Source organism: Clostridiaceae bacterium HFYG-1003 (assembly GCA_024579835.1).
GTDB lineage: Bacteria > Bacillota > Clostridia > Clostridiales > Clostridiaceae > JG1575.
The window spans coordinates 2,249,189-2,710,561 of the sequence record CP102060.1 but is presented as its reverse complement, the minus strand read 5'-3'; the positions used below and the strand labels follow the sequence as shown (position 1 = coordinate 2,710,561).

Annotated in this window: 383 protein-coding genes, 7 tRNA genes, 3 rRNA genes, 6 pseudogenes, 5 riboswitches and 2 other annotated features (2 of these 406 only partly in view); of the genes and pseudogenes, 265 read left to right on the top strand and 134 right to left on the bottom strand. The window is 53.7% G+C overall.

Annotated elements, in window-relative coordinates; genetic code table 11:
* The 3 genes from xdhB to NQU17_12140 form a co-directional block, all read left to right on the top strand.
* A protein-coding gene (gene xdhB, locus NQU17_12150) for a xanthine dehydrogenase FAD-binding subunit XdhB (protein ID UUM11394.1) crosses the window boundary here: on the top strand, nucleotides 1–777 show its 3' portion. 93 nt of this gene lie to the left of the window's left edge; the window shows 777 of its 870 coding nt (coding positions 94–870); its start codon lies off the left edge, out of view; its stop codon occupies nucleotides 775–777.
* Nucleotides 774–1,250: a (2Fe-2S)-binding protein gene (locus NQU17_12145; GenBank protein ID UUM11393.1), complete on the top strand. Its 477-nt coding sequence runs from the start codon at nucleotides 774–776 to the stop codon at nucleotides 1,248–1,250. Before xdhB ends, NQU17_12145 begins: the two co-directional genes overlap by 4 nt.
* A 182-nt stretch (nucleotides 1,251–1,432) precedes the next feature.
* Entirely contained in the window at nucleotides 1,433–2,824 is a 1,392-nt protein-coding gene (locus tag NQU17_12140) for an NCS2 family permease (protein ID UUM11392.1), read from the top strand.
* Nucleotides 2,825–3,107: 283 nt separating this feature from the next.
* Here the strand turns inward: NQU17_12140 and NQU17_12135 are convergent, their stop codons facing one another.
* The 4 genes from NQU17_12135 to NQU17_12120 form a co-directional block, all read right to left on the bottom strand.
* Nucleotides 3,108–3,767 carry a hypothetical protein gene (locus NQU17_12135; GenBank protein UUM11391.1) on the bottom strand — a complete coding sequence of 220 codons (660 nt, stop codon included), beginning with the start codon at nucleotides 3,765–3,767 and terminating at the stop codon, nucleotides 3,108–3,110.
* Nucleotides 3,754–4,596 carry an ATP-binding cassette domain-containing protein gene (locus tag NQU17_12130; protein ID UUM11390.1) on the bottom strand — a complete coding sequence of 281 codons (843 nt, stop codon included), beginning with the start codon at nucleotides 4,594–4,596 and terminating at the stop codon, nucleotides 3,754–3,756. The genes NQU17_12135 and NQU17_12130 overlap by 14 nt, the downstream gene beginning before the upstream one ends.
* On the bottom strand, nucleotides 4,589–6,547 hold the full coding sequence (locus tag NQU17_12125) for a hypothetical protein (GenBank protein UUM11389.1): 1,959 nt from the start codon (nucleotides 6,545–6,547) through the stop codon (nucleotides 4,589–4,591). The genes NQU17_12130 and NQU17_12125 overlap by 8 nt, the downstream gene beginning before the upstream one ends.
* 99 nt (nucleotides 6,548–6,646) lie before the next feature.
* The gene (locus tag NQU17_12120; GenBank protein UUM11388.1) at nucleotides 6,647–7,057 is read right to left on the bottom strand and encodes a hypothetical protein; all 411 of its coding nucleotides are present in this window, start codon (nucleotides 7,055–7,057) and stop codon (nucleotides 6,647–6,649) included.
* A gap of 506 nt (nucleotides 7,058–7,563) precedes the next feature.
* Here NQU17_12120 and NQU17_12115 point away from each other — a divergent pair.
* The 5 genes from NQU17_12115 to NQU17_12095 all read left to right on the top strand — a co-directional run bounded on the left by NQU17_12115 (nucleotide 7,564) and on the right by NQU17_12095 (nucleotide 12,117).
* Nucleotides 7,564–8,043 (top strand): hypothetical protein, encoded by a 480-nt coding sequence (locus NQU17_12115; protein UUM11387.1) that lies wholly within the window; start codon nucleotides 7,564–7,566, stop codon nucleotides 8,041–8,043.
* Between the two features lie 140 nt (nucleotides 8,044–8,183).
* Entirely contained in the window at nucleotides 8,184–9,221 is a 1,038-nt protein-coding gene (locus NQU17_12110; GenBank protein UUM11386.1) for a hypothetical protein, read from the top strand.
* 218 nt (nucleotides 9,222–9,439) lie between these two features.
* Nucleotides 9,440–10,288: a hypothetical protein gene (locus tag NQU17_12105; GenBank protein UUM11385.1), complete on the top strand. Its 849-nt coding sequence runs from the start codon at nucleotides 9,440–9,442 to the stop codon at nucleotides 10,286–10,288.
* The gene (locus NQU17_12100) at nucleotides 10,269–10,910 is read left to right on the top strand and encodes an ABC transporter ATP-binding protein (GenBank protein ID UUM11384.1); all 642 of its coding nucleotides are present in this window, start codon (nucleotides 10,269–10,271) and stop codon (nucleotides 10,908–10,910) included. Before NQU17_12105 ends, NQU17_12100 begins: the two co-directional genes overlap by 20 nt.
* Nucleotides 10,897–12,117: an ABC transporter permease gene (locus NQU17_12095; protein ID UUM11383.1), complete on the top strand. Its 1,221-nt coding sequence runs from the start codon at nucleotides 10,897–10,899 to the stop codon at nucleotides 12,115–12,117. Before NQU17_12100 ends, NQU17_12095 begins: the two co-directional genes overlap by 14 nt.
* Nucleotides 12,118–12,230: 113 nt before the next feature.
* On the opposite strand, the gene pyrE is transcribed toward NQU17_12095, so the two are convergent.
* Both pyrE and pyrF read right to left on the bottom strand, forming a co-directional pair.
* Nucleotides 12,231–12,863: an orotate phosphoribosyltransferase gene (gene pyrE, locus NQU17_12090; GenBank protein UUM13510.1), complete on the bottom strand. Its 633-nt coding sequence runs from the start codon at nucleotides 12,861–12,863 to the stop codon at nucleotides 12,231–12,233.
* Nucleotides 12,863–13,564: an orotidine-5'-phosphate decarboxylase gene (gene pyrF, locus NQU17_12085; GenBank protein ID UUM11382.1), complete on the bottom strand. Its 702-nt coding sequence runs from the start codon at nucleotides 13,562–13,564 to the stop codon at nucleotides 12,863–12,865. Before pyrF ends, pyrE begins: the two co-directional genes overlap by 1 nt.
* A gap of 836 nt (nucleotides 13,565–14,400) precedes the next feature.
* Here pyrF and NQU17_12080 point away from each other — a divergent pair.
* Complete coding sequence (locus tag NQU17_12080) at nucleotides 14,401–15,210, top strand: GDSL-type esterase/lipase family protein (protein ID UUM11381.1); 810 nt, start codon at nucleotides 14,401–14,403, stop codon at nucleotides 15,208–15,210.
* A 175-nt stretch (nucleotides 15,211–15,385) separates the two neighbouring features.
* Here NQU17_12080 and yqeB read toward each other — a convergent pair whose 3' ends face one another.
* From yqeB to xdh, 3 genes are read right to left on the bottom strand one after another with little or no spacing between them, the layout of a single operon-like run.
* Nucleotides 15,386–16,741: a selenium-dependent molybdenum cofactor biosynthesis protein YqeB gene (yqeB, locus tag NQU17_12075; GenBank protein UUM11380.1), complete on the bottom strand. Its 1,356-nt coding sequence runs from the start codon at nucleotides 16,739–16,741 to the stop codon at nucleotides 15,386–15,388.
* Nucleotides 16,656–17,462, bottom strand: coding sequence for a selenium cofactor biosynthesis protein YqeC (yqeC, locus tag NQU17_12070; protein UUM11379.1), 807 nt, complete (start codon nucleotides 17,460–17,462; stop codon nucleotides 16,656–16,658). The genes yqeB and yqeC overlap by 86 nt, the downstream gene beginning before the upstream one ends.
* Complete coding sequence (xdh, locus tag NQU17_12065; GenBank protein UUM11378.1) at nucleotides 17,459–20,029, bottom strand: selenium-dependent xanthine dehydrogenase; 2,571 nt, start codon at nucleotides 20,027–20,029, stop codon at nucleotides 17,459–17,461. The genes yqeC and xdh overlap by 4 nt, the downstream gene beginning before the upstream one ends.
* Nucleotides 20,030–20,424: 395 nt before the next feature.
* Between xdh and NQU17_12060 the strand changes: the two genes are divergently transcribed.
* From NQU17_12060 to ygeW, 4 genes are all read left to right on the top strand, one after another.
* Entirely contained in the window at nucleotides 20,425–21,249 is an 825-nt protein-coding gene (locus NQU17_12060; GenBank protein ID UUM11377.1) for an XdhC/CoxI family protein, read from the top strand.
* A 21-nt stretch (nucleotides 21,250–21,270) separates the two neighbouring features.
* Nucleotides 21,271–23,046 (top strand): sigma 54-interacting transcriptional regulator, encoded by a 1,776-nt coding sequence (locus NQU17_12055; GenBank protein UUM11376.1) that lies wholly within the window; start codon nucleotides 21,271–21,273, stop codon nucleotides 23,044–23,046.
* 447 nt (nucleotides 23,047–23,493) lie between these two features.
* On the top strand, nucleotides 23,494–24,690 hold the full coding sequence (gene dpaL, locus NQU17_12050; GenBank protein UUM13509.1) for a diaminopropionate ammonia-lyase: 1,197 nt from the start codon (nucleotides 23,494–23,496) through the stop codon (nucleotides 24,688–24,690).
* 149 nt (nucleotides 24,691–24,839) lie between these two features.
* Complete coding sequence (gene ygeW, locus NQU17_12045) at nucleotides 24,840–26,033, top strand: knotted carbamoyltransferase YgeW (GenBank protein UUM11375.1); 1,194 nt, start codon at nucleotides 24,840–24,842, stop codon at nucleotides 26,031–26,033.
* Here ygeW and NQU17_12040 read toward each other — a convergent pair whose 3' ends face one another.
* On the bottom strand, nucleotides 26,034–26,156 hold the full coding sequence (locus NQU17_12040) for a hypothetical protein (protein UUM11374.1): 123 nt from the start codon (nucleotides 26,154–26,156) through the stop codon (nucleotides 26,034–26,036).
* Nucleotides 26,157–26,313: 157 nt separating this feature from the next.
* On the opposite strand from NQU17_12040, the gene NQU17_12035 reads away from it, so the two are divergent.
* The 15 genes from NQU17_12035 to NQU17_11965 all read left to right on the top strand — a co-directional run bounded on the left by NQU17_12035 (nucleotide 26,314) and on the right by NQU17_11965 (nucleotide 42,311).
* Complete coding sequence (locus NQU17_12035) at nucleotides 26,314–27,534, top strand: YgeY family selenium metabolism-linked hydrolase (protein UUM13508.1); 1,221 nt, start codon at nucleotides 26,314–26,316, stop codon at nucleotides 27,532–27,534.
* Between the two features lie 135 nt (nucleotides 27,535–27,669).
* Nucleotides 27,670–29,145, top strand: a complete 1,476-nt coding sequence (locus NQU17_12030; protein ID UUM11373.1) for a pyridoxal-5-phosphate-dependent protein subunit beta — start codon at nucleotides 27,670–27,672, stop codon at nucleotides 29,143–29,145.
* Between the two features lie 10 nt (nucleotides 29,146–29,155).
* Nucleotides 29,156–30,094, top strand: coding sequence for a carbamate kinase (gene arcC, locus NQU17_12025; GenBank protein UUM11372.1), 939 nt, complete (start codon nucleotides 29,156–29,158; stop codon nucleotides 30,092–30,094).
* A gap of 32 nt (nucleotides 30,095–30,126) precedes the next feature.
* Nucleotides 30,127–32,634 carry an NAD(P)-binding protein gene (locus tag NQU17_12020; GenBank protein UUM11371.1) on the top strand — a complete coding sequence of 836 codons (2,508 nt, stop codon included), beginning with the start codon at nucleotides 30,127–30,129 and terminating at the stop codon, nucleotides 32,632–32,634.
* Nucleotides 32,631–33,953, top strand: coding sequence for a putative aminohydrolase SsnA (gene ssnA, locus NQU17_12015; GenBank protein UUM11370.1), 1,323 nt, complete (start codon nucleotides 32,631–32,633; stop codon nucleotides 33,951–33,953). Before NQU17_12020 ends, ssnA begins: the two co-directional genes overlap by 4 nt.
* Before the next feature lie 315 nt (nucleotides 33,954–34,268).
* The gene (locus NQU17_12010) at nucleotides 34,269–34,757 is read left to right on the top strand and encodes an NUDIX domain-containing protein (protein UUM11369.1); all 489 of its coding nucleotides are present in this window, start codon (nucleotides 34,269–34,271) and stop codon (nucleotides 34,755–34,757) included.
* A 395-nt stretch (nucleotides 34,758–35,152) separates the two neighbouring features.
* Nucleotides 35,153–36,559 (top strand): dihydropyrimidinase, encoded by a 1,407-nt coding sequence (gene hydA, locus NQU17_12005; GenBank protein UUM11368.1) that lies wholly within the window; start codon nucleotides 35,153–35,155, stop codon nucleotides 36,557–36,559.
* Between the two features lies 1 nt (nucleotide 36,560).
* Nucleotides 36,561–37,505, top strand: a complete 945-nt coding sequence (locus NQU17_12000; protein UUM11367.1) for a D-2-hydroxyacid dehydrogenase — start codon at nucleotides 36,561–36,563, stop codon at nucleotides 37,503–37,505.
* A gap of 122 nt (nucleotides 37,506–37,627) precedes the next feature.
* Nucleotides 37,628–37,894, top strand: a complete 267-nt coding sequence (locus tag NQU17_11995; GenBank protein UUM11366.1) for a hypothetical protein — start codon at nucleotides 37,628–37,630, stop codon at nucleotides 37,892–37,894.
* 445 nt (nucleotides 37,895–38,339) lie between these two features.
* Nucleotides 38,340–38,609, top strand: coding sequence for a (4Fe-4S)-binding protein (locus NQU17_11990; GenBank protein ID UUM11365.1), 270 nt, complete (start codon nucleotides 38,340–38,342; stop codon nucleotides 38,607–38,609).
* Nucleotides 38,610–38,698: 89 nt separating this feature from the next.
* A complete protein-coding gene (locus tag NQU17_11985; protein ID UUM11364.1) occupies nucleotides 38,699–39,052 on the top strand; it encodes a hypothetical protein in 354 nt (117 codons plus the stop codon).
* A gap of 71 nt (nucleotides 39,053–39,123) precedes the next feature.
* Nucleotides 39,124–39,384, top strand: a complete 261-nt coding sequence (locus NQU17_11980) for a hypothetical protein (protein UUM11363.1) — start codon at nucleotides 39,124–39,126, stop codon at nucleotides 39,382–39,384.
* Nucleotides 39,381–40,061, top strand: a complete 681-nt coding sequence (locus NQU17_11975) for a D-lyxose/D-mannose family sugar isomerase (GenBank protein UUM11362.1) — start codon at nucleotides 39,381–39,383, stop codon at nucleotides 40,059–40,061. Before NQU17_11980 ends, NQU17_11975 begins: the two co-directional genes overlap by 4 nt.
* A gap of 234 nt (nucleotides 40,062–40,295) precedes the next feature.
* Nucleotides 40,296–41,168 (top strand): HAD family hydrolase, encoded by an 873-nt coding sequence (locus tag NQU17_11970; protein ID UUM11361.1) that lies wholly within the window; start codon nucleotides 40,296–40,298, stop codon nucleotides 41,166–41,168.
* A gap of 120 nt (nucleotides 41,169–41,288) precedes the next feature.
* Nucleotides 41,289–42,311 (top strand): DUF362 domain-containing protein, encoded by a 1,023-nt coding sequence (locus NQU17_11965; GenBank protein UUM11360.1) that lies wholly within the window; start codon nucleotides 41,289–41,291, stop codon nucleotides 42,309–42,311.
* A gap of 202 nt (nucleotides 42,312–42,513) precedes the next feature.
* On the opposite strand, the gene NQU17_11960 is transcribed toward NQU17_11965, so the two are convergent.
* The 7 genes from NQU17_11960 to NQU17_11930 form a co-directional block, all read right to left on the bottom strand.
* On the bottom strand, nucleotides 42,514–42,999 hold the full coding sequence (locus tag NQU17_11960) for a pyridoxamine 5'-phosphate oxidase family protein (GenBank protein ID UUM11359.1): 486 nt from the start codon (nucleotides 42,997–42,999) through the stop codon (nucleotides 42,514–42,516).
* Between the two features lie 113 nt (nucleotides 43,000–43,112).
* Nucleotides 43,113–43,940, bottom strand: a complete 828-nt coding sequence (locus NQU17_11955) for an endonuclease VIII (GenBank protein UUM11358.1) — start codon at nucleotides 43,938–43,940, stop codon at nucleotides 43,113–43,115.
* 263 nt (nucleotides 43,941–44,203) lie between these two features.
* Nucleotides 44,204–45,376, bottom strand: coding sequence for a M20 family metallopeptidase (locus tag NQU17_11950; GenBank protein UUM11357.1), 1,173 nt, complete (start codon nucleotides 45,374–45,376; stop codon nucleotides 44,204–44,206).
* 8 nt (nucleotides 45,377–45,384) lie between these two features.
* Entirely contained in the window at nucleotides 45,385–46,359 is a 975-nt protein-coding gene (locus NQU17_11945) for a transporter substrate-binding domain-containing protein (protein UUM11356.1), read from the bottom strand.
* A 69-nt stretch (nucleotides 46,360–46,428) separates the two neighbouring features.
* Nucleotides 46,429–47,163, bottom strand: a complete 735-nt coding sequence (locus NQU17_11940; protein ID UUM11355.1) for an amino acid ABC transporter ATP-binding protein — start codon at nucleotides 47,161–47,163, stop codon at nucleotides 46,429–46,431.
* The gene (locus tag NQU17_11935; GenBank protein UUM11354.1) at nucleotides 47,147–47,872 is read right to left on the bottom strand and encodes an amino acid ABC transporter permease; all 726 of its coding nucleotides are present in this window, start codon (nucleotides 47,870–47,872) and stop codon (nucleotides 47,147–47,149) included. Before NQU17_11935 ends, NQU17_11940 begins: the two co-directional genes overlap by 17 nt.
* Before the next feature lie 545 nt (nucleotides 47,873–48,417).
* The gene (locus NQU17_11930) at nucleotides 48,418–49,188 is read right to left on the bottom strand and encodes a DUF72 domain-containing protein (GenBank protein UUM11353.1); all 771 of its coding nucleotides are present in this window, start codon (nucleotides 49,186–49,188) and stop codon (nucleotides 48,418–48,420) included.
* Nucleotides 49,189–49,491: 303 nt separating this feature from the next.
* Here NQU17_11930 and NQU17_11925 point away from each other — a divergent pair, with 303 nt between their 5' ends.
* Nucleotides 49,492–49,878, top strand: a complete 387-nt coding sequence (locus tag NQU17_11925; GenBank protein ID UUM11352.1) for a metallopeptidase family protein — start codon at nucleotides 49,492–49,494, stop codon at nucleotides 49,876–49,878.
* 1,408 nt (nucleotides 49,879–51,286) lie between these two features.
* Complete coding sequence (locus tag NQU17_11920) at nucleotides 51,287–52,657, top strand: alkaline phosphatase (GenBank protein ID UUM11351.1); 1,371 nt, start codon at nucleotides 51,287–51,289, stop codon at nucleotides 52,655–52,657.
* Nucleotides 52,658–52,776: 119 nt separating this feature from the next.
* On the opposite strand, the gene cobI is transcribed toward NQU17_11920, so the two are convergent.
* From cobI to NQU17_11890, 6 genes are all read right to left on the bottom strand, one after another.
* Entirely contained in the window at nucleotides 52,777–53,463 is a 687-nt protein-coding gene (cobI, locus tag NQU17_11915; protein UUM11350.1) for a precorrin-2 C(20)-methyltransferase, read from the bottom strand.
* Nucleotides 53,463–54,617, bottom strand: coding sequence for an ABC transporter ATP-binding protein (locus NQU17_11910; GenBank protein ID UUM11349.1), 1,155 nt, complete (start codon nucleotides 54,615–54,617; stop codon nucleotides 53,463–53,465). The genes cobI and NQU17_11910 overlap by 1 nt, the downstream gene beginning before the upstream one ends.
* Before the next feature lies 1 nt (nucleotide 54,618).
* The gene (locus NQU17_11905; protein UUM11348.1) at nucleotides 54,619–55,641 is read right to left on the bottom strand and encodes an iron ABC transporter permease; all 1,023 of its coding nucleotides are present in this window, start codon (nucleotides 55,639–55,641) and stop codon (nucleotides 54,619–54,621) included.
* A 42-nt stretch (nucleotides 55,642–55,683) separates the two neighbouring features.
* A complete protein-coding gene (locus tag NQU17_11900) occupies nucleotides 55,684–56,928 on the bottom strand; it encodes an ABC transporter substrate-binding protein (protein UUM11347.1) in 1,245 nt (414 codons plus the stop codon).
* Entirely contained in the window at nucleotides 56,928–57,809 is an 882-nt protein-coding gene (locus NQU17_11895; GenBank protein UUM11346.1) for a hypothetical protein, read from the bottom strand. The genes NQU17_11900 and NQU17_11895 overlap by 1 nt, the downstream gene beginning before the upstream one ends.
* 191 nt (nucleotides 57,810–58,000) lie before the next feature.
* Nucleotides 58,001–58,894, bottom strand: coding sequence for a sirohydrochlorin cobaltochelatase (locus NQU17_11890; GenBank protein UUM11345.1), 894 nt, complete (start codon nucleotides 58,892–58,894; stop codon nucleotides 58,001–58,003).
* Nucleotides 58,895–59,253: 359 nt separating this feature from the next.
* A riboswitch (cobalamin riboswitch) is annotated at nucleotides 59,254–59,468 on the bottom strand.
* Between the two features lie 210 nt (nucleotides 59,469–59,678).
* On the opposite strand from NQU17_11890, the gene cbiD reads away from it, so the two are divergent.
* Genes cbiD through NQU17_11850 form a run of 8 tightly spaced genes read left to right on the top strand, consistent with a single transcriptional unit; the run spans nucleotide 59,679 to nucleotide 67,302 of the window.
* Entirely contained in the window at nucleotides 59,679–60,818 is a 1,140-nt protein-coding gene (cbiD, locus tag NQU17_11885) for a cobalt-precorrin-5B (C(1))-methyltransferase CbiD (GenBank protein UUM11344.1), read from the top strand.
* The gene (gene cobM, locus NQU17_11880; GenBank protein UUM11343.1) at nucleotides 60,815–61,570 is read left to right on the top strand and encodes a precorrin-4 C(11)-methyltransferase; all 756 of its coding nucleotides are present in this window, start codon (nucleotides 60,815–60,817) and stop codon (nucleotides 61,568–61,570) included. The genes cbiD and cobM overlap by 4 nt, the downstream gene beginning before the upstream one ends.
* Nucleotides 61,567–62,595, top strand: a complete 1,029-nt coding sequence (locus NQU17_11875) for a cobalamin biosynthesis protein (GenBank protein ID UUM11342.1) — start codon at nucleotides 61,567–61,569, stop codon at nucleotides 62,593–62,595. Before cobM ends, NQU17_11875 begins: the two co-directional genes overlap by 4 nt.
* Nucleotides 62,592–63,323 (top strand): precorrin-3B C(17)-methyltransferase, encoded by a 732-nt coding sequence (gene cobJ / locus NQU17_11870; GenBank protein ID UUM11341.1) that lies wholly within the window; start codon nucleotides 62,592–62,594, stop codon nucleotides 63,321–63,323. Before NQU17_11875 ends, cobJ begins: the two co-directional genes overlap by 4 nt.
* On the top strand, nucleotides 63,316–64,083 hold the full coding sequence (gene cobK, locus NQU17_11865) for a precorrin-6A reductase (protein ID UUM11340.1): 768 nt from the start codon (nucleotides 63,316–63,318) through the stop codon (nucleotides 64,081–64,083). The genes cobJ and cobK overlap by 8 nt, the downstream gene beginning before the upstream one ends.
* Entirely contained in the window at nucleotides 64,080–65,276 is a 1,197-nt protein-coding gene (cbiT, locus tag NQU17_11860; GenBank protein UUM11339.1) for a precorrin-6Y C5,15-methyltransferase (decarboxylating) subunit CbiT, read from the top strand. The genes cobK and cbiT overlap by 4 nt, the downstream gene beginning before the upstream one ends.
* Nucleotides 65,261–66,673, top strand: coding sequence for a cobyrinate a,c-diamide synthase (locus NQU17_11855; protein UUM11338.1), 1,413 nt, complete (start codon nucleotides 65,261–65,263; stop codon nucleotides 66,671–66,673). Before cbiT ends, NQU17_11855 begins: the two co-directional genes overlap by 16 nt.
* Complete coding sequence (locus NQU17_11850) at nucleotides 66,670–67,302, top strand: precorrin-8X methylmutase (GenBank protein UUM11337.1); 633 nt, start codon at nucleotides 66,670–66,672, stop codon at nucleotides 67,300–67,302. The genes NQU17_11855 and NQU17_11850 overlap by 4 nt, the downstream gene beginning before the upstream one ends.
* Before the next feature lie 166 nt (nucleotides 67,303–67,468).
* On the opposite strand, the gene pckA is transcribed toward NQU17_11850, so the two are convergent.
* Nucleotides 67,469–69,019, bottom strand: coding sequence for a phosphoenolpyruvate carboxykinase (ATP) (gene pckA, locus NQU17_11845; GenBank protein ID UUM11336.1), 1,551 nt, complete (start codon nucleotides 69,017–69,019; stop codon nucleotides 67,469–67,471).
* Nucleotides 69,020–69,228: 209 nt separating this feature from the next.
* Nucleotides 69,229–70,491 (bottom strand): hypothetical protein, encoded by a 1,263-nt coding sequence (locus tag NQU17_11840; protein UUM11335.1) that lies wholly within the window; start codon nucleotides 70,489–70,491, stop codon nucleotides 69,229–69,231.
* A gap of 584 nt (nucleotides 70,492–71,075) precedes the next feature.
* Between NQU17_11840 and NQU17_11835 the strand changes: the two genes are divergently transcribed.
* The 11 genes from NQU17_11835 (at nucleotide 71,076) to orr (ending at nucleotide 82,900) form a co-directional block, all read left to right on the top strand.
* Nucleotides 71,076–72,026, top strand: coding sequence for a D-2-hydroxyacid dehydrogenase (locus tag NQU17_11835; GenBank protein ID UUM11334.1), 951 nt, complete (start codon nucleotides 71,076–71,078; stop codon nucleotides 72,024–72,026).
* Between the two features lie 7 nt (nucleotides 72,027–72,033).
* On the top strand, nucleotides 72,034–72,951 hold the full coding sequence (locus tag NQU17_11830) for a UbiA family prenyltransferase (GenBank protein ID UUM11333.1): 918 nt from the start codon (nucleotides 72,034–72,036) through the stop codon (nucleotides 72,949–72,951).
* A gap of 243 nt (nucleotides 72,952–73,194) precedes the next feature.
* Nucleotides 73,195–73,821, top strand: coding sequence for a DedA family protein (locus NQU17_11825; protein UUM11332.1), 627 nt, complete (start codon nucleotides 73,195–73,197; stop codon nucleotides 73,819–73,821).
* Nucleotides 73,818–74,564, top strand: a complete 747-nt coding sequence (locus tag NQU17_11820) for a lysophospholipase (GenBank protein ID UUM11331.1) — start codon at nucleotides 73,818–73,820, stop codon at nucleotides 74,562–74,564. The genes NQU17_11825 and NQU17_11820 overlap by 4 nt, the downstream gene beginning before the upstream one ends.
* A 470-nt stretch (nucleotides 74,565–75,034) precedes the next feature.
* Nucleotides 75,035–76,087: a 2,4-diaminopentanoate dehydrogenase gene (gene ord / locus NQU17_11815; GenBank protein ID UUM11330.1), complete on the top strand. Its 1,053-nt coding sequence runs from the start codon at nucleotides 75,035–75,037 to the stop codon at nucleotides 76,085–76,087.
* A 1-nt stretch (nucleotide 76,088) separates the two neighbouring features.
* Nucleotides 76,089–76,424 carry a 2-amino-4-oxopentanoate thiolase subunit OrtA gene (ortA, locus tag NQU17_11810; GenBank protein UUM11329.1) on the top strand — a complete coding sequence of 112 codons (336 nt, stop codon included), beginning with the start codon at nucleotides 76,089–76,091 and terminating at the stop codon, nucleotides 76,422–76,424.
* Nucleotides 76,414–77,844, top strand: coding sequence for a 2-amino-4-oxopentanoate thiolase subunit OrtB (gene ortB / locus NQU17_11805; GenBank protein UUM11328.1), 1,431 nt, complete (start codon nucleotides 76,414–76,416; stop codon nucleotides 77,842–77,844). Before ortA ends, ortB begins: the two co-directional genes overlap by 11 nt.
* Nucleotides 77,841–78,203: an ornithine aminomutase subunit alpha gene (locus tag NQU17_11800; protein UUM11327.1), complete on the top strand. Its 363-nt coding sequence runs from the start codon at nucleotides 77,841–77,843 to the stop codon at nucleotides 78,201–78,203. Before ortB ends, NQU17_11800 begins: the two co-directional genes overlap by 4 nt.
* Complete coding sequence (gene oraE, locus NQU17_11795) at nucleotides 78,203–80,413, top strand: D-ornithine 4,5-aminomutase subunit OraE (GenBank protein UUM11326.1); 2,211 nt, start codon at nucleotides 78,203–78,205, stop codon at nucleotides 80,411–80,413. The genes NQU17_11800 and oraE overlap by 1 nt, the downstream gene beginning before the upstream one ends.
* Nucleotide 80,414: 1 nt before the next feature.
* Complete coding sequence (locus NQU17_11790) at nucleotides 80,415–81,791, top strand: GlmL-related ornithine degradation protein (protein ID UUM11325.1); 1,377 nt, start codon at nucleotides 80,415–80,417, stop codon at nucleotides 81,789–81,791.
* Nucleotides 81,788–82,900: an ornithine racemase Orr gene (gene orr, locus NQU17_11785; GenBank protein ID UUM11324.1), complete on the top strand. Its 1,113-nt coding sequence runs from the start codon at nucleotides 81,788–81,790 to the stop codon at nucleotides 82,898–82,900. Before NQU17_11790 ends, orr begins: the two co-directional genes overlap by 4 nt.
* A 154-nt stretch (nucleotides 82,901–83,054) precedes the next feature.
* Here the strand turns inward: orr and NQU17_11780 are convergent, their stop codons facing one another.
* The 4 genes from NQU17_11780 to NQU17_11765 form a co-directional block, all read right to left on the bottom strand.
* Nucleotides 83,055–84,932, bottom strand: a complete 1,878-nt coding sequence (locus NQU17_11780; protein ID UUM11323.1) for a DUF4914 family protein — start codon at nucleotides 84,930–84,932, stop codon at nucleotides 83,055–83,057.
* Between the two features lie 265 nt (nucleotides 84,933–85,197).
* Entirely contained in the window at nucleotides 85,198–85,758 is a 561-nt protein-coding gene (locus NQU17_11775) for a hypothetical protein (GenBank protein UUM11322.1), read from the bottom strand.
* Nucleotides 85,755–85,955 (bottom strand): helix-turn-helix transcriptional regulator, encoded by a 201-nt coding sequence (locus tag NQU17_11770; GenBank protein UUM11321.1) that lies wholly within the window; start codon nucleotides 85,953–85,955, stop codon nucleotides 85,755–85,757. The genes NQU17_11775 and NQU17_11770 overlap by 4 nt, the downstream gene beginning before the upstream one ends.
* 58 nt (nucleotides 85,956–86,013) lie before the next feature.
* On the bottom strand, nucleotides 86,014–86,169 hold the full coding sequence (locus tag NQU17_11765; GenBank protein UUM11320.1) for a hypothetical protein: 156 nt from the start codon (nucleotides 86,167–86,169) through the stop codon (nucleotides 86,014–86,016).
* 91 nt (nucleotides 86,170–86,260) lie between these two features.
* On the opposite strand from NQU17_11765, the gene NQU17_11760 reads away from it, so the two are divergent.
* Nucleotides 86,261–86,959, top strand: a complete 699-nt coding sequence (locus NQU17_11760) for a YhfC family intramembrane metalloprotease (protein UUM11319.1) — start codon at nucleotides 86,261–86,263, stop codon at nucleotides 86,957–86,959.
* Entirely contained in the window at nucleotides 86,956–87,375 is a 420-nt protein-coding gene (locus tag NQU17_11755; GenBank protein UUM11318.1) for a DUF3887 domain-containing protein, read from the top strand. Before NQU17_11760 ends, NQU17_11755 begins: the two co-directional genes overlap by 4 nt.
* Before the next feature lie 37 nt (nucleotides 87,376–87,412).
* Here NQU17_11755 and NQU17_11750 read toward each other — a convergent pair whose 3' ends face one another.
* Nucleotides 87,413–87,556, bottom strand: a complete 144-nt coding sequence (locus NQU17_11750; protein UUM11317.1) for a hypothetical protein — start codon at nucleotides 87,554–87,556, stop codon at nucleotides 87,413–87,415.
* Between the two features lie 219 nt (nucleotides 87,557–87,775).
* On the opposite strand from NQU17_11750, the gene NQU17_11745 reads away from it, so the two are divergent.
* Nucleotides 87,776–88,663, top strand: a complete 888-nt coding sequence (locus NQU17_11745) for a tRNA 2-thiocytidine biosynthesis protein TtcA (GenBank protein UUM11316.1) — start codon at nucleotides 87,776–87,778, stop codon at nucleotides 88,661–88,663.
* A 153-nt stretch (nucleotides 88,664–88,816) separates the two neighbouring features.
* Here NQU17_11745 and NQU17_11740 read toward each other — a convergent pair whose 3' ends face one another.
* From NQU17_11740 to NQU17_11720, 5 genes are all read right to left on the bottom strand, one after another.
* Nucleotides 88,817–89,692 carry a hypothetical protein gene (locus NQU17_11740; protein ID UUM11315.1) on the bottom strand — a complete coding sequence of 292 codons (876 nt, stop codon included), beginning with the start codon at nucleotides 89,690–89,692 and terminating at the stop codon, nucleotides 88,817–88,819.
* Between the two features lie 134 nt (nucleotides 89,693–89,826).
* Nucleotides 89,827–90,429 (bottom strand): TetR/AcrR family transcriptional regulator, encoded by a 603-nt coding sequence (locus NQU17_11735; protein UUM11314.1) that lies wholly within the window; start codon nucleotides 90,427–90,429, stop codon nucleotides 89,827–89,829.
* Between the two features lie 12 nt (nucleotides 90,430–90,441).
* Nucleotides 90,442–93,981, bottom strand: coding sequence for an FtsX-like permease family protein (locus tag NQU17_11730; GenBank protein ID UUM11313.1), 3,540 nt, complete (start codon nucleotides 93,979–93,981; stop codon nucleotides 90,442–90,444).
* 4 nt (nucleotides 93,982–93,985) lie between these two features.
* Entirely contained in the window at nucleotides 93,986–94,687 is a 702-nt protein-coding gene (locus NQU17_11725) for an ABC transporter ATP-binding protein (protein ID UUM11312.1), read from the bottom strand.
* 333 nt (nucleotides 94,688–95,020) lie between these two features.
* On the bottom strand, nucleotides 95,021–95,623 hold the full coding sequence (locus NQU17_11720) for a TetR/AcrR family transcriptional regulator (protein UUM11311.1): 603 nt from the start codon (nucleotides 95,621–95,623) through the stop codon (nucleotides 95,021–95,023).
* 451 nt (nucleotides 95,624–96,074) lie between these two features.
* Here NQU17_11720 and NQU17_11715 point away from each other — a divergent pair, with 451 nt between their 5' ends.
* The 13 genes from NQU17_11715 to NQU17_11655 all read left to right on the top strand — a co-directional run bounded on the left by NQU17_11715 (nucleotide 96,075) and on the right by NQU17_11655 (nucleotide 110,300).
* Nucleotides 96,075–96,260: a hypothetical protein gene (locus NQU17_11715; GenBank protein ID UUM13539.1), complete on the top strand. Its 186-nt coding sequence runs from the start codon at nucleotides 96,075–96,077 to the stop codon at nucleotides 96,258–96,260.
* A 71-nt stretch (nucleotides 96,261–96,331) separates the two neighbouring features.
* Nucleotides 96,332–97,627 (top strand): MFS transporter, encoded by a 1,296-nt coding sequence (locus tag NQU17_11710; GenBank protein ID UUM11310.1) that lies wholly within the window; start codon nucleotides 96,332–96,334, stop codon nucleotides 97,625–97,627.
* A 257-nt stretch (nucleotides 97,628–97,884) separates the two neighbouring features.
* On the top strand, nucleotides 97,885–99,135 hold the full coding sequence (locus NQU17_11705; GenBank protein UUM11309.1) for an MFS transporter: 1,251 nt from the start codon (nucleotides 97,885–97,887) through the stop codon (nucleotides 99,133–99,135).
* A gap of 198 nt (nucleotides 99,136–99,333) precedes the next feature.
* A tRNA-Pro gene (locus NQU17_11700) sits at nucleotides 99,334–99,409 on the top strand.
* A 549-nt stretch (nucleotides 99,410–99,958) separates the two neighbouring features.
* Nucleotides 99,959–100,489, top strand: coding sequence for a hypothetical protein (locus NQU17_11695; GenBank protein UUM11308.1), 531 nt, complete (start codon nucleotides 99,959–99,961; stop codon nucleotides 100,487–100,489).
* A 508-nt stretch (nucleotides 100,490–100,997) separates the two neighbouring features.
* The gene (locus NQU17_11690) at nucleotides 100,998–101,465 is read left to right on the top strand and encodes a hypothetical protein (GenBank protein UUM11307.1); all 468 of its coding nucleotides are present in this window, start codon (nucleotides 100,998–101,000) and stop codon (nucleotides 101,463–101,465) included.
* Nucleotides 101,466–101,869: 404 nt separating this feature from the next.
* Nucleotides 101,870–102,922 (top strand): aromatic ring-hydroxylating dioxygenase subunit alpha, encoded by a 1,053-nt coding sequence (locus NQU17_11685; GenBank protein ID UUM11306.1) that lies wholly within the window; start codon nucleotides 101,870–101,872, stop codon nucleotides 102,920–102,922.
* 187 nt (nucleotides 102,923–103,109) lie between these two features.
* Nucleotides 103,110–104,639: a DNA methylase gene (locus NQU17_11680; protein ID UUM11305.1), complete on the top strand. Its 1,530-nt coding sequence runs from the start codon at nucleotides 103,110–103,112 to the stop codon at nucleotides 104,637–104,639.
* On the top strand, nucleotides 104,636–105,061 hold the full coding sequence (locus NQU17_11675) for a YolD-like family protein (protein ID UUM11304.1): 426 nt from the start codon (nucleotides 104,636–104,638) through the stop codon (nucleotides 105,059–105,061). Before NQU17_11680 ends, NQU17_11675 begins: the two co-directional genes overlap by 4 nt.
* 98 nt (nucleotides 105,062–105,159) lie before the next feature.
* On the top strand, nucleotides 105,160–105,309 hold the full coding sequence (locus NQU17_11670) for a hypothetical protein (protein ID UUM11303.1): 150 nt from the start codon (nucleotides 105,160–105,162) through the stop codon (nucleotides 105,307–105,309).
* 360 nt (nucleotides 105,310–105,669) lie between these two features.
* Nucleotides 105,670–106,935 carry a hypothetical protein gene (locus NQU17_11665; protein UUM11302.1) on the top strand — a complete coding sequence of 422 codons (1,266 nt, stop codon included), beginning with the start codon at nucleotides 105,670–105,672 and terminating at the stop codon, nucleotides 106,933–106,935.
* A gap of 47 nt (nucleotides 106,936–106,982) precedes the next feature.
* Nucleotides 106,983–109,286 carry an ATP-dependent helicase gene (locus tag NQU17_11660; GenBank protein ID UUM11301.1) on the top strand — a complete coding sequence of 768 codons (2,304 nt, stop codon included), beginning with the start codon at nucleotides 106,983–106,985 and terminating at the stop codon, nucleotides 109,284–109,286.
* Between the two features lie 360 nt (nucleotides 109,287–109,646).
* Entirely contained in the window at nucleotides 109,647–110,300 is a 654-nt protein-coding gene (locus tag NQU17_11655; GenBank protein UUM11300.1) for a hypothetical protein, read from the top strand.
* A 318-nt stretch (nucleotides 110,301–110,618) separates the two neighbouring features.
* On the opposite strand, the gene NQU17_11650 is transcribed toward NQU17_11655, so the two are convergent.
* From NQU17_11650 to NQU17_11635, 4 genes are all read right to left on the bottom strand, one after another.
* Nucleotides 110,619–111,581, bottom strand: a complete 963-nt coding sequence (locus NQU17_11650) for an ABC transporter ATP-binding protein (protein ID UUM11299.1) — start codon at nucleotides 111,579–111,581, stop codon at nucleotides 110,619–110,621.
* Nucleotides 111,582–113,225: an iron ABC transporter permease gene (locus tag NQU17_11645; GenBank protein ID UUM11298.1), complete on the bottom strand. Its 1,644-nt coding sequence runs from the start codon at nucleotides 113,223–113,225 to the stop codon at nucleotides 111,582–111,584.
* A 56-nt stretch (nucleotides 113,226–113,281) separates the two neighbouring features.
* Entirely contained in the window at nucleotides 113,282–114,349 is a 1,068-nt protein-coding gene (locus NQU17_11640; protein ID UUM11297.1) for an ABC transporter substrate-binding protein, read from the bottom strand.
* Nucleotides 114,350–115,601: 1,252 nt separating this feature from the next.
* On the bottom strand, nucleotides 115,602–116,588 hold the full coding sequence (locus tag NQU17_11635) for a hypothetical protein (GenBank protein ID UUM11296.1): 987 nt from the start codon (nucleotides 116,586–116,588) through the stop codon (nucleotides 115,602–115,604).
* A gap of 55 nt (nucleotides 116,589–116,643) precedes the next feature.
* Here NQU17_11635 and NQU17_11630 point away from each other — a divergent pair, with 55 nt between their 5' ends.
* The 3 genes from NQU17_11630 (at nucleotide 116,644) to NQU17_11620 (ending at nucleotide 118,556) form a co-directional block, all read left to right on the top strand.
* Nucleotides 116,644–117,105 (top strand): helix-turn-helix domain-containing protein, encoded by a 462-nt coding sequence (locus NQU17_11630; protein UUM11295.1) that lies wholly within the window; start codon nucleotides 116,644–116,646, stop codon nucleotides 117,103–117,105.
* Nucleotides 117,102–117,785: an IS630 family transposase gene (locus NQU17_11625; protein ID UUM11294.1), complete on the top strand. Its 684-nt coding sequence runs from the start codon at nucleotides 117,102–117,104 to the stop codon at nucleotides 117,783–117,785. The genes NQU17_11630 and NQU17_11625 overlap by 4 nt, the downstream gene beginning before the upstream one ends.
* Before the next feature lie 366 nt (nucleotides 117,786–118,151).
* Nucleotides 118,152–118,556: a hypothetical protein gene (locus NQU17_11620; protein ID UUM11293.1), complete on the top strand. Its 405-nt coding sequence runs from the start codon at nucleotides 118,152–118,154 to the stop codon at nucleotides 118,554–118,556.
* Between the two features lie 627 nt (nucleotides 118,557–119,183).
* Here NQU17_11620 and coaBC read toward each other — a convergent pair.
* On the bottom strand, nucleotides 119,184–120,407 hold the full coding sequence (gene coaBC, locus NQU17_11615; GenBank protein ID UUM11292.1) for a bifunctional phosphopantothenoylcysteine decarboxylase/phosphopantothenate--cysteine ligase CoaBC: 1,224 nt from the start codon (nucleotides 120,405–120,407) through the stop codon (nucleotides 119,184–119,186).
* Between the two features lie 218 nt (nucleotides 120,408–120,625).
* On the opposite strand from coaBC, the gene NQU17_11610 reads away from it, so the two are divergent.
* The 6 genes from NQU17_11610 to NQU17_11585 all read left to right on the top strand — a co-directional run bounded on the left by NQU17_11610 (nucleotide 120,626) and on the right by NQU17_11585 (nucleotide 128,009).
* Nucleotides 120,626–121,300 carry an ECF transporter S component gene (locus tag NQU17_11610; GenBank protein UUM11291.1) on the top strand — a complete coding sequence of 225 codons (675 nt, stop codon included), beginning with the start codon at nucleotides 120,626–120,628 and terminating at the stop codon, nucleotides 121,298–121,300.
* A 16-nt stretch (nucleotides 121,301–121,316) separates the two neighbouring features.
* Nucleotides 121,317–122,081 (top strand): type III pantothenate kinase, encoded by a 765-nt coding sequence (locus NQU17_11605; protein ID UUM11290.1) that lies wholly within the window; start codon nucleotides 121,317–121,319, stop codon nucleotides 122,079–122,081.
* Between the two features lie 468 nt (nucleotides 122,082–122,549).
* A complete protein-coding gene (locus NQU17_11600) occupies nucleotides 122,550–122,876 on the top strand; it encodes a rhodanese-like domain-containing protein (GenBank protein ID UUM11289.1) in 327 nt (108 codons plus the stop codon).
* Between the two features lie 292 nt (nucleotides 122,877–123,168).
* Nucleotides 123,169–124,527, top strand: coding sequence for an 8-oxoguanine deaminase (locus NQU17_11595; protein ID UUM11288.1), 1,359 nt, complete (start codon nucleotides 123,169–123,171; stop codon nucleotides 124,525–124,527).
* A 139-nt stretch (nucleotides 124,528–124,666) separates the two neighbouring features.
* Entirely contained in the window at nucleotides 124,667–127,603 is a 2,937-nt protein-coding gene (locus NQU17_11590; GenBank protein UUM11287.1) for a DEAD/DEAH box helicase, read from the top strand.
* Between the two features lie 7 nt (nucleotides 127,604–127,610).
* The gene (locus NQU17_11585) at nucleotides 127,611–128,009 is read left to right on the top strand and encodes a (deoxy)nucleoside triphosphate pyrophosphohydrolase (protein UUM11286.1); all 399 of its coding nucleotides are present in this window, start codon (nucleotides 127,611–127,613) and stop codon (nucleotides 128,007–128,009) included.
* A 112-nt stretch (nucleotides 128,010–128,121) separates the two neighbouring features.
* Here the strand turns inward: NQU17_11585 and NQU17_11580 are convergent, their stop codons facing one another.
* Genes NQU17_11580 through NQU17_11570 form a run of 3 tightly spaced genes read right to left on the bottom strand, consistent with a single transcriptional unit; the run spans nucleotide 128,122 to nucleotide 129,929 of the window.
* Complete coding sequence (locus NQU17_11580) at nucleotides 128,122–129,165, bottom strand: FAD-binding protein (protein UUM11285.1); 1,044 nt, start codon at nucleotides 129,163–129,165, stop codon at nucleotides 128,122–128,124.
* Entirely contained in the window at nucleotides 129,108–129,383 is a 276-nt protein-coding gene (locus NQU17_11575; GenBank protein ID UUM11284.1) for a hypothetical protein, read from the bottom strand. The genes NQU17_11580 and NQU17_11575 overlap by 58 nt, the downstream gene beginning before the upstream one ends.
* Before the next feature lie 36 nt (nucleotides 129,384–129,419).
* Entirely contained in the window at nucleotides 129,420–129,929 is a 510-nt protein-coding gene (locus NQU17_11570) for an FMN-binding protein (protein UUM11283.1), read from the bottom strand.
* 365 nt (nucleotides 129,930–130,294) lie between these two features.
* Between NQU17_11570 and NQU17_11565 the strand changes: the two genes are divergently transcribed.
* Entirely contained in the window at nucleotides 130,295–131,449 is a 1,155-nt protein-coding gene (locus NQU17_11565; protein UUM11282.1) for an ATP-binding protein, read from the top strand.
* Nucleotides 131,450–131,989 (top strand): hypothetical protein, encoded by a 540-nt coding sequence (locus tag NQU17_11560; GenBank protein UUM11281.1) that lies wholly within the window; start codon nucleotides 131,450–131,452, stop codon nucleotides 131,987–131,989.
* Between the two features lie 296 nt (nucleotides 131,990–132,285).
* On the opposite strand, the gene NQU17_11555 is transcribed toward NQU17_11560, so the two are convergent.
* Nucleotides 132,286–132,855 (bottom strand): ECF transporter S component, encoded by a 570-nt coding sequence (locus NQU17_11555; protein ID UUM11280.1) that lies wholly within the window; start codon nucleotides 132,853–132,855, stop codon nucleotides 132,286–132,288.
* Nucleotides 132,856–132,866: 11 nt separating this feature from the next.
* The gene (locus tag NQU17_11550; protein UUM11279.1) at nucleotides 132,867–133,364 is read right to left on the bottom strand and encodes a hypothetical protein; all 498 of its coding nucleotides are present in this window, start codon (nucleotides 133,362–133,364) and stop codon (nucleotides 132,867–132,869) included.
* A 700-nt stretch (nucleotides 133,365–134,064) separates the two neighbouring features.
* Between NQU17_11550 and NQU17_11545 the strand changes: the two genes are divergently transcribed.
* Entirely contained in the window at nucleotides 134,065–134,691 is a 627-nt protein-coding gene (locus NQU17_11545; GenBank protein ID UUM11278.1) for a PHP domain-containing protein, read from the top strand.
* 213 nt (nucleotides 134,692–134,904) lie between these two features.
* Here the strand turns inward: NQU17_11545 and NQU17_11540 are convergent, their stop codons facing one another.
* Nucleotides 134,905–135,465 (bottom strand): protease complex subunit PrcB family protein, encoded by a 561-nt coding sequence (locus NQU17_11540; protein UUM11277.1) that lies wholly within the window; start codon nucleotides 135,463–135,465, stop codon nucleotides 134,905–134,907.
* Nucleotides 135,466–135,850: 385 nt separating this feature from the next.
* On the opposite strand from NQU17_11540, the gene NQU17_11535 reads away from it, so the two are divergent.
* Nucleotides 135,851–136,504, top strand: coding sequence for a phosphatase PAP2 family protein (locus tag NQU17_11535; GenBank protein UUM11276.1), 654 nt, complete (start codon nucleotides 135,851–135,853; stop codon nucleotides 136,502–136,504).
* A gap of 559 nt (nucleotides 136,505–137,063) precedes the next feature.
* On the opposite strand, the gene NQU17_11530 is transcribed toward NQU17_11535, so the two are convergent.
* Genes NQU17_11530 through NQU17_11520 form a run of 3 tightly spaced genes read right to left on the bottom strand, consistent with a single transcriptional unit; the run spans nucleotide 137,064 to nucleotide 138,418 of the window.
* Complete coding sequence (locus NQU17_11530) at nucleotides 137,064–137,288, bottom strand: hypothetical protein (protein ID UUM11275.1); 225 nt, start codon at nucleotides 137,286–137,288, stop codon at nucleotides 137,064–137,066.
* 2 nt (nucleotides 137,289–137,290) lie between these two features.
* Entirely contained in the window at nucleotides 137,291–137,890 is a 600-nt protein-coding gene (locus NQU17_11525; GenBank protein ID UUM11274.1) for a GNAT family N-acetyltransferase, read from the bottom strand.
* Nucleotides 137,891–138,418 (bottom strand): GNAT family N-acetyltransferase, encoded by a 528-nt coding sequence (locus NQU17_11520; GenBank protein UUM11273.1) that lies wholly within the window; start codon nucleotides 138,416–138,418, stop codon nucleotides 137,891–137,893.
* 148 nt (nucleotides 138,419–138,566) lie between these two features.
* On the opposite strand from NQU17_11520, the gene NQU17_11515 reads away from it, so the two are divergent.
* On the top strand, nucleotides 138,567–139,694 hold the full coding sequence (locus NQU17_11515; GenBank protein ID UUM11272.1) for a hypothetical protein: 1,128 nt from the start codon (nucleotides 138,567–138,569) through the stop codon (nucleotides 139,692–139,694).
* 1,027 nt (nucleotides 139,695–140,721) lie between these two features.
* On the opposite strand, the gene murI is transcribed toward NQU17_11515, so the two are convergent.
* The gene (murI, locus tag NQU17_11510; GenBank protein UUM11271.1) at nucleotides 140,722–141,546 is read right to left on the bottom strand and encodes a glutamate racemase; all 825 of its coding nucleotides are present in this window, start codon (nucleotides 141,544–141,546) and stop codon (nucleotides 140,722–140,724) included.
* A 191-nt stretch (nucleotides 141,547–141,737) separates the two neighbouring features.
* On the opposite strand from murI, the gene NQU17_11505 reads away from it, so the two are divergent.
* From NQU17_11505 to NQU17_11470, 8 genes are all read left to right on the top strand, one after another.
* Complete coding sequence (locus tag NQU17_11505; protein ID UUM11270.1) at nucleotides 141,738–143,627, top strand: glutamine synthetase; 1,890 nt, start codon at nucleotides 141,738–141,740, stop codon at nucleotides 143,625–143,627.
* 779 nt (nucleotides 143,628–144,406) lie between these two features.
* Entirely contained in the window at nucleotides 144,407–150,262 is a 5,856-nt protein-coding gene (locus NQU17_11500; protein UUM11269.1) for a S8 family serine peptidase, read from the top strand.
* A gap of 9 nt (nucleotides 150,263–150,271) precedes the next feature.
* Complete coding sequence (locus NQU17_11495) at nucleotides 150,272–156,292, top strand: S8 family serine peptidase (protein UUM11268.1); 6,021 nt, start codon at nucleotides 150,272–150,274, stop codon at nucleotides 156,290–156,292.
* 251 nt (nucleotides 156,293–156,543) lie between these two features.
* Nucleotides 156,544–157,539 carry an ArsR family transcriptional regulator gene (locus tag NQU17_11490; GenBank protein ID UUM11267.1) on the top strand — a complete coding sequence of 332 codons (996 nt, stop codon included), beginning with the start codon at nucleotides 156,544–156,546 and terminating at the stop codon, nucleotides 157,537–157,539.
* A gap of 442 nt (nucleotides 157,540–157,981) precedes the next feature.
* On the top strand, nucleotides 157,982–158,497 hold the full coding sequence (locus NQU17_11485) for a peptidylprolyl isomerase (GenBank protein ID UUM11266.1): 516 nt from the start codon (nucleotides 157,982–157,984) through the stop codon (nucleotides 158,495–158,497).
* Complete coding sequence (locus tag NQU17_11480) at nucleotides 158,497–158,955, top strand: DUF3783 domain-containing protein (GenBank protein UUM11265.1); 459 nt, start codon at nucleotides 158,497–158,499, stop codon at nucleotides 158,953–158,955. The genes NQU17_11485 and NQU17_11480 overlap by 1 nt, the downstream gene beginning before the upstream one ends.
* 51 nt (nucleotides 158,956–159,006) lie before the next feature.
* A complete protein-coding gene (locus NQU17_11475; GenBank protein ID UUM11264.1) occupies nucleotides 159,007–159,714 on the top strand; it encodes a helix-turn-helix domain-containing protein in 708 nt (235 codons plus the stop codon).
* A 431-nt stretch (nucleotides 159,715–160,145) separates the two neighbouring features.
* Nucleotides 160,146–160,571, top strand: coding sequence for an ATP cone domain-containing protein (locus tag NQU17_11470; protein UUM11263.1), 426 nt, complete (start codon nucleotides 160,146–160,148; stop codon nucleotides 160,569–160,571).
* 153 nt (nucleotides 160,572–160,724) lie between these two features.
* Here the strand turns inward: NQU17_11470 and NQU17_11465 are convergent, their stop codons facing one another.
* Nucleotides 160,725–160,991 (bottom strand): hypothetical protein, encoded by a 267-nt coding sequence (locus NQU17_11465; protein ID UUM11262.1) that lies wholly within the window; start codon nucleotides 160,989–160,991, stop codon nucleotides 160,725–160,727.
* Nucleotides 160,972–161,880 (bottom strand): radical SAM protein, encoded by a 909-nt coding sequence (locus NQU17_11460; protein UUM11261.1) that lies wholly within the window; start codon nucleotides 161,878–161,880, stop codon nucleotides 160,972–160,974. Before NQU17_11460 ends, NQU17_11465 begins: the two co-directional genes overlap by 20 nt.
* 290 nt (nucleotides 161,881–162,170) lie before the next feature.
* Between NQU17_11460 and ytvI the strand changes: the two genes are divergently transcribed.
* The 11 genes from ytvI (at nucleotide 162,171) to NQU17_11405 (ending at nucleotide 176,248) form a co-directional block, all read left to right on the top strand.
* Nucleotides 162,171–163,229, top strand: coding sequence for a sporulation integral membrane protein YtvI (gene ytvI / locus NQU17_11455; GenBank protein ID UUM11260.1), 1,059 nt, complete (start codon nucleotides 162,171–162,173; stop codon nucleotides 163,227–163,229).
* Between the two features lie 125 nt (nucleotides 163,230–163,354).
* Nucleotides 163,355–164,143, top strand: a complete 789-nt coding sequence (locus NQU17_11450) for a Cof-type HAD-IIB family hydrolase (GenBank protein ID UUM11259.1) — start codon at nucleotides 163,355–163,357, stop codon at nucleotides 164,141–164,143.
* The gene (locus NQU17_11445) at nucleotides 164,143–165,069 is read left to right on the top strand and encodes a TIGR01212 family radical SAM protein (GenBank protein UUM11258.1); all 927 of its coding nucleotides are present in this window, start codon (nucleotides 164,143–164,145) and stop codon (nucleotides 165,067–165,069) included. The genes NQU17_11450 and NQU17_11445 overlap by 1 nt, the downstream gene beginning before the upstream one ends.
* Nucleotides 165,066–165,806, top strand: coding sequence for a 2-phosphosulfolactate phosphatase (locus NQU17_11440; protein UUM11257.1), 741 nt, complete (start codon nucleotides 165,066–165,068; stop codon nucleotides 165,804–165,806). The genes NQU17_11445 and NQU17_11440 overlap by 4 nt, the downstream gene beginning before the upstream one ends.
* Nucleotides 165,799–166,980, top strand: a complete 1,182-nt coding sequence (locus NQU17_11435) for a class I SAM-dependent rRNA methyltransferase (protein UUM11256.1) — start codon at nucleotides 165,799–165,801, stop codon at nucleotides 166,978–166,980. The genes NQU17_11440 and NQU17_11435 overlap by 8 nt, the downstream gene beginning before the upstream one ends.
* Nucleotides 166,981–167,104: 124 nt before the next feature.
* Entirely contained in the window at nucleotides 167,105–167,332 is a 228-nt protein-coding gene (locus NQU17_11430; GenBank protein ID UUM11255.1) for a (2Fe-2S)-binding protein, read from the top strand.
* A gap of 142 nt (nucleotides 167,333–167,474) precedes the next feature.
* Nucleotides 167,475–167,861 carry a VOC family protein gene (locus NQU17_11425; GenBank protein UUM11254.1) on the top strand — a complete coding sequence of 129 codons (387 nt, stop codon included), beginning with the start codon at nucleotides 167,475–167,477 and terminating at the stop codon, nucleotides 167,859–167,861.
* A gap of 105 nt (nucleotides 167,862–167,966) precedes the next feature.
* Nucleotides 167,967–168,172, top strand: a binding site (T-box leader).
* Between the two features lie 81 nt (nucleotides 168,173–168,253).
* Nucleotides 168,254–171,370, top strand: coding sequence for an isoleucine--tRNA ligase (ileS, locus tag NQU17_11420; protein ID UUM11253.1), 3,117 nt, complete (start codon nucleotides 168,254–168,256; stop codon nucleotides 171,368–171,370).
* 660 nt (nucleotides 171,371–172,030) lie between these two features.
* Nucleotides 172,031–174,037, top strand: coding sequence for a flavocytochrome c (locus NQU17_11415; GenBank protein UUM11252.1), 2,007 nt, complete (start codon nucleotides 172,031–172,033; stop codon nucleotides 174,035–174,037).
* A gap of 259 nt (nucleotides 174,038–174,296) precedes the next feature.
* On the top strand, nucleotides 174,297–175,163 hold the full coding sequence (locus NQU17_11410; protein ID UUM11251.1) for a fumarylacetoacetate hydrolase family protein: 867 nt from the start codon (nucleotides 174,297–174,299) through the stop codon (nucleotides 175,161–175,163).
* Nucleotides 175,160–176,248 carry an AbrB family transcriptional regulator gene (locus tag NQU17_11405; GenBank protein ID UUM11250.1) on the top strand — a complete coding sequence of 363 codons (1,089 nt, stop codon included), beginning with the start codon at nucleotides 175,160–175,162 and terminating at the stop codon, nucleotides 176,246–176,248. Before NQU17_11410 ends, NQU17_11405 begins: the two co-directional genes overlap by 4 nt.
* Nucleotides 176,249–176,319: 71 nt before the next feature.
* Here NQU17_11405 and mscL read toward each other — a convergent pair whose 3' ends face one another.
* Together mscL and NQU17_11395 are read right to left on the bottom strand one after the other, a co-directional pair.
* Complete coding sequence (mscL, locus tag NQU17_11400; protein ID UUM11249.1) at nucleotides 176,320–176,691, bottom strand: large conductance mechanosensitive channel protein MscL; 372 nt, start codon at nucleotides 176,689–176,691, stop codon at nucleotides 176,320–176,322.
* A 193-nt stretch (nucleotides 176,692–176,884) separates the two neighbouring features.
* Nucleotides 176,885–178,258 (bottom strand): ISLre2 family transposase, encoded by a 1,374-nt coding sequence (locus tag NQU17_11395; GenBank protein UUM11248.1) that lies wholly within the window; start codon nucleotides 178,256–178,258, stop codon nucleotides 176,885–176,887.
* 402 nt (nucleotides 178,259–178,660) lie between these two features.
* Here NQU17_11395 and NQU17_11390 point away from each other — a divergent pair, with 402 nt between their 5' ends.
* The 3 genes from NQU17_11390 to NQU17_11380 all read left to right on the top strand — a co-directional run bounded on the left by NQU17_11390 (nucleotide 178,661) and on the right by NQU17_11380 (nucleotide 182,381).
* Entirely contained in the window at nucleotides 178,661–179,656 is a 996-nt protein-coding gene (locus NQU17_11390; GenBank protein UUM11247.1) for a LacI family transcriptional regulator, read from the top strand.
* A gap of 76 nt (nucleotides 179,657–179,732) precedes the next feature.
* Entirely contained in the window at nucleotides 179,733–181,220 is a 1,488-nt protein-coding gene (locus NQU17_11385; protein ID UUM11246.1) for an MATE family efflux transporter, read from the top strand.
* A gap of 126 nt (nucleotides 181,221–181,346) precedes the next feature.
* A complete protein-coding gene (locus tag NQU17_11380) occupies nucleotides 181,347–182,381 on the top strand; it encodes a polysaccharide deacetylase (GenBank protein UUM11245.1) in 1,035 nt (344 codons plus the stop codon).
* A gap of 475 nt (nucleotides 182,382–182,856) precedes the next feature.
* Here NQU17_11380 and NQU17_11375 read toward each other — a convergent pair whose 3' ends face one another.
* From NQU17_11375 to NQU17_11360, 4 genes are all read right to left on the bottom strand, one after another.
* Entirely contained in the window at nucleotides 182,857–183,534 is a 678-nt protein-coding gene (locus tag NQU17_11375; GenBank protein ID UUM11244.1) for a flavin reductase family protein, read from the bottom strand.
* A gap of 75 nt (nucleotides 183,535–183,609) precedes the next feature.
* Nucleotides 183,610–184,950 (bottom strand): YjiH family protein, encoded by a 1,341-nt coding sequence (locus NQU17_11370; GenBank protein ID UUM11243.1) that lies wholly within the window; start codon nucleotides 184,948–184,950, stop codon nucleotides 183,610–183,612.
* Between the two features lie 64 nt (nucleotides 184,951–185,014).
* Complete coding sequence (locus NQU17_11365) at nucleotides 185,015–186,643, bottom strand: helix-turn-helix domain-containing protein (GenBank protein ID UUM11242.1); 1,629 nt, start codon at nucleotides 186,641–186,643, stop codon at nucleotides 185,015–185,017.
* Nucleotides 186,644–187,076: 433 nt separating this feature from the next.
* Complete coding sequence (locus NQU17_11360; protein ID UUM11241.1) at nucleotides 187,077–187,316, bottom strand: metal-binding protein; 240 nt, start codon at nucleotides 187,314–187,316, stop codon at nucleotides 187,077–187,079.
* Between the two features lie 161 nt (nucleotides 187,317–187,477).
* Here NQU17_11360 and NQU17_11355 point away from each other — a divergent pair, with 161 nt between their 5' ends.
* Nucleotides 187,478–188,212, top strand: a complete 735-nt coding sequence (locus NQU17_11355; GenBank protein ID UUM11240.1) for a hypothetical protein — start codon at nucleotides 187,478–187,480, stop codon at nucleotides 188,210–188,212.
* A 155-nt stretch (nucleotides 188,213–188,367) separates the two neighbouring features.
* On the opposite strand, the gene NQU17_11350 is transcribed toward NQU17_11355, so the two are convergent.
* Both NQU17_11350 and NQU17_11345 read right to left on the bottom strand, forming a co-directional pair.
* A complete protein-coding gene (locus NQU17_11350; GenBank protein UUM11239.1) occupies nucleotides 188,368–190,065 on the bottom strand; it encodes a M3 family oligoendopeptidase in 1,698 nt (565 codons plus the stop codon).
* Nucleotides 190,062–190,256 carry a hypothetical protein gene (locus NQU17_11345; GenBank protein ID UUM11238.1) on the bottom strand — a complete coding sequence of 65 codons (195 nt, stop codon included), beginning with the start codon at nucleotides 190,254–190,256 and terminating at the stop codon, nucleotides 190,062–190,064. Before NQU17_11345 ends, NQU17_11350 begins: the two co-directional genes overlap by 4 nt.
* 226 nt (nucleotides 190,257–190,482) lie before the next feature.
* Between NQU17_11345 and NQU17_11340 the strand changes: the two genes are divergently transcribed.
* From NQU17_11340 to NQU17_11325, 4 genes are all read left to right on the top strand, one after another.
* Nucleotides 190,483–190,791, top strand: coding sequence for a hypothetical protein (locus tag NQU17_11340; protein UUM11237.1), 309 nt, complete (start codon nucleotides 190,483–190,485; stop codon nucleotides 190,789–190,791).
* Between the two features lie 135 nt (nucleotides 190,792–190,926).
* Nucleotides 190,927–192,120 (top strand): glycine C-acetyltransferase, encoded by a 1,194-nt coding sequence (locus NQU17_11335; GenBank protein ID UUM13507.1) that lies wholly within the window; start codon nucleotides 190,927–190,929, stop codon nucleotides 192,118–192,120.
* Between the two features lie 24 nt (nucleotides 192,121–192,144).
* Nucleotides 192,145–193,104 carry an L-threonine 3-dehydrogenase gene (locus NQU17_11330; GenBank protein UUM11236.1) on the top strand — a complete coding sequence of 320 codons (960 nt, stop codon included), beginning with the start codon at nucleotides 192,145–192,147 and terminating at the stop codon, nucleotides 193,102–193,104.
* A gap of 4 nt (nucleotides 193,105–193,108) precedes the next feature.
* Nucleotides 193,109–193,546, top strand: coding sequence for an ACT domain-containing protein (locus NQU17_11325; GenBank protein UUM11235.1), 438 nt, complete (start codon nucleotides 193,109–193,111; stop codon nucleotides 193,544–193,546).
* Between the two features lie 318 nt (nucleotides 193,547–193,864).
* Here the strand turns inward: NQU17_11325 and NQU17_11320 are convergent, their stop codons facing one another.
* On the bottom strand, nucleotides 193,865–194,590 hold the full coding sequence (locus NQU17_11320) for a DUF937 domain-containing protein (protein UUM11234.1): 726 nt from the start codon (nucleotides 194,588–194,590) through the stop codon (nucleotides 193,865–193,867).
* 204 nt (nucleotides 194,591–194,794) lie between these two features.
* Between NQU17_11320 and NQU17_11315 the strand changes: the two genes are divergently transcribed.
* The 4 genes and pseudogenes from NQU17_11315 (at nucleotide 194,795) to NQU17_11300 (ending at nucleotide 200,350) form a co-directional block, all read left to right on the top strand.
* Nucleotides 194,795–196,036 carry an aminopeptidase P N-terminal domain-containing protein gene (locus tag NQU17_11315; GenBank protein ID UUM11233.1) on the top strand — a complete coding sequence of 414 codons (1,242 nt, stop codon included), beginning with the start codon at nucleotides 194,795–194,797 and terminating at the stop codon, nucleotides 196,034–196,036.
* Nucleotides 196,037–196,430: 394 nt separating this feature from the next.
* A pseudogene (gene metG / locus NQU17_11310) lies at nucleotides 196,431–198,389 on the top strand (methionine--tRNA ligase).
* A gap of 62 nt (nucleotides 198,390–198,451) precedes the next feature.
* Nucleotides 198,452–198,946, top strand: a complete 495-nt coding sequence (locus tag NQU17_11305; GenBank protein UUM11232.1) for a GNAT family N-acetyltransferase — start codon at nucleotides 198,452–198,454, stop codon at nucleotides 198,944–198,946.
* A 438-nt stretch (nucleotides 198,947–199,384) separates the two neighbouring features.
* Entirely contained in the window at nucleotides 199,385–200,350 is a 966-nt protein-coding gene (locus NQU17_11300) for a hypothetical protein (GenBank protein UUM11231.1), read from the top strand.
* Between the two features lie 168 nt (nucleotides 200,351–200,518).
* Here the strand turns inward: NQU17_11300 and NQU17_11295 are convergent, their stop codons facing one another.
* Both NQU17_11295 and NQU17_11290 read right to left on the bottom strand, forming a co-directional pair.
* Complete coding sequence (locus tag NQU17_11295; protein UUM11230.1) at nucleotides 200,519–201,394, bottom strand: carbohydrate kinase family protein; 876 nt, start codon at nucleotides 201,392–201,394, stop codon at nucleotides 200,519–200,521.
* A 255-nt stretch (nucleotides 201,395–201,649) separates the two neighbouring features.
* Entirely contained in the window at nucleotides 201,650–202,333 is a 684-nt protein-coding gene (locus tag NQU17_11290; protein ID UUM11229.1) for a Crp/Fnr family transcriptional regulator, read from the bottom strand.
* Between the two features lie 286 nt (nucleotides 202,334–202,619).
* Between NQU17_11290 and NQU17_11285 the strand changes: the two genes are divergently transcribed.
* Together NQU17_11285 and NQU17_11280 are read left to right on the top strand one after the other, a co-directional pair.
* Nucleotides 202,620–203,390 carry a TatD family hydrolase gene (locus tag NQU17_11285; GenBank protein UUM11228.1) on the top strand — a complete coding sequence of 257 codons (771 nt, stop codon included), beginning with the start codon at nucleotides 202,620–202,622 and terminating at the stop codon, nucleotides 203,388–203,390.
* Between the two features lie 221 nt (nucleotides 203,391–203,611).
* Nucleotides 203,612–204,706 carry a G5 domain-containing protein gene (locus tag NQU17_11280; protein ID UUM11227.1) on the top strand — a complete coding sequence of 365 codons (1,095 nt, stop codon included), beginning with the start codon at nucleotides 203,612–203,614 and terminating at the stop codon, nucleotides 204,704–204,706.
* A gap of 251 nt (nucleotides 204,707–204,957) precedes the next feature.
* Here the strand turns inward: NQU17_11280 and NQU17_11275 are convergent, their stop codons facing one another.
* Together NQU17_11275 and NQU17_11270 are read right to left on the bottom strand one after the other, a co-directional pair.
* Entirely contained in the window at nucleotides 204,958–206,256 is a 1,299-nt protein-coding gene (locus NQU17_11275; GenBank protein UUM11226.1) for an ISAs1 family transposase, read from the bottom strand.
* Complete coding sequence (locus NQU17_11270) at nucleotides 206,253–206,879, bottom strand: hypothetical protein (protein UUM11225.1); 627 nt, start codon at nucleotides 206,877–206,879, stop codon at nucleotides 206,253–206,255. Before NQU17_11270 ends, NQU17_11275 begins: the two co-directional genes overlap by 4 nt.
* Nucleotides 206,880–207,085: 206 nt before the next feature.
* Here NQU17_11270 and rnmV point away from each other — a divergent pair, with 206 nt between their 5' ends.
* From rnmV to NQU17_11245, 5 genes are all read left to right on the top strand, one after another.
* Nucleotides 207,086–207,628 carry a ribonuclease M5 gene (gene rnmV / locus NQU17_11265; GenBank protein ID UUM11224.1) on the top strand — a complete coding sequence of 181 codons (543 nt, stop codon included), beginning with the start codon at nucleotides 207,086–207,088 and terminating at the stop codon, nucleotides 207,626–207,628.
* A 12-nt stretch (nucleotides 207,629–207,640) separates the two neighbouring features.
* On the top strand, nucleotides 207,641–208,492 hold the full coding sequence (gene rsmA / locus NQU17_11260) for a 16S rRNA (adenine(1518)-N(6)/adenine(1519)-N(6))-dimethyltransferase RsmA (protein UUM11223.1): 852 nt from the start codon (nucleotides 207,641–207,643) through the stop codon (nucleotides 208,490–208,492).
* A complete protein-coding gene (locus tag NQU17_11255) occupies nucleotides 208,476–209,279 on the top strand; it encodes a lipoprotein (protein UUM11222.1) in 804 nt (267 codons plus the stop codon). The genes rsmA and NQU17_11255 overlap by 17 nt, the downstream gene beginning before the upstream one ends.
* Before the next feature lie 193 nt (nucleotides 209,280–209,472).
* Complete coding sequence (locus NQU17_11250) at nucleotides 209,473–210,366, top strand: Mrp/NBP35 family ATP-binding protein (GenBank protein ID UUM11221.1); 894 nt, start codon at nucleotides 209,473–209,475, stop codon at nucleotides 210,364–210,366.
* Nucleotides 210,367–210,861: 495 nt separating this feature from the next.
* On the top strand, nucleotides 210,862–212,466 hold the full coding sequence (locus NQU17_11245; GenBank protein ID UUM13506.1) for a Na/Pi cotransporter family protein: 1,605 nt from the start codon (nucleotides 210,862–210,864) through the stop codon (nucleotides 212,464–212,466).
* Between the two features lie 104 nt (nucleotides 212,467–212,570).
* On the opposite strand, the gene NQU17_11240 is transcribed toward NQU17_11245, so the two are convergent.
* From NQU17_11240 to NQU17_11210, 7 genes are all read right to left on the bottom strand, one after another.
* Nucleotides 212,571–213,275 carry an ABC transporter ATP-binding protein gene (locus tag NQU17_11240; protein ID UUM11220.1) on the bottom strand — a complete coding sequence of 235 codons (705 nt, stop codon included), beginning with the start codon at nucleotides 213,273–213,275 and terminating at the stop codon, nucleotides 212,571–212,573.
* On the bottom strand, nucleotides 213,259–214,047 hold the full coding sequence (locus NQU17_11235; protein ID UUM11219.1) for an ABC transporter ATP-binding protein: 789 nt from the start codon (nucleotides 214,045–214,047) through the stop codon (nucleotides 213,259–213,261). Before NQU17_11235 ends, NQU17_11240 begins: the two co-directional genes overlap by 17 nt.
* A gap of 4 nt (nucleotides 214,048–214,051) precedes the next feature.
* On the bottom strand, nucleotides 214,052–214,975 hold the full coding sequence (locus tag NQU17_11230; GenBank protein ID UUM11218.1) for a branched-chain amino acid ABC transporter permease: 924 nt from the start codon (nucleotides 214,973–214,975) through the stop codon (nucleotides 214,052–214,054).
* Between the two features lie 8 nt (nucleotides 214,976–214,983).
* Entirely contained in the window at nucleotides 214,984–215,868 is an 885-nt protein-coding gene (locus NQU17_11225) for a branched-chain amino acid ABC transporter permease (GenBank protein ID UUM11217.1), read from the bottom strand.
* Between the two features lie 91 nt (nucleotides 215,869–215,959).
* A complete protein-coding gene (locus NQU17_11220; GenBank protein UUM11216.1) occupies nucleotides 215,960–217,117 on the bottom strand; it encodes an ABC transporter substrate-binding protein in 1,158 nt (385 codons plus the stop codon).
* Nucleotides 217,118–218,209: 1,092 nt separating this feature from the next.
* A complete protein-coding gene (locus tag NQU17_11215; protein UUM11215.1) occupies nucleotides 218,210–218,683 on the bottom strand; it encodes a PadR family transcriptional regulator in 474 nt (157 codons plus the stop codon).
* Nucleotides 218,683–219,531, bottom strand: coding sequence for a DegV family protein (locus tag NQU17_11210; protein UUM11214.1), 849 nt, complete (start codon nucleotides 219,529–219,531; stop codon nucleotides 218,683–218,685). Before NQU17_11210 ends, NQU17_11215 begins: the two co-directional genes overlap by 1 nt.
* Nucleotides 219,532–219,985: 454 nt before the next feature.
* Between NQU17_11210 and NQU17_11205 the strand changes: the two genes are divergently transcribed.
* Nucleotides 219,986–221,440, top strand: coding sequence for a leucyl aminopeptidase (locus NQU17_11205; GenBank protein ID UUM11213.1), 1,455 nt, complete (start codon nucleotides 219,986–219,988; stop codon nucleotides 221,438–221,440).
* Between the two features lie 371 nt (nucleotides 221,441–221,811).
* Here the strand turns inward: NQU17_11205 and NQU17_11200 are convergent, their stop codons facing one another.
* Complete coding sequence (locus NQU17_11200) at nucleotides 221,812–222,411, bottom strand: TetR/AcrR family transcriptional regulator (GenBank protein ID UUM11212.1); 600 nt, start codon at nucleotides 222,409–222,411, stop codon at nucleotides 221,812–221,814.
* Nucleotides 222,412–222,573: 162 nt separating this feature from the next.
* Between NQU17_11200 and NQU17_11195 the strand changes: the two genes are divergently transcribed.
* Nucleotides 222,574–223,413 carry a DegV family protein gene (locus NQU17_11195; GenBank protein UUM11211.1) on the top strand — a complete coding sequence of 280 codons (840 nt, stop codon included), beginning with the start codon at nucleotides 222,574–222,576 and terminating at the stop codon, nucleotides 223,411–223,413.
* Between the two features lie 240 nt (nucleotides 223,414–223,653).
* Here the strand turns inward: NQU17_11195 and asnS are convergent, their stop codons facing one another.
* Together asnS and NQU17_11185 are read right to left on the bottom strand one after the other, a co-directional pair.
* On the bottom strand, nucleotides 223,654–225,039 hold the full coding sequence (asnS, locus tag NQU17_11190; protein ID UUM11210.1) for an asparagine--tRNA ligase: 1,386 nt from the start codon (nucleotides 225,037–225,039) through the stop codon (nucleotides 223,654–223,656).
* A 94-nt stretch (nucleotides 225,040–225,133) separates the two neighbouring features.
* Nucleotides 225,134–225,348, bottom strand: a binding site (T-box leader).
* Nucleotides 225,349–225,613: 265 nt separating this feature from the next.
* On the bottom strand, nucleotides 225,614–225,871 hold the full coding sequence (locus NQU17_11185; GenBank protein ID UUM11209.1) for a hypothetical protein: 258 nt from the start codon (nucleotides 225,869–225,871) through the stop codon (nucleotides 225,614–225,616).
* A 424-nt stretch (nucleotides 225,872–226,295) separates the two neighbouring features.
* On the opposite strand from NQU17_11185, the gene NQU17_11180 reads away from it, so the two are divergent.
* Nucleotides 226,296–227,054 carry a DUF975 family protein gene (locus NQU17_11180; protein ID UUM11208.1) on the top strand — a complete coding sequence of 253 codons (759 nt, stop codon included), beginning with the start codon at nucleotides 226,296–226,298 and terminating at the stop codon, nucleotides 227,052–227,054.
* Between the two features lie 229 nt (nucleotides 227,055–227,283).
* On the opposite strand, the gene NQU17_11175 is transcribed toward NQU17_11180, so the two are convergent.
* The 3 genes from NQU17_11175 to murC all read right to left on the bottom strand — a co-directional run bounded on the left by NQU17_11175 (nucleotide 227,284) and on the right by murC (nucleotide 232,379).
* Nucleotides 227,284–229,071, bottom strand: coding sequence for an ABC transporter ATP-binding protein/permease (locus NQU17_11175; GenBank protein ID UUM11207.1), 1,788 nt, complete (start codon nucleotides 229,069–229,071; stop codon nucleotides 227,284–227,286).
* Nucleotides 229,072–230,799, bottom strand: a complete 1,728-nt coding sequence (locus NQU17_11170; protein ID UUM11206.1) for an ABC transporter ATP-binding protein/permease — start codon at nucleotides 230,797–230,799, stop codon at nucleotides 229,072–229,074. It abuts the gene before it with no gap.
* Between the two features lie 170 nt (nucleotides 230,800–230,969).
* The gene (gene murC, locus NQU17_11165) at nucleotides 230,970–232,379 is read right to left on the bottom strand and encodes a UDP-N-acetylmuramate--L-alanine ligase (protein ID UUM11205.1); all 1,410 of its coding nucleotides are present in this window, start codon (nucleotides 232,377–232,379) and stop codon (nucleotides 230,970–230,972) included.
* A 169-nt stretch (nucleotides 232,380–232,548) separates the two neighbouring features.
* Here murC and NQU17_11160 point away from each other — a divergent pair, with 169 nt between their 5' ends.
* From NQU17_11160 to NQU17_11105, 12 genes and pseudogenes are all read left to right on the top strand, one after another.
* Nucleotides 232,549–233,592, top strand: coding sequence for a branched-chain amino acid aminotransferase (locus NQU17_11160; GenBank protein ID UUM11204.1), 1,044 nt, complete (start codon nucleotides 232,549–232,551; stop codon nucleotides 233,590–233,592).
* A gap of 236 nt (nucleotides 233,593–233,828) precedes the next feature.
* On the top strand, nucleotides 233,829–234,641 hold the full coding sequence (purR, locus tag NQU17_11155; GenBank protein ID UUM11203.1) for a pur operon repressor: 813 nt from the start codon (nucleotides 233,829–233,831) through the stop codon (nucleotides 234,639–234,641).
* Nucleotides 234,642–234,815: 174 nt separating this feature from the next.
* Nucleotides 234,816–235,157, top strand: a complete 342-nt coding sequence (gene spoVG / locus NQU17_11150; GenBank protein UUM11202.1) for a septation regulator SpoVG — start codon at nucleotides 234,816–234,818, stop codon at nucleotides 235,155–235,157.
* Nucleotides 235,158–235,415: 258 nt separating this feature from the next.
* A complete protein-coding gene (locus NQU17_11145; GenBank protein ID UUM11201.1) occupies nucleotides 235,416–236,015 on the top strand; it encodes a histidine phosphatase family protein in 600 nt (199 codons plus the stop codon).
* Between the two features lie 373 nt (nucleotides 236,016–236,388).
* A pseudogene (gene glmU / locus NQU17_11140) lies at nucleotides 236,389–237,042 on the top strand (bifunctional UDP-N-acetylglucosamine diphosphorylase/glucosamine-1-phosphate N-acetyltransferase GlmU).
* A gap of 30 nt (nucleotides 237,043–237,072) precedes the next feature.
* Nucleotides 237,073–238,035, top strand: coding sequence for a ribose-phosphate pyrophosphokinase (locus tag NQU17_11135; GenBank protein UUM11200.1), 963 nt, complete (start codon nucleotides 237,073–237,075; stop codon nucleotides 238,033–238,035).
* Nucleotides 238,036–238,185: 150 nt separating this feature from the next.
* The gene (locus NQU17_11130) at nucleotides 238,186–238,872 is read left to right on the top strand and encodes a response regulator transcription factor (protein UUM11199.1); all 687 of its coding nucleotides are present in this window, start codon (nucleotides 238,186–238,188) and stop codon (nucleotides 238,870–238,872) included.
* 9 nt (nucleotides 238,873–238,881) lie between these two features.
* Nucleotides 238,882–240,294 (top strand): cell wall metabolism sensor histidine kinase WalK, encoded by a 1,413-nt coding sequence (locus NQU17_11125; protein ID UUM11198.1) that lies wholly within the window; start codon nucleotides 238,882–238,884, stop codon nucleotides 240,292–240,294.
* 10 nt (nucleotides 240,295–240,304) lie between these two features.
* Nucleotides 240,305–241,462 (top strand): S1C family serine protease, encoded by a 1,158-nt coding sequence (locus tag NQU17_11120; protein UUM11197.1) that lies wholly within the window; start codon nucleotides 240,305–240,307, stop codon nucleotides 241,460–241,462.
* 88 nt (nucleotides 241,463–241,550) lie between these two features.
* A pseudogene (gene pth, locus NQU17_11115) lies at nucleotides 241,551–242,099 on the top strand (aminoacyl-tRNA hydrolase).
* Between the two features lie 302 nt (nucleotides 242,100–242,401).
* Nucleotides 242,402–245,950 carry a transcription-repair coupling factor gene (gene mfd, locus NQU17_11110; protein UUM11196.1) on the top strand — a complete coding sequence of 1,183 codons (3,549 nt, stop codon included), beginning with the start codon at nucleotides 242,402–242,404 and terminating at the stop codon, nucleotides 245,948–245,950.
* Between the two features lie 164 nt (nucleotides 245,951–246,114).
* Nucleotides 246,115–247,275 carry a peptidyl-prolyl cis-trans isomerase gene (locus tag NQU17_11105; GenBank protein UUM11195.1) on the top strand — a complete coding sequence of 387 codons (1,161 nt, stop codon included), beginning with the start codon at nucleotides 246,115–246,117 and terminating at the stop codon, nucleotides 247,273–247,275.
* A 277-nt stretch (nucleotides 247,276–247,552) separates the two neighbouring features.
* Here the strand turns inward: NQU17_11105 and NQU17_11100 are convergent, their stop codons facing one another.
* On the bottom strand, nucleotides 247,553–247,780 hold the full coding sequence (locus NQU17_11100) for a hypothetical protein (protein UUM11194.1): 228 nt from the start codon (nucleotides 247,778–247,780) through the stop codon (nucleotides 247,553–247,555).
* 622 nt (nucleotides 247,781–248,402) lie between these two features.
* On the opposite strand from NQU17_11100, the gene NQU17_11095 reads away from it, so the two are divergent.
* The 10 genes and pseudogenes from NQU17_11095 to NQU17_11050 all read left to right on the top strand — a co-directional run bounded on the left by NQU17_11095 (nucleotide 248,403) and on the right by NQU17_11050 (nucleotide 255,105).
* Complete coding sequence (locus NQU17_11095; protein ID UUM11193.1) at nucleotides 248,403–249,626, top strand: peptidylprolyl isomerase; 1,224 nt, start codon at nucleotides 248,403–248,405, stop codon at nucleotides 249,624–249,626.
* Nucleotides 249,627–249,795: 169 nt separating this feature from the next.
* Complete coding sequence (locus NQU17_11090) at nucleotides 249,796–251,133, top strand: MazG family protein (GenBank protein UUM11192.1); 1,338 nt, start codon at nucleotides 249,796–249,798, stop codon at nucleotides 251,131–251,133.
* 163 nt (nucleotides 251,134–251,296) lie between these two features.
* Nucleotides 251,297–251,602 (top strand): HU family DNA-binding protein, encoded by a 306-nt coding sequence (locus NQU17_11085; GenBank protein ID UUM11191.1) that lies wholly within the window; start codon nucleotides 251,297–251,299, stop codon nucleotides 251,600–251,602.
* Between the two features lie 193 nt (nucleotides 251,603–251,795).
* A complete protein-coding gene (locus NQU17_11080; GenBank protein ID UUM11190.1) occupies nucleotides 251,796–252,053 on the top strand; it encodes an RNA-binding S4 domain-containing protein in 258 nt (85 codons plus the stop codon).
* 111 nt (nucleotides 252,054–252,164) lie between these two features.
* On the top strand, nucleotides 252,165–252,467 hold the full coding sequence (locus NQU17_11075) for a septum formation initiator family protein (protein UUM11189.1): 303 nt from the start codon (nucleotides 252,165–252,167) through the stop codon (nucleotides 252,465–252,467).
* Between the two features lie 35 nt (nucleotides 252,468–252,502).
* Nucleotides 252,503–252,727 (top strand): annotated as a pseudogene (locus NQU17_11070) (S1 RNA-binding domain-containing protein).
* A 482-nt stretch (nucleotides 252,728–253,209) separates the two neighbouring features.
* Nucleotides 253,210–253,286 (top strand) — tRNA-Met (locus NQU17_11065).
* 5 nt (nucleotides 253,287–253,291) lie between these two features.
* Nucleotides 253,292–253,380: transfer RNA gene (locus tag NQU17_11060), tRNA-Leu, on the top strand.
* Nucleotides 253,381–253,629: 249 nt separating this feature from the next.
* Nucleotides 253,630–254,850, top strand: coding sequence for an MFS transporter (locus tag NQU17_11055; protein UUM11188.1), 1,221 nt, complete (start codon nucleotides 253,630–253,632; stop codon nucleotides 254,848–254,850).
* A gap of 179 nt (nucleotides 254,851–255,029) precedes the next feature.
* Nucleotides 255,030–255,105 (top strand) — tRNA-Met (locus NQU17_11050).
* A gap of 108 nt (nucleotides 255,106–255,213) precedes the next feature.
* On the opposite strand, the gene NQU17_11045 is transcribed toward NQU17_11050, so the two are convergent.
* Nucleotides 255,214–256,182: a hypothetical protein gene (locus NQU17_11045; GenBank protein UUM11187.1), complete on the bottom strand. Its 969-nt coding sequence runs from the start codon at nucleotides 256,180–256,182 to the stop codon at nucleotides 255,214–255,216.
* Between the two features lie 455 nt (nucleotides 256,183–256,637).
* Between NQU17_11045 and NQU17_11040 the strand changes: the two genes are divergently transcribed.
* Nucleotides 256,638–257,912, top strand: coding sequence for a CapA family protein (locus tag NQU17_11040; GenBank protein ID UUM11186.1), 1,275 nt, complete (start codon nucleotides 256,638–256,640; stop codon nucleotides 257,910–257,912).
* A gap of 496 nt (nucleotides 257,913–258,408) precedes the next feature.
* Nucleotides 258,409–259,794, top strand: a complete 1,386-nt coding sequence (gene ltrA, locus NQU17_11035; protein ID UUM11185.1) for a group II intron reverse transcriptase/maturase — start codon at nucleotides 258,409–258,411, stop codon at nucleotides 259,792–259,794.
* Between the two features lie 454 nt (nucleotides 259,795–260,248).
* Here the strand turns inward: ltrA and galE are convergent, their stop codons facing one another.
* Nucleotides 260,249–261,235, bottom strand: a complete 987-nt coding sequence (gene galE / locus NQU17_11030; protein ID UUM11184.1) for a UDP-glucose 4-epimerase GalE — start codon at nucleotides 261,233–261,235, stop codon at nucleotides 260,249–260,251.
* 483 nt (nucleotides 261,236–261,718) lie between these two features.
* Between galE and NQU17_11025 the strand changes: the two genes are divergently transcribed.
* The 11 genes from NQU17_11025 to NQU17_10975 all read left to right on the top strand — a co-directional run bounded on the left by NQU17_11025 (nucleotide 261,719) and on the right by NQU17_10975 (nucleotide 276,988).
* A complete protein-coding gene (locus tag NQU17_11025; GenBank protein ID UUM11183.1) occupies nucleotides 261,719–263,014 on the top strand; it encodes a DUF3798 domain-containing protein in 1,296 nt (431 codons plus the stop codon).
* Nucleotides 263,015–263,092: 78 nt separating this feature from the next.
* Nucleotides 263,093–264,688 carry a sugar ABC transporter ATP-binding protein gene (locus NQU17_11020; GenBank protein ID UUM11182.1) on the top strand — a complete coding sequence of 532 codons (1,596 nt, stop codon included), beginning with the start codon at nucleotides 263,093–263,095 and terminating at the stop codon, nucleotides 264,686–264,688.
* Nucleotides 264,688–265,761, top strand: a complete 1,074-nt coding sequence (locus tag NQU17_11015) for an ABC transporter permease (protein UUM11181.1) — start codon at nucleotides 264,688–264,690, stop codon at nucleotides 265,759–265,761. The genes NQU17_11020 and NQU17_11015 overlap by 1 nt, the downstream gene beginning before the upstream one ends.
* Nucleotides 265,761–266,912: an ABC transporter permease gene (locus NQU17_11010; GenBank protein ID UUM11180.1), complete on the top strand. Its 1,152-nt coding sequence runs from the start codon at nucleotides 265,761–265,763 to the stop codon at nucleotides 266,910–266,912. The genes NQU17_11015 and NQU17_11010 overlap by 1 nt, the downstream gene beginning before the upstream one ends.
* A 462-nt stretch (nucleotides 266,913–267,374) precedes the next feature.
* Nucleotides 267,375–268,748 carry an ISLre2 family transposase gene (locus NQU17_11005; protein ID UUM11179.1) on the top strand — a complete coding sequence of 458 codons (1,374 nt, stop codon included), beginning with the start codon at nucleotides 267,375–267,377 and terminating at the stop codon, nucleotides 268,746–268,748.
* A 317-nt stretch (nucleotides 268,749–269,065) separates the two neighbouring features.
* The gene (locus tag NQU17_11000; protein UUM11178.1) at nucleotides 269,066–269,500 is read left to right on the top strand and encodes a MarR family transcriptional regulator; all 435 of its coding nucleotides are present in this window, start codon (nucleotides 269,066–269,068) and stop codon (nucleotides 269,498–269,500) included.
* A 4-nt stretch (nucleotides 269,501–269,504) separates the two neighbouring features.
* The gene (locus tag NQU17_10995; GenBank protein ID UUM11177.1) at nucleotides 269,505–271,229 is read left to right on the top strand and encodes an ABC transporter ATP-binding protein/permease; all 1,725 of its coding nucleotides are present in this window, start codon (nucleotides 269,505–269,507) and stop codon (nucleotides 271,227–271,229) included.
* Entirely contained in the window at nucleotides 271,229–273,046 is a 1,818-nt protein-coding gene (locus NQU17_10990) for an ABC transporter ATP-binding protein/permease (GenBank protein ID UUM11176.1), read from the top strand. The genes NQU17_10995 and NQU17_10990 overlap by 1 nt, the downstream gene beginning before the upstream one ends.
* A 311-nt stretch (nucleotides 273,047–273,357) precedes the next feature.
* The gene (gene thrC, locus NQU17_10985; GenBank protein UUM11175.1) at nucleotides 273,358–274,722 is read left to right on the top strand and encodes a threonine synthase; all 1,365 of its coding nucleotides are present in this window, start codon (nucleotides 273,358–273,360) and stop codon (nucleotides 274,720–274,722) included.
* Complete coding sequence (gene thrB / locus NQU17_10980; protein UUM11174.1) at nucleotides 274,719–275,594, top strand: homoserine kinase; 876 nt, start codon at nucleotides 274,719–274,721, stop codon at nucleotides 275,592–275,594. Before thrC ends, thrB begins: the two co-directional genes overlap by 4 nt.
* Before the next feature lie 170 nt (nucleotides 275,595–275,764).
* Nucleotides 275,765–276,988, top strand: coding sequence for a hypothetical protein (locus tag NQU17_10975; GenBank protein UUM11173.1), 1,224 nt, complete (start codon nucleotides 275,765–275,767; stop codon nucleotides 276,986–276,988).
* Nucleotides 276,989–277,406: 418 nt separating this feature from the next.
* On the opposite strand, the gene NQU17_10970 is transcribed toward NQU17_10975, so the two are convergent.
* The 3 genes from NQU17_10970 to NQU17_10960 are packed head-to-tail and all read right to left on the bottom strand — an operon-like array spanning nucleotide 277,407 to nucleotide 280,134.
* A complete protein-coding gene (locus NQU17_10970; GenBank protein ID UUM11172.1) occupies nucleotides 277,407–278,090 on the bottom strand; it encodes a HesA/MoeB/ThiF family protein in 684 nt (227 codons plus the stop codon).
* 1 nt (nucleotide 278,091) lies between these two features.
* A complete protein-coding gene (locus NQU17_10965; protein UUM11171.1) occupies nucleotides 278,092–278,343 on the bottom strand; it encodes a MoaD/ThiS family protein in 252 nt (83 codons plus the stop codon).
* Nucleotides 278,344–280,134: an aldehyde ferredoxin oxidoreductase family protein gene (locus NQU17_10960; protein ID UUM11170.1), complete on the bottom strand. Its 1,791-nt coding sequence runs from the start codon at nucleotides 280,132–280,134 to the stop codon at nucleotides 278,344–278,346.
* 26 nt (nucleotides 280,135–280,160) lie between these two features.
* Nucleotides 280,161–280,278, bottom strand: a riboswitch (molybdenum cofactor riboswitch).
* 508 nt (nucleotides 280,279–280,786) lie between these two features.
* On the opposite strand from NQU17_10960, the gene NQU17_10955 reads away from it, so the two are divergent.
* Nucleotides 280,787–282,289, top strand: a complete 1,503-nt coding sequence (locus tag NQU17_10955; protein UUM11169.1) for a DUF1846 domain-containing protein — start codon at nucleotides 280,787–280,789, stop codon at nucleotides 282,287–282,289.
* 332 nt (nucleotides 282,290–282,621) lie between these two features.
* Here the strand turns inward: NQU17_10955 and NQU17_10950 are convergent, their stop codons facing one another.
* Nucleotides 282,622–283,140, bottom strand: a complete 519-nt coding sequence (locus NQU17_10950; protein ID UUM11168.1) for a GNAT family N-acetyltransferase — start codon at nucleotides 283,138–283,140, stop codon at nucleotides 282,622–282,624.
* Between the two features lie 162 nt (nucleotides 283,141–283,302).
* A complete protein-coding gene (locus tag NQU17_10945; GenBank protein ID UUM11167.1) occupies nucleotides 283,303–284,109 on the bottom strand; it encodes a hypothetical protein in 807 nt (268 codons plus the stop codon).
* Between the two features lie 229 nt (nucleotides 284,110–284,338).
* Here NQU17_10945 and NQU17_10940 point away from each other — a divergent pair, with 229 nt between their 5' ends.
* Nucleotides 284,339–285,049: a phenylalanine--tRNA ligase beta subunit-related protein gene (locus tag NQU17_10940; protein UUM11166.1), complete on the top strand. Its 711-nt coding sequence runs from the start codon at nucleotides 284,339–284,341 to the stop codon at nucleotides 285,047–285,049.
* Nucleotides 285,050–285,443: 394 nt separating this feature from the next.
* On the opposite strand, the gene NQU17_10935 is transcribed toward NQU17_10940, so the two are convergent.
* Nucleotides 285,444–286,628 (bottom strand): M20 family metallopeptidase, encoded by a 1,185-nt coding sequence (locus NQU17_10935; GenBank protein UUM11165.1) that lies wholly within the window; start codon nucleotides 286,626–286,628, stop codon nucleotides 285,444–285,446.
* A gap of 128 nt (nucleotides 286,629–286,756) precedes the next feature.
* Here NQU17_10935 and NQU17_10930 point away from each other — a divergent pair, with 128 nt between their 5' ends.
* The 6 genes from NQU17_10930 to NQU17_10905 all read left to right on the top strand — a co-directional run bounded on the left by NQU17_10930 (nucleotide 286,757) and on the right by NQU17_10905 (nucleotide 292,708).
* The gene (locus NQU17_10930; GenBank protein ID UUM11164.1) at nucleotides 286,757–287,647 is read left to right on the top strand and encodes a hypothetical protein; all 891 of its coding nucleotides are present in this window, start codon (nucleotides 286,757–286,759) and stop codon (nucleotides 287,645–287,647) included.
* Between the two features lie 91 nt (nucleotides 287,648–287,738).
* Nucleotides 287,739–288,434 carry a hypothetical protein gene (locus NQU17_10925; protein ID UUM11163.1) on the top strand — a complete coding sequence of 232 codons (696 nt, stop codon included), beginning with the start codon at nucleotides 287,739–287,741 and terminating at the stop codon, nucleotides 288,432–288,434.
* A 424-nt stretch (nucleotides 288,435–288,858) separates the two neighbouring features.
* Nucleotides 288,859–289,731, top strand: a complete 873-nt coding sequence (locus NQU17_10920; GenBank protein UUM11162.1) for an aspartate carbamoyltransferase catalytic subunit — start codon at nucleotides 288,859–288,861, stop codon at nucleotides 289,729–289,731.
* Nucleotides 289,732–289,751: 20 nt separating this feature from the next.
* Nucleotides 289,752–291,008, top strand: coding sequence for a dihydroorotase (locus NQU17_10915; GenBank protein UUM13505.1), 1,257 nt, complete (start codon nucleotides 289,752–289,754; stop codon nucleotides 291,006–291,008).
* A gap of 28 nt (nucleotides 291,009–291,036) precedes the next feature.
* Nucleotides 291,037–291,804: a dihydroorotate dehydrogenase electron transfer subunit gene (locus tag NQU17_10910; protein ID UUM11161.1), complete on the top strand. Its 768-nt coding sequence runs from the start codon at nucleotides 291,037–291,039 to the stop codon at nucleotides 291,802–291,804.
* The gene (locus NQU17_10905; protein UUM11160.1) at nucleotides 291,797–292,708 is read left to right on the top strand and encodes a dihydroorotate dehydrogenase; all 912 of its coding nucleotides are present in this window, start codon (nucleotides 291,797–291,799) and stop codon (nucleotides 292,706–292,708) included. The genes NQU17_10910 and NQU17_10905 overlap by 8 nt, the downstream gene beginning before the upstream one ends.
* A gap of 150 nt (nucleotides 292,709–292,858) precedes the next feature.
* Here NQU17_10905 and NQU17_10900 read toward each other — a convergent pair whose 3' ends face one another.
* From NQU17_10900 to NQU17_10890, 3 genes are all read right to left on the bottom strand, one after another.
* Entirely contained in the window at nucleotides 292,859–293,050 is a 192-nt protein-coding gene (locus NQU17_10900) for a hypothetical protein (protein UUM11159.1), read from the bottom strand.
* 226 nt (nucleotides 293,051–293,276) lie between these two features.
* Nucleotides 293,277–294,326: a fasciclin domain-containing protein gene (locus tag NQU17_10895; GenBank protein UUM11158.1), complete on the bottom strand. Its 1,050-nt coding sequence runs from the start codon at nucleotides 294,324–294,326 to the stop codon at nucleotides 293,277–293,279.
* Nucleotides 294,298–294,426 (bottom strand): hypothetical protein, encoded by a 129-nt coding sequence (locus NQU17_10890; GenBank protein UUM11157.1) that lies wholly within the window; start codon nucleotides 294,424–294,426, stop codon nucleotides 294,298–294,300. Before NQU17_10890 ends, NQU17_10895 begins: the two co-directional genes overlap by 29 nt.
* Before the next feature lie 388 nt (nucleotides 294,427–294,814).
* Here NQU17_10890 and srtB point away from each other — a divergent pair, with 388 nt between their 5' ends.
* Nucleotides 294,815–295,618 (top strand): class B sortase, encoded by an 804-nt coding sequence (gene srtB / locus NQU17_10885; GenBank protein ID UUM11156.1) that lies wholly within the window; start codon nucleotides 294,815–294,817, stop codon nucleotides 295,616–295,618.
* Between the two features lie 209 nt (nucleotides 295,619–295,827).
* Here the strand turns inward: srtB and msrB are convergent, their stop codons facing one another.
* The 5 genes from msrB to amrA form a co-directional block, all read right to left on the bottom strand.
* On the bottom strand, nucleotides 295,828–296,895 hold the full coding sequence (msrB, locus tag NQU17_10880) for a peptide-methionine (R)-S-oxide reductase MsrB (GenBank protein ID UUM11155.1): 1,068 nt from the start codon (nucleotides 296,893–296,895) through the stop codon (nucleotides 295,828–295,830).
* A gap of 496 nt (nucleotides 296,896–297,391) precedes the next feature.
* On the bottom strand, nucleotides 297,392–298,651 hold the full coding sequence (locus NQU17_10875; protein UUM11154.1) for an exonuclease domain-containing protein: 1,260 nt from the start codon (nucleotides 298,649–298,651) through the stop codon (nucleotides 297,392–297,394).
* Between the two features lie 57 nt (nucleotides 298,652–298,708).
* Nucleotides 298,709–299,539 carry a DNA-formamidopyrimidine glycosylase gene (gene mutM, locus NQU17_10870; protein ID UUM11153.1) on the bottom strand — a complete coding sequence of 277 codons (831 nt, stop codon included), beginning with the start codon at nucleotides 299,537–299,539 and terminating at the stop codon, nucleotides 298,709–298,711.
* A gap of 33 nt (nucleotides 299,540–299,572) precedes the next feature.
* Nucleotides 299,573–300,391 carry an AmmeMemoRadiSam system radical SAM enzyme gene (gene amrS / locus NQU17_10865; protein UUM11152.1) on the bottom strand — a complete coding sequence of 273 codons (819 nt, stop codon included), beginning with the start codon at nucleotides 300,389–300,391 and terminating at the stop codon, nucleotides 299,573–299,575.
* Nucleotides 300,388–301,782, bottom strand: coding sequence for an AmmeMemoRadiSam system protein A (amrA, locus tag NQU17_10860; protein UUM11151.1), 1,395 nt, complete (start codon nucleotides 301,780–301,782; stop codon nucleotides 300,388–300,390). Before amrA ends, amrS begins: the two co-directional genes overlap by 4 nt.
* Nucleotides 301,783–302,147: 365 nt before the next feature.
* On the opposite strand from amrA, the gene NQU17_10855 reads away from it, so the two are divergent.
* Both NQU17_10855 and NQU17_10850 read left to right on the top strand, forming a co-directional pair.
* Complete coding sequence (locus NQU17_10855; protein ID UUM11150.1) at nucleotides 302,148–302,657, top strand: general stress protein; 510 nt, start codon at nucleotides 302,148–302,150, stop codon at nucleotides 302,655–302,657.
* A gap of 250 nt (nucleotides 302,658–302,907) precedes the next feature.
* Nucleotides 302,908–303,435 (top strand): hypothetical protein, encoded by a 528-nt coding sequence (locus tag NQU17_10850; protein UUM11149.1) that lies wholly within the window; start codon nucleotides 302,908–302,910, stop codon nucleotides 303,433–303,435.
* 420 nt (nucleotides 303,436–303,855) lie between these two features.
* Here the strand turns inward: NQU17_10850 and NQU17_10845 are convergent, their stop codons facing one another.
* Complete coding sequence (locus NQU17_10845; protein UUM11148.1) at nucleotides 303,856–304,323, bottom strand: hypothetical protein; 468 nt, start codon at nucleotides 304,321–304,323, stop codon at nucleotides 303,856–303,858.
* Nucleotides 304,324–305,062: 739 nt separating this feature from the next.
* Complete coding sequence (locus NQU17_10840) at nucleotides 305,063–306,379, bottom strand: aminotransferase class I/II-fold pyridoxal phosphate-dependent enzyme (GenBank protein ID UUM11147.1); 1,317 nt, start codon at nucleotides 306,377–306,379, stop codon at nucleotides 305,063–305,065.
* A gap of 303 nt (nucleotides 306,380–306,682) precedes the next feature.
* Here NQU17_10840 and NQU17_10835 point away from each other — a divergent pair, with 303 nt between their 5' ends.
* From NQU17_10835 to NQU17_10805, 7 genes are all read left to right on the top strand, one after another.
* Nucleotides 306,683–307,273: a CDP-archaeol synthase gene (locus NQU17_10835; protein ID UUM11146.1), complete on the top strand. Its 591-nt coding sequence runs from the start codon at nucleotides 306,683–306,685 to the stop codon at nucleotides 307,271–307,273.
* Nucleotides 307,274–307,576: 303 nt separating this feature from the next.
* Nucleotides 307,577–310,147: a PEP-utilizing enzyme gene (locus NQU17_10830; protein ID UUM11145.1), complete on the top strand. Its 2,571-nt coding sequence runs from the start codon at nucleotides 307,577–307,579 to the stop codon at nucleotides 310,145–310,147.
* Nucleotides 310,144–310,761, top strand: a complete 618-nt coding sequence (locus NQU17_10825) for a CDP-alcohol phosphatidyltransferase family protein (GenBank protein ID UUM11144.1) — start codon at nucleotides 310,144–310,146, stop codon at nucleotides 310,759–310,761. Before NQU17_10830 ends, NQU17_10825 begins: the two co-directional genes overlap by 4 nt.
* A complete protein-coding gene (locus NQU17_10820) occupies nucleotides 310,758–311,621 on the top strand; it encodes a phosphatidylserine decarboxylase (GenBank protein UUM11143.1) in 864 nt (287 codons plus the stop codon). The genes NQU17_10825 and NQU17_10820 overlap by 4 nt, the downstream gene beginning before the upstream one ends.
* Nucleotides 311,605–312,504 (top strand): UbiA family prenyltransferase, encoded by a 900-nt coding sequence (locus tag NQU17_10815; GenBank protein ID UUM11142.1) that lies wholly within the window; start codon nucleotides 311,605–311,607, stop codon nucleotides 312,502–312,504. The genes NQU17_10820 and NQU17_10815 overlap by 17 nt, the downstream gene beginning before the upstream one ends.
* A gap of 40 nt (nucleotides 312,505–312,544) precedes the next feature.
* Nucleotides 312,545–314,905: a PEP-utilizing enzyme gene (locus NQU17_10810; protein ID UUM11141.1), complete on the top strand. Its 2,361-nt coding sequence runs from the start codon at nucleotides 312,545–312,547 to the stop codon at nucleotides 314,903–314,905.
* A complete protein-coding gene (locus tag NQU17_10805) occupies nucleotides 314,892–315,959 on the top strand; it encodes a hypothetical protein (GenBank protein UUM11140.1) in 1,068 nt (355 codons plus the stop codon). The genes NQU17_10810 and NQU17_10805 overlap by 14 nt, the downstream gene beginning before the upstream one ends.
* A 372-nt stretch (nucleotides 315,960–316,331) precedes the next feature.
* Here the strand turns inward: NQU17_10805 and NQU17_10800 are convergent, their stop codons facing one another.
* Genes NQU17_10800 through NQU17_10775 form a run of 6 tightly spaced genes read right to left on the bottom strand, consistent with a single transcriptional unit; the run spans nucleotide 316,332 to nucleotide 319,182 of the window.
* Nucleotides 316,332–316,808, bottom strand: a complete 477-nt coding sequence (locus NQU17_10800; GenBank protein UUM11139.1) for an HD domain-containing protein — start codon at nucleotides 316,806–316,808, stop codon at nucleotides 316,332–316,334.
* Nucleotides 316,808–317,281 carry a 2-amino-4-hydroxy-6-hydroxymethyldihydropteridine diphosphokinase gene (gene folK / locus NQU17_10795; protein ID UUM11138.1) on the bottom strand — a complete coding sequence of 158 codons (474 nt, stop codon included), beginning with the start codon at nucleotides 317,279–317,281 and terminating at the stop codon, nucleotides 316,808–316,810. The genes NQU17_10800 and folK overlap by 1 nt, the downstream gene beginning before the upstream one ends.
* Nucleotides 317,274–317,645, bottom strand: a complete 372-nt coding sequence (folB, locus tag NQU17_10790) for a dihydroneopterin aldolase (protein UUM11137.1) — start codon at nucleotides 317,643–317,645, stop codon at nucleotides 317,274–317,276. The genes folK and folB overlap by 8 nt, the downstream gene beginning before the upstream one ends.
* Nucleotides 317,638–318,486 carry a dihydropteroate synthase gene (gene folP, locus NQU17_10785; GenBank protein ID UUM11136.1) on the bottom strand — a complete coding sequence of 283 codons (849 nt, stop codon included), beginning with the start codon at nucleotides 318,484–318,486 and terminating at the stop codon, nucleotides 317,638–317,640. Before folP ends, folB begins: the two co-directional genes overlap by 8 nt.
* Before the next feature lie 14 nt (nucleotides 318,487–318,500).
* Nucleotides 318,501–319,061 carry a GTP cyclohydrolase I FolE gene (folE, locus tag NQU17_10780; protein UUM11135.1) on the bottom strand — a complete coding sequence of 187 codons (561 nt, stop codon included), beginning with the start codon at nucleotides 319,059–319,061 and terminating at the stop codon, nucleotides 318,501–318,503.
* Complete coding sequence (locus NQU17_10775; GenBank protein UUM11134.1) at nucleotides 319,054–319,182, bottom strand: hypothetical protein; 129 nt, start codon at nucleotides 319,180–319,182, stop codon at nucleotides 319,054–319,056. The genes folE and NQU17_10775 overlap by 8 nt, the downstream gene beginning before the upstream one ends.
* 262 nt (nucleotides 319,183–319,444) lie before the next feature.
* Here NQU17_10775 and NQU17_10770 point away from each other — a divergent pair, with 262 nt between their 5' ends.
* Both NQU17_10770 and NQU17_10765 read left to right on the top strand, forming a co-directional pair.
* The gene (locus NQU17_10770) at nucleotides 319,445–319,672 is read left to right on the top strand and encodes a hypothetical protein (GenBank protein UUM11133.1); all 228 of its coding nucleotides are present in this window, start codon (nucleotides 319,445–319,447) and stop codon (nucleotides 319,670–319,672) included.
* 292 nt (nucleotides 319,673–319,964) lie between these two features.
* The gene (locus NQU17_10765) at nucleotides 319,965–320,156 is read left to right on the top strand and encodes a GlsB/YeaQ/YmgE family stress response membrane protein (protein ID UUM11132.1); all 192 of its coding nucleotides are present in this window, start codon (nucleotides 319,965–319,967) and stop codon (nucleotides 320,154–320,156) included.
* Nucleotides 320,157–320,853: 697 nt separating this feature from the next.
* On the opposite strand, the gene NQU17_10760 is transcribed toward NQU17_10765, so the two are convergent.
* Nucleotides 320,854–322,644, bottom strand: coding sequence for a transposase (locus tag NQU17_10760; GenBank protein ID UUM11131.1), 1,791 nt, complete (start codon nucleotides 322,642–322,644; stop codon nucleotides 320,854–320,856).
* Between the two features lie 114 nt (nucleotides 322,645–322,758).
* Nucleotides 322,759–323,172 (bottom strand): hypothetical protein, encoded by a 414-nt coding sequence (locus NQU17_10755; protein UUM11130.1) that lies wholly within the window; start codon nucleotides 323,170–323,172, stop codon nucleotides 322,759–322,761.
* A 105-nt stretch (nucleotides 323,173–323,277) separates the two neighbouring features.
* On the opposite strand from NQU17_10755, the gene NQU17_10750 reads away from it, so the two are divergent.
* Nucleotides 323,278–324,933, top strand: coding sequence for an IS1634 family transposase (locus tag NQU17_10750; GenBank protein ID UUM11129.1), 1,656 nt, complete (start codon nucleotides 323,278–323,280; stop codon nucleotides 324,931–324,933).
* A 525-nt stretch (nucleotides 324,934–325,458) separates the two neighbouring features.
* On the opposite strand, the pseudogene NQU17_10745 reads toward NQU17_10750, so the two are convergent.
* Nucleotides 325,459–325,821: pseudogene (locus NQU17_10745) on the bottom strand (glutathione peroxidase).
* A 470-nt stretch (nucleotides 325,822–326,291) separates the two neighbouring features.
* On the opposite strand from NQU17_10745, the gene NQU17_10740 reads away from it, so the two are divergent.
* On the top strand, nucleotides 326,292–327,518 hold the full coding sequence (locus NQU17_10740; protein UUM11128.1) for an IS110 family transposase: 1,227 nt from the start codon (nucleotides 326,292–326,294) through the stop codon (nucleotides 327,516–327,518).
* 825 nt (nucleotides 327,519–328,343) lie between these two features.
* On the opposite strand, the gene NQU17_10735 is transcribed toward NQU17_10740, so the two are convergent.
* Nucleotides 328,344–329,318 (bottom strand): hypothetical protein, encoded by a 975-nt coding sequence (locus NQU17_10735; protein ID UUM11127.1) that lies wholly within the window; start codon nucleotides 329,316–329,318, stop codon nucleotides 328,344–328,346.
* A 548-nt stretch (nucleotides 329,319–329,866) separates the two neighbouring features.
* Here NQU17_10735 and NQU17_10730 point away from each other — a divergent pair.
* The 8 genes from NQU17_10730 (at nucleotide 329,867) to NQU17_10695 (ending at nucleotide 337,609) form a co-directional block, all read left to right on the top strand.
* Nucleotides 329,867–331,003 (top strand): transposase, encoded by a 1,137-nt coding sequence (locus tag NQU17_10730; GenBank protein UUM11126.1) that lies wholly within the window; start codon nucleotides 329,867–329,869, stop codon nucleotides 331,001–331,003.
* Complete coding sequence (locus NQU17_10725) at nucleotides 330,993–331,265, top strand: hypothetical protein (GenBank protein ID UUM11125.1); 273 nt, start codon at nucleotides 330,993–330,995, stop codon at nucleotides 331,263–331,265. The genes NQU17_10730 and NQU17_10725 overlap by 11 nt, the downstream gene beginning before the upstream one ends.
* A 644-nt stretch (nucleotides 331,266–331,909) precedes the next feature.
* Nucleotides 331,910–332,527 (top strand): TVP38/TMEM64 family protein, encoded by a 618-nt coding sequence (locus NQU17_10720; GenBank protein ID UUM11124.1) that lies wholly within the window; start codon nucleotides 331,910–331,912, stop codon nucleotides 332,525–332,527.
* A gap of 113 nt (nucleotides 332,528–332,640) precedes the next feature.
* Complete coding sequence (locus tag NQU17_10715) at nucleotides 332,641–333,900, top strand: glycosyltransferase family 4 protein (GenBank protein UUM11123.1); 1,260 nt, start codon at nucleotides 332,641–332,643, stop codon at nucleotides 333,898–333,900.
* Nucleotides 333,901–334,158: 258 nt separating this feature from the next.
* Nucleotides 334,159–334,264: riboswitch (TPP riboswitch) on the top strand.
* A gap of 102 nt (nucleotides 334,265–334,366) precedes the next feature.
* Nucleotides 334,367–334,663 carry a thiamine-binding protein gene (locus NQU17_10710; GenBank protein UUM11122.1) on the top strand — a complete coding sequence of 99 codons (297 nt, stop codon included), beginning with the start codon at nucleotides 334,367–334,369 and terminating at the stop codon, nucleotides 334,661–334,663.
* The gene (locus tag NQU17_10705) at nucleotides 334,632–335,414 is read left to right on the top strand and encodes an ABC transporter permease (GenBank protein UUM11121.1); all 783 of its coding nucleotides are present in this window, start codon (nucleotides 334,632–334,634) and stop codon (nucleotides 335,412–335,414) included. The genes NQU17_10710 and NQU17_10705 overlap by 32 nt, the downstream gene beginning before the upstream one ends.
* A 382-nt stretch (nucleotides 335,415–335,796) precedes the next feature.
* On the top strand, nucleotides 335,797–336,858 hold the full coding sequence (locus NQU17_10700; protein ID UUM11120.1) for an ABC transporter substrate-binding protein: 1,062 nt from the start codon (nucleotides 335,797–335,799) through the stop codon (nucleotides 336,856–336,858).
* Nucleotides 336,836–337,609: an ABC transporter ATP-binding protein gene (locus tag NQU17_10695; protein ID UUM11119.1), complete on the top strand. Its 774-nt coding sequence runs from the start codon at nucleotides 336,836–336,838 to the stop codon at nucleotides 337,607–337,609. Before NQU17_10700 ends, NQU17_10695 begins: the two co-directional genes overlap by 23 nt.
* A 255-nt stretch (nucleotides 337,610–337,864) precedes the next feature.
* On the opposite strand, the gene NQU17_10690 is transcribed toward NQU17_10695, so the two are convergent.
* From NQU17_10690 to NQU17_10670, 5 genes are all read right to left on the bottom strand, one after another.
* A complete protein-coding gene (locus NQU17_10690; protein ID UUM11118.1) occupies nucleotides 337,865–339,100 on the bottom strand; it encodes an amidohydrolase in 1,236 nt (411 codons plus the stop codon).
* 267 nt (nucleotides 339,101–339,367) lie between these two features.
* Entirely contained in the window at nucleotides 339,368–340,579 is a 1,212-nt protein-coding gene (locus NQU17_10685; protein UUM11117.1) for a DUF438 domain-containing protein, read from the bottom strand.
* A 567-nt stretch (nucleotides 340,580–341,146) separates the two neighbouring features.
* Complete coding sequence (locus NQU17_10680) at nucleotides 341,147–342,313, bottom strand: ABC transporter permease (protein UUM11116.1); 1,167 nt, start codon at nucleotides 342,311–342,313, stop codon at nucleotides 341,147–341,149.
* Nucleotides 342,300–343,349 carry an ABC transporter permease gene (locus NQU17_10675; GenBank protein UUM11115.1) on the bottom strand — a complete coding sequence of 350 codons (1,050 nt, stop codon included), beginning with the start codon at nucleotides 343,347–343,349 and terminating at the stop codon, nucleotides 342,300–342,302. Before NQU17_10675 ends, NQU17_10680 begins: the two co-directional genes overlap by 14 nt.
* Entirely contained in the window at nucleotides 343,349–344,281 is a 933-nt protein-coding gene (locus NQU17_10670; GenBank protein UUM11114.1) for an ABC transporter ATP-binding protein, read from the bottom strand. The genes NQU17_10675 and NQU17_10670 overlap by 1 nt, the downstream gene beginning before the upstream one ends.
* A 136-nt stretch (nucleotides 344,282–344,417) precedes the next feature.
* Here NQU17_10670 and NQU17_10665 point away from each other — a divergent pair, with 136 nt between their 5' ends.
* The 3 genes from NQU17_10665 to NQU17_10655 all read left to right on the top strand — a co-directional run bounded on the left by NQU17_10665 (nucleotide 344,418) and on the right by NQU17_10655 (nucleotide 346,389).
* Nucleotides 344,418–345,485: a histidine kinase gene (locus tag NQU17_10665; GenBank protein UUM11113.1), complete on the top strand. Its 1,068-nt coding sequence runs from the start codon at nucleotides 344,418–344,420 to the stop codon at nucleotides 345,483–345,485.
* A 129-nt stretch (nucleotides 345,486–345,614) separates the two neighbouring features.
* The gene (locus NQU17_10660; GenBank protein UUM11112.1) at nucleotides 345,615–346,217 is read left to right on the top strand and encodes a response regulator transcription factor; all 603 of its coding nucleotides are present in this window, start codon (nucleotides 345,615–345,617) and stop codon (nucleotides 346,215–346,217) included.
* Nucleotides 346,218–346,313: 96 nt separating this feature from the next.
* A tRNA-Pro gene (locus NQU17_10655) sits at nucleotides 346,314–346,389 on the top strand.
* 713 nt (nucleotides 346,390–347,102) lie between these two features.
* Here NQU17_10655 and NQU17_10650 read toward each other — a convergent pair.
* From NQU17_10650 to NQU17_10640, 3 genes are all read right to left on the bottom strand, one after another.
* Nucleotides 347,103–347,507, bottom strand: coding sequence for a GyrI-like domain-containing protein (locus NQU17_10650; GenBank protein ID UUM13504.1), 405 nt, complete (start codon nucleotides 347,505–347,507; stop codon nucleotides 347,103–347,105).
* A gap of 218 nt (nucleotides 347,508–347,725) precedes the next feature.
* On the bottom strand, nucleotides 347,726–347,929 hold the full coding sequence (locus NQU17_10645) for a hypothetical protein (protein UUM11111.1): 204 nt from the start codon (nucleotides 347,927–347,929) through the stop codon (nucleotides 347,726–347,728).
* Between the two features lie 9 nt (nucleotides 347,930–347,938).
* The gene (locus tag NQU17_10640) at nucleotides 347,939–348,148 is read right to left on the bottom strand and encodes a hypothetical protein (GenBank protein ID UUM11110.1); all 210 of its coding nucleotides are present in this window, start codon (nucleotides 348,146–348,148) and stop codon (nucleotides 347,939–347,941) included.
* A gap of 222 nt (nucleotides 348,149–348,370) precedes the next feature.
* On the opposite strand from NQU17_10640, the gene NQU17_10635 reads away from it, so the two are divergent.
* Nucleotides 348,371–349,246: a YitT family protein gene (locus tag NQU17_10635; protein ID UUM11109.1), complete on the top strand. Its 876-nt coding sequence runs from the start codon at nucleotides 348,371–348,373 to the stop codon at nucleotides 349,244–349,246.
* Between the two features lie 19 nt (nucleotides 349,247–349,265).
* Here the strand turns inward: NQU17_10635 and NQU17_10630 are convergent, their stop codons facing one another.
* On the bottom strand, nucleotides 349,266–349,802 hold the full coding sequence (locus NQU17_10630; protein UUM11108.1) for a DNA-binding protein: 537 nt from the start codon (nucleotides 349,800–349,802) through the stop codon (nucleotides 349,266–349,268).
* 240 nt (nucleotides 349,803–350,042) lie between these two features.
* Between NQU17_10630 and NQU17_10625 the strand changes: the two genes are divergently transcribed.
* The 7 genes from NQU17_10625 to NQU17_10595 all read left to right on the top strand — a co-directional run bounded on the left by NQU17_10625 (nucleotide 350,043) and on the right by NQU17_10595 (nucleotide 359,673).
* Complete coding sequence (locus tag NQU17_10625) at nucleotides 350,043–350,630, top strand: xanthine phosphoribosyltransferase (protein ID UUM11107.1); 588 nt, start codon at nucleotides 350,043–350,045, stop codon at nucleotides 350,628–350,630.
* Nucleotides 350,631–350,856: 226 nt separating this feature from the next.
* Nucleotides 350,857–351,765: an AEC family transporter gene (locus NQU17_10620; protein ID UUM13503.1), complete on the top strand. Its 909-nt coding sequence runs from the start codon at nucleotides 350,857–350,859 to the stop codon at nucleotides 351,763–351,765.
* A 311-nt stretch (nucleotides 351,766–352,076) separates the two neighbouring features.
* Nucleotides 352,077–353,876 (top strand): oligoendopeptidase F, encoded by a 1,800-nt coding sequence (gene pepF, locus NQU17_10615; protein UUM11106.1) that lies wholly within the window; start codon nucleotides 352,077–352,079, stop codon nucleotides 353,874–353,876.
* A gap of 278 nt (nucleotides 353,877–354,154) precedes the next feature.
* Complete coding sequence (locus NQU17_10610) at nucleotides 354,155–354,865, top strand: hypothetical protein (protein ID UUM11105.1); 711 nt, start codon at nucleotides 354,155–354,157, stop codon at nucleotides 354,863–354,865.
* Nucleotides 354,866–354,999: 134 nt separating this feature from the next.
* The gene (locus tag NQU17_10605) at nucleotides 355,000–355,974 is read left to right on the top strand and encodes an FAD-dependent oxidoreductase (GenBank protein UUM11104.1); all 975 of its coding nucleotides are present in this window, start codon (nucleotides 355,000–355,002) and stop codon (nucleotides 355,972–355,974) included.
* 323 nt (nucleotides 355,975–356,297) lie between these two features.
* A complete protein-coding gene (locus tag NQU17_10600; GenBank protein ID UUM11103.1) occupies nucleotides 356,298–357,563 on the top strand; it encodes an AI-2E family transporter in 1,266 nt (421 codons plus the stop codon).
* 1,051 nt (nucleotides 357,564–358,614) lie between these two features.
* A complete protein-coding gene (locus NQU17_10595) occupies nucleotides 358,615–359,673 on the top strand; it encodes a Fic family protein (protein ID UUM11102.1) in 1,059 nt (352 codons plus the stop codon).
* Between the two features lie 255 nt (nucleotides 359,674–359,928).
* Here the strand turns inward: NQU17_10595 and gap are convergent, their stop codons facing one another.
* Together gap and NQU17_10585 are read right to left on the bottom strand one after the other, a co-directional pair.
* On the bottom strand, nucleotides 359,929–360,948 hold the full coding sequence (gene gap / locus NQU17_10590) for a type I glyceraldehyde-3-phosphate dehydrogenase (protein UUM11101.1): 1,020 nt from the start codon (nucleotides 360,946–360,948) through the stop codon (nucleotides 359,929–359,931).
* 353 nt (nucleotides 360,949–361,301) lie between these two features.
* A complete protein-coding gene (locus tag NQU17_10585) occupies nucleotides 361,302–362,375 on the bottom strand; it encodes an SH3 domain-containing protein (protein ID UUM11100.1) in 1,074 nt (357 codons plus the stop codon).
* Between the two features lie 341 nt (nucleotides 362,376–362,716).
* Between NQU17_10585 and rpiB the strand changes: the two genes are divergently transcribed.
* Complete coding sequence (gene rpiB / locus NQU17_10580; protein ID UUM11099.1) at nucleotides 362,717–363,193, top strand: ribose 5-phosphate isomerase B; 477 nt, start codon at nucleotides 362,717–362,719, stop codon at nucleotides 363,191–363,193.
* 365 nt (nucleotides 363,194–363,558) lie between these two features.
* Here the strand turns inward: rpiB and NQU17_10575 are convergent, their stop codons facing one another.
* Both NQU17_10575 and NQU17_10570 read right to left on the bottom strand, forming a co-directional pair.
* A complete protein-coding gene (locus NQU17_10575; GenBank protein UUM11098.1) occupies nucleotides 363,559–364,056 on the bottom strand; it encodes a hemerythrin domain-containing protein in 498 nt (165 codons plus the stop codon).
* A 208-nt stretch (nucleotides 364,057–364,264) separates the two neighbouring features.
* On the bottom strand, nucleotides 364,265–364,819 hold the full coding sequence (locus tag NQU17_10570; protein UUM11097.1) for an HDIG domain-containing protein: 555 nt from the start codon (nucleotides 364,817–364,819) through the stop codon (nucleotides 364,265–364,267).
* 491 nt (nucleotides 364,820–365,310) lie between these two features.
* Here NQU17_10570 and NQU17_10565 point away from each other — a divergent pair, with 491 nt between their 5' ends.
* The 17 genes from NQU17_10565 to NQU17_10485 all read left to right on the top strand — a co-directional run bounded on the left by NQU17_10565 (nucleotide 365,311) and on the right by NQU17_10485 (nucleotide 385,245).
* Nucleotides 365,311–366,369, top strand: a complete 1,059-nt coding sequence (locus NQU17_10565; GenBank protein UUM11096.1) for a s-methyl-5-thioribose-1-phosphate isomerase — start codon at nucleotides 365,311–365,313, stop codon at nucleotides 366,367–366,369.
* Nucleotides 366,370–367,212, top strand: coding sequence for a purine-nucleoside phosphorylase (locus NQU17_10560; GenBank protein UUM11095.1), 843 nt, complete (start codon nucleotides 366,370–366,372; stop codon nucleotides 367,210–367,212).
* A gap of 261 nt (nucleotides 367,213–367,473) precedes the next feature.
* Nucleotides 367,474–368,781 carry an amidohydrolase gene (locus NQU17_10555; GenBank protein UUM11094.1) on the top strand — a complete coding sequence of 436 codons (1,308 nt, stop codon included), beginning with the start codon at nucleotides 367,474–367,476 and terminating at the stop codon, nucleotides 368,779–368,781.
* Nucleotides 368,778–369,425, top strand: a complete 648-nt coding sequence (locus tag NQU17_10550; GenBank protein UUM11093.1) for a class II aldolase/adducin family protein — start codon at nucleotides 368,778–368,780, stop codon at nucleotides 369,423–369,425. Before NQU17_10555 ends, NQU17_10550 begins: the two co-directional genes overlap by 4 nt.
* A gap of 715 nt (nucleotides 369,426–370,140) precedes the next feature.
* Nucleotides 370,141–370,659 carry a hypothetical protein gene (locus NQU17_10545; protein ID UUM11092.1) on the top strand — a complete coding sequence of 173 codons (519 nt, stop codon included), beginning with the start codon at nucleotides 370,141–370,143 and terminating at the stop codon, nucleotides 370,657–370,659.
* A gap of 12 nt (nucleotides 370,660–370,671) precedes the next feature.
* The gene (locus NQU17_10540) at nucleotides 370,672–372,090 is read left to right on the top strand and encodes a sodium:alanine symporter family protein (protein UUM11091.1); all 1,419 of its coding nucleotides are present in this window, start codon (nucleotides 370,672–370,674) and stop codon (nucleotides 372,088–372,090) included.
* Nucleotides 372,091–372,375: 285 nt separating this feature from the next.
* Nucleotides 372,376–373,020, top strand: coding sequence for a SatD family protein (locus NQU17_10535; protein UUM11090.1), 645 nt, complete (start codon nucleotides 372,376–372,378; stop codon nucleotides 373,018–373,020).
* Between the two features lie 268 nt (nucleotides 373,021–373,288).
* A complete protein-coding gene (locus NQU17_10530; GenBank protein UUM11089.1) occupies nucleotides 373,289–373,531 on the top strand; it encodes a hypothetical protein in 243 nt (80 codons plus the stop codon).
* An 855-nt stretch (nucleotides 373,532–374,386) separates the two neighbouring features.
* Entirely contained in the window at nucleotides 374,387–376,249 is a 1,863-nt protein-coding gene (locus tag NQU17_10525) for an N-acetylmuramoyl-L-alanine amidase (protein ID UUM11088.1), read from the top strand.
* A gap of 343 nt (nucleotides 376,250–376,592) precedes the next feature.
* Nucleotides 376,593–377,285 carry a response regulator transcription factor gene (locus tag NQU17_10520; protein UUM11087.1) on the top strand — a complete coding sequence of 231 codons (693 nt, stop codon included), beginning with the start codon at nucleotides 376,593–376,595 and terminating at the stop codon, nucleotides 377,283–377,285.
* Nucleotides 377,278–378,807, top strand: a complete 1,530-nt coding sequence (locus NQU17_10515; GenBank protein ID UUM11086.1) for a HAMP domain-containing histidine kinase — start codon at nucleotides 377,278–377,280, stop codon at nucleotides 378,805–378,807. Before NQU17_10520 ends, NQU17_10515 begins: the two co-directional genes overlap by 8 nt.
* Before the next feature lie 147 nt (nucleotides 378,808–378,954).
* On the top strand, nucleotides 378,955–380,349 hold the full coding sequence (gene tilS, locus NQU17_10510; GenBank protein ID UUM11085.1) for a tRNA lysidine(34) synthetase TilS: 1,395 nt from the start codon (nucleotides 378,955–378,957) through the stop codon (nucleotides 380,347–380,349).
* Entirely contained in the window at nucleotides 380,342–380,887 is a 546-nt protein-coding gene (gene hpt / locus NQU17_10505) for a hypoxanthine phosphoribosyltransferase (protein ID UUM13502.1), read from the top strand. The genes tilS and hpt overlap by 8 nt, the downstream gene beginning before the upstream one ends.
* Entirely contained in the window at nucleotides 380,887–382,827 is a 1,941-nt protein-coding gene (ftsH, locus tag NQU17_10500; GenBank protein UUM11084.1) for an ATP-dependent zinc metalloprotease FtsH, read from the top strand. The genes hpt and ftsH overlap by 1 nt, the downstream gene beginning before the upstream one ends.
* 104 nt (nucleotides 382,828–382,931) lie before the next feature.
* On the top strand, nucleotides 382,932–383,087 hold the full coding sequence (locus tag NQU17_10495) for a hypothetical protein (GenBank protein UUM11083.1): 156 nt from the start codon (nucleotides 382,932–382,934) through the stop codon (nucleotides 383,085–383,087).
* Nucleotides 383,088–383,150: 63 nt separating this feature from the next.
* Nucleotides 383,151–383,531 (top strand): thioesterase family protein, encoded by a 381-nt coding sequence (locus NQU17_10490; protein ID UUM11082.1) that lies wholly within the window; start codon nucleotides 383,151–383,153, stop codon nucleotides 383,529–383,531.
* 43 nt (nucleotides 383,532–383,574) lie between these two features.
* Nucleotides 383,575–385,245 carry a formate--tetrahydrofolate ligase gene (locus NQU17_10485; GenBank protein ID UUM11081.1) on the top strand — a complete coding sequence of 557 codons (1,671 nt, stop codon included), beginning with the start codon at nucleotides 383,575–383,577 and terminating at the stop codon, nucleotides 385,243–385,245.
* Nucleotides 385,246–385,731: 486 nt separating this feature from the next.
* Here NQU17_10485 and NQU17_10480 read toward each other — a convergent pair whose 3' ends face one another.
* Complete coding sequence (locus NQU17_10480) at nucleotides 385,732–386,151, bottom strand: SHOCT domain-containing protein (protein ID UUM11080.1); 420 nt, start codon at nucleotides 386,149–386,151, stop codon at nucleotides 385,732–385,734.
* A 22-nt stretch (nucleotides 386,152–386,173) separates the two neighbouring features.
* Entirely contained in the window at nucleotides 386,174–387,175 is a 1,002-nt protein-coding gene (locus tag NQU17_10475) for an NADPH:quinone reductase (GenBank protein ID UUM11079.1), read from the bottom strand.
* A gap of 291 nt (nucleotides 387,176–387,466) precedes the next feature.
* On the opposite strand from NQU17_10475, the gene dusB reads away from it, so the two are divergent.
* From dusB to NQU17_10440, 7 genes are all read left to right on the top strand, one after another.
* Nucleotides 387,467–388,420, top strand: a complete 954-nt coding sequence (gene dusB / locus NQU17_10470) for a tRNA dihydrouridine synthase DusB (GenBank protein UUM13501.1) — start codon at nucleotides 387,467–387,469, stop codon at nucleotides 388,418–388,420.
* Nucleotides 388,421–388,659: 239 nt separating this feature from the next.
* Nucleotides 388,660–389,142 (top strand): transcription elongation factor GreA, encoded by a 483-nt coding sequence (gene greA, locus NQU17_10465; GenBank protein UUM11078.1) that lies wholly within the window; start codon nucleotides 388,660–388,662, stop codon nucleotides 389,140–389,142.
* A gap of 86 nt (nucleotides 389,143–389,228) precedes the next feature.
* On the top strand, nucleotides 389,229–390,749 hold the full coding sequence (gene lysS, locus NQU17_10460) for a lysine--tRNA ligase (protein ID UUM11077.1): 1,521 nt from the start codon (nucleotides 389,229–389,231) through the stop codon (nucleotides 390,747–390,749).
* Nucleotides 390,750–391,043: 294 nt separating this feature from the next.
* Nucleotides 391,044–391,454 carry a hypothetical protein gene (locus tag NQU17_10455; GenBank protein ID UUM11076.1) on the top strand — a complete coding sequence of 137 codons (411 nt, stop codon included), beginning with the start codon at nucleotides 391,044–391,046 and terminating at the stop codon, nucleotides 391,452–391,454.
* Nucleotides 391,455–391,520: 66 nt separating this feature from the next.
* Nucleotides 391,521–392,060, top strand: coding sequence for a hypothetical protein (locus tag NQU17_10450; GenBank protein UUM11075.1), 540 nt, complete (start codon nucleotides 391,521–391,523; stop codon nucleotides 392,058–392,060).
* A 71-nt stretch (nucleotides 392,061–392,131) separates the two neighbouring features.
* Nucleotides 392,132–392,620, top strand: a complete 489-nt coding sequence (locus NQU17_10445; protein ID UUM11074.1) for a GNAT family N-acetyltransferase — start codon at nucleotides 392,132–392,134, stop codon at nucleotides 392,618–392,620.
* 121 nt (nucleotides 392,621–392,741) lie between these two features.
* A complete protein-coding gene (locus NQU17_10440; protein UUM11073.1) occupies nucleotides 392,742–393,572 on the top strand; it encodes a hypothetical protein in 831 nt (276 codons plus the stop codon).
* Between the two features lie 94 nt (nucleotides 393,573–393,666).
* Here the strand turns inward: NQU17_10440 and NQU17_10435 are convergent, their stop codons facing one another.
* On the bottom strand, nucleotides 393,667–395,271 hold the full coding sequence (locus NQU17_10435; GenBank protein UUM11072.1) for a hypothetical protein: 1,605 nt from the start codon (nucleotides 395,269–395,271) through the stop codon (nucleotides 393,667–393,669).
* Between the two features lie 80 nt (nucleotides 395,272–395,351).
* On the opposite strand from NQU17_10435, the gene NQU17_10430 reads away from it, so the two are divergent.
* A complete protein-coding gene (locus NQU17_10430; protein ID UUM11071.1) occupies nucleotides 395,352–396,755 on the top strand; it encodes an ISL3 family transposase in 1,404 nt (467 codons plus the stop codon).
* Nucleotides 396,756–396,838: 83 nt separating this feature from the next.
* On the opposite strand, the gene NQU17_10425 is transcribed toward NQU17_10430, so the two are convergent.
* From NQU17_10425 to NQU17_10415, 3 genes are all read right to left on the bottom strand, one after another.
* Complete coding sequence (locus NQU17_10425; GenBank protein UUM11070.1) at nucleotides 396,839–397,651, bottom strand: ABC transporter ATP-binding protein; 813 nt, start codon at nucleotides 397,649–397,651, stop codon at nucleotides 396,839–396,841.
* Nucleotides 397,652–398,195: 544 nt separating this feature from the next.
* Nucleotides 398,196–399,677: a cysteine--tRNA ligase gene (gene cysS, locus NQU17_10420; GenBank protein UUM11069.1), complete on the bottom strand. Its 1,482-nt coding sequence runs from the start codon at nucleotides 399,675–399,677 to the stop codon at nucleotides 398,196–398,198.
* A 318-nt stretch (nucleotides 399,678–399,995) separates the two neighbouring features.
* The gene (locus NQU17_10415; GenBank protein ID UUM11068.1) at nucleotides 399,996–400,730 is read right to left on the bottom strand and encodes an AraC family transcriptional regulator; all 735 of its coding nucleotides are present in this window, start codon (nucleotides 400,728–400,730) and stop codon (nucleotides 399,996–399,998) included.
* Between the two features lie 176 nt (nucleotides 400,731–400,906).
* On the opposite strand from NQU17_10415, the gene NQU17_10410 reads away from it, so the two are divergent.
* From NQU17_10410 to NQU17_10380, 7 genes are all read left to right on the top strand, one after another.
* Entirely contained in the window at nucleotides 400,907–401,857 is a 951-nt protein-coding gene (locus NQU17_10410) for an iron chelate uptake ABC transporter family permease subunit (GenBank protein ID UUM11067.1), read from the top strand.
* Nucleotides 401,854–402,798 carry an iron chelate uptake ABC transporter family permease subunit gene (locus NQU17_10405; protein ID UUM11066.1) on the top strand — a complete coding sequence of 315 codons (945 nt, stop codon included), beginning with the start codon at nucleotides 401,854–401,856 and terminating at the stop codon, nucleotides 402,796–402,798. Before NQU17_10410 ends, NQU17_10405 begins: the two co-directional genes overlap by 4 nt.
* Before the next feature lies 1 nt (nucleotide 402,799).
* Nucleotides 402,800–403,594, top strand: a complete 795-nt coding sequence (locus NQU17_10400) for an ATP-binding cassette domain-containing protein (GenBank protein ID UUM11065.1) — start codon at nucleotides 402,800–402,802, stop codon at nucleotides 403,592–403,594.
* Between the two features lie 50 nt (nucleotides 403,595–403,644).
* A complete protein-coding gene (locus NQU17_10395) occupies nucleotides 403,645–403,773 on the top strand; it encodes a hypothetical protein (protein UUM11064.1) in 129 nt (42 codons plus the stop codon).
* A 56-nt stretch (nucleotides 403,774–403,829) separates the two neighbouring features.
* The gene (locus NQU17_10390; GenBank protein ID UUM11063.1) at nucleotides 403,830–404,798 is read left to right on the top strand and encodes a siderophore ABC transporter substrate-binding protein; all 969 of its coding nucleotides are present in this window, start codon (nucleotides 403,830–403,832) and stop codon (nucleotides 404,796–404,798) included.
* Nucleotides 404,799–405,132: 334 nt separating this feature from the next.
* Nucleotides 405,133–406,356: an ATP-grasp domain-containing protein gene (locus NQU17_10385; protein ID UUM11062.1), complete on the top strand. Its 1,224-nt coding sequence runs from the start codon at nucleotides 405,133–405,135 to the stop codon at nucleotides 406,354–406,356.
* Nucleotides 406,357–406,376: 20 nt separating this feature from the next.
* Nucleotides 406,377–407,348: a carbohydrate kinase gene (locus tag NQU17_10380; protein ID UUM11061.1), complete on the top strand. Its 972-nt coding sequence runs from the start codon at nucleotides 406,377–406,379 to the stop codon at nucleotides 407,346–407,348.
* A 292-nt stretch (nucleotides 407,349–407,640) separates the two neighbouring features.
* Here NQU17_10380 and NQU17_10375 read toward each other — a convergent pair whose 3' ends face one another.
* Complete coding sequence (locus NQU17_10375) at nucleotides 407,641–408,423, bottom strand: type III pantothenate kinase (GenBank protein UUM11060.1); 783 nt, start codon at nucleotides 408,421–408,423, stop codon at nucleotides 407,641–407,643.
* A gap of 160 nt (nucleotides 408,424–408,583) precedes the next feature.
* Here NQU17_10375 and NQU17_10370 point away from each other — a divergent pair.
* The 3 genes from NQU17_10370 (at nucleotide 408,584) to murD (ending at nucleotide 411,664) form a co-directional block, all read left to right on the top strand.
* Nucleotides 408,584–408,658: transfer RNA gene (locus NQU17_10370), tRNA-Asn, on the top strand.
* Between the two features lie 236 nt (nucleotides 408,659–408,894).
* Nucleotides 408,895–410,289, top strand: coding sequence for a glycine--tRNA ligase (locus NQU17_10365; GenBank protein UUM11059.1), 1,395 nt, complete (start codon nucleotides 408,895–408,897; stop codon nucleotides 410,287–410,289).
* A 1-nt stretch (nucleotide 410,290) separates the two neighbouring features.
* Complete coding sequence (gene murD / locus NQU17_10360) at nucleotides 410,291–411,664, top strand: UDP-N-acetylmuramoyl-L-alanine--D-glutamate ligase (GenBank protein UUM11058.1); 1,374 nt, start codon at nucleotides 410,291–410,293, stop codon at nucleotides 411,662–411,664.
* A gap of 331 nt (nucleotides 411,665–411,995) precedes the next feature.
* On the opposite strand, the gene NQU17_10355 is transcribed toward murD, so the two are convergent.
* Nucleotides 411,996–413,651 carry a M20/M25/M40 family metallo-hydrolase gene (locus NQU17_10355; GenBank protein UUM11057.1) on the bottom strand — a complete coding sequence of 552 codons (1,656 nt, stop codon included), beginning with the start codon at nucleotides 413,649–413,651 and terminating at the stop codon, nucleotides 411,996–411,998.
* Nucleotides 413,652–414,120: 469 nt separating this feature from the next.
* On the opposite strand from NQU17_10355, the gene NQU17_10350 reads away from it, so the two are divergent.
* The 8 genes from NQU17_10350 to ribE all read left to right on the top strand — a co-directional run bounded on the left by NQU17_10350 (nucleotide 414,121) and on the right by ribE (nucleotide 422,522).
* Entirely contained in the window at nucleotides 414,121–415,272 is a 1,152-nt protein-coding gene (locus NQU17_10350) for a 6-phosphofructokinase (protein ID UUM13500.1), read from the top strand.
* A 935-nt stretch (nucleotides 415,273–416,207) separates the two neighbouring features.
* On the top strand, nucleotides 416,208–416,447 hold the full coding sequence (locus tag NQU17_10345) for a hypothetical protein (GenBank protein ID UUM11056.1): 240 nt from the start codon (nucleotides 416,208–416,210) through the stop codon (nucleotides 416,445–416,447).
* A gap of 174 nt (nucleotides 416,448–416,621) precedes the next feature.
* Entirely contained in the window at nucleotides 416,622–417,347 is a 726-nt protein-coding gene (locus NQU17_10340; GenBank protein UUM11055.1) for a hypothetical protein, read from the top strand.
* Between the two features lie 26 nt (nucleotides 417,348–417,373).
* Nucleotides 417,374–417,883, top strand: coding sequence for a hypothetical protein (locus NQU17_10335; protein UUM11054.1), 510 nt, complete (start codon nucleotides 417,374–417,376; stop codon nucleotides 417,881–417,883).
* Nucleotides 417,884–418,245: 362 nt separating this feature from the next.
* A riboswitch (FMN riboswitch) is annotated at nucleotides 418,246–418,359 on the top strand.
* 161 nt (nucleotides 418,360–418,520) lie between these two features.
* Nucleotides 418,521–419,663 (top strand): bifunctional diaminohydroxyphosphoribosylaminopyrimidine deaminase/5-amino-6-(5-phosphoribosylamino)uracil reductase RibD, encoded by a 1,143-nt coding sequence (gene ribD, locus NQU17_10330; protein ID UUM13499.1) that lies wholly within the window; start codon nucleotides 418,521–418,523, stop codon nucleotides 419,661–419,663.
* Nucleotides 419,636–420,316: a riboflavin synthase gene (locus NQU17_10325; GenBank protein ID UUM11053.1), complete on the top strand. Its 681-nt coding sequence runs from the start codon at nucleotides 419,636–419,638 to the stop codon at nucleotides 420,314–420,316. The genes ribD and NQU17_10325 overlap by 28 nt, the downstream gene beginning before the upstream one ends.
* Before the next feature lie 349 nt (nucleotides 420,317–420,665).
* Complete coding sequence (locus NQU17_10320; protein UUM11052.1) at nucleotides 420,666–421,916, top strand: bifunctional 3,4-dihydroxy-2-butanone-4-phosphate synthase/GTP cyclohydrolase II; 1,251 nt, start codon at nucleotides 420,666–420,668, stop codon at nucleotides 421,914–421,916.
* Between the two features lie 135 nt (nucleotides 421,917–422,051).
* Entirely contained in the window at nucleotides 422,052–422,522 is a 471-nt protein-coding gene (gene ribE, locus NQU17_10315; protein ID UUM11051.1) for a 6,7-dimethyl-8-ribityllumazine synthase, read from the top strand.
* Nucleotides 422,523–422,708: 186 nt separating this feature from the next.
* Here ribE and NQU17_10310 read toward each other — a convergent pair whose 3' ends face one another.
* The gene (locus NQU17_10310; GenBank protein UUM11050.1) at nucleotides 422,709–423,395 is read right to left on the bottom strand and encodes a HEAT repeat domain-containing protein; all 687 of its coding nucleotides are present in this window, start codon (nucleotides 423,393–423,395) and stop codon (nucleotides 422,709–422,711) included.
* 319 nt (nucleotides 423,396–423,714) lie between these two features.
* On the bottom strand, nucleotides 423,715–424,158 hold the full coding sequence (locus NQU17_10305; protein ID UUM11049.1) for a hypothetical protein: 444 nt from the start codon (nucleotides 424,156–424,158) through the stop codon (nucleotides 423,715–423,717).
* A gap of 454 nt (nucleotides 424,159–424,612) precedes the next feature.
* On the opposite strand from NQU17_10305, the gene NQU17_10300 reads away from it, so the two are divergent.
* The 20 genes from NQU17_10300 to carB all read left to right on the top strand — a co-directional run bounded on the left by NQU17_10300 (nucleotide 424,613) and on the right by carB (nucleotide 451,024).
* Nucleotides 424,613–425,305, top strand: a complete 693-nt coding sequence (locus NQU17_10300; protein ID UUM11048.1) for an ABC transporter ATP-binding protein — start codon at nucleotides 424,613–424,615, stop codon at nucleotides 425,303–425,305.
* A complete protein-coding gene (locus NQU17_10295) occupies nucleotides 425,298–426,497 on the top strand; it encodes a hypothetical protein (GenBank protein ID UUM11047.1) in 1,200 nt (399 codons plus the stop codon). Before NQU17_10300 ends, NQU17_10295 begins: the two co-directional genes overlap by 8 nt.
* The gene (locus NQU17_10290) at nucleotides 426,494–429,661 is read left to right on the top strand and encodes an FtsX-like permease family protein (GenBank protein UUM11046.1); all 3,168 of its coding nucleotides are present in this window, start codon (nucleotides 426,494–426,496) and stop codon (nucleotides 429,659–429,661) included. Before NQU17_10295 ends, NQU17_10290 begins: the two co-directional genes overlap by 4 nt.
* 23 nt (nucleotides 429,662–429,684) lie before the next feature.
* The gene (locus NQU17_10285) at nucleotides 429,685–430,230 is read left to right on the top strand and encodes a GNAT family N-acetyltransferase (protein ID UUM11045.1); all 546 of its coding nucleotides are present in this window, start codon (nucleotides 429,685–429,687) and stop codon (nucleotides 430,228–430,230) included.
* 484 nt (nucleotides 430,231–430,714) lie between these two features.
* A 16S ribosomal RNA gene (locus NQU17_10280) occupies nucleotides 430,715–432,218 on the top strand.
* Between the two features lie 343 nt (nucleotides 432,219–432,561).
* Nucleotides 432,562–435,444: ribosomal RNA gene (locus tag NQU17_10275) — 23S ribosomal RNA — on the top strand.
* Nucleotides 435,445–435,519: 75 nt separating this feature from the next.
* A 5S ribosomal RNA gene (gene rrf / locus NQU17_10270) occupies nucleotides 435,520–435,637 on the top strand.
* The 16S, 23S and 5S rRNA genes sit together here with 1 tRNA gene alongside, the layout of an rRNA operon.
* 28 nt (nucleotides 435,638–435,665) lie before the next feature.
* Nucleotides 435,666–435,740 (top strand) — tRNA-Asn (locus NQU17_10265).
* A 115-nt stretch (nucleotides 435,741–435,855) separates the two neighbouring features.
* Complete coding sequence (locus tag NQU17_10260) at nucleotides 435,856–436,023, top strand: hypothetical protein (GenBank protein UUM11044.1); 168 nt, start codon at nucleotides 435,856–435,858, stop codon at nucleotides 436,021–436,023.
* A riboswitch (TPP riboswitch) is annotated at nucleotides 435,989–436,094 on the top strand. (Overlaps the previous gene by 35 nt.)
* A gap of 97 nt (nucleotides 436,095–436,191) precedes the next feature.
* Nucleotides 436,192–436,989 (top strand): bifunctional hydroxymethylpyrimidine kinase/phosphomethylpyrimidine kinase, encoded by a 798-nt coding sequence (gene thiD, locus NQU17_10255; GenBank protein UUM11043.1) that lies wholly within the window; start codon nucleotides 436,192–436,194, stop codon nucleotides 436,987–436,989.
* 26 nt (nucleotides 436,990–437,015) lie between these two features.
* Nucleotides 437,016–438,320: a phosphomethylpyrimidine synthase ThiC gene (gene thiC, locus NQU17_10250; protein UUM11042.1), complete on the top strand. Its 1,305-nt coding sequence runs from the start codon at nucleotides 437,016–437,018 to the stop codon at nucleotides 438,318–438,320.
* 225 nt (nucleotides 438,321–438,545) lie between these two features.
* On the top strand, nucleotides 438,546–439,871 hold the full coding sequence (locus NQU17_10245; GenBank protein ID UUM11041.1) for a D-serine ammonia-lyase: 1,326 nt from the start codon (nucleotides 438,546–438,548) through the stop codon (nucleotides 439,869–439,871).
* 159 nt (nucleotides 439,872–440,030) lie between these two features.
* Nucleotides 440,031–440,429 (top strand): DUF1622 domain-containing protein, encoded by a 399-nt coding sequence (locus tag NQU17_10240; protein ID UUM11040.1) that lies wholly within the window; start codon nucleotides 440,031–440,033, stop codon nucleotides 440,427–440,429.
* 405 nt (nucleotides 440,430–440,834) lie between these two features.
* Nucleotides 440,835–441,545 (top strand): ABC transporter ATP-binding protein, encoded by a 711-nt coding sequence (locus tag NQU17_10235; GenBank protein ID UUM11039.1) that lies wholly within the window; start codon nucleotides 440,835–440,837, stop codon nucleotides 441,543–441,545.
* Between the two features lie 35 nt (nucleotides 441,546–441,580).
* The gene (locus NQU17_10230; GenBank protein UUM11038.1) at nucleotides 441,581–443,230 is read left to right on the top strand and encodes a hypothetical protein; all 1,650 of its coding nucleotides are present in this window, start codon (nucleotides 441,581–441,583) and stop codon (nucleotides 443,228–443,230) included.
* 46 nt (nucleotides 443,231–443,276) lie between these two features.
* Entirely contained in the window at nucleotides 443,277–444,488 is a 1,212-nt protein-coding gene (locus tag NQU17_10225; GenBank protein ID UUM11037.1) for an ABC transporter permease, read from the top strand.
* Nucleotides 444,485–445,642, top strand: a complete 1,158-nt coding sequence (locus NQU17_10220) for a hypothetical protein (GenBank protein ID UUM11036.1) — start codon at nucleotides 444,485–444,487, stop codon at nucleotides 445,640–445,642. The genes NQU17_10225 and NQU17_10220 overlap by 4 nt, the downstream gene beginning before the upstream one ends.
* 23 nt (nucleotides 445,643–445,665) lie before the next feature.
* On the top strand, nucleotides 445,666–446,040 hold the full coding sequence (locus tag NQU17_10215) for an MmcQ/YjbR family DNA-binding protein (GenBank protein UUM11035.1): 375 nt from the start codon (nucleotides 445,666–445,668) through the stop codon (nucleotides 446,038–446,040).
* 729 nt (nucleotides 446,041–446,769) lie between these two features.
* Nucleotides 446,770–447,849, top strand: coding sequence for a glutamine-hydrolyzing carbamoyl-phosphate synthase small subunit (gene carA / locus NQU17_10210; protein ID UUM11034.1), 1,080 nt, complete (start codon nucleotides 446,770–446,772; stop codon nucleotides 447,847–447,849).
* Complete coding sequence (carB, locus tag NQU17_10205; GenBank protein UUM11033.1) at nucleotides 447,836–451,024, top strand: carbamoyl-phosphate synthase large subunit; 3,189 nt, start codon at nucleotides 447,836–447,838, stop codon at nucleotides 451,022–451,024. The genes carA and carB overlap by 14 nt, the downstream gene beginning before the upstream one ends.
* A gap of 238 nt (nucleotides 451,025–451,262) precedes the next feature.
* Here carB and heR read toward each other — a convergent pair whose 3' ends face one another.
* On the bottom strand, nucleotides 451,263–452,054 hold the full coding sequence (gene heR, locus NQU17_10200) for a heliorhodopsin HeR (protein ID UUM11032.1): 792 nt from the start codon (nucleotides 452,052–452,054) through the stop codon (nucleotides 451,263–451,265).
* A 437-nt stretch (nucleotides 452,055–452,491) separates the two neighbouring features.
* Between heR and NQU17_10195 the strand changes: the two genes are divergently transcribed.
* Entirely contained in the window at nucleotides 452,492–453,091 is a 600-nt protein-coding gene (locus tag NQU17_10195; protein ID UUM11031.1) for a sugar O-acetyltransferase, read from the top strand.
* Between the two features lie 74 nt (nucleotides 453,092–453,165).
* Here the strand turns inward: NQU17_10195 and NQU17_10190 are convergent, their stop codons facing one another.
* Both NQU17_10190 and map read right to left on the bottom strand, forming a co-directional pair.
* Complete coding sequence (locus tag NQU17_10190) at nucleotides 453,166–453,852, bottom strand: GntR family transcriptional regulator (protein ID UUM11030.1); 687 nt, start codon at nucleotides 453,850–453,852, stop codon at nucleotides 453,166–453,168.
* 130 nt (nucleotides 453,853–453,982) lie between these two features.
* Nucleotides 453,983–454,741: a type I methionyl aminopeptidase gene (map, locus tag NQU17_10185; GenBank protein ID UUM11029.1), complete on the bottom strand. Its 759-nt coding sequence runs from the start codon at nucleotides 454,739–454,741 to the stop codon at nucleotides 453,983–453,985.
* A gap of 230 nt (nucleotides 454,742–454,971) precedes the next feature.
* Between map and fusA the strand changes: the two genes are divergently transcribed.
* Together fusA and NQU17_10175 are read left to right on the top strand one after the other, a co-directional pair.
* Nucleotides 454,972–457,074: an elongation factor G gene (gene fusA / locus NQU17_10180; GenBank protein ID UUM11028.1), complete on the top strand. Its 2,103-nt coding sequence runs from the start codon at nucleotides 454,972–454,974 to the stop codon at nucleotides 457,072–457,074.
* A 189-nt stretch (nucleotides 457,075–457,263) separates the two neighbouring features.
* Nucleotides 457,264–458,232, top strand: a complete 969-nt coding sequence (locus tag NQU17_10175) for an ROK family protein (GenBank protein ID UUM11027.1) — start codon at nucleotides 457,264–457,266, stop codon at nucleotides 458,230–458,232.
* A gap of 216 nt (nucleotides 458,233–458,448) precedes the next feature.
* Here NQU17_10175 and NQU17_10170 read toward each other — a convergent pair whose 3' ends face one another.
* Nucleotides 458,449–459,306 carry a DMT family transporter gene (locus NQU17_10170; protein UUM11026.1) on the bottom strand — a complete coding sequence of 286 codons (858 nt, stop codon included), beginning with the start codon at nucleotides 459,304–459,306 and terminating at the stop codon, nucleotides 458,449–458,451.
* Between the two features lie 340 nt (nucleotides 459,307–459,646).
* Here NQU17_10170 and NQU17_10165 point away from each other — a divergent pair, with 340 nt between their 5' ends.
* Nucleotides 459,647–460,855, top strand: a complete 1,209-nt coding sequence (locus NQU17_10165; protein ID UUM11025.1) for a nicotinamide-nucleotide amidohydrolase family protein — start codon at nucleotides 459,647–459,649, stop codon at nucleotides 460,853–460,855.
* Nucleotides 460,856–461,149: 294 nt separating this feature from the next.
* Nucleotides 461,150–461,373 (top strand): annotated as a pseudogene (locus NQU17_10160) (ATP-binding cassette domain-containing protein) (it continues 1,333 nt past the right edge of the window).

Genomic DNA, 461,373 nt, shown 5'->3' with positions numbered 1-461,373 from the left:
ACGGATCTGGTTGTCGATCTGCGCAATAAGGTGCTGGACAATACCTCCGTCGTCGCCCTGGGCCGGATCGAAGCGCTGCGCGGCATCCGCCGGGAAGGGGATTCCCTCTGCATCGGAGCGCTGACCACCTTCACCGAGATTATCAATTCGGAGCTGATTGCATCCCACGCGCCGGTGCTGGCGGAAGCTGCCCGCACCATCGCGGGACCCCAGATCCGGAATGCGGCCACCATCGGCGGCAATGTCGCCAACGGCGCCGTATCGGCGGACTCGATTCCCTCCCTGCTGGTGTATGATGCTGTTGCCCGGATTCAAAGCGTCGAGGGGAAGCGGGAAGTCCCGCTGCAGGACATCTTTACCGGACCGGGCAAGACCAATCTGAAGCAGAATGAACTATTGACGGGACTGCTTCTGCCGGTGGAGGAACTGGCCGGACTCAAGGCCCACTATATTAAGTACTCAGTGCGCAAGTCCATGGACCTGGCGGTGCTGGGCGTCGCCGTGGGCCTGTCCGTAAAGGACGGAGTCATTGAGCGGCTGCGCTGCGCCCTGGGCGTGGCGGCTCCGGTTCCGCTGCGGCTGCTACGGGATGTCGACTGGGCCGGACGCCAGCCGGATGAGGCGCTGGTGGAGGAGATCCTGGCGGAAATCGAACGCTCGATTCAGCTGCGGGATTCCTGGCGCGCCTCGAAAGAATATCGCGAACATCTGGTCCGTGTCCTGATTCGGGACGCATTCAAGCACTGCCTGGCTCAAACGGAGGGAATAAAGTCATGAACCGAACCATTGAATTTACTCTGAACGGGAAACCCACCCGGGTTGAGATCGACGAGCGGGAAACGCTGCAGGAAGTCCTGCGCGGCCGGCTCCATCTTACCGGACTGAAAATCGGCTGCGGCGTCGGCGAATGCGGCGCCTGCACCGTGATTCTGAACGGAATTACCATCGATTCCTGTCTCTATCTGGCCGTTCTGGCGGAGGGCGCCGATATCCGAACCGTGGAAGGCCTGGCCCAGGAAGGCAAGCTCAACCCGGTTCAGCAGTCCTTCGTCGAGCACGGCGCCGTCCAGTGCGGCTTCTGCACCAGCGGGCTGGTGCTGACGGCCACGACGCTGCATGAATCCGGCAAAAAACTCAGCCGGGAGGATATCAAGCGCGAAATTACGGGGCATCTTTGCCGTTGCACCGGCTATGAACATGTGATTGACGCCATCGAGGAAGTTTGTCAGGGCGAACCAAAAACCGAATGATTTTGTCAAATTTAATTGGAAGATTCGATGATCTACTGGAAACCTGCCCCGGTTTTCAGGTAGAATAGTCGGGGAGGGGATCGGACGCCTGTCTACGAACCGCATCAGGGAAGTGGCTTAACAACAGCAGATAAAAGAATACGATCGCATCCTATATTACATTTTTTAATCAGGAGGAACTCATGGAACATTTCTTCAAGCTGCGTGAAAACAATACGGATGTAAAAACCGAATTGTTCGCCGGACTTACTACTTTTCTTACCATGGCGTACATCATGTTCGTCAATCCCAGCATTCTTTCCCTGGCGGGAATGGACAAAAACGCGGTGTTCATCGCCACGATTCTGGCAGCTGTCATCGGCACCCTGATTATGGGCCTGGTGGCCAACGTTCCCTTTGCCCAGGCACCGGGCATGGGACTGAATGCCTTCTTTACCTTTACCATCGTTTTCCGGATGGGCTTTACCTGGCAGCAGGCGCTGGCCATGGTCTTCATCTGCGGTCTGATCAACATTCTGATCACCGTGACCAAGCTGCGCAAAGCCATCATCAATGCCATCCCGGTTTCCCTGCAGTATGCCATCTCCGGCGGCATCGGTCTCTTCATTGCCTATATCGGACTGATCAACTCCGGTTTCCTGACTTTCCTGGTCGAGGAGCCCCATAAGATCACCGACGGTCTCTACAACGCCACCGTACCGGCAGTCACCGATTTTGCCAACAAGGGTGCCCTGCTGGCGCTGTTTGGCCTCATTGTCACCATCATTCTGCTGCTGCGCAACGTCAAGGGCGCTATCCTGATCGGTATTATCGCCACCACCATTGCCTCCCTGGCCACCGGCCATGTCTCCCTGGCCGGCGGCGTGATCAATTCGGACGCCAATCTGGGCGCTCTGAGCAATACCTTCATGAAAATGGATCTGGCCGGACTGTTTGCTGATCCGGGCAAATTCCTCCTCATCTTCTCCACCATCTTCGCCTTCTCCCTGACGGATACCTTTGACACCATCGGAACCTTCCTCGGAACCGGCCGCAAGGCTGGCATCTTCGATGACAAGGACAGCGAAAAATTTGAGAAGAACGAAGGCGGCTTCAACTCCAAACTGGAAAAAGCCCTGTTTGCAGATGCCACCGCCACGTCCATCGGCGCCATCCTGGGAACCTCGAACACCACGACCTATGTGGAATCCGCAGCCGGAATCTCCGTCGGCGGAAAGACCGGACTGACCTCCGTCACCACCGCCGTCCTGTTCCTGGCATCCCTGCTCCTGCTTCCCCTGGTCGGCGTAGTTCCGGCGGTTGCCACCTCACCGGCCCTGATCGTAGTCGGTATCCTGATGGCCGAAGGCATCAAGAACATCGACTGGGAAGACCTGGAAGTCGCCATTCCCGCCTTCTTTACCCTGGCCATGATGCCCCTGGGCTATTCTATCACCACCGGCGTTTCCTGGGGATTTATCTTCTATGTGATCACCAAGGTCGTCAAAGGCAAGGCCAGAGAAGTTCATCCCATCATGTACATCGTATCCGGCCTGTTCATCCTCTCCATGCTTCTCACTGCTACCGTCAAGTAGAAGCGGGGACTCAGGATCCAAGAAACATAATACCAACCCCCTAATGAAAAACAACGCAACATAAAAACAACGCAACATAAAAACAATGCAAAATTGAATAACAACCCCAAAACGGCAGGTTGCCTTCAGACAGCCTGCCGTTTTTCAGCTCCGCCGGAGAACCGTGAGATGATTCGATCGGTCGCAGGATCAAAGCCATTTGAAAGAGCCAGCCCGCCGGCATCCCTTGGACTAAGAGAGGTCAACGGGCTGGCTGTCTGTTTCAGGCGTTGGTTTTAAGAGATCACACACTTACGGTTTCCCGGTGTTCCGCCAGGATGAACAGCAGAACAGCACTGATCACAAAGGGAGGCAGTCTGGGGATCACCGCCGCCAGATCCATGCGGTTGATATTTCCCAGAAACGGGAAGAACGGGAGATCCCGGTGGTATAAAAAACCGATGATGGAAAAAGCAAACAGGGTAAAAAAACTCAGGCTGGAGCTTTTCGATTGAACGATAACCCAGTAGGTCAGGCCGAACATAAACAGCAGGTAACCTGAGAGCGCGGCACTAAAAGCAGGGCGGATATACCCGATTTTCTGCCAGATCAGCAGAATCAGCAGGGTCAGGCTGTAAAAAAAAGTGAACACGGACCCGACCTGAAGAGCTCTTTGGCGAGTCGCACCGGTAATCTGGCGGAGCAGCTCACAGTAAGGTTCTTCCAGAAACGGCCGGGCAATCAGGATGGGACCGACACATACCAGGATCGGCAGCACCAGAAGACTGGTCAGCTGAATCCAGTCAACGGCTTCCTCCCGACTGGGGATGTTCTGAACGATCCATCGATTGATCAGCGGCAGGACCAGCGTTAGCAGGAGGATCAGGAGCAAGCTGCCGGACCCCAGAACTTTGAGCCAGAGCCGGAAGCGGGAAATCCCCTGACGGCACTCAGTTCTTTTCACAGATAAATCCTCTGGTAATGCCAAGGAAGGCGTCCTCCAGGGTTGGTTTCAGCGGATTGAGATCCGTCGCCAGTGGCTTACGGGTGAGGACGCGGCAGAAATTTGTCTGGTCCCGTTCATAGCTTTTCACTAGGATTTCATCTGGATTCCCGAATTCCGGGGCAGTGGCGCGTTCGAATACCATGCCGGAAACCTGGTCGGTGATTTCCTGAATTCCACCCTGAGCGATGATGCGGCCATTGCCCAGGATGATCACATGCTGGCAGGTGGATTCGATATCCTCCACGATGTGGGTGGAAATCAAGGTCAGGCCTTGGGCGGCATGCTGTCGCACCACCTGGTGAAAGCGCAGCCGCTCCTCCGGGTCAAGTCCGGCGGTGGGTTCGTCGTAGATTCGGATGGCCGGTGTGCCCAGAAGCGTTTGGGCAATGCCCAGACGGCGAATCATTCCTCCCGATAGAGTGGTGATTCGATGATCTTTCCGATCCAGCAGATTCACCTTTTTGAGAGCCTCCGTCACCTCATTGGCCAGTGAGGCGGCCGGCAGGCCTTTCATCTGACCGATCAGAGTCAATGCTTCCCCTGCGGTTAAATGGTCAAACAGACCGAAAGACTGTGGCAGATAGCCAATGAGCGGACGGCTTTCACCGGTAAACAGTACATGCTTATTCGCATCCGGATATATTCCGGTAAGGCAGCGAAGCAGTGTCGTCTTGCCGGCTCCGTTGGCGCCCAGAAGGCCATAAACTCCTTCGTTCAGATTCAGGTTCAGATTTTCGAGAACCTTTTTTCTGCCGAAGGATTTCTTTAAACGATGAATTCTAATCATTATATTTCTCCCGAATATCTTCTAATACTTCAGATGAAGTGCGATGATCGTTCTGGTTCTCCAGATAGTTTCCCAGAATGGCGTACAGCTCGTCGACGCTGGCGTGATTCAGGGCTTTCCCCAGAATGAAGGTAGTGGTCTGTTCAACGTTAACCAGATCATCAGGGACCAGATCCAGCGGTTCAAGTACTTCCGGGTGTTCTCTAGCATAGGCGACATCCAGATCAGACCAGATCTCGAAGCAAGGCAGGGAAGCGTAGAAATCTTCCCAGAGAGTGTAAATGGGAAACTTTGAAGGCGGGTACTTCAGCGCGTTTTTGTATCTATCGTAGGTTTCCATGGAGGTGGTCAGCAAGTGATCTGAGCTGATATGAAGGAGCTCATAGATGCCTACGGTGTTCATGATCGGAAGAATAGTCACCTGTTTCAAGGGTTCACCATTCACCAGGGCAGGATTGTTGAGGAGGGATTCCGCCAGGGTCCGTTCATAATCATACCCTTCCAGGCGAGGCCGATGCAGCACGACCGGACCCACTTGAGCCGTCTCGTACATGCCGGACTGAAGGGATACGGATTCAGCAGTGCCGGAGTAGGTGTCCTGAGATACTTTCTTCAAATTCGTTTTCAGGTCAGGGACCCCGCTGATTCGTACATTGAACTGAGTTTTCCCGGTCTGCTGCGGTATCATCATAACGCTTGACATGTGATATACCGGATACTTGCCGGCGTGAGGATAAAAGGGCAGGTACCCAGGGAGATTGACGCCTTGATCATTGCTGTAGAAGCGCTCTGCGTAACCGGAGTAACGGAACGACAGAGACCCATCTGCCGGCAGTTCCCGGGTAATGTCAATGTAGTCGCCCTCCTGTCGGAAAGGGACTGGATTTCCAGCTTCATCCAGAATCTGCTCAACCTGATAGGCGTGATACAGAGTAAAGCTCATGAACCGACTGGTATCATTGCTGTGATAGGCGACTTTCGTCACGGCGCTGAGCTGATGGCGGATCGTCAGATCCATATCGTACTGTGTGATCTGGAAACTGGCGGGTTCATCGATCACGGAATGCTGGCCATAATAGAGCTGGTCGTGACTCATGCCGCGAAGGGTGGAGGTGGTGTAGGAAACGAGGGAAGAGGGGCGAAAAGCCATCCATCCAGTCGATCCCGCCAAGGCGGCGCAAAGCACCAGGCTGATCCCGCGCTGCCCAGAGCTCAGGGACTTTCGGATTGAGAAGACGATCAGAGTCACCAGGAGGACTGACCAGAACAGCACCCGAAAGAGGACGGCTGTCTCGGCAGGTACGCCGTAAATGTAGGGCCGTGAAGCTTGCTGAGGGAACAACCGGACGACATCCTCGATCCAAAATGGCAAGGACTGCTGAATGGGCATCAGCGCGATCTTGCTCAGGGTCGAATCCAGTGTCAGACCGATGAAGCCAAAGATCACCAGATACGACATAAGGCGCTGTTTCAGAAAGGACAAGGTCAGCCCGAAGAGAAATCCGAACAGCGGCAGGAGGAAGTAATAAATAAAATTCGAGCGTAGGAAGTAATGCAGTACACTGGACAGATCGAGAGGCTTCAGCCAGCCGGCCAGCAACTGAGCGGAAGCAAAGAGAAGAAACTGCAGGGAAGCCAAAGACAGGAACACATAAAAGATCTTGCGGTAGTGTTTTTCGACGCCTCGATCGATGCTCTGGATGGTTTCCAGCATCCGGCGGCTTCTCGCCTGCATGGCAAATTCGTAAGCGAACAGAATGTTTGAAAGGACAAGGATACGGGTGGTCTGGAAAAAGATCAGCTGAATCTGGATCGGATCCCGAAACTCAGGGAATAAATGGGAGATGCTGAACAGAATTAATGCGGCGGGAATGATGATTCCCGCAAGCAGGATAATTGAAAGAATTCGATGGCGGAAGATGGTTTTAACGTAAAGATGAAATGAAGTCATAATCCCTCCCGAGAATTGAAAATCAGATGAAAGGCTTCCCTGAAACGTTGAAGAACACAGACGGATTCAGGGGTTGAGTATCAATTATCTTTCGAATCATTACATATCGAGCCACATCCAACCCTTCGCAGAACCTCCTGAATACTGGGTCCATTGAGTCGGCTCCAAACGGAGTTTCCATATACAAGCCATGGTTTTTTTATCGGTGGCGACCTTGGAGAACTCTGCTCCGATGGATAGTGTAAGGTTTACATCCTGATGAAAACCAGTCCCCCAGCTGACCATGGAGGAAAACCGAACCGAACAGTCAGATGTTGAGTAGACCTCACCGGAAAATTCCTTCCACGTACCAGTCATTGTACCAGTCTCTGCCAGGAGGGATGACTTGTATAAAACAGTTGACTTATAAGGTGAAATTACTATTGGGGTTGCCAGAACAACAGCTCCTGAGATTACGAATGCGGTCAGAACATTCATTCCGGCTAGAATGATTTTCTTGGATAATTTCATTAAAAATCACATCCTATTATTTTTATGAAAATTGTACAATTTAATGCACCAATTGTAAATGATTATTATACAAAAACATTTATTTTTAATTTCAATATCTAAAAAGCTATTGGAATTAAATAATATACTTAATATTTTTCAATATTAAATTACATACAATTTAATAGAATACATAGTAGCATCATAGACCTTGCGATCCGTCAATTACGGACGTGATCAGTCGGCAGCTTTCTGAGATTTGAGTTATGTTTACATAATGAATGATTTTTTAGATCACAAATTCATTTCACGATCAGGATCGTTGGGAAGGAACCAAATTGATTATGGCATTAAACAAAAAAAGTAGTCATATTAACTATTAATTATATCCAATTGGATTTCAACAAATCATTCATTATAGATTGACTGCTTGCAATAATTTGTACATAATAAGAAAAATTACGTACAATTGGAGAAAGAATGAAATTAAAATAAGAAATTTTATTGCATTAGGAATCAGTTGTTCCATGGTTTTTTCGTCTGCTGCTTATGCTGCAGGGATCTATAACCCGGCAAAAACAAAGTATTATACGATGACAGCGTATGATACACCGGATAAAGAGAAACCTTTCGTTGAAACCCAAACTCAACACACATATGGAATATCCACGACCATCGGGGTGAGTACCTCAAAAACAAATACCCTCGAGGCCAGCGGATCGGTCAGCTATGGAGTCCAGAGCTATTTTGTGTCACTCAGCGCTCAGATCGGCGTTTCTACTTCTGAATCAGAAACCATTACCACGAGCCAGAGCTGGACGATTCCCGAAACACGTGGGTCAGGGTTATACCGGGTTGAGGCCGTATTTCCCGTCAGCAAAATTCAGTTCAATTCTTTTCAGGTGGAGACAGGAGAAAAGATCGGTGAAGAATGCTTCACAATTACGTATATGCCGGAAACGGATAAATCCTATAAACGGGTATATCGATATGCCAATGTGGGCTAAAATCTGGAGTTCATGAACCATTTCTGTCCGAGGCGGTTCATGAGCTTTGTTTCTGGGATCATTCTTAGGTCGAACAGCACCATCCAAAATCCAAATTCAATCCGACCTGGAGCCAGGTTGATTACGAAGGAGGTATATATATGAAACGATTAATCCCCGCATTGGTCATTCTGTGCCTGATGGCCGGCTGCAGTCCCGAGACGACTCTAAAGCCATCAGGCAAGGTCGTAAATGAGTCGGATCCGCTCGTACAGAGTAAAGATCTCTCGGCCCGGAAGATTAAAAACCCTGTCCTCCCAGACAAGGACATCCTCGCGGTGTCCATCGGTGAACCCCATTTTGAGATTTCAAAACGGGACGGGTATAATAACAACCTGCTGATCAATGTCGTCAGTTCAGCGGCAGTGGATGAGCCGCTGATTGTTGAGTTTAATGGAAAGAAAGTAACAGTTCCTCTGGAACGCGATGAGGATTTGGCTGGTGTTCCGGTCAGTGAAGCCGTGTTTCTGAGCTATCAGACAGTGGACTGGATGCCCATAGAGCAGAAACTGACTGAGATTGAACAGAAAATCCAACAGAAAAACTACTCCTGGGAATCGGATTTTCAACCCATTCTGGAAATGAGACAGCAGTACGGAGCGGCGTTAAAGACCTTTAATGAACAGTGGAACGGGAGTCTGTTTCACTATCTGGGATGCGTGAATATTGATTTTTCAGCTCTGAAGCAAACCGAGCTGTCTGCCTTTTCCTGTCATTTAAAAGGGAAAAGTTTTCAATTTACAGATGTCGATATTGCCTTCCTTGAAGAGCCGATGTCTCAACGCCCCGTCAGCGAGGTGCTCTCCTCCACGACATTGCTTCAGGCAGAACGGCCTGTGTTAATTGACCGGGAGGGACTTGTCCTGGATCCTGTGCTGGAGGATGAACTGATTGCTCAGGAGACAGTTGTTTTCACCGGATTAAGTTTCTTCCCCGAAAGCGAAACATGTGTGGAACTGCACGCAGATCTGTTCTCTGGAGAGGGCAAGCTGATTTGGTCACGGAAATGGAAGGATGGATCCAAATGGAACATCCCAGGAGGGAGTTCCCTGAAATTTCGCTGCCGGATCAAGCTGCCGGAGCTGAAGGATGCGATTCTGCCTCAGACCAACCTTACCGCCTTTTACGAATTTCAATAGCAGGAAAAGGAGTGGGCATCTTCCACAATGTTCAATCTGATCTCCCGGAAAAGCAGCAGGGATTTGCTGTTAACGGAGCGGGATCGGTTGAACACAAGTCCTGTTACCGTGAACCTGGCCAGAATTGATTTGGTGGATTCCCAGCTGACCGCGTATAAGCTGAGCCATAAAAAATAATGGCTTCTACCATCAGGGCGAGAAAAAGTGAGGGTTGGAAATTGAGGAAAATTATATTATTTGCGGTATTTGCCATCATATTGGCATGTCCCCTGGCAGTTTTAGGCTTAACGTCACAGGCGGAGATGAGTCAGTACCAGGAGCCTGAGCGGGTCGAATGGACCCAGCAGGCTTATGGGGATATCTACGAGGCTCATTTGGGAAACATTTATGAAGGAGCGGCGGTAACGGGAGAATACGTGCCCTGCGGCCAGGAACTGATTCGGCAGGAGAAAAAGCAGACGGAGCAGGTTCTGACGGTGGTATCGAAAGGGGATGAAGTCCGGGAAGGCCAGATCCTGGCTTACATTGGAACAAGAGAAATTAAATCACCCATCGCCGGCGTGTTTGAGAAAACAGAGTCAGACGATCGGATGGTTGGATTTGTATTGAAAAAACTCACGGATCCGGTGCTGGAAGTACGCTGGCCGGACGACTTGCCGATTCAAGCCGGTCAGGAATTAACCGATGATCAAGATAAAAAATACCAGGTGGAAGCTGTTTCCAAAATCAGTTCGGACCATGCGGTGACGATCCAGCTGCGGGCCGAAGGGACTCATGCCGCGGGTGAGAAGTTTGGCGCATTTCTGCGCAACGGGAATGTACAGGAAGACATTATGATAATTCGAAAAGCCTGCGTTTATCAGAAAAGCCCGGGCGGAACCTGTTTTGTTTCGGTGGTGACGGCAGAAGGAGAATTTCTGGAAGAGCGGAAAGTAACAACAGGTATGCAGGATTCAGAAAATATCAATATCATCGGCCTGGAGGAAGGTGAATTCTGCGATGCTGGGTATGCTCAGCTCATGATTCCATTCGCAGGAGGAACTCCCAATGAATCTGCTGGAGATTAAAGGACTGCATAAAGCCTATGACCGGAAAATTTTAAACGGGATCGATCTGTCCCTGAGAAGGGGGGAGTACGTATCCATTGTGGGAGCCAGCGGAGCGGGAAAGTCTACGCTGATGAATATTGTCGGCTTGCTGGAACCCTTTGACTCAGGGGATTATATTTATGACGGGAAAAAAATCAGCTCGGAGAAAGAGCGCAGCGTGATTCGGAAAAATGAAATTGGCTTCATTTTCCAGTCCTTTCATTTGCTTCCCACCATGACGACCCGGGAGAATATCCTTCTGCCCTGCATGTATTCCACCAAGGTACCCCTGGATCTGGACCAGATTGCGGAGCGGCTGGCAATTTCTCATCTGTTCCACCAGTATCCCGATCAGTTGTCCGGGGGAGAACGGCAGCGAGTGGCCATCGCTCGCTGCCTGATCACTGATCCGAGACTGCTGCTGGCCGACGAGCCTACGGGCAATCTGGATCCTGAGAATCGGGACCGGGTACTGGAAATACTTCGGGAAGAGCACCGGAAAGGGAAAAGTGTGATTCTGATCACTCATGATTTACAGGCTGCGGCTCAATCGGAAAGAACCTGCCTGCTGAGAGAAGGAAAATTACATGAAGTATCGTGAAAGCTTTTTTGTTCAAACGGTCCGGTTAATCCGGAAAAATCGAAAGACTTACCAGCGCCTGATGGTCAGCATTCTTCTGACGTTTACCTTCCTGTTCAGCGTCTTTTTCTACATTGACAGCAGTTCCTTCAATCGGAACAAGGAAACGTTGAGTGATCCCTCCTTTCTTGTCACGGTAAATATCCCCGATCATATCAACCGAAGCGGAACGGAGTTTAAAACCTTCTTCAGTCAGGTCCAGTCCACGCCGGACACACGGATTGCGCCAGTTCAGCGATTTGCCCTGGCCTCCTATCCCCCGCTTCATCACGTGATTCACTCCGTCAATTACAATTACAACATTTATCCCAAATCATTCGGACAGCTGATGATACAAAATCAACCCGCTGCGCTTCAGGATGGAAGCAGGGAATTTAAAACCCTTGATTCGGTTTTTGTAACAAGTCAGGCACAATCGCTGCTTGTTCAAAGCGGTATGATTCAAAATGGCAGGATTCAGCTGTATCTTCCGGATCGCCAGGGGAGATGGGGGTTTAAGGACTGGACCGTTCAAACGACGGTGGATGCCTCGGAGCTGACTTTGCAAGTTCGAAATGTGGGCGGACACCTGACGGGAAATGTCGAGGTGTTTATCCCCGGAGAAGCCGTCAACCGGGAGGCATTTGGGGAGGGGCTGGAAGAACAGTTTCTAATTTTTACACCCTATGCCATCGACATTCTGAATCTGGCCCGGCGTTATGAATTTGACGCAAGTGCTTCGGCTCAGCCGCAAGTTCATTCCAGGGCAGATATGCGTCAGAGTATCCAGCTGAAATGGATCCTGGGCAGCTTGATTTTTCTGGTTCTGGCGGTCAATCTGCAGGGGAGCTTTGCCAATGCCCTGAAGGAGCGGCGTTATGAGATCGGTTTGCGGCGGGCCCTGGGCGCGGCGCCCCAGGATATCGTGATGCAGTTTTTCAAGGAAAGCGTTCTGCTGATTCTCACCGGCGCGCTGCTGGCGCTGTTTCTGGTGGTGGATGGGTTTCTGCTGTTCCGACTATACTGTTATTTCACCAGTGCTCAGAGGTATACGATAGTACTGACGGCCTCAAGCGTACTGACCATGCTGACGATGACTGGGAGTCTGCTCCTGCTGACCGGACTAAGTTTTTCTGTTTCGGCGATGGAAACGAAGATTGTTTCAGCTCTGCAGGGGGCGGGGGAATAATCTCGGAACAGAGGGCATTTCCCGGCGGATCAAACAAGTCTGTCGCAGAAAAAAAAAGAACATCGCCCGGATCGAAGGTTCAGCCTTCGATCCGGGCGTGCATGTTTTGGCGGCTAGAGTTCCATCCAGGCCGGGGACTGGGGATCCGCCATAAAGGTCTTCAGCTTTTGAATTTCTCCCTCGGTGATATAGCGGGAGGCAGCGGCTACTTCCAGAAGTTCGTCGTAATTGGCCAGGGAAACAACCGGGACGGCCGCTTCTTCGAAGCGGACTCTGGCTTTGGTCATGCCGTAAGTGAAGACCGAGACCAGGCCGATGACCTCACAGCCTGCCTGACGCAGGGTTTCCACCACATCCAGTGAGGATCCGCCCGTGGAAATCAGATCCTCCACGACGACAACCTTCTGGCCCGGCCGGATCTGACCTTCGATGGCGTTCTGTTTGCCGTGATCCTTGGCTTTTCCGCGAACGAAGCCCATGGGCAGGTCCAGCATCCAGGCAGCGATGGCAGCGTGAGGGATTCCGGCAGTTGCCGTTCCCATAATCATTTCAGTTTCAGGGAAGCTTTCCCGGATGGTCTGAGCCAGCGCTTCCTCTACCAGCCGGCGTTCGGCCGGGTAGGACAGAATCAGGCGGTTGTCGCAGTAAATCGGCGATTTGATTCCGGATGCCCAGGTAAACGGCTCACTGGGGGAGAGGGAGACAGCTTTGATATTCAGCAGGATTTCGGCGATCTGTTTCATGATTAGTCCTCCAGTCCCAGGAAGTCATTGCGGATGGCGCGGTAAACCGCGTAGGGGTCAGCTGCCTTTGTGATGGGACGACCGACAACAATGTAGTCAGATCCCAGGGCGCGGGCTTCTGCCGGGGTCACAACCCGGACCTGGTCGCCGATGGCGGCATCCTTGGGCCGGATTCCCGGGGTGACGGTGACAAAGGCCGCGCCCAGATGACTCTTGATCAGGGGAACTTCCAGGGCGGAGCAGACAACGCCGTGCAGGCCAGCCTTCTTCGTATTGCTGGCATAATGCAGCACCGTATCATCCAGCGGGCGGTCGATGAGGAGTTCGTTCTTCAGAATTTCGCCGGAGGTTGAGGTCAGCATGGTAATGGAGATCAGCAAAGCATCCTTGCCCTGCTTTTTCAGTTCCTCCATGCCGGCTTCCATCATCTTGACACCGCCGGCTGCCTGAACGTTCATCATGTCAACGTCCAGGGAAGCAACGGAGCGAACCGCTCCGGCCACCGTATTGGGAATGTCATGGAATTTTAAGTCCAGGAACACCTTGTGTCCTTCCTGCTTCAGGTATTTGACAATTTCAGGGCCTTCCTTGTAGAAAAGTTCCATACCGACCTTGGTATAGACCGGTTCGGGGAACTGGCTGAGAAAGGCAACGACTTCTTCCTTGCTCTGGAAATCCAGAGCGATGATTACATCTTTGTTCATGTTGGCTGCTCCTTTTGTACTGTTACTTTGCCTGAGGTTTTGCATACAAAAAAACCTCTTTCGCACATACAGGAAGCCGAAAAGAGGACGAACTGACTTTATGTGGCCCAGAGGCCAGTTTGTTCCCAACTTTTCAGTATCTCGGTACCGCTTTAAAGTTATCTTGGATATCTTAGCTTATTTCCCAGCACTTTTCAATGGGGAAATTTAATTTCTCTCAGATTGCTGAGCGTCTTCTCCTTGAAAGATAGATTCTGAATCTTCCAATAACTCAAATAACTCAAATAACTCATAGAACTCATAGAACTCATAGAACTCATAGAACTCATAGAACTCAAATACTTTAAAGCTACTCAAAGACCACACAGTCCCAGAGGAATCAGAAGAACCAGAGGAATCAGAAGAACCAGAGGAATCAGAAGAACAGAGCTCAGAGCTCAGAGGATCTGAGAAGCAAAAATCAGAGATCAGAGAAACCGAGATCAGAGGCATCAGGCAGACTTGGGAAATCAGGACTTCAGAGAAACTGACAAGCATGGTCGGATTATCATTTATTCAGTAATTAAGATCTGTAACTAAGAACAGTCAAATATTAAGCGATTATGCGAAAGTATATGATAGTTTTGATCGCTTCTTTTTATTACTCTGGCAATTAGTATAATAGAAGTAGGCCGGTGGTCTGGTTAACGGCCGATCGGATCCGTTTTATTCTGCGTAACGGATGATCTCAAATGCATCAGGATGAAAAAAGTTTGGAATTGCCCATAAGAGATTGGTCTGTTCAATGAACCGGCCGGTCTTTGCGATCAGTTAAGGAAGAAAGGAAGGGATGCGACATGTTGAAAAAATGGAGACGAAGTCTCGCGCTGCTGCTGGTATTCCTGTTCCTGATGCCTGCTACTGCACTTGCGGATTACGCCACTCTGGATTACGTGTCACTGGGCGATTCGGTTGCGGCGGGCTATGACCCGTATACTCAAACCGATCAAACCAGCTATGCCGATCTGATCAATGAAGCCTTGCGTGATGCGGGGGTTCCGGGCACTTACCTGAAAGCGGGAGTCACCGCCTACACCAGCAATGATCTGCTCCGGCAGGTCACTCTGAACAGCACGGTGCGCAACCGCCTGAACAAGAGCGAACTGGTGACCATTACCATTGGCGCCAATGACCTCCTGCCGATCCTGATCTGGGCCAACACGGAGCCGCTGCGCCTGGACACCTATCCGGGAAAAGTCGGCAAGCTGACCCTGGCGCTGCTCTACAAGACCCTGCCGGCGGATGTTTTCCTTTCCACCGTTCTGGCCATGGAGATTCGCATTATGCGCAGCAAGGTCGAGCTGACCATCAACACCATTAAATGGCTGCCGGGGAAAAATCCGAAAATCTACCTGATGGGTTACTACAATCCATTCCCCTATATCCCCGAGGCAGCTGAGGCTCTCAGCGCGGCCAACAGTCAGCTGAAGCTGGCAGCCGCCGCCACCGGCGCCAAGTTTGTGCCAACAGTGGATTCCATCAATTATATGACCCATCTGGTTCTCTTGCCACAGGATCCGATTCACCTGAATCCGCTGGGCCATGAAGTGGTCGCGGAGCTCTTCCTGAACCGGATTGCCGCCGACTTCCAGATTACCCTGAATTAGAGGGGCCTTGCCCCAGATGATGAAAGAACCGCAGTGTCGCTGGGAGGCTTCCCGGAAACACCGCGGTTCTTGTCTGTTCAACCAGATCGGTTTGTGAAGGGGCTGATGCCGAGCCGGATGCCGACCAGACGGTCGAGCCGTTGCATCGCTTCATTGAAAAAATTGGGGGATTGTCTCACGGTCTGGCCGCCTGGCTTTGGATCACTCGGGCGACGGATTCGCCCAGGGTTCTGGCTTTGTCGGAAATGGTCAGCGCCAGGGCAGGATCCAGGCGGGGATCCACGTCGGCGATCTTGAGGCCCCGGGTTACCTCGAATCCGTCATAGATCAGGCCGCGCAGCGTACCGCGCAGGCGAGACGTGACCGGGACATCCCCGACCTGGGCAATGACTTCGCCTTCCTCCACCAGGTCACCAATGCGGCGGATTTGCTTTAGGATGCCATCTGCCGGGGAGTGGATGACCCGGCGCTGATCTTCACCGGCAATGAGGCCGGGGACACCGGTGTTGGGGATTGCCGTCCCCTGGGTGATGATGCGTCCCAGGGAGGGACCGCGCATGGTTTCAATGACTGCGTGGCAGTCTTCCGGGGCACTGAAGCCGGGCCCCAGGGCGATGACCAGGGGGGCCAGGTCTTTGGTTGTTCCCAGATTGCGCTTGGCCAGAATGGCATCCACCACGACATCCGGCTTGATGTCGCGGAGGGTTTTCAGTTCGGGATCAATGAGTACGGGGACCATGTCCTGATTCAGGCAGTCCTCGAGACCGTCGAGGGAGGGAAGATACACTGCCGTAACACCTTCCACGGCCTTGCGCCCATCGTAGATGCAGGTGGCAAAGGCCACCTCGGTGCGAATGCAGCTGGGACGGTCCGTTTCCACGGCAATGACGCGGCAGCCTTTCTCAAAGAGAACATGGATAACTCCGGTAGCCAGGTCACCGGCACCCCGCACCAGGACCGTCAGGGGGCGGTAGGCCCGCTGATAGTCTTCCCGGGTATCCAGATCCAGATTTTCCTGCACGGATTCCACCGGCTCGTACACCACCAGCTCCTGATGTACGGAGATCACCTGACGCCCGCCGGTGTCACCGGTCAGACGGCTCAGTTCGTCCTTGAGAGAAACGGGGAAAAAGACCGGACTGCCCTGCTGGCCGTTGAAGACCGGGATGACGATGCGGCTGGGATTATTACGGAAGCGTTTTTTGAGGTGACGCAGGGTTTCCGCCGTAAGGAACGGCTGATCGGCCATCACAAATACCAGCCCCTCCGTCTGGGGATCACTGGCCTGAACCCCCAGGGCGATGGAATGGCTCACTCCGGCCTCGGGCCGGTCATTGAGCACTGCCCGGAAGGAGCCTTCGGGCAGCCGGGTTTTCGCCTGGTGCACCAGGATGACTTCATGGAACCGGGCTTTCTGCACCGTATCCAGCACATGCTCGAGGAGACTATGTCCGTTGATCCACAGATTGGTCTTTGGCCGGTTCATCCGCTGGGATGATCCGGCGGCAAGAATAATGGCGGTAATTTTCATGATTCAGTTCCTCCAGACTCATGCAGGCAATGGCAGTCAGACGACTGGCTTCGGGGTGGCGGGACAGCGACAGGGACAGCTGCTGGGCCTGTTCCAGCCACTGGTCGCTGTCGCACTGGTTCAGGATGACGATGCGCCGTCCGGTGGAATTTTTAAACAGCCCCTGCGGGTGAAAGACGATTTGCCGAAACGCCTCTTGCGTCATGACATCGCCTTCGCCCAGACCGGTAACGCGGGAAAAGGCCGGCCAATTGTAGACATTTTCCGGGGAGACCCGTTCGCCCAGAACACGGATCGGGAGCACGCCCAGGGTGACCCTGGCGCCGGATGGAACCGGCGGTTCATGGTCATGCCACATTTTCAGTGGGAGTCCGCGCGAGCCGTCGGCTTCCATCAGAAAATAAGCACCCGGCTGATTCAGGCGCGCCACATCCGCCTCGGTGATGCCCTGAAGCTTTCCCCGGTCGTTCAGTCCCCGGGCCACCAGGTGGACCTGACCCGCCGTGAGGCTGGCCGGGTCCCAGGCGTCGGGATTCAGGCAGAGCTGATCCACGACCCCGGGCGCCGGGGGGAATATATGAGCGGTGACGCTGACCAGGACCGGCGCCTGGCGGCGGGCGATCCCGGCCAGGTACCACAAAAGAGTGGTCTTGCCGCCGGAGCCGGTGATGGCACAGGGTTCACCGGGATGCAGCGTCAGATCTTCGAGGATCCGGTTCATTTGCTCTTCCGGTAGTACGTATCTTCCAGAGGGAGCGTGGTACGGAACCGGCCGTCTTTTTTAAAGTAGGCATTCTGACAGGCCGGAGCGGACGGAATCACCGTAATCTCGCCAATGCCCTTGGAGCCGTAGGACAGTTCCTGCGGATTCTTTTCAATCAGGATCGGCACGATCTCCGGAATCTGAGTCGAGCGCAGCAGGCCCAGGGTTCCAAACTTGACCTGGGGCACGGCGTTGACGGTCTTGAAGTCTTCGGTCAGGGCAAAGCCCAGACCCATCACGACGCCGCCCTCAATCTGACCCTCCACGCCCTTGGGATGAATGGCCCGGCCCATGTCATGGGCCGAAATGACCTTGACGACCTTGCCCTCCCGATCAAGAATGACCAGCTGAGCCGCATAGCCATAGGCCACGTGGCTGACCGGGTTCGGCTTGTCCGAGCCCATCGGATCCGACGCGAAGGAGTATTCGCCGAGGAAGGTACGCCCTTCCAGCTGTTCCAGAGAACCGGCTTCGGCCAGGGCGGCCTTGAACTCCAGAGCAGCCCGGCGGGAGGCTTCGCCGGTAAAGACGGTCTGGCGGGAGGCAGTGGTGGTGCCCGCGTTGGGGGTGAGATAGGTGTCAGGTTTGCCCACGGTCACCAGCTCCTGGGGCAATCCGGTGGTTTCGCAGAAAATCTGCTTGATCACGGTATGGATGCCCTGACCCATATCCGAGGCGGAGCTGCCCAGGCTGACCCGGCCGTGCTCGACTTTGGCCAGGCATCGGCCCGTGTCCGGTACCCCGACGCCCAGGCCGGCGTTTTTCAGCGCCGAGGCAATGCCGACATGGTAGTTCTCATCCCCGTCATAGCGGTAGAAATCTTCCTTCAGGGCTTCCAGAGCTTCCCGGTAAGCGGTGGATTCATCGGCGATCTGGCCGTTGGGCATGATGTCACCGGGTTCCAGCGCGTTGCGGCGGCGGATTTCCCAGCCGTCAAGTCCGGTCTGGCGGGCCAGGTCATTCAGGCAGCACTCCAGAGCAAAGATGGACTGGGTGACGCCGAAGCCGCGGAAGGCGCCGCAGGGAACGTTGTTCGTATAGTAGGCCCGCCCTTCGATGTCGACATTCTGATAATTGTAGGGTCCGGCCGCGTGGGTGCAGGCGCGCTGCAGCACGGGGCCGCCCAGTGAGGCATAAGCGCCGGTGTCTGAAATAATGCGGGCGACCAGGCCGGTCAGTCTGCCGGTTTCATCACAGCCCAGCTGGAAGTCCATATACATCGGATGGCGCTTGGGATGGACCAGAATGCTTTCCGCCCGGGACAGCCGGACCTTGACCGGCTTTTTGAGCAGCCAGGCAATGAGGGCGGCATGGTGCTGCACGCTCATGTCTTCCTTGCCGCCGAAGCCGCCGCCGACATAGGCGGCCTTGATGCGCACCCGTTCCGGTTCAATGGCCAAAAGGGAAGCGATCTCCCGCCGGTCATCGTATACTCCCTGGTCCGAGGTGATGACTTCAACGCCGTCCTCGGTGGGGTAGGCCACGGCACATTCGGGTTCCAGGAAGGCATGCTCGGTGAAGGGGGTTTCAAAATGATAGGAAGCCACATATTTGGAGGCAGCCAGGGCAGCCGCGGCGTCTCCCCGCTTGAGCTTCTGGGTGGACAGCAGGTTGCCCTTTTCATGGATCAGAGGGGCATCCTGTGCCATGGCGGCCTGGGGGGTGGTCACCGGCGGCAGTTCTTCATAATCCACCCGGATCAGTTTTAAAGCGGCCTGCACCGCTTCTTCCGTGTCTCCCACCACCAGGGCCAGGGAGTCTCCGACGTAGCGGGTGGTCTCGCCGACCCGAATCAAGGCCGGCCAGTCTTTGACCAGATGGCCGCAGTTGACTTCACCGGGGATATCCTCGGCCAGGATGACCGCGGCGATTCCCGGGGCGCTTTGGGCCTGGCTGACATCGATGGCCCGGATCAGAGTGCGGGGAGCCGGCGTGCGCAGCGCCTTGCCATAGAGCATGCCGGGCAGCTGGACATCGTCGGTATAGACCGGTTCACCCAGCGCCTTGGCGCGGCCGTCCACCTTGTGCACGCTTCGTCCGACGCCGGCTAAGGGCGCGTGAGGCGGCATTTCGCCCTTGCGCAGCAGCTCGGCGGTCAGCAGCATCGCATCGATGATCTTGACATAGCCGGTACAGCGGCAGATGTTGCCCCGGATCGCCTGGGCACAGGCGTCCCGGTCCGGCGACGGATTGACATCCAGCAGCGCTTTGGTCGCCACCAGCATGCCCGGGGTGCAGAAGCCGCACTGAACGGCCCCTGATTTATCAAACGCGTAAGCGTAAATTTCTTTTTCCAGGGTGGTAAACCCTTCCAGGGTATCGATGGACTTTCCTTCCATTTTAGAAGTCTTCTGGACGCAGGCTTTCATCAGACGTCCGTCGATCAGAACCGAGCAGGCGCCGCAGGCGCCTTCCCCACAGCCGTTTTTAACAGAAGCCAGTCCCAGTTCCTCACGCAGAAATTTCATCAGATCGATATCGCGCTCGGTTTGGACGTCCTTCCCATTGACTTTGAATCGGTACATGGATTTCCTCCTTGTTTGTTCAATAAACACAAATAGACCGTAACCCCTGAGGAGAAACAGTCAGCCAGCCGAAGGGACAGGGTTGTCGACCTGGAATATCAGCCTGCCCTCAATATCCTGATTTCGTTTTCAGTCTATCAGAAAAAGCTCGATTTCTCAATGATTCAATAAAAATTAATGTTTTTGAACCATGCTTTCACCAAACAGGGCTATAATCAAAATGATAATTATTTTGCGGTGCCCCCGTTGTTCGAGAATCGGAATAAGCACTGGGCCAGGTGGATATTTCCAGTTGTTCAGTCGGGAATACTATGAGGCGTTTTCCCGCAGCGGAAGCAGCATATATAGGAAGAAGAAATTCGCAAGCCCGCGCAGAGCGGGACCAAGGAGGAAGCATGGATCGGGAAATATTGCAGTTTATCGACGAGAAGCTGGGACAGGGCAGGACCTGCGCGCTGATACTGATTGAAAGTCAGGACGGCTCGGCTCCGGGCGCGGAGGGGGCGATCATGGCACTGTGTGAGGATGGATCTTCCCGCGGAACCTGCGGCGGCGGTAATCTGGAGAAAATGCTGACCCAGCAGGTCATGGAAGGAATGGGCGAAGCCCGTCATTTCCCCTTTGCCTTTGAGCTGGCCAAGGATCTGGGTATGGTGTGCGGCGGATCGGCCAGGGGCTATGTCCGCTACTTCAGTCAGGGGCCTGAGCTGGTCATCTTTGGCGCAGGGCACTGCAGCGAAGCGCTGGTCCGGCTGCTGAAGAATCAGCGGTTTGCCGTCACGGTGGTGGATGAGCGAGAGGGCTACGCCGACAAGGAAGTGTTCCGGGATGTGCGCTTTCTCAATATGACACCGGAGGATGCGGTCGGACAGATCCGGTTTGGCCCGTCCACTTATCTGGTGGTGGCTACCTGGGGGCATCTCTTGGATGCCCGAGCCTACCGGGTTTGTCTGGGACGGGAATATGCCTTCCTGGGCGGGCTGGGCAGCTCCAAAAAAGCGTCGTCAGTGAAGACGGCTCTGCTGCGGGAAGGCTTTGATGAACAGGAAATCCTGGACCTGCACCTGCCGGTCGGAATCGATCTGGCCGACGGAACCCCGGAAGAGATTGCCGTTTCGATTCTGGCGGAGCTCCTGCTGGTCAAGAACCACCGGCCGCTGCAGCTGAAGAAAGACGCGGCCGGTCCCTGGACTCCGCCTGAGCGGACCAGGGCCGAATAATGACTGCTGAAAGGAGAATCCATGGATAAAACCCGACGTTACCTGCATGAAATCCAGCCCGATGTTACCAAATACGCCGAAGTCATCTCGCAGGTCCTGAATGTGGATGTCGAAATTGTGGATGAATCCCTGGAGCGTATCTCCGGAACCGGCATCTTTGCCCGCCGCGTCAACCATAAGGCTCCGGGGCGAATCTACCGTCATGTGCTGCAGGGCGGCGAACACAAGATCATCCAGTTTCCCCGGGAGGACGAGTACTGCATTGAGTGCGAGGCCAAGGAAACCTGCCTGGAAACCATGGAGATCTCGACACCCATCAAATATCATGAAGAGAATATCGGCGTGATCGGACTGATCTGCACCACGCCGGAGCAGAAAGAGCACATCAACCAGCACCTGGACTCCCATGTCGCGTTTCTGGCGCAGATCTCCGAACTGATTTCCGCCAAGGTGCAGGAACACCTGTCCCATGAGGAGGCCCTGCGCAATGTCAACCAGCTGTCCCGGATCCTGGACGACGTCGAAAACAGTATTATTGTACTGTCAAAGGATAACCGGGTGCAGTACGTCAATCGCAAGGCCATGATCAACCTGCGGACGGACGAGAGTATTCTGGGGGAAGAACTGAGCTATTCGGGCTATGTCCCGGATTCCCTGTCCAACATGGAGTTCCGGGTGGAGCTGGCCGGCCAGCGCTACGCCGTCGTGGGGAAAATCCTTGAATTCAGTGATTCCTATCTCAATTACGACCGGATTCTGATCTTCCGGACAATGAAGGATGTCCGGCGCAACGCCTACCGCATCACCCAGCAGTCCCGGCTGATTACCCCGGAGCATCTGGTCGGGGAATCCCGGGCCATGTGCGAGATCCGCGATACCATCCGCAAAGTGGCTCCGACCTTTTCCACGGTATTCATCCGGGGAGAATCGGGGACGGGCAAGGAGCTGATTGCCCGGGCCATCCACGCCGAGAGCGACCGGCGCAAGGAACCCTTCATCGGGATCAACTGCGCCGCCATCCCGGACACGCTGCTGGAATCGGAGCTGTTCGGCTATGTCAAAGGCGCTTTCTCCGGGGCCTCGGGGTCCGGCCGCATCGGTAAATTCGAACTGGCCAACAAGGGGACACTGTTCCTGGACGAGATCGGCGACATGCCGCTGTATCTCCAGAGCAAGGTTCTGCGCATCCTGCAGGAGCGGACCTTTTCCCGGATCGGCTCCAATGATCTGATCAACCTGGACATCCGGGTCATCGCCGCCACCAACCGCAACATTGAGGAGCTGATCCAAAAGAACCAGTTCCGCCGCGATCTGTTCTATCGGATCAATGTCATCCCCATCGATGTACCGCCGCTGCGGGACCGGACCGAGGATATTCCACTGCTGTTCCGGACGCTGCTGGACAAATACAATGAAGCACTGGGCAAGCAGGTGACCAAGGTGGACGACGACGTCATGGACGTCTTTATGGATTACGCCTGGCCGGGCAATGTCCGGGAGCTGGAAAACGTGGTCCAGTATGTCATCGCCCTGGCGGATTCTTCCAATACGATCCACCGCTTCATGCTGCCGGACACCATGCTCAAGCAGGATCGGGCCTCTCTTCAGGAACCGCGCCGCCGGCAGGAGTTCGCCCCCCTGGAAGTGATGGAGGCACGCTACATTGAACGGGTTCTGGCGCAGTACGGCAACACGACGGAAGGCAAGAAAAAAGCGGCCCGGGTGCTGGGCATTGGCATCGCGACGCTTTACCGCAAACTGGCTGTGATTTCTCAAAATGATAATAATCATTCATGATTGCCAATCTGACTTTAAACGTTTACTTCATTACAGGATCGATAAAAATGCGCGGGTTAGAGAACTTAAAACCACATATTTGTTAAAATAAGTACAGGGAAAGTCACTGGAGTTTTATTATCAAAATGAGAAAGTTTCTCAAAATGATAATAAAACTCCAGTATTTTTTGTTGATTTCCGACCGGATCAGATTGAATAACTCCTAATTATTTATAAACAATTCTTAACATATCTTAATAATTAAGGATTTTCTGTAACGGTATGTTAAAATGTAAATGGTTTCCCGGAGGAGCCAGACGGAAGTCCGTATTTTGGCACTGGTTTTGCTTATATATTAGGTGGAATGGATAAGGACAGCTGGAATCTGTCCGGGCCGCGATATATCTTCAGCCGCAGCGGCCCAGATCCGAACATAACAGGAGAGGGAAAATGAACAGAAAATTAAGAATGGTGCCCAATCAGTTCACGAAGAACGACGATCCGGCCGCCTGCGTCGAGATCCTGTCGGAGAACAATGTCAAACGTGCCCGCCGCTTTCTCGCCACCTTCCCGGAATACAGCGTTACGCCGCTTCGTCGGCTGACCAGGCTGGCGGACCGGATCGGGGTCGGGGAAATCTACGTCAAGGATGAATCCTTCCGCTTCGGCCTGAATTCCTTCAAGGCTCTGGGCGGTGCCTGGGCCATGGGAAATTACCTGGCACAGCGCCTGGGAAAAAGCATTGACGAGCTGACACTGGAAGAACTCCTGCTGCCGGAAACCAAGGAACAGATCGGCGACATGATCTTCTACACTGCGACCGACGGCAATCAGGGCCGGGCTGTTGCCTGGACCGCACAGAAACTGGGCCAGCGTTCCGTGGTCTATATGCCGGAAGGTTCCTCACAGGCCCGTCTCAACCATATTCTGGCCTGCGGCTCGGATGCCTCCATCACGGACATGAACTACAACGATGCCGTGCGCTATGCCAATGAAATGGCACAGCAGAACAACGGCGTGGTCATCCAGGATACCGCCTGGGAAGGCTACACGGAAATTCCGATCTACATCATGCAGGGATACGGCATCATGGCTCTGGAAGCACTGGAGCAGATCCGCACCCAGGGTCTCCCCGAACCGACCCACATCTTCCTCCAGGCCGGTGTCGGATCCATGGCCGGAGCCTGCCAGGGCTTCTTCGCCTCGGTCTACGGCAAGGACTGCCCGCATACCATCGTCGTGGAACCCGATGAAGCCAACTGCTACTACCAGTCCGCCGCTCAGAACACGCTGGTCAATATCTCCGGCGACATGCGCACCATCATGGTGGGCCTGGCCTGCGGCGAACCCAACCCCATCAGCTACGAGATCATGAAAAACTGGTCGGAAGCGTTCCTGTCTCTGCCCGATTACGTGTCCGGAGACGGCATGCGGGTCCTGGGCAATCCCCTGACCGGCGATGACCGCATCGTGTCCGGCGAATCGGGAGCTCCTCCCACCGGCGCCCTGTTCAACCTGATGACGGATCTGGACCTCGAACCCATCCGCCGGCAGCTCGGACTGGATGAAACCTCCCGCGTACTGCTCTTCTCCACCGAAGGCGATACGGATCCGGACCGCTACCGCAGCATCGTCTGGACCGGAGAATTCTCCCGCTTCGACTAAGCCTGGGCAGCGATTCGCTCGGATGGAATCGCGGACCAGGAAAACCGGAGAAAGATCAATCTCAATCCCAAACCCAATCCCAATATAAGAATCAAGATCAGAATCAACATCATTCATCCCCAATAAATATTGAAGAAGGAAGGAACAACATGGAAAAATTCAACGAACTGGTAAAAAAACTGGAAGGTCTCGATCACAAGAATCTCTACAACAATGACTTCTTCCTGACCTGGGACAAGACGCAGGATGAGCTGGAAGCCATTTTCACCGTAGCGGATGCATTGCGCAGCCTGCGGGAGAACAACATTTCTTCCCGGATCTTTGATTCCGGCCTGGGCATCTCGCTGTTCCGCGACAACTCCACCCGCACCCGGTTCTCCTATGCCTCAGCCTGCAACCTTCTCGGACTGGAAGTTCAGGACCTGGATGAAGGCAAATCCCAGATCGCTCACGGCGAAACCGTCCGTGAAACCTCCAACATGATTTCCTTCATGGCGGATGTCATCGGAATCCGTGACGACATGTACATCGGCAAAGGCCATACCTACATGCAGAACGTTTCCGACTACGTCAAGCAGGGCTACGAGGACGGCATTCTCGAACAGCGTCCCACCATCGTCAACCTGCAGTGCGATATTGACCACCCGACTCAGTCCATGGCTGACATGCTGCACATCATTCATGAGTTCGGCGGTGTTGAAAACCTCAAGGGCAAAAAGATTGCCATGACCTGGGCGTACTCCCCGTCTTACGGCAAGCCGCTGTCCGTTCCTCAGGGAATCATCGGCCTGATGAGCCGCTTTGGCATGGATATCGTCCTGGCCCATCCGGAAGGCTATGAGATCATGAGCGAAGTCGAAGAAGTCGCGAAGAAGAATTCCGAGCAGTACGGCGGAAGCTTCACCAAGACCAATGATATGGCAGAAGCCTTCAAGGATGCCGACATCGTTTATCCCAAGAGCTGGGCTCCCTTCAAGGCCATGGAAGAGCGGACCGAACTGTATGGCAACGGCGATCATGAAGGCATCAAGGAACTGGAGAAGCGTCTCCTGGCTCAGAACGCCGATCATAAGGACTGGACCTGCACCGAAGACCTCATGAAGAAAACCCGCGACGGCAAGGCGCTCTATATGCACTGCCTCCCGGCTGACATCACCGGCGTCTCCTGCAAGGAAGGCGAAGTCGAGGAAAGCGTCTTCGACCGGTACCGGGTGCCCCTGTACAAGGAAGCCGGCTTCAAGCCGTATGTCATCGCCTCCATGATCTTCATGCAGAAGGTCCAGGATCCGGCGGCCACGCTGAAGAAGCTGGCTGAAAATGGCAAGGAACGCGTTACGAAGTAGTCAGGCAAGCCTCAGATAGATCACCCGGGCCGCCAGGATCCTTCCGGCCCAGACCGTCTGGGCCGGCTCGGGGAACCCCTCGCCCCGAATGGCTCCGGGATGATACCTCCACGGCAGGCCCATCCATCCTGCCTCCCCCCGGGCGGCCCCGGACCCTGCGGTCCGGGAAAGCCCACCCGGCGGGTTCCGGATTGAGGGATGTCAGCAACAACGCCGATTCCAATCGGACAAACAGCAAATCAAGAAGCAAAACACAACATAAGGGAGTATGAAACGTAAAATGAAAAAAGCAGAACTGGATTATACAAAGATCAGGGCAGCCGCTGAAGGCTACCGCGAAGACATGACCCGCTTCCTGCGTGACCTGGTCAAGGCACACGGCGAATCCTGCGAAGAGAAGGATAAAGTATACCGGATCAAGGAAGAAATGGAGAAGCTCGGCTTCGACGAAACCATCGTGGATCCCATGGGCAACATCCTGGGCTACATGGGCACCGGCGAAACCCTCATTGCCTACGACGCGCACATTGACTGCGTCGGCATCGGCAACATCGAGGACTGGACCTTCGATCCCTTTGAAGGCAAGGAAGACGACGTCAATATCTGGGGACGCGGCACCTCGGACCAGCTGGGCGGTATCGTATCCGCAGTCTACGGCGCCAAGATCATGAAGGATCTGGGCATGCTCAGCGATGAGTATAAAGTGCTGGTTGTAGGCAGCGTGCAGGAAGAAGACTGCGACGGCCTGTGCTGGCAGTACATCATCAACGAAGACAAGATCCGGCCGGAGTTTGTCGTTTCCACCGAGCCGACCAACGGCAACATCTACCGCGGCCACCGCGGACGCATGGAAATCAAGGTCGAAGTATTCGGCGTAGCCTGCCATGGTTCCGCACCCGAACGCGGCGACAACGCCATCTACAAAATGGCGGACATCCTTCAGGAAGTCCGTGAGCTGAACAACCATCTGGCCTATGATGAGTTCCTGGGCAAGGGAACTGTCACCACTTCCCAGATCTACTTTACGTCACCGTCCCGCTGCGCCGTGGCCGACTCCTGCACCATCTCCCTGGACCGCCGCCTGACCTGGGGTGAAACCTACCTGTCGGCTCTGAAGGAGATCGAGGAGCTGCCCTCCGTGAAGAAGTACGGTGCCAAGGTATCCATGTACACCTACGAGCGGCCGTCATGGACTGGTCTGGTTTATCCCACCGACTGCTACTTCCCGACCTGGAAGCGTGAGGAAGACGCACCGGAAGTTGTAGCCATGGCTGAATCCTTCCGCAGCATGTACGGCGAGCCCAAGGTCGACAAATGGACCTTCTCCACTAACGGTGTTTCCATCATGGGCCGCGAAGGCATCCCGACCATCGGCCTGGGCCCTGGCCGTGAAGAGGAAGCGCACGCTCCCAACGAAAAAACCTGGAAAGACGACCTGGTCAAGTGCGCTGCCATCTACAGTGCCCTGCCCACCGTCTACATGGACAACAAGAACAAATAAGACCAGCGCAAGGCCGGCAGCTTCGGCGGCCGGCCCTCGCGTGATCATAAGGCACCCCCGCCCGGCAGGCACCCCTGACGGAGCCTGCCGGGCAAAACAATATCTGGGCCAGAGGCCATGAATAAAGGAGAAAACATGCTGGATCTTACCATCAATCAGGAAAATCTTGAGAAAAATATCCAAAAGGCCAAAGACAACAACATTATCATCCCGACCTTTGAAATGATGAGACATCCCGAGCGGATTCCGGAAAAAATCAAGGAAAAGCTGTCCGAGCTCGGCGTCTGGGACGTTGACCCGCTCAACCTGTTCCGCATCACCTGGAAGAACGAACCGAAGGAGAAAGGCGGACAGTTCGGCGGCCCCAACTTCATTGAACTGCCCAAGGCCCTCACCGGCGTTGACGCACGGATCATCTGCATGGTCGGCAAGTATTTCCCGACCGGCTGCCATAAAGTCGGAGCTTCCTTCGGCTGTCTGGTTCCCCGTCTGGTCACCGGGCAGTTTGACGCTTCCACCGAAAAGGCCGTCTGGCCCTCCACCGGCAACTACTGCCGCGGCGGCGCGTTCAACTCCAAGCTGCTGGCAGTCGATTCCATCGCCATCCTGCCGGAAGGCATGTCCAAGGAACGCTTTGACTGGCTCAAGACCATTGCCGGTGAAGTCATTGCCACTCCCGGAACCGAAAGCAACGTCAAGGAAATCTTTGACAAAGTCCATGAGCTCAGAGCCACCCGCGATGACATCATGATCTTCAACCAGTTTGAAGAATTCGGCAACTATCTGTGGCACTACAATGTGACCGGTCCGGCCATCGAAGAAGCTTTCCAGTCCATGGGCGAAGGCCTGAACTTCGCCGGCGTCACCCTGACTTCCGGTTCCGCCGGAACCCTGGCTTCCGGAGACTATCTCAAGACTGTCTACCCCAAGTCCAAGCTGGCAGTGGGCGAAGCGCTGCAGTGCCCGACGATTCTGGACAACGGCTTTGGCGCACACCGTCTGGAAGGCATCGGCGACAAGCACATTCCATGGATCCACAACGTCAAGACCACCGACATGGGCATCGCCATTGACGACAATGACTCCATGGCTCTGCTGCGCCTCTTCAACGAAGCCGAAGGCAAAAAATACCTCATCGAAACCGTCGGACTCAAGCCGGAAGATGTGGACAACCTGGCCCTCATGGGAATCTCAGGCATCTCCAACATGCTCATGGCCATCAAGTTCGCCAAGTACTATGAGCTGACCGGAAACGACGTAGTGGCCACCGTTCTGACCGACTCCGTCGAAATGTACGGTTCCCGCATTCAGGAACTCCATGAGGAAGAAGGCGCTTACAACCCGACTCAGGCCGCTGTGGATTACAACCGCCGCCTGCTCGGCCAGAAGACCGACAACCTGATTGAGCTGACCTACGCAGAACGCAAGCGCGTTCACAACCTGAAGTACTACACCTGGGTTGAACAGCAGGGCAAGACCTACGAAGAAATCAACCAGCTGTGGTATGACCAGGCCGGAACCTTCGAGGCTGTTGCGAAACAGGCCGGCGAAGTCGATCGGCTGATCAACGAATTCAACGAAAAGACCGGTCTGCTGAAAGACCTGGAATAGGGGAGAGGCCATGAGCAAACGCATTGTCATCGCTCTAGGCGGCAACGCCCTGGGCAATACCCCGCAGGAACAGATGGAGGCCGTCCGCCTGACGGCGGACTCCATCGTCGACCTGCTTGAAGAGGGCTATGAGATCGCCATCGCCCATGGCAACGGACCGCAGGTCGGAATGATCAACCTGGCCTTTGAAGCGGCCGTCAACACCCCGGCCAGTACCCCGGCCATGCCGTTCCCCGAATGCGGCGCCATGAGTCAGGGCTACATCGGCTATCATCTGCAGAATGCCATCATCAATGAGATGAGAGCCCGCAAGATTTCCCAGGATGTCGTCACCGTCGTGACCGAGGTTCAGGTGGATTCCAAGGATCCGGCGTTTGCCGATCCGACCAAGCCTGTGGGCAGCTTCTACTCCAAGGAAGAGGCGGAAAGCCTGGCCGCCGAGCGCGGATACATCATGAAAGAGGATGCCGGCCGCGGCTACCGCCGGGTGGTTCCCTCCCCCAAGCCGATCCGCATTGTCGGCATTAAGGCCATCCGCAGCATCCTCGACTCCGGTCATGTCGTCATCGCCGGCGGCGGCGGCGGAATCCCCGTGGTGGAAGACGAAAACCGGCATCTGACCGGTGTCGCCGCGGTCATCGACAAGGATTTCACCTCCGAGCTGCTGGCTGAATCCCTGGACGCGGACGCGTTCATCATCCTCACCGCAGTCGAGAAGGTGGCCATCCGGTTCGGCAAGCCCGACCAGCAGTGGCTGTCGGATCTGACTCTGGCTCAGGCCCAGGAACACATCGCCAACGGCGAATTCGCCAAGGGCTCCATGCTGCCCAAGGTGGAAGCGGCCATCAAGTATGCGCAGTCCAAACCGGGCCGTCGCGCCCTGATCACTTCTCTGGAAAAAGCCCGGGAAGCCCTGGCGGGCAATACCGGCACCTGGATTTCCAACTAACCCTTATTCTGTGACAGACAAAGGAGAATGCCATGTCTGATATTATGCGACCCGTCCCGTTCCAGGATCTGCTGTTGTGGATGCTGGAGGAAAAAAGGAACACGGGCAGGATATTCGGCGTGGATCTGGAAAAGGCCTACCGAAGCGGGAGTCACCGGTTGATGACTCCCTTCGGGTGCCTCATCGGATCCGCCACCGGACCGGCTGCCGGCCCCCACACTCAGCTGGCCCAGAACATTGTGGCTGCCTACGTAGCCGGAGCCCGCTTCATGGAGCTTAAGACCGTTCAGATCATGGATGGTCAGGCGCTGCGGGAAGCCATTGCCAAACCCTGCATCAATGCCGCCGATGAAGGCTACAACGTGGAATGGTCCACGGAGCTGACGGTGGAGGAAGCACAGACAGAATACATCAAGGCCTGGTTCCTGTGCCATGTGGCCATGAAGGAACTCGAACTCGCCCCGACGCGGGATTTCGCCTTCAACATGAGTGTCGGCTATACCCTGGAGGGAATTCAGTCTCCCAAGATCGACGGCTTCATCGAAGGGCTGAAAAATGCCGCGCCGACGCCGGTGTTCCAGGAGTGCCGCCGGACCCTGGAAGAGCAGCTCGAAGCCTTTGAGCATTTTACCCGGGAGGATCTGGACCGGATTTCTCCGGCCATCTGCACCAGCCTGGCGCTGTCCACCATGCATGGCTGCCCCAAGGATGAAATCCAGAGCATCGTCCGCTACCTCCTGCAGGAGAAGCAGCTGGACGTGCTCCTCAAATGCAATCCCACTCTGCTGGGCTACGACGAAGCCCGCCGTCTGGTCGACGCCTTGGGCTTTGACTACCTGAGCTTCGACACCCATCATTTTGATCAGGATCTCAAGTATGAGGAAGCCGTGCCCATGCTGGAGGAGCTTTTGGAGCTCGCCCGCGAAGAAGGCCGGGTCTTCGGCGTCAAGCTGACCAACACCTTCCCGGTGGGCATTGCCCATGGAGAACTCCCCGGCGAAGAAATGTACACCTCGGGCCGGGCTTTGCTGCCGCTGACCGTTCATGTGGCAAAGCTGCTGTCGGCCACCTTTGGCAGCCGGCTGCCCATGGCCTATTCCGGCGGCGCCGATGCCCTGAACCTGCCTCGTTTTGTGGAAGCCGGCATTCTGCCGGTTACGGTCTGCACCACGCTGCTCAAGCCGGGCGGCTATGAGCGCCTGTCCCAGATCGCCTACCTGAGCCAGCCTTTCCTGCAGAATGAATACACCGGACCGGATGCGGACCGGATCGCCGCCCTGGCGGATCATTTGATGAAGGAAGCCCGCAATCATAAAAAATACCGGGAAGACATCGTTCTGCGCAAGACCGATTCCCCCTTGCCGCTCTTCGACTGCTTCAAGGCACCCTGTCAGGACGGGGGCTGCCCCATCGGCCAGAATATTCCGGCCTACCTGCAGCTGACCGCTGCGGGCCGCTATGCCGAAGCCATGGCCGTCATTGCCAAGGACAACGCCCTGCCGGCCACCTTGGGCGAAATCTGCTACCACCCTTGCACGAAGCGGTGCAACCGGGTGGACTACGATCAGTCCATCGATATCCGCGGCGTCAAGCATGTGGCGGTGGAACAGGCCATGGAGGAATTTATTGAATCCATCGTCCGGCCGCAGCCCAACGGCAAGACCGTCCTGGTCATCGGCGCCGGCGTTCAGGGACTGTCCGCTGCGCTCTACCTGGCCCGGGCCGGCTACGCGGTGAAGGTGGCAGAAAAGAAGGACCGCGCCTTCGGCATGCTCAACAACATCAAGGACCAAACCGGACAGAGCCTGCATTCCATGGAGCTGGACCGCCGCTTCATCGAAGCCTATGGCGTGGAATTCCATTTCAATGTGACAGCCGATCAGCTGCCGGCCCTGGCGGAAGGTGCCGATCTGGTGATTTCCACCACCGGCCGGGAGGAAAGCATCCCCGGCGCCCGACTGACGGTGAAAAACCAGCAGACCCGCCTTCAGGCCGTCTACGCCATGGCCGAAGCCAAAAAGCTGGCGCTGGAAATCCTGGAAGAAGATGATTTTGCCGAATACCGCCTGCCCCTGGATGAAGCGGCCGTCTACAACAAGCGCGGCTTCCTGATCCTCCCGCTGGAGACCAGCCGGGAAGGCGAGCGCTGCCTGTCGTGCCATGATGTCTGCGAAATCTGCACCGAGGTCTGCCCCAACCGGGCCAATGTGGCCATTGCGGTGCCGGGCTTTGCTAACGTCCATCAGATTCTGCATCTGGACTTTGCCTGCAACGAGTGCGGCAACTGCACCACCTTCTGTCCCCATGCCGGGCGTCCCTACAAGGACAAAGTCACGCTGTTCGGCAGCGCGGCCGATTTCCATGATTCCGCCAACGTCGGCTTCTACCTCCATGAGGAGGAAGTTCTGGTCCGATATGCCGAAGGCGGCGTCGAGACCACGACGCTGGACGGCATTCGGGAAGAGGGACTGCGGACCATGGCTCAGACCGTCGCCCGGGATTATCCCTGGCTGCTGGTTGAAACCGGAGGTGCCCTATGATTATCGGCAACGGCATTGTGCTGACCAATGACGAGGCGGGCCAGGTGCTCCACGCCGGAGCGGTTCTGGTTCGCGGTCAGGAAATCTCCGAAGTGGGGGACTTTGCCCTGCTGAAAGCGAAATACCCGCAGGAGGAAGTCTATGATGTCGGCGGCCGCCTGATCATGCCCGGCATGATCAACGCCCACAGCCACATCTACTCGGCCTTTGCCCGGGGATTCGGCCCCAAGGATCCCACCCGCAACTTCCTGGAAATCCTGGAAAACCTGTGGTGGCATCTGGACAAGGAGCTCACCGTGGAGGATGCCCGCTACTCGGCGTACGGCACGCTCTCGGATTCCATTGCCCAGGGCGTAACCACGGTGATTGACCATCACGCCAGCCCCCATCACATCACCGGCTCCCTCAGCGCCATCGCCGAAGCGGCGCGGGATCTGGGCATCCGGACCAGCCTGTGCTATGAAACCTCGGACCGGGACGGCGAAGCCATCGCCCGGGAAGGAATCCGCGAGAACGCCGACTTCATCCGCCAGGCCAATGCCGATGACAGCGGTCTGATCCACGGCCTGTTCGGTCTGCACGCCTCCTTCACCCTGTCGGAAGAGACGCTCTACGCCTGCCGCAAGGCAGCTCAGGGACTGGATACCGGTTTCCACATCCATGTGGCCGAAGGCAGCGACGATGAAGCCGTGACCCAGGCCCGCTACGGCATGAGAGTCGTGCACCGGCTGGAAAAACATGGCATCCTGGGACCCAAAACTTTGGCCGTCCACTGCATCCATGCCGATGACGAGGAACTTGACCGGATTCTGGCCACCGATACCATGGTGGTCCACAATCCCGAATCCAACATGGGCAATGCCGTGGGCACCAGCCCCGTCATCAAAATGCTGAAGAAAGGCATTCTGGTCGGACTGGGCACCGACGCCTACACCAACGACATGTTTGAGTCGATGAAAGTCGCGAAAATCCTGCAGTCCCATGCGCTGGCCGACCCCACCGTGGGCTTCGGCGAAGCGCTGACCCTGCAGTTTAAGAACAACCCCCGAATTCTGTCCCGCTACTTCAAGAAGCCCCTGGGCCTCCTCAGCCCCGGCGCCTACGCGGACCTCATTGTGGTGGACTACGATCCCCTCACCCCCCTGAACCAGACCACCTGGGGCGGCCATGTCCTGTTCGGACTGTCCGGGTACAAGGTCAAGGACACCATGATCAACGGACGCTTCGTCATGAAGGACCGCGTCTTCCTGACCGTGGACCATCCCCGCCTCATGGCCCAGTGCCGCGACCACGCCCAGAAGCTCTGGTCCAGACTTTAGCCTGAGCCCGGAGGCACAGACCCCCGGAAAGGATCAATGTCAGGGATCTGAACGTATGAGGGATCCAAATCAGCAAGGTGCTGCCGCCCACCCCGCGGCGGCACCTTGCTGTCTCTGATGGGCAGGTGCGTATAATCGGCAGCCCGCCAGTGAGCAAACGATCAGGTCCCAATGCGGCATCGGCGGATCCGTTCCCATGGGACGGGGAGATGATGTATCATGGATAGTACAAACTGCCTGCAGGAGGGAACCAGGATCGGTCTGTTGAAAGCAGGGACGGTTTTTTGATTCTTTGATATTTGGGGGGGACAGTACATGTACGACTGTGGATTTACCAGAGAGAGCCACTGGTTCCGCTACCGGGCGGCTGCCATTATTGTGGAGGAGGGCTGCGTGCTGTTTGCCGGCAATCCGTGCGAAGACTACCTGTATTCCGTCGGGGGCGCTGTCCATATGGGGGAAAGCGCACAGGACGCGGTGGTCCGGGAAGTATTGGAAGAAACCGGAGTAAAGTATGAGATCCAGCACCTGGCAGTGGTCCATGAGAATTTTTTCAATGACAGCACCGGCACCCTGGCCGGACTGAACTGCCACGAGATCTGCCTCTATTTTGTCATGAAGCCCAGAGGCACCAGGGAACTGAACAGTAACAGCTGGAATATCAATGGCATCCGGGAAGACATGCACTGGATCCCGATGGATGACCTGGACCGGTACAAGGCATTTCCGACCTTTCTGAAGGATTACCTCAGTCGGGAGCACACCGGGGTGGAGCATATTATCACGGACCAGACCTGTTCCTGAGTGCCCGGGCTGGCCCAGGGGAAGACGGAATCCATCCGGGCCACCGGCCCGGACTGTCCGAGGCGCCTGTCCGGGAGTATAATGAAACCAGACCAGTCATTGGCACCAGCTTGTTTTCAGAGAGGCAGGTATTCAGGCAATACTCATATGCAATTGCAGCGGTATGCATTAACCGGTGGATCACCGTGAACATTTGATTCAGCGGGAACACTTCGATCAACTGCGATGTCAGGATCAACTGCGATGCCAATGAAAGAACTATAACAATGATAGAAACCAAAGAATGATAGAAACAGGATAATGATCGACCGTAAATAATGATAGAGCCAAAATAACGCAACAGACATTTTCAATCAGATCAATCGTTATGACCAACCCGGCAAAGGAGGGCAACCATGGGGTACTTGATCATTCATGGAAAACTGGTTACGGAGGAAGGCATCCGGGAGGAGTCGCTTCGGATCGAAGACGGGCTCATTGCCCAAATGGGCAGACTGGAGCCGCTGCCCGGAGAGGAAATCATTGATGCCCAGGGAGCCTGGGTAATTCCGGGGGGCATTGACCCCCATACGCATATGGAGCTGCAGCAGTCGGAGACATTCCGCTCGGCGGATGATTTTTATACCGGCACGGTGGCTGCGGCATTAGGCGGAACCACCACGATCATTGATCATATCGGCTTTGCGCCGGCCGGTTCACCGCTCCGGTATTCTTTGGACCGGTACCAGGAAAAAGCGCGCAAAAGCGTCATCGACTATGCCTTCCACGGCGTTATACAGCATGTGGATGAGGCCATTCTGACCGAGCTGAAGGAACTGATTGGGGAGGGCATTGCCAGTTTCAAGGCGTACTCCACTTACGGCTTTAAAATGGGGGACGAGGATCTGATCCGAATCCTGCGGGTCATGAAGGAAGCGGGCGGGCTGCTGACGGTTCACTGCGAAAACGATGAGGTGACGCGGCTTCTGAGGAAGGAGGCCCTGGAGCAGGGCCAGCTCAGCCCCATTTATCACGCCAGGACCCGCCCGCCCCGGACCGAATCCGAGTTCATCGGCCGGCTGTGCGAGCTGTCCGGAATGGCCGGCAATGTACCAGTATATGTGGTTCATACCTCGACGGGCCTGGGAGCCCGGCGCATGGTTCAGTTCCGGCGGGAGGGCATTCCGGTCTTCATGGAAACCTGCCCGCAGTATCTGCTCCTGACTGAGGAGCGCTACGAATCCGGCGGACCTGAAGAGGGATTGAAGTACATCATGGCACCCCCGCTGCGCAGCGAGGCGGAACGGCAGAGCCTTTGGACCGCCGTCATTGACGGCACCTGCCAGACCGTCGGAACGGATCATTGTCCGTTCTGCCTTCAGGAAAAACTGGCCGGAAAGGACAACTTCAGTCTGGCTCCGGGCGGAGCTCCGGGCGTCCAGGAGCGGATCCCGCTGCTGTTCACCGAAGGCGTCCTGAAACATCGCATTACGCTGGAACGGTTTGTGGAACTGACTTCCACCAATGCCGCAAAGATCTTTGGACTGTATCCCAGAAAAGGCACGCTTCAACCGGGCAGCGATGCCGATCTGGTGATCCTGCGGGAAGGACCCGAAACCGCCATCCGGGCTTCAGAAATGGCGTCAGTCTGTGATTACAGCATTTATGAAGGCATGACGCATCGCACCGCCATTGACTATGTGTTCTCAGCAGGCCGGATGCTCGCCCGACAGGGCGAGTTCCTGGGAGAGCGCGGCCAGGGCCGGTTCCTGCCCCGGGCTATCAACCAGACCCTCGCCGCATCAACCTTGGAGGAGGTATAGCATGAAAATAGTTGTACTGGATGGATATACCCTCAACCCGGGCGATCTGACCTGGGAAGGCCTGGAAGCCTTCGGCGACGTAACGGTCTATGACCGCTCCCTGCCCGAAGAGATCGCGGACCGGATCCGGGACGCCGACATTGTGGTCGCGAACAAGGCGAATCTGACGCGTCAGGCGCTGGCAGAGGCTAAGCAGCTGAAATACATTACGGTGATGGCAACCGGTTATGACTGCGTTGACGCGGCAGCTGCCCGGGACCTTGGCATCGTGGTGTCCAACGTGCCCACCTACGGCACGGATACCGTTGCCCAGTTTACGCTGGCTCTGATCCTGGAGCTGGCCCACCAGATCGGACGGCACAGCCAGTCCGTCCGGGCCGGGGAGTGGACCAGCGCCAGCGACTGGTGCTATACCCTGTCACCCCAGGTTGAGCTGATGGGCAAGACACTGGGAATTATCGGCTATGGCCGGATCGGACAGCGGGTCGGTGAACTGGCCCGCGCCTTCGGCATGCAGGTCATTACTGTGGAGCGGCCGGGCCGGGCCTTCGATGTGCCATCCGTTTCCCTGGAAGAGATTTTCCGGCAGTCGGATATCCTGACGCTGCACTGTCCCCTGACCCAGTTCACCAGGGGCATCGTCAATGCCAGAAGCCTGGCGTTGATGAAGCCAGGTGCCTTCCTGATCAACGCCTCCCGCGGCCCCCTCATCGTGGAGGAAGACTTGCGCCGGGCGCTGGATGAAGGCGTCATTGCCGGTGCCGCTCTGGATGTTCTGTCCATGGAACCCATGCCGGAAGGCCATATCCTGCGGGAAGCCCCGAATCTGATCATCACCCCGCATATCGCCTGGTCGACAAAGGAAGCCCGAATCCGGATTCTGGACTCTACCATGCGCAACATCCGTTCTTACCTGGCCGGCGAACCCCGCCACCGCGTCATTTAGCCGAGCGAATTAACCGATATTTAACTTAATTGGGTACGATTAAACAGAATGGATGCTTTACAAATAGTAAATATTTTGTTAAGATTGCTTTAACAAAATAAATACAGATGGAGGAAGCGTTCATGTCTGATTTGGGCATTCGAATTCTGAAGATTCTCCATGATAAAAACAGCGACGAGTATGTTTACTTGAAGAGCCATTCCCAGCTGCGTGATTACCGAAAAGAGGAGATCCAGACAGAAGCGGAACGGCTGACGGAGAAAGGGTACCTGGTGACGGTCCGCACCGATCGGCTGATCGAACGGGATAACAGTCTGGTCAACTACTTCTTTGAAATTACCGATGCCGGGAAACACCTTTTGAACCAGTGGGCAGCAAACATAAGCTAACAATGAATCATGAGAACCGATAGAAAAAAGCCGGAAACCCCGGCTTTTTTCGCGTTTAGAATCAAATCGCTGCATTTTTCGAATCACGCCTTCCACTGAAATCAAGTCCTGTCCATCGATCCTGTCCATCGATCCTGTCCATCGATCCTGTCCATCGATCCTGTCCTCAGATCCTTTCCTAAATACTTCAAGGGATTCTTGCCAGCCGATCATCCCCGACGGTCCGAAGCCGTCGAAGACTTGCCGATGAACCGGAAGAACCTTGTCTGAGTGCCGGAGGTTCACGAAAGACTTGCCCTTCTTTCATAGAATGTTCTCAAATGCCGGACAGCGTCACGGTATAATGGACTCAAACCAACCGAGCCGCAATCTGGCGCAGATCCTTCCGGTAACCCACCGAAGGTGGATGCCCGGCAGTTGCCGCAGACAAAGGAGCAATGCATTCGTGACAGAAGAAGAACTGATGGCCCAAGGCTATCGTAAATACCGGGGCAAGGACATCGATGTCTACTACAGCCAGGACCGCTGCAACCATACCGGCGTCTGCAGCCGGGAAAATGAGTTTGTATTCGACCCGTCCAGCCGTCCCTGGATCATGGTGGATCTGGCCCCCGTGGAGGAAGTCATCCGGGTCGTGCGGGAATGTCCCACCGGCGCCCTGAAGTATAAACTCAAAACAGAGGAAGAAGTTCAGCCTGCTTCGGATCGGGAGTAAAAACATCCTGCGATTGTCTCCCTTGAAAGGGAGGCATGAGCCTGGAAAAGATCCATGGACAGGAATCAATGAGGAAAGAGGTATAAAGAATGGAATATCCCGATATCAATACGAAAATCAACGATGTGTTTGTCATGCCGGTAACGGAAGAGCTCACCCGCAAGTGGGGGGAGGCTTTAAAATCGGAACAGCGTATGGAACAGATCCTTAACCGGGAACTGCTGCCCAGGCTCCTGGAGTATGTCAGGACCAGCGAACCCCGGTTTGAGGGCCGGTTTGTGGTAACCAAAGTCGGTGATGTGATCAAGGGGCAGTTTCAGTCTCAGTCGGTCGTGAAAAGCAGTCTGGATCAGGCGGTTCTGGATCACCTGAATCAGCTGCTCCGGGAATTCTCGGGCAGTCCCCTGGCTCAGGCCGAGATCAATCTGAACTGTTTTTTGTAAGGTAAAAGTAAATCAAACGGCAGGATTCCTGCCGGCAAAGACCTGATTTCAAACAATGGGAGGAATCGCTCATGAAAAAGGAACCGCTGAAAACCACTCCGAAACCGGAAGAAAAGAAAAATTTCTGCGAAGTGATCCCCGAATCACGGGATATCACGGAGACGGAAGAGCAGCTCAGGCATCACAATCCTCAGCAGGGACAGACCACGGATGAACTGGGCGAGGTGGAATCCTCCGAATACGCCACCAATGACCAGTTCCGTTCCAAACCCGAATACTATAATCCCAAGACCTGTTCCACCACCACCGACAAGGATGAGCTGGAGCGATGAAGCGATCACAAATCAATCAGGCCATCCGGGAAATGGAAGAACTGGCTGACCGGTTCCATTTCGCGCTGCCGCCGTTTTGCCACGTCAGTCCAGCGACGTGGCCTGTTTTAGGCCACGACTGGGATGAAGTCAGGGATTGCCGGCTGGGCTGGGATATTACCGATTATGGTCAGGGGGACTTCCATGCCCTGGGCTTCTCCCTGATCACACTGCGCAACGGCAAAGCGGGGGATCCGAAGTATGCCCGGACCTATGCCGAAAAGCTCCTGATGCTGCGCGAAGGCCAATATGCCCCGATGCATTATCACCGGGCCAAGACCGAGGACATCATCAACCGCGGGGGCGGCAATCTGCTCCTGCGTCTGATTCAGACGGATGAGGACGGACATGAAACTTCGGAACCTGTCCGGGTTGCCTGTGACGGGGTCCACCGGATTCTTCCCTCCGGCGCCAGTCTGCGCCTGACCCCCGGGGAGAGCGTCACGCTGACGCCCGGACTGTCCCACGACTTTCGGGTGGAGCCAGGTACCGGAGCCGTCCTCATCGGAGAAGTCTCTTCCGTCAATGACGATGAAACGGACAACTTCTTCCGGGAGGCGGTGGGACGTTTTCCCACCATCGAGGAGGATGAACCCGCCTGGCGGCTTTTGTGCAGTGAATATCCGCCGGCACCTTAGGGAGCATCGTGATTTCAATCGGGAAACGGCTGTTTGAGAAATCCAGGAAGAACAACAGGGAGTCCCTCCGGCCCGCCGGAAGGACTCCTGTTCCATCCGGTGGGCCGGAGGGACTCCTGTTCCATCCGGTGGGCCGGAGGGGCCTGACGGATCTATTTTCATTTGGATTTGCAATGAAAAACGGAAGAAATGCTATACTGATAGGAAGAGAACATATCCGGCAGGAGGAAATCAGTGACAGAGAAATATTTGGATCAGTTTTTAACACAGACCGCGGCAGGAAAACGGCCGGTGGTGCTGTTTGCCGATATTGACGGAACCTTGGTGGACAAGTCCCTGCAGGTTTCCGAGACCGACCTGGAAGCCATTCAGCGGTTTATCGCCGCAGGCTTCTACTTTACTCTGGCCACGGGCCGGGGCCGGATCAACGCGGAATACCACGTTCAGGCAGTTCCGTCCAACTTTCCGGCAATCTTTGCCAATGGCGCGACGCTGTATGACCGAACGGGCCGGCAGTCCATCATCGAGCATGAAATGGCTACCGAGGGGCTGGGGGAGCTGTTCCGGCGGCTGACTGTCTTCTATCCGGAAATCATGATTCAGGTGTACACGCCGGATCAGACGTATCTGGTCAGCCAAAGTCCGGATGAGGATCCCCGGGTGGTCGAGCATCATCCCTTTGTCCGGGCAGATTTTGGAGATGTGGAAGGTCAGCGCTGCAATAAGATCCTGTTCGGCCTGACGGATGAGAACTGCGACGCGGGCATGAGACTGGCCCATGAGTATGTCCGGGAGTATCTGCCCCAGCTTCGAGTCGTCAAGTCTCAGACCCATTATCTGGAGCTGACGCCCCGAGAGGTATCCAAGGGCAAGATGATCCGCTACATTCGGGAGAACAGCAGTGCCTTTGTCATCGCGGCCGGAGACTATCTCAATGACATCGAGATGATGCGGGAAGCCGAACTCTCCTATACACTGGCCAGTTCACCGGCTGAAGTTCAGGAGGCCGCTGACCGCGTTCTGGATTCGCGGCCGGGGCAGTTCGTTGCCAGGGTGATTGAGGATATTCTGTCCGAGTGGGGGAATCCGGCCGAAGCCGGGAAGTGACCAGCCAGGCGGGGCAATGCCAGGGCTGCGAGGGAATAGTCCAGTGAGCGGCAGCCGCTTTCAGGGGGCGGCTCGGGGAATGGTCAAAGAATCGTGTAGTAGTGAGCAGAAGGAGGAATTATGAGCAACGTTTATTTTATTCCGATGAAGCAGGCCGATGAGGCAGCCTTGTCCGAGGCGGCTGCCCGGCTGTTTGAGGAAGTGGTGGCCCGGGAAGAAGTGGAACTGGCCGGGGAGATCCCGCTGAAGGTTCATTTCGGGGAAAAGGGCAATGATACATTCCTGAGTCCCGGGTGCTATCAGGGAGTCATCAGCCGGCTCAAATCGCGCGGCATCACGCCCAGCTATATTGAGACCAATGTACTTTATCGGGGCAGCCGGACAACCCGGGACAGCCACATTGCGTTGGCCAGGGAGCATGGCTTTACGGATCTTCCCATCATCATCGCCGATGGCGATCACGGCGAAGCGGTGACGGAAGTGCCGATTCCCGGCAAAGTGTTTGATTCGGTCAAGCTGGGGGCCGGCTTTGCGCCTTATGATCAGTTCATCATCATGGCACATTTCAAGGGACATGCCGAAGCCGGTTTCGGCGGTGCCATGAAGCAGCTGGCCATGGGCTTTGCCGCCCGTTCCGGCAAAATGGCGCAGCATGCCACCGTCAATCCGGTGGTCAGCCAGGATGAATGCATCGCCTGCGGCGCCTGCGTGGAATCCTGCAATTACGGAGCCATTGAGCTGACCGAGACGGCCTTCATCGACCATGAGAAATGCGTCGGCTGTGCCGCCTGTGTGGCCGCCTGTCCGGTAGGCGCCATCAAGACCGACTGGGGCGCGAAGGATTTTACGGCCCGGCTGGCGGAATATGCCTACGGAGCTGGCTTTGGCAAGCGCAATATTTACCTGAACTTCCTGCTCAATGTCACCCAGTACTGTGACTGCTATGGCGGACACATGGAGCTGGTGGCTGATAACATCGGCGTCTTCGCCTCCACGGATCCCGTGGCCATTGACCGGGTCTGCATTGATCTTTTGCAGGAGCGGGAAGGCAAGCCTCTGTTTGACAACGGCCGGGAATCCCTGGCTCATGCCGAGGAAATGGGACTGGGCAGCCAGAAGTACGAGCTGATCACACTCGGTTAGCAGCAGATCATCTGTCCTTCGGACCATTTCAAGAAAAAAATCGTGCGGAAAGCGTAATGACCCGGCGCAGCGGCTCCATCCGGAGATTCAATGCGGCGCATTAACCATGTTGGTTTCCCATGAAAATAAGCATAAGAAAAAGTCCTTCGGGGAGTGACCATATCACTCCCCGAAGGACTTTCTGATGCCAGGGTCCGGCGGTTTATGTGCGGGCGCGGACATATTCAATGGCTTCCTTGCCGGTCAGATGATCCACATCGATGGCGAGGATCAGAGCAGCGGAGCAGCCAGCCACTTCCTTGGCTTTTTCTTCGTCCGGACGGTCTCCGGAGTATTTTTCCACCATGGCCCGGAATGCCTCGATCCGTTCGTCGCCGGCGCAGACGCGGACCCGTCCGAACGCAATGGCGCTTCGAAAATAGGTGGTGTACTCGGCACTGATGATGGTATCCTCATCGATGACGGTGAAACTGACTTTCGGGTTGCCGGTAATGGCATCGAGCTTATGGCCAGCCGCCGCCGAATGGAAGTAGATTCGGTCATTGTGATAGACATAGCTGACCGGCACACCGTAGGGGTAGCCGTCATCGCCGTGACAGGACAGGATGCCGTTGGTGCATCTGGCAAGAACAGTGTGGGTCGCCTCAGGGGACAGGAGCTGGCGCGCTCGGCGCATGGTTCGAAACATGAATTACCTCCCAGGGTTAATTTATTCAAATGCTAAGTTTGCGGGCTGTTTCATTCAAGAGTCATTCAAGGGGTCCTTTGATGATCATTCTATAGCCATTCGATCAATGATCATCAGATGGGCTGGCAGCGGGGACAGGTATAGATGCTGCCGCCCAGATAGCTCTCCTTGCGGATTTCGCCGCCGCACCGGGGGCAGCCCTCTTTCTGGTGGAGGCTGCTCAGGCTGGCACGGTAGCCGCCGCTTTGACCGAAGAGATCTTTCTCGGTATCCCGGCCGCCGGCATCAGCCATGGCCGCCAGGGTGGTCTTGATGGACAAGAACAGCTTCCCGGCAGCTTCGTCATCCAGGCTGGAGACCTTCTGCCTGGGATGCAGGCCGCAGGACCAGAGCAGGTCCTGCAGGACTCCGTTGCCCAGTCCGGGAATGCGCTGCTCGGTGGCCAGGAAGGCCTTCAGGCTGAGTTTCTGAACCGACTCTGTTTTCAGCAATGACTGGAACCAGGCCCGGTTAAACTCCGGCGTCAGGGGAGACGGTTTCGTCAGTGCGGCAGCCCGGTATTCATTGTCGAAGGTTCCGGGTTCGAAGCACCAGAGCATGCCATACATTTGGACGCTGGCGCTCAGGGCCGTTCCGTCGCGGAATTCCAGGAGGAGCTGGTGCTTCTTCGGCCGGGTGGCGGGCATTTCATGAAACCTCAGATTGACGCCGTCGGAAATGACCAGCCGACATCGGCCAAAGTCCATTTCCACCATACCGCCGTAAGCGGAAGCATCGTGGAGAGTGCAGCCGCACAGTCTATCGGGGTAAACGGCGGGATCCCCGTGGTAAAAGGCAAATTGATGCGGTGACTGGTTCACGGCTGCCGCGGCAACGGTTTTGCCGCAGACGGCCTGATTCAGCTGTCTGGCCAGGACCAGGGCTTCGGGCAGTTCGATCATAGTGTCCACCCCCTCGGAGTACATTCGGTGTTTCCGATGAAACACCCTGCTCCTTCCATTATAACCCCGCGGGGCGGGAACCGCCGGCGGGCGATTGAAATTCACCGGCTGGTCCATCCCCTGGTTCTTCGATCCGGCCGATGGGTCCCTTGATCGTCCGGCTCATCGGCCATCCGATGAAAAAGGGAGAACACCCGGCCTGGTTGGTCGGGTGTTCTCGTTGAATCAGGGATGCCCTGGCCGCTGAATCCCAATATTGTGAATCAGATCGGCTTGGAATCCTGAAATTCTTTCTGAACTTTGGCCAGAGCCTGGGGATCCGTCAGGAGCCGGAGACCCAGGAGGGCCAGACTGAAGGCTCCGTCCAGAAGGGCCTTTGATCCGGCGTCAGATACGGTGGCCGCGGCGAAATCACTGGTATGAGCCGGAACATCACTGCCGCAGATCTTGATTTTGCCCTGAATGGTCGGGCAGCGGTAGGAGACAGCCCCGACATCGGTGGAGCCAATGGGCTCTTCGACGATGGCTTCGATCTCAGTCAGGCCGGCTGTGGCAAAGGCTTCCTGCAGCAGCTCGCCCAGGGTGTAGTTCATCAGGCAGTCATCGTAGGCGGTTTCATACTGGAAGTGGCTGAATTGGACGCCGGCTGCCTGGGCAGCCGCCTGCGCGCTTGTCAGGGCTTTGGCTTGAACTTCCTTGCAGTAGGCCATGGAGGGAGCGCGGAAGTAGTAGTCCAGCTGGGCCGTTTCAGGGATCACATTGGCGGCTTTGCCGCCATCGGTAATGACGCCCTGGATGTTGGTGCCCGGCTTGACGAACTGGCGGAGCTGGTTCAGCAGGTTGAAGGTGGAGACGGCCGCATCCAGGGCGGAAGCACCTTCCCAGGCCCGGGAGGCATGGGCGGACCTGCCGTGGAAGACAAACCGTTCCGGAATCAGGGCCAGGGACCGTCCACCCAGCCCGTTGACGCTGGAAGGATGGAGCATCATGGCGCAGTCCACGCCGTTGAACAGGCCGGCCTCGGCCAGGCTGATCTTGCCCCCGAAGTTTTCTTCGGCCGGGCAGCCCATGACCTGCAGCGTGCCGCCGGTCTGGTCGATGACCTGCTTCAGGGCAGCGGCAGCAGCCAGGGAGATTCCGGCGATGAGGTTGTGGCCGCAGCCGTGGCCGACTACGGGCAGAGCGTCGTATTCGCACAGGTAGGCCAGCACCGGACCGGGTTTGCCGGAGTCATAGACTCCGACAAAGTCGGTGGGGGTGGCTGCTCCTTTGGTTACGCAAAAGCCCAGTCCGGTCAACATCTTCGTAAGCTGTTCCTGAGCCAGCCATTCTTCATTGCCGGTTTCCGGATGGTCGTAGAGATACCGGACCAGTTCGGCATACTGAGGATGGCTTTCTTCCAGGTAAGTCTTGATGGCTGATTCGTGGGACGTCATCGCGCCACCTATTCCAGAGCTTTCTTGGCCAGTTCCAGAGCTTCCTGGCGCCATTTTTCCATGGTGCCGTCGGCTTTGGCTGCTTCAATCACTTCATTGGCAACCGCGATCAGGGACTGATATTCTTCGCCCAGGGGGAAGCCGATGATGTTCTGATTGTATTTGCCTTCCGGATCCAGGTTGTAGGTTTCTTCCGGCAGGATGGTGAAATCAGGGAAGGTGGCCAGCATGTTGATGGCATTGTCTGTGGAGACAACCACCGCGTCCAGGTCTCCGGCGTTGAGGGCCAGAGCCAGGGCATCGAGCACGCCCATGAGTTTGACGTTCATGGCGTCGGTGACCGTGTAGGCCATTTCTGCCTGGATGGAGCCGGTCTGGGCTCCGATGGTGAGCTTGGCCGACTTGATTTCATCCAGCGTCTTGTATTTGGCAGCCGTTTCCTTGGTCATCATCAGACCGTGGAAGCCTTCTACGGATTCGTTGACAAATCCGGTGGAGAACTGCATGGACTGCTTCCGTCCTTCGGTATAGGTCAGTCCGGCAATGGCCATGTCGATCTGGCCGGCCTGGACATTGGAGAGAACACCCTGGAAATCGGTGGCTTTGATTTCAAGCTTGACGCCGATTTTGTCAGCGATGGCCTGTCCGAGCATCACGTCGGAACCGACGATCTGCTTGTTGCCGGAGGCATCGAGGATATAGAATTCATTCGGAGGATAGTCCGGGGAGGTTCCCATGACAATCTTGCCGGCTTTCTTGATCTGGGCCAGCTTATCATTTTCATCGGCCTGTGCCTGAGTGGTGGAAGCGCCGGTGGTGGATCCGCCGGTGGCCGGATCTGTGGCTGCGCCCTGAGTGGTTGCTGTCGGGGAGGTAGCCGGGCTGGTGGCGGGAGCGGTGGGAGCACAGCCGGAGAGAAGGGTTATGCCCAGAAGGAGGGCCGCCGAATTCATCATCATTTGCTTTATTTTAAGGTTAAACATGCTTCATACATCCTTTTTTAAATTTGTTTGTTTCTTTTTTTTTGATCCAGGATTGGGGAGGGTTTGGAATCAGTAACTCACCACATTGAGGAACTGTCGGGTTCTTTCCTCCCGGGGATTGTCCATGACATCCGCCGGGGGTCCCTCCTCTACGATTTGTCCGTCATCCATGAACAGAATGCGGTCGGCCACTTCACGGGCAAAGTTCATTTCGTGAGTTACAATGACCATGGTCATGCCATCCTTCACCAGATCTTTTATAACCAGGAGCACTTCCTTGACCATTTCCGGGTCCAGGGCGCTGGTGGGTTCATCAAAGAGCATCAGTTCCGGTTCCATGGCCAGTGCCCGGGCAATCGCCACCCGCTGCTTCTGACCGCCGGAGAGACTGGCCGGATAGACATCGCGCTTGTCGGAGAGACCGATGCGGGCCAGCAGCTTTTCTGCGGTAGCCTCGGCATCCTTCGGACTGAGCGATCGTACCAGGACAGGCGCCATGGTAAGATTCTCCAGCACCGTCATGTGCGGGAACAGGTTGAAATGCTGAAACACCATTCCCATTCGGCCTCGGGCTGTGGTCAGCTCCTTGGATTCCGGATCCAGGACGGAGAGGTCTTCCCCGTGAAACAGGATCTGGCCGGAGGTCGGCCGTTCCATGAGGTTAATGCAGCGCAGCAGCGTCGACTTGCCCGAACCGGAGGGTCCGATGATGGCAACGACTTCGCCTTTTTCCACGGTCGTGGAGACGCCCTTGAGCACTTCCAGGCTGCCGAATTGTTTGTACAGATTATTTATGGTCAGCATCCGTATTCAACTTCCTTTCCATGATGGCCATGAGCTGAGTCGTAACAGTGGTGAGGAACAGATAGATCAGCGCAACGACCAGGAGCGGCTCAAACGTGGAATACGTGGCGGCCTTGATGATGTTGCTGCTGTAGGTGACATCAAAGATGCCGACCGTCGAGACGATGGCGGATTCCTTGATCATGGTGATGAATTCATTGGCCAGGCCGGGCAGGATGACCTTGACCGCCTGGGGGATGATGATCTTGCGCATGCTCTGGCTTCGGGAGAGTCCCAGGGACAGTCCGGCTTCCATCTGACCCTTGTCGATGGAGTTGAGTCCGCCGCGCAGGAGTTCGCTGATGTAAGCGCCGGAGTTAATGGCCAGGGCGACGACGGCGGTGATGAATTCCCGCGAGCCGTAAATACTGCCCAGAAACGGAAGTTCCGGCAGCCGGATTCCGATCTGAGGCAGAGCGTAGAGCCAGATCAGTAGCTGGACCAGCATGGGCGTGCCTCGGATGATCTGGGCATACAGGTCCGCGATGACGTTGAGGACGCGGTAGCGGCTTCGTTTCATCATGGCGGCGGTCAGGCCGAGAAGGCTTCCCAGGATGACCGTGATCAGGGACAGGACGATGGTGACCACCGTACCCTGAATGAACACATTGGTCCAGGGGATCAGTTTGGAAAAATCGATGACGATTTTCGACGCGTATATATATGACATAATTTCAGCTCCGATACATAATATTAACAATATATGAATAATTATACATAACGTCAGGGAGCGGTCAAGTGCTTTTTGGGGGATTTCATTCAGAAAAGGCAGGATTTGAAATCAAACCGGCAAGAAAAGCCGAATAGAATTGGCGAATTGAATTAATAAAAATGCAAAAACGATGCAAATTATACAGTTGAGTATCCTTTACTTCAAAAAACAATGAAAATTAAACAAATGATGAAATGACAGGATCCATTGCTCCATCAGCGTTCCTGAGCAGGCTGTCCACCAGCTCTCCAGGGAATTTCAAGAGAATTTACTGGAGACTTGGCCGAAGCCTGACTGGAGCCAGAGTGGAACCAGACCGGAGGGATATCCGGACTCTCCCGAAGCCTGACTGGCGGTATTAAGATGGAATAAAAGCAGGATTATGCATCTGACAGGAGAGTGGAATCGAGGGGAAAGGATTTGCGATGGCGCAGGAACCTGAAAATCACTCCATCAGGGAAAACTCTGAGAAAACATCAATCCGGCCTGACAGAACAGAGTGGCTAAAGATCCATCGTCAGCTGATGAGTTTCTTCCGGAACCGGCTGACCCAGAATCTGCATGAGATAGCGGCTGTTGTCGCGGGCTCCCTGGGTGGCGGTATTGTCAAAGTAGATCCAGGCAGGGGCTCTGGCATCATCCAGCCATTCCTTGAGCCGATTCAGCTGATCCTTTGAATAAGGCGTATGGTACATGCGCTTCAGACCGTGCAGACGCAGGTAACTCTCCGGGTGAGGGGCAATCCACTCGCAGGGCCATCGCCCGGGAGAGCTGGAAATTACCTGGGTTGCCTGGCGGCGCGCCAGTATTTCCGCCGTGCCGGGTTCATACCAGGTGGAATGGCGGAATTCCACCGCGATGCCAGCCGAAAGGCCGGATTCCCGAAGGATTTTTCGCATGGTCGAAAGAAAACCGTCCAAAGCTGCCGGATCAGCTGCAAGGCTGGGCGGCAGCTGAACCAGAAACCAGGACAGCTTGTCCCCCAGCTGCGCGAAGCTCGTCAGAAATTCGCTGAGTCGGGCAGTGGCTTCCAGTGGCAGGCGCAGTCCAAGATCATGGGTAAAGAGACGATTCAGCTTAATGCTGAAGCGAAAGGCCGGCGGCACCGTATCATGCCAGTTTTGAATGGTTGCTTCGGAAGGAAACTGATAATAGGTGGAATTGACTTCCACGGTATCGTAGATCTGGCTGTACAGCCGCAGCTTATCCTTGGACCGGATGCCCGCCTCATAGAGGCTTTGACTGTCCCAGCCCGCCAGGCCAATATGAATCATAGCAACTCCTTTCAGGGGGAAATCGAATCCCGCAGGTGACCTGATTTTTGTTCCATAAAAAACGAACTCTCGAGCTGATCAAGGTTCGGATCAGAGATCCATCATAAGTTACAAAGATCTTTTTTGTTGTCTCCAGGTGTCTGTATATATTTAATGTAGCTTTTTTTTATCAAAGAGGGTCAGGCATTCTCGAAAATTTCATGGATTCAGATCACTTTGTGGTACGATTCTTGTATAAGAGGGCGAGGTATCCGAAGGTACATTGACCCACGCCCCCGATTCAACGACCTCAGGAGGTGAAGCATGGAATCCATCGATATCGATCGTGCCACAGAGCTGTTGACTGAGCTGGCCGATGAACTCCCCGACGAAATTTTCAGCAACTTGAATCTGGGCATTCTGGTGTCGGAAGAAGTCCGCTACAGTCCGGAATCCTCTCCCGGAGATCCGCTGTACATGCTGGGGCAATACTCCAGAAACCGAATGGGACGTCAGATCGTGATCTTCTATGGCAGTTTCCAGAAAGTTTTCGGTCATCTGGACGAAGTCCGGCTGAAAGAGCGTTTAAAGGAGACCCTGCACCACGAACTGCTCCATCATCTCGAGAGCCAGGGCGGGGAGTTTGGGCTGGAGTTTGAGGATCACCTGCGCCTGCAGTCATACCGGGATCGGGTTCGCCGCCAGACCTAGCAGCAGTCCACTCCAACCAGCCTCACACACAAATACAAGGTTCGCGAGGAATTTTTCTCAAAAGGGCGAAATCCTGCATAAAAAGGAAGCATAAGTCTGGCGAGACCTGATTTTCTAAGAAGGCTTGTTAAGTGCGCTTAATAATAGCACGCTTTACAAGCCTTCTTAGAATTAAGATAAAAGTTCAAACGAGTATTAGTTCGGAAAAACGAAAAAGGAGTTGTTGCTCATCTAGTTACCTAGTTATGCAACAACTCCCTCAGACAGACTCCATATAATTGGTGATCTGGTGGGGTTCGAGGGTGAGACTACCCGGACAGCTTAGCCAATAAAGCAATAAAAATAGGCGGAAGTCTAATACACACTCGAAACAAGAAATTCTGAATATATATTTGCATAGGATGTTGAATACGCTAATCGTTAACGCCTGCGTTTAAGTAAGATGCCTGTTTATCAGGAACAAGTATTCTTGCCCGTTCAATTGATAGTGACTGGATCTTGATATTTCTAAAATCATTTCATCAAAACTAATTATTTTTGTAGGGGAGGTTCCTGATTCCATGAAAGTCGCTTGTAGCCGGTTTGAACAGGTAACATTACGAACAACAATAATAATAGTAAAAAATACCTTAATTTAAATATTTAATTATTTCTCCTTGTCAGGGGACGATACAAGTCCATTAACGGAAAGTAACAAGCCGATAACGATACAGGATATTCTGATAACTTTGTTTACAGATTCAGTCTCTATCGGACGTGTGAAGATTATACTGTCTAAAAATGGTACCATCACAATTACTAAAGCAAACAGAATCGAAACAATTTTCCTATTCACAATACCACTCCTTTTGTATGTAATTAACAACAATAGATGAAGATCACCATTAATACCCTCCTCTGATTTAATAGTAGAGGGGAAACTAAAATTTAGAGATTTAGAGATTTAATGATATTAATTCACATATTGTTAAAAAATAATTTATAAATAAAGATGGTTTCATCCAGAACATACTGGTCGTCTAAATGGAACAGGTTTTATCAACTCGAGCCATGAAACCGTATGAAACCAAAAGCAAAGAATGGCTCAAGATCAGTTCCTTTTTCCTCCACAGCGGATCAGGCAGCCCGGTCGTCTCAGAAATGACGACCGAATGATACGATACGGCACCTGTTTCTCGAATTCAGTTTTTTTGGGGGGTCGGTGCAGGGTCGTGGGTCTGAATCAAGGTTGGCATGAAGTGGAATCAACTGATTGATCTTTCATAATCGCAAGTTTTGCCAAGGATTTAGGGAATTTCAATAACTACCGTCTGGAAGATTAACCTCCAATTTACTTGATGAGAACATGGGCATCACATGGCAAAGCTAGAATATCCTTGTACGAAACGAATGAAACGGAGGAACAAGGATGTTGAACTGGAAAAAAATGATGGCTCTGGCGGTGACGGGATCCCTGGTTATGGGATTGGGCGGCACCAATGCGCTGGCTGCCAGAAAGACGGCAGGAAAGGGTCAGACGGTGCGCAATGTGATCCTCATGATCGCGGACGGCTGGGGCGAAAACCAGATCCTGGCGGCCAACTACTACCATGCAGGACGGGATGGGCAGGCGATCTATCAGAACTTCCCCACCGCCACGTTTATGAGCACTTACTCGGTGGGAAGCTACGATCCTTCCCAGGCCTGGTCAGACACTGACTACATCAAGCACCGGCCCACGGATTCAGCGGCGGCCGGAACGGCCATGTCCACCGGCGTCAAGACCTATGATGCAGGCATTGGCGTGGATATCAACCGCCGGGAACTCAAGCATGTTGGCCAGTATTTTGAGGAAGCGGGCCGCTCCACCGGCGTAGTATCCTCAGTGCAGTTCTATCATGCGACTCCGGCCGCATTCATTGCCCATGACGTCAACCGCAACAACTATAATACCATCGCCGCTGAGATGATCAATGAGTCCGCTGCGGACGTCATCATGGCTCCGGGTCATCCCATGTTCAATGACAACGGACAGCCCGCCGCTCCCAGTTTCAAGAATCTCAACGCCATGCACGAAGGCGGGAAGGCGGTCGATGGGGAGACACTGTGGAATAACCTGACCCAGGGCCATGCCGGTGCAGATGCGGATGGAGACGGTCAGACCGATGCCTGGACCTTCATCGAAACAAAAGCCGAGTTTGAAGCCATGACCCGGGGGGAAACCCCGAAGCGCGTATTCGGGGTGCCTCAAGTGGCATCCACCCTGCAGCAGGGACGCGGCGGCGATGCCAAAGCCGCTCCGTATGCGGTTCCCTTCAACCAGAATGTCCCGGATCTGGCCACCATGTCCCGGGCTGCCCTCAACGTGCTGGATCAGGATGAAGACGGACTCTTTCTGATGATTGAAGGCGGTGCCATTGACTGGTCGGGGCATGCCAACCAGCTTGGCCGAAACATCGAGGAAATGAATGACTTCAATGCCGCCGTCGAGGCCGTGGTGGACTGGGTGGAAGAAAACTCCAGCTGGAGTGAAACGCTGCTCATCGTGACCGGTGATCATGAGACCGGATACCTGTCGGGCTCACCCGATGCCCTGACTCCGGTCCGCAGCAACGGTCAGGGCCAGCTGCCCGGTGTGTACTGGCTCTCCGGCGACCATACCAACCAGCTGATCCCGCTGTATGCCAAGGGACCGGGTGCTCAGCTCCTGAAGAAATATGCCGACGAGCGCGACGCAGTCCGCAAGCGCTACCTCGACAATACCGAAATCGTCCCGGCAGTCCTGGATTTGCTGGATTAATCGGATTCCACATCAAACGAAAAAGCAAAAAATGCCCGGAGCTCATCCCCCTTGGGGGAGCAGGCTCCGGGCATTTCTGTGTCCGGGCATTTCTGTGTCTGGGACATCACCGGTTCCGGTCAGGGCGCGATCAGGAGGGTCGAGAAGTAGCTGTCACAGGTCACTTCCTCAATCCGGGGAAAAGCCTGTTCCGTGGGGAGGCCGCAGTCACTGACCAGGGCTGCCCGGTCGGTCAGGCCCTGTCTGGCCAGGAGTTCCAGAACCTGGGGCAGGGACTTGCCGGACTTCATCACGATTTTTCCGCCCGGCAGGGCCAGGGCGGCTTCCAGATCTTCCAGGGCGCCGGGCAGGATATGCAGTGGTTCATTCATCTCGGTCAGGCTGCGGTTGAGCCGGGCGGCACAGGCGCAGAAGCTGGTCACGCCGGGGATGGTTTCCGCCGTCCAGCCGTCGTCGAGAAGAATTCGGCACAGGTAGGACCAGGAGCTGTAGAGCGAAGCATCGCCCAGGTTAAGCACCGCCACATCCGCACCGGTTCCGAGATGGCGCGCAATCTGGTCTGCGACCGCGCGGTAGGCTCGTTCCCGCAGTTCGGGATCCCGGGTCATGGGCAGGTCCAGGTATTCCACCGCCTTGGCAGCCAGATCCACCGCCCCGGCGGCGATGGACAGCGCCAGGGAGTGGGCACCGGAGGTCCGGGGCACAGCCAGCACCGGACACAGCCGGATGCGCTCGGCTGCTTTCAGGGTCAGCAGGGACGGATCTCCCGGCCCCACGCTGACGCCATACACAATTCCATGTTTCATCAATCATCACTCCATTTCCGGATTATTAAGTCAGATTGGCAGGGGAGCTCATCGGCACCGGACACAACCGGCAGGCCGAGTGATCGGGCCGCTTCGGCCAGTTCACGGTTTGGCAGGTTCAGTTCGCCGTACCGATTCAGGCAGTTGATCACCGCGCCACATTGCTTCAGCCGGTCGATGGCCTGCCGCAGGAGCGCCGGGCGGATGGGCTCAAAGCTCTGCTCGGCAATGACCTCGCCGGCCAGATCCCGCGCCAGGCTGAAGTCCACGTCATTTTCATGCAGGATGCCGGTGGCAAACGGAATGCCTCGCTGCTGCAGCGCCCGGTACTGCGGGATGCCGGTTCCGCCGCCGGCGATGACAAACACCCGTGGTACTCCGCCGGGGCGGGCCAGTTCAAAGCTGCCGAAGCCCGGGTTGTAGCTGCCGTCAGTCAGACCGAACAGTTCCCGGATCCGGTCGCCGCCAAAGACTTCCCGGGGGCTGCCGATGTGGGCAATCGCTCCGTCCTTGACGCACAGAACCAGATCCGAAGCCTTCTGGGCCAGTTCCAGTTCGTGCAGCGACATGATGACCGTGATGCCCCGCTCCTTTGCCAGGGACCGTAGAATGCCCAGAAGTTCCAGCTTATAGCGGATATCCAGAAAGGAGGTGGGCTCGTCCAGTACGATGATCCGGGGTTCCTGGCAGATCGCCCGGGCCAGCAGGATTCTCTGGCGCTGGCCATCGCTGATCCGGGTAAAGTCCCGCTCGGCCAGGGGCAGGGCATCCACCAGCTCCATGGCCCCGAAGACAGCGGCCCGGTCTGCCGCGGAGAGGATGCCCAGGCGACCGGTATAGGGATAGCGGCCGGTGGCGACAACCTCCCGGCAGGTCATAAGTTCCGGTTTGAGCCGATCGGTCCAGACCACCGATACCTGCCGGGCCAGGTCGAGGCTGGACATTTTGGCGATGGCCCGCCCATCGATGCTCACCGTTCCGCCCAGGCTTTTCAGCTGACGGGTGAGGCTTTTCAGGATCGTGGACTTGCCCGAGCCGTTGGGTCCGATCAGGGTCAGAATCTGCCCCCGCTCCAGGGACAGGCAGATGTCCCGGATCAGCGGGACTCCGTCGTAGCCGACGGTGAGACGGTCCGTTTTGAAAAAATCAGTCATGTCAGTCACGTCCTTTCTTTCCCAGCAGTATGCTGATCACGATGGGGGCACCAATCACTGCGGTCACCGAGCTGATGCTAAGTTCCAGGGGAGCAAAGGCGGTTCGGGCGATCAGGTCGCAGCCCAGACAGAATGCGGCGCCGCTTAAAAAGCAGGCGGGGATGACAACCAGCGGCCGGGCTGTGCCCAAAAGGCCCCGGGTCAGATGCGGCACGGCCACGCCGACAAAGGACACCGGGCCGGCAAAGGCGATGACGCAGGCGCACAGGACGCTGGATAAAAGCACCAGCAGACGGCGGAAGCGGGGGATGTTGACGCCCATGTTCCTGGCGTAGCTTTCTCCCAGCTGACAGGCGCCGATGGGTTTGGACAGCAGGAACACACAGACAGCAGCCGGCAGGACCACGAACGTCATGGCGGCTACATCCGGCCAGGCGATGCCGGAGAAGCTGCCCCGGGACCAGTTGTGCAGGTTCACGATGGCGGCGTCATCGGCGAAGGTAATCACGAAGTCCGTCAGGGCGGAACAGATGTAGCCGATCATGACGCCGCTGACAATCAGCCGGCTGGAGCGTTGAACCTTTCGGGCCGCCAGCAGGATAAAGCCCATGGTGCCCAGGGCACCGGCAAACGCCGCGCTGATCAGAGCGGCCGAGCCCAGGGGAATGCCCCGGCTCAGCGCGGCAATCAGGGTGACCGACACCGCCAGCTTGGAACCAGAGGAAATGCCCAGGACGTAGGGACCGGCGATGGGGTTGTTGAAATAGGTTTGAAGCAAAAAACCCGACAGCGCCAGAGCGCCGCCGAGAAGAACCGCCGCCAGAGTCCGGGGCAGTCGGATTTTCCAGATGATATCCTGCTGGGTGGGCGTCCCGCCCTGACCAAACAGAATGCGCCTGATGTCGGGGAGGCTGACCGGTATGCTCCCCAGGCTGATATTGAGTGCCACCAGGCCAAGAACCAGGCTCAGCAGGAATAGCAGAGCCAGGCCGAAGCGCCAGCGTCGTTTGTTGGATGGATCCATGCGGCAAGTCTCCTTTGCGGAATTCGTTCATCGTCCGGAACGTTATCTGAGGCGGGTAAAAAAGTGCAGCTGGTTCAAAGTGGGATCGGGATCCGTCAAGAGGCGGTTCAGATCCGAGACCATCAGCCCCAGCCGGGTTGTTTCCTGGTACAGGTTCTTTTCCGTACACCAGACATTTCCGGTTTGAACGGCCTTGAACTTGCTCAGCAAAGCGTTCCTGGCGGTCAGGTCTGCCAGGGAAGCGACTTCACCGGCCAGGGCACTGTTGTAGATCAGGACATCCGCATCCCTGGCCGCGGCATAGAAGGCTTCCATATCCAGATTGACGGTATTGCCGGCTTGTTCCGGGTCGCCCAGATGGCTGAAGGCATAGCTGCCTCCGGCCAGGTCGATCATCTTCGTGATGTAGTCCCCGGGTTTTCGCACCACCACCTGACCGGCGGAACTGATGTAGAAAAACGCCACCGATTTGCCGGTGCCGGACTGCACTGAGGCTTCCCGGAGCAGGGCGGCCTGCCGGTCAAAGCTTGCCGCAGCCTGCTCTTCCCGACCGGTGAGTACGCCGTAGAGCTTAATCCATTCGGTCCGGCCCAGCGGGTGTTTTTCATAGCTGGACTGGTCGATCAGAACCGGAACCTTCATCCCCAGCAGTTTTTCCTTCACCTCGGGCACATGATTGATCATGCTGGATTCAATCGCCAGATCGCACTGACTCGAAAGAATCAGCTCATAGTCGGGCGCACTGTATTTGCCGGCAAACACGATGCTCCCGTTTTCCATGGCCGTCCGGGCATTCTGGCTCTGCCAGTCCGCCGCCCGGGTGCCGGAGAGCCGGATCTGATCCAGGGCATGGAGTTCATCGAACTGAGCCATGACGGAGGTGGCCACCAGATAAACGCTGCGCAGCGGCCGCTGCAGCACGGTGATGTCCCCCCCGATTCCTTCAGGCGCCGTCCTGCCCGGCGGGACGACCAGAAACCGGCTTTTATCCGACAGCGTGACCAGAGCATAATCCTCCGGATAATAGTCCACGCTGAAATTCTTGGCATACTCCAGCTCCAGGGACCGCTCAACCCTCCAGCCAATTCCCAGTCCGCCGGCGGGCGGGGCAGCTGCCGGAACCGTACAGCCCGACAGGAGGATGGTGACTCCCAGAAGGGCAGTGACTCCCAGAAGAGCAGTGACTCCCAGAAGCGTGCTGACTTTGAGAAGAGCGGTGCTCAGGAAGGCGGGTACTCCCCGAAGCCCGCCGGGTCGACGGGATCGGATCCGATGGCATCCTGTCATCATTTCTTCAGGGAAGCCGAATCAAAGAACAAGGTGTACTCTACTTCCCGGGGTTTGCCCATGGCTGTGGTGTCGGCAATCACCGCCAGCTTCTCATCGAGCGTGACCGGAATTTCAAACGTGCTGTTGCCGGCGGTATTGACCGGCAGGTATTTTTTGCCGCCCACCAGCATGTAGTCGTAGTTCGGGCTGCTCCAGATGATGGTGGCGGTGGCCTGTTTGCCGCTGACGCTGAGTCGGGCCGGGGATTCCACGCTGGCGCGGCCGGAGCCGCCTTCCAGGGTGACGCCGATGGTGTACTGACCCTCTGCCGGAAGCTGACCCGTTGTCGGAAGCTGACCGGAAGCAGGCTGGTCCGCTGCGGAAGACCGCAGCGCGGTCTGAGGAAGGCTGGCCGACTCAAAAATCAGCACCCGGTCATACCAGGCCTGCTTCTTGATGCTGAAGGCGGCGCAGTCGATTTCCTGATCCAGGGCACTGACTGCCACGGTGTAGGTATATTTGCCGTTGACATCGGGAACAAACTTGCTGAACCGGTCCTCGGTCGCGGTCTGGGCATCCTGGCCGGTGCCGAGGAAGAGTTTTTCATAGCCGTCGCCGCTGAGGGTCAGCACGGCCGTCATGGCACCCTGGGCAACGGTGAGCTGAGCATCGATGACCCGGAACATGGAAGAGCTTGACGATACCTTGATGGGATAGGACCCATCCTGAAGTTGATTGCCGTATACCGGTACCAGGGCTTTGGGGGTGACCGGCACCTGCGCCTTGGTCACTGAGGGAACGGAAACCGGGGCGGCCGCTTTGGCCGGGCTGACCGAACAGCCGGTGAGCAGGCTGCCGGTCAGCAGCGCCGCAAGGATCCATTGTTGTACTTGTTTCATTTCGCATCTCTCCTGATTTTTTTGATGGACAACAGGCTGACTGCAGTCTGCTGCTGGCATGGTCTGGACAGCGCCAGACCTGGTTCGAACGATGGCTGGTTTGCCAGGGCCTGCATGGGAAGGCTTCGAGGGACAGGCTCTGAGTTTTCCGGGATAAGCACCGGTCAGCCGGAGCGGCTGATGGCTGATGGCTAATGGCTGATCGCTTCGCCGGCGTGGCGCACGATCAGATCCTGAATGCCTTTCATCTGGCCCATGCCCTTCAGGACCACCTCAACCGCAAAGCCGGCTTTCTCAAATTCTTTCTTCCAGGATCCGTCCTCTTCGCCAGCCATGTCATTGTTGGCGTGATCACCGGCAACGATCATGAGGGGCTGCAGCACCACTTTGGTCGCGCCGCAGGCCTTGACCTGAGCCAGCACGTCTGCCAGCGACGGCGTCGCTTCCACGGTGCCGATGAAGTACCGGCTGTGTCCGGTTTCGGCCAGCGTCTGCTGCAGCCGGGCGTAGGTGGCGTTGGACGGAGCTTCCGTGCCGTGACCCATGAAGACTACAGCGGTACCTGGAACGTCATAAGCCGCTGTTTCCCGGGTGATGACCGATGCGACCTCCTGATAGTCCGTGTCGCGGCTGAGCAGGTTGACGCCGATGCTCAGACGGTCGAACCTGCTTTCATAGGCTTTCACTTCGGCCACGATGTCATCATATTCGTAGCCGTTCATGACATGGGTGGGCTGAATCACGATCTCCCGGACCCCGTCCGCCACCAGGCGGTCCATGGCCTCTTTGACATTATCGATCTTCAGGTTGTCCCGCTGCTTCAGCTTGTCAATGATGATCTGACTGGTAAAGGCCCGGCGGACCTCATAGGCGGGATACGCAGCCTGCAGGGCCTGTTCGATGGCGCCGATGGTCAGGTCGCGGCTGTCGTTGTAGCTGGTGCCGAAACTGACGGCTAACAGCACCGGCTTTCGGGGCGCGTCGGTGGCGGCGGGGCTGACGGCCGCGGTCGGCCGGGCGGCGCAGCCCGTCGTCATTAGCAGGGCCAGGGCCAGGGCGGCCAGGGGTTTGAGCTGTTTGTACATGACTGATTTCCTCCTGAATTAAACAAATGGATTTATTGTCAGTGCCGGCAGAACGCTGCGCGTTGGCGGCATCGCAATCAAAAAGCGGGGGCCAGGGCAAAGCCTCACCCCCCAGCGGGGCCGGAAGGATCCGTGCCCCCAGGAATAAGGGATAATAGAGAAAAAGAGAAAAATCTGGCCCGAGGGAATCGGGCACGTTTGAACCATACCGGAAGCTGCCGGACGGGCAAAATAAAAAAACGCCCGCAAGCAGCTTGCAGACGTTTGTTAATGGTCGAAATCGGGACGTGACCAAAAAAAGGCCTCACCCATTCTCATCCATGACCCCGGTAGTCCGCAGGGCTGTATGCACCGCGCAGGAAGCGCGGCAGGAAACAGGCAAGTATTCTGGCTTATCGCCCGGATCCGCAGGGTGCGGACTCGGCCCTGACGCCTTCCCGGAACTTCTTCCAGTGACATCTGCCAGGGCTCTGGCGAATTACAGCAACGGCCTTGCGTGGGATTCGCACCCAACTTCCATGGCCTGATTCCGATATTCAAACGAACTCAGTATACCAACGGGACTTTGAAATTGTCAATCGGTTGACAAAGAATTGTTCTTAAGGCATACTGGTTTTCAGTTAGACTGGGAAAGCAGGGTGTAATTCCCTCACAAGGCCGTTACCGTGATAGTCGGGTTACCAGGATTCATATTCCTTTGCGGGCACCGAAGGATATGGTTTGAGCGGACTTTCGCGTCCGCGTGAATCAGCCCCCCGGCGCTTGGCGTCGGGGGGTTTTTTGCATGGAAATGAAACGAAACGTCAATGGAACGATGATGCGCCGCGGCTTCACCACCGGGACCTGCGCCGCGGCGGCGGCCAAGGCGGCGGCTGTTTTGCTGCTGCGCGGGCAAGCGCCGGCCACCGTGTCGGTCCGGACGCCCGGGGGGATCGACCTGGTACTGGACGTGCTCCAGCCGGAGCGGGGCGCGGATTCTGCCAGCTGCGCCATCCGTAAGGATGCCGGGGACGATCCCGACATCACGGACGGCGCTCTGATCATTGCCCGGATCCGCCGGATTCCCCGGGGGATTGAGCTGGACGGCGGGACTGGAATCGGCCGGGTCACCCGGCCCGGTCTGGATCAGCCCGTGGGGGCGGCGGCCATCAACCGCGTGCCCCGGGAGATGATTGCCCGCCACCTCCGGGAGGTGTCGGAGAACTGCGGCTACAGCGGCGGTCTGTCAGTCGTCCTGGAAATTCCCGGCGGAGACGAGCTGGCCCGCCGGACCTTCAACCCCCGCCTGGGCATCACCGGCGGTCTGTCGATCCTGGGAACCTCCGGCCTGGTGGAACCCATGAGCCATCAGGCCATGGCGGATACGATCCGCCTGCGGCTCCGGCAGCTGCGCGCCGGGGGTGCCCAAACCGTGCTGCTCACCCCCGGCAACTACGGCGAGACCTTCGCCCGGGAGGAGCTGGGATTGAGTATGACCTGCCACATCAACTGCGCCAATTTCATCGGCGATGCCATTGACGCGGCGGTGGAGCTCGGGTTCGAACGGATTCTGCTGGTGGGCCACATCGGCAAGCTCGTCAAGCTGGGAATCGGGGTGCCCAATACCCATTCCGCCTTTGGCGACGGCCGGATGGAAACGCTGCTGGCCTGCGCCCTGCGCGCCGGCGCCGGACTTCCCCTGCTGGCGGGAATCCTGGAGTGCGCCACCACCGATGCCGCCCTGGACCTGCTCTGGGCCGCCGGTCTGCTGGAGCCGGCATTGGTCGAACTGGGCCGGCGGATCGAGGATTTTCTGACCCGGCGCGTGCCTGCGGGCATTGCCCTGGGCTATCTGTGCTATACCAATGCGCCGGATTTTCCCGGCGTTCTGATAAAAAATGATCAGGCCAGTGACCTGATGAAACTGCTGGAGGAAAAACAATGATTCATTTTGTGGGAGCCGGCCCCGGAGCACCGGATTTAATCACGCTGCGCGGTGCGCAGCTGCTGCGTCAGGCCGACTGTATTGTCTACGCCGGATCCCTGGTGGATCCGCGGCATCTGGAGGGGGCCAAAGCCGGCTGTGAGATCCATAACAGCGCCGCCATGACCCTGGATGAAGTCATCGCGGTGCTGGAACGGGTGCACCGCAGCGGCGGACTGGTGGTTCGCCTGCATACCGGAGATCCCTCGATTTACGGCGCCATCCGCGAACAGATGGATCGGCTGTCGCAGGCGGGCATACCCTTTGACGTCTGTCCCGGAGTATCCAGCTTCTGCGGCGCCGCTGCCGCGCTGAAAGCTGAATATACCCTGCCCGGGGTCAGCCAGAGCGTGATCATCACGCGTCGGGTGGGACGGACTCCGGTGCCGGAACGGGAGAGAATTGCCAGTCTGGCCGCCCATGGCGCTGCCATGGTGGTCTTTCTCAGCGCCGGCATGACGAAGGCGCTGCAGCAGGAACTGCTCGAAGGCTATGACGCGGATTCTCCCGCGGCCATTGTCTATAAAGCCAGCTGGCCGCAGGAGAAAGTGCTGCGCTGCACGGTGGGTACCCTGGCGCAGACGGCGGCCGCCCATGAGGTGTCAAACCATGCCCTGATTCTGGTGGGGGGATTCCTGGGCGAGGACTATGAGCTGTCCAGACTGTATGATCCCGCCTTCACCACCGCCTTCCGCCAGGGAACCGAGGCATGACCGCTGCGGTGATTGGCTTCAGTCGGCAGGGAGCCGAGCTGGGGGAACGGGTGGCATCCAGCCTGGAAGTCATGGGATACCAGACCGAGGTGAGGCGCTGCGGCCGGGGGGAGCTGCCCGGGTGGACCCGGGCGAACTTTCATCGGGATGCCCTGATCTTCATCGGATCCTGCGGCATTGCCGTGCGGGCGGTGGCTCCGCTTCTGGCCGGAAAGACCCGGGATCCGGCGGTGCTGGTCATTGATGAGCAGGCCCGCCATGTCATCGCCCTGCTGTCCGGCCACATCGGCGGGGCCAACCGGCTGACCCGGGACCTTGCCCGGGCATTAGACGCCGTCCCGGTCATCACCACGGCCACGGATGTCCGGGGCGTGTTTGCGGTGGACGCCTGGGCGGTCGAACAGGGTCTTCGGATTGCCAGTCCGGAGGGCATCCGGGAGATTTCAGCCTGTCTGCTGGCCGGAGGTTCCGTCCGCCTGGAGACGCCGTTTCCGGTGACGGGACCTTTGCCCCCGGGATTTCTCATGACGGATGCTGGATCGCCTGCGGCGTTGCCCACAGTGCGCATTGACTGGCAAAGTCACGCCGAGGCGGCGGTTCTGGAGCTGGTGGCGCCGGTTGTCAGTCTGGGCATCGGCTGCCGCCGTGGGACGCCGGCGCCCCTAATTGAAGCGGCGGCAGCGCAGCTGCTGGAGCAAACCGGCTGTCACCCCCTGGCCATCGCCAGGGTCTGCAGCATCGATCTGAAAGCCGATGAGCCGGGACTGACGGAATTCTGCCGGACCAGACACCTGCCCTTGGTCACTTATTCCGCCCGGGAGCTCGAACGCGTCCCCGGCCGGTTTGGGGCCTCCGAGTTTGTCCGGCGCGTGACCGGGGTGGACAATGTCTGCGAGCGCAGCGCCGTTTGCGGCGCCGGAGCCGGTGCCCGGCTGCTCCAGCGGAAAACTTCGGGCAGCGGGGTGACGCTGGCTCTGGCCATCGCCCCCTGCACCCTTCGCTTTGAAAAAGGAGAACTGATATGAAAAAACTGTATGTTGCCGGGATTGGTCCGGGAGATGCCCGCAATATGACGGCGGCCTGCCGCGAGGCCATCGAAGATTGCGATGTCATGGTCGGCTATTCCAAATATGTGGAGCTGGTCGCACCGCTGTTTCCGCACAAACGAACCCTCGATACGCCCATGACCCGGGAGGTGGAACGCTGCCGGATGGCTCTGGAGCTGGCTTGCCGGGGTGAAACCGTGGCCATGATCTGCAGTGGCGATGCCGGGGTGTATGGCATGGCGGGCCTGATCTGTGAACTGGCGGCCGAGTATGAACCGGTGGAGATCGAGGTGGTGGCGGGGGTGACGGCAGCCCTGGCCGGGGCGGCGGTGCTGGGTGCCCCTCTGACTCATGACTTCGCGGTGATCAGCCTGTCGGATCTCTTGACGCCCTGGGAGGTGATTGAGCGACGGCTGGAGCACGCGGCTGCCGCCGACTTCTGTCTGGCGCTGTACAATCCCTCCAGCCGCTCCCGCCACGATTACCTGGAGAAAGCCTGCGCCATCCTCAGGCGTCACAAACCGGCGCAAACCGTCTGCGGCCTGGTCCGGAACATCGGGCGCGCCGGTCAGTCGGATGCGATTCTGACGTTGGAGGAGCTGAGCCAGACTTCGGTGGACATGTTCACCACGGTGTTCATCGGCAGCAGCCAGACCCGGATCATCGGCGGAAGAATGGTCACGCCCAGGGGGTACCGGCTTGACTGAAGTCATTCTGTTCGGCGGAACCACGGAGGGGCGGCTGCTGGCGGCGGCCTTGCGGGCGAAAGCCCTGCCGGCGCTGGTCTGCGTGGCGACGGAATACGGGGAGTCGCTGCTGGAAGAGGGGGGGAGCCTCTCGATCCGGCGGGGCCGGCTGGAAACCGGGGAAATGGCGGACCTCTTCCGGCAGCGGAAGCCCCGTCTGGTGATTGACGCCACCCATCCCTTTGCCGCGGTGGTCAGCGAGAATATCCGGGCGGCCTGCCGCGCGGCCGGAACTCAGTATTTGCGGGTACTGCGCGCGGACAGCTCTGAGGAAGAGGGTGACGGGGAACAGCTGGAGCGGTTTTCTGATCTGGAGGATCTGATCGCCTGGCTGAACGAACAGCCAGGGATCATTTTCTCGACGCTGGGGGCCAAGGAAGCGGAGCGGCTGTCCCGAATCAGGGGCAGTGCCGAGCGGGTCTGGCTGAGGATTCTGCCGGATCCGGCGGGGCTGGCTGCCTGTCAGGCCGCCGGGTTTTTGGCCCGCCGCATCATCTGCATGCAGGGACCTTTTTCCCGGGAGCTTAACATGGCGATGTTTGGCGCCGCCGGGGCGGACATTCTGATCACGAAGGAATCCGGCCGGACCGGGGGCTATCCGGAGAAAATCGCGGCGGCAAAAGCCTGCGGCCTGAAGATCGGAGTATGGAGCCGCCCCCGGGAGAGCCGGGGACTGGCGGCGGAGGAAATCATCCGGCGCATCGGGGAGGGAACACTATGAAGCAAGTAACCATTGTTGGGGTCGGACTGAGTGCCGGCACTCTGACCCGGGAGGGAGCCGAGGCTCTGGCCCGGGCGGATCTGATCCTGGGCGCTCCCCGGCTTATTGAGGCTCTGGCGGAGTTTGGAAAGCCTTCTGTCGCGGCGTATCAGCCGGAGGAGATTACCCGCTGTCTGGCCAGTCAGGGGAGCGGGCGGTACTGCATCGCTGTCTCCGGAGACACCGGTTTTTTCAGTGCCGCCCGGGGACTGAGCGAAGCGCTGGCTGACTGTGAGGTGAGCTGGCTTCCGGGGATTTCATCACTGAATGCCCTCTTTGCCCGGCTCCGGCGCCCCTGGCAGGAGGCTGCCCTGGTCAGCTGCCATGGCCGTGAGGCGAATCTGGTGGATACGGTTCGCCGCAGTCGCCTGACCTTTGCCCTGACCGGACAGAATCTGGCGGTCCTGGGAGAAGCGCTGACAGCGGCCGGTTTTGGCCGGCTGACCGCCACGCTGGGGGAAAACCTGGGACTGCCTGATGAGCGCCTGTCCACGGTGCGGCTGGCTGAACTGGCCGATATGACGCCCGGTTCGCTGGCGGTGCTTTTGGTGGAGAATCCCCGGGCGGATGACCGCATCCCTTGCGGACTGCCGGATGAGTCCTTTCTCCGGGGCAAAGTACCCATGACCAAGTCTGAGGTTCGGGCAGTGACGCTGAGCCGGCTGGCACTGGCGCCGGACAGCGTCTGCTGCGATATTGGCGCCGGTAGCGGCTCGGTGACCGTGGAAATGGCGCTGGCGTCCTATCGGGGCCGGGTCTTTGCCCTGGAGCGGTCGGAGGAGGCCCTCCGTCTGATCCGGGAAAACTGCCGGCGCTTCCACCTCGGGAATGTATCGGTCCTGCCGGGGGAGGCCGCCCAGTCGCTGGGCTCTCTGCCCCGTCTGGATGCCGCTTTCATCGGGGGCAGCGCGGGCCAGCTGACAGCCATTATTGATGCACTGATGGCCAACAATCCGCGGATCCGGATTGTCCTGAATGCCGTCACCCTGGAAACGGTCCAGGAAGCACTGGACTGTTTTCAGGCTCATGGACTGGAACCGGACATCGTCCAGCTGGCGGTGACGCGGACCCGGCTGGTGGGCCGGCGGCACATGCTGGAGGCCGCTACGCCGGTCTTTGTGATGGCAGGAGGCGGGACATGGATCGAATCCTGATTGCCGGAACCCATTCGGGCTGCGGCAAGACCACGGTAACCTGCGCCGTCTTGACGGCGCTGAAGCAGCGCGGGCTGAACCCATCGGCATTCAAGTGCGGCCCGGACTATATCGACCCCATGTTCCACCGTCGGGCCATCGGGGTGCCCTCCCGCAACCTGGATCCGTTCTTCTGTGACGAACAGGGGCTGAAAGGTCAGCTGGCCGGTCCTGGTCTGGCGATTATCGAAGGAGCCATGGGCTACTACGACGGGGTGGGCTGCGACGGGCGGTTCAGTGCCTATGAGGTAGCCCGGCTCACCCGAACTCCGGTGGTGCTGGTGCTTGATGTCAAGGGCATGTACGCCTCGATGGGGGCGGTGCTGCAGGGTTTTGCCCGATACCGGGAAGACAGCGGGATCAGCGGCGTCATCTTCAACAATGCCTCGCCGAAACTCAATGCGGGACTGTCCGCCATCGCCCGGCAGGTCGGGATCCGGCCGCTGGGCTATCTGCCGCGGGCGGTGAAGGCCACGGTGGCCAGCCGGCATCTGGGTCTGGTGAGTGCGGAGGAAATCGGGGAGCTGGAGGAGAAGCTCCAGACCCTGGGTGACCTGGCCGAACGCTGCATCGACCTGGATGGGCTGCTGGAACTGGCTGCGGGGTCGCCGGGCCTGACCGGTGAACCGGAGGCGATTCGCCCCCTGGGATCCATCCGGCTGGCAGTGGCGCGGGATGAGGCCTTTTCCTTTTTCTATGAAGAAAACCTGGAGCTTCTCAGGGCGTTGGGCTGTCAGCTGGAATTTTTCAGCCCCATGCGCGATCCGGCCTTGCCCCAGGGCGTGGCCGGTCTGTATCTGTGCGGGGGTTACCCCGAACTGCATCTGGAGGCTTTGAGCGGCAACCGGACCATGCTGGAATCAGTCCGCTGGGCGGTGCGGGGCGGTCTGCCCACTATCGCCGAATGTGGCGGATTCCTCTATCTGCATGACCAGCTGGACGGGATTCCTTTGGCCGGAGTGGTGCCGGCCCGGGCCCGCACCACCGACAGACTCAGCCGGTTTGGCTATGTGACTCTGCGGGCCGGGGTCGACAACCTCCTGTGCGGCGCGAAGGATACGATTCGATCCCACGAATTTCACTACTGCGAAAGCACTGCGCCGGGCGGGGACTTTACCGCAGAAAAGCCGCTGTCGGACCGGAGCTGGCCCTGCATTCACGCTACCCCCACTCTTTATGCCGGATTTCCCCACCTGTATTTCCCGGCGAATCCTGAGTTTGCCCGGCGGTTTGTCACCGGGTGCCTGGCCTACGACCGGACGATCCGGTCTGACCGGCAGAATCAGTCGGACCGAAAGAATCGGTCTGAACTCATCGGACCCCCGGAGACTATCAACCATAACGGAGGAAGATTATGACCCTGGAATTTGAAATACTCGACCCCCTGGATATCGAAAAGCGCAGCTTTGAACTGATCGAGCAGGAATTGCCTCATCCACTGGATGAACAGCTCGCTCCGATTATCAAGCGGGTCATCCATACTACGGCGGATTTCGAATACGCCGATACGCTGAGTTTTTCCGCCACCGCCCTGGAATCCGGTTTGGCCGCCCTGCGGGCCGGGGAGACCATCGTGACCGATACCAATATGGTGAAGGCGGGGATCAACCGGACGGCGCTGCAGCAGCTTGGCTGCGAGGCGGTCTGCTATATGGCCGATGAAGCCATCGCCCAGGAGGCGCTGGAGCAGGGAATGACCCGGGCCACCCTCTCCATGGACCGGGCTGCCCGGCTGCAGGGACATCCGATTCTGGCCATCGGCAACGCCCCCACCGCGCTGATCCGGCTGGCCGAACTGATCCGGGAGGGCCGGACTGCGCCGGCTCTGATCATCGGCGTCCCCGTGGGCTTTGTCAATGTCGTGCAGTCGAAGGAACTCATCATGCAGTCCGGCATTCCCTATATCGTGGCACGGGGCCGCAAGGGCGGCAGCAATGTCGCGGCGGCCATCGTAAACGCCCTGATGTACCGGATTACCAGAACCTGATTCCTGAACCAAATACCTGAACCAAATACCTGAACCAAATACCTGAACCAAATACCTTAACCAAATTAATGAAATGAATTGATGAAATGAATTGATTGATCAAAAACGGAGCAGGCACACCGCGCTGGTGTGCCTGCTCCGTTATAGGATGAAGGTTTCGGGTTGATTATTGTCTGGGTCCGGCATTGACGATGTCTTCGCCGACTCCGGGAAAGCGGCTGAAGTTCTTGACAAAGCCCTGAGCCAGTTCGCGGGCGGTCTTTTCGTAATCGGCCGCGTCCTGCCACTGGGTGCGGGGATTGAGGAGATCATCCGGCACGCCTTCGATATGGACCGGAACTTCCAGGTTGAAGATCTCATCGTGGCGGTAGTTGGCCTGCTTGAGTTCTCCGTTCACTGCGGCATTGACCATGCGGCGGGTCAGGGGCAGGGACATGCGCTTGCCGACGCCGTACTTGCCGCCGGTCCAGCCGGTGTTGATCAGGTAGACTTCAGTCTGATGGCGGTCAATCTTTTCACCCAGGAGCCGGGCATACTCTTCGATGGGACGGGCCATGAAGGGTTCGCCGAAGAGGGCGGAGAAGGTGGTCTGGGGCTCGGTGATGCCGCGCTCCGTGCCGGCCAGCTTTGAGGTATAGCCGCTCATGAAATGGTACATGGCTGCCTCGCGGGTCAGGCGGGAGATCGGGGGGATAACGCCGAAGGCATCGGCTGTCAGGAATACGATGGTATCGGGAACTCCGCCCATGCCGGACAGCTCCGCGTTGGAGATGTACTCGATGGGGTAGGTGCCGCGGGTGTTTTCCGTCAGGCTGTCATCGGAATAATCCGGAGAGCGATCGGCGTCGATCACGACGTTTTCCAGGACGGAGCCGAAGCGAAGCGCCTGATAGATTTCCTTTTCCTTTTCGGGATCCAGGTTGATGGTCTTGGCATAGCAGCCGCCTTCGAAGTTGAAGACGCCATGCTCGTTCCAGCCATGCTCGTCATCACCGATCAGCTTGCGGCTCTCGTCAGCCGAGAGGGTGGTCTTGCCGGTGCCGGACAGACCGAAGAACAGAGCGGTGCGGCCGTCTTCCGCCATGTTGGCGGAGCAGTGCATCGGCAGAATATGGCGCTCCGGCAGGAGGTAGTTCATGACGGAGAAAATGGATTTCTTGATTTCGCCCGAATACAGGGATCCGCCGATCAGAACGAGGCGTTCGGTGAAGTTGAGGATGATGAAGGCTTCGGAATGGACTCCGTCCTCGGCGCCTCTGGCTTTCAGAGACGGTACGGCGATGACGGTGAAATCGGCGTCGTAGCCGGTGCGGGCGGTGTCCTTGATGAAGATCTGGCTGGCAAACACAGCCTGAGCCGGATTTTCGCACAGGATGTTCAGCTTGAGGGAATGATCCGGATCGGCACCGGCCTTGGATTTCACCAGGTACATTTTGCGGTCGGCGATGTGAGCCATCACCTTCTGCTTGAGCTTCTCATAAACGGCCGGTTCCATGGGGACATTGACCTTGCCCCAGGCAACGGTGTCCCGGGTCATGTCATCGCGGACGATGTAGCGGTCCTTGGGGGACCGTCCGGTGTATTGGCCGGTCTTGATGACCAGACAGCCATTGTCAGCCAGTTTGCCGTTGCCATCGCAGACGGCCTTTTCAATCAGCTGGGTGACACTTAAGTTTTCAATCAGATTCTCTTGTTTAATTCCAAAGAGTTGTTCCAAAACAGAACCTCCTAATGTGCAGTAATACCTTCATTTAAATACAGCAAAAAACAAAAAGCAACCGACTGGATTTTATCAAATGCAATGAAAAAAGTCTGAGGGGGGATTCATTGAAGAAAGCTTAATATATTGTGAAATAAAAAATATTCTCGTGCATAATGCCGAGAATATTTCTAATAATGGAAATTGGTTCGTTTTCAATTAATGGTTTACTTGCTGTACTGAACTTTGCGCTTGCCGCCGGCCAGCAGCAGCATGGAGGGAATGGATGCGGCAATCAGGGAGAGACCGATCTTCAACCAGACATTGGCGACGTAGAACCGGCTGTTGTCGTAGTGCGCGGCCAGACCCTGCCCCAGGGCTTCCAGAAGGCCCACGTTGACCTGCTGCAGAACTTCCGCGGCGGAGATCAGGACGCTTCCCAGCAGCAGTGAAGCCAGGACCAGGAGGATGCCCAGACCGATGGGCATCTGGTTTCCGGCCATGACCCGGTAGATCCCAATGACCAGGAAGGGGATGGCAAATCCGACGGGCTGAGCCGGCACGCCCATGACATGGACACCGGCCATGAGCACGGCACCCAGGATTGCCCCCAGAATTGCGCCGATGAAACCAGCCGCGGAAAAGCTCCGGTCGATCAGGCCGGTTACGACCCCTTTGGGAAAGTCGCCGTGATTGGGGTTCTCCTCCGGCCTGACATAGGCCGCCCGGGAGCGGCTTTCCCGGGTCTTCTGGCTCGATGGGCGGACCGGCTGTGACACCGGTTTTGCGGCGGGAATGTCATAATAATGCTCTTCTTCTTCGTCCGTCAGATCATCCGGGTCGGTCAGGTCCGCCGCGTCCGTCAGGTCATCAGACTCCGTCAGATCAACAGCCTCTGTCAGATCTGCTTCGACTCTCCGGTCATTGGTCTTCGACCGGTATTCAGAATCTGCCAGACCTTCCGCAACCGGCTCAATGTCATCCGCCCCGATCATTTCTTCCATGGAGGTCATAACAGCTTCCGGCGGGAAAGTCGGCTCTGCCGGCCGGGTTCTTTTCGAATCCGGCACTGCTGAAGCTGACGGATCGTTCCCAGCACGGGCGGCCGGACGTCCGGTTTCAGCAGCCAGCCAGGGATTTTGGGGCTGAACCGCGGCTTCGATCCGCTGGATACCGGATTCCAGGCTCTGGGTCAGAAAGTCGAGGCGCGTGGCTTCCAGCCTGGGATCGGCGGTGGGTGCGGTCAGATCGACATAGACCCGGCGGCCGCGGATTTTGGCCTGGGTCAGCGCGTACCGCGACGCCAGCGATTCAATGTGGTCCAGCAGCTCATTTTTGGCCGGTTCGGGCCCGTCAAAGGAGGTTTCAATCCAGGTCCGTCCCTTCTCTTCATTGACTTCATAAAGTCGGGTTCCGACAAATTTGGAATAGATTCCGTTGGTGTCAAAAAAACCTTTTTCGGATAAAGCTTGTTTCAGCAGATGGTTCATGGCGCAACTCCCTCGCATAGTGTGTTCAGAGTCCTCGGACTCTGAGGCAGCCGGATCGACAGTGCCCGGCACGTTATTACGTGTCATCTTACCAGCCAAACATTAACCCCATTTTAAAGCAGCCCCCTGATAATAGAGTCGTTGAAAAAAACTGCCGGCTGCCAGCCTCTCCATGTCTTCACCGTTCCGGCAGCATAAGACATGGATCGCAAGGACCTGCCCGGATTTTGCGCCGCGCTGCAGTCACGGACGGGATAATGTCAAATGTTATTAACAAATCACAGCTTTTTTGATGGTATCATAGAATAGATGGTCTGTTTCTTCATTTAATGATGGAAGGTCTATTTCTTCATTTAATGATTGAATCCAATGCGAAGTGGTTCCGGGGTTCACCAGTTCCGATATTGACGTCATTCCGAAACTTAAACATTTCGCTATGCAATCATACTGGAACACAATCATTCCGGTACGCAATCATTTTGGAACACAATCATTCCAGGATCAACTGGTACATCAATCGAGAAACAGTGCGAATCAAATCGTTCGAACAACCGATAAAACATACAGTCGAGGAGGACATACCTATGATCGCAGTAATACTGGCCCAGGGCTGGCTCAGACGGGAAGTGGCGGAGGCTGAACTGGCCGGAGTGAATGAACCGGTCGTTTATGCCGAACGTTATGAAGAGCTTCTGCCGGTGAAGGATGAAGTGGAGATCATTTTGAATACGGGGAAGCCGGATGCGGAAGTCATCCGTCAGATGCCGCATCTGAAGTGGATCTTTTCGTATTCTGCCGGAGTCGACATGTACCCGATGGAGCTGTTGAAGGAAAAGAGCGTTGTGCTGACCAATACCTCTGGGGTCCATAAAACCAATATCGCCGAACAGGTGCTGGGAGCCATGATCCTGTTCTCGCGCAACCTGCTGCAGGCGACGAAGGATCAGGCGGCCCGGGTCTGGCAGACCTATCGTCTGGATGAACTGACGGGAAAACAACTGCTGATTATCGGCGCCGGTCAGATCGGGCGGGAAATCGCCTGCAAGGCCAAGGCCTTTGACATGAAGGTCACCGGCGTGCGCTGGCAGGAGGGCCGTGAGATCCCGGTGAACTTCGATGAAATGGTGACCGTGCGCGAGCTTCACCGCGTGCTTCCGGGCAAGGATTATGTCTGTCTGGTGGTACCCGCCACCGATGAGACCATCGGTCTGATGGGCCGGCGGGAATTCCAGGCCATGGACCGGACCGCCGTCTTCATGAACGTGGGCCGGGGCAACACCGTCCGGGAAGCCGAACTGGTTGAGGCACTGCAAAATGGCGAGCTGCGCGGCGCCTACCTGGATGTTTTCGAAGTGGAGCCCCTGCCCCAGGAGTCTCCGCTCTGGGATCTGCCCAATGTGTTCCTGACGCCTCACACCGCCGGGCCGACCCCGCATTACGCCACCCGGTCCTTCGCGCTGTTCCGGGCTAATCTGGAAGAACTCCGGCACGGCCAGCCCATGACCAACCGGATCGATCCCGACCGGAAATACTAGGAGCTTTATGAAAGCGGCTGAATTTTTTCACCTGGTTGAAATCCGGACCAAAACGGCCAGTCTCCTGCCCTATCTGGTCGGTACGCTGTACGCCCTGACTCAGTATGAGCGCTTTGACCGGCTCAATGCCCTCCTGATGCTGGTGTCGCTGGTCTGCATTGATTTGTCCGCTACCATTCTGAATCACCTGTCGGAGGTTCGAACACCCTACAGCGTGTTCCGCCTCGATCACATGAAATACTCCAAATCCGGCGTTAAATTCCTGCTGGCGACGCTGCTGGCGGCCGCCGTGGTCTGCGGCGGCTGGCTGGCGTGGCGCACCGGGCCCATCGTCTGGTTCTGGGGCGTTGTCTCCTTTGCCGCGGCGATCCTTTATTCCGCCGGACCGCTGCCCATTCAGCGCACCCCGCTGGGGGAGGCGGTATCCGCCTTCTTCATGGGCTTCGTCATTGTGTTCCTGGCCTGCCACATCCATCTGGGCGGGGAACCTTTCCGGGCCTATGTCTTTGGCACCCGCTTCACCCTGGAACTTGACCTGGAGCGCCTGGGCGAGATCCTGCTGGTCAGTCTGCCCCTGGTTACCGCCATCGGCAACGTCATGCTGGCCAACAACATCAGCGATCTGGCAAAGGATCTGAGCGAGAGGCGCTATACGCTGCCGGTGCTCATCGGCCGCAGCGATGCGCTGGTGCTGTTCAATCTGTCCTATCTGGCCGGCGCTCTGGCCATTCTGACCGCTGTTCTGGTCCGGGCTCTGCCGGCTCAGGCACTCTTCATGGCTCCGGTCTACGGGCTGGTCTTCCGCCGGGCCCGCCGCTTCAGCGCGGCCCCGGACAAGACCACAACCTTTCCCCTGGCGGTGCACAATCTCAACCTGATCGGCGCCGGCCTCATCCTGGTTCTGATCAGCCGCCTCGTTTTTTAGAATCTGTAACCCGGAACATAGCTGATAAACTGATTTGGCTGAACTACCTGCGTCAGCCAACTGGAATCAACTGTTTTAGCCAGCAGAAATGACCAGCAGAAATGACCAGCAGAAATAACCAGCAGAAATAACCAAACTGAAATAGACAGAAATAACCAGCAGAAATAACCAAACTGAAATAGACAGAAATAACCATACTGAAATAAACAGAAATGAAAGCATCTGCAACAGATAGGAGTCGTTTTGGAAAAGTTTGTACAAGAAATCATGCAGCAATATGGATACCTGGGGATCTTTCTTCTGATCTTCATCGAGAACCTCTTTCCCCCCATCCCTTCGGAGGTGATTCTGTTGTTCGGCGGCTTTATGACCGTATCCGCCGGACTGAATGTCCCTCTGACCATTGTCGCGGCCACCGCCGGATCCATGGTCGGGGCCGTCGTGCTCTACTTCCTGGGCTATGAACTGGGTATGCACGGGATTCAGCGTTTCTTCCAGGGCCGCATCGGCGATCTCCTGGGCCTGACCCCCCATGATCTGGTGAAAACCACGGAATGGTTCCAGAAGAAGGGCTCCGCGGCCATTTTCCTGTGCCGGTTCATTCCGCTGATCCGAAGCCTGATCTCCATTCCGGCCGGCATTACCCGGATGAAAGTGGGTCCCTTCCTGGTTCTGACCCTCATCGGTTCCACCATCTGGAATACCGTTCTGGTTCTGCTGGGTCATTTTGCCGGCCAGGGCTGGAATGAATACAAGGAAATCTTCTCTGCCTATTCCAGTATCTTTGTCCGGGTCATGGCCGTGGCCGTGGCGCTCTGGCTTGCCTGGCGCATCATTCGCCGTTTTCGCCGGAGCAGGGCTGAGAATTGAAGCGCCACATTGAACTGACGATGCCCGGCGGCACGCTGCGCGGTTATCTGGATCTCCCGGAGGGTGAGGGACCGCATCCGGCCGTGATAGCCTTCCATGGCTTTACCGGAGACTGTACGGAACACAAGTTTCTCCTGGCCCGGCTGGGCCGGCACCTGGCCGCCTCGGGCATCGCCGTGCTGCGGCTGTCCTTCCTCGGCTCCGGGGAATCTGACGGCGAGTTTTACGACACTGCCCTGTCGGATCAGGCGCGCCAGGGCGAACGGATTCTGGACTGGGCCCGGTCACAGGCGGCCATTGATCCAGACCGGATGCTCCTCCTGGGCATGTCCATGGGGGGCTGCGTCGCCACCCTGGTGGCGCAGCGGCGGCAGTCAGACCTGCGGGGCCTGATCCTTTTCGCGCCGGCGTTCCGCTACGCGGAGAAGTACCGCGAGCGCTATGACGAATCCGGGACGCTGTGGCATGGCAATCTGGCCGTGGGCCGCGCCTTCCTGGACGAGTGTCTGGCCTGTGACTTTGCTGCGCTGCTGAGCGATTTGAAGCTGCCGGTGCGCTTTTTCCACGGATCCGCCGATGCTTCGGTGCCGCTGGCGGTTTCGGAGGAATTCGTCCGCTGTCCGCAGGACGCCCGACTGACGCGGCTGCCCGGGACCGATCACGGGTTTGATACCCCCTCGGGCATCGCCGGACTGTTCGCGGGCGTCGAAAGCGCCGCCCGGGAACTTCTGGACTGTCCCTGAGTCCGGGTCCGAATCCTTAGATCGGGTTGTTTTGTCAACTCTCCCAAGTCTTCAAGCATAAACTTGCATCCCTGATGTATAGAAGGGGTGCTCTTTTTTTTGCCCTTTTTCAGCCCGAAATGTAATCATTTGCGGAAGGTGACCAGGAATGAATAAAGTTTTCCACAGGATTTCGCAAATTGCTCAGGCAAGACTTCAGCAAATTAAACAGGGGTCTTTTTCCTGGATTTCAATAAAATCAGAATTTTAGTATTGGAATTTTAGTACCGGATGAAATTTTGAATCGAATCGGCAAGATATGACCTTTAAATTTTTAGATTTTAATTTGAGTTTCAAGTATAATATATGGTGCAAATTTGAATGGATCGGTAAAAATCGGGCCGTGAAAAGGGTTTTATGCATTTAGTTATCTTTTATGCATTCTGATTTTGCTGTCTAAAAACAAAATAATTTTGGGGAGGATATGAAATATGAGACAGGACAATGTAAAGATCATCATCTGGGGACTGGGTGCCATGGGCAATGGCATGGCCGAGATGCTGCTGGCCAAGAAAGGAATTGAAATCGTCGGGGTGGCAGGCCGCGGCGACAAACTGGGAAAAAGCATGTTTGAATTCCTGGAAAAGACCAATCCGTATGACCATGACATCGTGATCGGAACACCGGAAGAAGTCATCACCGAGAAAGCGGCCGATGTGGTGCTGCTGTGCACGGATTCCTACACCCGCACCGCCTTTGACCGGATCAAGTTCATTCTCGAGCAGAAGATCAACGTCATCTCCACGGCGGAAGAAATGGCGTATCCTCAGGCTCAGGAACCGGAGCTGGCCAAAGAGATGGACCGCATCGCCAAAGCCAACGGCGTGTCTGTCCTGGGCACAGGCATCAACCCCGGCCTCATCATGGATCTCCTGGTGGTCTGCCTGACCGGCGCCTGCGAGTCGGTGGACTCCGTGGAAGCCAAGCGGGTCAACAACCTGTCTCCCTTCGGACCCGTCGTCATGCATGAGCAGGGCGTGGGCATCACCATGGCTGAATTCGAGGAAAGAAGCAAGACCGGAACTCTGGCCGGCCATGTCGGATTCAGCGAATCCGTCAACATGATCGCGGACGCCCTGGGCTGGAAGCTGTCCGAACCGGTTTCCCAGAGCATGACCCCGATCATCTCCAAGGTCGACCGCAAGGCACCCTACGCTGAAGTCAAAGCCGGCAACATGGCCGGAGTCGACATGCGCGGCCAGGGAAAAGTGGACGGCGAAGTCAAGATCAGCATGATCCACCCGCAGCAGGTTGAGCCCCAGCTGGAAGGCGTCAACACTGGGGACTACATCAACATCAAGGGCGTGCCCGACATCAACATGGCCATCACGCCGGAAGTTCCCGGCGGCATCGGCACCATCGCCATGTGCGTCAACATGATCCCCCACATCATCAATGCCAAGCCGGGTCTGCGCACCATGCTGGACCTGCCGGTACCAAGAGCCATGATGGGAGATATCCGCGAACTGATCGAGGTGGAATAAAATGACAGCGAAAAAAGGCGACTGGGTCCGGATCCATTCGGTGATCCTGACCGCCGCCCAGCGGACCGGCAGTCTGCCGGAGGATACCCGGGTCACGGATATCCAGATGTGGACCAAGGGGTTCCTGCTGGATGAAGCGGCAGCCCTCGGCGACGAAGTCACGGTGGAAACCTACATCGGACGCCACCAGAGCGGCACACTGACCCAGATCGAGCCATTCTATGACCATAATTACGGCAAGTGCGTCCCGGAGCTCCTCTACATCGGACGGAGCCTGCGGGCGGATCTGAAAGAATATGAAGCGCAGCGCAAGGAGGAGGGACAGGATGAAAGATAACAGCTACCAGAGCGTTCTGGCGCGCAAGAACGACATCATGAAGACCTCCGTCGGCATCGACTACTCCCAGTTCGAGTACGGCCGCATCGCCTTCGACTATGACCGGATGATGAAAGAGACCGGCTACAGCCTGGAGGAGATCCGCCAGATTCAGAATGAAACCGGAGTGGGCAATACGCCCATCTTTGAACTGCACAACCTGACCCGGCTGGCGCGCAAATACGCCGCGCCGGGCAAAGGCGCCCGCATTTTCGTTAAGGATGAGGCGGCCAATCCGTCCGGATCCTTCAAGGCCCGGCGGGCGGCCACCAGTGTATATGAAGCGAAGCGCCTGGGCTTTTCCGGCGTCATCACGGCAACCTCGGGAAATTACGGTGCGGCAGTGGCCAGTCAGGCAGCGAAGAGGGGATTGAACTGCATTGTCGTCCAGGAGTGTTACGACTCCCATGAGAAGGGACAGCCGGAGATCATCGAAAAAGCCAGAAAGTGCGAAGCCTACGGGGCCGAAGTCATTCAGATGACCGTGGGACCGGAGCTGTTCTACAAGTTCCTGCTCCTGCTGGAGGAAACGGGCTACTTCAACGCTTCGCTCTACACCCCCTTCGGCATCGCCGGCGTGGAGACCCTGGGTTACGAGCTGGCCCTGCAGATGCGGGAGAAGATCGGCCGTGACCCGGATGTCGTCGTGTGCACCAACGCCGGCGGCGGAAACCTCACCGGAACTGCCCGGGGCCTGCGGGCTGCCGGGGCAAAATCCCAGGTCGTGGGCGCCTCCGTCGACCTGTCGGGGCTGCATATGGCATCCGACAATGACTTCAACCTCAAGTCCTTTACCACCGGCCACACCGGCTTCGGCGTGCCCTTTACCACCAACCCGGACCGCTCCGACGTGCCGCGCTCGGCCGGCCGGCCGCTGCGCTACATGGACCGCTATGTCACCATGAGCCAGGGCAGCGTGTTCTTCATTACGGAAGCCCTGGCCCAGCTGGAAGGGCTGGAACGCGGACCGGCGGGCAACACCTCCCTGGCCGCAGCTTTCTGCCTGGCCCAGGAGCTGGATGAAGACCAGGTCATCGTGGTTCAGGAAACCGAGTACACCGGCGCCGGCAAGCACATCAACCCGCAGCTCACCTTTGCCCGCGAAAACGGCATTGAGCTGGTGATCGGCGACCCCAAGGACGAGATTCCCGGCAAGAACATCGTGCTGCCGACCAGTGCCGGCAGGCTGTTCATTGAAGATCTGGACCTGAATAAATTGCGGCGTTCCTCCATCAAGAATCAGACGGTGGGCAAGAACGTCCTGGATATTACCCCGGCCGACGTGGATTATCTCGTCCTGGAAACCAATTCGGATGACGCCTTCGTCCGGACGGTTCTGGCCGAGCTGGGAGTCAGCATTACGGAGGAAAACCAAAGATGAAGCGACCCGATGACTACCTGAGCCGCCGGGCTCACCTGCAGGATCTGACCGAAGAAGAGCTGGAGCAGCGCTTCTGGGAGACCTGCGCCAAAATTGTCGATCCCATGCTGGATCTGGCCAAAAAGAACACAACGCCGTCCATCGAGCGCTCGGTGCTCCTGCGCATGGGCTTCTCCTCACCGGAGGCCGCTCAGATCGTGACGCACACCATGGAACACGGTCTTATGGGCAAGGGTTGCGGCCACCTGGTCTACCGCCTGGCGCAAGACCAGCATCTCACCATCCGGGAAGCCGGACTTCGCCTCGCCCAGGGCGAGGGCTTCGACGCGCTCAAAGCCGTCCTGGGAGGGAACGCGTAATGGATCTGAAACGCAACGAAAAACTGGATGTCCGGGAAATCCTGAAGGACCTGGACAAATATGAGCCGCGCCGCCGCGGCTGGCACTGGCGCGAAGGCGCCGGCACCCCGCGTCAGATCGGAAAGTTTGTCTTCCATGACATGAGCGACGATCTGAAGCAGAGCCAGCCGCTGCCGGCTGCCAAGTACTTTGAGAACATCGACCCGCAGCCCAAATGCGTCATCACCACCGAGATTGCCTCGGGCCGGTTTGAGGACGACATCCGGCGCATGCGCATGGCCGCCTGGCACGGCGCCGACCACATCATGGTCATCCGCACCGCCGGCCAGAGCCATTACGATGGTCTCATCGAAGGCACGCCCCAGGGCATCGGCGGAATCCCCATCACGCGCAAGCAGGTGCGGGCCCAGCGCAAGGCGCTGGATCTCATTGAAGATGAGGTCGGCCGTCCGATCAACTATCATTCCTACGTGTCCGGTGTCGCCGGACCGGAGATCGCCGTCATGTTCACCGAAGAGGGCATCAACGGGGCCCATCAGGATCCCCAGTACAATGTCCTCTACCGCAACATCAACATGGTGCGGTCCTTCGTGGACGCCGCCGAAGCCAAGACCATCATGGCTTATTCCGGCATGGCGCAGATTGACGGCGCCCATAATGCCAACGCCACCGCCCGGGAGGCCTGGAAGGTCATGCCGGAGCTGCTGGTTCAGCATGCCATCAACTCGCTGTTCTCCGTCAAAAGCGGCATGAAGAAGGAGAACATCTGTCTCTCCACCGTGCCGCCCTCGGCTCCGCCGGCCCCGGCCATGCGCCTGGACCTGCCCTATGCCGTGGCGCTGCGCGAGCTGTTCCGGGAATACAAGATGCGGGCCCAGCAGAACACCAAATACATGGAATCCTCCACCCGCGAGGCGACGGTAACCCATGTGCTGAATCTGCTGATCTCACAGCTGACCCGGGCAGACATCCAGTCCACCATCACGCCGGACGAGGGGCGCAACGTGCCCTGGCACATCTACAATATGGAGGCCGTTGATACGGCCCGGCAGGCCTTTGCCGGCATGGACGGCCTGATGGATATGATCGCTTTGCGCCGGAACGAAGGGGAACTGGCTCAAAAGACTCGGGAGCTCAAGGAACGGGCCATCCTGTTCATGGAAGAGATCCTGGAAAACGGCGGCTACTTCAAGGCCGTCGAGGACGGCTTCTTCGTCGACTCCGGCATCTATCCGGAGCGCAACGGGGACGGCATCGCCCGCAAGATTGACGGGGGCATCGCCGCCGGCACCGTGTTCGAGCGCGATGCCGACTATCTGGCGCCGGTCACGGCCCACTTCGGCTACAACAATGCCGCTCAGTACGGAGCGGAGGATCCGGTCAGCCTGATTGGAGGCTGCACCTTTGAGGACCGCTCCAAGATCGTCTACATCGACGAGCTGGATCCCAATGACAACGTCAATGTCCGCCTGGAAGAAGTGAAAGACCTGCTGGATCCTGCCCGGATCAAGCCGGAAATGGAATGGCGCGGCGACGGAGTCATCCATCTGTCCATGTTCCTGCCCGCCGAGGAGCGCACCGCCGCGGCGGCCGCTCTGGAAATCGCCCGGCGCATGAACCTGGTCGACGCCGAGGTCATCCACAAGGAGATCATGCAGGAGGCCGAGGGAACACGGATTGAGGTCAAAGGCGTCTTCCGCGACATCCTCAACATCGCCGACCTGGTGATTCCGCCCAAACCGGATATTCTGTCCGAAGAAGAGCTGCGCGCGGACATCCAGCGCCGGCCGATGAAGATCGTCTGCGGCACCATCGGAGAGGATGAACACTCCGTGGGCCTGCGTGAAATCATCGACATCAAGCATGGCGGCATCGAGAAGTACGGCATCCAGTGCGAGTATCTGGGGACGTCGGTGGCGGTGGAAAAAATCGTCAACGCCGCCATTGAGCTCAATGCCGACGCCATCTTAGCGTCCACCATCATCAGCCATGATGACATCCACTACAAGAACATGAAGAAGATCGCGGACCTGTGCGTTGAAAAAGGCATCCGGGACCGGATCATTCTGGCTGCCGGCGGTACGCAGGTATCCAACGAATATGCCCGGGAAGCCGGAATGGACCAGGGCTTCGGCCGCGGTTCCAAGGGCGTCCATGTCGCAACCTTCCTGGTCAAGAAGCGCCGGGAACTGGAACAAGGGGAACCGTAACATGAAACAGGCAGACCTGCTCATTGCGGAGATCGGAAGCACCACCACGGTGGTCAGCGCGTTCCATCAATTGAATACGGATCCGGTGCTGCTCGGCCAGGGGCAGTTCCGCACCACCGTATCGGAAGGGGATGTCAACATCGGCCTGGCCGGTGCCATCCGGGATCTGGAGGAGCAGCTGGGAGAAGCGCTTCGCTATGACCGGCTGATGGCGTCCTCCTCCGCCGCGGGCGGTCTGCGCATGACGGTGCACGGCCTGGTCTATGACATGACGGTGCGGGCGGCGCGGGAGGCCGCCCTGGGGGCCGGCGCCAACCTGAAGTTTGTTACGGCCGGCCGGCTGCGCCGGTCGGATCTGGCAAAAATCCGGGAAATCGGGCCCAATATTATCCTGCTGGCAGGCGGGGTTGATTACGGCGAGCGTGAAACCGCTCTGTACAACGCGGAGCTGATCCGGTCGCTGAATCTGGCGGTTCCGGTCATTTATGCCGGCAATGTGGAGAATCAGGAGGAAATCCGTCTGATCTTCGAGGGCAGCCCCAACCGGCTGTATGTCGTGGACAATGTCTATCCCCGCATCGATGAACTTAATATTGAACCGACCCGGAAAGTCATCCAGGCGGTCTTTGAGGAGCACATCACCCACGCCGGCGGCATGGAGCACATCCGCGATCTGGTGGACGGACACATCATTCCGACGCCGGGCGCGGTGATGGAAGCTTCCATCCTGCTCAAAGAGGAACTGGGCAACCTGGTCTGCGCCGACATCGGCGGGGCCACCACCGACATTCATTCCTGCACGGCGGACTCGGATGAGTTCGCGGGCATCCTGCTGGAGCCCGAACCGGAGCACAAGCGGACCGTCGAGGGGGATCTGGGTATGTACGTCAACCGCATGACGGTGCTGGATCTGGTGACGGACCGGGAACTGGACAGCCGGCTGGGTCTGGACCGGGCCGAGGCGGTCCGGCGCTCCGAAGCGCTGCCGCCCATCCCGGACACGGCACAGGACCTGGCACTGGTGTCGCTGCTGGCAGAGACCGCCCTGGTGACGGCTCTGCGCCGCCATGCCGGCGTGCTGAAGGAATACTTCGGTCCGTCCGGCCGCAAGCTGGCGGCCCTGGGCAAGGATCTGACCCCGGTGAAGCATTTCATCGGCACCGGCGGGGCGCTGACCCGCCTGCCCGACGGCGAGGCCATTATCCGGCGCGCCCTGGCGCGGGAGAGCCGGCTGGAGCTTTTGCCCCGGCCCGATATCAACATCTGGATTGACCGGGACTACATCATGGCCTCCCTGGGCGTCATGAGCCTGCAGTATCCGGAAGCGGCCCGCAAGCTGGCCCGAAAAAGTCTGAGCATCCCGGAGGGAACACCATGAAAAATCCACGAGTAGAAATTAATCTGACCCGGCTGCGCCAGAACGTCGATGCCATCGTCGGCCTGTGCGCCGATCACGGCATCTCCGTGGCCGGTGTCACCAAGGCGTTCTGTGCCATGCCGGAACTGGCTCAGGTCTTTGTCGACGGCGGCTGCCGCTATCTGGCGGATTCGCGCCTGGAGAACCTGAAAAAACTCAAGGGCATGAGTCTGCCCCGCATGATGCTCCGGCTGCCCATGATCTCCGAGGCTCGGGAAGTGGTCCGTTACGCGGACATCTCCCTGAACTCCGAGGTCGATACGATCCGGGCCCTGGATCAGGCCGCTCAGGAAGCCGGCGTCCGCCACGGCGTACTGCTGATGATGGATCTGGGCGACCTGCGGGAGGGGTTCTACGATGAGTATGAGCTGTTTGACGCCATCGAGCAGACCCGCAGGCTGTCCCACATTGACGTGGTGGGGGTCGGCGTCAACCTGACCTGCTTTGGCGGAGTCATCCCGGATGAGTACAACCTGTTCCGGCTGGTCACCATTGCCAAGTATGTCCACAAAAAGTACGGCCTGGAGATGGAGCTGATTTCTGGAGGCAATTCCTCTTCCCTGCACCTGATCCTGGATGACGCCATGGTGGAAGGGATCAACAACCTGCGCATCGGCGAAGCCTTTCTGCTGGGACGGGAAACCGCCTACGGCGAACGGGTTCCCGGAACCGTGGAAGGGGTGTTCACCCTGGTGGCCGAGGTCATCGAGCTGAAAAAAAAGCCCACCGTACCCAAGGGAATGGTGGGAAAGAACGCCTTCGGCGAAGTCCCCGAGTTTGAGGACCTGGGGACCAGAACCCTGGCCATCTGCGCCATTGGCAAGCAGGATGTCGATCCCACCAAGCTGACGCCCCAGGATGAGGACATCCTGATCAAAGGCGCCTCCTCCGACCACATCGTCCTGGATCTGTCGGACTCGGCCATTCCCTACCGGGTTGGCTCGGAAATCCGCTTTGACATGACCTACGGCGGCATACTGTCCTCCATGACCAGCAATTATGTCCATAAGGAAATCGTCTGGGAGGAAGCCGAAGCCCAGGAGGAGTTCCAGCTCAAGGTCGTTCGCTGAGTCCTGCCTGAGGCAAGCAGCACACAAGCGATCCTGCCAGCATCGACATGAGCAGCAATCGAAAAAGCAGCAATCGAAAAAGCAGAAAACCCCGCGGCCGGTCGGCTGTCCCAGGACAGTCCGCTGGAAGCGGGGCTCTTTTTTGACTGGCTGACTACAGGCGAATCGGAATCAGCTTGATGTAGTCTTCAATGGAACCGTCCTTCAGGCAGCACTCAATGATCTGGCGGCCGAGGGGATCCAGGTCCGGGGAGTCGAATTTGGCCAGTTCCTTCTTGAAGAAATCGGTGAGCAGCCGGGCTCCGGCGTCGTAGGCCTCATCGCCGACTTCCGGCTGACGGTTGACTTCGAGCAGTTCCTTGGGCAGGAAGGTGCCGTCCACCTTGATGCTGCCCAGGGCGTAGCCCAGCAGCGGGCATCTGGATTCGTTGAGCTGATGGCGGCCGAACTTGCCGTTGCGGCGGGAGAGATATTCCCGGGCAATCCACTGGGGCATAAAGCCGACCTTATGGGCGCCGATGTTCTGGTTAGGGATCAGCACGTAGCGGGTGTGGCTGGTTTCCAGAATCTGCTTGAGCAGGAGGTTGGCCTGGTCGACGCGGCGGCCGGTGGCAAAGGGCCAGTAGGAGCCGACGCCTTCGCTGGTCATGCCCTCGCTGTCGGTGATGCTGGGATTGTTGTGGCCTCTGGGGGATACCAGGCGCCACAGCCAGGCCAGGGCCGGGGGCAGGATATGGAACAGCCCGATGATGCCGTAGCTGGGATCCGCGATGGTGCAGGGCGGAGTGCGCACGCCGAAGCTTCGGATATCGACTTCCACCGGTTCGTTGATGATGTTGGTGATCTGATTGCGCGGCAGAATCACCCGTGGGTTGGGGCAGGGCTTGTCCGGGGCATCCATGATGTGTTCCCAGATCAGGCAGGTGGAGCCGGGGACGGAATCATAGTTGAAGAACAGCAGCGGTTCCTTGGGATGAATGGTGCGCTTTTCCAGATAGGGATCCGTGCCGTATTCCTTGATGTGGTCGGTCCGCATGAACCAGCCGGCTTCGGCATCCTTGACTACCAGGCGCTTGGAGGCGTTCTGGAGCTGGGGATGGCACAGCGCCATGTCATCGGTGATGGGGAGCAGCTCGCAGGTTTCAATCAGGTCAATGTAGGTGGTTTCGCCGGTGACGCGGTTGGTGGACAGGCGAATGCGGCCGTCCATCTCGCGATGGATTTCTTCGATCATTTCACTCTTGCCGCTGCCCGAAGCACCTTCATGCATGACGGTGAGAACATTGTCATAGGGCGTGATGATCCGGACGGTGGAGCCGTGGACCGTCACCCAGCCTTCTTCTTCGCCGATCTTGAGGAGCACGCCGTAGACGCCTTTCTTGGCGCTGGGGCCCGGATACAGGTTGTAGGAGAAAAGCTCGTAGATATCGTCCAGCCGGTTATGCACGACCATCTGCTTGCCGCCGAAATGGGTATGGCGGAAGGTCGGTGCCAGGTAGATGATGGCCTTGGGCTTGAAGCCTTCGGGAACGCGGCTGGCCGGGATGAAGCCCTGCAGGTCGGCCAGGGCCGCGGCGAAGAAGCCGGCGTTGTCCGGAGCGACCAGGAGCGCGGGATAGCCGAATTCTTCGCCGCCGGCCATGAAGGGCATGATGATCAGGCCCTGCGTGGTGAGCCAGTCGAAGGTCTGGTGGCGCAGTTCGTCAAATTCCGCGCCGTATTTGGAGATGAAGCGCTGCTTGTCGGATTTACCGTGGTCGGCAATGACCATGCAGTGGGGATCGCGCCGTCTCATGTAGACATCCATGTAGTTGACGACCAGTCCGTTTTTGCACTTGGCCACCGTGGCTTCCACGACTTGGCCTTGGCCCGGAACGTCATAGCTCACTTCATTGAACAGCGGGTCACCGCCCATGGCCAGTTCAAGAAGTTCGCCGCGTGTCTCCGGGATGGTTACCGAAAGACCGCTCTGCAGAAGTTGGTTCAAAGAGTCCGGCAGAATCATATGCTGGATCGGTCCTTTGTCTGTCATCACGTATCGCCCCTTGTCGTTTGTATAAAATGCAGAAATGTTGAGTTATTATTCCACTGTAATAATACATCGGAGATGGAGTGAAAACAACAATAAACCTTATAAATCAAAGGTTAACAAGAGCAACCGATTACATTTGTCAACCCATTCAGCGTGAATAATTATGCATATATCGTGAATAACAATCGCTTCGCAGTCGCTCGCCTGTGCCTTTTCCGGATCGGTCAGGCGGCGGTTTTGCAGAATGAAAAACAGCTGCTTTCCATCAAAAGCAGCTGAACCGTTGGAAGGGCATTATTAATAAATTGACTGTTGAGCAGGCTCGGAGGATGAAACATCTACCGGTTTTCCTCGTCATCGAGCTGCTGCTGATTTTTTTCTGTGTCACTGTATTCTGATGATAAAACAGCCAGGCAGCAAGATAACTGATGAAGGTCGAGCCCAGGAAGGTAACGAGGAGCATCGCCAGGAAATAGCCGATGCCATCCACCTGATATTTCCCGGCGTATTGGGAATAGTTGATCCCCCCGGTCACTGCGGTGACAGTCACTCCGGCGATGAGGCTGTGAATCAGGGGCATTCGCTTCGTGTGCGATCCGCTGCCGTTCAGATCCAGTCCCAATGACATATATCGTACCAGCTTGTAGATGGAAACTCCGATAAAGCAGATGAACTCGGCCGCATACTGTTTGAACGGCGCGTTTATGACAAATTGCTGCAGCAGAATCGAGGCAAGCAGGGCAAACATCAGAATGCCATCGGCCTCACTGCTGATTTTGCGGCGTTGTGAGATGACTCGTTCATCCCGGATAGTCTGGTTTTTCATGATGGATCCTCCCAAAATAAGTCATTCAGTGTTTTCTTCAGTGCCTTGCAGATTGCGATGCACAAATTCAGCGACGGGTTATAATCCCCGGCCTCAATCAGTCCGATGGTCTGTCGGGTCACGCCGACAGCCTTGGCTAATTCTTCCTGGTTCATATCGCATTCCAGCCGGGCTATTTTCATTCGCTTGTTCTTCATGAAGCACCTCCTTATATTGCAAAGTATAACATATCTCGGTCATAATGCAATATATAAATTACATTTTCTTCAGAATCCAATGCAGAGGAAAGGACAGGAGGAAAACACTGAAGGACAACAGCGGTTCGGGAAATTGCTGCCTGGTGACCTGCTGGGCAATCTGCTGCCTGGTGACTTGCCGGGCAATCTGCGGCTCAACGATCTGCCAGATCAAATCACTGGATGATTTTTTTCAGAATCATTTGCTATAATAGCCTTGAATTAGAGGCGGATCCCATGTTGCCGGGACCGCGGGAGGTAGGTCAATGGCAGGTTATGTATTTGCGCTGGGTGTCGCGCTGGTTTTGCCGGTGCTGGTCTCGCTTGTTCTGGTGCGCCGGTACAGGGCACTTCAGCCCGTACTGCTGGGAGCCGCCTGTTTCATCCTGTTTCAGGTTCTGCTGCGGATTCCGCTGCTTCAGTTTGTGCTGCCCAGGTCAAATGAGTATCTCCTGTTCCAGTTTACTCAGCCCCGGCTGTTTCTGTGGTTTCTGTCCCTGACAGCCGGCCTGTTTGAAGAAATCGGACGGTATGTGCTGATGCGCCGGTTCATGAAGGACGCGCCGTTGTCTCATGCAATTGCCTTCGGAGTGGGGCATGGCGGTATGGAGGCCATGCTGCTGGTGGGTCTGAATCTGGCGGTGGGTGGATATTTAGGACAGCTGCCCTTCCAGTCCAGCCTGCCCTTTGTCCTGACCGGTGCAGAACGGATTCTGGCCATGACGCTCCATGTCTGCCTGAGCATCCTGGTGTGGCGTTCTCTGAAAGAGAACAAGCCGCTTCTGCTGGCTCTGGCCATTCTGGCACATACCCTGTTTAACGCGCTGGGGGCTGAACTGGCCTGGCGCAACGTCGACGCGGTACTGATTGAGGGTGCCCTGGCACTTGCCACCGTCGGTATTGTCATCTATACCCTGTTCACTCTAAAAACCATTCGAACGGATCAAAGGAGTATTGAATCATGAAAAGAAAACACCGTGGACTGACCCTGCTGCTGTTTGTACTGACCCTTTCCCTGGCCCTGGCCGCCTGTGCCCAGAAGACGCTGCCGGAGGGCTTTGATCAGGCCAAGGTAACGACTCAGGCCAAACAGGTCATTACGCAGCTGACGAATAAAGAGTATGCCAGCGTGGCAGCCCAGTTCAGCCCGGAGATGAAGGCAGCCCTGGATGCCCAGAAGCTGCAAACCGCTGTGGGACCGGTCATCGACAAGCTGGGCGCCTTCAAGGAATTCAAGTCCGAAACCGTCGGGGCCGGGGAGAATCCCACCATCGGCAAATACGCTGTAGCCATCATTAATTGTGTCTACGCCAACGGCAATGCCACCTACACCATCAGCATCGACTCCGCTGGAAAAGTCTGCGGACTCTATGTCAAATAGGAATAGGGCACAAGGGATCGGCCGGTGCGGCGGATGATCAGGCTGGGGCAGCCTGGATCGGATCCCGCAGCACCCTCTGAATCCCCGACCCTGGATGCCGCCCTACCATGCGGCATTTTTCCTTTTCAGCCGGGCGAGCTTTGACCTTGCTCCGGGCTTTGGCTGAGCTTCGAAAGTCCATGAAATGCATTGGTTCGGATCAGGCGCCTGCCGGCTGAAAAAAATTGACATTTCCGCTGATTGCAATAAAATAGCAGAGGAAAGCATAAACAGAGAACTCGGATAACCCAGGGTTTCTGATCATGCCTTTCGAGATTGCTGCTATCCTATTTCTACATCAATGATCCGTGTCGCTGCCTCTGATCTTTGTGCGGCAGCCCGGAATACGAGGAACAAACCAATGGATAAATTACAGGGGGAAGGGTGCGAGATCCTGATTCCCAAGGAAGAGCGGAAAGAGATCCGGGATGTCGAGGCATCCATTACGGGGAAATATAAGAAGACGATCTGGTCCAAGTTCACCAAGGCGCTGAATGACTTCGAGCTGATTGAGCCGGGGGACCGGATTGCGGTGGCCATCTCCGGGGGCAAGGACTCCATGCTGATGGCAAAGCTGTTTCAGGAACTGAAGCGGCACCGCAAGTTTGAGTTCGAGGTGGAGTTTATCTGCATGGATCCGGGATACCATCCCCAGATCCGGGAACTGCTGCTGGATAATGTGGAATACCTTCAGATTCCGCTGAAAATATTCGAAGCGGACATCTTTCAGGTCATTGATGACATTGCCCGGGACTACCCCTGCTACATGTGCGCCCGGATGCGCCGGGGCTACCTCTATGCCAAGGCCCGGGAACTGGGCTGCAGCAAGCTGGCCCTGGGTCACCATTTCAACGATGTTACTGAGACGGTCATGCTCAACATGGTGTATGGCGGGACCTTCAAGGCCATGCCGCCCAAGCTCCGCTCCACCAATTACCCGGAGATTGAGCTGATCCGACCCCTCTACTATATCGAGGAGAAATTTATCAAGAAGTGGACCAGCGAGATGGGCATCTGGCCGCTGAACTGCGCCTGCATGGTGGCGGCCAAGCGGACCGGCAACAAGCGCTATGTCATCAAGGAACTGATAGAAGAGATGAAGAAGATCAACCCCAACGCGGAGATGAACATCCTGCGCTCGACTCAGAACGTCTATCGCGACACCTTGCTGGGCTATGTCTCCGCCGGCGAGAAGCATGATTTCGCCACCGCCTACTCCGAGCGGCCGGGTACGCCGGACGAGGAGTAAGCTGCCGGAAGAAAGCGGTAAGGGCAATGGATGAGATCATCCCTGAGCCAGGGGATGCAGCAGGAAGCCCTTCATCATCATGACAGTGAACAGCAAGGCCACCCGATTCGATTCGGGTGGCCTTGCTGTTTTTTGGGGTTCAGATTTCTTGTGCTACTTGAGCCGGATGCGGTCGCCGGGTTTGGTTTTCAGTTCGGCGTTGAGTTCTTCCTCCAGGGCTTCCAGCTGGGAAGGCCGGCCGAAGTTGTACTTGTCCATGCCTTTGCTGACGAGTTTGTGGCGGGGCAGGTAGCGGGGGCCTTTGCCAAGGATGGCAATAAGGGCGAGAACCAGGGCTGCGAGGCATCCCAGGATCATCCAGCGCAGGAGGGAGCCGGGCATCTGCAGGAACTTGAGGAGCAGGGCGGCAAGCCACAGGAGGACGATGGCCGGGCTGCGGGTGGTCAGGCCGTAGTAGATCACAAAGAAGAGGAAAACGGCCAGGAGCAGAAAGGCGGAGACGTCCTGCTGGAACAGGGTGTGCCAGCGCATGGCGATGGTCTGAAAGAGCAGGAAGAGCACCCAGCCCAGGAACAGGCAGAAGGGGGCGCGCAGGAGGAGTGTCTCATCCCAGAGGTCTTCGTCTTCCCGGATGCTGCCGTTGATGGCGAACAGGAGGAGGGTCGTCAGGATCAGCAGGAAGATGGCCAGTCCCAGGAGTTCATAGTGCCAGCTGAGGATGGCCAGGGAGTAGAGGATAAACGAAGCGCCGACGGTCCAGCCCAGGGCATGGCGCGCCTTCTGCCGAATCAGTTCACGGTGCGGGCTGGCGCCTGCCTGAAACAGGGTAAACAGGGTCAGGCCGGCCAGCGTGATGAAATAGAGGTACCAGGTGTAGGACGGTCCCACGACGGGAGCGGGATACCTGGTTTCCAGGGTCAGGACAGTAGCCTGAATGGGCAGGAAGTAGGCGGACAGAGAGACTGCCGCCAGAATCAGCCAGGACAGGCTGTTGAGTATTTTCAATCGAGTCTGCTTTTGTGCTTCCATGTGGGACCTCCCGGACCGGCGGCGGCAATGGAAATTGCCGGCCGCTTTGAATTGATTTCAGTATAACAAAGCCATTTCGGCCCCGTATGGCGTAACTGTTATAAAACTGTAAATCTTGGCTGACCTCAGGGGCTTCAGCTGGGATGGGGCTGGTGGGAGTCCGCGGTCTCGGGTTCGGGGGAGAGGCGGGACAGTCCCAGGATTTCTTCAATGAGGGTGGACAGGACATCCAGGTCCTGGACCCCGTTGAGATACAGGTCGCTGAGCCCGCGCACCAGGATGTGGATGGTGTATTCGGGGTAGCGCAGGGGCAGCAGGGACGGATTTTCCCGCAGGAGCTCCGTTACTTCCCGGATGGCGTGGTCTTCCAGGCGCCCCCGGACAAAGAGCGAGACGACGGTGCCGTTGCTGGCTTTGATGTTGAGCAGGTTCTCGTTGTGCTTCATGGTGGTCAGGTAGTACCCCAGAATGCGGCGGATCAGGGTGGAGAAATCCTCGGTCTGGTCGCGCAATTGGGTACTGAACTGACGGGACACCTCCTGGACGAATTCATCGGCGATGGCAGCCAGGATGGCGTCCTTTTTGGGGAAGTAGTAGTAGAAGAGCCCCTTGGCGACGGACAGGCGGCGGACGATGTCATCGACGCTGGTATTTTCGTAGCCATTTTCGAGAAAGAGCTCCCGGGCGGCATCCATGATTTCCTGACGGCGGACTTTGGGATCTTTTGAGATTCTCATGGCGCAGGTCTCCTATTCCAGTGATTTTAAGGACTCCACCATGTTGATCCGTTTCAGGGCGAAGTGCATGACGAAGTTGACGATGGCAGAGAAGAGGAAGGTCAGGGCGAAGGCCAGCAGATAGCTGGGCCAGTAAATGACTTTGCCGAACATCATGTTCTCGATTTCCATGGTCTGGATGATGAACTGATGCAGGGACGCCCCCAGGGCCAGGCCGAACAGGGCGCCGAACAGAGTCAGGAAGATGTTCTCGCGGTAGACGTAGGCGGACACCTCCGTGTCCCGGAAGCCCAGGACCTTGATGGTGGCGAGTTCGCGCACGCGCTCCGTGATGTTGACGTTGGACAGGTTGTACAGGACGATGAAGGCCAGGGTGCCGGCAGAGGCGATCAGGACCAGAACCACATAGATCAGGGATTTCATCTGGTCGTTGAAGGTTTTGGAGGTTTCGCTGGCGGAGAAGATGCCCAGGACGGCATCCTGTGCCATCAGCTCTTCCTGCACGCCTTGTTCGTTGGCCAGGCCTTCCTCGGTCAGCTTGAGCCAGGCCATGTCGTAGTCGGGCTTGAGGAAATGGGTGGACTGGTAATAGCGGGGCGAGATGTAGATGTAGTTTTCGATGTAGTTTTCGGCAATGCCGGAGATGACGGCTTTGTACTGACGGCGGTCACCGTCTTCATAGCTCATTTCGTCTCCGATCTTCAGACCGGTCTGATCCGCCATTTTCTCTGTGATCACGACGCCGTCATCCGGCAGGGGAAGGGCCTGGCCGCTTCTGCGGTCGCGCAGCACCACGAAGCCGGAGAGCTTGCCAGGTTTTTCCGGGATGGTGAGGCGGGCGTCGTAGGTCCGGTCAGAGCCCGGGACATGGACTTTCATGGTGAGCTGCTGACCCAGGGCATAGCTGTCCACGGAATCCACCTGGGACAGGATCTGGTCCAGATTGCGTTCCGAAGCGGGCTTCTTGGAGTCGACGCTGACAATCTGGTCGAAGATGAACAGTTCCTTGAACTGGTTGCCCATGATGGCATCCACCGAGTCCTTGATGCCAAAGCCCGTCAGGATCAGGGCTGTGCACCCGGAAATGCCCAGAACGGTCATCCAGAAGCGTTTCTTGTAGAGGAACAGGTTGCGGAAGGTGACCTTGCGGGAGAAGGACAGGCGCCGCCACAGCGGCGTGATGCGCTCGAGCAGGATCCGCTTGCCTGCCGGCGGAGCCTTGGGCTGCATGAGGGAAGCGGGGCGTTCCCGGATCTCGGAATAGACGGCAGCCAGAGTGGCTCCGACGGTGGAGAGCACGGCAAAGCCGATGGAGAGTGCCGCGTAGGTGGGATTGAACTCGATGACCGCGGCCGGCACGTTGTACATCATCTGATACGCCTGAATGATCACCCGGGGGAAGAGGTTGAAGCCAATGAACAGGCCAAGGACCGACCCGGCCAGGGAGGCCAGGAGAGCATAGGCGATATACTTGCCGGCAATGTAGCCGGCGCTGTAGCCGAGGGCTTTCAGGGTGCCGGCCTGGACGCGCTCTTCCTCCACCATGCGGGTCATGGTTGTCAGGGAGACCAGGGCAGCCACCAGGAAAAAGAAGAAGGGGAAGACCACGGCGACTCTGCCGATCTTGTCGGCGTTGTCAAACCAGGAGGTATAGCTGGGATTGCCGTCCCGGGTGGAAACAAACCATTGATCCGGGATGTCGAGGATCTTGCGCTCAGCGTCCATGATCTTGTCATCGGCTTCGGCCAGCTGTTTGTCCGCATCAGCCTTCTGAACGTCATATTCGGCCCGGCCTTTATCCAGTTCGGTCTTGCCGTCGGAGATTTTTTTCCAGCCTTCCTCGACCTTGGTGTCCAGTTCGGCTTCGCCGTTGTCCAGATCGAGCTGGGCCTGGGAGAGCTCCACTTCACCGTCATCGAGTTCTTTGCGGGATTCGTCCAGCTTCTTTTTGCCGGCATCCAGTTCCTTCTTGCCTTCGGCCAGTTCTTTGGCGGACTGGTCCAGCTTCTTCTTGCCGGCGTTGTATTCGGTCAGGCCGGACTTATACTCCTTCTCGCCGGCGGCCAGATCCTTCTTGGCCTGGTCATACTGCGCCTTGCCGGCGTCATAGGCGGCCTTGGCGCTGTCATAGCTGGCGTTGACGGTTTCCAGGGAGGTGTCGAGGAAGCTGCGGATCGCCGCCGGGGCTTCCGGTGTCGTATAGGGGATGAATGTCCGGATGTAGCTGGCGGTTTCAGGGGAGACTTCTTCGATCTGAGCGAGGAGCTGGTTGTACTCCTCTTCGGTCATGGTGGGGGCGTCGGGAATGGAATCCCGCGCCTCATTGAGTCCCTTGACGATGTCGCCGAACAGTTTGATCTGCTGTTCGGAGGATTCCATGGTGGCCTCGTTCTGCTTGAGCATCGCCTTGCCGGCATCGATCTGCATCTTGGCGGAGTCGAGCTGGGCTTTGGCGGTGGCCAGTTCCAGGGTGGCGGAGTCGAGCTTGGCCTTTCCGGCCAGGTATTCATTGTTGCCTTTCTGCCATTTGAGATAGCCTTCGTTGTATTTGACCCGGCCATCTAAGAGCTTCTGGCGGTTTTCCAGGATTTTCTTGCGGCCGTCGGCGATCTCCTGCCGGCCTTTGGCCTCCTCGTCGATGAGGGTGGTTTCGGCCGTGGCCAGGTCTGTCTCGGCCTGATCCAGCGTCGCTTTGGCATCGGCCAGTTTTTTCTCCGCGTCGGCTTTTTCCCGGCGCAGGGTGGCCTTGCTGTCTTCCAGCTCGGCCAGCAGGTCGGCGGTTTCTTTGGCCATGACTGTTTTGCCGATCTCATCAACCTGGGCCTTGACCGGATCAACCAGGTTCCTGTACTCGTCCGTGTCGGGGCGGAGCTGGCCGGCTCCCTCAATGGAGAAGAAGAATTCAGTGGGTTCTTCCAGGGTAAAATCTTCAGCGGGGACGTACACGAAGGTGGCAAGCTGGCCGTTGCCGATGTTGGTGTGCTCGAATTCAAAGCTGATGTAGAGAGGAGACTCCACCAGGCCGACAATCGTATAGTCCTGATCCTTCAGCACTTTGGCCAGGTCATTGCCCTCGTCCTCGGCAAAGCGGACGGTCTGACCGACGGACAGGTCCATGTCCTGGTACTTTCCGGCAGCCAGGACGATTTCACCGGAGCGTTCCGGCAGGCGGCCTTCCTTTAGCACGAGCTGGTTCAGGGTTTTCGGCTGGCTGTAGGTGGCCAGATCCATGGAATAAAGCCGGGCGGCCAGCTTCTGGTCTTCGCGGACCAGAAACAGATCCTTGGTATAGGAGCTCTGGAGCTGGTCCAAGCCTTCCACCGCCCGAAGCTGAGCGATGTCTTCGGGACTGTAACCCAGGGGGTTCAGCGAACGCAGATCCATCAGGTTGAGCTCGGAGTAGTAGGCAGCCGCGCTCTTGACCATATCTGGTCTGGTGGCGTTGATGCCCGCGAAAAAGCCCACACCCAGCGCAATGATGGCCAGGATGGACAGAAAGCGGGTAAAGTTCTTTTTCAGGGAGCGCAGAAACTCCCGAATCATGACGTTCATGGGATCACCACTCGATCTCGTCCACCGGTTTGGGGGACTCGTTGATGTAATGCTCCAGCACCTTGCCGCTCTTCATCCGGATGACCCGGTCCGCCATGTCCACCAGGGCGCCGTTGTGGGTGATGATGACCACGGTCATATGGTTTTCGCGGGAGAGATCCTGCAGCAGCTTCAAAATGGCCTTGCCGGTATTGTAATCCAGCGCGCCGGTGGGTTCATCGCACAGGAGCAGCTTGGGATTCTTGGCAATGGCTCGGGCAATGGCCACCCGCTGCTGCTCTCCGCCGGAGAGCTGCGACGGGAAGTTCTGGGTCCGGTGACCCAGACCAACCAGTTCCAGGGCCACTTCCGGATCCATGGGATTCTTCGTGATCTCGGTGGCCAGTTCGACATTTTCCACCGTCGTCAGATTCTGGACCAGGTTGTAGAACTGGAAGACAAAGCCGATGTCATAGCGCCGGTAGTCCGTCAGGGCGCGTCCGTTGTACTTGGAGATGTCCTTGCGGTCCACTTCCACCAGACCGGAGTCCGCCGAATCCATTCCGCCCAGGATATTGAGCACCGTCGTCTTGCCCGCGCCGGAAGCACCGACGATGATGCAGACCTCGCCCTTCTCGATTTCAAAATCTACGCCGTCCAGAGCGGTAATGGTGACTTCCCCCATGGGGTAGACCTTCCGAACGTCTTCTAATTTAATAAAACTCATGGTATCACATCCTAATAACCTCATGATATCACTGACTGACTCCAAGTCAATCAATAAATTACATACAGGAACTATAAAACTCCACGCAATACCACCAAGGTGTTTTTGCGGGAGCAGATCAAAAAACAGGGAGGACCCCGCGAACGGCTCCACACCCTGTTTTTCAGGACAATCTATTTAGGTCGTTATCTTTTGACATTTTTTGACCCGCAGGCGCTGTCCTTTCCAGGAAGTTTCGTCTATCGCCGCTCAGTTCCGGGATGATCCGACTAACGCTGCTCGAGGTTCTTTCTTCGGTCAGAGGCCAGGCGCGTGAATCGATGGTACAGCCGGTTATCGAGCAGGCGGGATCGGTTTGGCAGTCCGGTAATGGTTCAGGAGAATTCGTGCAACTTCAATGCCTTCCTCTGCCAGATGGAAGGACCCGTCCTGCATGGCCCATTCAAAGATAAAGCCGCGAAGTGCCCGTACCAGCTGGCAGGCGATGTCCGGTCCGTTTCCTTCGAGGTACCCGCCTTCCACCGCACTGTCGATGGATTCGCTCAGGACGTTTTTCACGACGCTGCGGATTGCCTGGGAATCCTTGATCTCCAGCTGATTTTTCAGGAACACGCTGCGGTAGGCTGCCCCTTTTTTCATATTGGTTTCCAGATATTTTTGAACGGCCAGTTCAATGATCCGGATGGGATCTGCCTCGACCTGGGCCAGATAGGTACGGAGCTCTTTGTCGAAATTTGTGTAGCCTTCGTTGAAGACATGTCCTTTACTGGGGAAGTAATGATAGAACACACCGACACTGACGCCGGCCTTTTCGCAGATATCCATGATCTTGACCTGGTCATAGGGAAAGTGGACAAAAAGCTCCACCGCGCTCTCATAAATTCGCTGCTTTGTCTCCAAAGCCTGTTTCTGTCTTTTCGTTAATTTATCTTCCATGGATTCTCCAGACTGTGTTTAAACGGTATTTAAGTGTTTCTCTGCCCGGCGGAGCCGTGCTTTTCCTAAATCTACCAAAATTCCGGAGAGAATCCAACCTCCTTTTTCCCAGCCTCATGACGCGGAATGTTACGAATCATGTGAAGATTCCAGACAAAATTATTAAACAGGCAATTATAAGGCAAATAAGATATAATTTGCGAAACAAAATTCGGTGAATCAAAACACATTGACATGCGCCGGACCAGAAATATAGAATAAGTTCATTGTATAAGTTCGTGGAATTAATTCAATGAACTTATTCAACTAAACAGGTCAATAATTTTTACTCTGAGCTGAAAGCGTATTACAACAAAAGGTAGTGAATTCTTACATCATCCGTCTCGTGTTCTCTCAGATAGTTGGTGCCCACACTCATGGGTTCCACAGAGTCCAGCGCGCTTCTGCCACTATGTGGATCTCCGCCAGCATGCTCTATGCAGCAAAGGTCATGGCGATGGCAGGGTTGAAAATATTGAATGAGCCGAAACTGGCGGCAAAGGCAAAAGAAGAATTCGATCGCACGATGAATGGAAAATCCTGTGTGAATCCGATCCCGGATGATATTCCAGTGCCGAATGAAGGATTCGGTTTTTAGAAAAGAAGGGCAGGCCGTCTGTTTCAACGCATGGACGGTCCTTGCTTATGAAGTGCAGTCAGGGGGGTATTATGAAAACATTACGCCAAACCGGTATTTTTTATGGATGGTTTATTATAGGGGCTTCATTCCTTATCATGGCCATCGGATTCGGCAGCGTGTACAACGCTTCCAGTATTTTCATTCAGCCGGTCTGTCAGGACCTGGGCTTCACCCGTTCACAGTTTAATCTGACCATGACAATCCGGGCAGTTGTCTCAGTGGTGGTGTCTCTCCTGGCGGGAAAGATTTTCAGACGCTTTCCGATCATGAGGGTCATGAAAACAGCTGCGGTCATTCTTATCCTGTCGTTTTTCACCTATTCCCTGGCAGACTCCCTCTCGATGTTCTATCTGATCTCCGTCGCAGTCAGCATTGCACAGACACTGGTCACGATCATCCCGTTGTCCATTATCATCAGCAACTGGTTTGATCAAGGCCGGGGTGCGGCTCTGGGGCTGGCCTTCATGGGCAGCGGAGTCGGCGGCATGGTGCTGAGCTCTCTGACTGGCATCTGGATCCAGATGTACGGCTGGAGAGCAGCGTATCAGATCCTGACGGTGCTGATGGTGATATTTCTGATTCCCAGCGTGTTTCTGGTTTTGCGCCTGCACCCCAGGGAACTGGGGCTGAATCCTCACGGCGTCACCAGAGAGGGGGCGGAACGCTTCCGGACTTCGGAGCAGGAAGGGATTACTCTCAGGCAAGCAATGCGTTCAGCGAGCTTCTGGGGCATCAATCTTGCCTCGGTCCTGCTGGTGGTTGCTGTGAATGGACTGATGCTCAATGTAGCGCCCCATCTGACGGACATCGGCTATTCCATTACCTTCAGTGCCAACATGGTGGCATTGATCATGGGGTCCCTGGCTATGGGTAAATTCATTCTGGGCAAGCTGTTTGACCGCCTCGGACTGAAACCAGCCATACTCATCGCCAGCTGTGCCAATATCATCGCTCTCGCGGGACTGATCTACGCAGAAAAATACATCGGGCTGGCTGTTACGGTATTGTTTGCGGGGGTCGGCTGCGCCTATTCCACGATCACCTACTCCGTCCTAACCCTGGAACTGTACGGAAAAAAGGACTACCGGGCAATTTTGGGCTTTATAACTGCCATAGCGTCTTTGGGCGGCATCATCAGCCCGGTACTGACCGGTTTCCTCTATGATCTGACCGGCAGTTACCTGGACAGCTATAAAATTTCCATCGGCTTCTGCGTGATTGCCCTTGCCATTTTCCTGATGGTGTTCGGACAGAAGAAGCAGGAAAAAACAATGCCGTCCTTTCAGGAGGGGGAACGAAGGATTCTAACAGCCCAGTCGAAATAATGAGATCTATGGGAGTACTGTTTCATCCGGACAGCATCAGTTCAGTTCTCATTGACGGAAATTGCTTCGTTCCGATAAAATGAGCACGATACCATCATTCACAATTTTTGTTAATCGTATACATATGGGAAATGGCGCTCCAGCAGGCAGCGCGAATTTGCAGAACGTGCGATCCGCTGGAAGGCGGAGATTTCCCGGTAAAAGAACGATTCCACCGATTCCATCCAATAACGGACAAAACAAAGGGGAAACGCAAAGTGAAAGCACTCTTAAAGAGCAATATTTTTTACGGCTGGTTTATCGTTGGTGCCGCCTTTTTCATCATGGCGCTGGGATGGGGCAGCGTCTATAATGCTTCCAGTATTTTTATTCAACCCATCACAAAAGAACTGGGTTTCACCAGATCTGAATTCAATGTGACGCTGACCATCAAGGCGGTGTGTCTTTTGGTTGTTTCACTCCTGGCCGGTAAAATATACAGTCGGTTCAATATCATGAAAGTAATGAAAGTCTTCAGTGTCACCCTGGTACTCTCATTCTATCTGTATTCGTTTGCCAGCACGCTCCTGATGTTTTATGCCATCACTATAGTTGTCAGCACGTCCCTTTCACTGATTGCCATTCTCCCGTTATCCATCATTCTGAGCAACTGGTTTGTCAAGGGACGGGGCAGCGCCATCGGCATGGCTTTTATGGGAAGCGGAGTCGGGGGGATGATCTTGAGTTCGCTCACTGGGATCTGGATTCAGAATTACGGCTGGCGTGTCGCCTATCAGTTCCTCACTGTACTGATGGCTGTCTTTATTCTCCCCGGTGTATTCCTGATTATCCGCACTCAGCCCAGTCACATGGGGCTTAAGCCTTACGGAATAACCGAGGAAAGCGCTGAAACCTATCGGACGGCAGAGAATGAAGGAATTATGCTCAAGGATGCCTTCCGCTCCGTCATATTCTGGGCAGTCAACCTTGCCACGGTCTGCCTCAACATCGCCATCAACGGACTGATGCTCAATGTGGCGCCACACCTCACGGACATCGGCTACTCCATTACCTTCAGCGCCAACGTAGTAGCTCTCATTATGGGATCCCTGGCCATCGGTAAGGCTGCATTCGGAAAACTCTATGATACCATCGGACTTAAGGCGACCATTCTGATCGCCTGTATGGCGAATATTATTGCCCTGACGGGTGTGATTTTTTCCCGGAGCTACATCGGCCTGGCAGTTACGGTCATTTTTGTGGGCGTCGGCTGTGCCTATGGCACGATTGCCAGTTCTGTCCTTGCCAATGACCTGTTCGGCAAAAAAGACTTCAACGCGATATATGGATTTTTAACCGCCATTGGAGGAGTCGGCAGTATTCTGAATCCCATTATTTATGGATTCCTCTATGATAACAGCGGCAGTTATATCAGCAGTTACCTCCTGTCCATCGTACTGTGCGTCGTGGCTCTGTTCATTTTCCTTGCAATCTTTGCCAGGAAAAAACCCGTTCCTGCTCTGAATTGATTCTGATCCACCGCTGGTTGCTTCAGGGGCGGGGGAAATGCTCTGCAGTATTTCCCTGCCCTGTAACCGCCCGGTCAATGATCAAAAAATAGGATTAAATAGCTGGAATGGTATTTGAAAACAAAATATGATGTAAATTTAAAAAAACACTTCCCAAAACATGTTTTAGTGGCTATAATAAGTTTTGTAACAAATTTACGGGATGTAGCGCAGTTGGTAGCGCGCTGCGTTCGGGACGCAGAAGTCGCAGGTTCGAATCCTGTCATTCCGACCAAATAAGCGGGTTCCAGATTTATCTGGAACCCGCTTTTGTTGAAAATAACAACAAAATAACAGCATATTAACAATACAGGTCACACATGAGCCAAGAAGATTCAAAAGAGAAGGCTATCGAATACGCTTCAACCGAACAGGAGAACATTGACTCTATGGGCAGTTCAGCAGAATATCGTCGATGAATCTGCAACGAATTACGACGAACGTATTCAGTCACACATCATCGATAACGCTACAGCAGAAAAGACAATGAAGACCATGCAGAACCTGAGGAGTTTCGCGCCAGGTACAACCTCATCAAACTTAATGCTCACCTGAGGGACATTGCTTTGTCAGTATTTAAATATATCTTGTAATAATAGGAATGTTCCAGCACAATATAGTTATTCCAAGTGAATGAAAATTCTCAATTGTATGTTCTAAAATAATCTTGCTCCCTCATCTTCTCATCATGATCGGTCGGAAAAAGTACTTTTTCGGCCGACCATTCAATGCACGGATGCTTAAGAGGTACCGACAGTGATATACCCATTTTTTAGGAGGATCCATGATGAAAGGAACCATTTTTTCTCTGATAACCAATTTATTTCAGGGTAAAAGAACCAGGCATAGCTCAGAGACCGGAATAGTCCCAAAAGCACAGGAAGAGATATTTGCACTCAAAGCAGCCAATCCCGCTGATAACCTAGCTTTACTATCTCGAGTCTACTTACCGGCTGAGACTCCAAAAGGCCTTCAGCCTATCTTCAGCGTTAATGAAGAGGGACTTATGATTGCATATATGAACCTGATGAAAAGTGATCGGATCCTTAGCATCCATCATCAATATTCTTCCGATCCCCTCAAGCTGCTGAAAGCAAAGTCAAAGTCTTTATCAACAAAGCAAATCGAAGAGAAATTATTTTACGTTGCTGGTGACTCCAGGACTGAAGAACTGAAAAATGTATACATGATCCGGGAGGATCTTCTGATTCAGATCACAGCACAGGGCTTCAGTGAAGCCGAGTTTGTAAATACTCTCAAGGGATTAATTGAAATAAATATCGACAGTAAAGATGTTGCACCCAGATCAGAATGAGTCAATAGTCCTAGGTCACTCATTCCATAGTTCCTTTGATTCCTGTACCAGTCAGTTGATAAAACCGGAGGTGGTTATATGAGGGGGGCAGCAGGTGACCAATAAGAAGATGGATACCATTAAGACACTGACCAAGTATCTGAATAAGGATGTGGTTGAAATGGCATTTGACAACATCAAGTAACGGTTGAATTTGAGACACCTCTTGGGTTCTTCTGAAAAATACTTGAATGGAAAACTTCTTTGGCCTTTGTATCACTCCGAAACAGTTTCTTATAACCGGGGTCCAGACGAGTTGTTGGATCTTGGACAGATGCAATACGTGCTATCATGTCATGGAAATTTTATCTGGAGATTATTTATTTATACAACATTTAGTCATCGAATCACTTGGATGGATCCTTCTATTCGCATTGATTTGGGTATTGTCAGCGATTTGTTATACTCTGGATTGTAGATTCATCTTTCGTAGTCAGGGAAAATAGTATTACTTTGGATGGGGTGGATTATGGAACAAGATAAAAGCGTAATGACTACAAATCGTCAAAAATATGAAAATTATAGGGAACAGTTCAAGCGCCTTGAAAAAGCACTGACGTATCAGTTCTACTTGGAAGCTCTCTTTATCGCATATGCCATTATGGAGGATCGATCGGAGGCGATTCTGAGGTATGAAGAAAATCAGATAATGGGGGAAAAGATATCCATCGATAGGAAGCTGAAAAAAATAGTTAAAATAGCTGAAGAAAAAAACTCATTGGCAAATCGCTACTTTAAAGACGAACTGATTATGAGAGCTTTGAATTGGAAGGAGGAGCGAAACCGACTGATCCATGCATTAATGAAACAGTGCCTGACAACCCAGGATTTGGCAGAACTGGCCGAAGACGGGAAAGCTATCGCTCGGGAATTAAGTAGCAAAGCCACAGCGTATAAACGAGCTGTTGCGAGGCGAGACGGGAAAAGTCGTGTATAATTGTCAAGAATAACCTTCGCAGCCCTGGTATGTGCCAGGGCTGTTCTTTCAACTAATTTTCTTGAGGTCACAGAAATCTAAACAATTCATAACCCGACAAATCTCGTTTCTTTTTCTGGAATCAGATTCTGATGGGTTTGGATTTTAGAGTCAATAGTCCAGTTTTATTTGCATGCCTATAAACTGATCCAACAACGAAGCTTGACTCTGACCGGTCCCAGGGTCATCCTTCAGAATGAACTTGGAACCATTTTCGTGGGAAACCATCAAGCCATTGCCGGATCACAGAGTTAGAGAGGTCATGTGTAGGATGGGGTTTTGAAAATAACGCAAATCAACTGTGAACGAGTAATTCTGCTGACTGGCATTGGGATCAGCTGGCACTTATAATGAAGGTGAATCCAATGCGGCAGAGAAAAGAATTCTGGGAGGTGCGTGTAATGATCCCCAATCAATGGTATGCCATACTTCCAGCCAGTAATGTCAAACCGGGACAGATCGTCGGAGTCAGGCGGTTGAATCTGGAACTGGCTGTGTTCAGAAGTAAAACAGGGAAATTGGGCTGTGTTGTGGACCAGTGCACGCATCGGGGAGCGGCGCTGCGTCTGGGGAAGGTCAAGGATGACTGTATCCAGTGTCCGTTTCATGGTCTGCGGTTTGATCCTCAGGGCAAGTGCCGGCTCATTCCTGCCAACGGAAAAGCGTCCCGGGCGGACCTCAGCCGCTACAATCTCCGACATTACCCGGTGAGAGAAAACCACGGCATCATCTATCTCTGGTACGGAGATCCGGAACAAGCATCACCGGATCTGCCCTTCTTTGACCGGGAGATCGACGAGTCCTTCTCTTACAGTGAAATCGAAGACCATTGGAACGCCCATTATTCCCGATGCATTGAAAACCAGCTGGATGTAGTGCACCTGCCGTTTGTCCACCACAACACCATCGGCCGGGGCAACAAGACGCTGGTCCATGGCCCTAAAGTTGTGTGGGAGAAAGGGATCCTTACCACCAGCGCCAATAACGAAGCGGATCATGGGCAATTGCCCAGGTCACCCGAAGACAGTGTGATCAAGGAAACGTATCTGAGCTTCCGGTTTCCCAACTTGTGGCTGAATCACATCAGTGATCAGATGAAAGTAATGATCTATTTCGCACCGGTGGATGACGAAAATACCGTCCTGTATATCCGGTTCTACTGCAAGCTGGCAAATGCCAGGCCGCTGAACAGCATGATTGCCTACCTGGGCAAGTTCGGAAACCGGATGGTCGAGCGCCAGGACCGACGGGTAGTCATCACCCAGAAGCCAAAGGCGTCTTCGCTGAAGTCGCGCGAAAAGCTGCTGCAGGGCGACGGTCCCATTATTAAATACCGAAAGATCAGAGAGGAACTGAACCAGGCAGGTTCGCCGGATCAGTCGCAGAGAACAGAATCAGGTGCAGTTGAAATCAGATAAGGCAGTTTGAGGTCCGGCAGTTTTAGATCCGAAAGGTTGAGATCCGACAGGTTGAGGTCCGGCGGTCTGGGGCTGGGAAACGGTCCAGACGCGGCGGGGACAAGCGTCATGCCTTATTCAGTAATTTTTTGGTATCACAAGGTTTGGATGAATCCTATATAAGTACAGTCGAAAGGGGGGAAGCAAGATGGGAAAACAGGATCGGGTCTATGTGGCGATCGATCTGAAGTCGTTCTATGCATCCGTTGAGTGCATTGAGCGGGGACTGGATCCCATGACCACCCATCTGGTGGTGGCGGATGCCAGTCGGACTGAAAAAACGATCTGTCTGGCCGTTTCCCCCTCCCTGAAATCCTTGGGGGTTTCCGGGCGGCCCAGATTATTCGAAGTGGTGCAGCGAGTCAAAGCGGTGAACGCGGAGCGGCAGCGCCTGGCTCCCGGCGGGGCATTTACGGGGGAGTCTATCGATCAGGTCATTCTGCACGCTTTGCCGGAGCTGGCTGTTGCCTATCTGGTTGCCCCGCCCCGGATGGCGCTGTATATGGAGTACAGCACCAGGATCTACGAAGTATATCTGAAATACGTGGCGCCGGAGGACATCCATGTCTATTCCATCGATGAAGTCTTCCTCGATGTCACGAACTATCTGGACACCTGCCGGCTGTCTCCGCGGGAGATGACCATGAGGATGATCCGGGATGTCCTGCAAACCACCGGCATTACGGCGACGGCAGGGATCGGGACCAATCTGTATCTTGCCAAGATCGCCATGGATATTCAGGCGAAGCATATTACTCCGGATGAGAATGGCGTCCGCATTGCGGAACTGGATGAGATGAGCTATCGCCGGCTTTTGTGGACCCATCGGCCCATTACCGACTTCTGGCGGGTCGGGCCGGGTTATGGGCGGAAGCTGGAGGCCAACGGACTCTATACCATGGGGGATGTGTCCCGATGCTCCGTCGGTAAACCCAACGATTATCACAATGAGGACCTGCTGTATCGCCTCTTTGGCATCAATGCGGAGCTGCTGATTGACCACGCCTGGGGCTGGGAGCCGTGTACCATCGCCGATATTAAGGCGTACAGGCCGGGTTCGAACAGCATGGGCTCCGGCCAGGTTCTTCAATCGCCCTACCCGGCGGAGAAAGCCAGGCTGATCCTGCGGGAGATGACGGACCTCTTGGTGCTGGATCTGGTGGACAAGGGGTTGGTCACGGACCAGATGGTGCTGACCATCGGCTATGACATAGAAAATCTGACAAATCCCGAGATCAGCCGGTCCTACCGCGGTGAGATCACCACGGATCGTTACGGGCGCAGGACGCCTAAGAATGCTCATGGCTCAACCAATCTTGGACGCCAGACGTCCTCGACGAAAGGAATTATGGACGCGGTCATGGCACTGTTTGATCGGATCGTGGATCCCAACCTCCTGGTCCGACGAGTCTATATCACGGCCAACCATGTAACAAAAGAACGTCCCGCTCAGCCGGCCGAAACCTACCAGCAAATGGATCTGTTTACCGACTATGATGCGCTCCAGGCAAAGCAGGCGGAAGAAGCCGAAAAGCTGGCGCGAGAAAAACGAATGCAGGAAGCCGTCATCGGGATTCAGAAAAAATACGGCAAAAATGCTGTGATCAAGGGAATGAACCTGGAGGAAGACGCCACAACCATTTCCCGCAACCAGCAGATCGGAGGACACAAAGCATGAGCCATCCCTATGAAGACATCATCGATCGGCCGCATCATCGCTCCTCGACCCGGCCCTATATGTCAGCCCATGACCGGGCGGCCCAGTTCTCACCCTTCGCCGCTTTGACGGGGTTTGAGTCGGCGATCCATGAAACGGGACGAACAACGGATCAGAAAGTTGAACTGGATGAATCCGTCAAAGCGGACCTGAATGATCGCCTGATCCTGCTGCAGGAGCAGCTGAATCAGGCACCGCTGGTCACCCTGACTTATTTTTTGCCAGACCCCAGGAAATCCGGCGGATCCTATGAAACGCTGACCGGCTGCATCAGAAAGATCGATGCATCGGGACAGCGGCTGATAATGGAAGACGGTACGGTCATACCCCTTGACGATCTGGCTGCCCTGAGGGGAGAGCTCTTCCGAAGCTTCGGACCATGAGGAAAAAATCTCTGGGAAAGAATCTCTGAGGAGTGGGAGTAGATTACGGCTAATCAACTGGATTTGGTGATCGAAGCCCCCGGACTGCCGGCGGCAGCATGATGAGGCAGCTGCTGATGCTCGGGCAAAAAGAACGGGCTGTGGTACTGCCTGACGATCCCGCGGTTTCCAGCATGCCCCTGGATATGGAACATATCCAGGAAGACCTTCTGGATCACCAGCCCGCGGAGTTCAATATTGCCCGCTGAACGAGACCATCGCAGCAATCGTTGTTTGGCTGAGACAGACCGAAAATATGAAATACTAAAGAAATGCCGTTCGGAATGAACTCCGAACGGCATTTCTTTGATCTTCCATCCAGAATGGATCTTATTCTGTAAAAGTAACTAAGATCAGGGATATGGTAATATTGAACCAGAAAGAACTGGATCAGAAAGTATTGAATCAGAGGCAGAGTAAGATGACGAAGCATCTACGAAAGAATCTACGAAAGGATCTACGAAAGCATTTACTGAAGGCTCGGATGACTACCGATCGAAAGCGGAACGTTCGATGGGGATTTCAGACTAGATCTTAGCAGGAGGAAAGAAGCAAATATGGATGATTCGATGAACAGCAAACAAGATAAGTTATCCGGTATCCGAGCAGCCATCGCGGCAAGCAAGCACCGGGCTGAGAAAAATGGAATGATCGGCTACTACGGCTGTCTTGATGTGACGGATGATCTGATCGAATTATTGGGTAACGCGGAAGTGGCCATCCAGGAAGGCGACTATCTGTTTGCGTACCGTGTGGCATCATTGATACATAGCAGCCTTATCAGGCTGGCTCTGTCGGCAGATGACAGCGGAGGCGGCGTAACCGAAGCCCTGGGGAAGGCATATCCAGTCATCGAACAACTCTGTGAAAAGGTGCCCCGGGATTCGAAAGATGCGACTCAGATCTTCCTTCAATCGATCAAGGACTGCAGCAATAAACTATACGAGGGCATGGAAGAGTATGCCCTTAATCTTCTCAGCTATACGGCCCGATTGGCTGATCCCCGGAATGTGATGAAGCTGAGGGACCTCCTGGATGAAATCAAACAACGGCACAGAGAGTCGACCTACTATCTCTCTCTCGATGCTCTGGTTTGGCTCGAAGCAATTCTGGCGACACAGGGACAGGACGCGGCTGATTCCTACGCGAAAGAACACCTGCATTATAAAGAGATTCGAGAGCGGGCTGTGGAATGGGCTCTGGAACGGGGCGATCTCAAAGGGGCACAGGATCTGATTCTGGAATATCTTGAGTCTGGAAAACATAACTACTGGAATGTCCAGGATTGGTATCAGCAGCTGTTTGAGCTGTATGGCCAGTCAGGCGATACGGAACAACAGGAGAAGCTGGCCCGAAGTCTGCTGCTGGTAGAGCATGATCCGTTTTATTACCACAAATTAAAGGATATCCTGATAACTAAGGGAGAATGGCAGGATCAGTATCTGAGTCTCCTCCACGAGATGAGTCAGGAGCTTGAGGTAAGGAGCTACCTGGATCTTCTGGCAGGGGAAGATGAAACGGAGTTGATGCTGCAGAAACTCCGGGAGTTCCCGGAAAAAATCTTCTTCCATGCGGAGCAGCTGGCAGAGGTATATCCGGAGGAAACCTGGCAGCTAATGGTCCAGGCCATACAATATCGAGCGGAGCGGGCAAATAAAAGATCCCACTATCGGGATGTTTGCCGCAGCATTCAATACCTCACGGATCTGGGAGGGTACACCGAAGCGGCTGAGCTTACGACCCAGCTTTGGAAAACCTTCAAAGGAAAACCGGCTTTTCAGGAGGAACTGGAGCGACTGGCTTCCAATCTGGGGAGAAAGCCAAGGAGAAGATAATGAACTCATCGTTTGCAGCAAACGATGAACTTGAAATGGAGAATAGTATGATAACGAAGCAAGAGTTTTCCTTGCAATACATGACCCATCTGAATGAGCAGCAGCAGGAGGCGGTGCAGTCCGGCGACGGCGCTACGCTGCTGCTGGCTGTGCCGGGCAGTGGAAAGACCACCGTGCTGGTGCTGCGGCTGGGTTATCTGATTCACTGTCTGGGCATTGCCCCGGAATCGATATTGACGATGACTTATACGGTGGCGGCTACCCAGGAAATGAAGAGCCGGTTTGCCGGTCTGTTTGGCAATTGTGCTGCCAATGCTCTGGAATTTCGGACGATTAACGGGTTGTCGGCAAAAATCATTGATTACTACAGCCGCAATCATGGTCGAAGAGAACCCTTCCAGCTCCTGTCGGATGAAGGGGCGGTGTCCAGGCTGCTGACCCAGGTCTATCAGCGGGTTACCGGGGAGTTTTCCACCCCCAGTACGGTGAAGGATCTGCGGACTGCAATCACCTACATCAAGAACATGATGCTCACGTCGGACGAAATCAATGACCTGGATGTCGGCATTCAGAAGCTTCCTGAAATCTATGAAGAGTACTGTGCTCAGCTGCGGGAAAAAGGTCTGATGGATTATGATGATCAGATGAAATATGCGCTGGGTATATTGGAAAAATTCCCGGCGGTGCTGGATTATTTTCAGGATCAGTACCGTTACCTTTGTGTCGATGAGTCCCAGGATACTTCACGGATTCAGCATGCCATCATTCGGTTGCTGGCTCAAAAATACGGTAATCTGTTTATGGTGGGCGATGAGGATCAGAGCATCTACGGATTTCGGGCTGCCTACCCCCAGGCACTGATGAACTTCAGCCAGGAGCATCCGGGAGCCAAGGTGCTGCTGATTGAACAGAATTACCGCTCTACCAGCGAGATTGTGTCAGTGGCCAACGCCTTTGTTTCAAGGAACCGCTTTCGCCACCCCAAGACCATGGTTCCCACTCGGGGGAGCGGAGAGCCGATTCAGGTCATCGATGCCGTCGATCGGGAAGCGCAGTATAAATATCTGTTTGAAGTGGCTAAGACCTGCCGGTCAGAAACTGCAGTCCTCTTTCGCAACAATGACAGCGCACTCCCCCTGATTGATCTCTTGGATCGGCAGGGGATTCCCTACCAGTGCCGGCAGTTTGACGGAGCCTTCTTCACCCATCGGGTGGTTTCAGATATTACCGACATCATTCACTTGGCCTATGATCCGGCGGACAGGGAAGCTTTCCTGAGGATTTACTATAAATTCGGAAGTCCGCTCCCCAAGAAGGCAGCGCAGTATGCCTGCGAACAAAGCCTGATCAGCGGCAGGACAATTTTGGAAGAAATGATGGACTACCCGGAGCTGAACGGGTATGCCAGGGAGGGAGTCAGTGACTTGATGACGCTGCTGCCCAAACTGGTGGAATGCACCGGCGCCGAAGCCATTCGGAGGATCAAGGCTTCCGGGTATGGCTATTACGTGGATACCTCCAAGCTCGATGCTGGAAAGTTTGATACCTTGATCCTGCTGGGGAAAGGACAGGCCAGTCCCAGGGATTTGCTGAACCGGCTGGCACAGCTGCAGCAGATCATCCAGAGTCATGGCACCTCCTCAGCTCCTTTCATTTTGTCCACCATTCATTCCAGCAAGGGGCTTGAGTACGATCAGGTCTATCTGCTGGATGTGTTTGACGGAATTCTTCCGGCCAAAGCGTTTCCGGATCGAAATTCGGAAGAGGAAGTCCGGGAATATGAGGAAGCCCGCCGGCTGTACTATGTTGCCATGACCCGGGCCAAAAACCAGCTCCATCTCTTCAGCTGCGGCACGAATGAATCCTCCTTTACCCGGGAAGCCCGGCAAGCCCTCCCGGTGGAAGTGCACAAGGAAGAAAGCATTTTTTCAGTTCTGGAAAATTCCTTCGTCGGAAAGTCCTACGCTCATCGCGAGAATGGCACGGGCAAGGTGATTGCTCAATGCGGGCTGAATTTACTGATCGAGTACCCCGAAGGCGAGCTTGATCTTCAGAGCCTGTCTGAACTTCATCGCCAGCGGAAAGTCGTGACGGCAAAAAAAGTCATTTCAAAACCAAAGCCGGAGAGAAAAACCAGCAGAAAGACAAACCAGTCAGTCACCGCATCAGCCATGGATCCGGAGCTGCTTGCTGCCCGGCTCACGCCGGGGTTAACTGCTACACACATCAAATATGGCGAAGGCAGCATCCAGCACAATGACGGCACCACAGTCAGCATTCAATTCAAAGGCTCAGGCCAGGTCCGGAAGTTCCTGATCCAGACCCTGGCAGATCATGGTCTGATTCAGTAGGAGGACCTATCCAAAGGAAACGAAAACCGCTGAATGTACTCAAATAAATGCATTCAGCGGTTTCGCTTATCTATAGGGAAACTATTCTAGGTCCGAGTTTCGGACTTTGCCCTCCCATCAGGTTCAAAACCTTAGTTTTAGATAACAGACCAGGATTGGCAAAGGATGAACTATTTAGAATATCAGAATGGAAATTGTTATTGGGGATTCGTACAAAAAAATCCAAACAAAAATCGGAAGTTTGTATCATGTCTCATTAACTTATTTCTAATAAAATTTATTAGAAATTAAATTAAAAAATAATCGAAAAGTATTGACGGTTGATATTTCAAGTTGTACTCTTAAACCAGAGGTGATACTATGCCAAATATTGATTATATCCGGAATTTGAAAAATCAATCTCAGAAGAAGAAATCTGTAACGATTACGATTGATGAACCTGTATTTGAGAAGTTGTCAGAAATAGCAGATGAACTTGAAACATCAAGGAATCAAATCATCAGTGACATCTCTTCACGTTTTGTGGATGATTACTTCAAGGCGGAAAATCCAAACTACTATATCTTCAACTCAAATAACACTTATATGCCTGAGGGGCATTTGCACATGCTTCTGGGGAATAAAGTATCTGCCTGGGGAGATACCAAAAGTACCATTGAACGATTAGTTCCAGGAGATTATGTATTTGTTTACTTGAACAAAGTTGGCATCGTGGGTGCTGGAACAGTTACAACCGATTACCAGATCAACGACTATTCTCTGGTCCGCTTGAATGATGAAGCTGATGGAACAAGCCGTTTCGAAGTATGGGATGAGTATTTAGTCAGTGTTAGCTATGACAAAAAATGCTTGCAGGAAAGTGCCGATGGTCAGGGACGTGTCATCGATGAGCAAAAGGTCGTAACAGCCACGGAAATCAACCATCAGATTACTAGACAGCCACTTAATAAAACAAGGGTCTGTCTGAATTCAGAGGAAGGGAAAAAACTGAAAGATCTCTTCCTGGGCAAATAAAATTCTCATCCAGCGTTTATATGAATTATAAATAGCATTCCAGGTGTATGATAGCCTTGATGAGTTAGAAGGTCAAAATCGGCCTTAATGACTAAGGTAGAGGGCAGTGTATTCATAACTGATTTATGTATGAGTTCACGCCTCAATATCTAACGAACGACATCCCCAGACCGAAGTAATCGGACTGGGGATGTCGTTCGAATTGAGATTGCATTAATTTATTGCTTTTGGAGCATCTCTCTTAAATACCCGTTCTTCTATGTTCTATCTTTAAGCAATCTTTTATTTTCAGACCAAGGGTGGGATAAGTCTTTCCTGTCAACAGTTCTCTCCCGGGAGGCGGGTGGATCTGCCGAAGCGGAGAGCTACCCGGTCGCCCGGCTGGTGGGTGCTTTGACTGCTGCCTGCTGCGTCGACGGTTAGTATCTGCTGGTTGTACCGGACGCGGTAGATGGTGTGAGAGCCCATGAAGGTGCGATCGATGACCTGATGCGGGGAAGTGGGGTCAGCTTCCATGATGATATCTTCCGGTCGCAGGAGGTGGATGCCCTGGGGGTCTTCCAGGAAGTTGGACTCGCCCATGAAGGAGGAGGAATAAGGGGAGTTTGGATGATGATAGATCTCTTCCGGGGTGCCGATTTGTCGGACTTCGCCTTTTTCCATCAGGACAATCCGATCGGACAGGGACAGGGCCTCTTCCTGATCGTGGGTGACAAAGAGCATGGTGATGTCCAGCTTGCGTTGGAGTTCTTTCAGCTCTTCCCGCATGCGAACGCGCAGTCCGGCGTCCAGATTGGACAGGGGTTCATCCAGGAGCAGCAGCTTCGGCTGAATGACCATGGAGCGTGCCAGGGCTACGCGCTGCTGCTGGCCGCCGCTCAGTTTCTGAATGGACTGGGTTTCATATCCCTTGAGTCCTACAATCTCGAGGTACTCATTGGCCCGGGGGAGTGCTTCCTTTTTTGAGAGATGGCGGAAAAAGCGCAGACCGTAGCACACGTTGTCCAGGACATTCATATGGGGGAACAGCGCATAGCTTTGAAACACGGTGGAGATGGGGCGCTCTTCGGGCGGCAGATTGGTGATGTCCTGGCCATCGAGCAGAATCCGTCCGGAATCGGCTCGCAGGAAACCTCCGATCAGGTTCAGCACGGTAGTCTTGCCGCAGCCGGAGGGGCCCAGCAGGGTGATGAATTCACCCTGCTTCACTTCCAGATCGAGTTGACGGACTCCGTTTTCCTGATCATACATTTTGCGCAACTGATGCAATTCCAAAAACATTTAAGTCACCCGCTTTCGATTTTTGATGGCAAGAACAATGACGTTTACCAGGGCAATGACAGCGATCATCATGACAGCCTGAACTGAGGCTACGCCGTAGCGGCCGTTTTCGACGGAGCCGAACAGCTCCATGCTGGCCAGATTCATGCCCGGTGATACGATAAAAGCAATAGCGCCCATGGAGGTCATGCTCGAGGTGAACACAGAGATGAAGCTGGTATAAAAGATGGGTCTGGTCAGGGGAAGGATCACATTGCCCAGGATCCGGAACTTTGATGCGCCCAGATCGGAAGCGGCATGTTCCAGCCGGTGATCCAGGGTGACAAAGAAGGAATTGGCTGCTTTGTTGGATACTGAGATCTGGCGGAAAACCATATTGGCTCCCAGGATCAGCCAGGTTCCGCGCAGCATCAGCGGCTGATGGGAAAAGGCGGCAACATAGCCCAGGCCATAGAACGTGCCCGGAATGATGAAGGGGAGGGAGGCGATAAACTCCACGGGCTTCAGGTAATTCAGGCGTCTCCGGTGTACGTAGTAGGAGAGAAGGATTCCCAGTAGGGGGGCGATCAGTCCGGCCAGGGCGGAGAGGGCGATGCTGGCGCGGAAGGATTTGAAAAATGTCAGCGGAAGGTCTTTGAAGTACTGGTCAGTCAGGACAATCCTGCCGGTCGAGGTATTGGCGACGGTGGAAAGGAAAATGTTGCCGTATTTGAGCAGCATGATGAAGAAATAGAGTCCGACCAGGCTTCCCAGAAAGATCGACAACGGCTTGGGCAGGGGAAAGCGGTAATCGTCGTTCTTCAGCGAGGTGACGCCGACGCTGGTCAGATCCGTCCGGCTGAAGCTCTTCTGATAGAAATAAAACGCAACGATGGCCGAAGGCAGCATCAGGACACTGATCGCAGCCGCCTTTCCCAGGTGCGGGGTGGAGATCACCTGGAGATAGGCCTCAGTGGCCAGCACTTTGAAATTCCCGCCGATGACGATGGGGGTCCCAAAGTCGGCGATGTTCATAGTAAACAGGAGGAAGAACACGGACAGCAGGGTGGGACGCAGCAGGGGCAGAACCACGGTTCGAAGAATGGCCCCGGGGCGGGCTCCCAGGTCCTGGGCGGCCAGGAGGTGGCGCAGATCGATGCTGCTCAGCGAGTTGAGAACCATCAGGGTTGCAAAGGAGATGCTGCCCAGGACCTGGAGAATGACAATGCCGTGCCAGCCGTAGGGATTGATGCTCAGCCCCAGCCATCCGTGCGTGATGAGACCCCGACGGCCGAACAGAATGATGTAGGCCAGAGCTGATACAAAGGGTGGGGAGATCATCGTCACCATCAGAAGGGTTTCGATCCGTTTCTTGACGACAGCAGCTTGTCCAAAGGCAAAGAGGGAAATGGCCAGAGCAATCAGTACAGCGATGCCGGATGAAACAATGCCGATTCGAAGGCTGTTCAGAATCAGCGTGACATTGCGCGGATCGGCCAGGTCCATGTAATTTTGCAGCGTGAAAGTGCCGCGATAATAAAAACTGGTGGCTATGACGGATCCGATGGGATAAAGAATAAACAGCAGGATCCCGGCAATCAGGATGACCCGAAGAGTGGGATCAAACCAGCGGTCGATCCGACGGGAAGGGGTAGATGAAACCATGGTTACCTCGAAATCGACGGGGAACTGCCAGGCAGTCCCCCGTCCTATTTTTTATTCTATTTTTCCACAAGGGCAGTCCACTTGGCAAGGAGCGCCTCTCTCTGGGAACCAAACAGGGTGATGTCCTGCTTGACGAGCTTGTTGGTGTCGATGTCCTTCATGACATCCGGAATCGCTACATCCTTATGGGTCATGATGCGGGCATCAGCCTTGAGCAGTTCTTCCTGGCCTTCCTTGGAAAGCATGTAGTCCACCAGAACCTTGGCCGCTTCCTTTTTGGTGGAGCTGGCGAAGATTCCAATCGGTGCCGGAGTCCAGGGGATGTAGTCGGAGGGAGCGATGACGGAGACCGGGTACTGGGAAGTCAGTTCATAGGTTCCGCCGGTCAGAGCCAGAACTCCGATGGCGTATTCACCGGCTCCGGTTTTTGGTGCCGGCTCGCCGCCGCCCTTGGCATAGACTTCGATATTAGCATCGATCTTGGTCCACAGATCCCAGCCTGCTTCCTCGCCCATTGCCTGAATCAGGCCGGCCAGGATCGCGTACTGAGTTCCGGAGATGGCGGGATCCGCCATGATGATTTCACCCTTATACTTGGGATCGGCCAGATCCGCCCAGGTCTTGGGTGCTTCCAGGCCTTTTTCCTTCAGTACATCGTTGTTGACCAGGAATCCGGCGGGTACCAGTGCCAGTCCCGTCCAGTAGCCTTCGGCGTCCTTGAACTGAGGGTCAACGGCTGCCGCTTCGGGAGAAACGTACTTTTCCAGGTAGCCTAAGTCCTTTGCCGCCAGATAGCTGTCAACGCCGCCGCCGAACCAGACGTCTGAAGTGGTCTTGCCGCCTTCCGCCTGCATCTGCGCCAGCGCCTTGCCGGTCGAGATTTCCAAATACTCGATCTTGATGCCGGTCTTCTCCGTGAATTTTTCAAAAGAACGCTGGGCGTTTCCGTAAGCCAGCATGACACTCAGGGTTTCTCCGGCAAAGGGTTTGTCCGTTGCAGAAGTCTGAGCGGTGGTTCCGGCAGCAGTGCCAGCCGTTGTCGATCCGCCGGTTGCCGGGCTGCAGGCAGCCAGCAGGGGCAGAGCCAGAGCAGCTGCCAGCAGAAGATTTGTCATTTTTTTCATGAAAATACCTCCAGATTACACTTTTTTATAAATTCAAATTCTCGGATCATGAGGTCCGAGAAGATTTAATTACTAAAACATCATAAATCATTCCGCGAAATATATCTAGTACAATCAGTCAATACGAATAATTTCGATGAATTCTGAAAATTATTCGTTGATTAGAAAAATTAACGATGTATCACGGAAAATAACTTTTCGATAATATAATTATATTTAATAGACCGGAGAATATCATGTTAGTCTATCTCTTCCAGTATGCAGTGTAGGTACTGGGAAGAAGGATTGTTCATTGACAAGTTAGGCATAAAAAGTATAAAAGCACCAAAAGCGGTTGTTGAACAGCTGTTGGTGCTTCTATAATAAAGAGCTATCAGCGGTCGTGCCTTCTCCGACAGTGGACTGGAATCGTTCTCTCAAATCTGATCTATGTGCTTGACGAAGGCCAAGTCCGGGCTGATAAGCCATTGGCACGGTCATGAGCCTCATCTAGGCCGGCAACTATGCGGAATCATTAAAAGAAATCAGTGGAATGAAAAATTGAAGTAACGATTCAAGGTGTAAGTTGAAGTATCTATACCCGGTTATTAATATACAAATTGAAATTTTTACTAGGTACTCCTATGTGTTAGAAAGATTTGATACTCGGAAATACTTCATAGTCGCTTACAGGACGGTCTTTGTCATTGAATTCAAATACTTACTTGGGGTGCACGTGGAATCAAATGAAAATCGTAATATGTAGCTCTATGGATTTTGTGCTTTTGGTAGAGGCCATCGCTATGAACATTTCCAAGATGCTCTCATCGAAAACTCTATGAGAAGTATAAAATCTAGGAAATCGCATTTGACCGGTGGGCGCAGTCCAGTGGTTCAGAACATTGAAGGCATGGGTTTCATCGTAGTTTCCTTCATTCAAGGATTCAAGGATATGTCTCCCTCGGCCAAAGGAATCATGAAGCTCAGCTTGGAGCATAAGCTGACCCATATGGCGGACAGCCGATCAATCGCTGTTAGATGGATATTATCAGCATTCGTACAGACCCTGCAGGACACCTTATATTTAATAGAGAAAAATCCACCAAATAAGTCGGTGGCGCAGTGGCTACGATGGTTCTTGACCTATCATTCAGTATAAGTAGAAAGTTAGTTTTTATGATCGGGAAATATATGGCCCTTAACCGAAGGATTACTTGGGGATCCATATCCTTTTAACAGAAAAGAGCCCAAAGGCTCTTTTCTGAATATTGACCTATTGTTTTTCCAGGGTTACACGTGCATAAACTGTCAAAATAATATGCTCATCGGACTTTATTGTGATTTCATCCGACTGGCCATTGGCTGTAAATGCCACAGTTTTGACAATTTTACTTTCCTTATATCCGTCTGAATTTGTGAACAATTTATTCTTTGCAACATATACTTTACAAATATTGCTTTGATTCGTTACAAGATATGTACCTTTTGGTATGTAATAATGAATATATTTTTCTCCGTTGATGGTAACATGTTTACCGTACTTTCCTTTTTCGCCATCAATCAATACTATCATGTTAGCAGTTGAGGGGTCTGTCGACTCTACACTTCCTAGTTTTTTTCTTTTCGGAATTTTCACAGTATCGAGTTTATCAACGACTGTTGAACCATTCATTTCAAAGTATACCAATTTAGCTTTGTCATTTTGAATATGATAAGTTAAATAGAATTGGATTTCTTCTTCAACCCCGAAAGCATTTTTTGCTTTAACAGAATTAGAAAGAGAGTATAAATCATGATCTCTTGATCGTTCCCAATCGGTCCAAGAGAATTTAGCAGTGCTAGGATAATTTAATGTTGACTGAACTTTTTCTTCAGCTGTTATCTTCAGGGTTGAGTACAGCGAATCATCAAAATAATAGTCGGATACACTAAATGGCTCATAATTTTTTTTGTACAACTCTGCTTCTAAACCGTATTTAATTGATTCAATGGATGAATCCATAGTGGCATATACTAGAAAATACATACCCTTATAAATGAATGAATAGCGCGATCCTCCAATCCAGTCGTCCATTTTTTTCAATTCTTTTACTTCTGCTTGAGGTATTTGAATTGCTTCAAGGGCTTTAATAAAGTCCTTTCTTAATATCTCATCAGATAAGATATTCCCGAAAAGAGCTGAAGCTGTTGTCACGGACTTGGAGCTAGGTGTTTTAATTCCAACTTCAACACCTTGATTTAAACTAGTACATTGTAACATTTAAAACTATACTATAATAGCATATTCTGATATCCTATAAGTAGGAGGTGAGAGTATGCCTAAAGTATCCTATGTTGTTGACCTAAGTGAGAAAGAGCGGGTGAAACTCCTAAATATTGTCAATAAAGGAAAAGCAACCGCGAAACGAATTCTTCACGCTAATATTCTCTTGGCTGCAGACATGAATAATCCAAACCAAGCCAGTTCTCCGGTGATTGCCGAGCGCTTTCATGTGCACCGGCAAACGGTCCAAACAGTTCGAAAAACCTATGCTACACAGGGGTTAGAAGCTGCGCTCGATCGAAAGAAACGGACAAAGCCACCTATTGATCCTAAACTTACTGGAGACGTCGAAGCCAGAATTATTGCCATCTGTTGCAGCAATCCACCTCCAGGGTTTGAGCGGTGGACTTTACGCTTGGTTGCAGAGGAAGCAGTCAAGTTGGAGATTGTCCCAACCATTTCTCATACGTCGGTGGGTAGGATCCTAAAAAAAACGAATTTCAACCTCATTTGAAGAAGTGTTGGTGCATTCCTGCCGATCAAAATGCTGCGTTTGTCGCTTGCATGGAAGACGTTCTGGCAGTATACACTCGCCCTTTCAATCCATCTATTCCAGTCATTTGCATGGATGAAAAGCCTTGCCAGCTGCTGGATGAGGCCAGAAAGCCTATTCCGGCATCACCTGGGTATGTCCGCAAGGAAGATAACGAGTATATTCGCAAAGGGACTTGCAGCCTGTTCCTTTTTACTGAACCTTTAGGTGGCTGGCGGCGATGTGATGCATCGGAACGTCGTACCAAGCAGGATTGGGCGGAACAGGTTCGGATTCTTTTGGAAGAAGATTATCCGGACTGTGAGAAGGTCATACTTGTGATGGATAATCTCAACACCCACAACATTTCAGCGTTGTATGAACGGTTTCCGCCAGCTCATGCGTTCCGCCTGAGTCAACGACTGGAGATCCATCATACTCCAAAACATGGAAGCTGGCTCAATATAGCCGAAATAGAACTTAGTGCTTTATCAACTCAATGTCTCAATCGAAGAATCTCGTCAATTGAGATGATGGATCGAGAGGTGAAGTCTTGGGCTACAAAGCGGAACTACAATCAAAAGTCAGTAGACTGGCAATTCGATGTTACAGATGCACGTTGTAAATTGAAACATTTATACCCAGTGATCATTACAAATTAAGATGTTACAGGATACTAGTACAGCTACTTAGCGAAGAAGAAATAGACAAAAGCAATAAAAACGATAACACGAATTTTTTCATTTTCTATCTCCTTTTTCTAATTATTGTATAATAAGTTTCTAGAACTGTCTAACTAAGAACCTAATTGAAGTCGGAATTTTTTTAGTAAATTGAAAACATGTTAAGACAACTGGATGGATCTCTCGACCAAACATAAGTATGTACTCGTATTCATGAGTATTAATCGTGTTATTAAAATGGATTTTGGGCATGTCAATAATATATAACACCAAAGATTTAATCATATATTTGTGATTAGACAAACATAATAAGATAATGTACAATCAATTGGGAGGGGTTATGATATGAAAAGATTTTTTTTACTGATTTTATTGGTTTTTTCAATTTCCACGACATTAATTGGATGTAGTAGTTTTAAACAAGGATTTGAGGATGGATTAAAATCTAGCAAAACACAGTACACTATCGATATTGAGGTTGAATTCAATAACCCTTATGGCGGGCAAACTCACATGACTATTGTTGGGAAAACTGATTTACCTGATGGAGAAGAAGTAATCATATCGGTAATTAGTGAGAAAAATGATTTCATTGCATCCAGCAAAGATACAGTAAAAGATGGAATCTATATGTCTGAGCCATTTTCTAAGCAGGGCGAATCTATCCCAAAAGGTGAATATAAAATAACTGTATCGACATCAAATAATGACAAAGCAAAACAAGAGAAAATCGTTGACATAGACTATTAAAACCGACTCTTTAACAAATAGTGTGGGTAAGCGAAAAATAGAATAATCAAGCGAGAATCAGTCGTAATCAATTATGGTTTCGACTGATTGTTTTTTTTACGGGAATATGATTTTCCGATCATACACTAGAAGAATCCTAGCACAAAAAAATCTATACCCATAGGTGATACGCTTCAACACCTTGATGTTGTTATTATTCGCCTATAACTACTAGCTTGTAAGATCTTAATTTGTAATAATAACCGGGTATAATTGCTTCAACTAAGAACGTGCATAAGTTACATTGCATGCCAGACTACTGATTTCTGATTAGGATTCCGCTTAGTACCCCAAGCATCTTGATTCATCATCTCCATCGTCGGGATTATAAAATTGAGACATTGAGTTGTTAGTGTGCTGAGTTTTATTTCTGCAATGCTGAGCCAACTTCCGAACTTTAGAGTATGATGGATCTCAAATCGTTGACTCAGCCGGAAACCGTTCATTCAAAGCTGAAAGGTTGTGAATGTTTAGAGAAATCATCACAAGTACCACTTTTTCACAATCCGTATAGTCTTCCTCCAGTAAAATCCAAGTCAGTTTCTCAGAATATGAGATTATAGTGTATTTTTTACGTGTTACAAGGTGCTAGATAGATTTTGAGTTGATTTCCGTGCCTGGCTGGTGCCGGTTCAGGATGTGATCCAGGAGCAGATGGGCGGCTTCGGTTTTTGAGACCAGGGGCAGGGGGGTATCGCCGTCCCGGGTGATCAGGATCAGGCGGTTGGTATCGCCGGCAAAGCCGGCTCCGGCTTCCCGCAGGCTGTTGGCTGCGATCATGTCGATGTTCTTGCGCAAGAGCTTGGCCCGGGAGTTCTCCAGGACGTTGGTCGTTTCCATGGAGAAGCCGCACAGGAACTGATTCGGTGTCCGGTGTGCTCCCAGATAGGCCAGGATATCCTGGGTGCGTTCCAGCGGGATGGAGAGTTCGCCTTCGCCCTTCTTCATCTTGTCATGGGCAATGCGGGCGGGGCGGTAATCTGCCACTGCGGCGGCCTTGATGATGATGTCCTGAGAGGTGCTGCATCGGGTCACTTCCCGGAACATTTCCTCTGCAGTGACCACATCAATGACTTCGACCCGGTAGGGTCGAGGAAGATTGGTTGGACCGGAGACCAGGGTGACCTGGGCGCCGCGCGCGGCAGCGGCCTGAGCGATGGCATAGCCCATCTTGCCGGTGGAATGGTTGGTCAGGTAGCGGACGGGGTCCAGGGATTCCTGGGTGGGGCCGGCTGTCACCAGGACTTTTTTACCGACCATGTCCTTTTCGTGAGACAGCTCGTGCAGAATTACTTCCAGCAAAAAGTTTGGCTCCGGCATTTTTCCGGGACCTTCCACTCCGCAGGCCAGGCGTCCGGAGCAGGGCTCAATCATCTGCCAGCCGTACTGTCTGAGTTTTTCCAGATTGTCCTGGGTGGCCTGATTGAGGTACATTCTGGTATTCATGGCCGGCACAATGATTTTCGGGCAGTCGCAGGCCAGTACCGTAGTGGTCAGCATGTCATCCGCCAGCCCGTGGGCCAGCTTGGCAATGACATTGGCCGTGGCGGGAGCGATAAAGACCAGGTCTGCTTCATCCGCCAGAGAGATATGGCCGATCTTGTAGTCAATGTTGCGGTCAAAGGTATGTACCAGTGTCTTCCGGCTGGTTAACGCCTCAAAGGTCAGGGGAGTAATAAACTGGGTGGCGTTTTCCGTCATGACGACCTGGACATTGCAATGCTGCTTGACCAGGGCTGAAACCAGGTTCGGGATTTTGTATGCTGCGATTCCGCCGGTGATGCCCAGCAGGACTGTTTTTCCATTTAGCATTTCTTGCGCCTCAATTCTTGGTTTTTTTCATTCTCAGTATAGTAAACCGCTCAGTTATTGTAAACTTTTTAGTTCCGATTGCATTCACGATTCAGCGAACTTATAATTTTATTGTTTCGCATGGTTCGCTTTACCCAAGGGGAGGCAGAAGATATGCATTGGAAACAAAATAAATTTTCATTGCGCCATATTCTTTGAAATGGCAGCAGGAGGTAAAAATGAATACCACAAGAAGCTTGTCCCACGGAAGAAACGGGTCGATCCACGACATGGTGCTCCTCGCATCATTCACTGCAATCATCTTTCTTCTGGCCTTTTCGCCGTTGGGCTACATCCACCTGCCTTTGATCAAGGCAACCATTGTCCATGTACCGGTCATCATGGGTTCTCTGCTGCTCGGTCCCAAGAAAGGAGCCATTCTTGGATTCTTTTTCGGTCTGACCAGTCTGATCATGAACACGATGAGCCCGAGTCTGCTGTCGTTCGCCTTTTCTCCGTTGATTCCGCTCCCGGGAAAGAACCAGGGCAGTATCCTGGCCCTGGCTGTGTGTTTTATCCCCCGAATCCTGGTGGGGATCGTTCCCTGGATGTCAGCGGCTTTCTTCAAGCGGTTCTTTCACGGCAAACTCAATCAACCCCTTCAGCTGACGATCAGCGGAATCCTGGGCTCCATGACCAACACGGTATTCGTGCTTGGCTTCATCGATCGGATGTTCCGCAATGAGTATGCCGCCGTAAAGGGCTTGTCGGCCAGTCAGGTGCTGTATGCCATCCTGGGCGTTGTAACCACCAACGGCCTGATCGAAGCCCTGATCGCGGGCGTTCTGACCGCTGCCGTCTGCCTGCCGCTGCTCCGATACACCAGACTCTTCCCGATTACGACGGAAGCATAAGAAGCGAGGATTCACCATGTTTTTAGCCATCGACATCGGCAATACGAATATCGTTCTGGGGATCTACCGCGAACAGGAGCTTTGCCTGACCGCGCGCATTGCCAGTGATCTTCTCAAAACGGATGATGAGTATGTCCTGATCATCCATAATTTGATGCATTTTCATCAGATTCCGCTGGCGGAGCTGGAGGGGGGCATCATGTCCTCCGTGGTGCCGCACCTGAAGACGGTGATCAGCAGCGCCATCCGCAAACTGATCGGCAAGGAACTGATCATTGTAGGCTCCGGCATCAAAACCGGACTTAACATCCTGATCAAGGATCCTTCCAAGCTTGGCAGCGATCTGGTAGTGGACGCCGTAGCGGCCATCGCCAAATATCCCAAGCCCATTGTGATTTTCGACCTGGGGACAGCGACCACCGCTTCCGTCATAGACAAGCAGGGCAACTACCGCGGCGGAATGATCATTCCCGGACTGCGCGTTTCGGTGGATGCCCTCTCCGCCAACGCGGCACAGCTTCCCGCGATTAATATTCAGTCCCCGGACAGGCTGATTGCCACGGATACCGTCAGCTGCATTCAGTCCGGTCTGATTCATGGCAATGCCGCCATGATTGACGGTCTGATTGAACGGATTGAATCGGAGCTGGGCGAGCCCGTTACACCGATCATCACCGGCGGACTGGCCGGCATGGTGCTTCCCTATTGCCGTAAGCACCTGATCCATGATGAAAACATGCTCATGGACGGACTGAGGATTCTCTACCATAAGAACAAGTAGCTAGATATTCTCCCCGCAATCAAAAAACTACCGCCGTACAGCAAACAGCCCTCAGCGCAGCGAACAGCCTCTCGTGCAGCAGACGACCAGCCAGCCGGGCTGCGCGGACCGCTCAAGCGGAGGGGCTCCAGGCATCTGTTTTTACCAATAACCAAAGGACGATGAAACCTCCAAGAGGAATGTTTCATCGTCCTTTGACTTCGTGCCGGAGACCGGAAGGCCATAGGAAGGACACACTGGATAGATTGGGTGGTCTTCCAGGGGCTAAGGATCCGATATATCGATGTTCTGAAAAATATTTTCCTTACCCTCTTGATAAATCGAGAAAATACGATATATTAAGAAAGGAGAGGCTATATCGGGAAAGTTTGATATATACGACCGATCCATAGTCCAAAGGATCCGGGATCCGGAATAAACCATAACAGTGATTAACAACGAAATGAAATGAAAAGAGGATGATGTACAGTGTTTGGATTCAGCAACAGTTTTTCAATCGATCAGGAAGAATTTCAGAAGAAGGCCGCACAGGGAGCGCATATTATTGATGTCCGCTCACCCCAGGAATACAATGAAGGGCATATCAAGAACTCGGTGAATATCCCCATGAACATGCTGGGAGTGCACCTCAATGAGTTAAAAAAATACGCAGAGAAGAAGGAAGTAGTTCTGCTGTACTGCCTGACCGGTTCCAGAAGCGCATTCGCTTATCGTTTTCTGAACAAGAACGGCTTGACTGAGCAGATGTACGATCTCAAAGGCGGCATCGCCCGCTGGAATGGCTCTCTGGGATAAAGCCGATTTTTGGATGTTTCATCATCCAGGCACAGGCTGCAGCCGGAATTCCATTCAGACATTTCCAACAGAAGCAGATTTACCTTACAGTTTCATATCTGAGCCGCAAAGGATGGGTCTCCCGAGATGGAGACCCATCTTTTACTGTGCCCTTAGACATTTTGATTCCTCTGAGAGGGTTGGGTTATCCATTGATCCACACGAAGATCGGATACAGGAGAAACCGTTTGCAAAAAGTCGGTGTTTCCCGTAATCTGTGAATAATGAGAAAAACGGCCTGGGAGGGAATGAAATGAGCAAATCATTATTGATTCGGAATATCCGTCATCTGGTGACCTGTGATGATCAGGATCGCGTGCTGGAGCATGTCAATGTACTGATCCGGGACGGGGTTATTGCAGCCATTGGAGCGGTCGGGGAGCCGGCTGATGAGGTCATTGACGGATCCATGCTGGCCGTATACCCCGGACTGATCAATACCCATCATCACCTCTACCAGATCCTGACAAGAAATCTCCCGGAGGTGCAGAATCTGGAGCTGTTCGACTGGCTTCGGGCTTTGTATCAGATTTGGAAGAACCTGACCCCTGAATCCGTTTATGACAGTTCTCTGGCAGGGATGGCGGAGCTGGTAAAATACGGATGCACCACCGTGTTTGATCATCATTACGTTTTCCCCAATGCTCACCCGGATCTTCTGCCGGCCCAGTTTGCGGCAGCAAAGCGCCTGGGCGTGCGAATGACCGTGTCCCGCGGCAGCATGGACCTGAGTGAGAAAGACGGCGGCCTGCCGCCGGACTCTGTCGTACAGTCCCTCGAGACGATCCTCAGAGATTCCGAAGAGGCAGTTCGCACCTGGCATGATCCAGCCTGCTACTCCATGCGCCAGGTCGTTCTGGCACCCTGTTCACCGTTCAGTGTCAGTGCGGATCTGATGAGAGAATCAGCGCTCCTGGCCAGAAAACTGGGCGTACGCCTCCATACCCATCTGGCAGAAACTAAAGATGAAGAAACCTATCTGCTGAAAAAACTCGGAATCCGGCCTTTGGCTTACATGCAGGAACTGGGCTGGATCGGACCCGATGTCTGGTTTGCCCACGGCATCCACTTCAATGATGAGGAGTTGAAGCTTTTAGCAGACACCGGCACAGGAGTGGCCCATTGCCCAGCTTCAAATATGAAACTATCCTCCGGTGTAGCACGAATCCCAGAAATGCTGAAACTGGGAATTCCCGTCGGCCTGGCGGTGGATGGCAGTGCCAGCAACGACGGCTCCAGTTTGATGGAAGAGATGAGAATCGCCTACCTCCTTCACCGATTGACCTCAGGCGATCAGGCGCCCTCAGGCTATGATATCCTGAAAATCGCCACCCGGGGCAGCGCACGCCTTCTGGGCCGGTCGGAACTCGGCCAGATCAGCGTAGGATCTGCCGCTGATCTCTTTGCCGTCCGGGAAGACCGCCTGGAGCTTGCCGGCGCAACCTTCGATGTGACCTCGATGCTTGCCACAGTCGGACTGAAAGGCCCGGTTGACTATACAATCGTTGCTGGAAATATTCTGGTCAAGGGAGGTTCGTTGGTGGAAGTGAATGATCGGGAATTGTCTCAAAAGGTGCATCAGCACTCTCTGAGTCTTCGAAGTAAGATTTAACGATTCACTCATATCCGGTTGGTGGGGAATGTTACAACCTTCCTGATACGCTGATTGGAGAACCGATCTGGCTTGCCAGGCCAACAATGTCAGTTTGCTATGTTATACTGAGGGAGAATTAAAGCGTTCGGAGTAACTCATGGAAAAGAAACTAATTAACCAACTTGAATTTGGAATCCGCACCTCTTTTATTAACCGAGAGATTACATCAGATCCCTTTCTACGCCCCCAATTGATTTCTAACGATTATAAACAGGGGAAAAAGATGTTAACGGCACTAACGGAAGAACTCAGCAAGTGCGATGAGTTCTATATTAGTGTGGCTTTTATTTCCATGGGTGGCATTACCCCGCTTCTGCTGGTTTTGAAAGAATTGGAACAGCGAGGGGTCAAAGGGAAAATATTGACCACTGATTACCTTACTTTTAGTGATCCCAAAGCCTTAGAAAAACTCAATGCTTTCAAGAACCTCGAGATTAAGATGTACTTATCAAATAATGATAAAGAAGGATTCCATACCAAAGGTTATATTTTCAAAAATCAAGAGCAAAACGCACTTCGAATCATTATTGGATCATCCAATATCACATTGAATGCTCTCACCATTAATAAAGAGTGGAACACCAAAATTGTATCTAACAATCATGGAGAGTATGCAGTAACCATCCTGGATGAGTTTCACAAGTTATGGAACTCGAGTCAAGCAAAGCCCTTCGATGAGTTTTTCGATGATTATGAAAAGAAGTATTGGATGGTTCAAGACCAAAAGGCCTTAGTCCGCACCTCCAAGCTTCCTCGTTTGGATAATTACAAACTTGAACCAAACACGATGCAGGTTCAATTTACCCAGTCTATTCAGAAATTAGTTCAGGAGAACGAGCGGAAGGCTTTACTTATTTCAGCAACAGGAACAGGTAAGACATTTGCTTCAGCTTTTGCCATTCGGGACTTAAATCCTAAACGGATGTTGTTTCTGGTTCATCGAGAGCAAATAGCTCGTCAAGCTCGCGAGAGCTATCAAAGGGTATTCGGCGATCACATTGGGATGGGGCTGATATCTGGTTCTAGTAAAGATACTCAATCACCCTTTATTTTTTCAACCATGCAGATGATGGCCAAAAGAGAAATCCATTCTATGTTCCATCCGAATGAGTTTGATGTCATCGTGATTGACGAGGTTCATCGTGCAGGATCTACCAGCTATCAAACAATTATGGACTATTTTAAACCTCGTTTTTACCTTGGGATGACAGCGAGCCCTGAACGCATGGACGGCTTCGATATTTATCAGATGTTCGACCATAACATTGCACATGAGATCCGCCTTCAGGAAGCTCTCGAGGAGGACTTGCTTTGTCCATTCCACTACTTTGGAATTACTGAATTTCAAGAGGCGGAAGCACAGATCAACTATGAGTTTAGAGATTTTTTGGATCTTGATCAAGACAAGCGTGTTCAATACATCATTGATAAACTTGAATATTTTGGCTTTAGCGGGGATCGAGTTAAAGGATTAATATTTTGCAGTACCAAGGAAGATGCGACAGCTCTTTCTGATCAATTAAATAAAAAGGGATATCAAACGTTGGCGTTGACTGGAAATGATTCTCAAGAAGATCGATTGGATGCAATTGAAAGATTGACAGGAGATGCAGGTGAAAACCATCTAGATTACATTATTACAGTTGACATCTTTAATGAAGGGGTGGATATCCCGGAAATTAATCAAGTCGTGATGCTTCGTCCAACTCAATCACCGATTATTTTCGTGCAACAGTTAGGCCGCGGACTTCGAAAATATCAAGACAAAGAATATGTTGTTATTATTGATTTCATCGGAAACTATAATAATAACTATCTAATCCCAATGGCGCTCTTCGGAGATCGAAGCTATAACAAGGATAATGTTCGCCGCTTCATCCGGGAAGGGAACAAAGTCATTCCGGGTAGCTCCAGTATCCATTTTGATGAGATAACCAAGAAGAGAATATATGAAACCATAGACTCTGCTAACTTTAGTGAGAGTAAAATTATTAAACAGGCCTACCAACAGCTTAAATTCAAGCTTGGCAGAATCCCAACCCTAATGGATTTTGAAGAGCACGGATCAATTGATGTATTAAGAATATTCGAGAATAAAACTTATCGATCCTATTATGGCTTTCTGATCAAATGCGAAACAGAGTATCATGAGCGACTTGATTCGGTGCAGATCAATATGCTTGAATTCATTTCTCAAAAACTGGCCTCAGGAAAGCGTATCCATGAGCTGATTGTTCTGAAGAGTATCCTCGAGGGAATTTCGGATCCAATGCATTTTTTGGAAGATCAACTGGTCAGTAAATATTCTCTTCCATATACGAATAACACGGAGCGAAATGTAATGAATTACCTTTCGGGTGAGTTTTTCGCTGGAACAGGGAAGGATACGTTCAAGCAGAGTATTTTTCTTCAGAAAAATTCAATAACTGGCCGGATTGAAATATCCGATCAGATGGAAACAGCGTTAAAGTCCGATGAGTTCAGAAGGTTGGCTCAAGAGTTGATTGATTATGGGTTCTTCCGAAATCAAATGGAGTACTCGAATTACTATAAAAATACCCCGCTTAATTTATATGCAAAGTACACATATGAGGATGTTTGTCGCATTCTGGAATGGGAGAAGGCCGAAGTTGCACAGAATATTGGTGGGTATAAATTTGATAGAGAAACAAAGACCTTCCCAGTATTTATTAACTACTTAAAAGAAAATGATATCGCTGATTCGATAAATTATGAGGACCGCTTCCTAAGCACAGATTCACTTATTGCCCTTTCTAAATCCAGAAGGACCATCGATTCCAACGATGTTAAGACTCTATTAACAGCCGATCAATTGGGCGTTCGGGTTGAACTCTTTGTTCGAAAAAACAAGGATGATAAGGCTTCGAAAGAGTTTTATTATCTTGGACGAATTCACGCCACGGGTCAAACTGAGAGTATCATTATGCCAAATACAAATCAAAATGCCGTAGAGATTTATTACCAGCTGGGAACTCCCGTCCGTGAGGATCTCTACGAGTACATTGTGAATTAGAGGAAATATGAAGCAAATAGAAGTTGTTGCAGCAATCATTGAGTCTGATGGATCCTTTTTAGCTACGCAGAGAGGATACGGCGATTTTAAGGGTTTTTGGGAATTCCCTGGTGGAAAGATCGAAATTGATGAAAATCGACATGACGCTTTGATACGTGAAATTCTAGAAGAGCTAAATGTAAAGATCCGCCCTGTTCATTTCTTAGGAACGGTGCAGCATGATTACCCAACATTTCGACTTTCAATGCATTGCTACATTAGTGAAATTGAACAGGGAAACATCTCATTGAATGAACATCTTCAAGCTCGGTGGCTTGAAGAAACGGAATTGGACGATGTCGATTGGCTGCCAGCAGACATCATAGTCGTTGAAAAACTGAAAAGTTTTTTGCGGAAAAGAAATTAAGAACGATTGAAAACCGGGGTAGTTAAGTCTATGGAAAGACTTAACTACCCCAGTTGCATTGCTTGCAGACTTGAATTAGCCTATTGAAATGAACTGAGAGTGGTTCGTCTGCTTATTTCAGATAAGCAGCGGCGTTTTCTCCTGCGATTTTACCGTAAACAATATTAACAGCTGCGGGATTGGCACCCCAGGTGCCGTCATTGGCACATTCTCCGGCAGCAAAGAGACCAGGAATTGGAGTTCCGTCTGGTTTTAATACTTCAGTGGAGGTGTTGATCTGGATTCCTCCGAAGGTACCCTGAACTCTGGCTGTCATGGGGCAGGCATAGAAGGGAGGTTCATCAAAGGTCATGTTCAGCATCGGACGATTGAATTCTTCATCTTTTCCATTGGCGACATAACCTTTGTATTTTTCGATCGTATCTTTCAGGTTCTGCTCATTGACCCCAATCTTGGCTGCTAATTCCTCGATGGTATCAGCAGAAGTGAACAATCCCAGTTCATTGTATTTGCGAACATCTGAAATCGCGCTGACAATGGACTGATCAAAGATGGCCCAACCTTTGCCGCCTTGTTCAACAACTTTAAGTCCAACGCCATAGGCTCCCTGGTCGCTTACAAATCGCTTGCCTTCGTTATTCACGAAGATGGCTCCGGTATTAAAGAGGGATCCCATATAGTAGAAGTAGCCTTTGTCCGCGGTGGTGTAAGTGAAGTTCACACGGATGTAATCCATATTGTCTAAAGCGGCCCCAATTTTTTCAGCCATGATGTGTCCGTCGCCGGTTGCACCGACTGAAGCGGAGCTCGAATAGCCTTTCAATGCGGGATAATGCTTTGAAACTAAATCATTATTTGCGGCGAATCCACCGGTGGCAAGAATCACAGCCCTTGCTTCAATGGTGTAATCTCCACTTTTTGCAGAAACCTTTACTCCGGAGATCCGGCCATCCTGCATGACCAGTTCAGTGGCTTTGCTTCCGGTTCGGATATCAACATCAAGTTTTTCGCACTCATGCTTTAAAGCGGAAATGATAGCAACCCCTAATTCTCCGGTTTCACGGGATGTTGCCACACTGGTTTGACCAGCAGCTACCGTCATGGGCGCACCGATGCTGCGCAGCCAGTCTGCGGCTGCCCCATTGTTCTCGGCCAAAATCTTGAAGGCTTCAGCAGTACACCCTTGGGATTTCCGGTAGTCAACGTTTCTGCCAGGGCACCGGCAGTGATATCGCTTCCTAATCCGGTGTGAGTTTTGTCACCGACTGCTCCGAATCCTTCAATCGAATAGTTCCAAGTTCCCCCAACAATATCCAGTTTTTCCAGAAGGATGACACGTTTTCCGGCTTTTGCTGCATGAATCGCGGCAGTCATACCAGCACCGCCGGCACCAACTACGACCACATCAGTTTATGCATTCTGAGGAGCTGGTGGTGCGGGAATCTTTCCGGTGAATTTTGCGGGATCACCGCCAGCTTGGGAGATGGCGTCTTTGACTGCATTCAACAGAGCGAGGCTGGAGATGGTAGCACCGCTGATGAGATCAACATCAAGCGACTGAGTTTTCAGGATTTGATCCGGATAAACAGAGATTGGTATGGAACCGGTATTCCAGGTTTCTTGAGAACTGACAACATCAATCGAATCGAGACTGTTCTCACTTACCTGTACTTTCACGACAATTGCACCGTTTCTACCATTGCCCAGTCCGAGGTAAGTACCCGGCGACATACCGGCATGTTTGGTGGTAGGCGAGGTTGTCGGTTTGGTTTCCGGAGGAAGCGTCACGGGAGTCACTGTCGTTTGAGCCGAGGTGCTGGAGACAGATGTGGTATTCGTTGCCGGAGAGTTGCATGCAGATAGAATGAGCATTGACAAGAGAACTACCAGCCAAAGGGATACAAACTTTCGGGGTCTCATGTTACATCCTCCTCATCAAGATAGACTGAGATATGTCATGGAATCTGAAAATTGTATTGGTAATCAACGAATATTTGTTTTCGTGTTAATCATACAACGAATTCAAAGCTCTTTGTATGGTTTTTGGGGGGAATGGAAATTTAAGTCATTTGAATCTTAAGGACAAATGTAGAGTTCGGCTTTTTCCTGAATATAATCCGGAGAATTGTCATCGTTTCTCAACTGCAGTTCATGCTGGAAGAGATGTATCAAGAACTGATGAGGGTTGATAAAAACAAAAAAACGTTGCAAGTATCTTGAGGTTAAGATAATCTATTATTATAGACTTACAAAAACAGAAATAACGTTTTTATGGAGGTAATTAAATGAAGATATTGAGAATAAAAGTAGATGGGCTTCCTTTATATAAAGCTCCGTTTGATGTATCGTTTTATGCTGTTCAGAGAGTACAGACCAATCACTTAAACTCAGTATTCAACCTATTTGGAAACATTTATGTGAATACTGCGGAAGCGTTCATTGGAATTAATGCATCTGGAAAAACAACTGCTTTAAAGGTTGTTTCTTTCACAAGGTTGCTGTTGGATGCGGCCCCGTTGAATGCAGAGTTTATTCCGCAGATTCTGGGTGAGAACACGAAGACCGTATTTGATGTTGATTTTTTTGCTACAGAGAGACTTTATCACCTCAACAGCGAGATTATTAGAACAAAAAAACCGGATGGGACCCCTGCTGTTCAGATTCTTTCGGAGAAATTATGGGTCAAATCTGTTACTAGTAAAGTTAATAAGACAAACTTACTGAGTTTTGATGAGATTCGACCTGTACGAATTCGTGATAATTCTGATGAGTACCTTCCGGACGATGTCAGTATCATGATCGCCGTTAATAAACAGATTCAGAATAAGAGGATGTTTGTGGATCTGGCCGCGTTTACAAACTTTAACCTGTTCCTTCCAGAAGGAGGATCCGTTCCTACAGAGATTATCTCCCTGCTTGATCCAACGATCGAGTATATCACTGTGGAGAACGTCAATACCAAGGTTGTAACAAGATTAAAGTTTTACGGACAAAAAGAGCTGGTTCTCTACAATCCGACAGAACTTAACGTGTACTTATCATCCGGTACTGTGAAGGGTGTCAGAGTATTTTCGGACGCGGCAAGAGTATTAAAGAATGGCGGTTATTTGATCGTTGACGAAGTTGAGAACCATTTCAATCGTGAGCTGGTTGCATCCTTACTCAGGCTGTTCATGAATAAAAGAACCAATCCAAAAGGAGCAGTTATCATATTCTCGACGCATTACGCTGAGTTACTGGATGAGATGGAAAGAAACGATGCCATTTTTGTGACGAGAAGTGACCAAGGGTTGACCGTTGATAATCTCAACTCTCTACTGAAACGAAATGATATGAAGAAGAGTGAGGTATATCAAAGTGATTTTCTGGGGGGAACGGCACCGAAATACAAGGCGTTGGCTGCGCTGCAGAAAAGCATTATTAAGGACTTGGAGGAGTAAATGACAGTAAATATTCCAAGTTCAAGTCTGATAGCATGCATCTGTGAAGGTGGTGCAGAAACTGCAATCATGGACATCCTCCTTAATCAGGATCTGCTGGTATTCAGTCGTGATCAAATGATTGAGGAAAGTGTTTTGCCAAGGACCTCAGTCAAAGAATTTGAGAGACGCCATTTACGATTGGCCTACGATCAAAAAATACTCATTCTTCGAGTGATTGATTCCAGAGGTGAGAAATTTAATCTTAGTAGGGCATACCGTTCTAAAGTTAAGGTGATCGATGTAATAACCGCTCCGGAAATTGAGATGCTGATTATTGTCAGTAAGAAGAAATATGATGAATATTGTCGATCGAAAATTAAGAAACCGAGTGATTACTGCAAAAATGTATTGAAGATCAAAAATGTAAAATCCCCAACTTACATTTCAAAATACTTTGCAGATCCCTTTTTTCTCTTGGAGAGTATTAAAGAATATCAACGTGTTCATAAACAAAAAAACAACGAAGCATCGCTTTATGACTTAATTAAAACCAAATAATCCTCCGTTAAAAAAATGAAATTTGTATAAAAATTAACCATCTATAGCGATTAAATGTTTATTATGCACAAAAACAGGTAGCATTTAAAAATGAATTGATCAGATAGCTAGAATAATAGTCCAATTTAACCGTAGAATACATGGACTTAATCCAGTAATCGCAACGGCTTATCTTAATAATGGTTCATAACTTAGAAAAAACAACAATAGCGCGACGGAAAGAGCTGTCATGCAGCTCTTTCCGTCGCGCTATTGCTCTAGGAATTTTCTTGAGTTCTAATTCTATAGTTTTCGTCCTATACTCCGGTTTCCTTGGCGACATTCGGCTTGTACTTCAGTGGAATCGGAGCTAAAGCCATACATACCAGGATACAGGAAAGGATTTTATCGATAAAGTTGCTGGCGATGGTCGCCAGGAAGGTGGAGGCGAAGATCTTCTGACCGGAGGCGCGCAGGGCGGAGATCAGCAGATCTGCTCCGGATCCGGTTAATCCGCCAAAGAGGAAAATACGAATGGGGGTGCCAATCAGCGGTGCCACCACAGACAGGATCAGTCCGGTTGCTACGGCGGTTACCATGGAGAAGCCGCGTTTGGCCATAAGACCGGAAACTATGCCGACGGCAATATTGACCAGAGCAAACGGAATGGCAGTGGGACTTGCGGTTACGCCCATCAGTAAATTCGTGGCCAAGCCGACCAGTGCGCCAAAGAACGGTCCGAATGCAACACCCATGAATATCGTACCCAGGGTATCCAGGTAGAGCATAGGGATTTTAAACAGAGCAACCAGATCACCGAGGACTACGTTGATGGCAACTGCCAGTCCGGCAAACACAATGATCATGACGGGGGATGTCTTCTTCATAGTAAAAACTCCTATTCCTTATTGATGAATTCGAGAAAACGTTGATGCAGGTTTTGGTCTTCTGTTGGGTCAATCCCATAATCAGGCGAGATTTCGAACAGATCCAGTTCGATACCGCGTTCCTTCAGCATGTTGAGTAAGACCTGCATGAAAACACCGGTCTGACCGCTGAGGGAACAGCTGGGACTTTCCTGAATGCCAATCAGGCCAAGTATTTGATAATTCCTTTGGAGATATTGTTCTACCTGCCACAGAATCGGCTCCAACAGTCGAGCTGATAAGCTGCGGTATTCCGCCGTATTGTATTCTTCATATTCCATACCCGGTCGGTCCAGATTGTGTTGGAAGAATTCCGGACAAGGGAGCTGAAGGATGCCAATGCCGTGATCAATCAGAAGGTGAGCCAGGGGAAAGGGACCTGCTGCCCGTTCCAGTCCATTGACCACAGTATTCTGATTCAGGATGCAATGAGATACAAGAACAATTTTTTTGCTTTTTTGAATTAACATGATCGCCTCCTTGATGATTTAAGCTACGCACTCAGTTTACACAATCGACTTTAAGTTTTCAAATAAAAAAGAACAAATTAGTACATATATAAAATAATAGGGAATAATATTTAAGGTGATAATTTAATGAATGATAATTTTTGATTTGATATCGAATAAAAAAGTATACGACTTCGGATTACCTTTTAAAAAGGATGAGAGGTTAAAAACGTTATTTTGAATCAACTTTTTTGTAAATAAGAAGAGCAAGTGCGGGTAACTTGGTATCATTCAAAAGAAGGAAAAGCAAATGAGGAATTCTATAAACAGGAATCCTTTATAGGTGGATATTAACTAACGATATGACATTAATAATAAACAATAATCACGAAAGTTAACTAATATTATGTTAAAACGGGAATATTCGGAAAATACAGAAAATAAAATCATTTCGAATTTAGGTTGTTTTGATCGTATCAGCATGATAATCTATTGATGAAATTGCTGTTGATCCCAAACGGAAATCTGGAGGGAACTATTAGAAATGGATGCCTCGCTAGGATCCCTTATTCGTGTGGATCAGCACAGGGTACCGCCAAGAACGGCGAGCAAAGGCATCGTGATGACAGCAACCTTCATCAATGTTATAAATCTACTGAAGATTGAGAGCGGTCAAAAAAAGCTCTCATGACTTTGCCTAGCCAAGGATAAGGAGCAAACCATGCTGATTGATATGCATCTCCATGAAATAACCCATTCCAGCGACAGTTTTATTAATCTGGAAGAAATCGTCACATCTGCCCGACTGAGAGGACTGGATGCCGTATGCATTACAGACCATGACAGCATGGGCCTGAAAGAATATGCGGAAGCCTTTTCGCGAAAAGTTGATTTTCCGATCTTCGTCGGCGTTGAGTACTACTCGCTGAGCGGTGATATCACCGCCTGGGGCATCGACAGCTTCCCGCAGGAACGGACCAGCGCCCAGTCATTCATCGATCATGTGCGCAAATCCGACGGATTCTGTGTTTCCTGTCACCCCTTCCGGAATAATAACCGGGGGTTGGAAGATCATCTGAGGAAAGTTCGCCATTTGAACGGAGTGGAGGTTTTAAACGGAAGCACTTCCCTGGAAGCCAACCGCAAAGCGCTGCGCTACTGCCGGGAACTTGGATTAAAGGCCATCGGCGCCAGCGATGCCCATACCCTGGGACAGATCGGAAAGTTCGCCACCTGGCTGCCGGAAAAGGTCAACAACCTGAAGGATTTCGTTGCCCAGCTTCATCTGCATGAAACCAAGCCCGCCATATGGAATGGCCTGACCTATGATGTGGTGGACGCGTTCTAGTCCTCTACGAATGGGTAATCCAGTATAGAAAGAAAGCAGCCGCTTCAAGCCCGGGCTTGAAGCGGCTGCTTTCTTTCTATTAATTGTTTTACATACACGTTTCCGTTCCCATTTGCATGACCATTTCCATTCCCAGTCCTGTTTCGCTTCACATCCGCGATTGGATGAAGGGGAGGCGATGGGATCGAATCAGCGTGCTCAACCTGCAAATGTCTAATACATCGTATTGACTGACTTCTCGAAGATCTCTCCGTTGGTATTGGTAATGTGGAAGGAGTCATAAGTGTCTTCCAGCTGAAGAATCAGCATGGGATAGGTAAAAGCCTGGGTTACAATATCCCCGGGTTTCGGCGATTTTTCAGCAACAATCACTGAAAGGGCAGAACCTTGCGCTGAAATCTGGCTCAGACTGATGGAGTAGCCTCCGGTGGAACGCTCACCCATGAAGATGACCAGGATTTTTTCATTTTGGAAATAGAAATAACCGCGGCCTTTCTTTAAGGCTTCTACAGTACTTTTCAGAGATTCCGGGATCATTGGCAGGATCTGATGTTTCACGGTCTGACCTCCATTCGTGACAGGTACAGTGACAGGTGTTGTAACAGGCAGTGTAGTTGCAGGGGGCATGGTGGCAGGAATTGTTGTCTGGACCGCCGTGGTCGAAGGAGTCGTCACGGGGGGAGTGGTAGTTCCGGGCTGCGGCTGAGCGCATCCGGACAGCACAGTCGCTGTAAGAGATACCAGCAGAGCGCTGGACAGCATTCGGATTTTCAAGGGGATACCTCCTTCCCGGTTCAAATGAACCTTGCTTGGTTTCTTTCACTATACAATATCTGACCGGTTGTTTCATTACAAATCAGTGAAGCGGGAACATATGGCTTGGCAGCCACGTTGAAGGCTCTGGCAGTCAGTTTTTTTGAAAAAGGCGGATCTTTACAAAGCTCGCCAGTCCGTGAGATAGGCAACAATGGGACAATAATTCAGATTAACTTTGGGGGATCACAATAATCGGGCAAGTTGCGATTTATGATCCGGATCGGTAGATCAAATCAAGCTGAAAATCCAAGCCTGAAAATCCAACGCTGAAAATCCAAAACTTTTGGGGACGGATTACATCCTGTATAATAGGGGCAAACAGACCTGGGGAGGATTGGATCGAATGAAACAAATGACTTGGCAGAAGTGGGCGAAAATTGGGACCGCCTTCCTCATCTATGGAATCCTGGTCTTTGCCTTCACCGAACTGGCGGAGCAGGTAATGGATCATTCCACACAGTCTCTGGATGTTGCGATTCTTCGATGGATTAATACGCTGTCCGATCCCGGCCTTGACGGTTTTTTTGTCTTCATAACAGACCTGTCCGGACCGGTGGTGGTACCGATTCTGGCTCTGCTGCTGGCCGCCTGGTTTATCTGGAAGAATGAAGCCTACAATGCGATCTACCTGTTTCTGATCCTGGGTGGAACTTTCCTGGTCAATACCGCACTGAAGCTCTATTATCAGCGGGTTCGGCCGAACCTCTGGAGTCTGCTGGTGGAGGAGTCCTCCTATTCCTTTCCCTCGGGTCACGCTATGATCAGCATGGCACTGGCGCTGAGCCTGATTGTCCTTTTGTTTTACTCCCGGCTGCGCTGGCCGGCCATCCTCATAGGAACAGGCTATGTTCTGCTGATCGGCTTTTCCCGGCTGTATCTAGGGGTTCACTATCCTTCGGACATTGTCGGAGGCTGGCTGGCCAGTATTGTCTGGAGTGCTGTGGTTACAGGAATCATGATGCGCAACAACAAGTTCCGGGATGACACGATGAGTTGAATTCACAAAATGTTAATGATAATGACTATCAATTATGGTGAAAATGCCTTATAATAAAAGTACGGAAAATAAAAGTTCCCCCAACTGATATTTTCATATTTCCCCCTTTTACACGATTAGTACATTTCCCTTAAAGAGCAGTTTCCCCGACTGCTCTACTTTTTTTAGTTTTTTGCGGTTGATATTAATCTCCCGGGTTTTTACCACCGGGCTTTAGAGCCTTTATGCCATTCAACCTTTCAACCTTCCACCCTTCCACCCTTCCATTTAGCCTTCCAACCTTTCTGCTTTTCAGCTTTTCAGCCTTCCGGCCTGCCAGCATTCGAGCGTTGGTAACCTCTATTCTGCCTACCTTTTTATCTTCCTGATTTCGAGGCTTCGTCTTTCTCGGTTGCTTTGTTTTTAGCTTGTCTCCTGAATTTCTGAATATAAGAATCAGGGGGATTTGCGTTCATGCTGCGGATTGACTGTCTGAAATTTTTCGATAAAGGAAAGCTGCTGCCGAAGGTTGACGGCAGCAGCTTTCCTGCAGGGACATTATGCGGTTTCGGTTCAGGGATCATCCCTGTGGGAAAAATCGCGTGTAGAGCCAGAAGATGGCAACGATCAGACCAAAAGCCAGGGCAATGGCCACGATGATGGAGAGCAGCATGGCGATTAATGTGAGAAAGTATCGAAGCGGCTTGTTGGGAATGGATGCCAGCCGCCGATAGGCTGCCATGGTCCAGCGTTCGCCCAGAAGATCGGGGATGAGTTCCATGATCAGGTCCAGCAGAAAATCCATCGTTAATCTACCCTGGGGGACCCGAGGTCTGGTGTTTTGAGGTTCTGTAATTCCTCCCGGAGCAGGCCCAGCAGCAATGCGTCATGATAGCGGCCTTCGTAGAATACCTCATCCCGCAGAACAGCTTCTTGGGTGAAGCCGGCTCGTTGGAGAATGGCCAGATCCGGATCCTGAAAGGCTGGAATCTGAACAATGCATTTATTCAGGTTCATCTCCTGAAACAGGCGGCGCAGCAGCTCCCGGAGTGATTCTTCCAAGGGGCTGGGCAATTTGGGTTCAGTAATCGGGTCTGCTGATGAGTCGCCGGTTCTGGTTTGAATTTCCTCGGGATGGGGGGCGAAAAGCCACCTGAGCTGGCCTCGGCGGTCCTTGAAGGTCAGAGTGATGTCAAAGAAGCCCAAAAGCTGACCCGCCTGATTTTCTGCCATGTATTGAAAATGAGGAGAGGTCGGGTTGGAAAACCGCTGATGGATCTGCTCCTCCGCAAGCGGAGCGGGAAACTCGCCCAGAGAGATCCGGGCGCTTCCCTGATTCAGCAGAAGGCAAAGCCAGGACAGATCGTCCCTGCGGTATGCTCGTAATTTGATGTATGACTGATTCATTTAGCTGCCTCCGAATTCCCGGTCCAGGATGCTGTAAACCAGCTGATCCTCATATTTCCCCTGACGGTAAACCTGCTGTCTCAGCCGGCCTTCCAGCCGGAACCCGCATTTCTCATAGAGTCTCTGCCCGCCGGGATTGCTTGCATAGACCGTGAGAGTCACCTTATGCAGGTTGAGTTCGTGAAACGCAAACCGAAGCAGCGTCCGGAGCGCATCCGTTCCATAGCCCTTGCCCCGGGAAGCCGGGCGCAGGATGATGGAGAAGAGGGAGTGGTGACTGGGGCGGTCAATGGCCCGGAGCTGGATTGTGCCCACGCATTCATCCGTCATGATTTCAGCAATGGCGAAAGTAATCAGGTCTTCCCGGGTGGAATGAGCCAGCCAGAGCGCCTGAAAAGCTTCTGTTTTCGGGATGGGGGCTGAATCGGTAAAGCTGGAATAGGTCTCGAAGTCGTTGACATATTCCATGATATAAGGCAAGTCTTCGGGACGGAGTGCGCGAAGCTTGATGTTTTTTCCATAATACAAAGGATTCACCTCCTGGTTCGATTATAGGACAGGTGTTAACAATTGGCAAAATATCGGCTCATTGCCTTATTTTAAGGTCATCTTTATCCGAATTAGGGTAAAATAGCAGTAAAGACGGTTATATCAGAACGGAAAGAAGGAGTGTCCTATGGCAAATGAAGATATGAAGGATGTTGTAAGGAATCAGGAGTTTGCTGACCCCAAGACCGGAAAGCGAAAAGTGGTTCTTGGTGAAGAGGACTACTCAGACCCTGTAACGCCCCGAACCTCTCAACATAAACCCGAATCCATGATTGATCTGGAGACCGATCCGGGATATTCCGGCAAATCAGCTGATACGGAAAGTGGCGGATTTTTCCGCAAATTTCTAAATCGCGAACCGGATCCGGAGGATCAGGTGGAAGGATCCCGCTTGAACCAGTCGCCGGTATTTGACGAAAGAAAAGACGCTATCACGGCGGATGAGTCGACCCGGGAAGTGCCTATGCGCCTGCTGGGCGAGGACGAGGAGCAGGAAACCAAGGCGTCCCGTCTGGTGCGCGAGAAAGATATGGCAGCCATAGCAGAAGAAATCACTGAGTCTGGCACGGTGATGCTGACAGATCGCGAACGGCGGATGCGCCGCAACAAAAACCGCCTGATTGGCGGACTGATCTTTGCGCTGATCGCCGCACTGCTTATCCTGTTTGCTCCCTCTCTTCAGGCAGCTCTGTTCAAAACGCAGGACAACTCCCTGATTTTCAGTCCCGCCAGCGGACTGTTTGGGCCACGGGCCGGAATCATTGAGATATTGCTCGGACTGGCCGGACTGGGTCTGGTATTCTCCACCCTGTTCACCAAGCGGAAGGAAGAAACTCTCTCCAGAAAGCAGTCGAATGCGGTCAAGCCGGCCAATCCGATCCGGACCGCGGGACTCATCCTGCTGCTCTTGATCCCCATCGGCTTTGCTTCCCAGTTCAATTTCACGGAGTTCCGGAATGACGACATCCGCCATTCCAGCCTGTTCAATCAGAATAAGATTTCGACCTACAGCCAGGTGAAAGAACAGAAAATCTTCAGTGAAGGAGAGGACATCTTCTATACCATCTCCACCGAAAACGGCCCCAATGCCACCATCAACATTACAACCCAGCCTCTGGAGTCCGTAAAGCTGCTCGACACCAAACTCCCCGCCACCCGCAATGTGGTCGTGGATTCCAGCGTCATTCAGAAAATGGTGGAAAAGCAGATCTACACCGAAGAGGAAGCCATTCGCCTGTTCATTACAAAAAAATAGAATCTATTGAACTCGCCCTTCCCGGATGGGAGGAACCAATTCCCACCAGTATAATCTGACAATGTACCATCTGATCCAATGAAAGCAGCCGGACGACTATCAAGGTCATCCGGCTGCTTCCTATTAGTTACACTTGCTTTAAGCAATTATTTTAAACTCTTACTTAAACTCTTACTTAAACTCTTACTTAAACTCTTACTTAAACTCTTACTTAAACTCTTACTTAAACTCTTACTTAAACTCTTACTTAAACTCTTACTTAAACTCTTACTTAAACTCTTACTTAAACTCTTACTTAAACTCTTACTTAGACTCTTACTTTAAACTCTTACCTAAACGGTTCTTAATCGAAAGATTCTTAATTCAAGGGTTCTTATTTTATTTGATCTGGTTCGTCAATAGAGATGTCTCTTTACGAAAACTGCGATCCCGAGGAAAACGGAGAAATGTCCGGGACAAACAGATATCGTAAAATGTCACACAGATAACTGTCCATAGAAATCTGGCTTATTGAGCTTATATCATTTCATGAGTTCGCTTTTTTAATGAGAGGATGAATTTCGTGTTCCGGCAAAAGACAATTTTAGCTGAGAATGGCTTGAATGAAAGTTCCGGTTCGGATGCCGGAGAAAAAGTATAGGTTTCACCGTCCGTTGTGGTCAAATTATACTTTCTGTGCCCGACGAATCGGCCTCTGCTGTTTAGATTGTGGTGCCGGTCCAGTTGAATGGTAACGACGGTTACGTCCCGCTCTGAAATTGCCCGGTTTCGAATATCAGCAAGCACGTTATGGTGAAAGAGAAACATGGGCAGGTACAGTAAGGGACATAGAATTGCAATGACTGGCATGACCAGATTCCAGTTAGTCCATGGATTGGTGAATGATATGAGGAATGCGGCTAGAATAAGTCCGATCAGAAGAACGCATGATTTGTAGGTATCCGCAAAATAGCGGAAAACTGTTCTCCTGTACTTGTCTGTTTGCTCCATTCGATTCATTTCGTTCTCCTGATTCGCACGTTTGAGATCATGATCCAAGGGTTTCCATGTCCATGGGAGGATCAGACATCGGCGGGTCCTGGGCGGTCAGCAGAGCGATGGAGAGCTCGAGGAGCTTTTCGTCACCGGAGGTGTTGATCAGGTGAATTTCACCCGGTTCCTGGCGATCGCTGAGCAGGCCGCGCTGGGCCAGCACATTCTGAAGGTGGCGGGAAATCCCGTCGGCTCCATCAAAGATCAGAGGGGTCGGGCCGACAACCTGGCGCAGGGGGGCCAGGATAAAGGGATAATGGGTGCATCCCAGGACGATGGCTTTAATTTCCGGTGCATCCAGTGCTTTAAACTTGTCACTTAGATAATCAAGAGTTTCCTGGCTGCGGGCCTTGCCCTCCTCGATGAGTTCCACCAGTCCCGGACAGCTGAGCTTGACCACATGGCGGTCCCGGGCAACCCGGTCCATCAACTGGGCGAATTTTTGTTCTTTCAGTGTGGTTTCGGTTGCCATCACGACGATGCTGCCGCCCTCGGTATTCTCCACGGCCGGCTTCAGTGCGGGTTCGATGCCGAAAATCGGCAGCTCCGGGTGTTTTTCCCGGACCAGATGGACGGCGGCGCTGGTAGCGGTATTGCAGGCAAAGACGATGGCTTTGACATTCCTGCTAAGCAAATAATCGACAGCATCAAAGGTCAGCTGCTGGATTTCAGCCAGCGGTCTTGAGCCGTAAGGGGCATTCAGGGAATCCCCGTAATAAATAAAATTCTCATGGGGCAGCAGGCGGACCGCTTGTTTCAGGACACTGATGCCACCTACTCCGGAATCAAAAAAACCAATGGGTCGATTCGGATCAGTCATAAGGTAAAAACCCCCTTTGTTCCTTCCATAACTATAACAAAAAATATCAAGGGAGAAAAATATTTTTTATGGTAAGGTTTTCTGCTTTGTGCCCTGATTGACGCGCAAATTGAATGGTTTTATGATGAAAAAGTAAAAACAGGGTAGCTGACTGGTTTTAGGATCATGCGGCAGCCGGTGGGGGGACCAACATGAAGGAAGAAAGACGATTTATTCTGCCGGAAGAACAAAACAAGGAAATGCTCCTTCGAATTCTGGACGAAAACCCGGAAATTCGATTTGTTTCAGTAGCCGGTGTGGATCTGATGGGACATGAAACCGACGAAAAGATACCAGTGGCCGTGTTCCGCAAGGACCTGGACACATTCCTGAACGGCACGGCGGTACAGACGGACGGATCCTCCGTTATCCTGCCTGGGATTGCCACGCTGAATAATGCCAAGATTGACATGAAGCTGGACTGCAGCGTGAAATGGTGGATCGACCGCAATGTAGAACATCTGGATCCGGAAACCGGCAAGCCGGTGGCCACGATCAAGATTCCCTGCTTTCTGTTCCATGATGGCAAGGCGGTTGACTCCCGTTCCATCCTGAACCGGGCGTCAAGCCATTTTAAAGCTCAGGTGCGTCAGCTGCTGGAGAGCCATCCTGAGTCGCTGCTGGAAATGGGAATAACTCCCGGAGACATTGACCGAATTGACATCACTGCTGCCACGGAGCTGGAGTTCTGGGTAAAAACACCGGACGAAAACCGGGACATGGAAGAACTCTCCGTTTCTCAGGAACTTAAGGAACAGTACTGGGCCAGAACCCGCGGCAATGTTCGCACCGCTCTGGAGAAGACGCTGCTGGTCATGGCTGATTACGGACTCCAGCCGGAAATGGGCCACAAAGAAGTAGGTGGCGTGAAATCCCGGCTGAACCAGAAAGGCTCGCTGCAGGGCATCATGGAACAGCTGGAAATCGACTGGCGGTTTGATCAAGCTGTTCAGGCAGCTGACAATGAAATCATGGTCAAGCTCATCGTCAAGGAAGTCTTCCGCCACATGGGAATGGAAGTCACTTTCCTGGCCAAGCCAATGGAAGGGGTGGCCGGATCCGGCGAACACGTCCATCTGGGTGTCATGCTTACTCTGAAGGATGGACGGAACGTCAATCTGTTTGACGGAGGCCGGTCTCACTTCATGTCGCGGTTTGGCTACGCTGCACTGATGGGACTCCTGAACAATTATGAAATCATCAGTCCGTTCATTGTCCAAAGCAATGATGCGTTCCGCCGACTCAAGAAGGGATATGAAGCCCCGATCTGTACAGTAACCTCCCTGGGTCAGACCCTGGAAATTCCGTCCCGTAACCGGTCCATTTTAGTCGGTCTGATCCGGGATGTGGAAAATCCCCTGGCTACCAGGTTTGAACTGAGATCACCCAATCCTCATACCAACACCTATCTGGCGATGACCACCGTGCTGCAGACCATGCTCCACGGCATGACCTGGGCGGTTGAATCCGGGAAGACGGAGGATGATCTGTTGAAGGAGCTGTCCAAAGCACCCGGAGAAGAGGCGCAGTACCTGGAGACAGAACGGATGTATCGTTCCGAGGAGGATGTCTTTACTGCCTTCACCGATGAGGAGCGGGAGCGCTATTTTGGCCATTTCCCGGCAACGGTCTGGGAGAACGTCCGCCATTTTGAACTGTATGCGCCCAAGAAAGAGGTCCTGACCCAGGGCGGTGTCCTGACGGAACAGCTGATTGATTCCTTTGGTCTGGCTGTCACTTCCAAATGGGCGCTGGAACTGGATCACCGGATCATTCCCAATTTCATCAAAGAAATCCGGAGCATGAAAAAACTGCACCACTCAGTGGATTCACTGGATGAAAAGCGGTGGAACCGGATCCACAAGCTGCGGCAGCAGCTGATGGTGGATGAAGAGGATCAGCTGAGCGTAATCGGCACGATTCACCAGGCGATTCTGAAGAAAGATTATCAGACAGCCTCCGATGCTCAGATCAGGATGTACGAACTGATGGCTGAATTAAATGGTTTGTATCGGCGGTACCGCATGAATATCCTGGACTGATCCGATTGAAAATGAACAGAAAATGAATAAAAACAAGTAAAAAAAGAGGAAGTTGTATGGCAGTACAACTTCCTTTTATCATGGGATTTTTTGTCTCCCCCGCAGGAGACGGCAGAAATCAAACGGTTGAATTCAAACCTTTGTTCTAATATTGATTATATTCGAACGCCTGTTCCCTGTCAACACTGGCAAAAAAATGATTGAAAATCCCTGATCATATCAATATGATCGAACGATTGGTTAAATAATGAACAATAATTCTGGATCCAATACAGTTTCGAACCGGTAATTAATTTGATAAAACCGATTAGATTACGGAATCATCAACAAAGTGTAACAAACAACTTGTTGTATTAACATATTTGTAATTGTTTAACGAAGGTTGAACGAATTGGTTTGATTCAATTGACACGTTAGTTAGATGGATATATTATTGATGCAAAAGCATGGGTTATCATCCTGAAGAAAAAGGAGGATGAGACCCGGATTTTTGGGGAGATTTATTTCTCCCGGGAACGTCAGAAGCATGGGATATAAAAAGAGACCTGAGCTCCTGCAACGATTGGGGGGCCCATTAAGGGCAAGAGTCATCAATAGAAGAGGGGGGAATCAAAGTCAGCAGAGGATTAACAGAAGACACGCGGTTCGGTACTTCATAGGAGAGTCAGACGATAGGATCGCCTGACTCTGAGCCCGACTGAGGGGTAAGTTTTCCAGGTCGCTGTGACCTGGCCATTTGGGGAAATGGTTTTAACTGAGTCTTAATTTAAGGAGGAAACATGAAACGACTATTATCATTCCTGATTGCAGGAGTTATGTTGTTTGGCTCGATTCCGGCATTTGCTGAGAATCAGTCGGCGGCAGGAGTCTCACCCTCTCTGACCTTTGGTCAGGCCGAGGTGGATCCGCTCATCGCCAGCGAATTTAAAAAAGGGAATAAGCACATTCCCATCGTTGTTTATATGAAAGACAGTCTGGACAAGCAGCAGCTTTCCACCCAGGCCCTGGCAAAAGGCATGGATCGGCACTCTGCTGTGGTGGATGGACTGAAAAGCACAGCATTCCGCGCTCAGCAGGGACTGCTGCAGAATCTGAACGAAAAGGTGAAACAGGGAACCGTAGAGGATGTCAGATCCTTCTATGTAGCCAACGTAGTTGCGTTGGATGCAACGGAAACCGTCGTCAATGAGCTGTCCAAGCGCAGCGACGTTAAAAAAATCCTGTTCGACCGGGTCATTCCGCTGGAAGTCCCGGAAATCGTTCCTTCCGATCCGGAAATCCGTACATCGGATGAACGCATCGAATGGAACATTTCCAAGATCGGCGCGGACGTCCTCTGGGAAGAGGGAATTACCGGAAAGGGAATCACCGTCGGAATCATCGACTCCGGTGTTGACGGAACTCATCCGGCCCTTGCCAGAAAATGGAAGGGAGCAGGCCAGGCCAATCCATCCGATTATTGGATCGATTGTGTTGCCGGAAAACCGCTGCCTTATGACGAACTGAGTGTTCCACACGGAACCCACGTCACCGGAACCATTCTGGGTTCAGAAGCCGATGGCTCCAACCAGATTGGTGTAGCTCCGGATGCTCAGTGGATTGCAGCTAAGGCGTTCAACGCTGATGGCGGTTCCATTGCAGGATTAATTAAGGCCGGCCAGTTCATGCTGGAGAAGAAGCCGGATATTGTAAACAACAGCTGGGGTGGAAATCCTGGTAAGGATGACTTCTATGTAGATGTTGTCAATAGCTGGGTCGCAGCAGGCATCACACCGGTATTTGCCGCCGGAAATGCCAACTCCCAGGTTCCGCAGGTTCCCGGTTCCATCGGAAACCCCGCAAACTACATGAACGTCCTGGCTATCGCGGCTACGGATAAGGACGATGTTCTGGGTAACTTCAGTTTGCTCGGACCTTCACCCTATGATCCGACCAAGATCAAGCCTGACCTGTCGGCGCCTGGCGTCAACATCCGTTCCTCCATCGCGGGCGGCGGATATCAGTCCGGATGGAACGGCACCTCCATGGCAACCCCTCACATCGCCGGTGTTCTGGCGCTGATGAAGCAGGTTCACAATGCAGAACCCAACCTCTTTTATGAGGACATCCTGAGAAACACCGCCATCCCGCGCACCGACGACATGTTCCGGCAGAGCCCCAACATGGGTTATGGCTATGGTGTCGTTGACGCCTATGCAGCCGTTCACTCGGCTCAGCAGGGACAGGTTGGAGTGATCCAGGGACGTGTTCTGGCTGGTTCAGCCACTCCGGGAGAAACAGCGATTTCTCATGAGCAGCTGCTGAAGGTTGGATTTACATCCAGCGACCTTGACCTGACCGCCGCGGTAAAAGATACTGTTTCTGTCACCAAGGTAAAAGCAGTAGTCACCCAGGGTGAAACGGTCAAGGAATATGAGATGAAGGATATTTCCGGCGATGAAAAATCCGGAGAGTATCAGATTCTGGTTCCGGCAGAAGACCTGAAGGAAGCCAGCCTGACCTATCGGTTTGAAGCAACAAACTTCAACGGTGTGGTTACAAAGAGCCCGGACTATACCATGGATATCAAATTTGGTATGAAGGCCGGATACTTTGAAAACTTTGAAGCCGATCCGGTCGGCTGGTTCTGGGATGGAGACTGGGAACTGGGAACACCCGCCAAGGGACCCGGCAAGGCATTCTCCGGTGAAAACGCACTGGCAACCAAATTAAAAGATAAATATACCGGCCCCGCCAACAGCACCATCATCACTCCTCCGCTTGATTTGAGAGAGCTGGATACGGCATATCTTACATTCCAGCACTGGATTGATACACCCACCGTTCTTGATTACGACCATGGCCGTGTGTTCGTCACGACTGATCTGGGAGAAACCTGGACGCAGCTGGAAAAAACTTGGAAGGGTCAGAGCACCGATTGGACCGAGGCCGGAGTTAACCTGAGCGATTACGCAGGAAGTGAAACCCCAGTCTTCGTTGCGCTGGACTTTTTCTCCGACTATGGAGACCAAGGAGATGGCTGGTTTATTGACGACTTCTCGTTCAAAACATCTCAGGGCGAAGTGCCATCGGATGTAACCGGACTGAAGCTTGAAGAATCAACGATCAACTACATTAAGCTGGCGTGGGATCCGGTGGCTGATGTCACCCTGGACCACTACCGCGTTGAGCGCCTGAATGAGTGGAGCGGTGAATATGACGTAATCGCCAAAGTGAATGCCACTGATTACAGAGATGCCAGCATCTACTCCAATAAGACCTATGAATACCGCGTGTCAGCCGTAGACTTCTCCGGCAAAGCATCGGCTGTTCCTGCCAAGCTGACTGTTGACTCACTCAAGAGCGACGAGTTCTTTAAAGCAAAATTCAGCAATACCTGGAATACGTACTTCAAAACCGGCGGAATCAATTCCTGCTGGCAGTACGGTGAAGTAGAATGGAACGAATTAGATGAAAACGCTCCATCCAAGCCGTACAATTCAAACTACGTTTGGGGAACCAATCTGACCGGCGATTATCGCAAACGGTCCGACAGTTACATCCAGAATGAGACTGCCTTCGCGATTCCCGCAGAAGGACATGCTTACCTGAACTTCACCCATTGGTATGAAATTGAAGAGGGTAATCCTGCCGAGTACGGTGTCGTACAGATTTCTGTCGATGGCGGAGAAACCTGGACCGATCTTTCAGAGAAGTACGCCGGAGAAAAGAAAGTCTGGAGTGATGTGGAAATTTCTCTGGACAAGTACCGTGGAGAATCCAACGTCCTGCTTCGGTTCACACTTCTTTCCGATGACCTGTTCCAGTATCCGGGCTGGTACATTTCCGGTGTAACTGCATACTCCCTGCCGGAAGCAGTTGAACCATTAAAAGAAGCAGAACCTGTTAAAGAAGCAGCAGCGCCTGAAAAAGAAGAGGCGGAGAAAAAACTGCCGACGCAGAGCCTGAAACTGCAGAGCGTTCAGACCGCTGGTATCGCACCGGCCGTTGAAACCGCCGAACCTGCTGCGCAGGCACCGGTAGGAGCAACCATCCGGGTCGTTGAAACGGGCCGATATGCTACCAGCTCCGCCCGGACCGGTGAATATCGCCTGTTCCACAAAGTGGCTGATCAGATCACACTGCGGGCAGAAGCTTATGGCTTTGAAGCGCAGTCCCTGAAGTTCTCACTGGCGGCTGATGAAACCAAGACCGTTGATTTCCATCTGGAACCCAAAGCCACCAACAAGGTGACTGGCGTCATTCTCGATGAAACCAGCAAAAAGCCGATTGCCAACGCGAAAGTCAGAGTCCGTGAGGACGTCCGCGTCGCGGAAGTGGTCACCGATGCCAACGGACGGTTCGAACTTCCCAGAATATATGTAGGAAGCTACACACTGGTTGTATCCCATCCGGATTACCTGGAAGGCGAAAAAACCGTGCATGTCCTGGCTGATTCAGCAACTTCTGCTGCCGTGGAACTGAAACGTTTCGTGGGTTATGAAGTGGTTCAGTCATGGGATGACGGTTCAGGAGAAAACTTCCTGGTCCTGGGCAAGAATGCCGGCAACGTGGTTCTGTTTGAACCCGGTGAATTTGTAAAAGTGAAGGCCATTGACGTATTCTTCGGAAAAGAAGGCTGGCCGGTACCCGGCGGTACTTCATCCTCTGTGGCCATCCTGAGAATGAATGAAGATGGAACACCCATCGGATTTGCCGCTGCTCCCAAGCCGGTTGAAGTCAAACGCGGCGAGTGGAATACCTTCGACCTGTCCGATATGGACTTCAGTACTTCAGGCATCTTTGGTCTGGCAGTAATTCAGACCACAGCCAGCGAATACTCACCGGCCATGGCGCTGGATACCGGCGGCACGGACTTCGTGCCTCAGGAACGCAGCTATGTCTACTCCGGCGGCGGACTGACTCCGCTGTCACAGCTGGGCGTAGTCGGAAACATGATGATTCGCGCCAGATATGCAAAATCTCTGGAAAATATTACACTGGACAACTTGAATGAAGTCCATTACGTCAACACCCGGGAACTTCCGGTTTCAGGAAGTGTTCAGGGCGACTGCTCCGTCAACCTGTACCTCGATGGCCGTTTGGCTGCCACCGTCCAGACCGCGGATCGCAAATTCAACACAACTCTGACCCTGACCGGAGACCGCCACGAACTGACGGCTACGGCGATGAAGGATCAGAAAGAAACGACCCCGACCAAGCCGGTTACGGTGATTTTCGATAACGCCAAACCTGAACTGAACGTCACCCTGCCCTGGGATCAGACCGTTCAGGCAGACCGTTTCCTGGAAACAACCGGAAAAGTATTTGATGCCAACTTTGACCATCTCACCATTCAGGGAGAACCGGTTGAAGTGGAATCCACCGGAGCCTTCCGGCATGAACTGATCCTGAACAACGGCAGCAATGTTGTCGTCTATCAGGCAGTCGACAAAGCCGGCAATGTGACGGAAGTACGGCGCAACGTGGAAGTTAAGCCAGTTGCTCAGCCGACCTTCGAAGCTCTCTCCCCGCTGGCTGATACCAAAGTGGTAGCAGGCGACGTGGTTAATCTGCAGGCGAAAGCTGCCAAGGGAACGGTTTCCTTCCAGGTCAGCCTGAGTGATGTGCCCGACGCGGCCGCATGGAAATCCATGACCGCGGCAGACGGTGTCTTCACCGCACAGTGGACAGCCCCGGCAATCGGTCTGGGAAGCTATTATGTTCATTTCCGTCATCAGGACGGTTCCGTCGACAAGAGCTATATGGCTCCTGGCAAGATCATGGTCGGAACCGCATCAGTTACACAGCGCATCGCCGGTGCCAACCGGTACGCGACGGCAGCGGAAGTTGCCCGCATGTTTGGCACAAGCGAAAAAGTCTACCTGGTCAGCGGTGAGAAATTCGCCGATTCCGTGGTAGCCGGACCTCTGGCCCGCCAGAACAAGGCACCGCTCCTTCTGACCAAGCCGGAATCACTGACCCCTGAAACCGCCTCGGCGCTTTCCTTCCTGAAAGCGAAGGAAGTCGTCATTGTCGGCGGAGAACTGGCTGTTAAGCCGGAAGTCGAAGCCAGCCTGAAGGCCCTGGGACTGACGGTTACCCGAATTGCCGGAGCTACCCGTTACGAAACTTCCGCTCTGGTCGCTGCTTCCATGAAGCAGGATGGCCGCTTCCTCGTTGCCTCCGGTGAAAGCCTGGCCGATGCCATGGCAGCCGGATCCTATGGACTGCCCATTCTGCTGAGCCCTGCCAAGACCCTGGATCCCAAGGTTGCCGCAGTCCTCGACGGAGCTGCCGAAGTGACTCTGCTCGGTGGTGAGAAAGTTCTGGATGCTGCCCTGCCGGCTCAGATTAAAGCGGGAAAAGTAACCCGTCTGGCCGGAACCACCCGTTATGAAACCAACGTGGAGATCCTCAAGCACTTTGCCGGAACTCCCGAACAAGTCGTTTTGGCAAACGGCACAAGCCTGGCAGACGCTCTGACCAGCGCTCCGCTGGGACTGCCTGTCCTGCTCAGCACGGACAAGGCACTGCCGGCAGCAGCCAAGACCTATCTTGAGGCTTCAACGGTCCGTCAGGTATTGATCCTGGGCGGTCATCTCGTCATCAGTACAGAACTGGAAACAACCATCCAGTCCCTGCTCAAAAATTAGGAGGAATGTATGAAACGATTTATAGCGATCCTTCTGGCCTTTTTGATCCTGCTTCCCAATCAGGCTGTTCTGGCAGAGCCAGTCAGCATGCTGCGGGATCTGAATGAAACTCGGGATCTTTCGGTCAAGCTCGCGCCTGAAGTTGTCAAAACCCAGGGCGAAAGCGGTCTCCACGATTATCTGATCCAGATGGAATCCTCTCTTGTGCTCGAGCAGCTGCCTGTATCCAGGCAGCTCCTGGCCCAGGGGCTTACCCAGAAGCAGGCTCGTGGCGTAGCCACTGTTCAGGCTTTGAAATCCGAAGCGCTGATGACTCAGCAGCCGATTCTTCAGCAGCTGGAGAAGACAGGCTTTGAGTATGAATCCTTCCACATCGCCAACATGATCTGGCTCCGGGCAGATTATCAGACGGTGGAACAGCTGGCAATGAATCCGGCTGTCCGCAAGATCTATGCGGACAAAGAGACTCATATCAGCGAAATGATCCCCTCAGCTGCTCCCCAGGCGGGCGATGCCACTCCGCTGCAGTGGAACATTAAGCAGATCAACGCTGACCAGGTCTGGAATGATGGAATCACCGGACAGGGAATTGTTGTCGGTGTCATCGATACAGGAACAGACTGGACCCATCCTGCGCTGAAGCAGTCCTGGCGGGCCTACAATCCAGCCAATCCGGACCAGCCGCTGGAAAGCGAACTGGCCTACAGCTGGTTTGACGGAGTCGGCACCAGCAAGCTTCCCTTCGATGACAACAATCATGGTACACACTGTGCCGGAACCATCCTGGGACATGAGCCCGACGGTTCCAATCAGGTCGGTGTAGCTCCCGGAGCAAAATGGATTACGGCCAAGGCCTTCAACAGCGACGGCGGCGGATCTTTCCGCGCTATGCTTCGTGCAGCTGAATGGATGCTGGCACCGGGCGGCGACGCTACCAAAGCTCCGAACATTGTCAACAACAGCTGGGGTGTCGGCGACGGCGTCGATGACTGGTTCCGTGACATTGTCCGCGCATGGCGCGCCTCTGGCATTGTTCCACTGTTTGCCGCCGGAAATCAGGGGCTGTTTGATCCGGCTCCGACCCCGGGAACCATTGAAAACCCGAGTAACTACCCCGAAAGCATCGCGGTAGCAGCTACCGACATTGACATGAAACTGGGCTCCTTCTCCAAACTGGGCCCCTCACCCTACGACCCGTCTCTGATCAAGCCGGAAATTTCCGCGCCTGGTGTGGCGGTCCGGTCTTCCATGGCCGGCGGCGGCTATGAGGAAATGGATGGAACTTCCATGGCAACTCCTCACATCGCCGGTGTCGCTGCCCTGATGCTGTCTGCCAATCAGAACCTGTCAGTGGATGACATTCTGCAGACGCTGGAAAAAACTGCTACCCCTCTGACCAACTCCAAATATCCGGTTTCCCCGAATATGGCAATGGGCTATGGTCTGGTTAATGCCAAGAAAGCCGTAGATTTTGTCTCCGGCGGACTCGGACAGCTTAAGGGAACCGTTCTGACCGAAGGAACCGATAATGGTGCGCCTGGCCTGACCATGAATCCCGGCCTGTCCTTTGCCTTTATGGATGCCGATTACGTAGTTACTGCCACCGCTTCTGACGATGTCTCCATCGTCAAGACCGAACTGCTCTACAAATGGCAGGCAGACGAGACCTTCAAGGTCATGGAAATGAAACGCACCGAAGGTGATGAGAAAAACGGCACCTACACCGGAATCATTCCCAAAGCGCCTTTCTTCTCGGCTGTTACCGGAGCTGAGGGAACCGGCCTCAAAGAAGGCGAGATGACCTACAAGGTCCGGACCACGGATTTTGCCGGAAACATTCTTGAAACGGAACCTCAGAAAGCAATGCTTTCCTTTGGAATGAAGCGCGACAACTGGAAGGAAGAATTCCAGGGCGATCTTTACGGCTGGTTCCTTCTCGGGGACTGGAAACAGGGATCTCCCAAAGGATACGCCGAGCCAGCTCCGCTGATTGGCGACAAGTATGTCGGAACCAACGTGGGAGCTTCATCTCATCATGAAGATACCGTCAGCTATCTGATTACTCCGCCCATCGACCTGCGCGATGACACCGTGGAGGAAGCAACCTTCAAATTCCGTCACTATTTTGAAATGGCCAAGAACTCTTCCGTTGCCCGGGTCATGGTGACCGACTGCAACGGAGAAGAATGGTTTGACCTGACACCGGAGTACTTCACCGGCAAGAGTGACGGCTGGCAGGCTGACTCAGTTAGTCTGTCCAAATATGTTGGAACCGATGTTCCGGTGTACCTGGCCTTCATCCTGACGGCTGGCGGATATGTCGAAGGTCCCGGCTGGTACATCAACCAGGTGGAACTCGAAGGCAAGGATGTCACCGCTCCGGTGCCCCCCACAGAAGTTAAGCTGGTTCGCGAAATTGAAGGACTCACCCTTAATTTTAAGGGCTCCTACGATGGCGACACCGTTCGCTACGATGTATACCGCAGCTCCAACGGCGGTGACTTCACCAAAGTTGGCGAGACCACTACCAAAACTTATATGGATACCACCGTGGAAGACGGCGTGGAATACACCTACAAGATTCGTTCCGTTGACGGAGCGGCCAACGCCGGTGATTATTCCGAGGCGGTCAGCGGCAAAAAACTTTCCTTTGATACCCTCATCGGCAGCGATTTTGAAGCCAATGACGGCGGATTCACCACTCAGATTGTTCCCCTGGACAACGGCCGCGAAGCAGTTAACAGCTGGGAATACGGCAAAGTAGTCAAGTACGGTCCGGGCCGCGCCTGGAGCGGAGAGAAACTCTGGGCTACCATCATCGCCGGGGACTACCTGGATGATTCCAGCAGCCGCCTGCTTACCCCGGAAATTGTTGTTCCTGAAGGGGACGGCACTGTCGTTCTGAACTTCCGTCACTGGTATGACGGAGAAAAATACTGGAGCTTCAATACTGCCTCCGATTACGGTCTGGTTGAAGTCACCGCTGACGGCGGACAGACCTGGGATCTGATCCCCAATGCCAAATGGGCCGGTCACATCAGAGAATGGCAGAAAGGCATGTTTGATCTGTCAGCCTACAAGGGCAAGACCATTCAGGTTGCATTCCGCTTTGTCTCTGACAAGTGGAGTTTCGGTTCAGAAACCTTCATTGGCTGGTATGTCGATGACATCGGCGTATACCGGATCAAGGACGCTGATTTCACAGTCAGCGCGCTGGACAAGCAGCCCAAAGCCATGGTCGCTCCTGAAAAGATGACCGAACCGGGTCTTCTGACCCAGTACAAGCCGCAGGTCAGCACTGCGACACTCGCGCCGGAAGTGAAAGCCAACCCGGTAACCGCCATCCCGATGCGGGAAGCCCGCGTAGAAGTGGTAGAGAAAGGAATTTCTGTTCCGGTCAACGCTGCGGACGGAACCTGGAGCATGCGCTTCCCGGCAACGGAAAAAGCGACGCTCAAAGCCAGCGCTTACGGATATTATCCGGAAACCAGAACTTTTACTCTGACCAAAGAAGGAACTGTTGAGGAAAACTTCGTTCTGAAGAAAATCCCGCGTTCCGTTGTCACAGGAACCCTGACAGACATCAACACCGGAAAACCGGTAGTCGGTGCTCAGATTCGTCTCCTGGAAGACGGCAAGATCAGCCCTGTAGTTACCGATGAAACCGGAAAGTTCACCTTGAAGGATATTTTCGCCGGCAGCTATACACTCCACATCTATCACCCGGACTATGAAATCATGACCGTACCGGCCGAAGCGGCTCTGGGTGATCCCACACCGCTGAGCCTCAAGATTCAGCCCTTTGTGCCTTACCGCAAGGAACTTTCCTACGATGACGGCACAGCCGAAAACGCGGTCAGCCTTTCAAAGGCTAACTATGGCTACGGCGTGGTCTTCCAGCCGGAAGAACTGGCTCATGTAAAATCAGTCAGAGCTTTCTTCTGGGGCAATGACTATCCGATCCCCGGCGGAAACGAAATTCAGCTGGTTCTGATGGAAGTCAATGACTACATGATCCCGCAGCAGACCAGACTTTGTGAACCAATGACGGTGACCGTACGCCGCGGCGAATGGAATACCTTCGATGTCTCCAGCCTGAACCTGAAGACCGACAAGCCGTTCATGGCTGCCTTCATTCAGCCGGATAGCGGAGACTACTGCCCGGCCATCTCCGTTGACAATGACACGGAACTGGGCAACACCCGCTCCTACATCTTTGACAGCTCCATGATCATGTCCCTGCCCGATGCTGAATTCCAGGGCGGATTTATGATCCGGGCCGAAATGGATTACTCCATGGATACTCCGGTGATCACAGGTGTTACTCCTGCCAGACAGAAGGAATCCGTATACTACACCGATCAGGAAAAAGTTGAACTCCAGGGTGAAGTATCCGGTCCCTCCAAGATCGAACTGAACCGCAATGGTTCCTCCTATGCCACTGTAAGCACTGCGACAAAGTCCTTCAAGACTTTGATCAAGCTTGAGTCCGGAATGAATGAAATCAAAGTCCGGTCCGAGGTTAATGGCGCTTATACTCAGTACTCCGCACCGGTCAAGGTTGTCCGCGACCAGGTTGCTCCTGCCATCACACTCACAGAACCGACAACTGAAGTTGTGACATCAAGAGTTCTGGATGTTAACGGCCAGGTTAAGGATGAAAATCTCGAAACTCTGACCATCAACGGCAAAACCGTAGCAACCGACAAGGATGGCTCCTTCGCTCATTCCCTGATCCTGAAGGAAGGCATCAACATCGTTGAGATCAAGGCCACTGACCTGGCAGGAAACGCAACGAGCAATCCGCTCCGGATCGACTGCCAGCCGGCATACGCTGAAGTTCTTGTAACGGATGCTGCTCCGGCCGCCAGCCTTACCGTTTACGGCGGAGAGCAGGTCAAACTGCATGTCGAGTCCAATCTTGTCGGCGCCAATGTCAGCTTCCAGCTGTCACTGCCGGCAGGTACCTCTTACGATCCGGCCATGACAGAAGTCGCAGCCGGTGTCTACGAAGCCACCTGGACTGTACCGGCTGAGCTGGTTCAGAATGACATCAAAGTAACGTATGCCCTGACCCGCGGCAGCCAGCGCGCCGTGAAGGAAGCGGAAGGACGGATTCAGGTTCGTGCCCGCGGAATTCGCCGCATCAGCGGAACGGATCGCTACGCAACCGCCAGCGCCATCAGCCAGTTCGGCTTTGAGCGCAGCGAACGGGTCGTCCTGGCCAACGGCAACTCATTCGCGGATGCCATGGTTGGTGGAATCCTGGCCGGCCAGTGGCAGGCACCGGTTCTGCTGACTGATAAAGCCGGTCTGTCCGAAAGCCTGACCAAGGAACTGGAACGTCTCGAAGCCAAGGAGATCACACTCATCGGCGGAGAACTGGCCATCAGTTCCGCGGTGGAAGCTGAACTCAAGGTCAAAGGCTATACCGTCAACCGCATCAGCGGAGCCAACCGCTATGCTACCGCCGCCAAGGTGGCAGGAACCGCAGCATCTGAAGCGGAGACTGTTTATCTGGCAAGCGGTACCAGCTATGCCGACGCCATGAGCTTTGCTCCGTTGGCTGGTCAGATGGGGGCAACCCTGCTCTTAACCGATGGCAAAACCCTTAGCCCTGAAACCAAAGCCGCTCTGTCGGATCTCAAAGCTAAAAAGGTTGTTCTCATCGGAGGAAATCTGGCACTGTCCGACAACGTGGAAAATGAAGTCAAGGCGCTGAACCTGGAAACCGAACGGATCCAGGGAGCGAACCGCTATGCTACCAACCAGGCCCTGATTGCCCGGTTCTACGGAAATCAGGCCAGCGGACTGCTCATCGCCAGCGGCGAAACCTACGCTGACGCCCTGACCGGAGCCGGACTGGCAGCCAAAATCGGCCAGCCCCTCGTTCTGGTGAAAGGCGATCAGATCACAGAAACTACGCTGACTGCTCTCAAGGCCATGGCTCCCAAGGAGATCACGGTCCTGGGCGGAACACTCCGGATTACGGATGCCGCCTACAATCAGCTGGCGAACGTTCTGAAATAAACCAATGAACACAATGGGATGGTGCGGCATCATGCCCCCTCCCATTGTTTTTTTAGAAAGGATCTGTTTTGAAAAGTTTGATCGAAATCCAACGAAGCGGACGCGGTCTCTTGACACTCCCCAAACGCAACTATATGATTGATTACATGAGGGGAGGGAGAACGTCTTTGAATATGAATTTTGCCACTGAACCCGGTGAAGTCATGGATTTTTTCTTCAGTTTATGGATGTTCCGGAATGCGGAGCGTGTCATGGAACGAAGAGAATTGTCCGGTTTGCCGCGAATCAGTGATTTCGAAAAATGGATGATGGAGCAGTATCAGGAGAATTCCGAGCTGCTTAAACTGCTCGCTCCCTATACCAATTATTTGTTTGAGCCAACTTATATTCTGCCCCCGGATACCCTGTTCTCATACCCCACCATCGAGTCCTTCCTCGAAGCCATGGTCAGAATGACACCGGAAGAAACCCGGCTGCAGATCAGCCGTGTGCTGACGATTCTGCTGCGTGACCAGTCGGATGAGCAGGAGGAGGTGGCCGATCCGATTTACTCGGATGAGGAAATGCTCACCATGCTGGAAGAAAGCCAGATTCCCAGTGAAGTGAAATGGGAGCTGTACCTGCTGGTGCGCAATAAACAGGCTTATCTGGATAAACTGGCAATGGCATTCAGTGCCTGCATTCCGCTCTACCGTAAGATTATGGTCGAACGGGCAAGAGCTCTGGAGGGCTGGAACCAGAAAGTAAAAGCGGAAATCGAACAGGATCCGGAAGCGTTCCTGCGCAAATTCGAGAAATATTATGACTTCAGTTCCTTTGATACCATCCAGGTGACATCTTCGGCCATGGTCACGTTATACATCAGTCTGGATAAGGACGGTGAAGTCATTCTCATGCTCGGACCGAACAGTGAGCTTGCCCTGCAGGAAGAAGATTCGGATGAGGACCTGAAAAAGGCCCTGGTCCAGCTGGGCAACCTGACTGAGAACTCCAAGTTCATGATTCTCCAATTCCTTGCGGAAGGCGATCATTTTGGCCAGGAAATTGCTGAAAGGCTTGATCTGACCAAACCGACCGTTTCACATCATATGAACTACATCATTTCCCAACACTGGGTAACGGTTCGTCAATCCGGCGTCCGCATGTACTACCGGTTGAACCGGGATCAGGTGCTGCGCGATCTGGAACACGCCACCCGACTGATCCGGCAGGCTTTGGCCGAACCGGAATCCCCACCAATCCAATAATTCATCAGGGACCGCCAATTGGCGGTCCCTTTGTGATCGCTCCCTATGATTAAGGGTGCAGCGGTTCCCATCAGACATTGGGGGTTTGTCAGTCAAGATGAATCACTGTGCAGAGAATGGGGACACTCCTGTTGGCGAAAGGGGATACTTCTGTTGGTGCTGAACAGTCAGGTGTCATTCCGACAGATTGACAGTCTGAGAGATGATTATAAATACCTTCTCGTGATTCGATTCATCGGGTCAAGGTAAAGATGTAAGTCAGTAAAAAGATCAATGTAACGAGGGTTAGCACTATACTAAGTTGTGGCCTGCCAATTAAGCCAGACGAACCCCGGATAAAGCAGAAGAGGTTGTTCAAGACTTATTCATTTGGTCTGAGTCATAATATGCCATATAATAGAATAGGTACAAAATTTAAAACAAATTTTCAGGAGGAACTCAAATGAATCCAATCGTAACAATACAATTAAAAAACGGCAGTGTGGTGAAAGCGGAATTATATCCGGAATTCGCGCCCAATACCGTGAAAAATTTTGTCAGTCTGGTCAAAAAAGGCTTCTATGACGGACTGATTTTCCATCGCGTCATTCCCGGCTTCATGATCCAGGGCGGAGATCCGACCGGAACCGGAATGGGCGGACCGGGCTACTCCATCCGCGGAGAATTCTCCGGCAACGGATTTGACAATGCCCTGAGACATGACAAGGGGGTTCTCTCCATGGCCCGCTCCATGCATCCGGATTCGGCGGGATCGCAGTTCTTCATTATGGTGGAACGCGCGCCTCATCTGGATGGACAGTATGCCGCATTTGGCAGGGTAATTGAAGGCATGGAGGCTTGCGACGCAATTGTCGGTGTTCGCAGAAATGCTCAGGACCGTCCGCTGGAAGACCAGATCATGGAGAAGGTTACCGTGGAAGGCGCCGACGAGATGGACGAGCCGGAGGTGAAGCGGTAATGGAACGCAATCAGCGCAGAGTTCTCCTGGTTCATGGACTCGATTCCATGGATCTGGCGCGGCTCCAGCTGATGGGTCACGAACTGGTTCTGATTCATCAGGAAAACGGAGGCGGGCTGATCCGGGATCTGATTGACAATAAAGGAACACCGGCCAGCGCCGAGCTTCCTCCGGAACGAGTCGTCATCTTCAATGGCTACTCGGATGAAGAACTGAAAGCAGGCGTGACGGGGATTCGTTCCACCTTCCCGGTACGCCCAATCATTGCGGCAGTGACCGATAATTCCTACGACTGGAGTTTTGAATTCCTGCTCACCGAACACCTGATTCAGGATCGTGACTGGAATCTGAAGAATTCCAGAGAATACCGGGAAAACCTGATCAGGGAAAATCAGGCCGAAGAAGCCCGCCGCGCTCAGGAACAAACAGAATCCGACGACGGATCCTCTATGCAGTAAGCAGGATCTGTCACAACTCATTGAAGACAGACGAAGGAGCAGACCATCAGCATGAGCCGTGTAGGAGAAAATATCAAGAAAGTCAGAGAAGCAGCCGGACTCTCACCCAAAGCCCTGGCAAAAAAGATCGGGGTATCCGAAAGCTTTCTCATCGACGTAGAACTGGGGCGACGGGTTGTCAATGAAGCGATGATCCAGCGATTTTCCAAGGTCCTGGGACGAAATGTTTCGGAGCTCGGCCTGGATTCGTTTGAAAGCGCTGTGTTCAAGGAAGAAAAGGAAATCCAGCGCCAGAGCCGGATCAAGGAAGCTCCCCGCAAGGCGGAACCGGCCCCTCGACCGTCCCCGCGCAATGAAGTGTGGGATCAGGCGTTTGGCAGCAATCTCAAGTCCGTCCCGGTGTATGGGCCGGCATTCGAGCAGGCGGTCGGACAGCGCCTGTATCCGGTGGAAAACGGCCGGATCCATGGGCTGACTGCGGATAAGGCCGTCCTGATCCGCCAGGATTCCAATGACCTGGCCGGCTATGGAATCTTGCATGGCAGCGAACTGCTGGGAGCGCCCCTGCGCGATTTTAGTCAGAACGGCTTCTACCTGATCGTCCTGGGCAATCGGAATGTAATTCGAAAAGTGAAGCTTTTGGGCAACGGAAACGTACTTCTGCTTCGCCGCGAGGATCGGGAGATCTCAGAAACCGTTTCGCAGAAAAGTGTGAAGGCTCTCCTTCATTTCGTTCGGGTTGAAACAAAGCTGCTCTGATCCTGAGACAGCCTGGGGATAAGTCCATGCATTGGGTATGCTTTTTCGGATGTTAGTGGTTTAATAACCGAAAAATTTCGTTCGGAAAATATATGGAATCCCAAAAAATTCGCGCTCAACAATTTAGCATGATCAAATTGAAAATGGAATATGCAGGAAACTGGGGATAACTAAAAAGTTATCCCCAGTTTTTGTGCATAAATTAGGGATATTGTGTATAACTCCGGGGAAAAAGGTCAGCTTTTAAAAATAAGCAACATTTTCAACATAGAAATAACCGATTTGAAAATGATAGATTAATAATAATAATGAGTCTAATTTGCATGTTAACAATATGTGAAATCGGTTTTTTATGAGATTCCATCAACGGTTGCGTTGTAAAATGTAGATAAGAACGAATTGGCTTACGACAGAATTTTCAGGAGGCGGCTATGTTAACAGTAATTAAGAAAAAAGGGAACCGACAGCCCTTTATTCCGGAAAAAATAAAGACGAGCATTATGAATGCATCGGAAGACACCGGACTTAAATTGAACCCTAAAGAAGCGGAACTCATGTCGCAGGATGTGGAACGTACGCTGATCGAGCGTCACGGTGAAAATGGCGTGACCTCAGCCCTGGAAATCCGGGATCTGGTCCGGGAAGTTATCAAGAACTTCGGGTACCCGCAGGTTCTGGAAGCCTTTGATCAGGGCAAGAAGCCCGGCAGTCACGACCCCAAGCGGCATCTGGAAGAACTGGCCAAGCACCAGGATGAAGCCCTGCCGGAACAGCCGGCCCCGTCAGAACCCAGCGAGGACAGCACCGACGAATTCGGAGAAATGAAAACTGAGCACTACAAATCCAGAGACTGGTAAACCATACCCCGGCATCCTTACGCTGCAAATTAACAAAAACCATGGCACCATTGACTGCCTGAGTCAGCGGTGCCATGGTTTGCGTTGCGAAAAGAATGCGTTACAAAAAGAAAGAGCTGCGATCAGAAAACTTCGCAGCAGTATGCGTTGTTATCAGGGAAGGGGGTTCTGTCCGGGGAAAAGGCTCTGCAGGAGATGGAGTCCGATCAGGCTGCCGGTGGCAATTGCCAGAAGGACATCGAGCAAGGGCAGATGCAGGACGAGGATCTCCACCAGGAGCAGGGCAGAGCTCAGGACCAGTGTCGCCAGCAAGGCCAGATCTGCCAGACGGCGCCGCCGCTTCATCCGGACCAGCAGGTGGAGGATGGAACCGGCAGCCGCCAGCAGCACCAGAATGGCTTCAGTTTGCGTCAGAAGCATCGCTCAGGCCTTCCTCCGAAACGGAAAAGTCGGGGGTATAATCCAGAGTCTGGCTCTCCTCCGATTGTAGCAGGGCATTTTCGATGCCCAATGCGAGCGCGTAGTCCACGACTTCGTCATATTCAGCAGCTGTGAGCCGGCGATTCAGCTCCGGCACGGCACTTAGATCGCCGCAGGGTGTATATTGATTCATAATGGAGAGGAAAATGTCATGGCCAAAGGTCGTCGCCAGCCAGGCCAGCACCGACTGAGAATCATCGGCATGTCCGGGCAGGACGAGGTGACGAACCACGGTGCCGCCCATCAGAAGATCATCCTGGAAGCGGAGCGGCCCGGTCTGGCGGACCATTTCCGTGATGGCCGCCCTGGCCGCGGCAGGGTAATCCTCGGCTCTGGAATAGCGCAGAGCCAGCGCGGGATCCATATATTTGAAATCAGGCAGGTAAACATCGATCAACCCGTCCAGCAGACGAAGCGATTCCACGGATTCGTAACCGGAGGAATTCCAGACCACGGGGAGATTCAGGCCTCGGGCTCGGGCTTCCCGCAGCACCGGAACGAGCTGACGGGTAAAGTGGGCGGCAGTAACCAGATTGATATTGACTGCCCCGCGCTCCTTGAGGCGGAACATGATGTCGATCAGTTCTTCCTTCGAGCAGGTTCGGCCTTTGAGTTCATGGCTGATGGTCTGGTTCTGGCAGAAGACACAGCGCAGATTGCAGCCGGAAAAGAACAGGGCGCCGGAACCGCCTTCGCCGGTGAGGAAGGGTTCTTCCCACTGGTGCAGCATGATTTTGGCCAGCAGGGGTTCTTCCCCTGCCAGACACAGGCCGGGCTTTTGGGACCGGTGGGTTCCGCAGGCCCGGGGACATTGATTGCATGGATTCATGATTTTCCTTTCGGATCCCGTTGTAAATCCCATTTCGGATCCCGTTTCGGATTCCTTGCGATTCGCGCAGGGGCTGAAAAGGGGAGAAAGGGATGCTCTATTGGTCGCCACATAGTGTATAATTAGATCATTGAGGGTTGGCCTGTCCCCGCGGGACACAGCCTGAACCTATCCTATCAAACCAGCGCAATGGTGACAAGGGAGAATGAATCAATCAGTGTCGGACCGGATTCCCGGCAGATCTGACCGGTTCAGCCCCTGCCGCACTGCCGAGTATACGGAGATCAGACATGAATGTAGAGAAACGACGAAATTTCATCATCCAGTTCGCCTATTTATTTATCATTGGCCTGATTTCCTTTTTCCTGGCCAAGTATGTCGTGCCACTGTTCGGGCCGTTTCTGATCGGTCTGGTCATCGCCATCATGGTCCGGTCCGTTTCCAAGCTGATTCCGGTCAAGGGCGTCGGACTGCGCGTGGTTCATATCATCAGCCTGATCCTGTTCTATCTGCTCCTGGTGGCGCTGCTGCTACTGGGCGGAACCAAGATCGCCGACCTGATCCGGACCTTCTTCAACCGCTTGCCGGACCTCTACATGAAGGAAATTCAGCCGGCCATCAGTAACCTGATGTTCAACATTACGGACCGCTTCCCCAACCTGCGGGAATTTGCCGAAGCCAGTTACCAGAGCATCAATCAGACGCTCCTCAACTTTGTGGAGAAAGCTTCCAACACCGTCATCAACAGTCTCACCGGCGTGGCCGGCACACTGACCTCCCTGGTCTTAAAGACCGTCTTCATCATTGTTTCCTCCGTCATGTTCACCCTGGACCTGGACCGCATTGAAGCGTTCCTGCGCCGTCAGATGAGTGACCGGACGCTCCATATCTATGAAAACATCATCTACAACATCGGCCATACGGCCTTCCGGTTCATCCGGGCATATCTGATCATCATCGGGGTCACCTTCATCGAATTGTCCATCGGCTTTTCCATCCTCGGGCTGTCCAATGCCATCGTGCTGGCGTTCCTGATTGCCCTGATGGATTCTCTGCCGGTGATCGGAACCGGAACGGTCATGATTCCGTTGGTTGTCTACAACCTGATTCTGGGGAACTTCCAGCTGGCCATCGGCCTGTTTATTCTTTACGCCATCATCTTTGTCGTGCGCCAGTCCATTGAACCCAAGGTGGTGGGTGACCAGATCGGTCTTCATCCCATCATTATCCTGATGTGCCTGTACGTCGGCGTTCGCCTGTTCGGCATCGTAGGCATGTTCATTCTGCCTTTGGCCATTACCATTTTCAAGAAGCTCAATGACGACAAAGTCATCAATGTGCTGCGCTGACCAGAGGCCCGACCGCCCCGCAGCCGCCCTGCCCGCGGGCGGGACCGGAAGACAACAGACGGCTCGTTCCGTCTGTTTTTCTGTGTTACACTGAGTTTGCAGCCTATAAAAAAGTGAGGACCCCCATGAATTTATTGTTTTTTGACGTGGACGGCACCCTGCTGGAATACAGCAAGGGCATCAACACGCTGACCCCTGAATTTCGCCAGGCGCTCCGGACCCTGCGGGACCGCGGCGATCGCTATTTCATCTGCACCGGCCGCTCCCACGGCAGCCTGCCCCAGGTGATCCGGGATATGGAACCCGACGGCTATTCCCTCTGTGCCGGAGCCTACGTGACCGTAGGGGGCCGGGAGATCCGCAATGTATTCTTTCCCCAGGACACTCTGGATTTTATCCTGCAGCGCCTGGGTCAGTTCGATACGGTGCTGTACCTGGAGTGCGGCCTGGAACTTTACACCAACCAGCCCCTTCCCGCCGACGACGACTATGTCCGGCGCTTCGGCATCGACCCGGCCTACCTTCTTCCCCTGGGTGATTCCGCCGGACTGGAAGTCAACAAGATCACGGTGACTTTCCGTCGTATGGCGGACATCGAAGCCATGGAGGATTTCTCCGATCATGGGATTACCGTCCTGGTTCAGCCCTCCCCGGATTCCTTTGATATCACGCTGTCCCATTCCACCAAGCGGGATGGCCTGAAAGCGGTCCGCCAGCATCTGGATCCGGAGCACCGTGCCCGGCTCATTGCCTTTGGCGACAACTACAATGACATCGAAATGATCGAGTATGCCGATATCGGCGTGGCCATGGGCAACGGAGCGCAGGACCTCAAGCGCATAGCCGACCTGGTGACCCTTTCCGTCGAAGAGGACGGCGTCCTGCATGCGCTCAGGCAGCTGGGGATTCTGTAATGTGGTCGGGAAAGCGCTACCGCAGCCTGAATCATGACCTGCGGGAACGATTCGGGGAAAAAGTCATGAAGATCAGCCTGGACGGGGGATTTTCCTGTCCCAACCGGGATGGCACCCTGTCCTTCGACGGCTGTATTTTCTGTTCGGAACGCGGTTCCGGCGATTTTGCCGGCGACCGGCTCAGCTCCCTGACCGAACAGTTCGAGACGGTACGCCGCACCCTGTCGGACAAGTGGACCAGCGGCAAGTACATTGCCTATTTTCAGGCCTTTACCAATACCTATGACACCCCGGACCGCCTCCGGGAACGCTATGAGGAAGCACTGGCCCAGCCCGGCGTGGTCGGACTGGCCATCGCCACCCGGCCGGACTGCCTGTCCGATGGGATCATCGCCCTGCTGCAGGAGCTTTCTCAGAGGACCTATCTCTGGGTTGAGCTGGGCCTCCAGACCTGTCATGACGAGACCGCCCGCCGGATTAACCGCGGCTATGACCGGTCTGTCTATGAGTCCGCCATGGAGCGGCTCACCCGGGCCGGCATCGAAGCTGTCACCCATGTGATCTTCGGCCTCCCGGGCGAAACCAGGGAAGACATGCTGGAAACCGTTCGCTATGTGCGCGATCAGGGCAGCCGGGGAGTCAAGTTCCATCTGCTCCACCTGATGCGCCATACCCCACTGGAGAGCGTGTACCAGAGCGGCGGTCTCCGGTTCCTGGAAGAGGCCGAATACATCACGCTGATCTGTGACGCCATCGGCCTGCTGTCCCCGGACATGGTGGTGCACCGCCTGACCGGAGACAGTCCCCGGGAACTGCTGATCGGACCGATGTGGTCCCTGAAGAAGTGGGAAATATTGAATGCCATTGACAGCGAGCTGACCCGCCGGGACATCATCCAGGGCAGCCTGAGGGAGGAAATCAGATGATCCAGTGTTCTATTCTGCCAAGCCACGAAGCCATTCATCCCGAGCAGCTGCCGGGGAAAACGGTGATTGTCATCGATACCCTGCGCGCCACCACCGTCATGGTGACGGCTCTGGCCAATGGTGCCCGTTCCATCCGCTGCGTCATGGAGCCCGAGGAAGCGCTCCGGCTGCGGGACGATCAGCCCGGCCTTCTGCTGGGCGGAGAACGCCATGCCCTGAAAATTCCAGGGTTTGACCTGTCCAACTCCCCGCTGGAATATACCACGGAAACGGTCTTTGGCCGCGACCTGGTCATGACGACCTCCAACGGAACCCGCACCCTGCTGCGCACCGCCGGCGCCTCCGAGGTTCTGATCGGCTGCCTGCTCAATGCCCGGGCAGTCATGACCAGGGCGCTGGAGTCCGGGCGAGACATCCTGCTGCTCAATGCCGGCACCATGGGTCTGTTTTCACTGGATGACTTCATCACCGCCGGAGCCATGCTCCACGAAGCCCGGGGCGCCGTTTCGCTGACGGATCTGGCCCTGGCTGCCCGCCTGCTCTATGAATCCTGCCCGGAAATCCACCCGGCCCTGACCGAGTCGGTCCATTACGGCCGTCTGCGCGAACTGGGTCTTCAGGATGACCTGAACTACGCCCTGCGCCCCAATCGGCTGGACGTTGTACCCCGGTACCGGGAGGGACTGGTCACCTGGGAAAAAACACCTGCCCATGAAAAGGAGAATCCATATGCCTGATTGCGTGATCCACCTGACGCCCGGCAAGACCCATGCGGCGGAAAAAGGCCACCCCTGGATCTATACCGATGAAATTGAAAACTACAGCGGAACCTATGAGAACGGCGACATCGTCAGCGTCGTGAATGCCCGGGGTCACTTTGTCGGCCGCGGCTTCATCAATGACGTCAGCAAGATCTCTGTCCGGATTATGACCCGTGATCCGGAGGAAGCGGTGGACACTGCCCTGATTCGCCGCCGCCTTCGGGAAGCCGAAACCTACCGCCGCGACATTATGCCGCAGGAAGAAGCCTACCGTCTGATTTACGGCGAGTCGGACTTCCTGCCCGGTCTGACCGTGGACCGCTACGGCAATTATTTTGTACTGCAGAGCCTGGCGCTGGGCATTGACCGCTTCAAGGACGATGTCGTGCGCATCCTGCGCGAGGACTTTGGAGCCAAAGGCATCATCGAGCGCAGTGACGTCAAGGTGCGGGAGCTGGAGGGAATGACCCCCTGGAAGGGCTTCCTGACCGAACCCTTTGATCCGGTCATCACCATGACGGAGAACGGGGTCCGCTACCGGGTCGACCTGATGAACGGACAGAAGACCGGCTTTTTCCTTGACCAGAAGGAAAACCGGCAGGCGATCCACCGTCTGGTGAAGGGCCGAACCGTCCTGGACTGCTTCACCCACACTGGTTCCTTTGCCCTGAATGCCGGCATAGCCGGAGCGAAAAGCGTTCTGGGCATTGACATCTCGGAGGATGCCGTCGCCATGGCCAGCGACAACGCGCGGCTCAACGGGCTGGAAGATACCGTGCGCTTTGAAGCCCACAATGCCTTTGACGTCCTGCCCGCCTGGTCGCGTGCCGGACAGACCTATCAGGTAGTCATCCTCGATCCGCCGGCCTTTACCAAGTCCCGCGGCTCGGTATCCGGCGCGGTGCGCGGCTACCGCGAAATCAACCTGCGCGGCATCCGCATGGTGGAGCCGGGCGGATACTTCATCAGCTGTTCCTGTTCCCACTTCATGAAGGAAGACATGCTGCGCCGCACCATTGCCGAAGCCGCGGCCGCCGCCGGCCGCATCCTGCGCCAGGTCGAATTCCGCACCCAGAGCGCCGACCATCCGATCCTTATGAGTTCGGATGAATCCTATTACCTCAAGTTCTTCATCTTCCAGGTGTTCTAGGAAATTTCCGGTGTCGTGAATCAGTTGTTCCTTTGGGTGATTCCAGTTTATAATGGATTCAAATGAGGTCTTTCGCCCGAAAGCGCCTCTCCCTGAATCTACCCCGTGAAATGAGGAAAATACTATGGAAGACAATGGCCTGACGCCCGAAATTCTGGACAAGCTCACCAAAATCTGCATCTGCAAGCAAATCCCCCGTTCCCGGGTCAAGCAGCTGATCCGCAACGGCGCAAGAACCTTTGCTGAAATCCATCAGGCCACCGGCGCCGGCACCGGAGCCTGCAGTGGGACCCGCTGCATCCCGAAGATCGAGCAGCTGATCGAGGATTACGAAGACGGTCTGTGGGAATAACCCCCCGTTCCAAGACTGGGTCTGAAGGCAAAACCTGGGGGAACGATAATGCACCGACAGCCAAATCAGAATTTTCCTGCACTGACAAAAATGGTGAAGAAGTCAATTTTCCACTCAATCAAGTAGTTGAAGGAGGCATGAAATGGACAAACTGAGCATCAAATGGACCAGCATTGTGCTGGATGCCAAGGATCCCCAGGCGCTGATGGATTTTTACTCAAAGCTTCTGGGCTGGGACATCGTCGGAGTGTATGAGGACTATGTGTTCCTGGCCAATCCCGACCAGGGACCGGTCATCGGTGCGCAGCGGGTGCCCACCTACCAGAGACCGGTCTGGCCGCCTCAGGAAGGCATGCCGGATCAGGGGGCACATCTTGATCTGAAGGTGTCTGATCTGAACCAGGCGGTGAAAAAGGCGGAAAGCCTGGGCGCGGTCCGGGCGCAGGAGCAGTTTATCGACAATCTCGTCGTCATGATCGATCCGGAAGGCCATCCGTTCTGCCTGTACATCGGCGGACCGGAAGACTAGGGGAACGAGCCGATTACTACGTGATGCCGTCACCGGATTTCGCGGGAGCCGCCCGTATTTGCATTGACGAATACGTAAACTTTCGCTATTATGGTTACATATGAATAAAATGCAGTGAACAGGACGAGTAGTCTGAGACAACGCGACAGAGAGGGAATGGCTGGTGTGAATTCCTGCGGCGAATCAGATGAAGATCACCTGGGAGCAGGAGCCTGAATACCAGTAAGGCGCCCCGTGGCCCGCGACGTTACAGCGAAGGGTATGTCAGTATCCGATCAAACAGGTGGTTACGAACGGTCTTCGTCCTTTTTTGGGACGAAGGCCTTTTTTGATAGGTCAGGCAAGCAGCAATACAGGCAAGCAACAATAATGGAAAGATGGTGATCATATTAATGTACAGGAAAATTGACCCCAGCCGGTCCTTTACCCAAATGGAGAAAGAGATCAGGGATTACTGGAAAGAGCATGAGATCATTGAAAAGAATCTCAGCATGAATGAAGGGAAGGAGTACTTCACCTTCTACGACGGACCGCCTACGGCCAACGGAAAGCCTCACGTCGGCCATGTCCTGACCCGCGTCATCAAGGATATCATTCCGCGGTACAAGAACATGAAGGGCTACAAGGTTCCGCGCAAGGCCGGCTGGGATACCCATGGCCTCCCGGTGGAACTGGAAGTGGAAAAGAAACTGGGCATTTCGGGCAAGGACCAGATCGAAAACTTCGGGGTGGAAAACTTCATCAAGGAATGCAAGAATTCCGTCTTTACCTATACCGCCATGTGGCGTGAAATGTCCGATGCCATCGCGTTTTGGGTGGACATGGACAATCCTTATGTCACCTACCAAAACAACTACATTGAGTCCGAGTGGTGGGCGCTGAAGAAAATGTATGAGAAGGACCTGCTCTACAAGGGCTTCAAGGTCATGCCCTACTGCCCGCGCTGTGGCACCGGCCTGTCCTCTCACGAAGTTGGACAGGGCTATAAGGATGTCACCGACCGCACCGTCATCGCCAAATTCAAGGTCAAGGGCAAGGACAACACCTATTTCCTGGCCTGGACGACGACCCCCTGGACACTCCCCTCGAACGTGGGACTGACCATCAACCGCAGCTTCGACTACGCCGAGGTGAAAGTCGGCGAGGACATCCTGATCCTGGCTGACGCCCTGGTTCATCAGGTGCTGGGCAAGGTCGAGCACGAACATCTGAGAACCTTCAAGGGATCCGAAATCGAGGGCATGGAATATGAGCAGCTGCTTCCGTTCCATGTTCCCGAAGAAAAGGCGTTCTTCGTGGTTCATGCAGACTACGTCACCCTGTCCGACGGTACCGGTATTGTCCATACCGCTCCGGCCTATGGTGAAGACGACTACCTGACCGGGCAGAAGTACGGCCTGCCGATGATCCACCTGGTGGACCTGAAAGGACGCTTCGTGGACGAAGTCACGCCCTTTGCCGGCATGGACGTCAAGAAAGCCGATCCCAAGATCATTCAGTACTTGGATGAGCACGGACAGCTGTTCGCTTCCGAGAAATACATGCACTCCTACCCGCATTGCTGGCGCTGCGACACCCCGCTGCTCTACTACCCGAGAGACTCCTGGTTCATCCGGATGTCCTCCATGCGGGACAAGCTGGTCAAGAACACGAACGACACCAACTGGTACCCGGACAACATCCGCACCGGACGGATGGGCAAATTCGTGGAAGGCGTCATCGACTGGAACCTGTCCCGGGAACGCTACTGGGGTACGCCGCTGCCGATCTGGCAGTGTGACTGCGGTCATCAGGACTGCATCGGTTCCATTGAGGAGCTGAAGGAGAAGGGAATCGATGTACCTGAGAACATCGAACTGCACCGGCCCTACATTGACAATGTCCAGCTGCGCTGTCCGCACTGCGGCAAGGAAATGCATCGGACGCCGGAAGTCATTGATGCCTGGTTCGATTCGGGAGCCATGCCCTTTGCCCAGCATCATTATCCCTTCGAGAACAAGGAATACTTCGAACAGACCTTCCCGGCTCAGTTCATTTCCGAAGCGGTGGATCAGACCCGCGGCTGGTTCTACACCCTGATGGCGATTTCCACGGTTCTTTGGGACAAGAACTCCTATGAGAACTGCATTGTCCTGGGCCACGTCCTGGACAAGAACGGCATCAAGATGTCCAAGCACAAAGGCAACATCGTCGAACCGATGCCGGTCATCCTGGAAGAAGGCGCCGACGCTACCCGCTGGCACTTCTACACTTCCTCCGCCCCCTGGCTGCCCACCCGGTTCAGCCGGGAGCAGGTGGGCGAGACCCAGCGCAAGTTCCTGGGAACGCTCTGGAATGTGTATTCCTTCTACCTGCTGTACGCTGAACTCGACCAGTACGATCCGACTCAGCACCAGGATGTTCCCACGACCCACATCATGGACCGCTGGATTCTGTCCCGGCTCAACACCCTGGTGAAAGCCGTCGGCGACTTCCTCGACCACTACGACATCACCAGCGCGGGACTTGCCATCGAAGAATTCACCGATGAGCTGTCCAACTGGTATGTGCGCCGCAACCGGTCCCGCTTCTGGGCGGAAGAGCTGACCGAAGACAAGATGAGCGCTTACAACACGCTCTACCATGTCCTCACGACGCTGAGCACCGTAGCCGCTCCCTTCGTTCCGTTCATCACGGAAGAACTCTACCAGAACCTGGTGCGCGGTCTCGATCCGACGGCACCGGAATCCATCCACCTGACCTACTGGCCCGAATACAACGACCAGATGGTGGACGAGGAACTGGAACAGAAGATGGATCTTGCCTACAGCCTCGTGAAGCTGGGCCGCTATGCCCGGAACCAGGCGGTGATCAAGAACCGTCAGCCGCTGCAGTCCATCCTGATCTCCGAGCGCGAACTGCCTGAATATTACGGCGACATCATCAAGGATGAGCTCAACATCAAGGAAGTCAAGCTGGGTGCCAACCTGTCCCAGTACGTCAACTTCGAGATCAAGCCGAACCTCCCGGTTCTGGGCAAGACCTACGGCAAGCTGATTCCGGCCATCCGCCAGGCCATCGCCGGTCAGAACCAGATGGATCTGGCTCAGCGCATCCTGGGCGGCAAGGAAGTCTTCATCACCATCGGGGAAGAAGACATCGCCCTGAACCAGGACAACCTCCTGGTCACCATGCAGGGACTGGAAGGCTTTGCCTTTGCCGGAGAAGGAGAACGCGGAGTGGTGCTTGATACCACCATCACCCCGGAGCTGAAAGAAGAAGGCTACCTGCGTGAACTGATCTCCAAGATCCAGAACCTGAGAAAGGATTCCGGCCTGGAAGTGTCCGACCGCATCCACCTGACTGTAGCCAGCCGTGAACCCATCACCGGTGTACTGGCGAAGTTCGGGGATGTCCTGTCCCGTGAGACGCTGGCTGAATCCATCACTCAGAACGACCTGGGTGACCAGACGGGGGATGTCAGCATCAACGGCGAATCCATCACCCTGAGCCTGACAAAGGCTGAGTAAGAAGCCCTGATCTCCCATCAGAGCATTGGGATACCCAAAGGATGCCAGGATCAGATAAAGAACGGAAGCAGTCCTTTGATACTTCAATGGGGAGCCGCTCTCTGATGTATCTCTTTAAAGCCATCTTTGAAGTCAATCCTTGAAGCCACACCTTGGAGCCGCTTGTTGAAGCCGCTCCAGTTCATCAGCCCCGGAGGATCCGGTGCCTCAGGCACCGGTTCTCCGGGGCTTTTTTTCCGAGGGGCCAGCCACTGCCCCGACAAGTCGGGTTTGTCCCGCCTGACTCCGAGGGAGGCCTGCCTCCGGAGCGAACAGTGAATGGGGGCATCAGTTTGCCTGGAATAACTATACAGAATAATCAACTGTATTCATCGATCTGATCACCCGGCGGCCCGGCAGACAGCTGCCGCCATCCACGCATTTCAGACCAACCCGCAAGACGCATGATCAGGGCGTTTGATCGGATCTCGACCATCGGGCCGAAGTCAGAGGGAGGAGGGCATGAAAAAAGATCAGATCTCCCAAAAGAAAAAACAGGAATGATAATTATATTTCAATACAGAAATTTATTGATAAGTTGTCGACAATAACGGTAGTCAGAGTATGATTAAAGGGTAAACGGTACCAGTTCTACAAACCTAAGAAGAAGGAGTGAGATCATTGTTATTCAGAAAAAAATCACTGGCCTCCCTAATGGCTGCGATCATCTTCAGCCTCACTGCCTGTTCCACTGCGCCAACCGGCACGACCACAGCTCAGTCCGGCAACGCGACTTCGGGAACTACCCAGGCTGCGACCCAGGCCGCGACTCAGGCTGCGACTCAGGCTGCGACGCAGGCGGTGCGGGTCATCAGTCCGATGAAGCCCGGCGAATACATCGTCGAGAGCAAGGGATTGAATCCCATGAAGGTCAAAGTCGTACTGACTGAGAAAGCGATCGAATCCGTAGAAATTGTGGAAAATACCGAAACCCCGACGGTGGCTGAAGCCGCGCTGCGCGATCTGCCCAAGGCCATCGTGGAGGCACAGAGCGTGAAAGTTGACATGGTTTCCGGCGCTACCTATACCAGCACGGGAATTCTTACCGCTGTTCGCAGTGCCATTGAGCAGGCCGGCGGAAAAATTGCCGAGTTTGAAGTCGCTCCATCTAACGGAGAGACTCAGGCCGATGCCCGTCCCGCGCTGGGATCGAAGGAACTGCCCGCCACCTGGGATGAAACCTTTGATGTCATCGTTATCGGCGGCGGCTTTGCCGGACTGTCGGCAGCCTATACCGCAGCCACGGACGGCGCGAAAGTCACTTTAGTTGAAAAGATGCCGATGCTGGGCGGAAACTCACAGATCAACGGCGGCGTGTATGCTTCCTACACCTCCAAAATCGCGGATGATCTGTACAAGAAGCTGAATCTGACGCCGGATACGGCAGAAAAGCATATTGAAGACACCATCAAGGGCGGGGACTTTATGGGCGATCTCAAGCTCGTTAAAAACCTGGTGTATGGTTCACCGGAGTTCCTCAACCTGATGCTCGACAACGGCCTGAAGGTCCGGGATTCCATTACCCGCCCGGGCGGCCATTACGGCTATCGTACCTACACAACGGAAAACGGCGTGGGCGCAGACATCGTGAAAGTCCAGAAGGAACTTCTGGCCAAGACCGACTGCAAGGTTTACCTTGAAACCGCCATGACCCAGATCTACCGTGAAACCACCGGAGATCAGCGAGTCATCGGCATCCGGGTCAAGGACAAGGATGGCAAGACCCGGAATATCAAGGCGGAGAAAGGCGTGATCCTGACGACCGGAGGATTCTCCGGAAATGTCGAGATGCGTCAGAAGCATGTTCCGGCGCTGACGGTGGACCTGCCGACGACCAATCATGTCGGAGCCACCGGCGAGGGTCTTACCATGGCGCAGGAAATCGGCGCCAATACCATCCAGATGTCTTACATCCAGCTCTATCCGTTTGCCAATCCAAACAATGGAGTGCTTGACGCCACCGCCGTCATCCCATTCTCCGGTCCGTCTTCAGGTATTGTCTATGTGGATGTGAACGGAAAGCGCTACGTCAACGAAGGGGAACGCCGCGATGTATGCTCCAGAGCGGCACAGAACAGCGGAGGCTTCCCGACCTTCTCCATCTTCGGACAGGAGATCGTCGACAAGGGAGGGTTTATCGCTCCGGCACAGCTCGAAGCCGGAATCAAGGCAGAACGGATTTTCAAGGCGGACACCCTGGAAGATCTGGTCGCACAGATCAACGCTCACCAGTACAAGGATCAGACCATTGCCATGACAGCCGAAACCCTGAAAGAAACGCTGAAGGTTCACAACGGCTATGTAGATCAGGGCAAGGATCCTGACTTTGGCAAGGTCATCGACAAGGGCGTCATGCTCAAGATCGAATCCGGTCCATACTATGCCATCCCCCAGTGGCCTTCCGTTCACCATACCATGGGCGGCCTGGCCATCACGGAGAAAACCGAAGTGCTGGATATCTGGAATAAAGTCATTCCGGGTCTCTACGCAGCCGGAGAAGTAACCGGCGGCGTCCATGGCACCAACCGTCTGGGCTCCAATGCCATTCCGGACGCGGCGGTTCATGGCTGGATTGCCGGCGAGGTTGCCGTCAAAGGCACCGTGCCCGCATTCGTTCCCAAACAGTAGGGAAACATTCGTACACCAATCAATTGATAAGGCCGCCGGTTTCTGACCGGCGGCCTTATCTGTCTGCCTTATCTGTCTGCCTTATCTGTCTGCCTTATCTGTCAGTTTGCTTTATGCCGGGTCAAATCATGGAGCGGAATATCGCCCGAGGACGGGTTTTTGCGGTAAAATGAAAAGGAACTTATTCCTTGGCCTGTCAGTGCGTTTGCGGACCGGTCGGGGGCGAATGGGCCGGGCAAACCGGACCGAAGGAGGAATCATGAAGTTAAGAAGTTTTCGCTGCCGGGGGAAGGACGCCATTGGGGCAGAAATCGACGCCGACCTTCGTCTGATCGAGGGGTTTGAGGACATGAACCGGCTGATTGAGGCCATGGCGGATCAGACGCCGGCGGAGCGGGTTCCGTTTCTTCAGACGCGTCTGGGCGAACCGGTTGACCCGTCTGAGATTGAAACCCGGGCACCCATCGTGCATCCGGTGAAGGACGTCATCTGCGTCGGGCTCAATTATCAGGCCCATGTCAACGAATCCCAGTCCATGGGCGTCCATGAGAACAAGGAGGACATCCATACCACTTATTTCGGCAAGCGCTGTGACTGGATCCGCGGGGACGGAGAGCCCGTGGCGATCCACTCGAAGGTGGATCCGGAAATGGATTATGAGACGGAACTGGTCGTCGTGATTGGCAGGGGCGGCCGGGCGATCCCGCGGGAAACGGCTCTGTCCCATGTCTTTGGCTACAGCATCGGCAATGATTTTTCTTCCCGGCGGCTGCAGCGCAATCACAAGCAGTGGTTTTTAGGCAAGGGCCTGGATGGCTACACGGCTATGGGACCGTGCATTCTGCTCAATGAGTCGGAAGAACACCGGGACTTTGAGCTGGAGGGCAGAGTGAACGGGGAAATCAGGCAGTCCTCAACGACTGAGCTGATGATCAAGTCCATCGAGGATATTATTTATGAAATCTCGCAGGGCATTACGCTGGTGCCCGGGGATCTGATCTTTACCGGCACGCCGGCCGGCGTGGGAGCCGGATTTCAGCCGCCCCGCTATCTGACGGCCGGAGATGTGGTGCAGCTTGAAGTGGAAGGGATCGGCCGCTTAACCAATCCGATCATCGAGGCGTGACGGATCTGCTCCTGACCTTCCTCCTGGGACTGGTCGGGGGCCTGCTTTTCCTGAAATGGAAAGTGCCTGCCGGCGCCATGGTCGGCGCCATGCTGTTCGTCGCGGTATTTTCCATCCTGACGGGTCGGGCTGAGATGCCGGCAGATGTCCGGGTTCTGACCCAGCTGGTGGCCGGAGCCTACATCGGCTCCTCCATCCAGTACAAGGATGTCCTGGCGCTGCGCCGGATCCTTCTGCCTGCCCTGTTAATGATCAGTCTGATGATCAGCCTGGACATCGCCATGGGATTTTTGCTGTACCGCCTGACCAGTCTGGACCTGGCCACGGCTTTGATGGCCTGCGCGCCGGGCGGCCTCATGGATATCTCTCTGATCAGTGCGGATGTGGGCGCGAATTCTTCCAGTGTAGCCGTCTTGCAGCTGCTTCGGCTGGTCACTGTCCTGGCCTTCTTTCCGCTGCTGATGAAGAAAGTGAGCGAACGGATTCAGACGCCGGGACAGACCGCGGCTGCTCCGGTGGAGGAGCCGCTGGTCATTTCCGTCAGTGAGCGCGCCGTCATCCGGAATCAGTGGTATCTGTCCCGGCAAAAACGGAAAAATCTGGCGATCACCCTGCTGATTGCCGGTCTGTCCGGCAGTCTGGGCAAATACCTGGGCATCCCGGCGGGGGCCCTGACGCTGTCCATGGTCTGCGTTGCGCTGCTTAACGTCCTCACCGGACGGGGCTACCTGCCCGCTGCGCTGCGCCGGTTCACCCAGATGCTGGCGGGTATCCTCATCGGTGCCTCCATGGACGCCTCGGACCTGGCCCTGCTGAAAGGGGTCATGGTACCGGCCCTGGTTCTCATCGTTGGAATTATTGTCATCAACCTGACCGTGGGCCTTCTCCTGAACCGGCTGTCAGACCTGGACCTGATGACCTCGCTGCTGGCCAGTGTCCCCGGCGGAGTGTCTGACATGGCCCTGATTGCCCGTGATCTGGGCGGCGATCAGAGCAAGGTGGCCATCCTGCAGCTCTTCCGCTATCTGTTTGTGGTGGCGCTGTATCCGGTGCTGATCCGCCAGCTCCTGACCTGGTTTGTCTGAATCAAAAGAAGCGAACAGCAAAAAACCAATGCCGCAGACGTTCCGCGGCATTGGTTTTTCGGGTTGGTGATTTATTTTCTTTCCCGGAGCAGGTCTCTGATTTCAGTCAGCAGGACTTCTTCATTGGAAGGAGCCGGAGGTGCTGCTTCAGGTGCCGGCTTTCTGAAGAACCGGTTGATTGCCCGGATCATCAGGAAGAGAACGAATGCCAGGATCAGGAAGGCAATCAGCGCGTTGATGAAGGAGCCGATCTGGATGGGACCCAGCGTGATGGCAGAGAAATCCGGCTTGCCGAATACCATGCCGATGATGGGGGAAATCAGGAAGTCCACGACTGCTTTCACCAGTGCCGAGATGGCACCGCCGAGAATGATGCCAACGGCCATGTCAAAGACGTTTCCCTTGAGTGCGAATTCTTTGAATTCCTTGATGAAGTTTTTCATGATACCACTCCGTAGAACAATTTTTCTGTGTCTGACATTGGAATAGAAGCAATAATAAAAGCATTCAAACACACCTAAATTATAGCACATCGGCAGGTAAACAGCTGTCAAATGGCACTCTGAGATAGTGTCAACTTACTTTCGGTTCAAAAATTGAATAGGCCTGCCGTGCGGATTCCAAGTAGCCCGGGTTTTACGATTTATACCACCCAAAATGAGGCGTTGCATAGCTGATTGAACCTTGTTTTACCGGGTAGACCCGGCTATTCTTCACGATCCGTTTTTCCAGCCTCAAAAGTCGGGCTTCCTTCTTCTTTTCTTTCTCTTTGGCAGCGAAGTAGCCCATGAGATCCCCGCCATTGAGGACGAAAACTCGCATGCGCGCTATATTCTCAGCACCTACTGTGCTCCACCCCATCGGGCGTGATGATAACCGTGAGGAAAGCACATGACTGACATGCCCTTCCGCACTGCAGCCCTGATAGCCCGACTTGGCCGCGTTCTGGATCGATTCCCAGTTGGACAAAAGATAGGTTTTCATCTCGCCTAACTTCTTTTCCTGGGTCTTTTTAAGCGGCAATCCCGCCGCTGATTCGAAGAATGTGTTGATGTCCTCAAGGGAGTCCATGCTGATGGCGTCTTTGAGGTACCAGTAATATTCATCCTTTGTCCCTTTGTAGGAATCAATCGGCGTTGCCGCCTGGCGCAGGGCCTTTTCCAGGTGGAACTTATCCAGATAGAGCTTGCATCGAGGCAGAATCTGGGCACCCATCTTGATCCAGGACGCCCCATCCCCTGATAAGGAGATTTCCTCGATCTTATCCACTTCATAAGCCGAGTTCAGGTAATCGAACACTTCGTACCACAGTTCATCCGAGTTGCCCTTGTAGAAGCCTGCAAATCGACGTACACCCATTAAGGCCTTGCGTCTCTTCCCGACACTCTGCTGCCCCTCATGGACGTAGATCAGCCGCATCTGCTGATTGGAACCGTCCTGCATAGCTACATGATCCTCATCGGCCTCAATATAGATCCGAGATACCACTTTTTTCTGAGGCAGGGGTCCCTCAGAAGACTCAATGTTCCCCAGTCGATGGACCAGATTCATTACCGTAGTGCGGCTGGTAATTCCGCTGCTTGCATAGCGCTCCACCGTCCCCTGGTAAGAAATATCTTTAGCACTGGAGAGAAGACACGAGGCTAGTTCCCGGCTGATTCTCTGATGGGGCTCAAGGCCCAGAAGACGATCCACCAGACACACATGGTGATTGGTCTTTTTATTCCGAAAGTACGTCCGGCCAAAGACCACAGGTCCGGCTGTAGTAGCGATGGTTTTTGTTTGATTACGCCGTTCGATGGAGTAATCCTTTTTGCGTAACTGTGAGTTCCTCAGGCGCTCATCGAGTACCTGAACATAATCCTGGATCTGCTCACGGGCAATCCGATCCGTCAGCTCGTGAGTCTCCTGGACCACCTGATCCATGGTGAGGGTACCGCTTGCCATTCTTGAATCAAAACCTTGTCTGAGAGAGGTGAACATTGAGTTGAAATCTGTTAAGATAGGCATGAGAATAAGTCCTTTCGTGTAGTTTGTTTGTTGTTGTTACTAACATTCTAGCACTTGGGCTTATTCTCTTTCATTTTCGACCTACAGTAACTTTACACTAACGCACTCTGAACCCAGCCGGGACGGGCAATGTCGGATTCCAATGAAGCGAAACTGGTGAACATTCTCCAAACAACTGATAAATAATATGCTTTTCTATTGTGAAGAAATGAATGTCAACCTATAATAAAATAGATAATGTTTGACAGTTTGGCAAATTTGAGACAGGCGGCACCGCATCCTTTGATCTCTTGCCATCGTCACAGAATCCAACCATTCGATCCATGAGTCAGCAAGTGCCGGTGGTCCACCCATTCCAAGATGGGGGGCGACCGTAAAAATTCGTTAAAAGAGGTGTAAAAAATGGCTGCTTCAATCAAAGATGTTGCGCGGGAAGCCGGTGTTTCCATTGCGACTGTTTCCAGAGTCATCAACAAAGTCGACGTCGTCAATGAAGAGACGAAGAAAAAAGTGAATGACGCCATCAAGAAACTGGGTTACAGCCCGAACATCGTGGCGCAGAGTCTCAAGACGCAGCGGTCACGCTCTATCGGGATTCTGGTCCCGGATATTTCCTCTCAGGTTTACCCCGAAATCGTGCGGGGCGCGGAAGATGTCGCCAATATGTATGACTACAGCATCATCCTGTGCAACTCGGATTTTGATATCGACAAGGAAAAGAAATACATCAAGGTAATGAAAGAAAAAATGGTCGACGGCCTGCTCTATATGAGCTCATCCCTTGACCCGGAAATCCTGCAGTACATCCAGGACCTCAACATGAAGACGGTTCTGGTGGAAACCACCGAGGATGAAAAAATCCTGCCGTCTGTCACCATCGACAACCGGCAGGCAGCCAAGGAAGCCGTTCAGCTTCTGATCGACAGAGGCCACAAGAAAATTGCCTACATCGGCATTAAGAAAGACCGCAAGAATGCCTGGGCCAGACGCTATTACGGTTATGCCGACGCCCTGAACGAAGCCAATCTGCCGCTGGAGGAAGACCTGACCTACTATGGCGACCTCAAGGCTCAGACCGGCTACAAGGGGATCAACAGCATCCTGGAAAAGACCGAAGTCGATGCCGTATTCTGCGGCTCCGATGAAATCGCCATGGGCGTCATCAACGGCCTGCGCGACAAGGGTATCAGCGTTCCCGAGCAGGTCAGCGTCATGGGCTTCAACGACATCTATGAAGCGTCGATCTTTTATCCCAAAATCACCACCGTGGCTCAGCCACTGTATGACATGGGATCGGTATCCATGCGCATCCTGGTCAAGATCCTGAGAAACGAGCCCAGCGAACAGGACCATTTCGTGCTGCCCTTCCAGATCATCGAGCGGGACAGCGTCAAGTAACAGACAATATGACTTTGTATTCAATAGAGAGCGGAAGACCAGCAGAAATGCTGGTCGTTCCATTGGGAGGTAACCTATGACTGAACGCGAGCGCCTGCTCAGAGATGAGCCCATTCTGCCGCTGTTTTTAAAATTTTCAATGCCGGCCATCATCGGCATGCTGGTACAGGCACTGTACAATATTGTGGACCGGTATTACATCAGCAACATTCCCGGAAGCGGTTCCGTTGCCATCGGCGGCATCGGCGTAACGCTTCCCATTACCTTTGTCCTGATGGGCTTCACCATGCTCTACGGCATCGGCGGAGCTGCCAACATCTCCCTGCGCCTGGGAGAAGGCAATCATAAGAAGGCGGAACAGATTCTGGGCAACGTCGTCATGCTGCTCTTTGTCACGTCCTTCCTGCTCAACATTTTCTTCCTGGCCAATGTAGATGACCTGCTTCGGCTTTTTGGAGCCACGGAAGGAAACATCGGCTTTGCCCGGGAGTATATCGTCTGGATCCTGATCGGAAATTTCTGGAACACCTTCGGGTTTGCCATGAATCACGTCATTCGGGCTGAAGGCAGCCCGAAATGGTCCATGATGCTGATGCTGGTGGGGGCGGTGACCAACATCATTCTCGATCCCATCTTCATTTACGAGCGAATTCCGCTGCTTAACCTGCCCGGCCTGGGAATGGGCGTGAAGGGAGCGGCGATTGCCACCATTATTGCCCAGGCGCTGGCGTTCCTGCTGGGACTGTCCTACTATGTCAGCGGCAAGAGCCTGCTGAAGCTGCGCCTGTCGAATCTGAAGCCGAATGTGGGGATCATCCTGATGATTCTGTCCATCGGCGTCTCGCCCTTCTTTATCCAGATTGCCGGCTCTGTGGTCGGAGCGGTCTTCAACAACAGCCTGAAGGTGTACGGCGGAGATGTGGCTCAGGGAGCCTATGCCATCATTAACTCCATCGCCATTCTCTTCTACATGCCGACCTTCGGCATGAACCAGGGTCTTCAGCCCATCATTGGCTACAACTACGGCGCCGGCAACTACGCCCGGGTCAAGCAGGCGGTGAAGGTCGGACTGATCGCGGCCAGCCTGGTGACCCTGTCGGGCTGGATCATTGTCCTGACCGTTCCCCAGGTGCTGGTCAGCACCATGGCGCGGGAAGATGCGGTTCTTCGGCAGATGACCCAGGACGGCCTGGTCAAGGTTGAACTGATGATGCTGCTGGTTGGCATGCAGGTCATTTCCTCCAACTTTTTCTCCTCCATCGGTAAAGCCCGCCTGTCCTTCTTCCTGTCGCTGTCCCGCCAGGTGTTCTTCCTGATTCCGGCCCTGCTGATCCTGCCCCGGTTCTTCGGACTGGACGGCATCTGGTACGCCATGCCCCTGTCCGATCTGCTGGCAACAGTGATCAGTCTGGCATTTCTGCTGTATCAGTTTAAGCTGCTGGATGAAAAGCACGCTGCTTCCGGAAAGGGCAGAAGCCAAGAAAACAAGGAATCCCAAAAGGAATCCGAAATCGAGTCGTTTGATCAGGATCAAGGCCCCAAGCTCCTTGAAACCAAAGTTTGACCAATCTGTAATGCCATTGTAACCCATTGCTTTTGTTATGGGACTATAGTAAACCTAATGCGGGACGCCATCGTCTGACGAATGGACCCAGGGTCCCCCCCCAATTGCTTGAAGCGGAGGTATGACATGAAATCGCAAAAAATGAAAATACTGGCGTTCAGCCTGTTCTTTGCGCTGGCCGCAACCGGCTGCACCCTGACAGCCGGAACCGTTCCAACGCCCGGCAGCACATCCGGCTCCCCGGCCTCCGTTCCGGTGAACCCGTCGAATGCACCAAATATCACAAAACCTGGGGTGACTCAGCCAGCGACGAAACCAACCACCACTCCAGTTACTACGACAGCGGCCGGATCGGGACAGACTCCGGGGACGAAACCTTCCACCACTACTGCCGGAACCACAACCGCGGGTTCCACCACGACCAATCCCATCAACCCGTCAGACATCAAATCGGGAGAGGCATACGATACGGCAACCGTCCGGGACTGGACCCGCAATGCTTCACAGGCCGCCTACTACCCGAAACAGAAGCTGGTGTTCCTGACCTTTGATGACGGTCCCTCCACCAAGGTGACGCCCCTGGTCCTGGATGTCCTGAAAAAGAATAACGTGAAGGCGACGTTCTTCTACTACACTCACGGTGATCTTTCCAGCCGCGCCGGCATCGTCCGGCGGACGGCCGACGAAGGCCATGCCATCGCAATACATACGGCCAGCCACAACTACAAAAAGCTCTACCCCGGCCGCAAGGCCAACGTGGAAGCCATTCTGAGCGATGTCCGAACCGCCACATCGAATATTCAGGCGGTCCTGGGAGCCTCCTGGAAGCCATCCGTATACCGGTTCCCCGGCGGCTCCTTCTCCTGGACCGGATCCACCAGCGCCAGAAAGGCCATGACCCAGGCCAAGCAGGCTCTGGGGAATATGGGGTTGCAATACCTTGACTGGAATGCCATGACCGGTGACGCCGACTACAACAACCGGGATAAATCCCCATCCGGCCTGGTAAAATACGCCGTTAAGACCACGAAGAATGCCTATGGCCACGTAATCGTCCTGCTGATGCACGACGCGGACCATCTGCCCAATACGCCCAAAGCGCTCCAGGGGCTCATTGACTATTACCGGGAGCAGGGTTACGAGTTCGGCATCCTCAAATAGGCATGGTCATCCCAGCTTCAGTCGTGCGATTCGATTAGGAAACTCTAGGAAATGAAAAAGCAGCTGCTGAAATTTATACGCGGCTGCTTTAAATCTATCTTTGACTTCCCTTCTGTAGGAACTAATTCCTTTTCATGGATCCCATTCCTCTGAATCAAGGGACCAGGATGATTAGTCTGGGCTGCCCAAAGTCACTACAATGATCGACTGAGCATGGATATCCCCGTATTCTTACATCAGACAATCCACTGCAATAATGCATCCGAACCAGAATGGTACGAAATCAAACGGATGTTTTGGCAAAGATCAGATGTACCCTAAGTTGCCTTTCAGCTGAGTACCCATGAAATTTTAACAGTTATTAACACATCGAGTTGAGTCGTGCTGCTCATATACCTAAAAATTTTCATCGCCCGGATCCCCCACTATGGATCCGGGCGATGTTTTTGATTAGTAAGTTCAAGGCAGTTGCAGGTTACTTTTTCTTACCTTCCAGGCCGCGGTTGACAAGGTCCTGATATTCCTCATCAACCTGAGGTGGAATCATCTCAAATGAATTGTCTACAATGGTGAAATCGTAGTAGCCCAATCGGGCGACGGGTCCGATCTTGACGATGTCTATCTTGCCGTTGTCCAGAATCACATCATCCTGTACATGAATCCCAATGACCTCGGCGATGATGACATCCACCGTGGTGATCCCGCCATTGGCCGGTAGTCGAAGGGAATGTACGATACGGCACTCATACTTGATGGGGGATCCTTTCACCATGGCCACATCGACCAGTCGTGCCTCTTCTTTTTCTAACCCGCAGTATTCGAACTTATCCTTGAATCCCTTGGGCAGCATTGCGATAGATGAATCATTCATCGCCTGGGCCAGCTCACGGGGAACCATGTTGTATACAAACTCGCCGGTCCGCTCGATATTTTTGATCGTAGTCTTGCGTTCCCCCGTCACCGGATGCTGATTGGAAGAAAAAACTACCATTGGGGGGTCATAGGTCAGATTTGTAAACTGACTGTAAGGGGCGATATTATCAGTGCCGTCATCGTTCCTGGTCGAGATCCAGCCGATTACCCGCGGTACCGTGCTGGATTTAAAGGGGGCGTGTTCGAGTCCGTGATCATTTTTCTCTGGTTCGTAAAACATAATTTCCTCCGTAGTATTTTTGTGTGATTCAATGGGAACTGACCTGATGGATCATTTAGAGAGGTTTCCGCCGCCTTACCTGAAGAGTAAATAGGCGATGGGAGTGGTGATGATCAGTGAAAGCGCAGCACGCTCAAACCAGATGATGACCAGATCCTTCAGGGGAATCGGGACTTCTGTTGCCGTTATGACCGGGATGGTGCAGGAGAACATAAGAATTCCGGTGATACTTCCAATGCCCACTACGAACCGGGTAATCATGGGAGCTTCAGTGACTACCAGGACCGGCAGGTACATTTCCGCAAGACCCAGAATAGTTGCCTTTGCTGCCAGCAGGGGTTCCGGAATCTGAAGTACCCACGTCAGAGGGTAGAACAGGTAGCCGAGAACATCGAAGACAGGGGTGTATTCAGCAAGCAACAGTCCGATGAGTCCAATGGACATCAGATTTGGCAGATAGACCAGGACCAGGTCCATGGCATCCTTGAGGTAATCGAGGATATTATTCAGGATTGGCTTGGCTTCGCTTGACACCTTAAGTCCCTGATAAAAAGCGTTGAGAAGCAGGTTTCCCTCCTGAATTTCCTCCACGCTGCCTTCTCCATTGTGGATATAGGTGTCTGGCAGACTCTTCAGAGGTTTTAATCGGGCGGTAATGGCGGTTATCGCGAAGGTTACGATCAGTGCGACCAGGAAGAAAATGTTCCACATCTCCATCAGACCCAGTGTCTCAGCGACGACGACCATAAAGGTTATGGCCACGGCAGAGAACCCGGTGACAATTATGCTCGCTTCACGAATGGTGTACTTACGTTCCTTGAATAGGCCATTGGTGATCATAATACCCATGGCCGAGCTCCCGACAAAGGAGGAGATGGCATCCACAGCTGAGATGCCCGGAGTGGTCCAAATCGCGCGGGTAACCGGGCGAACGATCATGCCGATGGCATCGACGAATCCGTAACTAATCAGAAAGCTGATAAAGATCGCACAGATCGGGATCAGGACACCCAGACCGACACCCAGGGATTCAAACAAATACTGACCGACATTGGGATCAAGAATCTCCTTTGGTCCGACATTAAAGTAAATCAGAATACTGGCGACGGCACCGACAATTTTGAGGAGGGAGAAGACAATCTCGGTGCGACTGCTCTTCCAGGTTTTTCGGATGAATGGCAGCGCTGCGCCCAGCAGAATGAAGACGAGTGCGTAGATTCGGGCTACGAACATGAAGTTTTTCTGGATGAAGGATACGATGATCTCCACCGGGATTGACGTCTTGCCGTTGATCGTTATCTGGGCAAAGAACATGAAGATGCCGATACCTGAAATGATTAAGAACTTCAGGATGTTGGCGGTGCTGACATAACTTGGTTTGCCTGAACCGGCGCTGATGGGTTTGCTGGTATTCACATTAATTTCCTCCGTCCGTTTTTTTGCATGATTTCCCCTGATCGGAAAGACGTTCAGATTCTGCTCAGACACCTTTTCGATCGTCTCCTTTTTTTTGTTGTTTATAAATTAATGGCCCGATGCCATAATTTTTCTTGAATCGACTGCTGAAGTACGAATAATCATTGAAACCTACCTGATCAGCGATTTCATTGAGACTCAGGTCGCTGGTGAGCAGCAGTTCCGTTGCTCTTTCAAGGCGAGCCCTCTCCAGGAATTCGGAAAAATTCTGGCCCGTCTGCTCTTTGAATTTCCGACTGAAGTAAGCTGTGCTGAGATTGCTTACTTGGGACATGACCTCAAGACTGAGATCCCGATAATAGTATTTAACAATGAAAGCCCGGGCTGAATCGATCGCTGAAGAAACCGCGTTACCACTTCGCCGGCTGACGATGGCCGCCGCGACTATGGAGATGAACTCATTGCTGGTCGCCTTGATATTCTCCATCGTGGATGCTCGGAGGATTTGGGAGGAGACCTTGATCACATAATCATTGAGGTCTCGTTCGGCCAGCTCCATCTGCTCCAGATAATCGAGGATTTCAAAATTATATTTGATCACGATGGACTTGATGGTCTCGCTGCTGAAGCTTTTGCTGACCAGATGCTCCAGAGTTGTCTCATAATAGGCTATGATTTCCGACTCGGACCAGTTGTTGATGTTCTTGAAAAAATTGTATTTGAAGCTGGGGAGCGTCTCCTCATCGTGTTCCAGAGTTGTAAAGTTTCGGGTCTCCTCGAACTGAATTACGCTGTCACTGCCAACGTAAAAAGAATACTCCAGCGCTCGGAAGGCTTCCTCATAAGATTTCCAGATGAGCTGCCAGTCCGGATAGACACTGCCGACTCCGATACTCACCGTATTGCCAGCCTTGCGGTTGATGAATTTCTTGAGGTCCTGGGCAAGCTGAACAACCATTCCCCTGGCTTGTTCCGGATCCCTACCAGGTACGTTGACCAGGGCGATGAGTTTATCTGTTCCAATCAGGGAGCAGGCAATGCAGTCCACCGCGGCAGTTTCGATGAAATCCTTGAGTAAGTCCAGGTACACCATTTTGATCCCGTAGCGGGATTTATTATCCAGATCCTGACAGAGCTCCCAGAAATTATCCACCATGATGGTCATGGCACAATTTGGATAAGCCATCAAACCAAATTTTTTCCGAAGGGTCTTCATTCGGTTCGCTTTGTCAAGATCTCCATAAATGAGATCGTAGATGAAAAAGGATGTCACCATTGTTTCCTCTATGGAGGTCTCGGTGGGATCTTCTGGAGGAGGCATCTCCCTTTTCTCATGGGTTTCCTTCCGAATTAATTCATCCAGAGTTCTCAAAAGGTCATCCTTCTGGTCGGCCATTTGGAAGAGCTGGTTCACCTGACCCTCATTAATGAGATTCTGAATCTCGGAAATGGATTTTCTGGTCAGCGCCGCCAGATACTGCGCGGGAAGCTGACATTCCCGGATTCTTTCCAGGATCGCCCGATAATCACCGTTATTCTCGTAGAGAACCGTTACTGCGGGCTCGCTCAGCCACCAGGACATCAGATCGGGGATCTGCTCCGGGGACGTTATGAACTTAACGTTGCATTGGGGGAACTGTTTGATAATTTGTTCGCTGAGATTACTGCTGACATTGATCAATACCAGATTCATCGGAGATCCTTTCGGCCAGAATGATTGGCCACATTGTTCATGCCACCAGTTTAACACCGTCCAGCATATCTGGATATTTTTCCCATAAAACCGTTTTCTCATCAACATCATCCTATCACTGCGAAAAGTCAGGGTACATAAAATATCTTGCCTGGAAGTTTAGTTATTTTGTCCTAAAAAAAGACTGATAAGAGAATGAAGCCTGAAGCAGTCTCTCAGATGGCTTTATTCCAAGTGATCATCTGTGATGGGGATAAATCCGAATGGTTCATCAGGCATAAATTCCTGCAAAAAAACATAAAACGGAGCAGCTCCATAGGGGACTGCTCCGTTTTGATCAATTTATTGCATTTTGATTTTCTTTATAGTAATTTCTCTGAATGCTTCCGGAGGATTATTCCGCCGGGTCCGACTCTTGGCGGCTGGTTTGTGATCAGTTCAGCTCGTTCCGGTCAGACAGTGGATTGAGGCCGCCGATGGGCGCCCGGAAATAGAATTCCCGCTTGCTGCCGCAGGTGGAGCAAATGCAGGTGGTCACATTGGAAGGCATGCCGTCCTCAATATTAAAGCCGGAGGATTCCGTGATGTACTGTCCGCCGCAGATGTTGCAGGGGGTATTGTTTATGATGATGAATTCGCTTTCGATGTATTTCATGAGTTCTCTTACGTTCAAAGTGGTACCTCCCAAGGGGCTGTTGTCGTTTCTTTGCTTATCCTAACACTGACGTATGTTATTTGCAAGAAAAATAGAATGAATATTTCAAGCGATGGATAAGGGCAAAAGTCAACGGGTTTTTGCTATAATGAATTCATAGTAAAAGGTGGGCTTCGAATATGTCTGAATTCATACGCAACGAGAACACCTCCTGGGAAGTTCTCAATGAACGGGTGGCCGTCAAGTCCACCGATCTGTCCGCACTGAAATACAATGAAATACGGATCACCAATGAAGTGAAGGATTACTTCCCGCTGATCAACATGGAAAAGCATGAACGCCGGGAGATCTACCTGCATTATCTTGGTGTTGCCTACCCCTGCGCCATCTATCTGGATTCCTATGATAAGGGCAGGGGAAAACTGCGTTGGGGCAGAAAATTCAAGAGTGTGTTTTCTGATCTGGTGGCCGGCTACTTTTTTGAAGGGACCGACAGCCCCAGCGTGCCGCTGTTGCGCTTTGAAAAGCTGGATGACATTAACTACGCTATCTGCCTGATTTTTGTCCGGGAGATTATTGAAAATACCCTGGAGCTGGACGAGCGGGTTCTGACCCCGCGGGATCAGTTCCGGGCGATTGAGGAGAATTTCATGTGGCGGATCGAGACCATGAAGTATCATGGGACCCGCTGTGCTCTGTGCGGATTTGACTATATCCCGATCTACGGCGATGCCGGGAAGGGGCGGACCCAGATTCATCTGCGTCGGTTTTCCCGGGAAGAAGGCTTCCATCCCGATGTCGAGAAAGACCTGATTCCGGTCTGCGCCAATTGCCATGATATCCTTCATGCCGGCATCGAGACAGAGGAACTGGAATCCCTGGTCCGGCGCAACCGGGAAATGGGACACTATTAAATACCGTCAGCCATTATAAGGTCCGAACGGCAGAATCTGCTGTTCGGACCTTGTTGCTGATGGCACGAAAAATCGACTGTCTGAAGCGATTGGTTTGCCGACGATGTGTGGATTACGGGAGTACCGGAACCGCTGGGTTGTATTCCCCGATCCCGTTACTGGATCCTGGAATAATCCAGATGATCCAGGTATTCTTCCAGCATCGGGGTGATGCTGGCAATGGTTCCGGCCGCGAAGGGGTTCTTCAGACCGGCATCAGGCACGAGTTTGGTGAAGGGCTTGCGGCCGGACTGGCTGCACAGCTCCAGATAGGATGCCCAGGCGGCTTTGGGGTCCTTGCGGCTCCAGTTGAAGTACTGATGAGCACAGACCTGAGCCAAGGTGTAATCCAGGTAGTAGAAGGGATAGAGGTAGACATGGAGCTGTTTCTGCCAGCGTCCGCCCTGTTCGAGGAACTCATGACCGTCATAGTCCAGGTGGGGGAGGTACTTCTTCTCGATCTCGCGGTATTTGGCCTTGCGCTCCTGGGCAGTGGCATCGGGATTTTCGTAGACCCATTCCTGCAGTTCATCGATGGACGCGCCGTAGGGAAGGAAGTTCAGCGTATGAGCCACATGGGCATAGAAGTACTTCTCCGTGTCTTCCCCGAAGAATTTCTCCATCCAGGGATGGGTGAAGAATTCCATGCTCATGGAGTGGATTTCTGCCACCTCGGAGGTGATGTCATTCAGCGTGCGCGGTCTGGCATCCCGGACGAGCCAGCCCTGGAAGGCGTGACCGGCTTCGTGGGTCAGGACATCAACATCCCCGGAGGTACCGTTGAAATTGGAGAAAATGAAGGGAACCTTGAATTCCGGGAAGAAGGTCATATAGCCGCCGTTGGCCTTGCCGGCCTTGGTGGTCAGATCCATCAGTTCCCGGCTTCGCATCAGGGTGAAGAACTCATGGGTGTGGGGCGAGAGCTCCTCATACATGTGGGCTGCAGCTTCGAGCAAAAAGGGTTCATCGCCTTTGGGGGTCGGGTTGCCGGTAAGGAACTTCAGATTGAGGTCGTAATTCTTCATCTGGTCGATGCCAATGCGCTGGGCCTGCTGGCGGTAAAGCTTCTGGGTCAGGGGCACGACGGATTCAGCGATCTGATCGCGGTAAATCCGGGCATCGGACTGAGTCCAGTCGGTGCGTCCCATCCGGGCGTAGGCTACGGGAATGAAGTTGTCATAGCCGAGTTTCTGGCCGATCCGGGTCCGGACCTTTACCAGCGCGTCATAGATCTGGTCGAGTTTTCCCGAATTTTCGGCAAACCAGTTCCAGGAAGCGTCATTGGCCCGTTTTCTCATGCCGCGGTCCATGGATTCCATGAAGGGCGTCAGTCCCGACAGATTGCGCTCCTCGCCTTCGAAGTGTATCTTTGCGGAAGCGGTGAGCTTCTGGTATTCGGAAACCAGCTTGTTCTCTTCCACCAGATCGTCGACGATTTCCGGCGTGAAAATCTTGCGCTTAACCTCAAACTTCTCCAGAAGATGCTTTCCGTATTTTTCTTCAAAAGCCGGCCGGAACTTAGACTCCAGGCAGATCCGGGCTGCTTCGCTGGGGATTTCCTGGAAGCGCGGCAGCTGCTCGTCCATGGTGTCCTGCTCCGACTTGTAGAAGTCGTCTCCGGTATTAATGGAATAACGGACAAAACACAGAGTGGCCATGGTGTCAAAGTGATTGGACAATGTGTCCAGGTCTTCAAAGGCTTTGAAGAAATCCGCTTCGGCTGCGGCCTGCTCCATTTTGACCAGGTATTCCTTCATGTCGGAATAGGTCTGGTCAAAATCAGGACGCTGGTAGTTCATTTCACTGAATGTCATTTGATCTTCCTCCTGTTAATACTGATATCATCTGGTGGCATGTCACTCTTGAATGCGAATTGTTTGAACAGATTTTTATTTCCTGGCAGTTCATGATCAGAAGCCTCATCATCAGAAGCCTCATCATCAGAAGCTTCATCATCAGAAGCTTCATCAAAACACAGGCAGCAAATAATGCAGAAGTGAGCCATAGGATCGTTCCACGATTGACGAACTTATGTTAGATATGCATGATACAATTATAATCAATAATTGTCCTACAATCCATGGTTCGATCAAAAAATCTAGATCGCTGCATTAACAGGGCAGTCGTCCGGCAGGGGCGAATCAGCTGAACGACTGCCCATTTACAGCTGGAAAGAACCAACGTATAGTCAAAGGAGAGGATATGTCACATTGTGAAAGGAGGAATTCAGCGTGATCTACATCGTACTGATTGTCGCCGGGGTGAGTCTGCTCCAGCTGGCGCTCGCCCGCTATCCCATTGGCGGGCTGGTTTTGCCCATGATGTCCATGTTCGGCGTCATCCTGTCCGTTCTGGTCCTGTTCGCCCCTTCCGGAAGTGGTCTGGGGGATTCAAAAAACCGGCTGTCACTGCTCATTTTTCTGCTGCTGAGTACAGTGACTTTTCTCATCTACTTCATGAAACGGCGAAAAGAGTATCAGGAAGGCTATATGAATGCCGAAAAAGTGAAAAAAAAAGGTTCTGACGAAGACTCTGAATAGGAAAAAGAGTCTTTCTTTATTTTTTTGGTAAACCGTAAATGACTGTGGAGTTAAACGCTTACATGGTGTATAATGAAACTGATTTATGTACAGAAACACATTTTTGTAATTCTATGAAGTACACAGGAGGGATCAATTTTGAGCAAAGCATTGGATCTGTTCTTAAAAGAGAACCTGGATGACCTGAAATCCAAGGGACTCTACAATGTCATCAATATCCTTGATGGCGCAAACGGACCGGAGATTACCATCGAAGGCAAGCGCCTGGTCAATCTTTCTTCGAATAACTATCTTGGTTTTGCCACTCACGAGCGGCTGATCCAGGCTGCCAACGATGCCACCGCCAAATACGGTGTGGGTGCAGGAGCGGTTCGGACCATCAACGGTACCATGGCCATTCACCGGGAACTGGAAGAAAAGCTGGCGGAATTCAAGCATACGGAAGCTGCCATCGCCTTCCAGTCCGGATTCAACTGCAACATGGGCGCTATTTCCGCTGTAATGGACAAAGATGATGCCATCCTGTCCGATGAGCTCAACCATGCGTCCATCATTGACGGCTGCCGCCTGTCCAGAGCCAAGATCATCCGCGTCAAGCACTCGGATATGGAAGATCTGAGAGCTCAGGCCAAAGCTGCCAAAGAGTCAGGCCTCTACAAGAAGATCATGTTCATTACCGACGGTGTCTTCTCCATGGACGGAGATGTGGCCAAGCTGCCGGAAATCGTCGAGATCGCCAAGGAATTTGACCTCATTACCTACGTGGACGATGCTCACGGATCAGGTGTCATGGGCAAAGGCGCCGGCACTGTGCACCATTTCGGCCTGTCAAAGGAGATCGATTTCCAAATCGGAACTCTGAGCAAGGCCATTGGAGTGGTCGGCGGATATGTGGCGGGAACCCGCGATCTCATTGACTGGCTGAAAGTCCGGGCCAGACCGTTCCTGTTCTCCACCTCGCTGACTCCCGGAGCCGCTGCCGCAGCCAAGGAAGCCATTACCATGCTGATGGAATCGGAAGAGTATCATGACAGACTTTGGGAAAATGGCCGCTATCTGAAGGCCGGACTCAAAAAGCTTGGCTACAACATCGGGAAATCCGAAACACCGATTACGCCCTGCATCATCGGCGATGAGAAGCTGACTCAGGAATTCTCCAGAAAGCTCTTTGAAGAAGGCGTATACTGCAAATCCATCGTATTCCCCACGGTACCGCTGGGAACCGGACGGGTGCGCAATATGCCCACCGCCGCTCACACGAAGGAAATGTTGGATGAAGCCCTGGCAATCTACGAAAAAGTTGGAAAGGAATTAGGGATTCTGAAGTAGAATCCTGAAAAACGAGCAGACTATATGAAGAAAATTTTAGTGACCGGATCCCTCGGACAGATCGGATCTGAACTGGTAGGAAAATTAAGAGAAGTATACGGAACCGACGAAGTCATCGCCACGGATATCCGGCGGGATGAAAGCAATATCGCCTGCACCGGCGGACCCTTCGAGATTCTCGATGTGACGGACCCCAAAATGATGGCCGAGATCGTGCAGAAGCACAATCCGGACACCCTGATCCACCTGGCGGCTCTGCTGTCGGCAGTTGCTGAAGCCAAGCCCCAGCTGGCGTGGACCATCAACATGGGCGGTCTGGTCAACGCGCTGGAACTGGCCCGGGAGAAGAACCTCCATTTCTTCACCCCGTCCTCCATCGGCGCCTTCGGACCCAGCACCCCCAAGGTGAACACGCCGCAGGACACCCTGCAGCGTCCGGCGACAATGTACGGAGTTACCAAGGTATCCGGCGAGCTGCTGTGTGACTACTACTTTAAAAAGTATGGCGTCGACACCCGCGGTGTCCGCTTCCCCGGCCTCATTTCCAATGTCGCGCTGCCCGGCGGCGGAACCACCGACTACGCGGTTGACATCTATTATGAAGCCCTGAAAAATCATTCTTATACCAGCTTCATTCAGGAAGGCACCTACATGGACATGATGTACATGCCTGACGCCCTCAATGCCATCATCCAGCTCATGGAAGCGGATCCGGCCAGACTCATCCACCGCAACGCGTTCAACATCTCCGCCATGAGCTTTGCGCCGGAACATGTGGCAGCCGAGATCAAAAAGCACATTCCGGACTTCACCATGCACTACAATGTGGATCCGGTCCGCCAGGCCATTGCCGATTCCTGGCCGGATTCCATCGATGTCACCAGTGCCCGGGAAGAATGGGGCTTCAAGGCCGACTACGATCTGGCGAAGATGACCACCGACATGCTGGAGAAATTGAGAATCAAACTGAACATCAAGGACTGATGGGATGAAAGATCAGTTTTTCATCGTCAACGGAACCGTACTGCCGGAGATCTTCGGTAAGATCATCGAAGTCAAGACTCTGCTGGCGACCCGCAAGGTGAAGGACATCACCGAAGGGGTGAAAAAGGCAGGCATCTCGCGCAGCGTTTTTTACAAATACAAGGATAATGTCTTCCTGCTCTCCGAGATGAGCCGGGGTCGAAAGGCCTCCATCTCGATCCTGCTGGATCACAAGCCGGGAGCTCTGTCCAAAGTCCTCGACCTGATGGCGGGCAATCAGGCCAACATCCTCACGATCAACCAGGGCGTTCCGATCAATGATGCGGCCATGGTTACCATGACGGTCGACATCTCCGACATGTCCATCGACATTAAGGACCTGATCGACAAGCTTCTCCTGGAGGAGTATGTCCTGGAGGCAGATATCTCCGCCATGGAGTAGGCTGTCGAATTCGAGAATCACCGGAACTGTCCGAACGCCCCAAAGGCAGCAGTTAAATAAAACACCCGGATCTTCCTGCCAGGAGGATCCGGGTGTTTTGACACCCAGACGGAGGATGCCGCATTTTGAGTTCCGGCCTGAGCGCAAGTAGCGACTGGAACAGCGGACGGGTCAGTCTGGCGTCATATGGGGAGGCTGTTCAGCCATTTTGGCAGGCACCATAAAAAAACCAGGCGGAATCCGCCTGGTAAAGAAGGGATCTTGTATTGTATATTCAGAGCGGGTAAGCTTCTGGGAGCACGGATGTCCCTTTATGGGCTAGTTGCCGAACAGACCGCCGAGAATGCTGCCGAGCAGTCCGCCCGGAGCCTGCTGCTGGGGTTCTTCCTCGGGCAGCTGTCGCAGTGCGTCATAGAGGCTTCCTCCGGTACGGTCGTTGATTTCATCCGAGTAGCGTCTGGTCAGATCCTTGACGCCGCGCTCATCCAGATGTTCGTTCTGCTTCTTGCGCGCCAGGAAGGCCAGAGCCAGAGGGGCAAGCATGGTCAGGATCTTCATGGTGTTGTTCTTGTCAACACCGGCTTCCTGTCCGATGCGTTCGGACACGCGGTCGGTGGCGTTGTCGCCAAAGATGTGGCCAAGAATGCCTTTGCCGTCCTGTTCATCGATATCCTGAGTCGAACGGTACTGCCGGTTGGCATGATTCTGGAGGGCGTCGGACAGCGAGCGGGCGCCGTCATCGCTCTCAACATTCTGGCCGAGCTGACCCATGATCAGGGGGAGTGCCATTTTAATGATCTGCTGGACTTTGTCCGGGGAAACTCCGAGCTTGCCGGCAATTTCTCCCAGGTCGCCGCTGAAGAACTGGTCCTGGCTGGGGGCCTGATAACCGCCCTGATACTGGTTCTGCATATCACGCTGCAGGTTCTGATACTGCTGCTGCTGTCTCAGTGCTTCCTGCTGATCGTAGTATTCCTGCTGGGGCTGCTGCTGGGACTGCTGTCCCTGGCCGAATCCTTTTAATAACATTTCAAACAGTTCCATAAATTATCCTCCAATATGTTGTCTATTGTGATGGGATCCTATCTATTCATGAAGATCCTCCGATTATTTTCAGTGTACAGGAGCGGGATGGGCTTTGGGCTTTTTCTGAAAACCTTTTATAAAATGTTCAGAGCTTGTTATTAATTGACCACTGGCCGGGGAACGGTGATAGAATAATGATAGAAATATAGAGGAGAGTGCTGTATGACCAAAGACTTGTATGTAGAAAATCGCAGAAAATTAGCGGAACGGATTGAAACCGGTTCGGCAGTGGCGCTGTTCAGCGGCCAGGCGCTGAAGAAAACCGCGGATGAGAAGTTCCCCTATGCCCCCAATCGCAATTTCCTGTACCTTACCGGCATCGCCGAGGAACAGGTCATCCTGTTCCTGGAGAAAACCGAAGCCGAAACGAAAGAAACGCTGTTCATTCAGCGCTATGACGAGCTGAAGGCCAAGTGGAACGGGGAAACCATCGCCCCGGAGAAAGCATCGGAGGTTTCCGGCATCCGGGAGATTCGATTTATCGATGAGTTCAACGGCTTCCTGCATCAGAAAATCCAGTCCGGTTCGATCCGGACCCTGTTCTTTGATCTGGAGAAGGATTCCTTTGAGGCGGATTACTCCGCCGGCGGACAATATGCCCGTAAGCTGAAGGAGTCCTATCCCCATGTCAGCATCGGCAACATCTATCCCCAGATCGCGGCACTGCGTGTGTTCAAGAGCCCTGAGGAAGTTGCTCAGATCCGCCGCGGCATCGAAATCACCCGCGATGGCATCCTGAACCTCTGGAAGAACCGTCGCCCCGGTGCCTACGAATATGAGATGGAAGCGGAGTTTGACTACATCCTGAAGAAGAATGGAGTGAAGGATTTCGCCTTCAAGACCATCTGTGCCGGCGGAAAAAACGCCGCCGTGCTCCATTACGTCAACAATGATCAGCCCATCCAGAACGGCGATCTGCTGCTGCTGGACCTGGGAGCCCAGTGGAACTCCTACAGTGCCGATATTTCCCGGACGTTCCCCATCAACGGCAAGTTCTCCGACCGTCAGAAAGAACTCTATCAGATTGTCCGGCTGGCCATGGAGCGCGTGTTTGCCGCCATCAAGCCCGGTGTGCCCTTTAAGCGCCTGAATGAGATCGTGCGGGAGACCTATGCCGAAGAGCTGGTCCGCATCGGTCTGATCGAGGATGCTTCCGGCGTCTCCAAGTATTACTTCCACGGCGTCAGCCACTATCTCGGCCTGGATACCCATGACGTGGGATCCCGCGATCAGGATCTGGCCCCCGGCATGGTGCTTACCGTTGAACCCGGTCTCTACATTCCGGAAGAGGGCATTGGCATCCGGATCGAGGATGATGTCCTGGTCACGGAAACCGGCATGGAGAATCTGTCCTTCGACATTCCCCGCGACGTCGAGGAGATCGAACGCATTCTGGCCCGCTAAGGAAACAGACTCGGCTGGTACGGAACGTTCCGGTCCGACCCGCAGCCCTTGAATCCATTCCATTCTTTTGCTATGATAAACTATGCACGAAGAAGGGAAGAGTAATTCTGAAGGTCAGTATAACAGCGAGGCAGATCATGGTGAAAGCTGCCGGCGGACGCAGGATGAACATGGCCCCGGAGTGCTGACTCCTGAAACCAGTCAGTAGGGAGCACGCAGGGACTGCGTTAACGGTCCGAGGGGTTGATCGATCGACCCCCAGAGGCGGCTGCTCGCGAGAGGGCCGTGAAACGGAGTGGTATCACGTATTCGCGTCTCCGGGACTTTTTGTCCCGGAGATTTTTCGTTTTTTCCATCCAGCAAACCGCAATAAGCCGGATCATTCCGGTCTGACAAGGAGACCATCAAGATGAGCAAGAAACCCTACTACATTACAACCCCCATTTACTACCCGTCAGCCAACCTGCACATCGGCAACACTTACACCACGGTGGCCGCGGACGCCCTGGCCCGGTACAAGCGCCTGACCGGCCATGAGGTTCTGTTCCTGACCGGAACGGACGAACACGGGCAGAAGATCCAGCGCATCGCGGAAGAAAAGGGCGTCACACCGATCAAGTATGTCGACCAGATTGTCGACGGCATCAAGGCCCTCTGGGAAACCATGAACATTTCCTATGACCGGTTCATCCGGACCACCGATGACTATCACGTCAAGTCGGTTCAGGCCATCTTCCAGAAGCTCTACGATCAGGGCGACATCTACAAGTCCGAGTACGAAGGCTGGTACTGCACGCCGGATGAAGCGTTCTGGACCGAGACCCAGGTCGGGGAAAACCATACCTGTCCGGACTGCGGCCGCGCGCTGGAGCGGGCCAAGGAAGAGTCCTACTTCTTCCGGATGAGCAAGTACGCTGACCGCCTGATCCAGTACATTGAGGATCATCCGGATTTCATCCAGCCGGAATCGCGCAAGAATGAAATGCTCAATAACTTCCTCAAGCCCGGACTGCAGGATCTGGCCGTATCGCGCACCAGCTTTGACTGGGGCATCAAGGTTCCCTTTGATGAAAAGCACGTTATCTACGTCTGGATCGACGCGCTGTCGAACTACCTGACCGCCCTGGGCTATCTCAATGACGAATATCACGACGTGGAGAAGTTCTGGCCGGCCGATCTGCACCTGGTCGGCAAGGATATTATCCGCTTCCATACGATCTACTGGCCCATCATGCTCATGGCCCTGGATGTGCCGCTGCCTGAAAAAGTCTACGGCCACGGCTGGCTCATGTTCAACAATGACAAGATGAGCAAGTCTAAGGGCAATATTGTGGACCCGGTGGTTCTGGCGGAGCACTTCGGAGTAGATCCGATCCGGTATTACCTGCTCAGCGAGATCCCGTTCGGCTCGGACGGAAATTTCACCAATGAATCCTTCATCCGCAAGATCAACTCGGATCTGGCCAATGACCTGGGCAACCTGCTGTCCCGGACCGTATCCATGGTGGAGAAGTATTTCGGATCCGTAGTGCCCGTTCCCGACACGCCGGGAGAGTTTGACGCGAACCTGATTGAAACAGCCCTGGCTTTGCCGGCGAAGCTGGAGGAAGCCATGGACGATCTGCGGATTCCGGAAGCCCTGTCTCAGATCTGGGCACTGATCGGCCGCGCCAACAAGTACATTGATGAGACCATGCCCTGGGTTCTGGCCCGCGAGGAATCGCAGAAGGGACGGCTGGGCACGGTTCTATACAACCTGCTGGAATCCCTGCGCTTCATTGCCGTGGCGCTGGAGCCCTTCCTGCCGGAAACCTCAGGCAAGGTGCTGAGCCAGATCAACAGTTCAGTCACCGGATTTGGGTCCCTGGACTCCTTCGGCGGAATCCAGGCCGGGGACAGCGTGGCAAAAGGACAAGTAATTTTCCCCCGCATCGATGTGGAGAAGAAGCTGGAGGAATTGGAAGCCCTGAGACTGCAGAGCCTGCCCCAGACCGAAGTCCTGCCGGCCATGGCGCCGCTTAAGCCGGAGATCAGCTATGAAGACTTTGAGAAGATCGACTTGCGCCTGGCCAAAGTCCTGGCCTGCGAAAAGGTCAAGAAATCAAAGAAGCTGCTCAAGCTCAAGGTTCAGCTGGGGAGCGAGGAGCGACAGATCCTCTCGGGCATCGCTCAGTTCTATGAACCCGAAGAGCTCGTGGGCAAGACGGTCATCGTCGTAGCCAACTTAAAGCCAGCCAAGCTCATGGGACAGGATTCCCAGGGCATGATCCTGTCGGCCGCTGATGAGGAGGACACCGCACTTTACCTGGTCAGCCCGGTGGGCGACCTTCCATCCGGCAGTACCGTTCGCTGATGCCGACCGGGCAGGGGGATGAGACCCCCTGCAGCGGCAGACAGAGCACGAGGAGGTGCCGTATGAAGATCTTAAAAGCGGAAATCCGGGATCTGCCCCAACTGGCAGTGATCTATGATCATGCCCGGCGTCTCATGCGCGAGAGCGGAAATCCGACGCAGTGGAGGGAGGGGCATCCTGCCCCGGAGCTGCTGCTGGAAGATATCGCCCGGGGACAGCTCTATAAAGTGCTGGAGGGGGATCAGCTGGTCGGCGGATTTGCCTTCACCGAAGGACCCGAGGAAGCCTATGCCACTCTGGAGGGGACCTGGCTCAACGAGGAGCCCTATCGGGTGATTCACCGCATCGGAGCCTACGGCGCCAAAGGTGTACTGCGGGAAGTCATCGCCTGGGCCATGACCCAGACCGACAGCCTGCGCATCGATACCCACGAAGCCAATGCCATCATGCGCCGGCTCCTGGAACGGGAAGGCTTTACCTATGTCGGACGAGTCACACTCCCCGACGGAGATCACCGTCGGGCCTACCACAAGGTGAACCCAAAGGGTGGGATATAATCCGGGAGTTATATGACAGTCTGTCAACAATGCGACAGCCTGACGGCAATACGACACACTGACTGCCAGGGAGCGCAGAAACAGGCGTTCCATGCCCCTCAGATCACCCGTCCCCGGTCCGATTCGCCGAATCAGACCGGGGACGGGCGCTTTTTGGCCTTTTCCCAGATTCTGGATCCGGGCACAATATGATGGAATAGTGCTTTGGCAGTTCTTCGGCAGTGCTTTGACAGTGCCTCGGCAGTGCCATCTTTCAGATCCCGGTGAGGAAGTCCGCTTCTTCGATCAATCCGGGAAGCGACAGAAACTGTCCATTGACAAGTTTCGTGCCCGGGAGTATGAATGAATTGAGAGCAGGCGAAGCGTCTGACCCCGGGGGTGAGGCTTCACAGTTCATCGCCTGGAATTTACACTGTAATGTGTTGAGGGGGAATCCACATGATTGACCGGTACATCCATGAAGTCCTGAAGCGCCTTCCGGACAAACTGCGAGGAGAAACCGAACGGGACTTGCGGGAACTGATTCAAAAGAAAATGACCGAGCTGGATCCGGCTCTGTCCGAAGAAGCCCGGATTGATCTGGTTCTGCGCGAGCTTGGTGATCCAGCCGGTCAGGCCGACCACTACCGTGGCCGCCAGCGCTTCCTCATCGGGCCGGCGTACTTTGACAAATACCTGATGGTGCTGAAAATTGTGTCCGGTGCTATTTTCCTGGGAATTTCCATTGCCACCATGATTCGCCTGATCTTTGCCCCGCAGACCATGGGGCTCATGGTCGCGGACTACCTGAGCGCGGTGTTCTCAGCAGTGCTGCAGGGCGCTGCCTGGGTGACCGGTATTTTCGCCCTGCTGGAATACAACGAGGTTTCTCTGAACGAGGCGGAGAATAAGTCGGTCTTTGACCCGGCAAAACTGCCGGATCTGCCAGAGAAAAAAGCGTTGATTCCCAAGTCCGAACCCATTGTTGCCTTAATCCTGACGGCCGTCTTTGTTCCATTGCTCTATGTTTCGGCAGAAAAACTGGGCGTCTACCAAAGCTTGAAACCGGCCACCGGGTTCACACCGCTATTGAGCGATCAGGGACTGGCTCCCTTCAAGAACATGCTGCTGGCGGTCTTTGCCCTGAACATCCTGATCGAACTGATGAAGCTGGTAAAAGGACGGTGGACTCTGCCGCTGGCACTGGTCACCTCGGCGCTGAATATCGTGTCTGCTCTGATCATTGTCTTCACCATCACCCGGATGAGCCTCTATCATCCGGAGCTGCTGCTGAATTTCGAGCGCTACGTGCCGTTTTCTTTCCAGCGCCTGATTGCCGGAATCACGGCGGTCATTCTGATTGTCACACTGGCTGAGTCAGCAACTGCCATCTACAAGGGTTCCCGGTATGGCCGGGTCCGATAAGCGAAAGCCCAGCAAAGCCAGACTCGGGAAAATCGATCCCGGTCTGCGGCTCAGGTCTGCGGCACAATAACAATGAAAAACGGAAGAAGGCCGCGCGGCCTTCTTCCGTTTTTCAGGGGTTCGGATGCAATTTTGATGTCAGAACGCGGATGCCGTCAGCTGACGTCGTCAGCGGATGCCCTTCCGGATCATGGTGCTGACCAGCATATCGTAGGTCAGGTCGGACGGAACCAGCTCCTTCGTTTCGATGGAGAGGCCGCCGGCGACGGAGGCCATCATGAGGGAACGTTCCAGATTTTGCTTCTTGAGATACTCCACCAGGAATCCGGCAAAGTAGTTGTCACCGGCGCCTTCGGAATCCACCAGATGAAAATCATGGGCGCTCTGCTCATAGAAGCGGTGATTCCAGAATGCGGTGGAGCCTTCCTTGCCGTGGGTGGCCACGATGAGCTTTCCCCCCTGACCGAGCCGGCGCATGGTGGCGCGGTAATCGGTCAGTCGGTCGGAGGATAGAAAAATGACCTGCGATGCCTCAATGAACGGCGTATAGTAGGGATCCTGCTCCACATAATCCTGCAGGTCGGTCCAGACCTCCTTGCCCTCCAGCAGAGGAATCAGGGGCTGGTTATATTCCAGAATATTCAGGACAACCAGCTGGGCGTCGGCAATCAGCCGGCGCAGACGGACTTCGTTGATCCGGCGGTGGTCCCTGCCCCGGGGCAGCAGGATCGTGATCCGCTCCCCCTCTTCATCCAGCAGATTGAAGTGAAGCTCAGTCCCGGACGGGTCCGGGTCTGTCACCAGATGGATGCCGCATTGCCGCAGGTGCTTTGTGATGGCCTGTCCTTCCAGGTCTTCGCCCAGCAGGGTGTGCAAGGTTACACTGGCCCCCAGTTTCTGCAGGGCGACTGCCTTGGCAATGCCGGTGGAGCCGCAGCGGTCATAGGCGTCCTTTGCGTAATATGTCCCTTTGGTGACGGGATTTTTTGGAAGCTGGATAATCGTGTCATAGGAGGCGCCTCCCATAACCAAAATGTCTGCCATGATACCCCCCCTCGTACGGTTGATTTCGATCAGAGCGTTTCTCAAGTTCGGATCTGGTTCATTTCCAGGGATTGACCGGTCCTGCTGACCGGGCGCTGAATGCGGAATGGCTGCCAGGTGGTTGTGATGTCTGATTCTGGTCTGATTTAAGTTTTATTCAAGTTTTATTCAAGTTTTATTCAAGTCTGACTTCGTATTATCCGGGTCTGGGATGAGATGTTCAGGACTGATTCCAGCGATGATGATCGGAGCGGGCTATTCATCAGCCAGCCGCTGCAGGAGGTCCTCATCCAGGAGCTGGATCTGATCGCGGCGGACAATGATGCATTCCAGTTCTTCCAGGCGCTTGAGCTCGCGCTGCAGGGACGGCCGCTGGACACCCAGCAGGTCGGCCCACTCCTTCTTGGTGAAGGGCAGGGTGATCAGCGCAGTGTCCTGGGCGTCTGCTTCTTTCAGCAGGAACCGGGCAATGTTCTGCTTCAGGGTCTGAACCGTGACTTCATTCAGCCGCTTGGTCAGCAGAAAGGCTTTGCCGGAAGAAATCCGGAGCAGGGACTCCAGAAAATGGACATTGACCTGACAAAGCTTGATGACAAGCTCCCTGGGCAGGGACAGAAGCTTCACATTGGTAATGGCGGTGGTGGAAAGCGGGTAAAATGTATGATCCGAAAACATGACATTGGAGCCCATGATTTCTCCGACGGCCGCTTCCCCGACATTGAAGTAGCGCCCCGAGGAATCAATCTTCTGGATCAGGACTGTTCCCGATAGGATGACGAAGATGGAGCGGCACTCTTCCCCCTCATTGAAGATGGTCGAGCCGGGGGGGAATTCTGCTATGCTATAATTGTATAGATTCAGCCAGCTGCGCAGGGCATCCCTGGTAAAGGTCTGGAACAGCGGCAGAGAGATGATTACGTCCAAGTAGTCGGTGATCAATTTGTAAGTCCTCCTGTCTGGTTATTCCTATCATAGCAGAACCGATTCATTTTGTTGTAAGAATAATGTAAGAACCTTTTCGGGGCGGAATGAGCGGAGACCGCATGGCGATTGGGATGGAATTTGCATTGGCATAACTGGAAAAACAAAATTAACAGGTGTGAAGAAAACTTTAAAACTGACAGAAATGGCCATATATCAGCAACGGATCTGATATTATGAACAATAAATGAACAAAGTGGTCGAATTGTTTACAATTCGTTCATCACTGTAAAGGAGACAACTTATGAAAATTTTTGATACACACGCCCATTATGATGATGAAGCCTATGAGGAAGATCGTCCGGTGGTACTCTCGGAAATTCACCGCCAGGGCGTGACCCATGTGGTTAACTGCGCCTCTTCCTGGGCATCGGTGGAGCGGACTTTACATCTGGCGCAGGAGTATCCGTTTGTCTATGCGGCCCTGGGCATTCATCCCTCAGACGGGCGCGACTACACGGATGAAGTGGAGCAAAGACTCCGGGAGCTGCTTCGGCATGATCGGGTGGTGGCAGTCGGGGAAATCGGACTGGACTATTACTGGGAAGACAATCCTTCCCGGGAGTGGCAAAAGGAGATCCTGGTTCGTCAGTTCGAACTGGCTCGGGAAGCCGCAAAGCCAGTCATACTGCATGTTCGCGATGCCTATGGGGACATCATGGATCTTCTGGAACAGCACCGGGACCTGAAGTTTGTGCTGCACAGCTTTTCCGGTTCGCCCGAGATCGCAGAGCTTGCTGTCCGCCAAGGCATCTTCCTGGGAATCGGCGGGGTGGCCACCTTCAAGAATGCCAAAAAGCTGCCGGAAGTCATCCGCGAAACGCCCCTGGAGTACCTGCTGACCGAAACGGACGCGCCGTACCTGACCCCGGTCCCATACCGCGGCAAGCGTAACCGCAGCGACTATATCCCCTATGTCATCGAGGCCATTGCCGCAATCAAAGGGCTGGCTGTGGATGAAACGGCCCGAATCCTGCATGACAACGCCCTGCGGTTTTTCGGAATGACAACCTGATTAAATAAAGAAAGTTGTAAAGAAGCCTCAATTTTTAGTTAACAATTTATTCATAAATAGAGTCGGAAAACAGGAGAAACCCAGGTACACCAATGGTTTTTCCTGTTTTTTTGACGGATCAAGGCGTGTTCCCTATAATGAATTCTTGTAGCCGTCGAAAAACGGCACGCAAAAATAGAGACAGAAACAGAAAAAACTGTTCACTATGGAGGTAAATCCCCTTGATACATATCCTAAAGATCACCACCAGCCTGGCGCTGTCCGCCGGCTTGATGATCACCTCAACTCAGGTTCCCTACAATCAGGTGAATCGGGTTCAGGTCGATGTCAATGGAACATCCCGTACTTATTTCACTTCAAAGGATCGGGTCGGAGAACTGCTGGAAGAAATCGGCGTAAAAGTAGGACCGCAGGACGAACTGAATGTCGCCCTGACGGATCAGCTGCACCAGACCGACCATATTATGATAGAAAAAGCGAGAAACGTCAGCGTCATGGCCGACGGTCTTCTGTATGAGAGAGTCACACAGGCAGACAACGTGGCAGCCCTGCTGAAGGAAATGAACCTCAGCCGAGGCGAGCATGACCGCCTCAGTTCTGAACTCACTGCCCCGGTCACCGAGGGCATGAAACTCATCCTGTCGCGAGTTCGAATCATGGAACAGACCAAAGTCATTCCGGTGGCCTACGGCCAGACCAGAGTACAGACCGCGGATCTTCCCAAAGGCGAAGAAAAGGTTGAGCGTTCCGGCCAGATGGGACAACGGATTTCTACCCGCCGCATGGTATATGTGGATGGCCAGCTGACAGGCGAAGAAATTCTCTCAGATTATGTGGAAAGCCTGCCCGTTGCCGAGACCATCCTGGTGGGAACCAAGGAACCGGTGGTGGTCAAAAAAACCGTCGCAGTGGAAAAGAAGCCGGTCGTCAAAGTCAGGAAAGCGCCGGAAGTTAAAAAACCGGTGGCGAAAAAGGTCAGCACTACCGATACCGATTCTGATTCCGACAAGAACTGGAAGACCTTCACGCTGTCCTTCTACACCAATCTGCCTTCCGAGAATGGCGGATATACCATTACAGCGACCGGTGAAAGCCTGCGCTACGGCATGGTAGCTTCCAACTACTACTCGCTGGGAAAGAAAATCTATCTCTCCGGCTGGGGCACCTTTACCGTCAAGGATCGCGGCGGCAGCAACTTCTACAGCTCCACCCGCCTGGATGTGTTCATCCCCAGAAGAAGCGGAGAATCAAACAGCACCTACCTGGCCAGAGTAAACAACATGGGCTTGAAGAAAATCAAAGGCTACGTCAAATAGGAAAGATCAGCTATCCGGGCACGGCTCACCGCCGCTGCCCGGTTATTTTTCGTCTGACCCGGTCAGGAGGGAGAGGCTGCCTGTCAGAATTGAAATTGTCTGACCGGAGGTAGGACAAACGCATCAATTCAAACAACATAACCTTAAAGGAAACTGTCCCCTGGCCATTACAGGCCAGGGGACAGTTTCAGCTTGAAAGGTGATTTTGGAGCGCACTTTCCCCAAGGTTTTTGTCGCTTTCTCCAAGATCCCTATTTTCTATTCAAATTTGCATTTTCTAAAGCGTTTTTCAAGACATTCTCGTCAAAGGAATTGAGCAGCTTAGCCAGATTATCTTCGAATCCCCAGGAGAAATCCTTCCGGATCAGCCGGATACTGCTGTTCTTTTTCATCAGTGGCTGGACCAGTTTGAACAGGGACAAGGCCATCTTATTGAGGATGCTCAAATTGGTGAACGCCTGTCGATCCACTGTCGTGTTGTCGTCTTCGTGGAAGGTATAGTCCAGATGCCAGTGCAGCTGGTTTTCCACACTCCAATGCCCCCGGATCGCGTCTCCGCCGAGTTCAACATCATTGAGACTGGTGATATAGTATCGGATTTCAGTGCTCTCTTTGCCGGTTATTGTGCTGAATATCCTTTTCTCGTAACAGATGAAATTACGAAGCCCCTGCCACTCCTTATCCAGATCAATGGCCTTGGTCATATAGAACTGCCTGGTTTCAATCTGACTGTGAGATTTTTCAGTGGTCTCGTAATAATTCTTTCCAGCTTTTCGAATTCTGACTTTATTCTTCTCCGTGAAGGATTCAGCGGCAGCCAGTGCCAATTTTCCCTGATTACCCTTCAGGGCACCAACATAGTTTCCGCCTCGCTCCATGATGATTCCGATGGTTTTGGTCTGCGTGTGCAGAGCATCAAAGGTGACGATGGCATTTTTGAGTTGGAGCATTTTGAGTGCTTCCTGGGCAGCGGGGATCTCATTGGTTTTGCTGTCGATCTGATGAGAGACTATGCAGACGCCATTGGAGGCATCGTAGATATGCAGAGTCTGCAGATTACGGATCTCCTGATCAGTACCGGCTTTGCGTCCCGTACCGCGTTCTTCTTTCCCATCAATGCACAGTTGACGTACCGATGATTTGATGCCCAAAGACTTCCTGAGGACAGCCATATTCTCCATTAGAAACAGTACAGTAGCCTTTTCCAGCTGCTCCGAGGCAATCAGTGAGAAGACCCGGCGAAACGTGTCATGAGAAGGAATCCCATTGTTCAGCTTCAGGAATTTTTTCAGCCACTTGTGCTTGGCATTGCCAAACCGCTCGATCTCATTCCAACTCGAGGCATTGCCAAGCACCGCCAGAAAGGCGATCACCAGGATCTCCTCGAGCGGGTAGTCGGTCATCGCCTGGATCCTGACATCTTCGATCTCCCGGAACAGGCGAATAAAACGCTTCATGATCTTTTGGGGAGGGGTGTACTCGTCAATGGTTATGCCGGTGGCTTTGATGACTTCCCGGTATTCCAGGATGGGTCTGCAAATCTTGCTCATAGCTGGTCCTCCCACTTCAAGTTATATTTCAATCGTAGTTGTCTGGTGACCTCGGGTTCCGCGGAACGGTAAACCCGGTCATTGATGCTGACCATGTAGACCAGAGGAAAAAGGAGCATCACGGTTGGAAGATCCTCACCAAAGTGTCTAGCCATTGTGTCCCGGATCATCAATTGACTCCGCTGGATCCCAAACTCTTGGGGCTTTGTCAGAACCGCGTCAAAATCAAGGTCTGGGAAGCGCCTGGATAGATAGGATTGTTTGAACAGAAGAGAGTCGTAAGTTCCATACAAAAACGAGAGGATGGATGCTGCCATGACCAGGTCACCAGCTTTGGTGAAAGTACGGCGCAGGCCTTTGTGGATGTTCTCGCAGATGGTAAGAACCGTTGTGGACATGCCAAACTCCAAAACAACCGGTGGCTCATTCACTTTGTCCTTGGGCGGGATCAAGCCATCTTCCTCAGTGATCCGACCCAGATAACCATCACTGACCCGCCGAACTTTGTCTGTACCTTTGATCCGCTCCGAATGGGCGGCATACAGATAGTACTTACCTTTGACGACGTTGATGTAGGTACCTGGTTTCTTATGTTTAAGCACCCAATCGGGATAATCAGCCATGCCTTCACCACCTTTTGTATTACATAGTATGTAATACAATTATGTGCTAAAAACCGACAAATAACAAGGGGAAGTCATTTGTCGGTTAAAATGAAGGCTAATTGATGCGTTTATCCTAGACCGGAGGAGAGACGACTGCGATTTTTTGTGTGGGCAGGGAAAAATCCGCTATAATAAATAGGAGACTTTGGGAAAGGAAGCAGGATATGATCAAAGAAATCATTGTGGTGGAAGGCCGGGACGATGTGACTGCCGTAAAACAGGCCGTTGAGGCAGAGGTGATCGCGGTCCACGGGTTTGGCATCACGGGCGAAACGATCCGGCGGATTCAGAAAGCCGGCAGGGAGCGGGGCGTCATTGTACTGACGGATCCCGATCATGCGGGAGAAACGATCCGGCGGCGCATCGAAGCCCTTTGTCCCGGAGTCCGGCATGCCTATATCATGCGCGAAGAAGGCACCAGAAAAGGCGATATCGGTGTGGAAAACGCCAATCCGGAGAGCATCCGGCGGGCGCTGGCTACTGCCCATGCCTCGACCTGCGAAGCGCGCGAGGAGTTCACGACCCGGGATCTGATGGCCCATGGCCTGATGGGGCGGGCCGATTCAAAGAAGCGGCGCGAAGCGCTGGGCAAAAAGCTGGGCGTCGGCTATGGCAGTGCCTCAACGCTTTTGTCCAGACTGAACAATTACGGCATCAGCCGGGAAGAATTCGAACGGGTCGCCGGCACCTTGTCCGGAGATCAATAAACAGGAGTATCTATGGAACGATTAAATACAAAAGAACTGGTCAAAAAATATGGCTTTCGATTTACCAAATCGCTGGGCCAGAATTTTTTGGTGGATCCCACCGTGGTACGAGATATCATCGAGGGATCCAACATAACGAAGGCAGATCATGTCATCGAGATCGGACCGGGTGTCGGCACGCTGACCCGGGCACTGCTCGAGGCAGCCGGTCAGGTAACTGCCGTCGAAATTGATTCGGCTCTGATCCCGATTCTGAAGGAAGAACTGAAAAACTATGACAACTTCCGGCTGATTGAAGGCGATGTCCTCAAGACGGATCTGAAGGCGCTGACGCAGGGAGCTCCGGTGAAAGTCGTGGCCAATCTGCCGTACTACGTGACGACTCCCATCCTGCTGCGCCTGCTGGAAGAGGATTTCCCCTGGCAGAGCATTACCATTATGATTCAGAAGGAAGTGGCCATGCGTCTGAACGCCGGGCCGGGGACCAAGGACTATGGCTCGCTGTCGGTGCTGATATCCTATTATGCCGATACGGAACTGATCCGCCTGGTCACGCCGGTCTCCTTCATTCCTCAGCCTAAGGTGGATTCGCTGGTCATCCGGCTGGATCGCCGCAGCCAGAGGCGGGTTGCCCCCAAGGATGAGCAGCTGTTCTTCCAGCTGGTGCGCCAGAGCTTTGCCATGCGGCGCAAGACCCTGCACAACACCCTGAAACCTATGGGCATTGATCCGGTCATCATGGCCGACTCTTTTGCCGCAGCCGGCATCGATCCGGGACGGCGGGGCGAGACCCTGACGATTGAAGAATTCGCCCGGCTCAGCGATGAGATAAAGGAGCGGTTGGGTCATGAAGAAAATCAATAGAAGCCTTTTGCTGGCACTGGTCTTTGTCCTGACCCTGTCAGGCTGCACCTCGCTGCTGAAGCTGACCTATCAGAATGAGGACTTCAAGTGGGTGACACCCGAAAATCTGGCCAAGATCGTGGTCCAGAGCACCCGCGACATCGGCTTTCGCTTTGTGGTCACCGACGCGGATACGATCCGGGAGCTCCATGAGTCCCTGGCTGCCGCCATGCCGATGGAAGAGACCAACACCATGGAACCGGACTACATTTTTGAATTTACGACCTATGACAATGAAGTGCGCAAGTTCTACTACACCTCCGGCGTCGGAACCCAGGAAGACGGCGGGAACTTCTATAACGACGACAAGGTCTACCTGGTACTCAACCGCATTGATGCCAGCCTGATCAAGAACCTGTTTGCCCTGCGCAAGCCGCAGGACTTCTTCCAGGGCTATTACGGCTCGATCCTGGAAGCGGCGCGCAAGGTCCGAGAAGACTTTCCGGACCGGTCGCTGGGCATCATGATCAATGAAGACAAGGAAATGCTCAAATTCCAGATGTCCTACGAAATCCTGGATTTCAACCTGGAACTTAACGGTCTGGGCATCCACCCGGTCTATTCCGACCGGGAAACGGACGTAGTGATGAACATCCGGACCAGGGGCTATAAGACCAACCTCTACAAAGCCCTGGTGGAAGTCCGGGACAACATCAACAAGAAGACCATCCGCTACTATATCCTCGCCAGCTACGCCAACGAGGCCTGGACGACCCAGGTGTCGGATGAGTTGCCGGAAGGATTCTAAGCTGTACCCAAGAGCTGCCCTCGCGCCGGAACCCGGCGTTGGTGTAAGCCGTAAGCCAGCTCAATCATAGAACCAATGGGGCGCAGCCCCCGTCAGTTCCATCATCTGCCCCTGAGGGCACAGCCCCCATTATTTCAATTTTGACCCAGGGGGCACAGCCCCCTCAATTTCAATCATCAAGGAGAACATCGATATGCCGACTACTTGCAATACCTGTGCCATGAAGCCGAACTGCCTCAAGGACAAGCCCTGTGAACTGCTTAAGCCGAAATTCGGAAAAATTAAGCACGTCGTAGGCGTGATCTCGGGGAAAGGAGGCGTTGGAAAATCCAGCGTCACCGGACTTTTGGCCGTTGCCCTGACGAAGCTGGGCAAATCCGTCGGTGTCCTGGATGCCGACATTACGGGACCTTCCATTCCGCGATTCTTTGGTGTCGAGCAGGGACGCTCGGGTTACATCCCGACCGAGGACCCGGAGGTAATGATGATGGCGCCCATGGTGTCGCGCCTGGGCATCCGGCTCCAGTCCATGAACTTCCTGATCGAGGAGGAACAGCCGGTGATGTGGCGCGGACCCATCCTGTCCAACGCGCTGGTGCAGCTGTTTCAGGAGACCGAATGGGGCGAGCTGGACTACCTGCTCATTGACATGCCCCCCGGCACCGGAGATGTCGCCATTTCCATCATGACTCAGTTCCCGGTAGATTACTTTGTGGTCGTCTCCACGCCGCAGAACATGGTGACCATGATCGTCAACAAGATTGTCAACATGATCAAAACCCGGGAGATTCCGATCAAGGGAGTCATCCAGAACATGGCTTACTTCAAGTGCGACGAATGCTCAAAGAAGCACTATATCTTCAGTCAGAACCCCTCCTCCCAGGTCGCGGAGGATATGGGCCTGGAGCTGCTGTGCGAACTGCCGCTGGATCCCGCCTTCACCAGATACCTGGAGGAGGGTCAGGCCGAGCAGTATGCTCACGGCAATCCGGAATATGATGTGCTAATGGAAGCCTTCCTCTCCGATGAGGAAGAGATCATGGCTCGCAACAAGGCCAATAAGAAGAAATCAATTCCGCTGTTCTAACAGCAGGCGCTCAGCGAAGAAGTGCCAGAGTCTCGGGAATCCGTAGTTCGGCATGACCCTGTGCCGGTACGTCCGGGAGGAGCCGCCGCCTCTGCAAAACCTTCGCTTCATGTTTCATGAAGAGATAGAGAAAGTTCAGACATCCCATGATTCAGGTCCTGAACGGGCGGTCGGCACCAATGAGTCGATGAACCGTTCCGGGCCTGAATGTTATTTAACGAATTTTTCCGTGTAAATATTTACAATGTGGCAATATGGCGGATTTATGCAAAATCAACAGCGAATCCGACTATTTGTGAAAACATATTCAATAATTAGACTGGCTTTTTTTGAATCCGAAGATTTAAATGCAGGTCATTTGCCATTGTGATATGATGAAATCGGGCATTGTTAAATCAAGGTTAAGTTTGGTGAATCAATGTTAACATTCAGTAATTTTTCTGTATGATAGAAAAGGGAAAAATTTCGTGGAGGAATACTACATTGGACATTAATATGATTATCTGGCTGCTCGGTGGTTTGGGGCTGTTCCTGTATGGCATGAAAATGATGGGCGACGGTCTGGAAAGCGCCGCCGGCAATAAATTGAAATTCATCCTGGAGAAAGTTACCAGCAATCCGATCAGCGCGGTCGCCGTCGGTGCTGCTGTTACGGCGATTATACAATCCAGCTCGGCTACTACCGTCATGGTGGTTGGCTTCGTCAACTCCGGCATCCTGAATCTGGTTCAGGCCACCGGCATCATCATGGGCGCGAACATCGGTACGACAGTCACGGCCTTCCTGGTTACCTTTGATGTTGATGCGATGGTACCCATTCTGCTGTTTGTCGGAACGGTCCTGGTGCTGTTCTCCCGGGCCAAGAAACGACGGGACCTGGCCATGATCCTTCTCGGTTTCGGAATCCTGCTGCTGGGCATGGAAACCATGAGCGGAGCCATGGCGCCCCTGAAAGATTCTCAGGCGTTCCGGACTCTCATCGTAGAAATTGGACATCGCTGGTACCTGGGAATTCTGATCGGTCTTGGCATTACGCTGCTGGTTCAGTCCAGCTCAGCCTCCACCGGAATACTGATTGCCCTGACCAAAACCGGGAGCATATCCATTGAGGTCGCATTCCCGATCATTCTGGGCGCGAACATCGGAACCTGCATTACAGCGCTGCTGTCCTCCATCACGGCCAATAAGACGGCCAAGCGGGCCGCTGTCATCCATCTGCTCTTCAACGTGATTGGAACGGTCGTGTTCCTGCCGCTGGGACCGCTTCTGATTCAGGCGGTGAAGATCATCTCGCCAGGCAGTGTGACACTGGAGATCTCCTTCATTCATCTGATTTTCAATACGCTTAATACCCTTCTGCTGCTGCCCTTTGCCAATGTCCTGATCCGTCTGTCCGCCGCCATCGTTGGACCGGAGGAGGAAAAACCGTCCGAGATCCTGGACCGCCGCCTGCTGCAGACGCCAAGTATTGCGGAAGGCCAGGTCATCAAGGAAACGGTGAAAATGGCCGAACTGGCCAAGAAGAACTTCCAGATGGCCATCGATGCCTTTGTCAGCAATGATCTGGCCAAAATGGATGAGATCTATCAGAATGAGCAGCGCATCAATACGCTGACCGAAATCATCACGGAGTTTATGGTCAAGCTCTCGGGCAGCGATCTGGACATCAATGAATTTGCCCGGATCGGCGATACCTATCATGTGATCAATGACATTGAGCGCATTGGCGACCATGCGGAAAATATCCTTGAACTGGCCGAAGAGAAGCATCGGAAAAATGTCGCGATCTCCGAAACGGCCAAGGTCGAACTGGCCAATATCTACAACTACACCATCCTGGCGCTTGATACCGCCATTGAAAGCTACCGCACCAATGATCCGAAGAAAGCGCTGTCCATTGTCCAGATGGAAAAACGCATCGATGATCTCCAGAAAGAATACCGCGACACCCACATCCGCCGGCTCAACGCCGGACAGTGCACTCCGCTGGCCAGTATCCTGTTCCTGGATCTGCTGTCCAACATGGAACGCGTCGGGGATCACTCCAAGAACATTGCCGATACCATTGCTCATATTCAGGATGAGGTGGTTTCAGCCTAAGCGAAGAGATCCATTATAAAAAAACGTAAAACGCGAAAAAGCGATCCGACCAAATGGTCGGATCGCTTTTTCATGTAAGTTGGCTGAGCTTGCCGGATAACCGGCTAGCCCCCCAGATAGGCTTTTTTCACTTCATCGTTGTGGCGCAGTTCCTGGGACGGGCCTTCCAGGTCAATCCGGCCGTTTTTCAGGATGTAGCTGCGATGGGAGAAGCTCAGCGCCAGGCTGGCATTCTGCTCCACCAGGAGGATCGTGGTGCCAGACTGGTTGATGTCGTGGAGGATCTGGAAGATTTCTTCCACAATCAGGGGAGCCAGCCCCATGGAGGGTTCATCCAGCAGCAGCAGCTTGGGCCGGGAGAGCAGGCCGCGGGCAATCGCCAGCATCTGCTGCTCGCCGCCGGACAGGGTGCCTGCCATCTGCTGGCGGCGTTCCCTCAGCCGGGGGAAGAGTTCGAAGCAGTGCTCAAAATCCTGTTCCACCGCGGTTTTGTCCGTGCGGGTGATGGCACCTAGTTCCATGTTCTCAAAGACACTCATGCGGGGGAATACCCGCCGTCCCTCCGGGACATGGGAGATGCCGGCCCGCACGATGTCACTGGCTGCCATCCGGGAGAGATCTTTGTCCAGGAACTCCAGGGTTCCGCCGCTTTTCTTTTCCAGGCCGGAGATGGTCCGCAGCGTGGTGGTCTTGCCGGATCCGTTGGCTCCGATCAGGGAGACGATTTCGCCTTCCCCGACGGTCAGGGTAATGCCCTTGAGGGCCTGGATCGCCCCGTAATGAACGGACAGATCAGTTAGCTTTAGCAATGTAATCACCTCCCAGATAAGCCTGAATGACTTTTTCATCCTGCTGGACCTGCTCCGGCGTGCCCTGCGCAATGAGGTGGCCGTAGTCGAACACGTAGAGGCGGTCGCACAGATTCATGACCAGGGACATGTCGTGCTCAATCAGGATGATGGTCAGCTGGAAGCGGTCCTTGATCCACTGGATCAGCCGGGTCAGCTCATGCGTCTCGCGGGGGTTCATGCCTGCCGCAGGTTCATCCAGGAGCAGAACCTTCGGATTCGAGGCCAGAGCCCGGGCGATTTCAACTTTGCGCTGGTCGCCGTAGGACAGATTGCGGGCTTTTTCATCACGCAGATCATACAGGTTGAAGATGGTCAGGAGTTCAGTCACTTTCTCGCGGGCCTCGTCCTCACCTTGAAAATACGGCGGCAGCCGCAGCAGGGAGGGGATCAGGCCGTAGTGGATGCCGCAGTGGCAGCCGAGCAGCACATTGTCGCTGACGGTCATGTCCTTGAACAGCCGGATGTTCTGGAAGGTCCGGGCCACGCCGTAGGCGGCCATTTTTTGCGGCTTGAGCTGGCGGGAACCGACGGTTTCCGCCAGGTGATAAGTGATTTCGCCGGATGAGGGAGCGTAAATGCCGGTCAGCAGGTTGAAGAAAGTGGTCTTGCCGGCCCCGTTGGGTCCGATGATGCCGGTGATCTGGTGCTGGGCGATGGTCAGGTCGATTCCCTGAACGGCCTTGACGCCGCCGAAAAATTTCGTAAGGTTCTTAACGTGCAGTATATCCATGGAATCAGGCCTCCTTCTTAATCAGTGTGCGGAACCGTCCCAGGAGCCGCTGCGGCTTGTACACCATCATGATGAACAGGATGACCGCGTAGAGCACCATGCGCAGTTCGGGGATTCCCTGCAGCGACAGGGAGATCAGGGTGAGGGCTATGGCGCTGACGATGGAGCCGCGGATGCTGCCCAGTCCTCCCATGACCACAAACACCAGGATATCGATGGAACGCATGAAGCCGAAGGAGGAGGGTTTGATGAAATAGAAATAGTTGGCGTACAGCGCGCCGGCGACGCCGGCAAACAGGGCTCCCAGGGAAAAGACCAGAACTTTGTAGAAGCTGGTATTGACCCCCATGGAAGACGAGGCGATCTCATCCTCGCGGATGGAAATGACGGCACGGCCGTGGCGGGAATGAATGAAATTGGAGATGACGACAACCGTCAGCACCGTTAAGGCAAACAGCCAGGTCCAAGTGGTGTAGCGAGGAATGTCGTTGAGCCCCATGGCGCCTCCGGCATATTCCCAGTTCAGGCCGATGATCCGGACGATTTCGCCAAAGCCAAGGGTGGCAATGGCCAGATAATCGCCTTTCAGCCGAAGCGTCGGGGCGCCGATGAGAACACCGGCCAACGCCGCCATGACCGCCGCACCCAGAACTCCGACAATGAACGGAAGGTCCAGGCGGGCGGTAAGGATGCCGGAGGTATATGCGCCGATGGCCATGAACGACGCGTGACCCAGGGAGAACTGTCCGGTATAACCCGTAATCAGGTTCAGGCTGACAGCCAGGATGATATTGATCCCGATCGTCACCAGATTCAGGAAAAGATAAGAGTCGATGATTCCGACCTGCATCAGGAGAAACACGGCGAGATAGATCGCCAGCACTCCGCCGGTCCGGATCAGGTTTGTTCGATTGATAAGCTGTTTCATGGAATCACCTATACCTTTTCACTGTGCTGGAAGCCCAGCAGGCCGTTGGGTTTAATGAGCAGCACCAGAATCAGGATCAGGAAGGCGACGGCATCCTTGAACAGGGAGAAGCCGGAAGCGCTGACCGTGGTCTCGACCAGGCCCAGGAAGAATCCGCCGAAGACGGCCCCGGGGATCACGCCGATGCCGCCGATGACGGCGGATACAAAGGCTTTGAGTCCGGGTGTCGCGCCCATGAGCGGATTCAGGGTGCTGTAATAAACGCCGATGAGAACGCCGGCTGCTCCCGCCAGAGCCGAACCGATGAAGAACGTGATGGAGATCGTCTGGCTGACATTGATGCCCATCAGTTCCGCGGCATCCTTGTCCTGAGCCAGAGCCCGCATGGACTTGCCGACCTTGGTCCGGTTCGTGACGTAGGTTAACAGCAGCATGAGCAGCAGCGTGATTCCAATGATATAGAGACTCTTGATGTCGATGACCGCTCCGCTGCCCAGAACATTGAGCTGGGCAGCGGGGAGGACATCCTGGTAGGTCCGGCTTTCGGGACCGACAAAGTACATCATGCCGTACTGCAGGAACAGGGAGACCGCGATGGCGGTGATCAGGGCTGATATCCGGGAGCCGCCGCGCAGCGGCTTATAGGCCACGCGTTCAATCAGAACGCCCAGGGTGCCGCATACGAGCATGGAGATCAAAAGAGCCGGCAGAAAGGGCAGGGAAAAGATTCCGGTCAGGGCAAACCCGATGTAGGCACCCACCATCAGAACTTCCCCGTGAGCGAAGTTGATCAGGTTGATGATCCCATAGACCATGGTGTAGCCCAGCGCGATCAGGGCATAGATGCTGCCCAGGGAAATCCCGTTGACCAGCTGCTGTATCAATTGTTCCATTTTGGTTTACCTCCGTCTTCGTCATGCGGGACTGTGTTTCTGTTATAAGCCGCATCGGTCATGTGTTTATTCTGTCAGGGCTGCGGCCGGTTTAAGGCTGCTGTTTCAGGAAATAGGTGGGAACGCCGTTCTCTACTTTCAGGATGGTAACGGCTTTGATCGGGTTGTGGAAAGCATCCATGGTCAGATTGCCGGTGATGCCCTTGAAATCCTTGGTGGCAGCCAGAGCATCCTTAAGCTTGACGGGATCGGCTGCGCCGGCCCGCTTGATGGCGTCTGCGACCATGTAGGCCATGTCATAACCCAGCGCGTTGAAGGCATCGGGGTCCTTGCCGTTCTTTTTGTTGAAGGCTTCCTTGAACTTGACAACTTCCGGGGTGGTATCGCTGGAGGTGTAGTGGTTGGAGTAGTAGACGTTCTCCAGCGCCTGAGCTCCGGCGATTTCGAGGAGCTTGGGGGAATCGAATCCATCCGCGCCCAGGACCGGTACGTTCAGTCCCAGTTCTCTGGCCTGCTTGATGATCAGTCCGACTTCCTCATAGTAGCCCGGTACGAAGAGGACTTCCGGATTTGCCGCCTTGATGGAGGTCAAAAGGGTTTTGAAGTCGGAATCCTTGGCCTGGTAAGCCTGCTCGCCGACAATGGATCCGCCCAGCTTGGTGAAGGTCTCGGTGAAGCTTTTGGTCAGACCCTTGGAGTAATCCGAGGTATTGTCGCGCAGGATGGCGGCTTTGGTGAATTTCAGTTCATTGAACGCGAAGTTGGCCATGGTGACGCCCTGGAAGGAATCGCTGAAGCAGGTCTTGAAGACATATTCGCGAACCTTGCCGTTGGAATCCAGGGTTACGTCATCAGCGGTTGCGGAAGCTGAGATCAGAGGAACTTTATTTTCCTGAGCAGCCGGCAGGGCAGCTTTGACGTTGCCGGAAGTGGCAGGGCCCAGGATGGCGACGACTTTGTCGCGGGTGGCAAGGCGGGCCGAGACATTGGCTGCTTCATCGGTCTGGGACTTGTTGTCCGCTTTGACCAGTTCGATTTGCTTGCCCAGCACGCCGCCGGCAGCGTTGATTTCAGCCACGGCCATTTCAATGCCCTGAACCAGGCCGGCGCCATAGGTTGAGACATCACCGGACAGTTCGTAGTTGAGTCCGAGCTTTACCGTGGAGCTTGCGGCGGTTCCGCTTGAGCAGGCGGCCAGGGTCATGGTGGAAAGGACTACGGCAACAAGAGTTTTCAGACTTTTTTTCATTGGTTGTTCCTCCGATTCATTTTTTTTGACTTGGGTATAAAAAAACCTCTATCCGGAATACACGGCATAGAGGTGCTTTTAACACGGTACCACTCTAAGGCTGCAGCTGCGTCACCGCAACTGCCTTTACGGGTTCAGGCAAACCCTGCCCGGTAACGGGGGCGGACGGTTCAGCTTACTGAAGGTTCAGCCGAACGGCTCGGAAAGGATCGAACAGCACGAGCCACCTCCGGTTTTCAGCTTCTCCGGATCTCTGGGGATGGATCTGTTGTGCAGTCGTTTTTCGTCAAGGCACTGTATGATATGCATTCACTTGATGTGATGAATGGATATTAACACTGTACTAACTGAACTGTCAATCAGAAATTAGATGTGTATTTCAAAAGAAGTCTTGATATCAAACGAATAATGAACTGCTGAAGTACCGATAATTTTAGCAAGTGACTGATGATACGTTTACAAAAAGAACACATTTATTGAATGATTAAAAAAAGGCGAAGAACCACTCTCGAATCATAAAAATCACTGGATTTAATAAAATATGTTCATTATGAGAGCTGCCAAAGAGAAAAATCGTTATTTCGACGCAAGATTTCCGCTTGCATAAACATACAACTTATTAAGTCATATCGGAATTGTATGATCCGACTCGCAGGAAAGGACGTTATTTGAAGAGAAATCCTCTACCTGCGAGCTGAAGTAACCCTGATGAAACGTGCCTCGCCCTCGGAGAATCAGTGACCGATACAGCACCCGGTGGTTGCACTTAGATGTTTCGGGCAGAAGAAAGTAGTTGGACGTTCCAGGCAAAAGAAAGTAGTTGGACGTTTCGGGCAGAAGAAAGAAGTCGGGCGTCCCGGCCAAAAGAAAGAAGTCAGGAGTCCCAGAAAGTGCGATGGGGGTCAGGAATCGCGATCCGGGCAAGAAAAGAAACTTTGAAATAACAAGCAGACGATCCGGGGATCGTCTGCTTCATGGTATTTACTTGGATCTTCTGTGAATAATAAGTGGATCTTCGTTGAATAACAAGTGGATCTTGTCTAGATCCTGCACGGAGCAATTCAATGAATCAGGACCTGACGGAAACTGGAATTACCGGTTCTCCGGTTCCAGACCCAGGGCATGGGCGTCATTCACGCCATAGATTTCCTTTGCGACGGAGCGGAAGACTTCCAGGGCGTCATGGATTTTATCGAAGAGCAGTTCTTTTTTTCGGTCGTATTCTTCCCAGCCCTGGGGGGTCAGCGTATAGATTTTCTGCAGCCGGCCCTCTTCGGATACGACACCTTCCACGTAACCCTGCTTTTCCATCTTCTTGAGCAGGGGATAGATGCCTCCCGTGGAGGGAGCCCAGTGGCCCTTGGTATGGGCTGCGATCTGGTTGGCAATATCGTTTCCGTTGGCGGGGCCAAGGGTCAGGATGTAGAACACGTAGATGGGCAGAATGCCCTTGGTAAAGACCTGTCCTACGGCTTCCTTTTCGGCTTTGACTTTTTTCAGGAGATTGAGCTTTCGTTTGTATTCCTCATGGAGTTCCTTCTCCATTTCCTTGATTGACTTGTCCATCAGAGTTCCTCGATGATCAACCCGATGAGTCCTTTTCCGGTATGAACACTGAGGGAAGGGGTGAGCTGATCGGAATAGGATTCTTTGATCCCTGCAAGCTTCCGGACCTGGGCTAAGACTTCTTCGCCCTCTGCCGGGACGCCGCCATGCATGACATAGACATTGGCCCCGTTTTCCTTCAGGTGCTGGCTCTCCAGAATTCCCAGCATCTTCTGAAGTGCCTGCTTCTTGCCGCGGGCCTTATCCACCGTATGGTAGATGCCCTCTTCATTGACATGAATGACCGGCCGGATGTTGAGCAGCTGACCGATGGTTCCGGATACTTTTCCGATGCGGCCGCCCTTGATCAGATACTCCAGCGTATCCAGAACAAAATAGACTTCAATTTTTTCGCGTTTTGCCCGAACCTGCCGCACGATCTCGTCAAAGGAGGCTCCGTCCCGGATCATCTGTTCCGCCATGCGGATCATGATGCCTTCACCCATGGAGAGGGTCTTGGTGTCAATGCTTTCAATCACCAGACGATCCTTGAAATCTTCCTGGAACTGCTGGAAGGCATTGAAGGTTCCGGAGAGTCCGGAGGAGATGAAAATGCCGATGATGTGGGTAAAGCCGTTGTCAATAAAATAGTTCAGAGCGGTATCCATATCGGAGCCTTCGGGAAGGCTGGTTTTTGGAACTTCGGTGTCCATGCGCCGGTAAGTTTCTTCGGCGGAGATGGTGACTCCGTCCTTGTATTCTCCGTCTGAGAAGGCGATCTTCAGAGGAAGGATCCGGACGAGGGCCGGGTCGTACTGATGAGGCCTTAAGTCGCAGGCGCTGTCCGTAATAATACCAATCTTTTCCATAATCATACTCCGTTACGTTTATTTTCTTTTGTCAGCCGTTGGCCGGTTGTTAGCAGTAGTGCGAATAGACACTAGGACCATGTAATTGCTTATAATCCAATATTAGCGAAGGTTCGTGTCATAGTAAAGAAAATTTTACGCAAACAGATTGTAACCGAGCGTATTCGCGGTTTTTACTCAGTCGGACTCGCCCAAGTGATCTTTCCTCTCTTTCCAAGGTGTGTCAGTCGATCTTCGAATGCTCGAATCGGTTCTGTCACGATTCACCTGCAATCTACAGCATAGTTTCGGTAACTGTATGCTGGCAAACCCAGGCGCCTTTAGTATACTTAGAGAGTAAGTCAAAAATATTTGCAGGCTGTTTCGCGGACGGCGGGCCGAACCCCGGTTGAGGGAAGTTCGGAGCATCCTGCCGGGATCAGGCACCAGTCTGCAAAACACAGTGAGGTGTTGTATGAAGTTTTCAATTGGCCGGATCGGAGAAGCCCGGATTCTTCCGGTCCTGAAGGACACCGTGCCCCAGGGCATGGAAGAGCTGTTTGCTTATCTCAAGGAAAGAGAGCTGTTCAGCGGAGCCAAGGGAGAGATTTTCTTCGACCTGGGGCTTCACGGCAGCAACACGCTGCTGGTTGGACTGGGTGAAGCAGACAAGCTGGATGCCCAGGCATACCGTCAGTCCTTCTACAAGGCAGGCACGGAAGCTGCCAAAGCCAGACTGACCCAGGTGACGGTTGATCTGCCGAAATTTCCCCAGATCTGCTATCGCACGGCGGTAAAAGCAGCGGCCGAGGGACTCTATCATTCCGCTTATCGGTTTGACAAGTATCTGAGCCAGGAAAAGAAGAAGCCGGTTCTCGAAGAGGTTGCGTTCCAGATCGTGGCCGGAACCGAAGACAAGGTAACATCCGCCCTGGCGGAGATTTCCAACATTCTGGACGGCATTGATCTGACCCGGAGTCTGGTGAATGAACCGGCGGAAGCGATCTATCCCGAAACTCTGGCCAAGGCGGCTCAGGAAGCTCTGACCCCGCTGGGCGTTGAAGTTGAGGTCAAGGGACTGGAAGAGATCAAAGCACTGGGCATGACTGCATTCCTGGCGGTGGCCAGAGGCTCAGCCCGGGAACCAAAACTTATCATCATGCGCTACCGCGGTGCCTCCGAGGATCAGGAGACCATCGGACTGGTCGGCAAGGGACTGACCTATGATTCCGGCGGATATGCTCTGAAGCCGGCTGCCAGCATGGCCGCCATGCATACCGACATGGGCGGAGCCGGAGCCGTCATCGGCGCCATGAGAGCCATTGCCGCCAGCAAACTGAACCGGAACGTGACCGCCGTTGTAGCGGCCTGCGAGAATATGATCTCCGGCGAAGCCTACAAGAACGGAGACATTATCCGGTCCATGTCCGGCAAATCCATTGAGATTGGCAACACCGATGCCGAGGGGCGGGTAACATTGGCAGACGCCATTTACTACACGGCAACCAAAGAGAATGTATCCAGCATCATCGATGTGGCCACTCTGACCGGCGCCGTGATCGTCGCCCTGGGGTCCCATTACACCGGAGCGGTCACCAACGATCAGGCGATGATGGACGAATTCAAGCTGGCATCTGACCTGGGCGGCGAAAAGGTCTGGCAGCTGCCGGCCGATGACGACTATCGCGACATGGTTAAGGGCAAGCGGGCGGACCTGCTCAACTCCGTCAAGGGCGGAGCCGGTTCCATCACCGCGGGTCTGTTCCTGGAGAACTTCACCGAAGGCAAGAAATGGATCCATCTGGACATCGCCGGAACTTCAGCCTACGACGCGCCCCACGGCTACCGTCCGGCCGGTGCAACCGGCATTCCGGTTCAGTCCCTCTACTATTTCTGCAAGGGCGATAACGATCAGACCAGGTGCTGCTAGCTTCGGTCATTTCCTGAAACCTCTCCCTGAAACCTTTCCCTGTCCACTGCCAAAGGTGACGAAACAGAACAAGGCTTGAGAAAGCAGGGAGCATTCAGTCCTCTAAAAAATGATGCCGTTGAGCAATCACCACAAGACAGAAGACCGGTCAGTGTATTACCGCTGACCGGTCTCCTGCTGCGCCTGGGCAGCGGCAACGATTTGGCTTGATTGGACGGATGCCCTGGTTGTACTGCCCGGGCATATTCCGTGGACACACTGTTCTGATCGATGGTTGCACATTTACCCGGCCCAGCCGTTTCGAAGGACGATGTCGGATGATTTGCCCGGATAAACGGTTCGGATATGAGTTTAAGACGCATCCTTTCGATTTACTGATCGGCACGTCCGGTCCCGGACTGCTGCTGGGCTTTTTCCCTGCGTCGGGCGTGAACCTGGGCACGATAGTGATCAGTGACCACACGGATGGTGTTTGAGAGGGCCCGGAACACTTCGTCCGGATCCTCAAACTCTTCGTAGAGACTGATATCCATGACGCCGCGAAGCATGAAGGTCAGAATGATGTTCATTTCCGGGGTGAACTCCAGATGATTGTTCTCCGCCAGGATTTTTTCGCGCAGGCTGATCACCAGCTTGTTCTGGAACGAGTTGGTCCGGTCATTGTCATAAAGGATCACCATGAGCTTCTGATTGCGAATCAGAGCAACGGTGAACCGTTCGAAAAATTCATCGACCCGGCGGAAGAAGGAATCGGCCTGGCCAATTTCACTGAGAATATCATCAATGACTTCATTCTCCAGCTGGGAGACGAAATCCTCCAGATCCCGGTAATGCAGATAGAAGGTCGCCTTGTTGATCATGGCAGTTTCTGCCAGTTCCTTGATGGTCATCCGTTCGACTTTCTTTTTTTCAGCCAGGCTGATAAATGCTTCCCGGATATTCTTTTGCGTTCGCTTTACTCTCAGATCCATACTGCCTCCCATACACCACTATTTATCAACGAATTTCTATAATCGTCTGTTAAAATACCTTTCGAACAAATTGGTCATAGATAAACCGGTGGACAAATCCTATAATATGTATTATATCGCAAATTCGACATCAGTCGTTTTTAGCAGCAAGAGGAGAAAGGCATGTTTAAGATCATCACGGATTCCGGATCCGATTTCCGAGAGACCAGGGCGAAAGAACTTGGGATTGAGATCGCCCACCTAAAAATCACCTTTGCCGATGAAGTGATCATCCAGCACGAAGAGGAGGATGTCACCCGGTTCTTTGACAAGCTGGCCAAAGCGGAGCAATTGCCGGTGACCAGCCAGCCTTCCCCCCAGGACTTTTTGGATCTCTATCAGAAATACCCGGGGGAGCCGATCCTCGTTCTGGCCCTGTCCGGCGGACTCTCCGGCACCGTCAATTCCGCCGAACTGGCGAAGAAAATGCTGGAAGATCCGGAGCGGGTCACCATCATCGATACCCGTCAGGGGACTCTCAGCCAGAATGTCATCGTGGCGGAAGCCGTACGTCTGCGTGATGCCGGACTGACGCTGGAAGAAGCCGTCCGGGAGATCAATCGGCTACTGGATCGAACAACCATTGTGGGTCTGATTGATACGCTGAAATACCTCAAGAAGGGCGGGCGCATCCCCAAGAGTTTGGCAGCCATTGGCTCGGTGCTCAACATTAAGCCGCTGGTGGAACTCAAGGACGGAGTCCTGGTGACCGCCGGCAAAGCCCGCGGTCATAAGGCAGGGATTAAAATGCTGTTTGAACAGGTGGCAGCCTATGGGATCGATCCCGGTTACAAGGCGTTCCTGGGCTATACCGGAGATCGCAAGGACATTGAGGAAGTTGTTTTGACATTCAAGCTGACGTATCCCGATGTCCCCTATGAGGTTTCCCGAATTGGCGGAATCATCGGCACCCACATCGGCGCAGGCAGTGTCGGCATCGGTTTTGTCAAGCAGAGACCCTGATGCGGCCGGTGAAAGAGCCTGATAGTTTCATTTCAGCCCATGAATCTTATGGAGTCCGGGGGTTGGATCGGCTCAGGGCCGTTCCGACTCAGCGACAGGTACGGATCAAGCGATCTCATCCTCTCAGGGAGCGTTTCTGCCGGGGTTGCCCCGGCAGAAATCCAAGCAGTCAGCCAAACACATTGAAAACCGCCGGAAGCGATTGCTTCCGGCGGTTTTTGCCGGTTTGGATCCGATTGATTAGAATTCGCAGTTTCCGACGGTGCGGGGGAAGGGAATGACATCCCGGATGTTGGACATGCCGGTGACATACATGATGAGGCGCTCAAAGCCCAGGCCGTAGCCGGCGTGCTTGGCGCAGCCGTATTTGCGCAGGTCCATGTACCACCAGTAATCCTCCGGATTCAGGCCCAGTTCCTTGATCCGGTCCATCAGGACATCGTAACGCTCTTCGCGCTGGGATCCGCCGATGATCTCGCCGACACCGGGCACCAGGCAATCCATGGCGGCCACGGTTCTGCCGTCTTCGTTTTGGCGCATGTAGAAGGCTTTGATCTGTTTCGGGTAGTTGGTGACAAAGATCGGACCCTTGAAGATCTCTTCCGTCAGATAGCGTTCATGCTCCGTCTGCAGATCCATGCCCCATTCCACAGGGAACTCGAATTCCTGGCCGCTCTTGAGCAGCAGCTCCACGGCCTCGGTGTAGGTAACTTCCCGGAATGTGGAGTTAACCAGCGTAGTCAGCCGTTCCAGGAGCCCCTGATCGACGAACTGGTTGAAGAAGGCCATTTCTTCGGGGGCGTGCTCCAGCAGGTAGCTGATGATGTACTTGAGCATGTCTTCCGCCAGCTGCATGTTGTCTTTCAGGTCGGCAAAGGCAATCTCCGGCTCGATCATCCAGAATTCAGCCGCATGCCGGCTGGTGTTGGAGTTTTCCGCCCGGAAGGTGGGACCGAAGGTATAGATGTTGCGGAAGGCCAGGGCATAAGCTTCGCCCTGGAGCTGACCGGATACGGTCAGATTGGTTTCCTTGCCGAAAAAGTCCTGGGCGGCATCCAGGGAACCGTCTTCCCGTTGCGGCAGGTTGGCCAGGTCCAGCGTGGTGACCCGGAACATTTCTCCGGCACCTTCGGCATCGGATCCCGAGATGATCGGGGTGTGGACATAGACAAAGCCCCGCTCGTTGAAGAACTGGTGAATGGCAAAAGCAGCCAGGGAACGAACCCGGAACAGGGCGCTGAAGGTATTGCCGCGGGGCCGCAGGTGCGCGATGGTACGCAGATACTCAAAGCTGTGGCGTTTCTTCTGCAGGGGGTAATCGGAGTTGGACGGACCTTCGAGGGTAATGCTTTCGGCTTTCAGCTCGAAGGGCTGCTTGGAATCCGGCGTCAGCACCAGCTGTCCCCGAACCGAAATGGCGGTGGCAATGGGGAAGCGGGATACTTCCTCGAAGTTGTTCAGTCCTTCCTCGAATACAATCTGAAGATTCTTGAAAAACGTGCCGTCGTTGAGTTCGATGAACCCGAAATTCTTGGATACGCGCATGGTCCGGATCCAGCCGGACACTTCGATGACCTGGCCGCCAAATTCTTGCGGGCCGCGATACAGTTCTTTGACACTGATCATTAGTTTTACCTCCTGTTTGGGATTCTTCCCGAAATATCTGATTAAAATCATTAGCAGATGGACGGTCGGGACCAAATAAAAAAGCCCCGTCCGCTAAAGGGACGAAGCATTTGATCGTGGTACCACCCAATTGAAATGACAAAAAAGTCATTCCACTCTGACTCGTAACGTGATGAACGTCCAGACCTACTGTTGGTTCGGAATGGCTGCTCCCGGTCGTTCTTTCGGTGATCCTTGCTGCCGGCATTCCACCATCGCCGGCTCTCTGGAGGCAGGACTTCACGTACTCGTTCCGTTCTTCGCATTTGCTATCTGGTTTCCTACCTATGATACATGAGGGAAAAGGTGAAATCAAGATGTCGGAGAATGATCCTGCCGCCTAAGGGAAATTTCTTTGTAAATAGAAAATGTATGGAAATTAATTGTAAAGACAGCCTGGAATTCTGTGCTGGAATTTCCGAGGTGTTGGGATCCACCGGTAAACCCGCCGGAATCGAAGGCGAGCCTTCCGTTCCGGCTGGTGTCAGGGTGAGTTCCGGAACGACCGGATTGATCTTGGTTAATACTTATAAGGCTACAGGACTAACAGCACGACCAGCACCAGAAAAACCGCCAGATGAACGAGGGCCGAGAGGGAGAAGCCTTCCGTTCGAATTCTTTGATGGGTGGTCAAAGCCGCCATGCCGCCCAGAGACAGTACAATCAGAACCCGCTTCACCAGAAGGTCCAGCAGGCCCAATCGGGATCCGGCCACTGCTGCCAGAGTTATGGTGATCAGCATGATTTTCAGAAGATTTTCTTTTGTTGAATTGGTTTTTCTCACATCATCCATCTTCAATGCCCCCTTGTATTGCCGCCCGGGTCGCTATCATAGGATTTGGTCAGGCTCAACTTCGTGCAGATCATGCCAGGGATCCATCAGCATCCGGCAAGCAGGCGTTTTTTATACCATACCACAGATCCAGAGGATTTTCATGAAAAAATGAAAAAAATCAGTTTATTCCCGGAATGATCATAGCGCAGATCGTTCTGGCCCTGTTTCACTCAGAGGCGCAACCAACGGTTTTTCAGACAGCCAGGGCAGACCAATGACAGGAAGGGGGATTTCCTGACGAATCGACGGCCTGGCAACGGGTGGATTCATGTGGAAATAATCTGCAGTTCATGTATTTTTAATTGATGATAGTTATAATTACTTTTGAACAGCAATCATCGCTGCTTAGATATAAAGTATCGATAATAAGGGGTGGAATAAAGTGATTGATCGGATCTTCTATAAGACCAGAGCCAAGATTAATTTAAAGGGGAAATGGCTCATCTCTGCCCTGGTGGCCGTCGTTCTCATGATCAGCACGGGCCAGGATGTCATTAATTTTCGGACAAACAACCGCAACTTTCAGGCTGATCCGGATATAGGCGACCGGATGATGAACCAGGCCGGGCAAATCATTCCCTATGGCGGAGCGGCTAACTTCCTGAGAGAAAACATTCTCCCGGCGGTCGGTATCATTCTCCCCCTATTCCTCATCGTGATGGCCATTGGACTGGCATTCAACGCCTTTGTGCTGGCGCCGCTGTCCCTGGGTGCGATTCAGTATTTCAGAGCCAATGACCTGGGCCAGGAACCAGGTGACATCAAGGAACTGCTGTGGGCATTCCGCTCACCCCATTACCTGAACATCGTAAAAACCATGTTTACCATGACGCTGCGCATAATCCTGTGGTCGCTTCTCCTGATCATTCCGGGAATCATCAAGACCTACGAATACAGCATGATCCCGTACCTGCTTTGCCGCAATCCCGAGATTCCCACGGAAGAGGCCTTTGCCCAGAGCCGGCTCCTCACCAGCGGTAAGAAAGCCAGTCTGTTTGTTCTGGGGCTGTCCTTCATCGGATGGTACATCCTGGGCTCGATCCCCTTCGGACTGGGCACGCCCTTCGTCAAGGCCTACGAATCCCAGACCACTGCCGGCATCTTCAATGACTGGATCAGGGATACCACACCGCAGTATTAGGAACCTCGAACCAATCGGTCACAACCCAGATTCAACGGAAGCAGGCATCTGGTGAATCAAGGGAACGAACCAATGATTCAGCCACCAGTGCAATAAAAAGGCAAGGTCCCGGAAACCAGGTTTCCGGGACCTTGCCTTTTAAATATGTCCTGATCAGGTTAAATATGCCCTGATCAGGTTGCCTGCTGCCCCAGGCTCAGTCTTTTCTCAGGGATGCCTGTCGAATGCATCAGGCACCTTCGTTGAGGAAACGGTATTGGGCGAGGTAGAGCTTGTAGTAGTAGCCTTTGGCCTGAAGCAGTTCTTCATGGCTGCCCTGTTCCACAATGGCTCCGTCGTGGATGACCAGGATGCGGTCACAGTCGCGGATGGTGGAGAGGCGATGGGCTATGACGAAGGAGGTGCGGCCCTTGAGCAGGAGCTGAATGCCCTGCTGGACCAGCCGCTCGGTCTGGGTATCGATGTTGCTGGTGGCTTCGTCCAGAATCAGGATTCTGGGATTGGCCAAAAGGGCCCGGGCGAAGGAGATGAGCTGACGCTGGCCAACGGACAGGCGGGAGCCGCGTTCGCGGATTTCAGTGTCGTAACCCTGTTCCAGCTTCATGATGAAATCATGGGCATTGACGGCTTTGGCGGCGCGCTCGATTTCCTCATCGGTGGCGTCCAGCCGGCCATAGCGGATATTTTCCCGGATGGTGGCGGAGAAGAGGAAGGTATCCTGCATCATAATGCCCATCTGGCTGCGCAGGGTTTCGATGCGGACCTGGGAGATGTCCTGGCCGTCAATGAGGATCCGGCCGCCGGACAGGTCATAGAAGCGGGCCAGGAGATTGATGATGGTAGTCTTGCCGGCGCCGGTCTCGCCGACCAGGGCGATGCTCTCCCCGGGACGGACCGTGAACGATACGTCGTGCAGCACCGGCACCTGGGGATCGTATTCAAAGCTGACGTGGTCAAAGGTGACTTCGCCCTGGATCTGCGGCATCTCAGCGGCGCCTTCGCGGTCCGTGATGTCGGGCTTGGTGTCGAGGATTTCAAAGATCCGCTCCGCGGAGGCCAGGGAGGTGATGAGGGTGTTGTAGAAGTTGGAGATGAACATGACCGGGCGCCAGAACAGCCCGATGAACATGGTGAAGGCGAAGATATCGCCCAGGCTGACCAGATTTCTCCAGTAGAGGATCGCTCCGGTCAGGTAGACTACGATGGAGCCGACGCCCCATGAGATTTCCACCATGGGCCAGAACAGGTCATTGAGCTTGACGGCCCCCATGAATTTTTCGTTCATCTCGGTGACCATGTCCAGGTGTCGGGTGCTGGTGGCCGCTTCCTGACGGAAGCCCTGCACCACCCGGATTCCGGAAAAGTTCTCATGGGTAAAGGCATTGAGGTTGCTGCGCTTGCCGCGCCACTCACCCCAGCGGACTCTGGCCTTGATCTCAATGAAGAAGATCGCCGAGACCAGAAGGGGCATGACCACCATGGTGGCAAGGCCCAGCCAGACATTGGTAAAAAGCATCATGACGGCGACCAGCACCAGCTGGAGCACCTGAGGGATCAGCGAGGTCACCGAGTTGGTGAACAGCTGCTGCAGGGAGTTGATGTCGCCCACGACCCGCGCCAGGATTTTACCCACCGGTCGGGAGTCGAAAAAGGCGAAGGACAGCTGCTGGATGTGCCGATAGAGAGCTTCCCGCATGTCCAGAACAATCTTGTTCGAAACCCGGCCCATGGACAGGAGGCGCTGACGGCTGGCCAGGGCGGCCAGCAGATTAAGCACGGCCATGACCAGAGCCAGCCGGATCAGGGTCTGGGTGTCGCCCTGGGCAATGGCCTGATCCACCGTGAATTTGACAAAGACCGGATTGATCAGGCCAACCAGCATGGTGAACACCATGAGCGCCATGATCACCAGAACGGCCTTCCAGTAAGGCCGGATGTAGGTATAGAGACGGCGGATGATATAGCTTTTTTCCGTCAGATTGATTTTTTCATCCTGGGATACGATGTTTTTCGCCATTTAGACCACCTCCCTGAGGCTGGCAAAATCCTGGAACTGTTCGCTGTACACTTCGTAGTAGCGTCCGCCCAGGGCCACCAGTTCATCGTGGGTTCCGGCTTCAACGACCCGGCCGTTCTCCATGTAGAGGATCTGGTCGGCGTTCTTAACGGCGGAGATCCGGTGGGCAATGATGAAGATCGTCCGGTTTTGACCCACTTCCTTGAGATTCTTCAGGAGCTGGTATTCTGTTTCCATGTCCAGGGCAGAGGTGGCATCATCCAGCACCAGCAGGGGAGCCTGCTTCAGTATCGCCCGGGCGATGGCCAGGCGCTGCTTCTGCCCGCCGGAGAGTCCGACGCCGCGTTCGCCGATGACTGTGTCCAGCCCGTCTTCGAGCTCAAACACAAACTCGGCGCGGGCGATGCGCAGGGCTTCCCGGACCGCTTCCGGCGTCGCGTCCTGATTGGCGAATTTCAGATTGTTCTCAATGGATTCCGAAAACAGGAAGGTATCCTGAGGTACGATGCTCATGGCTCCGCGCAGGTCATCCAGGCGGAGCCGGCGGCTGTCGATGCCGTCGATCAGGACGGAACCGGACTGATGGTTGTAGTAGCGTCCGATCAGCGCGGTCAGGGAGCTTTTGCCCGATCCGGTGGTTCCCATGATGGCGACGGTGTCGCCCGGCCGGGCCTGGAAGGACACATCGCGCAGAACCGGTTCCTCCTGATAGGAGAAGCTGACATGGTCAAAAGCCACCGCGCCGGTTACGGTATGGGGCGCCAGCCCGGGTTCATCCGTCACCTCGGACGGTGTGTCGAGAATGGCCAGAATTTTCTTAGCGGAGGCGTTGAACTGAGCCGCCATGTTCATCAGCCAGCCCAGCTCGCGCAGGGGCCAGATCAGATTCCAGATGAAGCCGGAAAAGACCGCCAGGGAACCCAGGGACATCTCGCCCCGGGTCACAAAGATGGCGCCGATGGCGATCATGGCAATGACTGCCAGATTGGTGAGCAGTTCGATCACCGGAAAGTTATCGGCGATAATTTTGGCCTGTTCATTGTTCAGGTCATAGTTCTGCTTGTTTTTCCCGAGGAATTTCTGGATTTCGTGGCGTTCGCGGGCGAAGGCCTTGACCAGGCGGACCCCTGCGATGTTTTCCTGAGCGGTGGTATTCAAGATGGCGGTCTGATCAGAAATCGCCTCGAAGTTCCGGTCGATCTTCTTTTCAAAGCTCATGGCCAAAAAGCCGATGGGTGCCATGATCAGAAGGATAATCAGGGTCAGCTTCCAGTTGATGCTGGCCAGAATGACAAAACCGATCAGGAAGTAGAGCACCTGTTCCACCAGCAGGCGGAAGCCAAAGGCCAGGCTGCGCCAGATGTTCTCCAGGTCTTCGCCCAGACGCGACATCAGTTCGCCGGTGTTGATCCGGTCAAAGTATTGGAAGTGGAGCTGCTGAATGTGGTCGAACAGGACCTTTTTCAAGTCCCGATACACCAGGATGCCCACCCGGTCGTAGATGTACTCCTTGAAGAAGCCAAGCACAGCCCGTCCGGCGGTAACGGCCAGAAGTCCGGCCAGGATCCAGAGCAGCAGGTTCAGATCACGCTGGGGCAGTGCCCGGTCAATGATCATCCGGTTTAAAAACGGGTTGGCGGAATCCAGGGCGATCGTAGCCAACAGGGCAGCGGTGGGGAAGATGAGCTGTTTCCAGTATTTAAACAGCATGTCAAAAATTCGCTTCAATCGTTTCCCTCCTTTTGGGTCTGATTGAGACACCACTATCATCTTATAGGCGCCGGAAAATCGTTGCAACAAAAAGCACCAGTACAGGATTACACAAAATCCTCTGTACTGGTGTTCTCGCCAGACGAACGGACAGGCGCACCCCTGCTGGGCAGGGAGCAGCAGACCGGTTAGCGCCGCGGACCTGCTTTTTTGAGCTCTTCGTTGATGGCCAGCAGGTCATAAACCTTGTAGCCCTCGCCGCCGCCGATGGACAGCACGATGTCGCCGGGGTTGGCGCGCTGCAGGATCAGGTTGGCGGCATCCTGATAATCCAGGGCATTGATGCACTCCACAGTGTGGCGGGCCCGAACGGCATCGCCCAGGACATTGCTCGAGGTCAGTCCGGTGTCGACTTCCCGCGAGGTATAGACCGGCAGCAGGATTAACAGGTCGGCCTTGTCATACAGGGGGACAAAATCAGCCATGAAGTGGTGCAGCCGGGAATAGGTCAGGGGCTGCATCAGTACGATGAGTCGCTCATAATCGTAGTGCAGGACGGTTTCGATGGTGACCCGGACTTCCGTCGGATGGTGGCCGTAGTCGTCGATGAAGCGGACGCCGTTGACGGTGCCCAGTTCCTGCAGCCGGCGGTCGACTCCCTGATAACTCAAAAGGCCACGGCGAATGTCCTCCGGTTCGATGCCCAGGGCCAGGGCGGCGCAGGTGGCGGCCAGGGTATTGTAGATATTGAAGGAGCCGGGAATGGGAAGGTGCAGGTTGAACAGCACCTCTTCGCCCCGGACCACATCAAAGGTTCCGCAGCCCTTGTTGTCCATGGTGATGCCGACGGCCCGGACATCCCCCTGTTCCAGACCGAAGGTCATCAGCGGGGCCTGGATGCCTTCAGCCGCTGCCATGCAGTTGGGGTCGTCCGCGTTGGCAATGACCAGCCCGTCGGCCGGAACCCTGGAGGCGTAGGTATGGAAGGCCTCCCTGATGGCGTCCAGATCCTTATAGGTATCCACATGATCTTCCTCAATGTTGAGCAGCACCGCGATGTGAGGCGGGAAGTCCAGGAAGGATCGCTGATATTCACAGGATTCCACGACCATGACTTCGGATTTTCCCACCCGGTAATTGGACTTCAGAAGCGGCACCGGCGCCCCGATGAGCACAGTGGGATCCTCGCCCGCTCCCATGGTGATGGAGGTGAGCAGGGCGGTGGTGGAGGTTTTGCCGTGGGTGCCGGCAATGCCGACGGAGTACCGGAAGTTCTTCATCAGATAGCCCAGAAACTGGGAGCGGGTCATAGTGGGGATGTTCAGTTCATGGGCCCGGATCAGTTCCGGATGGTCGGGCTTGACCGCGGCGGAATACACGACCAGATCCTGATCATAGACGTAATCGCGGTGATGGCCGGCTTTGACGGACGCGCCTTTTTTGCGGACCCAGTCCAGGGTTTTGGAATCCTCCTGGTCGGTTCCGGAAACCGAAACGCCGTTGTCCAGCAGAATTCCCGCGATTCCGCTCATCATGGAACCACCGATTCCGACGATGTGCACTTTCTTACCTTTATATTCTTTCAAATCAAATGACAAAAAAATCATCTCCTTCGATATCAATATTTTAATGCAGAGCGAAAGCCATAGCAAGAAAGGTGACGCTGACATTCATTCCTTTCGGTTTTCTGATTTTTTGGCTTTGAACTGTAATCTGACAACGTTTTAAGTTAACATATATATAATACACCTGTTTAGGAGGGAAATCATGAAACATAAAATTGCGGACCTTGACTGGGCCAATCTCGGCTTTGGGTATATCAAGACACCCTGGCGCTTCATCGCGCACTGGAAGGACGGTGCCTGGAACGAGGGTGAGTTGACGGGGGACAACCGGGTTCACATTTCAGAAGCATCTACAGCGCTCCACTACGGGCAGCAGTGCTTCGAAGGCATGAAGGCCTATCGCACCAAGTCCGGAGAGATTCAGCTGTTCCGGCCGGACATGAATGCCAAGCGCATGATGGCCAGCTGCGACCGGCTGTTGATGCCGCATTTTCCGGAAGAACAGTTCATTGAAGCTTGCAAGAAGGTTGTAGCCGCCAATGCGGAATTTGTTCCGCCCTATGGCACCGGTGCCTCCCTGTATTTAAGACCGCTCATGTTCGGAGTCGGTGACCAGATCGGGGTGAAATCCGCTCCCGAATTTATCTTCACAGTATTCTGCACGCCGGTAGGAGCCTACTTCAAGGGCGGCATGAGTCCCGTAAACTTCATGGTCTCCGAAGACTATGACCGGGCTGCTCCGTTTGGAACCGGCGCAGCCAAAGTCGGCGGAAACTACGCAGCTTCCCTGCTGCCCCACGAACTGGCCAAGGACAAGGGCTATGCCGACTGCATCTACCTGGATCCGGCAACCCATACCAAGATCGAGGAAGTCGGTGCAGCCAACTTCTTTGCCATCACGAAGAACAATGAATTTGTAACACCGTATTCCCCGTCCATCCTGCCATCCATCACCAAGTATTCCCTGCTTCACCTGGCCAAGGAATACCTCGGGATGGACGCCATCGAACGGGACTGCCCCATCAACGGACTTGATGAGTTTGCCGAGGCCGGAGCCTGCGGTACCGCAGCTGTCATCACCCCCATCGGAGCCATCGACTATAAGGGAGAGCGCCATGTCTTCCATTCTGAGACAGAAGTTGGCCCTGTTACCAAAAAGCTCTATGATACGATGGTCGGCATTCAGTACGGCGACATCGAAGGACCGGCAGGCTGGGTCGTAAAAGTTCCGCTGGACGAAGAATAAAAAGGGCCGGATCAAAGGCTGGTTGGAAAGACTGACTTTGTATGTAAAAATTACGGATTTCCCTTCTGGCTCATCAGGGCCGATCCATCGCCCCTGGGATGTTCTGACTAAAAACAGGGAGTCTTATTGAAGTCCCGTTATAATGCACACGAAAGGGTAACGAACATTCGTTATCCTTTCATTGCGTATCGTACGAATTTTAAGTACAATGGGGACAAAAGAGGAGGCGTTCCATCATGGATAAACATACCCGAACCGCCCGCGTGGCGATCATTACTAAAACGCTGGTTGAAAATCCGAACCGGATCTACAGCCTGAACTATTTCGCGGATCTGTTTCATGCGGCCAAATCGACGATCTCCGAAGATCTGCTGATTGTACGGGAAACCCTGGAGAAATTTGGCGAAGGCCGGGTGGAAACCCTGGTAGGCGCCAGCGGCGGAGTGAAATATCAGGTGACCGTTTCCGAGAAGGAACGTCAGAAATTCCGGACAGAGTTTCTGGAATACCTGAAAGATCCCAGCCGGATCGTGCCGGGTAATTTCCTCTATGTAACCGATCTGATGCAGAATCCCCGCATCGTGAGGATGGCCGGAGCCATTCTGGCTCAGCACTTCCTGGAGACCCGACCCGACTACATCATCACGGTGGAAACCAAGGGCATACCCCTGGCCTATGAGGTGGCGCGCTATCTTGGCATCCATCTGATCGTGGTGCGCCGCAACACGAAAATCACCGAAGGAACGGCGGTTTCCATCAACTATCTGACGGGCAATCAAGGTCTGCTCTCGGTGATGAGCCTGTCCAAGCGCAGCATCCGGGCCGGCTCCCGGTTGGTATTCATTGACGATTTTCTGAGAGGCGGCGGCACGGTTCGCGGCATCATTGACCTGCTCCATGAGTTTGAGTCCAGCCTGGTCGGCGTGGGCGTCATGGTGGATTCCAAGGACATGGAAAAGACCATCGGAGTCCCCTTCGTGAATTTCTGTGATTATTATGGTATCGATTCGAATGGTGAAATTAATATTAAAGATTCAAATTCATTATAGATTATGAACAAAATAAGCGTATATTGTTAATATTGTAAAAATGTGCCAACAGTCTTATATTTAATCGTTTACCATGCTATTCTTTAAATAAGAATCATTCCATCCGGAGCGAGGGATCCCCCCGGTGGAAGAATCGGGACATGACTTTTTATACCACAGCGAGGAGGAAACTCAATGAAGATCACCGACGTTCGGATACGGAAGATTGCCTCGGAGGGGAAAATGAAGGCAATCGTTTCAGTGACATTCGAGAATGAATTTGTGGTGCATGACATTAAGGTTATCGAGGGCCAGAACGGCCTTTTTATTGCCATGCCGTCGAGAAAGACACCGGATGGAGAGTTTAAAGATATAGCCCATCCGATCAATACCGAAACCAGGGAAAAATTACAGCACGCTATTCTGGATGAGTATGAAAAGATCATGAGTGAACCGTCAGACGACGAACCGGGATTCGACCGCCTGAACCTTCCCGAAGCGGAAGTCAGTGTCGGCGCCCCCAATCCATACCAGTAACCCGGAACGGGATCCACTGAGGCAATGTCATCGCGGCATTGCCTCAGCTTTCATTTGCAGTGGGAAAATAACGGAAACCTCTATGAAAATAATTATTAAGCGTATAATATTATTATTTCATCGCCAGAACGATGCGAATCGATCCAGAAAATAAGCCTAAAGTTGGAATGGGATTTGGATGTACCGAAGAATGTTTGCAGCAGGCTCCGGATCCCAAAGACCTGGCGCAATGTATTCATCGAAAGGAAGTGAGTCTCTATGAAACTGATTGTCATACGCCATGGTGAATCGGAGGCGGATATCCGGCGGGTCTGTGAAGGCCGGGCGGATTTTCCGCTCACTGCCAAAGGACTGGGTCAGGCCAGACTGGCTGCCGCCTGGATCGCGCGGACCTATCCGGTGGATGCGGTGTACTCCTCGCCGCTGCTGCGAGCCCGCCAGACGGCCGAGGCCATTTCGGAAGCTGCGGGTCGATCGGTGACGGAGCTGGATGACCTGATGGAGTTCAACAACGGACAGCTGGCAGGTGTGCCGATTACTGAGGTGGGTCATCGCTATCCCGTGGTGCCCAATGTACCGGCCCATGATTCGGTGTACGGACAGGAAACTCGTCTGGAATTCCGCTTCCGGGCGGAGCGGGTGATCTCCCGAATCCTGTATGAGCATCCGACGGGCCATGTTGTGCTGGTGACCCACGGCGGGATGATCAATCAGCTCTTCCGGGCTTTTCTGAGGCTTCCGGCGGATTACAATGTCTGGGTGACTACCGGGGATACCGGCATCCATGAATGGGTGGCACTGGAAGAAGGCCGCGGCATCACCTGCCTGAACTCGCTGGCTCACCTGTCAGGGAAATAAGATTGAGCTGACTGGTTTTATGGGCCTGATCTCCGGCAGGACAGCACCACTCCCGACAAGTTTACACAACCGCCGCTTCCGTCTAAAATAGAAAGAGGAGGGGCGGCGGCTCTGTCTGATTCAGTTCAGATAACCATGTTCCCCTTGCTCCGAGAAGAAATCTTCGATCAGAAAAGGATCGGCAGTGAAGCAGAGTACCGGCATGGGAACAGAGTCCCAGCATGGGAACAGAGTCCCAGCATGGGAATAGAGAATCAGCATTGGAACAGAATGACATAAAATCTATCAGGAAACACAGGAGTATCATATGGCACAAGGATCAGAAAAGGCATTGGAAAAAATCCGCGAGCTGAAGACAGCTCTGGACGGGGCGAGAGCCCGGGTGGAGAAACATCAGAACAACGGGGTCTTTTTTGTGGATCCCGAGAACATCATATTGTCAAAGGAATCAGTCATCGGAGCGAACAGCGTCATCTATCCCGGGGTGATCCTCGAGGGCGCCTGTGTGATCGGCGAAGGGGTGATTCTGTATCCGGGCACCCGGATCCGCAATTCCAGAATCGGCAATTACTGCGAAATTCAGGAATCCGTGATTCTGGATTCCTCCATCGGTGAGGAGACCACAGTGGGGCCGTTTGCGTATATCCGGCCGGACTCTGTGATCGGCTCCCATGTGAAAATCGGTGATTTTGTGGAAATCAAGAAGACCTCCATCGGGGACGGCACCAAGGTATCCCATCTGACCTATCTGGGGGATGCGGAGATCGGTTCCCATGTCAATTTCGGCTGCGGTACGGTCATTGTCAACTATGACGGCAGAGTGAAAAGCAAGACCGTAGTGGAGGACAACGCCTTCATCGGCTGCAACACCAATCTGGTGGCACCGGTGCGGGTCGGCCGCAACGCCTATACGGCGGCGGGCTCTACCATCACCGAGGACGTTCCGGCAGACGCCCTGGCCATCGGCCGGGCTCGCCAGGAGATCAAGGAGCACTGGGTCGAGAAGAAGGGCCTGAAAAAGGACTGATGCCTGAATAAAGCAGGGGAGGCGGATCGTATGGTTCAGTCATGGACGTGTGAGAGTATGAAGATCTTTTCGGGGAATTCTCAGCCGGAGATGGCGCTGGGAATCGCTCGGAAGCTGGGGGTGCCTCTGGGGGTTGCCCAGGTGGAACGATTCAGTGACGGAGAAATCTCGGTGAGCATCGGTGAAACCGTTCGGGGCTGTGATGTCTTTGTGATCCAGTCCACCCGAACTCCGGTGAATGATCACCTGATGGAGCTGCTGATCATGATCGATGCCTTCCGCCGGGCTTCGGCCGGACGGATCAATGCGGTCATACCGTATTACGGCTATGCCCGGCAGGACCGCAAGGTCAAAGCCAGGGATCCCATTACCGCCAAGCTGGTGGCCAATCTCCTGACCCAGGCCGGAGCAGACCGGGTCATTACAATGGATGTTCATTCCGAACAGATTCAGGGCTATTTTGACATCCCCATGGACAATCTGATCGGCGGGCCGATCCTGTCCCGCTATTTTACCGACAAAGGCTTTTACCGCGCCGATGATGTGGTGCTGGTGGCACCGGACATTGGCTCGGTGACCCGGACCCGCAAATTTGCGGAACGGCTGGGCGCTCCGATTGCCATCATTGATAAACGGCGGCCCCGTCCCAATGTTTCGGAAATCATGAACATCATCGGCGATGTCAGCGGCAAGCGCTGCGTCATGGTGGATGACATGATCGACACGGGCGGCACGATTGCCAATGCAGCCTGCGCCCTCATGGCGCATGGCGCCCGTGAAGTCTATGCCGCGGCATCCCATGCAGTACTGTCCGGGAACGCCCCGGACCGCCTGCAGGACTCGCCTCTGACGGAGGTGGTGCTGCTGGATACCATCCGGATGGAGCCGGAAAAGATGCGGGACAAATTCCGGATTCTGTCCTGCGTAGATCTGTTCAGCGAAGCGATCCACCGGGTGCATGAGAATGAACCGGTGTCGACAATTTTCAGCTGATCCAAAGCTCTGTTTGACCGAAGCGAGGGCACCGCTGGTGAATGAACTGTAAATTTTGCGGAAAACATTCTGTTTTTTTGCATCGTTCATATAAGATATACTTAACTGGTTTCAACCATTATCCCCATTGTGGGACACAGGAGGATTTGAATGGAAGGAAAAATTGGAAAGATTCTGATCGTAGATGACGATGAAAATATCAGCGAAGTACTGAAAATGTATCTTCAGAACTCCGGTTACGATACGAAGGTCTGCGGGGACGGAAAATCTGCGCAGGAAGTGTTCGTGGACTACAAGCCGGACCTGGTTCTGCTGGACATCATGCTGCCCTTTGTGGACGGGATCGATGTCCTGAAATGGATCCGCCGGGACTACGAAACACCCGTCATCATGCTCACGGCCAAAGGCGAGACCTTTGACAAGGTGCTTGGACTGGAACTGGGTGCCGACGACTACATGGTCAAGCCCTTCGAACCGAAGGAAGTGGTGGCCAGAGTCAAGGCCGTCATGCGCCGCTTCAATGTCGAGGGCGGCGGCAAGGAAGTCCTCAATTTCCCGGAACTGACCGTGGATGTCAACTCCTACAGCGTGACCTATCGCGGCAACGACGTCAAAATGCCGCCCAAGGAATTTGAACTGCTCTATCACCTGGCTTCCAACAAGAACCGGGTCTTCACCCGGGAACAGCTGCTCTGCGAAGTCTGGGGATATGACTATCCCGGTGATTCCCGCACGGTGGATGTCCACATCAAGCGCCTGCGCGAAAAGCTGCACGGCGGCCCGAACTGGCAGCTGGAAACAGTCTGGGGAGTCGGTTACAAGTTCGAAGTCAAGTAAACCAAACCGATGAAAAGTAAAAGTATCGTATTCAAGCTGGTGGCCACGTTCTTTGTGATCCTGGCCATCAGCTACATGATTATCGCAACGATCCTTTCCGTCTGGGTGCAGCAGGGCTACATCTCGGAAAGACGAACCCGTCTGGAAGAATCCGCGGAGCTTATTAAGTACAATGTAGAGCGGTTCAAGGCGAGTGAAATCAAAAAGCCCATTCTGACCACCACGTTGCAGTATTTGGGCCGGGGCCTCAATGATTCAGAGGTACTGGTTCTGGATGAGCGCAATATGGTGTTTTTGGTGTCTAGGGAAGAGTTGTCTGACTGGATTTTCAAGGTGTTCCCCCAGGAGAACCTGGAGCGCCTGGCCAGCGGCGGCGCTCAGGAAATCTCCCGCCTGGCCGGCCCGGATGGCACGAAAGAGTATTTTGTCTATGTGTCGCCCATCCTGAAGGATGGCATCTACCATGGCGCCGCCGTCATCATGACGCCGGAGGAAGTCCTGCGCAAGCAGATTTCAGGGGTCTTCTTCATCATCTGGATCAGTTCCTTCCTGGCGCTGATCGCCTCGATCTTCATGATCTACTACTTTGCGCAGCAGATCCTGATTCGTCCCCTGTATGAACTGAACAGCGTGGCCGACAAGATGAGCAAGGGCGACTTCACCCAGCGGGCCCTGGTATCCTCCGAGGATGAAATCGGCAATCTGGCCAACTCCTTCAACCTTATGGCGGAATCCATTGAGAACACGGACCAGAACCGGCGGGATTTCATCAGCAACATTTCCCATGAACTGCGTTCGCCCATCACCTCGATCCGGGGCTTCGTCGCCGGAATCCTGGACGGCATCATTCCCAAGGACAAGGAGAATTACTATCTCAATGTCGTATATGAGGAAATCAACCGTCTGACCCGGCTCATCAATGATCTGTTGGATTTGTCCGCCATGGAGTCCGGCCGGTTCTCGATGAATGTGACGGAAGTGGACCTCAACGAGGTCATTCGGGCCTCCATCGTCAAGTTTGAAACCAAAATCAATGATAAGAAACTTCGGGTGGACATTTCGCTGGATTCCGAGCATCAGTACGTCGCGGCCGACCGCGACCGCCTGATTCAGGTCGTCACCAACCTCCTGGACAATGCCGTCAAGCACTCTCCGGCCGAGGGGCATGTTGAAGTGTCCACTAAAGTGAAGGGCAAGAAAGTGACGGTGGCCATCTACAACGACGGCATGCCAATTTCCGATGCTGATCTGAAGAACATCTGGTCCCGGTTCTATAAGGCGGACCGGTCGCGGACGCAGAAGGAATCCACGGGACTGGGACTTCCCATTGTGCGCAATATCCTGAGCCAGCTCGGGGAGAACGTCTGGGTGGAAAACCGGGAGACCGGTGTTGTCTTCCAGTTTACCCTGAGCAAAACATAAGAGGTGACCCTTGAAAAACAATCGGAATGCACCGGAAGTCCAGGAAGGGCATATCCGGATCTCCAACCGGGAGAAGCTGAGGTATCAGACCCACCGGAAAGGAATCCTGACGCTCCTGGCGGCAGGCTCAGTCCTGCTGTTTGCCATCGTCATCCTGCTGATGACCAAAAATTATACGGATCGCAAAATCGCGGAAACCAACAATTATCTGGAAAAAGAATCCAATCAGTACAATGAACTGGAAAAGCGCTTCTACGAGCGGGAGAACTTCCGGGCAGCGTATGATAAGTTCGCCAGCAATCTGGTCGGGGTTACGACCTCCCGGGCGGCCCTGCATGCCAATGAACCGGATAAGCTGTCCAGCGGCCTGATCTATGGAGTCCGGGGCTATATCCTGGTTCCTGCCGCCAGCGTCCGGGGACAGACGGAGGTTTATGTCCAGATTCAGGAAGCCGACCGGCTGAAGGTCCATAACGGGATTGTCATGGGTGTGGACGAAGCCACCGGACTGGGTCTGATCGATGTTCCGACGCTAAACCGGGAACAGCCGCTGGATCTGACTCCGGTCAAGCCGGCGCTGGCTCAGACCATTCTCCTGATCGCCCTGCCCCAGGGAGATCCGGACAGCGGAAATCTTACCATGGGCGAGATCCATTCCAGGGAAGCGCTCTACACCGTCCGTTCGGGCGGAGAGGATACCAAGGTGCCGATCTTTCTGACCTCCGCCCCGGTCTACCGGGGCAATGACGGCGGAGCGGCCGTCACCATGGAGGGACGGCTGGCGGGCATGGCATCCAGTGAGCTGACCCAGCGTCTGGGCGTGTCGCCCTACACCGCTGTGATTCCGGGCAGTGAGCTGCCCAGGGTGGTGGAGCGGATCCTGTCGCGGGATGAGGCCTCTGCCGTTAAATTTGGAGTCCAGGGGGATCTGGTGGAAGTACCGTCCCTGAAGCAGCCCGGCTTTTATGTCCTGGAAGTGGAAGAAGGCTCCACCGCCCAGCGCGGGGGAATTCAGCCCACGGATATCCTCCTGACCATCGACGGACAGCCCGTCACCAGGGAGCGGGCCATCGACAGCTATCTCAAGGGCAAGAAGGCAGGGGATTCCCTGCAGGTGACACTCTCGCGTCTGAATGAAATTCTTTCCCTTACCATGAAAATCTATTAGAATAAGACGGGCACCCAAACGGTGACCCGAACCGCGGAATACCCAAGGAATGATTTCCTTGGTTTTTCCCATGTCAGGAGGAATCAGCTTGTTTATCATTTTCGGCCTGGGCAATCCGGGGCCCCAATATGCCCGGACCCGGCACAATGCCGGGTTTGACCTGGTGGACCTCATTGCCGATGAGGCAAATATCGACATCAATAAGAGCAAATTCAAGAGCATGGTGGGGGAGGGATTCCTTGGCGGCCAAAAGGTCGTCCTCATCAAGCCCATGACCTATATGAACCTGTCGGGGGAAGCCGTGGTGGCCGCCCTGAACTTCTTCAAACCGCGTCCGGACGAGTGGATGGTGGTCTATGACGACATGGCGCTGAAACCCGGAGCCATCCGGATCCGGGTCAAAGGATCCGCCGGCGGCCACAACGGCATGAAGAGCATCATCGGACTCACCGGATCCGATGACTTTACCCGATTGCGCATCGGTGTCGGTGGCCCCCGCGGCAATGTCATCTCCCATGTTCTGGGCAAGTTCTCGCCCACGGAGGAACCTCTGTATACCGAGGGCCTGCAGCTGGCCCGGGACGCGGTGAAAGTCATCGTCACCGGTGCCGTGGAAGATGCCATGAACCGCTATAATTCCTCCGGCAAACCGCCCAAGGCACCGAAGCTGCCCAGGGAGTCCGGGGAACCCGGCGCTGCCGCTTCGGACAGCACATCTTCGGACAGCAACTCTGCGGAGAGTGCGGCTTCGGGCAGCACATCTGCGGACAGTGCGTCGCTGAACAGCTCGTCCGAGGAGAATGTCTTGCCCCATAAGCCATTGGCAGATCGTAACCCGGAAGAATTGCTGCATCAAAAACCGCTGCCGAAGAATCCATCCTCAGTCGATCCTGTGACCGAGAATCCGTCCGAACCGGATTCGGACTCCGAGGTGAGATCATGAGGCTGGATGCCATCAAAGCTCTGATTCAGACGAGTCAGGGCTTTGAGCAGGTTCGTGCGGGAATCCGGGAGAAGCGGTATCCGATCGGGGTGTACGGAATTTCCGATTCCGCCCGGGCCGCCTTTTTGTCTGCGCTCTACCAGTCGACCGAGAAGTCGCTGTTTATTTTTTCATGGTCGGAGCTGGAAGCCCGCGCCATCTATGATGACCTGCTGCTCTGGGAGCTGGAGGTCTATTTCCTGCCGGCCCGGGAGCTGGTGTTCTATGATGCCGACGCCGTGTCCGGCGATCTGCGCTGGGAACGGCTGAAGGTTCTGCGGGAGATTGCCTCAGGTCAGAAGAAGATCATCGTGGCCTCCGTGGAAGCGCTGCTTTCGGCCTGGATGCCGCTGGACTACTTCCAGCGCTATACCTTTCACCTTAAAACCGGAGACGTGCTGGACCTGGACCATCTGGCGAAGCGCCTGATCGAAGCCGGCTACGAGCGGGCGGAAGTGACGGAAGGGCGCGGTCAGTTCTCCCAGCGCGGTGGCATCATGGATATTTTTTCACCGGTGGCTCCGTTCCCGGTGCGGATTGAGCTGTTCGGCGACGAGATCGACACCATCCGGACCTTCAATCCGGAGACCCAGCGCTCCATCGAGCCGGTCACCGAAACCGAGATCTTTCCCAGCAAGGAAATCATCATCGACAAGCCGTCGCTGCTGCGCGGGCGCGATCAGATCCGGAAAGAAATGGAGGAACTGACCCAGAATAAAGCGGCGCGCAAAGCCCTGGGTCCGGAAGCCTTCGAGAAGCTGAAAGCCATCGTGCAGAAGAATCTGGAAGCCCTGGAGGAAACGTGGAGCTTTGAAACCATCGATTCCTGCCTGCCGTACTTTTTTGAGCAGCCGGCCAGCCTGTTGGACTATATCGGCGAGCACTTTGTCGTGCTGGATGATTCCATCCGCACCATGGGCAAACTGGGGTCGGCCGCGCTGGAATTCCGGGAACAGTACGAAACCTTTCTGAGCCGGGGAGAGATTCTGGCGGGGCAGTCCCGCATCATGCTGGATCCGGAGGTGATCCAGACCCAGCTGTTGAACCGGCCGGTACTGTCGCTCCATGACCTGATGAAGACGGATCGGGCGCTGCCACCCCGGCATCTGGCTCAGTTTGAAAGCAATACGGTCTATCACTTTCACGGTCAGCTGGATCTGCTGGTGGATGACATCGCCCACCGCAAAGCGGGCGGGTGGCGCACCGTGGTTCTGTCCGGCACCCGCCCCCGGGGCGAACGGCTGGAAGAAACGCTGCGCGGCCGCGAAATCGAGGCGATCTACCGCGATGACGTCGGTGCCGTCGGCCCGGGCGGAGTCGTCATCACCTTCGGCAATCAGAAAAAAGGCTATGAATTCCGCGACATCCGCCTGGCGGTGATCTCCGATGCCGAGGTGTTCGGCGAATCTTCTCAGAAAAAGAAGCGCCGGGCCGTCAAGGGCAAAGGAATTGAAAAGATCCACTCCTACGATGACCTGAAGAAGGGCGACTATGTGGTTCATGTCAACCACGGCATCGGCGTCTATCAGGGCATGAAGCAGATCGAAACCCAGGGGGCCGTCAAGGATTACCTGGAGATCAGCTACGAGCGCAATGACCGGCTGTTCATTCCGGTCGACCAGCTGGATCTGATCCAGAAGTACATCGGAAATGAAGCGGCCGCCCCGAAGGTTTCCCGGCTGGGCGGCCAGGAGTGGGCCAAGGCGAAGGCCAAGGTCCGGGCCAATGTGGATCAGGTGGCGCAGGAGATTGTGGAGCTGTACGCTCAGCGCAGTCAGGTCCGGGGCTACGAGTTCAGCAAGGACACGCCCTGGCAGAGGGAGTTTGAGGATGAATTCCAGTATGATGAAACACCGGATCAGCTGACCAGCATCGAGGAGATCAAGAAAGACATGGAGTCTCCCCGGGTGATGGATCGCCTGCTGTGCGGCGACGTCGGCTACGGCAAAACGGAAGTGGCCATGCGCGCTGCCTTCAAAGCGGTCATGGACGGCAAGCAGGTGGCGGTGCTTGTACCCACCACGATTCTGGCCGAGCAGCATTACAATAATTTCCGGCGGCGCTTTGAAGGGTTCGCCATGAACATCGATATGGTGTCGCGCTTCCGCACGGCGGCTCAGGTTCGGGATTCTCTCATCCGGCTCAAGGAGGGCAATGTGGATATTCTCATTGGGACCCACAAGCTCCTGGGCAAGGCCGTCCAGTTCAAAGATCTTGGCCTGCTCATCATTGACGAGGAGCAGCGCTTTGGCGTGAAGCACAAGGAAAAGCTCAAGGAACTGAAAAAGGCGGTGGATGTGCTGACCCTGTCGGCCACACCGATCCCCCGAACCCTGAACATGAGCATGACCGGGATTCGGGACATCTCACTCATTGAAACGCCGCCGGATGACCGCTACCCGATTCAGACCTATGTGGTGGAATACAACGAGCAGCTGATCCGGGACGCCATCCTGCGCGAGAAGAGCCGCAACGGTCAGGTCTATTTCGTCTATAACCGCGTCCAGGACATCGAGCGCATGGCCAACTACCTCAAGCAGCTGGTTCCTGAAGTGGAATTCGGCATTGGCCACGGTCAGCTGTCGGAGCGGGAGCTGGAAGATGTCATGGTGGATTTCATGGAAGGGCGCTTCGACGTGCTGGTCAGTTCCACCATCATCGAAACGGGCCTGGATATTCCCAATGTCAATACCATCATCATTTATGACTCAGACAAGCTGGGTCTGTCCCAGCTGTATCAGCTGCGCGGCCGGGTGGGCCGGACCAACCGCATCGCCTATGCCTATCTGACCTACCGCCGGGACAAAGTGCTGACGGTGGTGGCGGAAAAGCGGCTGAAGGCGCTGAAGGACTTTACCGAGCTGGGTTCCGGCTTCCGCATCGCCATGCGCGATCTGGAGATCCGCGGAGCCGGCAATATGATGGGCAAGGCTCAGTCCGGACACATGGCAGCCGTTGGTTATGACCTGTACATCCGGATGCTGGATGAGGCGGTGAAGAAACTGACCGGCCAGAGCCGGGGCGACGCGCCGGACACGGTGGTGGACATCCGCCTGGATGCCTACATTCCGCGGGAATATATCGCCGATGAGATCCTCAAGATCCAGATGTACAAAAAGATCGCCGCCATTGAGACCAAGGAGGATTATTTCCAGGTCAAGGCTGAGCTGGAGGACCGGTTCTCGGATATACCCGATGCCACCTATAATCTCATGGATGTCGCGCTGCTGCGGTCCAAGGCAAAAGCCCTTGCCATCAGCGAGATTCGCGACCGCGGCAGCTATGTCACGATGACCTTCCAGAATGTCGATGCCTTCCGTTCGCCCTATGTCGGAGTCCTGGCTAACCCGCCCTACAGTGACCGCAGCACCATTATCGCCGGCGAAAAGCCCGTCATCGAGTTCCGATACCGGACCACCCGGGATGTGCTGCTCCGGGATTTGTCACGGCTGTTTGACGCACTGGGAGAAGAGCAGAAGAAGGAGCTGGAGCGGCGCAAAGCCTAGTCAGACAGCCCCTGCCGGGGTTGTCCGGCGAAACGGTCCAAAGTTGCCTCCCGTCAAAAAAACGATTATAATGAACCTTGAGTTAAAAAAATGTCCATCTGCCGGAGTGCCGGCGGAATGAAAATCAGCCTCGGTCAAGAGGCATGCTAGGAGTGTAAAGAATAGTGATCGGATTAAAGAAAATTGCGGCGGTCCTCGCCGTTGGCATGAGCCTGTCGGTATTTGCCGGCTGCGGCCTGGTCGTGAAGACCGAAGAAGCGATCGCCCGGGAAGAGGCGGAAAAGCGCGGGGTTGTTCTGGCGGAAGGGGACGGCATTAAAGTCACCCTGGGAGAAGTGCTGGATGATTATGAGAAGCTGATGGTGTCCTGGACGGCTCAGTACGGTGAAGAGACCATGAAGTCTCTGGCTGCTCAGTTTGAGCAGCAGAAGATTCAGATCATGGATACCAAGCTGCGCAATCAGCTGATGGTAAAGAAGGCGGATGAGCTCAAGATCCCGACGGACTCTCCCGAAATGATTCAGGAATACGAGAAAATCGTCAAGGATGCCGTTGCCGAACTGGGCAGCCAGGCAGAATATGACAAGACGCTGTCCAACGCCGGCTACACCGCGGATTCCTACAAGCAGGAAGTTCTAAAGGGCCTGCGCCTGGAAAAGCTCCTCGAAGAAGTCACCAAGGACATTACGGTGTCTGAGGCGGAAATCAACGAATACTACGAAAAGAACAAAGCAACGACCTATACCAAGCAGCCCGGTGCGACCATGTACCATATCTTCTTCGGCAAGCCCGATGACGCCGGCGCGGAAGCCAAGGCCAAGGAAGCCAAGGCCAAGCTGGACGGCGGAGCCAAGTTCGAGGATATTGCCAAAGAGTACGGCCAGGATGACTCCGCCAAGGAAGGCGGCCTTCTGGGAACCTTCCCCTGGGACACCCAGGAACTGGGTGCCGATTTTGTGGCGGAAGCCAAGAAGCTGACCGAAGGCCATATTTCCGGTCCGGTTAAAACCTCTTTCGGCTGGCATCTGATCAAGGTAACCAATGTGCTCAGCGCAGCCAAGGTGCTGGTTCTGACGGATAAGGTAACCGGCGATGACGGCGTGGAGCGGACGGTAAAGGAAGAAATCGAAACGACGCTCAAGAGCAGCAAAAAGAACGAAAAAGTCGCGGCTCTGCTGGATGAATGGGAAGCTCAGTACAACGTCAAGCGTTATCCGGAGCGGATCCCCATGGAATACCAGACGGAACCAGAAACCACTCAGCCCGGAACAACGACGCCGGCTCCCACCAGCCAGGGTGTCACCACTCCCACGGAAACGAAGTAATTAAAACAGCAGGCCGATCCTGGCCTGCCAGTCAGATAATCACAAAGGCGGCAGCTGCGAAGAGAATTCGCAGCTGCCGCCTTTGTTGACCTCAGAAGGCTCTCCAACCAGGGGGTCCATCAAAGGAAGTTAATGAAAGGAAGTTAATGAAAGGTTAAGTCGTATCAAAACCATGAAAAGACCGGTCGGATCAGGATCCTCCGGTCCGTTCAAAGCAAAGGTTCCCCCAGGGATGAGTCATCGTTACTTCATCCCGGGGGGAACCGTCGCGTCGAATTTATAGCCAAAAATCAGCAGCGGCCATAACAAGCAGTAACAAGCCGATTATCTGAACATGCAGTTCCTTTTTTGAATAACCCGTATAGATCGCATACAAAGCGATGACGGTGTATGAGATCAGATGAAAGATGCTGCTGGTAAAGGCGTCAGGGTTCACATACAATTTCATGACCAGGTAGACACCGACGATTCCCCACATGAGTCCATGAAATATCTTGTTAATCATAGCGCTTCTCCCATCCGGCCTGTTTCGGCCGAAAAGATTCAACGCAGGCAGCAACCTGATGTTTTCTGCCTGCCCATCCCGTACTCAAAATTCTGTCCCCAGTGCAACCTCAATGAGATGCTCGGCGTCTGGTTTACTGCTTCATTGGACTCACTCCTTCCTGTTCCGGACCATCCGGATTCCTCATGCTGTCTCGTGCGGTCGCCGGGAGCGATGGAGGAAGACCGCCCGGTGCAGGTATTGTCTGGATGACGATCCGGTTTTAAAGAAAACATAGCACAGATATACCATCATAAAAATGATCAATGACGGAATATACTCAATACACTGCGGGGACCAAGGGTTTGTCCATGGGGAACAGATCCTTCGTGGGGCGAAAACCGGAGCTGACCGGAAACCGCCTGGTCAGTGGGATAGAATCCGGTCGGCTGTTTTTTCCTGAAATACATTCTGTTTTGTAACCCCTTGACCCCCTTCCTGGGGTATAATCATATTGTTTTGTAACTGATATGACGCAAGCTTTCGATTGACGTCCCCTTAAGACAGGGAGGTATCGGTTCAGCATTTACCAGGAAAAACCACGATAAGAAACTACGATAAGAAACCACGACAGGAGATTACAATGAAACGTATTAAACAATTGGTCAGCATGGCGCTGATTCTGGGTGCTCTCGCAGGCTGTGCCCCGTCACCGGCATCCCCGTCCAACACATCGGTCCCGGGCAGCAACGCCGGCCAAACGACCGCGGCTCAGAGTCAGGCGGCTTCCACCACAACCACCATGCCCGCCGTCATTACCAAGGCGATTGATCCTTCCATCATTCTGGCAGAAGGCGAGGGCATCAGCATCACCTCCGGTCAGGTTGAGGAGGAGTTCAACAAAATGCTGGATTCCCTGCGTGCCCAGTATACCAGCGAAATGGTGGACGGTGCTCTGGCAACGCTGCAGCAGCAGAAGCCATCCATTCTCGATCAGCTGGTGCGCAATGCGCTGCTGCTGAAGAAGGCGGATGAAATGAAGATCGCCTCCGACAGTGCGGAAGCTCTGGCCAAGTACGAGCAGATCATGAAGGACAACCTGGCCAGCTATGGCGGACAGGAACAGTTTGATCAGATCCTGAAAAATGCCGGGTTCACGGCGGAATCCTACAAGGCGGAAGTACTCAAGTCGCTGCGCTTTAAGAAAGTGGCGGAGGAACTGACCAAGGACATTCAGGTCACCGACGCCGAAATCAATGAAACCTATGAAGAGGAAAAGGCAACGAATTATACCCAGAGCGCCGGAGCGACGATCTACCACATCTTCTTTGGCGAGCCGGACTCAGCGGATGCAGAAGCCAAGGCCAAGGAAGCCAAGGCCAAGCTGGACAAGGGGGCAAAATTCGAGGATCTGGCCAAGGAATATGGCAAGGATGGAACAGCCACCCAGGGCGGCCTGCTGGGCAACTATCCCTATGAAAACCAGGAGCTCTCGCCGGATTTCATGGCTGAAGCAAAAAAATTAAAGGAAGGCGAAATATCGGCACCGGTGAAAACCAGCTTCGGCTGGCACCTGATCAAAGTCACGAATGTTGTGGCTGAGCCCAAGGTGTTGGCTCTGACGGATATGCTCCCCCTGGAAAACGGCAAGGAAATCACCGTCAAGGAAAATGTGCGCATGAACATTCTCAATGAGAAGAAGCAAGCCCGGCTGGAAGAGCTTCTGAAGGAATGGGAAACTGCTTACGACGTAAAGAAATACCCGGAGAAAATCCCGATGAATGTGGATGTACCGGCTGAACCGGATGCGGGCTCCACCACACCGGATGCCACGGGTTCCACGACACCGGCAGCGACAACCAAATAATGAATCGATGGCAGGGATCTCCGGGAAAAAGCGGAGGTCCTTCCCTGCTTTTTTGCCGCCGGCTCTGATATACTGAAACTGATCAAAATGGATGAAACGCTTGATGATGACCCTTCAGGGGATGCGGTTCATCGCAAGACTGAACGTTGTATTGCACAGGAGATGACTTATGATACACATTGCGGGCCTGGGCCCGGGGGATCCCGGTTCCCTTACGATGGAAACTTTTGAATTGCTGAAACGGACCAGGGTTCTGCTACGAACCCGCATCCATCCCACGGTGGCGGCTCTGGACAGCTGGGGCATCCGCTATGCCAGCCTGGATCACCTCTACGAAAAGAACGCCAGCTTCCAGGAAGTCTACCGCTCCCTGGCGGAGGAGGTCATAGCCGCCTGGAGGCGGGAAGGAACGGAGCTTACATACTGCGTCCCGGGAAATCCCATGATTGCCGAACAGTCGGTGGTCGAGCTGATCAGCAGGCTGGAACAGGAGGGCATTCCCTATGTCGTTCATCCGGCAGTCAGCTTTATTGACACCATCCTGGATGTGCTGCGGCGGGATCCGATTCGGGGACTGCTGATTCTGGATGCCACCGAGCTCAGGGACAAGGGACTGTCGGGAGACACGGACACCGTGGTGACCCAGGTCTACAATCGGCGGATTGCCTCCGAGGTCAAGCTGGCGCTGTCTGACTATCTGGATGATGAAGCGGAGATTATTTATGTTCGCAACGCGGGCATCAAGGGCGAGGAGACGGTGCGGCGCATCCCGCTGTGGGCGCTGGACCGGCAGGAGGATGTGGATCATCTCACGACGGTTTTTATCGAGCGCGAATCGGTCAAGCCGGGCTTCCAGGATTTCCGCCGCACCATCAACGCGCTGCGCGAGCCGGGAGGGTGCCCCTGGGACCGGGAGCAGACCCATGAATCGCTGCGGCGCTACCTGATTGAGGAAGCCTATGAAGCGGCGGATGCCATTACCCAGGGCAACCTGGAAGATATGAAAGAGGAGCTGGGGGATGTCCTGCTGCAGGTTGTGCTCCATGGGCGCATTGCCGAGGAGCAGGGGGATTTTACCATCCTGGATATCATCCGCAGCGTGAACGACAAGATGATTTCGCGCCATCCCCATGTCTTTGGCACGCTGGATCTGAAAAACTCCCAGGAAGTGCTCAGCAACTGGGAAAAGATCAAGAAAACGGAAAAGGGAGAAGTCAGTCTGGATGACAAGCTGAAATCCCTGCCGAAATCCATTCCGGCCACCATGCGGGCGGCTGAGGTGGCCAAAAAGGCGGAAGCCTACGGTCGCCCCCGACGGTCGCGCGACGAACTGCTGGCACAGATCCGGCGGATTCTGAACGAGAATCTGGAGGAGGAGCAGGACCTGGCGGAATTGCTTTATTACACGGTGCTGCTCCTCGATGGAGCCGGCTTCCAGCCCGAGGAGCTGCTAACCCATCGGGTGGAGCAGGAGATCAAACACCTGACGAAAAGCGACGAAATCTAGAAAATGTCGCAAAAAGGGGCTGAAATCGGCATGGTTGTGGGATTCATTTGTTAAATATCTGTGAAAAGTGAAGCGAATCATGGATTTTACGCCCTTTTTGATAGAGAATATGTATAGATAGCGGAGAATCTGCTATTTCCAATACTCAGAGGAGGGTTAATCAATGAACAAAGCGGAATTAATCACCAAAATCGCAGAATCCGGCAAGATGACCAAGAAAGAAGCTGAAGTTGCATTAAACGCTTTCAAGGAAGCCGTTATGGGTGCGCTTGAAGCTGGTGACAAAGTTCAACTCGTTGGCTTTGGAACTTTCGAAGTCAGAGAAAGAGCTGCCAGAGAAGGAAGAAACCCCAGAACCAAGGAAACCATTCAGATTCCGGCATCGAAAGTTCCCGTGTTCAAACCGGGCAAAGACTTCAAGGGCTTAGTCAACAAACCGGTCCCGAAGAAGAAATCCAAAAAGAAATAGACATCAGATAACGAGGCTCCCTGGTTGGAGCCTTATCTTTTTTTCAGCCGGCAATAATGATATAATCCGACTATACTGCCGGCCACAGCAGTCGAAGCCTGGGAAACCCGCCAGGTACAGGTATCCGGAATGCCTGCAGCCCTGGGAGGCCCGGCAGATTCCGTGCTGCGCACGCTAAGAAGAGAGGTTGCTCATGAGACTAGACAAATATTTGAAAGTATCCCGCCTGATCAAGCGGCGCCCGGTCGCCAAGGAAGCCTGCGATACCGGTCGGGTCAAGATCAATGGCAAAGTGTCCAAAGCCGGGGCGGAAGTCAAGGCCGATGACATCATCGAAATTGAATACGCCTCCAAGAAGGTGCGCGCCCGTATTCTGGACATCCGGGAAACCGTCCGGAAAGAGGAAGCGACGGCCCTGTACGAAATCCTGGAAGGTGCGGAGATCGACTAAACCAGGGTCGACCGTTGCAGCAGAAAAGATGGATTCTTCCTGTATAGATATATTTCTTCTTGAAATACCAGGGGTTTATATTAAAATGGAATAGAATGGAAGGGAGGAGCGATGAAAAAACTGCAATTAAAACATATTGCCCTGGTTCTGCTGGCTTTCCTTGCTCTGTTCCAATTTGCCAATCAACGGGTGACAATGGACCGGATTAACCGCACGCAGGAAGAGCAGCTGAATCTGCTCAAGGAGGTCCAGGGTGAAAACAAGCGGCTGCTCGAGCAGGTCGATCAGCTGAATTCAACAGAATATATCGAAAAGCAGGCCAGGGAACGGCTGCAGATGATCAAGCCGGATGAGATCCCGGTGATCAATATGCCGTCAACGACCACCCCGGCTGCCACAGACACCGCCCCCTAGCAAACGACAGGTTCAAGGAGGAATCTTTAAAAAACATGGCAATCGAAGCAGGAGCCATTCTGGAAGGTACGATTATCAACATTACCACCTTTGGAGCATTTGTGGACATCGAGGGCAAAACCGGCCTCGTGCACATATCCGAAGTGGCAGACAGCTATGTCAAGGATATCAAGGATTTTCTGAAGGAAGGGGAAAAGATGAAAGTCAAGGTTCTGAAGATCGAACCCAATGGCAAAATCAGCCTTTCCATCAAGCAGGCTAATCCCGATCTAAAGCCTAAGGAAGGAACGCCTTCCTCCGAAGCGGCCGCTCTGAGACCGTCTTTTGGTGCTGCCTCGGGCCGGCCCAGAACCTTTGATTCCCGGCCGCCTGCGGAGAAGAAGCCTTACAACCGGTCCGGTGATGACGACTGGGCTCGGGACCGTCGTCCAAGAGCCTTGGAAAAAGGACCCCAGTCCTTTGAGGATATGATGTCGCGCTTCCAGAAAGACTCTGAGGAGAAGCTTTCGGAATTCAAGCGCCGTCAGGAACCGGGCGGAAATGTCAAACGCAAGAAGAGCTGATGACCAGCAAGCGGATGAAGGAGTTCGTCCGCTTCGTTTCTGGATCCCCATCCAGGGTCAGCATCCGGATCCCCCAAAAACTTTATCGGATTTGGATGATTTTCCAATGAAATCTTGTTGACAAGGGGAAAGGGCTGCCTTATAATAAATCTTGTCGCTATCAAAGGCAGATCGAATATGGCGGAATAGCTCAGCTGGCTAGAGCATTCGGTTCATACCCGAAGGGTCGTAGGTTCAAGTCCTATTTCCGCTACCATAATTGCTGGAGTGGCGAAACTGGCAGACGCACAGGACTTAAAATCCTGCGGTGCTAACACACCGTACCGGTTCGATTCCGGTCTTCAGCACCATTCCATTTGATAAAAAAGAGATACCATTTTTGGTATCTCTTTTTTATTGCAGCATCGATTATCAGGTCTGACCGGTACCTGCTGAGGTGGTTTCGATGAATCAGGAGATCTTTGGGTCAGATACCCACAGAACAAGCTGCAGCTACCGGCTATCTGGATTTATTCGCTGGTATGAATCCAGATTCGTCAAATGGCGCAAAGTCGGTTAAACTAAAGATAGAACCAATCAAACGGCAAAGGATATCTTGTATGTTAAATAATTGGAAAAAGCAATTTGCGATCATTTACAGTGGGCAGGCGTTTTCCATATTGGGATCGGCGGCTGTCCAGTTTGCCATCATCTGGTGGCTCACGATTCAGACTCAGTCCGCTCTGACGCTGTCCATCGCGGCGGTGGTCTCCATGCTGCCGTTCCTCATGTTCGGGGCATTTGCCGGGGTCTGGATCGACCGTTTGAACCGCCGCACCGTCATGATGCTGGCGGATGGGATGGTCGCGCTCTCCAGCGTGATTTTGGGCATTGCCTTCTGGTACTGGCCAATTCCGCCTGTCTGGTTCATGTATCTGATTCTGTTCCTGCGCGGCACCGGCAATACATTCCATGCTCCGGCCATGCAGGCGGCAATTCCGACGCTGGTTCCCGCTGATATGTTAACGAAAGCGGGCGGGTGGGCGAATCTGATCAATTCTCTGTCGAACATGCTGGGGCCTGTACTTGGAGCCGCGCTGATGGCGGTCCTGCCCATCTGGGCCATTATGCTGGTTGATATCGCGGGTGCCCTGTTCGCTGTGGGCTGTCTGATGTTCGTTCGAATTCCGGATGTACAGCGGACCCGGCCAGACATGGACATGCTCGCCGATGTGAAATCCGGGTTTGCGGCAGTCCGGGAAAACAAAGCGCTGATGGCGGTATTTCTGCCGATGCTTCTGCTGAACATTCTCTATATGCCGCTGGGATCCCTGTTCCCGCTGCTGGTTCGGACACATTTCCAGGGGAATGCCTGGCACAACAGCCTGGTTGAATTGTTTTTTGCCGGTGGTCTGCTGGTATCCTCACTCCTTCTCGGTGTGTGGGGCGGACTGAAAAAACGCTTCCTCATGGTATCGATGGCCATCACCGTAATGGGCCTGGGTGCCTGGACCAGCGGGGCGGTGAATCCTGATAAATTCTGGCTCTTTGTCGTGTGCTGCCTGGTCATGGGCTTCTCCGGTTCCTTCATCAACGTTCCCCTGATGGCTTATATTCAGGAAACCATCGCTCCGGATATGATGGGGAAAGTATTTTCCCTGATTATGATGCTGATGACCCTGTCCATGCCGGTAGGGCTGCTGATTGCCGGTCCGGTCAGCGAGGTGATCGGAATCGACCGCTGGTTCCTGCTGTCCGGGGTCGCTATGGTTGCCAACGGGATCTTGTTCTACGTGCGCACCCGCACCTTTGATGAAGTCCGGGAGCTGGAAGGGTCATAATTCCCAGTCATCGGATCTTCGCTGAACCCATCAAGCGGATCATTTGACGGTTCCTGTGTCCTTGCGGATGCAGGAGCTTCTGAGCTTTTCTGCGGTTTTTTTAGATTTCCTGAAATTAGTGGTTGACAACTTCTCATTCCTGACTTATTATATATAAGTAGCCTGATTCAAGGCAATATCGCGGAGTGGAGCAGTTGGTAGCTCGTCGGGCTCATAACCCGAAGGTCGTAGGTTCAAGTCCTACCTCCGCAACCATAAAAGTGGCTGAAATCAAGAAATTTGATTTCAGCCACTTGTTTTTTTATATCATTTCGTCAGAACAAAATAAGCGTCAGTTTGCGATCCTCTATTCCGGCCGTCCGGTTAATCAAAGCTCAGTTCAAACTTCTTGGTGTCGGCAATGGTATCCCATTTTTCCATGTCAAAAATATGGAAAGCCAGCTCAACATCAGTGATCTTCACGATGTCATTCTTTTCCAGGTCATCCTTGAAGAAGGTGAGGGCGGTGAGGGCCTTCTTCTTGGGGGAAACGTCCGTGGACATGGTATGGTTGATCATGAAGCCGTTAACCGAAACGTCTCTGGCCTGGACTGTGAAGCCTTTCTTCCCATTATTCTCGATGAAGAGGATCAGCCCGGGGCCAAACATAGAGTCATCATTGGAAATGCCTTTGGCGATAATCCGAATGTTGTTCTTATCATATAATACTTTGCCTGTATCATCGAATTTGTACTCATAGGTGTCGGCGATGGAGGTTTTCAGTTGAATCGGCTTGCTGTCGAAGTATTCATCCCAGCCCTCGGACTTGAAGACGTGGAAGGTAATTTCCATATCGGCAATGTCACTGATGCCGGCGGCTTCCAGATCGGAGTTCATGAAGGTCACTTCGTCATTAGCCTTCTTGCCGGCGCTGACATCCGCCGACATCAGACTGTTGATCATGTAGCCGTTGATGGAGACGTTGCGTGTTTGAATCGTCAAATCAGTATCGGAATTATTCTCGATCAGGACTTTGAGGGTTGCTCCAAACAAACCGTCACGCTCCAGGCCGGTGGCAGTGATTTTGACGTCTTTCTGTTCCAGCAGAACCTGCTTTTCGATGGACACTTCTCCCGTTGTCGGCTGAGTTTCCGTCGGCTTGGTGTCAGCGGGTTTGGTTTCGGCAGAGGTGACTGTCGGTTTCGTTGTTCCGGCAGACGCGGTGGTCGTGGACTTACCTTTTTCTGCGGCGCTGCTGACGGGCTGGTCAATGGTGGACTTACCTGAACTGCTGCAGGCTGTGGTGCCAAGAATCAGAACGATGGAAAGAATGGCTGCGATTTGTTTCTTCATAAATCCCCCTGTCATCTTATATTTTCCGAGACCCCAGGGATCACGGTATGGCAGGCTTTACTTCGTAGAATGAAGTAAACGTTAACACCATATCCTAATTATAGAGTATTATCCGGACATTTTTTAGTATTGACAAGAGAAAAAACGAAGGAATAACTAATTAAAGGATTAATTTTTCAGTTAATTTCTATAGGTTCCGGTATGGAAAAAAATATGGGGACGGCATCGTGTTCATGACATCCTGTGCATGGCATAAAGGCGAAGACCCGGTTGACTTAATATAAAAAACTTCCGTGAGGCGGAGAGTCGATTGCATCAGGTGTGGAGCTCGCATTGTGATGTTTCATGTCGTACGTCACAATTGGTTCAAGGATTTTTTACCGGCAGGCGGTGGAAATGTTCACAGGTCTTCCCTATAATATGTTAATAAGCAAAATATATGACGGGAGAATCCTATGTTAAAAAAAATAGTTGCCATACTTCTGCCTGCCATCCTTCTGCTGAGTGGCTGTGAACTGAGTGCAGGTGTTGCCGCGGGCAGTACGTCCGCCGCAGAATCGGTCTCCGTCACAACGACGGCAAAGACGACAGCGACCAAGCCGGGAACGGATGCCGCCGGATCCCCCTCAACCGCTCCGGTGACCGGTGAAGCGGCTGAGACGGTTCCGAATCCTCCGCTTCCGGACACGGAGTTTACCATTGTCGCCTCGGGCGATGTGCTTAGTCATATCACCAATACCCGGGCTGCCCGTCAGAAGGACGGCAGTTACGATTTTATGCCTCAGTTTGCTCCCATCGGAGACTTGCTGGCTGATGCCGACTATACGCTGGTTAATCTGGAATCAGCCACAGCCGGTGAAGACTTTGGCTATCGGGGATTTCCCCGATTCAACGCCCCGGTCAATCTCTCCCAGACACTGAAGAAACTTGGGGTTGATCTGGCGATTACTGCGAATAACCATGCCATGGACAATGGCATGGATGGGCTGAGAGCTACGCTGGACAACCTGGATCTGATTGGTCTGGACCATACAGGCACCTTCCGGACGAAAGCAGAAGCCGCCACGGCGCTGGTTCGTGACATTAACGGCATCAAAGTGGGGTTTGTCGCCTCAACCTTCGGGACGAACTATATTCCGGTGCCGGTCAGTTACGCGGTGAATTTCAATACTGCCAAGAAGATCCGTTCCGAAATAGCCGAAGCCCGCGCCCAGGGAGCAGAGCTGATTGTCTATCACATTCATTGGGGCAGGGAATATACCGGTTACCCCTCCCAGAAACAGATGGATACCTACCGGATCCTCACAGAGGAAGGGGTGGACGTCATCATCGGCAGTCACCCGCACCGGCTCCAGCCCATGGAATTGCGCGAAATCACCTACCAGGGAAAAACGAAGACTCAGGCCGTCATCTGGTCCACCGGCAATCTGTGGCAGGGACAGGTGAAAAACATGGATTACATTAACCTGGGAGCGATCTTCAAGATTTCGGTTGAACGCAGGAATGGCGAAATTCGAGTGAGTGGCCTGGATTCCACGCTGGTGTATAATCTGCGCTGGAAAGTCAATGGGAAAGAACAGTACAAAGTGATCCCTGAAGGGGATATCACGCAGTATGAAAAAGATTTTCCGACTCAGACAGCACGCATGAAGCGGGAACTGGAATGGGGTCGGAAAAACCTGAAGAAAAAAGTCAAAGTCGTCTACTCCGACGGCACGAAAGCAGAATAAGCAGCAAAGGACCCAAAGAGGCTTCTCTTTGGGTCCTTTGCTGGTGCGCCCGGCATGGGCGATAACTTGGTGGTGAAAGTCCACTACGCGCTCGGTAGCAGGAAGCGTTAGCCGAAGGCAACGGTGTCCATCGCGAGGTGGAATCTGAAGGCAGCCGGATGTCAGGGCGAGGAGTTCTGGCGGGCAAAGTTCTGGGCCGACGAACAGAAATCTCATATAAGGCCACAACCGGAGGACGACTCTGCAAGACAAGAAGAAGTCCAATGCTACCCAGATCCGGACATTATGTTTAAATTGTGGTAAATGGGACGGCTACATGGAATGAAGGTTATCGTTCTTACCCGGGGAGGTCTCACAGACATCCATCAGGAAATCCGAAGGATGGAGTAAAGCTTGCTGTGAGAAGTCAGCCGAGGCCATAGTACCAGGATTTTTTTTTCTGGGAAGGGCTGAACAATCGTAAGTCTTAAGTAACGACTCAGAAGGAGGTCGACGTGTGAAAGCAGAATACCGAAAGGGCTGCCTGCAAAGGGATAGTGCGGAACACAAAGAGTATGCAGGAGCGCAGAGCGTCGAGGCTCGGAAAAGGAGCGAACAAGGCGGTGCTAAGGACCTGTTGGAGGAAATTCTGGATAAGAGAAATCTGTTCGAAGCCTACAAAAGGGTCAAGGACAACCGCGGAGCACCTGGCATCGATGGAATGACCGTCGAGGCGGTACTGCCATGGTTGCAGGAGAATGTGGAAGAGCTCAGGCAGAAGATCCGGGAAGGGAAGTATAAACCCGACCCGGTTCGACGCGCAGTGATTCCCAAACCAGATGGAAGCGGCGAACGCATGCTGGGGATTCCCACGGTCATTGACCGAATACTCCAGCAAGCCATTGCCCTCAAACTGACCCCGATCTTCGAATCGGTGTTCGCGGATGAAAGTTATGGTTACCGACCGGACCGGAATTGTCAGAAGGCCATGGCGAGAGTCAAGGAGTATGCAGACGAAGGCTACATCCATGTTGCAGAAGTAGACTTGTCCAAATACTTCGATACACTCAACCACGAACTGCTGATGAATCTTGTTCGTCAGCAGATCCAGGACAAACGAGTGACACAGCTCATAAAGAGTTATTTGAAAAGCGGAGTCATGGAAAAAGGGGTGGTCACCGAAACGGAGGAAGGTTCACCGCAAGGCGGGCCGCTCTCCCCCCTGCTGGCTAATATCTACCTGAATCAATATGACTGGGAGATGAAGCGCAGAGGGGTGGCCATTGTTCGGTATGCCGATGACATCGTGGTACTGGCAAGGAGCCAGCGAGCCGCCGAGCGTCTGTTGGAATCCAGCAGAAAGTACCTGGAAGAGAAGCTGAAGCTAAAACTGAATCAGGAAAAGAGCCGGGCCATCAGTATCTATTCGAGGAAGTTCAAGTTTCTGGGCTACGCCATGGGCAAGAATAAGAATGGAAACTACATACGAGCCCATAAAAGCTCCCTGAAGAAAGCCAGGCAGAAGTTGAAGGAGAAAACCAGGCGCAACCGGGGAAAGAACGTACGAGAAGTCATGAAAGAGGTCAAAGCCTATATCACAGGCTGGCTGAACCACTACTACATCGCTTCAATCAAGAACACGCTGATTGAGTGGGATAAATGGCTTCGAAGACGACTGAGAATGTACATCTGGAAGCAGTGGAAGAAACCCAGAACAAGGGTGGATAACTTGCGGAAACTGGGAATCCCGGCATGGCAAGCCTACCAGTGGGGAAATTCCAGGCTGGGATATTGGCGTATTGCCGGAAGTCCGGTCTTGGCACGCTCCATAACAAACGAAAAGCTCGTACAGGCAGGATACTTTGAAATCCTTAATCAGTACGAGCGAATGCGTAAGCACTAAAGCGATTGAACCGCCGTATACCGAACGGTACGTACGGTGGTGTGAGAGGTCGGTAGCTGAATTAATCAGCTACCTCCTACTCGATTGCTGTTCTTTGCTGTTCTTTGCTGTTCTTTGCTGTGTCATGCAATGTCCGACTGGAGTGGATCCACCCGAAGCCTGGATCCACCCGAAGCCTGGATCCAACTAAAACCCGGATCCAACGAAAGCTCGGATCCAACTGAAGCCTGGATCCATCCGAAGAAGGGATGGGATCCACTTTCATGCCAGGCAGTATTCCGTCAAAAACGAAACCCTCATTCGAAGGGACTGCCGGGTGACTGGGGATTGAAGCGCGTAGACGATCTGGATGGCCTGAGGCGGAATTACTGATGATTCTGAATTTTTATACGATTTCTGATTGAGCTCTATGCATTGTGGAGGCGGGAGCGGTATGAGTCGGAGCTCATTCCGGTCAGTCCCGGTATCCCTGGGGATGCTGCCGGTGCCATTGCACGGCGGTGCGAATGAGAGCCCCGATGTCATCGTAAGCTGGTTTCCAGCCCAGTTCCCGCCGGATCCGATCAGACACAGCTACCAGGCGGGCGGGATCGCCGGCTCGGCGGGGTCCGGACTGAACGGGAAATTCCCGGCCGGTCACCGCCTGGATTGCCCGGATGATCTCTCCATTGGAGAAACCGCTGCCGGAGCCAAGGTTGAAGACATCTGAAGGGTGACCGGCACGCAGCGCATTGAGAGCAAGAAGGTGGGCATCGGCCAGATCCTCAACGTGTATATAGTCCCGGATGCAGGTTCCGTCGGGGGTGGGGTAGTCCTGGCCGAACAGCGTGAAGGGCCGGTTCTCCAGGGCTGCTTTGACAGCCAGGGGAATGATGTGGGTTTCCGGCCGGTGATCCTCTCCGATGGTTCCTTCCATCGAGGCTCCGGCAACATTGAAGTAACGCATGGACAGATAACGCAGGCTGCCGGCCTGTGCCGTCCAGTGGATCATTCGTTCCATGGCCAGCTTGGATTCACCGTATGGATTGACCGGTCGGGTCGCAGTCTGTTCCGTGATGGGATCCGTGCCGGGATCGCCGTACACCGCAGCGCTGGAAGAAAATACCAGGAATCTGGTGGAGAATTCGTCCATGACTTCCAGCAGGCGCTGCGTATTGCAGACATTGTTGCGGTAATAGGCCAGGGGGTTCTTCATGGACTCTCCCACTTGGGAACTGGCAGCGAAATGAATGACAGCCTCAATGGGATAACGCCGAAAAATATCCCGTAAAAGGGCCTGATCGCCGATATCACCGACAATCATCCGGGCATGAGGATCCACGGCCTGGGCATGGCCAGTGGACAGGTCATCAAGCACCAGAACATCCTCGCCTTCCCGGACCAGCCGTCGGACAAAGTGAGAACCGATGTAGCCGGCTCCGCCGCAAACTAAAACAGACATAACTGAACCTCCTTCTCCCTGACTGCCGCCCCAAAGGGGCAGTCTATCCCTCTCATTCTATCAGGTTTCTTTGAATCGGATCGATCGGTCGGGTTATTTCGTCCCAGAGTTTCTCCCGAAGTTTGTGCCCTGGTGGTACAGGGGTCTGTGCTGCGGCACTGTTTATTCCGGGGTGATGGGGCGTGGTCAATGGGATGGTTTAGTTATGTATAAATATTCATTTTACAGTTTTTTCCTGATTCATTCGATGGATGTGAAACGTTGATGATGTCTTATGGTTATTATTGTTGAATTGTTAATTTACAAACGTCTCTGTTTAATAAAAATACTTGTGATCTTTGCTACGCCTCTATTTTTTTATCAAGGTGTCAATAAATATAAACGTTTCTTGAATAATGTTACTTAAAGGTTTACAATTTAGCTATCACTGAGGCGGCTGTATCAATGGATTTCAGCGCTCAGACTAATTTAGGGGGGAATAACATGTTAAAACGTCTGTTATCATCCGCACTGGCACTGTCCATGGTCATCGGATTATCCGCTTGCACCAAGCCGGCAGAAAACACCACCGCCGGAGGCACCAGCACAGGAACCAGCGCAGGAACCCAGCCGACCGCGTCAGGAACCGGCTATGAGTTCGCTAAGCTCGAGCCCGGCAGCTTCCACATCGGAATCGTCACCGGAACCGTATCCCAGGCGGAAGATGAGCAAAGAGGAGCGGAAGCTCTCATTGCCAAGTACAAGAAGGTAGAGGACGGCGGAATCATCAAGCACGTCAACTACCCGGACAACTTCGACCAGGAACAGGAAGCTGTGATCCAGTCCATCACCTCACTGGCCAACGATCCGAAGATGAAGGCCATCATCGTCAACCAGGCAATCCCCGGAACCGTTGCGGCTTTCAAGAAAATCCGCGAAACCAGAAAGGATATCCTGCTTCTGGCCAACTCCTCACAGGAAGATCCCAAGATGATCGAATCAGCAGCTGACATCGTGGTTGACCCGGACAACGTAAACCGCGGCTACCTCATGATCTGGGTTGCCAAACAGCTGGGCGCCAAGAAATTTGTCCACATCTCCTTCCCGCGCCATATGTCCATTGAACTGCTCTCTCTGAGACGCAAGATCATGGAAGAAGCCTGCAAGGATCTCGGACTTGAATTCATCAGCGAAACCGCACCGGATCCGCTGTCCGACGTTAAGGTCGCCGGAGCCAAGAAGTACATCCAGGATCAGATGCCCGCATGGGTTGAAAAGTACGGCAAGGACACCGCGTTCTTCTGCACCAACGATGCTCAGACCGAGCCGCTGCTCAACCGGGTTGCTTCCCTGGGAGCAATCTTTGTGGAACCGGATCTCCCATCTCCGATCATGGGTTACCCCGCTGCTCTTAACATCGACCTGACCGCGGAAGCTGGCAACTGGCCGGCCATCCTGGCCAAAGTCGAAGCCGCTGTTGCCAAGACCGCCGGAAACGGACGGATGGGAACCTGGGCTTACTCCTACGGATTCACCGGATCCGAAGGTATGGGCGAATTCGCCAAGGGCGTTCTCGAAGGCACCTACAAGTATGATTCCAAGGAAGACCTTCTGAAAGCCTTCGCTTCCGTTACTCCGGGAGCTGAATGGAACGGATCCAACTACATCGACCAGCAGACTGGCGAAACCAAGACCAACCACGTCATGGTTTACCAGGACACCTACGTCTTCGGAAAAGGCTACATGGGAGCTACCAAGCAGACCGTTCCGGAAAAATACCTCAAGATCAAGAACAACTAATCAATCCTGGTCTCAATTCAATGCATGGACGGCTCGGATGAGCCGTTCATGCAGTATTTATGTAAGAGAGGTGGAAGCATGTCCTCACAGAAAGAACTTCTTCGTCTGGAGGGAGTCGGCAAGGAATTTGACGGTAATCGAGTCCTGAGAGACGTCAATTTTACTCTCCATGAAGGGGAAATCCTTGGGCTGGTCGGTGAAAACGGAGCCGGCAAGTCCACCCTGATGAAGATCCTGTTCGGGATGAATGTCATCCATGAAACCGGAGGCTTCGAGGGGAAAGTATTTATCGAGGGAAACCAGGTGAAATTTAAAAGCCCCGACCAGGCACTGGCCGCCGGCATTGGAATGGTCCACCAGGAATTCTCCCTGATTCCGGGCTTTACGGCGACGGAAAACATTCAGCTGAACATGGAAAAGACCAAAAAGAACGTGGTCTCGTCGGTTGCCGGCAAAAAATTTGAAACCCTGGACCGCAAACGAATGGAAAATGAGTCCCAGTCTGCCATAGACAAACTGGGTGTCGATATCAGCGCAAAAACCTATATCGCGGAGATGCCCGTCGGACATAAGCAGTTCATTGAGATCGCCCGGGAAATCAACCGGGAAAACGTCAAGCTGCTCGTTCTGGATGAGCCCACCGCCGTCCTGACTGAATCAGAGGCCGTCTATCTGCAGGAAGCCATGCGCAAACTGGCGGATATGGGCATCGGCATTATCTTTATTTCTCACCGTCTCCACGAGATCATCACCAGCTGCGACAAGATTGTCGTGCTGCGGGACGGCATCGTGGTGAAGGAAACCCCGGTGGAAGGCGTCAGCGTCCGCGACATCGCCGAGTGGATGGTTGGACGCGGAGTGGACGAGTCAGCCCGTCACGTGGCTCGCCGGGAAACGGATAAGGATATCATCATGGAAATTAAGAATCTTTGGGTCGACATGCCCGGAGAAACGGTGAAAAACGTCAATCTGAACATTCGGCGGGGCGAAATCCTGGGCATCGGCGGTCTGGCCGGCCAGGGCAAGATTGGTCTGCCCAACGGCATCATGGGCCTGTATCCGGCCGGTGGCGACGTTCTGTTCAAAGGCAAGAAGCTCGACTTCACCGACCCCAAGGTTCCCCTGCTGGAAGGCATCGCCTTCGTCTCGGAGGACCGGCGCGGTGTCGGTCTGCTGCTGGATGAAGCGATTGACTGGAACATCGGATTCAATGCCATGCAGGTCCAGGACAAGTTCATCCGCCGACTGGGACCCATCCGGCTGCGGGATGACAAGGCACTGAAAGAAACGGCCCAGAAGTATATCGAACAGCTTGAGATCAAATGCACCGGACCTTCCCAGCACGCGCGCAGCCTGTCCGGCGGCAATCAGCAGAAAGTCTGCCTGGCCAAGGCCTTTGCCACCGATCCGGAGCTCCTGTTCGTATCTGAACCCACCCGAGGCATCGATGTCGGCGCCAAGCGCCTGGTGCTGGAATCCCTGGAACGCTATAACGCCGAAAACGGCACCACCATCGTTGTGGTTTCCTCGGAGCTGGAAGAACTGCGCTCCGTCGCCGACCGCATTGCCATCATCACAGAGGGCAAGGTCTTCGGCATTGTCCCGGCGGATACCCCGGCAGCCGATTTCGGACTCCTGATGTCGGGTCTTGAAGTGACAGGAGGAGAGTCATAATGGAAAAACTGAATAAACTGAAGGAAAGCTTCGGCCTTCCCAACCTCATCATTTCCGGATTCCTCATCGTGCTGTTCCTTCTGACCGGACCGGCCGGAATCCGTATCGACAAATCCATCACGGACATCCTCTTCCGGTTCGGCATCAACTCGATTATGGTGCTGTCCATGGTTCCGATGATCCAGTCGGGCTGCGGACTTAACTTCGGCATCCCGGTGGGCTTCATCAGCGGACTGCTCGGCTCGGTCCTGTCGCTGGAACTTGGCATTGGGGGAATTGCCGGACTGTTTGTCGCCATGATCATCGGCGCGCTGTTCGGACTTCTGTTCGGCTTCTTCTACGGCGAACTGCTCAACCGCGTCAAGGGCGAAGAAATGGTCATCGCAACCTATGTCGGTTACGTCATCATCTTCTTCTTCAACATTCTCTGGGTTATCCTGCCCTTCAAGAATCCCCGGTCCATCCAAAGCTATGGAGGAAGCGGACTGCGCCAGACCATTTCCCTGGAAGGGGTCTGGAAGGCACTGTCGGATCCCGTTACGGTTGATCCGCTGTCTGCCCGGCCCGACGCCCTCCCGGTCATCCGGATCAACAATTATCTGCAGATCCCCATCGGCATGCTGCTGGTCTTCATTATCATGGCGGCGCTGGTCTGGTTCTTCTTCAAAACGAAAATGGGCACGGCCATGACGGCAGTGGGATCCAACCCGGACTATGCCCGGGCAGCTGGAATCAGCATCAATAAAATGCGTACAACCTCCGTCATGTTTTCCACAGCGATTGCCGCCGTCGGCCTCATCACGTATCAGCAGAGCTTCGGCTTCATTGAAATGTATGGCGCGCCCCTGGGCTTTGTATTCCCGACCGTCGCTGCCGTCCTGATGGGCGGAGCTTCCGTCAACAAGGCCACCATCACCAACGTGGTGGTGGGAACGCTCCTGTTCCAGGCACTGGTCACCATGACGCCGTCGGTCATCAACTCACTGATCAAGATCGACCTGTCTGAGATCATCCGTGTGGTCGTAACCAACGGACTGATTGTCTATGCGCTGACCAGAAGGAGGAAGAAATAATGAAATCAAACCGCTTTCAAAAAGGTCTGATGTCTGTGGCCGTTCCGGCCCTGTTCCTGATCATCAGCGCCCTGGCGATCAAGCCCTCCGGACTGCCGGTTGAGTACATCGCTGAGCAGGTCATGATCCGCATGGTGCGTAACTCCTTCCTGGTTCTGGCGCTGCTGCTTCCCATCATGGCCGGCATGGGCATCAACTTTGCCCTGTCACTGGGGGCCATGGCCGGACAGATCGGACTCATCACCGTGCAGGGCCTGGGCATGAAAGGCCCTGAGGCGCTCTTTGCCGCAATCCTGATCTCCGTTCCGGTAGCCCTGCTGCTCGGCATCTTTGCCGGCCAGGTTCTCAACCGGGCCAAAGGCCGGGAAATGATCACCTCCATGATGCTGGCCTTCCTGATCAACGGAGTCTACCAGTTTGTCATCCTCTACATTTTCGGATCCTCGATCCTGCCCTTCAACGCCAACCGCAGCATCATCCTGTCCAAGGGCGTCGGCGTGCGCAATACCCTGGAGCTCACCAGCTCCCAGGCGTTTGACAAGCTGGGTGACAGTTTCCTGACCAACCTGCTCGGTTCGCCGCTGTATATCGGGAACTTCAAGATCCCGTTCTTTACCATTCTCCTGATCGTCCTGCTCTGCCTGTTCACTGTCTGGATTACCCGGACTAAGCTCGGACAGGACATGCGGGCGGTCGGACAGGACATGGAAGTAGCCGCCAACTCCGGCATCAACGTGGACCGGACCCGGCTCTGGGCGATCTCCATCTCCACCATTTTGGCCGGAATCGGTCAGATCATCTACCTGCAGAACCTGGGTACCATGAACACCTATACGGGTCATGAGTCCAGCGCCCTGTACTCCGCAGCCTCCCTGCTCATCGGCGGTGCCTCCGTCGCCTCGGCCGGCATTCTCAATGCCATCCTTGGTACCGGACTGTTCCACACACTGTTCGTCCTGATGCCGCCGGCTGCCACGACCCTGACCGGAAATTCCATGATCGGGGAATACTCCCGCATGGTTATTTCCTACGGCATTGTAGCCCTGGCCCTCGTTATGCATGCCCGACGCAAAATCCGGGAAAAGGAACTCGACCGTCAGGCCTTCCGCGGCCAGGGAACCCCTGTCGCTCCCAAGAAAGCCGAAGGGTAATTCCAAAGCCAACCGAAGGTTCCTGCCTTCTCCAAAGACCCATCCGCTCCGCTGCCTGCAGCGGAGCTTTTTCGTTCTCCGACGCAGCATCATGCTTTGAAGCGGCAATATGCTTTGAAGCGGCAATATGCTTTGAAGCGGCAATATGCTTTGAAGCGGCAATATGCTTTGAAGCGGCAATATGCTTTGAAGCGGCAATATGCTTTGAAGTAGCAACATACTCTGAAACAGCAACGTAGTCCGAACGGCAACCTACTCCGAAAACACTACTCTTCTTGGATTATTTTTCTGTATTCTGTTCGTCAGCATCTGTTCCCGTTTGCGCTGAAAAGGCATCACAGAGGGAAGTGCTCCGGAAGGCTTAGTGTAAAGTTACTGTAGGTCGAAAATGAAAGAGAATAAGCCCAAGTGCTAGAATGTTAGTAACAACAACAAACAAACTACACGAAAGGACTTATTCTCATGCCTATCTTAACAGATTTCAACTCAATGTTCACCTCTCTCAGACAAGGTTTTGATTCAAGAATGGCAAGCGGTACCCTCACCATGGATCAGGTGGTCCAGGAGACTCACGAGCTGACGGATCGGATTGCCCGTGAGCAGATCCAGGATTATGTTCAGGTACTCGATGAGCGCCTGAGGAACTCACAGTTACGCAAAAAGGATTACTCCATCGAACGGCGTAATCAAACAAAAACCATCGCTACTACAGCCGGACCTGTGGTCTTTGACCGGACGTACTTTCGGGATAAAAAGACTAATCACCATGTGTGTCTGGTGGATCGTCTTCTGGGCCTTGAGCCCCATCAGAGAATCAGCCGGGAACTAGCCTCGTGTCTTCTCTCCAGTGCTAAAGATATTTCTTACCAGGGGACGGTGGAGCGCTATGCAAGCAGCGGAATTACCAGCCGCACTACGGTAATGAATCTGGTCCATCGACTGGGGAACATTGAGTCTTCTGAGGGACCCCTGCCTCAGAAAAAAGTGGTATCTCGGATCTATATTGAGGCCGATGAGGATCATGTAGCTATGCAGGACGGTTCCAATCAGCAGATGCGGCTGATCTACGTCCATGAGGGGCAGCAGAGTGTCGGGAAGAGACGCAAGGCCTTAATGGGTGTACGTCGATTTGCAGGCTTCTACAAGGGCAACTCGGATGAACTGTGGTACGAAGTGTTCGATTACCTGAACTCGGCTTATGAAGTGGATAAGATCGAGGAAATCTCCTTATCAGGGGATGGGGCGTCCTGGATCAAGATGGGTGCCCAGATTCTGCCTCGATGCAAGCTCTATCTGGATAAGTTCCACCTGGAAAAGGCCCTGCGCCAGGCGGCAACGCCGATTGATTCCTACAAAGGGACAAAGGATGAATATTACTGGTACCTCAAAGACGCCATCAGCATGGACTCCCTTGAGGACATCAACACATTCTTCGAATCAGCGGCGGGATTGCCGCTTAAAAAGACCCAGGAAAAGAAGTTAGGCGAGATGAAAACCTATCTTTTGTCCAACTGGGAATCGATCCAGAACGCGGCCAAGTCGGGCTATCAGGGCTGCAGTGCGGAAGGGCATGTCAGTCATGTGCTTTCCTCACGGTTATCATCACGCCCGATGGGGTGGAGCACAGTAGGTGCTGAGAATATAGCGCGCATGCGAGTTTTCGTCCTCAATGGCGGGGATCTCATGGGCTACTTCGCTGCCAAAGAGAAAGAAAAGAAGAAGGAAGCCCGACTTTTGAGGCTGGAAAAACGGATCGTGAAGAATAGCCGGGTCTACCCGGTAAAACAAGGTTCAATCAGCTATGCAACGCCTCATTTTGGGTGGTATAAATCGTAAAACCCGGGCTACTTGGAATCCGCACGGCAGGCCTATTCAATTTTTGAACCGAAAGTAAGTTGACACTATCTCCGGAAGGTAGATCATTGACAACTCAAGAAAATATTGTCATAATCATTAAGTTGAGTTGTCAATGATTCGGCATTCATTGTATGAATAATCCTTGGTACTGGTTTCTAAATCGAGAGGACAAGGATATCCGGAGAACTGACAGCCGGTGAAGGAGCAAGGGGCGATGGATCGATAGCTGCGTTGGCAGCCTGGAATGATTCATTGACGAATGCTGCTGAACGAACAAGACAGGAGGGGACAGTCAATTGGTTAAGACAGAACTGTGCGGGCTGGTGTCTGTGATCCATCGCAAGACCCAGATCTATTTAAACAGTGAACTGAAAAAATACGGTTTGAACTCAGCGGAGTTCGTGTATCTGATCCATATCAGGGAACACGAACCGACGGAGCTGAAATCGCTGGGGGCTCATCTTCGGATGGACGACGCCCAGACGACCCGGGTGATTAAGAGTCTCGAGGAAAAGGGTCTGGTGCGCAAGCTGCGCAGCCGGACGGACCGCCGCGCCTTTGATGTCGAGTTCACACAGGCGGGACGCGACGTCAAGCCGCTGATTCTGGAGGATCTGGATCGATGGGTCAGCGGGATCACCGAGGGTCTGCCGGAACAAGAAGTGGAAGAAATGATCCGTCTGCTCCGGCAGACGGCGCAGCGGGCGGTCAGCCTGACGGAAGGGAAGTGACAGTATGCTAAAAAAATTATTGCCATTTATGAAGAAATACCGCAAATACGCCATTCTCAGTCCAATCATGATGATATTGGAAGTGGCCTCGGATATTCTGGTTCCGGTGCTCATGTCGCGCATTGTTGACGTGGGCATCAAAAACCAGGACATGGCCTATGTGATTCGGATGGGCCTGCTGATGATTCTCCTGGCTCTGTTTGGGCTGTTCATGGGAGTGGTCAGCTCCTTCTTTGGCGCCAGGGCCGGATTTGGCTTTGCCGCCGAACTTCGCAAGGAGGCCTTTGCCCGGATTCAGAACTACTCCTTTGCCAATCTGGATGTGTTGAATCCACCGACGCTGATTACCCGGCTGACCGCCGATGCCGACATGCTCGCCCAGGTGGCCATGATGAGCCTGCGCATGGCGATCCGGGCCCCTTTCATGATGATTCTGGCCCTGATCATGGCTATCTCCTTTAATCCCGGACTGTCCCTGGTATTTGCCGTGGCCATTCCGCTGGTTGTCGTGATCCTGCTGGTTGTTCTCAAATACGCCAACCCCATGTTCCGGGCGATTCAGGAACGGGTGGACCATCTCAACGCGATTGTGCAGGAAAACCTGATCGGAATTCGCGTCGTCAAGTCCTTCAACCGCCAGAGCCATGAGGAGGAGCGTTTTGCCCAGCGCAATGACGGTTTGCGTGATATGGTCCTGAAAGCAGTCAATCTCATCATGGTGCTCATGCCCGTGCTGAATCTGGTGATCTATGCCTGCATCGGCGCGGTCCTGTGGTTCGGCGGTCAGCAGATCATGGCCGGCACCATGCTGCCCGGAGAGCTCATCGCCTTTGTGACGTACATCACGCAGATCATGATGGCTCTGATGATGCTGTCCATGTATTTCATGATGCTGACCCGGGGCACCGCCTCCGCCGGCCGACTCATCGAAGTGCTGGAAACCGAGTCGGAAATCCGCTCCGCCGAGTCGCCTGTAGGCGAAGTCGCGGATGGTCGGATTGAATTCAAAGACGTGTCCTTCCGCTATCCCGGAAATTCCAACGATGTCCTCAAGCACATCGATCTGTCCATTGCCAGCGGCCAGCTCATCGGCATCATCGGCAGTACCGGCTCGGCCAAAACCAGCCTGGTCCAGCTCATTCCGCGGCTGTACGACGCCAGTGCCGGTCAGGTGCTGGTTGGAGGTCAGGATGTCCGGGGCTATGACCTGGAGACACTGCGCCACAGCATCGGTATGGTGCTTCAGAAGAACACCCTGGTCACGGGGACGATTCGCAGCAATATGCAGTGGGGTGATGAAGCCGCCGCCGATGAGCAGATCATCGAAGCACTGCGCCGGGCTCAGGCCTGGGAATTTGTCTCCCAGTACAGCGACGGGCTGGACCATCCCGTGGAACAGGGCGGCTCCAACTTCTCCGGTGGTCAGAAACAGCGCCTTACCATTGCCCGGGCCCTGGTTAAGCAGCCCCGGATTCTGATTCTGGATGACTCCACCAGCGCGGTGGATATGACCACCGACGCGAAGCTGCGCCGCAGCTTCCGGGAGAACCTGGCGGATGTCACCACCATCATCATCGCCCAGCGCATTTCTTCCATCGAGGATGCCGACCGCATCATTGTCATGGAAAAGGGTGAAATCGAAAGCCAGGGAACTCATCAGGAGCTCCTGGAGACGTCTCCGATTTACCGCGAAATCAACGAGTCACAGGAAAGGGGGCTGGCCGTATAATGAAACAGAAAATGATGCCCGCCAACCCGCGGAAAACCATTCGTCGCCTGTTATCCTACTATGGCGACCATAAACTGCTCTTCGCCGCCGGCATTATCCTGGTCATCCTGGGCACAGTGTTCCAGGTGGCAGCCAACGGCATACTCAGCCCCATCATCGATGCCGTAACCATTGACCGCAGCCTGCCCCTTTTGACCCGCTATCTTCTGATCATGATCGCCCTGGTGCTGGGCATCGCTGTGAGCCAGTATCTGGGAAGTCTGTTCATGGCCCGGCTGTCCCAGAAAATCATCCATACCATCCGCCGCCAGCTGTTCGCCAAGATCCAGCGGATGCCGGTCGCCTACCATGACTCCCAGGGCCATGGCCGCATCATGTCTTCCTTTACCAATGATGTGGACCTGCTGAGCCAAGCGCTGGAACAGAGTCTGGTACAGGTCATTACCTCCCTGATTACTGTGGTGGGTACCTTTCTGATGATGGTGTTCCTCTCGCCGATGCTGACGCTGGTCATGGTGATCATGATGGCGCTCTCCATCTACCTCATCAAGATCGTGGCCGGCCGCTCGTCCCGCTATTTCCGGGACCGTCAGAGCGTGATGGCGGACATGAACAGCTATGTGGAGGAAATGGTTTCCGCTCAGAAAGTGGTCAAGGTGTTCGGCTATGAAGGCCGGGCCATGACCCAGTACAACGACATCAACGACCATCTGCGCGAATCCGCTTCCCGGGCGGCGGCCTACGGCGTCATGCTGATGCCGCTGATGGGAAACATCTCATTCATTCAGTATGCGGTGATTGCCATTCTGGGCGCCGGCCGGGTCATGGCCGGAACCATGACACTGGGCAATATCTCCGCGTTCCTGCAGTACACCCGCACCGTATCCCGGCCCATCACCATGGTATCCAATCAGATGAACTCCATACTCGCGGCCATCGCCGGAGCCGAACGAATCTTTGAAATGCTCGATGGCAGGGAAGAGGACGTGGCCGGTGAAGTCCGCCTGCAGAACGACTGCGGCGGCGGCCGGGGACTGTGCTGGACTGTTCCGGGCACCGACGGCAGCCTGGAGTATGTCCCCGTGGAAGGCCATCTGCGCCTGAACAACGTCGACTTCCAGTATGTCGAAGACAAACCGATTCTGAAGGATGTATCTCTTTACGCCAAGCCGGGACAGAAGATCGCTCTGGTGGGATCCACCGGCGCCGGCAAGACCACCATTACCAATCTGATCAACCGGTTCTATGAGATTCAGGACGGCGTCATTACCTTTGACGGCATCGACATCCGGCGAATCAACAAAATCGACCTGCGCAGCGTCATGAGCATGGTGCTCCAGGATGTCCATCTGTTCGAGGGTACGATCAAGGAAAATATCCGCTTCGGGCGGCTGGACGCCACGGATGAGGATGTCATCCAGGCAGCCCGGCTGGCCAATGCCGACGGCTTTATCCGCCAGCTTAAGAACGGCTATGATACGGTGATCGGCAATGACGGCACCAGCCTGTCCCAGGGCGAGCGTCAGCTCCTGTCCATTGCGCGGGCGGCCATTGCCGATCCGGTGGTTCTGATTCTGGACGAAGCCACATCCTCCGTCGATACCAGAACCGAGCAGCTCATTGAGCGCGGCATGGATCAGCTGATGAAGGGCCGGACCACCTTTGTCATCGCCCACCGGCTGTCCACCGTCCGGCACGCCAATGCCATCATCGTCCTGGAAAACGGCGAAATCGTCGAACGGGGCGATCATGACGAACTGATGCGCCAGAAGGGACGCTACTACCGGCTGAACCAGGGAACGGAAGAACTCGGATAGACCGGGAGCAAGTTCCAGGTCGACCGGCCTTCACAATGTCAGAACAAAGCCACCCGGAATGCGGAGCGTTCCGGGTGGCTTTTCGAATCGCGGCGAAAGCTGCAGAATATGGCAAAGATCTTAGGAAAGCTGTTTCAGGTCAGATACACTTGTCCGCTGAGCGTGGGATTGCGGTATAATTCAATTCAAGGACAACATTCCGCCGATCCGGTCGAGGGAGTCATCAGATGACTGCCGGACTGAGACGGTCGGCGGAACGGATGAACCAAAAACCATGATTTGAACTGGAATTGATGACCGGGAGGGATTTTATGAAATTTATTTCAACCAGAGGATCAGGCCGGCCCGTTGACTTTGCCCAGGCGATGAAGCGAGCCATGGCGAGTGACGGGGGGCTGTTTGTGCCGGAAAAACTGCCGGTCCTGGATCCGAAGCCTGCGGCGGACAGTTACTGGGAGACAGCGCTGGGCGTACTCCGGGCTTTTGTGCCGGAGCTGGAGGAGGCCGGACTGGCCGGGGCGCTTCAGGAGAATTACCGGGCGTTCCCCATTCCGGTGGTCCAAACGGATGCCGGGACATTTCTGGAGCTGTTTCACGGACCGACCGGGGCCTTCAAGGATGTGGCCCTGACCATGCTGCCCAGGCTGGAGGCACTGACCGGCGGCGGGGAAACAGTCTATGTTACCGCAACCTCCGGGGACACCGGAAAAGCCGCCCTGGAAGCCTTCCGGAATCAGCCGGGCACCAGAATCATGGTCTTTTACCCGGAGGAAGGCGTATCCCATCTGCAGAAACTGCAGATGCAGACGCAGCAGGGTGACAACGTCAGCGTGGTGGCCATCCGCGGCAATTTTGACGATGCCCAGCGGGGCGTCAAGGCGATTCTGCAGGAGTTTTCCGGCCAGGGCGTCTCTTCCTGCAATTCCATCAACATCGCCCGACTCCTGACCCAGATTCCGTATTATTTTGAAGCGTCCAGCCAGCTGGGTCAGCGCGAGCTGTCCTTCCTGGTTCCCACCGGAAACTTCGGCGACATTCTGGCCGGATGGTACGCCAAGGCCATGGGTCTGCCGGTGAAACGGCTGATTGCCGTCACCAATGACAACCGGGTACTGGAGGAATTCCTCCGGACCGGGCGGTATGACCGCCGGCGTCCCTTGGTGAAAACCTCATCTCCCTCCATGGATATTCTGGTTTCCTCCAATGTGGAACGGCTGCTGTTCCACTGCTTCGGCCCGCGGGAAACCCGCCGGTTCATGGACGAGCTGCGGGATCAGGGATTCTATCAGGCGGATCCTGCGGCTTTTCGTGATTTCGACGCGCAGTCTGCCTCCGAAGAGGAGGTGCAGCGAGCGATCCGCACAGTGTATGAGGAAGCCGGTTACCTCATGGATCCCCATACGGCCTGTGCCTGGGCAGCCTGGGACCAACTGGGCCGACCGGCGGATCATGTCATTCTCGCGACAGCCAGCCCCTTCAAGTTCCCGGCGGTGATTCAGGAAGCTCTGACCGGTCAGCGGCAGGAGGAACGGGAAGCCCTGGCGTATCTGTCGAGCCTTGCGCCGGTTCACCCGGCTCTGGCTGGAATCCTGGAGCGGCCCGTGCGGTTTGACCGGACGATTGATCCGCAAGAGATGCGGGAAGAGTTTCTCCGTTTTATGGGAGGTGTCAGATGAAGCTTCGAATTCCGGCCACATCGGCCAACCTGGGCTGCGGGTATGACACCCTGGGCCTGGCGCTGGATTTATACAATGAGTATGTCATCGAACCGGGGGCGCAGGATGCGCTGATCGGAGAAGACCGGGAACTGGCCACGCATATGGTGTTTGGCGCCAGAAATCTGGCCTGCGAAATCCTGGGGCTGGAGAAAGTGCCGTTCCGGCTGCAGGTTGCGGCCGCCATACCCGAATCCCGGGGACTCGGATCCTCCGCTGCCTGCATCCTGGCCGGAGTCTGCGCGGCTCTGGCCCTTAACGGCAGGCCCCTGGAGGACGCGGTGGTCCTGGAGACGGCATCCCGAATCGAGGGTCATCCTGACAACATCGTGCCGGCCTGGACCGGCGCTCTGACCGCTTCCCTGGATACCGGCACCCGGATTCTCCGTCACCGGATCGAGCCGCATCCGGACCTGGTGTATCTGACGATCATACCGCCGTTTGAGTTTTCCACCGCCGGTGCCCGATCGGCCATCCCGGTCATGATCCGGCATCGGGATGCCGTGTCCAACCTGTCCCGGGTCATTCTGCTGACTGAGGCCCTCAGGCAGGGCCAAACCGATCAGCTGCCGGAACTCCTCCATGATGAACTCCATCAGAAATACCGGCTGCCGCTGATCCGGCAGCTGGATGAAGCCTACGGCAGGCTGTGGGATCACTGCCTGCAGCAGGGCGATCCGATCTTCCTGAGCGGAGCCGGTCCCACCTGCATCATCCCCGTCCGGTCTGAACAGGCTTCGGACCTTGCAAATGAGCTAAGTCAGCGGATCCCGTCCTGCCGGATCCTGACCCTGAGGGCGGCGTCTCAGGGGACAGTAATCCTGGCGGAATAGAATATCGAGCGCAGCCAAGGAAAGGGCCAGAGCGGGACAGTCGTTCCGCCCTGGCCCTTTCCAGACATTCCGCGGAGGGAATGATATCAGATTCGGCGGCTGTACTGTCAGGGGAAGAGCAGGGATCGTGCTATACTGGATTTCGAGACTGGAATACAGGTGGTATTAGTATGAATTGGAAATTTTCACGCAGAATCTGGCTGTTTCTGACCGCATCCTTCAGCTTTGGGATGGGGCAGGCCTTCACGATGCTTTTCTTAAATTTTTATTTGCGGGCTCTGGGGATCGACGGCGGCATGCAGGGACTGATCAATGCGCTCCCGGCCTTTGTGTCGGCGGTCATCGCCATTCCGGCGGTGCTGGTTGCCCGGCGGCTGCGCGAGGTGCTGACCCTCAAGCTGGGATCCCTCCTTGCCGTGGCGGGCATGCTGGTGCTGGCTCTGTCCAATGGCGCAGCCATGGCCCTGGCCGGTTCCTTCATCCAGGGGGTGGGCAGTGCACTGGTCATGGTGTCCAGTTCCCCCTTCATGGCGGCGGAAACGACGGAAGAAAACCGGGTTCCCTTATTCTCCCTGCAGATGGCGCTGATGACCGGCGCGGGCTTTCTGGGCAACCTGCTGGGCGGGCAGATCCCGACGCTCTATGCCCGCTACGCCGGCGTGCCGGCTGATTCGCTGGCGGCGGTCCGGGCGGCTATCCTGGTTGCGGTCGTGTTCCAGCTGGTGGGCACCCTGCCGATTTTCCTGATTCAGAACCAGCCCAACCAGCCGGCGGCCTCGCTGAACCGGCTTGACGCGTTCAAGGTGGAAGACAAGGTCCTCATGGCCAAGCTCATAATCCCCAACGTTCTGGTCGGACTGGGGGCGGGGGCCACGATTCCCTACCTGAATCTCTTCATCGAAGCCAAGTTCCGGATTGACTACGGCCAGCTGGGCAGCCTGTTTGGCTGGACCTCCCTGGCCACGGCAGCCACCGTCCTGATTCAGCCCTGGATCGTGCGCAAGCTGGGTCAGATCAAAGCGGTCGTAGCGGTGCAGTCCGCCAGCCTGCCATTCCTGGTCATGCTGGGATACTCCCCGGCATTCTTCCTGGTGGTGTTGTCCCTGTTCACCCGCGGTGCCCTGATGAATGCGGCCGGACCAGTGTTCAGCGCCTTCGCCATGAGCAAGCTCCCTCAGGGTGACCGCCCCATGTTCTCGGCACTCAATGCCATGAGCTGGAACATCGGCTGGGCTCTGGCTGCAACCTTCTCCGGTGTGTTCCGCAGCTTTTTCGGACCCGCCGGTCTGCTGACTGCCTTTGGCTGGCTCTTCGCCTGGACGATCCTTATGTACGCCATGTCCATGGTTCTGACCTATGTCTGGCTGGTTCCGAAGAAGCCCCGCAGGGCCTGAAGAATGTCCAATTGCATCACCGGATGGAGCAGAAAGCAGCTCGATCAGAGGTTCTTAGAGAAATAATCCAAGAAGCGATCCAGGAAGTAACCTAAGTTGGTCTTTTGAAAACCGATGCCGCAGTCACATGATGTTCCCATGAATCAAGGGAGCTGAAGATATTCAACAGAACTGCAAAAAACAGAGACAGGCAAACCCATTGGGCTTGCCTGTCTCTGTTTTTTTGTCTTGGCCGGAGGACCGGCCTGTTTGGTAAGAGGACCGGACAGAGGAACGATCGGATCGATCGGATCACCTGAAAGCTCATTCGGCAGAAAGTTCCTGGCGGCTGATAGTTTCTGGCGGCTGAAAGCTTTGGCATCGGTCGGAGCTTTCTCCATCGGAGAGAAGGACCTCGCTGGTGCAGCCGCGCAGTGATTTATTCCGCCGCAGGAAGATCCAGAATGATGAATTCGGGGAGGGAGAAGTCCGCCACCAGGAGTTTGCGGTGCAGGGTATCATCGCGGTCAAGGAGGACTTTCACTGCTTCGCTGACCTGAATGGAGGCGATGGCGGACGCGGTGAATACCGGGTTGCCCCAGTAATCGGAAACCTTTGTCTGATTGCGGTACAAGTGGTGCAGGGTTTGATCGCCGGGCAGAATCACGCTGACTTGCCCGGTCCACCCGCCGATGGCCCCGTGAATCAGGGGGAGGTTCAGTGCTTCGGCCGCATCCTCCAGGATCAGCCGGGCTTGGATGCTGTCAAGGCAATCCATGATCAGGTCATGACCTGTCAGCAGGTCGGCGGCATTGGCCGCCGTCAGTTCGGTCTGATGCGCGATGACTTCGATGCCGGGGTTGACGCGGTTGATTCGTTCCCTGGCTGCTTCCGCCTTACTCTCACCCAGACGGTCGGGATAGGAATTGAGCTGCCGGTTCAGGTTGGTGGGGACAAAGACATCATGATCGATGAGTGTCAGGCGCCGGACGCCGAGTCTTGAAAAAAACTCCGCTGCGTAGCCGCCCAGTCCGCCCAGACCGACGATGACAACGGCTTTCTGGCGAAGAGCCCGGTTTTCAGCCGGGCTCAGTGCCTGTTCATTCTTTTGATAGCGTTCCATTCTATCCTCCTCCTACCGGGGGAAACAGGGAGATGTAGTCATCGGGCTGGAGGATCCGGTCAAATCCGGCGTCCCGGCCGTTCACGAGCAGAATGGCCACTTCTTCATGGGGGATAGCCAGCGCGTCGATGATCTCGCCTGCAGTCAGGCCGGGATGATAGGGGAATTGAAGGGTCTTCTGCCGGCCTTCCCGCAGGGTCGCGAACAGCTTGACCAGCAGGAAGGTCTGGTTGGCGGAGGATTCGGTGACCATTTATTCCAGTCCCAGCTCTCGGAGCTTTTCGGAGGTAGGCACGCCCTTGTCCCAGCCGCGCAGTTCATAGTATTCGGGCAGCATGACGTCAAGATGGGTGACTTCGCCCTTGGAGGGGCCTTCCGGAATGGGTTCTTCCAGAAGCCGTGGCGGAAGGGTATCCATTTCCGGGGTGATGCCGGCTTTCAGATTGAATACTTTTTCCAGATTCCAGATCCGCTCGCCTTTCTTCAGGAGTTCTTCGGCACTGGTTTCTACGCCGGTTGCAGCGGAGAACATCTGGGCATAATCCGGTGCGCCCAGCGGGAAGGAGGTAAACAGACAGACGCCGAGGGAGTCGATGCAGGCGGTCAGGTCCTGGAAGACTTTCGTCATGGCCGCTTTGTCGGCGGTGGCAAACCGATCCATCTTAACCGGCATGGACAGGATTTCGGGTGAAATAAGGTAGCCGCGGACATGGCAGCCGCCGCGGTTGCTGGTGGCATAGGACAGGCCCTGGCCCTGGACGCCTCTCGGGTCGTAGGCGGGGAGTTCCTGTTTCTTGACGGTCATGGACAGCTCGGGCACACCGTAGGCTTCGCACAGGCGGTAGGAACCGTCTGCCATCCGGGCACCCAGCCCCTGACGCTCGCCCATCCGTTTGGTCCATTCCACGATGGCGTCGCCATCGCCGAAAGCCAGACCGACGCCGTCCAGTTCTTCGTCTTTAATGTAGCCTTTCTGGTACAGTTCCATGGCTGCTGCTACGGTGGCGCCGGCAGAGATGGTATCCAGGCCATACTCGTTGCACCACTTGTTGGCCAGGATGATTTTTTCAAAGTCCTTGACGCCGCAGTCGGAGCCATAGCACCAGACTGTTTCATATTCCGGTCCGCCGCCTTCCCAGCCGTCAAGTCGGACATACCGGCCGCAGCCGATGGGGCAGTGATGGCAGGGATCCCGCCGGACCAGATACTTCTCGGCCATCAGTTCGCCGGAAATCTGTTCGGCATCGTCAAAATGGGATTCCTGGAAGTTATTGGTCGGAAGAATTCCGTTCTCATTGATGATATTGACCAGAACAGCAGAGCCATAGGTGGGCAGGCCGGTGCTGGTAACGCCGTTGGCACGGATTTTCTCAAGAGCGGAGCGGTTGGCTTCCTTCAGTTTCGCGTCATCGGCAATGGGGGCTTTGTTTGTGCCCCGCACGGTGATGGCCTTCAGGTTCTTGGAACCCATGACGGCACCCACCCCGGAGCGACCCGCGGCGCGGTAGACATCATTGATGATGGCGGCCAGAAGGGACTGTTTCTCTCCCGCCGGGCCAATGCACAGGACTCTCGTACGGGGAGATGTTTCCTGGGCCATCAGATCCGTGGCTTCGGAAACGACTTTCCCCCAGAGGTGACTGGCGTCGCGAATTTCGACCTTATCATCCTCAATGGCCAGGTAGACCGGATGGGCCGATTTACCCTCCACCACCAGTCCGTCGTATCCGGCGTACTTGAGCTCAGCGCCCCAGTGGCCGCCGGAGTTGGAGGATCCGATGGTGCCGGTGAGGGGCGCCTTGGTGATGACCATGTAGCGTCCGCCGGTAGGAACTGCCGCTCCGGTCAGAGGACCGGTCATGAAGAATAGCTTGTTTTCCTCGCTCAGCGGTTCCACCAGGGGACCCACCTCTTCATAAAACAGCTTTGTACCCAGTCCGCGTCCGCCGATGTAGTCCATGCAGGTGTTGGGATCCAGCGGATCCACCCTGACTTCACCCGTTGTGAGATTGACTCGTAAGAGTTTTCCAAAGTAACCGTTCATTTTTCCACACTCCTTCATCTGGTAAATTGCTTTACTCCAGATCCTTTCCAAACGCGGGAGGCACAAGGGTTTCCCCCGGTACCCTGACGGTCTGAGCGCATGGAAACAACTCGTTAGCGCGTCAGACTCGGAAGTGGAAATATTCATGGTGAATACATTACTATTTTAGCATGTATCAAGTGAAATGGTTATCTTGAAAACAATTTAGCTGAAAAAACTTCCTTTCACCTAACAGAAAGTCAATCATTGACTCCCGGTTGGAACGACAGTATCCCTCAGGCAAAGGAAAGTCCGCGGCCGAGGGACTGGCTTCAGTCGGGGGACTGTCCTCAGTCAAGGGAGTGCCCACAGCCGGGTGTCTGGTATTGGTCAAGGCAATGTCCACAGCTGCCGGAATTCCCTTCGCCGCGGGAATCTTCTCATTGGTAATGAGAAGATGATATTGTACAGATCTGCAGGGATGCTCCGGATTGAAAAACCACTGGAATCAGTGCGGAAAAAACACAAGCGAAAGACCTTAAAAAGACAGTGAGATTTTTTCATCTTGTCATTGAAAGGGAGCATGGATGGGGTTATCATATAGAATGAGTTTGTATTTTTAAAATTGCTGTCAGGTTTCACAACGACGAAGAAAAACAGGGGTAACAAAACGATGAAAGTAGGGTTTGATTCAAAGAAGTATCTGGAGGAACAGTCTAAATTCATTCTGGAACGGGTATACAATTACGACAAGCTGTACCTGGAGTTCGGCGGAAAGCTTTTCAACGACATGCACGCCAAGCGGGTGCTGCCGGGATTCGATGCTAATGCCAAGGTGGAGCTGCTCAGGCGGCTCAAGGATCAGATCGAGGTCATCATCTGCATGTACGCAGGCGATATTGAGCGGAACAAAATCAACGAAAATCTGGGCATCACCTATGACATGGAAGTCATGAAGCTCATTGACGATCTGAAGAGCCATGGCATTCCGGTGAACAGCGTTGTTCTCACCAGGTATGCTGACCAGCCGGCAGCCAAGATTTTTGTCAACAAGCTGGATCGGCGCGGCATCAAGGTGTTTATTCACCGGGCAATTGCCGGATATCCGTCGGACATTGATACCGTCGTTTCGGAAGCTGGATATGGGATCAATCCGTACATCGAAACAGAAAAGCCCATTGTCGTGGTCACGGCCCCGGGGCCCGGCAACGGAAAACTGGCGACCTGCCTGTCGCAGCTTTATCATGAGGCCCAGCGCGGACTCATTGCGGGATACTCCAAGTTCGAAACCTTCCCGGTGTGGGACCTGCCCCTGAAGCACCCGGTCAATGTGGCCTATGAATCAGCCACCGTGGACCTGAAAGATCTGAACATGATCGATTTTTATCATATGGAAACCTACGGCAAGATGGCGGTGAACTACAACCGGGATATTGAAACATTCCCGATCCTCAAGCGGATCCTGGAAAAGATAACCGGCCGGGAAAGCGATTTCCAGTCCCCCACCGACATGGGCGTCAATTGCATCAGTACTGGAATCTTTGACGATGAAGCAGTCTCCTGGGCGGCGAATCAGGAAATCATCCGACGCTACTTCAAGGCGCTGGTTGACTACAAGAAAGGCCGGGTCGATCTGGAATCCTTCGAACGCAGCCGCATGCTGATGGAAAAAATGGGCCTGGCGGAAGCTGACCGGCTGGTTGTGCCGGCTGCCCGCAGCCTGGCCGCTACCATGACAGGCAGCGACGTGGAAAATGTTTCAGTCGTCGCCCTGGAGCTGGCGGACGGAACCATCATTACCGGAAAGCGCAAATCCATGATGCAGGCCACCGCTGCCTGCGTCCTGAATGCCCTGAAATACCTGGCTGGCATCACTGACAACATTTATCTGCTCTCGCCGGTCGTCTTAAAACCCATTGGCGAGCTCAAGCGCAAGACCTCCCACCTGCAGGAGCAGCTGCTGGACCTCAATGAAATCCTCATTGCGCTGTCGATGTCCGCCGCGACCAATCCTTCGGCTCAGGCGGCATTTGCCTGTATCGACCAGCTGGACGGAACCAACCTCCATTCCACGACCATTCTCAATACCAATGATGAGAAAACGCTGCGGGCCCTGGGCATCGACTATACTTCAGACGATGACTATGCCACCGATAAACTGTTCTACGGCAACTAAGCACAGCCGTTAACAGACCGAAGCGAACAACGGGAGCTGACCCCACACCGGATGACCGGAGGGCGTCAGCTCCCTTTTTTTGTGTATGTCTCGAATCGGTTGAATCAGTGGGTTCGTTTGATTCTCCTGATTCTCCTGATTCTCCTGATTCTCCTGATTCACTTGATTCACTTGATTCACTTGATTCTGAAAGGCTGCTCTGCTTTGAATCTGCCCGGGGAACTACGTATTGTCTTGAGAAAGCCCCGGAACCGGCTCAGGAAAGTCTAAGAACAGCCCAAGAACGGTCTTTAATAGTCTTAGAATAGTCTTTCCAAAGTCTGAGAGAAGCCTTAGGAAAGGCTCAGCTCATAGAGGTATTCCGGGAGCAGGCGGCCGGTGCCGTATTTTTTGCAGGAAGTTTCTCCGATGACGGTGAAGCCAAGCTTTTTCATCACGGCATTGGATGCGATATTCTCCTGGTGGACCGGCGCGGTGATTTTTTCGGCTCCGTTGGCTTGGGCATGATCGATCATCGCCTGAGCCATTTCGGTGGCATACCCCTGGTTCCAGTGATCGCTGTGAACGCTGTAGCCCAGATCATAGATCCGGCCGTCGGGGCTGGGCAGGAAGCTGCAGGCGCCGATCCGCTCACCGGTGTCGGAGCGTTCAGCGATCAGATAACGGCACTCCTCATCGTCCTGAAGTTCATTCAGGGCTTTGCGGTAGGACTCGTCGATATCGTCATAAGCTGGATCTGGCATATACTTGCCCATCTCGGGATCGTTCCACATACACATGACAAAGTCTAAATCGGCGCTGGTGTAATTTCTCAGCCTCAGGCGGCTCGTGATCAGTTCAATCGGTTCCATTTCAATCTCCTTGACAGTGGGGCGGTTTGTTTTTGCATCGGTTTGCGTCCGAAAGACGCATCGAACGGACACCGCAAATCTGTCGAAGATTCTGCGATGTCCGTTCGGCTGCTGTCCGGCGACAGCTCTATGCTTACCTTCTTCTATCTGTATGAGTGTACCCTAGTTTTCGGTTGGCTTGGGAGCGGGTTGTTCGGAGTAGTAGCAGGAGCTGACGAATGCAGCCATGCGGGCAGCCTCTTCCTTGGTCGTATCGGCCGGGAAGGAGAAGCGAACCCATACACTTTCCGTGTCGTCATCTCCGGGACGGAGCAGGTAATTCTGGCTGACCAGACGGACGTTCTCGTTAAAGATCGCGTCAGCGGGATTAAACTGGGCAGCTGGCGGATTCTTCGCCTTTTCGGCCTCAAGCAGCGCTTTGCGGGCTTCGCTTTCTGCCTTGGTGGGGCGGCCGCGCTTCTTTTTCGGTTTCTGCGCTGTCAGGGTCGCAGTGTCAAAATCCGGTGATACCATCAATTCGAGCGTGCTCTCAACGTTCTTCATCTGATAGGTCGCTTTCTGACCGCGCAATGCCTGACGCAATTCATCCGGGATGTCGTTGCGGTCAATGTTCTTCAGAATCCACTGGACCTTGCGCTGATGGCCATAATCTTCCTTGGCGGCATCCTCATCAAAGTAGTACTCTGATTTGACTTCGCCCACGCTGATGTTGGGGCCATCGGCTGTCACCACCAGGTCTCCGATCTGGATCCGGTCGCGCAGCGTCATCAGTGAAGTCAGATTGCCGGAAAGAGCCATCCCGGTATAATTGTATTCTGCTTCCATTTTATCGCGGACTTCGTCTTTGCTCATTTCCGCGATGTCACCTGTCTTGCTCCAGCCAAGAGCTATTTTATTATCTCTCAGGCATTCTTCGGTTCGATCGATTCCGCCGGGCTTCAATCGGACTAAAAAGTAGTTTCGGCTCATGTTTTGCACCTCCCATTTATATATCTATTCTATATAAGATAATTATTATACTTTTCATTAGACTATGCAATATAAAAACGTTAAAAAATGAATTATTTAATAAAAAAGATATTTCACCATCAATTTCGTTTCGAAAATTGGCGGTCTAATGCTTATGAGAGCGAATAATATACATTCTATCTGCATGGTGATACAATATGTTCATATTATTAATATCGGAGGATACCACATGAAGTATATCGTTGATCCAGCAATTTTTGACCTTGCACCCAACTTGGAATTCGGCATTATTCTGGCCACCGATCTGAAAGTCACCCCCTCCAATGAGGCGGATCAGGCCCGGTTCATAGAGGCCCAGGAGGCGTTGGAGACCAGGTGCAAAGCGGAGGAGATCCGCAGCCTGCCCACGGTTGCAGCCTATCGGGAAGTATTACAGAAGGCGGGCATTAATCCCAATAAATTCACGCCCTCGGTGGAAGCGATGCTCAAGCGCGTAGCCAAAGGCAATCGATTGCCCTTCATCAATGCTCTGGTGGATCTGGCCAATGCGGTCTCCATTGAACAGACTCTGTCTCTGGGCGGACACGACCTGAACGACATCAAGGAGAACCTGGAAGTGCGCTTCAGCCGCCCGGGAGATATGTTCCTGCCCTTTGGCGAGACGCAGTGGGAGGCTGTGGAAGCCGGTGAAATGGTGTTTGCATCAGGGCATGAGGTACAGACCCGCAAATGGGTCTGGCGTCAGTCAGAGCTGGGAAAAGTAACGACAGCCACCACCAGGGTCTTTTTCCAGCTGGCCGGCTTTGCCGGGGACCCTGCTCTGGATCGGGCCATGGCTGCCATTGAGCAGCTGGTGGTGGATCGGCTGGGCGGCAAAGTTCAGGTGTTCCGGGTCAACCGGCAGCAGCCGGAGATTGAGTTTATTCGGCCGGAGGCATAAAATTTCATTTCTCGGATCATTTCAATTGAGCGGTTTTCAATTGGGAAATATAAGAAATATTGCAATCAATTAAAGCGCATACAATCAAAATAGAAGATGGGTATGTCAAAAACAAGTTCACTCTAAATTCTTCAGCTGAATTGCATATGAATCAGAATATCAGCAGAAAATCTCCCTGAAGTGCGCTTTTTCATGCATAATCTTTCAAAAAATCAACAACAGCCGCTGAGGAGTCCCTCAGGGGCGGACAATGGGATTTGACTGTATAACAGAGAGAGGCCCACTGAACAATAACCCGACCTGCATCGACCGGATGTTTGATTGGTTCCGGACGGATGGTTTCATCGATAAATAGCCGTGAGATACAAAGAAATAGAAATAATAGAAGGGGAACCTATCGGTTCCCCATAAAGTGCTCCATGAAATGCTGATACAGCAGAACGGCCTGTTCCACCTCCGCCAGGGCGACGGATTCATTTTCACGATGAGCCAAAGCCAGTTCACCGGGACCGACGATTAAACAGGGACAGCCGGACCGGCGGAGTTTTGTGCCATCGGTGGTCCCGGGAAAGGTCCGATGTTCAACGGGAAGTCCCAGTTCCCGGCAGGAATGCTCGAACTGAACCAGGAAGGGATCGGTTGGACTGGTGGTCCAGGGTTCCCGTTCATCCTCACGGATGATCTCACAGATCATGGCGGGATATCTGGATTTCAGCCGTTCCACAATCCGGTCTGCTTCCTCCCAGATCCCGGTGGGAGAGTATCCCAGGGCCAGTCGGGCATCAATCCCGAGCCGGCATTGATCGGGCACGACACTGGGTTCGACCCCGGCCTGAATGGACAGAGCCTGCCAGAAGGTGCGGTCGGATCCGTCGCCGGGTTCCTGGGGGAACCGGACTTCTTTCATTTCCCGGATGAACTCATAGGCCAAGTCAATGGCATTGAGACTGCTCCCCGGATCCGAGCCATGACCGGTCTGACCCTGAAACTGCAGGGTTCCGAAGGTCCGGCCCCGGCTGGAGGAGCAGATGGCCAGCCCGGTCGGTTCACAGACAATCACTCCGGCCGGGGTGCCGATCAGTCCGGCCTGAACCAGGGCGGCGGAGCCCCGCATCCGGTCTTCCTCATCAATGGTGGCGGCCAGGAGAATATCGTGGGGTGGCCGGATGCCGGATGCCTTCAGAGCGGACAGGGCAGCCAGGGCAGCTGCCAGACCGGCTTTCATGTCGGTCGCGCCCCGCCCGTAGAGCCGGCTGTTTCGGATCATGGCCCGGTAGGGATCACTGTCCCAGCGGTTTCGTTCTGCCGGGCTGACCGGGACAACGTCCATGTGGCCGGTGAAAATCAGGGGGTGCGGATCATCGCCCTCCAGGCGGGCAACGAGATTGCATCGTCCGGGGAGCACTTCCTGGCGGATGAATGGAATGTCGCGGTCGGTCAGATACTGCTGCATCCAGTCACTGACTGCCGCCTCTTCACCCGGTGGGTTTTCGCTCCTTCGCTCGACCAGATCCTTCAGCATCCCTGAAACCTGACTCATGATTATTTCCTTTCGGTCCATGACCTTTTTATTGCTCATTCATAGATTCTTAATCATTATACAGGATAATAATATCATAAGCCGAGCACGAGAAATCATGACCTGTGACCAAGTTTCATGAATTCGCCGCGAACCCCGGCCATCGCATCCCCAGAGGAGGAATCAGTATGAAGAAAACGATTCGAATTCTGATCGCAACGGCGCTGACAGCGCTGACCTTCACGGCCTGTTCCGGAGGCACGACGGGCACCGCCGCAGCATCCGGCACCACAACACCATCGACCCTTCCGCCAGCCACATCCGCGCCTGCCACCATGCCCCCCGTCACCACGGCCATAGTCACCACCCCTGCGACTCAGCCGGCTACCGTTCCTTCCACCACCTCTGCCTCCGGTACAGGCAGCGGACCGGTTTCCACCGCCTTCCTGAAATCGGCAGCCTGGATGTCGTCCCTTGACAGTTACCGTATGACCACCACGTCCACCACCCAGGTCATGGGACAGACCACCAAATCGACATCCGTCATGGATTTCTTCCCGAAAGAGAGCAAATACAAGATGGTTTCCGAGGCCGCCGGTGTGAAGGTGGAATCGTACATGGTGGATCAGAAAGTCTATTCTAAGATGCCAGATGGTTCCTGGTCGTACATCAAGATTGACACCGAAGAGATTCCACCGGAAGAATCCCTTAAGCAGATCAGTGAAATTGAATTCCAGGATATGTTTGTCTTTGAATCCACGGCGGATGGCTACCGCCTCAAGACCCGGCGGCCGCTGACGATGGATGAACTGACCAAGCTGGGAACGCCCGGATCGGACAGTTCCGTGCCTGAGGGAATGGAAGACCTGGAGGATCTGGACATCAGCTACGAGATGGAAATGCTTCTGGATCAGGAATACCGCAACACGGAAACCTACATGACAATGAAAATGAAGATGGCTGAAATGAGCATCGATGCCGACATCAAGATGGTTTATTCAGACTTTAACCAGGTACCGGATTTCGAACTGCCCAGCGCAGCAAAAGATGCCAAGGAAATGACGATCCCGGCGCCTTAGCATCGAGGGCTCTTTGCCGGATGCAGAGAGCCTCTTTTGAACTGATTTCCCCCAAGAGGGAAGTCTGCCCAGCCGGATGCAGGGAGCAGGAATGAAAAAAGCCAGGAAAGAAGGAAAGAAAAAGGCCGGAAAAGAAGCCAGGAAAGAAACTGAGAAAAAGACCGAAAAAAAATCCGGGAGCAGTCAGCCGTTGACATTCTACCGGACCTTTGATGATGAAATAGTCCGGCTGGATCCCGAACGGTCAGGACAGGAGCCGCCCACTTCCGGCGTCCGGCTGTCCTATGACCCGATCCCCGTGATTCCCGGGTTTTATACTCTGATCGATGCTTTTGAAAAAGCCCGGACCAGGCAGTCCCGGGCGATGACAGACCAGGACAGGATACAGTCCCGGTTGGGTTCCCCCAAAGAACCGGCGGTGAAAGAGGCCGGAACCGATGAAGCACCGGGCGGAACACCCGGAGCAGGGGAACCCAAAGTGAAACGGAAGGCTCGTACATTGTCTGTCCGACCAAAGCCGGCCGAATCAAATCGGGACATTCTGACGATGGATCATCTGATGGAAGAAGTCGCTTCAACGGAGTCCAGCCTCCCGGTAAGCACCGCTCAGATGGAAGAGGAAAGGCTGCAGACCCTGGACCTGCTGGACCAGACGCTGGACTTTGTTCTCCCGGAATCCCCGGATCGAAAAAAGCCGAAGTCGAAGGATCGCAGGAAACCAAAGTCAAAGGATTCGATGAGGTCCAATTCAAAGGATCCGATGAAACCCCGTTCAAAGGATCAGTAGAAACGAACGAAGTAACGTTTGCCTGATCCAATCCCGAATGGGCCGAAGCGATTTTCTTTGAGAGACCTCTGATCAGAGAAGATTTTTCTTCGGAACAAAGACGTGGCTAATCAAGGAATGCGCAGCCGATGTGAAAAAAGTTTCGGTTGAAATTTTCTGGCAATGAGCCGGGGTGGGCTGGTGTCACAGTTTCAGAGGAACCTCAGACTGTTTTCCGGAGAAATTGGGAGTCCGGTCGCTATTGACACGGGTTCTTCCAGCGATTAAAATGACAGGGAAAGCTTTAAATCAGTCCCGTGAGGCTGAAAAGAGAACCCATTCGAATACCATTGGTGTGTCGTTATGACCTCTTTTTACCCGCGGGTAAAAAGAGGTCTTTTTGATTGCAAATCATGAATTTAAATTTCACAGGGAGGAAATAATCATGAAACACTTAACCACCTTAAAGGAACTGGAAATCTCGGAAATCATGCATCTTCTGGATCGCGCGGAGGATTTCAAAAAGGGGGAGACAAAGACCTATGCCAACATGGTGGTTGCCAACCTGTTCTTCGAACCGTCCACCAGAACCCAGAACTCATTCATTATGGCCGAAAAGAAGATGGGCATCCAGGATATCAATCTGAATCCGGAAGCCTCCTCGATCAAGAAAGGTGAAACCCTGTATGATACGGTGAAGACCTTTGAAGCCATCGGCGTCAATGGAGTCGTCATCCGCGCCACGGAAGAGAAATACTACGAACAGCTGGTCGGCAAGATCAATATCCCCATCATGAACGGGGGCGACGGTGCCGGTGACCATCCGACCCAGTCCCTGCTTGATCTGCTCACCATCCGCCAGGAATTCGGCAAGCTGGAAGGCTTGAAAGTTCTGATTCTCGGCGACATCCGCTTCTCACGGGTTGCGAAAACCAATATTGAAATCATGCGCCGCCTCGGCATGGACGTGTTCATCTGTGCTCCGGAACCGCTGAAGGATCCGGCGTACGACTACATCGACTGTGATGACGCCTTCGGCAAGGTGGACGTGGTGATGCTGCTGCGGGTTCAGCATGAGCGCCATGAGCACCGCATGAATATGACTCAGGAAGAATATCTGGCAAACTATGGTCTGAGCAAGGCCCGCTACGCGGAAATGAAAGACCATGCCATCATCATGCATCCGGCTCCGTTCAACCGCGGCTGGGAAATCGATACGGATCTGGTGGAAAGCCCGAAATCCCGGATCTTCAAGCAAATGGAAAATGGAGTTTACGCCCGGATGGCAGTCATCGAACGGGCGCTGGACCGGGCATGATTCTACTCACGAACGCAAAAATGATCCGCCGCGATAATGAACTTATTTCGGCGGACCTTTTACTGCAGTCAGGGAAAATCAGCCGCATTGCCTCCCAGATCGGGCCGGAGGCAGGCTGGAACGTGATTGACTGCAACGGCATGCTGGTCACTCCGGGCTTCATTGACCCTCACGTCCATCTGAGGGAACCCGGCTTTACCGACAAGGAAACAATCCGGACCGGCAGCCGGGCCGCCGTTAAGGGCGGGTACACCACCGTGTTTGCCATGCCCAATGTCTCGCCCTGTCCGGACACGCCCCAGCGCATGGCGGACATGGTGCTTCGGGCCCAGGATGCTCCGCTGGATGTCCGGTTCTACGCCCCCCTGTCGGCAGGCGAGAAGGGGGAGGAACTGACCGATTTTAGGGAATTGAAGGAAACGGGCGCGGTGGCTCTGTCCGATGACGGCAAAGGGTTGCAGCATAACGGCCTGATGCGTCAGGCGATGCAGCTGGCCAGGGCACAGGATCTGGTGATCGCTGCCCACTGCGAGGATGAAAGTCTGCTCAATGGCGGTTACATTCATGACGGCCTCTATGCCCGTCAGCACAAGCACCGCGGAATCAGCCGCTCCGTCGAAGACGTCCAGGCTGCGCGGGATCTGCTCCTGGCCCATGAAACCGGAGCGCGCTACCACATCTGCCATATGTCGACCCATCGCGGGGTGGATCTGCTGGAGCTGGCCCAGAGCTGGGGCGCCCGCGTTTCCGGGGAGGTCAGTCCGCATCATCTGCTGTTGACCGATTCGGACCTGCGCGAAGATGGCCGGTACAAAATGAACCCGCCGCTGCGGGAAGAGGTCGACCGGCTGCGACTGATCGAAGGATTGAACACCGGCGTGATTCAGGTCATTGCCACCGATCACGCACCCCATACCAGCGAAGAGAAGAGCCGCGGCCTGGCCGGATCGCCCTTTGGCATCACGGGTCTGGAGACCGCCTTCCCCCTGCTTTATACCTACCTGGTCAAGCCGGGGTACATCACGCTGCAAACCCTGGTTGATGCCATGACCAAAGGTCCCAGACAGGTCTTTGGCCTGGAGGCCGGGGAACTGGCTGAAGGAGCTCCGGCGGACCTGACGCTGACCGATTTGCGGGCCGAGTACGTCATTCACGCCGCGGACCATGAAAGCAAGGGCCGCAATACACCCTTTGACGGCTGGCGGGTAAAAAGCCGCGTTGACACCGTCATCAAATCCGGACGGATTATTCTTCAGGGCGGAACGATCCTGGATTAGCATATCGAATACGAAAGGAAACCACTGCATGAAACAAATCCAATGGGATCTTGCGATCCTTTCCCACGAGGGCATTGCCCGGGATACCTTCCGGCTGAAGCTGGCCGCTCCGATGCTGGAGGAAATGCCGAAGCCCGGCACTTTTTTCAATCTGACAGTCCCCGATCAGCGCTTCCTGCTCAAACGGCCCATTTCGGTGTTTGCCGTCGACCATGCCCGTAAAGAGATCTCCTTTATCTACAAGATTATGGGAGAAGGCACCAAAGCCCTGTCCGACGTCCGCGCCGGAGATACCATCCGGGTCATCGGACCTCTGGGCAACGGGTTTCCGATTCAGGATGACGCGCACAAAGTCCTCCTGATTGGCGGCGGGGTTGGCGTTCCGCCCCTGTATGAACTGGGCTGCCGGCTGAAGGAAGCGGGCAAGGAAGTCATCACCGTCCTGGGCTTCCGGGATCAGAGTTCTGTATTCTGCGAAGCGGAATTCAGGAGTCTGGGACAGACCGTGATCTGCACCGATGACGGGTCCTACGGCTTTCACGGACTGGTTACCCAGGCCATCGAGGAACACGGCATTGAGTTTGACGTGTTATATGCCTGCGGCCCCCGGCTCATGCTGAAAGCCGTGGATCTGAAATACCGGGACCATAAAACCGGGTATCTTTCCTTTGAGGAACGCATGGCCTGCGGGATTGGCGCCTGCTACGGCTGCATGACCGAGACCAGGGAGGGACTCAAACGGGTCTGCAAGGACGGGCCGGTCTTCCGGCTGGGGGAGGCAGTGTATCATGATTGATCTGAGTGTCAGTTTACCGGGACTCTCGCTGAAGAATCCCGTGATGCCCGCTTCCGGCTGCTTCGGCTTTGGCCGGGAATTCGCCGAACTGTATGACCTGAGCCTGCTGGGCTCCATCATGATCAAGGCAGTCACAAGGGAACCACGCCGGGGTAATGCCATGCCCCGGATCGCGGAGACGCCCCAGGGCATGCTCAATGCCATCGGTCTGATGAATCCGGGCATCGATCATGTCGAAGAAGAACTCGCCTGGCTGGCGCAGTATGATCTGCCGATCATCAGCAACGTCGCCGGCAATACCGAAGAGGATTATCTGTATGTGGCAGATCGCATCTCGAAGGCTCCCAATGTGGGGGCATTGGAGATCAATATTTCCTGCCCCAATGTCAAACACGGCGGCATAGCCTTCGGTCAGGATCCCGAAGTCGCCGCCCGGCTGACCCGGAGAATCAAGTCCGTCTCGGACAAGCCGATCTATATGAAATTATCACCCAATGTGGCGGATATCAAAGTCATGGCCAAAGCGGTGGAGGAGGGCGGTGCCGACGGCATCACCATGATCAACACCATCACCGGCATGCGCCTTGATCTGAAAACCGGCCGGCCGGTCCTGGCCAATGCCACCGGCGGATTATCCGGTCCCGCCATCCGACCCGTTGCCATCCGCATGATCCACGAAGTGTTCCGCACCGTGAAAATTCCCATCATCGGCATGGGCGGCATTACCTGTGCCGAAGACGTCCTGGAATTCCTTTATGCGGGAGCCAGTGCCGTGGCCATCGGAACCCAGAACTTCATCGATCCCTATGTCTGTCCCAACATCATCAATGCTCTGGGGGCGACCCTGGAGCAGTATGGCTTCCGCTCCGTCCGCGAAGCAGTCGGCTACAGCCACCGCATTTAGGCAGGGAGCGCTATACCACCCTCAGAACTTGATTATCCAACACCCAAATCTTGGGGAATTTACCATACAGAGATCTGCAAAAGATCCAGACAGCCACAGAAACGAAGGGAAACCGGCCAAACAAATGGCCGGTGGGAACACCTGGGCCTTTCACTCTTTCCGGAGTGAGAAGCCCAGGTGTTTTTCAGCTGAACCATCAGAACCGAAAGGATCGCCGGAATTACCACAAACCTCAGTACCGGCAGTGCCGGTAGAACCGCCACTATCATCAGAACCGACAAAACAGTCAGAAACGACTGAAACAAAACTGAACCTTAAAACCATCAGAACTGACTGAAACAAACCAACCGCCTCAACCGGCACATTCAGGCCATCACAAAGTCAATGATGATGTGTTATGGAGGAGGATGGAAGCAGCTGGTAGAAGTCAGTTTTCTCAGCGTAAAAAGTCTCCGGCCGAAAGCCGGAGACCTTTTAGGTCAGGCAGGAGTCGCAATGCTGTGTCCTTGCCCTTGTTGTTGTTGCAATGCAGATTCAGTGGTTCGGTATTTACTCTGGAGAGACTCGGTTAGGAAAATCTCTTTTTCAGGACTCCGGCTCCGATCAGGGAGACCAATCCGGCGATGGCCAGAGGAGCAAATCCAATGTCGCCCGTCTTCGGGATTTCGCCGTTGTCATCCACTTCCTGAAGCTTGAAGTTGGAGGGGACCAGAACCTTGTCGATGACATGGACTACGCCATTACCGGCCTTGAGGTCAGGAGTGGTTACCTTACTGTCATTGACCATGACGCCATCGGTCAGATCGATCTTGATCTTTTCGCCGTTGATGGTGGCAGCTTCCATTCCATTGGTCAGATCGGTGCTCAGTACCTGTCCGGACACTACGTGGTAGAGAAGAACTTTGGCCAGATCAGGCTGGGCCAGCAGGTCGGAACTTGAAATGTTCAGTGCTGCAAGCAGGTCTTCGAAGGCTTTGTTGGTGGGCGCGAAGACCGTGAAGGGTCCGTCGCCTTTGAGGGTATCGACCAGTTCGGCTTTCTGAAGAGCAGCCACCAGGATGCTGAAGTTTTCATTGGACAGCGCGATGTCTACCACAGTTTCCGGAGTCTGGGGTTCCTGCTCCAGCTTGAAGCTTTCGGGGACTAGAACCGTATCAATTACGTGGATTACACCGTTGGATGCTTCCAGATCAGGGGTTGCGACTGTGGATTCATTAATCTTGACTCCATCCGAGAGATCGACTGAGATTTCTTCGCCCTGGAGAGTTGCCGCTTTCATTCCATTGGAGAGGTCGGTGCTCATGACCTTGCCGGATACTACATGGTAGAGCAGGACCTCTTTAAGCTGCGGATGGCCCAGGAGATCCTCAGCCGATATTTTCAGTTCGCCCAGCGGTTTCTCAAAGGCTGCGTCGGTCGGGGCAAACACCGTGAAAGGTCCATCGCCCTGCAGGTCATCCACCAGTTCGGCTTTCTGAAGTGCAGCCACCAGGGTTTTAAAACTGTCATTGCCGCTGGCAATTTCAACGATGTTCTGATCGGCCGCATAGACCGGAATTCCTACAAACAGCGAGAGGCTGACTGCCACATTAAGGATTCTTTTCAATATGTTCTTCATGATTGTTCCTCCATTTTTTACTTTTGATTTTTACTTTTGATTTTTCTTTGTTATCAGGATTTGGTTCTTGATGTCTGGGTTCATTCCATTTTGTTTTCATTCTCTCAGTTTGGTTTTGATTCGGCTGGTTTGGTTAATGATTTCTTTCGGGTTCATCGGGCACCTGAGATCCAGCAGTTGAAAACCATCCGGTTTTCTCTTGGGGTTGCTTTCTTGTTGAGAATTACTTTCAACTAGAATATAATCCGAATCCATCAAGGGTGCAGTATTTCTTTTTGAAATATTACAAAACGTGATAAATCATTTTTAGAGGAACTTTTATTTCATTTAGTGATAAAATGAAAGCAAGGAAGAACCAGGTTTGATCCCGTGTGATCATCCGTTCCATATGGTTTCTATATTCACTGCACCCAAGACTGAACGATCGGTTCTGGGCTCCTGGTTGTTCCGGTGAATGAAAAATCAAGCATCACCAAGGGGTGAATCAAATGAACAGAACAAATATCCGGCGACTGCTCAACGCGGCCATGGCAGTCGGCCTGGTACTGCTGGCCACGGCCGGACTGGGCGTCTGGAACAACAATCAGACGCAGGCAGCTTACGATGAACTGGCTGACCGGCGAAAATTTGAATCAGATCAGAAAATTCCTCAAACCGAAGAAGTACTTTTAACTCCACCGGTACGAAATGATCCGCTCATGGAGGAGTCCGAGGGCATCCCTGAGCTTCCCCTGATTCCCAATCCCAACGATAAGTGGCTGGAGATCAATCCCGATTATGCCGGCTGGCTGACCGTCCCCGGCACAGCCATTGACTACCCTTATGTACGAAGCCGCGACAATGCAGACTATCTGATCATGGACTTTTACAGAAAGCCTGCGAAAGCTGGAACGGTGTTCATGGATTACCGAAATCTGGGAAATTTCAAGGATCGGCATCTGGTACTGTATGGTCACAATATGAAGAACGGAACCATGTTCCATGATCTGGTGCGATACCATGACCGGAAGTTCTTCGATTCCCATCGTGAGATTAGTGTTTCAGGACTTTACGAGACCAGACGATTCCGAATTTTTTCAGTCTATGAAATCACCGCCACCGATACCGTGATCCCGCTTCATTTTGAATCGGACCGCTCTCTTGAAGAGGAAGTGAAGCTCTGGCAGAAGCAGTCCATGCATCCTGAGGAGCAACCGGTAGAAGGCGGTTCCATCCTTTCTCTGGTCACCTGCAGCTACGGCATCGACAACGGACGAACCATCGTCCATGCCGTGGAAATCACTCAACCATAAAATGCCAGGTAACCCATAAGGATATGCGAATACCTCGCCAACATGAGATAAATCGACGCTGACCAGGTTCCTCCGGCGCTTGGCCAAGGATGCGCTTCAAATGAACACTAGAAAATGCCCCCTTCGTGCTCATCAGTGACTTTCTTTGTCACTGATGAGCACGAAGGGGGCGTGTTTGTTATTGGGAATGGCAGTTATTCTCTTTTGAATTACCGCTTCTGAACGAAGATTAGATATTCGCCGTAGCCGGCTGCTTCCATCTCCGCCAGCGGGATAAACCGAAGGGCGGCGCCGTTGATGCAGTAGCGCAGTCCGCCGGAACTTATCGGACCATCTTCAAAGACGTGGCCCAGGTGGGAATCGCCGGCCTCGGACCGGACTTCCACCCGGTTCATGCCGTAGCTGTTGTCTTCCTCTTCCTTGACGGTGTCAGCGGTGATCGGCTTGGTGAAGGAAGGCCAGCCGCAGCCGGCATCGTATTTATCATCGGAGGAGAACAGCGGCTGACCGGTGACGATGTCCACATAGATCCCCGGGGAAAATTCCTTGTCCAGTTCACTGGTGAAAGGCCGCTCGGTCGCTGCGTTCTGAGTCACATCAAAGGCCAGCTGGGACAGCTGCTGCTTCAGGGTGGACTGATCGGGCTTAGTGTAGCGAGAGACATCTGTCAGGGGCTCATCCGCCAGGCTCAGATCGATGTGGCAGTAACCCAGGGGATTGTTGCGCAGGTAATCCTGGTGATAGGCTTCTGCTGGATAGAAGCCGCTCAGAGGTTTGAGTTCCACCGCCAGAGGCTTGTCATATTTTTTGGCTTCTTCCGCCAGGAACTGCCGGGCAATGGCTTCCACATCCGCTGTTTCATAGTAGATGCCGGTACGGTACTGGGTGCCGACGTCGTTGCCCTGCTTGTTTACGCTGACCGGGTCAATGATCCGGAAGTAATAGGCGAGAAGCTCACCGACGCTGACCTGAGCGGGATCAAACGTAATCTGCACCGTTTCCGCATGCCCGGTCTGACTGATTTTTTCGTAGACCGGCTGATCTGTGGTCCCGTTGGCATAGCCGGAAATGACATCCCGAACGCCGTTGATTCGCTGGAAGTATTCCTCCACGCCCCAGAAACAGCCTCCGGCCAGATAGAGCGTCCGGTCAGTCGCTTTCTTCTCCACGGTGGTGGAGGCAGTGGAGGTTGTGGAAGTACCTGAAGTGGAACATCCGCCCACCAGGGCACAGAGGAGAACAGATACAATTTGCTTTATTTTCTTGACAGGTTTCATGGGTCTCACCTTTCTGCACAGACAGAGAAATAGAGTTGGTCGAAGAACCCGCAGGTTCAATGCATGCTTGCGTTCCGAAATCGAATAAAGGTTCCAGTTTGTTTTTTCTGTACTGTAGATTACAGCAAATCGGCGATGTTGTCCATGGTTTTGCTGCCTTATCACAGGGTGTCATACTCCACGGTCTGCGCTGCAGGAAGGGCAGAATCTGTCAGGGGATGGGACTGTCGGAGATAGCCTGCCAACTACCCCATCTCTGATTGCACACTTGATAGGGCCGTTGATTAGGCCGTTGATTGAGGTTTGACAATGACTTTAGCTTGCCCATAACTATGTCCATGATTGGATTGAACCGTTTGCGTTGATTGGCGAATGGTTCGGTCGTTGATTCTCCTGTCAAATTCCCTTCAGACGGGGTGGATTCGACTCTGAAAGAAAAGGACAGGGGAATGCTCCAGAGGGAGCATGTTCCTGTCTTCACTGAAGGGGGCAGAACTTACTTCCCGATTTGATCCAGGCAGGCGTCCTTTTCCGAGAGAATCTCGATGGGTTGTCCTTTTTCCTTCAGTTCCAGTGCTTTTTTCACCTTGGTGCCGTAATTGCCGAAGCTCCACCGCTCATCGCCCAACGCGCCGACCAGCAGGACGTCGGTTTTTCGGGTGACGCCCTTGGAGATCGAAGCGCCCAGGTGCAGCAGCAGCTGTTCAATCTCGGTCCGGCTGCCCCGGCTGAATTCTCCGGTCAGGCAGACGGAACGCCCGTTCAAATCATTGGCCTGATCCAGGCAGGGCTGTGAGCCGGCGAGGGGATTCAGGAAGGAATCGATCAATTCCAGCAGAATGGCCTCTTCCTCAGGGTCCATTCGTCCATCCTGCAGGATGGAATCAACGGTCAGATGCAGAGCATCGAAGGGATAGCTGCCGCTTAAGTCTTCATTGGTCTGAATCCATCGGTTCAGATGGGACAGCTCCCTGGCTGTGATCACCCGGTCTGATCCGATGTCTGCTACGAGCTGCTTCATTTCCAGAATTTTTCGGGTCATTTGGGACAGGCGGGCAGCCGGCCATTTTCCGGTGGCCGGGTTGCGGCACATTCCGCGGTCATACCCGATCATCTGATCCCCGGGTTCATAGCGGTGAATAAAGCGATTCAGGCCGGACAGATCCTGGGTGAGGATCCGGAACAGTTCCATGGTGGCGCGGGTATCACTCAGGGCATCATGGTGCTGTTCCAGGTTGATGCTGAAGTAGCGGCAGCACTCCTTTAAGCCCTGACGGCATTCCGGCACCAGATTTCGGAGAAGCTCCACGGTATCGATAAAATAAAATGAGGGCGGTGTGAGGTGGTAATGGTAGAGGTTTTTCGTCAGAACCGACAGATCAAACCGGACGTTATGCCCGACAATGATCTGCTCCTGGAACAAGGGATGGATCTGATCCCAGACTTCCGGAAATTTGGGCTTGCCCGCAACCTGGGCAGGTCGGATTCCGTGAATCGAAATATTGCGGGGGTGAAAGGTATCCTCCGGATCCACCAGGAAATCCAGTTCGGTCCATCCGTCGGGGGGTGATTGATGAGATTCATGGACTGCGGATGGCTTTCGCGGCAGATCCCCCGGTGATGTCAACCATTCCGGAAACGTGCTGCGGGTGACTCCCCCGGAAGGGATCTGCGGGGCATGAATGACGGCAATCTGACAAATCGAATCGTGGTAGAGACTGGGCGTCTCCACATCAAAAAAGCTGTAGCTGTTCAACACATCATCTCCTGACAGTTAGGGGGAAGGAAAGTGAAACGGACGGAGCCCGGTCCATCAGCTCTGGCAGTGTGGGCAAAAGTGAGTGCCCCGCCCGGCCACTCGGGTTTTTCGGATGGGGGTTCCACAGGTTCGGCAGGGCTCGCCGTCTCGGCCGTAGACATAGGCCTGATCCAGATAGTGGCCGCGGACTCCTTCGGCGCTGAGGTAGTTGCGCCGGGTGGAGCCGCCCAGCTCAATGGAGATCCGCAGGACTTTGCGCAGGGAGCGGTGGAGGCGGCGGATCTCCTGGTCACTCAGAGATTTCACCTTGCGGTCGGGCAGGATGCCGGCCAGGAACAGGGCTTCGTCACAGTAGATGTTGCCGATGCCGGCCAGCACCGTCTGGTTGAGCAGTGCAGCCTTGACGGTGGTCTCCCGGTGGCGGAGCAGCCGCTCCCTGAAATGGTCACCGGTGAAGCGCCGGCTCAGGGGTTCGGGTCCCAGACTGGCCAGAAACGGCTGAACGGCCAGTTCCTCCTTCGTCAGGATCTTCACCCAGCCGAACTTGCGCTGATCGTTGAAGTACAGGGTGGTGCCGTCGGTGAAACGGATGACGACCCGCGTACTGCGGTCGGGAAAGGGGCTCTCTTCATCCGGCGGCTGCACCACCAGCTGGCCCGTCATCTTCAGGTGGACCAGCAGGGTCCGGCCATTGTCCAGATCCAGCAGGACAGCCTTACCCCGGCGGCGGACTCCGGTGACCGACCGGTTCAGGGCGGAATGGACGGCTGCTTCTGAATTGGGGAAGGACTTAGCCCAGTTCCAGTCGAAGGATTGGATGGTTTTATGCAGGATGAGCCGGTTGAGTCCGGTGACAATCGTTTGAATTTCGGGTAGTTCAGGCATGGTTCACCTCGTGCGGAAAGGGGAGTGACTGGGTCAGACGTTGCCCAGATGGACATGGGTCAGATACTTGCAGGCGATGGCTTCCAGGGTTTTCAGGGTTGCGATCGGGGTGGGCGGCTTATCCATCATTAAGTAAGCCGGGAAAAAGCGGGACAGATGCAGTGGGATCTCCTTGGAAAGCGAGGCCAGCCACTGGCATTCCTCTTTCATTTTCTCGGGTGAGTCATTTTCACCGGGAATCACCAGCGTGGTGACCTCCACATGGGAACGCTTGAAGGCTGCCGCAATGGATTGCTTCACCGGCTCCAGGCCTCCGCCCATCCGGTGGTAGAAGTCCTCCCGGAAGGCTTTCAGGTCAATGTTGAAGGCATCTACTACTTCCAGCAGCGCTTCCATGGTTTCAGGGGAGGTAAAGCCGTTGGTGACGACAACGTTGAGCAGACCGGCTTCATGGACCAGCCGGCCCGTGTCAATGATGAACTCGGGACAGATGGTTGGTTCGTTGTAAGTAAAGGCAACCCCCAGATTGCCCGAAGGAATCAGGCGGATGGCCTCATCAGCCAGTTCGCGCGGTGTGATCGGCGTTCCCTCCGGCTGGCGCAGGGTAGAGATGGTATAGTTCTGGCAGAAGGTACACCGCATATTGCAGCCATAGCTGCCATAGGAAAGAATGGTTTTTCCCGGGTGGAAATGGAGCAGCGGTTTTTTTTCGATGGGATCCAGGTGCAGGGCCGTAGCCAGGCCGTAGTTCAGAGGGAAGGAGCGGCCTTCCCGTTCCGTGCGGGCACCGCAGCGCCCGAAGCTGGTTTCGGTCAGCTTGCAGTGATGCGGACAGACCGGACAGGTAATCATTGATACCTCACCACCTTAAATCGTTCCAGAGTAAAGGGCTCGTCCTCGCCGATGCCGGCTTTGGCTTTGGCGATGCGAACTTGTTCATCGGCCGTATCAATCCCGGCCAGATTCGGCAGCAGCAGTCCGCGGCGCCGTCCGCTGGTTGCAATGACGCCGTACGTCAGGGGATCGAGCTCGGCGAGGCCGGAGATTGGCTCCGCCGGTTCCAGCACATCGACGCTGCAGACGAGATCCGGCAGTTCATCCGCCTCAAGCGGGGAAAAGCGGGGATCAAAAAACGCAGCTTCCACAGCATTGCGCTTCACTTCCTCGATGATGGATTCCGTGGTGGGAGCAATGGTGCCGATGCAGCCGCGGAGCCTGCCATGCTTTTTCAAGGAAACGAACACCCCGGCCCGCTCTTTGGCAAACGCCTCAGGCAGGGACAGATCTGCCGGCGGATTCCTGTGCGCGCGGTGTCCCTCCAGCCGATCGCGGATCACCGACAAAGCCAGCTGCACCAGCGGGTGCGCATTTGTCCGCGCTTTTTGCACCTCCTGCTGTGACTGCTGCCGGTAGATTTCCAGGAATGCCCTGGATTCGTCCGGCCCCTGGGGGTGGAATGATACGACGCCATAGCCTACTCCGAAAGGTCCTTCATAGCTTAGTTTCCTGGCTTCCACTCTGGTTCGGTCCAGCGCTCCGGCCATAATCGCAAAGGAGCGGTGGCCGCATTCCCCGGCTTCTTCGCACAGATCCGGATCCATTGCCAGGATTCCGCCGAAATCTGCCCTGGCCAGCAGCGACATGATCTGCTCATCGTAGCGCGGCCCGCTGGGATGAAATCCATAGGGGCCGTCCGGCGTCAGGCGGTGCGACAGATCGCCCGAGGCGACAAAGACGCAGCGTCGGTTCAGTGTGTCAGCCATCGCCTTGAGGTGTTGTCCCAGTTCATAGTGACGGGTCAGATCCAGCCCGGAGAGACCGATTCGGACGAGCTGAAAATCCTGATAACGCTCCAGAATGAAGGAGAGGGGGACAAAGCTGGCGTGATCCAGCTCCGGATCCCGTTCCCCTTCCGTACCGCCGGGAAAACTCACTTTGGCCAGTGCCAGCGACAGTTCCCGGACAAATGTCGTGTCATAGGGCACCTCCAGCTGAACTCCGGGTGCGCCGAACCGGGACATGTCGCCCTTGCCCGCTTTTCCTGGTGCAATGTGGAAGTAATCCTGGTACATGGGCAGATGGGGACTGGTCAGAAGAATGGTATCCGGTGCCAGCTGAGCGATTTCGTTCGCTACGGTCCGGTACGCTTCAATGGTGGCAGCGATCCTCTTTTCTTCACCGCGTCCAACCTGCGGCAAAATCAGGGGCGGATGGGGAACGCAATAAGCAGCAAGTATCGACATGGTTCAACCCTCCTTGGGGATCCGGAGCAGTTGCAGCAAAACCGCAGGCGCAAGGACAGTCATGAAATGTTGAATGCCTGGCTGGTTGATTCTACGGCGCTGCTTCCTGCACGGTCCCATCTGATACCCCTAGTATAAGAAACTTTTGTGAACAGATCGTGACACAAAGACAGATCGATTTCCGGTGGAAGTTCCTCGCAGCAGTGTCTGCATCCCCTGCTGTTCCTGCAGACAGTAAGCCTGTGAAAAGCGCTCCCTATGATTCCATCCTCGGAGTCAGTGTCGTTCAAACAAAATTCAGACACCGGACCGGGAATATTTCCTATACTATCCCTATAACCATGCAGCAAAAGGAGGGGTAATCCTTGAACGATCATCGGAAGCTCAATCAGAACCTGAATGCAAATTCAGAAGAGGCACACAGCATCAGTCAGAACCGGAAAAATACTCAGGTACCGGTTCCCGACCGCGAAACCGATCAGGAAGCACTCCATCTGGATATTATCCCGGGAGAGGGCGAGCTGAACGAACAGCTTAAAGACAAACAGATTTTCGGTGTCTACCGCGATGAAGAAGGCACTGACCGGGCGATCCGCCAGTTGAACAAGCTGGGCTATCGGGGAGCCGATATCTATGTCTACACTCAGAATGAAGAGTTGTCCCGACGCATTACGGAGGACTCCCAGAAAGATGTCAACATTCTGTCCTGCAGTGACGGATCCGACTTCGCCGGCGAAAGTTACCAGAAAGGGGATGTGGTTCTGTGCGTGCGCAAGGACGCCGAACGATTCGGTTCAACCGGTTCTGATCGAGAGGAAGCCGATACCACGGTGGAGGTTGCGCAAAAAGTAGCGCAGGATAAGCAGCGCGGTTAACGCAGGAATTTTGAACCGGAATCTCCGTCAGGAATCTCAGAGGAAATCTCGGGTTGGAATCTCCGGTGGGAATCTCCGGCAGAAATGAAACAGTCAGACAGGGTCAGGTTGAGACTTCACGCAGCCTGGCCCTCTGTCAGTTCGACATTATCAGATATTTCCATGTGCCGTACCCCCTTTAGGCCAGAGCAGACCGGACCTCATGGGGGTTCGTTGCACTCATCCGTACGATAAGGGCAGGATGCTTTTGATGAACAAATCGCAAACATTGATAAAAAACAATCCAGGCAGGTTTCATTTGTTAAAAAAAACTGTTAGTATTTCCTTAACAAGCTTTCGGGGAAGCTGCCTGGATCGAACGGGCTGCGGATCCTGGTTAATCGGAGGATTGATGATGCATAACAGGAATTTTTTTAGAACGGGGATCGTTGTGGTCGGACTGGTCATTCTCTTTGCCCCGGTTTTGTTCTATGTAAGCAATCGCCGGGAGAATGACGCAGTCAGCCGGATTCAGGTGGAACAGGTTTTGAAAAACACCTGGAGTCAGTTGGAGCCTGCGGAGCAAATCGAAGCAATTGCCGGTTGGAGCGACGGTACTGTTGAGCTGATCCAAGCGAATGGCATAACCTCTGACCGTTATTACGTACCGGAGGAGTACCAGGGGCAGCAGGTTTATCTGGTGACTTTTCGGTCGGAGAATTACCAAATCACCGGCAACGTGGAAAAATTAGTTGATGCAGTTACCGGACAAATTGTCGGGTACAACCTTCGGGATTAGGCCTTGACGATATTTTTAGGAGGCAGTTACGGACTGGTTTGATTCATCCCCATCCGGATCCAGGGATGACGGCAGCAGGACAGCCGACAACAGGCCATGCTGTCGCTAAGCGGCAGCTGTTTGGGAACCCGCGTACAGGAAACCAATCGAGAATGGCAGGTTGAAGGATTCTTCAACCTGCCATTTAATCTTGATGAATTTTCATGAGATTCAAGAGGAATACTCGCTTCCACTAATATTCGGACTGTCTGATTGGGACTGTCTGATTTGGACTTCAGCCGGGAATTGATCCACAGCCGTCGCTTCCCAGTATGTATGTTGGCGGATCAAGATCAACTGGGGAAAACCTTAAGAAATAGCACGACTTTTTGTCAGGGCCCGTTCGGAGGATTTGGAACCCATTCGAGGAAGGGACAGAACCTAAGGATTTTTCATAATTACTTGGAGACTCTCCACCAAGGCGGCATAGTCTATTGGATGATCGGATGCAAGTTTGTACATCCCGCTTTTTATATCCGCATCATTGCCGAAGGTGTTCAGTTCCACATGGCCATCCTCATAGAATCGGGCATTGCGTTTCATCAGATTCCCGTTCTTGTCTTTGCCGGTTACCGATAAAACAATGCTGGTTTGAGTTTCTGGTTTGCTCAGGTAAGTTCTTCGGAATCTATTTGCCAGAAACGAAGACAGGAAGCAACCGCGTTGGATTTCCGGGTGGGCATCCAAATCGATGGGTGATTCTTTCCCCTGGGCATCGATCAGCGTAACGGCATCAAATCGGCTGCCCCAGATAGTGGCAGAGAAATAGGCGGGCCGATAGAACAGAATGTAGATGGCACTGATCAATAGAACGCATCCGATAATAATTTTCAGTTTTGGTTTTTTCATGCTAAGCTGTCGCCTTATTTACCTTCTATGCGGAAATCGGCAGGATTGGGAAGTGACCGGATAATTCCACTTGGACATTGTCATGCCTGTTTATAAATAATAGTAGCATTATTTTATTAGGAAAGTAAAATTTAATTTTATAAAATTAAATAATAAATAATTGGCTATTATGAACTGATATTTAAATTATATACCTGAAATATAAGGATAATACCGGAATAAGTAGTTCGGAATAATTCATAAAAAAACAGATGTATTTTGATGAATCGATTGATAAATGGGTGAAAGGGCATCTTCCAGAGAATTGATGGCAGAATAATCCTTCCCATTCATACGAAATCATTTATTATGATATTTCGAGGTTTCAAGCATGGATCAGTATTCTGCCAAACGGCAATCAGCGAATGATCCGGATCCTGAGAGCTTTGGCTGCCACTCTGCCCAGGGAGCATAGGGCCACCCCTGGCAAGCTTGGACTTGGAGGGCTCATGTCTGCCGGCTGAGCAGCACCCACCCTCCGAGGACGGAGGGGGTGCTTCCTGCGAATGGACGAAGAGATCCGGTGGGGCATTCATTCCGGAACACGAATCCCAGCGCTGAGCAGGTTTCGTTTCTGTCTCATCATGGCAAGACCCGATGATGGGAAGACAAAGAAAAGGCGAAGGGACATCCGGGTGGGATGTTCCTTCGCCTCTTTGGCTGGATCGATTGCCCTTCAGGGGAATCCTGAGGGAGTGGATTAACGGTTGGCTTCGTACTGGCGGAGCAGTTCGACAAACAGCTCCGGAACCTTCATCATGCCTTCGGGAGATTCCACGTAGGAGATGCGGAACTGAGTGGATCCAGGATTGGCTTCGCCGGCGGGAATGTCGTAGAAGCCCTTCATGGGTGCGCAAAGGAGGGTCGTGCTGACCCCATCCATATCCACTACACCTTCTCCGGCACAGAACAGGGTGAAGTCGATGGAATCAAATCCTGGCTTGACCACGTCCCGGACATCGATGACGCTGTAGATCGACGCGTCGGGGCTGGAGATAATCAGGCGGGGTTCGAGTTCCTTAAACCGGGCGGATACTCTCTTGATGGTATCGCCGTAGTAGTTGCGCAGGTCTCTGCACCAGTTGTTCAGCTCTTCCTTGCTCTGGTGAGCCAGGGCACCGAAAATATACTGTCCGATGGCGTTGGCACAAAGGTTGGCGGTATATTCAGCCTGGCAGCGGTTGGCGAATTCCGGGGAGTCGGTTACAATCGCGCCAATGCGCAGACCGCAGGCGTTCCAAACCTTGGAAGCCGTTTCGATTCCGATGCGGCGGCCTTCAATGCCCGGAACTTCCTTATCGGTGATTCCCCAGATGGAGACCAGTTCCGGATTGTCGACATAGAACAGTTCACGGTATGCTTCATCGCTGACCATCCACAGGTTGTACTTGACGCACAGTTCAGCCAGCGCCTTCATGGTTGTCATGTCATAGAGCTGACCGGTGGGATTGTCGTAAGGAATGACGAGAAGAGCGGCGGGCTTGCTTTCTTTGATCACCGCTTCTATTGTGGAAAGTTCCGGCAGGTCGAATTTCCCATCTACACTCATTTTCCGCTTGACGGTGACCGTCTTGCGGCCCAGGCGTTCAGCAAAGGAAATGTAGTTGGTGTAAGCCGGGTCAATCATCATGAGGGGCTTTTCGCTGGATCCGGCCGGTCCGCAGACTCCGACAATCAGCAATTCCATGGCGGTGGATCCGCCATCGGTAACCATGACCTGAAGCTTGGAGGTATCAAACCCCTGGGATTTCAGGATGTTGATGAAAGCATCTTTGGTCTCGTCGAATCCGCCGGTGGCGGTGTAGCGGACGACTCCCTTGTTGAAGGGGCTGCCCGGGGCATCCAGATGGAACATCCGGTCCATCATGGCCGGATTGGTGGGCAGTGATACATTTCCGATGCCGACATTAATGACGGCTTCCGGCTTGACTTTTCGCTCGGCGTATTTCATTTGGGCCAGGCGAACATCGGATGGGGTTCTGGATTCAAAATGGGCAGACAATACTGGTTTACTCAATTTCAAGACCTCCCGGAAAAATTAATAAAAAGATAATTTGTTTCGTCGCTTCCATTATAGCGCATTTTTAACCCTTTACTCCTTTCTGAAGCGTATAATTTCGGCTTTTTCTTACCGATTTCATAAGTTTTGCCGAACTGAAAACGACCTGTTTTGAAAAAACGGCAACGGAGAAGTCGTGCGGCGAAAAATCCATGCAGTCGTCCAATCATGACGTTTTGGTGAATTGTCACTGGAATGTCACGGCGATTGGCTTGCGGTGGGTTAAAATATAGAGGAATAGCAAGGGAAGGAGCGGACAACGTGCTGAATCGACTGGGCGAAATATATGTGACACTGGCACCGGCGATCCTGGCCGGGGTTCTGAATATGATCTGGGTCCGGCTGCCCTGGGCCCTGTCCCTGGCCATCCCCATGGATCGGGGGATCATCCGGTCAGATGGATATCGTCTGCTGGGTGACCACAAAACCTGGAAGGGTTTTCTCGGCATGATCGGCCTGGGAGCCCTGAGCGCGCTGTTTTGGGGCGGACTGCTGCCATCCCTCGGTCTGGAGCAGTCAAACCTGCTCTATCGGATCCGATCCAATACTCCGGAGTGGAACCTGATCACTGGCGGACTGCTGGGACTGGGGTACGCTTTGGCCGAACTGCCCAACTCCTGGTTGAAGCGTCGGCTTGGCATCACCCCGGGAAAAGCTCCGGCCGGATCCTGGAAATGGTTCTTCGTTTTCTGGGACCAGGCTGACTCCGTTCTGGGAATCCTGATTGTACTCCGGTTCTTTTGGCCCATCGCGGGCGGGATATTTGTCCTAGCCCTCCTGGCCGGAAGCCTGACCCACCTCCTGCTGAATATGCTGCTGTATCTGTTGAAACTTCGTAAAAATATGTTCTGAGGAATGATTCGATCAGTTTGCAGTACAGGGAGAGTGGTAGAGACAGTTGACAGAGTCGGAGCCTGCAGAGACAGTCAAAAGAGACAGCAGATGCAGAGACAGTCGGCCGAAACAGAGATCACAGAGATGGCGGCCGAGACAGAGACGACAGCGAGGGGGCAGCCGTGAGAGAACCGCCAGCCGGGAGAACCGACAGCGAACGATCAGAGAAGAAAGTCCGATTTGAAGCAATAGCCGGCAAAGAGACCGTGATGAAATGATTCCTGGATTGACAGGGATCGGGTTCTTTCCCTGAATGAATTCATGAGATACAACAAATCACCCGCTATGGATGGGGAGACAGATATGGAACTGAAACTGATTGAACTGAAAAACGCCGTGGATCCGAAGAGCTGCGGCAATAAAGCGGCCGGCCTGGCTGCGCTGACGCGCGCCGGCTTCCGGGTGCCCCCGGGGTGGGTCATCCCCCGGGAGGCGGTGGAAGCGCTGCTTGACCAGCAGGGATTGCTGGAACCGGTCCGGAACGCCCTGTCCGGGCTGACTCCGGATACGGTGGATGATGTGGCGAATCGCCTCGAGCAGCTGTCACGGAACCTGAAGCTCGGTGAGCCGGAGCGCCAGAGCATCCGGGATGCCCTGGGCGCAGAGGGCAGCTGGGCCGTCCGATCGTCCGGCACGCTGGAAGATCTGGCCGAGGCGTCCTTTGCCGGACAATATGAGACCTGGCTGAACGTGCCGATCTCAGCGGTTTCGGACCGCGTCCTGGACTGCATCCGCTCGCTGTGGCGGCGTCCGGTTCTGACTTACCTGCTCCACCAGGGACTGGATCCGGCCAAGGCGTCACTGGCCGTTCTGATTCAGGAGATGGTCCCGGCCGACCTGGCCGGTGTCATGTTCACGGTCAATCCCAATACCGGAGCAGATACGGAAGTGGTGATCGAAGCGGTCCGGGGACTGGGCGACGCCCTTGTATCCGGTCAGGCTACGCCCCAGACCTTCACCTGCGACTGGTACCGGGACAAGATCAGTCTGCCGGCAGCGGAGTCGCTTCTGAGCCGCGGACAGGTCCGCGTTCTGGCCCGGGCAGCTCTGAAAATCCAGAAACTCTTCGGACATCCGGTCGATGTCGAATTTGCCGTGGTCGGCGGGCGAAACTACGCCCTGCAGACCAGACCGGTCACGAAAATCCGCTATGCCGGGCTGACCGATCAGTGGACGACGGCGGATCTCAAGGACGGAGGCGTTTCGGCCACCGTCAGCAAGCCTCTGATGCTGAGCCTGTACCAGTATGTATGGGACACCCAGCTGAAAGACTTCCTTCTGGAATCGCGCATTCTCCGTCCGAAGGAACTGCGTGGCCTGTCGCTGGTCCGGTTCGGCCGCATGTACTGGAATCTGTCCGTGGTCAAGGCCGCCATGGCCAAAGTCCCCGGCTACCGGGAACGGGCCTTTGACGAGGAACTGGGCATTGAACCAACCTATGCGGGGGAGGGTGCGGTGACGGACTGGAGTCCGGGCCGCGCGGCCAATCTTCTGTCCATGGCGCTGGCTCAGAAGCAGATTCTGAAGAAACGCCTGAGTCAGAACGAAACGCTGAAGCAGGAACTCCTGACCGGCTACGACAGCTTCCGCCGGGAACTGGCAGACTTGTCGGGCAATGACCTGAAGGCCGCCTGGATCCGTCTGGTGCGGGATCTGTATCTGAAAAGTGAAGGTATTTACTTTCGCCAGATCTTCATCAATACGATTCAGATCAGTCTTCAGCGGGATGCCATCTTAAAGCACACCGACCAGGCGGGCTACTATGACCTCATCGGCGGTCTGACCAACGTTTCCCATCTGCGGCCGTTCTATGACCTGTGGGATGTTTCACGGCAGATTCTGGGCAGCGAATCCGCGGTGCGGTACTGGCAGGACCACTCACCGGAGGAGCTGTCCGCTGCCCTGCGCAGCGGCGCTTCGGAAAACGGTCTGGATCAGCTGCGGACGGTCTGGGAGCGTTACGGCTACCACTCCGACCGGGAACTGGATATTTCCTGGCCGGATTTCGCGGAGGATCCCGCCTCGCTCATCGCATCGCTGCGGGATGCCCTGGCGCTCCCCGATGAATCGGGGCCGGAGGCAGCCAAACGCCGGGTGCATTTGCAGTATCTCGATGCGCTGGATGGCGTCGGCCGGACCAAAGGTTCCGCCGTCCGGCAAAAGGTCAGTCAGAAGGTGGAGCGAATCCGGCAGCTGCTGTGGTGGCGCGAGGAGTTCCGGGACATTTCCACACGCTATTATCACCTGATCCGGCAAACCAGTCGGAAGCTGGCCGATCTCCTGGTTCAGGACGGAATCCTGGAGCAGGCGTCGGACCTGTGGTTCCTGACCATGACGCAGATCCTGGCCCTGCTGGAGGAGAAGCTTTCCCCCGAGCAGGTTCGTGACGCCGTTCGCCGGGGGCGCGACTATACGGAAAGCTTCCGCAGCTATGCCAGCGACAATGAAATCGGAGAGGGGGCTTCGGTCAGTCATCCGCTGCCCACCGGTGCCGGCTGGAACGAGGCCGTTCTGACCGGACTTCCCGCTTCCGGCGGACGGATCCGGGGCCGGGCCCGGGTCATCGCCGGTCTGGAGGACATCGACCGGATTGCCCCTGGCGATCTGCTGGTTACCCGCTTTACCGACACCGGCTGGACGAGCAAGTTCGCCCTGCTGAGCGGCGTCATTACTGAATACGGCGGAGCTCTCTGCCATGCCGCCATTGTCTCCCGCGAATACGGCATCCCCTGCATTGTAGGCGTCCGGGGAGCCATGGAGGCGATCCGGGACGGCGACTGGATTACCATGGACGGAGCGACGGGAACGATTTACCGGGAGGAGAGTCTATGATCATCGGAAAATACAATGGGTCCGTTCTGCTGACCTACCTGGGTGTAATCCTGGCTGTCATCGGGCTGGGCTTTGCTCTGAATGGGCAGTACGCCCAGGCGATGATCTGCCTGATTCTGGCCGGCCTGTGCGATCTGTTCGACGGTACCGTGGCCGAGCGCTTTCAACGGGACGACGAGGAGAAAGCCTTTGGCCGGGAGATCGATTCCCTGGCCGACATGGTGTCCTTTGCTGCCCTGCCGGCGGTGCTGACCCTGAGACTTTGCGGAACCGGGCCTCTGGTACTGGGCTGCGCGGCCCTCTATGTCCTGGCGGCCATCATCCGCCTGGCCTATTTCAACCTCAAGGGCACGGAGTCGACCCGGGACGGCCGGTTTTATCACGGCCTGCCGGTAACCTATGCGGCGCTGATCTTTCCCCTGCTGTACCTGCCCCTGGCTTTCCTGCCGCCGGTGGTCACCGGGGTGGTCTGGCCGCTGGCCTTGGTGGCCGTTGCGGCCGCCTTTGTCATTGATCTGAAGGTCAGAAAGCCGGATCGGGCCATGAGCCTGCGGCTTCTCGGACTGGCGGTCCTGATGGTGCTGCTGTACGCGGCGGAGGTGATCCTGCGATGATTTATGACCGGAAAACCAATTCCTATGGGGAGGACCGGCCCTTTGGCGGCTCGCTGCTGCGTCTGCTTTATCAAAACTGGGCTCGACCGATTCGATCGATCTTTCTGGGCACCAATTTTTCCGACCAGGGGGCCTGGGTGCTGGAGAAGCTGTACCGGCGCAGGCGGATCGATGCTCTGATGGCAGCCCATGGCATTGATCCGGAGCTGTTCGAGGGCTATCCCTATGATCATTTCCGTGACTTTTTCCTGCGCGCCTACAAAAAGGACGCGCTGCCCGCCGCGGAGCCCGATGAGATCATCAGTCCCAGCGACGGCAAAGTCATGGTTCACCGCATCGGAGAAGACCTCAAAGTCCGGGTCAAGGGCCGGTTGTATACCCTGCGCGAACTGATGGGGGGCCATGAGGCCGCCGAGCTGTTTCGCGGCGGGCACCTGTTTCTGATCCGGCTGTCGCTGGATGACTGCCACCGCTTTCTCTATACGGAGAACGGCGCCTTCAGCGGACGCCCCATCCGCAAGATCCCAGGGCGGCTCCACACGGTGTCTGCTTTGTCCGACGGCGAACCGGTGCTGAAAGAAAATGAGCGACGCTACAGTATCCTGGAAACCCGACGCGGTCTGGTGGGGGTCATGGAAGTCGGAGCGCTCCTGGTGGGCCGGATCCGCTACCATGCGGCCCAGCGGCCGGTGAAGTACCAGGAACGGGGCTGGTTTGAGCCCGGCGGATCCACCATTATTCTGTTGTATCAGAAAGGAATGGTGCAGCCCGATCTGGATCTGATCCGCGAAACGGCGGCAGGTCATGAGGTCCGGGTGCGCCAGGGCGAAAGGATCGGAACGTATGTGGGGGCGACTTAGGATCTACCTGAAGGAGATGTATCCGGTTCTCCCCCGGCTGTTCGTCGCCGGCCTGATTTTCTTCGAAATCTATTTTGTCCTGCTGCTGAACCAGAAGGTCACCCGGTTTGACCTGAATCATCAGGAACTCATCGGCGTCTTTACCGTTTTTGCCTTTCTTCTGTTTCTGCGCATTGCCGATGATTTCAAAGATTATGAGACCGACCGGCTGATGTTCCCGCAGCGTCCGCTGCCCTCCGGGCGGGTCCGGAAAAGCGACCTGAGGGGGCTGCTGGTTCTGGTCCTGGCACCGGCGCTGGTGCTCAACTTCCTCTGGATGAACAATCTGGTCTGGTTTTTGCTGCTGTTTGGCTACGGCCTGGCCATGTCGGTCTGGTTCTTTGCCCGGGAGCGGATCCGGAACAGTCTGCTGCTGGCGGTGGTGACCCACAATCCGGTGCTGATGATCCTGAATCTCTACATCATTTCCTTTACCGTCATCAAGTACGGTCTGCCGGCGGTCACGCTGCCGGCCGTGCTTCTGGCCTTTTCCCTGTACTTTCCGGGACTGATCTGGGAGGTGGCCCGCAAGATCCGCGCTCCCCGGGAGGAAACGGAGTATGTCACCTATTCCAGTCTGTGGGGGGTTCGCCGGGCCACCCGGTTTGTCCAGGTGCTGACGCTGGTGGATATTTTGACCAATCTGATTCTGATCTGGTCCATCAACCGGCCGCTGGCAGCGGCACTGGCCGCCAACGTGGCCGTCATGACCCGCGATTTTTCCCGGTTCATTGCGGATCCGGACCGATTCCGGCTGATTGACAAGGTGGAGCGCTACACCATCCTCACAGAATCCATCATGGTGGCGGCAGTAGCCATCCATCTGCTGCTGGGACCGGCCTGAGACATGTATGAACAAGCAACTGCCAGGAGGACTGAATGCCATGCATAACATCACTTCCCCCCGATCCATCGGATCCAAGGCCGAGTCGCTGAATCTGCTTCGCAAGGCCGGCTTTCGCGTGCCCGAATTTCTGCTGGTTCAACCGATGGTTCAGGGAGGCAATGCGGCGTCATTGAGCCAGGCCTCTTTGGATCCCGCGCCCTGGTCACTGGCGGAGTCCGATCAAAGAGCGCTGGAAGGCTTTCTGAAAGAGGGCAGGTACTACGCCGTGCGTTCCTCCTCCGAGCTGGAGGACCAGGCCGAGTCAGCCATGGCCGGTCTGTTTGAAACATTTTTGCGGGTGCCCGCCGGGGAAGTGACTGAGCGCATCGGCGACTGCCTGGCCTCCGCGAGAGCCGAGCGGGTCAGGGCCTTTGCCGCGGCCCGGGGGCTGCCGCTGGCCGGGGCAATGACGGTCATTGTGCAGGAGATGGTCGAGCCCGAGCTCTCCGGAGTTCTGTTCACGGTCAATCCTCAGGGGCTGCTCAACGAACTGGCAGTGGTGACAGGCTATGGCGTGGGCAGCGGCATTGTGACGGATCAGGTTCCGGTGACGACTCTGATTTACCATCGGCAGGACAAGGCGGAGCTGATCTTGCGCCAGCCCGGCTCGCCGGAGCTGTCTGCCCCGCAGCGCCGCACGCTGATCGAGGCCGGTCTGGCCCTGAGTCAGGCTTTTCCCTGGCCGGTGGATGCGGAATTCGCCCTGGCGCAGGGACAGCTGTGGCTGTTGCAGGCTCGACCCATAACCGCACTGTCAGAAGACGTCACCGTTCTGGACAACAGCAACCTGTCCGAGAGCTATCCCGGGCTGACCCTGCCGCTGTCCATTGACTTTGCCCGGACCGCCTATGCCGGCATTTTCCGGGGACTGATGTCCCGGATGTTCGGACAAAGTCTGCCCCCGGCGCTGGAAACCCTGGCGGGGGAGATGGTCACGGCCTCCTCGGGCCGGATGTATTACCAGATCAACCACTGGTATCAGCTGATGAAGCTGCTGCCGCTGTCCTCCTGGTATATTCCGCTGTGGCAGGACATGATGGGGGTGAATCAGCGAGGGATTCCAAAGGCCGAGATCGCTCTGAGTCCGCTGCAGCGGGCCTGCGGTCTGATTCGGCTGGCTCGGGCACTGGTCTCAGTACCCCGGGAGATGGACCGGCTGGATCGGGATTTTCAGGCGTTTCGCCGGGAGCTGGAGCAGTCTCCGGTAACCGAGCTCTCCCGGGAAGAACTCAGGCAGCGGTACGATCGGATGAAGGCGGAGCTGCTGAGCCGCTGGGATGTTACCCTGCTCAATGACCTTCATGCCTTTGTGCTGACCGGTCTGCTCCGACGATTCAGGGGGCGGGACGCCTCTGCCTTTGCCGGGGAAATCACCCGGCTGGGGGAAGTGGCCAGTCTCAGGCCGGTACAGCTCCTGGGGCATATGGCGCGAATCGCCCCGACCCAGCTGCTGGAACTGACGGATGCGACTCAAATTCAGCAGTATCTGGCGCAGTCGGGACCCTTTCCGGATCTGCTGCGGGACTATCTGGCGGAATACGGGGATCGCTATCTGGAGGAACTGAAGCTGGAGTCCAGAACCTTCCGGACAAATCCGGAACTTTTGGCTGAGACCCTGCGGGCCTTGAAGACCCAGGGGAATCTGACCGATGACCGGGACGACCAACCGCCGGTCATGCCTCGCGGTCTGGGCAGATGGCTTTACCGCCGCGCCGCCCGGGCCATTCGCAACCGGGAAGTTTCCCGGCTGAACCGGACAAGGATTTTCGGCATGGCCCGGGGAATATTCCTGCGACTGGGCGAGCTCCTTGTTCAGGCCGGGGAACTGGACGATGCCAGGGATGTCTTCTGGCTGACTCAACAGGAAGCAATGACCGGAGGAAGTGATTTGAAACAGGCGGTGAGAGAACGGCGGCAGCGGTATGACCAGTTCGGACGGCTGCCGATGCTCTCGCGGCTGGAATTCGCCGGTCCGGCCTTTGACCGGATCCTGCCGGATGCCGTTCAGGCACCGGATTCTCAGTCGGGACCGATTATGGGCGTGGGGGTCTCCGCAGGCATGGCGCGGGGCCGAATCCGACGGGTTGAGGATTCATCCAGGGTGATGCCGGAGCCGGATGAGATCCTGGTGACGCGCCAGACCGATCCCGGCTGGGTGTTTCTGCTCACCCGCTCGGCGGGGATCATTTCGGAAAAGGGTTCCCTGCTGTCCCACACGGCCATCATTGCCCGGGAGCTGAGCAAGCCGATGGTGGTGGGAATTCCGGGGGCACTCCGGCGCTTCCGGGACGGGGAGCGGGTACAGATCAATGGTCAGACCGGGGAAATCAGGAGGCTGGAAGAACATGAACGTAATTGAAGTCCAAACCGAACAGGACAGGATCGACTTTCTAAACCTGCCGCGGGCGCTCTACGGCCGGCGACACCATCAGAATACGGCTGTGGTGCGGCAGTTTCTGGAGGGCAGCCATCCGCTGTCGGATACGGCCGAAATCCGTCATTTTCTGCTGCGCCGGGAGAACCGGGTGGTGGGACGGATGACCCTGACGGCCAGTCCGGGCCTGGATACGCTGTTTCTGGGGTATTTTGAGTGCATCGATGCCCCCGCCTGTGCCAATGCCCTGTTTCAGAGAGCCCGGGAAGAAGCGCTCCGCCTGGGCCGAACTTCGGTCACCGGCCCGGTGGATGTCAGCTTCTGGGTGGGTTACCGCCTGAAGCTGGATCAGCCGGACCGGGTGTTCATGGGTGAGCCGCAGAACCTGCCGTACTATCCCAGTCTGTTTGAGCAGGGCGGGTTCCGCCTGATCAGTCAGTATTCCTCCCATTACTACCGGGCGATTCCGCCGGATCATGCGCTGACCCGGTTTGAACAGCGCCGGCGTCTGATGCAGAGCCGCGGAATCCGGCTGATCCATCCGGATTTTCGCCAGTTCGACCGTTATCTGGAAGACATTCATGGCCTGCTGATGGAACTCTACCGGGATTTTCCGGCATTTGTTCCCATATCGGCGAAAAATTTCATTGCCATGTTCCGGGACCTGAAATCCATCAGCGATCCCCGGCTGATTGTTCTGGCCTATGATGGGGAGCTTCCCGTCGGGTTCTTCATCTCCTTCCCGGACTATCAGAACGACCTGGTTCAAGGCAGCACCGTCGTCCGACTGATCCATCTGATCCGGACCCGGCTCTGGCCCCGGCACATCGTCCTGTCTTATTCCGGTGTCAGGCATGGCTATGAAGGGCTGAGCGGAGCCCTCTACTGCGAAACGCTGGAATTTCTCAAAGCCAAAGGCCTGCCCGCGGTATCCACCCTGATGCAGAAGGGCAAGGTCACCTCCGGGTTTGAAAAAGAGCTGATCGAAGCCACGACCCATTACGGGCTCTACCGTCTGGATCTGGACACCTCCCGGTGAGTTCAATCGAATGAAACACAGCGCCCCACCCTGAGATTCCGCCGGGTGGGGCGCTGTGTTTGAGCAAGGGTGATAAATAAGTAAGCAAGCAAGTAAGCAAGTAAGCAAGGGAACAAATAAGCAAGGGAGCAAATAAGCAAGGGAGCAAATAAGCAAGGGAGCAAATAAGCAAGGGAGCAAATAGGCAAATAAGCAAATAAGCAAATAAGCAAAATGTACGGCTTAAGGGTTACCCTAAGTTAGGCAGTTGGATCGGTTAAACAATTGATTCGTTGGTTCTCTGCTTATTTGGTTCATTGATTATTTGGTTCAGGATACCGTTTGCTGATCAGACGATGGGCTGCCGGCCTAAAATGCCGCTCAGGATCCGGATCAGTATTTCATGCGGAAGATTTCGCCATGGAGGAAATGCTTGCATTGGCTCCGGGCGGGGCAGGTGTGGCACATGCGGGAGGCTTTGTCGGCTTCGTACAATATTTTGCTGAGGGCTGTGGCATGGTCCCGGCTGCGGTGAGCCTGGATCGCCCCCAGAATCTGATCGGTCTGGTCTTCTGGGAAACCGCAGCGCCTAAGGATCGCTTCCGCCAGCTGGGCGCTGGCCAGGGCGTGATCCGTGCCGTTCTCGTATTCCATCCAGCGGCCGATGTCATGGAGCAGACCGGCTGCGTAAATGATTTCCTTTTCCAGGTTCAGTCCCCGCTCCAGATTAAGGATCATGCCGATGCGGCAGACGTCCAGAAAATGGGGAAGATCATGGTGGCAGAAGATTCGGGTCTGTTCCGCGGCCTCGTTCTTTTTCAGGTATTCCAGAAAAACCGGATCCTGCAGGATGCAGTCGACGCGTTCCATCAGTCGGTCACTTTCCGGATGGCTTCACCCTGGAGCTGTTGCAGAATGTCCCGGAGGGGTGTGCCGTAAATCACGAGATCCGGCTCAATTTCAGACAACGGAACCATAACGAAGGCTCGCTGCCGCATGCGGGGATGAGGGATTTCCAGGGTGTCTGTCTTAACCCGAATCTCATCGTAGATCAGGATGTCCACGTCGATGTTGCGCGGACCGTTCCGGATGGTTTTCACCCGTTTCATGCCCTGTTCGATGCTTTGGGTGAAGCGCAGGAGCTCAGCCGGTTCCAGATCGGTTTCGCCTTCGACGACGATATTGTAGAACCAGGGCTGGTCATCATAGCCAACGGGTTCCGTCTCATAGAAGGAGGAGCGTTTCGTCAAGCGCACCTGCTCGCTGAGCCGCTCCAGGGCACGTTCGATGTTTTCCCGGCGCTCGCCCAGATTGCTGCCCAGACCCAGGAATATCCTAGTCATAATCCGCTCGCCTCCGCACTACGGTGACGGCAAAGTAGTCATAGTGGCCGTTTACGGGGGCGCCCGGCTTTTTCACTGTTAAATGGACTTCTTCCACTTTGTCGAAGGCCGCCAGGATCTGACCGCAGATCCGGTGGGCCAGGGCTTCGAGCAGATCGAAGCGTTCTCCCGTGACAATGGCGTCAATCAGCCGATAGACCTGTGCGTAGCTGACCGTATCATTCACGTCATCGGTCCGTCCGGCCTGTCTCAGATCCAGCAGCAGCTGGGCGTCGACGAAGAATTTCTGTCCCAATACTTTCTCTTCGGCCAGCACACCGTGATAGCCATAAAAATGCATATTTTCCAATAAGATCTTATCCATGCCAGTTCCCTCGGATGATTGCATCCGTTACTTTCGCAGCTCGCAAATTTTCCTTTACATCGTGCACTCGAACCATATCTGCACCCTGGGCGATTCCAAGGACTGTCGTTGCCAGGGTGCCTTCCATCCGTTCCTTGGGCGGAAGATCCAGAATTTTTCCCAGGGTGCTTTTCCGGGAGGTTGCCAGAAGCACGGGGTAGCCCAGCTCGATGATCGGCTCGAGGTGCCCCATGACGTATACGTTCTGTTCCGGTGTTTTTCCAAAGCCAATGCCAGGATCCAGGATAATTTGGTCATCGGGGATTCCGGCCTCATGAGCGATGGCCAGTGATTTTTTGAAGAACCGGACCATGTCGGCCATGAGATCGTCATAATCGGTTCCATCCTGATTGTGCATAATGACGACCGGGGCCTGGTAGCGGGCGCATACCTGTGCCATGGCGGGATCCCCCTGGAGTCCCCAGATGTCATTGATCATGTGGATGCCATGCTGCAGGGCCTGTTCGGCTACCTCGGAGCGGATGGTGTCCAAAGACAGGATCGTGCCGGTTTCCGCCGTCAGGCGGTCGATGACCGGAAGAATCCGTCCCAGTTCTTCTTCGGCGGTGATCTGAACATGCCCCGGTCGGGAAGATTCTCCGCCCAGGTCGATGACATCCGCTCCTTCCTCGATCATGGCCAGGCCATGAGCCACGGCCCGGTCGACGTCGGTGAAGTCTCCGCCGTCCGAGAACGAGTCCGGGGTCACATTGAGAATGCCCATGATCAGTGTCTTCTCACCAAAGGCCAGCTGCCGGTTGCGGCAGTTCATGGTAATTACGGGCCGTTTGACTTGATTCATGACGTGCCTCCCTGCTACTTAATGATCATGGACAGAACTTCTGATCTGGATTTGGGATCAGAGGCCAGCGTGCCGCGGACACAGGAGGTAATGGTTTTGGATCCCGGCTTTTTGATGCCGCGCATGGTCATGCACATGTGTTCTGCTTCAATGACCACCATGACCCCATAGGGTTCCAGCTTCTCCATGATCAGATCGGCAATGGTTGAGGTCAGCCGTTCCTGCAGCTGCGGGCGCTTGGCGACGGTATCCACGACCCGGGCCAGTTTGCTCAGTCCGGTGAGTCGGCCGCCTTTTGGCAGATACCCAACGTGGGCTTTTCCGAAAAATGGAACCAGGTGATGCTCGCACACGGAGTAGAAGGGGATGTCCTTGATCAGAACAAGCTCTTCATATTTTTCTTCCTGGAAGTAGACGGCCAGATGATCACTGGGATCCTCGCTTAATCCTGAAAAAATCTCTTCATACATTTTCGCCATTCTCTTTGGTGTATCCACCAGACCTTCGCGATCGGGATCTTCGCCGATGGCGGAGAGGATCTCGCGGACGGCATTTTCAATTCGTTGTTTATCCATAATGGGTCTCCTTCTGATGCTTATTGGTTTTGTCCTGAAACAGCGAGCCGGAATACGAGCAGCGCACCGCTCCCACTGGGAGCCGCTGCCATCGGACGTAAGCGTTTCTGATTACTTCCATTTTACCACCAAACCATGGCAGATATAGCAATATTGGTGGAGTTCAGATGAATCACCAGGCTCATGCTTTTCATTCTGTTCAAAATTGCGGATAATATATGGTCGAATAGGCTATGAAATGAACGAATTATGACGAAATACAAAGGTTCGATACAATATTTACGTATTAATAACTTCAATCAATTTTTGTTTTTATTTATATCCTAAATAATGGATTATAATAAAAACATCAAGAACAAACAATTTCTCCAGGAGGCCGCATCATGAATGAGAAGAAAAAAGATCCCAGAGAAACGTATGACTTTAACAAGGATGTTAAGCCGCAGAAAGATCATCTGACGAAGAATGACGTGATCGACCGCCCGGTCAATCAGGCCAGACGCTATGAAATAAAATCGACCGGCGTTCCCACGATCCCAGGTCAGACACCGGAGAACCAGACGGAAGAACTGACGATGGATCAATCGGAGACCGCACCGCCCGAAGAGTAAAATAAGGCATCCATCGGATAGAGCCGTTCCTTCAAATACCAAACCGGTGAAGAGAGCCGATCATCAGCTCGGGTGAACCGGATCGACACAAGGATGTGTTTCCTGCGGTCAAAACTAAGTGAACCATCCGATCATTAAAAATTTTCAGGAATGAAAAAATCGAACGCCATTTGAAACGACCAATCGTCCGTACGGACTTTGGATAAATATTAAAACATTTTGGAGGTATATTATGGGTATTATATTATGGTTAGTCTTTGGAGCAATCGTAGGATGGATCGCAGGGATTATCATGAATGATCAGAAATCCCTCGTTATGAACATCATTGTCGGTATCGTCGGTTCCTTCCTCGGTTCCTGGCTGGCCTCAACTTTCTTTAAAACGAGCTTTAACGACTTCAGCATGGAAGGTCTTCTGTTCTCGGTGATCGGAGCCGCGATTCTGATTTTCCTGAAGCGACTCGTTACCGGCAGAGGATTCTAGACTTAACGATAAAACACTTATCCTGCTACTCTGGGATGATTCGTACATCAGACTCACAGAACTTCGTCTGGATCCATAGTCAGCCGAACCATCCGGTCGACTCATGATCAAAAAATGGAAGGTGCTGCTGCAAGCCTCTCGAGGCTGCAGCAGCACCTTTTCACGTTCAGATACTCCATGCGTTATCATTGCAAAAAACTTTCTGGTCACTTATATAATGGAAAATATGATCGCAGCAACCAGAAAGCCCAGCTCAAACCCATTTGCAAATACTGGCACCCAAGGAGGGTACTTGGCTTTTAGTTTTCTCCCGAACAAGAGGTATAGAATAAAGCCGATTCCATAGATTGCAATTAATATGATGAAATTGTCAGTCATAGCCGCCACCCCTTAAAATGAGTATAATTTGTAGATCGCTACCCACGAAACATCCAGTGCCAGCCGGTTGTGATAATCCGCGTTTTTTCGTACATCTTCAGCCAGCGTTATCCTGTAAGCACTCCACAGGATTCCAGTTCCAGTAATGAGTGGTGCTCCAGGGCCGAACAAAGCACTTTTTATGGCGGTCGCAGTCGCGCCGATCAGAGCTTTTGAACTTACATTGTCTGCATACGCCCGAGCTTGATCGCTTGAATAAAAACGATAACCGTAGCCCCACCAATATTTATCTGAGTTTTACAGAGTTTTATACTAGAAACTATTCCTTAACGACCAATTGATTTTTACGTGGACGTCCGCGCTTACCCTTGTTCGTCTTTTTCACCACGTAGTCCGGGGCGCATCCCTCAGGGATCTCAAAGCCAAGAGCCTCGCATATGTCCACCTGCTTCCCCACAAATGGGGTAATGTACGCCTTCGTGTTGGGGTGCTCGATATAGCGAATCGGCCTCATCTCGTTTAACACATCCGCTACCGAATGAAACTGTTCGCCCAGCTTTGTTTTGCGGACATGGCTTAGGTAACAGCCCATGATCTGGGCAACAAAGAGAATAAAGGAACGACCAATTTTTCCAGTTTCCGTTGATGTACGCTGGCGGTCGGCTCCCAGGACCCCTTTCATCAGGGCAAAATACTTCTCCTGTTCATCCCGCAGCCTGTAATGCCGGTTAGCACTCAACGCATCCATGTCCAAACCATGGGTCGTGTTGGCAAAGAAACCTGCTTCTCGCCGACACCGGATGACCTTGGTCTCATCCAGGCTGAAGTCCTCCAGGATTCGAGTTTTCGCATTATACTTCAACCGATAAAACCGGTAGACCTGTTTCAGCGTTTCATCATCATCCAAGGGGATTTGGTTAACAAGGGACGCTTCCAAGGCTTCTTTTTGAGCTGCCAGAGCAATGTCCAGATCCGTCAGTTCATTGCCTCGGCGGATGGGATCAAAGTACAGGTTCAGTTTCAGATTATCTGCTTTCTTAAGGTTGTCACGCTGCCCTTCGATCTGGTAATCCATATCTTTCTGCAGATAGTAGATCCGTTCCTCCGGATCCACTTGCATACCCTCCGGGTGGTGGCCGAAGTTTCCGAATTCATCGATCAACTGACGAACGTGTTTCTGGCCGGTTTTGGTTCCCATGATCATGCGTTGCTGCTGGTCGATGTATAGTTCCAGATTGCGGATCGATTCATACCCCCGGTCAGTGATCAGGATAATTCGTTTCATGCCAGCCTGTTTCAAATCCTTCAGGATCACGGCCAGGCTTCGGGAGTCAGGGGTGTTTCCGGCAAAGCTTCGATAATAGACTGGCATGTGGCCATCCAGGGTGTAGACTACTACTTCCAGGGTCTGTGGAAGGGGCAGTTGTTCTTTGTTCCGCCCGTAATGGATATCCGCCAGCGAGTGTCCGTAGCTGGAACAGCTTGTGGAATCGACGGCACACAGCTCATTGTCGTGGAGTCGGCGTGCCCGCAGACGCAAGAACGCCATGCGATCCTGCTCTGTAATGGACTGGGTAAACCTGGTAATATACGGAGAAGAGAGTGGCTTTGCCCAGGGGGTCTTGGCTATGCGCTGCCAGGAAGCCAGCTGGTTATAGGTCTCTCGTCCACAAAGAAGATAGAGGGCCAATGTCATGAGGGTATCAACTTTTTCCTTGTCCCCATCAAATGTGCTCATTAGGTCGAATCTCAGGCCGGTCTGTTCCGCAATCTTCTCCAACAGCCATATGTCGCCATAGAGCCGGTTCTCATCCTGACTTTCAATAACCGGCCTTCCCGCCTTCCGTCGTCCTGACAGTTTGTCAATTTCACTTAGATCCCATCCTTCCGGGAAGATGAGTTTACCTCGTTCCTCAATAGACTCCAGAAGATAATTCTTTCCCGGAATAAACTTAAGATCATCTGTTACCGTCCCCCAATAAACGTGACGGTATTCCCGTTTTCCGGTCTTTGGGTTCACTCTGGCCGGCTGTGTACTGGCATAGTGGTATCCATTATTGTGATGAATCGATACCCGGTAAGGGCTGTTAGAATCCGTGGGACGAGCCATTGTTATCCCCTCCTATTTTTAGTATAATTATACTAAAAATAGGAGGGGATAACAAGATGGAAAGGACTGATTTTCTCAGACATTACAATGGTTTCAGGAGTTTGCAGATCGTTACTAGTATAATTGTTTGCAAAACTTAGAATATTTAGTAGAATCGGGGAAATAGCTTGAAGAATAGCTTATCGTGGAGTTAGTTTCAACAGGTTCTTCATTAAATTTTAGTATTTGGTTTGAAATGTCCTGATAGATTTCTTCCTTGCTCATGGGTGAAAAGTATTCGATTGTCTGCAGCTGTTCGTATTTACTGTCGATAATATCGAGCAGTTGATCACTGTTAACTAATAAAGTACCATTGTTGCTCTTAACTAGAATCTGATCTACCGATTCAATCAGTTCATTCATCACAAGGTTGTTTGACATACGAGGTGATTCCTTAATCTCTGCACTGGCAACGGATTGTCCTGAGAAAGAAATGACCAGGATGCATGTCATTAACAACGGGATTTTCTTCCAGTTTTTTAGTAACATCCTAAATTCCCGCTATATTTTTATAACAACACTTTGGATACATTCTATCCCTTTGCAGAAGTCCGACCTAGAGCCACTTAGCTTATAAGTGCTTCCCCATAATTATTGAATACTCATCTGCTTGTTGTTATAATGTTTATAACAACAAGTGAGGTGGGTGTTATGAGTTTTGAGGTAATCCAAAAGGTGGGCCGGTATCAATATATTTATTTAGCCGAAGGGTTTCGCAATAAAGATGGCCAATCGCGGCAAAAACGGCGACCGATCGGCAAGATCGATCCTGAAACAGGACATAAAGTGTACAAAGCCGAATATCTTGAGGAGCTACGGATCTCTGGTAATCCCATTCAGATCCCTTCCACACAAACCATGTTTTCCATCGAAGATGTCCGCAAATCATCCGTTCGCTCCTATGGGCTGTTCTGGCTGTATCGTTCCCTATCTGAACGACTTGGTTTGATCGATGCCTTACGGCAAGCGATCCCTGATTACTGGCAGGAACTGTTCATGTTGGCCTGCTATATGATTTCTACCAGTGATCCACTTCTTGATTGCTCTGACTGGATCTCAGGCACAGAGTCGTATCCGGTGGGCTCGATGACCTCTCAGCGAATCAGTGAACTTTTGATTTCTATTACGGATCAGCAACGGAATGATTTTTATAAGAACTGGTGTGAGGCCAATCCAGCTGATGACTATTTGGCTTTGGACATCACCTCTGCATCATCCTATTCGGAACTGATTGATGATGTGGAATGGGGATACAATCGCGACCACGATCATCTCCCCCAGATCAATCTTTGTATGCTGATGGGGGAAACCAGACGGCTGCCGATCTATCAATCCCTATTCAGTGGAAGTCAAAAGGATGTCCGTACGCTGACGACCACCTTGAGTCAGTTTGAGGCGATCACAGAGAATCGGGCAATCACAGTAGTGATGGACAAAGGGATCTACAGCAAGCGGAATATCGATTTTCTGCTCAATGACACCGGCAATGGAACAGTGAAGTTTTTAATCGCGGTACCATTTACCGCCGCTTTTTCCAAGCAGCAAGTGGAGAGCGAGCAAAAAGACATCGATCGTGTGGAAAACACAATTGTCATCAATGACAACTCGATGAGAGCCGTCACCAAAGAGCGGTCCTGGGATCCGCAGAACAAAATATACACGCATGTTTACTACAGTGCCGTGAAGGCAATGGGAATTCGTGAGGACCTGTATGCATCCATTGCTCTATTGCGTGAAAAGGCCATTGAAAACCCAGAAAAATGGATTAATGACGAGGAATGTAGAAAATACCTGGTGATTCGAAAATCCGATAAACAAGCCAGCGGATACACCGTCAGCATTCGAAATGATGTCGTTGAAAAAAGTCTGGAAACGGCAGGTTGGGTGGTCCTGATCAGCAATGACATCAGTGATGCCAAAAGAGCCATGAGCATCTATCGAGACAAGGACGTTGTAGAAAAAGGCTTCCTTCGTCTCAAAAACAGTATTGACTTAGGGAGACTACGTGTCCACAGCGACAACGCCGCTCAAGGGAAACTATTCGTCGGCTTTATTGCCTCTGTTATCATGTCTGGGATTAATCAGGTGATGAGTGACAAGGATCTATACCGTAAATACACCATGAAAGAGCTTCAGCGGATCCTGGCCAAACTCCGAATCCAAGAGATCCATGAACACATCATCATTGCACCGCTAACAAAAGAGCAGCGAATGATCTTTGAGGCATTCGACATTTCCTTGGGGGAGTGATGTTGTTATAAATTCGGGCGGGATTTCAGGTAACATAACAGACTCCTTTGTTGGGTATATTTTATCATGAGTCTATCATTAAATTATCATTAAATTATCATATAATAAACATCTTAAAAATATAACTTGACATAGAATTTAAACTTATAAATATCATTAATGTGAAAGGAACTGCTAATATTACCGATAAACGTAGTTTCTTGTCAGATGAATGTCGATAGCGAAAAGAGTTCACGGATCCTGTACTTCAGTAATTACACCCCTGTTTCGGGCGATTTGCTGATGATGAAGCCGTCCCTTTGCCCTCTGAATGTGGAAGGCTCAAGGCCGGCTCTGTGCTTGTTCATTCGGATTAGTTTAAGCATTACCAATGATTATTTTAAGTGCGACAAGATGTTGGATGTTTGACTGATCGATGGGGTAACAGGTCAGCAATTTGTTTGCTGATTGCCTGGTGGGGATCTGCTGTTGTTAAGAATTCAGGGTTGGTGTTCCGATTTATTTTTACTGCATCTTCATCTGTATCTATTCCCGGCTCAGATATTTCTCAATATCGGGTGCAATTTCGGAGGGCTTGACTGAACCGTCATACTTCCCAGCGACATGTCCATTGCGGTCGAGCAGGAATTTGGTGAAATTCCAGCGAATATCCTTATTGTATTCACCGGATCCGAATTCTTTCATATAGCGGTATAAGGGATGAGTATCGGGGCCGTTGACTTCGATCTTGGAAAACATGGGGAAGGTCACTCCGTACTTGTCTTTGGTAAAATCCTGGATTTTGGCCTCATGCCATGGATCTTGGCCGCCAAACTGATTGCAGGGAAAACCAAGGACTACGAATCCTTTTTCCTTGTAGGTCTGCCAAAGGGTCTCCAATTCACCGAATTGGGGGGTGAAGCCTCAAAGGCAGGCCGTATTGACAACCAGCACGACCTGGCGGCTGTATTCTGCCATGGTGGTTTTTTGCCCGTCGATCCGGACCAGTTCGATCTCTTGCAGTTTCATCGTAAATCTCCTCGTATTATAAGTTTAGTTAAGGTATTTGCCATATTGTATCTTGGATACTGAATCATATCCCTGGATAATAGAACTATGGAATATGGATCTATCTGGATTAAGGCTATTGTCTGCTGCAGCCAGACTGCATTTCAAAGACTGTCTCCCAGCCATTAGTTGTACCGAAAACTCACAAGCTGTATCGCTTCCTTCTCTGTACCGATGTTAGCAGCATCGGGCAGCTTTCGGAGAGGGTAGAAAGGAATACTCATGCGCGAGGTTGTCGCCAGACTGTTGGTGCCAGGGATATCGTTCAGTATCCAAGCCGTTCCAAATTTTTTCGAAAAGAGGTCCTGACCATGAAATTATATGTCGGTATCGACGTTAGTTCCGAAAAACTGGATGTGTGTTTTCTCGACAGTGAAGCCAATATTCTCAAAGAGTGTGTCCTGCCTAACAATCTCAATGGAGCCGCAATCCTCAAAGCGGATATCCTGCATTTCACACAAAAGACTGCTTACACCCGGGTGATTGCAGGTATGGAATCGACATCGGTTTACAGCTTCCATCCATCCACCTTCCTGGCTTTAGACCCTGAACTCAAAGCCATTGGTCTGGCGGTCGTTGTCATGAACCCCAAGTCCATTCACCGCTTCAAGGGAATTTTCGAAGAAGATAAAACAGATGTCATTGATGCTTTCCGCATCGCTGATTTCCTGCGTTTTGAACGGTTCAATACATCCCTCCTGAAGGAAGAGAAGTATTTGTCTCTGCAGCGACTGACACGGTCACGATATCAGCTGATGCAGCAGATGACGGAGTGCAAACAGCACTTCCTGGAGAATCTCTACTACAAATGCAACACCCTGACCAAGGAAGTGGATACTTCGGTCTTTGGGGCTGCCATGATGGATCTTCTCACCGATTCCCTCACCTTGGATGACATCGCCAAAATGGATCTGGAAGAACTGGCTTCCATCCTCCAGCAGAAGGGGCGTGGCCGTTTCGGCGACCCCCTGAAGCTGGCCGAGTCCATTGCCAAGGCTGCAAGGGACTCCTACCGCCTCGGTAAGGTAATGCAGGAATCTGTGGACGTGGTGCTTGCCACCTACGCACTGATGATCAAAACCATCAAGGATCAGATCAAATCTCTTGAAAAAGCCATAGAGCAAATCCTTGAGACATTGCCAGAGAGCCAGAGTCTGCTCAGTATTCCTGGGATTGGACCCGTTTATGCTGCGGGCATCCTGGCGGAGGTGGGTCAGATCGGACGCTTCGAGAATGAAGCCAAGCTGGCTAAGTACGCCGGTCTTTACTGGAAGCGGAACCAGTCTGGTAACTATGAATCAGAACGAACCTCCCTGACCCGGACCGGAAACCACTACCTGCGTTACAATCTGGTTGAAGCTGCCAATTCAGTGATGCGCAATGAGCCGGTATATCGGGAGTACTACCTCAAGAAATACAACGAAGTTCCTAAAAATCAGCATAAACGAGCCCTCGTCCTTACCGCCAGAAAACTTGTGCGCATGGTGGATGTGCTGCTACGAAACCACCAACTTTATGCACCGGAAAGGAGTGTATAGAGATCAGGTGAGCTGACCTGATGTGCATATCCTTCATCAAACCACGAACATATGTTCTGAATGTTCGGTGGGTTAATTTGATGTTGCCTTTTTTAAGGTTATTGGATGTCCAACATTTATTTTACTCTGTTTTTGCTACTTGACTTATTACCACAAGTCTTTTAAGCCATGGGAACAATGGCTTTTTTCAAATCATACCGAACAATGAAGGCGGTGGCTCAGGGGTCATAAAAAATTAGCAGATTGTATGCCGGCTCTTTACTTTTTCCTTTTTCATTGAACTGGTATCTGATATGGTAAACATGCTCCATTGTTAACATGTTCCATTGCTAACTTTACTGTACCATCCTAAAAGCTATTGCCAACTAAACGGATACATTATTCGGGGAGTAGCAGTGGAGTATTGTTTATGCCGGAACCAATCGTCCCATAGTAGCCAGCCTTGTCTGTCCGTAAATAGACGGATATAGTGTCCCTAATAATATTGTGGTGGGCAAAAAGAGACCCTCCCTGACTCTATGGTTCGCGCCGAGTCGTCAGGGAGGATCCTTACTAAGTTATTAGCATGATCAGTATATCAAAATACATTTTAGAATGGAATCCCGATCAGCGTTTTTTTTGTTCGGAGTATGGAGAAAAGCATATGTCCCATCTGTCATCAGTCGCTTAAGGTCATCTAATGCTTTATCCTGATAGATCGAATACTCAGAAGTACAAAAATATAAAATATGACATCTGATAAACCTACTGGAGTTACTCCATTGGTAATACGAAACTCAATGAAGTAAGCAAAAACAACAAGAACAATACCTATAAATTCCATAGTTAATATGCCGAGGGTTGGTATACTCTAACAGCACCAACCTTTTCCACTCTATAATCGAAGTTAATGGAAATACCAGCACCTGCTGGATAGCCAATTGAAAAGCCAGGGACTATGCTGACTGCACCCGCGCCGTAACTAGCATATGCAATAGTATCTGTAATTCTCTTGTTTTTTGTTAACATCGTGACTATAGTTCCTGAATCAATGTCACACATGATCCCGTTTCTGGAAGACGCTGTCCAAAATGTAATGTAATTTGAGTTAGTAGACTCTGGTAATACTTTTTCACTAACAGTCATATTGGGGGCTCCAGTACGGAAACAGTAAGTAATAACACTCCATGTATTTGAATCAATGGGGACCATATCATTGCTCCATGCGACTGCAAATATATCTTTGACATTAAGAAGTGCACCTCTTTTTCCTTCAGTCCAATCGAAACATACAATTAGGCGAACTTTTGTTGATGTAGAGGTTAATGTTTCATTGTCAAAATCACCATAGACAATTAGATTAGGTGATAGAGCTGTAGTTGAAATGTCAGAACGATCGTACGTTCTAAGGATTTCAATTTGCTCATCAGAATATCCGATATTTCGAAGTTCTTGTACAGGTTTATTTTTATCTTCTTCTATGCTATCTTTATATTTTTCAACTTCCTTATGAATTTGATCTAGTTGACTTAGAGCCATTGGATTATTGATGTTTTCAAAGATAAGTTCCTTTTGAGATTTTTGAAGAGACTTGAAATAATTCGTTTCCGATTTAAAGATATTATCTCCTCTTTTTTCTTTTATCTCAAAAGCTTTGATATGATCTCTAGGTTGTTTAGATTTGAACAGGTATTGTATTTCCTCTTCCTGCCTATCAACATTTTTCCCGAATGCTATTGAGGTCTGTGACAAATACAGAGAAAGTACCATAGATAAGCAGAGAATCACCTTTAGAAGTTTTTGACCAGAATCCCTTTTCAATATGCACCACACCCCCTAATTTGATATGTCTATCATATCATCCTGATTTGTGATTAAGTGACATTTTTATGACAATGTTGATGAATATCGCCGAAGGCATCATAGACGGGGAGCTCGTCCTGGGCGGCAGTAACATCGCTACCGGGTATTTTTGTAGGTCCCCTGAGTAATAGAATACCGCTCGCAAGTGTTCGCGTTCCCATTGAAACACTTGCGAACGGTACTTTTTTGTCGTTCCATGGACTTTGTCATTACCAGTCCGCTCCAGCCAGGGAAAAAATGATTCGTTGAGATCCTCTTCCTCCATAAAGAATCAATGGGCAAGGAAGCTGCTTTTCACGAACTTGACAGTGCTCACCACCATCCCCTTGGACTCTAGATCGGCTTTATGACAGACCTGGATGTTCAGACCCCTCTGGTTTTTAACTGCTCAAACTCATGAGTGAAGGTGATGTCACCTTTGTTCTGTTGTAGGAAATTATACTTTTGTGGAACAAGCTTAACCCGCTTATTATAATGGTTTTAAGAATTAATCAGCAGGTGATTATATGGGTAAGATTAAGCAGATTTTCGAGGAACACTGGGATCAGTTCGTTGCTGAGAACCCCGAAATGATTCGCATATCGGTCCACAAAGAAGTGGAACGGATGTTGAATTGCGGCAAGTTTGAAAACGGATGGACTGTATACACTTGTGCACAATGTACTTCTGAGGTCTTGGTTCCATTCACCTGTAAAAGCCGTTTCTGTTCCAGTTGCGGAAAGCTCTACCGGGATAAGTGGGCGGAAAAACTTGAGTCCCGACTGATCAATGCGCCCCATAAGCATCTGGTATTTACGATTCCGGCGGAACTCAGAATCTATTTTCGGAAGAACCGGGGAATGCTAAAGGATCTCTCAGATCGCGCTGCTAAAGTTTTGAAGGAAACGATCTACCAGATGAATCAGACGCAGCGGTTTGAAACCGGCATCATCAGCGTAATTCACACTTTTGGCCGGGACTTGAAATGGAACCCACACGTTCATATCATCATGTCTTTGCGTTGTCTGGGAGTTACGGAAGATCGCACGTTAAAGTATCTAAATTACAAGAAACTACGGTATTTCTGGCAAAAAGAGTTGCTCGATCTGATGAAAGAGTCCTTTCCAACGGGATGGATGTGTTCTTTGATAAACAAGCTATACAAGCAGAAAGAGAATGGATTTTATGTTTATGCCAAAGGCGAAATCACCGATCTTCAGATTGTGTCGAAGTATCTGGCCCGATATGCTGGACGTCCTGCAATCGCTGAATCAAGAATAGTTGCATATGACGGCAAGACAGTGACATTTAAGTATACGCCTCACGGTCAGTCCCAGGAAGTTCAGGAATCCATTAGTGCCATGGAGTTCATCCATCGGTTAATCATTCATATTCCGGATACTCACTTTAAGATGATTCGAAACTATGGAATCTACTCGCGAAACAACTTGAGAGCCAGGCGAATCGAACGCAGACTGATATCCAAAGAAAAATACGCAAGATTAAAGAAAATGAAAACATGGAAGTTCCGTATGATGCTCGAATATGATAAAAATCCATTGAAATGCGAATGTGGTGCACTCATGAAAAAGAGTGATATAGTGGTACCTGAGAAAAGAAGAAATCAGGAAAGGTACAGGTGGGAAGGACGAAATGCAGGTTAGCAAGAAACGAAAGAAGAAAACACAAGGTGCGAATCAAAGAAAGCAGGCGATTAATCAACCGATCGTCCGGTATATATGCACTAGCTGTGGGGCAGAGGAAGAAATTCCATTAAGTGTTGTTAAAACATTTGACGAAATGGACCAAAGCAATATTAACGAACCTCCGCAGTTTGACTGCGAATCCTGTGGCGGGCTGATGCGCCCCGAGAAATATACAAGCATATTCGGGAAAGTATTTGAATATAAGAGGGGCTCTGATTAACACCAGAGCCTAAATAAACACGCGAGGTACGACAGGCGGCCTTAGCCGCTTTGTTCTCACTGACGCCAATGATGCTGTCCTGATCCATAGCGATCATCTTAAGGATTCCCCCAAGAATTTGAACCCTCGAATCATGGCTCTAACTAAATCACTGGAGGTGAGTGGTCGATGGTGGGAAAAACCATTTGCAGCATAAAATAGTTTTTCGACCCGTTCACGAGTGAGCCGATATCATATAAAAAACCTACATTAGCAGCAGGCGGGGAAGACGTACAGCTGACAGCCGCCTCATGCGCTCCACGAGCGCCGCCAGGGAAAGATCCTTATAGGGCCTAATCAATACCGCCGGATAAGCAAGCGGTATTGACTAGGGGAGATAGGGGCGGCAAATGGAAAATGCAAAGAAAAAAGTCTCATTACAAAACTCTTGATTTTTGGGAAATCCGTCAGAAATTCGTCTGAAATTATAGATAGACATAGGTATATGCTGGTAGGCTATTTTTATCGAGAAGCATTCAAAATAGACATTTTCATAGCTTGAGGTTACTGCTGGTAGGCCTAATTCTTTAATTTCAGTTTAATTTTTATCTACCACAATGATAGTAGATTCAGTTACTGATAAGGCAGGTGAGGGGATGGCTAGCATGGAAATTGAGATGACCCAGGTACAACGCAAAAAACGAATAATCCATGCCACTTCATTCCTGGCTTTCATCTTGGCAGGAGCTTTCTTTGTGTATGGAATCCGAACCGGAATTTTCAAATCACAGACAGCTATGGCGGCCTTCCTGGAACCCTTTGGGTTGATGGCGCCGCTGGTATTCATTGCCTTCACGGCCATTCAGTCCGTCTTCATGATTGTGCCGGGAGCTCTGGGAAACCTGGTCGGTGTCCTGCTCTTTGGACCTGTCTGGGGGATATTGTGCAATTATTTGGGGACTGTTATTGGTTCTTCCATAAATTTCTATCTTGCCCGGTTCTACGGACCTGATATCATCCGGATTTTCAGTTCGGAAAAAGGCTTGAATAAATATCAGAAATGGCTGGAAGGGGATGAGCGCAAATTCCACAAATGGTTTGCAATCGCAATCTTTCTTCCCCTGGCCCCTGATGATTTGCTGTGCTACATGGCCGGGCTGACCAATATGACCTTTAAAAAATTCATTATCATCATCCTTTTGGGCAAACCGTTGGCTGTTACGGCCTATTCGCTGCTCTTGAGCTGCAGCTTTACCAACCTGCTCAATGCCCTGGGCTGGTAGTCCGGAGCGACGGTCCTTAGCCGAAGGAACGACATTCCTGCTTCGGCTGATCAAACGCCTGCATAGCCTCATGAAATGATTCATGAGAGGTTTTCGTTAAGTAGGAGAAGCTTATGAAAGTGCTGATTGCCAGTGACTTCTTTGCTCCGACCATAAACGGAGTAGTCACATCGATCATAAATTTGCAAAATGAATTGGAAAAGCATGGACACGAAGTCAAGATCCTGACGCTGCGGCAGAAGGAATCCTTTGGCTATGAAGAATGTGTCTATGTCATTCCGTCTTTTTCTGCCGGGAAGTTCTATCCGGGAGCCCGGATCATGCGGACTCTGGCCACCGATGAACTCAATGAGATCAAGGACTGGGGACCGGATATCATTCATACCAACAATGAATTTTCCACCTTTCTGCTGGCCCAGATGATGGCCACCAAGCTGGACATACCCATCGTTCATACCTATCATACGGTCTATGAGGACTATATTCACTACTTCTCGCCCAATGAAACCATTGGACGCAGTCTGGTCCGGCGTCTGTCAAAGACGCTGCTGGAACGAACCGATGCAGTCATCGTTCCCACCGAGAAAGTTCGGGGGATCCTGAACCGCTACGATGTCAAGACTGCGATTTATACGGTGCCCTCCGGCATCGATCTGACCCGCTTCCAGCGAGTCGATCACACTCAGGTGCGTCAGGAACTGCGGTCGCGGTACGGAATCGGGGAAGAGGAATTTGTCCTGCTGTCCCTGGGCCGGCTGGCCAAGGAAAAGAACATCGAAGAAATTGTCAGATTCCTGCAGAACCTGGATCCCGCCATTCGGCTGATGATTGTCGGCGGGGGACCCTATCAGGAAATTCTGGAAACCTATGTGGAAGACCTTGGGCTGAAGGACCGGGTGATTTTCAGCGGCATGGTAACTCCGGAGCGGGTTCCTGACTATTACCATATGGCGGATGCCTTTGTTTCCGGTTCCACCTCTGAGACGCAGGGACTGACCTATGGGGAAGCCCTGGCCTGCGGTCTGCCGGCAGTCTGCCGGCGCGACGGCGCCATCGAGGACGTCATCATCAATGGAGTGAACGGCTGGCAGTATGAGACCGGTGAAGAGTTCTGCGACGCGGTCAAAGCGCTGGCTTCAGATCCCCAGCTGAGAAAGTCAATGGGACAGGCCGCCCTGGAATCCTCCCGGCAGTTCTCCACGGAAGTTTTTTATGAGCGGGTCATGAAGGTTTATGAAGAAACCCTGAAAGGGCCGCGCAATCACCGGGCGTCACTGCCGGTCAAGCTGCGGCGCAAGCTCTATCAGTCCGTTGATGAAAATCTGGACCTGAACATGGATGACTGGAATCATCTGGGCACGTCCCGCTTCTAGCTGGGCCGCTGCGCAGCTGTTGGCAATTAATGCAATGATCATCAAATAATCAAGCTGACTGACCTTGAAGGCCGTCCGAATGTCGGGCGGCCTTGGCTGCGCGTTCAGAAGGAATCAGGGCAGGGCAGCTCAATGCCGAGTGCCAAGGCCGACGCTGAAGGGATTTCGGCAGGAACAGTCGGAGGGAATCCGGTTAATGAATTGCATGCAATTGAATTACTGCGTTGACAGTGCCGGCGGCATTTGTTAGGATGAATGAGAAAGAACCGGGGGTGCTTAATTTTTAAGCTGAGACAGGAGAAATCCTGAACCCGTATCACCTGATCTGGGTTATGCCAGCGTAGGGAAGGTCGGCAAATGCAAAAAAATTTACCGTTCCCTCGGGGGACGGTTTTTTTGTTAAAGTAAACAAGGTCAGCCCATCGGGAATCAACATTCCCCTGGGCGTAACAACGAGGAGGATATGATGAATTCAAGCATTGCGATTCAGATTTTACCAGGCGTGTCAGAGACCAGCGAAGTAGTTCGCATCGTGGATGAGGTGATTGACTACATTCGCAGGACTGGTCTGACTTATTATGTGGGTCCCTTTGAAACGACGGTGGAAGGTGACTTTGAGGAACTGATGGAAATTGCGAAACAGGCCCAGCTGATTGCAATCCAGGCCGGAGCGCCCTCCGTGTCGATGTACCTGAAATCCGTCTATCGGCCTTCGGGCGATCTTCTGACCATTGATGAAAAAGTTACAAAGCATCACCGATAAACTTTACAGCATCACGGCGATCGGACTGCTGGTGATTTTGTGGCAGGCTGTCTCCCTGGCGCAACTGGTGCCCAGCTTCATGCTGCCTTCCCCGGTGGAGGTGGTGCGGGCCTTTCTCCGGGATCTGCCACTGCTGATGATGCATGCGCGGGTTACCCTGTTCGAGGCGTTCCTCGGATTGATGCTGGGCATTGTCCTGGGTTTTGTCATTGCCCTGCTGATGGACCTGCTCAGAGGTCTGCGCAAAGCGCTGTACCCCCTGCTGGTTGTAACCCAGACGGTTCCGACGGTGGCGATCGCGCCGCTCCTGGTGCTGTGGTTTGGCTACGGCATCTTCCCTAAGGTGGTGCTCATTGTGCTCACGACCTTCTTCCCGATTGCGATCGGTCTGTTTGACGGCTTCCAGTCGGTGGATCCGGATGCCGTCAACCTGATGCGCTCCATGGGAGCCAGCCGGATGCAGATCTTCCGTCACATCAAGCTCCCCGGAGCCACCAACTCCTTTTTTGCCGCTCTGAAAATTTCAGCATCCTATTCCATTGTCGGCGCAGTAATTTCTGAGTGGTTGGGCGGATTCACCGGGTTGGGTGTCTACATGACGCGAGTGATCAAATCCTATTCCTACGATAAAATGTTTGCCGTCATTTTCCTGATCTCCGGCATCAGCCTCGTGCTGATGGCGCTGGTGAAATTCCTGCACCGCCGCATGACTCCGTGGGATCAGCCGGAAGCAGACAGTAACGAAAGCTGAGGCTGGATCTATAAGCAGAGGCTGATCCGAAAGCAGAGGTTCGAAACAAGAGCATAGGTAGGATTATAAGGAAAGAAGAATTTAATGTGGCCGGATCTTTCGGGCGAAGCTTCCGGAGGCGGGCAGCTCGACAGGCATAGAGCTTGGAATTCGTGAAGAGTGACCGGGGCGGTTTCACAAGGGACAGCTTTTCAAGGGCGGACTTCTCAGAGGAAGGAGCACTTGGGTCAGGCTTGGGGGCAGCAACTGGTTCATTTTGATCAGGAGTGGGAGCAGAAGCCGGAACTTGCAATCAAGATTGAACAGAACATATTGAAACACTGAAATTCAGATGGACGAAGAAATAGAAGCATTTTTTTCAAGAGTAAGGAGAAGAAACCATATGAAACGAAAACTAATCTCAGGATTCCTGCTGAGCACTCTGCTGGTGAGCTGCGCGCCTCAGGCGCCGGCCGTGACATCGGCCCCCGGCGCGGGCACCGGCCAGACACCGGCTTCGACCAGTGCGCCAGCCAGCCCGTCCACAGCAGGGGATCTGAAGAAAGTGACGGTCCTGCTGGATTGGACACCGAATACGAATCATACCGGGCTGTTTGTCGCCAAGGAAAAAGGCTACTTTGCCGAAGCAGGCCTGGATGTGGATATTCAGACTCCGCCGCAGGGTGGCTCGCCGCAGCTGGTGGCTGCCGGCAAAGCCGACTTCGGCATCGATTTCCAGGATACTCTGGCACCGGCTCTGGCCGCGGATTCACCGCTGCCTGTAACCGCAGTGGCTGCCATTTTGCAGCACAACACCTCGGGGATCATCTCCCGCAAGGGCGAGGGACTGGGCCGGCCCAAAGGCATGGAAGGAAAGAAATACGCCACCTGGGATAACCCGGTGGAGCAGGCCATCATCCGGAATGTGGTGGAAAAAGATGGCGGCGATTACAGCAAGGTTCAGCTGATTCCCAACAACATTACCGACGAGGTCGCGGCCTTGAAGACCCGGCAGGTGGATTCGGTCTGGATCTTCTATGGCTGGTCCGGCATCAATGCTCAGGTTTCCGGCTTCGATTTTGACTACTTTGCTTTTAAGGACCTCAATCCGGTGTTTGACTATTATACGCCGGTGCTGATTGCATCCGACCGCATGATTGCTCAGGACCCGGAAACCGTACGGAAATTTGTCGGCGCCGCGTCCAAGGGCTATACCTTCAGCGCTCAGAATCCGCAGGCGGCGGCAGAGATCCTGCTCAAGCACGCACCGGAGCTGGACCCGACCCTGACGCAGGAAAGCCAGAAGTGGATGGCCAACCAGATCCTGGATCCGGGCAAGCCCTGGGGGCAGATGGACGCGCAGCGCTGGGATGGCTTTTATCGCTGGCTGTGGGAAAATCAGCTGATTCAGAAGGAAATTCCAGCCGGCCAGGGTTTTACCAATGCTTTCATCCCCGGACAGTAAGCGGGAACAGCCCGTCCTTGAAACCCGGGGCATCCGCAAGGACTACGGCGGCCAGGTGCTGCTTGATGACATCAATATTACGGTTTACCCCGGAGAGCTGGTGAGCATTCTCGGTATGTCCGGTTCCGGAAAAACCACCCTGTTCAATATCATTTCAGGCTTGATCCAGCCGGAGGAAGGCCAGGTTCTCCTGCATGGCCGGGAAGTCACCGGAGAAACCGGGCACATTGCCTACATGCTGCAAAAAGACCTGCTCCTGCCCTATAAGACCATCCTGGATAATGTCGCCCTGCCCCTGGAAATACGCGGAGTCAGTCGGGACGAAGCCAGGGCAAAAGCCGGCGAGGACTTTGACTTCTTCGGGCTGGCCGGAACAGAACACAAGTATCCGAGACAGCTATCAGGGGGCATGCGCCAGCGGGCCGCGCTGCTTCGAACCTATCTGTTTTCGAAGGATCTGGCACTGCTGGATGAGCCGTTCTCGGCCCTTGATACCATCACCCGGTCTTCCCTCCATCAGTGGTACCTTGAGGTCATGGACCGCATTCACCTGACCACGCTGTTCATTACCCATGACATTGATGAAGCCATTCTCCTGTCCGACCGGATTTGTCTTCTGACCGGCTCGCCCAGTCAGATCAGCCGGGAGATTCGGATTGAGGAACCCAGACCCCGCTCGCCGGAATTCCGGGTCAGCGAAGAATTCCTCCGGTACAAGCGGATGATTCTCAACGAACTGAAGAATCAGTGAGCCGAGTCATCCAGCCTCACTCTCAAGTGAGTTTCCCAAATGAACCATGCAAAAGGCAGCAGGATCGCCCCTCCCGGAAGGGACGATCCTGCTGCCTTGTATATTTGGCTTATGTATATGGCTTATGTAATTGCCTTGCCTATTCGCCTTGCGGGATGGCCGGGCAATGGGTCTTCGCGGGATGGGTCGAATGACCGGTCCTGCAATGGCAGTCGGATAAAAGTCAGACGGACGGCCAGGATTCCCGAGAGGGGATCACCGACGGGGAGCTGACAGCAGCTCCCGTGTCAGGGCGGTATAGAAGCTGACCATCTTTTCCAGAATTGCTTCGTTAAAGTCAAACATCGGGTTATGATGAGGCGCCCGGATGGCGGTGCCAAAGATAAAATAGGCTCCCTGACCGCCTTCGCGGTGGACCCGGTCGATAAAGTAGAACGCATCCTCCGATCCCATCATAGGGTAGGGTTTCGGCTCCGATCGGAGTCCGGCAGCTTCGGCCTGTCCGGCGGCCAGCGCGCACAATTCGGGATGGGGCGGGGAATAAATGGCTTCTCCAGCCAGGGTCTGACTGATGCGCACACCATGGCGGCGCTCCATCTCCCGGCAGGTCTCCCCGAACGCCTGGTTCAGCCTGTCGTGGCTTTCCCGGCTGGATCCCCTGGTTTCTGCCCGAAGCTTTGCCTCGCCGGCCACGACATTGCGACCGGTTCCGGCAGTCAGGGTGCCGACGTTCAGCTGGGTCTGGTCATTGTCCGGCAGCCGGTACAGCTCTACCACCAGATCGGCGGCAGCCAGCAGGGCGTTGATTCCTTGTTCAGGATAGAGCGCGGCATGGACGGATTCCCCTTTGACGGTGAGATCCCATTTGGAGGTGTTCATGCTGTGGGATACGGTGGAATAGAGGGTATCTTCGGCATCGTTGGTGATTCCCAGATGACCGGACAGAAAGTAATCGGTGCCCTGAAGCAGGCTGGACTGAGAAAAAATCGATCCGCCGCGCACGCCTTCCTCCGCCGGCTGAAACACCAGGTTGACGCAGCCGGTCCAGGGAAGTTCACTCAGCCGGCGGGCGAGTTCAATGCCGACGGCGGTGTGCCCGTCATGACCGCAGGCATGCATCAGTCCGGGCGTCAGGGATTTCCAGGGAACATCCAGATCTTCCTGAACTTCGACGCAGTCCAGGTCAAAGCGAAGGGTCACGGTGGGGCCAGTCTCGCGCTGCATGGTCGCGATCAGGCCGGTGTAGCCACCTGCCATCCGCTCCAGGTGGACGGGATCCGCTCCGGCGGCCCGGGCTCGTTCCAGAGCGGCTTCCAGGACCGGCTGCTCCGGGATGCCCAGACGGGCTGTCTCATATAGCTCCTGTCCCAGGTGCAGGGTCCAGCCCTGCCTGGATAATTCCGTGGCCGCCAGGCTCGTACTGAAAAATTCGGTAAATCCGGCTTCGGGGTGGCGGTGCAGCGCCCGGCGCAGATCAATGCAATGGCTCATCACAGGTTCTCCTTGATTTTGATTACAGACGTCCCCTGATCGACAGGCTGGACCCCTCCAGTCCATTATACCCCCTGAGGGCTGACCGCTTCAGGAACAGGCAGGAGAATTTGCGCAAACCGAAAAAACGGCAGAAAAAAAGCGCCTGAGACGGGGGGCGTCTCAGGCGGAAACTGTTCAGGGGGTTGGAATGAAAGGGGAGGGAGTTCAGAGGGGGATTTGAAGTAAGCGGGTAAGGGAAATGGGTAAGGATGAAAGGGATGCCGGCTATTCGCTCAGCAGCGTCTTGGATCCTTCCAGGGAACGCAGACCGGAGATTTCTTCGGTGACTTCGACGACGCCCAGGTAGGTGCCTTCTTTGTCGCGGACGGCGTAGTAACGGATCAGGATGAACATGCCGCCCTTCTGGATCCAAAAGCTCTCTTCTTCCTTTTTGCCTGATTTAAAATCTTCGATGAGCTTTTCCACTACATGGAGGCTCTTGGGCGGATGGCAGTTCTCCACATCCCGGCCGATGATGGAACGAGTGCGGGGGAACACCCGGGTCTTGCCTTCGGAGAAGTAATGGACTTTGCCGTCTGCCCCGACGAAGGTTACATCACTGGGCAGGGTATTGAGAACGGCTTCCAGTTCCCGGGTGCTGAAGAACCCGGAGGGGAGCTTGATCTCGCCGTCAGTGGCCACGTTCACGTTGGAGTCGTCTCCGGTCTGGGCCTGGTACCAGGTCACGGCGTCGGAGGGCGCAGCGCCTTCGGCATCGCCGGTGAACACATAGCCAATTTCGGAGGAATCCCGGCCAATCAGCTGCCAGTCCTCATTCGTAAATTTATCAAGCATCATTGGCATGAGAATGTTGTTCTCCTTGCTGATCATGCTGCGGACATCGGTTACTGCCTGGTTGGCCAGGGCGATGATGTCCTCGCGGCCGCCGTCTTCGACCATTCCATTCAGGTTCCGGATGGTGTCGCGGATTTCATCATCCACCCCCCACATGACTTTCGGGGGAGCGGTAACACCTTCGCGTTCCAGGAAGGGGAAGAAGAGGTTTTCCTTGCGCTTGTAGTGCTGGGAGATCTTGGCCAGACGCTGACCGGCATCGGTCAGAGCGGCGCGGTCTCCTGATTCAGCGAACTGATTCAGAGCCGGCAGGAACGTTTCAGCCAGGAATCGCTCAATGCCGTCATTTTCCTTGCGGAAGACAAAGGCCGGATGACCCGGGGTCTGATCCAGCGGCAGGGATCCCTTCTCGGGCTTTTTCAGAAACGTGATGCTGTCCTCAAAGACGGAGGCATGGACATCGCACAGACGCTGGATTTCCGTAATCGGCATGCCTTCCGCGACCAGCTGCTTTTCTGCCTGAGACAGATCATCGCCGCTGATCTGGCCGAATTCGCGCTTGAAAATGGCCCGGGCTTCGTTCTGCCCCATTCCGTCATGGAGACTCTGGATCAATTGCTTCAGTTTATCTTTCTTTTCCATGGTATCCTCCGTTTAATGAATCCTGTAGATTCAATGATTGCTTTGGTGAACCGGTGAGGGATGGTTTCGTCATCACCGATGGTCGATGGTTTAATGATAAGTGAAATGCTCTGATTTAAACGTAACATATGTTACAGAGGAAAGAAAGATCCGAAAATGTTTCCGCATCATCCGCCGGAATCCGCAGAGGAAGAATGCCTGTCCTTACATGAGGTACAGTCTGGCGCACAAGACCCGGATGGGGTTCCTCCGATTCGAACTGGTTCTGGTTTACTGGCGGAATGAAATGACAGTTTTGTCACTGGGGCACGGAGCGGGCAGAGAACGGTACGGAGGATAATTTGAATTAAAAAAGCAAACACAAAGGACCGCTGTGGCAGAAGGGAAGCAAAGAAGGCAAAGAAGGCAAAGAAGGCAAGGAAAGAAGAAAAAGAGGACGAATAGTAATTAAACAGGCAAGGGACAGGCGATGACTGGATTTGAAAAGGACAGGAACAGAAGCGGCGAAGGAATCGGATGGGCCGATGTCCTTCGCCGGAGTGAGTCTGGGACTCAGGCAGATTTTTGTTAAGAAGCGGTCGGTCGGAGCGGAGTCTGATTTTTTTTGAACAGGAGATCTTCGCCCTGACGGATGCGGATGGCGGTAAGGCCGAGAACCAGGAAGAAGAGGGCGAACAGGAGCTGAATGCCGATCTGAGGGAGGTAGGAGGCGTTCTGCAGGATCTGATCAGTGGCCCGGACATAGTAGTAGCTGGGGAAGAACTTGGACAGTGTGACCACTGAGGAGGAAAGGAACTCCTGAGGCACCATGACGCCGGAGATGAAGGACAGGGCCAGAGAGAGAACGGTGGCCAGTGCCGACTGGATGAAGCGGTTGCGGGTCAGGGCGTTGACCAGGAAGGCCATTGCCAGTGCCGCCAGTGTGAAGGCGGAGGCGTTGGCGATGTGACCGGGCCAGTTCAGGGATCCGGCTTCCTGCGGGCGGATGACGGCACCGATGATGAGGAACAGGGCTGTGATGCCAAAGGCAATGAGGAGCTGTCCCAGCACCATCGCACCCTGAAAGCGGGTGGAGCTGAACGGGACGATGGCATTGCGCCGCTTCAGGTTGTCTTCGTTGAATTCATTCATGATGTTGGAAAAGACCATGATGAAGATGGCGACGAGGATGTAGGTCATGAAATTGAAGTAGTAGCGGAACCAGCTGTCTCCATTGCCGGCTGTTTCCGGATGATCCAGAACCACATTGGCCCGCACGGCCAGGGCAGCTTCGACCCGCGCGGGGTCGGCTGTTCCGTGAAAGGTTTGATCGGCCTTGAGGAACATCAGATACTGCTGGATCTTCTGCCGCAGGAGTACGGCGCTCATCTGGGTATCGTCGGTATAGACCGTCAGGCTGGTTGTTCCCGCGAGAAAATTCTTGGTAAAAGTTTCCGGGATAATGACGACGCTGGTAGCGGCTCCCTTGAAAATAGCCTCTTCGGCCTGATCTTCCGTTATGTGGCTGACATCCTCCCGTCCCTGGGTCTTCAGGTATTGCGCCAGGCGTTCTGCCAGCGGACCGGAATCCTTCTGAATAACCTTGATCGAGGGCCTGCTTTCGGAGAAAGCGCCGCTCTGGGGTCGGCTGGCTCCGGAGTTCAGGAGCGAGATCACTACGAACAGAAGCAGATAGAGCAGGATGACGTATTTCTGGCGCCAGGCCAGTTTCAGGAAATATTTAAAGAGTGTCATAGGTTTTCCTCCGGAGCAGGGCGATGGAACCAAGTGCCAGCGCCAGGGCCATGGCGGCCAGGATCGCAAGAGCGGCCGGCAGCGTATCAACGGCATCCAGGTAATTGATGCGGTAGAGCTGGGTGGTCACGATGGAAACGGGGTTCAGCGCGTTGAGCAGGGGCATCCGGTCCTCAATGAGGATCTTGATGTCCGGCGACATCATGCCGGCTGCAAAGGACATCAGCAGGGTCAGGCCGATGACCAGACCATTTTTAGCCCCGTAGCTGATCCGGGAAAAGCCGCCGATGAACAGTCCCAGCACGGTGCCCAGAATGTTGGCAAACAGAAGGACTGCCAGGGTCTTCAGGGGATCCCGGATCAGATCCAGCTGCAGCAGGTATTTCATGAACAGAAGCAGCAGAATGTTGCTGACCAGATTGATGATGAGAGCGATGAACCAGGTGCCTAAAAGGAAATCCTTCTTGCGCAGGGGCACCACGTTCAGGCGCAGCGCTTCCATGCTCTGGTCTGCCTGCAGGATGCGGGAGAGTTCCAGTCCCATGTAGACGCTGTAGAGCGACACCATGCCGATGAGGCTGTAAAAGGGGATGAGAAACGGATTGTATCGGGCCGGGGCGGCCTGGATGTAGCTGGCGGAGAAGGCGTAGCTGGAGTAGGGGACTTTCAGTGCTTCCATCTGCACCATCTGGCTCACGATGCTGGCCAGCACGGTTTCCTTGATGCCGGATTCCCGAACCCTGACCGTCAGGTCAGCGGCCACAAATCCGGTCACTTTCTGTTCGGAGAGCAGGCGCAGTCCTTCAACGGCATCGGTTTCCACCGGCTTCAGGATCTCGATCCCGCGGAATACCTGGGCAGCAGGGCTGCCCATTTCCACGGCCACCGGAATTTCCATCGGCTCCGGTTTGATCAGACCCTGGAAGGCGGTATAGAACATCAGAGCCATCAGCAGGGGATAGAAGATGGTCCAGAACATGAAGGAGGGTTCCCTCAGGTTGTTGATCAGCTGATATTTGGTGTGATTCAGGTTCATCAGTCACGCAGCTCCTTTCCGGTCAGTGCCAGGAAGACTTCGTTGAGGCTGGGCTTGCGGGAGTACAGATCCTGGTATTCCAGGCCGTTGTCATCCAGCCAGCGCACGAGGTTGGACAGATTGTTGGCGCCCCGTTCAAAGGATAGCTCCAGGGCTTCTCCGACGGTGCGGATCTCGGCCAGATGGGGCAAAGATTCCATGTCAGCCCGGGCGGCCTCGGAGAGGTTAGCGATCTCAATCCGGATAATCTCCCGGGTATCGATCATGTTCTTGAGGTCTTCATTGGTGCCCTGGGCAATGTTGCGCCCGCGATCCATAATGACAATGCGGGTGCAGAGATTCTCAGCCTCCTCCAGATAGTGTGTGGTATAGAGAATGGTTGCGCCTTCCCGGTTGAGCCGCCGGATGCCTTCCAGGATAAAGTTGCGGGACTGGGCATCCACGGCAACAGTGGGCTCATCCAGAAAGATCAGCTTGGGGCGGTGCGCGATGCCGCAGGCGATGTTCAGGCGACGCTTCAGACCGCCGGAGAGCTTCTTGGGGAAAAATTTGGTATATTCCTCCAGTCCGACAAAGGCGATGGCCTCTTCAACCAGTTCCCGCCGGCGGGTTTTGTCTTCCACATACATGGAGCAGAAGTAGTCGATGTTCTCTCTTACCGTCAGGTGTTCAAACACGGCCACTTCCTGCGGCACCAGTCCGATTTCCTGCTTCAATTCGTAGGCCGTAGGGCTCATGGGCTCACCGAACAGCCGGATTTCACCTTTGTCATACTTTAAAACACTCAAAATAGAGTGAATGGCCGTGGTTTTGCCGCAGCCGTTGGGGCCGAGCAGGCCCAGAATTTCACCTTGTGCCACTTCCAGATTAAAATGATCCAGTGCCAGAACTTCCTTGTAGCGCTTGACCAGATTCCTGACTTCTATTACCATGAGAAACCTCCTGTAGGCGTTAATCGATTCCTATGCTTTCATGATAGGATGCTTTGGAGGCGGGCGGTAGTGAACCGGGTCATGACGTGAGGTGACAAATGTCATATAATGAGGGTGTAAAAAAGGAGGTGCGAGCTTGCGGCGATTCATTGAAACCATTCTGATCCTTGGGTTATGCCTGATCCCTTTGGGGTCGGCTCCGGCGGTGGCGGCGGCGCTGCCCCTGATCATGGCAGCGATCATCCTGACCAATCTGATTCTGTTCAGTCCGATCCCTTATCTGGACCTGGGGCTGGCCATCCTGTATGTCGTCCTCTGGCGATTGTGGCCCCCGCTGGCGCTCTTTTCGCCCATGCTGGCCTATGCCCTGCTCCAGCGCAGCCGAATTCTCAGTCTGGTGCCGCTGCTTGCCGCACTGATGCCGGTGCAGCTGATCCCGCTGCTCCTGGTTCTGCTCGCTCTGTGGATGTCCTGGCAGGAACAGGCTGCCCGAGAACGGGAGAAGGCCTATTACCTGATGCGGGATGACTTTGTCCAGAATGAGATCCTGCAGCATCGCATTCAGAAGGAGGAGGAGCTCAACCACGAGAAAAACCTGGAAATCGCAGTGCTTCAGGAACGAAACCGGATTTCCCGTGAGATCCATGATTCGGTGGGCCATACCATCTCTGCGGCTCTGCTGCAGATCGAGGCGATGAAGCTCTCCTGCGAGGAACCCGTTCGCAGCCGGCTGGACACCCTGTCCCAGGCCCTGGCTAAGGGCATGGAGGAGGTGCGCCGGAGTCTGCACAACCTCCATAATGAGTCCATATCCCTGCGCTCGGAACTGGACCGGCTCATCGAACCGATGCGCGCCAAGTACCAGATTCAGCAGTCGGTTCAGCTGGATGACACGGCACCGCTGCCGGTAAAGCGGGCCATCCTGACGCTGCTGCGGGAAGCACTTACCAACATTCGGCGCCACTCCGACGCCACCGCCATCCGGATTACCCTGCGGGAGCTCCCCCGCCACTACAGCATCACGGTCAAGGACAACGGCTCCAAGCAGCCGGTTAAGCTTGGCATCGGCCTGGTCAGCCTGGAAGAACTCAGCCGCAGCATGGACGGCGTTTTCAGCCACGGCTGGTCTGACGGCTTCTATGTTCATCTGGTGCTGCCCAAATCCGGCACGCCTCTCAGGGATGCTGCCGGACAAAATCACTGAAGCAGCATCCTGTTCCGCTCCGTCTTATGTCATCCATTCAAACCATCACGGGGTTAAAAATTCAAACTTATAATCATTCAATCATTCAATCATATAAATATTCATACATTCAGCGACCAGGAGGTAATCATGAAAGTCATTATTATCGACGACGATTTTTTAGTCGTGGATGCCCTGAAAACCATTGTGGAAGCCAGCGGCATCCAGGTGGCAGCCACCGGTCAGGACGGTCAGGATGCCATTCGTTTGGCCCGTGAGTTCCGACCCGATGTGATTCTGATGGATATCAGGATGCAGTCCATGAACGGGCTGGAAGCTACCCGGTCGATCCTGAGTGAGGATCCCGCCGCCCGCATCCTGCTGATCACGACCTTCCAGGATGAGGAATACATCGCCGGGGCACTGTCCCTGGGATGCAAGGGCTATATCCTGAAGTCCAATATCGCCGGCATTCTGCCGGCCATCCAGGCCGTCCACTCCGGACAGATGGTGTTTGATTCGAAAGTCGTGCAGTCCCTTCAGCACCCCGCCAGACATCATCAGTTCCCGCAGCTCTCCGAACGCGAAGAAGACATTCTGCGCCTGGTTGCCGAAGGTCTAAACAACCGCGAAATTGCCGACCGCCTGTTCCTCAGTGAAGGCACGGTGCGAAATTATATTTCAACTCTCCTGGACAAGCTGGAGCTTCGCGACCGCACGCAGCTGGCCATCTTCTTCTACCGAAAAAGCTGACAACGTTCCATGGAATCGCCTCAAAAAGATCTTATAAAGAAAGTGTAGAAATCCATTGAAAAACGACATTGGATGTACTATAATAAAACATGCTGTCGGGGTGTAGCGCAGGTGGTAGCGCGTTAGACTGGGGGTCTAAAGGTCGCAAGTTCAAGTCTTGTCACTCCGACCATAAGAAAAGGTTTCTGAGTTTCTCAGAAACCTTTTGTCATTTATTAACATAAATCCCGCCTGTCTATTCCGTTAAGACCATGCATATTCAATAGTATTTATTAGTTTATTAACTTCTATTCCAATCGTAGCATTATCAAGTCTGTTTGCTACTCTCCTGCAACCTATAAATCGAACGAGAATAATATATATAAAAACCCAAAGATAATTGTGTTTACGATAACTTCTTTAAGAGTAATAGAAAAATGATTCACTGGAAAATCATTTCACTATCCTAAAAAAAAATTATGAATCCTTGCATCGCAGATCATGGAGAAGGGAGTGTCATTCCCGTCACTGGTTAATGAATCGCATCGGCAGCGCAGGTCTCAAATATTATTTCCCCCCGGGTAAGTGAACCTTGTGGGTCTCTGTTGACACTTTTCTCGGTGAGAAGAACGGTGAAGTAGGTTTGCGCGGATTATTAAAGATAACTCATGAAAACTTGGAACTCTCTTTTCTAGGCAGAATGAAGATAAGACAGGAATGCACTTAATTACCCGCACTGACACTGTGAATGAGGATAACTAAGTGCATATTCATATTGTTCCCCCTTTTATTACAAGGTTGGAAATTATGCAAAGTGAATAAAATACCTGAAAAGAGTAGGCTGACATTTGGCTGCCAGCCTACTTATTGGCGCCAGGCCCTGGTCAGTCGAACAGAGGCAGGAGATCAGGCAAGCTGGAACACAATCTTAGTCAGCAGTTCTTCCGGAGGAACGGTGGGACCGTTCAGATAGCATTCATATACTATCCCGGTAGGGTGCATCTGATGAGTATCGATCCAGTCGTTGATTTCCTGATAGACAGGCGGCATGTCCTGATAGGGCCCGCGGTAAATGCAGAAGACATATTTCCCGGCTGGAATCATCGCGCTGATCATGTCCTCGCGGTCCGGCAGGGATTTTGCGACGGGGAAGCCGATTTCCAGGTTCAGGTGTTCCATGTCCATGTTGCGGTAGCAGACGTAGGGAATATCGCTGGGGGAGGTGCCAAGTTCTCCCAGGTAGGCAGCCAGCTTGCCATAGGCTGATCCGATCAGCTGCTGCAGTTGGGTCATGGAAGACTGGGTTCGAATGCATAGAACCGGCTATTCAGCAGTTTCAATCAGGGCAATATCTGTGACTCGTGGCATAATGAAGCTCCCTTCATAATAGATTAGGATGCGGAATCATTTTTCGATGTCATTATAAAGCAACTACATAAAGAAAAACGCTCCCTTTGATGAATCAATCATGAAGGAAGCGTAAATTTTATTTCAGGGATTGTCGGTGGCAGCCAGCCTGCCGGGGAGAGTTATTTGAGACGCTCCTCAATAAACTGAATGCTTTTTTCCTTAAGAGTGACGTCAACGGTGGAGGTCTCCGCATTATATTTGACCGACCCCTTATCCAGGTAACCGGCCATCGCGGCCATCATCAGAGCGCCCTGGACCTTCAGGCTGTTCAGGTTGATCTGAACCGGGCGGTCACTCGTAATTTCCAAACGTACTTTATTCATGGCATCCTCCTACTTCAAATACTTTTCGACAAACTGCAGCAATGATTCGGTGGCTTTTAGCCGAACGACTCCGGTGGCGGCATCGATCTGGACACTGCCGGGAGTGACCAGGCCGTTGGCCTCCAGATATTGAATGAAGCCGGTGAGCTTGTCATTGTCGGTCAGATCAGCAGTCAGGGGACGCTCGAAGCTGACATTGACGTTCATTTTGTATTCCATGAAAATCCTCCTTGGGGTTCATGCTGGATCAAAAGACAGCCTGTCTCTGGTCCGGGTGCATGAAGTGAATGAATTTTTGAGCATTCATGTCTTCAAAAGCCTTGGCAGTGAGTAAGGATCGGTTATGACGGCTCCGTTTACAGGGAAATCGTAGCTGCCCTATTCCTTTCCGGGCAATGGCAGTGTTAAGATAGTAATGGATTTATTTCTTGGGGGATTAATATGAAATTTACAGAAAAACAATGGTCCATGGTCAAGAGTTTTGCGTTGGCCTTCTTCGGGATGTTTCTTTTCGCCGCGGGCTTGAACCTGTTCATTCAGCCCTTGCACTTCTTCTCGGGCGGAATCGTCGGAGTTGCCCAGATTCTGCGTTCCCTGCTGGTGGCCTTGAACGTACCGCTGCCGGCCTTTGACCTGTCCGGTCTGCTGTACTATCTGATTAACATTCCGCTGCTGATCCTGGCTTACCGGAGCTTGGGACGGTTCTTCTTCATTCGCACCATCATCATGACCTCAGTTCTGACCCTGCTCATGACGCTGATTCCGATTCCGAAAGAACCCCTGATTCACGACTATCTGACCAGCGCCCTGGTGGGCGGCGTTCTGAATGGCGTCGGAACAGGTCTTACCCTGTTTGCGGGGTATTCTGCCGGCGGCATGGATATCATCGGACTGTACTTTACCAAAACCTATCCCGCGTTCAGTGTTGGCAAGATTACCATTATGGTGAATGTTCTGGTGTTCTCCGTCCTTGCGCTGACTCAGAACTTTGAGGTCATTGTGTATTCTTTCCTGTTCAACGCCGTCGCATCCGTTGCCGTGGACCGGGTACATGCCCAGAACATCAATGTCTGGGTGATGATATTCACCAAAAAAGATGGCGTCGACAAGGCAATCATGAAGGAACTGGGCCGGGGCGTAACCAATTGGGAAGGGGCCGGGGCGTATACCGCGGAGCATACTCATGTGCATACGACGATGATTAATAAAATGGAACGGCCGATGCTGCGGCGGGTCGTTACCCGGATTGATCCCAATGCCTTCATCATTTCTACCGAAGGCAGTCAAGTTTTTGGCAACTTCCAGAAACGGCTGTAAGATCCAAAGGAATTGAATACTACACTTCAGCGGATTGGTCATGCAACTGCAGCAGGCTCAGTCCGCTTGCTTCATCCCGAACGCGAATAACGGTCGCATCAAAGACGTGCAGAATAATCTCGCAGGTCGGCATGATCACGGCGCGATTCAGATGACCGCCGTACATCCGGAATGCTTCATCGCCGATGCCCAGGTGAACGTGCAGGTGGACGCTGTCATCCTTCAGCGTAATATTGCCGTGGAGGGATAGAATTTCCAGGGAACCTTGAAAGGTTTGAGTATCATATCTGCCTTCATCATGAAGAAAGACGCCCAGTTCGGCTTCCCGGACTGCCCCCAGACCTGTGAAGTATCCCAGTCGAATGTTCTGCCGGACGCAGAATGCACGCATTTCATGCATCAGCTCCTCGCCTTGGGCCAGGCGGATCATATAAGTTGATTCTCCGATTTTCGCTGCAAACAAGCGCTTCACCTCTTTCTGTGATTTCAAGTCCAGTCCGGTACTAAAAAAGTTCTGCTTTACCGCCCGGTTCAGAATTCCTTTTTTAAATGGCATATCCTGAACCGCCGCAATCTCCTGTCTGGCCGGTCTGTTTCTCTCAATGCGGGATGGTTCCCGTTGGTTTCTATTATACGGAAGGCTGCCCTCTATAGAGCGGGAGGCAACAGATTATTCACGCTGTGTTCACTGCATCGAAGAAATATGAACGGGATTGGTCATTGGAAAAACCAATGAATAAAAATGCATAGAAGAGATGAATTTGCTATAATGGGAAAAGAACATGGGGGGATCAGCATGAAATTACTGGAAGAAAAGATTTTAAAAGAAGGGCGAATTTTGCCCGGTGAAATATTAAAAGTCGATCAGTTCATCAACCATATGATCGATACCGATCTGTTCATGGAAATGGGCCGAGAGTTTTATGAAGTGTTCAAGGATCAGGGAGTTACCAAGATTCTGACCCTGGAAGTATCAGGGATCGCCATGGCTTATGCCGCTGCCTGGCATTTCCATGTACCGGTGCTCTTTGCCAAGAAAATCCAGTCATTGACGCTTGGGCATGATGTATATACAAGTCAGGTGTACTCCTATACCAAACAGAAAAAGAATGACATCGTCGTCGACCGCAAATATCTGCTGCCGGAAGACCGGGTGCTGATCATCGATGATTTCCTGGCAAACGGGGAAGCTTTGAAAGGTCTGATTGACCTGGCGGATCAGGCGGGAAGCACGGTGGTGGGCATCGGCATCGGCATCGAAAAGGCATTTCAGCCGGGCGGCCGGACGTTCCGTGACAAGGGCTACCATATCCATTCGCTCGCTCGCATTGAACGGTTTGACGGGGACACCGTCACGTTCTGTGAGAACGACCCGCAGAAGTAATCAACGGACAGGCGAAATGCCTGTCCTTCCTTATGAATGAGACAACGGCGCGGCTTTTACTGCGCGGCTTTTTTCAGCAAGGCTTCGGGGCGTGCTGGCAACCAGCCGCTGTGACCGAAGCCGGATGTCTGCAAAATCACGACTTATTTAGGCGCGACTTATTTATGCACGATGTATTTAAGAATGAAAAAGGCCCTGGGGCCGCAAGGAGGACTCTTTGGATATTATGGTTGTCATCAATCAGATGATGATGCTGTTCATCATCATGATGATCGGCTATGCGGCCGTCAAGCTGCATCTGGTTGATATGGATTTTCAGAAAAAACTTTCCGGATTTATTCTTCAGGTTACCATGCCTTTTCTGATGATTTCATCGGTTTCGGGAACGGATCGTTCCGGAGCGGGAGAAACAGTACTGGTTACCTTCGTCGTGGCCGGCCTGAGCTATCTGATCACGCCTTTGCTGGGCTATCTGACCGCTCGGCTCCTGAGAGTCCCCAGGGATCAGGTTCGGATCTATATCTTCCTGACCATGTTTTCTAACATTGCGTTTATGGGCTTTCCCGTCATTCATGCGATTTTCGGCAAACAGGCGATGGTGATCGCCATCATATTCAACCTGTTTTTCAACGTACTTCAGTTCACCATCGGTACCAGTCTGTTCAGCGGCGAGAAGATGAAGCTGGATCTCAATACGTTCCGCTCGCCTGCGGTCATCGCCTCCATCCTGGCGATTATCATGTTCGTGTTCGGCATCGAACTGCCCCCCGCACTGCAAAGTGCGTTCCAGTCACTGGGCGGAACTACCACACCGCTGGCCATGCTGGTCATCGGCATCAGTCTGGCCGGCATTCCGCTTCGCGAGATCTTCACCGAGCTGCGACTCTATCCTTTCACGCTCATCAAGCAGATTATTATTCCGGCACTGACCTTCGTCCTCCTGAAGCCGTTTATCCAGGATCCTCTGATCCTTGGGGTGAGCGTGATCATTCTGGCCATGCCCTGTCCGACGATGGCCGTCATCATCGCCAACCGGTACAACCGGGAGGTGGGCCTGGCGACCCGGGCCGTGTTCCTGACGACCCTGGCCTCGGTGGCCACGATCCCGTTGATTGCCTCCCTGCTGGCTCGCTGATTCCCTGGCGATTGACTCACGGATCCCCTGACGGTTGGCTCACAGAACCGATTCACGGATGTAGGGAATGAGACCTGATCTCGGTGGATCAGGTGAGCGGTCCGCATTGAATCCTTGTTTCTTAGCGTTTTATGGCACCGGTCGGGACATGAATGAAAATACTGTATATTCAATTGAAGTTCTGTATACAAGGATCCACCCGCGGGTGGATCCTTTTTGCTAAGATGGTCATATGGAAATCAGCGGGCTGTACCTCCTGGCTTTGAAGGTCGGAAGCAGCGGCAGCCGGCGATACTGCATGGAGGATAATAATGAAGGAATTACAGAAAAGAAGCGATGTCAGAGCGCAGGATCAGTGGGACCTGACCCCGGTCTATGCCGATCTGGCAGCCTATGAGACGGATTTTGCCCGGGCCAAGAAACTGATTGGTGAGTTTGGCTCACTGAAGGGGACCATCCGGGACGCGGCAAGCTATCTGCGCTTCGCCCAAATTGAGGAAGAGACGGAACGCCTGATCAGCAAGCTGTTTGTGTACGGCAATCTGAAATATAACGAAGATATGACGAACCAGGCGATGCAGACCCTGAACCAGAAGGGCCGGGCGCTGTTTACTGAGTACGGTACGGTATCCGCTTTCGCGGAGCCGGAAATCCTGGCGCTGCCGGATGAGGTGTTTGAGGAGATCCTGGCCGCTCCGGAAGTGGAAGCCTATCGCTTTCACCTGGAGCGCAAGCGCAACCTGAAGAAGCACATCCTGTCCAATGAACAGGAAGAAGTCATGGCAGCCTTCGGGGACGTGCGCAGCGCATCGCAGAGTGCCGTGGGTATTTTCAGCAATGCCGAACTGTCCTTCCCGGACGTAGAGGATGAAACCGGCAAAAAACATCTGCTGACCAACGGATCCTACGGACAGCTGATCAAGTCCAAGGATCGCACCCTGCGCCGGAATGCCTTTGAAACCCTGCACCGCACCTACGGGGCCACGGAGAACACGCTGGCATTCCTTCTGACCACAAACATGAAGGACTGGATCATTGAAGCCAGGCTGCGCCATTATGAAAACAGCGTAGAAAAGGCCCTCAAGCCCAATAACATCCCGGTGGCAGTATTCTATCAGTCGATTGAAACCATCAATGATCATCTGGATCTGCTGCATCGCTACGTCGGCTTGAAAAAGCGGATTCTGGGATTGGACGAAATGCATCTGTACGACCTCTATGTGCCGCTGGCTGAAGCCGGTCAGGACCGTTATACCTTTGAGCAGGGGGTTGAAATGGCCATGCAGGGTCTGAAGCCCATGGGCGAGGAATACATGGCAGCCTTCCACGCCGGCGTAGAGAATGGCTGGATCGACAAGTATGAGAATTTGGGCAAGCGCTCCGGGGCGTATTCTTCCGGCGTATATGACACCATGCCCTATATTTCTCTGAATTTCGACGGAACCATGTCCGATGTCTCCACCTTCGTCCATGAGATGGGGCATTCCATGCACTCCTTCTACTCCAGAGGCAACCAGCCCTATATCTACGGCAACTACTCCATCTTCCTGGCGGAGGTCGCTTCCACCTGCAATGAAAAGCTGCTGATCCACCACCTGATTGGCAAGGAAACGGATCGTGACAAGCGGATCGCGCTCATTAACCAGGAACTGGAGCAGGTACGGACTACTGTGTACCGGCAGCTGATGTTCGCTGAATTTGAAAAAGTCACGCACGAACGGCTGGAAGCCGGCGAACAGCTCAATGCCGGCGATCTGGACCAGATCTGGCTGGATCTGAACCGCAAGTTCTTCGGCGAGGACATGGTCATCGATGAAGCCATCAAGTACGAATGGGCCCGCATTCCCCATTTCTACAATGATTTCTATGTCTATCAGTATGCCACCGGCTATGCCATGGCATCCTCCTTTGCCCGGACGATCCTCCACGAAGGAACCCAGGCGGCACAGCGCTATATCGACAAGTTCCTCAAAGCCGGTTCTTCCAAGTACCCGGTGGACGTCATGAAGGACGCCGGTGTCGACATTACAACGCCCCAACCCCTGCAAGACACTCTGAAAGACTTCTCAGAGCTGATGGATCAGCTGGAGCGCGAATACGGTTTGGCGTAATCCCTGACATCTGTCCGGCCGATTTGAGGACCGAACGGGCACTGTCGGCCGATTCGATGATCGATTGGGCTCTGCCCGGCCGGAACATTGAAACGCTCTGGTCCAAAGCAAATCGTCCAAAATCTTTGATAGGATGAAGCGATCCAGTGAAAGTCAGTGCCGGATCCCCATAAAAAATACCGTCCCTACGGACTCCGGTCCGAACGGGCGGTATTTTTTACGGGGACGGTACTTGAATTATTGGGATATTCTGATATCATTATGGTTGAGGTGAGACCATGGCAAGAAAATCCAGAATCAAAGATAACTATGGCACCTACCATATCCGGCAGCGGGGAAGCGGTCAGGTTCCACTATTCGTCCAGGAGGCGGATCGTCAGGAATTTCTCCGAATTGTTCAGCTGGCCGCCCGAAAGAATAATTTTCAGGTAAAAGCATTCTGCCTGGCAGATCCGGACCGGTATGATCTGATCCTGGATGCCAACGGGTGCGATGTCTCCAAAGTGATGAAGGAAATCAACATTCGGTATTCCCTCTATAAGAACTGTGACGGCTGCCTGTTTCGTGACCGGTTTCGAAGTGAACTGCTCTCAACGGCTGTCGACCCGACTCGAGGAAGCGTTGAGCCGGATGCGTCGTTGGAAACAGTCGGCTCAGTCCAATCCTGCCAGGACCTGGTTCAGCAGCTGAGTCAGATGACAGTTCTGGACACGACCAGTTTCGAGAGCCTGCCCGGAGACCTGGAGAGAACCTACCAGAGGGGCTGCCAGGAGCGAATCGAGACGGTGGCGGAAGCCCGGGCAAGACTGGACCGTCAGCTGACAGAGCTGGAGCTGACCCTGCCGCTCTTGAAGAAGGACAAAGCCCGGCGCAATGAGATGATTCGAAGCATGAAAGCCTGCTCGACCCTGTCGCTGCGGCAAATCGGCGAGGTGTTCGGCGGATTGTCGGAGTCCTCGGTGTCAAAGATCGTCAATGAGGAGTCCTGACGGGGTTTGGTCGCTCTTGGAGAGATCGGCTGGCGGCCGGCAATAACTGGTCAACGGAGCATCAAACTGCTCGCGCAGTCGAATGAACCGACGCAACAAGAAAACATATGCATTATCAGGAGAAGAGGTTAAACATGGAATTTAATTTAAGCAAGGCACCAATGACGAAAGAAGTGGAAATGGATCCGACGAAAACCTATGATACGCTGATTATCGGAACAGGACCGGCTGGATTGAACGCTGCGCTGTACCTGCGCCGCAAAGGACTGGAAGTCGGCATGATCGGCCGTCAGGCGGGAGGTCAGGTGGCGGACACCTCCTCGGTAGAGAACTACCTGGGGTTCACCGGGATCAGCGGATTGAGTCTGGTGGAAGAGTTTGAGCGTCATGTGGCGGAGCTGGAAGTTCCGATTCTGAAGTATTACGGTGTTACAGAGGTCAAAAAGACAGCGGAGGGTCAGTTTGAGGTCCTGGCTGAGGATGAGCAGACCTATCGGGCCAACTCCCTGATTCTGGCAACCGGCGCTTCCAAGCGCAAACTGGGAGTCCCCGGTGAGAAGGAACTGTATGGACGAGGCGTCACCTACTGCGCCATCTGCGACGGTCCTCTGTATCGCGGGAAAAAAGTCATGGTGGCCGGCGGCGGCAATTCGGCCGTAGAAGCAGCCATTGATTTGTCCAAAATCTGTTCGGAAGTGAACCTGGTTCATCGGAGCAGATTCCGGGCGGATCAGATTCTGCTGGATCAGATGGTGCGAATCCCTAATATCAAGGCTCACCTGGAAACTCAGATTCAATCCATCAATGGCGATATGGGCGTGGAATCGGTGACGGTCACGGACAAAGCCACCGGTGCAGTCAGCGAAATTCCAGTCGAGGGGATTTTTGTGGAAATCGGCAACATACCAAACACCGACCTGTTCCGCGGACTGGTGGAGCTGACCCCGGGCGGTGAGATCATCGTGGATGCCAATGGCGCCACCAGCCTGGCGGGTGTATACGCCGCCGGAGATGTCACCACGGTGAAGTACAAGCAGATCATCATAGCGGCGGCCCAGGGGGCCAGTGCTGCCCTGGCTCTCAATGACTGGTACATGACCCGTTCCTGATCGGGTCTGCCCCGGCCTGAGTCTAACGACAGGTGCCGCCAGACCAGGTGAAATATTCTTATGAGCAGGCATCCCGCGGGATGCCTGCTTTCATTGAGCTTAGTCTCTCACTAGCCAACCGGATGGAGGAACCTAGCCAACCGGATGGAGGAACCTAGCCAACCGGATGGAGGAACCTAGCCAACCGGATGGATGAACCTAGCCAGCCGGGTAGCGGAGCCTTGTCCGGCCGGCACTCGGTTACAGGCAATTTTAATCTCGCGTTCATGGGCAATTCGGAAAATTTTGGTACAATGGAACCTAAGAGATGAGAGGTGCATGCGATGGATCAATTCAAATCAACACATGAACAGAATGCGCCGGCGCGCGCGTTTGACTACCGCCAGGCTGCCCGCCTGATCATACTGGCCGGCGGAGTGTACTTTGTAGTCACTAACCTGTCTGGATTCCTGGTATTTTTACGGTACTTGTTTGGCATAATGGCACCGGTTCTGATTGGGTTATTTCTGGCTTTCACGCTGAATCTGCCCCTGACCTGGCTGGAAAAGCACGTGTTTGTGGGGGAGTCGCGCCTGATCCGAACTATCCGGCGTCCGGTCTCGATGCTGCTGTCGGTGCTGCTCCTGGTCGGAATTCTGGCATTGGTGGTGGTTCTGGTCATTCCCCAGTCGATCCAGGCGATTCAGGTTATTTCCAAACAGGCTCCACAGTACTATCAGTCTGCCGTTGACTGGATTAAGAGCCGGGATATCTCCTGGCTCACCGAATATATTGAACGGTTCAACCAGAATAACAGCAACTGGAGCGAGGGGCTTTTGTCCAATATGGGCAACCTGGCGGGCGGATTGTTTCGCAGCGTGACGGATGTCCTGGGCGGCGTCCTGACAGCCATTCTGGGATTATCCTTCGCCATCTTCATGCTGATTTCCAAGGAAACCCTGCTGGGTCAGATGGATCGGATTATGGAAGCTTATATGACACCGCAGCGCCGCACCAAAGTGAAGTATCTCATCGGCGTGGTCGGCTCGACCTTCCGAAGCTATATCGTGGGCCAGGTTACGGAAGCCATCGTCATCGGTATCCTGACCACCGTGCTCATGCTTCTCCTGGGCTTCCCCTATGCTACGGTGATCGGACCCCTGACGGGTCTTAGCAGCCTGATCCCCATGATCGGCGCCGTTGTGGGCGGAGTCGTGGGCTTCCTGCTGATTCTCACCGTAAACCCGGTTCAGGCGCTGTTCTACATCGTCTTTATCGTGGTCATGCAGCAGATTGACGGGATGTTCATCTATCCCCGCATCGTCGGTGCATCGGTGGAACTTCCGCCGCTGTGGGTCTTCTTCGCTGTCACCGTCGGCGGAGCGCTGTTCGGCTTTGTCGGAACCTTCCTGGGTGTTCCCACCCTGGCAGCGATCTACAAGCTGGTCCGCGAGCATGTCAACAAGCGCATCGAGCTCCAGAATCAGGGAGCCATTGCCAAATATCAGATTCTGAAGATCCCCAAGGGCAAGGATCCTGTTACGCTCAATGAACCGGAGCTCAAGGATCTGGCCGATCCTGAGGTCGATACCAGCGATTTCCTTGAATAGCTTACAGTCTTATCGCTGTTCAGACCAGCTTTGGTCAGACGATACCACCTCCGGTCAGACGATACCACCTCCGGTCAGACGAAATGAGCTTTGATCAGACGATAGCTTTATAGAAAATGGAACGAAAGTGTTTGAAGGATTAACAGACGATAATAGATTATTGACATTTGAAAAATTGCCTGATGGAAAATACTATTTTGAATCCCAAGCACCAAGAAAATGGTGAGATCGTGAAAGCGGACCTTCCAATCGAAGCGATTCCAGGAGATTTGCCCCCAATGGTGAACAAGGATCCAGTATCCCCTTAGCTGGAATGGGATTACTCGGTTTCATCTTAATGATCGGAATGGTCTTAAGAATGAGGATGTTTAGAATAGAGTAAATCAATGAAAGAGGAAGGCTATTTCAATCTTCCTCCTTTATGCTTGCCATTATTTTTTATGCAAACATCAATTTCACATGCTATGATAATTCTATAAAATCAGAATTTTCAATAAAGTACCGCACTCAATTGCAGGTGCTTTTTTTGTTGTCAAAAAAGCGCCGCAGTGAAAGGAGGAGTATCAATGGCGTTTGCTATCCATAAAATGAAAAAAGAAAGAAAAGAAGAAAAAGGAAAATAGGTGAACGGGATTTATTTTATATCAACGAATTGGGAGACAATCAGCCGAGTACTTGAGAAAACAGTGTTGATCCTGAATGCCTGGATGTGGAACAGGACTTCTCATTTTGTGAGGAGGACATGTTCCAGGCAATCTCCCAGGCATGTTATTCCGGACCTGTCCTCAAGTGCATTGAAACCGAAAGTGTGACCTTGAGTATGACCATTAGTATTTCTCCCGGTGTGTTCCGTCTGGAGGACATGGATGAAGAAATATATCTCGTACTCCCGGTCCGGATTGCCTCGTAACAATATAGTATCGCAGTGATTTTTCCTGAGGCTCCTCTCTATTTGGGAGACGCCTTTCTGCACAATTATCTTGTAAACTGCATAATAATATTATAAAATAATGCAGAAAGAAAAATATTTGTGCAGAAAGAAGGTGTTATCATGCACACGTTTGTATACAATAAGCTACCTCAAGAACTACTTTGCAGTCAAATCATTAATCTAGTTTCAGCCATTCGCGAAAATAAGGGGAAACAAAAACTCTTTATCGAGGCGAAACCAGATATTTTAAATGCAATGCTCGAAATAGCAAAGGTTCAAAGTACCGGAGCATCAAACCGAATCGAAGGCATTTACACTTCAGATAACAGACTTAATGCCATTGTAAAAGAAAAAGCGGAACCTAAGAATCGTTCCGAATCTGAAATTGCGGGGTATCGTGAGGTTCTTCAGCTTATTCATGAAAATTACGATTACATAAGTCCAACAGTGAACGTCATTCTGCAATTACATCGAGATCTTTATCAATTCAGTCCAGCATCAATAGGTGGAAAGTTCAAAAATTCAGACAACGTCATAGTTGAAATAGAAGCCGGACAAGAGCGGATTAAGTTTCAGCCATTAACTGCTTTTGAAACGTATGATGCCATGGAAAGACTTTCAAGCGCATTTATTGAGGCGATCCAAAAAGAAGAACATGAGCCTCTGTTGTTAATTGCAATGTTTATTTTCGACTTTCTTTGCATTCACCCTTTTAACGATGGAAATGGCAGGATGAGTAGGCTTTTGACGCTTTTATTACTTTATCGCGCAGATTATATTGTTGGGAAATACATTAGCTTGGAAATGATCATTGAGAAAACTAAAGAAACCTATTATGAAAAACTTGAAGAAAGTTCACATGGGTGGCTTGAAAATAAACACAGCTATTTGCCCTTTGTAAAATATTACCTGGAAGTTATTCTGAATGCCTATAATGATTTTTCCTCCAGAGTAGGGCATTTGCAAAATAACACCATTTCGAAGCCGGAGCGGATAAAGCAATTGTTCGATAGCACACTACATAAGCTATCCAAAAAAGATATATTGAATAGATGTCCGGATATTAGTATGTCTACCGTCGAACTTTCCCTTTCTGACTTATTGAAGAGTGGATACATCATTAAAGTAGGTGCTGGCAGGAGTACTGCTTATATAAAAAATACAGATTATCAAAACTAACCTCTGAACCTTACCGAAACAGGTTTAAATAATGCGGAAGATTCTGGAACACCAAAGAAAAGGTGTTGGAAAGAAGTCCTCAAATTGGAAAAATAATTACGTTGCTAAGAGCTTTGATCAGACGATATCAGCTTACAACAGCAGAGATGAAAAGAAAACAGAAAAACCGCAGGCACTCCGGATCCGGAGTGTCTGCGGCTTTTCTGGCAAATTAACATTGTCCTCGATATACGTTGCTCTTAATTAATCGAAGGATCAGGCCTGGTGCGGCAGACGCTTGCCGACGTATTCGACCAGGTCCACAACGCGGCAGGAGTAGCCGTACTCGTTGTCATACCAGGCAAAGACCTTGAGCATGTGGTCTTCCAGAGCCAGCGTGCTCAGTCCGTCAATGATGCTGGAGTGAGGATCGGCTACATAGTCACTGGATACCAGCGGCAGTTCGTTGTAATCCATGATGCCCTTGAGCTCGGTTTCAGCCGCCTCGCGGAGCACGCGATTTACTTCTTCCGCCGTAACCGGTTCGCGGGTGGTGACCACCAGGTCTACCAGGGAGACCGTCGGGATCGGCACCCGGATTCCAACACCGCGGAATTTACCGCGCAGCTGGGGCAGAACCTTAGCAACTGCCTGGGCAGCACCGGTGGTGGTGGGGATCATATTGAGACCGGCGGCGCGGGCTCTTCTGGGATCCTTGGCCTTGTGGTCGGTCAGGCTCTGGCCGTTGGTGTAGGCGTGAACCGTGCTCATCATGCCGTGCTCGATGCCAAAATGCCGGTCCAGGATCTTGGCAAAGGGAGCCAGGCAGTTGGTTGTGCAGGATGCGTTGGAAATGATGTGATGGAGGGAGTCATCATAATTTTCTTCATTGACGCCCATGACAATTGTGATGTCCTCATCCTTGGCGGGAGCGGTAATGATCACCTTTTTCGCGCCGGCATCCAGGTGAGCCTGAGCCAGTTCCCGGGTCCGGTACTTGCCGGTGCTCTCAATCACAATGTCGATGTTCTGTTCTTTCCAGGGTAATTCATTTGCTTCCCGGTAATTTGTGATCAGCACTTTTTGGCCGTTGATGACCAGATATTCTCCGTCTACAGAAGCTTCTCCCTGAAATCTTCCATAAATGGAGTCAAACCGCAGCTTGGCCAATGCCAGTTCTGCACTGGGCATCCCATTGATGCTGACCAGTTCCACATTGTTGTTCGGACGGTCCGCCAGGATCCTCACGACATTCTGACCGATTCGTCCGTACCCATTTACTGCAACTCGAATCATTTCATCCTCCAAATTTCAAACTTGATATGAGATACTCTCTACGACCATCTTTTCATATTTACTGTATTATTTCAACATTAAATCTGTTTTATTCGTAGCTTTTTTCTCTCGGACAGAATCCCGCAAATGGCCGTAGATTGCCATTATTTTGACAAGCTGAAGGAGTTGTCACTTGTACTATCTATACTATTTTTTTCGGTTAACAGTGTGATACATTTTGCAACAGAGGACTGAACAAAAACAGATCTTAACCGGTTTTGTATACCTTTCCATCATCTGACGTGACGGAAACTTTACCGGAAGTGTCAAAAAATAACAAATCACACGGTGTAAGCCGTGCGATTTGTTATTTTTTATTTGTAGGGTTTGATGTAACCTGTGATGGACTTGATGCCCATATTGTTCACTCTCGTTTTATACTGGTAGTCGGATTCGCCGGAGTTTCGGGGGATCAGCATATCCATGCGGTACTTCGAATCGAAGGATGAGCCGCCGCGATCCTCAATCGTGAAATCACCCCAGCCTGGCAGGCTGACTTTTGAGCGAAGGGGCCAGTAATTGGAAGCCAGTACGCCGTAGCGCAGGCGGGTTCCCAGTGCGGTGGTGGTCCAGCCGCCATTTTCGGAAGCGAGGTTGGTGTAGAAGGTGAAGGACCAGGTCATCTTGGTGTACCCGGCATAGGGATCGGTGGGGGCAGCGGGGGCTGAGACAGCCGGAGGAGCCGTGGGGTTGATCCAGGCGCCGGCCTGTCCTTCTGTTTTGGATACATTCATCATACCATTGGAAGTTTTGTAGATATAGTAGCTGCCGGCGGCATAGGTTCCGACGGAGTTTGTACGAGCTGCCGCATCCGTGGCATTCATGTATTTGGGAGTATCGGCTGTCAGAGTATAGCTTTTCTGAGTTTCCCCTACAATCTGATTGGCAGTGGGGGTTTCCAGAACAGCGCTGTTCTCCGTAACCTGGAGGTAGCTTTTGTACACATAACCGGTCAGGTTGTTGAAGACCACCTTGTACCAGCTGTTGGATGGTCCGGCCAGAACCTGAACGGTCTGTCCGGCGGGGATCTTCAGCAGGCTGGAGTAGCCGGTGCCGGCACCTTTGCGCAGATTGACGGTTCCGGTGGTGAGACCGGTGGAGGTAAAGGTGATGTAGGAGGATGAAATATAGCCGATGGTCGAGCCTTCCTTGATCCTGGACCAGGATGAGTTATGGCTGATGACATCGATGGGCGTTCCGGCGGTCAGTTTCCGGATGATGGAATAGTTTGTGGAAGGTCCGACCCGGAAGTTGACTGAAGTTCTCGTTTCGCCCATGGCCGCTTCGGCCACCTGTGGATTGATATTTGATAATGCGAACGTCCCAGTTAAGATTGAGACGATAGCCAGTCCCTTGGCAATGGTCTTTATGACATGCTGACTGATCATAGCTACCTCCATCCTGGATTATTTTTATAAGTTGTTACTCTGAAATAAGTTTTACCAGTCTTTCCAATTAATGTCAAATTGGTTACAAAACCAGTTTTCCCGTTCCACCTCTCATCTTCACAACTCAACCAGAGCAGGAATGGCTGTCAAGTTACTGATACGAATGGTTTTGGAGCTTTTCTGTGGAAAATGTGATTCGCAGGCGTATTCATTTCTTTACAGGTGTTAATTTTTCAAAGGGCATTGATTTGCCTCGAAATACACAACTTTTTTACTGAAAAAACCATGGTTCGATCATGCTATAATGGGAGGGTAAATGAAACAAGCAGAGGTGACAAAACATGAAAATAGCAATCGGTAATGATCATGCAGCCTACGACTTTAAGCTCGAGATCCTGAAATACCTGGATGAGCTTGGCGTAGAATATGTGGATTTTGGAACTCATTCAAGGGATCGGGCAGATTATCCGGTATATGGCGAGATCGTGGCCAAGAAAGTGGCTTCGGGCGAATTTGAAAAAGGCATGCTGTTCTGCGGAAGCGGAATAGGCATTTCCATTTCCGCCAACAAAGTCCGGGGCATCCGTGCGGTGGTTTGTTCTGAACCCTATTCCGCCAAACTGTCCCGCATGCACAATGATACCAACATCCTGTGCATGGGAGCCCGCGTTGTCGGACCGGACCTGGCAAAAATGATCGTCGACGAGTGGCTCAAGGCTGAGTTTGAAGGCGGTCGCCATGCCGGTCGGGTTGAACTGATCCGCCAGATTGAAGCGTCCCAGGAAGCAGAGCAATACGTCTGCGGATCCTCCAACTAGGAGCGGCAAGTATAAGCAGAGAATGAGGGGAGACCAGGGCGTTCAGCCGGTCCCATTTCTCCGAATCACCAGCAAAGGCAGGCGGGCGATCCCCAAAGGGGTCACCTGCCTGCCTTGTTCTTTCGATTCTTGGCCTGCCGACCCGAATCAGCCGCATCAATCCATGAGATCTTATGAGGATGATCCGGGATGTTGGCGATGATTCAGCCGTGGCGGAATCCTGGGCCAGCGCAGCTGGGCGAAAGTCCTTCACATAACGGAATAACAGCACCGGCGCAGCTTGTGAACTGCGCCGGTGCTGCTTATGGATCAACCCAAGATCCAGGCGATTTGCCGGGGAGGGCTGTATCCTTCAAAGGGTGCTCTTAGGGTTCTGATTTGGGGAGAACATCTTCTTCTTCAATGATGTATTTGGACTCAACTTTGGCTTTGGCGTCCGGTTTGATCTGCTTGAAATATTTTTCGAATTCCTTGTAGACCTCTTCCTGCTTTGCCTCATCCAGTTCTTTGCGGACAATTTCAAAGAGTTCTTCTTCTTCCTCCTGAACGTGATGATACAACAGGTCTTTCAAAAGATGGACGTGAGCCTTCCACATGTCGTCATCTTCCGGCGTGTCCAGAATAATCTGCATGGTACGGCGAATTCCGGCATGTTCTGCCTTCAGGTTGTTCTTGACTTCCTTGACGTCCTTCTTATTGGACAGGGCATCAAACACCACCTGTTCTTCGGATTCGTGGTGAGCCAGGACAAAAGTTACCAGATCCTGAAAGATTTCCGGCGCTTTCTCTTCCTCATTGTCCATCTGCAGCATGTAATTTCGGATCTCATCATGTTCCTTCTTAATTTCATCTTGAATTTTCAATGCGTTCCACCTCACTCAATTGATTGCTTATGAATCAATTATAGAGAAGAATGCCGTTAGAGAATTAAAATAGATAATAGTTAACGAACCTTCTGTAATTTGTATAAGATTTTCAAAGTTCATTCACAGGGGTCCGTTTCCATGCGGTTCGGTTCGGCCGCTGATTAGAGGTTTGTTCGGTCAGGAAAGCTGATTCGGGGCGCGGTCATCACATGCCAATGGCAGGCGCAATGGCGCGCATGCCTTCAATGCATTCGCCGATGACATCGTTCAGTTCCATGCCGAGGCGTTCACACCCGTTGAGAATGATGCTGCGATCAACGCCGGCTGCAAAGGAAGGGGTTTTGAATTTTTTTGCGACGGATTTGACTTCCATATCCATCACGCTCCGGCTGGGGCGCATGTAGGCAGCTGCCGTGATCAGACCGGTGAGTTCATCAATGGTGTAAAGGACTTTTTCGACGGCTTCCACGGGCTCGACATCCGTGACCAGGCCATAGCCATGGCTCATGACCGCCCGAATGTAGTCTTGCGGCCAGTGATGTTCTTCCAGGATTTCTTTGGTTTTCGCGCAGTGCTGTTCCGGATATTTTTCATAATCCAGATCGTGGATCAGGCCGATGATGCCCCATTTGTCTTCGTCTTCGCCATATTTGCGGGCAAAGTGACGCATCACGCCCTCGACGGACAGGGCGTGCTTGATCAGGCTGTCGGTTTGATTGTACTCATTGAGCAGTGCCCAGGCTTCTTCTCTGGTTGGCATAGGATTTCCTCCGTATTATATGTGATGGGACTGTGATTTGATATGGTGTTCCGTTCATACAGGTGTTTCGGTGATACGGGTGTTTTGGTGATACAGGGCTTTCGTTTATAGGATTGTGCTTATTCAATCGTTGAGGCGGTGTGGTATCAAATCAGGCAGCATATGGAGCTATTTGAATATTAATGGCAATTATACATCGACTGATCGAACGGTTCAACTAAAAGTCATTGCTCAGGGCAAGGTGGATGATCCGGGTTTTCGAATCCAGATCCCATCGCTCTGAGGAGGCAGCCGTTTTGATCGGATATGCCATCTCCCGCGGAGCCAGTGAAAGCTGACTGTCCGGGTGCGGCAATGTCCCGGGGAGAGATTGCAACAGACAAAGGTGGGGCAGGTTTGGTATATTAAAGGAGAAGAGGTTGTTGAACAAGACCTCGGATGTCGAGCAGCAACTATTTAGAAAAGTAAAAACAGTGAAACGGAGGCTGAACATGCATCGAGAAGATCACGGTCTGGCAGAATTGCTGAAATATGAGAACATTGCGTGGTATGAGGATGGGGTGGTCCGGATTCTGGATCGCCGCGTTTACCCTTATGAAAAAAAGACGGTGGAGTGCCGCAGTCATCAGGAAGTAGCTCAGGCTATCACTGATATGGTGACTCAGAGCGGCGGACCATTTCTGGCGGTCCAGATGGGCATGGCTCTGGCCAGTCATGAAGCGAAAGACCGTCCGGTAGAGGAACGCATGGCTTATTTGGCTGAGGCGGCCCGGACGCTGTCTCAGGCCCGCCCCACCACGGCCGAAAAACTCCGCCTGATGACGGATCGCTCCCTGGCGGCTGCCCATATCGCCATGGAAAACGGCCGGGACCTGACTTCGGCCATCGTGGCGGATGCCATTGAGACCATCAACCGCCGCTACCATGAAGTTCGCCTGTTGGCGAATCATCTGGCTGCTCAGTTCCCGGATCAGGGGGTAGTCATGACCCAGTGCTTCGGGGAAACCATCGTCGGCATGATGCTTCTGGCCTGCCGTGGGCAGGGGAAGACCGTCCGCTTCATCTGTCCTGAAACCCGGCCTTTTCTCCAGGGCGCCCGCCTGACGGCTTCCGTCATCGCGGATATGGGATTTGAAGTTCATGTCATCACGGACAACATGCCGGCCTGGATCATGGCCCGCGAACAGGTGGATGTGTTGACCAGTGCGGCGGACATCATTACGATGGACGGTCATGTCGTCAATAAGGTAGGAACGTTCCAGCTCGCTCTGGCGGCGGCATATCACAACATCCCCTACTTTGTCACCGGCACGCCAAACTTTGAGCATGAGTCCGTTGAATCCATCGTGATTGAGGAACGGGATGTGGAACAGGTCAAAACTCACCTGGGCCGCAGCGTGGTCCGCGAAGGCGTCAACGCCTATTATCCAGCCTTTGACATTACCCCGCCCAAGCTGGTGAACGGTGTGGTCACCCCCAAGGGCATTTTCTCGCCCTATGACCTGAAAACCTACTATGGGGAAGGCGACGTCAGCACGGTGGTCGTCTAGATGAAAAACCGACCGATTGATAATTATTCTGTCGAAATGTATCAGGCTGCGGCCGACTATATTCTGGAGCGGGCCGGAACCAGACCGGACATCGGACTGGTTCTGGGCTCCGCCCTGGGGAACCTGGCCCAGCTGATTGAGAATCCCGTGATCATCCCTTATGCCGAGATTCCGAATTTCCTGACTTCCACGGTGGCTTCTCATGCCGGCCAGTTGATCCTGGGCACCCTGGAAGGCAAACGGGTCATGTGCATGTCCGGCCGGTTCCATTATTATGAAGGCTACGACTTTGAGGATCTGGTGATTCCGATGCGGGTGATGCAGTGCTGCGGCGTGCAAACCGTGATTCTGACCAATGCCGCCGGAGCAATTAATGAGTCTTACCGGCCGGGGGACATCATGATCATCAGCGATCATCTCAAACTGACGGGAGCCAGCCCCCTGCGCGGCCCCAACCGGGAGGAGTTCGGACCCCGGTTCTTTGATGTGTCCGATCTCTATACCAAACGGCTGCGTGGCCTGGTTCGAACCTGCGGCGAGAACCTGGGGCTGTCCCTGCGGGAAGGGGTTTACTACTTCGCCGTAGGCCCGCAGTTTGAAACGCCGGCTGAGATCCGGGCCATGCGCATCCTGGGGGCGGATGCCGTGGGAATGTCTACCGTGACGGAGGCGCTGACCTGCGGACACATGGGAATGGATCTGATTGCTCTCTCCCTGATTACAAACATGGCTGCCGGAGTGCTGGATCAGCCGGTGACTGGTGAAGAAGTCGACGAAACCGGCAGGCGTTCGGCCGCGGACTTTTCCGCACTGATTCGGGAGATCGTCAGCCGTCTGGAATAAGATTCTGGTCCAGGGGACATTTTCTGAACCCATCGTCCGAGCCTCCGGCAAGCCGAATCAATGAATCGGCTCATGAATCGGCTCATGAATCGGATCCATGGGCAGGTTGAATCCGGAGGACGGATCGAATAGCCGGATCAGACAGCCGGATCAGACATCTGGATCAATCAGCACAAATCGATTGCCGAAGTACTTGAACTGAAGTGCAGAACCAATCCCCGGTCGGGTTCTCGGCCGGGAACCATGAATGCGAGGAATAACATGCTGTTTCAAAATGTGACATTATATGACGGAACCGAGATCCGGACGGGTCAGGCGGTTCGAATCGAGGGCGGGATCATCACCTGGATGGGGGCGCAGCCCGCACCTGCCATAGCCGGTGAAGAAGTTAAGGACGCAAGCGGCACGGTGATGCTGCCAGGCTTTGTCAACACGCACAGCCATATCCCCATGACCCTGATGCGGGGCTACGGCGAGGGCCTGCCCCTGCAACGATGGCTGTTCGAGAAAATGTTTCCCTTTGAGGATCAGCTGACGGCTGAGGATATTACCTGGGGAACCCGCCTGGGACTGCTGGAGATGATTGCCTCGGGAACGGTCAGTTACTCGGATATGTATTACTTCATCGATGAAATTGCCCAGGCTACGGTGGAAGCCGGAATGAAGGCCAACATCGGCCGCGGCATTACTTCCCGGCCGGATGCCAAAAGTTTTTCCCAACACATCGGCCGGATTGAGACGGAAGCACTGGATGCCCGGGTCCGGGCCATGGGATGGGATTCTCTCATCCGGGTGGATCATACGATTCACGCCGAATACACCACGGATGAAGCCTTGGTCCGGGAGGTGGCGGATTATACCAGAAGCACGGGTCGGATCATTCAGGTTCACGTGTCGGAGACGCTGTCAGAGCATCAGGCCTGCGTGGATCAGCACGGCATGACGCCGACCGAGTATTTCAGCCGCTGCGGTCTCTTTGACGGGCCGGCGGTCGCCGCTCACTGCGTCCATGTCACAGATTCGGATATTCTTCTGCTCCGGCAGCATGATGTCACAGTAGCGCACTGTATTTCCAGCAATCTGAAGCTGGGGTCAGGTCTGATGCCGCTGCGCCGGATGCTGGATCAGGGGGTGCGGGTGACGCTGGGGACGGACGGAGCTGCTTCCAATAATAATTTGAATTTTATGGAAGAAATCCATCTGGCAGCCATGGTTCACAAAGGGGTGGAACGGGATTCCCTGTTCCTGAGCCCGGCACAGATTCTGGCCATGGCAACGCGCAACGGCGCGCTGGCGCAGGGACGCACGGAAACGGGCGAACTGCGGGTCGGCGCGGCGGCTGATCTGATCCTGATTTCCACCTGCTCTCCCCAGATGACTCCCTGCTATGATCCGCTGGCCAACGTGGTTTACTCTGCCGGTCAGGGCGATGTGGCTCTGACCATGGTCAACGGTCGGATCCTGTATGAGAAGGGAGAGTTCAAGACCTTGGACGAAGAGAAGATCCGCTATATGGCCAACCGTTCCCAGCAGCGGATTGTCGGCATCCTGGAAGGCGACCTCTCATGAGGCTGCAGTCGGTCCGCGAGGAGCTGGTCCATTATGGCAGACAGCTTCTGGAATGTCGTCTGACCACCGGCACCGGGGGTAATCTGAGCATTTTTGACCGGACCTCGGGGCTCATTGCCATGACGCCTTCCGGTCTGCCCTACCCGGAAACCCGGCCGGAGGATATCCTGCTGCTGGATCCGGACGGAAGGGTCATTGAGTGTGCACCGGGGCGGCAGCCAACCAGCGAGTGGGAGCTTCATCTGGCCATTTATCGGGCCCGGCCCGATGTCTGCGCCGTGGTCCATACTCATTCCGTCCATGCGACGGCCCTTGCCTGTGCCGGGCAGGAAATCCGCAATGTCCACTATCTGGCGGCCGTGGGCGGCAGCCGCATCCGCTGTGCGCCTTATGCCACCTACGGCACACCGGAACTTGCCGGGCTGTGCCTGGAGTATCTGGGCAGGAATCATGCGGTACTCCTGGGCAATCACGGACTCGTCACCGTGGCCGGAGATCTTCCGGCGGCCTTCGGCCGGGCAGAGCATCTGGAATATGTCGCTCAGCTGCAGATTCTGACGGAAGCCCTGGGCGGAGCCCGCTTGCTGAGCCAGGACCAGATGCAGGAAGTCCGGGATCGATTCCGGTCCAATCCCTATCGCTAATCGATTCAGGGATGGCAGTAAAGGGAGGCCGAATAGCGATCCCGCAACCCGGACCGACCGGATGGGAAGGACTGCCGGCGTCGATGAAAGAACTCTTATCAGAAAGTAAAATCAGCGAACCCAACGTTCGGGCTGACAGCCTGCTCGCCGGGTTCGTTTTTTCTTCCCGGGGCTGTGAGAAGGTGCGGCGCACGCTCTCGACACGTACGGCCGGTTGAAACCGGCAGACGGTCATCATTCCTCGATCCCATTAAACATCCATGTTTTTCATCATCCTCCCCAGGCTGCGTACTCTATCCCGCTGTGACAGGACGGATCCAAACAGCATTGCCGTTTGTCATTCAGTAACTGTACTAATAGAAGAGGATGGAAACTGTTGCAATAGGACTGTTTGATTTTGGTTATAATGATTTTTTTTCGATACAATGAGTCATGCAGCGATGAACTCACTGTTTGATCAAGGGTCATCCAAATAAGAAGAATTGTTTGGCAGGGCTGATTTGCCGGTTTTCTAAAAATAATGATATTTTTCACGTATAATTTAATTTTTGAACTTTTTTAGTGATTTTTATATAAGTATTCCTGAATTATGGTACACTATTTCAGGTAACTGTGTTAAATATGTCTCGAGCTTCCGGGTGAGATGATTGCCTGATCCAGCGAGGGACTGACACATTCGCTCACTGTTCTTTTTACCAATTAAGGGGGATTTTTCATGCAAACTGCTCTGATCATTATTCTGTCGGCCCTGGCTTCTCTGGTGTCCATCCCGGTGGGTAACGGAGGATTTCGGATTACCTTCGGAATTGTTGTCCTGATTTCCGCGCTTCACCTGTTCAAGCCCAGGCACCCGCTGGCACTGGCCCTGGCGACCGGACTGGCGGTAACCCTGGCGAGAATCTTCATGGATTCCATGTCCATGGAAATGACGGCGGCACTGGCTTCCAGTTATTTGCTGGAGATTGCCTTCTACGTGGCGTATGCCTGGATCTACCGCTGGGCGGTCACCACCAATACCTCGCCTTATCCGCTGCCTTTGGCCGTGGCCCTGGTTCTGTGCGATACCGGCGCCAACACCATTGAATTTTCTCTGAGGCATCTGGCCTCGGACACGATCTGGGATACCACCTCCTTCTCCGCGATTCTCCTGGCAGCTTTTGTCCGCTCGGTGGTCATTGTGTTTGTGATTTGGCTCAGCAATTACTTTTCGATGCGAAAATCCAGTGCCAGATAGGAGGGCGATCAAATGGAATTTTTAAACTCAATCAGCGCTTTCCTGTGGAACTACATCCTGCTGTTTGCTCTGCTGGGGGTCGGTCTGTACATGACCGTCCTTCTGAAGTTTCCTCAGTTTACCCGAGTTCTGCCGGCCATCACCAAACTGATCGGTGACATCAAATCCGGCAGGAAGGTCGAAGACGGACGGATGACGCCGTTCCAGTCCCTGGCCACTGCCGTGGCGGCTCAGGTTGGTACGGGAAACATCGTCGGAGTTGCCACCGCTATTGCGGCGGGCGGACCGGGGGCGGCCTTCTGGATGATTCTCTCTGCCTTTTTCGGCATGGCAACCATCTTTGCGGAGGCGGTCCTGGCTCAGATTTACCGCCATCAGTCCGATACCGGTGAACTGAGCGGCGGTCCGGCCTACTATATCCGGGATGGTTTAAAGAGCAAGGTTCTGGCCAGAATTTTTGCGGTGTTTGCCATCCTGTCCCTGGGGATTGTCGGCATCATGGTTCAGTCCAATGCCGTCGTGGTGTCGCTCAATGAATCCTTCGGAATTCCCATGCCCTGGGCTACTGCGGGCCTCCTCGCCCTTGTCGGCGTCATTCTCACCGGCGGCATGGAACGCATTGCCGGATTCTCGGAAAAAGTAGTTCCGCTGATGGCCGGCGCCTATGTCCTTGGCAGTCTGCTCATCGTGGTGATCAACATCACGCAACTGATCCCGGCGCTTCAGCTTATTCTGGTTTCAGCTTTTTCGCCTCAGGCCATCGGCGGCGGAGTCCTGGGAATCACCGTGCAGGAAACCGTTCGATTCGGGATTGCCCGCGGCCTGTTCTCCAATGAAGCCGGAATGGGATCAACCCCTCATTCTCATGCAGTCGCCCAGACAGATCATCCGGCGGAGCAGGGATTCATTGCGATGATCGGTGTCTTTATCTCGACGTTCATGATCTGCACCTCAACGGTCATGGTCAATGTCCTCTCAGGCAGCTATGACGCCACGATTTCCGCGGCGGAGATGTCAAAGACGGCTACGATCATGACGCAGAATGCGTTTACCAACGGCTTTGGAAATTTCGGCGGGGCTTTTTTATCGGTTTCCTTGTCCAGCTTTGCCCTGACCACCATCGTGGGCTGGTACTTTTTCGCGGAGTCCAATGTCCGGCTGATCTTTAAAGACAAGAAAATCTTCATCATTGGATTTAAGATCATCGCCCTGTCGTTCCTGGTGGTGGGGCCATTCATTGACCCGGACAACCTTTGGAAGCTCTCCGACTTATTTACGGGGTTGATGGCGCTGCCCAATATCGTCGCCCTGATCTTCCTGTCCCGACAGGTGGACTGGATCCTGAAGGATTATGATCAAAAAAACAAGCTGGGCGAACTGAAATGGCCCGATCTGAATGAGCTGCCCGGACGCCGGCCCAAGAAAAGCTAATCTTGGCTGTCAGCTGTCGCCGAAATAATAAAACCGGCGGGATCTCTGGTCCCAGCTCATCCATGACAGCTTGAAACGGCTTTGGCACATTCCTGATTTGAATTGAATCACCCGAGAACCTGAGAATCTTCCCGAACGGAGGAACCTCAGGTTCTCTGCTGTTGGGAGATCAAACGGCAGAACCGGCCGCAACTGCAAGACAAGCCTGATCCTGATGTCCCGGAAAACGCATAATGGGCTGTCCACTGGTTTTGCTATACTGAAGCTGAAGAGGGAGTGAGTATCATGTACGTTGCAATCATTGGAAACCTGGTTGGATCACGGCAGGAAAATGACTGTCGGGAAATTGATCCTCAGCTGAACACTATTCTGGACCAGATCAACGGAATATATCATGATCAGCTGGCCAGCCGATTTAGCCTGACCCGTGCCGATTCGTTTCAGGGGTTGCTGGAATCACCGGAAGAGGTGATGAACATCCTGTTTAAGTTGAAGTTTCAGCTTCATCCGGCCAAGATCCGGTTCGGAATTGGCCTGGGAGACGTCTCAACCCAGAATGATTCCGGTCAGTCCGATGCCGTTGCACCGGTCTGGCAGGCGGCCCGGCGGATGCTCGATGAAGTGAAGCGGAAGGAAGCCGGGAAAAAAGCTCTTCATCTCGATATGCTGTTCGGCCACCTGAAAGATAAGCAAAGTCTGGATTCGCTCAATGCCGGATTGTGTCTGATGCATTTCATGGAGACCGGCTGGACGGACAAACAGTGGGTCAACATTTATGACAGCCTGATCCTTGGGCTGAATCAGTCAGAGATCTCACAGCAGCGCGGCGTGAATCAGAGCACGATTCACCGGAGCCTGAACTCCGCCGGCTACTATGAATATGAGCAGGCGTTTCATACCTTTCAGAATCTGCTCGATCGAATGAAATGAGGTCAGGCATCAAGTCCATGATCAGCCAATTCATAACAGGACAAAAGAACCATTGATAAGCCACGAATGCGTATGGTCTCAATGGTTTTACTGTTTTCTGCGCCAAGAAAGCTTTTTATATTTTGTTGCTCCATATCGGGTGATAAAAATGAATTTGAAGATAGATAAATTTTGAAAATTATAAGAAATTATTTCGGGTAGAATCTTTATCTGCTAAGTTTTAATTAGCTTGATACACATCAGCAGACGAATCGTTAAGGGGTGTGATTTGATCAACGTTCAGTATTTGGATTCAGGGACAGCATCTAAGTTTGATGCAGGCGTAGATTTCACGGCAGGTGTTTCATTTATTGCTGGGGATGAAGCCGGGGGAACCGGATCCGTTCCGGATCGTTTGGCGGTGTATGGGGAGCAACTTTCTGATGACGGAGGATATGAAGATTTGCTAATTGACGGAGCCCGTTTTGCGGATGGTTCTTATGCACCATTCTGCCCGAATTATGGTATTTGATCATGGCACAGAAATCTATATTAATGATTTTAGTTTTAGTCGGGATTATCATTGGCGAGTATTTCGGAAAGCAATATTTTAAAGATCACAGGATCATGAGAAACATAATTCTTTCCGTTGGCTTGGTATCAATGTTGTTAGCCTTTTATGTAATATTCAAATAAATAGAAGAAGCTTTGTCCGATATCAAGCCATTAAACAGAAACTGGGTTCCTGGAGGGGAGGTCAGTCCGCAGACATAAACCCTGGAATGGTTGGATCCGAGACGGCATGCTTCCTGCTGGTTGCAGCTAAGCGAGGTACCTTTGATTCCCTTCAGATGAGATGAACTTATCCAGGAGTTGTTATGAGCCATCCTGTGTCAAATATTTCATCCGGATCGATGGATGAGCCTGAGAGATGGCAGAATACGGTTCTTTGAGTTGCTTTACAGCTCATTCCCAAAGCATGGGTCATTACACAAGTTTTCGAACGGTATCTATCATAGTTATAAAAAAGTCCGCTCCGGCCCGTTTTTTCATAATTTAGTGAAAAGAAAGGCCTGAGGGGGCTTCTTTTATAGACATCACGTTGTGAAAGTCTTGATAAATCATCAGTTTGGCAAGGTTTTCGTCTAATTATTGTTATTTGTGAAGCATAATAATAAGAAAATAGGTGTCATTGTTTTGTAACTTTTGCTATAATGAATTTGTATTTTACATAAAGTTCATTTTATGCAATTTTTTTTGCGGTTTTCATGGACTGAGATCGTGCGGAACGTCCCGTACGAAGACTTTAAAGTTGGCATTACTCCTCTGCAATCGTTCATAGCTTTTTAACTCACTGACATCCCAGGAATATGAAAGGTGGTTGGGTATGAAAAACCTCAGGAAGATCCTCTCAAGCTTGTTGCTGCTCTTATTCTTTTTCAATTTTTTCCCGCAGTTGGCTTATGCTGACAGTCAGGAGGCGGTCACAACCGTTGCCTTGAACTTCCGGGATCAGGGAACGGTTTACAGTAATGTACTGTCCGCCATTCCGGCCGGTGAATCGCTCACCGTTCTGAAAACCGAAGGAAACTGGGCTCAGGTTCAGTATGAAGACCAGACCGGATGGGTAGCCGCCCGTTATCTGGCACCCACCGAAGAAGTTGCCAAAACGGTGACTCTGACGAATCTCAAAGCTGACACACTGCGCAAGGAAGCCAGCAGCAAAGCGGCTGCTCTTGCAAAATTGCCGAAGGGAACGAAAGTTAATCTCGTTTCCGTTGAAAAAGAATGGTACAAAGTAGAGTTTAAGGGCAAGACCGGCTATGTCTTCGCTGCCGGCTGGATCGATGCTCCCTCTGCTGCCAGACCAGTCGCCAAGGCTGCTCCGATTCCGCTTGAAGGAACCATTGAAGTTTATAACACGACCAATGTCTATATGAATGCCTACGACGCCATGGCCAAGAAAGGCTCCGTCGGAACCTATCCGGCCGGTGAATACCACATTTACCGCAATTTTTCCGGTATGCTGAACGTAACCCGCCATCCTGACGTACCAGGCGCCTGGATCAATCCGGAAGAAATCCGGGATGACGCACCGTCTCTGGTCAAGCCGGGAACAACTACGGCGACCGTAACCAAACCATCTGTGATGACTTCGGAAGTGACAAGCGGTGAATACCAGCTGCTCACCTACGTCAACACCTATGTTTCCGCCTACGATGCCCAGAATGATCTGAACCGTGTCGGCAAATACGCCCCCGGAAAGTACTATGTGTACAAGAATTACGGCGGCATGCTCAACATTTCCAAGACAGCCGGTGAAATAGGTGCCTGGATCAATCCGGCCCAGAACGTCGCCCCGGTCGAACCGGTGACTCCGCCGGCCTCGGAAGCGGATCAGATCGTGGCCAACGCAACAGTCAATGTCCGCAAAGGCCCTTCTGCTTCCTTCAAGGTTCTGAGAACTCTTCCCACCGGATCCAGCGCGGTCATGGTTGGACGTGAGAGTAACTGGATCAAGATTGAATACAAGGATCAGATCGGCTACTCTTATATCAACTACTGGAACATACCCAAGGCGACCCTTGCCAAATATCCGGTGAAAACCACGACTCCGGGCACCTCGCCTGACGGTTCGGGCACCGATAGTCCGACAACTACCAAGAAGCTCAAGGTATTCCTGGATCCGGGTCACAACGGAGTTGCCCAGGGGGCTGTCTCAACGGTGACCGGGGAGCTGGTCGATGAGACCACCATCAACTACCGGGTTGCCATCCTGGCGAAAGAGATTCTGGAAGACCGCGGCTATATGGTCTACATGTCCAAATCCAGTCTGAACCAGACAGTCAGCCTGACGGAGCGGACAAACCGGGCCAACGAGCTGGGTGTTGACATTTATGTTTCCATCCACTGCAACGCCTACACCGATCCGGCTTCCCGCGGTACCATCGGGTTCTATGCCGGGGAAAAACTCAATCCCGCCACCAGCGACTGGCAGGCCAAATCCGCGCTCCTCTCCCAGAAACTGGCAGACAGCGTAGGCAATGTCATCGGCCGCAGCAAAATCGTCAAGGATACCAGCTATGGCAAATCCTTCGCGGTCAACCGTCTCACCACAATGCCTTCGACCCTTCTGGAGCTTGGCTTCATCACCAACTACCAGGACGCCATGATCCTGAATTCCTCTGCCAATCAGAAGGATCTGGCCCGGGAAGTGGCCAACGGCATTGACAATTATTTCGGAAGATAACAGAACTTATTCCCACCATAAAATGTATAAATAGAACGGAGCCTCCGGTTGTGCCAGAGGCTCCGTTCTATTTATGTGCCGGCTTTTGCCATAGAATTGCCACGGCTGAGAAGGGTTCTATCTGATTTTTTTAATGAAAAAAAGGTATGATAGGAATGACAAGATCCACGTTGAAGAGATCTAGTCTGACAAGATCTACTTTGACTGGTCCAGATTGACTGGTCCACTTTGACTGGTCCACATTGACCGATCCACTGTGACCGGTTCGTATCGTCGGACTGTGTTATCTGGAGGAACAGAATCAAAACAAATGGCGTTGCCCACCGGCAGAAAGGAGAAACTCATGGGAAAGACCATATATATTGCGGATGATGACCATAACATCCGAAAGCTCATCGAAGGCTTTCTGACGCGGGAAGGCTACGAGGTGGAGGCGTTCGCGGATGGGGAGCAGCTGATGGAACGATTCGGCATCAGGGAGCCGGATCTGGTGATTCTGGATGTCATGATGCCGGGCCGGGACGGCTTTTTGATCTGCGATGACATTCGCCGGCAGAGCTCCGTGCCCATCATCATGGTGACGGCCCGGGATACGGATACCGATTTTGTGCTGGGGATTCAGCTCGGGTCGGATGATTACATCACCAAACCCTTTTCCCCGATGACCCTTACCATGAAGGTGCGGGCGATCTTCCGGCGCATCGAGCTGGATAAAGGGGAGCAGCCTCAAAAAGAACTGGCCTACGAAGACATCGTAATTCACCCAGAGCAGAAGCTGGTCACCATTGCCGGAGCCAATGTGGATCTGGCACCCAATGAGTATGCTCTGCTGAAGTATCTGGTGGAAAATCAGGATCGGGCGGTCTCACGGGAGGAGCTGCTGGACAAGGTGTGGGGTTACAGTACAGTGGTGGAAACCCGCGTCACGGATGATACCCTGAAGCGGCTGCGCAAGAAAATGGGCGATTCTCAGGCGGTCATCGAGACGGTCTGGGGTTTTGGCTTTCGCCTGAATCAGAGGAAGAGCAATGAGTAAGCGGCCAAAAATCGGAAATACCATGCTGCTGTATTTTTTCACTACGATCCTGGCGGTGTTCATCCTGGTTGCCCTGGGGTTCAATGTGGCGGTTCGCGGTCATGTGGTGGCGCTCCTGAATCAGCAGCTGGAGGAAGCCAAGGCGCTGGTGTTGGAGTTTGCCCAGCAGTCGCAGATTCCCCGGGGCCCCAACCGGAGCTCCATGTTTCATCGGATGATGATCCAGAACAGCGCCGATTCCAGTGTCAATATTCTGTTCCTGAATGAAGCGGGCGAGCTGACTTTGCCGCTGGTCAACAGCGCGGAGGAGACAGCGGCCGAAATTCAGGGAATGGGAATGGGAATGGGCTGGCAGGGGGGACGAACCAATCCTTCGACCAAACCGGCAACGAACCCGGGAACCACCCAGGGTCCGATGTTGCGGCTGGATGCTGCGTCTTACCGGGAAAGCCTGGCCGTTCATGAATATGTCCAGGAAACATCCTATCAGCTGGCGGATGATTCCGTCCGGACCGCCAGCATTGGCGGCGAAAACTATTACCTGCAGAGCATCCCTTTTTCCGAAGGAGAGGATCCGGAGTACGTGCTGGCTTTTATCGACGGTGAAGTCTACGACCGGTTCATCGGGAATGCCCTGTGGATTCTGACCTTTATCATGGGACCGGTACTGGTGGTGACCTTCTTCGTCGTGCGTTACCTGGCTCAGCGTCTGGCCAATCCCATTGCCCGGCTCCAGGGTCTGTCCAAGCAGCTGGGACGGGGTGTGTTTGAGGGCGAGGACTTTCATCTGCGCGAACAGGAACTGGTGGATCTGAATGAATCGCTCAATGAGGCGGCTCATCAGCTGAAGGACTACCATGCCAATCAGAAAACTTTCTTCCAGAATGTGTCCCATGAGCTGCGCACCCCCCTGACCGGAATCCGGGGCTATGCCGAGGGCATCAAGTACGGGGTGTTTACAGCTGACGAGGCGGCGGATGTCATATTGGAAGAATCGGGCAAGCTCGAGAAACTGGTGGAAGATATCCTGTATCTGTCCCGGATTGAGTCCAATGAGAGCCTTCTGGGCGAACGGACGCCCCTCCGACTGTCCGAACTGCTGCTGGAAGCCCGGGAGGATTCAGCGCATGATGCCCGCCTGAGCCAGAAGACGATTGAGGTCGTGGTTCACCAGGATCCGAGAATTTGCGTCTATTACGAGGAACTGCACCGGGCCTTGCAGAATTTGGTTTCCAACGCCGTGCGCTACGCCGATTCCCTCATTCAGCTGGAAGGCACAGTGCGGGACGATCAGGTGGTAATCACCGTCTCAGATGACGGCCACGGCATTGTGCCGGGCAGCGAGGAGAAGATCTTCCAGCGTTTTACCAAAGGCCCCGGGGGACGGCACGGCATTGGTCTGTCCATTGCCGAGGCAGCCGTGGAACGCCACGGCGGAACCATTGCCGCGAAAAACCGGACGGACGGACCGGGGGCGGTGTTTAGCATTACCCTTCCGCTGCAGAAGCTGCAGCATCTGTAATCAGCAGGCAGGACAGGTCAAAGGCAGAAGCCCGGGCCTGTCCTGCCTATTTGTCCTGGGGGCAGGGGACGGGTATAATGAATCTATCACCACGGTCAGAAGGCCTGACTGGTCTATGAAACAATCGAAAGCAGAAGGGGGAGGGCGATGGAACAACAGATTATGGAGCTGATCCGGAAGGAACGGCTGATCCTGCCGGGACAGCGGATTCTGGTGGCGCTGTCCGGCGGCCCGGACTCCGTCTGCCTGTTCCACCTCCTGGCAGAGTGGCAGGAGGCTCTGGGCATTTCTCTGGGGGCAGTCCACGTCAACCATGGGCTGCGCGGTATGGAATCCGACGGCGAGGAAGCCTTTGTTCGAAATTTGGCCAAAGCAAGGCGCATTCCCTGCTTTATTCATACAGAAGATGTTCCGGCCCGGGCGCGCCGTCTCGGTCAGAGCTTCGAACTGGCCGCACGGGAAGTGCGCTACGAGTTCTTTGAAGAAATCATGCGCCTGGAGAGCTATGATAAAACGGCGCTGGCGCATCACCGCAACGATCAGGCGGAGACCATCCTGCACCGGCTGATTCGGGGATCGGGCCTCAATGGCCTGGCCGGCATGCGCCTGGAGCGGGACGGGAAATACATCCGGCCGCTGCTGATGACATCCCGGGCGGATCTCGAAGCCTGGCTGAAAGGTCGGGGACTGGAGTACCGGCTGGATTCGAGCAATGACAACCGGGAATACACCCGGAATCGAATTCGCCTGGAGCTAATCCCTCAGCTGGAGTCTTATAATCCCGATATCGTCAGCACCCTGGGTCAGATGAGCCGTTCCCTGGACTGGGACCGGGACTATCTGGAACAGGCGGCCGCAACGCTCGCCAGGACGCAGATCCGACAGGAAGGCGACAAGGTGATTCTGGCCGGCGAAGCCTTCGGTGAGCACCGGGCCATGACTTCGCGCCTGGTGTTTGCGGCCCTGGCTCAGCTCAAGGGCAGCCGGCTGGATCTCTCAGCCAGTCAGGTGGAGGATATCCTGGCTCTGGCTGCCGGACAGACCGGACGCCGGCTGGATCTGCCGGGAGGCGTCACCGTCTACAATCATTACGGCCAGCTGGAATGGTCCCTGAAACGCGATGCAGCCGGGATCGAGCCGACGGATGAGGTTCGGGTGGATCTGAGCTTTCTTCCGGAAACGGTGGAATTCCCGCCGTACCGGATTCGGCTTGATTTTGAGCCGCCGCAGGGTACGGCAACCCGCCTGGATGTCACGGGTCTGCAGGAACTGATCATCCGCCGGCGCCGGGAAGGCGACCGGATCCTGCTGCCGGGGATGTCGGAGCCGAAAAAGGTCCGCCGCATCTTTATCGACCGCAAGGTGCACCGCGAAGACCGTGACCGGGTTCCCGTATTCACCGATGAAGCGGGCCGGATCCTGTATATTCATCCGGGAATTTGCGGGGAAGCATTTAGAATTACCCAAAATACTGATAAAATACTATATATTACAGTGATGGAGAATACGAATCATGATGAAAACGGATCACAACATGTATGATGACATTCAGGAAATCCTGTTTGATCAGGAGCAGCTGGCGCAAAAGTGCCAGGAACTGGCCAATCAGGTCAACGAAGACTACAAAAATAAGGAGCTGGTGCTGGTCGGCATTCTGAAGGGCTCCTTTATGTTTATGTCCGATCTGGTCAAGCGGACCACCATCCCGCTGGAAATTGAGTTCATGGCGGTATCAAGTTACGGGTCCTCGACCGAAAGCTCCGGCGTTGTCCGGATTTTGAAGGATCTGGATACCGATATCAAGGGCAAGCACGTGCTCCTGGTGGAAGACATCATTGACTCGGGCACGACGCTGACCTATCTGATGGATTATCTCAAAGGCAGAGGAGCGGCCTCCGTGGAAATCATGTGTCTGCTGGACAAGCCCGCCCGGCGTACCCAGGTGCTGCCGGTGCGGTATGTGGGCTATGTCATTCCCGATGCCTTCATCATCGGCTATGGCATCGACTATGCCGAGCGCTACCGGAACCTGCCCTTCGTGGCAACATTAAAGGAAGAAGTTTACAGGAGTAAGGATTAATGGAACAAAAACCACAGCTGCCACTGTCCCGACTTGCCATCATGAGCCTGATACTGCTCGTTCTGATCGGCTTTGCCCAGCTTCTGCCCGGAGCGGTTGCCTCGGTGGACTACAATCAGTTCATCTCCCAGGTGAATGAAGGCAAACTGAGCAGCGTGCGGGCGTTTCCCAATGGGTCCTACATGACCCTGACGGGCCTGTCGGCTCAGGATAATAAAGAAACCAAGACGGTGATGCTCACGGAGACCTATCGTACCCTGGTAGAATCCAACAAGGAACTGGCTGCCAAAGTCACACTGAGCGAACCGGCCGGATCCCAGAGCATCGTTTCGCAGCTGGCTCCGTTTCTGTCGATGCTACTGACGCTGGGACTGCTGGTGTTCTTTGTCGGTTTTCTGATGCGGAACAACAACCAGGGACCCAAGTCGGCGGCCAATTTTGGCAAAAGCAAAGCCCGGCTGGTTAACCCGGAGCAGAACGATGTTACGTTTGCTCAGGTGGCCGGAGCCGAAGAGGAAAAATTTGAGCTGATGGAAGTGGTCGACTTCCTCAAGAATCCGGCCAAGTACCAGAAGCTGGGAGCCAAGATTCCCAAGGGACTGCTGATGGTGGGATATCCTGGTACCGGTAAGACGCTGCTGGCCCGGGCTGTGGCCGGCGAAGCCGGGGTGCCGTTCTACATCATCTCCGGTTCGGATTTCGTCGAAATGTTTGTCGGTGTCGGCGCCTCCCGCGTCCGCGACCTGTTTGATCAGGCCAAGCGCAACGCGCCCTGCATCGTTTTTCTGGATGAAATCGACGCCGTCGGCCGCCAGCGCGGCACCGGCTTTGGCGGAGGCCACGATGAACGGGAGCAGACGTTGAATCAGCTTCTGGTGGAAATGGACGGATTTGAGGAAAATCAGGGCATCGTCGTCATGGCCGCCACTAACCGGGCAGATGTGCTGGACCCGGCGCTGCTTCGTCCCGGCCGGTTTGACCGGCAGATCCACATTGATCTGCCGGATTCCAAGGGGCGGGAAGAGATCCTGAAGATCCATACCCGCAACAAACCCCTGGGGGATGACGTCAACCTGAAGATCATCGCGAAAACTACCACCGGATTTTCCGGAGCGGAGCTGCAGAATCTGGCCAATGAGGCGGCCCTCTTGGCTGCCCGGGAAGCCAAGCCCTATATCTCCATGGCGCACTTTGAAGAAGCCCGGACCAAAGTCCAGCTGGGACCCGAGAAAAAATCCCGGGTGCAGACCGACGAGAGCAAGCATCTCACGGCCTACCATGAGGCCGGGCACGCCATTGTGGCGCGCAGCCTGCCTACCATTGATCCGGTCACGGAGATTTCCATCATTCCGCGGGGCCGGGCCGGAGGCTATACCATGCACATCCCCCTGGAGGATACGAGCTATACTTCCCGGACCTCCCTGCTGGATGATCTGGCGACTCTGTTTGGCGGACGCTGCGCCGAGAAGCTGATCCTCAATGACATTTCCACCGGTGCCAAGAGTGACATCGACCGGGCTTCCAAGATTGCCCGGGCCATGGTCAAGGAATACGGCATGAGTGATGTCATCGGCAACCTGTCCTTCGGCGATGCCGAAGAAGTCTTCCTGGGCCGGGACATGGGACGTCAGCAGCCTTATTCCGAAGCCATGGGCGACCTCATTGATCAGGAAGTCAAAAAGCTGGTGGATTCAGCCTATCACAAGGCCGAGGAAATTCTGAAGCGCGAGGGGGAAAAGCTCCATCTCGTCGCGCAGAGTCTCCTGGCGAAGGAAACGCTCCAGGCTTACGAGTTTGAAGCACTCTTTACCACCGGCAAGCTGCCGGAGCCTCTCACCGAGGTCGAAGCCCGCAAGGCCAATGAAAAGGTGCTGGAAGACTATTCCCGGCGCAAGCGACAGGCCCTGGGCAATCTCCGCCAGGCGGCAGGGACGGCTTAAAGCGCCGGACCGATGCGCAGGCGATGGATGCTCCTGTATCTCTGAGCAGTCTGAGACAGACCGGACCAGGAAATTCATCGCAATGGCCTGAACCGGAGAATAAAATGAATAAATATGTCATGAGCAGCATCCGTTTTCCGGAGCTGCTCATTTTTACCATGTTCTTAAAAATGACAGGGGAGTTGCGTCAGCGGACCGTCATATTGAGAAGAGTTGTTAACAGAGATTTAAAATTGAATCAATATGCCATTTCGGCTTGAGTCTATGCCGTTTTCTGTTTAAACTTAATGTAGCATAATATTTTAATCCGTCAGGAGGAGCTTATGGGACTGGAAGCCGGAATGAAACATACAACCCAAATCACCGCAGCACCGCAGCATTCTGCGGCAGCACTGGGATCAGGGGATCTTGAAGTACTGGGAACACCGGCTCTGATCGCATTCTTAGAATCAAACTGCAAGGACTCGGTCCGGTCGTTTCTGCCGGAGGGTTCAACCACCGTCGGAATTCACCTGAACTTCGACCACCTCAAGGCTTCGCCCATCGGAGCGCAGATTACCTGCACCTCCGAGGTGACTGAAGTCAAAGGACGCCTGATTCATTTCAGGATTCAGGCCGAATCAGGAGAACACATCATCGGGGAAGGGACCCATATCCGCGCAGTCGTTGACCGTGAACGCTTTTTGGCAGGATTGAACCATTAGGCAACGAAAGAAAAGATAAGGTATCCTAAGGAGGAACAAATTCATGTTATCAGACATCCAGATTGCTCAGCAAACAAAGATGGATCCGATTGTAGACGTGGCCGCCAAGATCGGACTTGGACCGGACGATCTCGATATGTATGGCAAGTACAAAGCCAAGATTACCATCGAAGCTCTTAAGAAGCTTCAGGACAAGCCGGACGGAAAACTGATCCTGGTTACGGCGATCAACCCGACCCCGGCCGGTGAAGGCAAGTCCACCACCACAGTTGGTCTGGGCCAGGCACTCAACCGCCTTGGCAAGAAAACGGTTATCGCACTGAGAGAGCCCTCCCTGGGACCGGTCTTTGGCGTTAAGGGCGGAGCAGCTGGCGGCGGATATTCTCAGGTCGTTCCGATGGAAGACATCAACCTGCACTTCACCGGAGACTTCCATGCCATTACTTCAGCCAACAACCTGATCTGCGCCCTCATTGACAACCACATTCACCAGGGCAACGCGCTGCGCATTGACCAGAAGAAGATCACCTTCAAGCGCGTTATGGATATGAATGACCGCAACCTGCGCGAGGTAGTCGTTGGACTGGGAAGCAAAGGCAACGGTTTTGTCCGTCAGGACGGCTTCATGATCACGGTTGCTTCCGAAATCATGGCGATCCTGTGCCTGTCTGAGGACCTGGAAGACCTCAAGCACCGCGTCGGCGAAATCGTTATTGGCTACAACCTGGACGGAAAGCCGGTTTATGCCAAGGAACTCAAATGTGAAGGCGCTGTGGCTCTTCTGATGAAGGACGCCATTGCTCCGAACCTGGTTCAGACCCTGGAAAATACCCCGGCTCTGATTCACGGCGGCCCCTTCGCCAACATCGCTCACGGCTGCAACTCCATCATTGCAACCAAGGCAGCTCTGAAGCTGGGTGAGTATGCGGTAACCGAAGCTGGTTTCGGCGCTGACCTGGGAGCTGAAAAATTCCTCGACATCAAGTGCCGCTTCGGCGGACTCAAGCCATCCGCAGTCGTTGTCGTGGCAACGGTTCGTGCCCTGAAGCATCACGGCGGCGCCAAGAAGGATGAATACGGCGTAGAAAATGTCGAACTTCTCAAGAAGGGTATTGTCAACCTCGAAAAGCAGGTTGAGAACGTCCGCAAGTTTGGCCTGGAGCCGATCATTGCCATCAACCGGTTCGCTTCTGACACCGATGCCGAACTCAAATACATCGAAGACTTCTGCAACGCCAACAATGTCCGCGTAGCTCTGACCGAAGTATTCGCCAAGGGCGGAGAAGGCGGCGAAGAACTGGGCAAGAAGGTCATTGAGCTGGTCGAAAGCGTGGAAGCCGGATACACTCCCATTTATGATGTGGAAGAATCCATCGAAGCCAAGATCAACAAGATCGTCACCGAAATCTATGGCGCCAACAAGGCAGTGTTCACCTCCGCCGCTCTGAAGCAGGTCCGTGAACTGGAAGCCAACGGCATGGACAAGAAGCCGATCTGTATGGCCAAGACCCAGTACTCCCTGTCCGATGACCCGGCACTGCTGGGACGTCCGCAGAACTTCGACGTGACAATCCGTGAAGTCCGTGTATCCAACGGAGCCGGATTCATCGTTGTCCTCACCGGAGACGTCATGATCATGCCCGGACTGCCCAAAGTTCCGGCCGCTGAACGCATGGATATCACACCGGACGGAGAAATCACCGGTCTGTTCTAAAAACCAACAAAGAGCTTCTGCCCCAAAGGCGGAAGCTCTTTTGCATCCCCGAAGGATACAGTGGACTTAGAGGACTCACAGGACTCAGGTGACTAAGAGGACTCAGGTGACTCAGAGGACTCAGGTGACTCAGAGGACTCAGGTGACTCAGAGGACTCACGTGGCTCAGAGGAACCAACGAACCGACAGACTGATGAGTCGAAGAACTAATGAACCGGTAAATCAGAAATTGCTTCCATGCAGGTGCATCATTACCAGGAACGGCAGTGAGCGAACACCAGCAATTGATAGCCAGCGATTGGAAACCGGCATTTGGGTAATCATCCTTTGAGTAATCTCTTTGGGGAAGTCCGGCAGAGCAGAAACAGCACCCCGGATCAGGCGACAGTGCCTGATCCGGGGTGCTGCTTTGAGCCAGTTGTTCGAGCAGTTCGTGGTTCAATCTCATGTGTCTTAAAGAAAGTCCTTGCGGGGGAGAGACAGAGGCTACAGCTCCCGGAGGATTTCGGCTTTCTTCTGATTGTATTCCTCCAGGGTGATCAGGCTGTTGCGGCGCATTTCATCCAGTTCCAGGAGTCGGGCGGCAGGGGAGGGAGGAGAATCCTGAGCGGGGGGGAGGTCGTCCTTGATATAGCCCTGGTTGGGCCAGGCAGGATCCTGTCCCATGGGATACTGTGATGGAGGATTCATCCCATAGCGGCTGCGGGGACCGCGCAAAAAGATCAGGACATTCTGAATGGTGATCAGAATCGCGATTCCGATCCACAGAATTGGGAACAGCTGGAACAGGAGGGGTGCTCCTGAAGGGATGGAGAGCATGGGGATCAGCTGAGTTGCGCCGATGCCCACAAAGACGAGGCCCACCAGAATACCGGGGAGGGCGGGCCAGTAGGGCCGTCGATCCATGGTTGATCCTTCCTTTCGTGATTTATTTATGTTGGGGATCCGACTGATTCAGATCGAAAACCAGCTTGCCCAGGGTTTTCTGATTAAGGATCACTTGGTGGGCTTCATTGGCTTCTTCCAATGTGAAATGACGGCCAATCACCGGGCGGAGCCGGCCTTCGGTCAGGAGACGGCTGATGGCGGCCAGGGCTTCCTGCTGCTGCAGCGCGGTGTAATTGGGAATGCCCAGGCCCCGGATGTCGGAGTCCTTGCCCATCAGGAGGCGGGGGTTGATTTCAATGGGACCGCGGCTGCCGACCACGACAATTTTTCCATATGGATCGATGATTTCCATGTCCAGGGCCAGATTGCGGTTTGCCAGGAACTCGATGATGACATCGGGACCGCGCTGTCCCGTCCATTCGGCCAGTTCAGGCAGATTTTCCCGGGTCAGATGGTCCATGGCATAATCCGCTCCCTGGGTCCGGATGAGCTCCCTGCCTTCCTCGGAGGAGGCCGTTCCGATTACTTTTGCCCCCAGAGCCTTGGCCATCTGGATCGCCAGGAGTCCGACTCCGCCGCTGGCTCCGTGAATCAGGACGGTCTGTCCCGGGCGAACTTCGCCCCGCAGATAAATGGCGCGGTAGGCGGCCAAGGCCGGAATGCCCAGGGCAGCGCCCTGCGCAAAGCTGACTGAATCAGGCAGGGGATGGACATACTCCTGGCTGGCGACTGCCTGTTCGGCATAAGTCCCGGTGTTGGCCGGATCCAGGAATCCAGCCAGCCAGACCCGGTCTCCGGGCGAAAAGGCGGTGACGCCGGGACCTACCGCGTCAATCGTACCGGCTCCGTCAAAACCCGGGGTAAAGGGCAGCGGCGGCGTGAAAAAAGCATAGGTGCCGGTCATGACGTAGGTTTCATTGGGATTGATGCCGGCATGTTCCAGCCGGATTCGGACCTGGCCGGTCTGGGGGACCGGTTCTGGAAGGTTCTCCAGGATCATGGGATTCTCAATGGCATACTGGTGGACGCGGATTGCTTTCACGGGTTCAGCCTCCTTTGTAATTTCTCTATCTTCAGTATACAATAACGGAATCGTTGTTCAGAGGGTTTGCATCCGCTCAAGCCTTTAAGGTTTTGTTAATTTCGTCGTTCCGGACCGATCCGAAGCTTTTATTGGCTTGACAAATTCAAGGGACTTGTTAGAATAGGATTTGTTATTGAAACCAGTGTTTTTTTGAGCAGCTCAGCCGGCTGCTCTTTGATTATAAAAGCCCCAAAAGGAGGAAATCCATTGATCCAACTGAATGAATCGGTCCAGATCGGACCCGTGCTGATGGCTCCTCTGGCCGGGGTAACGGACCGGACGTTTCGGGGCATCCTGACAGAACAGGGCGCGGATCTGACCTTTACCGAGATGGTCAGTGCCAAGGCACTGCACTATCAGAATGAGAACACCCGGCAGCTGCTGCGGCTGGCCCCCAATCAGTCGACCATTGCGGTCCAGCTGTTCGGCAGCGATCCGGACATCCTGGCTGAAATCGCCGCATCGTTTGAAGATCGGCCGGAGATTCTGCTGATTGACATCAATATGGGCTGCCCGGCCCCGAAGATCGTCAAAAACGGAGAAGGCTCGGCACTGATGCTGGATCCGGAGCGGGCTCAGGCGATCCTGCGGGCGGTAACGGAGCGCACCACAAAGCCGGTCACCTGCAAATTCCGCCGCGGTTACGGCATGGGTCAGGAAACAGCCCTGGATTTCGCGCTGCGCATGGAAGACGCGGGAGCCTCTATGATCACCATTCACGGCCGCTTCCGGGACCAGTTTTACTCGGGAACCAGCGACCGGGACATCATCCGGCGGGTGAAACAGGCTGTCCGGATTCCGGTCATCGGCAACGGGGATATCTTCACCGGCCGGGATGCCCGCGAGATGCTGGAGACGACCGGCTGCGACGGCATCATGGTCGCCCGGGGAGCTCTGGGCAATCCGTTTATCTTCCAGGAGATCAAGGCCGCGCTGGATGGCCGCCCCTATGAACGCCCATCCGCCCGGGAGATCCTGGCCATGGCTGCCCGACATCTGACGGGCGCCATTGAGGATATGGGCGAATTCATCGGCGTCCGGGAAATGCGCAAGCATCTGGGATGGTATCTCAAGGGCATGCGCGGGGCCTCACACTTCCGTGACCGGATGAACCGGGCGGAGACCGGAGAAGAAGTCATTGCCCTTTTAACAGAGCTGGAAGCCCTCCAGAGCGTGCCGGGATCCGGTCCGGAAGCCATGTAAAATGAATCAATTTTAGGCGGATAAAATCATAAAATAGAAAATTTGTCGAATGTCTGATCAAATGAAAACGAATGAATTGACTATATCGCTCGATTTTCATATAATGATTCAAACATCCTGATGAAGCGGTCGCTTTGTCAGGATATCATTCATAAAAGACCGAGGCACCCGGTCTCCCGGCAGGCGGAAGTCCTACCGGTGAGGCGGAGCCGAAAATACACGAAGATAGAGGGATCGATATGAGCGAACTGAAAAAACACTTCATGACCTACGAAGGCGTCAAAAAGCTGGAGGAGGAACTGGAATTTCTCAAAACCGTCAAGCGCAAGGAAATCACGGAGAAGATCAAAGTGGCCCTGGGCTTTGGCGATTTGTCGGAAAATGCGGAATATACCGAAGCCAAGAACGAGCAGGCTTTCGTGGAAGGCCGGATTGTTCAGCTGGAAAATCTGCTGAAGAACACCGATGTGGTGGATGAATCCGAACTGCCCAAGGGAATTGTCAACATTGGCTGCAAAGTCAAGGTAAAAGACTTTGACCTCGACGAAACCATCGAGTATTATATAGTAGGCTCCGCTGAAGCGGACCCGATCAATGACAAGATTTCCAATGAAAGCCCGGTCGGAAAAGCTCTGATGGGCAAGAAGAAGAATGATACGGTAGAGGCCCAGACGCCCAATGGCGTCATTAAGATGAAGATCATGGCCATCTCCCGCGCATAACAGAACTGACCCGATGACAACCAGCTTGGAAAGCGGGAGAAACAACCGCAAACCAGGCAAACCATAGAAAGATTGAGGTGTGACCAGTGTCGAATGAGGAAATGAAGGATTTAGAACTTCACGAAATTGAAGCAAAGCTCTCCGAGCAGGAAGGCCTGAGACGGGAAAAGCTGTTTGAGCTTCAACAGGAAGGAAAGGATCCCTTCCAGGTTTATCGAGTAGAAAGAACGCATACAACCCAGCAGATCCGGGACGAATACGAGCAGGTGGAGGGAAAGGAAGTGTCCATTGCCGGACGCCTTTTATCCAAACGCGGACAGGGCAAGGTGATCTTTGCGGATGTCTATGACCGGGAAGGGAAAATGCAGCTTTTTGTCAAACTGGATAACGTGGGAGAAGATCAGCTCAAATTCTTCAAGACACTGGATCTGGGCGACTGGCTTTTTGTCAAGGGAGCGCCCTTTACCACCAAAACCGGAGAAATCTCCGTCCTGGTGGAGGAGTTCCAGCTCATTGCCAAGTCCGTCAAACCCCTGCCGGACAAATGGCACGGCCTGAAGGATCCGGATTTAAGATACCGCCGCCGGGAAGTCGACATCATTTCCAATCCGGAAGTGAAAGAAACCTTCCTCAAGCGCAGCCGGATCATATCCGAAATCCGCCGCTTCCTGGATGACCGGGGCTATCTGGAAGTAGAAACGCCGATCCTGTCCTCCATCGCCGGCGGCGCGGCAGCCCGTCCCTTTACGACCCATCATAACTCCCTGGATATTGATATGTACCTGCGGATCGCAACGGAGCTCTATCTGAAGCGACTGATTGTCGCCGGCTTCGAGAAAGTCTATGATATGGGCAAGAACTTCCGCAACGAAGGCATTGACTACAAGCACAATCCCGAATTTACCATGATCGAGCTGTATGAGGCTTTCGCTGACTACACCGACATGATGGACCTGGTGGAAGAGCTCGTATCCTCCGTGGCTCTGAAGGTTACCGGTTCCATGGTAATCAATTATCAGGGCAAGGAAATCGATCTGACTCCGCCCTGGCGCCGAGTCTCCATGGCTGATCTGGTCAGGGAGCATGCAGGCATCGATTTTGATCAGATTCAGTCCGATGAGGAAGCTCAGGCCATTGCCAAGTCGCATCATCTGGAAGACGAAATGAAGAAGGATCTGAAAGCCTACACCAAGGGCGAGATCCTCAACCTCCTGTTTGAAAAATACGCGGAGAAGAGCCTGATTCAGCCAACTCTGGTAACGGATTATCCAGTGGAGATTTCTCCGCTTACCAAGGGCAAGCGGGGTAACCCGGCTCTGACCGAGCGCTTCGAAGGCTTTATCAACGCCAGCGAAATCTGCAACGCTTACTCCGAACTCAACGATCCCATCATCCAGCGCCAGCGCTTTGAGCAGCAGGCCCGGGAGCGTGATCTGGGAGATGACGAAGCATATGTCATTGACGAGGAATTCATGTCAGCCCTGGAAACAGGCATGCCCCCCACCGGCGGCATGGGCATCGGCATCGACCGGATTATCATGTTCCTGACGGACTCCGCATCCATCCGTGATGTCATCCTGTTCCCCACGATGAAGCCCTTGGCATAGCTGAATAATAAAATACTGCCAAAAAGCGCCCGCCGGGCGTTTTTTGGCATTCCTGGAAATTTTTCCAGTTCCGGGCGAGGCCGTGATATCCTATCAGCGGACGGCCGAGCAGCGACTGGCTGCTGGGAAGTGTTGGAGAAATCGGTGAATCCGGATTCGAATCGGAGAAACTTCGGATCACCCCCTTGCCGGGCTCAGCTGAAGTTTCACCGGCAAAGTTGTAGAATGGACATGACGCTGCTTACGGGCCAATTGAGCACAGCGAAAACGTAACGAACCGGGAGGGAGCATGCGGTGGATTTTATCGAAGCACTGGAAGCAAATAACCAGCCCAGACTGCTGGAAATTCCAAAGAGTGACCTGCACAGCCATGCCGGGCGGGGCGGCAACAAGGCGTTCCTCGCTGAGCGCACCGGAGGGTCGCTGCCGGATCCGCCCCGGAAATTTGCTTCTCTGACACAGGCTCAGGAGTGGTTCGACGCCAACATCAAGCCGGCCTGCAAAGGGACGGCTGGTCAGTTGCTGCGCTGGGAGGCCTGTTTTGCAGAGGCGGGACGAAACCGAATCCTGCGCCTGGCCCTGAGTTTTACCAGGTTGGATGTCCTTTTGGCAGGCGGCATGGATTCGTTCCGGAAAAACCTGGAGGGCTATCATCAGCGGTACTGTCCTCAGACCTTGTTTGAGCCGGAGCTGACATATGGCTGAGGCTGCCGGATCGACGAGGAACTGGAATTCATCGAAGAGCTGCTGACCCCGGGATTCTTTCATTCCATGGATTTGTGCGACGGCGAATTCCAGCAGCCCATTGAACGGTTTCTTCCGCTGTATCGAAAGGCTGAGACCTACGGACTGATCAAACGAGCTCACGTGGGAGAGTTTGGACCGGCTGAAGAGGTAGTCAGAGCTGTCGAAATCCTGGAGCTTCAGGAAATCCAGCACGGCATCTCAGCAGCGGCATCTCAGGAGGTCATGCGCTTTCTGACGCGTCATGGCATTCAGCTCAATGTCTGTCCTACCAGCAACGTTATGCTGAATGTTGCATCAGACTACGCCGCTCACCCGATTCAGACGCTGGTTCGAAACGGCGTACGCGTCACCATAAATACCGATGATCTGCTGCTGTTCAATCAGCCCATCGATCAGGAATATCTGAATCTGTATCGTGCCGGTACCTTAACGGCCCGGGAACTCGATGACATTCGTCGCCGGGGTCTGCAGGGCTGTGCCGACTTCAAGGCAGAACCTTCCGGAGAGCCGGAGACGGGTCACGCCGGCACGATAGTTGAACAGAGAATTGAAATAGTAAAATGAGTGCAGGAAAATGACGGCGGGAAATCTAGTTCAGTCCAGTGGAACACCGGACATGACAGAGGAGGTCAGCAATGGCAGATAAGGTGAGACAGGGAAGGCCGGAGGACCTGGAATCGTGGATGGACCTGGTTCAGGCAGTCCATGAGGAGTTTCCCGGGCTGGAATCCCCGGAGGCGATCCGGGAGCACCGCGAGACGGTCCGGAAGTTTATGGGTCGCGGGGAGGCGCTGTGTCTATCCGAGCAAGGCGTTGTGGTGGGCGTGCTGCTCTATTCCTCGAAGCGCAGCATGATTTGTTGTCTGGCTGTTCATCCGGAGTGCCGCGGACGGGGAATCGGGATCAAGCTCCTGAGCGCAGTCCTTGGCCAGTTGGACAGAACAAAGGACATTACCGTGTCGACCTTTCGGGCGGAGGATACCAAAGGCGTGGCTGCGCGAAGGCTTTATGCTCGATTCGGGTTTCAGCCGGGGGAGCTGACAACGGAGTTTGATTATCCCAATCAGGTATTCCGGCTGGAAGCGGAACAGCGTCCGAACGAATCGCTGGCTGGTCCGGCTTGAGGCGGCAAGCCATGATGCAGCTGGTGTTAACAAATTGTTTTTAAAGAAGCGGGATTACCGGCTTTTCAAGTGAGGGAAAAATGCATATAGTATTATTGTATATGCATAGGAGGTATTCATTTTGACAGAATTTAAACCAACTCCGAGAAAGAAAAGAAAACGGGAAGAGCTGTCGCTGAAGCAGAAAACGTATATTGGCATTGGAATCTTCATCCTTCTCACAATCCTCACCTTTCAGGTACTGATTCCTCAGTTTTCCATGATGCAGGGACGCAAGATCGCCGACCGAATCAATGAAGTGATCAAGGATGATCATTTTGAGCTGGTATCGGCCGAGCGGAACGGAATCCAGTTTTTCTCCCATTATCAGTCAACCAGATACAAGGATCTTTATATCTCTACCGATATGGCTCCGGATGACTTCACACCCAACCGGATCAATTACCTGTATGACAAGGCCATTGCGGAAAAGCCGGGAACCATGCAGCGGTTTGCCCTGGCAACCGACGACAGCCTGTACGATCAGCTGACGCCGGTCCTCGGGGAGAAACTGCTTCGGGTCATCGGCACCTTTGCTCCCGGCAGTGCCGAGCTGGTAGAGCTGGATGAAGCCTTCCAGCTGGGCAAGCTGCCAGGCTATACGCCAACGGTTGACATCATCGATGCTGCCACGGATGAGAACTACCTGAAATACTTCGGCCTCATCGAGCAGGAACTGAACAAGAAGAACTACAATGTGGGCAGCATCAACATTCAGTTCACCACCGACCGGAAAAACGCGGTCACCTATCGCTGGGTACCCATGACCGAGGGCGACAGCCTCCTCGGCTTAGTTACCCAGGACCTGGCCACCCTGCGCCAGGGGGGACGGGTAGACCATCTCACGGTCACTGAAGAGGTCTATTTCGATTATCCTTATAACCATAACTTTACCCTTCCAGCCAAACAGTAACAATCCAACGGTTCATACATGACAACAGCCCTCCTCCTGCCGGAACCAGTCGGCAGGAGGAGGGCTGTTGTTCTCTGTAGAAATGAAGTTGGGATTACTTCAGATGGAAGGTTCGGGTGGCCAGGCGGGGAATCAGGATTCGGGCCGCGATCCCGTACAGGACGGTCAGACCAATCATGGTCAGTGCCAGAACGGACAGGTCCGGTTGGAGGAAGATGGGCAGGTAGCAGAACAGATACACTGCGAAGTTCAGAACGGAATAGAGCGGGCTTTTGACCTGGACATCTGAGGTATAGGGCTGGAGCAGATAGTAGGTGGTCAGAAGGTGAATGGAGAAGAAGAGGAAATAGGCAATGATCATGATGAACAGCAGCAGTCTTGCCGGTGTGACTTTCATGTCAGTCATGAACAGCCAGATTCCGTGGGTGATCAGGAGAGCCACGGGCAGGGGCAGGTTCAGGCGAAGCACGTGCTTCAGACGGATGTTAAAGCTCTTCAGGATATCGTCACTTCGCCGGTAAAAGCCATAGGACAGCAGGCTGGAGTCGCAGTTGACGAACGGGGATTTGGTCAGCCGGCTGCTTCCGATGCTTCCGTACAGGAAGTAGGGGAGCAGGGAGGAGACAGTGGAATCATAGACCCAGCCGAACTCGGGGAATTGGAGGAAATGATAGCGCCGGTCCAGGAGAGCGGTGACCAGGCCGGCCAGTCCGATCAGCAGGGCAATCCCTGTGGCAATGCGAACGGGCTTTGCCAGAATTCGGCGATGGCGCTGGAAGAACAGCGCATTGAGCTTGTCATAGCCGTTCAGTCGGGCCAATGATTTGGCCCCGACGGAATCATCGTCTGCCGTCAGATCCGTTTCCCGAAGCTTGACGTCCTGTGTCCGAAGGTTGATGCCGGCGGCCACTTCCAGCTGCTTCTCGTATTTATCCAGGGCGAAGCGGGCGACCCGCTGATAGCCGTCGTAGTGCCAGCAGCCCCGCAGGGCCAGTAGAGCCGCGGCGGCGGCAGGAAGGATCAGCCAGTGATTGTTGAACACAGCTGGGAGCGTGAATTCAAAATATACTGTAAAGATGAGCAGCACCAGAGTGACGAACAGCAGCCCAAGGGTCGCAATGACATTTCCGGCCAGGGGAATGCCTCGGTCAAACAGCCGCAGATGGATGTATTCCATGACCAGCGTGACGCAGGTGACCAGAAGGGCGAGAAAAAAGGTATTGACCCAGGGAACGCCGCCCAGGAGGGTTAACACCAGGCTCAGGCCAAACAGGCGGCCCAGACCGTCCATCAGGCTGCCAAGGATCAGTTCAACCCGGCCGACCTCCCGAGCGGGCTGGCGGAAGACCTCATGGAAAAAGTGCATTTTCTGGCCGGCTTCCAGCACGGCGGAACTGACCAGATTTGTCAGCAGGTAGAGGATGAAGAAAAAGGACTGAAATTGGTCCGGAGTGGATGTCTTACCCATGAATCCGATCAGGGCCAGGTACATGAAAAAAGCCAGATAGGCCAGGAAGCTGCCTTTCACGAAGGTCTTGAGGATCTTGTAGATTAAGGAGAAGCCATAAGCAAACTGCTTGATGCCGGTGTAATGAAAATCATCCGGCAGACGAGTGCTCAGGAACTTGCGTTTTTTCGGGTCAATCACAAAACCTGTGGGATTGATCGAATAGATCAATACCTCACGCCGACATAACATTTGATAATAGGACGAGCCCCGCGCTATGATGGAATTGCATCTTGGCGGATGTACAAATCCAAACACAGCGGAGGCTCTGAATGAATTATACACAGGATGAACAAGCTAATACAATCACTGATTACCAAAATTATCTGCACATCCCTTCGTCTCTTATTGGGTTTACTAATACGCATAGTTCACAGCATACTGCCGTTTCCGGTAAAAGTGTGATCCAGTTTCATGGAGTCCTCAAGCTAGATGACACCGATCGCGCCTGCCCCAACTGCGGGGGCTTCATGCACATTAACAATACGTCCTCATGTAGTCTTTGGCACCTGAACTTCGGGCACACTTATACTTCCCTGGAATTCGACAAGAATCAATTACTGTGCCCAACCTGCGGGATCACCAGAGTCCAACAGGTGCCCTTTCAGGCACAAGGTCATCGGATCTCGCAACCACTTTTGCAATACACTAGGGATCTTCTCGCCATCGGAACCTACAACCTCAAGCAAGTCGCTGAGATTACTGGTCTTGGCAAGAACACAGTCAAAGCGATCGACTTGAAACGCCTGGAGGAAATGTACACCCTGGACGGAAAGCTCACCAAGCCCCAGAGGCAGGCAAAGTACCTCAGTATCGACGAATTCAAGCTTCACCGAGGCCACCAGTACGCCACCCACATCATCGACATAGAGACGGGCCATATTCTCTGGATTGCCCACGGCAAGCGCAAGCAGGTCGTCTATGACTTCATTGAGCACGTCGGTCTTGAGTGGATGGACGGGGTTGAGGCAGTCGCCTCTGACATGAACTCAGATTTCCAAGAAGCCTTTGAGGAAAAGTGCCCTCATATCCAGCCGGTCTTCGACCACTTCCACATCGTCAAAAACTTCAATGACAAAGTAGTCGCTGAAGTGCGCAAAGACGAGCAGAGACGTCTCCAGGCCGAGGGCGACTACAAAGCCGCTGAGTCCCTCAAGCGGACCCGGTATATCCTGATGTCATCCCGGGAGACGCTGCAGCGCAAAGACCTGGAGGCTGTGCAGGGCAAGCCCTTGTCCAAAGGCGGCACTCTCTTCCCAAAGGCGATGATTACGCGCTGTCCAGGCAGTGAGGAGAAGTACGACCAGCTTATCCAGGACAATCAGCTTCTGCTCACGTTGGATCTCATCAAAGTGATGCTATCGGAGGCTTACAAGGCCGCCAGTGAGCCGGAGATGGCCGTTCTGATAACTGAGATCATGGAAGTATGCTATGCTTCGAGAAATGACCACCTACGCTGGTTTGGGCGCCTGATGGACCGACACTTTGAAGGGATCATTGCATTTGCGACCTACCGGATCTCTAACGGTCAGATCGAGGGGATCAATAACAAGATCAAGACACTACGACGCCAAGGTTATGGCTATCCAGACGATGAATACTTCTTCCTCAAGTTATTCGATATGAGTCGTAAAACTTACGTAAGGAATCCACCATCCCACAGAATTTATGATTGAGCCGTTTTTTCAGGAAGTTGAAAAAATAGTTCAGGTTGGAGCAGACCTCATATTTCAGCTCCATGCGATACAGTTCCCACATATCAGACCTCGGTGGGTTGTCCGGCCAGATCGGTCAGGGAAGGTTCTCCGGACTTTGGCGGGATCGGGTTTGCTGGAAGACCCAGTATACCCCGGGGAGATTCCACCGGAAGAGGGGCTTCTTCGGACAGGATCCGGATAATCCGCTCTTCAAACGCAGCATCATTCAGCAGTCCTTCTTCCACCTGGGTCAGCCGGCCCTGATTGAGAATGACAATTTCATCGCACAGATCCGTGGCCAGCTGCAGGATGTGGGTGGAAAACAGAATGATGTGGTTCTGATGGATGGACCGGATCAGGTTCTTGATCCGCAGCTGCATGACAACATCCAGGCTGGTCAAAGGTTCATCCATGAGAATGATGGACGGCTGCAGGATCATGAACATCAGCATTTGGAGCTTGTTCTTCATGCCCAGGGAATAGCCCTGGATCAGGCGATGCTTTTCGGATTCCTCAAAGCCGATCCAGTCCATATACTCATCGGTGGATTTCAGGGTCTGACCTTCCCGGCGATTGACATCCTTGAAGAAATCGATGAATTCGCAGCCGGTCAGAAAATTAGGCAGGGTGGGATTGGCCACCATGAAAAACAGATCGTCGGGCTGCAGCGGACGTCGAATGCCGTCCTGCTCGATCAGCACCTTGCCGTCATTCTTCCCCAGTTCTCCTGCGATCAGATTGAACAGCGTGGTTTTTCCAGAGCCATTGCGGCCCAGCAGTGCATAAATCTGGCCTTTCTCAAAGGAAAAATCGATGGATTGGAGTACATGGTTTTCGCCAAATGACTTCGAGAGATGTTCAAGAATGAGTTTCATCGGAATTGCCTTTCCCGGGACAACCCGGAAGTTCGATCCGAGCAGAAGCGCGGATGCGGTAAGGTGGTTGTCAGACCGATGGAATGGATCTGTTCGAGCTTTCGTCTAACGGATCTGACTTGATTCAATTGAGGGCATTACGTTCAGTATGATAAAGCAAGATTAAGATAAATTTAAAACAATCTTCTGAAAAGCACTTCATGTGGCTTCCGCTGGCAGATCCAACCGGAAAATCAATTGAAGCCAGCGGGAAAGCAGGCTTGGGAAGGCTTGCGTAATTTTTTTTTTTGTGGGGGGCTCCGGTAAATTAACTTGGCTAAGGTTCGGAAGCAGTTCGGCCGGGCTGTACCTTGCTCCCGGGAATGGCACAAAGGGATGGGGGATTTTCTATCCGTCATGATCGGCCGGGGTCAATCCTGTCTGAATCAGAAACGCCCCTGTTCCGGCGGACAGGGTGAGCCTGTCTCGGAACCGAGGCGTCAGGTTGCTGGAACAGGTGGTTCAACGGGGCCGGAGGTCAGACTGGCCGGGATGGCTGCCTCGGTTACTCGACCAGGGTGCCTTCCTTGGAGTCTTTGACCACGAAGCCCAGAGCGGTAATTTCGTCCCGCAGCCGGTCAGACTGGGCGTAATCCTTATTGCGGCGAGCTTCATCACGCTGCCGGATAAGTTCCCGGACCTGCTCGGGGAGTTCTTTCTTTTCTTCCTTGACTTCGTTCAGATTCAGCGTCAGGAGCTCGTCGAACAGCAGGGCGGTAGCCAGCTTGTCCTCATCGGCGACGGATTCGTCCTTCAGCAGATTCCAGAGGACCCCCAGCGCTTTGGAGACGTTCAGGTCGGTGAAAATGTCCGTGAAGAACTTCAGGACATAAGCTTCATCCGGCCGGCCGGTTTTTCCCTGAGAGGTTTTCTTGATCTCCAGGATCCGCTTGCGCAGTCTGGCATAGGCCGTGCGGGCGGCATCCATGGATTCCCAGGAGAAGGTCAGCTGTTTGGAATAGTTGGCATTCAGGCAGAAGTAGCGATAATCCAGCGGATCGTAGCCTTCTTCGCGGAGGGTGGTTACCGTGAGGAAATTGCCGGATGACTTGCTCATTTTGACATTTCCGGGCAGAACCAGGAATTCAGCGTGGAACCAGTAGTTGCACCAGGAGTGTCCCAGGTAGCTTTCGGACTGGGCAATCTCATTGGTATGGTGCACTTTGATATGGTCTGTGCCGCCGGCATGGAAGTCCAGATGGTCTCCCAGATACTTCAGGGAGAGGGCGGAGCATTCCAGGTGCCAGCCCGGGAAGCCGACGCCCCAGGGGGAATCCCATTCCATCTGGCGCTTTTCGCCGGTTTTGGAGAACTTCCACAGGGCAAAGTCGGTGACGCTGCGCTTTTCATCGCTCAGATCAACCCGGGCTCCGCCCTGAAGGTTGTCCACGTCCAGCTGGCCGAAGTCTGCATATTGGGGGAATTTGGAGGTATCAAAGTAGATTCCGTCCGAAGTTTTGTAGGTATAGCCCTTGTCCTCGAGAACCTGGATGATGTCCAGCTGATCCTGGATGTGACCGGCCGCTGAAGCCCACAGGGTCGGGTCCATGCAGTTCAGAGACTCGAAGTCTGCTCGGAATTTCTCGAAATAATGCTTGGCCAGAAGCCAGGCATCCAGGCCCATTTCCCGGGCGGATTTTTCCATTTTATCATCGCCGGTATCAGCGTCATCGGTCAGGTGGCCGACATCCGTGATGTTCATGACGTGCTTGACCTGATAGCCGTAAAGCAGAAGCGCTTTCTTCAGAATGTCTTCGGAAATATAAGTGCGCAGGTTTCCGATATGGGCATCCTTGTAAACCGTGGGGCCACAGGTGTAGAGTCCGGCCTGACCCGGCTTCACCGGAACAAATTCTTCGGTCCGGCGGGTCCGGGTGTTGTGGATGGTGAATTTCAGATCCTGCTTCTGGATCAGATCCTTGAGATCTGAAAAGGTATAGTCTTTCTTTCCGGGGATGATTTTTGCCAGTATATCTTGTTGTGCCATAGGAAAACCTCCGTCTATCGATGATGGGGACTGTCAGTGTCAGGAGCGCTGTCCCGGCTGTCAGCGCGGGAAGGCTGCGCAGAGGGGACAGGGGAAAGGCGATCAGGCACCGGCTGCGCGGCCAGGATCCCTCAGGATCTGTCAGCGGGCATATGGTCTGGAACTGCTTTCTTACCGCCTAAATTATAACATATCCGCCCTGGGATTTGGCAAAACAGAAGGAGGCGAAAGGCTTTGGAACAGCATGACCGAGGTCGTCTCCGCCAGGGGTTCTCCGCAGGGGTTCTCCGCACGAGGCCGAACGGCTGCGGGCGGGACTCAGACCCGGCCCGACAGCCCCTGACGGCGGAACTGAGCCGGGGTCAGGCCGGTGACGCGCCGGAAGATGATCGTGAAATAGTTCTGGCTCGAAAAGCCAACGGACAGAGCGATCTCGAGAATCGACCGGTCTTCCCGGATCAGGCAGCGCTTACTTTTCTCCACCCGGACCTGATTGAGGTAGGCGGTGAAGGTTTGGCCGGTCTCCTTTTTGAACAGGGTGCAGAAATAGCTTTTGTTCAGCTTCAGATGCTCGACCAGCCGGTCCAGGGGAAGTTCCTCCCGGTACCGGGCATGGATCAGGTCGATGGCCTTGCGGACCGGGAGGCTGTAACAGGCTTGACCTGATCGATCGCTGCATTTCAGCAGGCGGGGGCCGACCGGATCCGGCGTCTGATTATTGTAGAAGCAAATCTCAAACCGGCTGATCCGTTCCAGATCGGCGGGGGTATAAGGTCCCAGCAGAACAAAACCATCCGCCGGCCGGTGTTTGTTGATGTAGTAAGCTGTGTAATGGTCGCCAAAGGCGCTGGTCAGGGTCCGGTACTGCGATATCGGCGGGGCGGGGTGAACCATTTCCTCAACCAGCCGGTTGTAGAGGTCGTAATCATCGTGGCAGAAATGGCTGCCGCCGCTGTAGAGCAGGCGGCCGTCGCCGGTGAAGGCACTGCAGGGGATCAGGGTGGCGCTGTGCAGATCCTCAGCGACCCGGCGGGGATTGCGTTCGATGAACATCAGGGGATCGCTCCTTTCAATTGACCTGAATATGGTGATAAAAAAACAAACAGACCAAAAGATTTTGGCCGATGCATTCTGTATGATAAATGAGAATTGTTATCAATTCGTCCTGATGATTATACCAACGTGGAAGGCGAGGTGTCAACGAGCGGGGGCGTTCCCTGCGATTGCTTATGAAAAACCATCATCTGATCCTCCTGCTGTTGCCGCTGGCCCTGCTGTCCCTGTTCATCGGCGCTCGTCCGGTTCGACCGGCCCAGCTGCTGCAGGGCGGGGAAACGGAGCTGTTTGTCTTTGCTCTGAGCCGTGTACCCCGGCTGGCGAGCATTCTCCTGACCGGCAGTGCTCTGAGTATATCCGGCCTGATTCTGCAGCAGATTACCCGCAACAAGTTTGTTTCTCCCTCCACGGCCGCCACCATGGACTCAGCCCGCATGGGGATCCTGTTTGCCATGATTGTCCTGCCCGGAGCTTCCACCATGACCAAAATGGGGATTGCCTTTGCCTTTGCCCTGGCCGGAACGTTTCTGTTTCTTGTGATCCTGGGCCGCATCAAGGCAAAAAGTGTCATTGTCATTCCCCTGGTGGGCATCATGCTGGGCAATCTGATCGATTCGGTGACCACGTTCTTTGCTTACCGGCAGGAAGTGGTGCAGAACATGAACTCCTGGCTGCAGGGTTCCTTTGCCATGGTAACCAGGGGGCGGTATGAGATTATTTTTCTCGTGCTGCCGCTGTTTGGGCTGGCGTTATTTTATGCCAACCAGTTCACCATCGCCGGTCTGGGCGAGGACATGGCCCGGAATCTGGGTCTGCGCTACCGCCTGGTGGTTAACGTCGGTCTGGCCATCGTGGCCATGATATCCAGCGCCGTCCTGGTGACGGTGGGAAATATCCCGTTCATCGGCCTGATCATCCCCAATCTGGTGTCCCTGGTCAGGGGCGACCATGTCAAGAACAATCTGTGGACCACCGCACTGCTGGGGGCACTGTTTGTGCTGGCCTGCGATGTCGTGGGACGGGTTCTCATCTTCCCCTATGAGATCTCGATTTCGCTGACCGCCGGGGTGGCCGGCAGCATGATTTTTCTGCTGATTCTGGCCAGGGGAGGAAAACGGATATGAACCGGAAACTGATGGGACTCAGCCTTTGCCTTGCGGCCGGCGTCGTCCTGTTCCTGGCCTGGGATCTGGAACGAGCCACCGCCGCCTATGCCTTGTCCCGGCGGCTGCCCAAAGTGGCCGCTCTGCTTTTGACGGGCAGTGCCATCGCCTTTTCTTCCCTGCTGTTTCAGACGGTGACGGACAATCGGATCCTTACCCCCAGCGTGCTGGGACTGGAGTCCCTCTACCAGTTCCTCCAGACGGCGCTGATGTTTGTCTTCGGATCCCGTTCTCTGGGAGCCCTCGACCAGCGCCTGAGCTTTCTGCTGGCGGTGGGGCTGATGATCCTGTTCAGCACAGGCATTCTGGGGACCCTTCTGAAACGCCTCAATGGGAACATTTATCTGCTGCTCCTGGTGGGTATCGTGACCGGAACCCTGTTCCGCAGCGGCGCGTCTTTTCTCCAGGTCATTCTGGATCCCAATGAGTTTCTGATCCTCCAGGGCAATCTGTTTGCCAGCTTCAACAACATCAATCGCCAGATTCTCTGGCCGGCCGGCCTGATGATGGCTGCCGTCATGCTGATCATGGTCCGGCGTCACCGGGAACTCAATGTTCTGGCCCTGGGGCGGGATCAGGCCATCAGCCTGGGGGTCGGAGCTGCTGCTCTGACACGGCTCAGCCTGTTCTGTGTCGCGGTCCTGGTATCAGTGGCCACGGCGCTGGTTGGACCCATCACCTTTCTGGGGGTGCTGGTGACAAATCTGGCCCGGGAGTTCCTGGGCACTCACCGCCACCTCCCCTTGTTTCTGGGATCCATGCTGTTCGCTTCCCTGGCTCTGGTCTACGGCCAGTTCCTGGTGGAACAGGTATTTTCATTCAACACCCCCATCAGCGTCCTCATCAATTTTGTCGGAGGGCTGTACTTCATCCTTCTGCTGTTAAAGGAGCGTCCGATTTAGCATGATTCAAGTTAAGAACCTGACCAAACGCTACGATGCCGCGGAAGTGGTATCTCATGTCAGTCTGGCCATTGAACCCGGAAAAATTACTTCGTTCATCGGTCCCAACGGGGCCGGCAAGAGCACTCTGCTCTCCATGATCGCCCGACTGACCCAGACCAGCGGCGGGGAAGTCCTCATCGAGGGGCGCCCGCTGAACCAATGGAACAACCGGGAACTGGCCCGGAAAATCGCCATCCTGAAACAGACCAATCACCTCAATGTTCGCCTCAGTGTCCGGGAGCTCATTGCCTTTGGCCGGTTTCCGCACAATCAGGGCAGAAGCACGCCAGACGATGAGCGGATGATTGATCAGGCCATCGCCTACTTAAAGCTGGAAGACATGCAGCACCGGCTGATCCACGAACTCTCCGGGGGACAGAAGCAGCGGGCCTACATTGCCATGGTCCTGGCTCAGGATACGGAATACATCCTGCTGGATGAACCCCTCAACAATCTGGATATGAAGAACGCCGTGGAGATCATGAAGATTCTGCGCCGCATCGTTGACGAGCTGGGCAAAACTGTGGTTCTGGTAATCCATGACATCAATTTTGCGGCCTGCTACTCCGACCGGATTGTCGCACTGGCCGACGGCAAAGTCCTCTATGACGACGAGACCGATGCCATTATCAACGAATCGATTCTGACCGAACTCTTTGATATGCCCTTCGAGGTGCATGCCATTGCCGGCCAGAAAATCTGCACCTATTACAGCGAAAACGGCAGCATCTGCCCGATTCGGACCGCTGTCTGAGTCAATGACCAGATCCGCAGGACCCGACAATATGACTGGATCAACCGAATATGTCGGATCGACCCAATATGCCGGATCGATCCAATATGCCGGATCGATCAAATAAACTGGATCGACTGGAGGGACTGGATCGACTGGAGGGACTGGATCGACTGGAGGCAAAGAATCAACAGGATTGACCAGTTCAACAACAGCCAGGATATCCATGAAATGAAAAAAAGGAAGGTTGAAATATATGTCTATGCGCAATAAGAAAAGATCAGCTGCATGGTGGCTGACAGGAGTTCTGCTGCTGGCCGGCTGCGCCGCCCCGGCGGCTTCGGAAGGAACCCAGGGGCAGTCGAGCGAGGCATCTTCCGCTGCTCAGGAGATTATTACCGTGACTCATGAGCTGGGTACCGTTCAGGTCACAAGCAAGCCCCAGCGGGTCGTCGTATTTGACTACGGCCTGGTGGATCTCCTGCAGAACCTGGAGGTTGAGATCATTGGTCTGCCCAAGGCTTCTCTGCCAGAATTTTTGAAGCAGTACCGGGATGAGCGCTACACGGATGTCGGAACGCTCAAGGAGCCGGATTTCGAGAAGGTCTTTGGCCTCAAGCCGGATCTGATCCTGATCTCCACCCGGACCCAGGCGGCTTATGAAGAACTGTCGAAGATTGCTCCGACGCTGTATCTGACCGTTGATGGCGGGAATTACCTGAAGTCCGTGGAGGACAATGCCGCGCTCCTGGGGAAAATCTTCGGGCAATCGGAGGTCGTAAGCCAAAAGGTGGCAGACCTGAAGGAACGGGTTGCGGGCATCCAGGGCAAAGTCCGGGCCAAAGGGGAGAATGCTCTGATTATCCTGGCTAATGACGGCAGCCTGTCTGCCTATGGCAAGGTCTCCCGCTTTGGCATCATTCATCATGCTCTGGGCTTTGATGAGGCGGATTCGGGTATTGAGGACTCCACCCATGGCCAGAATGTAACCTACGAATACATTCTGGAGCAGGACCCGGACCACCTGTTTGTGATTGACCGTGCAGGGGTGGTGGGCGGCGACACGGATGCCGGCTCCACCATGGACAATGAACTGATCCGCCGGACGAAAGCCCACAAGAGTGGAACGATCCACTACCTGGATCCGTCGGTCTGGTACATTACCTCCGGCGGCTTCACCGGTACCTCAATCATGCTGGATGAGATGGAAGCCGTTCTGAAGTAGATCTGAAGTAGATCTGAAGTATTTCTGAAGTGGTTCAGAAGTTGATCCCAGAGCTGGAAGTGCTGAATCGCGGTCTGAAGTCTGGTCGGACAGCGGATGATGGGGATCACTTTCTCGAAGGAAGACATGACTAAGCCAGCCGCTCTCCGGCAGTACTCGGAGAACGGCTGGCTTTCTGTGCCTGACTGGCATGGTGTTGAATCATTCTGCCGGAGCCGGATTTTTCCCACAGGACAAGGCTCCGAGGCGATTTGCCGTTGGTCTGAGGTTCTATAATTGCCAGAAGGTTAGTGGTATAATAGGTAAGAAGTTTTTGCGCTAGGAGATATGAATCGTGGCTTATCAAAACAAGGCAATGGTACTGGGTACCAATTATTATATCGGACTGTCCCTGGTCCGCGGACTGGGGAAAATGGGCGTGCCGGTGGTGGCAGTAAATTACAGCAGGGACAATCAGTACGGGCGCTCCAAGTATGTGACGGAAGAACTGCTGGTTCCCCATTATAAGACGCATCCCAGGGAACTGTGCGACGCGCTGATTGAGTATGCCAAAAAACAGCCGGTCAAGCCGGTGCTGTTTCAGACCGCGGATGCCTATGCCCAGTTTGTGGATGATTTCCATGATGAGCTGAAGCCCTGGTTCTTATTCCCGAACCAGAAGAAGGGTCTGATTTCTGATCTGGTGGACAAATACAAGATGGTGGAATATACGGATCGCTTCGGTGTCAAGACACCGGAGATCATCGCGGCTGATGATGCGGATCTGGCCGGCCGGGTGGACCGGGAGATCAAGTATCCCTGCATCATCAAACCCAAGGATTCGGCGACCTTTATCCGGCTTTACCGCAACAAGGTGTTCTTCATTGAAAATGAGGCGCAGCTGCTGGAAAAGACGGACCGCTGCCGTCAGGATGGAGTGGAGGTCTTTGTCCAGCGCATTATTCCGGGACCGGAAACCAACTGCTACTGCTGGGAAGGCTACATGAACCAGGATTCTGTCTGCACCCACTACACCACGGTTCAGAAAATCCGGCAGTGGCCCAACAATTTCGGAGCAGCGACTTATGCCAAGCAGAAATGGATTCCTGAATGCCATGAGATCTGCGGACCGTTCTTTGAAAAAGTCGGCTACAAGGGCTTTGCTGAAGTGGATCTGAAGCGGGATGAAACCACTGGTGACATCTACCTGATCGAGATCAACTGCCGCTACATCGGCTTTACGGAGCTGCTTATTGCCCTGGGTTTCAATACGCCGTTTATTACCTATCGGGAAATGATCGGGGATCCGCTGCCGCCGCAGGCCTGGAACTATGATACGGGGTACAGCTGGATCCATGCGCTGGAAGATAAGTTTGCCCGGGACAAATACAAGGAAACCGGACAGATCTCGCCGGAACAGATGGATGAGGACACCCGTTCCGCCGGTATTCGCGTTTCGCCCATCTGGTCCAAAGAGGATCCCATGCCGGGCATTACCTATACCCTGTATTCCGCTAAAAAAGGCTGGCGCCGGGTCCGCAATATTCTCACCGGCAAACGCCGGTCTGCCCACGACTAGCCAGTAAAGGGAGGATCGCCATGGCCGGACAAGTATACTGCATCGGAGAGCTGCTTATTGATTTCATCTGCACCGACGGGACCGGGGATCTGAGCCGGGGTGAGCATTTCCTGAAGAAGGCCGGCGGTGCGCCCGCCAATGTGGCGGCTACCCTGAGCCGGCTGGGCACGCCTGCCTGGTTTGCCGGAAAGGTCGGTGCGGATCCCTTCGGTGATTTTCTGGAGCGGACTTTAAAGGACTATGGCGTTGAAACCAGCCAGTTGATCCGTGATCCTCATCACGGCACCACCCTGGCATTTGTTTCGCTGACCCCGGACGGAGAACGGGATTTTCTGTTCCAGCGCGGCGCCGATGCCTGGCTGACAGAGGCGGAACTGGATGAATCCGTCCCGGCAGCGTGCGATTTGGTCCACTTTGGTTCAGCAACGGCTCTTCTGGGGGGGCCGACCCGGACCACCTACCTGAATATTTTAAAGCGGTGCAAGGGAACCCGGTTTGTCTCCTTCGACCCGAACTGGCGCTCGGACCTGTGGCGGGGAAGGGAAGCAGACTTCATCCGGGAGATGCTGGACCTTTTGCCAGAGGTAGATCTGCTGAAGGTCAGTGATTCCGAACTGGAACTGCTGTGCGGACCGATGAACCGGGAAGAAGCTGTCCGGTCGCTTCATGAGCGCGGAGTGGGCATCATCGCCGTCACACTGGGCAGTGCGGGAACCTATTTGTCCAATGGGCAGCAGTCCGCGACGGTCAGCAGCATTCCCGTCCAGACGGTGGATTCCACCGGTGCGGGCGATGCCTTCGTCGGAGCTTTCTTAAGCAAGGTGGCGGCTCTGGAGGATCGGACCAACCTGCGGTCGGATTTCGACAAGCTGGTTGAAATCACCAAGTTTGCCAATCGGATCGGAGCCCTCGTCTGCACGCGCATGGGCGCCATGGAGGCCATACCAGCAAAGGCAGAGGCCGAGTCAGTCGACGTGACTTCATTTTCCTGATCTGGTTGAACAGGCTGTTCAGGGCAGATCAGAACCTAACGGCCCGCCCGTGCTGACATCAGGTCAGGCACGGGCGGGCCGCTGCAACTCCTATTCTGAGTGCTGTTTAGGGAGAGAGTGGAGTCGTCCTGGGGCTTAAGGTATATGTCTGATCGGGCAGAGGCTAACCTGTACATTTGACGTTTTCCTGAAATCAGATCCAGGGGATGCAGGCTTTTGGGGTGGGAGTGATGACGAGGAGCTTGATCCCAGGGAGCTTGATCCCCGAGAGTCCTTGTTGGTACAGAGTGGATCAAAAACTGGTATCCAGCTGGCACAGTGCAATCTGAAAGAGCCCTTCCGAGAGCAGGAACTCGTCGTACTGGAAGTCTTCCAGATCCGCCGGATCAAAGAGCTTGGCCAGGCCGCCGGTGATGACCTTGCGGCAGGGGTGGCCCATTTCGGTTTCGATGCGGCGGGCCAGCTCCAGAACAGCAGCAAGGGTGCCGTTGATGATGCCCGACTGGATGGAACCGATGGTGTCACTGCCGATGATGCGTTCCGGCTTTTTCAGCTCAATGTCGGGCAGGTGGGGAATCATCTGGTGCAGGCTGCGGGCCTGAAAGGCGATGCCGGGGATGATTACGCCGCCATAGAAGTTGAAGTCGCCGTCGATGACTCCGAGTTTGGTGGCCGAACCCAGATCCGCGATGATGGTCCAGTCCCTGTACTTATGGTAGGCGCCGGCATTGGTGGCGATCAGGTCGGCGCCCAGTTCCCGGGGTTCTTCCAGCAGGACGTTCATTTCGGGCACGATGCCCGGCGCCACATTGATGATCCGGGATTCCGGATACATCTCTTCCATGACTCGCAGCACCGTATCCCGGAGGAAGGGGACGACGCAGGAGAGAATCACCGCTTCCGGCTGGGTCTCATTGAACTCGTCATTGAGATCCCGGAAATACAACCGGTATTTTTTAAAATTGTCTTCCTTGATGGATGGACGGCGCAAATCCGCCCGGCGCTTGCCGTCACGGCCATACAGGACGGCCACCGTATCGCTGTTTCCAATGTCAAGGGTCAAGATTCCGCTCATGGCATGTTCCTTTCATGGTGCTCTGATTTTCCTCGGGGCGTTCCGGTTTGAGGAGAGCTGTACTTGTTCCAGGTGAATTTCCCTGAAGTTCTGCCTTTATTATAACCTGTAGTGATTGATTTTCAGAAAAGTCTTGGTATAATTGTTAGTGAAACAATATTCCGCGATAGCTCAATGGTGGAGCACTCGGCTGTTAACCGATAGGTTGGAGGTTCGAGCCCTCTTCGCGGAGCCATAAGAAAAACAGGCGTTGAAGAAGAAAAGTACTTCGGCGGGATCATTCAAGAGAGGCAGGGGCGCTGAGACCTGTCATGATCTGCCAGAGGAAGGGAGCTTCGGAGCCTGAACCTGAGAGATGGGCAATTGCCAAGAAGGGTGGAACCGCGTGATTCACGTCCCTTCATGTGGAATTGCCCTTTTTTTATACCAAAAAAAGACCGCCGGATCCACCGGCGCCAAGGAGGAATCATCATGGCAGATAATCAAGTAACAATGGATAAGATCCTGGCCCTGTCCAAGGGCAGAGGCTTCGTGTTTCCGGGTTCGGAAATCTATGGCGGGCTCGCCAATTCCTGGGACTACGGCCCGCTGGGCGTGGAACTGAAGGAGAACATCAAGAAAGTCTGGTGGAAGCGCTTTGTTCAGGAAAGCCCCTATAACCTGGGACTGGATTCGGGCATTCTGCTCAATCCGGAAGTATGGGTGGCCTCGGGTCATGTCGGCGGATTCTCGGATCCACTGATGGACTGCAAGCAGTGCAAATCCAGATATCGGGCCGACAAGCTCATTGAAGAGGACATGACCCAGAAAGGCGTGGAGTACGCCTCCGCCGACGGCATGCCGGAAGCAGCCATGAAGGATTACATTGTGGAAAACCACATTGCCTGCCCCAAGTGCGGCTCCCATGACTTCACCGATATCCGCAAGTTCAACCTGATGTTCAAGACCTTTATCGGAGTGACCGACGAGTCCTCCGAGCCGGTGTACCTCAGACCCGAAACGGCTCAGGGCATCTTCATCAACTTCAAGAACATTGCCCGGACCAGCCGCAAGAAGGTGCCCTTTGGCATCTGCCAGATCGGAAAGTCCTTCCGGAATGAGATCACGCCCGGAAACTTCATTTTCCGGACTCGTGAATTTGAGCAGATGGAGCTGGAATTCTTCTGCAAGCCCGGCACTGACATGGAGTGGTTTGACTACTGGCGCAGCTTCGTGCACCGGTTCCTCCTGGATATTGGCCTGCGCGATGAGAACCTGAGAGCCCGCGATCACACGGCCGAGGAACTCTCGTTCTATTCCAAGGCAACCACGGATTTTGAGTACCGCTATCCCTTTGGCTGGGGTGAACTCTGGGGTGTGGCTCACCGCACCGACTATGACCTGACCCAGCATATGCAGCACTCCCGTGAGGATCTGAATTATCAGGATCCCGTGACCAACGAGAAATATCTGCCTTATGTCATTGAACCCTCCGTTTCCCCCAACCGCATCTTCCTGTCGATTCTGCTCGACGCCTATGAAGAGCAGGAACTGGAGGGCGGCGACATCCGCAATGTACTGCACCTGCATCCGGCGCTGGCGCCCTTCAAGGCAGCGGTTCTGCCCCTGTCCAAGAAGCTGAACGAAAAGGCGGAAGAAGTCTACGCGCAGCTGTCCAAGGACTTCATGACCGACTTTGACGATGCCGGATCCATCGGCAAGCGGTACCGCCGGGAAGATGAAATCGGAACCCCGTTCTGCGTCACGGTGGATTTTGACACCCTGGAAGATCAGTCCGTCACCATCCGGGACCGCGACACCATGGAGCAGGTCCGGGTAAAAATCAGTGAGCTCAACCAGTGGATCGCCCAGCGGGTGGCATTCTAGCATGGCCAGATCGTTTGACCTGTTTCGACAGGAAATCCGGGACAAGAAGGTAGCCGTTGTCGGCCTGGGGGTGTCCAACATCCCCCTGGTCCGCTTCCTGCTCCGACTGGGTGCCCGGATCACGGCCTTTGATAAACGGGAGTTCATTGAGCTGGACGCACAGGTTCAGGAATTTGAAGGAAAGGTCGATTTCGTATTAGGCCGCCATTATCTGGAAAATCTGAAAGGTTTTGATGTCGTCTTCCGGACGCCCGGGATGCGCCCGGATGTGGAAGCCCTGCTGGAGGCGAAAGCCGAGGGGGCTGTTATCACATCGGAAATGAAGGAATTCATGCGTCACTGCCCGGCCCGGATCATCGGCGTTACCGGCTCAGACGGCAAGTCCACCACCACCACCATGATCTATGAGCTGCTCCGGGCCCAGGGCCGCAAGGCCCGCATCGGGGGCAACATCGGATTTCCTCTGTTTGACGAAATAGAAACCATTGAGCCGGATGAAATCATCGTCCTGGAGCTGTCCAATTTTCAGCTGATGGACATGGATCTGTCTCCTCAGATCGCTGTGGTGACGAATCTGTCGCCCAATCATCTGGACATTCATAAGGACATGGCAGAATACCGGGAATCCAAAATCAACATCTTCCGCTATCAGGATTCCACCGGGACATTGATTGTCAATGAAGACAACCACTATACCCGGGAATTCAAGTCCATGGCACACGGAGCCGTCAAGTCCTTCTCCTCCCGCGAGCTGGCAGATGCCCACTATCAGGATGGGGTCATTTTCCTGCGCGGCACCCCGGTGGTGCGGCTCTCCGAGATGAAGCTCAAGGGCATTCATAACGCAGAGAATCTCTGCGCCGCCCTGCTGGCAACCGAAGGTCTGGTGGAGATCGAAACCGCCCGGCAGTTTGCCATGACGTTTACCGGAGTCAAGCACCGGGCCCAGTTCGTGGCCAAGAAGCGGGAAGTCCGCTACTACAATGATTCCATCGCCTCATCTCCCACCCGTACCCTGGCGACGATCCGGTCCTTCCAGGAAGATAAGGGCCGCATCAATATCCTGCTGGGGGGCGTGGACAAGAATCTGGATTATTCGGAACTGGCCCGGGAGGGCGCTCCTTATTTCCGGAATGTCATCCTCCTGGGAGCCGCCAAGGAGAAAATCCGCCAGGCCTTCATCCAGAGCGGCGAAGCCATCGCGGAACGCCTGCTGGATGCCGATACCTTCGAGGAAGCTCTGGAACTGGCCTCCAAGGTTGCGCTGCCCGGTGATGTGGTGATCCTCTCCCCCGCCTGTGCCTCCTTTGATATGTTCCGCAATTTCGAAAAAAGGGGCGAACGTTTCGAGGAACTCGTCCAGGCCATGGAGTAGTGGAAGCCCAGGCTATGGAGTAGAAGAAGCCCAGGCACTGCTGATCGTTGCCTGGAATCTGATTTAGTACAGGATGATTCCGAAAAGGCCCGTCTGCAGGCGCGATCCGCCCCAGGCGGGGACTGCCCGGCAGTAGCTGAAGCGTGATTCATTCCACTCTGCTCCGGATCAGTTGCAGGGTGAATCGAATCCAAAACAAAGAACGCGTGGAATCACGCGTTCTTTGTTTTGGCACTGTTCCGACCGACGGTCAGCAGATGGCAGGAATTGGCGCAAGACGGAAATCCGGGCGAAGCCTTCGCCGGAAGGGCCTTGCGCCCTTGTCGCCGGATTAGTTGGAGTCCGAGCTCAGGAGCCGGCGGATGGTTTCATAGGTCAGGGCCGGGGCTGTTTCGAAGGAATAGCCGGTTTCGATGCGTTCGGTGAATTTATGGGCATCCTTACCGAAGGGACCGATATCCAGGACCGGGAGGTCGAGTTCCTGCATGGCAGCCAGCGGCAGGTCATAGGTGGTGCCGAAGCCGGGCATATTTCCCTTGAGATCGTCGATTACCTTGGGATCCTTCGGGGCTCCGCCGTAGGAGAGATCCGAGATGTAGGGGAAGAACTTCTTGAACACCAGCTGGTCTCTGGCCGGGGAGGCGTCGACCACTTGAGCGACGGTATTCAGAAGGCGGCGGCCTTTTTCGTCCGCTTCGCTGACATAGATGTGCGGATAGTAGGGGGGAGTCAGATAGACAATGATGACCGGATCGCGGTCAGACCACTGATCATGGACATATTCGACGATCTTTAAGGATTTCTCCCGGTCATCCAGATTTTTTGACCGGGCAATTTCCGCAATGCGGGCTTCCAGCGCCTGAGTGAAGGGGTCGCCCAGCTCGCGGGTCACCTGGTCCAGCAGCTGTGCATAGGTCAGGGTGCGGGCCTGGAAGGGGAGTTCGGCAAAGGGGCGCTGAGCCATTTCGCAGTAGGTCCGGTAATGGCCGGTGAGGGTTTCCAGAACCTCTTCGAAAGCAGTCTGAGCCGCCTGCTTCATTTTATCCAGGACCTGGCTGGGGGTGGAGGAATGGGTGGCCACATTGAAGTAGACATTGGCGATCCGGCTGGTCTGGACGGAGTATTCGGTTTTTAAGTCCCGCAGCTTCAGGGTAACGGGCGGCTGGGTAACTTCCCCTTCCACCACGTCGCAGTAGGCGGGATTCAGGTCCACCGCATCCACCAGGCGGGCTGCCAGATGATTGGCATCCAGTCCCTTGAAGGCTTCCCCGACATGGGTTTCCTTGCCGACAATGTAGAAGCTGGGCATGATTTTGCCGACGGTTCCGATATAGACGTACTTCTTCTCATCTCCCGGATATTCGGAAGTCATGTAGTCCGTATCGAGGAGTGTCAGATAATTCAGGCCGTATTCGCGCTTTAAGCGGATCAGTTCCGGCAGCACCGCCAGCATTCCCTTGGAGTTGGCTTCCTCGTCGCAGACCCCGATGTAGATGAGGTTGCCCGGGAAGGAGGCGGGCTCGGCGGACACCTGCTCCAGAATGGCTAAAAGGATGGCATCGCCGGTTTTCATGTCAAACAGTCCCCGGCCAAACAGATAGTTTCCGGACTCCAGGTCCTGCCGAGCTTCCGGGCTGAGGCTGACCCCATGGAGGCGTCGGGTCAGTTCCACCGGGTCGCAGGCAAACTCTTCGAGGTTGCCGTAATCGGACGTGCCGACGGTGTCGTAGTGGCCCAGGGTGATGACCGTATCCTCGGACGTGCCGGCTTCCCCCCGGAACAGGGCCAGGACAGAATACCGGCCCAGTTCGTCGTCTTTTACCGGGACTTTGATCAGATGTTCGGGATGTTCCCGGAAGTAGGGGAATTGACTCAGGATCTCATGGATCCGGTCGGCTGCCGCTACTTCGCCGGGAGTTTCCACGACGCTTTTGACCCGGGTCAGATCCAGGGCCAGTTCTTTGATTCGTTCATTCAATCGCTCCATTGCTTCTCCTTTGATCGTTCCGTTTCGGATGCAGGCCGGACAGCGCCTCGTTTTTATCAGGGTCCTCAATGCGTCCGTCCGCAGTTGTTATGGGGAAATATATCTTTTCTCTTCATGGGGTTGGTTTCATGTTTGGATCTGCCGCTTGATAAGTCGGCTGTTCCGGTCGTACTACTTTCCATTGTAACCAATTTTATCGCGTGATACGATGTCCGCTGGAAAAATTCCCGCATTGCTGACTTGTACCTTTTCTCGGGCTGCCGAAGCTGTCAGGAAATCGTTCGAAAAAAGCAGATCCGATACGAGAAGCGCAGTCGATCTCGAGGTTCCGTGCGGCGTGTCATCGTTAACATTTTTATGAAAACATTTACTGGATTTTGATAAACTGGTCAATGTGATATAATTTACATGATAAATCAGAAATCAACATGGAAACATCCGACTATTAAAACTACAGGGGGTTACTCTTATTATGGATGAAATTAAACGAATCGCCATCATGACCGGCGGTGGAGACTGTCCCGGACTCAATGCCGTTATCCGGGCCGTCACCCGCAAGGCCATCATTGAGAATCACTGGGAAGTGGTGGGCATTCGCAACGGATACAACGGTCTGTATTACGGCAATTTCGTTGATCTGGACCTGTTCAATACCTCCGGTATTCTTCAGGAAGGCGGTACCATCCTGTTCTCCTCGAACAAGGACAACCTGTTCAAGTATCAGGTCGAAGAGAATGGCAAGACGGTGATCAAGGATGTCTCGGATGTAGGCGTGGAAAACCTGAAAAATGCCGGGATTGATGTGCTGTTTGTGGTGGGCGGTGACGGAACGCTGACTTCTGCCCGGGATTTTGCCCGTAAAGGAGTAAAGGTCATCGCGATTCCGAAAACCATTGACAATGACCTGGCGTCGACGGACACTACGTTCGGATTTTCTACCGCTGTTGACGTCGCGACGGAAGCCCTGGATCGGCTCCATACCACGGCGGCATCGCATCATCGCATCATGGTATTGGAGGTCATGGGCCGCTATGCCGGCTGGATCGCCCTGCATGCCGGAATCGCCGGCGGAGCGGATGCGATTCTGATTCCTGAGATTCCCTACAACATCAACTATGTGGCAGCCAAAATCATGCGGCGCAAGGAAATCGGCAAGAACTTCTCGGTCATCGTGGTAGCTGAGGGGGCCAAGCCCCTTGATGGGGAAATGGTGGTTCAGTCCGTTGTGGCGGATTCTCCGGATCCCATCCGACTGGGTGGAATCGGAAACAAGGTTGCCCTCGATCTGCATGAGCTGTGCGGCAATGAATCCCGGGCCACCATTCTTGGACACCTGCAGCGGGGCGGCAGCCCCTCCTCGGCTGACCGCATCCTGTCTTCCCGCTATGGCATTGCGGCCGTGGAACTGGCGGAAAAAGGCCTCTTCGGGAATATGGTTACCTTAAAAGGTACGGAGATGAGCTATGATTCACTGGAGCATGTCATTGGCCAGGTGACCAAAAACGTGGACCCGAACTGTGAAATGGTACGGGCAGCCAAATCCCTGGGGATTGTTTTTGGCGACGAAGAAGTCGATGTTTACCGTGTGCTGGGAGATCAGAAAGTCAGTGACCGCTTCTAGCGACTGGATTTCCTAAAAGGTCGAAGAGCCCAAGTTCAGATCGATCAGCTCAAAAAAGCTTTGCTCCGGCAAGGTGATGAATACTGAATGAATCAGGCTGCAACAGCATAGACAGGAAACTCCGGCGGGTATCGCACCGTCGGAGTTTCCTGTCTATGCTGTTTCCATGCCAAGGCTTAAATTTCCCAGATGTTGTGCAATCACGGAGCCCTAACCTTAGGAAAAGGTTCGGCCCCGAATGACCCGCCTCGTCACCGTTGACGAATGAAAGCGCCTCGGACTAACGAGGTCGCCGCTGTATAACTGCGACGGGGCATTGATACCCATTGAGCAAAAAATTAATTCCTTTACGATGAATCCTCCCAGTCGTTTGCTGACCCTGAGTTTTTCTCAGGGTCTTTTTGAGCGGAAGCAGAAAGAAAATGGATGAGATATCAAGCTGGAATGGATTCAGCTGACTGATCAGATCCTCGAAACGGTTCAGAACGGGGATTCGCAGAGCATATGGCGCTGCATTCACTCTGCTGCCGGCACCGCTGCTCTCCATGAAAATGCATCAGCTGATTCAAGAAAGGGATCGATGACTTAATGAAATGCTGTGAGCCTTTCCCCAAGTGAGATCGTCATTCTCATTCACATTCTACGAAGCGCGATCGATCCTGATCATGGAAACAGCTCTATTTCTAAATTGGTTTTCTATTAAAAAGAGGTATTTTTTGTTGAAACGATGAAATAGACCTTGATATTTGATGTGATCATCAGAAATGAGAAAGACTTATATGACTGACTTTTTAAAATTAAATTGATAATACATAATAATTTCGAATTACATTGTATAAAATATTACAAAATAATGAAAATTGACTTTATTTATATGAGATTGTACTATCATATTAATAATCAGCTGATTTACTTTTGTTAGGAAAGATGAATGTATGAAAATTAAAATATTAGCTGTTGGAGTTGTTTTGATCACGGTATCATTGTTCGGACGGAATGCACAGGCGGCTGTTCAGGATCATCTTTCGTCATCGGAAATTTCCTATTCGATTGCTGCAATGGAGGGCCGACAAATAGGCAGTGACAAGCCGCTAATTGAATTGATGTATGATGGAGATGATCAACCATCATATATCCTTGCCAGCGGCGAAAAAGGTTTTTTAATAATCAACTGAAATACCCTTGAGGTTATGGAGTGCACTGAAGAGATTAGCAGTCCGTATTCGGACGATACTCAGACAAAAAAGTATTATGGGGGAATATTTCAATATTACGTGAAAGACAATGGCATATTTAATAATATAGCGAATGATCAAACCAGCAAGACATTGCCCGGATGCGAGATTCTTATGAATCAGATCACGAGCAGTAATCAGACCGATTCCTTGGGGCAGACGAAGGATAAGGCAATTAATACTCAACCGACAGCATCTGTCTCTAGTGTTGTAACAACCAAAATGCTTTACAACAATCGTGGTGCCATAAGAATTAAAGCATTTGGCAATAATCAAGTAGGATCTCCATCTGAAGGTACTTGCTCTGCGGTGGCAACCTGCCTGGGGCTCACCTATCTTGATTCACTAAATTCAAATGTACTTCTAAGTGGATACACTCCGGAAAAGCTAGTCAGCGCCGATTTTAAAGCAGGGCTTTATCCTCAAGCTATCAAGCTTCATAATTTAATGTCACAAACTTATGGGATGGGTCCTCTAAGTTGGGCTGATGGAATTGTTGATCCTCTGAACAGATACAAAAATTCCTCATCAACAATTAAGAATACAGGATTAAGCCTAAACTGGTTTCTATTCGCATCAAGTGCTTATGTAAGGGAACAAATTGATAAGGGATATCCTGCCATGATGACCACATTTTTGGCTGATGGCTATAATTTTCATACCATGCTCATCTATGGCTATCGAAAACTGTCGGATGGAGACTATGAGTATTGTGTCCATCCCGGGTGGTATGGAGCTCCTTATATATTAAGTTCGTCCACTACTGAGCCGGTTGTGGCTTTAAAATGTGTTCCGGCCAGTTTTGCTAAGTATTCGTATAAATTAAGTATCAATAACTAATGCGAAGACCACTTTGAAGGAAAAATATGGTTCACAGGATTACCATTGGAAAGGTACTCAAGTACCTGATAATTACAGTCTCTCTGGCTATTTTAGCGTACACTCTCTACGTTGCAGCCGGTTTTATCTATGCCAGAATTTATTATGCCCCTTCGCCAGTATCTGAAGTTTCTTCTCTTGAGGAAATGAAACAATTAGTGGAACCCCATGGTTTCGTTCTGCCCGAGAATTACCTGAAGGCTCAGAACTGCACATTTACAGTCTATCGTGAAACGCAGGACCGAAGATCGAAGGTAATCGGATACGCGATCCATGCAAATCTGGGAACCCCAGAAGAAATTACACTTTCTGCATCTCATGAAAAGAGTGCGGGTGTACGTTTCAGAGAGATCCTCATCGATGGACAGACTGTTTATCAGAGGGATGATGCAAGTGTCGTTGAACTTAACTCGAAATTTTATACACTGAGCTATTATCGTTCACTGGGCGGTGAGGCAAAGAAGATTCTGAAAGAATTGATTTCTCGCTCAAAATAACCTTTTTGTTGTCGAAATGATGAATGTGACAGGAAGGCCAGTGAGTCCAGCAGGGAAGGGAACCTTCATAACGACTCTCTGGATGATCCATGATTTCGGAAAGCAACATCGACGGAACGATCCGACGGCACTTGATCCGTCGGATTTTCCATTCCGGTTAAAATCGCGAAAATGGCGCACTCTGCCGGAGGTGCTGAATTGAAATAATCGGAGCAGGCAGACGCTACCACCATGGTCTTTTTCTGAATGCAACGGTAAATTTTTATCAATCGAAAAATTAACCCCCGTGTGGATTGATCGGTTTATCATCCGGATGATATTGACAGCGTGCGCTGCTGACGGTATTGTAGGAACAGAATTAAATGAGTCTTCAGGGCAGGGTGCAATTCCCTACCGGCGGTACAGCCCGCGAACCGTAAGGTTGATTCGGTGTAACTCCGAAGCCGACAGTAAAGTCTGGATGGAAGAAGATGATTGAATGATGTTCCGATTTTTTGGTCGGAGGTCTCCTCATATTCGTTTTTATGGCCCTGAGCTTATCTCAGGGTCTTTTTGATATGGTCCGACACTGAGAGAAAGGAGAATCAGAGTGGATATTCAGCGGGAACAAGGAATCCAGTCCGGTGAAGACCGGTTCATGCGGCGCGCTTTGGAGCTGGCCCGTCAGGGAATCGGCTATACTAGTCCCAATCCTCTGGTGGGGGCTGTCCTGGTACGGAACGGCCGAATCATCGGTGAGGGGGCGCATCAGCAGTATGGCGGACCCCATGCGGAAGTGAATGCCATCAACTCTGCCACAGAGTCGGTGGCGGGAGCAGAGCTTTATGTCACATTGGAGCCATGCAATCATCAAGGCAAGACACCACCCTGTACCGAATTGGTGATCCGAAGCGGGATCCGTCGAGTGGTGATCGCCATGGAGGATCCCAATCCCAAGGTATCCGGCCGGGGCATCAAGTGTCTTGAAAAAGCCGGTATAGATGTCTGCTGCGGGGTTCTGGAGAATGAAGCCAGGGCATTGAACCGTCCGTTCATCAAGCATATTGCCCAGGGTGTTCCTTATGTTCTCCTGAAGACGGCCATGACCCTGGATGGCAAGATCGCAACAGTGACGGGGGAATCCCGCTGGATTTCAGGAGCGTCAGCCAGAGCTTATGTCCACGAGCTGAGGCATCAGTATACCGCCATTATGGTTGGAATCGGGACGGTTCTGGCCGATGATCCGTCACTGACAACGCGGCGGGAAGGACGGGAAGGTGTACATCCCATACCGATCATTGTCGATTCGACGGCTCGGATTCCGCTTCAGACAAAGGTTCTGCACGGTCCAACCGGCGTATCGCCGATTCTGGCGACGACGGCGGCAGCCCCGCCGGAAAAGCTGCGCCAGCTCCAAGCGCAGGGCTGTCAGGTGACAGTCCTGCCGGAGGCGGAGAATGGGGTGGATCTGCAGGAACTGATGCGTGTGCTGGGCAGCCGGGGCATCGACAGCATCCTGCTGGAGGGGGGCGGTGAACTTGCGGCATCGGCTTTGCATTCAGGCATCGTCGATGAGGTTCAAACCATCATTGCGCCAAAAATCCTGGGGGGGCGGACGGCTCGCACCCCGGTGGGCGGAATCGGAATTGCCCGGCTTGATCAGGCAGTTGCGCTGTCCTACCAGGAAGTGCGTCAACTGGGAGAAGATCTTCTGATCAAAGCCCAGGTCAATCAGCCGGAGAAAAGAACCCATGCAAAGGGAGGTGCAGCCAATTGTTTACAGGAATCATCGAGGAAGTAGGCGCTTTGCGCACGATTACCAGGACCGCCCGGTCGATCCAGGTAACGATTGCTGCTGCCCGTGTTCTGGAAGGCCTGCAGCCTGGGGACAGCATTGCCACGAACGGAGTGTGCCTGACTGTGACCCGGTTTGACGCCCGTGGCTTTACCTGTGATGTCATGCCCCAGACCATGACCGCGACGACCCTGGGGGATCTGACGCCGGGCGATCCGGTTAATCTGGAACGTGCTCTGACGCTGAGTCAGCGGCTGGGCGGACATCTCGTCTCGGGACACATTGACGGAACAGGCCGCATTACAAAGCTGGAACGCGATGACATTGCAGTCCGGATAACGGTCAGTGCACCGCTTCATTTGATGCGGTATTTCACCCCGAAGGGCTCCGTGGCACTGGATGGGATCAGTCTGACCTTATCGGCCATGAACCAGGATTCCATTGAGGTCTCGGTTATTCCACACACCTGGCAGTATACAGCTCTGGCTAACAAGCAGGTCGGGTCGGCCGTCAACCTGGAATGCGACCTGATCGCCAAATACGTGGAACGGTTGCTGTCGGGGCCTGGATCCACGGCAGCCGGATCGGGACCAGAACCAGAACCTGTTCAATCCAGAGAGCTGAATACCGGATTTCTGGCGGCTCACGGATTCCTGTAACTGCCGGCCACCAGAATTACTGATGATTTCACTCACAGATTGAATCCAAAAGATAGTTGTTACCGATCGGACCGTAACACGTGATCTCTTTGCAGAAAGAATCGAAAAGAGAAATAAAAGAGATAGAGAAGAGATTCGAGAAGAGATTCGAAAAGAGATTCTAATCGAATGCAGAAGCGGTCGAGCAGTTGATAGAGACTTAATAGGATCCCAAACGGTGATCCTGAAATGCCTTAACCCAAACAGACAGATATGGATGATTCAACGAAAGATGAATGGATCGGCAGATCCTGAAACAATTTTATGATAGAGCAGGCTGACAGCCTGAAACAAACGAGGGGGAGAAAATATGAAGCGATTCAACACGATTGAAGAAGCATTGGAAGAACTCAGAAACGGACGGATTATCGTTGCGGTGGATGACGAGGATCGGGAGAATGAGGGCGATTTATTAATGGCTGCGGAGAAAGTGACGCCACAGGCGATCAATTTCATGGCGCAGCATGGCCGAGGACTAATCTGCATGCCCATGACGGAGGAGCGACTGCTGGAGCTGGGAATTCCAACCATGGTCAATGTGAATACAGACTCTCATCAGACTGCTTTTTCGGTCTCGGTGGATGCCATGGAAACAACAACGGGGATTTCGGCCGGGGAGCGGGCGTTGACGGTGGCGCGGCTGCTGGATTCGAATGCGAAACCGGAGGACTTCAAACAGCCGGGTCACATGTTTCCCCTGCGGGCGAAAGCAGGCGGGGTGCTGACCCGTGCCGGACATACCGAAGCCGCCGTAGACCTGGCCAGGATGGCCGGCTTGAGCTCAGCCGGTGTGATCTGTGAGATCATGAATGAGGACGGAACCATGGCGCGGGTGCCCCAGCTGATGGAGTTCGTGGAGAAGCATGGGCTGATGATCATTACCATTGCGGATCTGATTGCCTACCGCCGGGACCATGAAGTGATGGTTGAAAAGGTCAGTGAGGCGAATCTTCCGACAAAACACGGTGAATTCAGAATGGCAGGCTTTTTGGACCGGACAAGCGGAGAGCATCATGTAGCCCTGATTAAGGGCGATGTCGCCGGAGAGGAACCTGTTCTGGTTCGAGTGCACTCGGAATGTCTGACCGGTGATGCGTTTGGCTCGCTGCGCTGCGATTGCGGCGATCAGCTGGCCAATGCAATGAAGCGCATCGAGCAGGAGGGACGAGGTGTCCTGCTCTATATGCGCCAGGAAGGGCGGGGCATTGGCCTGCTCAACAAGATCCGGGCTTATGAGCTGCAGGATTGGGGCATGGATACGGTGGAAGCCAACCTGGCATTGGGCTTTCCGGAAGATTTGCGCGACTATGGGATCGGGGCTCAGATTCTGCGGGAGCTCGGCGTGCGCCGCATCCGCCTGCTTACCAACAACCCGAAGAAAATTGCCGGCCTGTCCGGGTTTGGTCTGACCATCGACAGCCGTGAACCCATCGAAATGAATCACAATGAGCGCAATCTCAATTACCTGCTGACCAAGCAGCAGAAGATGGGACATTTGCTCCACCTGGAAGAAGGCGTAAATCCGGCTGAAGGCCAGACTCAGCCACAGAACGCGGTGTAGCTGATCAGCCCGCAGGTTCAGAACCAGGAAGAACTGAGGTGACTTGAACCCAGCATTTGGGCAGCAAGCCCAATCGAGTCAGATCGATCATTGGAATAGAAAAAATTAGCCGGATTAAGGCAACGGAGGATTATGATGAAAGTATTTGAAGGAAAACTGACGGCACAGGGTTTTACATTTGGCATCGTGACAGCCCGGTTTAATGAGTTTATCGGCGGGAAGCTGCTTGAGGGAGCGCTGGATGCACTGCGCCGGCACGGGGCGGCAGAGGATGATATCGAGATGCTCTGGGTTCCGGGAGCCTATGAGATCCCGTTAATGGCAAAACATATGGCGGAATCCGGCCGGTACGATGCGGTCATCTGCCTGGGAGCCGTGATTCGGGGCGCTACTCCGCACTTTGACCATGTATCTGCTGAAGTAGCCAAGGGCATCGCTGCTGTTTCTTTGGAAAGCCAGATCCCGGTTATGTTTGGGGTTCTGACTACGGACAATTTGGAACAGGCGATTGAGCGCGCCGGAACCAAGGCAGGCAACAAAGGCTTTGATGCTGCCGTTTCTGCCATCGAGATGGTCAATCTCATTCAGTCGTTTCAGACAAACTAAGGCATAAACAGGTAAATAGTGGTACAAACCGGATCAGCATTGCCCTCATCGGACGGTACCTCATTGTTTAACAGAAATGCTCCCGGAGAGACCGTGCTGTGCAAAGCGCGCTTTCTCCGGGAGCATTCGGTTTTTTCTTTTTTTTTGAGTCTGGGATTCATGGTATCTGCCATCGCAAGCCCCGGTTTATCGGAGCTGCTGTATGGATTGAAGTAATTTTTCACCTTGGGTACGAACGGGAAGGACTGTTTCTTCTTCCAGGAGAGCCCTGACACCTTGTCCTATTTCTTCACAGTTACTTTCATCGAGCAGATCGCTTAGATAAGACAGAGCTGTCCTTCTCAGGTGATCCTCCTTGTCTTTCAGGAACGTCAACAGTTCTGTAATGCCGTGACTTTTAAAGAGTGAAAGGGCGTAGATCCAGCTTAGAAGGCAGCGTTTGCTTTTTTCACAGTTTTTTTGGTTGTCAGCACATTCAATTATGTCGGCTGTTAGCTGATTCAGCCACCGGGTCAATTCAGCCCAGGAGATAATGGCATAGGATCTGGCCAGACTATCCGGGTCCTTTGTTGCGGCTTCATACAGGAGATCAACCGCCTGCTGAAAGGGGAACTCGGACATCGAGTCATAGGCTTCCGTACGAACCAGAGGATCCGGATCGGCAGCCAGAGTCATCAACAGGGACAATGATTCTTCAGTGACTGCATTCATCAAAACGAAAGGAAGTCTGCCCCGGATGTACGAATCGGAGTCTTTGGCCAGAATACGGAGCCGTGCAAAATCGTTCGCTCCAAGTGCTGGCTGCTGTTCCAGATGATCTAAGAAATCATTTTTCTCGTTTGAAGTCATTTCATTTTTCTGATTTGAAATCATTTCATTTTACCTCCGTGATCAGTCGGCTGGTGACCGCGCCACTTTATAGTTGAATCCCTCCGATTGCCGATGCCGCCATTGTGAACGGTTGAAACAGCAAATAGGATGTTGAAGCAGCAAAAAGGATGTTGAAGCAGTGAATGAATCGCACGGCCGCAATGGCATCCGTGATTTTCTTTCACAGGAATCAGGCATGCAGATCAGAGTAAATCACCAGGACAATCTAAGATGGTTGGTTTTTGGCAGAAAACAAATCATTTATTAGTAAGTACCGTGGCGGAGGGCCATAGCATTGTTCCCCTTCATAATAAGCCAGCTTTCAATTGCAGATGACCAAGGAAGGCATTCCAGCATAAAACACGGAATGGATTCCTTCCTCCAGCGGCATACATTTTCCATCTGCATCCTGATGGAAGGAAATCACATAGCAAAGTTCGTCGACGCCTGCTTTCCTTAACAGATCCAGTATTTCTTCGGGGCTTGTTTTTTTAACCTCACGCATGAACCGTTTGTCTAAGAGCGTTTCGAACTGATGCGACAGTCTGCCAATTCCGTGTTTTCGCTTTTTCCTGCTGGCCAGTTCATAGAAGATTCTGTCGTGATATTTTTTCTCGAAAAATGATTTGATGATCTCAACTTTATAGGCTTTATCCATAATGATTTTCCTCTTTTCCTGAACTGGCTGCAAACGGCATAATTTCTTTCCTTCCGGTGACTTTGAATGATTTCCTGGTACGCGATTTGTCGTAGAGTTGGCGGTCATAAGGATCAGAAGCTGCGGAAGAGATGAGACAGAATAAAACCGGTCAGCAGACCCAAAAAGAAGAGAAGCTTCTTATTGTTCATCGTGGCACCTCCTTCAGTCGTTTGAGTCTATCATACCGTATTGTTCCGGGGGACTGGGTGCGAATGATTATTTTGTCATCATGAACCGATTATCAGAAGATCATTAAACATTTTTGTGATTGAAAATTTCAATTCTGATTGGGCCAGCCTCTGTTTTCATCTTCCCGGATAAGCGTTCTTGTTTGAACGCCTGGTCAGGCAGTGGCGTGTTCACGGCTTTTTAATATCGTTTTCAGATTCATTTCGTATAGATAGTTATAATGTTACAATATTTGCCTGCGGTCGAATGACCGGATCTGCGGGCGGAAAATCCGGTCTGACTTATGGTTTGTGCCTGAGCAGTCAGACCTGAGACAAGGGGGAAGAGGAAGATGGCAATCGTAAAAACAGAAGGTCTGAAAAAAACATACGGCAAAGGCGATTTGGCGGTGGAGGCTCTGAAGGGAGTGGATCTGGCCATTGAGGAAGGGGAGATGGTCTCGATCATCGGCAAATCCGGTTCAGGGAAATCAACCCTGCTCCATCTGCTGGGAGCGCTGGACCGGCCCAGTGAGGGAACCGTGTTTATTGCGGGAGAGTCGATCGAGGACAAATCGGATGAGGAGCTGTCTCACCTGCGCCGGCGGCAGGTTGGCTTTGTGTTTCAGTCGTTTAATCTGCTGCCGGAGTATACGGTCAGTGACAATATTCTGATGCCGTTGATTCTGGATGGCCAGACTGCCGATCCCGATCATTTTTCACGCATTGTGGATTTGCTGGATATCCGCGGGAAATTGAAGTATTACCCGGATGAGCTCTCCGGCGGACAGGTTCAGCGGGTAGCCATTGCCCGGGCTTTGATTACCAAACCAGCCATTATTCTGGCCGATGAACCCACCGGTAACCTGGATGAAAAAACAGGCAATGATGTCATGGAGCTTCTGGGGCGACTCAACCGGGAACTGAATCAGACCACCATCATCGTCACTCATGATTTGTCCATTGCCCGCAGGGCGGATCGCATCATCCGGATCCGTGACGGCCGCGTCGACCCGTCGCCTCTGCCGGAGGCCGGCAATGAATAGAACACTTCGGCTGACAGGTATTTTGCTGTGCGGGGTGCTCTTCACCGGCTGCACTTACATCCAGACCCTGGATCCCAATGACGGACGGCGGCTGGAACAACTGAAGCTGGCGCGGCTGGAACGGTCGAAGCAGTCAAGCGAAACGCTGGCGCCCGATCAGGTCATGCGGAGGATTGAAGGACTGCGTTCCTCCCGTCAGGTTTTCCGAACCCGGCTGGACGGAGAAACCGTCATCGTCGAATCATTCAGCGACCTGGGGCAGCTTCAGTCCACCATTGAAAATTCGCTCAAGGGGTTTGCCGGTGCCGTCAACGCGGTTCAGGTGGTTCACGGAACTCGCACCGGGGAAGATCAGCTTCCCGCGGAGCTGTTTCCCCAGGACGCGGAGGGGTGCTCGATTCAGGTGAGCGGGCTGTTCGGAGACCGGCCCGGCATGTCCTTTACCCATGTTGTCCGCCAGGAGCGCAAAGGCCCCCCGGAACGGCTGTTTCAGGATCTGCGGATGCTGACCCTGCTGCGCGAACCCAAAGATACCAAGGTTCGTCAGGCGTTGTTTGATGTGAATCTGACCAGCGCGGAGGGAGTGCCTCTGGGCAGCCTGATCCTGGATGAAGACAATTTGATCCATTATGAAAATCCGCGGCAGGAACGATTCAGCTATGCGCTGCTTAATGACTCTCAGGCAACTCAGTTAAAAGGTCTGATGCAGGTGCTGCTGTATGAGTTCCGACCGGAACAGGAAATTCCGGATCCGGTGGAACAGCCGCAGGCTCCTCGCCTGGAGCTGCCCTATGACGAACCGGGAATGATCATTGGCCATTCCACCAGATGGCTGGAATATCAGGAGGGCGATCTGTCCCATCAGCTGGTGTTCGAGCAGGCCCTGACTGCCCCGACGGAGGATCAGGGTGAGGTTCGAATGGCGGGCAAGTCGGAATGGCAGTCTGTGATCACCCATTTTATACTGACAAAGAAGTCATCGGATCCGGATTGGTCAAAGCCGATCAAGAACACCTGGGAACGGATTGATCAGGCCGGGGCGGAGCAGCTGGCACAGACCTGGGGCTATGCCCAGGCGGAGGTTGACCAGATCCGGGCCATGGTGCGGGCGGAAGCGGCCAACAGTTTTATGAGTTCGGCTCTTTCAATGGATGTTCAGCTGAAGCCGGATTTTGATTGGAGGAAACCATGATTCAGATTGCCTGGAAAGGCCTGCTTGGCCGTAAAAAAGATTCATTCATGCTCCTGTCCGTCCTGTTTCTGTCCTTTGTCTTTTCCATCCTGACCTCCACGTTTTACACCAACAGCGAGACGGCTAAGGCAATTCAGCGCCAGCGGCTGTACGGAACCTGGGAGTATGCTGCCTATGGTGTCGCGCAAGCGGAGGACCCATTATCTGAAATTCCGGCCGCAGTGCGGGGCACCAACCGGATCATCGGACACTCCCCGAATTTCGGGACGCTGGCATCTTTTGACGAAGGATTTCGTCAGTTGGCGGGGCTATCCCTTATTGAGGGCAGACTGCCCTCGGAAGCCGATGAAGTCGCCCTGGAAAACAATCAGCTGAGTTACTTTGAGCAAATACCCAAGATCGGGGATGAGCTGATCGCGGATACCGAGGTGTTCCTGTATGATCTGGAAACGGATCGAACGCCGGAGCAGACGCGGGAACTGATGCAGGAGAAGGCGATGGAGCATTTCCTCGCCGGGACGGATCCAGCATTCCGGCAGCTGATGGCTGACATGTATGGCAAGACATGGGGCAGTGCGGAAATGGCAGAGCTGATGAAGCGGGATCTTCCCAAGTTGATGAACATACAGCCGGGCAACCGGGAACGCCGCCGGGGATTGGATCACTTCGAGGATACGCTGTTGATTCCCAATGAGGAGCTGTTGAATTTTGACTATTGGGTCGACCTCTCTTTGCTGGCGAACCAGGAAGATCTCAGTCCGACTCAAAAGCTGGAGCGGCTCAGCCTCTACAATGACTACCTGCTGGCACAGCTTACCCGGCCCGACGCCGCAAAACCGGAATTTTCGGGAAGTCTGTCATTATCCTATAAGAAATCCTATATTATTCGGCGTACCCTGAAACTTACCGGGGTCTATGCCACGATCAGCACGGCCTGGCAGGGGCCGTCGACTCAGCTGCCGACCGCACTGGTGACCCAGGCGGCTTCGGAGAAATTCATTGAGCGGGGGCTGCTTCAGACGGAGGTGGCAAAGGATCCGAACTACGCGGTACCGGTGAACCACTACGTACGGCTGGCCGAGGGAGCGAAGCTCCCGGCAGGAAGCGACGGTAAGGTGGTCGCCAATACCCTGGCGTATCCGCCGGGAGACTCCACCGATGGAATTCTGGCGTTATCCATTCTGGTATTCATCTTTTTCATTACGCTTTTCGGGGTTTTCCAGCTTTACCTGAGTCAACTGGGCAAGCGTCTGCGCAAGCTGGGGCTGCTTCGCTCGGTGGGTGCCACCATTGGCCAGATCCGGCAGCTGCTGATCTGGGAACTGCTTCTTCTGACGGGGCTGACGCTGCCCCTGGCGCTGGGCCTGGGCATCGGTCTGGCGAACCTGGCCTCCCGCGGTATTCTTGATCGAACGCCGCGCTACCAGTTCACCATTCAGCCGGGAATCCTGGCTCTCAGTATCCTGAGCGGCCTGGTGGCCGTGATGCTGGGTGTTCTCGGGCCGCTGCGCAAAGTCCGGTCCATCCCCCTGACGGGAAAAACCGAGGCGGGCCGCGCCCGACGCGGAGCATCCGTCCGCCGGATTCTGGGAGCACGGGTACGTCCCCTGCGCAACCTGAACCAGGTTCTGGCCCATCATCGCCGGTTTACCCGGCGCCAGTCCGCCATGACCCAGATCATCTATACCGTGATCTTTACGCTGACAATCCTTAGTCTGCTTCTGTCTTTTCTGGCGTTCGCCAAATACCGTGATCAAGTCGTCGCGGTGAGCATGCCGGATTATGATCTGACCTTCCCCTATGCTCTCAGTTCCCGTGACCTGACACAGTTTGATCGGGACCTGAAGGCGACGGGAGCGGTGACAGAACTGCAGCATCTGATCGGCCGCAGCAGCGGACAGCTGTCGGTTCAGGGAGACGGGAAGGATCCCCTCTATGGCCTGACGGCCAGTCTGACTCCGCTCAGCCGCAAGGGGGAGCTGTTTGTAACTTTGGCCGATACGGAGCAGTACCCCACCTTCTTTACCGAGGGCCAGCGCAAGGTCAATGTCTACGGAATTCAGCCGGGAACGGCACTGTATGAGACCCTCAACGAGAGAACCGGAAACCGGCTGGAGGCCGATGATTTTCAAAGCGGCCGGTCGGTGGTGATTCTGTATCCATCCTACTTTTTGGAGCGGGGGAAAGCCGCTGCAGCAAAGGTCGACGAACTGAACGGTGTCCGGCCGGAAGCTCTGGCGGGAGCTGTTTTGGAGCAGACCGGCGGGGCTCGCCTGTCCTTTGATTTCAGGGATTCTCCGGTGATGGAGCAGTGGCAGGGAAGTGTCCCTGCCAGAGTCCGATTGACTTTTCAGTCGGAAGAAAACACGGAAACAATGCGAAATGTTCTGCCGCCCTCGCAGTTTGATCTGCAGGTAGCGGAACTGCTGACCAGTTTCCCGGAGTTTGGCATCTGGCCCTTCAGCCAGGATCGCGAGCATCCGGTGGTTCTGGGCAGCCAGTCGCTGATCCGCCAGATGACGCAGAGCAATCGCAACATTGAACTGCTGGCGGCCACGCCGCCCAATCAGACCCTGGTGCCCACTCTGTATGGAACCCAGCGGACTTCAATCTGGACCGGTCAGAATCACAGCGATGAGTCCTATCTCAAAATCCAGCAGGTGGCTCATCGATACGGCGGCCGCGTTCAGAATCTTTATGCCGACAAAATCAGCCGATTCAACGCTGCCCTTCGGATCAGCGTGATGGTGCTGATCGTAGCGTTTATCATCGGACTGGTGGCTCTGCAGATTCAGCTCAACATCAGCAAGGCCCGGATTGAAGCGGAACGGCTGACCATCGGTACCCTGCAGTCTCTGGGGGTCAATTCCAGGAAACTGAAACGAGCTTACCTGCGAACCGGGATGACATACAGTCTGAAAGCTGTGGCATTATCTCACACCGTTTTCCTCCTGGTACTGGTTGTCCGACTGGTGCAAAGCAATCCGTGGGAGCTGGTCAGGTCCCACTTTGTCGGGCTGCTGCGGGGAGAGCTATGGCTCTATCCCTGGCTGGATCACCTGCTGGTAACCACCGGATTCCTGGTAATCGGAACTTTCATTTACTATCTGCCGCTGCGGCGAGTTCTGCGCAATCACCCCATCCACAACATTCGCCAGCTTTAATCTGGCACAGGGAGGGACCATTGATGAATGATCTGATCCGGCGGGGCGGGCTTCGGGATCTGGAAGGGATTCTGTCCCTGGAGAAAGCCTGTTTTCCAGGGGAGGCCTGGTCCAGAAACGTCTTTCTGGAGGATCTGGCCCGGCCCAGCAGTTTTTACCTGGTGGCCGAAATTGAGCCTCGAGACTTCCAGGATCCGACTGGTGAGCACATCAAGCAGCTGATTGGCTATATCGCCTGCGCTACAGATCAGGTTCACCGCTATGGGCATATCTCCAGCCTGGCAGTGGATCCGGACCATCGTTCCCAGGGAATCGGCGGCCGGCTGCTGGATGACATGCTGGCGCTTCTCGAAGCGCAGGGAATTGATTGTTTAAGGGCTGAAACCAGATTGTCGAATCGGCATGTTCAGGAGATGTTTCGGATCCGGGGTTTTCTGGAAACCGAGCAGATTCCCCGCTATTATCAGAATCCGACGGAGGCAGCGGTGGTCATGATTCGATGGCCCGGGGAAAGCGGATTCTCCCAGGGGCAGAGGATACCGCCTGGCCGGCATGAGGGTGGGGGGTGAAATCGTTGAAGTCAGCGAAGTCAGCGAAGCCAGCGAATCCAGCGGAGTCAGCGAAGTTACTGGGGTCCTTGAAGCCAGTGAAGACAATGAAGACAATGAGCCTGACCCTCAGGAGATTTCAGGTATAAGATGAAGCGTTGCAGGGGAGAGCCGGCTGGGTTCAAAAAGAATGGAAAAAAGGCAAAAAAACATTTGATTTTCAGGGCCGGAGCTGTTATATTTAGCTTCGGCCCTTTTTTATGGATAGAAACGGGGAGTGGCAAGGCAGGGAAGCGATTAAGGCCCTGAAAAAAACTTTGAAAAAGGTGTTGACACTCAACGGTGGGCTTGGTAAGATATAGAAGTCGCCTAAAGCGGCAACGAAACGAAACAAAACAAACTGTTCTTTGAAAATTAAACAGAATACAAGGTAAAACAAACCAGCAATTCATTTTGAGTAGTCAGACAAGACTAAAAAATCGACTAAAAGCTAGTTCAAACTTTTTAACATGAGAGTTTGATCCTGGCTCAGGACGAACGCTGGCGGCGTGCCTAACACATGCAAGTCGAGCGAGGTGTATACACCTAGCGGCGGACGGGTGAGTAACACGTGGGTAACCTGCCTCAGAGAGGGGAATAGCCTTCCGAAAGGAAGATTAATACCGCATAATATACGCATTTAGCATTATGAGCGTATCAAAGGAGAAATCCGCTTTGAGATGGGCCCGCGGCGCATTAGCTAGTTGGAGAGGTAACGGCTCACCAAGGCGACGATGCGTAGCCGACCTGAGAGGGTGATCGGCCACATTGGAACTGAGACACGGTCCAGACTCCTACGGGAGGCAGCAGTGGGGAATATTGCACAATGGGGGAAACCCTGATGCAGCAACGCCGCGTGAATGATGAAGGCCTTCGGGTCGTAAAGTTCTTTGATTGGGGACGATAATGACGGTACCCAAAAAACAAGCCACGGCTAACTACGTGCCAGCAGCCGCGGTAATACGTAGGTGGCGAGCGTTGTCCGGATTTACTGGGCGTAAAGGATGCGTAGGTGGAAACTTAAGTGGGATGTGAAATCCCCGGGCTCAACCCGGGAACTGCATTCCAAACTGGGTTACTTGAGTGCAGGAGAGGAAAGCGGAATTCCTAGTGTAGCGGTGAAATGCGTAGATATTAGGAAGAACACCAGTGGCGAAGGCGGCTTTCTGGACTGTAACTGACACTGAGGCATGAAAGCGTGGGGAGCAAACAGGATTAGATACCCTGGTAGTCCACGCCGTAAACGATGGGTACTAGGTGTAGGGGGTATCAACTCCCCCTGTGCCGTCGTAAACACAGTAAGTACCCCGCCTGGGGAGTACGGTCGCAAGATTAAAACTCAAAGGAATTGACGGGGGCCCGCACAAGCAGCGGAGCATGTGGTTTAATTCGAGGCAACGCGAAGAACCTTACCTAGACTTGACATCTCCTGAATTACCCTTAATCGGGGAAGCCCTTCGGGGCAGGAAGACAGGTGGTGCATGGTTGTCGTCAGCTCGTGTCGTGAGATGTTGGGTTAAGTCCCGCAACGAGCGCAACCCCTATTGTCAGTTGCTACCATTCAGTTGAGCACTCTGGCAAGACTGCCCGGGTTAACCGGGAGGAAGGTGGGGATGATGTCAAATCATCATGCCCCTTACGTCTAGGGCTACACACGTGCTACAATGGCAGGTACAAAGAGACGCGATCCCGCGAGGAGGAGCAAATCTCATAAAACCTGCCCCAGTTCAGATTGCAGGCTGCAACTCGCCTGCATGAAGTCGGAGTTGCTAGTAATCGCGAATCAGCATGTCGCGGTGAATACGTTCCCGGGCCTTGTACACACCGCCCGTCACACCATGAGAGTTGGCAATACCCGAAGTCCGTGAGGTAACTATTTATAGAGCCAGCGGCCGAAGGTAGGGTCAGCGATTGGGGTGAAGTCGTAACAAGGTAGCCGTAGGAGAACCTGCGGCTGGATCACCTCCTTTCTAGGGAGTCACAGCCATGGCAACATGGATGAGATAAAAGGATATCCATTTCACGGATATCTCCCATAAAAGGATTACTGATTTGTACATCCAAGTATTCTGTTTAATCTTGAGAGAACAGCTGCAACACCAGCTAATGAGAATGACTTCTTGAAGGTGGGGCATTTTTTTCTTCTCAATTGTTCTTTGAAAACTGCATATATTCTTAAAACGTAAAGCAAAATTGTAGAAAAAACAATTTCGTTGAGAAGTTAGTCATTAACTGAAAAGTTATTGACAACAATTCAAAAACGTCAAGGGGAGCGAAAGCTCCAACCTTGAGCCAAAAATTAACTTGAAAAAAGATCAAGCTATAAAGGGCGCATGGTGAATGCCTTGGCATCAGGAGTCGAAGAAGGTCGCGATAAGCTGCGATAAGCTCAGGGTAGGCGCACATAGCCAGTGATCCTGAGATCACCGAATGGGGCAACCCGCCGAAAGGCATCCATAGAGGAATCCATACTCTATAGGAAGACACACCCGGAGAACTGAAACATCTAAGTACCCGGAGGAAGAGAAAGAAACATCGATTTTCTTAGTAGCGGCGAGCGAAAAGGAAAGAGCCCAAACCAGGGAGCTTGCTCTCTGGGGTTGCGGACACTCAAGAAAGGGAAGAGGCCCCTTAGCCGAAGCTGTTGGGAAACAGCGCCATAGAAGGTGACAGACCTGTAGGCGAAAAGGGAAGACGGACCGAGAGTGATCCAGAGTACCACCGGACACGTGAAACCCGGTGGGAAGCAGGGAGGACCACCTCCCAAGGCTAAATACTACCTGATGACCGATAGTGAAGCAGTACCGTGAGGGAAAGGTGAAAAGAACCCCGGAAGGGGAGTGAAATAGAATCTGAAACCGTGTGCCTACAACCGGTCAGAGCACCATAAGCGTGTGATGACGTGCTTTTTGTAGAACGAGCCAACGAGTTGTGATATGCAGCAAGGTTAAGCACTTCAGGTGCGCAGCCGAAGGGAAACCGAGTCTTAACAGGGCGTCTAGTTGCATGTTGCAGACCCGAAACCGGGTGACCTATCCATGGACAGGTTGAAGCGAGAGTAAAATCTCGTGGAGGACCGAACCACATTGGTGTTGAAAAACCATGGGATGAGCTGTGGATAGCGGAGAAATTCCAATCGAACTCGGAGATAGCTGGTTCTCCTCGAAATAGCTTTAGGGCTAGCGTTGGATGATGAGTCATGGAGGTAGAGCACTGAATGGGCTAGGGGGCATATCGCTTACCGAACCTTATCAAACTCCGAATGCCAAAGACTTTAATCCGGCAGTCAGACAGTGACAGATAAGTGCCATTGTCAAAAGGGAAAAAGCCCAGATCGTCAGCTAAGGTCCCCAAGTATAGGTTAAGTGGAAAAGGATGTGGGATTTCTAAGACAACTAGGATGTTGGCTTAGAAGCAGCCACTCATTAAAAGAGTGCGTAATAGCTCACTAGTCGAGAGATCCTGCGCCGAAGATGTCCGGGGCTAAAACCTATCACCGAAGCTACGGGTGTATATTTTAATATACGCGGTAGAGGAGCGTTCTTAACGGGGCGAAGCAGTACCGAAAGGAGCTGTGGACTGTTAAGAAGTGAGAATGTTGGCATAAGTAGCGAGATGCGGGTGAGAATCCCGCAGGTCGAAAATCTAAGGTTTCCTGAGGAAGGTTCGTCCGCTCAGGGTTAGTCGGGGCCTAAGCCGAGGCTGAGAAGCGTAGGTGATGGACAATCTGTTGATATTCAGATACCGGCATGAAGCGTTAACACGATGGGGTGACGCAGGAGGATAGGGTAACAGGCGGTTGGAAGAGCCTGTCGAAGTATTCGAGGGAGTCAGAGGAGGCAAATCCCTTCTGGCATATTCTGAGATACGAAAATACCCGAGTTCACGCTGCCAAGAAAAGCCTCTAAGGAGCGACATGCTGCCCGTACCGCAAACCGACACAGGTAGATGAGGAGAGAATCCTAAGACCATCGGAAGAATTGTTGTTAAGGAACTCGGCAAATTAACCCCGTAAGTTCGCGAGAAGGGGTGCCATGGCGACATGGCCGCAGTGAAATGGCCCAAGCAACTGTTTAACAAAAACACAGGTCTCTGCAAAAGCGCAAGCTGAAGTATAGGGGCTGACGCCTGCCCGGTGCTGGAAGGTTAAGGGGAATGCTTAGCGCAAGCGAAGGTATGAACTTAAGCCCCAGTAAACGGCGGCCGTAACTATAACGGTCCTAAGGTAGCGAAATTCCTTGTCAGGTAAGTTCTGACCCGCACGAATGGCGTAATGACTTGGGCACTGTCTCAACAACAAATCCGGCGAAATTGTAGTGCCAGTGAAGATGCTGGCTACCCGCGATTGGACGGAAAGACCCCGTAGAGCTTTACTGTAGCTTAGCATTGAGTTTCGATATTTACTGTACAGGATAGGTGGGAGACGAAGAACCATGGTCGTCAGGTCATGGGGAGTCACCGTTGGGATACCACCCTGTAGATATTGGGATTCTAACCGGAGACCAGGAAACGGGTCACGGGACATTGCTAGGTGGGCAGTTTGACTGGGGCGGTCGCCTCCTAAAAAGTAACGGAGGCGCCCAAAGGTTCCCTCAGGACGGTCGGAAATCGTCCATAGAGTGTAAAGGCAGAAGGGAGCCTGACTGCGACACCTACAAGTGGAGCAGGGACGAAAGTCGGGCTTAGTGATCCGGTGGTACCTCGTGGGAGGGCCATCGCTCAACGGATAAAAGCTACCTCGGGGATAACAGGCTGATCTCCCCCAAGAGTTCACATCGACGGGGAGGTTTGGCACCTCGATGTCGGCTCGTCACATCCTGGGGCTGAAGTAGGTCCCAAGGGTTGGGCTGTTCGCCCATTAAAGTGGCACGCGAGCTGGGTTCAGAACGTCGTGAGACAGTTCGGTCCCTATCCGTCGCGGGCGTAGGAAATTTGAAGGGAGCTGACCTTAGTACGAGAGGACCGGGTTGGACCAATCACTGGTGTACCAGTTGTCGCGCCAGCGGCATGGCTGGGTAGCTATATTGGGACGGGATAAACGCTGAAAGCATCTAAGCGTGAAGCCCACCCTGAGACAAGATTTCCCATGGAGTAATCCAGTAAGATCCCTTGAAGAACACAAGGTAGATAGGTGAGGGGTGTAAGTGCAGCAATGCATGCAGCTGACTCATACTAATCGATCGAGGGCTTGATCTTAAACAAGTTAAAAATGATGAATTACGTTTGAAGAACTATATGCAGTCTTGAGGGAACAATAAAACCTCAAACCAATCCGGTGTTTATGACTGTAAGGGCTACACCCGTTCCCATCCCGAACACGATGGTTAAGCCTTATGGTGCTGATGATACTGCACGGGAAGCTGTGTGGAAAAGTAGGTTGACGCCGGTTTCGCATTTCCAATTTGGAAATGCAATATTCCGCGATAGCTCAATGGTGGAGCACTCGGCTGTTAACCGATAGGTTGGAGGTTCGAGCCCTCTTCGCGGAGCCAATGAGAGTCTGCACGATGTGCGGGCTCTTTATTTTTTTTTTTTTTTTTGAATTGTCAATTCGTTGCAAGCACTGGAGCCAAAGTGATTATTTCATAACAGGCATGAGGTATTTAAATGGATGAATCGTTGGATTCCTGGATTTATTGTGAAGAAATTTCTCAGCAGACAGGTGATCGGGTTGACGCTGAGGGTGAACCGGTTGCAATTGAAAGATTGATCCCGTATAGTAGGAAGAGTAGAACAGAAGTGAATAGTGCCGGGGAGCTTGTTGGATCAGGCTGAGAGTAAGCGTAGGCTTAGACCCGTAACCTGATTTGGATAATGCCAACGGAGGGAGACTTGAATACAGTCATGGACTGTCGATGGACCAGCTTTGGGTTATCGGCGGTTTTTTTGCGTTTTTAGCGGAATCAGTCCCGGCAGTTCACACTGAATTAGAGGAGGTGTCCAATGAGACGGGCGTTGACGATCGCAGGCAGTGATCCCAGCGGTGGGGCGGGGATCCAGGCGGATCTGAAGACTATGACGGCACTGGGCGTGTATGGCATGAGCGCGATCACAGCCCTGACCGCACAGAATACCATGGGCGTGACCGGGATTCATGAGGTTCCGGGGAAGTTCCTGAAGCTGCAGCTAGAAGCGGTGTTTACTGATATTGTGCCCCATGCGGTCAAAATTGGCATGGTGTCTTCCCGGGAGCTGATCCTGGAAATTGGCGGAGTCTTAAAGCAGTTCCAGGCACAGAATATTGTGCTGGATCCGGTGATGGTTTCCACCAGCGGGTCGCGTTTGCTGGAGGCCAGTGCTCAGGCAGCGCTGACGCAGGAACTGTTTCCGCTGGCCTGCCTGGTGACGCCCAACCGCTGGGAAGCTTCGCTGCTGGCGGAGCAGGCCATCGGCTCGGAAGGCGATATGGCGGAAGCGGCAAAACGGATCTATGAATGCTTTGGCACACCGGTTCTGGTCAAGGGCGGGCACAGCGTCAGCACAGCCAATGACGTACTGTACGACGGGCATCGCCTGACCTGGTTCCACGGGGATCAGATCAGCAATCCGAATACCCACGGCACGGGCTGCACGCTGTCCAGCGCCATCGCGTCCGGACTGGCCCTGGGCTGTGACCTGCCGGGAGCGATCGCTCTGGGCAAGCATTTTATCATCGGTGCCCTGGAAGCGGGGCTCGATCTGGGACATGGTTCGGGTCCGCTGCATCACGGCTGGAATCTGGAACAACGAATGATACTGTAAGAAATTGATTAAGGGGGAGATTATACATGAGAGAATATTCAACACAAATGGAAGCGGCACGCAAGGGGATTGTGACTCCGCAGCTGCGCAAGGTGGCCGAGAAGGAACGCATGAGCGTGGAAGAACTGCTGCCGCTGGTAGCCAGCGGCAAAGTGGTTATCTGTGCCAACCACCGGCATGAGTGTCTGGATCCCAATGGAATCGGATCTATGCTGACCACCAAGGTGAATGTCAATCTGGGGGTGTCCAAAGATGTGCACAGTCTGGATGAGGAGCTGCAGAAAGTCATGGAGGCCGTGCGCCTGGGCGGCCATGCCATTATGGATCTGTCCACCCATGGCGATACGCAGCCGTTCCGGCGCAAGCTGGTGGACGAGTGCCCGGCCATGATCGGAACCGTACCGGTGTATGATGCCGTCATTCATCACAAGCGCGACCTGAAGCACCTGACGGCCAGGGATTTTATTGACGTCATCCGCCTTCATGCCGAGGACGGCGTGGATTTTGTCACGCTGCACTGCGGACTGAACCGCAAAACCCTCGAACAGGTTAAGCAGCAGCGGCGGAAAATGAACCTGGTTTCCCGCGGCGGATCGCTGATCTTTGCCTGGATGTCCATGACCGGACAGGAGAATCCATTCTACGAATACTATGATGAGATCCTGGAAATCTGTCGGGAACACGACGTCACGATTTCTCTGGGCGATGCCTGCCGTCCGGGCTGTCTGGCTGACGCCAGCGATATCAGCCAGATTGATGAGCTGGTGCGCCTGGCAGAATTGACCCAGCGGGCCTGGGATCGCGATGTTCAGGTCATCGTGGAAGGACCCGGCCATATGCCGATGGATCAGATCGAAGCGAACATGAAGATTCAGTCCACGCTGTGCAAAGGGGCGCCGTTCTATGTCCTGGGGCCTCTGGTCACGGATATCGCTCCCGGCTATGACCACATCACCGGCGCCATCGGCGGTGCCATCGCTGCCGCCAGCGGCGCGGCGTTCCTGTGTTATGTCACCCCGGCGGAACACCTGGCCCTGCCAAACCTGGAAGACGTCAAACAGGGCATCATAGCCTCCCGCATCGCGGCTCACGCTGCGGATATCGCCAAAGGCGTGCGCGGTGCCAGACTTTTGGATGACCGCATGGCGGATGCCCGGGTTAAATTCGACTGGGATGAGCAGTGGGAACTGGCCATGGATCCCGATACGGCGCGCCGGATTCGGGAAGAGCGCAAGCCGGAACATGAGGATACCTGCACCATGTGCGGCAAGTTCTGCGCCGTGCGCAGCATGAACAAAGCCCTGAACGGCGAGGAGATCGATATCCTGTAAGCCGGGAAACGGATTCCCTGATCCGCCAAAGGCAGCAGACACTGTAAGCGCAGCAGACACCGTAAATGCAGCAAAGACAACCGGACCGACGGCAACCAGGCCGCTCGGTCCGGTTGTCTTTTATACAGAGAAGTACACCGGACGGATCCTACTGAAACAGTGGCATCCAGCGCGTGAAAGCATTAGAATGAAAGGGAATAAACAAGCAGGAAAGGAAGCGATGAGATGACGGAGTGGAAGGAATCGATTCAGGATCCGGTTCTGGATCGGATGAAAAACCGGGAGGAGGTTCTCTGGATCAATCCGGGGTACCGCAAAGAGCCGGACTTTGGCGTTGCCGGACTGTCGGTGGCTGACATTGACGATGCTCAGGCCAGGCTGGAGCGATTTGCCCCCTATATCCGCAGAGTTTTTCCGGAAACGAATGCCACCGGCGGACTCATCGAATCCCCGCTGGTTGAGATCCCGGACATGCAGCAAGCCCTGCGGAATGATTTTGGACTGGAAGTGCCCGGCCGGCTCTGGCTCAAAGAGGACAGCCATCTGGCCATTGCCGGCTCCATCAAGGCAAGGGGCGGAATCTATGAAATCCTGAAGCATTCGGAGGACCTTGCCCTGGAGCATGGTCTGCTGTCTCCCGGAGATTCCTATGAGGTACTGGCCAATGACACCGCCAGGGAGTTCTTTTCGCGGTATGCCGTTCATGTCGGATCCACGGGAAATCTGGGACTGAGCATCGGCATCATCAGTGCCCGCCTGGGATACCGCGTGACGGTCCATATGTCGGCCGATGCCCGCCAGTGGAAGAAGGACCTTTTGCGCCAGCACGGCGCTACGGTGAAAGAATATGCTGGGGACTATGAGAAAGCCGTGGCCCAGGGGCGCAAGCTGTCAGAACAGGATCCCATGAGCTACTTTGTCGATGATGAAAATTCCCGGACGCTCTTTTACGGCTATGCCGTGGCAGCCCGACGCATTGCCCGCCAGCTGGAAGAGCGGCAGGTGGTGGTGGATGACTCCCATCCCTTGTTTGTCTACCTGCCCTGCGGGGTCGGCGGAGCGCCCGGCGGAATTGCCTATGGCCTGCGGACGGTCTATGGTTCGGCGGTCCACTGCTTCTTCGTGGAACCGGTGGAATCCCCTTGTATGCTGGTCGGCATGGCAACCGGCCTGAATCAGAAGATTTCGGTTCAGGACATCGGTCTGACGGGACGCACTGAAGCCGATGGCCTGGCGGTCGGCCGTCCTTCCGGCTTTGTCGGCGAGGTCATGAAGGAATGCCTCAGCGGCATCTTTACCCTGACCGACGAGAAACTCTACCGCTATATTCAGGCGCTGTGGCGCAGTGAAGCGATCTTCATCGAACCAAGTGCCGGTGCTGCCTTTGAAGGACCGGCGCGTCTGCTCGATTATGAGGCCGGCCGCCGGTATCTGGCGGATCAGGGGCTGACTCCCTTCCTGGAGCAGAGCACCCATGTGGCCTGGGCCACCGGAGGAAACCTGGTGCCCGAGGAAGTTCGGGCCTCCTACCTGGCTCGACCGCTGGATTAGAGAGTGCAAACGACCAAGCCGGAGCGGATCGAATCGGACCGGATCGGACCGAGGTTCGATCCCTTTGGAAGCACCCCAAACGGCGGGTGATTGTCTATCACTCCCGGCCGGAATATGATAGGATAAATATTGCATGCAATTAATTAGGAGGAAATGTTATTGGATTTTCATCATTTTCTTAGTGAGATCATCACCGTTCTAATCTTCCTTCTGGAATTTACCGGCGTTATGCTGATTGCCTTCGGAAGCATCAAGGCGATCTGGGATCTGATCCGTTCCAGATTTAACTTCGGCAACGAAGATACCAAGCTGACCCTTGCTCAGTCCCTGGCTCTGGCTCTGGAGTTCAAGATGGGCGCGGAGATCCTCAAGACTATTACAGTGCGAACCCTGGATGAACTCATGATTCTGGGTGCCATCGTACTGATCCGAGTTATTCTGACCTTTGTCATTCACTGGGAAATTAAATCAACCCATGAAGACAAAAAGAAGCAGATCCATCAAATCCGCATCCAGCAGGAACGGGAAAAGCTGGAGCACCTGCGCGAACACAACTAACCGACCAAACAAATATAAACGGAGCAGATACAGAGAATATCACCTCCCGGAGGATCATGCCGCCGCCCGGCGCAGTCTATCCTTAGTCTCTACTCAGTCCAACCCCAGGCAGTTCCTTCGGAGCTGTCTGTCTTTTATTCGTGACTATGCCGGAGGAGTCTGGATCAGCCTGGATCAGACAGGATTACCATGAATCAGCATTGATAAGTCTTGAACAGCATTGATAAGTCTTGAACAGCATTGATAAGTCTTGAACAGCATTGATAAGTCTTGAACAGCATTGATAAGTCTTGAACAGCATTGATAAGCCTTGGTCAGTCTGAATCATATCCGACAGCTTCCGGTTTAATCGCTTTTTAAGGGTTTTTTGTTATAATTTTCATATTGAGCGAAGGAGGGGAGGCCATGATCGAACTCAAAGGAATCCGGAAAGGATTTGGCAAGAAGCTGGTGCTGGATCAGCTGGATCTGTCGGTGGCGCGCGGTCAGTGCATCGGTCTGGTCGGAACCAATGGCAGCGGGAAATCAACGTTGCTGTCGATTCTTTCCGGAGCGTTGGCTCCGGATGCCGGAGAGATCCGTTACAACCGGCAGCTGATGAAGAGCCGGGCGGATTTGGCCCGATATGCTGCCTTTGTACCACAGGACAATCCGCTGATTGAGGAACTGTCGGTACGGGATAACCTGAAGCTGTGGTATGCCGATTCACTCAACAGCCTGGAAGACGCGCTGAAAACCGGTTTTGTGCACGAACTGGGACTGGAGGCTGTGCTTCGGGAAAAGGTTCGGAATCTTTCCGGCGGCATGAAAAAACGTCTGTCCATTGCCTGTGCCCTGGCGCACGACGCACCGATTTTGCTGATGGATGAACCGGCTGCTTCCCTGGATCTGGTGACCAAACAGGAGATCCGGGATTACCTCAGGCGCTACCTGGACAAGGGCGGCACGGTGGTAATCTCATCCCATGAGATGGATGAACTGAAGATGTGCGATGCGCTGTATCATCTGACAAACTGCCGTCTGGAACGGATTCCCTCCGGAATGGACGGCCAGGAACTGATGGGGCTGCTGAATCAGGCTCAAGTGAAAAACTCCGCTAAGAATGAAATACCTTAACGATACTTAATTTTTACGGTAAAAGGAGAAACAAGATGACAGAAAACACGACAAACCTGCACCCGGAGTGGGAAGATCCCACCCCCAAGCAAAAAGCGAAGAGCAAGGGGCCAATGATCGGACTCATTTCGGTTGCCCTGATTGCAGTTCTGGGGATCGGACTTTATGCTTCCGGACTCTTCGGCAAGCTCTTTGTCAATAAAGAGGACCGGGTCACCCAGGCGCTGTATTCCCTGATGAAAGGGGAGGAAAATCCCTTTGTTCAGGACTGGATGGGCACCAAGGAACTGAATGCCGCCATGGCCAAAGCTTACCGCTCTTCCGGCACCCTCGAACTGGTGGAAGCGCCGATCGTGCAGGAAATGATCGGTTTCCCGGTTCCCGGGGGTATCACGCTGAGCTTTGAAGCCCAGCAGGACACCGCTCTGAAAACCATGTCCGCCAAGCTTGGCCTGGGCATGATGGGGACAGATCTGGTCAACGGCCAGCTTTATGTCGATGAGAACAAAATGCAGGTGGCGGCGCCGTCTTTGTTCAAGGAAGTCATTTCAGCCGACTTTAGCGGTGATCTGGACAGCAAGCTGGATAATGCTCCGTTGTTCAAGGATCAGCCCGAAGCGGAAGAATTCAAGGAATCGATCCGCCAGTTTGCACAGACCCTCAAGGACAGCCAGGGCCAGACGACACAGCTGGTGAAGCTGATGACCGGCGAAGCCTCCCTGTATGATTATCAGGGGCTGAAGGATGCGACGGAAAAATTCAAGGGTCAGTGGGTCATCGAGGACGCTCCGGCAAAAACCGCGTCTTACAATGGCAAGCAGGCTGCCTTTGACGGCTACAAAGTCACCATGCCCAAGGCTGCCTATGTTGCGTTCCTGAAGGAAATGAAGACTTTCATGCTGAGCGATGCCAAGTTTAAGACCGACATTATGGATCTGGTGGCAGATCAGGTGGCGGCCGGAGAACTGATAACAAAGGAAGAAGCCTACACCAAAATGGGAACGGAAATGGATCAGTGGATTCAGTCCGTGGAACAGAATGCTGAATTAAAAGACATTCCGTTTACGATCCACATGACTGATGACAATGAGCTGGTGAGCCTCGTCAGCGAAGTCAAATCCGCTGCCGATGGCTTCAACCTGAATCTGGAGCGTTCCGGCGGTGCCTACGGCAACGAAAACATGAAACTTACTTTGGTGGCAACGGGAACCAATGCCGGTCAGATGGAACTGGTAAGCATCGGCAAGACCGAGGGCGCAGCCCAGAGCCGGGAACTCCACATCAGCGCTGCTTCCGCCGATGCCAAGGCGGCTGACAATGTCATCAAGTGGAATATCAATAAAGAATCCGGAGCCCTGTCGGGTGAGGCGAAAACCTCCGTTGTGGAAGCCGATCAGGTGGTTCCCATCGAGATGACGTTCAAGGGCAAAGTCCAGGATATCGTCAAGGGCAAGAGCGGTACCGCCGTGCTGGACGAAATCAAGATCAATGCCAACGGTCAGGCTGTCGCTACCCTCAAAGGCGACATGAAATACTCGGTGGAAGGCGTGAAAGCGGTCATGCCGGAAGGCACAACCATGGACCTCTTTACCGCGACCCAGGCGGACATGGACAAGATCATGGAACAGATCCAGGAAAAACTGGGTGGCTTCCTGAATTTGATGGACACCCCGCTGGGCTTTTAGACCGAACCGACAACTGAATCAGATATAAGACACGGGAGGGTTGGATATGTTTTTCGTTTTTCTCAGACTGCAATTGAAAAGAACATTCCGGCACCTCCCGCTGTTATTGACCGGGGCGATGCTGCTGCTCCTTCTGACCGGCAGCATTGCTTTTTTGTCGTCTCAGAAACTATACGGGGATGCCATCATCGGCCGGATGGAGTTCGGAGTGGTCTACCCGGAGTCCCATGATGCCGAGGAAGTTTTCATTGAAGCCCTGGCTCAGCAGGAAACGCTCAAGGACATGACCAGATTCCGGACCATGACGGAAGCGGACGGGCGCAGGGATCTGGCGGAAGGGAAGATTCAGGGGCTGCTGATCCTGCCCGATGGCTTTGTCAGCGGCGTCTTGAGCGGGGTCAACACGCCGGCCCGGCTGGTTCTCAATCAGAATCAGGCGCTGCAGGCGCGGCTGCTGGTGACTCTGACCGAAGCGGGTGCCAGGACGCTGTCCGTTTCACAGGGTGCGCTGTATGCCGCCTGGGATGAGTATATCAGCCGGGGGATTGCCGAAGCGGACCGCCAGACGATGAATCAGGCGGTCAACGAACGCTACCTGAGTCTGGCGTTGGGGCGTGACCGGATGTTTCGCATGGAGGTTCTGCAGGCAACGGGTGAGCTGGATCCCCTGTCCTATTTTCTGGCTTCCTGGATGGTGCTGTTTCTCCTGCTGATGGGCATGCTGGAGGCCTTTGTCATGCGTCCGCTGTCCGAAGGGCTTAAAACCCGCCTGACCATTGAGGGGATTGGCAGCGCTCAGCGGATTTTCACCGACTGGTTCCGGCTCTTTCTGCTGCAGCTGATGCTCCTCGGCGTCATGGCCGGCCTTTGGCAGACAGCAGCCCAGGTTCTGGATCTGAGCTGGACATTCCGAGCAGAGGCTCTGTCCGGCCTCCTGCTGCTGGCAGCCGGCGTCGCGGCACTGATTCTGCTGATCTATACTCTGACGGAGGATCTGCTGTCGGGCATGCTGCTGCTGTTTGCACTGTCCTTTGTTATGGTCTTTCTGTCCGGAGGATTCCTGCCATCCTCGTTCCTGCCGGGGATCCTGCGCCAGATTCAGCCCTGGGTGCCATCAACCGCCTGGATCCGGGTTATGGGTAGTTTCCTGACTTCAGGAACTCAGCCATTGCTGACTTCCGGCCTGTTCGCGGCTGGATTCTACAGCCTGGCGCTGCTGGCTGACCGCAGCCGATCGGGGAGGAGGTACCGCACATGAAGAAACTGATAGTCTGGGCGGAGATGACCTTAAAACGGCTGACCCGGCGCAAAGGCTTCCTGCTCCTGCTGGCAGCCCTGCCTCTGATCGGTCTGTTTACGGCCTACTGGGAACAGCATCATACCCAGGGGGTGGAGATCGGCCTGCTGCAAAACCAGGATCCGGTGGCCCGGGCAGCGATTGACCGGCTTCTGGCATCCGATGGTTTGTTTGAGTTCCGCCTCTATGAAGATGAGGCCACTTTGCGCAGCGCGGTGGAAACCCGGATCCTGGAAGCGGGCTTTGTGTTTTCGCCGGATCTGAGCGATCAGCTGCAGGCCCGGCAGGTCCGGGACCTGGTCCGCCTGCTGCGCTCGCCTTCCACCGTCACCGACGGCATGGCGGCAGAAGTAGTGTTTTCCCAGCTGATTCATGCGGCTTCGCCCGACATCCTGCGGGATATCGTGGTCGAATCCGGCCTGTTTCCGGGAACGGAAGGGGAGGTGTATGCCAGGATCTGGGCTCGCTATCAGGATTACGACCGTTCCGGCGGAACCTACCGGTTTGATTATGAATATCTTGACGGGTCGGCTCCGGCAGCCTCCGGCATCCCGCTGTTCCCCACCAAGGGCCTGATCAGTGTGTTTGTGATGCTCACCGCCTGGATCAGCGTCCTGTCCTGGTATCGGGATGAGGAGGACGGCATCTACGGGGCCTTCGCCGTTGCCGGCTCCCGGGCGGCGGGATTCCTGTCAGTCTTTCTGCCGGTTGTGGTGATGACGCTGGCCGGCTTCCTGCTCTGCCTGACCCGGTATCCGGCCAGCGAAGCCTTCCGGGAACTGGCATACCTTCTGTTTTACGGAACCGCCGCTGCACTGTTCCTGTTTGGGGCGAAGCGCCTGTTTCCCAATCCAGTGGCCTTCGGCGCTCTGATGCCGGTGGCCCTGCTCGGTTCCCTGGTAGCCAGCCCCGTCATCCTGGATATGACCCGGCTGGTCCCGGGACTGGAGATCCTGGAGAAACTGTTCCTGCCCAGCTATTATCTGGCATTATCCTCCGGGAAAAGCTGGGGTGGATTCGGCCTGATCCTCATTGCCCTGACAGGAGGAATCCTGCTGGCATTGCCGCCGGCAGCCCGGCGAAACGGTTCGGCCGGTCGGACATCATCCCTGTAAACAGCAGGAGGAGGAGTTGATCCATGGCAATACACAAATCTGATCAGTTCAGCCAAAGAATTCGAGACGTGATCGAAGCGGACTGGAGCGTCCGGCCGGATCGCCCCTGGCCGGATCAGCCCCGGTACGAGGTGTTCCGCCACCAGCTTTCGGGCAAGTGGTTCGGGGTGATGATGGTAATCGCCGGGGATAAAATCGGCCTGGACGGGCCGGATCCCGCAGCGATCCTGAACCTGAAAGGGGATCCCCTCCAGATTCGCTTCCTGTTAAGTCAGCCCGGGTTTCGTCCGGCCTGGCACATGAACAAAAAACACTGGTTCACGGTACTTCTGGACGGCACCGTCGGGATCGAGCCGATCCGGGAACTGATCCGGATCAGTCACGGGCTCACGGAATAGCCATGCGGCCATCAGCCGGAGCCGGTCGAAGACTTTTTTGAAAATCATCCATTCATTCAGCTGCCCGGCAGCTTCCAGGTTCTTCCCGGAGGCTGCCGGGTTGACCATTTAGCGGTAGAATCCTATGACGGTTCCAATTAATAGCCGGCTTTTCCACTTAGGTGTCGATCATTCGACCGAGACTCGGACGCTTGATTGGGGATCCAGTTGAATGGATTTTCGGATGATTGGGTATCCGGTTGATTGGATTTCCTGTTGATTGACTTCGAATGATTGCCAGTCTGTGAATGGTTGGACCATTGGCTGCGCTTTGAAAAATTCTGCGAGGAAACCACGAACATAATCCGACCTCACAAAAAGCGGGACGTTCAGCCTGACTCAGGGGGGGTAGCCTGAACCGGAATTAACTTTGAGAGGACTGCACAATGGCGGAGAAATCTGACAGGGAACGGCTGAAGCGGCCGCTCTGTCTGCCTCCGAACGGTGAACGGCGGATTGGCTCAATCGTTCGGAAAGTGACCGGGGCGGATTGACAGAGTCCGAGGCTTAGGGTAACATTTCTTTGGTGCTTTAATTCAGTCCCGTGAGGCTGAGAAGAGATTTGCAAGGCTTTTCGAGTTTGGAAAACCTCTTTTCGTCATGGAAAAGAGGTTTTTTTTGCGCGAAAAAAATCTTCTGGGCTTCCCGCGGGGATTGGGAACGAAATTTTACAATCCGGAGGGAAGAAGTTTGAAACGTAAATTAGTGCTGGAAAACGGAATGGTTTTTGAAGGCCATGGCTTTGGCGCTGTCCGGTCCGTAAGCGGCGAAGTGGTGTTTACCACGGCCATGACGGGCTATCAGGAACTGCTGACGGACCCGTCATTCTTGGGTCAGATCGTGGTGATGACCTTTCCCATGATCGGAAACTATGGCGTGAACCGGGATGACTATGAGTCCATCGTTCCGCATGTATCGGCTTTTGTGGTAGGCGAAGCCTGCGAACAACCCAGCAATTTCCGCAGTGAAATGACGCTGGATGCTTATTTGAAGAAACACGATATCCCGGGTCTGTACGGGATCGATACCCGGGCGCTGACCCGGGCGATCCGGGAAAAGGGAGCAGTCCGCGGCATTCTGGCCGATGAGGCGGTGACGCCGGAGGAAGCGCTGGCTCTGCTGCAGCAGCAGCCGCAGTCCGTGGATCATATTGCCCGGGTATCCACCCGGGATGTCTATGAAGTGCCGGGCAAGGGTAAACGGGTTGTTCTGTATGACTACGGCATGAAGGGATCTATTCTGAAGAACCTGGCGGAACTGGGCTTTCAGATTACCGTCGTGCCCTTTGACTATCCGGCCAGAGCGGCACTGGATCTGAATCCCCACGGCATCTTCCTGTCCAACGGCCCCGGGGACCCCCAGAGCGTGCCCCAGTCCGTGGCAATCATCCGGGAACTCCTGGGACAGGTTCCGATGTTCGGAATCTGCATGGGGCATCAGCTGCTGGCCTTGGCCTGCGGCGCGAAGACCCGCAAAATGGGCTTCGGTCATCGCGGCGGCAATCATCCGGTGCGGGATTTGAGATCGGGTCGGATTCTCATTACAAGTCAGAATCATGGCTACGTGGTGGATGACCATGGTCTGGACCAGACGATGCTGGTGGTCACACACCGGTCGGTGAATGACAATACCGTGGAAGGAATCGCTCACCGGGACCTGTCGGCCCGCTCGGTTCAGTTCCATCCGGAAGCAGCCCCCGGGCCGCAGGACGCCAGTGTGATATTCAAGGAATTTGCTGCCATGATGGAGGGGTCATATGTCAATCGATAAAACAATCAAGAAAGTGCTGGTCATCGGTTCGGGACCAATCGTCATCGGCCAGGCGGCGGAGTTTGACTACGCCGGAACCCAGGCCTGCGAATCGCTGCGCGAAGAGGGCGTCTATGTCATCCTGGTCAATTCCAATCCCGCCACCATCATGACGGACCGGGAAACCGCCGATCGCGTCTATATGGAGCCGTTGACCCTGGATTTTCTGAAACGAATCCTGATCCGGGAGCGGCCCTGTGCCATACTGCCGTCCCTGGGCGGACAGACGGGCTTGAACCTGGCCATGGAGCTGGCCCGGGACGGAATCCTGGAAGAACTCAACATCCGGATTCTGGGAACGGATCTCCAGGCGATCCATCAGGCGGAAGACCGGGAAGCCTTCCGCAGCCTGATGCGGTCCATTCATGAGCCGGTGCCGCCGTCAGGCATCACTCATTCCGTTGAGGAAGCCCTGGATTTTGCCCGGTCCATCGGCTATCCGGTCATTGTCCGGCCGGCCTTTACCCTGGGCGGGACCGGAGGCGGCATCTGCCAGACGGAGGACGAACTGATCCGGGTCGTGGAGAACGGCCTGAGTCTGTCACCGGTCAATCAGTGCCTCATTGAAATGTCCATCGCCGGCTGGAAGGAAATTGAGTTTGAGGTAATGCGCGATGCCAACGACACCGCCATCGCCGTCTGCTCCATGGAGAACATGGATCCTGTCGGCATCCATACCGGGGATTCCATCGTCGTGGCTCCGGCTCTGACGCTGGCGGACCGGGAGTATCAGATGCTGCGCAACAGCGCGCTCAAGATCATCCGGGCCCTGAAGATTGAGGGCGGCTGCAATGTCCAGCTGGCGCTGCATCCCGACTCCTTTGACTACTACATCATTGAAGTCAATCCACGGGTTTCCCGCTCGTCTGCCCTGGCCAGCAAGGCCACGGGCTACCCCATCGCCAAGATTGCCGCCAAGATCGCCCTGGGGCTCCATCTGGATGAAATCATCAATCCCGTGACCGGGGTTACCTATGCCGCCTTCGAGCCGGCGCTGGATTATCTGGCGGTCAAGCTGCCCCGATTCGCCTTTGACAAGTTCCGTTCGGCAAACCGCCGGCTTGGTACTCAGATGAAGGCTACCGGCGAAGTTATGGCCCTGGGCCGCAGCTTTGAGGAGGGGCTGCTCAAGGCAGCCCGTTCCCTCGAGATCAAGGCCTGCCATATTGAGCTGCCGGAAGTCAATCAGATGAGCGACGAGGAACTGGACCGGATCATAACGCTGGGTGAGGATCGCCGGCTGTTCGCCATTTATGAGAAAATGCGGCGGGGCGGATCGACCGAAGTCATCCAGGAGATGACCGGAATGGATCCCTTCTACCTGAACAAGATCCGCAACATCCTGAAGATGGAGGAAGTAATTCGCCGGAACGGACTGCAAAACAGCCTGCGTCCGGCCAAGGTCATGGGCTTCTCCGACGCCTACCTGGCTCAGCTGTGCGGCCGGACGGAGCGGGAAGTGGAAGAGCTGCGGCTGCAGGCAGGGATCACGCCGGTCTTCAAGATGGTGGATACCTGCGCCGGGGAGTTTGCCTCGGCCACCCCGTACTTTTACTCCACCCATGGCCAGGAGAATGAATCCCTGTCCAGCGACCGGCGCAAGGTCATCGTCCTGGGTTCCGGGCCCATTCGGATCGGTCAGGGCGTCGAGTTTGACTATGCCACGGTACACTGCGTCAAGTCCCTGAAGCAGCAGGGGCTGGAGGCCATCATCATCAACAACAATCCCGAGACGGTATCAACGGATTTCTCGATCTCGGACAAGCTCTACTTTGAGCCCCTGACCACGGAAGATGTCATGAACATCGTCCGGCTGGAACAGCCGGAAGGGATCATCGTTCAGTTTGGCGGCCAGACCGCCATCAACCTGACCCGGAGTCTGGTGGAACACGGAGTCCGGATTATGGGGACGTCGCCGGATTCCATCGATCTGGCGGAGGACCGGGATCTCTTCGAGCAGAAGCTGAAGGAACTGGATATCCCCATGCCGCGGGGCGAAATGGCCTCCTCGGCCGAGGGTGCCATTGCCGCTGCCCGGACCATTGGCTATCCGGTGCTGGTACGCCCCTCCTATGTCCTGGGCGGAGCCAACATGGAGATCATCTATCAGGATGAGGAAATGGCGGACTACATGGCCCGCAATCACCAGCACAGCGGACATGCACCGGTCCTGATTGACCAGTACGTAGTTGGCATGGAGGCTGAAGTGGACGGGATCTGTGACGGACAGGATATCCTGATTCCGGGAATTTTGCAGCACATTGAGCGGGCCGGCGTCCATTCCGGGGATTCCATGGCGGTCTACCCGCCGTTCTCCCTCACGGAAGAAGTCAAATCCACCATCGCCGATTACACCGAACGGATCGGGCGGGGGCTGGGCATTGTGGGACTGTACAACATTCAGTTCGTGATTGACAAGTCCAACCGGGTCTTTGTTCTGGAAGTCAACCCGCGCTCCTCGCGCACCGTTCCGTTCCTGAGCAAGGTAACGGCCATTCCGATGGCGGATCTGGCCACCCGGGCTATTCTGGGACAGAAGCTGGCGGATTCCGGCCACCCGCTGGGCCTCCTGCCCGAGGGAAAGGGCTACGCGGTGAAAATGCCGGTATTCAGCTTCAGCAAGCTGCGTAAGGTCGACATCGCCCTGGGACCTGAAATGAAGTCCACCGGGGAAGCCATCGGCTGGGACCTGGACCTGGACAAGGCACTCTACAAGGCCCTGTATGCCGCCAATTTCACCCTGCCGAGCTTTGGCAAGGTTCTCTTCACCATCGCCAACAAAGAGAAGGCAGAAGCCCTGGAGCTGGCCCGGCGCTTCTCCGCCATCGGGTACGGCATTGTCGCCACCGACGGCACGCAGGCTTACCTGACCGAGCACGGCATTCCCTGTGAGCTGGTGCACAAGATCGGCCGGGCGGAACACAGCGAACGGACCGTACTGGACCTGATCCGCAAGCGGCAGGTACAGTTCGTCATCAACACCTTCACCGAATCCAGCAAGCACCACATCTCCGATGGCTTCCTCATCCGCCGTGAGGCCGTTGAGAACAATATTGCCTGCCTGACTTCCCTGGATACAGCCAACGCGCTGCTCCGGGTCCTCGAATCCATGAGCTTCGAGATCCACACCTTCTAGTTCAGGCATTCCAGCCCTCACAAGGGCAAGGCTCCGGAACCATTCCGCATGGTTCCGGAGCCTTGAATTTTTTGTGGTGTTTGGCATGTCTGTATGTTTGCAATTCTGCAATTCTGCAATTCTGTATTAGCCGTAATCCTGATTTCTACATTATGACACGTTGGCATAGACAGGAGTCCAGTCATCATTTAAATGAAACAGGCGGTCAGGCACGAACGGATCTTGGTTTGGGTGGGAACTACGGCTGCATGGCTCCGAACAAAACCAGCCAGGCCAGGATCGATTTGGCAGACAGGCTGAGAATGATGTAGACTCTCTCGCCATAGAGGTAATTGCGCCATTTGCCGATCTTTTGATACTGCAGTACCATATTCACCGGGAAGGTGTTGAAGGCCACGAAGTATGTTCCGACGATGGCCCAGACAAACCAGGGCACGCGATCAAAGTTTCCGTTGCCGAACATATAGAGCAGGATGGCAGCCCAGGGAGCAATTCCGGCCAGGGAACCCCACAGGAACGGGCCCCAGTCGAGGTCTTCCTTGCGGCGCTGGGAGTTGAGCTGCTCCATGACCAGGCCGAACAGATTCATCGACGCGTTGACCACGAAAATCAGAAGCAGAGAAGCGATATCGTATATGCCGAAAAGGGTTGAGATCAGCACAATCATGATGGAGGAGCTCAGGGCATATTCAAACCAGCGGAATTTGTTGATGCCAAGTTCCAGATCTTTGTTGTAAATCTGATTCATGCGATTCGGGACAGACACCAGGGCGTGGGCCGCGGCGGAGATGAACAGAAAGAGCGCGACCAGAATTCCAAAGGGGAGGTTGAACAGATCCTTCGACTGCAATTCCAGGGAGCGGGTCTGCGGGTTGAATGCCAGAAAGTTCTGAGTGATGGTCGGCTGAAATTCACCGATTTTCTGGATGACTGAGGTGGCGAGGAAGAGCATGGCCAAACCCTGAATCAGGTGAAGCCCGCCCATGATCTTATTGAAATTTCTGAGTTTTTTAAGTGCATCGGTTTGCATAGACCTGGACTCCTTTCACAGGTCGAGTTTTCTTTTCATTTCTTTTTCCGCTGATTCTTGATACCAGCTGGCTTTGAAAGGTTGAACTTTCTTAGGGTCTGATTGTTTCATCAGGGAATGGAAGCTGTCAGTTTTCAAGAGATTCTATCTTTGATTTCATCTTACGCCGAAACTTCACGTTATGCATTAGAATCGATGGAAAATTTCTAGATAGCACGTTATGTGATATATAGATGCCTGTTTGTAAGTCTGCGATCTTTCCACTGCGTGGATCAAGGGCTGCTTTCTTCCGGTTCGGAATGGTTTGGGGAAAGGGGAATCAGGTATAATAAGCTCAACACGTCATGAAATACCTGGCGTCGGATATCAGCTCAGATCGGGTCAAGGGATCAAGGGAATTTGTGGATTAGCGAATGGAAGAGAGGAAGGGGATCAGGATGACTGAAAAAGAAAAGTGCAGCCGCGGCCTGCTGTACAATCTGATGGATGATCAGGAGATGATGGCCGAACTGACCAGGTGCAAGGACCTGTGTCACCGGTTGAATCAGGTGCTGCCGTCGCGCACGGATGAAAGGGAGCAGATCCTTCGGGAGATCATCGGCAGGATCGGCGGATCCTTTGTAATTACGACCCCTTTTTACTGTGACTATGGCTATAACATTGAAATTGGGGAGCATTTTTATGCCAATCACCATCTGGTCATTCTGGACTGCGCCAAGGTCCGGATCGGAGATCATGTGTTCATTGCGCCAAACTGCTGCATCACTGCCGCCAGCCACCCCATCGATGCCGGTCAGCGCAGCGCGGGGTTTGAGTATGCCCTTCCGGTCACCATCGGGAACCATGTCTGGATTGGTTCCAATACAGTCATTCTGCCGGGAGTTACCATTGGTGACCATGCGGTCATCGGGGCAGGCAGTGTCGTGACTAAGGACATTCCGGCCCATGTCGTTGCTGTGGGCAATCCCTGCCGGGTGCTGCGGGAAATTGACGAACGAGACAGGGCTTGCCAGCCGGACCAGGTACGCCTGGATTAATTAAGAGAATTTTAAAAAACAGCAGGGCGATGGGGGTGAATCCCATGCCCTGCTGCTTTTTGTATGGTATGTTCTTATTTTTTCTTCTTGTCCGGGTCCTCGGCCGCTTTGGCCTTGTGCCGTTCCGGGTCCACAAAGTCATAAATGTAGTGGCGTACCCGGTCATAGGCATCCTCATCTCCGACCATGACAAAGGCGTCCTTGTCCTGGAAGGTCATGTAGGGGCCTGGGGAGAGAATCAGTTCATCCTCGCGCTTAATGGCGATGATGGTGGCTCCGGTATTCTGCCAGAAGTTGACTTCTCCGATGGCTTTGCCGATGAGGTGGGATTTTTCCGGAATTTCCACTTCCAGCGGTGCGAAGGGATTGGAGGTCTTGAACCGGACGGTGTAATCCAGGACGCGGTCCAGGGATTCCCGCAGTTTCTGATCCAGTTCTTCGCGCTGCTTCAAGATCTCGTTGATGGAGTTCTTAATGCCGGAGATGGAGTCGACTTCCTTGAACTGGTTGATGAATGCCATGGAGTTTTCCATGGATTCGACCAGGATGCCGGATCCGTGGGTGACCGATACGATTTTCATATCCTCCAGGAGTGAAACGGAGCGCCGGATGGTCTCAGGCGATACATTGTACTGACCGGCCAGGGTGGAGCGGCCCGAAATCTTTTTGCCCTCGGGGAATTCCCCGTTGGCGATTCGGGAGGCAATGTCGATGGCGATCTGCTGATATACAGGCTTCGTGATTTTTTCTGGCTTATTCATCATACCCTCATTTGCATTCATTTTTCTCAACGAAATGAATTTTTTATCTGATTCAATAGTAAGACAATCTGTACTGATTTGCCATAGGGCTGTACGGTTTTTTGAAAAGAAATTCTGCCGGGCAGTTCGGCTAGAAACTTCCGCTATCGGTCAGGATCAGGTTGCCCGCTTTGGAGAGGAGTACGGTGTGCTCGAACTGGACAATCTGGCTGTGGTTTTCCGTCACCATAGGCCAGACCCCTTCGGGATTCTCCTCCACCCATTCGTCGCCGTCGGAAATAAAGGTCTCCAGGGCAACCACCTGGCCTTCCTTGAAGATCGAGGCATCCCGCCGTTCGTTATAGTTAAAGATGAAGTGAGGTTCTTCGTGCAGGCTTCTGCCGACGCCATGGCCGGTGAGGTTGCGCAGCACGGTGTAGCTGTTCTTAATCGCGGTTTTGTAGATGGCTTTGCCGACGTTGGCTGTGGATTTGCCGGGGGCTGCTGCCTGAATGGCTGCGGCCAGGGCTTCGCGGGAGACGCGCAGCATGTCCTCCTGCTTCAGGTTGGGTGAGCCGGCGATGACCGTCATGCCGGTGTCGGCAAAGTATCCGTTCTTGCTGGCGGAAACGTCAATGTTGACCCAGTCGCCTTCTTCCAGGAGCTGCCTGGACGGAACGCCGTGGCAGGCGACTTCGTTGACGGAAATGCAGGTCCAGCCGGGAAAGCCGTAACTGGACTTGGGAGCCGAAACGGCACTTTCTTCTTCCAACAGATCCCGGGCCATCAGATCCAGTTCCAGGGTGCTGATCCCGGGACGGACGGCCTGGGCCAGTTCATCGCGGACGCGGGCGACAATGCGTCCGATTTCCTTCATTCCGTTCAGGTCCGTCTGGTTTGTTACTATCATGTGTAATCCCTTCTTTCTCCTTTCATCTTAACACAGCAAAGACGGCCGCTTCAAAGAAAACCTGGGTTGAAACGGCCTGTTCACGCGTCGCGCACTGATGTCTGCTTGAAAATCGTTTACAATCTTGGGTCGCTGGATTATAATTCATATTAATCGAGTGTCACTTTGGTCCCCGGGCCGGAGTGTTTGATGACAACCATCCCAAAAAGACCGACAGGAGGAAGACGGTTATGAATGAAATGGACTACACCACTCAAAAACTTCGAAACGTGGGCTTAATTGGCCACAGCGGGTCCGGAAAGACGACCCTGATGGAAGCGTTGCTCAATTTTTCCGGAGCGACCGACCGCATGGGTAGAATTGAGGATGGAAATACGGTTTCTGACTTTGATCCGGAAGAAAAGAAACGTCAGATTTCCTTGCAGGCCTCTGTGGCGCCAGTTTATTACAATGGTTATAAGATCAACCTCGTAGATTTACCCGGATATTTTGATTTTGTAGGAGAGACCATTCAGGGAATGAGAGCGGTGGACATCGCCATGATCGTTCTGTCCGCCACCTCCGGCATCGAAGTTGGAACTGAAAAGGCCTGGAAGTACACGGAAAAAATCAAGCTTCCCAGAGCATTCTACATTAACAAGATGGACCGCGAAAACGCGGACTTTGATAAAGTATTTGATCAGTTGAGAGATAAATTTGGCATGCCGGTGGTGGCAGTGCAATACCCGATCGGCAAGGAATCCAACTTGCAGGGTGTAATCAACGTCGTTTCCCACCGGGCCAGATTCCATGATAAAAAGACGGGCGTGATGACCGAAGGCGATATTCCGGAAGAGTACAGGGACCGGATCGATGAGCTCCACGAGATGCTGATGGAGTCCGTTGCCCAGACCGATGAGAACCTTCTGGACAAGTATGTCGGGGGTGAGAAGCTCACCACGGACGAAGTCTACAACGCGCTGATTCAGGGCTGCGTCAGCGGCGACATTGCCCCGGTCATGTGCGGATCCGCTTCCGAGCGCATAGGCATGACCACCCTGCTGGAAGACATTATTGAAGCCTTCCCCTCGCCGGAATACGCGATTCCGCAGAAAGCGGTGGAGCTTACCAGCCAGCAGGAAATCTTCGTCAAGCTGACTGCGGACAAACCATTCTCAGCCATAGTCTTCAAGACCATCGCTGACCCCTTCGTCGGCAAGATTTCTCTGTTCCGCACCATTACCGGCGTGGCTCAGGGTGAAATGACGGTATACAATCCCAACCGGGAAAAGAATGAAAAACTCGCCAACTTCTTCTATCTGAAAGGCAAGAACCAGGCGCCGGCTGAAAAAGTCATCGCCGGTGACATCGGCGCGGTGGCTAAGCTGGCAGTGACCAAGACTGGAGACACCCTGTGCGATCCCTCCTTCAAGGTTCGCTATGACGCAATCAACTTCCCGGATCCGGTCATGAGCCTGACGGTTCTGCCCAAGTCCAAGGGAGATGAAGACAAGATTTCTTCCGGCCTGACCCGACTGATGGAAGAAGACCCGACGTTCGTGGTGGCCAGAAGCCCGGAAACGGCTGAAGTCATTATGTCCGGACAGGGCGAAACCCATCTGGAAGTCCTCGCCTCCAAGCTGAAAGCCAAATTCGGCGCGGATGTGGATCTGGCCGAACCCGTTCTGCCCTACCGTGAAACCATCAAAGGTAAGTCAGACGTTCAGGGCAAGCATAAAAAGCAGTCCGGCGGGCATGGCCAGTATGGGGATGTCAAGATCCGGTTTGAGCAGAGAAAAGACGGCAAGGATGAACTGGAATTTGTCGATGAAGTAGTCGGCGGCTCTGTGCCCAGAAACTTCATTCCGGCCGTGGAAAAGGGACTGCGGGAAGCCATCACGGAAGGTGTTCTGGCCGGCTACCCGGTGATCAAGCTCCGAGCGACCCTGTACGATGGTTCCTACCATGCGGTGGATTCTTCGGAAATGGCGTTCAAGATAGCGGCGTCCATGGCCTTCAAAAAAGGAATGGAAGATGCCCAGCCGATTCTGCTGGAACCCATCATGAAGCTGGAAGTCAAGGTTCCGGATGATTACATGGGCGACATCATTGGCGACATCAACAAGAAACGAGGCCGCGTCCTGGGCATGGAGCCGGAAGATGACATGCAGAAGGTCATCGCCGAAATTCCGATGTCCGAAATCCAGCGCTATTCCTCCGACCTGAAGTCCATGACTCAGGCCCGCGGAGAATTCCGGATGGAATTCATCCGTTACGAGGAAGTTCCGGCGACGGAAGTTCCCAAGATCGTGGAACGGGCTAAAAAGATGAAGGAAGCCAAGGAAAGCAAATAAGCGAGGATCGGCAATTCACCCATTGTCAGATCATCACATAACCATTGCGTGGCAGGAACCTGTGACACCACAGATTCCTGCTGCGTTTGTCTTGCGGCCAGCAGGCACTGCGGTCCCCCAACGGCGGAATGCGCCACGGGTGGAGCCCCTGTGCTATAATTGGGGCATCAGGATCGAGGAGAGATTGCGATGGAACCAGAAGAAAAGAAATATGTCATAGGCATCGACCTGGGCGGAACGAAGATCACCACCGCCATTGCCGATCTGGCAGGCGAACTTATTGAAAAAACCACCCTGGCCACCGGCGCCAAAGAAGGCGAGGAAGTGGTTATGGAGCGCATCATTCAGTCGGTGGAAATGGTACTTGAGGCTTCCGGCCTGATGCTGGAGGAAGTACGGGCCATCGGCATCGGCGCGCCCGGACCGCTGGATCCGGAAACGGGCTCCATCATTACCACGCCCAACCTGCCGTTCCAAAATTTTTCTCTGACCCAGCCGCTGACCCGGCACTTCGGCGTCCCGGCATTTCTGGACAATGACGGCAATGTGGCGGCCATCGGCGAGTGGCTGTTTGGAGCGGGCAAGGGGTACCGGAACGTTCTCTACATGACCGTATCCACAGGCGTGGGCGGCGGCGCCGTCCTGAACGGCCGATCCTATCATGGGTCCCGGTCCAATGCCCTGGAGATCGGCCATATGACCATCGAACCCTCGTCACCTCACCAGTGCAACTGCGGAAACCATGGCGATGTGGAAGCGCTCTGTTCGGGCACCGCCATTTCCAAACGAGCCATGGAGGCGATCCGTGCCGGACGCTCCACCAGTCTGACCAGACATGAGGTGGTGACCAGCTATGAGGTCTACCAGGGCTACAAAGAAGGGGATGAACTGAGCATCGAGATCCTCACCCAGGCCTGGAAGTATCTTGGAATCGCCGTAGCCAACCTCATTCTGGTCTTTGACCCGGATGTTATTGCCATCGGCGGCGGCGTATCAAAGATCGGATCGGACATGTTTGACGCGGTGAAGGCGTCAGCCCAGGACCACTGTTTTGACTTCATGTTCGATTCCGTTCAGATCGTACCCACTGCTCTGGCACAGGATACCGGCGTCATCGGCGCGGTGGCGCTGGCCATCGTCAGCAGTCAGCCTGAATAAATCAAACCAGGAACCGCCAGATCCAGGACCTGAGGCAGCAGCATGGTATTTCACTTACCAGGCGGGCATTTATTTACCAGGTCGTCAGGAGCATACAAAGAAAGGAAGTCCTTCGCAGGACTTCCTTTTTGGTGGTGTGATGCCAGAATATAATTTTCAATGATTTGCGGCTTCCACAATAAAATATATGGCAAGTTCAAAGAACAGATCATCCGGCTATAACTTACGGTTATCCTTCAGCAAGGAGGCAGCAATACCACTGCCAATGATCAGGATTGTACCAAGGATGGTACGGCTGGCAAGCTGTTCCTGAAACACTAAATAGCCCAGGATAGGGGACAAAATGACACCGGTATAGTCAAACAGGGTAACCCGGGTAGCCTGCGCTGTCAAATAGGATCGGGTAATGAAGTACTGGCCCAAAGCAGCAAACACCCCAATCAGCAGGAGATACAACAGTTCAGCGGCAGTCGGCCAGACAAATTGAGCTGCCATGAAGGGGACGGATGCCAGACTGGACAGTAAGCTGAACCAGAAGATGATCACAATGCCATGAACCCGACCGGCCAGGCGGCGGATCAGAACATAAGCCAAGCCGCCAAACAGCGCCGAGGCTACCCCAATCAGAGACGGGGTCAGGTTGAAATTCCCCGTAGGGTTGATAATGATCACAGCTCCGGCGAACCCGGTTAATATGGTGAGAAGCCGGGGCAAACTCATTCGTTCACCCAGAAAAAGAACCGCTGCCAAAATCACGAAGAATGGATTCAATTTCTGCAGAACTTGAGCATCCGCCAGGGGCAGATGATTGTTTGCATAAAAGACGCTCACTACTCCAAGAAAACCCAACAGGCATCGAAAAAACAATGGAATTCGGTTGGGTCTGTCCACCGCCGCGGAAAGCCCTTCTTGCTTCATGGTCCAAAGCGAGAAGGCGAGCATAACCAGGTTGCGAAAGAAAACCTGTTCGAATAGTGGAATGGTTCCCCCGGATAGCTTTACCATCAGAGACATGAAGGCAAAGGATGCGGAGGCGATGATCATATATAGAATTCCATTTCGTTCGTTTGTCATTGAACACCTCATTTTATTGGCATAAGAGCTCGTCAGGATTGATTGAGTAACGGATATCATTATAGCAAAAAGAAACAAGAATTGATTCCTGTCCTACCCGGCAGCGGAGGATGGTGTTGATCGGTTTCCTTGAAAAAGGGAAGGACTCTTCCTCGGTCTTCAGAATCTTCCTTTTAGTTCAGGTGAAAAATACTGGATTTCAGGTAAAATGGTAAGTAGGGAAGTCGGGAGTGGTCCTGCCACATCGAATGGACTCAGTCAGACTCACACAGAGGAAGCGAAAAAGAACAATTACGGAACCGGTGCGGGAATTTCTGACATCGGTGGGACGGAGAGGTTAATGAAGTATTTATATATCACCCGGCATGGGGAAACACAATGGAATCTGGAAGGGCGGTTTCAGGGACGGGGCAATTCGGAACTGACCGAGCGGGGCCGGCGCCAGGCACAGGGTCTGGGGCGGGTGCTGGATGAGGAGGCCATTGAGCTGATCATTACCAGTCCCCTGAAACGGGCCAGGCAGACCGCTGAATTTGCCAGGGGGAACCGAAACATTCCCCTGCAGGAGCTGGAGGATCTGGCGGAGCTGGACCTGGGAGCCTGGGAGGGTCAGCTGCTGAAGGATCTGAAGGAGCGGGAACCACAGCAGTATCATTATTACTGGAATGATCCGTTCCGGTATGAACCCAGCCAGGGTGAATCCTACGCACAGATGCTGGAACGACTGAGCCGGGCACTGGTTCAGATCGAAGCCATCGCCCAGGGGCGAAGAACTCTGGTGGTGACCCACGGCATGACGCTGATGGGGCTGCTTCATCTGTTGACCGGAGCTCCCCTGGAGCGGATTCTGAAAAAACCGGTACTGCGTCAGACCAGCATTACCAAGGTCCGGATCCTGTCGCAGGATCCCATGAACTTTGAGGTGGAAACGGTCGGCGATACCTCGCATTTCATTTCTGAGGATCTGCATTCTCCCCGGGTGAATGTCTGGGATCATGGGAACGCTGCCGGTCAGAACCAGCCAGCCGTTGAACCATCTGTTACAGCCGCTGAACCAACTGGTGCAGCAACGGAGGAAACCCTGGGTCAGCAGGCAGCCCGCCGGCTGCTGGAAAAGAATCTGACGATCTCCACCGCGGAAAGTCTCACCGGCGGTCTTCTGGCTGGTGCCCTCATCGATTCGGAGCTGGGAATCTCCCGGTCTTTCCTGGAGGGCTATATTACGTACTCCAATGAGGCAAAGATCCGGGATCTGGGGGTTCTGCCGGAAACCCTGGCGCAGTTTGGCGCGGTCTCCGAGGAGACGGCCCGGGAGATGGTGCTTGGCTGTCAGGCGAAATCCGATACAGATCTTGCTGTTTCCACCACAGGAATTGCCGGACCGGGCGGCGAGACCCCGGAGAAGCCGGTGGGGCTGACCTTTATCGCGCTGTATGATCGGGGCAGGGTCCAGGTGTTCCGGGAAATCTTTCCCGGAACCCGCAACGAGGTGCGGGCTGCCGTGGTTCGCTATGCCCTGGAACGACTCATCGAAGCGCTGAAGGACTGATTGCGGCCGGGTTTGGCTCGGTCCAGGGGTCGCGCGGGCTGGACCGGACCTGAGGGACTGACTTCTTGCCGGATGCGAAACGTCAGGCGATGCCAGTGCAGGAAACAGTCCGGGGAATCCTTGCCGGAGCGAACGATGACCCATCGTTTGGGGCCGGAACATGGATCAGTCCCGACGCTGCCGGTCTCTTTTCGGACTGGGTTTTAGCTGATATAATAAGGTTGCTTTTATTCAAGGGACACCCATTTTGGATGTCCCTTCAACATGTTGAAACGTAAGAAATGGAGTCGAATTATGAGTGTACTAACTGTGAAAAACCTGAGCCATGGCTTTGGTGACCGGGCGATCTTTGAAGATGTCTCATTCCGTCTGCTAAAGGGGGAGCACATCGGGCTGATCGGGGCCAACGGCGAGGGAAAATCCACCTTTATGAATATTATTACCGGCAAGCTGATGCCGGATGAGGGAACTGTGGAATGGAATTCCCGGGTTCGCGTCGGATATCTGGATCAGCAGTC

Excerpts from the sequence above, each read along its gene's own strand:
- NQU17_11075 (UUM11189.1), top strand. The coding sequence starts at position 252,165 with ATGAAAAAACTGCAATTAAAACATATTGCCCTGGTTCTGCTGGCTTTC.
- NQU17_11195 (UUM11211.1), top strand. The coding sequence starts at position 222,574 with ATGTTTAAGATCATCACGGATTCCGGATCCGATTTCCGAGAGACCAGG.
- NQU17_11480 (UUM11265.1), top strand. The coding sequence starts at position 158,497 with ATGGAACGCAATCAGCGCAGAGTTCTCCTGGTTCATGGACTCGATTCC.
- NQU17_11210 (UUM11214.1), bottom strand. The coding sequence starts at position 219,531 with ATGGAAAAGATTGGTATTATTACGGACAGCGCCTGCGACTTAAGGCCT.
- NQU17_11535 (UUM11276.1), top strand. The coding sequence starts at position 135,851 with ATGAAACAAATGACTTGGCAGAAGTGGGCGAAAATTGGGACCGCCTTC.
- NQU17_10290 (UUM11046.1), top strand. The coding sequence starts at position 426,494 with ATGATTCAGATTGCCTGGAAAGGCCTGCTTGGCCGTAAAAAAGATTCA.
- NQU17_11355 (UUM11240.1), top strand. The coding sequence starts at position 187,478 with ATGTCTGAATTCATACGCAACGAGAACACCTCCTGGGAAGTTCTCAAT.
- map (UUM11029.1), bottom strand. The coding sequence starts at position 454,741 with ATGATAGTAACAAACCAGACGGACCTGAACGGAATGAAGGAAATCGGA.
- NQU17_10165 (UUM11025.1), top strand. The coding sequence starts at position 459,647 with ATGAAGTATTTATATATCACCCGGCATGGGGAAACACAATGGAATCTG.
- NQU17_11925 (UUM11352.1), top strand. The coding sequence starts at position 49,492 with ATGGAATCCATCGATATCGATCGTGCCACAGAGCTGTTGACTGAGCTG.
- cysS (UUM11069.1), bottom strand. The coding sequence starts at position 399,677 with ATGGCACAACAAGATATACTGGCAAAAATCATCCCCGGAAAGAAAGAC.
- NQU17_11680 (UUM11305.1), top strand. The coding sequence starts at position 103,110 with ATGGGAAAACAGGATCGGGTCTATGTGGCGATCGATCTGAAGTCGTTC.
- NQU17_11635 (UUM11296.1), bottom strand. The coding sequence starts at position 116,588 with ATGTTACAATGTACTAGTTTAAATCAAGGTGTTGAAGTTGGAATTAAA.
- NQU17_10970 (UUM11172.1), bottom strand. The coding sequence starts at position 278,090 with ATGGAACGCTATCAAAAGAATGAACAGGCACTGAGCCCGGCTGAAAAC.
- oraE (UUM11326.1), top strand. The coding sequence starts at position 78,203 with ATGGATCTGAAACGCAACGAAAAACTGGATGTCCGGGAAATCCTGAAG.
- rsmA (UUM11223.1), top strand. The coding sequence starts at position 207,641 with ATGGAACGATTAAATACAAAAGAACTGGTCAAAAAATATGGCTTTCGA.
- NQU17_11565 (UUM11282.1), top strand. The coding sequence starts at position 130,295 with ATGAAGATATTGAGAATAAAAGTAGATGGGCTTCCTTTATATAAAGCT.
- NQU17_10890 (UUM11157.1), bottom strand. The coding sequence starts at position 294,426 with ATGAAAACAAAATGGAATGAACCCAGACATCAAGAACCAAATCCTGAT.
- NQU17_10490 (UUM11082.1), top strand. The coding sequence starts at position 383,151 with ATGGGACTGGAAGCCGGAATGAAACATACAACCCAAATCACCGCAGCA.
- NQU17_10815 (UUM11142.1), top strand. The coding sequence starts at position 311,605 with ATGTGGGGGCGACTTAGGATCTACCTGAAGGAGATGTATCCGGTTCTC.
- NQU17_10950 (UUM11168.1), bottom strand. The coding sequence starts at position 283,140 with ATGGAACCGATTGAACTGATCACGAGCCGCCTGAGGCTGAGAAATTAC.
- msrB (UUM11155.1), bottom strand. The coding sequence starts at position 296,895 with ATGAAACCTGTCAAGAAAATAAAGCAAATTGTATCTGTTCTCCTCTGT.
- NQU17_12020 (UUM11371.1), top strand. The coding sequence starts at position 30,127 with ATGTCTGATATTATGCGACCCGTCCCGTTCCAGGATCTGCTGTTGTGG.
- purR (UUM11203.1), top strand. The coding sequence starts at position 233,829 with ATGGATAAACATACCCGAACCGCCCGCGTGGCGATCATTACTAAAACG.
- mutM (UUM11153.1), bottom strand. The coding sequence starts at position 299,539 with ATGCCTGAACTACCCGAAATTCAAACGATTGTCACCGGACTCAACCGG.
- NQU17_10720 (UUM11124.1), top strand. The coding sequence starts at position 331,910 with ATGGAAATTGAGATGACCCAGGTACAACGCAAAAAACGAATAATCCAT.
- NQU17_11720 (UUM11311.1), bottom strand. The coding sequence starts at position 95,623 with ATGGAAGATAAATTAACGAAAAGACAGAAACAGGCTTTGGAGACAAAG.
- NQU17_11470 (UUM11263.1), top strand. The coding sequence starts at position 160,146 with ATGTTAACAGTAATTAAGAAAAAAGGGAACCGACAGCCCTTTATTCCG.
- NQU17_11100 (UUM11194.1), bottom strand. The coding sequence starts at position 247,780 with ATGATTAACAAGATATTTCATGGACTCATGTGGGGAATCGTCGGTGTC.
- NQU17_11010 (UUM11180.1), top strand. The coding sequence starts at position 265,761 with ATGAAATCAAACCGCTTTCAAAAAGGTCTGATGTCTGTGGCCGTTCCG.
- NQU17_11575 (UUM11284.1), bottom strand. The coding sequence starts at position 129,383 with ATGACTGCCGCGATTCATGCAGCAAAAGCCGGAAAACGTGTCATCCTT.
- NQU17_11985 (UUM11364.1), top strand. The coding sequence starts at position 38,699 with ATGGAATATCCCGATATCAATACGAAAATCAACGATGTGTTTGTCATG.
- NQU17_11395 (UUM11248.1), bottom strand. The coding sequence starts at position 178,258 with ATGCCTATCTTAACAGATTTCAACTCAATGTTCACCTCTCTCAGACAA.
- NQU17_10540 (UUM11091.1), top strand. The coding sequence starts at position 370,672 with ATGGAATTTTTAAACTCAATCAGCGCTTTCCTGTGGAACTACATCCTG.
- NQU17_11965 (UUM11360.1), top strand. The coding sequence starts at position 41,289 with ATGAGCAACGTTTATTTTATTCCGATGAAGCAGGCCGATGAGGCAGCC.
- NQU17_11950 (UUM11357.1), bottom strand. The coding sequence starts at position 45,376 with ATGACGTCCCACGAATCAGCCATCAAGACTTACCTGGAAGAAAGCCAT.
- NQU17_11800 (UUM11327.1), top strand. The coding sequence starts at position 77,841 with ATGAAGCGACCCGATGACTACCTGAGCCGCCGGGCTCACCTGCAGGAT.
- NQU17_11975 (UUM11362.1), top strand. The coding sequence starts at position 39,381 with ATGAAGCGATCACAAATCAATCAGGCCATCCGGGAAATGGAAGAACTG.
- NQU17_11620 (UUM11293.1), top strand. The coding sequence starts at position 118,152 with ATGAAAAGATTTTTTTTACTGATTTTATTGGTTTTTTCAATTTCCACG.
- NQU17_10635 (UUM11109.1), top strand. The coding sequence starts at position 348,371 with ATGAAATTTACAGAAAAACAATGGTCCATGGTCAAGAGTTTTGCGTTG.
- NQU17_11285 (UUM11228.1), top strand. The coding sequence starts at position 202,620 with ATGAAAATTTTTGATACACACGCCCATTATGATGATGAAGCCTATGAG.
- gap (UUM11101.1), bottom strand. The coding sequence starts at position 360,948 with ATGATTCGAGTTGCAGTAAATGGGTACGGACGAATCGGTCAGAATGTC.
- xdh (UUM11378.1), bottom strand. The coding sequence starts at position 20,029 with ATGTACCGATTCAAAGTCAATGGGAAGGACGTCCAAACCGAGCGCGAT.
- NQU17_11740 (UUM11315.1), bottom strand. The coding sequence starts at position 89,692 with ATGGAAGCACAAAAGCAGACTCGATTGAAAATACTCAACAGCCTGTCC.
- NQU17_11525 (UUM11274.1), bottom strand. The coding sequence starts at position 137,890 with ATGAATCAGTCATACATCAAATTACGAGCATACCGCAGGGACGATCTG.
- cobJ (UUM11341.1), top strand. The coding sequence starts at position 62,592 with ATGAAAAAACTGTATGTTGCCGGGATTGGTCCGGGAGATGCCCGCAAT.
- NQU17_10175 (UUM11027.1), top strand. The coding sequence starts at position 457,264 with ATGGAACCAGAAGAAAAGAAATATGTCATAGGCATCGACCTGGGCGGA.
- NQU17_10680 (UUM11116.1), bottom strand. The coding sequence starts at position 342,313 with ATGACACTCTTTAAATATTTCCTGAAACTGGCCTGGCGCCAGAAATAC.
- NQU17_10730 (UUM11126.1), top strand. The coding sequence starts at position 329,867 with ATGGGTAAGATTAAGCAGATTTTCGAGGAACACTGGGATCAGTTCGTT.
- NQU17_12095 (UUM11383.1), top strand. The coding sequence starts at position 10,897 with ATGAAGTATCGTGAAAGCTTTTTTGTTCAAACGGTCCGGTTAATCCGG.
- NQU17_10215 (UUM11035.1), top strand. The coding sequence starts at position 445,666 with ATGGCAATACACAAATCTGATCAGTTCAGCCAAAGAATTCGAGACGTG.
- NQU17_10430 (UUM11071.1), top strand. The coding sequence starts at position 395,352 with ATGAATTATACACAGGATGAACAAGCTAATACAATCACTGATTACCAA.
- pyrF (UUM11382.1), bottom strand. The coding sequence starts at position 13,564 with ATGAACAAAGATGTAATCATCGCTCTGGATTTCCAGAGCAAGGAAGAA.
- NQU17_10515 (UUM11086.1), top strand. The coding sequence starts at position 377,278 with ATGAGTAAGCGGCCAAAAATCGGAAATACCATGCTGCTGTATTTTTTC.
- NQU17_10395 (UUM11064.1), top strand. The coding sequence starts at position 403,645 with ATGTCGGATCGACCCAATATGCCGGATCGATCCAATATGCCGGATCGA.
- NQU17_10320 (UUM11052.1), top strand. The coding sequence starts at position 420,666 with ATGAAGCGATTCAACACGATTGAAGAAGCATTGGAAGAACTCAGAAAC.
- NQU17_11545 (UUM11278.1), top strand. The coding sequence starts at position 134,065 with ATGCTGATTGATATGCATCTCCATGAAATAACCCATTCCAGCGACAGT.
- NQU17_12035 (UUM13508.1), top strand. The coding sequence starts at position 26,314 with ATGAAAAAAGCAGAACTGGATTATACAAAGATCAGGGCAGCCGCTGAA.
- NQU17_11085 (UUM11191.1), top strand. The coding sequence starts at position 251,297 with ATGAACAAAGCGGAATTAATCACCAAAATCGCAGAATCCGGCAAGATG.
- NQU17_11715 (UUM13539.1), top strand. The coding sequence starts at position 96,075 with ATGTGGATCTCCGCCAGCATGCTCTATGCAGCAAAGGTCATGGCGATG.
- NQU17_11685 (UUM11306.1), top strand. The coding sequence starts at position 101,870 with ATGCGGCAGAGAAAAGAATTCTGGGAGGTGCGTGTAATGATCCCCAAT.
- NQU17_10450 (UUM11075.1), top strand. The coding sequence starts at position 391,521 with ATGGATTTGTGCGACGGCGAATTCCAGCAGCCCATTGAACGGTTTCTT.
- amrA (UUM11151.1), bottom strand. The coding sequence starts at position 301,782 with ATGTCGATACTTGCTGCTTATTGCGTTCCCCATCCGCCCCTGATTTTG.
- cbiD (UUM11344.1), top strand. The coding sequence starts at position 59,679 with ATGGAAATGAAACGAAACGTCAATGGAACGATGATGCGCCGCGGCTTC.
- NQU17_10345 (UUM11056.1), top strand. The coding sequence starts at position 416,208 with ATGAAAATTAAAATATTAGCTGTTGGAGTTGTTTTGATCACGGTATCA.
- NQU17_12140 (UUM11392.1), top strand. The coding sequence starts at position 1,433 with ATGGAACATTTCTTCAAGCTGCGTGAAAACAATACGGATGTAAAAACC.
- NQU17_11710 (UUM11310.1), top strand. The coding sequence starts at position 96,332 with ATGAAAACATTACGCCAAACCGGTATTTTTTATGGATGGTTTATTATA.
- NQU17_11375 (UUM11244.1), bottom strand. The coding sequence starts at position 183,534 with ATGTTTTACGAACCAGAGAAAAATGATCACGGACTCGAACACGCCCCC.
- NQU17_11560 (UUM11281.1), top strand. The coding sequence starts at position 131,450 with ATGACAGTAAATATTCCAAGTTCAAGTCTGATAGCATGCATCTGTGAA.
- NQU17_11440 (UUM11257.1), top strand. The coding sequence starts at position 165,066 with ATGATCCAGTGTTCTATTCTGCCAAGCCACGAAGCCATTCATCCCGAG.
- hpt (UUM13502.1), top strand. The coding sequence starts at position 380,342 with ATGTATGATGACATTCAGGAAATCCTGTTTGATCAGGAGCAGCTGGCG.
- NQU17_10400 (UUM11065.1), top strand. The coding sequence starts at position 402,800 with ATGATTCAAGTTAAGAACCTGACCAAACGCTACGATGCCGCGGAAGTG.
- NQU17_11875 (UUM11342.1), top strand. The coding sequence starts at position 61,567 with ATGACCGCTGCGGTGATTGGCTTCAGTCGGCAGGGAGCCGAGCTGGGG.
- NQU17_11230 (UUM11218.1), bottom strand. The coding sequence starts at position 214,975 with ATGAAACAGCTTATCAATCGAACAAACCTGATCCGGACCGGCGGAGTG.
- NQU17_11585 (UUM11286.1), top strand. The coding sequence starts at position 127,611 with ATGAAGCAAATAGAAGTTGTTGCAGCAATCATTGAGTCTGATGGATCC.
- NQU17_10965 (UUM11171.1), bottom strand. The coding sequence starts at position 278,343 with ATGGTCACCGAATCCTCCGCCAACCAGACCTTCCTGCTGGTCAAGCTG.
- ytvI (UUM11260.1), top strand. The coding sequence starts at position 162,171 with ATGAATGTAGAGAAACGACGAAATTTCATCATCCAGTTCGCCTATTTA.
- cobM (UUM11343.1), top strand. The coding sequence starts at position 60,815 with ATGATTCATTTTGTGGGAGCCGGCCCCGGAGCACCGGATTTAATCACG.
- NQU17_10405 (UUM11066.1), top strand. The coding sequence starts at position 401,854 with ATGAACCGGAAACTGATGGGACTCAGCCTTTGCCTTGCGGCCGGCGTC.
- tilS (UUM11085.1), top strand. The coding sequence starts at position 378,955 with ATGGAACAACAGATTATGGAGCTGATCCGGAAGGAACGGCTGATCCTG.
- NQU17_10640 (UUM11110.1), bottom strand. The coding sequence starts at position 348,148 with ATGGAATACAAAATGAACGTCAATGTCAGCTTCGAGCGTCCCCTGACT.
- NQU17_12055 (UUM11376.1), top strand. The coding sequence starts at position 21,271 with ATGGATAAAACCCGACGTTACCTGCATGAAATCCAGCCCGATGTTACC.
- mscL (UUM11249.1), bottom strand. The coding sequence starts at position 176,691 with ATGAAAAACTTCATCAAGGAATTCAAAGAATTCGCACTCAAGGGAAAC.
- NQU17_10925 (UUM11163.1), top strand. The coding sequence starts at position 287,739 with ATGAAAAAAGCCAGGAAAGAAGGAAAGAAAAAGGCCGGAAAAGAAGCC.
- NQU17_11425 (UUM11254.1), top strand. The coding sequence starts at position 167,475 with ATGGACAAACTGAGCATCAAATGGACCAGCATTGTGCTGGATGCCAAG.
- NQU17_11755 (UUM11318.1), top strand. The coding sequence starts at position 86,956 with ATGAAAAGAAAACACCGTGGACTGACCCTGCTGCTGTTTGTACTGACC.
- NQU17_10895 (UUM11158.1), bottom strand. The coding sequence starts at position 294,326 with ATGAAGAACATATTGAAAAGAATCCTTAATGTGGCAGTCAGCCTCTCG.
- NQU17_11590 (UUM11287.1), top strand. The coding sequence starts at position 124,667 with ATGGAAAAGAAACTAATTAACCAACTTGAATTTGGAATCCGCACCTCT.
- NQU17_11005 (UUM11179.1), top strand. The coding sequence starts at position 267,375 with ATGCCTATCTTAACAGATTTCAACTCAATGTTCACCTCTCTCAGACAA.
- NQU17_10675 (UUM11115.1), bottom strand. The coding sequence starts at position 343,349 with ATGAACCTGAATCACACCAAATATCAGCTGATCAACAACCTGAGGGAA.
- NQU17_10260 (UUM11044.1), top strand. The coding sequence starts at position 435,856 with ATGGATGAATCGTTGGATTCCTGGATTTATTGTGAAGAAATTTCTCAG.
- cobI (UUM11350.1), bottom strand. The coding sequence starts at position 53,463 with ATGAAACATGGAATTGTGTATGGCGTCAGCGTGGGGCCGGGAGATCCG.
- asnS (UUM11210.1), bottom strand. The coding sequence starts at position 225,039 with ATGATCAGTGTCAAAGAACTGTATCGCGGCCCGCAAGAATTTGGCGGC.
- NQU17_10690 (UUM11118.1), bottom strand. The coding sequence starts at position 339,100 with ATGAGCCATTGCATTGATCTGCGCCGGGCGCTGCACCGCCACCCCGAA.
- NQU17_11385 (UUM11246.1), top strand. The coding sequence starts at position 179,733 with ATGACTGAACGCGAGCGCCTGCTCAGAGATGAGCCCATTCTGCCGCTG.
- NQU17_11095 (UUM11193.1), top strand. The coding sequence starts at position 248,403 with ATGAAACGTATTAAACAATTGGTCAGCATGGCGCTGATTCTGGGTGCT.
- NQU17_11570 (UUM11283.1), bottom strand. The coding sequence starts at position 129,929 with ATGAGACCCCGAAAGTTTGTATCCCTTTGGCTGGTAGTTCTCTTGTCA.
- thrC (UUM11175.1), top strand. The coding sequence starts at position 273,358 with ATGAAATTTATTTCAACCAGAGGATCAGGCCGGCCCGTTGACTTTGCC.
- NQU17_10235 (UUM11039.1), top strand. The coding sequence starts at position 440,835 with ATGATCGAACTCAAAGGAATCCGGAAAGGATTTGGCAAGAAGCTGGTG.
- srtB (UUM11156.1), top strand. The coding sequence starts at position 294,815 with ATGAACAGAACAAATATCCGGCGACTGCTCAACGCGGCCATGGCAGTC.
- NQU17_10425 (UUM11070.1), bottom strand. The coding sequence starts at position 397,651 with ATGAAACTCATTCTTGAACATCTCTCGAAGTCATTTGGCGAAAACCAT.
- NQU17_10625 (UUM11107.1), top strand. The coding sequence starts at position 350,043 with ATGAAATTACTGGAAGAAAAGATTTTAAAAGAAGGGCGAATTTTGCCC.
- NQU17_12040 (UUM11374.1), bottom strand. The coding sequence starts at position 26,156 with ATGGGCCTGCCGTGGAGGTATCATCCCGGAGCCATTCGGGGCGAGGGG.
- NQU17_11935 (UUM11354.1), bottom strand. The coding sequence starts at position 47,872 with ATGTCATATATATACGCGTCGAAAATCGTCATCGATTTTTCCAAACTG.
- thiD (UUM11043.1), top strand. The coding sequence starts at position 436,192 with ATGAGACGGGCGTTGACGATCGCAGGCAGTGATCCCAGCGGTGGGGCG.
- NQU17_10610 (UUM11105.1), top strand. The coding sequence starts at position 354,155 with ATGGCAAGAAAATCCAGAATCAAAGATAACTATGGCACCTACCATATC.
- NQU17_11460 (UUM11261.1), bottom strand. The coding sequence starts at position 161,880 with ATGAATCCATGCAATCAATGTCCCCGGGCCTGCGGAACCCACCGGTCC.
- NQU17_10825 (UUM11144.1), top strand. The coding sequence starts at position 310,144 with ATGATCATCGGAAAATACAATGGGTCCGTTCTGCTGACCTACCTGGGT.
- rnmV (UUM11224.1), top strand. The coding sequence starts at position 207,086 with ATGATCAAAGAAATCATTGTGGTGGAAGGCCGGGACGATGTGACTGCC.
- NQU17_11955 (UUM11358.1), bottom strand. The coding sequence starts at position 43,940 with ATGATCGAACTGCCCGAAGCCCTGGTCCTGGCCAGACAGCTGAATCAG.
- NQU17_11490 (UUM11267.1), top strand. The coding sequence starts at position 156,544 with ATGGAACGAAGAGAATTGTCCGGTTTGCCGCGAATCAGTGATTTCGAA.
- NQU17_11255 (UUM11222.1), top strand. The coding sequence starts at position 208,476 with ATGAAGAAAATCAATAGAAGCCTTTTGCTGGCACTGGTCTTTGTCCTG.
- NQU17_10930 (UUM11164.1), top strand. The coding sequence starts at position 286,757 with ATGAAGAAAACGATTCGAATTCTGATCGCAACGGCGCTGACAGCGCTG.
- NQU17_10725 (UUM11125.1), top strand. The coding sequence starts at position 330,993 with ATGCAGGTTAGCAAGAAACGAAAGAAGAAAACACAAGGTGCGAATCAA.
- NQU17_11215 (UUM11215.1), bottom strand. The coding sequence starts at position 218,683 with ATGGACAAGTCAATCAAGGAAATGGAGAAGGAACTCCATGAGGAATAC.
- NQU17_10220 (UUM11036.1), top strand. The coding sequence starts at position 444,485 with ATGAAGAAACTGATAGTCTGGGCGGAGATGACCTTAAAACGGCTGACC.
- NQU17_11650 (UUM11299.1), bottom strand. The coding sequence starts at position 111,581 with ATGTTTTTGGAATTGCATCAGTTGCGCAAAATGTATGATCAGGAAAAC.
- NQU17_11435 (UUM11256.1), top strand. The coding sequence starts at position 165,799 with ATGCCTGATTGCGTGATCCACCTGACGCCCGGCAAGACCCATGCGGCG.
- NQU17_11145 (UUM11201.1), top strand. The coding sequence starts at position 235,416 with ATGAAACTGATTGTCATACGCCATGGTGAATCGGAGGCGGATATCCGG.
- NQU17_11245 (UUM13506.1), top strand. The coding sequence starts at position 210,862 with ATGATTATCTGGCTGCTCGGTGGTTTGGGGCTGTTCCTGTATGGCATG.
- NQU17_11670 (UUM11303.1), top strand. The coding sequence starts at position 105,160 with ATGATGAGGCAGCTGCTGATGCTCGGGCAAAAAGAACGGGCTGTGGTA.
- NQU17_10550 (UUM11093.1), top strand. The coding sequence starts at position 368,778 with ATGAGGCTGCAGTCGGTCCGCGAGGAGCTGGTCCATTATGGCAGACAG.
- NQU17_10760 (UUM11131.1), bottom strand. The coding sequence starts at position 322,644 with ATGGCTCGTCCCACGGATTCTAACAGCCCTTACCGGGTATCGATTCAT.
- spoVG (UUM11202.1), top strand. The coding sequence starts at position 234,816 with ATGAAGATCACCGACGTTCGGATACGGAAGATTGCCTCGGAGGGGAAA.
- NQU17_11775 (UUM11322.1), bottom strand. The coding sequence starts at position 85,758 with ATGAAAAACCAGACTATCCGGGATGAACGAGTCATCTCACAACGCCGC.
- NQU17_10605 (UUM11104.1), top strand. The coding sequence starts at position 355,000 with ATGGAATTTAATTTAAGCAAGGCACCAATGACGAAAGAAGTGGAAATG.
- NQU17_11895 (UUM11346.1), bottom strand. The coding sequence starts at position 57,809 with ATGAAACAAGTACAACAATGGATCCTTGCGGCGCTGCTGACCGGCAGC.
- NQU17_11125 (UUM11198.1), top strand. The coding sequence starts at position 238,882 with ATGAAAAGTAAAAGTATCGTATTCAAGCTGGTGGCCACGTTCTTTGTG.
- NQU17_11605 (UUM11290.1), top strand. The coding sequence starts at position 121,317 with ATGTTTTTAGCCATCGACATCGGCAATACGAATATCGTTCTGGGGATC.
- NQU17_10975 (UUM11173.1), top strand. The coding sequence starts at position 275,765 with ATGAATTGGAAATTTTCACGCAGAATCTGGCTGTTTCTGACCGCATCC.
- NQU17_11345 (UUM11238.1), bottom strand. The coding sequence starts at position 190,256 with ATGGCTCACTTCTGCATTATTTGCTGCCTGTGTTTTGATGAAGCTTCT.
- NQU17_11295 (UUM11230.1), bottom strand. The coding sequence starts at position 201,394 with ATGGCAGACATTTTGGTTATGGGAGGCGCCTCCTATGACACGATTATC.
- NQU17_11080 (UUM11190.1), top strand. The coding sequence starts at position 251,796 with ATGAGACTAGACAAATATTTGAAAGTATCCCGCCTGATCAAGCGGCGC.
- ortB (UUM11328.1), top strand. The coding sequence starts at position 76,414 with ATGAAAGATAACAGCTACCAGAGCGTTCTGGCGCGCAAGAACGACATC.
- NQU17_11980 (UUM11363.1), top strand. The coding sequence starts at position 39,124 with ATGAAAAAGGAACCGCTGAAAACCACTCCGAAACCGGAAGAAAAGAAA.
- NQU17_11830 (UUM11333.1), top strand. The coding sequence starts at position 72,034 with ATGAAAGCGGCTGAATTTTTTCACCTGGTTGAAATCCGGACCAAAACG.
- NQU17_11730 (UUM11313.1), bottom strand. The coding sequence starts at position 93,981 with ATGAACGTCATGATTCGGGAGTTTCTGCGCTCCCTGAAAAAGAACTTT.
- NQU17_11090 (UUM11192.1), top strand. The coding sequence starts at position 249,796 with ATGATACACATTGCGGGCCTGGGCCCGGGGGATCCCGGTTCCCTTACG.
- NQU17_10715 (UUM11123.1), top strand. The coding sequence starts at position 332,641 with ATGAAAGTGCTGATTGCCAGTGACTTCTTTGCTCCGACCATAAACGGA.
- NQU17_11695 (UUM11308.1), top strand. The coding sequence starts at position 99,959 with ATGATGAAAGGAACCATTTTTTCTCTGATAACCAATTTATTTCAGGGT.
- NQU17_10915 (UUM13505.1), top strand. The coding sequence starts at position 289,752 with ATGATCCGCCGCGATAATGAACTTATTTCGGCGGACCTTTTACTGCAG.
- NQU17_10905 (UUM11160.1), top strand. The coding sequence starts at position 291,797 with ATGATTGATCTGAGTGTCAGTTTACCGGGACTCTCGCTGAAGAATCCC.
- yqeC (UUM11379.1), bottom strand. The coding sequence starts at position 17,462 with ATGAACCGGATCCTCGAAGATCTGACGCTGCATCCCGGTGAACCCTGT.
- NQU17_11130 (UUM11199.1), top strand. The coding sequence starts at position 238,186 with ATGGAAGGAAAAATTGGAAAGATTCTGATCGTAGATGACGATGAAAAT.
- folK (UUM11138.1), bottom strand. The coding sequence starts at position 317,281 with ATGACTAGGATATTCCTGGGTCTGGGCAGCAATCTGGGCGAGCGCCGG.
- NQU17_10800 (UUM11139.1), bottom strand. The coding sequence starts at position 316,808 with ATGGAACGCGTCGACTGCATCCTGCAGGATCCGGTTTTTCTGGAATAC.
- NQU17_10670 (UUM11114.1), bottom strand. The coding sequence starts at position 344,281 with ATGGTAATAGAAGTCAGGAATCTGGTCAAGCGCTACAAGGAAGTTCTG.
- NQU17_11675 (UUM11304.1), top strand. The coding sequence starts at position 104,636 with ATGAGCCATCCCTATGAAGACATCATCGATCGGCCGCATCATCGCTCC.
- NQU17_10410 (UUM11067.1), top strand. The coding sequence starts at position 400,907 with ATGAAAAACCATCATCTGATCCTCCTGCTGTTGCCGCTGGCCCTGCTG.
- folE (UUM11135.1), bottom strand. The coding sequence starts at position 319,061 with ATGGATAAACAACGAATTGAAAATGCCGTCCGCGAGATCCTCTCCGCC.
- NQU17_10365 (UUM11059.1), top strand. The coding sequence starts at position 408,895 with ATGGCAGATAATCAAGTAACAATGGATAAGATCCTGGCCCTGTCCAAG.
- NQU17_11900 (UUM11347.1), bottom strand. The coding sequence starts at position 56,928 with ATGACAGGATGCCATCGGATCCGATCCCGTCGACCCGGCGGGCTTCGG.
- NQU17_11555 (UUM11280.1), bottom strand. The coding sequence starts at position 132,855 with ATGAAGAAGACATCCCCCGTCATGATCATTGTGTTTGCCGGACTGGCA.
- ord (UUM11330.1), top strand. The coding sequence starts at position 75,035 with ATGAGACAGGACAATGTAAAGATCATCATCTGGGGACTGGGTGCCATG.
- NQU17_10765 (UUM11132.1), top strand. The coding sequence starts at position 319,965 with ATGAATGATCAGAAATCCCTCGTTATGAACATCATTGTCGGTATCGTC.
- NQU17_11725 (UUM11312.1), bottom strand. The coding sequence starts at position 94,687 with ATGAGTTTTATTAAATTAGAAGACGTTCGGAAGGTCTACCCCATGGGG.
- folP (UUM11136.1), bottom strand. The coding sequence starts at position 318,486 with ATGAATCAAGTCAAACGGCCCGTAATTACCATGAACTGCCGCAACCGG.
- NQU17_11015 (UUM11181.1), top strand. The coding sequence starts at position 264,688 with ATGGAAAAACTGAATAAACTGAAGGAAAGCTTCGGCCTTCCCAACCTC.
- ileS (UUM11253.1), top strand. The coding sequence starts at position 168,254 with ATGTACAGGAAAATTGACCCCAGCCGGTCCTTTACCCAAATGGAGAAA.
- NQU17_11690 (UUM11307.1), top strand. The coding sequence starts at position 100,998 with ATGGAACAAGATAAAAGCGTAATGACTACAAATCGTCAAAAATATGAA.
- NQU17_11855 (UUM11338.1), top strand. The coding sequence starts at position 65,261 with ATGGATCGAATCCTGATTGCCGGAACCCATTCGGGCTGCGGCAAGACC.
- NQU17_10195 (UUM11031.1), top strand. The coding sequence starts at position 452,492 with ATGACTGAAAAAGAAAAGTGCAGCCGCGGCCTGCTGTACAATCTGATG.
- NQU17_10300 (UUM11048.1), top strand. The coding sequence starts at position 424,613 with ATGGCAATCGTAAAAACAGAAGGTCTGAAAAAAACATACGGCAAAGGC.
- NQU17_11485 (UUM11266.1), top strand. The coding sequence starts at position 157,982 with ATGAATCCAATCGTAACAATACAATTAAAAAACGGCAGTGTGGTGAAA.
- NQU17_11320 (UUM11234.1), bottom strand. The coding sequence starts at position 194,590 with ATGGAACTGTTTGAAATGTTATTAAAAGGATTCGGCCAGGGACAGCAG.
- NQU17_10485 (UUM11081.1), top strand. The coding sequence starts at position 383,575 with ATGTTATCAGACATCCAGATTGCTCAGCAAACAAAGATGGATCCGATT.
- NQU17_11350 (UUM11239.1), bottom strand. The coding sequence starts at position 190,065 with ATGACATTCAGTGAAATGAACTACCAGCGTCCTGATTTTGACCAGACC.
- NQU17_11465 (UUM11262.1), bottom strand. The coding sequence starts at position 160,991 with ATGCTTCTGACGCAAACTGAAGCCATTCTGGTGCTGCTGGCGGCTGCC.
- NQU17_11270 (UUM11225.1), bottom strand. The coding sequence starts at position 206,879 with ATGGCTGATTATCCCGATTGGGTGCTTAAACATAAGAAACCAGGTACC.
- NQU17_11500 (UUM11269.1), top strand. The coding sequence starts at position 144,407 with ATGAAACGACTATTATCATTCCTGATTGCAGGAGTTATGTTGTTTGGC.
- NQU17_12115 (UUM11387.1), top strand. The coding sequence starts at position 7,564 with ATGGTTTTTTCGTCTGCTGCTTATGCTGCAGGGATCTATAACCCGGCA.
- NQU17_10660 (UUM11112.1), top strand. The coding sequence starts at position 345,615 with ATGAAAGTCATTATTATCGACGACGATTTTTTAGTCGTGGATGCCCTG.
- NQU17_11750 (UUM11317.1), bottom strand. The coding sequence starts at position 87,556 with ATGGACTTTCGAAGCTCAGCCAAAGCCCGGAGCAAGGTCAAAGCTCGC.
- NQU17_10620 (UUM13503.1), top strand. The coding sequence starts at position 350,857 with ATGGTTGTCATCAATCAGATGATGATGCTGTTCATCATCATGATGATC.
- NQU17_11745 (UUM11316.1), top strand. The coding sequence starts at position 87,776 with ATGGATAAATTACAGGGGGAAGGGTGCGAGATCCTGATTCCCAAGGAA.
- NQU17_10285 (UUM11045.1), top strand. The coding sequence starts at position 429,685 with ATGAATGATCTGATCCGGCGGGGCGGGCTTCGGGATCTGGAAGGGATT.
- NQU17_12060 (UUM11377.1), top strand. The coding sequence starts at position 20,425 with ATGGATCGGGAAATATTGCAGTTTATCGACGAGAAGCTGGGACAGGGC.
- NQU17_11175 (UUM11207.1), bottom strand. The coding sequence starts at position 229,071 with ATGGCGAAAAACATCGTATCCCAGGATGAAAAAATCAATCTGACGGAA.
- NQU17_11300 (UUM11231.1), top strand. The coding sequence starts at position 199,385 with ATGATTGACCGGTACATCCATGAAGTCCTGAAGCGCCTTCCGGACAAA.
- NQU17_10585 (UUM11100.1), bottom strand. The coding sequence starts at position 362,375 with ATGATCAGTCAGCATGTCATAAAGACCATTGCCAAGGGACTGGCTATC.
- NQU17_10830 (UUM11145.1), top strand. The coding sequence starts at position 307,577 with ATGAGATACAACAAATCACCCGCTATGGATGGGGAGACAGATATGGAA.
- NQU17_11665 (UUM11302.1), top strand. The coding sequence starts at position 105,670 with ATGAACAGCAAACAAGATAAGTTATCCGGTATCCGAGCAGCCATCGCG.
- murI (UUM11271.1), bottom strand. The coding sequence starts at position 141,546 with ATGACTGATCCGAATCGACCCATTGGTTTTTTTGATTCCGGAGTAGGT.
- NQU17_10565 (UUM11096.1), top strand. The coding sequence starts at position 365,311 with ATGCATCGAGAAGATCACGGTCTGGCAGAATTGCTGAAATATGAGAAC.
- NQU17_11390 (UUM11247.1), top strand. The coding sequence starts at position 178,661 with ATGGCTGCTTCAATCAAAGATGTTGCGCGGGAAGCCGGTGTTTCCATT.
- NQU17_10940 (UUM11166.1), top strand. The coding sequence starts at position 284,339 with ATGAAGTATATCGTTGATCCAGCAATTTTTGACCTTGCACCCAACTTG.
- NQU17_11495 (UUM11268.1), top strand. The coding sequence starts at position 150,272 with ATGAAACGATTTATAGCGATCCTTCTGGCCTTTTTGATCCTGCTTCCC.
- NQU17_11505 (UUM11270.1), top strand. The coding sequence starts at position 141,738 with ATGAAGGAAGAAAGACGATTTATTCTGCCGGAAGAACAAAACAAGGAA.
- arcC (UUM11372.1), top strand. The coding sequence starts at position 29,156 with ATGAGCAAACGCATTGTCATCGCTCTAGGCGGCAACGCCCTGGGCAAT.
- NQU17_11910 (UUM11349.1), bottom strand. The coding sequence starts at position 54,617 with ATGACTGATTTTTTCAAAACGGACCGTCTCACCGTCGGCTACGACGGA.
- NQU17_10845 (UUM11148.1), bottom strand. The coding sequence starts at position 304,323 with ATGAAAAAACCAAAACTGAAAATTATTATCGGATGCGTTCTATTGATC.
- NQU17_11040 (UUM11186.1), top strand. The coding sequence starts at position 256,638 with ATGTTAAAAAAAATAGTTGCCATACTTCTGCCTGCCATCCTTCTGCTG.
- NQU17_12000 (UUM11367.1), top strand. The coding sequence starts at position 36,561 with ATGAAAATAGTTGTACTGGATGGATATACCCTCAACCCGGGCGATCTG.
- NQU17_11225 (UUM11217.1), bottom strand. The coding sequence starts at position 215,868 with ATGGAACAATTGATACAGCAGCTGGTCAACGGGATTTCCCTGGGCAGC.
- NQU17_10630 (UUM11108.1), bottom strand. The coding sequence starts at position 349,802 with ATGCCATTTAAAAAAGGAATTCTGAACCGGGCGGTAAAGCAGAACTTT.
- NQU17_10990 (UUM11176.1), top strand. The coding sequence starts at position 271,229 with ATGAAACAGAAAATGATGCCCGCCAACCCGCGGAAAACCATTCGTCGC.
- NQU17_11325 (UUM11235.1), top strand. The coding sequence starts at position 193,109 with ATGAAAGATCAGTTTTTCATCGTCAACGGAACCGTACTGCCGGAGATC.
- NQU17_10945 (UUM11167.1), bottom strand. The coding sequence starts at position 284,109 with ATGAGCCGAAACTACTTTTTAGTCCGATTGAAGCCCGGCGGAATCGAT.
- NQU17_10805 (UUM11140.1), top strand. The coding sequence starts at position 314,892 with ATGAACGTAATTGAAGTCCAAACCGAACAGGACAGGATCGACTTTCTA.
- NQU17_10390 (UUM11063.1), top strand. The coding sequence starts at position 403,830 with ATGTCTATGCGCAATAAGAAAAGATCAGCTGCATGGTGGCTGACAGGA.
- dpaL (UUM13509.1), top strand. The coding sequence starts at position 23,494 with ATGGTGCCCAATCAGTTCACGAAGAACGACGATCCGGCCGCCTGCGTC.
- NQU17_10775 (UUM11134.1), bottom strand. The coding sequence starts at position 319,182 with ATGGAAGTAATCAGAAACGCTTACGTCCGATGGCAGCGGCTCCCAGTG.
- ortA (UUM11329.1), top strand. The coding sequence starts at position 76,089 with ATGACAGCGAAAAAAGGCGACTGGGTCCGGATCCATTCGGTGATCCTG.
- NQU17_10560 (UUM11095.1), top strand. The coding sequence starts at position 366,370 with ATGAAAAACCGACCGATTGATAATTATTCTGTCGAAATGTATCAGGCT.
- NQU17_12100 (UUM11384.1), top strand. The coding sequence starts at position 10,269 with ATGAATCTGCTGGAGATTAAAGGACTGCATAAAGCCTATGACCGGAAA.
- thiC (UUM11042.1), top strand. The coding sequence starts at position 437,016 with ATGAGAGAATATTCAACACAAATGGAAGCGGCACGCAAGGGGATTGTG.
- NQU17_11655 (UUM11300.1), top strand. The coding sequence starts at position 109,647 with ATGCCAAATATTGATTATATCCGGAATTTGAAAAATCAATCTCAGAAG.
- NQU17_10305 (UUM11049.1), bottom strand. The coding sequence starts at position 424,158 with ATGACCGCCAACTCTACGACAAATCGCGTACCAGGAAATCATTCAAAG.
- NQU17_10820 (UUM11143.1), top strand. The coding sequence starts at position 310,758 with ATGATTTATGACCGGAAAACCAATTCCTATGGGGAGGACCGGCCCTTT.
- NQU17_11160 (UUM11204.1), top strand. The coding sequence starts at position 232,549 with ATGAAACATAAAATTGCGGACCTTGACTGGGCCAATCTCGGCTTTGGG.
- NQU17_11380 (UUM11245.1), top strand. The coding sequence starts at position 181,347 with ATGAAATCGCAAAAAATGAAAATACTGGCGTTCAGCCTGTTCTTTGCG.
- NQU17_10645 (UUM11111.1), bottom strand. The coding sequence starts at position 347,929 with ATGAATAAAGTACGTTTGGAAATTACGAGTGACCGCCCGGTTCAGATC.
- rpiB (UUM11099.1), top strand. The coding sequence starts at position 362,717 with ATGAAAATAGCAATCGGTAATGATCATGCAGCCTACGACTTTAAGCTC.
- NQU17_11475 (UUM11264.1), top strand. The coding sequence starts at position 159,007 with ATGAGCCGTGTAGGAGAAAATATCAAGAAAGTCAGAGAAGCAGCCGGA.
- mfd (UUM11196.1), top strand. The coding sequence starts at position 242,402 with ATGAGGCTGGATGCCATCAAAGCTCTGATTCAGACGAGTCAGGGCTTT.
- NQU17_11410 (UUM11251.1), top strand. The coding sequence starts at position 174,297 with ATGAAGTTAAGAAGTTTTCGCTGCCGGGGGAAGGACGCCATTGGGGCA.
- NQU17_11930 (UUM11353.1), bottom strand. The coding sequence starts at position 49,188 with ATGATTCATATTGGCCTGGCGGGCTGGGACAGTCAAAGCCTCTATGAG.
- NQU17_11920 (UUM11351.1), top strand. The coding sequence starts at position 51,287 with ATGTTGAACTGGAAAAAAATGATGGCTCTGGCGGTGACGGGATCCCTG.
- NQU17_11445 (UUM11258.1), top strand. The coding sequence starts at position 164,143 with ATGTGGTCGGGAAAGCGCTACCGCAGCCTGAATCATGACCTGCGGGAA.
- NQU17_11025 (UUM11183.1), top strand. The coding sequence starts at position 261,719 with ATGTTAAAACGTCTGTTATCATCCGCACTGGCACTGTCCATGGTCATC.
- NQU17_10850 (UUM11149.1), top strand. The coding sequence starts at position 302,908 with ATGAACAAATCGCAAACATTGATAAAAAACAATCCAGGCAGGTTTCAT.
- NQU17_11550 (UUM11279.1), bottom strand. The coding sequence starts at position 133,364 with ATGTTAATTCAAAAAAGCAAAAAAATTGTTCTTGTATCTCATTGCATC.
- NQU17_10935 (UUM11165.1), bottom strand. The coding sequence starts at position 286,628 with ATGAGCAATAAAAAGGTCATGGACCGAAAGGAAATAATCATGAGTCAG.
- amrS (UUM11152.1), bottom strand. The coding sequence starts at position 300,391 with ATGATTACCTGTCCGGTCTGTCCGCATCACTGCAAGCTGACCGAAACC.
- ribE (UUM11051.1), top strand. The coding sequence starts at position 422,052 with ATGAAAGTATTTGAAGGAAAACTGACGGCACAGGGTTTTACATTTGGC.
- NQU17_10355 (UUM11057.1), bottom strand. The coding sequence starts at position 413,651 with ATGGAGCGATTGAATGAACGAATCAAAGAACTGGCCCTGGATCTGACC.
- NQU17_10170 (UUM11026.1), bottom strand. The coding sequence starts at position 459,306 with ATGACAAACGAACGAAATGGAATTCTATATATGATCATCGCCTCCGCA.
- fusA (UUM11028.1), top strand. The coding sequence starts at position 454,972 with ATGAATGAAATGGACTACACCACTCAAAAACTTCGAAACGTGGGCTTA.
- ygeW (UUM11375.1), top strand. The coding sequence starts at position 24,840 with ATGGAAAAATTCAACGAACTGGTAAAAAAACTGGAAGGTCTCGATCAC.
- NQU17_11595 (UUM11288.1), top strand. The coding sequence starts at position 123,169 with ATGAGCAAATCATTATTGATTCGGAATATCCGTCATCTGGTGACCTGT.
- NQU17_12130 (UUM11390.1), bottom strand. The coding sequence starts at position 4,596 with ATGATTAGAATTCATCGTTTAAAGAAATCCTTCGGCAGAAAAAAGGTT.
- NQU17_10435 (UUM11072.1), bottom strand. The coding sequence starts at position 395,271 with ATGTTATGTCGGCGTGAGGTATTGATCTATTCGATCAATCCCACAGGT.
- NQU17_11905 (UUM11348.1), bottom strand. The coding sequence starts at position 55,641 with ATGGATCCATCCAACAAACGACGCTGGCGCTTCGGCCTGGCTCTGCTA.
- NQU17_11200 (UUM11212.1), bottom strand. The coding sequence starts at position 222,411 with ATGGATCTGAGAGTAAAGCGAACGCAAAAGAATATCCGGGAAGCATTT.
- NQU17_11610 (UUM11291.1), top strand. The coding sequence starts at position 120,626 with ATGAATACCACAAGAAGCTTGTCCCACGGAAGAAACGGGTCGATCCAC.
- cbiT (UUM11339.1), top strand. The coding sequence starts at position 64,080 with ATGAAGCAAGTAACCATTGTTGGGGTCGGACTGAGTGCCGGCACTCTG.
- heR (UUM11032.1), bottom strand. The coding sequence starts at position 452,054 with ATGCAAACCGATGCACTTAAAAAACTCAGAAATTTCAATAAGATCATG.
- NQU17_10375 (UUM11060.1), bottom strand. The coding sequence starts at position 408,423 with ATGAGCGGAATCTTGACCCTTGACATTGGAAACAGCGATACGGTGGCC.
- NQU17_10740 (UUM11128.1), top strand. The coding sequence starts at position 326,292 with ATGAAATTATATGTCGGTATCGACGTTAGTTCCGAAAAACTGGATGTG.
- NQU17_11055 (UUM11188.1), top strand. The coding sequence starts at position 253,630 with ATGTTAAATAATTGGAAAAAGCAATTTGCGATCATTTACAGTGGGCAG.
- NQU17_10295 (UUM11047.1), top strand. The coding sequence starts at position 425,298 with ATGAATAGAACACTTCGGCTGACAGGTATTTTGCTGTGCGGGGTGCTC.
- NQU17_10570 (UUM11097.1), bottom strand. The coding sequence starts at position 364,819 with ATGCCAACCAGAGAAGAAGCCTGGGCACTGCTCAATGAGTACAATCAA.
- NQU17_11315 (UUM11233.1), top strand. The coding sequence starts at position 194,795 with ATGACCAAAGACTTGTATGTAGAAAATCGCAGAAAATTAGCGGAACGG.
- NQU17_11940 (UUM11355.1), bottom strand. The coding sequence starts at position 47,163 with ATGCTGACCATAAATAATCTGTACAAACAATTCGGCAGCCTGGAAGTG.
- NQU17_11760 (UUM11319.1), top strand. The coding sequence starts at position 86,261 with ATGGCAGGTTATGTATTTGCGCTGGGTGTCGCGCTGGTTTTGCCGGTG.
- NQU17_11205 (UUM11213.1), top strand. The coding sequence starts at position 219,986 with ATGAAGTTTTCAATTGGCCGGATCGGAGAAGCCCGGATTCTTCCGGTC.
- NQU17_12030 (UUM11373.1), top strand. The coding sequence starts at position 27,670 with ATGCTGGATCTTACCATCAATCAGGAAAATCTTGAGAAAAATATCCAA.
- NQU17_11945 (UUM11356.1), bottom strand. The coding sequence starts at position 46,359 with ATGTTTAACCTTAAAATAAAGCAAATGATGATGAATTCGGCGGCCCTC.
- NQU17_10955 (UUM11169.1), top strand. The coding sequence starts at position 280,787 with ATGAAAGTAGGGTTTGATTCAAAGAAGTATCTGGAGGAACAGTCTAAA.
- NQU17_10520 (UUM11087.1), top strand. The coding sequence starts at position 376,593 with ATGGGAAAGACCATATATATTGCGGATGATGACCATAACATCCGAAAG.
- thrB (UUM11174.1), top strand. The coding sequence starts at position 274,719 with ATGAAGCTTCGAATTCCGGCCACATCGGCCAACCTGGGCTGCGGGTAT.
- NQU17_10700 (UUM11120.1), top strand. The coding sequence starts at position 335,797 with ATGAAACGAAAACTAATCTCAGGATTCCTGCTGAGCACTCTGCTGGTG.
- NQU17_10600 (UUM11103.1), top strand. The coding sequence starts at position 356,298 with ATGGATCAATTCAAATCAACACATGAACAGAATGCGCCGGCGCGCGCG.
- NQU17_10755 (UUM11130.1), bottom strand. The coding sequence starts at position 323,172 with ATGTTACTAAAAAACTGGAAGAAAATCCCGTTGTTAATGACATGCATC.
- NQU17_11645 (UUM11298.1), bottom strand. The coding sequence starts at position 113,225 with ATGGTTTCATCTACCCCTTCCCGTCGGATCGACCGCTGGTTTGATCCC.
- NQU17_10920 (UUM11162.1), top strand. The coding sequence starts at position 288,859 with ATGAAACACTTAACCACCTTAAAGGAACTGGAAATCTCGGAAATCATG.
- NQU17_10480 (UUM11080.1), bottom strand. The coding sequence starts at position 386,151 with ATGGATCGACGGCCCTACTGGCCCGCCCTCCCCGGTATTCTGGTGGGC.
- NQU17_11430 (UUM11255.1), top strand. The coding sequence starts at position 167,105 with ATGGAAGACAATGGCCTGACGCCCGAAATTCTGGACAAGCTCACCAAA.
- ftsH (UUM11084.1), top strand. The coding sequence starts at position 380,887 with ATGGAACAAAAACCACAGCTGCCACTGTCCCGACTTGCCATCATGAGC.
- ribD (UUM13499.1), top strand. The coding sequence starts at position 418,521 with ATGCGGCGCGCTTTGGAGCTGGCCCGTCAGGGAATCGGCTATACTAGT.
- NQU17_10335 (UUM11054.1), top strand. The coding sequence starts at position 417,374 with ATGGTTCACAGGATTACCATTGGAAAGGTACTCAAGTACCTGATAATT.
- pepF (UUM11106.1), top strand. The coding sequence starts at position 352,077 with ATGAAGGAATTACAGAAAAGAAGCGATGTCAGAGCGCAGGATCAGTGG.
- NQU17_11305 (UUM11232.1), top strand. The coding sequence starts at position 198,452 with ATGAAGATCTTAAAAGCGGAAATCCGGGATCTGCCCCAACTGGCAGTG.
- NQU17_11250 (UUM11221.1), top strand. The coding sequence starts at position 209,473 with ATGCCGACTACTTGCAATACCTGTGCCATGAAGCCGAACTGCCTCAAG.
- NQU17_10595 (UUM11102.1), top strand. The coding sequence starts at position 358,615 with ATGCACACGTTTGTATACAATAAGCTACCTCAAGAACTACTTTGCAGT.
- NQU17_12010 (UUM11369.1), top strand. The coding sequence starts at position 34,269 with ATGTACGACTGTGGATTTACCAGAGAGAGCCACTGGTTCCGCTACCGG.
- NQU17_11850 (UUM11337.1), top strand. The coding sequence starts at position 66,670 with ATGACCCTGGAATTTGAAATACTCGACCCCCTGGATATCGAAAAGCGC.
- carB (UUM11033.1), top strand. The coding sequence starts at position 447,836 with ATGTCAATCGATAAAACAATCAAGAAAGTGCTGGTCATCGGTTCGGGA.
- NQU17_11840 (UUM11335.1), bottom strand. The coding sequence starts at position 70,491 with ATGAACCATCTGCTGAAACAAGCTTTATCCGAAAAAGGTTTTTTTGAC.
- hydA (UUM11368.1), top strand. The coding sequence starts at position 35,153 with ATGGGGTACTTGATCATTCATGGAAAACTGGTTACGGAGGAAGGCATC.
- NQU17_10555 (UUM11094.1), top strand. The coding sequence starts at position 367,474 with ATGCTGTTTCAAAATGTGACATTATATGACGGAACCGAGATCCGGACG.
- NQU17_12125 (UUM11389.1), bottom strand. The coding sequence starts at position 6,547 with ATGACTTCATTTCATCTTTACGTTAAAACCATCTTCCGCCATCGAATT.
- NQU17_11630 (UUM11295.1), top strand. The coding sequence starts at position 116,644 with ATGCCTAAAGTATCCTATGTTGTTGACCTAAGTGAGAAAGAGCGGGTG.
- coaBC (UUM11292.1), bottom strand. The coding sequence starts at position 120,407 with ATGCTAAATGGAAAAACAGTCCTGCTGGGCATCACCGGCGGAATCGCA.
- NQU17_10960 (UUM11170.1), bottom strand. The coding sequence starts at position 280,134 with ATGAACGGTTACTTTGGAAAACTCTTACGAGTCAATCTCACAACGGGT.
- NQU17_11275 (UUM11226.1), bottom strand. The coding sequence starts at position 206,256 with ATGAGCAAGATTTGCAGACCCATCCTGGAATACCGGGAAGTCATCAAA.
- galE (UUM11184.1), bottom strand. The coding sequence starts at position 261,235 with ATGTCTGTTTTAGTTTGCGGCGGAGCCGGCTACATCGGTTCTCACTTT.
- NQU17_10245 (UUM11041.1), top strand. The coding sequence starts at position 438,546 with ATGACGGAGTGGAAGGAATCGATTCAGGATCCGGTTCTGGATCGGATG.
- NQU17_10230 (UUM11038.1), top strand. The coding sequence starts at position 441,581 with ATGACAGAAAACACGACAAACCTGCACCCGGAGTGGGAAGATCCCACC.
- NQU17_11220 (UUM11216.1), bottom strand. The coding sequence starts at position 217,117 with ATGAAAAAAAGTCTGAAAACTCTTGTTGCCGTAGTCCTTTCCACCATG.
- NQU17_12145 (UUM11393.1), top strand. The coding sequence starts at position 774 with ATGAACCGAACCATTGAATTTACTCTGAACGGGAAACCCACCCGGGTT.
- NQU17_11020 (UUM11182.1), top strand. The coding sequence starts at position 263,093 with ATGTCCTCACAGAAAGAACTTCTTCGTCTGGAGGGAGTCGGCAAGGAA.
- NQU17_10685 (UUM11117.1), bottom strand. The coding sequence starts at position 340,579 with ATGGAAAAGAAAGATAAACTGAAGCAATTGATCCAGAGTCTCCATGAC.
- murD (UUM11058.1), top strand. The coding sequence starts at position 410,291 with ATGGCCAGATCGTTTGACCTGTTTCGACAGGAAATCCGGGACAAGAAG.
- NQU17_10340 (UUM11055.1), top strand. The coding sequence starts at position 416,622 with ATGAATCAGATCACGAGCAGTAATCAGACCGATTCCTTGGGGCAGACG.
- NQU17_12120 (UUM11388.1), bottom strand. The coding sequence starts at position 7,057 with ATGAAATTATCCAAGAAAATCATTCTAGCCGGAATGAATGTTCTGACC.
- NQU17_11640 (UUM11297.1), bottom strand. The coding sequence starts at position 114,349 with ATGAAAAAAATGACAAATCTTCTGCTGGCAGCTGCTCTGGCTCTGCCC.
- NQU17_10495 (UUM11083.1), top strand. The coding sequence starts at position 382,932 with ATGAATAAATATGTCATGAGCAGCATCCGTTTTCCGGAGCTGCTCATT.
- NQU17_11660 (UUM11301.1), top strand. The coding sequence starts at position 106,983 with ATGATAACGAAGCAAGAGTTTTCCTTGCAATACATGACCCATCTGAAT.
- NQU17_10695 (UUM11119.1), top strand. The coding sequence starts at position 336,836 with ATGCTTTCATCCCCGGACAGTAAGCGGGAACAGCCCGTCCTTGAAACC.
- NQU17_10545 (UUM11092.1), top strand. The coding sequence starts at position 370,141 with ATGCAAACTGCTCTGATCATTATTCTGTCGGCCCTGGCTTCTCTGGTG.
- NQU17_11735 (UUM11314.1), bottom strand. The coding sequence starts at position 90,429 with ATGAGAATCTCAAAAGATCCCAAAGTCCGCCGTCAGGAAATCATGGAT.
- NQU17_11365 (UUM11242.1), bottom strand. The coding sequence starts at position 186,643 with ATGAATCTGGTATTGATCAATGTCAGCAGTAATCTCAGCGAACAAATT.
- NQU17_10190 (UUM11030.1), bottom strand. The coding sequence starts at position 453,852 with ATGAATAAGCCAGAAAAAATCACGAAGCCTGTATATCAGCAGATCGCC.
- NQU17_11780 (UUM11323.1), bottom strand. The coding sequence starts at position 84,932 with ATGACAGACAAAGGACCGATCCAGCATATGATTCTGCCGGACTCTTTG.
- dusB (UUM13501.1), top strand. The coding sequence starts at position 387,467 with ATGGCTCCTCTGGCCGGGGTAACGGACCGGACGTTTCGGGGCATCCTG.
- NQU17_10225 (UUM11037.1), top strand. The coding sequence starts at position 443,277 with ATGTTTTTCGTTTTTCTCAGACTGCAATTGAAAAGAACATTCCGGCAC.
- yqeB (UUM11380.1), bottom strand. The coding sequence starts at position 16,741 with ATGAAAATTACCGCCATTATTCTTGCCGCCGGATCATCCCAGCGGATG.
- NQU17_10810 (UUM11141.1), top strand. The coding sequence starts at position 312,545 with ATGCATAACATCACTTCCCCCCGATCCATCGGATCCAAGGCCGAGTCG.
- NQU17_10910 (UUM11161.1), top strand. The coding sequence starts at position 291,037 with ATGAAACAAATCCAATGGGATCTTGCGATCCTTTCCCACGAGGGCATT.
- orr (UUM11324.1), top strand. The coding sequence starts at position 81,788 with ATGAAAAATCCACGAGTAGAAATTAATCTGACCCGGCTGCGCCAGAAC.
- NQU17_11770 (UUM11321.1), bottom strand. The coding sequence starts at position 85,955 with ATGAAGAACAAGCGAATGAAAATAGCCCGGCTGGAATGCGATATGAAC.
- NQU17_11330 (UUM11236.1), top strand. The coding sequence starts at position 192,145 with ATGAAGAAAATTTTAGTGACCGGATCCCTCGGACAGATCGGATCTGAA.
- NQU17_10995 (UUM11177.1), top strand. The coding sequence starts at position 269,505 with ATGCTAAAAAAATTATTGCCATTTATGAAGAAATACCGCAAATACGCC.
- NQU17_11995 (UUM11366.1), top strand. The coding sequence starts at position 37,628 with ATGTCTGATTTGGGCATTCGAATTCTGAAGATTCTCCATGATAAAAAC.
- NQU17_11890 (UUM11345.1), bottom strand. The coding sequence starts at position 58,894 with ATGTACAAACAGCTCAAACCCCTGGCCGCCCTGGCCCTGGCCCTGCTA.
- NQU17_11045 (UUM11187.1), bottom strand. The coding sequence starts at position 256,182 with ATGAAGAAACAAATCGCAGCCATTCTTTCCATCGTTCTGATTCTTGGC.
- NQU17_10710 (UUM11122.1), top strand. The coding sequence starts at position 334,367 with ATGAATTCAAGCATTGCGATTCAGATTTTACCAGGCGTGTCAGAGACC.
- NQU17_10770 (UUM11133.1), top strand. The coding sequence starts at position 319,445 with ATGAATGAGAAGAAAAAAGATCCCAGAGAAACGTATGACTTTAACAAG.
- NQU17_11235 (UUM11219.1), bottom strand. The coding sequence starts at position 214,047 with ATGGATATACTGCACGTTAAGAACCTTACGAAATTTTTCGGCGGCGTC.
- NQU17_10525 (UUM11088.1), top strand. The coding sequence starts at position 374,387 with ATGAAAAACCTCAGGAAGATCCTCTCAAGCTTGTTGCTGCTCTTATTC.
- NQU17_11135 (UUM11200.1), top strand. The coding sequence starts at position 237,073 with ATGGTTCAGTCATGGACGTGTGAGAGTATGAAGATCTTTTCGGGGAAT.
- NQU17_11515 (UUM11272.1), top strand. The coding sequence starts at position 138,567 with ATGGCAAATGAAGATATGAAGGATGTTGTAAGGAATCAGGAGTTTGCT.
- NQU17_10535 (UUM11090.1), top strand. The coding sequence starts at position 372,376 with ATGTACGTTGCAATCATTGGAAACCTGGTTGGATCACGGCAGGAAAAT.
- NQU17_11790 (UUM11325.1), top strand. The coding sequence starts at position 80,415 with ATGAAACAGGCAGACCTGCTCATTGCGGAGATCGGAAGCACCACCACG.
- ssnA (UUM11370.1), top strand. The coding sequence starts at position 32,631 with ATGATTATCGGCAACGGCATTGTGCTGACCAATGACGAGGCGGGCCAG.
- NQU17_10445 (UUM11074.1), top strand. The coding sequence starts at position 392,132 with ATGGCAGATAAGGTGAGACAGGGAAGGCCGGAGGACCTGGAATCGTGG.
- NQU17_10310 (UUM11050.1), bottom strand. The coding sequence starts at position 423,395 with ATGATTTCAAATCAGAAAAATGAAATGACTTCAAACGAGAAAAATGAT.
- NQU17_12110 (UUM11386.1), top strand. The coding sequence starts at position 8,184 with ATGAAACGATTAATCCCCGCATTGGTCATTCTGTGCCTGATGGCCGGC.
- NQU17_11835 (UUM11334.1), top strand. The coding sequence starts at position 71,076 with ATGATCGCAGTAATACTGGCCCAGGGCTGGCTCAGACGGGAAGTGGCG.
- NQU17_11960 (UUM11359.1), bottom strand. The coding sequence starts at position 42,999 with ATGTTTCGAACCATGCGCCGAGCGCGCCAGCTCCTGTCCCCTGAGGCG.
- NQU17_12080 (UUM11381.1), top strand. The coding sequence starts at position 14,401 with ATGTTGAAAAAATGGAGACGAAGTCTCGCGCTGCTGCTGGTATTCCTG.
- NQU17_11185 (UUM11209.1), bottom strand. The coding sequence starts at position 225,871 with ATGGATGATGTGAGAAAAACCAATTCAACAAAAGAAAATCTTCTGAAA.
- folB (UUM11137.1), bottom strand. The coding sequence starts at position 317,645 with ATGGATAAGATCTTATTGGAAAATATGCATTTTTATGGCTATCACGGT.
- NQU17_11450 (UUM11259.1), top strand. The coding sequence starts at position 163,355 with ATGAATTTATTGTTTTTTGACGTGGACGGCACCCTGCTGGAATACAGC.
- NQU17_11530 (UUM11275.1), bottom strand. The coding sequence starts at position 137,288 with ATGGATTTTCTGCTGGACCTGATCATGGAACTCATCCCCGATCTTCTG.
- NQU17_10415 (UUM11068.1), bottom strand. The coding sequence starts at position 400,730 with ATGTTCATCGAACGCAATCCCCGCCGGGTCGCTGAGGATCTGCACAGC.
- NQU17_10380 (UUM11061.1), top strand. The coding sequence starts at position 406,377 with ATGGCCGGACAAGTATACTGCATCGGAGAGCTGCTTATTGATTTCATC.
- greA (UUM11078.1), top strand. The coding sequence starts at position 388,660 with ATGAGCGAACTGAAAAAACACTTCATGACCTACGAAGGCGTCAAAAAG.